The organism is Bifidobacterium kimbladii, from assembly GCF_032193675.1.
Classification (GTDB): domain Bacteria; phylum Actinomycetota; class Actinomycetes; order Actinomycetales; family Bifidobacteriaceae; genus Bombiscardovia; species Bombiscardovia kimbladii.
Genome location: NZ_JASTZZ010000001.1, coordinates 1 through 461,373, shown reverse-complemented (window position 1 = coordinate 461,373; position 461,373 = coordinate 1). Strand labels below are relative to the sequence as shown.

General features: G+C 60.3%; 389 protein-coding genes, 14 tRNA genes, 5 pseudogenes and 3 riboswitches. Of the genes and pseudogenes, 278 read left to right on the top strand and 130 right to left on the bottom strand.

From position 1 onward, the window contains the following. Nucleotides 1-130: 130 nt before the first annotated feature. The 3 genes from QRX41_RS02035 to QRX41_RS02025 all read left to right on the top strand — a co-directional run bounded on the left by QRX41_RS02035 (nucleotide 131) and on the right by QRX41_RS02025 (nucleotide 2,159). Complete coding sequence (locus QRX41_RS02035) at nucleotides 131-415, top strand: hypothetical protein (protein WP_024626840.1); 285 nt, start codon at nucleotides 131-133, stop codon at nucleotides 413-415. A 256-nt stretch (nucleotides 416-671) separates the two neighbouring features. Beyond that, entirely contained in the window at nucleotides 672-938 is a 267-nt protein-coding gene (locus tag QRX41_RS02030) for a hypothetical protein (RefSeq protein WP_229131898.1), read from the top strand. A gap of 504 nt (nucleotides 939-1,442) precedes the next feature. After that, nucleotides 1,443-2,159 (top strand): hypothetical protein, encoded by a 717-nt coding sequence (locus QRX41_RS02025; protein ID WP_082067729.1) that lies wholly within the window; start codon nucleotides 1,443-1,445, stop codon nucleotides 2,157-2,159. Between the two features lie 160 nt (nucleotides 2,160-2,319). Here the strand turns inward: QRX41_RS02025 and QRX41_RS02020 are convergent, their stop codons facing one another. Together QRX41_RS02020 and QRX41_RS02015 are read right to left on the bottom strand one after the other, a co-directional pair. Beyond that, nucleotides 2,320-3,546 (bottom strand): hypothetical protein, encoded by a 1,227-nt coding sequence (locus QRX41_RS02020; protein ID WP_313838351.1) that lies wholly within the window; start codon nucleotides 3,544-3,546, stop codon nucleotides 2,320-2,322. Nucleotides 3,547-4,154: 608 nt separating this feature from the next. After that, complete coding sequence (locus QRX41_RS02015; protein ID WP_313838350.1) at nucleotides 4,155-4,484, bottom strand: DUF4176 domain-containing protein; 330 nt, start codon at nucleotides 4,482-4,484, stop codon at nucleotides 4,155-4,157. Nucleotides 4,485-4,803: 319 nt separating this feature from the next. On the opposite strand from QRX41_RS02015, the gene rpsO reads away from it, so the two are divergent. The 19 genes from rpsO (at nucleotide 4,804) to QRX41_RS01920 (ending at nucleotide 29,718) form a co-directional block, all read left to right on the top strand. Then, on the top strand, nucleotides 4,804-5,073 hold the full coding sequence (gene rpsO, locus QRX41_RS02010) for a 30S ribosomal protein S15 (protein ID WP_024626835.1): 270 nt from the start codon (nucleotides 4,804-4,806) through the stop codon (nucleotides 5,071-5,073). 250 nt (nucleotides 5,074-5,323) lie between these two features. After that, nucleotides 5,324-8,077 (top strand): polyribonucleotide nucleotidyltransferase, encoded by a 2,754-nt coding sequence (locus tag QRX41_RS02005; RefSeq protein WP_313838348.1) that lies wholly within the window; start codon nucleotides 5,324-5,326, stop codon nucleotides 8,075-8,077. An 81-nt stretch (nucleotides 8,078-8,158) separates the two neighbouring features. Further along, complete coding sequence (locus QRX41_RS02000) at nucleotides 8,159-8,749, top strand: LemA family protein (RefSeq protein ID WP_313838346.1); 591 nt, start codon at nucleotides 8,159-8,161, stop codon at nucleotides 8,747-8,749. Beyond that, nucleotides 8,746-11,007 carry a DUF2207 domain-containing protein gene (locus tag QRX41_RS01995; protein ID WP_313838344.1) on the top strand — a complete coding sequence of 754 codons (2,262 nt, stop codon included), beginning with the start codon at nucleotides 8,746-8,748 and terminating at the stop codon, nucleotides 11,005-11,007. Before QRX41_RS02000 ends, QRX41_RS01995 begins: the two co-directional genes overlap by 4 nt. 78 nt (nucleotides 11,008-11,085) lie before the next feature. Next, a complete protein-coding gene (locus QRX41_RS01990; RefSeq protein WP_313838342.1) occupies nucleotides 11,086-11,967 on the top strand; it encodes an aldo/keto reductase in 882 nt (293 codons plus the stop codon). Next, nucleotides 11,964-12,944, top strand: coding sequence for a polyphenol oxidase family protein (locus QRX41_RS01985; RefSeq protein WP_313838340.1), 981 nt, complete (start codon nucleotides 11,964-11,966; stop codon nucleotides 12,942-12,944). Before QRX41_RS01990 ends, QRX41_RS01985 begins: the two co-directional genes overlap by 4 nt. A 119-nt stretch (nucleotides 12,945-13,063) precedes the next feature. Continuing rightward, nucleotides 13,064-13,855 (top strand): IspD/TarI family cytidylyltransferase, encoded by a 792-nt coding sequence (locus QRX41_RS01980; RefSeq protein WP_313838338.1) that lies wholly within the window; start codon nucleotides 13,064-13,066, stop codon nucleotides 13,853-13,855. Nucleotides 13,856-13,877: 22 nt separating this feature from the next. Beyond that, nucleotides 13,878-14,597, top strand: coding sequence for a pyroglutamyl-peptidase I (locus tag QRX41_RS01975; protein WP_198189361.1), 720 nt, complete (start codon nucleotides 13,878-13,880; stop codon nucleotides 14,595-14,597). Nucleotides 14,598-14,741: 144 nt separating this feature from the next. Then, nucleotides 14,742-16,472 carry a cell division protein gene (locus QRX41_RS01970; RefSeq protein WP_313838336.1) on the top strand — a complete coding sequence of 577 codons (1,731 nt, stop codon included), beginning with the start codon at nucleotides 14,742-14,744 and terminating at the stop codon, nucleotides 16,470-16,472. A 198-nt stretch (nucleotides 16,473-16,670) separates the two neighbouring features. Beyond that, nucleotides 16,671-17,654, top strand: a complete 984-nt coding sequence (locus tag QRX41_RS01965) for a CPBP family intramembrane glutamic endopeptidase (protein ID WP_313838334.1) — start codon at nucleotides 16,671-16,673, stop codon at nucleotides 17,652-17,654. Between the two features lie 113 nt (nucleotides 17,655-17,767). Then, the gene (locus QRX41_RS01960; RefSeq protein ID WP_313838332.1) at nucleotides 17,768-19,132 is read left to right on the top strand and encodes a C1 family peptidase; all 1,365 of its coding nucleotides are present in this window, start codon (nucleotides 17,768-17,770) and stop codon (nucleotides 19,130-19,132) included. Nucleotides 19,133-19,277: 145 nt separating this feature from the next. Then, nucleotides 19,278-20,438 carry a 3-deoxy-7-phosphoheptulonate synthase gene (locus QRX41_RS01955; protein WP_313838330.1) on the top strand — a complete coding sequence of 387 codons (1,161 nt, stop codon included), beginning with the start codon at nucleotides 19,278-19,280 and terminating at the stop codon, nucleotides 20,436-20,438. Beyond that, nucleotides 20,419-21,639 carry a 3-deoxy-7-phosphoheptulonate synthase gene (locus QRX41_RS01950; protein ID WP_313838328.1) on the top strand — a complete coding sequence of 407 codons (1,221 nt, stop codon included), beginning with the start codon at nucleotides 20,419-20,421 and terminating at the stop codon, nucleotides 21,637-21,639. The genes QRX41_RS01955 and QRX41_RS01950 overlap by 20 nt, the downstream gene beginning before the upstream one ends. A 64-nt stretch (nucleotides 21,640-21,703) precedes the next feature. Continuing rightward, entirely contained in the window at nucleotides 21,704-22,438 is a 735-nt protein-coding gene (mtnN, locus tag QRX41_RS01945; RefSeq protein WP_313838326.1) for a 5'-methylthioadenosine/S-adenosylhomocysteine nucleosidase, read from the top strand. 380 nt (nucleotides 22,439-22,818) lie between these two features. Then, entirely contained in the window at nucleotides 22,819-23,340 is a 522-nt protein-coding gene (rplJ, locus tag QRX41_RS01940) for a 50S ribosomal protein L10 (RefSeq protein WP_045924838.1), read from the top strand. Between the two features lie 103 nt (nucleotides 23,341-23,443). Beyond that, entirely contained in the window at nucleotides 23,444-23,824 is a 381-nt protein-coding gene (gene rplL / locus QRX41_RS01935) for a 50S ribosomal protein L7/L12 (protein ID WP_045924837.1), read from the top strand. 367 nt (nucleotides 23,825-24,191) lie between these two features. Then, nucleotides 24,192-25,766, top strand: coding sequence for a variant leucine-rich repeat-containing protein (locus tag QRX41_RS01930; RefSeq protein ID WP_313838325.1), 1,575 nt, complete (start codon nucleotides 24,192-24,194; stop codon nucleotides 25,764-25,766). Nucleotides 25,767-25,774: 8 nt separating this feature from the next. Beyond that, nucleotides 25,775-29,485, top strand: a complete 3,711-nt coding sequence (locus QRX41_RS01925) for a helicase (protein ID WP_313838323.1) — start codon at nucleotides 25,775-25,777, stop codon at nucleotides 29,483-29,485. Further along, nucleotides 29,485-29,718, top strand: a complete 234-nt coding sequence (locus tag QRX41_RS01920; protein ID WP_313838321.1) for a hypothetical protein — start codon at nucleotides 29,485-29,487, stop codon at nucleotides 29,716-29,718. The genes QRX41_RS01925 and QRX41_RS01920 overlap by 1 nt, the downstream gene beginning before the upstream one ends. Before the next feature lie 9 nt (nucleotides 29,719-29,727). On the opposite strand, the gene mscL is transcribed toward QRX41_RS01920, so the two are convergent. From mscL to QRX41_RS01905, 4 genes and pseudogenes are all read right to left on the bottom strand, one after another. Then, entirely contained in the window at nucleotides 29,728-30,255 is a 528-nt protein-coding gene (gene mscL, locus QRX41_RS01915) for a large conductance mechanosensitive channel protein MscL (RefSeq protein WP_313838319.1), read from the bottom strand. Between the two features lie 505 nt (nucleotides 30,256-30,760). Continuing rightward, nucleotides 30,761-31,099, bottom strand: a pseudogene (locus QRX41_RS08450) (SAF domain-containing protein); the annotation flags it as partial. 72 nt (nucleotides 31,100-31,171) lie between these two features. Next, on the bottom strand, nucleotides 31,172-31,384 hold the full coding sequence (locus tag QRX41_RS01910; protein WP_024626815.1) for an FmdB family zinc ribbon protein: 213 nt from the start codon (nucleotides 31,382-31,384) through the stop codon (nucleotides 31,172-31,174). A 101-nt stretch (nucleotides 31,385-31,485) separates the two neighbouring features. Beyond that, entirely contained in the window at nucleotides 31,486-32,163 is a 678-nt protein-coding gene (locus QRX41_RS01905; protein ID WP_313838317.1) for a 5-formyltetrahydrofolate cyclo-ligase, read from the bottom strand. 80 nt (nucleotides 32,164-32,243) lie between these two features. Here QRX41_RS01905 and QRX41_RS01900 point away from each other — a divergent pair, with 80 nt between their 5' ends. From QRX41_RS01900 to rpmG, 13 genes are all read left to right on the top strand, one after another. Continuing rightward, nucleotides 32,244-32,897, top strand: a complete 654-nt coding sequence (locus QRX41_RS01900) for a GNAT family N-acetyltransferase (protein WP_313838315.1) — start codon at nucleotides 32,244-32,246, stop codon at nucleotides 32,895-32,897. Between the two features lie 103 nt (nucleotides 32,898-33,000). Beyond that, complete coding sequence (locus tag QRX41_RS01895) at nucleotides 33,001-34,362, top strand: hypothetical protein (protein WP_313838313.1); 1,362 nt, start codon at nucleotides 33,001-33,003, stop codon at nucleotides 34,360-34,362. Nucleotides 34,363-34,540: 178 nt separating this feature from the next. Beyond that, complete coding sequence (groES, locus tag QRX41_RS01890) at nucleotides 34,541-34,834, top strand: co-chaperone GroES (protein WP_015022393.1); 294 nt, start codon at nucleotides 34,541-34,543, stop codon at nucleotides 34,832-34,834. Between the two features lie 119 nt (nucleotides 34,835-34,953). Further along, on the top strand, nucleotides 34,954-36,054 hold the full coding sequence (locus QRX41_RS01885; protein ID WP_313838696.1) for a histidinol-phosphate transaminase: 1,101 nt from the start codon (nucleotides 34,954-34,956) through the stop codon (nucleotides 36,052-36,054). Nucleotides 36,055-36,232: 178 nt separating this feature from the next. Then, a complete protein-coding gene (gene nrdI, locus QRX41_RS01880) occupies nucleotides 36,233-36,721 on the top strand; it encodes a class Ib ribonucleoside-diphosphate reductase assembly flavoprotein NrdI (protein ID WP_313838311.1) in 489 nt (162 codons plus the stop codon). Nucleotides 36,722-36,786: 65 nt separating this feature from the next. Beyond that, complete coding sequence (nrdF, locus tag QRX41_RS01875; protein WP_045925134.1) at nucleotides 36,787-37,782, top strand: class 1b ribonucleoside-diphosphate reductase subunit beta; 996 nt, start codon at nucleotides 36,787-36,789, stop codon at nucleotides 37,780-37,782. 175 nt (nucleotides 37,783-37,957) lie between these two features. Next, nucleotides 37,958-38,455 (top strand): class Ib ribonucleoside-diphosphate reductase assembly flavoprotein NrdI, encoded by a 498-nt coding sequence (gene nrdI / locus QRX41_RS01870; RefSeq protein ID WP_144085036.1) that lies wholly within the window; start codon nucleotides 37,958-37,960, stop codon nucleotides 38,453-38,455. Nucleotides 38,456-38,506: 51 nt separating this feature from the next. Then, a complete protein-coding gene (gene nrdE, locus QRX41_RS01865) occupies nucleotides 38,507-40,702 on the top strand; it encodes a class 1b ribonucleoside-diphosphate reductase subunit alpha (RefSeq protein ID WP_313838308.1) in 2,196 nt (731 codons plus the stop codon). A gap of 170 nt (nucleotides 40,703-40,872) precedes the next feature. Then, on the top strand, nucleotides 40,873-41,868 hold the full coding sequence (gene nrdF, locus QRX41_RS01860; protein WP_024626806.1) for a class 1b ribonucleoside-diphosphate reductase subunit beta: 996 nt from the start codon (nucleotides 40,873-40,875) through the stop codon (nucleotides 41,866-41,868). Nucleotides 41,869-41,984: 116 nt separating this feature from the next. Beyond that, nucleotides 41,985-42,066, top strand: a tRNA-Tyr gene (locus QRX41_RS01855). Nucleotide 42,067: 1 nt separating this feature from the next. After that, a tRNA-Thr gene (locus QRX41_RS01850) sits at nucleotides 42,068-42,139 on the top strand. Between the two features lie 4 nt (nucleotides 42,140-42,143). Continuing rightward, a tRNA-Met gene (locus QRX41_RS01845) sits at nucleotides 42,144-42,217 on the top strand. Between the two features lie 46 nt (nucleotides 42,218-42,263). Next, nucleotides 42,264-42,431 carry a 50S ribosomal protein L33 gene (rpmG, locus tag QRX41_RS01840; protein ID WP_015022386.1) on the top strand — a complete coding sequence of 56 codons (168 nt, stop codon included), beginning with the start codon at nucleotides 42,264-42,266 and terminating at the stop codon, nucleotides 42,429-42,431. A 161-nt stretch (nucleotides 42,432-42,592) separates the two neighbouring features. Here the strand turns inward: rpmG and QRX41_RS01835 are convergent, their stop codons facing one another. The 5 genes from QRX41_RS01835 to QRX41_RS01815 all read right to left on the bottom strand — a co-directional run bounded on the left by QRX41_RS01835 (nucleotide 42,593) and on the right by QRX41_RS01815 (nucleotide 49,947). Continuing rightward, nucleotides 42,593-43,924: an O-acetylhomoserine aminocarboxypropyltransferase/cysteine synthase family protein gene (locus QRX41_RS01835; protein ID WP_313838305.1), complete on the bottom strand. Its 1,332-nt coding sequence runs from the start codon at nucleotides 43,922-43,924 to the stop codon at nucleotides 42,593-42,595. A gap of 112 nt (nucleotides 43,925-44,036) precedes the next feature. Beyond that, on the bottom strand, nucleotides 44,037-45,815 hold the full coding sequence (locus QRX41_RS01830) for an ATP-binding cassette domain-containing protein (protein ID WP_313838304.1): 1,779 nt from the start codon (nucleotides 45,813-45,815) through the stop codon (nucleotides 44,037-44,039). Beyond that, nucleotides 45,812-47,632, bottom strand: a complete 1,821-nt coding sequence (locus tag QRX41_RS01825) for an ABC transporter permease (protein ID WP_313838303.1) — start codon at nucleotides 47,630-47,632, stop codon at nucleotides 45,812-45,814. The genes QRX41_RS01830 and QRX41_RS01825 overlap by 4 nt, the downstream gene beginning before the upstream one ends. 9 nt (nucleotides 47,633-47,641) lie before the next feature. Continuing rightward, on the bottom strand, nucleotides 47,642-48,832 hold the full coding sequence (locus tag QRX41_RS01820) for an ABC transporter substrate-binding protein (RefSeq protein ID WP_313838301.1): 1,191 nt from the start codon (nucleotides 48,830-48,832) through the stop codon (nucleotides 47,642-47,644). A 50-nt stretch (nucleotides 48,833-48,882) separates the two neighbouring features. After that, on the bottom strand, nucleotides 48,883-49,947 hold the full coding sequence (locus QRX41_RS01815; RefSeq protein ID WP_313838300.1) for a uroporphyrinogen decarboxylase family protein: 1,065 nt from the start codon (nucleotides 49,945-49,947) through the stop codon (nucleotides 48,883-48,885). A gap of 393 nt (nucleotides 49,948-50,340) precedes the next feature. Between QRX41_RS01815 and QRX41_RS01810 the strand changes: the two genes are divergently transcribed. The 4 genes from QRX41_RS01810 (at nucleotide 50,341) to dapC (ending at nucleotide 54,763) form a co-directional block, all read left to right on the top strand. Continuing rightward, nucleotides 50,341-51,570: an FAD-binding protein gene (locus tag QRX41_RS01810; RefSeq protein ID WP_396176776.1), complete on the top strand. Its 1,230-nt coding sequence runs from the start codon at nucleotides 50,341-50,343 to the stop codon at nucleotides 51,568-51,570. A gap of 93 nt (nucleotides 51,571-51,663) precedes the next feature. Continuing rightward, nucleotides 51,664-53,187: an amino acid permease gene (locus QRX41_RS01805; RefSeq protein ID WP_144085043.1), complete on the top strand. Its 1,524-nt coding sequence runs from the start codon at nucleotides 51,664-51,666 to the stop codon at nucleotides 53,185-53,187. A gap of 57 nt (nucleotides 53,188-53,244) precedes the next feature. Continuing rightward, nucleotides 53,245-53,562: a ferredoxin gene (gene fdxA, locus QRX41_RS01800; protein WP_015022367.1), complete on the top strand. Its 318-nt coding sequence runs from the start codon at nucleotides 53,245-53,247 to the stop codon at nucleotides 53,560-53,562. 70 nt (nucleotides 53,563-53,632) lie between these two features. Further along, the gene (gene dapC, locus QRX41_RS01795; protein WP_313838298.1) at nucleotides 53,633-54,763 is read left to right on the top strand and encodes a succinyldiaminopimelate transaminase; all 1,131 of its coding nucleotides are present in this window, start codon (nucleotides 53,633-53,635) and stop codon (nucleotides 54,761-54,763) included. On the opposite strand, the gene dinB is transcribed toward dapC, so the two are convergent. After that, the gene (dinB, locus tag QRX41_RS01790; protein ID WP_045924820.1) at nucleotides 54,760-56,031 is read right to left on the bottom strand and encodes a DNA polymerase IV; all 1,272 of its coding nucleotides are present in this window, start codon (nucleotides 56,029-56,031) and stop codon (nucleotides 54,760-54,762) included. The two genes, dapC and dinB, sit on opposite strands and share 4 nt — an antisense overlap. 226 nt (nucleotides 56,032-56,257) lie before the next feature. Between dinB and QRX41_RS01785 the strand changes: the two genes are divergently transcribed. Next, nucleotides 56,258-56,347 (top strand) — tRNA-Ser (locus tag QRX41_RS01785). Nucleotides 56,348-56,556: 209 nt separating this feature from the next. Here QRX41_RS01785 and QRX41_RS01780 read toward each other — a convergent pair. Further along, the gene (locus tag QRX41_RS01780) at nucleotides 56,557-57,219 is read right to left on the bottom strand and encodes an IMPACT family protein (protein WP_313838296.1); all 663 of its coding nucleotides are present in this window, start codon (nucleotides 57,217-57,219) and stop codon (nucleotides 56,557-56,559) included. 108 nt (nucleotides 57,220-57,327) lie between these two features. On the opposite strand from QRX41_RS01780, the gene QRX41_RS01775 reads away from it, so the two are divergent. From QRX41_RS01775 to QRX41_RS01635, 29 genes are all read left to right on the top strand, one after another. Then, nucleotides 57,328-57,960: an AbrB family transcriptional regulator gene (locus tag QRX41_RS01775; RefSeq protein WP_045924818.1), complete on the top strand. Its 633-nt coding sequence runs from the start codon at nucleotides 57,328-57,330 to the stop codon at nucleotides 57,958-57,960. Between the two features lie 203 nt (nucleotides 57,961-58,163). After that, nucleotides 58,164-58,613, top strand: a complete 450-nt coding sequence (gene rplM, locus QRX41_RS01770) for a 50S ribosomal protein L13 (protein WP_024626794.1) — start codon at nucleotides 58,164-58,166, stop codon at nucleotides 58,611-58,613. A 20-nt stretch (nucleotides 58,614-58,633) separates the two neighbouring features. Beyond that, a complete protein-coding gene (gene rpsI, locus QRX41_RS01765; RefSeq protein ID WP_015022361.1) occupies nucleotides 58,634-59,125 on the top strand; it encodes a 30S ribosomal protein S9 in 492 nt (163 codons plus the stop codon). Between the two features lie 373 nt (nucleotides 59,126-59,498). Beyond that, entirely contained in the window at nucleotides 59,499-62,228 is a 2,730-nt protein-coding gene (gene adhE, locus QRX41_RS01760) for a bifunctional acetaldehyde-CoA/alcohol dehydrogenase (RefSeq protein ID WP_313838693.1), read from the top strand. 286 nt (nucleotides 62,229-62,514) lie between these two features. Beyond that, nucleotides 62,515-62,823: a 30S ribosomal protein S10 gene (gene rpsJ / locus QRX41_RS01755; protein ID WP_006295278.1), complete on the top strand. Its 309-nt coding sequence runs from the start codon at nucleotides 62,515-62,517 to the stop codon at nucleotides 62,821-62,823. A gap of 16 nt (nucleotides 62,824-62,839) precedes the next feature. Next, complete coding sequence (gene rplC, locus QRX41_RS01750) at nucleotides 62,840-63,493, top strand: 50S ribosomal protein L3 (RefSeq protein ID WP_015022359.1); 654 nt, start codon at nucleotides 62,840-62,842, stop codon at nucleotides 63,491-63,493. 4 nt (nucleotides 63,494-63,497) lie between these two features. After that, the gene (gene rplD / locus QRX41_RS01745) at nucleotides 63,498-64,172 is read left to right on the top strand and encodes a 50S ribosomal protein L4 (protein ID WP_313838294.1); all 675 of its coding nucleotides are present in this window, start codon (nucleotides 63,498-63,500) and stop codon (nucleotides 64,170-64,172) included. A 6-nt stretch (nucleotides 64,173-64,178) separates the two neighbouring features. Then, on the top strand, nucleotides 64,179-64,481 hold the full coding sequence (rplW, locus tag QRX41_RS01740; protein WP_015022357.1) for a 50S ribosomal protein L23: 303 nt from the start codon (nucleotides 64,179-64,181) through the stop codon (nucleotides 64,479-64,481). A gap of 35 nt (nucleotides 64,482-64,516) precedes the next feature. Then, on the top strand, nucleotides 64,517-65,347 hold the full coding sequence (rplB, locus tag QRX41_RS01735) for a 50S ribosomal protein L2 (RefSeq protein ID WP_015022356.1): 831 nt from the start codon (nucleotides 64,517-64,519) through the stop codon (nucleotides 65,345-65,347). A 15-nt stretch (nucleotides 65,348-65,362) separates the two neighbouring features. Beyond that, a complete protein-coding gene (gene rpsS / locus QRX41_RS01730; protein WP_015022355.1) occupies nucleotides 65,363-65,641 on the top strand; it encodes a 30S ribosomal protein S19 in 279 nt (92 codons plus the stop codon). Between the two features lie 21 nt (nucleotides 65,642-65,662). Further along, nucleotides 65,663-66,022, top strand: coding sequence for a 50S ribosomal protein L22 (gene rplV / locus QRX41_RS01725; RefSeq protein ID WP_045924817.1), 360 nt, complete (start codon nucleotides 65,663-65,665; stop codon nucleotides 66,020-66,022). Then, complete coding sequence (rpsC, locus tag QRX41_RS01720) at nucleotides 66,022-66,867, top strand: 30S ribosomal protein S3 (protein WP_029678066.1); 846 nt, start codon at nucleotides 66,022-66,024, stop codon at nucleotides 66,865-66,867. Before rplV ends, rpsC begins: the two co-directional genes overlap by 1 nt. 3 nt (nucleotides 66,868-66,870) lie before the next feature. Continuing rightward, nucleotides 66,871-67,290 carry a 50S ribosomal protein L16 gene (gene rplP, locus QRX41_RS01715; protein ID WP_015022352.1) on the top strand — a complete coding sequence of 140 codons (420 nt, stop codon included), beginning with the start codon at nucleotides 66,871-66,873 and terminating at the stop codon, nucleotides 67,288-67,290. Then, complete coding sequence (rpmC, locus tag QRX41_RS01710) at nucleotides 67,290-67,553, top strand: 50S ribosomal protein L29 (RefSeq protein ID WP_015022351.1); 264 nt, start codon at nucleotides 67,290-67,292, stop codon at nucleotides 67,551-67,553. The genes rplP and rpmC overlap by 1 nt, the downstream gene beginning before the upstream one ends. Nucleotides 67,554-67,555: 2 nt before the next feature. After that, nucleotides 67,556-67,822, top strand: coding sequence for a 30S ribosomal protein S17 (gene rpsQ, locus QRX41_RS01705; RefSeq protein WP_015022350.1), 267 nt, complete (start codon nucleotides 67,556-67,558; stop codon nucleotides 67,820-67,822). 79 nt (nucleotides 67,823-67,901) lie between these two features. Continuing rightward, the gene (rplN, locus tag QRX41_RS01700; RefSeq protein ID WP_015022349.1) at nucleotides 67,902-68,270 is read left to right on the top strand and encodes a 50S ribosomal protein L14; all 369 of its coding nucleotides are present in this window, start codon (nucleotides 67,902-67,904) and stop codon (nucleotides 68,268-68,270) included. Between the two features lies 1 nt (nucleotide 68,271). Then, nucleotides 68,272-68,607, top strand: coding sequence for a 50S ribosomal protein L24 (gene rplX, locus QRX41_RS01695; RefSeq protein ID WP_015022348.1), 336 nt, complete (start codon nucleotides 68,272-68,274; stop codon nucleotides 68,605-68,607). Next, nucleotides 68,604-69,176: a 50S ribosomal protein L5 gene (gene rplE / locus QRX41_RS01690; RefSeq protein ID WP_024626788.1), complete on the top strand. Its 573-nt coding sequence runs from the start codon at nucleotides 68,604-68,606 to the stop codon at nucleotides 69,174-69,176. The genes rplX and rplE overlap by 4 nt, the downstream gene beginning before the upstream one ends. Before the next feature lies 1 nt (nucleotide 69,177). Beyond that, a complete protein-coding gene (locus QRX41_RS01685; protein WP_015022346.1) occupies nucleotides 69,178-69,363 on the top strand; it encodes a type Z 30S ribosomal protein S14 in 186 nt (61 codons plus the stop codon). A gap of 80 nt (nucleotides 69,364-69,443) precedes the next feature. Continuing rightward, a complete protein-coding gene (gene rpsH, locus QRX41_RS01680) occupies nucleotides 69,444-69,842 on the top strand; it encodes a 30S ribosomal protein S8 (protein ID WP_024626787.1) in 399 nt (132 codons plus the stop codon). A 16-nt stretch (nucleotides 69,843-69,858) separates the two neighbouring features. Further along, nucleotides 69,859-70,398: a 50S ribosomal protein L6 gene (gene rplF, locus QRX41_RS01675; RefSeq protein ID WP_045924816.1), complete on the top strand. Its 540-nt coding sequence runs from the start codon at nucleotides 69,859-69,861 to the stop codon at nucleotides 70,396-70,398. A gap of 1 nt (nucleotide 70,399) precedes the next feature. Next, a complete protein-coding gene (gene rplR, locus QRX41_RS01670) occupies nucleotides 70,400-70,771 on the top strand; it encodes a 50S ribosomal protein L18 (protein ID WP_015022343.1) in 372 nt (123 codons plus the stop codon). Continuing rightward, nucleotides 70,768-71,529, top strand: coding sequence for a 30S ribosomal protein S5 (rpsE, locus tag QRX41_RS01665; protein ID WP_045924815.1), 762 nt, complete (start codon nucleotides 70,768-70,770; stop codon nucleotides 71,527-71,529). Before rplR ends, rpsE begins: the two co-directional genes overlap by 4 nt. Continuing rightward, nucleotides 71,529-71,714 (top strand): 50S ribosomal protein L30, encoded by a 186-nt coding sequence (rpmD, locus tag QRX41_RS01660; RefSeq protein WP_045924814.1) that lies wholly within the window; start codon nucleotides 71,529-71,531, stop codon nucleotides 71,712-71,714. The genes rpsE and rpmD overlap by 1 nt, the downstream gene beginning before the upstream one ends. Nucleotides 71,715-71,716: 2 nt before the next feature. Continuing rightward, on the top strand, nucleotides 71,717-72,181 hold the full coding sequence (rplO, locus tag QRX41_RS01655; protein WP_313838292.1) for a 50S ribosomal protein L15: 465 nt from the start codon (nucleotides 71,717-71,719) through the stop codon (nucleotides 72,179-72,181). A gap of 185 nt (nucleotides 72,182-72,366) precedes the next feature. Beyond that, a complete protein-coding gene (secY, locus tag QRX41_RS01650) occupies nucleotides 72,367-73,695 on the top strand; it encodes a preprotein translocase subunit SecY (RefSeq protein ID WP_313838291.1) in 1,329 nt (442 codons plus the stop codon). 241 nt (nucleotides 73,696-73,936) lie between these two features. After that, on the top strand, nucleotides 73,937-74,509 hold the full coding sequence (locus tag QRX41_RS01645; protein WP_313838289.1) for an adenylate kinase: 573 nt from the start codon (nucleotides 73,937-73,939) through the stop codon (nucleotides 74,507-74,509). A 289-nt stretch (nucleotides 74,510-74,798) separates the two neighbouring features. Beyond that, nucleotides 74,799-76,604, top strand: coding sequence for an ABC transporter ATP-binding protein (locus QRX41_RS01640; RefSeq protein ID WP_396176775.1), 1,806 nt, complete (start codon nucleotides 74,799-74,801; stop codon nucleotides 76,602-76,604). Beyond that, entirely contained in the window at nucleotides 76,597-78,609 is a 2,013-nt protein-coding gene (locus QRX41_RS01635; protein ID WP_306221290.1) for an ABC transporter ATP-binding protein, read from the top strand. Before QRX41_RS01640 ends, QRX41_RS01635 begins: the two co-directional genes overlap by 8 nt. A 447-nt stretch (nucleotides 78,610-79,056) precedes the next feature. Here QRX41_RS01635 and gdhA read toward each other — a convergent pair whose 3' ends face one another. Further along, the gene (gene gdhA, locus QRX41_RS01630) at nucleotides 79,057-80,403 is read right to left on the bottom strand and encodes an NADP-specific glutamate dehydrogenase (RefSeq protein WP_313838286.1); all 1,347 of its coding nucleotides are present in this window, start codon (nucleotides 80,401-80,403) and stop codon (nucleotides 79,057-79,059) included. 384 nt (nucleotides 80,404-80,787) lie between these two features. Here gdhA and QRX41_RS01625 point away from each other — a divergent pair, with 384 nt between their 5' ends. From QRX41_RS01625 to yicI, 14 genes are all read left to right on the top strand, one after another. Next, complete coding sequence (locus QRX41_RS01625; RefSeq protein ID WP_029678055.1) at nucleotides 80,788-81,249, top strand: Hsp20/alpha crystallin family protein; 462 nt, start codon at nucleotides 80,788-80,790, stop codon at nucleotides 81,247-81,249. A gap of 184 nt (nucleotides 81,250-81,433) precedes the next feature. Continuing rightward, nucleotides 81,434-81,652, top strand: a complete 219-nt coding sequence (gene infA, locus QRX41_RS01620) for a translation initiation factor IF-1 (protein ID WP_015022331.1) — start codon at nucleotides 81,434-81,436, stop codon at nucleotides 81,650-81,652. Nucleotides 81,653-81,677: 25 nt separating this feature from the next. Continuing rightward, nucleotides 81,678-81,791, top strand: a complete 114-nt coding sequence (rpmJ, locus tag QRX41_RS01615) for a 50S ribosomal protein L36 (RefSeq protein WP_015022330.1) — start codon at nucleotides 81,678-81,680, stop codon at nucleotides 81,789-81,791. A gap of 132 nt (nucleotides 81,792-81,923) precedes the next feature. Continuing rightward, on the top strand, nucleotides 81,924-82,301 hold the full coding sequence (rpsM, locus tag QRX41_RS01610; protein ID WP_015022329.1) for a 30S ribosomal protein S13: 378 nt from the start codon (nucleotides 81,924-81,926) through the stop codon (nucleotides 82,299-82,301). Between the two features lie 80 nt (nucleotides 82,302-82,381). Further along, nucleotides 82,382-82,780 (top strand): 30S ribosomal protein S11, encoded by a 399-nt coding sequence (gene rpsK / locus QRX41_RS01605; RefSeq protein WP_015022328.1) that lies wholly within the window; start codon nucleotides 82,382-82,384, stop codon nucleotides 82,778-82,780. Nucleotides 82,781-82,855: 75 nt separating this feature from the next. Continuing rightward, the gene (locus QRX41_RS01600) at nucleotides 82,856-83,851 is read left to right on the top strand and encodes a DNA-directed RNA polymerase subunit alpha (protein WP_313838284.1); all 996 of its coding nucleotides are present in this window, start codon (nucleotides 82,856-82,858) and stop codon (nucleotides 83,849-83,851) included. A 126-nt stretch (nucleotides 83,852-83,977) separates the two neighbouring features. Further along, nucleotides 83,978-84,622 (top strand): 50S ribosomal protein L17, encoded by a 645-nt coding sequence (rplQ, locus tag QRX41_RS01595; RefSeq protein ID WP_313838282.1) that lies wholly within the window; start codon nucleotides 83,978-83,980, stop codon nucleotides 84,620-84,622. Between the two features lie 78 nt (nucleotides 84,623-84,700). Beyond that, nucleotides 84,701-85,663, top strand: coding sequence for a tRNA pseudouridine synthase A (locus tag QRX41_RS01590; RefSeq protein ID WP_313838281.1), 963 nt, complete (start codon nucleotides 84,701-84,703; stop codon nucleotides 85,661-85,663). 108 nt (nucleotides 85,664-85,771) lie between these two features. Next, nucleotides 85,772-85,857, top strand: a tRNA-Ser gene (locus QRX41_RS01585). A 111-nt stretch (nucleotides 85,858-85,968) separates the two neighbouring features. Then, nucleotides 85,969-86,997, top strand: coding sequence for a LacI family DNA-binding transcriptional regulator (locus tag QRX41_RS01580; protein WP_306221283.1), 1,029 nt, complete (start codon nucleotides 85,969-85,971; stop codon nucleotides 86,995-86,997). Between the two features lie 204 nt (nucleotides 86,998-87,201). Beyond that, entirely contained in the window at nucleotides 87,202-88,494 is a 1,293-nt protein-coding gene (locus tag QRX41_RS01575; protein WP_231575801.1) for an ABC transporter substrate-binding protein, read from the top strand. Between the two features lie 113 nt (nucleotides 88,495-88,607). Then, nucleotides 88,608-89,576, top strand: coding sequence for a carbohydrate ABC transporter permease (locus QRX41_RS01570; protein WP_313838280.1), 969 nt, complete (start codon nucleotides 88,608-88,610; stop codon nucleotides 89,574-89,576). A 4-nt stretch (nucleotides 89,577-89,580) separates the two neighbouring features. Further along, a complete protein-coding gene (locus QRX41_RS01565; RefSeq protein ID WP_045924802.1) occupies nucleotides 89,581-90,438 on the top strand; it encodes a carbohydrate ABC transporter permease in 858 nt (285 codons plus the stop codon). Between the two features lies 1 nt (nucleotide 90,439). Continuing rightward, entirely contained in the window at nucleotides 90,440-92,860 is a 2,421-nt protein-coding gene (gene yicI, locus QRX41_RS01560) for an alpha-xylosidase (RefSeq protein WP_313838278.1), read from the top strand. Between the two features lie 432 nt (nucleotides 92,861-93,292). On the opposite strand, the gene QRX41_RS01555 is transcribed toward yicI, so the two are convergent. Beyond that, the gene (locus tag QRX41_RS01555) at nucleotides 93,293-94,174 is read right to left on the bottom strand and encodes a hypothetical protein (RefSeq protein ID WP_313838276.1); all 882 of its coding nucleotides are present in this window, start codon (nucleotides 94,172-94,174) and stop codon (nucleotides 93,293-93,295) included. A gap of 71 nt (nucleotides 94,175-94,245) precedes the next feature. On the opposite strand from QRX41_RS01555, the gene nusA reads away from it, so the two are divergent. From nusA to ribF, 5 genes are all read left to right on the top strand, one after another. Continuing rightward, nucleotides 94,246-95,304 (top strand): transcription termination factor NusA, encoded by a 1,059-nt coding sequence (nusA, locus tag QRX41_RS01550; RefSeq protein ID WP_121914088.1) that lies wholly within the window; start codon nucleotides 94,246-94,248, stop codon nucleotides 95,302-95,304. Between the two features lie 183 nt (nucleotides 95,305-95,487). Further along, nucleotides 95,488-98,259, top strand: a complete 2,772-nt coding sequence (gene infB / locus QRX41_RS01545) for a translation initiation factor IF-2 (protein ID WP_313838274.1) — start codon at nucleotides 95,488-95,490, stop codon at nucleotides 98,257-98,259. Nucleotides 98,260-98,388: 129 nt separating this feature from the next. Then, nucleotides 98,389-98,892, top strand: coding sequence for a 30S ribosome-binding factor RbfA (rbfA, locus tag QRX41_RS01540; protein WP_313838272.1), 504 nt, complete (start codon nucleotides 98,389-98,391; stop codon nucleotides 98,890-98,892). Further along, on the top strand, nucleotides 98,876-99,934 hold the full coding sequence (gene truB / locus QRX41_RS01535) for a tRNA pseudouridine(55) synthase TruB (protein ID WP_313838270.1): 1,059 nt from the start codon (nucleotides 98,876-98,878) through the stop codon (nucleotides 99,932-99,934). The genes rbfA and truB overlap by 17 nt, the downstream gene beginning before the upstream one ends. A 119-nt stretch (nucleotides 99,935-100,053) precedes the next feature. Beyond that, nucleotides 100,054-101,187 (top strand): bifunctional riboflavin kinase/FMN adenylyltransferase, encoded by a 1,134-nt coding sequence (gene ribF / locus QRX41_RS01530; protein WP_313838268.1) that lies wholly within the window; start codon nucleotides 100,054-100,056, stop codon nucleotides 101,185-101,187. Nucleotides 101,188-101,208: 21 nt separating this feature from the next. Here ribF and QRX41_RS01525 read toward each other — a convergent pair whose 3' ends face one another. From QRX41_RS01525 to radA, 4 genes are all read right to left on the bottom strand, one after another. Next, the gene (locus QRX41_RS01525; RefSeq protein ID WP_313838266.1) at nucleotides 101,209-101,976 is read right to left on the bottom strand and encodes an amino acid ABC transporter ATP-binding protein; all 768 of its coding nucleotides are present in this window, start codon (nucleotides 101,974-101,976) and stop codon (nucleotides 101,209-101,211) included. Then, nucleotides 101,973-102,830 carry an amino acid ABC transporter permease gene (locus tag QRX41_RS01520; RefSeq protein ID WP_313838265.1) on the bottom strand — a complete coding sequence of 286 codons (858 nt, stop codon included), beginning with the start codon at nucleotides 102,828-102,830 and terminating at the stop codon, nucleotides 101,973-101,975. Before QRX41_RS01520 ends, QRX41_RS01525 begins: the two co-directional genes overlap by 4 nt. A gap of 25 nt (nucleotides 102,831-102,855) precedes the next feature. Then, on the bottom strand, nucleotides 102,856-103,719 hold the full coding sequence (locus QRX41_RS01515; RefSeq protein WP_045924794.1) for an ABC transporter substrate-binding protein: 864 nt from the start codon (nucleotides 103,717-103,719) through the stop codon (nucleotides 102,856-102,858). Nucleotides 103,720-103,842: 123 nt separating this feature from the next. Then, nucleotides 103,843-105,249, bottom strand: a complete 1,407-nt coding sequence (gene radA, locus QRX41_RS01510; protein WP_313838263.1) for a DNA repair protein RadA — start codon at nucleotides 105,247-105,249, stop codon at nucleotides 103,843-103,845. 90 nt (nucleotides 105,250-105,339) lie between these two features. Between radA and QRX41_RS01505 the strand changes: the two genes are divergently transcribed. Together QRX41_RS01505 and QRX41_RS01500 are read left to right on the top strand one after the other, a co-directional pair. Continuing rightward, complete coding sequence (locus QRX41_RS01505) at nucleotides 105,340-105,990, top strand: hypothetical protein (protein WP_313838261.1); 651 nt, start codon at nucleotides 105,340-105,342, stop codon at nucleotides 105,988-105,990. Between the two features lie 67 nt (nucleotides 105,991-106,057). Beyond that, nucleotides 106,058-106,147 (top strand): 30S ribosomal protein bS22, encoded by a 90-nt coding sequence (locus tag QRX41_RS01500; protein ID WP_004268639.1) that lies wholly within the window; start codon nucleotides 106,058-106,060, stop codon nucleotides 106,145-106,147. Nucleotides 106,148-106,233: 86 nt separating this feature from the next. On the opposite strand, the gene rpiA is transcribed toward QRX41_RS01500, so the two are convergent. The 4 genes from rpiA to QRX41_RS01480 all read right to left on the bottom strand — a co-directional run bounded on the left by rpiA (nucleotide 106,234) and on the right by QRX41_RS01480 (nucleotide 110,975). Then, a complete protein-coding gene (gene rpiA, locus QRX41_RS01495; protein ID WP_144085067.1) occupies nucleotides 106,234-106,932 on the bottom strand; it encodes a ribose-5-phosphate isomerase RpiA in 699 nt (232 codons plus the stop codon). 107 nt (nucleotides 106,933-107,039) lie between these two features. Next, complete coding sequence (locus QRX41_RS01490; protein WP_313838259.1) at nucleotides 107,040-108,083, bottom strand: ribonuclease H family protein; 1,044 nt, start codon at nucleotides 108,081-108,083, stop codon at nucleotides 107,040-107,042. Between the two features lie 60 nt (nucleotides 108,084-108,143). Beyond that, complete coding sequence (gene pgm / locus QRX41_RS01485; RefSeq protein ID WP_313838257.1) at nucleotides 108,144-109,817, bottom strand: phosphoglucomutase (alpha-D-glucose-1,6-bisphosphate-dependent); 1,674 nt, start codon at nucleotides 109,815-109,817, stop codon at nucleotides 108,144-108,146. 63 nt (nucleotides 109,818-109,880) lie between these two features. Continuing rightward, nucleotides 109,881-110,975, bottom strand: coding sequence for a diacylglycerol/lipid kinase family protein (locus QRX41_RS01480; protein ID WP_313838255.1), 1,095 nt, complete (start codon nucleotides 110,973-110,975; stop codon nucleotides 109,881-109,883). Nucleotides 110,976-111,196: 221 nt separating this feature from the next. Between QRX41_RS01480 and QRX41_RS01475 the strand changes: the two genes are divergently transcribed. From QRX41_RS01475 to QRX41_RS01445, 7 genes are all read left to right on the top strand, one after another. Then, the gene (locus tag QRX41_RS01475) at nucleotides 111,197-111,874 is read left to right on the top strand and encodes a serine dehydratase beta chain (protein WP_313838253.1); all 678 of its coding nucleotides are present in this window, start codon (nucleotides 111,197-111,199) and stop codon (nucleotides 111,872-111,874) included. A 12-nt stretch (nucleotides 111,875-111,886) separates the two neighbouring features. Next, entirely contained in the window at nucleotides 111,887-112,762 is an 876-nt protein-coding gene (gene sdaAA, locus QRX41_RS01470) for an L-serine ammonia-lyase, iron-sulfur-dependent, subunit alpha (protein ID WP_313838251.1), read from the top strand. Between the two features lie 143 nt (nucleotides 112,763-112,905). Next, the gene (gene serS / locus QRX41_RS01465) at nucleotides 112,906-114,192 is read left to right on the top strand and encodes a serine--tRNA ligase (protein ID WP_313838249.1); all 1,287 of its coding nucleotides are present in this window, start codon (nucleotides 112,906-112,908) and stop codon (nucleotides 114,190-114,192) included. 93 nt (nucleotides 114,193-114,285) lie between these two features. Continuing rightward, a tRNA-Ser gene (locus tag QRX41_RS01460) sits at nucleotides 114,286-114,370 on the top strand. Nucleotides 114,371-114,559: 189 nt separating this feature from the next. After that, nucleotides 114,560-115,057, top strand: a complete 498-nt coding sequence (locus QRX41_RS01455; RefSeq protein ID WP_313838247.1) for a hypothetical protein — start codon at nucleotides 114,560-114,562, stop codon at nucleotides 115,055-115,057. Between the two features lie 10 nt (nucleotides 115,058-115,067). Then, nucleotides 115,068-115,667 carry a YbaK/EbsC family protein gene (locus QRX41_RS01450; RefSeq protein ID WP_313838246.1) on the top strand — a complete coding sequence of 200 codons (600 nt, stop codon included), beginning with the start codon at nucleotides 115,068-115,070 and terminating at the stop codon, nucleotides 115,665-115,667. A gap of 127 nt (nucleotides 115,668-115,794) precedes the next feature. Further along, complete coding sequence (locus tag QRX41_RS01445) at nucleotides 115,795-117,354, top strand: ClC family H(+)/Cl(-) exchange transporter (RefSeq protein WP_396176783.1); 1,560 nt, start codon at nucleotides 115,795-115,797, stop codon at nucleotides 117,352-117,354. A gap of 11 nt (nucleotides 117,355-117,365) precedes the next feature. Here the strand turns inward: QRX41_RS01445 and QRX41_RS01440 are convergent, their stop codons facing one another. After that, nucleotides 117,366-117,977, bottom strand: a complete 612-nt coding sequence (locus QRX41_RS01440) for a Type 1 glutamine amidotransferase-like domain-containing protein (protein ID WP_313838242.1) — start codon at nucleotides 117,975-117,977, stop codon at nucleotides 117,366-117,368. Between the two features lie 290 nt (nucleotides 117,978-118,267). Here QRX41_RS01440 and QRX41_RS01435 point away from each other — a divergent pair, with 290 nt between their 5' ends. Continuing rightward, a complete protein-coding gene (locus QRX41_RS01435; RefSeq protein WP_313838240.1) occupies nucleotides 118,268-118,843 on the top strand; it encodes an HAD family hydrolase in 576 nt (191 codons plus the stop codon). A gap of 8 nt (nucleotides 118,844-118,851) precedes the next feature. Here the strand turns inward: QRX41_RS01435 and QRX41_RS01430 are convergent, their stop codons facing one another. Together QRX41_RS01430 and QRX41_RS01425 are read right to left on the bottom strand one after the other, a co-directional pair. Beyond that, nucleotides 118,852-119,553: a response regulator transcription factor gene (locus QRX41_RS01430; RefSeq protein WP_313838238.1), complete on the bottom strand. Its 702-nt coding sequence runs from the start codon at nucleotides 119,551-119,553 to the stop codon at nucleotides 118,852-118,854. A gap of 98 nt (nucleotides 119,554-119,651) precedes the next feature. Continuing rightward, nucleotides 119,652-120,965, bottom strand: coding sequence for a PspC domain-containing protein (locus tag QRX41_RS01425; RefSeq protein ID WP_313838237.1), 1,314 nt, complete (start codon nucleotides 120,963-120,965; stop codon nucleotides 119,652-119,654). Nucleotides 120,966-121,078: 113 nt separating this feature from the next. On the opposite strand from QRX41_RS01425, the gene QRX41_RS01420 reads away from it, so the two are divergent. Together QRX41_RS01420 and QRX41_RS01415 are read left to right on the top strand one after the other, a co-directional pair. Then, on the top strand, nucleotides 121,079-122,983 hold the full coding sequence (locus QRX41_RS01420; protein ID WP_313838236.1) for a PspC domain-containing protein: 1,905 nt from the start codon (nucleotides 121,079-121,081) through the stop codon (nucleotides 122,981-122,983). Further along, complete coding sequence (locus tag QRX41_RS01415; RefSeq protein WP_143243369.1) at nucleotides 122,976-123,383, top strand: ABC transporter permease; 408 nt, start codon at nucleotides 122,976-122,978, stop codon at nucleotides 123,381-123,383. Before QRX41_RS01420 ends, QRX41_RS01415 begins: the two co-directional genes overlap by 8 nt. Here the strand turns inward: QRX41_RS01415 and QRX41_RS01410 are convergent. From QRX41_RS01410 to QRX41_RS01385, 6 genes are all read right to left on the bottom strand, one after another. Further along, on the bottom strand, nucleotides 123,333-124,889 hold the full coding sequence (locus QRX41_RS01410) for an alpha/beta hydrolase family protein (RefSeq protein WP_313838234.1): 1,557 nt from the start codon (nucleotides 124,887-124,889) through the stop codon (nucleotides 123,333-123,335). The genes QRX41_RS01415 and QRX41_RS01410 overlap by 51 nt on opposite strands. Before the next feature lie 66 nt (nucleotides 124,890-124,955). Beyond that, nucleotides 124,956-125,591 carry a DUF4125 family protein gene (locus tag QRX41_RS01405; protein ID WP_313838233.1) on the bottom strand — a complete coding sequence of 212 codons (636 nt, stop codon included), beginning with the start codon at nucleotides 125,589-125,591 and terminating at the stop codon, nucleotides 124,956-124,958. A gap of 12 nt (nucleotides 125,592-125,603) precedes the next feature. Next, complete coding sequence (locus QRX41_RS01400; protein WP_313838232.1) at nucleotides 125,604-127,622, bottom strand: DUF4037 domain-containing protein; 2,019 nt, start codon at nucleotides 127,620-127,622, stop codon at nucleotides 125,604-125,606. A 128-nt stretch (nucleotides 127,623-127,750) separates the two neighbouring features. After that, nucleotides 127,751-128,332 carry a hypothetical protein gene (locus QRX41_RS01395; protein WP_313838231.1) on the bottom strand — a complete coding sequence of 194 codons (582 nt, stop codon included), beginning with the start codon at nucleotides 128,330-128,332 and terminating at the stop codon, nucleotides 127,751-127,753. Then, a complete protein-coding gene (locus tag QRX41_RS01390) occupies nucleotides 128,325-129,527 on the bottom strand; it encodes an ATP-binding protein (RefSeq protein ID WP_144085086.1) in 1,203 nt (400 codons plus the stop codon). The genes QRX41_RS01395 and QRX41_RS01390 overlap by 8 nt, the downstream gene beginning before the upstream one ends. A 301-nt stretch (nucleotides 129,528-129,828) precedes the next feature. Continuing rightward, nucleotides 129,829-129,902, bottom strand: a tRNA-Pro gene (locus QRX41_RS01385). A gap of 128 nt (nucleotides 129,903-130,030) precedes the next feature. Here QRX41_RS01385 and lysS point away from each other — a divergent pair. From lysS to QRX41_RS01365, 4 genes are all read left to right on the top strand, one after another. Next, a complete protein-coding gene (lysS, locus tag QRX41_RS01380) occupies nucleotides 130,031-131,659 on the top strand; it encodes a lysine--tRNA ligase (protein ID WP_313838229.1) in 1,629 nt (542 codons plus the stop codon). A 34-nt stretch (nucleotides 131,660-131,693) separates the two neighbouring features. Continuing rightward, entirely contained in the window at nucleotides 131,694-132,674 is a 981-nt protein-coding gene (gene menA / locus QRX41_RS01375) for a 1,4-dihydroxy-2-naphthoate octaprenyltransferase (RefSeq protein ID WP_313838228.1), read from the top strand. A gap of 66 nt (nucleotides 132,675-132,740) precedes the next feature. Then, nucleotides 132,741-133,688 (top strand): 1,4-dihydroxy-2-naphthoate octaprenyltransferase, encoded by a 948-nt coding sequence (gene menA / locus QRX41_RS01370; protein ID WP_313838227.1) that lies wholly within the window; start codon nucleotides 132,741-132,743, stop codon nucleotides 133,686-133,688. A 70-nt stretch (nucleotides 133,689-133,758) separates the two neighbouring features. After that, a complete protein-coding gene (locus tag QRX41_RS01365) occupies nucleotides 133,759-134,499 on the top strand; it encodes a phosphoglyceromutase (RefSeq protein ID WP_024626731.1) in 741 nt (246 codons plus the stop codon). Nucleotides 134,500-134,696: 197 nt separating this feature from the next. Here QRX41_RS01365 and phoU read toward each other — a convergent pair whose 3' ends face one another. Beyond that, complete coding sequence (gene phoU, locus QRX41_RS01360; RefSeq protein WP_313838226.1) at nucleotides 134,697-135,374, bottom strand: phosphate signaling complex protein PhoU; 678 nt, start codon at nucleotides 135,372-135,374, stop codon at nucleotides 134,697-134,699. Nucleotides 135,375-135,575: 201 nt separating this feature from the next. Here phoU and QRX41_RS01355 point away from each other — a divergent pair, with 201 nt between their 5' ends. Beyond that, nucleotides 135,576-136,826: a sensor histidine kinase gene (locus QRX41_RS01355; protein ID WP_313838225.1), complete on the top strand. Its 1,251-nt coding sequence runs from the start codon at nucleotides 135,576-135,578 to the stop codon at nucleotides 136,824-136,826. Here QRX41_RS01355 and QRX41_RS01350 read toward each other — a convergent pair. Beyond that, a complete protein-coding gene (locus tag QRX41_RS01350; protein WP_313838224.1) occupies nucleotides 136,759-137,046 on the bottom strand; it encodes a DUF2530 domain-containing protein in 288 nt (95 codons plus the stop codon). The two genes, QRX41_RS01355 and QRX41_RS01350, sit on opposite strands and share 68 nt — an antisense overlap. Nucleotides 137,047-137,186: 140 nt before the next feature. Between QRX41_RS01350 and manA the strand changes: the two genes are divergently transcribed. The 4 genes from manA (at nucleotide 137,187) to QRX41_RS01330 (ending at nucleotide 141,768) form a co-directional block, all read left to right on the top strand. Next, nucleotides 137,187-138,572, top strand: a complete 1,386-nt coding sequence (gene manA / locus QRX41_RS01345; protein ID WP_313838223.1) for a mannose-6-phosphate isomerase, class I — start codon at nucleotides 137,187-137,189, stop codon at nucleotides 138,570-138,572. Nucleotides 138,573-138,855: 283 nt separating this feature from the next. Further along, complete coding sequence (locus QRX41_RS01340; protein WP_313838221.1) at nucleotides 138,856-139,767, top strand: CHAP domain-containing protein; 912 nt, start codon at nucleotides 138,856-138,858, stop codon at nucleotides 139,765-139,767. 69 nt (nucleotides 139,768-139,836) lie between these two features. Further along, entirely contained in the window at nucleotides 139,837-140,550 is a 714-nt protein-coding gene (locus QRX41_RS01335; RefSeq protein WP_313838220.1) for a C40 family peptidase, read from the top strand. A gap of 171 nt (nucleotides 140,551-140,721) precedes the next feature. After that, entirely contained in the window at nucleotides 140,722-141,768 is a 1,047-nt protein-coding gene (locus QRX41_RS01330) for a universal stress protein (protein ID WP_313838219.1), read from the top strand. Between the two features lie 72 nt (nucleotides 141,769-141,840). On the opposite strand, the gene QRX41_RS01325 is transcribed toward QRX41_RS01330, so the two are convergent. Next, on the bottom strand, nucleotides 141,841-142,254 hold the full coding sequence (locus QRX41_RS01325) for an OsmC family protein (RefSeq protein ID WP_024626723.1): 414 nt from the start codon (nucleotides 142,252-142,254) through the stop codon (nucleotides 141,841-141,843). Between the two features lie 143 nt (nucleotides 142,255-142,397). Between QRX41_RS01325 and QRX41_RS01320 the strand changes: the two genes are divergently transcribed. From QRX41_RS01320 to QRX41_RS01310, 3 genes are all read left to right on the top strand, one after another. After that, nucleotides 142,398-143,273, top strand: a complete 876-nt coding sequence (locus QRX41_RS01320) for a thymidylate synthase (RefSeq protein WP_313838217.1) — start codon at nucleotides 142,398-142,400, stop codon at nucleotides 143,271-143,273. An 89-nt stretch (nucleotides 143,274-143,362) separates the two neighbouring features. Then, a complete protein-coding gene (locus QRX41_RS01315) occupies nucleotides 143,363-144,031 on the top strand; it encodes a dihydrofolate reductase (protein WP_198199870.1) in 669 nt (222 codons plus the stop codon). Next, on the top strand, nucleotides 144,031-144,570 hold the full coding sequence (locus QRX41_RS01310; RefSeq protein ID WP_198199871.1) for a low molecular weight protein-tyrosine-phosphatase: 540 nt from the start codon (nucleotides 144,031-144,033) through the stop codon (nucleotides 144,568-144,570). Before QRX41_RS01315 ends, QRX41_RS01310 begins: the two co-directional genes overlap by 1 nt. Before the next feature lie 66 nt (nucleotides 144,571-144,636). Here the strand turns inward: QRX41_RS01310 and QRX41_RS01305 are convergent. From QRX41_RS01305 to galE, 3 genes are all read right to left on the bottom strand, one after another. Further along, a tRNA-Phe gene (locus QRX41_RS01305) sits at nucleotides 144,637-144,712 on the bottom strand. Nucleotides 144,713-144,759: 47 nt separating this feature from the next. Next, nucleotides 144,760-144,833, bottom strand: a tRNA-Asp gene (locus QRX41_RS01300). A gap of 72 nt (nucleotides 144,834-144,905) precedes the next feature. Then, nucleotides 144,906-145,916, bottom strand: a complete 1,011-nt coding sequence (gene galE, locus QRX41_RS01295; RefSeq protein WP_313838211.1) for a UDP-glucose 4-epimerase GalE — start codon at nucleotides 145,914-145,916, stop codon at nucleotides 144,906-144,908. A gap of 143 nt (nucleotides 145,917-146,059) precedes the next feature. Here galE and trmB point away from each other — a divergent pair, with 143 nt between their 5' ends. The 4 genes from trmB to QRX41_RS01275 all read left to right on the top strand — a co-directional run bounded on the left by trmB (nucleotide 146,060) and on the right by QRX41_RS01275 (nucleotide 151,029). Then, nucleotides 146,060-146,878 (top strand): tRNA (guanosine(46)-N7)-methyltransferase TrmB, encoded by an 819-nt coding sequence (gene trmB / locus QRX41_RS01290; RefSeq protein WP_313838210.1) that lies wholly within the window; start codon nucleotides 146,060-146,062, stop codon nucleotides 146,876-146,878. 77 nt (nucleotides 146,879-146,955) lie between these two features. After that, nucleotides 146,956-148,938: a TetM/TetW/TetO/TetS family tetracycline resistance ribosomal protection protein gene (locus tag QRX41_RS01285; protein ID WP_313838208.1), complete on the top strand. Its 1,983-nt coding sequence runs from the start codon at nucleotides 146,956-146,958 to the stop codon at nucleotides 148,936-148,938. A 114-nt stretch (nucleotides 148,939-149,052) separates the two neighbouring features. Beyond that, nucleotides 149,053-149,439 carry a VOC family protein gene (locus QRX41_RS01280; RefSeq protein ID WP_313838207.1) on the top strand — a complete coding sequence of 129 codons (387 nt, stop codon included), beginning with the start codon at nucleotides 149,053-149,055 and terminating at the stop codon, nucleotides 149,437-149,439. Nucleotides 149,440-149,496: 57 nt separating this feature from the next. Next, nucleotides 149,497-151,029, top strand: a complete 1,533-nt coding sequence (locus tag QRX41_RS01275; protein ID WP_313838206.1) for a xylulokinase — start codon at nucleotides 149,497-149,499, stop codon at nucleotides 151,027-151,029. A gap of 304 nt (nucleotides 151,030-151,333) precedes the next feature. On the opposite strand, the gene QRX41_RS01270 is transcribed toward QRX41_RS01275, so the two are convergent. Then, nucleotides 151,334-151,405 (bottom strand) — tRNA-Glu (locus QRX41_RS01270). A gap of 60 nt (nucleotides 151,406-151,465) precedes the next feature. Next, complete coding sequence (locus QRX41_RS01265; protein ID WP_313838205.1) at nucleotides 151,466-152,359, bottom strand: glycosyltransferase; 894 nt, start codon at nucleotides 152,357-152,359, stop codon at nucleotides 151,466-151,468. Between the two features lie 90 nt (nucleotides 152,360-152,449). On the opposite strand from QRX41_RS01265, the gene QRX41_RS01260 reads away from it, so the two are divergent. The 10 genes from QRX41_RS01260 (at nucleotide 152,450) to QRX41_RS01215 (ending at nucleotide 164,747) form a co-directional block, all read left to right on the top strand. Then, complete coding sequence (locus tag QRX41_RS01260; protein WP_313838204.1) at nucleotides 152,450-153,889, top strand: AI-2E family transporter; 1,440 nt, start codon at nucleotides 152,450-152,452, stop codon at nucleotides 153,887-153,889. Then, the gene (locus QRX41_RS01255; RefSeq protein WP_045924751.1) at nucleotides 153,889-155,115 is read left to right on the top strand and encodes a glycosyltransferase family 2 protein; all 1,227 of its coding nucleotides are present in this window, start codon (nucleotides 153,889-153,891) and stop codon (nucleotides 155,113-155,115) included. The genes QRX41_RS01260 and QRX41_RS01255 overlap by 1 nt, the downstream gene beginning before the upstream one ends. Nucleotides 155,116-155,193: 78 nt before the next feature. Beyond that, the gene (locus QRX41_RS01250) at nucleotides 155,194-156,039 is read left to right on the top strand and encodes an ABC transporter ATP-binding protein (protein ID WP_313835774.1); all 846 of its coding nucleotides are present in this window, start codon (nucleotides 155,194-155,196) and stop codon (nucleotides 156,037-156,039) included. Further along, nucleotides 156,036-157,667 carry a hypothetical protein gene (locus QRX41_RS01245; RefSeq protein ID WP_313838203.1) on the top strand — a complete coding sequence of 544 codons (1,632 nt, stop codon included), beginning with the start codon at nucleotides 156,036-156,038 and terminating at the stop codon, nucleotides 157,665-157,667. Before QRX41_RS01250 ends, QRX41_RS01245 begins: the two co-directional genes overlap by 4 nt. An 86-nt stretch (nucleotides 157,668-157,753) precedes the next feature. Beyond that, on the top strand, nucleotides 157,754-159,202 hold the full coding sequence (locus QRX41_RS01240) for a D-alanyl-D-alanine carboxypeptidase/D-alanyl-D-alanine-endopeptidase (protein WP_313838201.1): 1,449 nt from the start codon (nucleotides 157,754-157,756) through the stop codon (nucleotides 159,200-159,202). A 19-nt stretch (nucleotides 159,203-159,221) separates the two neighbouring features. Beyond that, on the top strand, nucleotides 159,222-160,331 hold the full coding sequence (gene tilS, locus QRX41_RS01235; protein WP_313838200.1) for a tRNA lysidine(34) synthetase TilS: 1,110 nt from the start codon (nucleotides 159,222-159,224) through the stop codon (nucleotides 160,329-160,331). Continuing rightward, nucleotides 160,318-160,920, top strand: a complete 603-nt coding sequence (gene hpt, locus QRX41_RS01230) for a hypoxanthine phosphoribosyltransferase (RefSeq protein WP_101432715.1) — start codon at nucleotides 160,318-160,320, stop codon at nucleotides 160,918-160,920. Before tilS ends, hpt begins: the two co-directional genes overlap by 14 nt. Then, nucleotides 160,917-163,031, top strand: coding sequence for an ATP-dependent zinc metalloprotease FtsH (gene ftsH / locus QRX41_RS01225; protein WP_313838198.1), 2,115 nt, complete (start codon nucleotides 160,917-160,919; stop codon nucleotides 163,029-163,031). The genes hpt and ftsH overlap by 4 nt, the downstream gene beginning before the upstream one ends. Nucleotides 163,032-163,113: 82 nt before the next feature. Further along, nucleotides 163,114-164,196: a dihydroneopterin aldolase gene (locus QRX41_RS01220; RefSeq protein WP_313838196.1), complete on the top strand. Its 1,083-nt coding sequence runs from the start codon at nucleotides 163,114-163,116 to the stop codon at nucleotides 164,194-164,196. Then, nucleotides 164,193-164,747 (top strand): DUF3180 domain-containing protein, encoded by a 555-nt coding sequence (locus tag QRX41_RS01215; RefSeq protein ID WP_045924744.1) that lies wholly within the window; start codon nucleotides 164,193-164,195, stop codon nucleotides 164,745-164,747. Before QRX41_RS01220 ends, QRX41_RS01215 begins: the two co-directional genes overlap by 4 nt. A 108-nt stretch (nucleotides 164,748-164,855) precedes the next feature. On the opposite strand, the gene QRX41_RS01210 is transcribed toward QRX41_RS01215, so the two are convergent. Next, the gene (locus QRX41_RS01210) at nucleotides 164,856-165,770 is read right to left on the bottom strand and encodes an acyl-CoA thioesterase (RefSeq protein WP_313838194.1); all 915 of its coding nucleotides are present in this window, start codon (nucleotides 165,768-165,770) and stop codon (nucleotides 164,856-164,858) included. 39 nt (nucleotides 165,771-165,809) lie between these two features. After that, entirely contained in the window at nucleotides 165,810-167,486 is a 1,677-nt protein-coding gene (ettA, locus tag QRX41_RS01205) for an energy-dependent translational throttle protein EttA (RefSeq protein ID WP_313838193.1), read from the bottom strand. A 305-nt stretch (nucleotides 167,487-167,791) separates the two neighbouring features. Here ettA and QRX41_RS01200 point away from each other — a divergent pair, with 305 nt between their 5' ends. The 3 genes from QRX41_RS01200 (at nucleotide 167,792) to QRX41_RS01190 (ending at nucleotide 170,294) form a co-directional block, all read left to right on the top strand. Then, nucleotides 167,792-168,418 (top strand): ECF transporter S component, encoded by a 627-nt coding sequence (locus tag QRX41_RS01200; protein ID WP_313838192.1) that lies wholly within the window; start codon nucleotides 167,792-167,794, stop codon nucleotides 168,416-168,418. A 103-nt stretch (nucleotides 168,419-168,521) separates the two neighbouring features. Beyond that, on the top strand, nucleotides 168,522-170,150 hold the full coding sequence (locus QRX41_RS01195) for a peptide ABC transporter substrate-binding protein (protein WP_313838191.1): 1,629 nt from the start codon (nucleotides 168,522-168,524) through the stop codon (nucleotides 170,148-170,150). A 70-nt stretch (nucleotides 170,151-170,220) separates the two neighbouring features. Then, nucleotides 170,221-170,294, top strand: a tRNA-Ile gene (locus tag QRX41_RS01190). A gap of 596 nt (nucleotides 170,295-170,890) precedes the next feature. Here QRX41_RS01190 and QRX41_RS01185 read toward each other — a convergent pair. Continuing rightward, a complete protein-coding gene (locus QRX41_RS01185) occupies nucleotides 170,891-171,667 on the bottom strand; it encodes a helix-turn-helix transcriptional regulator (RefSeq protein ID WP_313838189.1) in 777 nt (258 codons plus the stop codon). A 141-nt stretch (nucleotides 171,668-171,808) separates the two neighbouring features. Between QRX41_RS01185 and QRX41_RS01180 the strand changes: the two genes are divergently transcribed. After that, on the top strand, nucleotides 171,809-173,020 hold the full coding sequence (locus QRX41_RS01180; protein ID WP_313838188.1) for a MalY/PatB family protein: 1,212 nt from the start codon (nucleotides 171,809-171,811) through the stop codon (nucleotides 173,018-173,020). 88 nt (nucleotides 173,021-173,108) lie between these two features. Here the strand turns inward: QRX41_RS01180 and QRX41_RS01175 are convergent, their stop codons facing one another. After that, the gene (locus QRX41_RS01175) at nucleotides 173,109-173,882 is read right to left on the bottom strand and encodes a (S)-acetoin forming diacetyl reductase (protein ID WP_154312704.1); all 774 of its coding nucleotides are present in this window, start codon (nucleotides 173,880-173,882) and stop codon (nucleotides 173,109-173,111) included. A gap of 207 nt (nucleotides 173,883-174,089) precedes the next feature. On the opposite strand from QRX41_RS01175, the gene rpmE reads away from it, so the two are divergent. The 8 genes from rpmE to QRX41_RS01135 all read left to right on the top strand — a co-directional run bounded on the left by rpmE (nucleotide 174,090) and on the right by QRX41_RS01135 (nucleotide 182,354). After that, entirely contained in the window at nucleotides 174,090-174,302 is a 213-nt protein-coding gene (gene rpmE / locus QRX41_RS01170; RefSeq protein WP_015022244.1) for a 50S ribosomal protein L31, read from the top strand. Nucleotides 174,303-174,405: 103 nt separating this feature from the next. Beyond that, nucleotides 174,406-175,494 carry a peptide chain release factor 1 gene (gene prfA, locus QRX41_RS01165; RefSeq protein ID WP_045924736.1) on the top strand — a complete coding sequence of 363 codons (1,089 nt, stop codon included), beginning with the start codon at nucleotides 174,406-174,408 and terminating at the stop codon, nucleotides 175,492-175,494. A gap of 23 nt (nucleotides 175,495-175,517) precedes the next feature. Continuing rightward, on the top strand, nucleotides 175,518-176,441 hold the full coding sequence (prmC, locus tag QRX41_RS01160; RefSeq protein ID WP_313838187.1) for a peptide chain release factor N(5)-glutamine methyltransferase: 924 nt from the start codon (nucleotides 175,518-175,520) through the stop codon (nucleotides 176,439-176,441). Between the two features lie 121 nt (nucleotides 176,442-176,562). After that, on the top strand, nucleotides 176,563-177,210 hold the full coding sequence (locus tag QRX41_RS01155; protein ID WP_313838186.1) for an L-threonylcarbamoyladenylate synthase: 648 nt from the start codon (nucleotides 176,563-176,565) through the stop codon (nucleotides 177,208-177,210). Then, a complete protein-coding gene (locus tag QRX41_RS01150) occupies nucleotides 177,207-178,397 on the top strand; it encodes an MraY family glycosyltransferase (protein WP_313838185.1) in 1,191 nt (396 codons plus the stop codon). The genes QRX41_RS01155 and QRX41_RS01150 overlap by 4 nt, the downstream gene beginning before the upstream one ends. 66 nt (nucleotides 178,398-178,463) lie before the next feature. Further along, entirely contained in the window at nucleotides 178,464-180,011 is a 1,548-nt protein-coding gene (guaB, locus tag QRX41_RS01145) for an IMP dehydrogenase (RefSeq protein ID WP_288804900.1), read from the top strand. Nucleotides 180,012-180,205: 194 nt separating this feature from the next. Further along, the gene (gene orn, locus QRX41_RS01140) at nucleotides 180,206-180,907 is read left to right on the top strand and encodes an oligoribonuclease (RefSeq protein ID WP_045924731.1); all 702 of its coding nucleotides are present in this window, start codon (nucleotides 180,206-180,208) and stop codon (nucleotides 180,905-180,907) included. A 40-nt stretch (nucleotides 180,908-180,947) separates the two neighbouring features. Beyond that, nucleotides 180,948-182,354 (top strand): PIF1 family DEAD/DEAH box helicase, encoded by a 1,407-nt coding sequence (locus tag QRX41_RS01135; RefSeq protein ID WP_313838183.1) that lies wholly within the window; start codon nucleotides 180,948-180,950, stop codon nucleotides 182,352-182,354. A 45-nt stretch (nucleotides 182,355-182,399) separates the two neighbouring features. Here the strand turns inward: QRX41_RS01135 and QRX41_RS01130 are convergent, their stop codons facing one another. Further along, nucleotides 182,400-182,870: a GNAT family N-acetyltransferase gene (locus QRX41_RS01130; protein ID WP_052692845.1), complete on the bottom strand. Its 471-nt coding sequence runs from the start codon at nucleotides 182,868-182,870 to the stop codon at nucleotides 182,400-182,402. Nucleotides 182,871-183,090: 220 nt separating this feature from the next. Here QRX41_RS01130 and QRX41_RS01125 point away from each other — a divergent pair, with 220 nt between their 5' ends. Continuing rightward, complete coding sequence (locus tag QRX41_RS01125) at nucleotides 183,091-184,905, top strand: proline--tRNA ligase (protein ID WP_313838181.1); 1,815 nt, start codon at nucleotides 183,091-183,093, stop codon at nucleotides 184,903-184,905. 130 nt (nucleotides 184,906-185,035) lie between these two features. Here QRX41_RS01125 and QRX41_RS01120 read toward each other — a convergent pair whose 3' ends face one another. Continuing rightward, nucleotides 185,036-185,890, bottom strand: coding sequence for an exodeoxyribonuclease III (locus QRX41_RS01120; protein ID WP_313838180.1), 855 nt, complete (start codon nucleotides 185,888-185,890; stop codon nucleotides 185,036-185,038). Nucleotides 185,891-186,260: 370 nt separating this feature from the next. Here QRX41_RS01120 and QRX41_RS01115 point away from each other — a divergent pair, with 370 nt between their 5' ends. Further along, nucleotides 186,261-186,770: a single-stranded DNA-binding protein gene (locus tag QRX41_RS01115; protein WP_313838179.1), complete on the top strand. Its 510-nt coding sequence runs from the start codon at nucleotides 186,261-186,263 to the stop codon at nucleotides 186,768-186,770. A 122-nt stretch (nucleotides 186,771-186,892) separates the two neighbouring features. Here the strand turns inward: QRX41_RS01115 and QRX41_RS01110 are convergent, their stop codons facing one another. Next, complete coding sequence (locus QRX41_RS01110) at nucleotides 186,893-188,986, bottom strand: M13 family metallopeptidase (RefSeq protein WP_313838177.1); 2,094 nt, start codon at nucleotides 188,984-188,986, stop codon at nucleotides 186,893-186,895. Nucleotides 188,987-189,162: 176 nt separating this feature from the next. Between QRX41_RS01110 and QRX41_RS01105 the strand changes: the two genes are divergently transcribed. From QRX41_RS01105 to QRX41_RS01095, 3 genes are all read left to right on the top strand, one after another. Further along, a complete protein-coding gene (locus tag QRX41_RS01105) occupies nucleotides 189,163-189,861 on the top strand; it encodes an HdeD family acid-resistance protein (RefSeq protein ID WP_313838176.1) in 699 nt (232 codons plus the stop codon). Between the two features lie 103 nt (nucleotides 189,862-189,964). Then, nucleotides 189,965-190,741, top strand: coding sequence for a type I methionyl aminopeptidase (gene map / locus QRX41_RS01100; RefSeq protein WP_029678693.1), 777 nt, complete (start codon nucleotides 189,965-189,967; stop codon nucleotides 190,739-190,741). A 350-nt stretch (nucleotides 190,742-191,091) separates the two neighbouring features. Continuing rightward, nucleotides 191,092-192,381 (top strand): citrate synthase, encoded by a 1,290-nt coding sequence (locus tag QRX41_RS01095; protein WP_313838691.1) that lies wholly within the window; start codon nucleotides 191,092-191,094, stop codon nucleotides 192,379-192,381. A 19-nt stretch (nucleotides 192,382-192,400) separates the two neighbouring features. Here QRX41_RS01095 and dapD read toward each other — a convergent pair whose 3' ends face one another. Next, nucleotides 192,401-193,360: a 2,3,4,5-tetrahydropyridine-2,6-dicarboxylate N-succinyltransferase gene (gene dapD / locus QRX41_RS01090; protein WP_313835736.1), complete on the bottom strand. Its 960-nt coding sequence runs from the start codon at nucleotides 193,358-193,360 to the stop codon at nucleotides 192,401-192,403. 146 nt (nucleotides 193,361-193,506) lie between these two features. Between dapD and QRX41_RS01085 the strand changes: the two genes are divergently transcribed. The 12 genes and pseudogenes from QRX41_RS01085 (at nucleotide 193,507) to QRX41_RS01030 (ending at nucleotide 207,836) form a co-directional block, all read left to right on the top strand. After that, complete coding sequence (locus QRX41_RS01085; RefSeq protein WP_255297770.1) at nucleotides 193,507-193,638, top strand: hypothetical protein; 132 nt, start codon at nucleotides 193,507-193,509, stop codon at nucleotides 193,636-193,638. A 105-nt stretch (nucleotides 193,639-193,743) separates the two neighbouring features. Further along, a complete protein-coding gene (prfB, locus tag QRX41_RS01080; RefSeq protein ID WP_313838175.1) occupies nucleotides 193,744-194,877 on the top strand; it encodes a peptide chain release factor 2 in 1,134 nt (377 codons plus the stop codon). A 97-nt stretch (nucleotides 194,878-194,974) separates the two neighbouring features. Beyond that, nucleotides 194,975-196,010, top strand: a pseudogene (ftsE, locus tag QRX41_RS01075) (cell division ATP-binding protein FtsE); the annotation flags it as partial. 766 nt (nucleotides 196,011-196,776) lie between these two features. Continuing rightward, a complete protein-coding gene (ftsX, locus tag QRX41_RS01070) occupies nucleotides 196,777-197,700 on the top strand; it encodes a permease-like cell division protein FtsX (RefSeq protein ID WP_045924722.1) in 924 nt (307 codons plus the stop codon). 87 nt (nucleotides 197,701-197,787) lie between these two features. Further along, nucleotides 197,788-199,176, top strand: a complete 1,389-nt coding sequence (locus QRX41_RS01065) for a CHAP domain-containing protein (protein WP_313838173.1) — start codon at nucleotides 197,788-197,790, stop codon at nucleotides 199,174-199,176. 92 nt (nucleotides 199,177-199,268) lie between these two features. Next, nucleotides 199,269-199,745 carry an SsrA-binding protein SmpB gene (gene smpB, locus QRX41_RS01060; RefSeq protein ID WP_313838171.1) on the top strand — a complete coding sequence of 159 codons (477 nt, stop codon included), beginning with the start codon at nucleotides 199,269-199,271 and terminating at the stop codon, nucleotides 199,743-199,745. Between the two features lie 278 nt (nucleotides 199,746-200,023). Further along, entirely contained in the window at nucleotides 200,024-200,962 is a 939-nt protein-coding gene (locus tag QRX41_RS01055; protein WP_313838169.1) for an ABC transporter substrate-binding protein, read from the top strand. 109 nt (nucleotides 200,963-201,071) lie between these two features. Further along, on the top strand, nucleotides 201,072-202,046 hold the full coding sequence (locus QRX41_RS01050) for an amino acid ABC transporter permease (RefSeq protein WP_045924718.1): 975 nt from the start codon (nucleotides 201,072-201,074) through the stop codon (nucleotides 202,044-202,046). A 16-nt stretch (nucleotides 202,047-202,062) separates the two neighbouring features. After that, nucleotides 202,063-202,875, top strand: coding sequence for an amino acid ABC transporter ATP-binding protein (locus tag QRX41_RS01045; RefSeq protein ID WP_313838167.1), 813 nt, complete (start codon nucleotides 202,063-202,065; stop codon nucleotides 202,873-202,875). 96 nt (nucleotides 202,876-202,971) lie between these two features. Continuing rightward, nucleotides 202,972-204,864, top strand: coding sequence for a glutamine--fructose-6-phosphate transaminase (isomerizing) (glmS, locus tag QRX41_RS01040; RefSeq protein ID WP_313836341.1), 1,893 nt, complete (start codon nucleotides 202,972-202,974; stop codon nucleotides 204,862-204,864). A 6-nt stretch (nucleotides 204,865-204,870) separates the two neighbouring features. Further along, a complete protein-coding gene (locus QRX41_RS01035; RefSeq protein ID WP_313838165.1) occupies nucleotides 204,871-205,623 on the top strand; it encodes a pseudouridine synthase in 753 nt (250 codons plus the stop codon). Nucleotides 205,624-205,733: 110 nt separating this feature from the next. Next, nucleotides 205,734-207,836 (top strand): beta-galactosidase, encoded by a 2,103-nt coding sequence (locus QRX41_RS01030; protein WP_313838164.1) that lies wholly within the window; start codon nucleotides 205,734-205,736, stop codon nucleotides 207,834-207,836. Here QRX41_RS01030 and QRX41_RS01025 read toward each other — a convergent pair. Beyond that, complete coding sequence (locus QRX41_RS01025; RefSeq protein WP_045924713.1) at nucleotides 207,793-208,590, bottom strand: type III pantothenate kinase; 798 nt, start codon at nucleotides 208,588-208,590, stop codon at nucleotides 207,793-207,795. The genes QRX41_RS01030 and QRX41_RS01025 overlap by 44 nt on opposite strands. Nucleotides 208,591-208,736: 146 nt before the next feature. Between QRX41_RS01025 and QRX41_RS01020 the strand changes: the two genes are divergently transcribed. From QRX41_RS01020 to QRX41_RS00975, 10 genes are all read left to right on the top strand, one after another. Continuing rightward, nucleotides 208,737-210,383, top strand: coding sequence for an ABC transporter substrate-binding protein (locus tag QRX41_RS01020; protein ID WP_313838163.1), 1,647 nt, complete (start codon nucleotides 208,737-208,739; stop codon nucleotides 210,381-210,383). A gap of 2 nt (nucleotides 210,384-210,385) precedes the next feature. Continuing rightward, the gene (locus tag QRX41_RS01015; RefSeq protein ID WP_313838161.1) at nucleotides 210,386-211,363 is read left to right on the top strand and encodes an ABC transporter permease; all 978 of its coding nucleotides are present in this window, start codon (nucleotides 210,386-210,388) and stop codon (nucleotides 211,361-211,363) included. A 77-nt stretch (nucleotides 211,364-211,440) separates the two neighbouring features. After that, nucleotides 211,441-212,391, top strand: a complete 951-nt coding sequence (locus QRX41_RS01010; protein ID WP_313838688.1) for an ABC transporter permease — start codon at nucleotides 211,441-211,443, stop codon at nucleotides 212,389-212,391. Further along, complete coding sequence (locus QRX41_RS01005) at nucleotides 212,382-213,176, top strand: ABC transporter ATP-binding protein (RefSeq protein WP_313838159.1); 795 nt, start codon at nucleotides 212,382-212,384, stop codon at nucleotides 213,174-213,176. The genes QRX41_RS01010 and QRX41_RS01005 overlap by 10 nt, the downstream gene beginning before the upstream one ends. Continuing rightward, the gene (locus QRX41_RS01000) at nucleotides 213,163-214,011 is read left to right on the top strand and encodes an ABC transporter ATP-binding protein (RefSeq protein ID WP_313838158.1); all 849 of its coding nucleotides are present in this window, start codon (nucleotides 213,163-213,165) and stop codon (nucleotides 214,009-214,011) included. Before QRX41_RS01005 ends, QRX41_RS01000 begins: the two co-directional genes overlap by 14 nt. 246 nt (nucleotides 214,012-214,257) lie before the next feature. Beyond that, nucleotides 214,258-214,623, top strand: coding sequence for a GntR family transcriptional regulator (locus QRX41_RS00995; protein ID WP_045924708.1), 366 nt, complete (start codon nucleotides 214,258-214,260; stop codon nucleotides 214,621-214,623). Continuing rightward, complete coding sequence (locus QRX41_RS00990) at nucleotides 214,620-215,480, top strand: ABC transporter ATP-binding protein (RefSeq protein WP_313838156.1); 861 nt, start codon at nucleotides 214,620-214,622, stop codon at nucleotides 215,478-215,480. The genes QRX41_RS00995 and QRX41_RS00990 overlap by 4 nt, the downstream gene beginning before the upstream one ends. Before the next feature lie 131 nt (nucleotides 215,481-215,611). Then, the gene (locus tag QRX41_RS00985) at nucleotides 215,612-216,439 is read left to right on the top strand and encodes a hypothetical protein (protein ID WP_313838154.1); all 828 of its coding nucleotides are present in this window, start codon (nucleotides 215,612-215,614) and stop codon (nucleotides 216,437-216,439) included. A gap of 90 nt (nucleotides 216,440-216,529) precedes the next feature. Continuing rightward, on the top strand, nucleotides 216,530-218,533 hold the full coding sequence (locus QRX41_RS00980) for a RecQ family ATP-dependent DNA helicase (RefSeq protein ID WP_313838152.1): 2,004 nt from the start codon (nucleotides 216,530-216,532) through the stop codon (nucleotides 218,531-218,533). Between the two features lie 78 nt (nucleotides 218,534-218,611). Then, the gene (locus QRX41_RS00975; RefSeq protein ID WP_024626660.1) at nucleotides 218,612-219,094 is read left to right on the top strand and encodes an S-ribosylhomocysteine lyase; all 483 of its coding nucleotides are present in this window, start codon (nucleotides 218,612-218,614) and stop codon (nucleotides 219,092-219,094) included. Between the two features lie 79 nt (nucleotides 219,095-219,173). Here the strand turns inward: QRX41_RS00975 and QRX41_RS00970 are convergent, their stop codons facing one another. From QRX41_RS00970 to QRX41_RS00950, 5 genes are all read right to left on the bottom strand, one after another. Beyond that, a complete protein-coding gene (locus QRX41_RS00970; protein WP_313838149.1) occupies nucleotides 219,174-220,073 on the bottom strand; it encodes a dihydrodipicolinate synthase family protein in 900 nt (299 codons plus the stop codon). Nucleotides 220,074-220,075: 2 nt separating this feature from the next. Then, nucleotides 220,076-220,873 carry an amidohydrolase family protein gene (locus tag QRX41_RS00965; protein ID WP_313838147.1) on the bottom strand — a complete coding sequence of 266 codons (798 nt, stop codon included), beginning with the start codon at nucleotides 220,871-220,873 and terminating at the stop codon, nucleotides 220,076-220,078. Between the two features lies 1 nt (nucleotide 220,874). Next, nucleotides 220,875-222,143 (bottom strand): MFS transporter, encoded by a 1,269-nt coding sequence (locus QRX41_RS00960; RefSeq protein WP_198199950.1) that lies wholly within the window; start codon nucleotides 222,141-222,143, stop codon nucleotides 220,875-220,877. Between the two features lie 8 nt (nucleotides 222,144-222,151). Beyond that, a complete protein-coding gene (locus tag QRX41_RS00955) occupies nucleotides 222,152-222,943 on the bottom strand; it encodes an SDR family oxidoreductase (RefSeq protein ID WP_045924701.1) in 792 nt (263 codons plus the stop codon). Nucleotides 222,944-223,024: 81 nt separating this feature from the next. Continuing rightward, the gene (locus QRX41_RS00950) at nucleotides 223,025-224,308 is read right to left on the bottom strand and encodes an enolase C-terminal domain-like protein (RefSeq protein WP_045924700.1); all 1,284 of its coding nucleotides are present in this window, start codon (nucleotides 224,306-224,308) and stop codon (nucleotides 223,025-223,027) included. Between the two features lie 150 nt (nucleotides 224,309-224,458). Between QRX41_RS00950 and QRX41_RS00945 the strand changes: the two genes are divergently transcribed. The 7 genes from QRX41_RS00945 (at nucleotide 224,459) to QRX41_RS00915 (ending at nucleotide 232,530) form a co-directional block, all read left to right on the top strand. Beyond that, nucleotides 224,459-225,514, top strand: a complete 1,056-nt coding sequence (locus QRX41_RS00945) for a LacI family DNA-binding transcriptional regulator (RefSeq protein ID WP_313838145.1) — start codon at nucleotides 224,459-224,461, stop codon at nucleotides 225,512-225,514. 131 nt (nucleotides 225,515-225,645) lie between these two features. Then, a complete protein-coding gene (locus QRX41_RS00940; protein ID WP_396176774.1) occupies nucleotides 225,646-226,296 on the top strand; it encodes an N-acetyltransferase in 651 nt (216 codons plus the stop codon). Between the two features lie 42 nt (nucleotides 226,297-226,338). Further along, nucleotides 226,339-227,697, top strand: coding sequence for an alanine racemase (gene alr / locus QRX41_RS00935; RefSeq protein ID WP_313838143.1), 1,359 nt, complete (start codon nucleotides 226,339-226,341; stop codon nucleotides 227,695-227,697). 70 nt (nucleotides 227,698-227,767) lie between these two features. Further along, nucleotides 227,768-228,226, top strand: coding sequence for an Ohr family peroxiredoxin (locus tag QRX41_RS00930; protein ID WP_024626651.1), 459 nt, complete (start codon nucleotides 227,768-227,770; stop codon nucleotides 228,224-228,226). 18 nt (nucleotides 228,227-228,244) lie between these two features. Further along, nucleotides 228,245-229,528, top strand: coding sequence for a deoxyguanosinetriphosphate triphosphohydrolase (locus QRX41_RS00925; protein ID WP_313838141.1), 1,284 nt, complete (start codon nucleotides 228,245-228,247; stop codon nucleotides 229,526-229,528). Between the two features lie 57 nt (nucleotides 229,529-229,585). Then, nucleotides 229,586-231,676: a DNA primase gene (gene dnaG / locus QRX41_RS00920; RefSeq protein ID WP_313838139.1), complete on the top strand. Its 2,091-nt coding sequence runs from the start codon at nucleotides 229,586-229,588 to the stop codon at nucleotides 231,674-231,676. 80 nt (nucleotides 231,677-231,756) lie between these two features. Next, on the top strand, nucleotides 231,757-232,530 hold the full coding sequence (locus QRX41_RS00915; RefSeq protein ID WP_313838138.1) for an HAD family hydrolase: 774 nt from the start codon (nucleotides 231,757-231,759) through the stop codon (nucleotides 232,528-232,530). Between the two features lie 10 nt (nucleotides 232,531-232,540). Here the strand turns inward: QRX41_RS00915 and QRX41_RS00910 are convergent, their stop codons facing one another. Then, a complete protein-coding gene (locus QRX41_RS00910; RefSeq protein ID WP_313835686.1) occupies nucleotides 232,541-232,873 on the bottom strand; it encodes a nucleotide pyrophosphohydrolase in 333 nt (110 codons plus the stop codon). Between the two features lie 67 nt (nucleotides 232,874-232,940). Between QRX41_RS00910 and QRX41_RS00905 the strand changes: the two genes are divergently transcribed. The 5 genes from QRX41_RS00905 (at nucleotide 232,941) to QRX41_RS00885 (ending at nucleotide 240,326) form a co-directional block, all read left to right on the top strand. Continuing rightward, entirely contained in the window at nucleotides 232,941-235,091 is a 2,151-nt protein-coding gene (locus QRX41_RS00905) for a DUF2075 domain-containing protein (RefSeq protein ID WP_313838137.1), read from the top strand. Between the two features lie 105 nt (nucleotides 235,092-235,196). Further along, the gene (gene uriH, locus QRX41_RS00900; RefSeq protein WP_313838136.1) at nucleotides 235,197-236,141 is read left to right on the top strand and encodes a uridine-preferring nucleoside hydrolase UriH; all 945 of its coding nucleotides are present in this window, start codon (nucleotides 235,197-235,199) and stop codon (nucleotides 236,139-236,141) included. Between the two features lie 5 nt (nucleotides 236,142-236,146). Beyond that, a complete protein-coding gene (gene uriT / locus QRX41_RS00895) occupies nucleotides 236,147-237,595 on the top strand; it encodes a uridine transporter UriT (protein WP_449495099.1) in 1,449 nt (482 codons plus the stop codon). Between the two features lie 243 nt (nucleotides 237,596-237,838). Beyond that, nucleotides 237,839-239,020, top strand: a complete 1,182-nt coding sequence (locus tag QRX41_RS00890; protein ID WP_313838684.1) for an SLC13 family permease — start codon at nucleotides 237,839-237,841, stop codon at nucleotides 239,018-239,020. Between the two features lie 136 nt (nucleotides 239,021-239,156). Continuing rightward, nucleotides 239,157-240,326: an MFS transporter gene (locus QRX41_RS00885; protein ID WP_313838135.1), complete on the top strand. Its 1,170-nt coding sequence runs from the start codon at nucleotides 239,157-239,159 to the stop codon at nucleotides 240,324-240,326. A 46-nt stretch (nucleotides 240,327-240,372) separates the two neighbouring features. Here QRX41_RS00885 and QRX41_RS00880 read toward each other — a convergent pair whose 3' ends face one another. Genes QRX41_RS00880 through QRX41_RS00870 form a run of 3 tightly spaced genes read right to left on the bottom strand, consistent with a single transcriptional unit; the run spans nucleotide 240,373 to nucleotide 242,110 of the window. Then, nucleotides 240,373-240,978 carry a DNA-3-methyladenine glycosylase gene (locus QRX41_RS00880; RefSeq protein WP_313838134.1) on the bottom strand — a complete coding sequence of 202 codons (606 nt, stop codon included), beginning with the start codon at nucleotides 240,976-240,978 and terminating at the stop codon, nucleotides 240,373-240,375. After that, the gene (gene fdxA, locus QRX41_RS00875; protein ID WP_313838132.1) at nucleotides 240,975-241,361 is read right to left on the bottom strand and encodes a ferredoxin; all 387 of its coding nucleotides are present in this window, start codon (nucleotides 241,359-241,361) and stop codon (nucleotides 240,975-240,977) included. Before fdxA (QRX41_RS00875) ends, QRX41_RS00880 begins: the two co-directional genes overlap by 4 nt. Continuing rightward, entirely contained in the window at nucleotides 241,358-242,110 is a 753-nt protein-coding gene (locus QRX41_RS00870; protein ID WP_313838131.1) for a helix-turn-helix transcriptional regulator, read from the bottom strand. Before QRX41_RS00870 ends, fdxA (QRX41_RS00875) begins: the two co-directional genes overlap by 4 nt. A 58-nt stretch (nucleotides 242,111-242,168) precedes the next feature. Between QRX41_RS00870 and QRX41_RS00865 the strand changes: the two genes are divergently transcribed. Then, entirely contained in the window at nucleotides 242,169-244,832 is a 2,664-nt protein-coding gene (locus tag QRX41_RS00865) for a multicopper oxidase domain-containing protein (protein ID WP_313838129.1), read from the top strand. 256 nt (nucleotides 244,833-245,088) lie between these two features. Here the strand turns inward: QRX41_RS00865 and QRX41_RS00860 are convergent. Both QRX41_RS00860 and QRX41_RS00855 read right to left on the bottom strand, forming a co-directional pair. Continuing rightward, a tRNA-Arg gene (locus tag QRX41_RS00860) sits at nucleotides 245,089-245,165 on the bottom strand. 38 nt (nucleotides 245,166-245,203) lie between these two features. Continuing rightward, a complete protein-coding gene (locus QRX41_RS00855) occupies nucleotides 245,204-247,087 on the bottom strand; it encodes a 1-deoxy-D-xylulose-5-phosphate synthase (protein ID WP_313838127.1) in 1,884 nt (627 codons plus the stop codon). A 179-nt stretch (nucleotides 247,088-247,266) separates the two neighbouring features. On the opposite strand from QRX41_RS00855, the gene purE reads away from it, so the two are divergent. The 3 genes from purE to QRX41_RS00840 all read left to right on the top strand — a co-directional run bounded on the left by purE (nucleotide 247,267) and on the right by QRX41_RS00840 (nucleotide 249,436). After that, nucleotides 247,267-247,773, top strand: coding sequence for a 5-(carboxyamino)imidazole ribonucleotide mutase (gene purE, locus QRX41_RS00850; RefSeq protein WP_313835669.1), 507 nt, complete (start codon nucleotides 247,267-247,269; stop codon nucleotides 247,771-247,773). Further along, nucleotides 247,757-248,923: a 5-(carboxyamino)imidazole ribonucleotide synthase gene (purK, locus tag QRX41_RS00845; RefSeq protein ID WP_313838125.1), complete on the top strand. Its 1,167-nt coding sequence runs from the start codon at nucleotides 247,757-247,759 to the stop codon at nucleotides 248,921-248,923. The genes purE and purK overlap by 17 nt, the downstream gene beginning before the upstream one ends. Before the next feature lie 69 nt (nucleotides 248,924-248,992). Beyond that, complete coding sequence (locus QRX41_RS00840) at nucleotides 248,993-249,436, top strand: Fur family transcriptional regulator (RefSeq protein WP_198199983.1); 444 nt, start codon at nucleotides 248,993-248,995, stop codon at nucleotides 249,434-249,436. On the opposite strand, the gene QRX41_RS00835 is transcribed toward QRX41_RS00840, so the two are convergent. Both QRX41_RS00835 and QRX41_RS00830 read right to left on the bottom strand, forming a co-directional pair. Beyond that, the gene (locus QRX41_RS00835; RefSeq protein ID WP_313838124.1) at nucleotides 249,408-252,017 is read right to left on the bottom strand and encodes a bifunctional lysylphosphatidylglycerol flippase/synthetase MprF; all 2,610 of its coding nucleotides are present in this window, start codon (nucleotides 252,015-252,017) and stop codon (nucleotides 249,408-249,410) included. The two genes, QRX41_RS00840 and QRX41_RS00835, sit on opposite strands and share 29 nt — an antisense overlap. Before the next feature lie 54 nt (nucleotides 252,018-252,071). Then, nucleotides 252,072-253,436 carry an alpha/beta hydrolase gene (locus QRX41_RS00830; protein ID WP_313838122.1) on the bottom strand — a complete coding sequence of 455 codons (1,365 nt, stop codon included), beginning with the start codon at nucleotides 253,434-253,436 and terminating at the stop codon, nucleotides 252,072-252,074. Between the two features lie 220 nt (nucleotides 253,437-253,656). On the opposite strand from QRX41_RS00830, the gene QRX41_RS00825 reads away from it, so the two are divergent. Together QRX41_RS00825 and QRX41_RS00820 are read left to right on the top strand one after the other, a co-directional pair. Continuing rightward, nucleotides 253,657-254,577: a metal ABC transporter solute-binding protein, Zn/Mn family gene (locus tag QRX41_RS00825; RefSeq protein ID WP_313838120.1), complete on the top strand. Its 921-nt coding sequence runs from the start codon at nucleotides 253,657-253,659 to the stop codon at nucleotides 254,575-254,577. Nucleotides 254,578-254,754: 177 nt separating this feature from the next. After that, complete coding sequence (locus QRX41_RS00820) at nucleotides 254,755-256,881, top strand: sulfatase-like hydrolase/transferase (protein ID WP_313838118.1); 2,127 nt, start codon at nucleotides 254,755-254,757, stop codon at nucleotides 256,879-256,881. On the opposite strand, the gene purD is transcribed toward QRX41_RS00820, so the two are convergent. The 6 genes from purD to purT form a co-directional block, all read right to left on the bottom strand. Continuing rightward, nucleotides 256,878-258,149, bottom strand: a complete 1,272-nt coding sequence (gene purD / locus QRX41_RS00815) for a phosphoribosylamine--glycine ligase (RefSeq protein WP_313838116.1) — start codon at nucleotides 258,147-258,149, stop codon at nucleotides 256,878-256,880. The two genes, QRX41_RS00820 and purD, sit on opposite strands and share 4 nt — an antisense overlap. A 15-nt stretch (nucleotides 258,150-258,164) precedes the next feature. After that, a complete protein-coding gene (purM, locus tag QRX41_RS00810) occupies nucleotides 258,165-259,217 on the bottom strand; it encodes a phosphoribosylformylglycinamidine cyclo-ligase (RefSeq protein ID WP_045924675.1) in 1,053 nt (350 codons plus the stop codon). Between the two features lie 45 nt (nucleotides 259,218-259,262). Then, on the bottom strand, nucleotides 259,263-260,768 hold the full coding sequence (gene purF / locus QRX41_RS00805; RefSeq protein WP_045924674.1) for an amidophosphoribosyltransferase: 1,506 nt from the start codon (nucleotides 260,766-260,768) through the stop codon (nucleotides 259,263-259,265). Between the two features lie 17 nt (nucleotides 260,769-260,785). Further along, nucleotides 260,786-264,565 carry a phosphoribosylformylglycinamidine synthase gene (locus QRX41_RS00800; RefSeq protein WP_045924673.1) on the bottom strand — a complete coding sequence of 1,260 codons (3,780 nt, stop codon included), beginning with the start codon at nucleotides 264,563-264,565 and terminating at the stop codon, nucleotides 260,786-260,788. 79 nt (nucleotides 264,566-264,644) lie between these two features. Then, nucleotides 264,645-265,397 (bottom strand): phosphoribosylaminoimidazolesuccinocarboxamide synthase, encoded by a 753-nt coding sequence (gene purC / locus QRX41_RS00795; RefSeq protein ID WP_045924672.1) that lies wholly within the window; start codon nucleotides 265,395-265,397, stop codon nucleotides 264,645-264,647. A gap of 77 nt (nucleotides 265,398-265,474) precedes the next feature. Then, nucleotides 265,475-266,776 (bottom strand): formate-dependent phosphoribosylglycinamide formyltransferase, encoded by a 1,302-nt coding sequence (gene purT, locus QRX41_RS00790; RefSeq protein WP_045924671.1) that lies wholly within the window; start codon nucleotides 266,774-266,776, stop codon nucleotides 265,475-265,477. 141 nt (nucleotides 266,777-266,917) lie between these two features. Here purT and QRX41_RS00785 point away from each other — a divergent pair, with 141 nt between their 5' ends. The 5 genes from QRX41_RS00785 to QRX41_RS00765 all read left to right on the top strand — a co-directional run bounded on the left by QRX41_RS00785 (nucleotide 266,918) and on the right by QRX41_RS00765 (nucleotide 271,714). After that, the gene (locus QRX41_RS00785) at nucleotides 266,918-267,970 is read left to right on the top strand and encodes a methionine ABC transporter ATP-binding protein (protein WP_313838112.1); all 1,053 of its coding nucleotides are present in this window, start codon (nucleotides 266,918-266,920) and stop codon (nucleotides 267,968-267,970) included. Next, a complete protein-coding gene (locus QRX41_RS00780; protein ID WP_313838110.1) occupies nucleotides 267,967-268,647 on the top strand; it encodes a methionine ABC transporter permease in 681 nt (226 codons plus the stop codon). The genes QRX41_RS00785 and QRX41_RS00780 overlap by 4 nt, the downstream gene beginning before the upstream one ends. A 25-nt stretch (nucleotides 268,648-268,672) precedes the next feature. Further along, complete coding sequence (locus tag QRX41_RS00775) at nucleotides 268,673-269,554, top strand: MetQ/NlpA family ABC transporter substrate-binding protein (protein WP_313838108.1); 882 nt, start codon at nucleotides 268,673-268,675, stop codon at nucleotides 269,552-269,554. Nucleotides 269,555-269,587: 33 nt separating this feature from the next. After that, a complete protein-coding gene (locus QRX41_RS00770; RefSeq protein ID WP_313838106.1) occupies nucleotides 269,588-270,451 on the top strand; it encodes a MetQ/NlpA family ABC transporter substrate-binding protein in 864 nt (287 codons plus the stop codon). Nucleotides 270,452-270,541: 90 nt separating this feature from the next. Beyond that, complete coding sequence (locus tag QRX41_RS00765) at nucleotides 270,542-271,714, top strand: glycosyltransferase (protein WP_313838104.1); 1,173 nt, start codon at nucleotides 270,542-270,544, stop codon at nucleotides 271,712-271,714. On the opposite strand, the gene QRX41_RS00760 is transcribed toward QRX41_RS00765, so the two are convergent. Together QRX41_RS00760 and QRX41_RS00755 are read right to left on the bottom strand one after the other, a co-directional pair. Next, the gene (locus QRX41_RS00760; RefSeq protein ID WP_313838102.1) at nucleotides 271,711-272,487 is read right to left on the bottom strand and encodes an ABC transporter permease; all 777 of its coding nucleotides are present in this window, start codon (nucleotides 272,485-272,487) and stop codon (nucleotides 271,711-271,713) included. The two genes, QRX41_RS00765 and QRX41_RS00760, sit on opposite strands and share 4 nt — an antisense overlap. After that, on the bottom strand, nucleotides 272,484-273,416 hold the full coding sequence (locus QRX41_RS00755; protein WP_313838100.1) for an ABC transporter ATP-binding protein: 933 nt from the start codon (nucleotides 273,414-273,416) through the stop codon (nucleotides 272,484-272,486). The genes QRX41_RS00760 and QRX41_RS00755 overlap by 4 nt, the downstream gene beginning before the upstream one ends. Before the next feature lie 158 nt (nucleotides 273,417-273,574). Between QRX41_RS00755 and QRX41_RS00750 the strand changes: the two genes are divergently transcribed. Then, nucleotides 273,575-274,267: a response regulator transcription factor gene (locus QRX41_RS00750; protein WP_198189268.1), complete on the top strand. Its 693-nt coding sequence runs from the start codon at nucleotides 273,575-273,577 to the stop codon at nucleotides 274,265-274,267. A gap of 49 nt (nucleotides 274,268-274,316) precedes the next feature. Then, a complete protein-coding gene (locus QRX41_RS00745) occupies nucleotides 274,317-275,222 on the top strand; it encodes a sensor histidine kinase (RefSeq protein ID WP_313838098.1) in 906 nt (301 codons plus the stop codon). A gap of 189 nt (nucleotides 275,223-275,411) precedes the next feature. Here QRX41_RS00745 and QRX41_RS00740 read toward each other — a convergent pair whose 3' ends face one another. The 7 genes from QRX41_RS00740 to QRX41_RS00710 all read right to left on the bottom strand — a co-directional run bounded on the left by QRX41_RS00740 (nucleotide 275,412) and on the right by QRX41_RS00710 (nucleotide 282,774). After that, nucleotides 275,412-276,461, bottom strand: a complete 1,050-nt coding sequence (locus tag QRX41_RS00740; protein ID WP_313838097.1) for an NAD(P)-dependent alcohol dehydrogenase — start codon at nucleotides 276,459-276,461, stop codon at nucleotides 275,412-275,414. A gap of 266 nt (nucleotides 276,462-276,727) precedes the next feature. After that, on the bottom strand, nucleotides 276,728-277,753 hold the full coding sequence (locus QRX41_RS00735) for a threonine aldolase family protein (RefSeq protein WP_313838096.1): 1,026 nt from the start codon (nucleotides 277,751-277,753) through the stop codon (nucleotides 276,728-276,730). 81 nt (nucleotides 277,754-277,834) lie between these two features. Further along, nucleotides 277,835-279,244, bottom strand: a complete 1,410-nt coding sequence (locus QRX41_RS00730) for an NAD(P)(+) transhydrogenase (Re/Si-specific) subunit beta (RefSeq protein ID WP_313838094.1) — start codon at nucleotides 279,242-279,244, stop codon at nucleotides 277,835-277,837. Continuing rightward, on the bottom strand, nucleotides 279,241-279,609 hold the full coding sequence (locus tag QRX41_RS00725; protein WP_313838092.1) for an NAD(P) transhydrogenase subunit alpha: 369 nt from the start codon (nucleotides 279,607-279,609) through the stop codon (nucleotides 279,241-279,243). Before QRX41_RS00725 ends, QRX41_RS00730 begins: the two co-directional genes overlap by 4 nt. Further along, a complete protein-coding gene (locus tag QRX41_RS00720) occupies nucleotides 279,606-280,796 on the bottom strand; it encodes an NAD(P) transhydrogenase subunit alpha (RefSeq protein ID WP_313838090.1) in 1,191 nt (396 codons plus the stop codon). The genes QRX41_RS00725 and QRX41_RS00720 overlap by 4 nt, the downstream gene beginning before the upstream one ends. A gap of 557 nt (nucleotides 280,797-281,353) precedes the next feature. Beyond that, nucleotides 281,354-282,226: a hypothetical protein gene (locus QRX41_RS00715; RefSeq protein ID WP_313838088.1), complete on the bottom strand. Its 873-nt coding sequence runs from the start codon at nucleotides 282,224-282,226 to the stop codon at nucleotides 281,354-281,356. Nucleotides 282,227-282,522: 296 nt separating this feature from the next. Next, nucleotides 282,523-282,774 carry an ACT domain-containing protein gene (locus QRX41_RS00710; RefSeq protein ID WP_313838087.1) on the bottom strand — a complete coding sequence of 84 codons (252 nt, stop codon included), beginning with the start codon at nucleotides 282,772-282,774 and terminating at the stop codon, nucleotides 282,523-282,525. 427 nt (nucleotides 282,775-283,201) lie between these two features. After that, nucleotides 283,202-283,262: riboswitch (guanidine-III (ykkC-III) riboswitch) on the bottom strand. A 146-nt stretch (nucleotides 283,263-283,408) separates the two neighbouring features. Here QRX41_RS00710 and QRX41_RS00705 point away from each other — a divergent pair. Then, entirely contained in the window at nucleotides 283,409-284,260 is an 852-nt protein-coding gene (locus QRX41_RS00705) for an aldo/keto reductase (RefSeq protein WP_313838085.1), read from the top strand. Between the two features lie 111 nt (nucleotides 284,261-284,371). Here QRX41_RS00705 and QRX41_RS00700 read toward each other — a convergent pair whose 3' ends face one another. Together QRX41_RS00700 and QRX41_RS00695 are read right to left on the bottom strand one after the other, a co-directional pair. Next, nucleotides 284,372-284,926: an NAD(P)H-dependent oxidoreductase gene (locus QRX41_RS00700; RefSeq protein WP_313838083.1), complete on the bottom strand. Its 555-nt coding sequence runs from the start codon at nucleotides 284,924-284,926 to the stop codon at nucleotides 284,372-284,374. A gap of 13 nt (nucleotides 284,927-284,939) precedes the next feature. Continuing rightward, nucleotides 284,940-285,266, bottom strand: a complete 327-nt coding sequence (locus tag QRX41_RS00695) for a carboxymuconolactone decarboxylase family protein (RefSeq protein ID WP_313838081.1) — start codon at nucleotides 285,264-285,266, stop codon at nucleotides 284,940-284,942. Between the two features lie 319 nt (nucleotides 285,267-285,585). Here QRX41_RS00695 and QRX41_RS00690 point away from each other — a divergent pair, with 319 nt between their 5' ends. Next, nucleotides 285,586-285,954: a VOC family protein gene (locus QRX41_RS00690; RefSeq protein WP_313838079.1), complete on the top strand. Its 369-nt coding sequence runs from the start codon at nucleotides 285,586-285,588 to the stop codon at nucleotides 285,952-285,954. A gap of 115 nt (nucleotides 285,955-286,069) precedes the next feature. Here the strand turns inward: QRX41_RS00690 and QRX41_RS00685 are convergent, their stop codons facing one another. Next, on the bottom strand, nucleotides 286,070-286,990 hold the full coding sequence (locus QRX41_RS00685) for a LysR family transcriptional regulator (protein ID WP_313838077.1): 921 nt from the start codon (nucleotides 286,988-286,990) through the stop codon (nucleotides 286,070-286,072). A gap of 274 nt (nucleotides 286,991-287,264) precedes the next feature. Between QRX41_RS00685 and QRX41_RS00675 the strand changes: the two are divergent. Then, a pseudogene (locus QRX41_RS00675) lies at nucleotides 287,265-288,241 on the top strand (DUF3737 family protein). A gap of 35 nt (nucleotides 288,242-288,276) precedes the next feature. After that, nucleotides 288,277-288,993, top strand: coding sequence for a LysE family transporter (locus tag QRX41_RS00670; protein ID WP_313838074.1), 717 nt, complete (start codon nucleotides 288,277-288,279; stop codon nucleotides 288,991-288,993). 664 nt (nucleotides 288,994-289,657) lie between these two features. Here QRX41_RS00670 and QRX41_RS00665 read toward each other — a convergent pair. Further along, nucleotides 289,658-290,323, bottom strand: a complete 666-nt coding sequence (locus QRX41_RS00665; protein ID WP_313838072.1) for a DUF1643 domain-containing protein — start codon at nucleotides 290,321-290,323, stop codon at nucleotides 289,658-289,660. Between the two features lie 796 nt (nucleotides 290,324-291,119). After that, a complete protein-coding gene (locus QRX41_RS00660; protein WP_313838070.1) occupies nucleotides 291,120-291,833 on the bottom strand; it encodes a zinc ribbon domain-containing protein in 714 nt (237 codons plus the stop codon). Nucleotides 291,834-292,134: 301 nt separating this feature from the next. Here QRX41_RS00660 and QRX41_RS08445 point away from each other — a divergent pair, with 301 nt between their 5' ends. Next, on the top strand, nucleotides 292,135-292,296 hold the full coding sequence (locus QRX41_RS08445) for a Na+ dependent nucleoside transporter N-terminal domain-containing protein (protein ID WP_396176782.1): 162 nt from the start codon (nucleotides 292,135-292,137) through the stop codon (nucleotides 292,294-292,296). A gap of 948 nt (nucleotides 292,297-293,244) precedes the next feature. Here the strand turns inward: QRX41_RS08445 and QRX41_RS00655 are convergent. The 3 genes from QRX41_RS00655 to QRX41_RS00645 all read right to left on the bottom strand — a co-directional run bounded on the left by QRX41_RS00655 (nucleotide 293,245) and on the right by QRX41_RS00645 (nucleotide 295,459). Then, nucleotides 293,245-293,320: transfer RNA gene (locus QRX41_RS00655), tRNA-His, on the bottom strand. A 592-nt stretch (nucleotides 293,321-293,912) separates the two neighbouring features. Continuing rightward, nucleotides 293,913-294,464, bottom strand: a complete 552-nt coding sequence (locus QRX41_RS00650) for a DNA-deoxyinosine glycosylase (RefSeq protein ID WP_313838069.1) — start codon at nucleotides 294,462-294,464, stop codon at nucleotides 293,913-293,915. Further along, entirely contained in the window at nucleotides 294,461-295,459 is a 999-nt protein-coding gene (locus QRX41_RS00645) for a YwiC-like family protein (protein WP_313838067.1), read from the bottom strand. The genes QRX41_RS00650 and QRX41_RS00645 overlap by 4 nt, the downstream gene beginning before the upstream one ends. 112 nt (nucleotides 295,460-295,571) lie before the next feature. Between QRX41_RS00645 and QRX41_RS00640 the strand changes: the two genes are divergently transcribed. From QRX41_RS00640 to gmk, 10 genes are all read left to right on the top strand, one after another. After that, nucleotides 295,572-295,940, top strand: coding sequence for a DUF488 domain-containing protein (locus tag QRX41_RS00640; protein WP_313838065.1), 369 nt, complete (start codon nucleotides 295,572-295,574; stop codon nucleotides 295,938-295,940). Between the two features lie 540 nt (nucleotides 295,941-296,480). Next, on the top strand, nucleotides 296,481-296,852 hold the full coding sequence (gene rpsL / locus QRX41_RS00635; protein ID WP_015022141.1) for a 30S ribosomal protein S12: 372 nt from the start codon (nucleotides 296,481-296,483) through the stop codon (nucleotides 296,850-296,852). 3 nt (nucleotides 296,853-296,855) lie between these two features. Beyond that, a complete protein-coding gene (gene rpsG / locus QRX41_RS00630; protein ID WP_015022140.1) occupies nucleotides 296,856-297,326 on the top strand; it encodes a 30S ribosomal protein S7 in 471 nt (156 codons plus the stop codon). A gap of 26 nt (nucleotides 297,327-297,352) precedes the next feature. Further along, nucleotides 297,353-299,479, top strand: a complete 2,127-nt coding sequence (gene fusA / locus QRX41_RS00625; protein ID WP_045924656.1) for an elongation factor G — start codon at nucleotides 297,353-297,355, stop codon at nucleotides 299,477-299,479. Between the two features lie 195 nt (nucleotides 299,480-299,674). Beyond that, a complete protein-coding gene (gene tuf, locus QRX41_RS00620; protein ID WP_015022138.1) occupies nucleotides 299,675-300,874 on the top strand; it encodes an elongation factor Tu in 1,200 nt (399 codons plus the stop codon). A gap of 236 nt (nucleotides 300,875-301,110) precedes the next feature. Then, entirely contained in the window at nucleotides 301,111-301,674 is a 564-nt protein-coding gene (efp, locus tag QRX41_RS00615) for an elongation factor P (RefSeq protein WP_045924655.1), read from the top strand. A 22-nt stretch (nucleotides 301,675-301,696) separates the two neighbouring features. After that, the gene (gene nusB / locus QRX41_RS08440; RefSeq protein WP_045924654.1) at nucleotides 301,697-302,401 is read left to right on the top strand and encodes a transcription antitermination factor NusB; all 705 of its coding nucleotides are present in this window, start codon (nucleotides 301,697-301,699) and stop codon (nucleotides 302,399-302,401) included. A 160-nt stretch (nucleotides 302,402-302,561) separates the two neighbouring features. After that, entirely contained in the window at nucleotides 302,562-303,827 is a 1,266-nt protein-coding gene (carA, locus tag QRX41_RS00605) for a glutamine-hydrolyzing carbamoyl-phosphate synthase small subunit (protein WP_232349499.1), read from the top strand. Continuing rightward, entirely contained in the window at nucleotides 303,820-307,194 is a 3,375-nt protein-coding gene (carB, locus tag QRX41_RS00600; RefSeq protein ID WP_313838060.1) for a carbamoyl-phosphate synthase large subunit, read from the top strand. Before carA ends, carB begins: the two co-directional genes overlap by 8 nt. A 98-nt stretch (nucleotides 307,195-307,292) precedes the next feature. Then, on the top strand, nucleotides 307,293-307,916 hold the full coding sequence (gene gmk / locus QRX41_RS00595) for a guanylate kinase (RefSeq protein ID WP_313838682.1): 624 nt from the start codon (nucleotides 307,293-307,295) through the stop codon (nucleotides 307,914-307,916). 76 nt (nucleotides 307,917-307,992) lie between these two features. On the opposite strand, the gene ilvD is transcribed toward gmk, so the two are convergent. Beyond that, nucleotides 307,993-309,852, bottom strand: coding sequence for a dihydroxy-acid dehydratase (gene ilvD, locus QRX41_RS00590; RefSeq protein WP_313838058.1), 1,860 nt, complete (start codon nucleotides 309,850-309,852; stop codon nucleotides 307,993-307,995). A 178-nt stretch (nucleotides 309,853-310,030) separates the two neighbouring features. Here ilvD and rpoZ point away from each other — a divergent pair, with 178 nt between their 5' ends. The 10 genes from rpoZ (at nucleotide 310,031) to QRX41_RS00540 (ending at nucleotide 321,551) form a co-directional block, all read left to right on the top strand. Further along, entirely contained in the window at nucleotides 310,031-310,315 is a 285-nt protein-coding gene (gene rpoZ / locus QRX41_RS00585; protein WP_015022131.1) for a DNA-directed RNA polymerase subunit omega, read from the top strand. Nucleotides 310,316-310,376: 61 nt separating this feature from the next. After that, nucleotides 310,377-311,597: a methionine adenosyltransferase gene (metK, locus tag QRX41_RS00580; RefSeq protein WP_198189263.1), complete on the top strand. Its 1,221-nt coding sequence runs from the start codon at nucleotides 310,377-310,379 to the stop codon at nucleotides 311,595-311,597. Nucleotides 311,598-311,689: 92 nt separating this feature from the next. Beyond that, nucleotides 311,690-313,993 carry a primosomal protein N' family DNA-binding protein gene (locus QRX41_RS00575; RefSeq protein ID WP_313838054.1) on the top strand — a complete coding sequence of 768 codons (2,304 nt, stop codon included), beginning with the start codon at nucleotides 311,690-311,692 and terminating at the stop codon, nucleotides 313,991-313,993. A 99-nt stretch (nucleotides 313,994-314,092) separates the two neighbouring features. Next, nucleotides 314,093-314,797 carry an HAD family hydrolase gene (locus QRX41_RS00570; protein WP_313838052.1) on the top strand — a complete coding sequence of 235 codons (705 nt, stop codon included), beginning with the start codon at nucleotides 314,093-314,095 and terminating at the stop codon, nucleotides 314,795-314,797. Nucleotides 314,798-314,842: 45 nt separating this feature from the next. Beyond that, entirely contained in the window at nucleotides 314,843-315,817 is a 975-nt protein-coding gene (gene fmt, locus QRX41_RS00565; protein WP_313838050.1) for a methionyl-tRNA formyltransferase, read from the top strand. Between the two features lie 65 nt (nucleotides 315,818-315,882). After that, nucleotides 315,883-317,460, top strand: a complete 1,578-nt coding sequence (gene arc, locus QRX41_RS00560) for a proteasome ATPase (RefSeq protein ID WP_313838048.1) — start codon at nucleotides 315,883-315,885, stop codon at nucleotides 317,458-317,460. Between the two features lie 14 nt (nucleotides 317,461-317,474). Continuing rightward, a complete protein-coding gene (dop, locus tag QRX41_RS00555) occupies nucleotides 317,475-318,962 on the top strand; it encodes a depupylase/deamidase Dop (RefSeq protein WP_313838046.1) in 1,488 nt (495 codons plus the stop codon). A 93-nt stretch (nucleotides 318,963-319,055) separates the two neighbouring features. Next, nucleotides 319,056-319,892, top strand: a complete 837-nt coding sequence (locus tag QRX41_RS00550) for an inositol monophosphatase family protein (RefSeq protein ID WP_313838044.1) — start codon at nucleotides 319,056-319,058, stop codon at nucleotides 319,890-319,892. A 24-nt stretch (nucleotides 319,893-319,916) separates the two neighbouring features. Next, nucleotides 319,917-320,120, top strand: coding sequence for a ubiquitin-like protein Pup (locus tag QRX41_RS00545; protein WP_198200078.1), 204 nt, complete (start codon nucleotides 319,917-319,919; stop codon nucleotides 320,118-320,120). 3 nt (nucleotides 320,121-320,123) lie between these two features. Further along, nucleotides 320,124-321,551 (top strand): proteasome accessory factor PafA2 family protein, encoded by a 1,428-nt coding sequence (locus QRX41_RS00540; protein ID WP_313838041.1) that lies wholly within the window; start codon nucleotides 320,124-320,126, stop codon nucleotides 321,549-321,551. A gap of 100 nt (nucleotides 321,552-321,651) precedes the next feature. Here the strand turns inward: QRX41_RS00540 and QRX41_RS00535 are convergent, their stop codons facing one another. The 12 genes from QRX41_RS00535 to QRX41_RS00480 form a co-directional block, all read right to left on the bottom strand. Further along, complete coding sequence (locus tag QRX41_RS00535) at nucleotides 321,652-321,939, bottom strand: HU family DNA-binding protein (protein WP_015022121.1); 288 nt, start codon at nucleotides 321,937-321,939, stop codon at nucleotides 321,652-321,654. A gap of 167 nt (nucleotides 321,940-322,106) precedes the next feature. Further along, nucleotides 322,107-324,578 carry a lysylphosphatidylglycerol synthase transmembrane domain-containing protein gene (locus QRX41_RS00530; protein ID WP_313838039.1) on the bottom strand — a complete coding sequence of 824 codons (2,472 nt, stop codon included), beginning with the start codon at nucleotides 324,576-324,578 and terminating at the stop codon, nucleotides 322,107-322,109. Nucleotides 324,579-324,580: 2 nt separating this feature from the next. Further along, on the bottom strand, nucleotides 324,581-326,026 hold the full coding sequence (gene purB / locus QRX41_RS00525) for an adenylosuccinate lyase (protein ID WP_313838037.1): 1,446 nt from the start codon (nucleotides 326,024-326,026) through the stop codon (nucleotides 324,581-324,583). Nucleotides 326,027-326,098: 72 nt separating this feature from the next. Continuing rightward, nucleotides 326,099-327,526 carry a PGAP1-like alpha/beta domain-containing protein gene (locus tag QRX41_RS00520; RefSeq protein WP_313838035.1) on the bottom strand — a complete coding sequence of 476 codons (1,428 nt, stop codon included), beginning with the start codon at nucleotides 327,524-327,526 and terminating at the stop codon, nucleotides 326,099-326,101. Continuing rightward, nucleotides 327,523-327,852 (bottom strand): hypothetical protein, encoded by a 330-nt coding sequence (locus QRX41_RS00515; protein ID WP_313838033.1) that lies wholly within the window; start codon nucleotides 327,850-327,852, stop codon nucleotides 327,523-327,525. The genes QRX41_RS00520 and QRX41_RS00515 overlap by 4 nt, the downstream gene beginning before the upstream one ends. Before the next feature lie 127 nt (nucleotides 327,853-327,979). Further along, nucleotides 327,980-328,513, bottom strand: a complete 534-nt coding sequence (locus QRX41_RS00510; protein ID WP_313838031.1) for a DUF6466 family protein — start codon at nucleotides 328,511-328,513, stop codon at nucleotides 327,980-327,982. After that, complete coding sequence (locus QRX41_RS00505; protein WP_313838029.1) at nucleotides 328,510-329,538, bottom strand: vWA domain-containing protein; 1,029 nt, start codon at nucleotides 329,536-329,538, stop codon at nucleotides 328,510-328,512. The genes QRX41_RS00510 and QRX41_RS00505 overlap by 4 nt, the downstream gene beginning before the upstream one ends. Beyond that, a complete protein-coding gene (locus QRX41_RS00500) occupies nucleotides 329,535-330,611 on the bottom strand; it encodes a vWA domain-containing protein (protein WP_313838027.1) in 1,077 nt (358 codons plus the stop codon). The genes QRX41_RS00505 and QRX41_RS00500 overlap by 4 nt, the downstream gene beginning before the upstream one ends. Next, nucleotides 330,608-331,141, bottom strand: a complete 534-nt coding sequence (locus QRX41_RS00495; protein ID WP_313838025.1) for a hypothetical protein — start codon at nucleotides 331,139-331,141, stop codon at nucleotides 330,608-330,610. The genes QRX41_RS00500 and QRX41_RS00495 overlap by 4 nt, the downstream gene beginning before the upstream one ends. Beyond that, complete coding sequence (locus QRX41_RS00490; RefSeq protein WP_313838023.1) at nucleotides 331,138-332,070, bottom strand: DUF58 domain-containing protein; 933 nt, start codon at nucleotides 332,068-332,070, stop codon at nucleotides 331,138-331,140. Before QRX41_RS00490 ends, QRX41_RS00495 begins: the two co-directional genes overlap by 4 nt. After that, nucleotides 332,067-333,122 carry an AAA family ATPase gene (locus tag QRX41_RS00485; RefSeq protein WP_313838021.1) on the bottom strand — a complete coding sequence of 352 codons (1,056 nt, stop codon included), beginning with the start codon at nucleotides 333,120-333,122 and terminating at the stop codon, nucleotides 332,067-332,069. Before QRX41_RS00485 ends, QRX41_RS00490 begins: the two co-directional genes overlap by 4 nt. Nucleotides 333,123-333,167: 45 nt before the next feature. Then, nucleotides 333,168-333,956, bottom strand: a complete 789-nt coding sequence (locus tag QRX41_RS00480) for a uracil-DNA glycosylase (RefSeq protein ID WP_313838019.1) — start codon at nucleotides 333,954-333,956, stop codon at nucleotides 333,168-333,170. A gap of 149 nt (nucleotides 333,957-334,105) precedes the next feature. Between QRX41_RS00480 and QRX41_RS00475 the strand changes: the two genes are divergently transcribed. The 3 genes from QRX41_RS00475 to groL all read left to right on the top strand — a co-directional run bounded on the left by QRX41_RS00475 (nucleotide 334,106) and on the right by groL (nucleotide 337,056). Next, nucleotides 334,106-334,744 (top strand): LytR C-terminal domain-containing protein, encoded by a 639-nt coding sequence (locus QRX41_RS00475; RefSeq protein WP_101432599.1) that lies wholly within the window; start codon nucleotides 334,106-334,108, stop codon nucleotides 334,742-334,744. A gap of 169 nt (nucleotides 334,745-334,913) precedes the next feature. After that, nucleotides 334,914-335,117: a cold-shock protein gene (locus tag QRX41_RS00470; RefSeq protein WP_045924634.1), complete on the top strand. Its 204-nt coding sequence runs from the start codon at nucleotides 334,914-334,916 to the stop codon at nucleotides 335,115-335,117. Between the two features lie 319 nt (nucleotides 335,118-335,436). Then, the gene (gene groL / locus QRX41_RS00465; protein ID WP_101432598.1) at nucleotides 335,437-337,056 is read left to right on the top strand and encodes a chaperonin GroEL; all 1,620 of its coding nucleotides are present in this window, start codon (nucleotides 335,437-335,439) and stop codon (nucleotides 337,054-337,056) included. Between the two features lie 202 nt (nucleotides 337,057-337,258). Here the strand turns inward: groL and QRX41_RS00460 are convergent, their stop codons facing one another. Further along, nucleotides 337,259-337,552 (bottom strand): WXG100 family type VII secretion target, encoded by a 294-nt coding sequence (locus tag QRX41_RS00460; protein ID WP_045924632.1) that lies wholly within the window; start codon nucleotides 337,550-337,552, stop codon nucleotides 337,259-337,261. Between the two features lie 69 nt (nucleotides 337,553-337,621). On the opposite strand from QRX41_RS00460, the gene QRX41_RS00455 reads away from it, so the two are divergent. The 6 genes from QRX41_RS00455 (at nucleotide 337,622) to QRX41_RS00430 (ending at nucleotide 345,400) form a co-directional block, all read left to right on the top strand. Then, on the top strand, nucleotides 337,622-338,413 hold the full coding sequence (locus tag QRX41_RS00455) for a TPM domain-containing protein (protein WP_313838015.1): 792 nt from the start codon (nucleotides 337,622-337,624) through the stop codon (nucleotides 338,411-338,413). A gap of 4 nt (nucleotides 338,414-338,417) precedes the next feature. Further along, nucleotides 338,418-339,176 (top strand): response regulator transcription factor, encoded by a 759-nt coding sequence (locus tag QRX41_RS00450; RefSeq protein WP_313838013.1) that lies wholly within the window; start codon nucleotides 338,418-338,420, stop codon nucleotides 339,174-339,176. A gap of 19 nt (nucleotides 339,177-339,195) precedes the next feature. After that, complete coding sequence (locus tag QRX41_RS00445) at nucleotides 339,196-341,100, top strand: sensor histidine kinase (protein ID WP_313838011.1); 1,905 nt, start codon at nucleotides 339,196-339,198, stop codon at nucleotides 341,098-341,100. A gap of 86 nt (nucleotides 341,101-341,186) precedes the next feature. Further along, nucleotides 341,187-341,576: a cold-shock protein gene (locus QRX41_RS00440; protein ID WP_101432595.1), complete on the top strand. Its 390-nt coding sequence runs from the start codon at nucleotides 341,187-341,189 to the stop codon at nucleotides 341,574-341,576. 68 nt (nucleotides 341,577-341,644) lie between these two features. Further along, nucleotides 341,645-342,649, top strand: coding sequence for a DUF3027 domain-containing protein (locus tag QRX41_RS00435; protein WP_313838008.1), 1,005 nt, complete (start codon nucleotides 341,645-341,647; stop codon nucleotides 342,647-342,649). Nucleotides 342,650-342,751: 102 nt separating this feature from the next. Then, a complete protein-coding gene (locus QRX41_RS00430) occupies nucleotides 342,752-345,400 on the top strand; it encodes an ATP-dependent Clp protease ATP-binding subunit (RefSeq protein ID WP_144085764.1) in 2,649 nt (882 codons plus the stop codon). Nucleotides 345,401-345,817: 417 nt separating this feature from the next. On the opposite strand, the gene QRX41_RS00425 is transcribed toward QRX41_RS00430, so the two are convergent. Together QRX41_RS00425 and QRX41_RS00420 are read right to left on the bottom strand one after the other, a co-directional pair. Further along, complete coding sequence (locus QRX41_RS00425; protein ID WP_313838004.1) at nucleotides 345,818-348,250, bottom strand: energy-coupling factor transporter ATPase; 2,433 nt, start codon at nucleotides 348,248-348,250, stop codon at nucleotides 345,818-345,820. A 9-nt stretch (nucleotides 348,251-348,259) separates the two neighbouring features. Further along, entirely contained in the window at nucleotides 348,260-348,886 is a 627-nt protein-coding gene (locus tag QRX41_RS00420; protein WP_045924627.1) for an ECF transporter S component, read from the bottom strand. Further along, a riboswitch (FMN riboswitch) is annotated at nucleotides 348,871-349,005 on the bottom strand. Its footprint overlaps the gene before it by 16 nt. Nucleotides 349,006-349,170: 165 nt before the next feature. Between QRX41_RS00420 and QRX41_RS00415 the strand changes: the two genes are divergently transcribed. The 7 genes from QRX41_RS00415 (at nucleotide 349,171) to QRX41_RS00385 (ending at nucleotide 356,725) form a co-directional block, all read left to right on the top strand. Further along, nucleotides 349,171-349,821, top strand: a complete 651-nt coding sequence (locus QRX41_RS00415; protein WP_198230079.1) for an RNA polymerase sigma factor — start codon at nucleotides 349,171-349,173, stop codon at nucleotides 349,819-349,821. Continuing rightward, nucleotides 349,808-350,671, top strand: a complete 864-nt coding sequence (locus tag QRX41_RS00410; RefSeq protein WP_313838001.1) for a hypothetical protein — start codon at nucleotides 349,808-349,810, stop codon at nucleotides 350,669-350,671. The genes QRX41_RS00415 and QRX41_RS00410 overlap by 14 nt, the downstream gene beginning before the upstream one ends. A gap of 34 nt (nucleotides 350,672-350,705) precedes the next feature. Next, a complete protein-coding gene (locus QRX41_RS00405; protein ID WP_260804466.1) occupies nucleotides 350,706-351,563 on the top strand; it encodes an ABC transporter ATP-binding protein in 858 nt (285 codons plus the stop codon). 73 nt (nucleotides 351,564-351,636) lie between these two features. Beyond that, nucleotides 351,637-352,851, top strand: a complete 1,215-nt coding sequence (locus QRX41_RS00400; protein ID WP_313837996.1) for a hypothetical protein — start codon at nucleotides 351,637-351,639, stop codon at nucleotides 352,849-352,851. After that, on the top strand, nucleotides 352,829-353,581 hold the full coding sequence (locus QRX41_RS00395; protein WP_313837994.1) for an ABC transporter ATP-binding protein: 753 nt from the start codon (nucleotides 352,829-352,831) through the stop codon (nucleotides 353,579-353,581). Before QRX41_RS00400 ends, QRX41_RS00395 begins: the two co-directional genes overlap by 23 nt. 140 nt (nucleotides 353,582-353,721) lie before the next feature. Next, the gene (locus tag QRX41_RS00390) at nucleotides 353,722-355,638 is read left to right on the top strand and encodes an ABC transporter permease (protein WP_313837992.1); all 1,917 of its coding nucleotides are present in this window, start codon (nucleotides 353,722-353,724) and stop codon (nucleotides 355,636-355,638) included. Between the two features lie 61 nt (nucleotides 355,639-355,699). After that, entirely contained in the window at nucleotides 355,700-356,725 is a 1,026-nt protein-coding gene (locus tag QRX41_RS00385; RefSeq protein ID WP_449495098.1) for a glycosyltransferase, read from the top strand. A gap of 12 nt (nucleotides 356,726-356,737) precedes the next feature. On the opposite strand, the gene QRX41_RS00380 is transcribed toward QRX41_RS00385, so the two are convergent. Then, complete coding sequence (locus QRX41_RS00380; protein ID WP_313837988.1) at nucleotides 356,738-357,511, bottom strand: histidine phosphatase family protein; 774 nt, start codon at nucleotides 357,509-357,511, stop codon at nucleotides 356,738-356,740. Nucleotides 357,512-357,563: 52 nt separating this feature from the next. After that, a complete protein-coding gene (locus QRX41_RS00375) occupies nucleotides 357,564-358,343 on the bottom strand; it encodes a nitroreductase family protein (RefSeq protein ID WP_313837987.1) in 780 nt (259 codons plus the stop codon). Nucleotides 358,344-358,512: 169 nt separating this feature from the next. Between QRX41_RS00375 and ppgK the strand changes: the two genes are divergently transcribed. The 4 genes from ppgK (at nucleotide 358,513) to QRX41_RS00355 (ending at nucleotide 364,356) form a co-directional block, all read left to right on the top strand. Continuing rightward, nucleotides 358,513-359,283 carry a polyphosphate--glucose phosphotransferase gene (ppgK, locus tag QRX41_RS00370; RefSeq protein ID WP_101432572.1) on the top strand — a complete coding sequence of 257 codons (771 nt, stop codon included), beginning with the start codon at nucleotides 358,513-358,515 and terminating at the stop codon, nucleotides 359,281-359,283. A 75-nt stretch (nucleotides 359,284-359,358) separates the two neighbouring features. Beyond that, complete coding sequence (locus tag QRX41_RS00365; RefSeq protein WP_313837985.1) at nucleotides 359,359-360,540, top strand: pyridoxal phosphate-dependent aminotransferase; 1,182 nt, start codon at nucleotides 359,359-359,361, stop codon at nucleotides 360,538-360,540. A 131-nt stretch (nucleotides 360,541-360,671) separates the two neighbouring features. Continuing rightward, nucleotides 360,672-362,048 carry an MFS transporter gene (locus tag QRX41_RS00360; RefSeq protein WP_101432570.1) on the top strand — a complete coding sequence of 459 codons (1,377 nt, stop codon included), beginning with the start codon at nucleotides 360,672-360,674 and terminating at the stop codon, nucleotides 362,046-362,048. Between the two features lie 70 nt (nucleotides 362,049-362,118). After that, complete coding sequence (locus QRX41_RS00355) at nucleotides 362,119-364,356, top strand: exo-alpha-(1->6)-L-arabinopyranosidase (RefSeq protein WP_313837983.1); 2,238 nt, start codon at nucleotides 362,119-362,121, stop codon at nucleotides 364,354-364,356. Between the two features lie 18 nt (nucleotides 364,357-364,374). On the opposite strand, the gene QRX41_RS00350 is transcribed toward QRX41_RS00355, so the two are convergent. After that, complete coding sequence (locus tag QRX41_RS00350) at nucleotides 364,375-366,633, bottom strand: hypothetical protein (RefSeq protein WP_313837981.1); 2,259 nt, start codon at nucleotides 366,631-366,633, stop codon at nucleotides 364,375-364,377. Nucleotides 366,634-366,683: 50 nt separating this feature from the next. On the opposite strand from QRX41_RS00350, the gene QRX41_RS00345 reads away from it, so the two are divergent. The 3 genes from QRX41_RS00345 to QRX41_RS00335 all read left to right on the top strand — a co-directional run bounded on the left by QRX41_RS00345 (nucleotide 366,684) and on the right by QRX41_RS00335 (nucleotide 373,962). Further along, nucleotides 366,684-370,115, top strand: coding sequence for a tetratricopeptide repeat protein (locus QRX41_RS00345; RefSeq protein WP_313837980.1), 3,432 nt, complete (start codon nucleotides 366,684-366,686; stop codon nucleotides 370,113-370,115). Further along, nucleotides 370,108-372,696 carry an NAD-dependent DNA ligase LigA gene (gene ligA, locus QRX41_RS00340; protein ID WP_313837978.1) on the top strand — a complete coding sequence of 863 codons (2,589 nt, stop codon included), beginning with the start codon at nucleotides 370,108-370,110 and terminating at the stop codon, nucleotides 372,694-372,696. The genes QRX41_RS00345 and ligA overlap by 8 nt, the downstream gene beginning before the upstream one ends. Nucleotides 372,697-372,765: 69 nt before the next feature. Then, nucleotides 372,766-373,962, top strand: coding sequence for an Mrp/NBP35 family ATP-binding protein (locus QRX41_RS00335; protein ID WP_101432566.1), 1,197 nt, complete (start codon nucleotides 372,766-372,768; stop codon nucleotides 373,960-373,962). Nucleotides 373,963-374,006: 44 nt separating this feature from the next. Here the strand turns inward: QRX41_RS00335 and QRX41_RS00330 are convergent, their stop codons facing one another. The 5 genes from QRX41_RS00330 to QRX41_RS00310 all read right to left on the bottom strand — a co-directional run bounded on the left by QRX41_RS00330 (nucleotide 374,007) and on the right by QRX41_RS00310 (nucleotide 380,154). Further along, nucleotides 374,007-375,353, bottom strand: coding sequence for an MFS transporter (locus QRX41_RS00330; RefSeq protein ID WP_313835516.1), 1,347 nt, complete (start codon nucleotides 375,351-375,353; stop codon nucleotides 374,007-374,009). A gap of 184 nt (nucleotides 375,354-375,537) precedes the next feature. Further along, nucleotides 375,538-376,974, bottom strand: coding sequence for a type I glutamate--ammonia ligase (gene glnA / locus QRX41_RS00325; RefSeq protein WP_101432564.1), 1,437 nt, complete (start codon nucleotides 376,972-376,974; stop codon nucleotides 375,538-375,540). A 143-nt stretch (nucleotides 376,975-377,117) separates the two neighbouring features. Further along, on the bottom strand, nucleotides 377,118-377,852 hold the full coding sequence (locus tag QRX41_RS00320) for a DUF4191 domain-containing protein (protein ID WP_313837977.1): 735 nt from the start codon (nucleotides 377,850-377,852) through the stop codon (nucleotides 377,118-377,120). Between the two features lie 48 nt (nucleotides 377,853-377,900). Then, nucleotides 377,901-379,388: a dihydrolipoyl dehydrogenase family protein gene (locus tag QRX41_RS00315; protein ID WP_313837976.1), complete on the bottom strand. Its 1,488-nt coding sequence runs from the start codon at nucleotides 379,386-379,388 to the stop codon at nucleotides 377,901-377,903. 139 nt (nucleotides 379,389-379,527) lie between these two features. Next, nucleotides 379,528-380,154 (bottom strand): DUF3043 domain-containing protein, encoded by a 627-nt coding sequence (locus QRX41_RS00310; protein WP_313837975.1) that lies wholly within the window; start codon nucleotides 380,152-380,154, stop codon nucleotides 379,528-379,530. A gap of 66 nt (nucleotides 380,155-380,220) precedes the next feature. Here QRX41_RS00310 and QRX41_RS00305 point away from each other — a divergent pair, with 66 nt between their 5' ends. From QRX41_RS00305 to QRX41_RS08520, 3 genes are all read left to right on the top strand, one after another. Continuing rightward, nucleotides 380,221-381,597, top strand: coding sequence for a dipeptidase (locus tag QRX41_RS00305; RefSeq protein WP_313837973.1), 1,377 nt, complete (start codon nucleotides 380,221-380,223; stop codon nucleotides 381,595-381,597). Nucleotides 381,598-381,600: 3 nt separating this feature from the next. Then, nucleotides 381,601-381,716: riboswitch (TPP riboswitch) on the top strand. A 49-nt stretch (nucleotides 381,717-381,765) separates the two neighbouring features. Next, nucleotides 381,766-382,440, top strand: a complete 675-nt coding sequence (locus tag QRX41_RS00300; RefSeq protein WP_313835502.1) for an ECF transporter S component — start codon at nucleotides 381,766-381,768, stop codon at nucleotides 382,438-382,440. A 10-nt stretch (nucleotides 382,441-382,450) separates the two neighbouring features. Beyond that, nucleotides 382,451-384,946, top strand: coding sequence for an ATP-binding cassette domain-containing protein (locus QRX41_RS08520; RefSeq protein WP_313837971.1), 2,496 nt, complete (start codon nucleotides 382,451-382,453; stop codon nucleotides 384,944-384,946). Nucleotides 384,947-385,055: 109 nt separating this feature from the next. Here the strand turns inward: QRX41_RS08520 and QRX41_RS00290 are convergent, their stop codons facing one another. Next, nucleotides 385,056-385,676, bottom strand: coding sequence for a superoxide dismutase (locus tag QRX41_RS00290; protein WP_015022073.1), 621 nt, complete (start codon nucleotides 385,674-385,676; stop codon nucleotides 385,056-385,058). Between the two features lie 220 nt (nucleotides 385,677-385,896). On the opposite strand from QRX41_RS00290, the gene QRX41_RS00285 reads away from it, so the two are divergent. From QRX41_RS00285 to QRX41_RS00185, 21 genes and pseudogenes are all read left to right on the top strand, one after another. Next, nucleotides 385,897-386,817 (top strand): TrmH family RNA methyltransferase, encoded by a 921-nt coding sequence (locus QRX41_RS00285; protein WP_313837969.1) that lies wholly within the window; start codon nucleotides 385,897-385,899, stop codon nucleotides 386,815-386,817. A 69-nt stretch (nucleotides 386,818-386,886) separates the two neighbouring features. After that, nucleotides 386,887-387,954, top strand: a complete 1,068-nt coding sequence (pheS, locus tag QRX41_RS00280) for a phenylalanine--tRNA ligase subunit alpha (protein ID WP_313837968.1) — start codon at nucleotides 386,887-386,889, stop codon at nucleotides 387,952-387,954. A gap of 7 nt (nucleotides 387,955-387,961) precedes the next feature. Then, nucleotides 387,962-390,568: a phenylalanine--tRNA ligase subunit beta gene (gene pheT / locus QRX41_RS00275; protein ID WP_313837967.1), complete on the top strand. Its 2,607-nt coding sequence runs from the start codon at nucleotides 387,962-387,964 to the stop codon at nucleotides 390,566-390,568. A gap of 25 nt (nucleotides 390,569-390,593) precedes the next feature. Then, nucleotides 390,594-391,211 carry a DUF4190 domain-containing protein gene (locus QRX41_RS00270; RefSeq protein WP_313837965.1) on the top strand — a complete coding sequence of 206 codons (618 nt, stop codon included), beginning with the start codon at nucleotides 390,594-390,596 and terminating at the stop codon, nucleotides 391,209-391,211. A 23-nt stretch (nucleotides 391,212-391,234) separates the two neighbouring features. After that, nucleotides 391,235-391,825: a DJ-1/PfpI family protein gene (locus QRX41_RS00265; protein WP_313837963.1), complete on the top strand. Its 591-nt coding sequence runs from the start codon at nucleotides 391,235-391,237 to the stop codon at nucleotides 391,823-391,825. Nucleotides 391,826-391,933: 108 nt separating this feature from the next. Then, entirely contained in the window at nucleotides 391,934-393,028 is a 1,095-nt protein-coding gene (gene argC / locus QRX41_RS00260; protein WP_313838680.1) for an N-acetyl-gamma-glutamyl-phosphate reductase, read from the top strand. Continuing rightward, the gene (argJ, locus tag QRX41_RS00255; protein ID WP_313837961.1) at nucleotides 393,025-394,194 is read left to right on the top strand and encodes a bifunctional glutamate N-acetyltransferase/amino-acid acetyltransferase ArgJ; all 1,170 of its coding nucleotides are present in this window, start codon (nucleotides 393,025-393,027) and stop codon (nucleotides 394,192-394,194) included. The genes argC and argJ overlap by 4 nt, the downstream gene beginning before the upstream one ends. A 71-nt stretch (nucleotides 394,195-394,265) precedes the next feature. Beyond that, the gene (argB, locus tag QRX41_RS00250; protein ID WP_313837959.1) at nucleotides 394,266-395,213 is read left to right on the top strand and encodes an acetylglutamate kinase; all 948 of its coding nucleotides are present in this window, start codon (nucleotides 394,266-394,268) and stop codon (nucleotides 395,211-395,213) included. Between the two features lie 28 nt (nucleotides 395,214-395,241). After that, nucleotides 395,242-396,507: an acetylornithine transaminase gene (locus QRX41_RS00245; RefSeq protein WP_313838678.1), complete on the top strand. Its 1,266-nt coding sequence runs from the start codon at nucleotides 395,242-395,244 to the stop codon at nucleotides 396,505-396,507. 54 nt (nucleotides 396,508-396,561) lie between these two features. Beyond that, on the top strand, nucleotides 396,562-397,536 hold the full coding sequence (gene argF / locus QRX41_RS00240) for an ornithine carbamoyltransferase (protein ID WP_313837957.1): 975 nt from the start codon (nucleotides 396,562-396,564) through the stop codon (nucleotides 397,534-397,536). Continuing rightward, a complete protein-coding gene (locus QRX41_RS00235) occupies nucleotides 397,536-398,069 on the top strand; it encodes an arginine repressor (RefSeq protein WP_313837955.1) in 534 nt (177 codons plus the stop codon). Before argF ends, QRX41_RS00235 begins: the two co-directional genes overlap by 1 nt. 62 nt (nucleotides 398,070-398,131) lie before the next feature. Next, nucleotides 398,132-399,367: an argininosuccinate synthase gene (locus QRX41_RS00230; RefSeq protein WP_121912662.1), complete on the top strand. Its 1,236-nt coding sequence runs from the start codon at nucleotides 398,132-398,134 to the stop codon at nucleotides 399,365-399,367. Between the two features lie 17 nt (nucleotides 399,368-399,384). Beyond that, nucleotides 399,385-400,830, top strand: coding sequence for an argininosuccinate lyase (gene argH, locus QRX41_RS00225; RefSeq protein WP_313838676.1), 1,446 nt, complete (start codon nucleotides 399,385-399,387; stop codon nucleotides 400,828-400,830). A gap of 93 nt (nucleotides 400,831-400,923) precedes the next feature. Further along, nucleotides 400,924-401,655: an SGNH/GDSL hydrolase family protein gene (locus tag QRX41_RS00220; RefSeq protein WP_313837952.1), complete on the top strand. Its 732-nt coding sequence runs from the start codon at nucleotides 400,924-400,926 to the stop codon at nucleotides 401,653-401,655. 244 nt (nucleotides 401,656-401,899) lie between these two features. After that, entirely contained in the window at nucleotides 401,900-403,231 is a 1,332-nt protein-coding gene (gene tyrS, locus QRX41_RS00215; RefSeq protein ID WP_313837951.1) for a tyrosine--tRNA ligase, read from the top strand. Between the two features lie 23 nt (nucleotides 403,232-403,254). After that, nucleotides 403,255-405,027: pseudogene (locus QRX41_RS00210) on the top strand (hypothetical protein); the annotation flags it as partial. Between the two features lie 389 nt (nucleotides 405,028-405,416). After that, entirely contained in the window at nucleotides 405,417-406,478 is a 1,062-nt protein-coding gene (locus QRX41_RS00205) for an HAD-IIA family hydrolase (RefSeq protein WP_313837949.1), read from the top strand. A gap of 5 nt (nucleotides 406,479-406,483) precedes the next feature. Next, entirely contained in the window at nucleotides 406,484-406,804 is a 321-nt protein-coding gene (locus QRX41_RS00200; protein ID WP_313837947.1) for a hypothetical protein, read from the top strand. Nucleotides 406,805-406,851: 47 nt separating this feature from the next. After that, entirely contained in the window at nucleotides 406,852-407,610 is a 759-nt protein-coding gene (locus tag QRX41_RS00195; RefSeq protein WP_313838674.1) for a TlyA family RNA methyltransferase, read from the top strand. Nucleotides 407,611-407,716: 106 nt separating this feature from the next. Continuing rightward, nucleotides 407,717-407,790, top strand: a tRNA-Arg gene (locus tag QRX41_RS00190). A gap of 1,188 nt (nucleotides 407,791-408,978) precedes the next feature. Next, nucleotides 408,979-412,743: a hypothetical protein gene (locus QRX41_RS00185; protein ID WP_313837945.1), complete on the top strand. Its 3,765-nt coding sequence runs from the start codon at nucleotides 408,979-408,981 to the stop codon at nucleotides 412,741-412,743. A 956-nt stretch (nucleotides 412,744-413,699) separates the two neighbouring features. Here the strand turns inward: QRX41_RS00185 and QRX41_RS00180 are convergent. From QRX41_RS00180 to QRX41_RS00160, 5 genes are all read right to left on the bottom strand, one after another. Then, the gene (locus tag QRX41_RS00180) at nucleotides 413,700-414,509 is read right to left on the bottom strand and encodes a hypothetical protein (RefSeq protein WP_313837943.1); all 810 of its coding nucleotides are present in this window, start codon (nucleotides 414,507-414,509) and stop codon (nucleotides 413,700-413,702) included. 550 nt (nucleotides 414,510-415,059) lie between these two features. After that, the gene (locus QRX41_RS00175) at nucleotides 415,060-415,191 is read right to left on the bottom strand and encodes a hypothetical protein (protein ID WP_313837941.1); all 132 of its coding nucleotides are present in this window, start codon (nucleotides 415,189-415,191) and stop codon (nucleotides 415,060-415,062) included. Then, nucleotides 415,192-415,431 carry an isochorismatase family protein gene (locus QRX41_RS00170; RefSeq protein WP_313837939.1) on the bottom strand — a complete coding sequence of 80 codons (240 nt, stop codon included), beginning with the start codon at nucleotides 415,429-415,431 and terminating at the stop codon, nucleotides 415,192-415,194. It lies immediately after the preceding gene. Between the two features lie 47 nt (nucleotides 415,432-415,478). Then, nucleotides 415,479-415,634, bottom strand: coding sequence for a hypothetical protein (locus QRX41_RS00165; RefSeq protein ID WP_313837937.1), 156 nt, complete (start codon nucleotides 415,632-415,634; stop codon nucleotides 415,479-415,481). Between the two features lie 1,591 nt (nucleotides 415,635-417,225). After that, entirely contained in the window at nucleotides 417,226-418,200 is a 975-nt protein-coding gene (locus QRX41_RS00160) for an AraC family transcriptional regulator (protein ID WP_313837935.1), read from the bottom strand. Between the two features lie 175 nt (nucleotides 418,201-418,375). Here QRX41_RS00160 and QRX41_RS00155 point away from each other — a divergent pair, with 175 nt between their 5' ends. The 7 genes from QRX41_RS00155 to QRX41_RS00125 all read left to right on the top strand — a co-directional run bounded on the left by QRX41_RS00155 (nucleotide 418,376) and on the right by QRX41_RS00125 (nucleotide 428,727). Next, complete coding sequence (locus tag QRX41_RS00155) at nucleotides 418,376-420,394, top strand: ABC transporter ATP-binding protein (RefSeq protein ID WP_313837933.1); 2,019 nt, start codon at nucleotides 418,376-418,378, stop codon at nucleotides 420,392-420,394. After that, nucleotides 420,395-422,152, top strand: coding sequence for an ABC transporter ATP-binding protein (locus tag QRX41_RS00150; protein WP_313837931.1), 1,758 nt, complete (start codon nucleotides 420,395-420,397; stop codon nucleotides 422,150-422,152). Between the two features lie 84 nt (nucleotides 422,153-422,236). After that, nucleotides 422,237-422,590 (top strand): P-loop NTPase family protein, encoded by a 354-nt coding sequence (locus tag QRX41_RS00145; protein WP_313837929.1) that lies wholly within the window; start codon nucleotides 422,237-422,239, stop codon nucleotides 422,588-422,590. 468 nt (nucleotides 422,591-423,058) lie between these two features. After that, on the top strand, nucleotides 423,059-424,135 hold the full coding sequence (locus QRX41_RS00140; RefSeq protein WP_313837928.1) for a nucleotide disphospho-sugar-binding domain-containing protein: 1,077 nt from the start codon (nucleotides 423,059-423,061) through the stop codon (nucleotides 424,133-424,135). A 1,489-nt stretch (nucleotides 424,136-425,624) separates the two neighbouring features. Further along, entirely contained in the window at nucleotides 425,625-426,290 is a 666-nt protein-coding gene (locus tag QRX41_RS00135; protein ID WP_313837926.1) for a helix-turn-helix transcriptional regulator, read from the top strand. A 1,201-nt stretch (nucleotides 426,291-427,491) separates the two neighbouring features. Next, on the top strand, nucleotides 427,492-428,130 hold the full coding sequence (locus QRX41_RS00130) for a Panacea domain-containing protein (RefSeq protein ID WP_313837924.1): 639 nt from the start codon (nucleotides 427,492-427,494) through the stop codon (nucleotides 428,128-428,130). Nucleotides 428,131-428,217: 87 nt separating this feature from the next. Further along, nucleotides 428,218-428,727, top strand: coding sequence for a hypothetical protein (locus QRX41_RS00125; RefSeq protein WP_313837922.1), 510 nt, complete (start codon nucleotides 428,218-428,220; stop codon nucleotides 428,725-428,727). 757 nt (nucleotides 428,728-429,484) lie between these two features. On the opposite strand, the gene QRX41_RS00120 is transcribed toward QRX41_RS00125, so the two are convergent. Further along, nucleotides 429,485-429,952 (bottom strand): EXLDI protein, encoded by a 468-nt coding sequence (locus QRX41_RS00120; protein ID WP_313837921.1) that lies wholly within the window; start codon nucleotides 429,950-429,952, stop codon nucleotides 429,485-429,487. Nucleotides 429,953-430,272: 320 nt separating this feature from the next. On the opposite strand from QRX41_RS00120, the gene QRX41_RS00115 reads away from it, so the two are divergent. From QRX41_RS00115 to QRX41_RS00105, 3 genes are all read left to right on the top strand, one after another. Further along, on the top strand, nucleotides 430,273-431,187 hold the full coding sequence (locus tag QRX41_RS00115) for an ABC transporter ATP-binding protein (protein ID WP_313837919.1): 915 nt from the start codon (nucleotides 430,273-430,275) through the stop codon (nucleotides 431,185-431,187). 58 nt (nucleotides 431,188-431,245) lie between these two features. Further along, nucleotides 431,246-431,974 carry an ABC transporter permease gene (locus tag QRX41_RS00110; RefSeq protein WP_313837917.1) on the top strand — a complete coding sequence of 243 codons (729 nt, stop codon included), beginning with the start codon at nucleotides 431,246-431,248 and terminating at the stop codon, nucleotides 431,972-431,974. Between the two features lie 324 nt (nucleotides 431,975-432,298). Further along, complete coding sequence (locus QRX41_RS00105; RefSeq protein ID WP_313837915.1) at nucleotides 432,299-433,066, top strand: LOG family protein; 768 nt, start codon at nucleotides 432,299-432,301, stop codon at nucleotides 433,064-433,066. A gap of 19 nt (nucleotides 433,067-433,085) precedes the next feature. On the opposite strand, the gene QRX41_RS00100 is transcribed toward QRX41_RS00105, so the two are convergent. From QRX41_RS00100 to QRX41_RS00090, 3 genes are all read right to left on the bottom strand, one after another. Continuing rightward, nucleotides 433,086-433,763 carry an O-methyltransferase gene (locus tag QRX41_RS00100; RefSeq protein ID WP_313837914.1) on the bottom strand — a complete coding sequence of 226 codons (678 nt, stop codon included), beginning with the start codon at nucleotides 433,761-433,763 and terminating at the stop codon, nucleotides 433,086-433,088. Nucleotides 433,764-433,836: 73 nt separating this feature from the next. Then, nucleotides 433,837-434,919, bottom strand: coding sequence for a succinate dehydrogenase/fumarate reductase iron-sulfur subunit (locus tag QRX41_RS00095; protein WP_313838672.1), 1,083 nt, complete (start codon nucleotides 434,917-434,919; stop codon nucleotides 433,837-433,839). Nucleotides 434,920-435,127: 208 nt separating this feature from the next. Next, nucleotides 435,128-437,029, bottom strand: a complete 1,902-nt coding sequence (locus QRX41_RS00090) for an FAD-dependent oxidoreductase (protein ID WP_313837912.1) — start codon at nucleotides 437,027-437,029, stop codon at nucleotides 435,128-435,130. Between the two features lie 78 nt (nucleotides 437,030-437,107). Between QRX41_RS00090 and QRX41_RS00085 the strand changes: the two genes are divergently transcribed. Beyond that, nucleotides 437,108-437,452, top strand: coding sequence for an MGMT family protein (locus QRX41_RS00085; protein ID WP_082067705.1), 345 nt, complete (start codon nucleotides 437,108-437,110; stop codon nucleotides 437,450-437,452). On the opposite strand, the gene QRX41_RS00080 is transcribed toward QRX41_RS00085, so the two are convergent. The 6 genes from QRX41_RS00080 to QRX41_RS00055 form a co-directional block, all read right to left on the bottom strand. Then, nucleotides 437,368-439,029, bottom strand: coding sequence for a DNA-processing protein DprA (locus QRX41_RS00080; RefSeq protein ID WP_313837910.1), 1,662 nt, complete (start codon nucleotides 439,027-439,029; stop codon nucleotides 437,368-437,370). The genes QRX41_RS00085 and QRX41_RS00080 overlap by 85 nt on opposite strands. 1 nt (nucleotide 439,030) lies before the next feature. Next, nucleotides 439,031-440,617, bottom strand: a complete 1,587-nt coding sequence (locus tag QRX41_RS00075; protein WP_313837908.1) for a YifB family Mg chelatase-like AAA ATPase — start codon at nucleotides 440,615-440,617, stop codon at nucleotides 439,031-439,033. Beyond that, a complete protein-coding gene (locus tag QRX41_RS00070; RefSeq protein ID WP_313837906.1) occupies nucleotides 440,617-441,135 on the bottom strand; it encodes a YraN family protein in 519 nt (172 codons plus the stop codon). The genes QRX41_RS00075 and QRX41_RS00070 overlap by 1 nt, the downstream gene beginning before the upstream one ends. An 805-nt stretch (nucleotides 441,136-441,940) precedes the next feature. Then, nucleotides 441,941-442,936 (bottom strand): DUF5692 family protein, encoded by a 996-nt coding sequence (locus QRX41_RS00065; RefSeq protein ID WP_313837905.1) that lies wholly within the window; start codon nucleotides 442,934-442,936, stop codon nucleotides 441,941-441,943. An 82-nt stretch (nucleotides 442,937-443,018) separates the two neighbouring features. Then, nucleotides 443,019-443,642 (bottom strand): TetR/AcrR family transcriptional regulator, encoded by a 624-nt coding sequence (locus QRX41_RS00060; RefSeq protein ID WP_313837903.1) that lies wholly within the window; start codon nucleotides 443,640-443,642, stop codon nucleotides 443,019-443,021. Between the two features lie 264 nt (nucleotides 443,643-443,906). Continuing rightward, complete coding sequence (locus QRX41_RS00055; protein WP_313837901.1) at nucleotides 443,907-444,797, bottom strand: pyridoxamine kinase; 891 nt, start codon at nucleotides 444,795-444,797, stop codon at nucleotides 443,907-443,909. Between the two features lie 266 nt (nucleotides 444,798-445,063). On the opposite strand from QRX41_RS00055, the gene QRX41_RS00050 reads away from it, so the two are divergent. The 5 genes from QRX41_RS00050 to QRX41_RS00030 all read left to right on the top strand — a co-directional run bounded on the left by QRX41_RS00050 (nucleotide 445,064) and on the right by QRX41_RS00030 (nucleotide 454,131). Continuing rightward, a complete protein-coding gene (locus tag QRX41_RS00050; RefSeq protein WP_045925083.1) occupies nucleotides 445,064-446,383 on the top strand; it encodes an O-acetylhomoserine aminocarboxypropyltransferase/cysteine synthase family protein in 1,320 nt (439 codons plus the stop codon). A gap of 192 nt (nucleotides 446,384-446,575) precedes the next feature. After that, nucleotides 446,576-447,463, top strand: coding sequence for an ABC transporter ATP-binding protein (locus QRX41_RS00045; RefSeq protein WP_313837899.1), 888 nt, complete (start codon nucleotides 446,576-446,578; stop codon nucleotides 447,461-447,463). Between the two features lie 10 nt (nucleotides 447,464-447,473). Beyond that, a complete protein-coding gene (locus QRX41_RS00040; protein ID WP_313837897.1) occupies nucleotides 447,474-450,167 on the top strand; it encodes an ABC transporter permease in 2,694 nt (897 codons plus the stop codon). Between the two features lie 392 nt (nucleotides 450,168-450,559). Next, the gene (locus tag QRX41_RS00035) at nucleotides 450,560-451,444 is read left to right on the top strand and encodes an ABC transporter ATP-binding protein (protein ID WP_313837895.1); all 885 of its coding nucleotides are present in this window, start codon (nucleotides 450,560-450,562) and stop codon (nucleotides 451,442-451,444) included. 32 nt (nucleotides 451,445-451,476) lie between these two features. After that, entirely contained in the window at nucleotides 451,477-454,131 is a 2,655-nt protein-coding gene (locus QRX41_RS00030; protein ID WP_313837894.1) for an ABC transporter permease, read from the top strand. Between the two features lie 19 nt (nucleotides 454,132-454,150). On the opposite strand, the gene QRX41_RS00025 is transcribed toward QRX41_RS00030, so the two are convergent. The 5 genes and pseudogenes from QRX41_RS00025 to QRX41_RS00005 all read right to left on the bottom strand — a co-directional run. Next, on the bottom strand, nucleotides 454,151-454,840 hold the full coding sequence (locus tag QRX41_RS00025; RefSeq protein WP_313837893.1) for a response regulator transcription factor: 690 nt from the start codon (nucleotides 454,838-454,840) through the stop codon (nucleotides 454,151-454,153). A gap of 315 nt (nucleotides 454,841-455,155) precedes the next feature. Beyond that, complete coding sequence (locus QRX41_RS00020; RefSeq protein ID WP_449495097.1) at nucleotides 455,156-457,936, bottom strand: DUF7134 domain-containing protein; 2,781 nt, start codon at nucleotides 457,934-457,936, stop codon at nucleotides 455,156-455,158. Nucleotides 457,937-458,278: 342 nt separating this feature from the next. Then, nucleotides 458,279-459,262 (bottom strand): ribokinase, encoded by a 984-nt coding sequence (locus QRX41_RS00015; RefSeq protein WP_396176773.1) that lies wholly within the window; start codon nucleotides 459,260-459,262, stop codon nucleotides 458,279-458,281. Nucleotides 459,263-459,316: 54 nt separating this feature from the next. Further along, nucleotides 459,317-460,351: a LacI family DNA-binding transcriptional regulator gene (locus QRX41_RS00010; RefSeq protein WP_313837890.1), complete on the bottom strand. Its 1,035-nt coding sequence runs from the start codon at nucleotides 460,349-460,351 to the stop codon at nucleotides 459,317-459,319. Nucleotides 460,352-460,826: 475 nt separating this feature from the next. Beyond that, a pseudogene (locus tag QRX41_RS00005) lies at nucleotides 460,827-461,373 on the bottom strand (InlB B-repeat-containing protein); the annotation flags it as partial.

Genomic DNA, 461,373 nt, shown 5'->3' with positions numbered 1-461,373 from the left:
TATGCGGGGATAATCCCATTGGCGGTGTGGCTGGTGCGGCAGTAGGAAAGTGCCCCTTGGCATCCGTGGGGACAATCCTGCAGGGAAATCGGATGGATGCACTCATGTTCGCAAAGATGAGAGGAGATGAATGGCTGTGGACGAGGATTTCATGAGAAAAATGGCAACCAAGGATAAGGCCTGTAGCACTTATGACCATATTCCCCAGAAGAGGATTGATGACTATACTTCGAAGTATCCCATTACTGATGACATGGATGATGCAGAGCGCAGAGTCTGGGATTCGCTGGATGATGAGGACAGGCGAATGATCCAGTCGGATCGTACATACTATGGGACAAACTATGGTGCTGGCTTCGGCGGCGACACCAAGGTGAGTTTCTACGATGTCCTCGGCATCAGGCAGTTCGACTGATTCATCCCCGGATTCCTGTATGCTGTTGTAATCAGCAAGAGAATCGCCACTGGAGCGCTGGGGGAGAGTCCATAACCGCTTCATAGTTCGTACATGAGTGTTTGATTCTCTGGGGATGGTCCAGCCGTCTGTTCGGCCAAAAATGAGAATGCTCTGTGTCCCCAGCAGGCGCGGGGATGATCCTGTGGGACATCGGATGGATGCCCTGCAGATTCGCAAAGATGAGAGGAGATGAATAACCATGGATGAGGATTTCATGAGAGAAATGGCAACCAAGGATAAGGCCTGTACCACTCATGACAACATCCCTCAGGATCTGATCGACAGTTATGCGTCTAGGCATCCCATCACCGAGAAAATGGATGAAGCCGAGCGCCGGGTCTGGGATTCGTTGGATGATGAGGATAGGAGAATGATCCAGTCGGATCGCGTATACTACGGTACAAATTACGGTACAGGCTGCGGTCCCGGTGACGAGTATGTGAGTTTCCGTGATGTCATCGGCATCAGGCAGTTCGACTGATTCATCCACCAAGCTCCCATATGCCGCTGCAATCGGCAAAAGAGTCGCTATTAGAGTGCCGGGGAGAATCCATAACCGCTTCATAGTCCGTACATGAGTGTTTGATTCTCTCCAGCCGGAGTAATCGCATTGGTGTGCCCTGATTGAGGGTTTTGTCTGCTTTGTATATGACTAGCGGTAGATGACTAGCAGGGTGTTTGAACACGGATCGTCATGGTTTTCAGATGAGCATGATCGGCTGGTCAGAAGACGCGGCCCGGGTGCTCATCGGATGCGTGGGGGATGAGTCTAGGTCTGCAGCATTTTTGATCGCCGAAATCAGGTGTTCCCCGCTTCTGGGTGGGTGGGCTGTGTCGCTTTCAGGATGACTCCATTTATCTGCCATTGCCTGGATGCCGAGTGCCTGCGAATTGACCTTTTGCATTCCTGGGCGCGGGTGCGCCGCCCGGTATAAGCTTGTAGGCGATGTGTCCACGAGCAGCGGACTTGGAGGTGTGGTCGCCGATGGAGCAATTCGACGATGCGGATGGCGCGGAATCCGGCAGAAGCGATGCAACGGATTCCGCAGTCGTGCAACCGCATCCGGATGAGGCGACCGCAGTGAACAAGGTTTCGGCTCATCCTGAGGCGACCATTCCGGACTCTGAATACTCTCTGGCTGAGATCGAGCAGCGCCGTGCCCGCCCGGTCCGCTGGGTGGTCTTTGCGCTGGCGATCCTCCTGGCCATCGTCATTCCTTATGGATATGGGCGCTCGCTGGCCATCAACCATACGCAGGGCGTGCTCCACTATGCCTCGGTTCTGGATCCGCGCGGCATTGCCCTGATTGCCTGGACCGTGACTGTGCTGACCTTTATGGGCATCGGCATGTCCATCATCGAGTCGTCCTCCTGGTTCTGGCGGGTGGTCTTCGTGCTGGGCCTGGCTGCCGAACAGCTGATCGCCGGCCTCTGTCTGCTCAAGATGAACTTCTGGTACAGCACCTTTGTGGTCTACCAGCATCAGGCCATCCTGGCCAACGCGGCCAACTTGGGCATCATCGCGGCCGGGCTGGGCGTGGCCGTCTTTGCCGTTATTTTTGTGGCCATCCTGGTCTGCGTGCGCAAGGATTCCCCCTGGAACACGCTGACTCACAGCTGGTCGGCACTGTCCATGTTCTTCATCATTGAACTGATTGCCATCGCCATCGTCCTCTTCGGAGGCCTCATCACCGCGGCATGAATCATAGGATCGCTGAATTTACCAGAATATGCTGCACGATGGGTGTCGGTAACTGTCAGTTGTGGTTTTGGGTTGATTCCTGTCCGCACGCTGTCAAGAGGTGCGAACGTAAGACCAAAGCGCAATTGACCGCGGGGGAGGGGGCTGATGCATATGGGCTTTACTCGGCTAATTCCCGATCCAGGCGTTTGGCTATCCGCTCGGCGTAGGAGGTATCTATGATGATTAGGCTCCCGCAGGTCACAAACAGAGCGACCAAGGGCCAGCCCATGAGGGTATGGACCCATTCGGGAAGGGTGAAGAAATCAGTGAGGAACATGAGCGGCACCAGGATGTAAACGCTGTAGCCGAGGACATGCATGGTGTAGGGGATGGTAGTTCCTGTGATGTATCGCATGCCGATCCAGTAGTTGTCGAGGGCGATTTGGAGTTCGCGGCTGCTGGCCGGGGTCATTTGGTGTTGGGGGAATTGCCGGTGGGTGGCCCAAACCCATGCGCCGACGCCGATGGCGAGGCCTAGGACGCAGCTGACGATCGCTGTGGTCCGTCGGGGCATGCCCAGGAGGACATCGCCGCCCTGGAGTGGATGGTACGGTTCGTAGCGGTGCCATGCGCGGGCTATTTTTAAGGCGGATATGAAGATGATGACGATCAGCGCGACGATGGATAAGGGGACAGAGTAGTGTCTTCTGTTGTATTCCCTGGCTTCCGGGGTCCGGTAGCGCATGGGGGCCTTAACGGGCTGGTTGCGGACGCGGTCCCAGTAGACGCGGGTGAACCGGTCGGGCAGGAAGCCGATGGCTTCGTAGCGCCACCATGCGGGGCGGCTGGCGTGCCAGCTCGGTGTCGGCCGTGCCCGGCGGCGAACCTGGTCCTCCCGCCGGTGGTCGCGGGCGAGGGCACGGACCTGGCGGGCGCGCAGGAGCCTGGTGACGGGGTTGTCGGGTCCCTTCCAGGCCAGAAGGCTGACCTGGTCCTGGGTGAAGATGACCAGGTCGGGGTCGGGGGTGTGGCCGACGCCGACCTCGGGCAGGGGGGCGTCGCCCCCGGGAACTACGCCGGGTCCGCAGGCAAGGCCGCCCACGGAGCAGATCCTGCCCGCGTACCATGGACCGGATGACCCGGTGGTCTGTTCGGGTGGCTGCACATACTGGCCGACCAGGCGGACCACTAGCCCGTCCTCTCCCAGACCGTCGAACCATCCGGTGCCTCTGTAGGCCCCGGATACGGTGGCAGGCCCGTCGGCCAGGACGACCAGCGAGCCCAGGGGCAGGACCTGCCCGGGCCGGGGCCGGCCGATCCTGCCGCGCCGCCGCCACACATGCCCCTGGAAGGTCTGCAGGCACAGGCCCCGCGCCAGGAGGTAGGGCGCCAGGACGTGGTCCATCAGCCGCCTCGACCTCCACGCATTGAACGACATCAACACAAACAACCAGACCAGTATCGCCGGAGAGCCTAATAGGACATCTATCAATAGGTACAGCATCAGTATGCATCCCCTGATATCATTCCTGATTTCAATCCGAGCCGCGCACATGGCAATGCAGGAGACAGCGGGAAAGCTACCATAGATTGTCCTTAATGTGGCCCCACATGTCATCTCCGTTCCTGCGATTGACGGAATTGTCGTAAAAGTGTTGCCGGCTACTGCACCGAGGTATCCTACGACTAAACCAATTCCAGCTCCTACAATCGTACCTGTTCCACGGGCGGCTCCTACTGCAGCACCGATAACACCACCAGAGGCAGTGATCAGGCCATGAGCCATAGCATCTTGGGTAGCTGCCTGTTGTCAGTATGTGCCGAAGGGATCAGCAATGCCGCTCAATGATTCAAAACCGCCAGAAAGAAAATCGCCGACCATGAAAGAGCGGTTCAACGTGCTCAGTTGCATAGCCTAGGCGGTTGCTTCATTAACGCATCCGTCAAGGTCGTTTTTGGTCTTCTCCCCTCTATCCTTTTTATCGAGTATGTCCTATGTGACCGGTGACTGAATCAGAGATGAAGGTGGGGGTAGGAGGTTGATTTGGTGACTTCATCAAACCTTCGTTCATAGGATCGTTCCTCGGCGTTGATATATCCCATGAACACTATTTCCGTCACGTCTTGGCTGTTGAAGAAAACGATCTTGGCCGGATCAGTCATGCCATACGGGAATTGTACGGCACCATAGTCAAAGTAACCCGTTGTTCCATGCATGACTGTCAACGGAGCGCGGGCGATGATAACCAGCAGGGTACCCGGGTCTCTTCTGGTTTTTACCACGGATCCCAAAGGAAGAATGGTATTTCCTGATTCGATGGAGTTCTGCTCGGATTGTTTCATTAGGTGCCCTCTTTGGTGGATGAATGAAGTTACATTCCTTCAACTTCTTTAACAACCTATGGTAGGACTACACGGAAAAACACAGTCGGTTCGTGCAACACAGTGCGACATTTTCGCTACATCGGAGTGAAGTGACTCATTTCTCATTGGCGCCAATCCAATTTTCGCTGCGCTTTCCTCCACTTTGTTGATTCCGTCACTGTTCGCTTGGTCCGCAAAATGTGTATAATGGACTTTTGGCGTGTTTCGCCCGCGGATCGAGAGCGCTTCAGCATAGGGCTGGTGCACCGCGTAACGGAAGAATGCAAGAGGAGGAGCCGTGGCTCTTACGAGTGAGCAGAAGCAGGCAATCGTCAAGGAATACGCGACCCACGAGGGTGACACCGGTTCCCCCGAGGTCCAGGTGGCTCTGCTGAGCAAGCGCATCTCCGACCTGACCGAGCACCTCAAGCAGCATCAGCACGACCATCATTCGCGTCGCGGCCTGCTGCTCATGGTTGGCCATCGTCGCCGGTTGCTGGATTACCTCAAGAAGGTGGATATCAACCGCTATCGTTCCCTGGTGGAGCGTCTTGGACTGCGCCACTGACATGCATGCTTTCGCCCGGGCCTAGCGCTCGGGCGCTTTTGCATGACTGAACCAGGCACCGTCAACCCCGGGATGGGGTTGCAGAAGATGGTGCCGAATCCAAATGCAAGGTTGGTCCGTAAGGCATGAAGATGGCCGGACATGGGGTTCGGCAGGGCCAGACCGAAGTACAAGGATCTCCGGCAGCTAATTGATGCCGAGCATCCTGACATCAGGTAGTAAACAAGCAGTAAACAAAAGGAGGAACCCTATGGAGGGTCCCGAAATCACGGCTGTAGAAGCCACGATCGATAACGGATCATATGGCAAGCGCACGGTGCGCTTCGAGACGGGTCGTCTCGCCCAGCAGGCGGATGGGGCAGTAGCCGCCTATCTTGATGACGATTCCATGGTGCTGTCCACCACCACCGCCGGGTCCAGCCCCAAGGAGAACTACGATTTCTTCCCGCTGACCGTTGATGTGGAGGAAAAGATGTACGCCGCGGGCAAGATCCCCGGCTCCTTCTTCCGCCGTGAGGGTCGGCCCTCCAACGAGGCCATCCTGGCCTGCCGGTTGATCGACCGCCCCCTGCGCCCCCTCTTCCCGCACACCCTGCGCAACGAGGTCCAGGTTGTGGAGACCATCCTGGCCGTCAACCCCGAGGATGCCTACGACGTGCTGGCCCTGAACGCGGCCTCCGCCTCCACTCTGATTTCCGGGCTGCCCTTCGAGGGGCCGGTCTCGGGTCTGCGCCTGGCCCTGATCGATGGCCAGTGGGTGGCCTTCCCCCGCTGGAGCGAGCGCGAGCGCGCCGTCTTCGAGCTGGTCGTGGCCGGTCGTGTGGTCGAGGGCGGGGATGTTGCCATCGCCATGATCGAGGCGGGCGCCGGCAAGAATGCCTGGAGCCTGATCTATGACGAGGGCCAGATCAAGCCCGACGAAGAGGTGGTTGCTCAGGGTCTTGAGGCCGCCAAGCCCTTCATCAAGGTTCTGTGCGAGGCCCAGAGCGAGCTCAAGGCCAAGGCCGCCAAGCCCACCAAGGACTTCCAGCTCTTCCCCGAGTACACTGACGAGCTTTACGCTCGCATCGACCAGGTGGCTCATGCCGACCTGGACCAGGCCCTCTCCATCGCGGAAAAGCTGCCCCGCCAGGAGCGCATCCACGAGATCAAGGAGAAGGTCCGCGAGGCTCTGGCTGACGAGTTCACCGACATGGACGAGGCTGAGAAGGACAAGGAGCTGGGCAACGCCTTCAAGGAGCTCCAGCGCCAGATTGTCCGCCGTCGCATCCTGACCCAGGACTATCGCATCGACGGCCGCGGCCTGCGCGACATCCGCACCCTGTCCGCCGAGGTGGACGTGGTGCCTCGCGTGCATGGCTCAGCCCTCTTCCAGCGCGGCGAGACCCAGGTGCTGGGCGTCACCACCCTGAACATGCTGAAGATGGAGCAGACCATCGACGCCCTGTCCGGTCCCACCACCAAGCGCTACATGCACAACTACGAGATGCCGCCCTATTCGACCGGCGAGACCGGCCGCGTGGGTTCGCCCAAGCGCCGCGAGGTGGGCCATGGCAACCTGGCCGAGCGCGCTCTGATCCCAGTTCTGCCCAGCCGCGAGGAGTTCCCTTACGCCATCCGTCAGGTCTCCGAGGCGATCGGCTCCAACGGGTCCACCTCCATGGGCTCCGTCTGCGCCTCCACCCTGTCCCTGTTGGCTGCCGGCGTGCCCCTGAAGGCCCCTGTGGCGGGCATCGCCATGGGCCTGGTCACAGGCGAGGTCGACGGTCGGCCCACCTACAAGACACTGACCGACATTCTGGGCGCCGAGGATGCCTTCGGCGACATGGACTTCAAGGTGGCCGGCACCTCCGAGTTCATCACCTCCCTGCAGCTGGACACCAAGCTGGACGGCATCCCCGCCGACATCCTGGCCGCCGCCCTGCAGCAGGCCAAGGAAGCCCGGGCCACCATCCTGGACGTGATCAACGAGTGCATCGACGGGCCTGCCGAGATGAGCCCCTATGCGCCGCGCATCATCACCACCCAGGTCCCTGTCGACAAGATCGGCGAGGTCATCGGACCCAAGGGCAAGATGATCAACCAGATCCAGGAGGACACCGGCGCCGATGTCTCCATCGAGGACGACGGCACGGTCTACATCGCCTCCGAGGGCGGCGAGGCAGCGGCCAAGGCCAAGGAGGTCATCGACCAGATCGCCAACCCGCACGTGCCCGAGGCGGGGGAGACCTTCAACGGCAAGGTGGTCAAGATCACCAGCTTCGGCGCCTTCGTCAACCTGACCCCCGGCACTGACGGGCTTCTGCACATCTCGCAGATCCGCAACCTGGCCAACGGCGAGCGCATCGACTCCGTGGAGGACGTCCTCAAGGAGGGCGACACCGTCGAGGTCATCGTCCAGGGTGTGGACGACCGCGGCAAGATCTCCCTGGCCATCCCCGGCTTCGAGGATCAGGAGTCTGCAGGCGGCCGTGAGCGCGGTGGTCGTGGAGATCGTCGTGACCGTGGTGGCGACCGTCGTGAGCGCGGCGGACGTGGTGACCGTGATCGTCGTGATCGCCGCAGCCGTTCCTCCGACCGCGAGGATCGGTATGAGGCCCCGCGCCGTTCCCGTTCCGAGCGTGATGATCGCTACTACGACGACGAGGACCAGGAGGACCGTCCCCGGCACCGTCGTCAGAGCCGCGGCCGCGACTATGAGGATAACGGAGACTGGTTCGAGGACGAGGACCGCAGCTCCCGCCGTGATCGTCGCCGGGTCTCCCGCGATGATGACGAGGATCGTGGCGGCCGTGGCCGTGACGAGCGTCGTGGCCGTGGCGACCGCGGCGGTCGTCATGAGCGTCGCTCTTCCGGACGTGGCGGCTATCGTGGCCGCAGGGAGAATCCGCGCTACGCTGCCGACGAGCACTACGACGAGTACCGGGCCGACCGGGAGGAGCGCTCAGAGCGTCCCCGTCGCCGCGTACGCAGGGACTTCGATCCCTTCGACAGTGAGGACTGATTCCCACTGATGCGGGGACCCCGTTCCATTGGACGGGGTCCCCGTTTTTGTCTCTTCTGAATTTAGTGAGAGAATGATGGCATGTCCGTTTCAATGATCGTGCTCATCATCATCGTTTTGCTGGTCGTGTTGCTGGTCATCTGGGGAATCGGTATCTACAACGGTCTGGTCAACCTGCGCAACCGGGTCGCCAATGGCTGGGCCCAGATCGACGTCCAGCTCAAGCAGCGTGCCGACCTGGTGCCCAACCTGGTCCAGACGGTCAAGGGCTACGCCTCACACGAGTCCACTGTCTTGGAGGAGGTGACCAAAGCCCGCGCCGACGTGGCCCAGGCCCAGGCCCAGACGGCTGGCGGAGACCAGATGCAGGCCCGTGCTGATGCTGAGCAGCGGCTGGGTCAATCCTTGGTCACTCTGATGGCTCGGGCGGAGGCCTACCCTGAGCTCAAGGCCAACCAGAACTTCCTGGACTTGCAGCGTCAGCTCAAGGACCTGGAGGACAAGATCGCCTACGCCAGGCAGTTCTACAATGATGTGGTTCAGAAGTTCAACACCCGCATCGAGACGGTCCCCTCAAACATCATCGCATCCCTCTTCCACTTTCGTCAGGCCCAGTACTTCCAAGCCGACGAGGGCAGCCGTCAGGCGCCAGTTGTGGACTTCGGACAGTGAACGCCCCAGCAGCCTCCTCCGGGAAGGCGGCCTCGAATCATCCCTCCTCGGGCCATCCCTCTTGGAGCACCTCACGCTTTCTCGGGGCCTTGGCGCTGGCTCTGGTGGCAGCCTTGGTGACGTGCCTCGCTGTCCTGTATATCTCCAACAGGAATCGTCCCGACCTGGTATACGATTCGGTGGATTATGATGTCCAGGTCCTGGATAATGGGGATTTGCGTATCAGTCAGACCCTGACTGTCACCATGAATTCCCGCGAGGACGACCACGGCAAAAAACGCCCTTGGCGGGAGCTCTACCAGCGCTATCAGATCAAGCCTGACCGGCTGACCGGCATAAGCGACGTAAGCGTGACTGACCTGACTAATGGCTCCACATACAGGCAGACCAACCCGCTAAAGTATCCTGATGATGTCAAGTACATTCACGACTGGGACAAGAACTGGGCTGGCACCTGGTATATGGGCATGGTCTCGGATTGGAAGCTGAAATCCTACAAGCCGGGCGATGCGGGCCAAGGGTCCGCCTGCGGCGATCTGGGCAATCAATGCCAGGTGGAGCTGGGCTGGAACATTCCACAGACTGCCAAGGATTCAGGTCGGCGCTTCCGCATCGACATGACCTTCCACGGGGTCACCACTGCCCATCCCGATGTGGCCGAATTCCAATGGGAGCCCGTGGGCGACACCAACCAGATTCCCGTTGAGCATGTGAACGCCAATGTCAAGCTGCCCAAGCAGACAGGAACGGAGAAGGGCAAGGACGCGAAGGCCTGGCTGCACTTCGCTGGCAGGGGTTCCTACGATGTGGTGGATGACAGCCGTATCCGATTCTCCGCAGACAGCATCGAGCCGGGCCAGCATCTGGATTTGGTGGTGCTCTTCGATGCGGGGAGGACTTCCTCGGTGGTCAGGACCGATTCTCAGCCGGCACGTGACCGTATTGTCGGGCAGGAGCGTCCGCAGTACGAGCGCTGGCACGCTGACCAGACCAGGCGGGCGCGGATCGCACTCTTGACGGGCGTCTTGGTACTCTTGGCTGCTATCGGGCTGATTGCAGTGATGCTTTGTCATGCCTTCCGCAATTATGGAGACTCCCAGTACCAAGGCGATATCATCTACTACCGTCAGCCTCCTGATCTGTCACCCGCCGTGGCTGCCGTTATCAACGATGTGATGCTGACCCGAGAATCCCCTATTGGCAGGCAATTGTCAGCAACCATTCTCTCCCTGGCCTCCAAGCGGGCCATCGCTCTTGTTCCCGTCAAGTATGAGGACCGGGCGAGTTTCGGTGAAGGACCCGTGACCCAGGTGATGCGTTTGCTGCTCAAAGGCAAACAGCAGTCCATGGAGGTGGTCATCAATCCGGTCTGCAGCAAGGATCGAGCATCCCTGGCCCTGTCCTCAAGCGAAGAAGCCTGCCTGAGCATGCTGGAAGGTGCCTCCACTCTGATTGGCTCCGAGAATAAACGCTTCGACCTGTATGAGATGATTGCGCTCTTCGCCAAGACTGAATCCGATAATGGCAGGGCCTACCTGGATGCTTTCTACCAGGCTGTCGAGTACGAGACCAACAATGCCGACCTGCGCGCCTATCGTCATAATGTAGGGATCTTTGCCTTCCTGGCTGTGCTCTTGGCTGCTTTCATTCTGTTGGCCGGATTCCTGCCGGGCACCGTACTGGTACGTGCGCCCTTGGCCATGCTTCTGGTGGCTGTGGTGACATTCTCCTTGCGCTATAACTGTTGGCGGGTGCTGAGCAGGAATGGACAGCCCATGGCCGGCCAGGTGTCGGGACTTCGGCGCTATCTGCTTGACTTCAGCGATTTTAGCCACCGGGGTGTGGAGGATCTGGTGCTCTGGGACCGTTACCTGGTTTACGCTACGGCCTTCGGCATAAGCGACCGGGTCGTCGCTCAGCTGGCACAGGCCAGCCCTGAACTGACCGACTCCGACTGGCTGAATGACCATGCGCGCGGCAGCCTGCTCTACTGGACCTTCCTGCCTTACAGCCAGGATGTTGCGGCGGCTTCCTCCCTGAGTGACCCTGAAGCATTGGCTGTCAATTCAGCGCTCGGCCAAGGTGGCGTGATTGATTTGGGTACTCAATTGACCCAGGGACTCGACCAGATTGGCGGCCTGATTGGCATGGCCAGCGGCAACGGCTCTGGCAGTGTTATTGGTGGGTTTGGCGACGGTGGCGGCTCCTTCGACGGTGGCGGCGGTGGTTCCGGTGGCGGATCCTTCGGCGGCCGCTGAGACCGGGCCGCCAGTTAAGCTCGATGGGAGGCCGGCGGTGTCGAAGCCGGCCTCAATCTACAAGACGGGAGTACATGCATGACATCGTCGATGCGGGCCTTGGGGCCCTTTACTACGACAGCGGTCGGACTGGGTTGCATGGGGTTGTCCATCGAGGGCAAACCGGACCAGGCAACGGCCATCGACGTCATCCACCAGGCCCTGGATGCCGGTTGTCGACATCTGGATACCGCCTGGTCATACTACGAATCGGGCGGCCCCGAACAGACCAACGAGCGGCTGGTTCACCAGGCTTTGGACTCCTGGAAGGGTCCCCGTCAGGACGTGCTGGTGGCCACCAAGGTTGGACACTACCGCAACTTCACTGACGGACGGCCCACCTGGGCTGTGGATGGTCGGCCGGAGAGCTTGATCCGGCACGCCAAGGAGTCCGCTCAGGCCTTGGGCGTGGACACCATTGACTTGCTCTATATGCACCGTCCTGACCCGCAGGTGCCCTACCAGGAGTCGCTGGAGGCCATGGCTGAACTGGCCAAGCAGGGCGTGGCCCGGACCCTGGGCGTCTCCAACGTAGACATCGAGCGGATGGACCTGGCTCGCAAGATTCTGGGCGATGACCTCGTAGCCGTGCAGAATCAGTTCTCGCCTACCTTCACTAGCTCCCGCCAGGAGTTGGACCATGCGGCCGAACTGGGTCTGGCCTTCGTCTGCTGGAGCCCTCTGGGAGGCTTCCGAGCGCCCAAGGACGAAACTCGTTATGATGCCTTCCGGCAGGTGGCTCAGGAGCGCGGGGTCTCCCACCAGCGCGTGGTCCTGGCCTGGGAACTGTCCCAGAACCGCAACGTCTTTGTGGTTCCCGGGGCTCACAGGGCGGCCACCATTCTGGATTCCCTACAGGCGGCTGACATGGAACTGAGCGAGGACGAGATGGACCGCCTGAACCGGGCGGCGACTGCATGAGTCCCAAGCCTGAACCAAGAGAGCAGGGCACCCAGAGCGCTCAGGGCCAAGCCTGGGATCGGGAACGGACCCTACTGGACAGCAGTCCCCTGCCGTCGCTGGACGATCAGGGCCGGCCGATCCCAGTCACCATTCCCATAGCCTTAGCGCCTGGGATCAAAGTGGTCTACACCACCAGGTTGGGCGGGGTCTCCTCGGGCGATTATGCCCAGCTGAATCTCGGCGGCAAGGGGGGCGACGACCCGCAGGCGGTGGCTGCCAACCGTCAGGCCCTGGGCCGCCAGCTGGACCGTCCCATGGTCCTGGTGGACCAGGTTCACTCAGCCCGGGTCTGGGATGCCGACCAGGGTCAGCCCCAGGGACGCTGCGAGGCTGATGCCCAGGTGACCACCCGTAGTGACCTGGCCCTGGGCATCTTCGCCGCCGATTGCCTTCCTGTGCTGCTGACCGACCCCCAGGCCGGCGTGATGGGGGCGGCGCATTGCGGTCGTCGTGGTCTGGTGGCTGGCGTCATTCCGGCCATAGTCAAGGCCATGACTGACAGGGGTGCTGACCCGTCCAGGATCGTGGCAACTCTGGGGCCTCGGATCTGCGCAGACTGCTATCAGGTGTGTTCGCACTTGGCCGATGATTTCGAGAAGCGTTTCCCCGGCGCATCAGGACCATGTCGATTCGGCGGAATCGCCATCGACATCGCCGCTGCAGCCAGGATGGAACTGAAGGCGGCAGGAGTGACCCGTATCGTAGATTCCGCCCCCCGGGTCGGTGCCGCCACCAGCTACCTGCGTCAGGATCCGGACCTGGAAGAGCTCTGCAGCCATGACAGTGAGGGTCCCTCCCTGTCGAAGCGTCTTGAGGATCTGCGCCGACCCTTGTGCACCCTGGAGAATCCGCTCTGGTACTCCCACCGCCGGGCCTCGCTGGCCAGCAAGGCGGGGGAGGGGCGCATGCTGGCCCTTATCCTGGCCGACGACTGATGCAGCATGTTGATTGATCCGGCTTCCGGCAGCTGGAGCAGGCCTCGGGTGCAGATGTTCGGTGCAGATAGCGCCGGGCCTGCGCCCCTTCCTGTCCTGGCGTGAGTACCGTTGAGTCTATGAGTGAGAGCAGAGCATCAGCGGCCCCGTCCGAGGTCAGTCAGGATAATGCAGAGCCAGAGGAGCAGATTCAGCCAGTTGTGGCGGTGATTCTGGCAGCCGGGCTGGGCGTTCGGTTTGACGAGAGCAACCCCAAGCAGCTGGTGCAGGTGGGCGGCAAACCCATCATCGCCTGGTCAATTGACGCCTTCCAGTTCAATGCCCGGGTCACCGACATCCTGGTCGTGGTCAACGATCGGGTGCGGGAGGCTGTCGAGGCCATCGTGGGCGACGACACCTACGACAAGGTCCGCACGGTCATCCAGGGCGGCATCGAGCGCATGGACAGCACGGAGGCGGCCCTGCAGACCCTGGCCGAAGCGGAGATCCCCCAGGATGCCAAGCTGCTCATCCACGACGCGGTACGTCCCTTCGTCAGCCAGGAGTCCATCAATGGCTGCATCGATGCCTTGGATACCTTCAACGCCGCTACCGTGGCCTTGGCTTCGACCGACACCATGCTGATGGCCGGCGACCTGGGCGAGCGCAAGGTGGTGCGCCAGGTGCCCGACCGAGACAGCATGTTCCGGGCCCAGACCCCGCAGGCCTTCCGTTTCAGCACCCTCCGCAAGGCCTACGACCTGGCCGCCGCAGACCCCGACTTCCATCCCACCGACGACACCCGGGTGGTGGTGGACCGCCTGCCCGAGGAGCCGGTGGCCATCGTGGCCGGCAGCGTGACCAACATGAAGATCACCCTGCCCTCGGACGTGCCCATGGCTGAATGGATAGCGCGCTCCCTGGCCGGGTGAAGCCCTGTGTACCATGGGGCACATGGAGCAGATCAAGGTCATCGTCGCCGGATACGATCATTACGAGGGTGTTGATGTCAACCCCTCCTATCAGGTCTCACAGGCTTTGGCCGAGCATGGCATGGAAGGCATGCGGCCAGTCGGCCCCACCGAGGAGGATCCCTTGGAGGGCGTGGACCTGGCTATTTCCTCCGTTACCATGCCTGTCAGCTTCGCCAAGGCCTGGCCCATCCTGCATGAGGCCATAGAGCGCGTGCGCCCTGATATCATCATCGCTACAGGGCTCAAGCGTCGGGCTCGCGGCATCGCCATGGAGCGCTGCGCCGTCAACCTCAAGGAGGACGACGCTGACGACCGTGAAAACCTGGGGGAGCAGGAGTCTCGAGATGCGGTCCGTCATGCCAGCCGCCAGCCCATCGACCCCCAGGGCCCGGCCGCCTACTGGACCCGACTGCCGCTGAGGGCCATCCTGCACGACTTCGGCACCTGCGGCATTCCTGCCACACTGAGCTCGGACGCGGGCACCTATGTCTGCAACGCGCTCTTCTACAACCTGCTGGCATGGGCTGCAGGACACAAGGATGTCCTGGCCGGGTTCGTCAGCCTTCCCCTGGTCAACGAAAGCGGCGGTCAGGAGTGCGGCCTGCCCCTGGATCAGCAGATACAGGCTGTGCGCGAGGTGGTCAATGAGACCATTCGCTACTATCGCAGGCCCTCCTCCAGTCCCATTCTCATTGCCTGAGACCCGTATGTAAGGCCAATGTGTCGGCGGCAGGTCAGACGGCGACTTTAGGCCGGTCATGGGGTAGAGTCGAGGTAAATCCACCGGACCGAAGACATTTCTGTCACGGGCCGGCATGTCCTGGTGGCGAAGAGGAGTGTTTCCATGGCCGAAGATCAGTTTCCCGTTGTCCTGCGAGGCTATGACAAGGAGCGGGTCGACCAGGCCTTGGCGGCCTCGCGGAGCAATCTGGCCCGGTTGCGTCAGCAGATTAAGGCCGATGACGATCGCATTCTGAAGCTGGAGGCGGAACTCCAGGAGGTCAAGTCCCGCAAGGCCGAACAGCCGCGCAACTCCTTTGCTTCACTTGGAGCCAACGCCCAGCAACTGCTGGCCTCGGCCGAGCAGACCAGCACCGAGCTGCTCAACCGCGCCAAGCAGGATGCGGCATCCACTAAGACCTCCGCCCAGGAGAAGGCGACGACCCTGGTCAACGAGGCTCGGCTTGAAGCCAAGCACATTGTGGACGAGGCCAACGCCAAGGCCAAGTCCATCGTTGAGGCCGCCAACGACGAAGCCAGGACAGTCACCACCACCGCCAAGCAGCAGAGCGAACAGAGCAAGTCGGCTGCCGATAAGGTGGTGGCCGAACGTCGTCAGGCTCTGGATCTGGAGCTGCAGAACTCCCGCGAGGAGCATGAGAAGCGGCTGGCCATAAGCAAGGCCACCCAGGACAAGGAACTGTCCGAACAGAAGGCCAAGGCCGCCAAGGAGATTGCCGACAAGCGGCGCAAGAGCGACGAGGAGATCGCCAAGCTCAAGAAAGAGGCCAACGATCAGATCCAGAAGGCCCTGGCCGAGGCCAACAAGAAGCTGGCCGACGTGCGCGAGCAGGTCTCCAAGAGCCTGAATGACGCCCGGCGTCAGGCTTCGGAGATCACCGACAAAGCCAAGTCCGAGGCCCAGCAGATCGTGGACGAGTCCAAGGTCACCAGCGCCGAGACCATGGCCAAGGTCAACGCCGAGGCCGAGCAGGTCCGCTCCGACATCGCCGCCCAGCAGGAGGATGCCACCAAGAAGGTGGGCGAGCTGCTCAAGAACCTGGAGGATCGGCGGGTCAAGACCGAGAAGGAGACCCAGGAGCTGATTGAGCAGGCCAAGGCCACCCGCAAGGATGCCGATTCGTTCGCCTCCTTCAAGCGGGAGGAGTCCGAGCGCAAGGCCAACCAGTTGCTGGAGGAGGCCAAGCAGCGCGCCCAAACCGAGATCGAGGACCAGCGCAAGGCCGCCCAAGCCGAGCTTGACGGGCTCAAGGACCACATCACCAAGCTGCAGCACCGGGAGGCCACCATTACCGCTCGGGTCGACGAGCTGCGGAACATCTTCTCCAAGTCCTTCGGCAACTTCGACGGCTTCCACGATGAGGCTGTGGTCAATGACCAGGACGAGGGGCAGGCGCCCAGCGTGCCCGTGGTCAATGCTGTGCCTGCCGCGGATCCGTTGCCGGCCCCTGCTGCGTCGGCTACGGCGGCATCCTCGAAGGCTGAAGGCGAGGATCAGGCCGTCGATCAGCCCCTTGCCGACACCCAGGAAGAGGCCCCTCAGACATCAGTCGATCCGGTCCCAGCCAGCCAGCCAGCCGATGGTGTGGCAGCTGACTCTGCCGATAATTCCGGGGATGATGTCAGCGCGGCTGCGGCTGTCAGGCCCTCAGCCAATATGCCTACTCAGGTTCTGCCTTCCCCAGCGCCGAGTACCCTTCCCGATGCCGCCGTCCAGGCCGATGACGCGCCGGCTCAGCGTGAGGACGGACAGGTGGAGAAGGCGGTCACCGATCAGGAAACGACGGTTATTCCGCCCATCAACGACGACGCTGCCCCGACTGATCGGGACTGATCAGCAAAGGACATTTGTTCGTCAGGGCCGGATCGCAGGCATGGTCTGCGATCCGGCCCTGACGTTCTGCCTTGCCTGGAAGCCGGGTGGCTGCCTGCCGAACCGGCGTGGCCGTCAATCTCGGCCCGAACCCCTGCCGAGGCCTAGAGTCGATGGTAAAGAGGTGTAGGCCAAGGGTCGCAGGGTTGGGAGAGCGTCATGCATCAATCACAGCACGCATCATCACAGGCGTCTGCCGCGGGGTCATCCGGGTCGGCTGCTGCTTCACGCCTATGGAGTGCCCAGGTGCGCCGTGGGGTGGACCTGCAATCCCTCTATGCCCTGGTGTATCTGGTGGTGGCCAACCTGATCGCCGGGGTTCTGAATCTGCCCTTGGTGGCCGCGGCCCTGGGCATTGCCCGTCAGCCGGGGCTGGCCGATCTGCTGGGCGATCTGGTCATGCTGGTCTTTCTCTTCGGCACCCGCAGCCAGGATCTGCGCGGGCGCGGGACCAACCCTGTGCAGTACAAGGCGCAGACCAATCCTGGCCCAGCCGTGCTGATCGGGGCCATCCTGCTGATTATGCTGGCCAGCAGCATCGAGACCGGCTTCACCTGGGTGGTCAACCAGGGATCCCAGGCCCTGGGGCTGGTCTACCATTCCACCACCTCCCAGATCGCGGCGGGCCAGCACGGGTTCCTGTCGCCCCTGGACACGGCTATCCTGGTCCCCGTCGTCGAGGAGTTCCTGCTGCGCGGCGTGGTCATGGGCCGACTCAGGCCCTACGGACGAACCTTCGCCATCGTCACCTCCTCCTTTATCTTCGCCTGCCTGCACGGAGACATCACCCAGAGTCTGTTCACCTTCCTGCTGGGCCTGGTTCTGGGTGTCATCGCCATGGAATACTCCATCCTCTGGTCCATGGCACTGCATATCTTCAACAACCTGGTCCTGGCTGACGCCATGATGTGGCTGACCCAGACAGTGCCGGCCCGCACCGGCTCGATGATCAACCAGGGCATGACCCTGCTGGGCCTGATCGGGGGACTGGTCGTCCTCTGGCTGATTCGCGGACAGTTGGCAGACCGCCTGCGCGCCAATCGCTCACGCCCCGGAACCTATAAGGGCTGGATCTCTCTTGGTCTGGCGGTCCTGGTGGCCCTGGCCGTGGTCAATGCGGCCCAGCGCTTCTCCCTGGCTTGACAAAGGCACAGTTGTCCACATCATCCGCCAGGCGAACCCATGAGGACCGATTCCCGCTATGCTGAATACAGGGATGCAGATACATCCGCATGAAAGGAAACAGGACAGACCGTATGACATCAGTACTGACACCACTGGATCAGACCCGTTTGGAGGGCCTGCGCACCGCCTTCGATGAGCGCGAGGCCAACCATGTCGCCATGAATGCCGTCACTCAGGTAGGCATTGACGAAGTGGCCCACAACTATAACCGCTCCCGTCTGCTCCAGCACCGTTTTTCGGTCAGCATCGACAATGGCACGGTCACCTCGCAGGCGCACTCTGGCCGCTGCTGGCTCTTCAGCTCGCTGAACGTGGCCCGATTCGTGGCCCGCAGGACTCTGAACATCGATGGTGAAAGCACCGCCAACCCCATGGGCGACTTCGAGCTGTCCCAGAACTATGCCATGTACTTTGACAAGCTGGAGCGCGTCAACTACTTCCTGCGCGACGTGGCGGCTCTGGTGCGTGCTGGCGAGCCTGTGGACTCCCAGCTCATGCGCTTCCTGATGGGCGATGTCATGGGCGATGGCGGCCAGTGGATCATGGCCATGAACATCTATAAGAAGTACGGCGCAGTGCCCAAGCAGTTCTATCCCGAGACCGCTTCCTCCCAGAACACCAGCCAGATGAACGATCAGCTGCGTCGCCTGCTCCACCAGGCCACGGCTCACATGGTGGCCAACCCGGACGGGATCGACGAGATCATTGATCGGACCCTGGAGGCCGGGCACCGTATGCTGACCATTCATCTGGGCACCCCGCCCACCAGCTTCGACTGGGAGTGGACCGACAAGGACGGCGTCTTCCACAGGGATGGGCGGATCACCCCACAGGAGTTCTGGAAGCGCTACGTGAATGCCGGACTTGAAGACTATGTCTGCCTGGTCGACGATCCGCGCCCCGAGCACCCCAAGGGCCGCAAGATCGGCATCGAACATCTGGGCAACGTCGCTGGCGGCGATCCCACCGAGTACCTGAACGTTCCGGTGGAGGTCATGAAGGACTGCGCCCGTCGCCTGATGAGCGAGCAGGGCCTGCCGGTCTGGTTCGGCGCCGACTGCCACCCCATGATGGACCGCAAGGCCGGTCAGTGGGCCACCGACCTGTTCGAGTACGGCCGGGTCTACGGTGTGGACTTCGACATGGACAAGGAGCAGCGGGTGCGTTTCGGCGATTCTGCCCAGAACCATGCCATGGCATTCGTGGGCGTGGATGTGGCCGACGACGGCCGGACCACCAACCGCTGGCGGGTGGAGAACTCCTGGGGCAGGGACATTGCCAACAAGGGCTACTTCACCATGAGCGACGACTGGTTCAGCCAGTATGTCTATGAGGTGGCCGTGCCCAAGTCCATGCTGCCCGAGGAGTATCGCCAGGCCTTCGACCAGGAGGCTATCATGCTGCCCGCCTGGGATCCCATGGGCGCCCTAGCCTGAGCAACGTCACCAATTTATCCATTGAGCTGTTCGTTCCCGTGGTCTGCATGGATCGCGGGAACGGACCGTCCGCATCGGCCCGGACGCGGATGGTCATAAGGAATTCGGGCAAGATCGTCGAAGTACGACAGAGAGGAGAGCGACCGTGGCATTCGTCAAGGAACCGGATATCATCCCGGAAGAGGAGCGGCAGTATTTTGCCGATACGGCCGTCTTTCCCGAAACAGTGGACGTCAACATTCGTCAGCTGGATCCCATCCCGGCCCCCAGGGTCTTTCTGCGCTCGCGGCCCCTGGATCCGGAGCGTATGGGGTTGGTGCGGGACTCCCGTCAGGCCATTCGGGATGTTCTGCATGGCCGGGACGACCGGCTGCTGGTCATCACCGGCCCCTGCTCAGTTCACGACCCGAAGGCTGCTCTGGAGTACGCCCGTCGTCTGTCGGCCGTCAATGAGCGGTTGAAGGATCGGCTGCTGATCGTCATGCGGGTCTACTTTGAGAAACCCCGGACCACGGTGGGCTGGAAGGGGCTGATCAATGACCCCGATCTGGATGGAACATTCAACATTCGCAAGGGGATTCGCCTGGCCCGTCAAGTGCTCTGGCAGGTTCTGGGACAAGGGATTCCGGCGGCCACAGAATGGTTGGATCCCATCACCCCGCAGTATCTCTCCGACGCGGTCAGCTGGGGGGCCATCGGTGCTCGGAACACGGAGAGCCAGGTCCACAGGGAACTGGCCAGCGGCATGTCCATGCCCATGGGTTTCAAGAATTCGACCGAGGGCAGCGTACAGGCAGCGGTTGATTCCTGTCTGGCCGCAGCATCCGAGCATCACTTCCTGTCCATCAACCTGGACGGCCATGTCATCGCTGCCGAGACCAGGGGCAATCCAGATTGTCACTTGATTCTGCGCGGTTCCAGTCATGGCCCCAACTATGATTCGGAGTCCGTCCGGACCGCCCTGGAGGTCATGCATCAGGCTCCGCTGGGCCCTGGTGCCTGTCGGGGGCTGATCGTCGACGCAGCCCATGGCAACTGTGGCAAGGATCCAGTGCGTGAAGCCCAGGTGGTTGAAGAGCTGGCAGACCGTCTCGCCAAGGGTGAGCAGGGTCTGTCAGGCATCATGATGGAAAGCTTTCTTGAGGGCGGTCACCAGAAACCGGCCCCGCTGGATCAGCTGGTCTTCGGCCGATCCGTCACCGATGCCTGCATTTCCTGGGACAGGACCGAGGAACTGCTGCAGATCCTGGCCGATGCCGTGCAGGCTCGTCGGGGAAGGAGAAGGCATGAGCCGGATCAAGGATGAGCCACAGGAGCCTTTGCCCCGACCCAGCAAGGCCTACGAGGTTGAACTGGTGCACAAGGCGCTGGCGGCAGGCGTCAACCCCCTGCAGACCGGGAACGTGCCCAGGTGGGAGGACGAGGTAGGCATAGGCCGGATCGTCAACAGGAGGGTCTTTGAACTTGACCGCCTGCCTTCGCCCGCGCAGATGCTGACCAGATATCCCTTGGACGGGTCGGCCAAGGATCTGGTCATCCGCTCCCGGCAGGAAATCGTGGACTGCCTGCATGGGCGGGATGATCGGTTGCTGGTCATTGTGGGTCCCTGCTCCATTCACGACCCCGATGCCGCCCTGGACTATGCTCGTCGTCTGTCGGCCGTCAACGAGCGGTTGAAGGATCGGCTGCTGATCGTCATGCGGGTCTACTTCGAGAAGCCACGGACTACGGTCGGTTGGAAGGGCCTGATCAACGACCCCGACCTGGATGGCAGCTATAACATCCAGAAGGGTCTGGTCCTGGCGCGGCGCATTTTGCTGGGTGTGCTGGAAACCGGACTTCCGGCTGCTACGGAATTTCTTGAGCCCACATCGCCGCAGTACATTTCCGATGCGGTCAGTTGGGGGGCTATTGGCGCACGGAACACGGAGAGCCAGGTTCATCGGCAGCTGGCCAGCGGCATGTCCATGCCCATCGGCTTCAAGAACGCCACGGATGGCAGCGTGGATGTGTCCATTGATTCCTGCTATGCGGCCTCTCAACGCCATACCTTCTTCGGAATAGACCATGAGGGTCAGGCTGCGGCAGTGGCGACCATGGGCAACCCAGACTGTCATCTGGTCCTTCGCGGCTCCAAGTCCGGCCCCAACTATGATCAGGATTCGGTGCGGGCAGCCCTTGCCGTGCTGCGCCAGCGCATGCCTGAGGACAGCGCGGCTGCCTACGGACTGCTCATCGATGCTTCCCATGGCAATTCCGGCAAGGACGAGCGGCGCCAGATCCAGGTTGTCCATGAGCTGGCCAAGCGGATAGGCGACGGTGAGGAAGGCGTCACTGGCCTGATGATGGAGAGTTTCATACGTGGAGGCAATCAGAAGCCGGCCCCATTGGACCAGCTGGTCTACGGGTGTTCGATCACCGACCGTTGCATCTCCTGGCCTGATACCCAGGACCTGCTGGAGGAGCTGGCAGGAGCCGTGGACCATCGTCGAAGCGCAACTCGTTGACTTGCGCCTGCAGTAGTCTGGTCGGGCTGCAGTTGCCAGTGGAATCTTGGATAAGGAGTCAGGTATGAACGAAGCGGATGCTTCCCCGAAGGGTGAGGATCGGCGGCCGGTTGCCGTCATCGGGGCCATGGATGAGGAGGTGGCCCTGATCGGTCGAGGTCTGCAGCAGGCGGATCAGGATCCCCAGGCTGGTGATGCTGGCCTGAAGGTCATATGCGGCACCCTGAATGGGTCACACGGCCCGGTTCGTCTGGCTGCCACCGTGGGCGGCATGGGCACGGTTAACATCGCCGCCACCACACAGTATTTGATCGATGCCTTCCATCCCAGGGCCGTTATCTTCTCCGGCATTGCGGGCAACCTGAACAAGGACCTGCACATCAACGACGTGGTTCTTGGCGGTACCCTGCGTTATTTGGATACCGACATGCGCTTGGTGGCCCAGTCGGCCCCCGGCACCGAGGAGTTCCACTCGGACCCTCACCTGCTGGATCTGGCAAGCCAGACCCTGGACTCCATGGGGATCAAGCACATCGTCGGCACCATTGCGACAGGTGACTACTTTGTGGACAGCCCGGAGAAGATCGCCGAAGTCAAGGAGCAGACCGGGGCCGACGCGGTCGAGATGGAGGGAGCGGCTGTCTGCCATGTGGCGGCCCGCAACAAGGTGCCAGCCCTGGTCATCCGCGCTCTGAGCGACAACGCCGACACCGACTACGAGGTCTTCCGGGAGTTCGACATCTCCGAATATGCCGACACGGCCGCCAGGCTGGTGCTGGGCATCGTGCGCGAGCTCTGAGCACAGGTCAGTACAAGGAGCCCTCAGCCGTGCAGCTTGGCGCCTATGGGCCTGCGATCCGATGGGTTGCGCCCGTCATGGCCTAGATGCCGTGAATCTGCTGTGGTTATGCAGTCCCCGAAGCTGGCTGGCTCCGAACTTGCCGTGCCTGTGAACTTGACGGCTGCACCCGACCTGTGTAATATTGCCCCTTGCATACCAAAGACCGTTGGTCGGGACCCTTGGGTCTCCTAAGTTCGGTTGATCGAGCCAGCACAGGTTGAGTTTCAAATCGGTCCTCGTGACCTGTTTTCTGCTCTGCCTGTCGGCAGGGCTTTCTTTTTTGCCTGTCATGCTCAGTCGCCCGGCTCCCTCCAGAGGTCTGTCTAGGAAGGAACGCCATGAAAAGGCCCGAAAAGGAAGAGGCTGTCGCCAGGCTGACGGACAAGTTCCGTGACGCCGACGCCATCATCCTCACCGAGTACCGCGGGCTCAGTGTTCCGCAGGTCGCCGATCTGCGAAACAAGCTAGGCCGCGATACTTCCTACAACGTGGCGAAGAACACGCTAGCCCGGATTGCGGCCAAAGAGGCTGGAATCGAGGGTCTCGATGAGATGCTTGCCGGCCCCTGCGCCATCACCTTCGTCAAGGGTGATTACGTCAATGCCGCCAAGGCGCTGCGTGATTTCGCCAAGGACAACCAGGCACTGATCGTCAAGGGCGGCTTCATTGATGGAGCTGTTGTTGACGCGGATGCCATGAAGAAGATCGCGGATCTGGAATCCCGCGATGTTCTGCTCTCCCGGATGGCCGGCGCGCTCAAGGGCACCATGTCCAAGGCCGCCAACCTGTTCGTCGCTGTGCCTACCAAGGCCGTGCGCACGTTCGACGCCCTGCGCGAGAAGCAGGAAAAGGCCGCCTGAGTCCACGGCCACTGGCCCGGATTCATACGGCAAACACAAAAAAAGATGTTCGGTGATCGGCCTACCAGTCAATGCCGGTCGCCACAAATGAAAGGAAGCCATTATGGCCAAGCTCTCCGCTGACGAGCTCATCGACGCGTTCAAGGAAATGACTCTGGTCGAGCTGTCCGACTTCGTCAAGAAGTTCGAGGACGAGTTCGACGTCGAGGCCTCCGCCCCCGTGGCCGTGGCCGCTGCCGCCCCCGGTGCTGCTGCCCCGGCTGAGGAGGAGAAGACCGAGTTCGACGTCGTCCTCTCCGCCATCGGCGACAAGAAGATCCAGGTCATCAAGGCCGTCAAGGCCATCACCAACCTGGGCCTGGCCGACGCCAAGGCTCTGGTTGACGGTGCCCCCAAGGCCGTCCTGGAAGGTGCCAAGAAGGAGGACGCCGACAAGGCCAAGGCTCAGCTGGAAGAGGCCGGCGCCACCGTCGAGCTCAAGTAGTCATCGGCTCTTTCTGAGCCCTTGCATGCTGGAAAGCCCTGTGCCGTCACCGACGGCCCGGGGCTTTCCCATATCCGGCCATGCCATGGGGGATGGGTGTGCCTATTTGTTCGGAGACTATCTGTGCGAGGGTGGACCACAGTGTCTGAATTGATTCATGGCAGGCAATGAACCACGTGCCGTTTTCGCAATCAGGTCTGCAGATGCTCCCGATCCTGACGGCTCCAAGTGCTGGGCTATGCCTGCGAACCTATCATGTGTCCTTTATCAGTTAATTCGGCACGCAATCAATCCTATCTCTGGGTTTCATGACAGAATAGGCGATAGTACCGAGTGAAGGCGGCTGCAGATTTGGGAGGTCGAAAACGTGAGTGACGATCGGCGACCGGGGCAGGTGTGGATAGTCAAGTTCAATGGGGCGGAAGAGACCCGGCTCAAGCCTGGCGAGACCGTCGAGATCGGCCGCAAGCCTCTGCGTCCGCTGGCCGATGACGGTCGGCGTCGTCTGGAGGTGCCCGATCAGACTAAATCCATGTCCAAGCGGCATGCCATTTTCGCCGTCGACCAGGACGGTCTGGCCACCCTGCGGGACATGGGTTCCACCAACGGCTCCTATCTGATCCAGTCCGACGGATCGCTGGTCAGGCTGCCTGTGGACGCCGCCTTCCCCCTGTCCAGCAGCTCGGCTCGCTTTCAGTTCGGTGATGTCCCTGTCGACTTCGTGCGCATCAACAATCCCGAAGAGGATAAGACCGATCCCTCGCCCCGGGTGCCCGACCTCTTCTCATACTCCACACAGCCCCGGGGCATGGTGGAGCCTGATGCGGCAGAAATGTCCGTCGATGACATTCTGGACATGCGCGCCGGTGAGCCCACTGGCATCTTCAAGGCCGACGGGGTCCGCAACCGGGTCACTGCCCTTCACGATATGGCCCTGGGCGCTGCCAAGACAGCCGATTCCTCCCAAGAGGCCGGCGGTGCTTCACCAGATAGTCCTGGAACTGCCCCAGCCGCTCGCAGTTCGGAGGGCAATCCGTCGTCGCCTTTCTCAGGAAGACCGGAGCCAGCAGATTCCCGAGGCCCGCAAGTTCGGTATTCTGACAATGCTGATTCAGCCGAGCATGGCCAGACCGGCAGGAGACCGGCCGATGTCGGCTCGGCTGATGGTCAGGGATCGTACCCTCGCAGGGCCTATGCCGACCAGCCGGATGATAGAGCATTCGAAGACCGCGAAGGTGATCGGCGTGGTGGCGAAGCCCGCCAGCCTCTGCCATGGCAGGAGCACGAATCCGAGCAGAGTCTGCCGCTGGTCGGCACTCGGCAGGAGGACAGCCAGCCGGTCGACCGTGATCTTTTCGCTGATGCTCGTCGTTCCCGTTCCGCTGAATCCGCCCCTGATCAGGATCGCTACGACCAGGATGCTCGCGATGCCCGTGATGATCGTCGTCATCGCGATGATCGTGCAGCTTCCGGCCGCAGGGGCTATGCAGATGGTCAATCTCGGCAAGGCCGGGGGAGGGAAGCGGACACCGCCCAGGGATTCACCCCGCTGGGAGCCGTAGAGCTGGCCCGCCTTTCCAAGAAGGAATCGGATCAGGCCCGACGTCCTCAGCCAGCGGATCAGCCGGATGATGACCAGCAGTATCAGCCGGCCTTCGAGCCCGGATCGGTCTTCGAGCGGGTCTCCAAGGGTGACTATGACCGTGGCCAGGAGGCCATCGTGGTGGACGGAATGAGCTCCGATGATGCCAAGCGTACTGGTGACTTCGCCCTGCAGTTCGCCATGGCCAAGCATCGCCAGCTGCTGCCCTTTCTGGCGATGAATCCGGCCCTCTATGATGATCTGTACGCCTGGTTGGAGGCTCAGGGCGACCAGGACATCGACGCGGCCCTGCGCAACAATGACGGGTATCACGAATATCTGAACGCCGTGCGGAAGTGAGTGGACGGATGAGCGAGACGGTAATGAGCACCGGGGGATCGGAAGAAGACAAACGGGCCGAAGATGCACAGGCATCAACGGCCGGGTCCTCCTCCGACCGTACGGCAGAAGAAGTCAAGGCCCCGTTGACTCCACTGGAGCGAATCCGGGGATGGCGCCAGGACTACCAGAACCAGGTGGGACTGACCCCACTGGAGAATGTGTCGCAACTGGCGGCGCAGATGGACCTCACGCACGCGCATCCTTCAGGCATTGCCCAGCTCTTCGCCAGCGGCCAGGTTCATCTGGATGCGCTTTTCCGGGACCGCGGCATGCTGCGTGCGGCCCACCGTCGCATGGAGCGGGTCCTGGACGATCAGGCCGCCAAGGAGCGCGCCAGCGGTTTCGCCCAGCTCTCCATGGTGGTAGGGGTGGCTGCCTGGCAGGGGCGCGACATGCCCGTACTGCTCTATCCCGTGCGCATCGATGAGAGCACACAGGGGGCCTCCAGGGCTTCCATCAGATTCACAGGCAAGGTGGATCTTAATCCCGCCTTGATCTCGGCCATGCGCGAGCGGGGCATCACCCTGGATCCGGAGCGTCTGTTTTCCGCCTCCCACTATCAGGGCGGCACCCCTGAAACCTCATCGCTTTTCAAGGACATGACGGCCCTGATCACGCCGCATATCAGCGACTTCGCCATTGAGCGGAAAATCGTTCTGGGGTGCTTTATCGAGCCATCGGCCCAGCTGCTGGGCGAAAGCCTTCGGATTCTGGATCGGATGACCGCTGGGTCCACCGGCAACGATCTGCTGGATGCCTTGGCTGGCGACCAGGCAGCCTCCGAGCGGCTCAAGGGCGGACCAGTGCCCGACTACAGCCCCTTCGATGCTGACCCTCACAGCGAGTTTGAGGCTGGAGATGTGGACAACCGGGTCCGTTATGCCGCCCAGCTGGTGGCGACCGGGCACAGCGTGCTTCTGGATGAGCAGACCGGCCTTCACAGCGCCGACGATGCCCTGGCCATCGCCTCGCGCTGCGTCACCGCCGGCAGGACCGTGCTCTATGTGCCCTGCGTGGTGGAGGAGAAGCGGCGTTTCCAGCATCGTTTGGGTGCTGCCGGGATGGCTGACATGGCCCTTGATCTGACCGATGACCAGCTGGGCAGGGTCCTGGACCAACGGCTGATCGATGCAGTAGGGTTCAAACCCGGCAAGGCCAGCGAGCATTTTGATCAGGTGGCTGACGAGCTTGTGGGTGTCCGCTCCCGACTGACCCGCTACCTGGGCGATCTGCATGGGGTGGATTCCAGCTGGGGGGTTTCGGCCTACCAAACCATTCAGAATCTGGCCAACATCGCCAATATGCCTACGCACCCTGCCACCCGTGTCCGTCTGGGCGCGGCCACCGCCCACGATCTGCAGCCCGATTTGGATACGTGGGCGGACAAGCTGGAGAGGGCTGCCGAGCTGGGCGAATTCGTCATCGGCCCCCAGGACACTCCCTGGTTCGGTGCCACCCTGGTCAACGAGAACGAGGCTGTGGACGCATACTCCCGTGTGGTTCGTCTTCTGCAACGGCTTCTGCCGGACACCCGTGAGCAGGTCAAGTCCACTGTAGAGACCTGCGGATTCCCTGTGCCCGCCACCGTCAAGGATTGGGGACGGCAGGTGGTGGTCCTCAAGAACCTGCGCCGGGTCCTGGATGTATTCCAGCCTTCCATCTTCGAGCGCGATATTCCCGCCATGATCGAGGCCACCAAGTCCAAGGCCGATCGCAAGGCCAATGGCACCAATCTGGGATTCTGGGAGCGTCGGCGTCTGGTCAAGGAGGCCAAGAGCCTGCTCAGGCCCGGCGCCCAGGTCGAGGATCTGCATGAGTCGCTGGTGGTGGTCTCCAAGCAGGCCGAGCAGTGGCGGACCTTCGTCCCCCACGGCGGCTGGCCGGTCCTGCCGCCCAAACTGGACGTCATCATCGACACGCAGGAATCCCTGATCCGCGACATGACAGCTCTGGACACCGTCCTGGACTCGACTCCGGCTGGCGGCGATCTGGAGACCATGGACTTCAACAAGGTGGAGGAGCGACTCAAGGCGCTCTTTGACGACCATACAGCCTTGGACACCTTGCCTGAGCGCTGCGCTTTGGAGGGTGAATTCAGCAAGGCCGGGCTGGAGGAGCTGGTCCAGGATCTGCGCAACCGCCAGGTTGAAGGCAAGGCGGTAAGGGCCGAGCTGCAACTGGCCTGGTGGACTACGGTCTTCGACGACATCATGCGCTCCTCGCAGATCATCTCCAACCAGGATGGCTCCGCCCTGTCCAACGCAGCCGACCGCTTCAGTCAGGTGGATGCCCAGCATGTGGCCAGCGTAGGGCCCATGGTTGCCCAGGAGAGCGAAAAGCGTCTGTCCGAGCTGCTCTTCTCGCGCACCCAGGAGGCCAATCAGCTGCACACCATGCTGGCCGGCAACCCCGGTGCCTCCCTTGCGGTCTTTCAACAGGCCCACCCCGGCATCCTGTCGGCGGCCAAGCCCATCATCATCGCGACTCCGGCCACGCTGGCAACCAGGACCAATCCGACACAGCTGGCCGACACGGTCATCATAGATGCCGGTGCCCATATGCCTTCCATCCAGGTGCTGACTGTGCTGGCTCGGGCCCGGCAGGTGGCGGTCATCGCCCACCGGTCCACCATCACTTCGGATGGCCTTTTGCAACTGGTCGACCGGCTGGTCCCGGTCACTGTCAAAGCCCGACCCTCGCGCCGTTCGATTCGGTTGGACGCCTTCCTGAAGGATCACGGCTATGGGGATCTGTCGGCACCCGTCCCCGATTGTCGGGAACCTGGCAGGGTGACCCTGACCAGGGTGGAGGGCGCTGGCGTCCCGGTCATGGCCACCGGTCTGGTCGAATCCAGCCAACAGGAGGTCGCTGCCGTTGTCGACATGCTCAAGCGCAGGGCCGGATCCTTCTCCCTGGTGCCGAACAGTTATCTGCTGACTGTGGTCACCCTGTCGGCTACCCACCGCTCAAGGCTGGGCGCCGAACTCAAGTCGGCGGCAGCCAAGGACAGGGTCTTCGCCAAGTTCCTGCGGCATGTACGCATCGTCGGCATTGACGAGGTCTGCGGCGCCCGTGCCACGGACGTGATCCTCACTCTGGGCTTTGCCAAGACCACCCACGGCCGTCTCCTGCAGCAGTTCGGCGATCTGGAGGGCGAAGGGGGCAAGGGCATGCTGCTGGATGCCCTGGTTCTGCCGGATCGGAATCTGGATATTGTCGCGGCGTTCTCTGCTGATGATCTGGAGGATGATCGTCTTCACCAGCCTGGACCGCGTCTGCTCAAGGAGCTGTTGACCTGGGTTGAGCATCCCGACGCGGAACCGGCCCGGCCCGAGCAGGCCGAGCAGTCCACTAATGTGCTCTTCCGGGATCTGGCCCAGCGGCTGCGGACCCGGGGGCTGGACGTGGCCTTGGATTACGGGTACGACCAGGCGCCCCGGATTCCGCTGGTGGTCGGGCTCAAGAACAAGCCCTTTGCTTTGGCCGTGCTGACCGATGACGCCGAGTTCATGCATACCCAGTCCACACGGGAACGTCACCGGTTCACCACTGAGGACCTGCAGTATCTTGGCTGGTCGGTCATGACCGTTTGGAGCGTTTCGGCCTTCGTCAACCCCGACAAGGAAGCCGACAGGATCGTCGCCCGCCTTGCCGATATCTATCAGCAGGCGCGTTGATGGCGGATGATCAGCTGGACCACGGCGATCAGGCCGGTGAGCCTGCGGCTTCGCGCCCGCGTCGGCATCGCCGCGTGGTGCGCCCAGGCAGGGAACGGTTCGATGTTGACGGCATCGAGGAGGATCCCCAGGACAGGATCTGTGCGCAGGATCGTCTTGACCGGGATGACCGGCGGATCCTGGGCGAGCTGCCGCCCCACTGGGGACTCTTCCCCAATGAGCGCGGCGACTGACTGCCGGTCCTAGTCCTGGCCTTTGTGCAGTCCGGTTCCGGCCTGTTGACTGTCTGAACCTGTTGACTGGTGGATGTCTTCGGCGATCTGGCGCAGCAGCTGAAGGGTCTGGTCCTGAGGGCTGGGTGCGTTGGGCTGGTCCTTGATGCCCGAGGCTGCCCGGCTCAACTGCCGCAGTTTGTTGATGGGCATGATGATGCAGAAGTAGACGGCGATGGCGATCAAGAGGAAGTTGAGCAGGGCCGTCAGAATGGCCCCAAAGGAGATGGTGGCGTTCCGGTAGCTGATGGTCAGGAGTCCCGACAGATCCGGTTTGCCGAAAATCATGGCGATCAGGGGGCTGATCAGATTGTTGACGATGGCGTTGACCACGCTGGTCACCGCTGAACCCATGACCACGCCCACGGCCATATCCACCATGGATCCGCGTGAGATGAACTGTTTGAACTCGCCCAGCACCCCCTTGTTGCTGATCTGCGAGATTTTGTGGACTGCTTCGGCGGTATCCTTGGCCGCCACCTGATTGATCGAGGCCATCCTGCATCCTTCCGTAGCCGATGTGAGGCATGGAGCGCCCATGCCTGCTTCTTCCTCCATTATCGCGGGCCCAGAATGGTTTCGGTTTTCCGACATGATCAGAGGGTGTCGGTGCAGAAGTGCTGTCGGGGCGGATGGCGATGACGGGTGTGGATGGATCCAGCGATAGCAAAAGCAGAGCCTGATTGGCATTCAGGGCGAAGACGGCCTGGGACGCTTGCCGGACTTGGTTGCCCTCCCGCTCTTCCGGCTCGGATCGGTCCCTGGGGATTGTCTGCGCTGGTTGTAGAGCCAGAGCTTTCTCGGCTATCATGCAGTGTCCGCCGCCTGAGGCCTGCCCGGAATTCGGCTGGACAGGGTGCGGGCCGGCATCAGCAGGGCAGTCCCCTGAAGCCAGCAAACTCACCTGGTCCCCAGCCTGCAGGTCTCCCGGATCGTCAGTCAAGCGGACGGTCACTGGAGTGGTCCCGGGCGGCTGTGTCGGTCTGGCGCTGATCATGGCCGTCGTTAGCGGTTGTCCCGTATGGACGCTGATCATCAGCCGCCGTCCACGGACTTGCCCATATGAAGAGATCAGGCCGGGCAGCCGCTCCCTGCCATGCAGGGTCCGCCTTTCAACCATGGCAGGTTCGATGGCTGATCCGCGTGCAATGGGCCGTGCGGCGACCAGTATAGACAGGCGGCCCTGGGCTTGGACCAGGATCTGCAGGGTACAGAACACTGCCAGCCCCAATGCCAGGGCGGTCCCCACACGCCTGAGCCGAAAAAGTCGCCGCCGGCGGGTCAGGGATCCGGCTGCCGATGAAGGCTTATCCTTCTTGCTGAAGATGGAAAAATCGACCATGCCCCCAGCCTGCCAGGTTCTTGGCCGGCCTATGGGTCTGCATGGTCGATGTGGTCGAATGTGCCTCTCGGTCTACTTGCTGCTTGTGGAGCTCGAAGAGGAGGATGAGGCTCCGTCGGTCCGGTAGAAGCCATGACCCTTGAACTCGATGGGCACTGCGGAGAAGATCTTACGGACCTGCTGTTGCCCGCACTTGGGGCAGATGGTGATGGGTTCGTCGTTGAAGGACTGCTCCTTGGTGAAGTCGTATCCGCAGTTCTTGCAGCGATAATGATAGGTGGGCACCGTTCTTTCCCTCCGCTGATGGTCGGTTCGCTCGACGATTGGTTCAATATCCAATATCCTAGTGGTGGCTTCGACCAGAAGAATCGGCACCGGGCCTCTCGTCAGCCTTGTTCATCACCATTATGGTCTGTGCCGGGCCTTCGTGACAGACCTGTGGCTGTGGGCGTGAAACCTGCAGGCGTCAGGACTGCATCCACGGGGAGATCATGGTCCAGATGGGGCAGAGGGGCTTCCACGAATTCGCTGGGCCAGCAGATGCCTACTACTGGGGTCCGGTCTGCACGCAGGGCCAGAGCACGGTCATACCAGCCGCCGCCCCGACCCAGGCGAATGCCGGCATGGTCGATGGCCAGCGCTGGCACCAGAATCAGATCGGCCGTACCCAAGGCCTGTGCCGGCAGGGCAGGCATATCGGGTTCGTCAGGCCGCCAACCTGGAATCCGCTTCATGTCACCCAGATCCTGCCCTGATTGCAGTCGTCCCCAACCTACTTCGGTGCCTGTACCCAGCATGGGGATGAGCACCTGGTCGCCCCGGCCTAGGAGGAGTTCCAGGCTGGGGTCCATGGCTATCTCCCCTCGAATGGAGGCAAAAGCAGCCACGGTCAGGCCTTGGCCGCCTCGGGAGCGTTCGACCCTGGCAAGCACCTGGCCTGCCAGCAGGTCGGCAAGCTTGCGGCCTGCGTCCAGGCATTGGGCCGGGTCGATACGCCGTCGGGCTTCAAGCAACCGGCCGCGTCGATCCTGCTTGTCCACATCGATGCGTTCCTGCTCGTTCATGCCCTCAGTTCTACCAGCAGGGGGCTCTCACTGGTGGACGCATGCCCGCCTCGGCTGCCGTTCGGTGAGAACATGGAATCATGTCGGTTCTGCATACCTTCCGCCAGGTCTGGCAGGGTTCCCGAGCCCGTTCGGACCATGCCCTGGATCTGCCTGATCGTCTGACTTCGCCCCCGGGCCATGGGGACTTCCTGCTGAGGCCCATCCGCGAGGGCGACCAAGCAGCCTGGAACGCGGTCCGATGGAGGAATCGCGATTGGCTGGCCCCATGGGAGTCAGGGGATCCCCGCCACGGACCTGGCATGACCTATGCCCAGTGGATGCAGGAGCTGGGACGTGCCCGGCAGGAGGGCACTTCAGCGGTCTTTCTGATGGAGTTTCATCAGAGCATCGTGGGGCAGATTTCCTTGGGTGCCATCCGCTACGGGTCCATGCGTACAGCGACAGCGGGCTACTGGGTGGACCAGGATTGGATTGGTCATGGGTTCGCGCCCCTGGCTCTGGCCATGCTGGCTGACTGGGCATTCAGAGACAGGAGGGGCCCCCATCTGCACCGGCTTGAGGTGGCGATTCTGCCAGAAAACGAACGGTCCCTGCGCGTAGTCCGGAAGCTGGGCATGGAGCCGGAGGGGCTGCGCCGCAGCTACATGTACGTCAACGGACAGTGGCGGGACCACCTGACCTTCGCCTGGATCAGTGACCAATTCGATCCGGATTTGCTGGCTCGTCTATGAGCTCCTGGGACGGACATGGTCGACACGCTGGGTTTGACTTGCCGCTTGGGGCATACCGTCAACTAACGTAGTACCTATGGTTTATGAATCACTCAGCAGCATCGTGGTTTTGGTGATTGCGGTGATTCTGGTGCTGGGTTGGCTGCCGTTTCGCACCGTCAAGGGCATGAAGCGGGCCTCGGAGCATCGCCAGGACAGGCTTTCCACCTCCCTGCACATGGTGGGTCGGGAAGACGGCATGAGGTTCTGCGACAGGCAGTCGAGGACGGTGAAAGGGTTGGTCATGCAGCAAGGGCAGCAGGATGGCAACCGGCGCAGTCAAGCCCAGCGCATCAAGCAGATCAGACAGTTGCGCCGCGCGGCCATACGTCGTCGTCGCATCCTGGTTCTTGCCCTCTTGGTCATCACCCTGCTGGTGGCCGGCTGCTCCTTCCTTGTGGACTACAGCCCATGGTTTACGCTGATTCCTCTGGCACTGGTAGTAGTGGTGTTGGCCGCCGGCGCGCATGCCTCGGCCCAGGCCCGGGCCTGGGAGCGCAATTTAGCCCAGCGGCGTGCCCGGCAGCGTCGTCAGCAGGCAGCCAGTCTGACTAAGAGCAAGACCTCCGGCAAACCCGGTCAGGCCAAGAGTGAGGGCCGCACGGAAACTGCCACGGATGTGTTGGACCAGGGCGAGATCCGTCGAACGCTGGCCCAGGCCAAGGCTGATCAGCAGGCAGCTCTTCAGGCCAGACAGCACAATTCCTCCAAGCCTGCAAATCCGGCAGTCGGCAGCAGTAAGACTCAAGGTTCGGCTGGGTCCGTCAAGTCGACCGAGAAGGCCGCTGCGCAGACCGGGCATGCGACGAGCAGGCCATCCGCTGCCAAGAAGGCCTCTGATCGGACCCCAGCCAAACAAGCGGCTTCTCGGCCGAAGGCTTCCAAACCGGCAACCACCAAATCTTCAACGGCCGCAAAGGCTGCCTCCAAGCCCGCAGCGCCCAAGTCGTCGGTGGACAAGTCCGCTGCCTCCAAGCCTGCAGCCCGGTCCGCCGCTGCCCAGTCAGGCAAGTCGGGACCAGTCTCTGGCAATGCGCGCCCAGCTTCGTCGGCCCAGGACGATGCCACTAATGAGCTCAAGCGCATCAGTCCCTCTCCGGCCTTGGATGCCTTCGGTATGGCGGCGGGCCAGGATCTGATCTCCTTCTCCCTGGGATCAGCCAGTGGCGAGGGATCGGACATGGATGGCAAGAAGAGCGAGGATGAGGGTCCTCACAGCCTGGAGATCAAGTCCACCCGGCAGGTCTCCGTGGCCCGTCCCCCTGAAAAGAAACAGGCGGATCAGAAGAAAGCCGACAAGCGGCCCGACGACTTTCACAAGCAGGAGATGCAGGCCCAGGTCGAGGCGCCCGACCGCAGCGAGGACTCCCTGTCCATCGGCGTGGAGGCCATCCTGGCCCGGCGTCGTCCGGCATCTAAGTCCTGAGGGGCCGATCGGGTATTGATCTTTCACCACCAGCGTTAGCACTCAAGTTGGCAGAGTGCTAATTTCGCGCTACTATGACTTGTAGCGCAAAGGAATGCGTGGTGAGTGTTCGTCAGCCTCTCATCGACGTTCCGGCGTGGGTTCATTGGCTGTTCTCACAAGATGTAGGAGGTCCACAGTGTCGATTTCACTCACACCGTTGGAAGACAAGATCGTCATCAAGCAGGCTGAGGCGGAGACCAAGACCGCTTCCGGGCTGGTCATTCCCGATACCGCCAAGGAGAAGCCCCAGCAGGGCGAGGTGCTGGCAGCGGGTCCCGGCCGTCGTGACGACAAGGGCGAGCGCATCCCCATGGATGTCAAGGTTGGCGACAAGGTTCTGTACTCCAAGTACGGCGGCACCGAGGTCAACTACGGCGGCGAGGACTACCTGATCGTGTCCGCGCGCGACGTTCTGGCCATCCTCAAGTAAAGAGAGGGTGATTGTGGCCCCCGGTCCTGCGGAAGGACCGGGGGCCATTCGCGTCTCGGGAGGACCGTGCAGCGGAACAGACCCCGCAGGGACATATGGCGGCCGCTAGCATGGTGCCCATGTACTATCGTCATCGTCCCAGCATTGATGCCCTGCCCGGTTACCGGCAGGGCAGCCCGGCACCAGCTGTTCCCGGGTTCACCAGCTACAAGATCTCCAGCAACGAGAACCCCTACCCGCCCCTGCCCGGTGTGATCCAGACCGTCTCCGAGCAGGCCCTGAGCCATCTGAACCGCTATCCGGACATGCATGGCACCCGTCTGGTGGAGCGGCTGGCCCAGCTGCATGGGGTGGATCCTGCATGCATTCAGCTGGGATGCGGGTCCACCGAGGTCATCACCCAGCTGGTTGACCTGGTGGCCGGTCATGGCGATCAGGTGGTCTATCCCTGGCGCAGTTTCGAGGCCTATCCCATCATCGTCACCTCGGCTGGAGCCACCGGGGTGCCCGTGCCCTTGGATACCGAGGGGCGGCATGACATCGAGGCCATGATCGCCGCGGTCAACGACCGCACCAGACTGGTCATCGTCAACAATCCCAACAATCCGACTGCGACCAACGTCGACCGCGACCAGGCCGAACGGCTGCTGCAGGCCCTGCCTGCGGATCTGCCGGTGCTCTTTGACGAGGCGTATATACAGTTCAACGACGATCCTGATCGCGCTGACGGGTTGTCGCTCATGCGCGAGCATCCCAATGTGATCGTGGCCCGGACCTTCTCCAAGGCTTACGGATTGGCCGGTCTGCGGATCGGGTACGCCGTGGCTGCCGAGCCAATCATTGCCGGCATGAACAAGGTGGCCCTGCCCTTCGGCGTCACCGATGCGGCCCAGACGGCGGCAATGGCCAGCCTGGATGCACAGGACCGCCTGGCCGAACGGGTCCAGGCACTCAAGCAGGAACGGGCCAGGATCCTGGCTGGTTTGCAGGAGCAGGGGTGGAAGATTCCTGAACCTCGGGCCAACTACTACTGGCTGCCTCTTGGCCAGGCTGCGGCGCAGGCTGATCAGCATTTCCGCGACGCAGGCCTATCGGTCAGAACCTTCCCCGGCGAGGGCATCCGCATCACTGTGGGGGAGCGGGAGGCCAACGACCGGGTCCTGGAGGTTTGCGCCGACCTGCGTCGACAGGGTTTGCCGCAGGACCCGATCGCCGACTGAAGGTTGCGCTGGCGCAATCGTAAAAGCATTTGACTGCCGTCCCTGCTGTTGTATGGAATGTCACAGCGGGGACGGTTTTGCTCCTGTGAACTTGTGTCGTCTTGGATAAACCTATATATTGTGGTTGGCTGGCCAAGTCAATCCAATATATAGTGTTTACCAAGGAGCAGCAGTCCCTATGTCCTTAGCAGATGTGGATCGGCACGATCCTCCCGATGGTGCCTCCAGGCTGGTGTATTTCTCCAGCGTCTCCAACAACACCCACCGCTTTGTGCAGCGGCTGGGCGTGGAGGAGCCTCTCCGCATCCCCCTGTACGAGCGGCGCCAGCCCATGCTCGTCATGGATGCGCCCTACCTTCTGCTGGTGCCCACCTATGGCGGCGGGTCAGCCAAGGGGGCCGTGCCCAAACAGGTCATCCACTTCCTGAACAATCCGGTCAACCGCGGGCTGATCCGCGGGGTCATCACCTCGGGCAACCGGAACTTCGGCAGCGCCTATTGCGCGGCCGGACCGCTGATAGCCCACCGGTGCGGTGTCCCTGAGCTCTATCGCTTCGAGCTGCTGGGCACCGCAGAGGACGCTCGGGCGGTCAGGGCCATTCTGGCCGGAATGGGAGTGCAGCTCCAGCAGCAGTCGACTGATTCACGAAAGGCGGTTTTGTCATGAGCCAGCAGGAAAGCACCAAAGAAAACACCAAGGCAGCGTCCAGCGTCTATGCCGACGACGAGATGATGCGCCAATCCATCACCCCGCCCCAGTACCGGGTCACCCCTGAGGCCAGGATCCGCCCGGTCAACTGGAACAAGATCACCGACGAAAAGGATCTGGAGGTCTGGAACCGCTTGGTCTCCAACTTCTGGCTGCCCGAAAAGGTGCCCCTGTCCAATGACATCCCATCCTGGAACACCCTGACCGATCATGAGCGCCAGACCACGGTCCGCGTCTTCACCGGACTGACCATGCTGGACACCACCCAGGCCACCATCGGCGAGCTGGTGCAGATCGATCACGCCCGCACCGAGCAGGAGCAGGCCATCTACACCAACATCGCCTTCATGCAGTCGGTCCATGCCCGGTCCTACTCCTCGGTCTTCTCCACCCTCTGCTCCAGCGAGGAGATCGACAAGGCCTACCGCTGGGCCGTGGCCAACGACGTCCTCCAGGAGCGCGTCCACACGGTCCTGCACGAGTACGTCAGCGAGGATCCCCTGAAGCGCAAGGTGGCCTCCACCATGCTCTCCTCCCTCATGCTCTATGCAGGCTTCTACCTGCCCCTCTACTTCTCCAGCCATGCCAAGCTGATGAACACGGCTGACATGATCCGGCTGATCCTGCGCGACAAGGCCATCCATGGCTATTACTCGGGCTACAAGTATCAGCGGGGTCTGGAGGAGAGGACCCAGGCCGACCAGGCCATGCTGGAGAAGTTCACCAACGATTTGCTGGACAAGCTCTACGATCTGGAGATGGTCTACTCCGGGCAGATCTATGAGGGCTTCCCCTTCGTCGAGGATGTCTTCGCCTTCGTCCGCTACAATGCCAACAAGGCGCTGATGAACCTGGGTTACCCGGCCCGGTTCGCAGCCGACCAGACCGATGTCAGCTCGGAGATCCTGGCGGCCCTGTCGCCCTCGGCCAACGAGAACCACGATTTCTTCTCGGGTTCGGGCTCCTCCTACGTCATGGGACACTCCGAGTCCACGGACGACGACGATTGGGACTTCTGAACGAATCGGAACCGGTGTGATATTGGGCACAGAAAACCCTAGATATGCTCACCGTTTTCAATATCAACAGCACATATAGTAGTTCAGGCTCGCGCTGGGCGGGTTCTGATCGGTCCGTCCTCAGGGCGGGCATCACCGTCAAGACAGGCTCTGGATGGCCTGATCAGGAGGAAGCATGGAGCAACAGCAGACCGCCGGAACTGATTCGGAGCTCAGCGCTCCCGAGTTCGCCGCCCAGGGTCAGCGCCTGGGGGCTGTGGTCTACTTCTCATCGGCCTCGCGCAACACCGCCCGGTTCATCGCCAACTGCCATTTGGATGAGGAGGGGATCGATGTCTTCCGCATCCCTCTGAGGCCCAAGGACCCGCCGCTCAACATTCGACAGCCCTACATCCTGATCGTCCCCACCTATGGGGGCGGATCGGCCAAGAAGGCGGTCATGCCGCAGATCAAGCGCTTCCTGAACGACCCGGACAACCGGGCCGGCATCCGCGGGGTCATCGCCTCGGGCAACACCAACTTCGGGGAGGCCTTCTGCATGGCGGGGGACATCATCTCCCGCAAGTGCAATGTGCCCTTCCTCTACTATTTCGAGCTCATGGGCACCAAGGAGGACCAGGAGAAGGTCCGCCGCGGGGTTGTGGATTTCTTCCGCAACCATCCCGAGTCCTGAGCCAATTGCATTACACGTACTATCACCGTAATTTTCATGAAAGGACACCCGATGGGAGCAAACGAGGACACATCCCTGGGCCTGGACAGGACCGCATCCGAGGATGAGGAGACCTTCGACCCGGCTCACGACTACCATGCCCTGAATGCCATGCTGAACCTGTACGACAAGGACGGCAGGATCCAGTTCGACAAGGACCACGAGGCCGAGCGCCAGTACATGGACCGGCACGTGGGGCCCAACACCATGACCTTCCCCTCCACGGCCGAGCGGATCGCCTACCTCCTGGACCACGAGTACTACGATCGGAAGGTCTTCGAGCGCTACACCCCTGAGTTCCTGGACAGGATCTACCAGCATGCGGCCGAGAGCGGCTTCGAATTCGAGACCTTCCTGGGCGCCTTCAAGTTCTACACCTCCTACGCGCTGAAGACCTTCGACGGCAAGCGCTACCTGGAGGACTTCCCCCAGCGCTGTGTGGCCGTGGCCCTGGAGCTGGCCGACGGTGACGAGCAGGCCGCCATGAAGTACACGGATGAGATCATCTCCGGACGCTTCCAGCCGGCCACCCCAACCTTCCTGAACCTGGGCAAGGCCCAGCGCGGCGAGCCGGTCTCCTGCTTCCTGGTGCGCATCGAAGACAACATGGAGTCCATCTCCCGCGGTGTCAATGCCGCCCTGCAGCTGTCCAAGAGGGGCGGCGGCGTGGCCCTGCTGCTCAGCAACCTGCGCGAGATGGGCGCGCCCATCAAGCACATCGAGAACCAGTCCAGCGGCGTGGTCCCGGTCATGAAGCTCCTGGAGGATTCCTTCTCCTACGCCAACCAGCTGGGCGCCCGCCAGGGTGCCGGCGCCGTCTACCTGTCGGCCCACCACCCTGACATCATGCGCTTCCTGGACACCAAGCGGGAGAACGCGGATGAGAAGATCCGCATCAAGTCCCTGGCTCTGGGCGTGGTCATCCCCGACATCACCTTCGAGCTGGCCAAGCGCAAGGAGCCCATGGCCCTCTTCTCGCCCTACGACGTGGAGCGGGTCTACGGCAAGCCCTTCGCTGACATCCCCATCACCGAGCACTATGAGGAGATGGTCAAGGACAAGCGGATCCACAAGAAGTACATCGACGCCCGCGACTTCTTCATGACCCTGGCCGAGATCCAGTTCGAGTCCGGCTACCCCTACATCCTCTTCGAGGACACGGTCAACAAGGCCAACCCCATCGACGGCCGGATCACCATGTCCAACCTCTGCTCGGAGATCCTGCAGGTCCAGGAGCCCAGCACCTACTCCGAGAACCTGAACTACGAGCATATCGGCCGCGACATCTCATGCAACCTGGGGTCCCTCAACATCGCCAAGGCCATGGACGGCGGACTGGCTGACACGGTCGAAACCTCGGTGCGGGCCCTGACCTCCGTCTCCGACCACACCAACATCGAGGCCGTACCCTCCATCAAGCGGGGCAACGACGAGGGCCATGCCATCGGCCTGGGTCAGATGAACCTCCACGGCTTCCTGGCCCGCGAGGGCATCCACTACGGGTCCGAGGAGGGGCTGGACTTCACCGACATGTACTTCATGACCGTGGCCTACCACGCCTACAGGGCCTCCCACGCCCTGGCCGTGGAGCGGGGGAAGGCCTTCGCCTCCTTCGCCAAGTCCGACTATGCCAAGCCGGCAGGGCAGGGGAACTACTTCGACAAGTACACCGAGGGCAGCCGTTCTTTGGAGCCTAGGACCCAGCGAATCAAGGACCTCTTCGACCAGTATCAGGTCCACATCCCCACGGTGGAGGACTGGAAGGAACTCCAGGCGGCCATCCTCAAGGACGGCATCTACAACCAGAACCTCCAGGCTGTCCCCCCGACCGGGTCCATCTCCTACATCAACCACTCCACCAGCTCCATCCACCCGATCGCCTCCAAGATCGAGATCCGCAAGGAGGGCAAGATCGGGCGCGTCTACTACCCGGCTCCCTACATGACCAACGAGAACCTGGACTACTTCGAGGACGCCTACGAGATCGGCTGGAAGAAGATCGTGGACACCTACGCCGAGGCCACCCAGCATGTGGATCAGGGGCTCTCGCTGACCCTCTTCTTCCCCGACACGGCCACCACCCGCGACCTGAACAAGGCTCAGATCTACGCCTGGCGCAAGGGGATCAAGACCCTCTACTACATCAGGATCCGCCAGCAGGCGCTGGAAGGCACCGAGGTCGAAGGCTGCGTCAGCTGCATGCTTTAAGGCGTCTGTCCTCAGGCCTATGCAATCACTGGTCGGTGCCGTCTTTGAGGGCGGCGCCGGCCCTTTGGTATCCACATCCACAGGTCGGGTCCGTCCATGCGGTAGACTGACGGTCCTGTCATGATCCGCTTCGCACTGTCGAACACCTATCCAACAAGGAGCAATCAACCATGGTCCCACCCATTTCCATTCCCCGGCAGCCGCTGAAGCTGATCGACCGGGTCTCTGCCATCAACTGGAACCGTCTGGAGGACGAGAAGGACCTGGAGGTCTGGGACCGTCTGACTGGCAACTTCTGGCTGCCTGAGAAGGTTCCCGTCAGCAATGATCTGCCCTCCTGGCAGGCCATGAGCGAGGAGGAGCACACCCTGACCATGCGGGTCTTCACCGGCCTGACCCTTCTGGACACCATCCAGGGGACCGTGGGTGCCGTCAGCCTGATCCCGGATGCACTGACCCCCCATGAGGAGGCGGTCTACACCAACATCGCCTTCATGGAGTCGGTCCATGCCAAGTCCTACTCCTCCATTTTCTCCACCCTGGCCTCCACCCCTCAGATCGACGCTGCCTTTGAGTGGAGCGAGCACAACGAGTTCCTCCAGCGCAAGGCCCAGATCGTCCTGGATTACTACGAGGGCGACAACCCCCTGAAGCGCAAGGTGGCCTCCACCCTGCTGGAGTCCTTCCTCTTCTACTCGGGCTTCTACCTGCCCATGTACTTCTCCAGCCATGCCAAGCTGACCAACACGGCCGATTTGATCCGTCTGATCATCCGGGACGAGGCCGTGCATGGCTACTACATCGGCTACAAGTACCAGAAGGGGCTGGCCAAGGTCTCCGACTCCGAGCGCCAGGCCATGAGCGACTACACCTACGAGCTCCTGGGCGACCTGTACGACAACGAGGTGGAATACACCGAGAGCCTGTACTCCGGGGTGGGCCTGGTGGAGGACGTCACCAAGTTCCTGCGCTACAACGGCAACAAGGCCCTGATGAACCTGGGCTATCCCGCCCTCTTCCCCTCGGACACCACCGATGTGAATCCCGCCATCATCGCCTCGCTGAGTCCCAACGCCGACGAGAACCACGACTTCTTCTCCGGCTCGGGCTCCTCCTATGTCATGGGCAAGGCCGTGGAGACGGACGACGAGGACTGGGATTTCTGACCCACCCGTCCCGCTCTGACGGGGAAGACACGACGTTGGAGTGGGACTTGCGGAAAACAGAAAAACATGTCATTATAGGCAAGTTGCCGTACGGAGCTCCGGTTCTAGTGCGGCATGGCGGATTTCCCAAGCGGTCAAAGGGAGCTGACTGTAAATCAGCCGCGTAATGCTTCAGAGGTTCGAATCCTCTATCCGCCACGCCTCGGTAGCTCAGTGGTAGAGCACTTCCTTGGTAAGGAAGAGGTCGTGAGTCCGATTCTCACCCGAGGCTCTCTGGCGGGGTAGCTCAGCTGGCTAGAGCGTACGACTCATAATCGTAAGGTCAAGAGTTCGAGTCTCTTCCTCGCTACTGTGGCCGACATACGTCGGTCGTGCAACGACTATAGAGGTGAACCATGGCAAAAGCCGCAGATATCCGTCCTGGCATTACGCTGGCGTGCACCGTGTGCAAGGAGCGTAATTACATTACGACCAAGAACCGTCGTAACACTCCTGACCGTCTGGAGCTCAAGAAGTTCTGCCCCCGTTGCGGCAAGCATACCCTGCACCGGGAGACCCGCTGAGTTCTTCCCGTTTTTTGGCTTCATCGGAACCCGACCATCTGGTCGGGTTCTTTTTTATACAAGCGTTCTTCCTTATACAAATCCGCCTATGTTCCTGCCCCGCATTATCTGCGGATAGTGTTGGAAGCAGAACGGGTTTGGCGATGTAGGGGGCTCAGCCTTCAGAGAGCGCCCTGGTAGGCGGCCGCAAAGGCCTGATCCAGATCGGCGATCAGGTCGTCCGGGTTCTCCAGGCCTACGGAGATTCGAATCAGGTCGTCGCCCACACCGGCGCTGAGGCGGTAGGGTTCTGGAACCTCCCTGTGGGTGATCCTGGCCGGGTCCACAATCAGGGTGCGGCAGTCGCCGATGTTGGGCATGTAGCTCATGAGACGCACCGAGTCCACGATGCGCTTGACCTGCTCGTAGCCCCCTTGGACCTTGAAGGAGAGAATCGTGCCGACGCCCTTGGGCAGCAGGGTCGATGCCAGGCGGTTCTGCTGATCTGCATCGCCCTGGTGCCGCCCTTCGGGTATGCCCGAATAGTTGACCTGCTCCACTTGGGGAATGGTCAGCAGGTGGCGGGCCAGGGTTGTTGCCGTCTTCACCTCGGTGGCGACCCGCTGGGCCAGGGTCTCGAGGCCGGTCAGCTGCAGGTAGGCGGTGAAGGGGCTCATGACCGCCCCAAAGGTGTGCAGGTACTTGGTATGGACCCTGTGCAGGAAGGCCATCTTGCCGAAGGCATCCAGAAAGCTGACCATGGACCCGTGCCGCTCGTCGCTGATGATCAGCTCGGGCTGGCTCATCTGCGGGAAGCGGCCGTTGCCCCAGTCGAACCGTCCCGCATCCACGATGACCCCGCCCAGGGCATTGCCGTGGCCGCTGATCCCCTTGGTGGTCGAGTGGACGATGATGTCGGCGCCGAAGTCGATCGGGTTGAGCAAATATGGTGTGGGCACCGTATTGTCGATGATCAGGGCCAACCCATGCCGATGGGCCAGGTCGGCCAGGCCGGGGATGTCGGCGATGGCTGTGGACGGATTGGCCACGGATTCGGCGAAGATGGCCCGGGTGTTGTCCTGGATCAGGGACTCCACCGCGTCAAGGTCGTTGATGTCGTCCACGAAATCCGTTTCGATGCCGAAGTTGGGGAAGAAGGTCTTCATGGCGTCCACCGAGGTTCCGTAAAGGTCGACCGGGGAGATCAGTCTCCCGCCGCCCTCGGCTGCGCACATGAGGGCGGACGACACGGCGGCCATCCCCGAGGCCATGGCCACAGCTCCCTTGCCCCCCTCCAGGCTGGCCAGACGGTCCTCCAGGACCTTGACCGTGGGGTTGGCCAGACGCGAGTAAGAAAACCCTTGGATTTCGCCGGCAGCCAGGGCGTCCCCACGGTCGGCGGTGACCATGTCAAAGGCGGCCGATTGGTAAATGGGGACGCTGGCCGCGCCTCCTCCCTGGCTGTGACAGTCATAGCCGTCATGGACGGCTTTTGTTGCGAATCCTTTGCTCATACGGTTGTGCCCCTCTGCTTGTGTCCGGTTGGGAATCCCTTGCTAGCCCACCATCGAATCTTCTTCCAGGGTCTCAGGCAAGGTTGCTCCCATAGGTGTTCCTTATCGCCTGCTATCGGGAGGTTGCCTTCCCCAGGTATGCCTGGCGGACACGTTCATCATTCAAGAGCTGCCGGGCGGGCCCCTCCAGGCGGATCACGCCGTTCTGCAGCACGTACCCGTAGTCGGCGATGGACAGGGCCAGCTCGGCCTGTTGCTCGACCAGCAGGATGGAGATGCCCAGCTGGTCGCGAAGGGAGGCGATCTGCTCAAGCACCTGGTCGACCAGCTTGGGCGAGAGGCCCATGGTCGGCTCGTCCATGCATATCAGCCGGGGATGGCTCATCAGGGCCCTGCCGAAGGCCAGCATCTGCTGCTCGCCTCCTGAAAGGGTGCCGGCCTGCTGCCCGCGGCGTTCGGCCAGGCGAGGGAAGCGCTCATATATGGCATCCAGATCCTGTTCGATCTGATTGCGCTCCCTTTGGGTGTAGGCGCCCATACGCAGGTTCTCCTCCACGCTCATGGCCGCGAAGACCCTTCTTGCCTCCGGAACTGAGGCGATTCCGGAACGGACCCGATCCTTGGTGGGGGTGTGGGTGATTTCCTGTCCATCCAAACGGATGGTCCCCTCCTTTGGAGCCAGCAGGCCCAGGATGGTCTTCATGGTTGTGGACTTGCCCGACGCATTCCCACCCAGAAGGGAAACGATGCCGCCTTGGGGAATGCGAAGACTGACATGGTCCAGGGCCTTGACCGGGCCATAGCTCACATCGACGCCATCCAGGGAGAGCAATGTTCGTTCCCCCTCGGCTGTCGGCTTCCCCTCATCATCAGAGGCCTCAGCCTTGGCTCTCAGCCTGGTTGGCGTGCTGTCGGGATCCTGGCCATCAATCGGTTCCGCAGCGGTGACCGGAGCCAGGGCGTTCTGCCGGGCCAGGACATCCGCCTGCCCGTTCATGGGGGCATCGTTGCGGGGTCTGCGGTCGCCCAGGTATGCGGTGATGACGCGGGGATCGGCGCTGACCTGCCTGGGAGCGCCGGAGGCGATGATCCGGCCGCCGTCCATGGCGATGACCTGGTCGCACAGCGCTTCGATCAGATCGATCTTGTGCTCGACCAGAAGCATGGTCTGACCCTGGGCCTTGAGCTCCAGGAGCTGTTGCAGCACCTCGGCCGTCTCCGACTGGTTCATTCCTGCGGTGGGTTCGTCCAAAACCAGGATGTCGGGGGAACTGACGTGGGCTCTGGCGATTTCGGTGCGTCGCCGGTTGGCGTAGGACAGGGTGTAGGCGGCCTGGGTGCGATGTTCCTCCAGGCGCTCGCTGAATCTGTCGATCTCGGACTGGACGGCCTTGCGTTCGGCGCCCGCCTCCCTCCGGCAGGCGGGACCGGGCACCAGCGTCAGCCAGGTCTGCGCCAGCAGGGGAATCCATCGCAGGATGGGCCACCTCTCCAGACGGCGAAAGGGCCTGCGGGCTTCCAGGCGCCTATGGAATCCTACGGCCACGTTCTCTTCAACGCTCATGGTCGGGAAGACCCTGCCGTTCTGGAAGGTGCGGGACACCCCCTGCTCGGCCATGTCCGTGGCGGGCAGGCCGGTCACGGTGCGTCCCCTCAGGCTGATCTGGCCCGAGTCGGGCTTGAGAAAGCCGCAGATCAGGTTGATGGTCGTGGACTTTCCTGATCCGTTGGGACCGATGATGCCTATCACCTGGCCGGATGCCAGATCCATGTTGACGTCGGCCACCGCCTGCAGCCCCTGGAAGCTCTTGCTCAGATCGCGCACGCGGAGCAGGGGTTGGTCGGGATTGCCACGTACCGGTTCGGGACTATGCTGACTGCCTGTCATCATGCCCTCCTTTTGGTTGAGAACAGGCCTTGTGGTCTGCAGATGATGAAGATGATCAGGACGAGTCCGTAGGCCATGATTCTCACCTCGGGCAGGATGCGCAGCAGTTCCGGGGCGCCTACCAGGATCAAAGAGCCGATCACGGCTCCGGTCGGGGACTTCATCCCACCCAGGACGATAATGGTCAGGATCAGGGTCGACATGGTCGGGTTGAAGAGGGTCGGGTCGATATAGGTGTACTGGTGTGCCAGCAGGGCTCCTGCGATACCTGCCGACCCGCATGCCAGGGCGTAGGCCAGCGCCTTGTAGGCCCCGGTCCTGATCCCCAGGGACCAGGCCGCTTGGCCGTCCTCGCCAATGGCTTCGAAGACGTGACCTAGGTGTGAGGTCCTGATACGAGAGGTCACCGCGAGGACGAGCAGAAGAACGACCAGGTCCAGCAGGTACTGCATCTGCTGGGTGTAGAGCGGCTTGCCCAGGAAGGTCGGCAGGGGAATGCCCTGCAGACCTAGCGAGCCCCTGGTCAGCGGTTCCCAGATGCGGATGATGGCGACCATGACTGCTCCCACGCCTATGGTGGCGATAGCCACATAGTGGCCACTGAGCTTCCATACCGGGAATGTCAGCAGGGATGCGGCCAGGGCGGCGATGACGGCCGCGCCCAGCAGGGAGAGCGTGAAAGGCCAATGCAGACGCATGGTCAAGAGAGCCGAAGCGTAGGCTCCCACGGCCACAGGTCCCGCCAACCCCAGGATGGTCTGACCGGCCGAGCCCGAGATCAAGGTCAGGCCCACTGCGGCAATGGCGTAGATGGCAACCTGGGTCCCGATCCCAGCCAGGTGGTCGGAGAAAATGAAGGGTGTGGCCAGAGCGGCTGCCGCAAGGCCGAGATTGGCCCAAAGCGGCAGTCGGATGGGTCTGGCGGCTTCTGGGAGGGTTCCGGTCATGGGTTCCTTGTCCATGTCCGCCTTGCGGCCCAGGAAGCCTGAAGGCTTGAGGATCAGCACCAGCAGGAGGGTGCCGAAGGTGATCAGGTCGTGCACGCCATCGCCGAAGAGTCCTACGCCGACAGCCTCGGCCAAACCCAGCACCAGGCCGCCGATGATGGCTCCGGGGATGGAGCCCAGCCCGCCGATGGCTGCGGCTACAAAGGCCGTCATGCCGATGGCGTTGCCGTCCATGGGGTTGATGTTCGTCTTGAACAGGCCGATGAAAATTCCCGCGATGCCCGCCAGGATCGAACCGATGACGAAAGCAATGGTGCGGATGGAGGTGACCGGCACCCCCATCTGCAATGCGGCCTGGGAATCCTGGGAGGTGGCCCTGATGGCTTGGCCGGTCCTGCCGTAGGTCAAGAAGGCCCAGAGCGCAACCATGCTGGCCAGGGCGACCAGACCCATGACCAGGTCGGAGGTGCCGAAGCTGATGCCTAGCGCATGCAGGTTGTGGGTGGGCAGCAGCTGGGGGAAGGGCCTGGTCTGAGAGCCGAAGATCAGCTGCATCCCGTTATCCAGGACCTGTCCTAGACCCACGGTGCCCAGGAGGGCGGCGATCGGTTGCCGGCCTTCCAGGGGAGCGATGACCAGGAGGTTGGTGATCAGGCCGACCAGGCCCGTGACCAGGACGACGGCCAATATGGTGGGAACGAGTCCCCAGCCTAGGGAGGAGCCTACCCACCAGGCCGTCATCATGCCGACCGCTACCAGGGATCCTTGTGCGAAGTTGGCCACATTGGTCACTCCGAAGACCAGGGACATTCCCACGGCGGCCAGAGCGTACACACCGCCGTGGATGAGTCCGGAAAAGAGCGTCTCGACCATGATCGCTGCTCACTCCTCGATCTGTTTGAATTTGCCCTGATCCACCTGGAGGAGGATGGGCTTGATCGTATCCGCCCGTCGGGTCTTGGTATTGAACCGGAAGGTTCCTCCCCGGCCTTGGTAGAGCGGGAAGTCCTTGACCTTGCCCAGGGCCTCCTGGATGCCCTCCCTGGTGGGGCTGGTCTTCTCGCCCGCGTAGGCCAGGTCCTTGATGGCCTGGTAGGCAGTGATTTCGAAGTTGCCGGGGACGGTGTGATACCGGTCCTCAAAGCTCTTGACGAAGGCTTTGGCTTTCGCATCCTTGGTGCCTGTTGCCGAAAAGACGCCGGTGATAATGGCGCCTTGGGCGTTCGCTCCGGTCAGGGAGAGGAACTCCTTGGTCTCCTGACCGCCGAAGAAGGGTCCCTTATAGTCCAGTTTGTCCCGCAGGGTGTTGGCGATCAGCGCCCCATCTGGTCCGTAACCGATGTCTACCACGGCCTCGGGGGCAGCATTCTTGGCCGGGATCAGTATCGGAGTCAGGTCCGTGGAATCGGGCAGATAGGAGGATTGGTAGACGATCTGCACCCCGAGCCGTTCCGCAGCCTCCTTGAAGTACTGGTAGGATTCCTTCCCCCAGTCGTTTTCTATATAGACGACGGAGATCTTCTTGGCTCGCTTGGCCACCGCCTCAGCGTTGACTTCCTGGTTAATCTTCTGCGAGATCTGCGGCGTCCAGACATGATCACCCGAATTCGTGAATGTCGGCGAGGAGTTGTTGAAGCCGTAATGGACCAGCCCGGCCTGTTGGAAAATAGGCGATGCGGCTGAGGAGGCTGGCGAGGAATAGTCACCCACAACGGCGATGACCGATTTGTCGGAGGCGATCTTGGGGGCGACGGCGGCATCCTGCTTGGCGTCTGACTGGGTGTCGTAGTAGGCGATGTCCAGGCGCTTGCCCTGTATGCCGCCCTTCTTGTTGACCTGGTCCTTGGCCAGATCAAAACCCTGTTGGAACATCTTGCCGTACTCGGCGTAGAGACCGGTCTTAGGGTAGATGGCAGCGATGGTCACATGGTCTGACGATCCTGCGGACGAACCCTGGTCGCCTCCCAATCCGCAGGCCGACAGCGCCCCGGCCATGGCCATGGTGATCATGAGGGCAACCATTGCCCTGATGGTGCCACGATGCTGCTGGTGCTGCTTTGATGTGATGACCATGATGTCTCCCTTGGAGTTTGACGGTTGATGTCGGTGGGTTGTGTGTGGATTCAGCGTTGCTTGGGGGCCCGGGTTCCGCTCAGGAGGCGCAGGGCTTCCTCGTCGGCGGGCGTCGGGATGGTGCATGAGGGCGCCAGGAGGAAGGGACGGCCTTGACGGGCCTGGATGGTCTGATCCAATTCCTGGCGGATCTGGTCCACATCGCTGCCCGGGTTGAACAGTTCGAAGTCGGCTCCTCCCACGGGCACCGCTGGAAAGTCGGTGCTGATTTCAGGATTGCCTGGGCGGAACTGATCCCAGTGGAGAAAATCAGGATTCAGGTCGGTGAATTCTTCGGGGTGTGCATCCTCCCGGCAGGTATGCAGCAGGACCAGGGCTTCGGGATCGGCCTGTCTGACCGCCTGGATCACGATCCGGTCATAGGGCTTGGCCCATTCCTCCAGTTGCGCCTGGTTGAAGTAGCCATGGCTGGCCAGCCCCGTTTCGGCGAAGAAGATGCCGTCCAAGCCGGCCCCGCCCTGCTCCTTGGGGCTGACCAGCAGGGTTGCGTAGTCGGCCAGGGTCCGGGCAATCTTGTCCAGCGCTGACTTGGCCGCCTCGGGCTGGTCGAAGATCAGCGTCTGTCTGTTCAGGCCCCTGTCGTCCTCCTGCGCGGAGCCCTGCCCCTCGGGGTAGAGGGGAAGATCGGCCAATTGCAGAAGGACCGAGAGCGGGGAGAAGACCGTGTCGATGACTGCTCGGTCCTCCAGGCCGTCGCGGATGGCCCTGGCAGCCTGGATCTGTTCTTGGAGGACCTTGTTGGTTTCAGGGTCGCGATAGTCGATGCGGGCGATGTCCCCTGCCTCCTGGATGGCCGTGCGGATGGTGCGTGGGATCAGCCAATCATAGTGATCCCTGTCGTAGACTGCGTCCCAGACCTCGGCGTAGTAGATGGCCCTCGGGTTGATCTTGACCCAGTCCCAATCCCACTTGCGAACGAAGTCCAAGGTGGCTGCGGCAAAATTCTCAGCACCGTACTCGTGACCGATGTGGTGCTGCCAGGCAGAGGTCAGCCAGGGGCGGCTTGTCTGGCCATGGGCTATCTGGTGGAACTGGGTTCTTCTGTCTTCTGTCATTGCATGCTCATTTCCTGGTATGTGTCCTATGAACGCCCGGTCAGGTGTCCAGGTGGTTCCGGTGCCCTTCGTCCGGAAACAGGGCTTTGGAGATTCCCCTTCCCAAAGCTCTTGTCACATAAAACCCCCAGGAAGCAAGCCCGTCAACGACCTGGCATATAGGTAATATCTATCGCCGCTCATCGTCCCCTGGCCCTGCGCGGGTCTTGCGAAAGCTATAGGAAAAGCTGATAGGGGGGTCAGACAGGACTTCGCAGTCACCTTGATGCCCTTGCTTTGCTATCCGAGTATGACCGATTGATGATCGCCAAGGGCGACAGGGGGCATTCCAGGTCTGGCATGGCTCCTGCTCGGGAGAGGCCCTCATAAAGGGACGATGATACAGTGAATTGCATGTCTGATGTATCCTCCAGAGACGCCATTCCGACCTTTGCCGATATCACCACTGTGGGTGTGGGCGGGAGCATGGCCGCCTTTGTTCAGCCTCAAAGCCGTGTGGGCATGATCGAGGCTGTGGAGGACGCGGATTCCAAAGGGTTGCCCCTTTGCCTGATCGGCGGGGGATCCAATCTGCTGGCCTCCGACCAGGATTTTCCCGGCGTGGTTGTGCGCGACACCCGTCAGGACATCAGCGTGCCCGACGAGGTGGCTCCGCCTGAGGGCGGCCTTCCCGTCGTTCACATCAACGCTACGGCTGGGACCAACTGGGATGATCTGGTCTCCTACTGCGTGCGCATGCACCTGATCGGGGTAGAGGGACTGTCCGGCATCCCCGGGACTGTCGGAGCCTCGGTGGTCCAGAACATCGGCGCCTACGGCCAGGAGGTCGGACGCCTTGTCGACTCGGTCGAGGTCTGGGATCGTCAGGACAAGGTCACTGCCTATCTGCGGGCCTCGGATCTGGATTTCGGATACAGGACCTCCCTGCTCAAGCAGACCATGTACCAGGAGCCGGCTGTGCCCGACGCACGGTTCTTCCCCACGCCGCGCTACGTGGTCCTTGCGGTCACCCTGGTCCTGCGACACGGATCCGCGGCTCAGGTGGGTTCCGCCCAGCTGGCCAGGGCCCTGGGTGTCGAGGTTGGGGCGACCCTTCCCCTGGAGCGGATTCGTCAGGCGGTTCTGGCGGTCAGAGCAGCCAAGGGGATGCTGGAGGATCCCTATCGGTACCTGACCGATTGGATGGGATCCTGCCGTCGAACCTCCGACCTGGAAGAGGCTCTGGAGGCTGTCCAGGATGACCTTCACGGCCCCAGGGGCGAAAGGGTGCTGCTCGACCGCCATAGCTGCGGGAGTTTCTTCACCAATCCGATCATCAGTCGTGAGGCTGCGGATGCCCTGCCGGCGGATGCTCCGCGCTATCCTGTCGAAGACTCGGCATCGGTCAAGACCTCAGCAGCCTGGCTGATCGATCATGCGGGCTTCCACAAGGGCTTCGCCTTGGAGGAGAGGTCGGCAGCCGCCCTGTCCGACGTGCACACGCTGGCACTGACCAATCGTGGAGGGGCTGGCTCAGATGACATGGCGGCCCTGGCCCGTGCCATCCAGATAGGTGTGGATTCCACCTTCGGCATCCATCTGATTCCCGAGCCCGTTACCCCAGGCATCGACCTGGCCTGGTAGCTCCTGCTTTCACGTAATGAGCGTATTTCGGTTTTGTATGGCACCATATCCTATGATTACTCGCCGGAGCGGGACTCGTGAGTCGGGAGCAAGATGGAATTATTCAGGAAGAAATCGGTTGAACAGACCCTGGCAGAGACCGGGGAGGAGGGCAGGTCGCTCAAGCGGACGCTGACCACCTGGGATCTGGCCATCATGGCCGTCGCAGTGGCTGTGGGCGCGGGCATCTTCTCGGTGGGGGCCCAGGCAGCGGCCTTCCATGCGGGTCCGGCCGTCATTATCTCCTTCGTCATCGCAGGCATCGTCTGTGCGGCGGCCGTCATGTGCTACGCGGAGTTCGCCTCCATGATCCCGGTTTCAGGCTCGGCCTACACTTTTACCTACAACACCATGGGCGAACTGGTGGCTTGGATCATCGGCTGGGACCTGATTCTGGAGATGCTCATGGCCGCCTCGGTCATCTCCAAGTACTGGGGCGTCTACCTGAACGACTTCATCCATCTGATGGGGGGCACGTCCTTCAGCTCCAGCTTCCATCTGGGCGGCCTGGATGTGGATCTGGCCCCGCTGGCGGTCGTCACCCTCTTCACGGTCCTGCTGGTCCTGGGCACCAAGCTTTCAGCCCGGTTCGACGGCGCCCTGACCGTCCTCAAGATCGGCATCGTGGTCTTCGTCATCGTAGTGGGCTTCTTCTACGTCAAGTTGGACAACTACCGGCCCTTCATCCCGCCTTCTGAGCCGGCTTCTGCCGTTCCGGGGGCCAGCGTGCCGGGCATCATGGGTCAGCCCCTTTGGCAGTGGGTTTCAGGCATGCAGCCCACCATCTACGGTATCCCCGGCATCCTCTCAGGCGCAGCCCTGGTCTTCTTCGCCTTCGTAGGTTTCGATATTGTCGCCACCACCTCCGAGGAGGCCAAGGAACCCCATAAGACCATTCCTCGTGGAATCGGCCTGGGCATGCTGATCGTCATCACCCTGTACATCCTGGTCGCCATCGTCACCACCGGCATGGTCTCCTACAAGGATCTGGCCAAGGCCAAGAACCCCTCACTGGCCACCGGCTTCGAGATGGTGGGGGCTCCCTGGGCTGCCAAGATCATCTCCTTCGGCATCGTGGTGGGGCTGACCACTGTGGTCATGGTGCTCCTGCTGGGGCTGACCCGCATCATCTTCGCCATGAGCCGCGACGGGCTCCTTCCACGTGCCCTGTCCCGCACCGGCCGTCATGGCACGCCGGCCCGCATTCAGATCCTGGGCGGCATCGTGGTGGCTGTGGTGGCCTCCTGCTTCCCCATAGACGTCCTATCCGACATGGTCAACATCGGCACGCTCTCGGCCTTCCTGCTGGTGGCCATCTCCCTGCCCATCATGCGCAAGCGCCGGCCTGACCTGCCCCGGTCCTTCAAGATGCCCGGCAACCCTTGGGTTCCCATACTGATCGCCCTGGCCTGCCTCTGGCTCATGCTCAACCTGACCGTGCTGACCTGGATTCGATTCGTGGTCTGGCTGGCTGCAGGACTGGCCATCTACTTCGCCTATTCCTACCGGCACTCTCTGCTCGGCCGTCATCAGCTCAGCGGGAAGATATCCGAGGCCACCCAGGCCGGTCTGGACTGACCCGGAGCGTCGGCGCTGCAGTGTAAAGTGAGTATTCGCATACTCAGGAGGTAACCCATGACCTACGTCATCGCTCAGCCCTGCGTGGACGTCAAGGACAAGGCCTGCGTGGACGAATGCCCGGTGGACTGCATCTACGAGGGCGTCCGTTCGCTCTACATCAACCCCAACGAGTGCGTGGACTGCGGCGCCTGCGAGCCGGTCTGCCCGGTGGAGGCCATCTTCTACGAGGACGACCTGCCCGAGGAGTGGACCTGGTACAAGGACGCGGCGACTGATTTCTTCGCCCAGGTGGGGGATGCCGGCGGCGCTGCCGCGGTCGGCCCCTACGATCACGATCCGGAGGGTGTGGCAGCCCTGCCGCCCAACAAGTAGTCGATTCAGGCTGACGAGCCGCGGACGGGAGCCATCCCACCGCGGCTTATTTATAGGAGAAAGGCGGACCATGGGTTTCCACTCTTTCGAATCCCCCTACGACTGGTCAAGGATCGACCCCTATCGGCGGCGTGCCGAGCAATGCCCCGGCGGCCTGGTCGACCTGTCGGTAGGTTCGCCGGTAGATCCTGTGCCCAGGTCGGTCAGGGAGGCCTTGGCTGCGGCTGCGGATGTCGGCCAGGCACGAGGCTATCCAAAAACTGCCGGTGATGGCCCTCTGAGGCAGGCCGTGGCCGACTGGTTCTGCCGTTGCCGCGGGGTCGATCTGGATGCCCTGGGAGCGGACCTGGTTCCCACCGTCGGATCCAAGGAGGCGGTGGCGCTCATGGCCTCCCTCCTGCATCTGGGGCCGGGGGACCGGGTGGTGCAGCCGAGGGTATCCTATCCCACCTATGCCATCGGAACCCAGCTGGCCGGGGCCCAGGTGACGACCGTGGATGATCCGGCTGATACGGATTCATGGGTGGACCTGCCCGGCGTGCGAGCCATATGGATCAATTCGCCGGGCAACCCCAGTGGACGGGTCATCGACCGAGCCGGGTTGGCGAAGATTGTACAGGCAGCCCGTTCGATAGGGGCTACGGTCCTGAGTGACGAGTGCTATGCCCTGCTGGACTGGTCAGGATCCGCCCAGGCCTCACCCTGCATTTTGGAGTCTCAAGTCTGTGGCGGCGATGCCAGCGGGATACTGTGCCTGTACTCAATGAGCAAGCAGTCCAACATGGCCGGATATAGGGCTGCCCTGGTGGCCGGCGATGCTCAACTGGTGAAGGCCATGACCGCCTACCGCAAGCAGGTCGGACTGATTGTGCCAGGTCCAGTGCAAGGGGCCATGCGGGCCGCTCTGGAGGATGGCGAGGCCGTGACGGCCCAGCGCAATGTCTACGCTCGTCGCCTGCATGCACTGACTGAAGCTCTCGGAGCTTACGGATACGATGCCGTCATGCCTCAAGGTGGCCTTTATATCTGGGCACAAGCCCGTTCGGGCGATTGCTGGGCAGACATGGCTGAACTGTCCCGTCTGGGGATCCTGGCCAGCCCCGGGGAGTTCTACGGGGCTGGCCGCTATCTGCGGTTCTCGTCAACCATCACTGACGAGCAGCTGGATCTGGCCTTGGGGCGTCTGCGGAGCGCCGCTTAGAGGCCCATGCTGACTGAGCCCTTGCCGTAGCGGTTCCTGATGGAGTCCATGGTGGCCTCTGCCTGATCCAGGCGCTGGGCCTCGCTGCCGGTGCGGCGTTTGCTCTCGTGGATGATGTCGTCCAAGGACGGCTGGATGGGAGTGTCCTCCACCCGGCTCAGACCGGATGCGCTGACACCGGCCAGACGGATCAGCCTGGGCAGGGGTGTGTCCATGGGCACGCCATCGGGCAGCCCCAGCATGGCCTTGAGCAGGCCGACTGCTTGCGGATAGATGCGGTTGGCTGAGTTGACCGGGGTTTCCAGGGTGTGGGCCTTGGTCATATAGCGCAGATCATCGAAGCGCAGTTTGACGGTGATGGTTCGGGCGATCAGGTCGTGCGATCGCAGTCCGGTGGCCACTTCGTTGCTGCAGACGCGCAGGAGGTCGCAGACCTGCTTCATGCTGGTCGTGTCGTGCAGGAAGGTGCGTTCCGCGCCTAGGGATTTCTCCGGCGCTCGCGGCTGGACCGGATCGTCGTCCAGTCCGTGTGAGGCCTGTGCCAGCTTCCTGGCTGTAAGGTTCGAGCCCGTGGCCCGAGTCAGATCCCGCTCGCTCATGGTGGCCAGGTCGGCCACGTCCTTGATGGCCCAGGCGTTGAGCCGCTTCTCCAGGGCCGGTCCGATGCCGGGGATGCCGCGCAGGGGCATCAGCTGGACGAACTCGGCCTGCCGGGCCTTGGGGATCAGCAGCATGCCGTCGGGCTTGGCGTTGGTGGAGGCCATCTTGGCTACCAGCTTGTTGGTGGCGATGCCCACCGAGCAGGTCACGTGGAATTGTCGGGCCACGCTGGCTCGAATCCACCGGGCGATGGCCGTGGGCATGCCCCAGCGCATGAGCGCCCCGGACACGTCCATATAGCATTCATCTACTGAGACCTGCTCGATCTGATCAGTAATTCGTGAGAAAACCGTATCAAATATCCTTCGTGAGATATTCCGGTAATAGGTCATGTCGACCGGGAGAAACACCCCTTGAGGGCACAGACGCTCGGCACGTGCCAGGGGCATGGCCGAGTTGATGCCGAAAGCCCTGGCTTCATAGCTGGCCGCGGAGACCACCGACCGCCGTCCGGTGCCGATGATGACCGGCCGGCCCTGCAATTGAGGGTGTCGGGCGACTTCGCAGGAGGCGTAGAAGGCATCCATGTCAATGTGCAGCACCGTGCAGCCGGTCTCGTCATGTCCCCAGTCTTTCTTGGCGGCTGCAAGCCTTGGTGCGGTACTCATGGCTCCATGATATAAAGGGGCCCCAGAGGAACATGCAATAAATTATTCTCAAACGTAAATTCTTGGAAAAGATTCACAATTCTGGTTTTTATCCATGAAAATGAACGAATCTGTCCTGTGCTTCATTGCATCCTGTCGCACCGGCGAGTCAGGTCGGTCAATCATGGTAATCTATTGTTTTGTTCCCAAAACTCTGGGGCTAAGGCCTTGGATCGGGAGCCTGCATGGAGACGTGCCTGAGTGGCCGAAAGGGGCACCCTGCTAAGGTGTTGACTGCGCAAGCGGTCCAGGAGTTCGAATCTCCTCGTCTCCGCCAGATGACCGGTGATCGCTGATTCTGCACGATCACCGGTCTTATTCATTACTGGGGATTCATTGCCAAAGACGTTTGTTCCCATAGACTTTGTGGAGCTGCGGCCTGGGAAGGTCCGAGTCTGTGAGTCGGCGGACCGAAGATGCTTGGCATGAGCCTGTCCGGCAGGGCAGATCACAGCTGGGCAATGGGTGCATGGCCCGTCCCGCCGATCATGTGGCAGATGAAGCCTGGTCCCCAGACAGGGGAATAAGTCTTTGGCCTTCGCCCAGTGCACTGGGTTCTGCCCGGCCTTGCAGAAGGTCGTCCAGCCGACCATGGAAGGCTGGCACCGCTGCGGGCTCCAGGTCGTAGGTCAGCCGGACCTGATCAGTGAAGTCCTCGGACTCCACGTGCCCCCCGGAGGTGCGGATCAGACGGCGCAGAGGATCGTACTCTGGATAGTCCACGGTGATCGCGAATCGCTGGGTCGGGAGCACACGTGCCTGCTTTGCCGCCTTGAGCGCCAGGGAGGCTGCTGAGGAGTAGGCCCGGATCAGCCCTCCTGACCCCAGAAGGATCCCCCCGAAGTAACGGGTCACCGTCAGGACGCAGTCGGTCACTCCCCGCCGACGCATGACCTCAAGTATGGGCTTGCCGGCCGTCCCGGAGGGCTCCCCGTCATCGCTCATGCGTTCGCTGGTGCGGCCCTCCGGTCCCCAGATCGCGCAGTGGCAGACGTGCCGGGCCTTGGGGTGCTGTAAACGGACTTCTTTGACGAAGGCCATGGCCGCCTGCTGGTCCTCCACATGGCAGGCCTGGCCGATGAACTCGGACTTCCGCTCGGTAAGGGAACCCGTAGCCGGTTTCTGCGGCGTATCCAGTATGGTGAGCAAATCGGCTTGCCTCCTATGCCTGTCGTCTCCTCGGTTCTTGCACTATCTCCATGCTAAGAGGGATCCCGGGCCGGGTCTGATATCAAGGAGAGGACCTAAGCTGGCCGCATGACCAATCCCCAGGACCAACCGGACACCGAATCCCCATCAGCCGGCAAGCCCCATGAGGCCCTGACCGTTTTCTATGAAAGGCTCAGGCATTCCACGGATACGGCCGAGCTGCACGAATTCGCCCGCAGCCCCCTGCCCGACAGGTCCGACCAGGCCGCCTTCTCGCGCTTCACGGCACTGCTGGAGGCAGTGGCTGGCAATGAGCATACGCCGGTGGAGGACAGGGTCTACCTGGCGCAGACCATGCCATTCCCCAACATTCTGGTCAAGCTCTCCCAGGATTCCAGCCCTGAGGTCCGACGGGCGGTGGCCGCCAACAAGGATGACAAGAACTGGCTGGTCGGTCTGCTCACCAAGGACGAGGACGCTGGTGTCAGGGCTGCTGCGCTGACCAACCCCATGACCTCCTGGAAGATGCGCCTGGAGGGCGCCCAGGACGATCGGACCGATGCCGATACCCTGGACTTTCTCGGGGCTCTGGGCACTCGTGACGAGCAGGACGCCCCCCATGTGCTGGCCGCCATGGTGCGCCGGGCCGTGGCCCTGAATCCCAACACCGGGCAGGCGACCCTTGAGGCCCTGCGCAAGGACCCGGACGGGCAGGTGGCACGGGCAGCCGCCTCGCGCTGAGACCGGTGCCGACGCGAATTTTGACGAACGGCCCACAGGCGTTACAATAATGGATTGTTGTGTTTCCCTAAGGGGTCCTCAAAGCGCTTTTCCCACTCGCCGTCTAGGACTTTCAGGGAGCCCACGGAATACATGGCTTTCGGCCAGCATGGCAGCATGCGGCGCGGAGAGCCCGAAACACAATGCAAGGAAAAGGTTGAATCGTGAAGACTTTCACCCCGAAACCAGCCGATCTGACACATGACTGGTATATCGTCGATGCCTCCGGTGTGGTGCTGGGGCGTCTGGCAGCCCAGGTGGCCGATCTGCTGCGCGGCAAGAACAAGCCCACCTATGCGCCATACGCCGACTCCGGCAACAACGTCATCGTCATCAACGCGTCCAAGATGGTGCTGACGGGCAACAAGAACGACAAGGTGCTCTACACCCACTCCGGCCGCCCCGGCGGTCTGCGTCGCGACTCCTACGGGCAGTTGATGGAGCACAACCCCGAGCGCATCATCACGACGGCGGTCAAGGGCATGCTGCCCAAGAACAAGCTGGCCAAGGTCCAGCTGACCAGGCTGCGGGTCTTCGCAGGCGAGGAGCATCCTCACACCTCGCAGCAGCCCATTGAGTACAAGATCCATCAGGTCGCCCAGCAGGCCAAGTAGGACCAGAGGAGATAATCACCATGGCTGACAACAACAACAGCTCCGCGGTTCTTGAGGCCGAGGAGACCAGCGCTTCCTACACTTCCGAGACCAACGCCGGCGCAGGCACCGGCACCTCCGCCATCGAGCCGGGCTACGGCACCGGCCGCCGCAAGGAGGCAGTCGCCCGCGTCCGTCTGATCCCGGGCTCTGGCAAGTGGAGCATCAACGGACACACCCTGGAGGAGTACTTCCCCAGCAAGCTGCACCAGCGCGAGGTCAACTCGCCTATCGTGCTGCTCAAGCTTGAGAACAAGTTCGACGTGGTTGTGCGCGTCGAGGGCGGCGGCGTGACTGGCCAGGCCGGCGCAGTCCGTCTGGGCGTAGCACGCGCCCTGAACGCCATCGACCGGGACGCCAACCGTCCTGCCCTGAAGAAGGCCGGATTCCTGACCCGTGACGCCCGCGTGGTGGAGCGCAAGAAGGCCGGTCTGCACAAGGCCCGTCGCGCCCCGCAGTTCTCCAAGCGCTGACGTCTGCAGTTTCTTCCATCCCCGAGGTTCCCCCGGACCTTGGGGATTTTTCATGCCTGGATTCATGCCTGTTCATACCTGGACGGCCCAGTCTGAAGCGAACGTCAAAGCGCACGTTCGGGTGCGGAAAATGACCAGAAAAACCACGAATTCCCACATGACACGCTTCAAGCGAACGTTCGCTCATCCGGGGGCTCAATAGTGCCCCCTCTGGTCTATATTGTGACTTTCGTCACGTTATGACGGATGTCTTTCGTGGTCCGGCACGCTCTGAGACAGTCTGGGACTTTCTGCCGGCCCTCATCGGCATCCGCGGAACATGAGGAGGGCCAATATCTTGGCTGGAACGCAGAAGCAGAAGCATGACCATCAAGTGAAGGAGCCGGCAGCCGGCAGGGAAGGCGGCCAGCCCGACAGCAGTGAGCTGGCCCGCAGGGAGGTTGATGCCCTGGTCGTCCGCGCGCAGTCGGCTTTACGCGCCTTTGAAGAGCTCGACCAGGAGCATGTCGATCGGATCGTGGCCAAGGCCTCGATCGCGGCCCTGAACAAACACCTTCCCCTGGCGCAGATGGCCGTGGAGGAGACCGGGCGCGGCCTGGTGGAGGACAAGGCCACCAAGAACATCTTCGCCTGCGAGCATGTGACCAATTACCTGGCCAAGCAGCGCACCGTGGGCATCATCAGCGAAAACGACGTGGACGGCATCATCGAGGTGGCCGAGCCGGTGGGAGTCGTGGCCGGCGTGACCCCGGTGACCAATCCCACCTCGACTGCCATCTTCAAGTCGCTGCTGGCTTTGAAGACCCGCTGTCCCATCGTCTTCGGATTCCACCCATACGCCCAGCGCTGCTCGGTGGAGGCGGCCCGGATCGTCCGCGACGCAGCCATCGAGGCGGGCGCTCCGCGCGATTGCATCCAGTGGATCGAGCACCCCTCAGTCGAGGCCACCGGCGCGCTCATGCAGCACCCCGGCGTGGCCACCATACTGGCTACCGGCGGTCCTGGCATGGTCAAGGCCGCCTACTCTTCGGGCAAGCCTGCCCTGGGTGTAGGAGCCGGCAATGCTCCGGCATATGTGGACCGCAGGGTCAACGTTCCTCGGGCCGTCAACGACCTGATCCTGTCCAAGCATTTCGACTACGGCATGATCTGCGCCACGGAGCAGGCCGTCATCGCCCATCAGGATGTGCATGACCGGGTGATCGAGGAGATGAAGCGGCGCAAGGCTTACTTCGTCAATCCCGAGGAGAAGGCCAAGCTGGAGGAGTACATGTTCGGCGTGCGGGCCCATGCTGGTGACGACGCTCCCGCTCCCAGGCTCAACTCCGAGGTTCCGGGCAAGTCTCCACAATTCATCGCCCGTCAAGCCGGGTTCGAGATCCCCGAGGACGCGACCATCCTGGCAGCCCAATGCGACCAGGTGGGCCCCATGGAACCCCTGACCTTGGAGAAGCTGGCTCCAGTGCAGGCCGTGCTCAAGGCCCGCAACAAGGAAGAGGGCTTCACCCTCTGCGAGCTGATGCTGCGCTACGGCGCCGGGCACACGGCAGCCATCCACACCGATGACGAGAGGCTGGTGCGCGAGTACGGGCAGCGCATGCACGCCTGCCGGATTGTCTGGAACCAGCCCAGCTCCTTGGGTGGCATCGGTGACATCTACAATGCCATCGCCCCCTCCCTGACCCTGGGCTGCGGTTCCTATGGCGGCAATTCCGTCTCGGGCAACGTCCAGGCGGTCAACCTGATCAACATCAAGCGGATCGCGCGGAGGAACAACAACATGCAGTGGTTCAAGGTGCCGGCCAAGACCTACTTCGAGCCCAACTCCGTCCGCTACCTGCGCGACATGTTCGGCATCCGCCGGGCCGTCATCGTATGCGACAAGGTCATGGAGCAGCTGGGGATCGTCGACAAGATCATCGATCAGCTGCGGGCCCGGCCCGAGCCGGTCACCTTCCGCATCATCGACTATGTAGAGCCCGAGCCCAGCGTCGAGACAGTGGAGCGCGGTGCGGCCATGATGCGCGATGAGTTCGGCCCCGACACCATCATCGCCGTGGGCGGCGGCAGCCCCATGGACGCGGCCAAGATCATGTGGCTGCTCTATGAGCATCCGGAGATCTCCTTTGCCGATGTTCGCGAGAAGTTCTTCGACATCCGCAAGCGGGCCTTCAAGATTCCGCCCCTGGGCACCAAGGCCAGGCTGGTCTGCATTCCCACCTCCTCGGGCACGGGTTCGGAGGTCACCCCATTCGCGGTCATCACCGACCATAAGACCGGATACAAGTACCCCATCACCGACTACGCCCTGACCCCCAGCGTGGCCATCGTGGATCCGGTTCTGGCCCGCACCCAGCCCAAGCAGCTGGCCTGCGACTCGGGCTTCGATGCCCTGACCCACTGCATGGAGGCCTTCGTCTCGGTCTACGCCAATGACTACACCGACGCCATGGCCCTGCATGCGGCCAAGCTGATCTGGGACAACCTGGAGCCTGCCGTGGGCACCGCAGGCGGCGAGGCCAAGGTGCGGGCCCAGGAGAAGATGCACAATGCGGCAACCATGGCCGGCATGGCCTTCGGCTCGGCCTTCCTGGGCATGTGCCACGGCATGGCGCACACCATCGGAGCCCTCTGTCATGTGGCCCATGGGCGGGCCAACTCCATCCTCCTGCCCTATGTGATCCGCTACAACGGACGGGTTCCGGACGAGTCTACCAGCTGGCCCAAGTACAGCGAGTATGTGGCCCCGGAGCGCTACAGGCAGATGGCCCATGTGCTGGGCATCGAATCCGCTGCACCAGAGGAGGGCGTGGAGCTCCTGGCCCGTGCTGTGGAATCCTACAGGGATGAGCGCCTGGGCATGGATGCCTCCTTCCAGGCAGCCGGAGTGGACGAGGACCTCTACTGGCAGTCCCTGGATCAGATCGGCATGCGCGCCTATGAGGACCAGTGCACGCCGGCCAACCCCCGCATTCCGCTGATTGAGGACATGAAGGACATCGCCGTGGCAGCCTACTACGGGGTCAGCCAGGAGGAGGGCCGCCGGATGAGGGTTGCCCGCCAGGGTGAGGATGTGGTCCAGGAGGCCTCCCAGCGGGCCTGACAGGGCCATAATCGAGTCGAGGGTTCCCCAGGAATCGGTGCGACACGCCCGGATTCTTCTAGGGGAACCCTCGTGCTTTAATAAGAAAGTTGCCTGTTTTGGGCTCGCATTTTGTCAATCACAATAGCGGGTGCAGCGAGGAGTCCCATCCCCACGGGATTCTCCACGGCTGCGCATGGATCCGGCTGAGGCCTGTCGGGAGGAATGTCTCCTTGCGGCCGTCGTTCCGTGCCCTCGAAACAGACTGGGTAATCAGTTCATAGATCGCTAGAAAGGGCGGACGGCAATGGCGGGACAGAAAATCCGCATCAGGCTAAAGTCCTATGACCATGAGGTCATCGACCAATCGGCGAAGAAGATCGTCGAGACGGTGACGAACGCGGGCGCAACTGTGGTTGGCCCCGTTCCGCTGCCGACTGAGAAGAACGTGTATGTCGTCATCCGTTCTCCTCATAAGTACAAGGACTCCCGCGAGCACTTCGAGATGCGCACCCACAAGCGCCTGATCGACATCGTGGATCCCACGCCCAAGGCTGTGGATTCGCTGATGCACATCGATCTGCCGGCGGACGTCAACATTGAGATCAAGCTGTAGGGGAGGAGGAAACCGCATGGCTGAAGAGCAGAGGAACCGCAAGGCTCTCCTGGGCCGCAAGCTGGGCATGTCCCAGGTCTGGGACGAGAACGGCTTCTTCGTCCCGGTGACCCTGGTGGACGTGTCCACCAACGTGGTGACCGCGGTCAAGAACCAGGAAAAGGACGGCTACCAGGCCATCCAGATCGGCTACGGGCAGATCGACCCCACCAAGGTGACCAAGCCGCTGGCTGGACACTTCGCCAAGGCCGGAGTGACCCCGCGTCGTCACCTGGTCGAGGTCCGCACCGCCGATGCCGACAGCTACCAGCCTGGCCAGGAGCTGGGCCTGGACCTGCTGCCCGAGGGCAGCGAGGTCGATGTGACCGGCACCACCAAGGGCAAGGGCTTTGCCGGCACCATCAAGCGCTGGGGCTTCAAGTCCTACCGCCGCACCCACGGCTCGCACAAGAACGAGCGCCGTCCTGGTTCAGTGGGCGCCTGCGCCACGCCCAGCCGCATCCTCAAGGGCAAGCGGATGGCCGGCCGCATGGGTCATGACACCTCGACCGTCCAGAACCTGACCATCGTCTCCGCAGATGCCGAGAAGGGCGTCATCGCCATCAAGGGTGCCCTGCCCGGGCCCCGCGGCGCCATCGTCCTGGTTCGTTCGGCAGTGAAGGGAGCCTGAAACCATGGCTAAGTTGACTCTGAACATCACCGACGCCCAGGGCAAGAACACCGGGACCGTGGATGCGCCCGAGCAGATCTTCGGCATTGCCGAGGAGGATGTCCGCTCGCATGTGCCGCTGATCCATCAGGTGGTCGTCGCCCAGCTGGCTGCTGCCCGCCAGGGCACGCACTCGGTCAAGACCCGGTCCACCGTCTCCGGCGGCGGCCGCAAGCCTTGGAAGCAGAAGGGCACCGGTCGTGCTCGTCAGGGCTCCATCCGCGCTCCCCAGTGGACCGGTGGCGCCATTGTCCACGGCCCCCAGCCGCGCGACTACTCCCAGCGCACCCCCAAGAAGATGAAGGCCGCAGCCCTGCGCTACGTCCTGTCCGACCGGGTCAACGCCGGACGCGTGCACGTGGTCGATTTCGGCATTGGCGAGACCCCGTCCACCAAGGCCGCCAAGGCAGCCCTGCTGCCCCTGGTCGACAACAGATTCACCACCGTCGTGCTGTCCCGTGAGAACATCAACGAGTGGCTCTCCGTCAGGAACCTGCCCACCGTCCATGTCCTCTTCGCCGATCAGCTCAACACCTACGATGTGGTCACGGCCGAGGATGTCGTCTTCAGCAAGGATGGCTTCGACGCCTTCCTGGCTGTCAAGGGCGGCACCAAGTCCGAGACCGTCAAGGAGGCCTGATTTTCCATGGCAGCTATTCACAAGCCAGCGCACGACATCATTCTGCGTCCGGTCGTCTCCGAGAAGAGCTACGCCAACTCGGACCGCGGCCAGTACACATTCGTGGTGGACCCTGATGCCAACAAGGTCGCCATCAAGCAGGCCATCGAGCAGATCTTCAATGTGAAGGTCACATCGGTCAACACCCTCAATCGTCAGGGCAAGCGGACCCGGACCCGTACGGGCTGGGGTCGCCGCGCCGCCGAGAAGCGCGCCATCGTCAAGGTGGCCGAGGGCCAGTCGATCGATGTCTTCGGTACCAATAACTGAAGGCTAGCCGAGAAAAGTTAAGGAAGAACTAGATTATGGCTATCCGTACATACAAGCCGACGACCGCGGGCCGTCGCAACGCCTCGGTTTCGGACTTCGCCGAAATCACGCGCTCCAAGCCCGAGAAGTCGCTGGTTCGCAAGCTGAGCAAGACTGGCGGACGCAACTCCTATGGCCGCGTCACCAGCCGCCACCGCGGCGGCGGGCACAAGCGCCAGTACCGTCTCATCGACTTCCGCCGCTGGGACAAGGACGGCGTGCCAGCCAAGGTGGCTGAGATCGAATACGATCCCAACCGTTCGGCCCGCATTGCCCTTCTGCACTTCGCAGACGGCGAGAAGCGCTACATCATCGCCCCGCAGGGCATCAAGCAGGGTGACGTCATCGAGACCGGCCCCCAGGCCGATATCAAACCTGGCAACAACCTGCCTCTGCGCAACATCCCGACCGGCACCATCGTCCATGCCATTGAGCTGCGGCCCCTGGGCGGCGCCAAGATCGCCCGCTCGGCCGGTGCTGCCGTCCAGCTGGTGGCCAAGGACGGGGCCTACGCCCAGCTGCGTATGCCCTCCGGCGAGATCCGCAACGTCGACTCCCGCTGCCGTGCAACCGTGGGCGAGGTCGGCAACAACGACCACGCCAACGTCCAGCTCGGCAAGGCAGGACGTGCCCGCTGGATGGGACGCAGGCCCATCACCCGCGGTGAATCCATGAACCCGGTCGACCACCCGCATGGCGGACGCACTCGTGGCGGCAAGCCGCCAGTGTCTCCCTGGGGCAAGGGCGAGGTCCGCACCCGCAGGCCCAAGAAGGCCTCCAACAAGATGATCGTGCGTCGTCGTCCAAATGGTAAGAACCGCAAGTAAGGGAGTGTCGGAAAGATGACTCGTAGCATCAAGAAGGGCCCATTCGTCGACGCCCACTTGCAGAAGAAAGTCGACGAGCAGAACGAGAAGGGCACCAAGAACGTCATCAAGACCTGGTCCCGTCGTTCCATGATCACCCCGGACTTCATCGGGCACACCTTCGCTGTGCACGATGGCCGCAAGCATGTCCCGGTCTTCGTCACCGAGGCCATGGTCGGCCACAAGCTCGGCGAATTCGCCCCCACCAGGACCTTCAGGGGTCACGTGAAGGACGACAAGAAAGCACGCCGCTGAGGCGAGGGAGAGTAGAGACACATGGAAGCTAAGGCAATTGCACGTCACGTTCGCGTGACGCCTCGCAAGGCTCGCCGCGTCGTCGACCTCATCCGAGGCAAGCAGGCGACCGAGGCCGTGACCATTCTGAAGTTCGCCCCCCAGGATGCGGCCGTTCCGGTCCGCAAGTGCCTGGAGAGCGCCATCGCCAACGCGCGTGTCAAGGCGGACAAGGCCAACCAGCCCTTCCGCGAGAACGAGCTGATGGTTCGTGAGACCTACGTGGACGAGGGCACCACCCTGAGGCGGTTCCGCGCCCGCGCCCAAGGTCGTGCGGCCCGCATCAACAAGCGGACCAGCCACATCACCGTCGTGGTGGCCGACAAGGAAGGAGCCCGATAATGGGGCAGAAGATCAACCCGTTTGGGTACCGACTCGGCATCACCGAGGAGCACCGCAGCAAGTGGTACTCCGACTCCAACAAGGCGGGGGAGCGTTACAGCGACTTCGTTCTTGAGGACGACAAGATCCGCAAGGAGATGAACAAGGATCTGGAACGTGCAGGCGTCTCCAAGATCGTCATCGAGCGGACCCGCGACCGTGTGCGCGTCGACATCCACACCGCCCGGCCGGGTATCGTCATCGGCCGTCGCGGCGCCGAGGCCGAGCGCGTGCGCGCCAAGCTGGAGAAGATCACCGGCAAGCAGGTCCAGCTGAACATCTTCGAGGTCAAGAACGCCTCCATCGATGCCCAGCTTGTTGCTCAGGGCATCGCCGAGCAGCTGACCAACCGCGTCACCTTCCGCCGGGCCATGCGCAAGGCTCAGCAGGATGCCATGCGGGCCGGCGCCAAGGGCATCAGGATCAAGCTGTCCGGCCGCCTGGGCGGAGCCGAGATGAGCCGTTCGGAGTTCTACCGCGAGGGTCGTGTGCCCCTGCAGACGCTCCGCGCCCTGATCGATTACGGCTTCTTCGAGGCCAGGACCACCTACGGCCGCATCGGCGTCAAGGTCTGGATCTACAAGGGCGACATGACCGAGCGTCAGTTCGAGGAGCAGCAGGCTCAGCAGAACAACCGCCCCGGTCGGCGTGGCGATCGTCGTCCCCGTCGTGGCGTCCGTCCCTCCGAGGGACGCACCCGCCGCGAGCAGGATGCAGCCAAGCAGAACAGCGGTGTGGCCGCGCCGCCGGCGGCGGCTCAGGAGCAGACCGCCTCGGCCCCCGTCGCAACCGAAGCAAAGGAGTGAGCCGTGCTTATCCCAAAGAGGACTAAATACCGCAAGCAGCATCGTCCGGGTCGTTCGGGCATGTCCAAGGGCGGCAACGAGATCGCTTTCGGCGATTACGGCATCCAGGCCCTGGCTCCGGCCTACCTGACCAACCGGCAGATCGAGGCGGCCCGTATCGCCATGACACGGTACATCAAGCGTGGTGGCCGCGTCTGGATTACGGTCTTCCCGGATCGCCCCCTGACCAAGCACGCTCTGGGGTCCCGAATGGGCTCCGGCAAGGGTGCGCCCGAGTTCTGGGTGGCCAACGTCCGTCCCGGCCGGGTGCTCTTCGAGATTGGCGGCGTGAGCGAAGATGTGGCCCGCGAGGCCCTTCGCCGCGCTACTGACAAGCTTCCCATGAAGTGCCGGATTATTGCACGTGAAGGCGGTGACATCTGATGTCAGTCGGAACAGCCGAGTATTCCATCAAGAATCTGAATGAAAAGACCAATGCGGAGATCGAGGATTTCCTGAAGAAGTCCAAGGAAGAGCTGTTCAACCTGCGCTTCCAGTCGGCCACCGGTCAGCTGGAGAATACCTCCCGCCTCAAGGCCGTCAAGCACGACATCGCCAGGATGTACACCGTCCTGCGTGAGCGCGAGCTGGGCATCAGCCAGGAGCCCGCCGAAGCAAAGGCCGAGAGCAAAGCTGAGGAGAAGTAAGCATGGCTGACAAGCAGGAGCGCAACTTCCGCAAGGTTCGCAGCGGCTACGTCGTGTCCGACAAGATGGACAAGACCATCACCGTAGAGCTGGAGCAGCGTTCGACCCACCCCCTGTACGGCAAGGTCGTCCGCAGCAACCGCAAGGTCAAGGCCCATGATGAGAAGAACGAGGCCCATGTGGGCGACTTCGTGAGTATCATGGAGACCCGTCCTCTGAGCAAGACCAAGCGCTGGCGTCTCGACTCCATCGTCGAGCGCGCCAAGTAACAAGTTCGGCCAGGCTCCGCATTTCATCCCGCCCTGGTGCGGGGTGTCTGCGGAGAACCAGCGCGGCTAAGGAGAATCAATGATTCAGCAGGAATCGCGGCTTCAGGTCGCCGACAACACGGGTGCCAAGGAGATCCTGGCCATCCGCGTGCTCGGCGGGTCGAAGCGACGCTATGCCGGCATTGGCGATGTGATCGTCGCCACCGTCAAGGATGCCATTCCCGGCGGGTCGGTCAAGAAGGGCGAGGTCGTCAAGGCGGTCGTCGTCCGCACGGTCAAGGAGCATCGTCGTCATGACGGCTCCTACATCAAGTTCGACGAGAACGCGGCGGTCATCCTCGGCACCGGCCGTGAGCCCCGCGGCACTCGTATCTTCGGACCGGTCGGTCGTGAGCTGCGCGACAAGCGCTTCATGAAGATCGTGTCCCTGGCACCGGAGGTGATCTGAAGTGGTAGCCAAGATCAAGACAGGCGACCAGGTCAAGGTCATCCGCGGCAAGGATCGCGGCAAGGAGGGCAAGGTTCTGCGGATTCTGCCCAATGACCGTCTGATCGTCGAGGGTATTCAGATCGTCAAGAAGCATGTGCGCGCCACCCAGCAGGGTCAGGAGTCGGGCATCGTCCCGACCGAGGCGCCCATCCATCGCTCAAACGTGATGGTCATCGACCCGGAGACCAAGAAGCCGACTCGCATCGGCGTAAACATCAAGGAGGAGGCGCGTGACGGCAAGGTCAAGGTCGTGCGCACCCGCTTCGCCAAGAAGTCAGGCAAGGAGCTGTCATGAGCGATACCACCGTTGAAGCACCGGCAGTCCCTCGTTTGCTGCAGCAGTACCGCGAGAGCATTGTGCCCGAGCTGGAGAAGGAGTTCAAGTTCTCCAACCCCATGCAGGTGCCCAGGATCGAAAAGGTCGTGGTCTCCATGGGCGTGGGGGCCGCGGCACGCGACTCCAAGCTGATCGAGGGTGCGGTCAAGGACCTGACGGCCATCACCGGCCAGAAGCCCAAGATCACCAAGGCCAAGAAGTCCGTGGCGCAGTTCCACCTGCGCGAGGGACAGGCCATCGGTGCCTTCGCCACCCTGCGCGGCGTGCGCATGTGGGAGTTCCTGGATCGTCTGCTGACCCTGGCTCTGCCCCGCATCCGCGACTTCCGCGGCATCAGCGACCGTCAGTTCGACGGCCAGGGCAACTACAACTTCGGTCTCACGGAGCAGTCCATGTTCCACGAGATCGATCCTGATCAGATCGATCACCAGCGTGGTATGGATATCACCGTGGTGACCTCCACCAAGAACGATCAGGAGGCCCGGGCGCTGCTCAAGCAGCTGGGCTTCCCCTTCAAGGAGAACTGATATGGCAAAAACCGCTCTGAGAAACAAGGCGGCACGCAAGCCGAAGTTCAAAGTGCGTGGCTACACGCGCTGCCAGGTCTGCGGTCGTCCCCATTCCGTCTATCGCAAGTTCGGCCTGTGCCGCATCTGCCTTCGCGAGAAGGCTCATCGCGGCGAGCTGCCGGGTGTGACGAAGTCCAGTTGGTAAAGATCGACGCTGAAGGTCCGCGGTCGAGGCAGTTTGCTGCCCGGCGGCGGAAACCACGGCGAGGAAGGGCATAAGCCCACATGACAATGACAGATCCCATCGCAGACATGCTGACACGTCTGCGTAATGCGAGTGCGGCCAAGCATGAAACAGTCGACATGCCGTACTCCAAGTTCAAGGCGAACATCGCGCAGATCCTCAAGCGCGAAGGCTTCATCGCCGATTACCGAGCCAAGGAAGCGCGCGTCGGGCAGGATCTGGAGATCACGCTCAAGTACGGTCCCGATGGACGTCAGTCCATTCAGGGCATCAAGCGTGTCTCCAAGCCCGGTCTGCGCCGCTACGCCAAGTCGGATTCCCTGCCCATGCCCCTGGGCGGTCTGGGAATCGCCATCATCTCGACCAGCTCGGGACTGATGACCCAGAAGGAATGCCTCGACAGGGGCATCGGCGGCGAAATCGTCGCCTACGTATGGTGAGAAAGGAGAGCTGAACATGGCATCGCATATTGGCAAGCTCCCCATCGCCGTTCCGGCAGGTGTGGAGGTGGCCTTCAATGGCCAGGAATTCACCGCCAAGGGTCCCAAGGGCTCCGACGGGTATACGCTGCCCGAGGGCATCACCGGCAAGGTCGAGGGCAATCAGATCATCATGACCCCCGCCGACGAGGACCGCACCACCAAGGCCAAGCACGGACTGAGCCGCTCCATTGTGGCATCCATGGTCGAGGGCGTCTCCAAGGGCTACAGCAAGCACCTGCAGATCGTCGGCACCGGCTACCGCGTGGTCGCCAAGGGCAAGTCCCTGGAGTTCTCGCTGGGCTACTCGCACACCATCACTGTCGACCCCCCGGAGGGCATCACCTTCGAGACGCCGAACGCCAACGAAGTGGTCGTCTCCGGCATCGACAAGCAGGCTGTCGGCCAGGCTGCGGCAAACATCCGCGCCCTGCGTGCACCCGAGCCTTACAAGGGCAAGGGCATCAAGTACGCCGACGAGCACATCCTGCGCAAGGCTGGAAAGGCTGGTAAGTGATATGACGGTCTCGATACTAGGCAAAGGCAAGAAGATCGCCCGTCTGCGCCGCCATGCCCGTCTGCGCAAGCACGTCTCCGGCACGGCAGAGCGTCCCCGTCTGGTGGTCACACGGACCAACCGCAACATGATCGCCCAGATCGTCGACGACACCAGGGGCGTCACCCTGGTCAGCGAGTCGACCATGGCTTCGGACTACGGCTCCTTCAAGGGCACCAAGACCGAGGCTGCCCGCAAGGTGGGCGAGCAGATCGCGGCCAAGGCCAAGAAGGCCGGCATCACCACCGTGGTCTTCGACCGTGGTGGCAACAAGTACCACGGAAGGGTCGCAGCGGTTGCAGAAGGCGCCCGTGAGGGAGGTTTGGCACTGTGAGCGACAACGAAACGACAAAGGAAACAACCCAGGTGACTGAAGATTCCACAAACGCTCAGTCCAGCCAGGGTGGCAGAAGAGACCGGAACGACCGGAACGATGATCGCCGCGGTGGTCGTCGTGGCGGTTCCCGTGACGGCCGCAGGGATGGTCGTCGTGGCCGTCGCGATCGCGATGACCGTGACGACATGCTCGACAGGGTCGTGACCATCAACCGTGTGTCCAAGGTCCACAAGGGCGGCCGAACCTTCAGCTTCGCGGCTCTGGTAGTCGTGGGCGACGGCAAGGGCACTGTGGGCGTTGGCTACGGCAAGTCCCGCGAGGTTCCCGCAGCCATCTCCAAGGGTCAGCTGGACGCTAAGAAGCACATGTTCACTGTTCCCCGCATCCGCGGCACCGTCACCCACCCGGTGATCGGCCACGATGCGGCCGGCACTGTCCTCCTGCGGCCTGCGGCCCCCGGAACCGGCGTTATCGCCGGTGGTCCGGTCCGCGCCGTCCTGGAGTGCGCCGGCATCACCGATATCCTGAGCAAGTCCATGGGATCGGCCACGGCCGTCAACATGGTGCGGGCCACTGTGGCTGCCCTGAAGCAGCTGGAGGAGCCCGAGGAGATCGCGGCACGCCGTGGTCTGCCTCTGGAGGAGGTCGCCCCCGACTCCCTCCTGCGCGCACGTGCCGCCGGCATCGCCGACGAGCGCAAGGAGCGCGAAGAGGCCAAGGCCAAGGCTGACGAGCAGTCGAAGGCAGGTGAGTGATGACCAAGCAGATCAAGATCACCCTGGTCAAGGGCGTGGCTCATGCCACCGACCGCCAGAAGGAGAACGTCAGGTCTCTGGGCCTTCACAAGATCGGCCAGACGGTCCTGCGTGAGGACACCCCCGTCTACCGGGGGATGGCCGACAAGGTCCGCCACCTGGTGAACGTAGAGGAGGCAGACTGATTATGGCCAGCGACAAGCAAGAGCCCACCATCCTGCAGATGCATGACCTGCGTCCGGCTCCGGGCGCCAAGCGCGACCGCATCCGTGTGGGTCGCGGCGAGGGGTCCAAGGGCAAGACCTCCGGTCGTGGCACCAAGGGCACCAAGGCCCGCTACCAGGTCCGCCCGGGCTTTGAAGGCGGCCAGCTGCCGCTGTACATGAGGCTGCCCAAGCTGCGCGGGTTCAGGAGCCCCTTCAAGAAGGAGTACCAGGTAGTCAACCTGGGTGCCCTGGAAGGGCTCTTCCCCCAGGGCGGCGAAGTCACCGTCGAGGATCTGGTCAACAAGGGAGCGGTCCGCAAGGGCCACCCGGTCAAGGTCCTGGGTGATGGCGACGTCAAGGCTGCTTTCACCCTCAAGGGCGTCAAGGCCTCGGCCTCGGCCAGAAGCAAGATAGAAGCCGCAGGCGGGTCCGTCTCCGAACACTGACATTCATAGGGGACAGACCGCAAGGCAGAAAATTCCGGCCCTCCCCGCTCCAAGCGGGCGGGGGCCGGAACTCGTTTCCGACCCGGTTGCCATCACGATTTGACGGAGCCATCGGTTAAGCTGGTCGGAGCAAGAAGGTGCGATGCACCGAGACCAACGCGCGGTCGCGTAGGGAGGGAACTTAGGTGAGGACGTTAATCCAGGCCTTCAAGACCAAGGAGCTGAGGAAGAAAATCTTCTTCGTTCTTGGCATCATCATCATCTATCGCATCGGGTCGTTCATACCTACCCCAGGCGTGGATTATCCTTCCGTGCAGAAGTGCATCACCACGGCCGGCAATGAGGACTTCATCGGTCTGGTAAACCTGTTCTCGGGCGGAGCTCTGCTGCAGCTGTCCGTCTTCGCACTGGGCATCATGCCCTACATCACCGCATCCATCGTGGTGCAGCTGCTGCGCGTGGTCATTCCCCGCTTCGAGGCTCTGCACAAGGAGGGTCAGTCCGGCGAGGCCAAGCTGACCGAATACACCAGGTATCTGACCATCGGCCTGGCCGTGCTGCAGTCCACGACCATTCTGGTCACAGCCCGCAACGGTGCGCTTTTCAACGGGGCCTGCCAGCAACAGGTCATTCCCGACAGTTCCGTTTGGAATCTGGTCGTCATGGTTTTGATTATGACCGGCGGCACGGGTCTCATCATGTGGATGGCCGAGTTGATCACCGACAAGGGCATCGGCAACGGCATGTCCGTCCTGATCTTCATCTCCATCTGCTCCGGCTTCCTGCCCCAGCTCTGGAACATCGGCTGGGGAACCAACGGCAAGAACGGCGACTGGGTCAAATTCGGCATTGTGGTGACCGTCCTGGTGGTCATCCTGATTCTGGTCGACTACGTGGAGCTGGCGCAACGCCGCATTCCCGTCCAGTACACCCGTAGGATGATCGGCCGCAAGATGTACGGCGGATCCTCCACCTATCTGCCGCTCAAGATCAATATGTCAGGCGTGATTCCCCCCATCTTCGCCTCCTCCATTCTGGCTATTCCCACCCTTATCGCCCAGTTCGGCAAGTCCGATCAGAACTGGGTCAAGTGGATCAACGCCAACATGGCCAATACGACCTCGGTCTGGTACATCGTGCTCTACTCGGTCATGATCGTCTTCTTCTGCTTCTTCTACACTTCAATCACATTCAACCCTGACGAGACTGCCGACAACATGAAGGAGTACGGCGGCTTCATCCCAGGCATCAGGGCCGGACGGGCCACCAGCCGGTACCTGTCATATGTAATGAACCGGCTGAACACGGTCGGAGCCATCTACCTGCTCTTTGTGGCCCTGATTCCCACGGTGCTGATCATGCTGCTGAAGATCAACTCCAAGCTGCCCTTCGGCGGGACCACCATACTGATCATCGCCGGCGTCGGCCTGGACACCCTGCGCCAGGCCAGGGCGCAGACCGAGCAGTTCCAGTACACCGGCTTCCTGCTGGAGGGCGACCACAAGGAGGGCTGACCCTTCGGTCAAACATCTGCTGGTGGTATCAATCCAAACAGGTTAAGGTCCGGACCTGTCACTTGTTGGCATGGAGCCGGACCATTTTTGTGTCAGGCCTGTGCCAGGAAGACCGTTCGTGTGAGTTTGGGGGCGGAACCTGCTCTTGGACCGGGCAGCCGCTAGCATACGGTAAAGAGGGTCCTGCGCGGTTTGGTCCGCCTGGGACTGCAGACCAAGAACATCAAGCAAAGGACAGGGAATGGCACAGCGACTGTTGATCATGGGACCTCAAGGCGTAGGCAAGGGCACGCAGGCGGCCTTGCTCAGCAAGCATTACGGGATTCCGGCCATATCCACTGGTGACATTTTCCGCTACAACCTGAAGAACGGAACCGAGCTGGGTAAACAGGCCAAGGCCTACACCGACAAGGGCGAGCTGGTTCCAGACGAGCTGACCAACAAGATTGTCAAGGACCGCTTGGGCATGGATGATGCGGCCCAGGGCTGGATTCTGGACGGCTACCCCCGTTCGGCATCCCAGGTCGAGGCGCTGGACAAGATGCTCAAGGAGCTGGGCACTCCGCTGACGGCTGTGGTGGCCCTGGACGCCGACCATGACGTGCTCATGCAGCGCATCGCCAAGCGGGCCAAGGAGGAGGGTCGGGCAGACGATACCCCCGAGGCCATAGCCAAGCGGCTGGATATCTATGCCAAGGAGACTGCCCCCCTGCTGAATACCTATAAGTCCCGTGGTCTTCTGGTCGCAGTGGACGGCCAGGGCGAGATCGACCAGATATCCAAGGAGATTGTCGCTCAGCTGGACAGGCGCTGATTCATCGCTTGTCAATTCATAGCTTGTCAGTCGAGAGGCCGGTCGCCGGCAAGACTCGCTGATAAGACGACCTGGAGCATAGAAGCTGCATGACCCCAAGGGGCGTGACAGCTTCTTTTTGTGCAGGGCGGAAAACCCGCGAGTCCGCCCAACTCTGGCGAACAGGATGATAGCCTTGGTGCATTCAGGCCTGCTTGCGAGGGATATTGCATGTCGGTGATCGGCCGTAAAAGATAGAGCAATCAGTACAGAAACAGAAGAGGTCCACTTGAAGGGGTCTACGGTATCCGTGGTCAGATCGGATAAGCAGGAACCAGCGCGTCCAAAGCACACCATCCGAACCATTCTGCGCTCCCTGCGCGAATACCGGAAGGCCAGTCTTCTGGCTCCGGCTTTCGTCTTTTTGGAGAGCGTCCTTGAGATTGTGATCCCGACCATCATGGCCTCCCTGATTGACCAAGGGGTCTCGGGGAGGTCCATGCCGGCCATCTTCAAATTCGGGCTGATCCTGTTGGCCTGCTCGGCCGTCTCCCTGTTCTCCGGATTCATGTCCGGACGGTATGCGGCCATCGCCTCTTCCGGCCTGGCCAAGAATGTCCGCAGCGATCTGTTCGCCAAGGTGCAGTCCTTCAGCTTCACCAACATCGACCGCTTCTCGACCGGGTCCATCATCACCCGGCTGACCACCGATGTGACCAACCTGCAGAACGCCTATCAGATGGTCATCAGGGTCGGGGTCAGGGCGCCGATCATGGTCATCGTGGCCTGGCTCTTCTCTTATAGGATCTCCAGGCCCATATCCCTGGTCTTCCTGGTCGCCATCCCCATCCTGGGCTTCGGTCTGATTGGTCTGTCCCTGCTGGTTCATCCCATCTTCGAGCGGGTCTTCCACACCTACGACCACCTCAACAACGTGGTGGACGAGAACCTTCAGGGCATCAGAGTGGTCAAGTCCTACAACCGTGAAGACTACGAGGAGCGCAAATTCAACGGTATTTCCTCGGCCATCTACCGGGCCTTCTGCAAGGCCGAGCGGATCATGAGCCTGAACCCGGCATTGCTGAACTTCTGTATTTACGCCTCTCTGCTGGTCATATCCTGGATGGGCGCCTCCCAAATTGTGGCATCCGGGAACAATGCCGCCCTGGGGCTTACCACAGGAGATCTGACCGCCCTGGTCACCTATGCCATCCAGATCATGATGGCCATGAACATGGTTTCCATGATCGTGGTCATGGTCGTCATCTCCCAGGCCTCGGCCGAGCGCATCTGCCAGGTGCTCAACGAGGTCAGCACCGTGCATGATCCCGCCAAGCCTGTCATGAAGGTGGCCGACGGCTCCATCAGCTTCCAGGATGTGACCTTCCGCTACTCGGAGCGGTCCGAACGTCCCGTTCTGAGCCACATCAATCTGCAGGTTCCCTCGGGCTCCACCCTGGGCATCGTGGGCGGGACCGGCTCCTCCAAGTCCAGCCTGGTCCAGCTCATCCCCCGTCTCTACGACGTGACCGAGGGGTCCCTCCAGGTGGGCGGCGTGGACGTGCGCCAGTACGACCTGACCGTCCTGCGCGACCAGGTGGCCATGGTGCTCCAGAAGAATGTCCTGTTCACCGGGACCATCGCCGAGAACCTGCGTTGGGGCAACCCTCAAGCCACGGACGAAGATCTGGTGCGCGCCTGCACCCTGGCCCAGGCCGACGATTTCGTGCGGGAGTTTCCTGATGGCTATCAGACCTATCTGGACGAGGGCGGCACCAACCTTTCTGGCGGCCAGCGACAGCGTCTGTGCATAGCTCGGGCCCTGCTGAAGAAGCCCGACATTCTGATTCTGGACGACTCGACCAGCGCTGTGGACACCAAAACCGACCAGCTGATCCGCCGCGCCTTCAGCCAGGAAATCCCTGACACCACCAAGATCATCATCTCCCAGCGTCTGGCCTCTGTGGAGGACGCCGACATGATCGTGGTCCTGGAGGAGGGCAGGATTCTCGACAAGGGCACCCACCAGGAACTCCTGCGAACATGTCAGGAGTACCGATCCATCTATGAATCACAGACCAGGAACCAGAGCGAGGAGGACAAGGACCATGAGTGACGGATCATTCAAGGACCGCAAGCCCCGCCTGGACAAGGCCGCGCCGGGAACGACCCGTCGCATCCTGAGCTACCTGCTTGCCTACCGCTGGCAGCTGGCGGTGATCGTGGTCTGCATCATCATCAGCGCCGGGGCCCAGGCGGCATCGGCCTTCTTCCTCCAGCCGCTGATCGACCACTACATCCTGCCGCTGGTCGGGGCCGCCGACCCTGACTGGGGACCGCTGATGAGGACCCTGATCCTGATGGGCTGCCTCTATGCAGTGGGGACCTTCTGCTCCTGGTTCTGGAACTGGCTGATCGTCAAGGTGGAGCAGGGCACCCTGAAGACCATCCGCGACCAGATGTTCGCCCACCAGCAGGAGCTGCCCATCGGCTTCTTCGACACCCATGAACATGGCGACACCATGAGCCGCTACACCAACGACACGGATACCCTCCGTCAGGCTATCTCCCAGTCCTTCCCGCAGATGGTCTCCTCGGTCCTGTCCGCCCTGGCAGCCCTGATCTCCATGCTCTGGCTCTCCATCCCCTTCACCGTCCTGACCCTGGTTTTCGCGGCGGTCCTTATTGTGGTGGTCCGGGTTCTGGTCACCCGAAGCGGCCGGTACTTCGTTCACCAGCAGCGCTATCTGGGCCAGGTGAACGCCTTTGTGGAAGAGGCCGTCAACGGGCAGAAGGTCATCAAGGTCTTCAACCATGAGGATGCCACCGCCAAGGTCTTCGAGGAGAGGAACGAGGAGCTCTTCCAGGCCTCGGCCCAGGCCAATACCTACGGCAACGTCACCATGCCGGTCGTGGGCAACATGGGCTACCTGCTCTATGTCATCCTGGCCATCGTGGGCGGTCTGGCCGGCATTGCGGGCATGGGCAATGTAGGACTGACCGGGGCTGGGCCGCTGACCCTGGGAACAATCGTCTCCCTTCTGACCCTCTCCCGCTCCTTCATCAACCCCATCGGCCAGGTCTCCATGCAGTTCAACATGGTCATGATGGCCCTGGCAGGCGCCTCCCGGATCTTCGACCTGATGGACCAGCCCGTCGAGTCCGACCAGGGCACGGTCAGATTGGTCAGCGTCGAACTGGCCTCGGACGGCCGGACCATGACCCCAGTCGACCATGAGACAGGGCACTGGGCCTGGAAGCGCGAGGCGGATGACGACGGCAGGCGCTCGCTGGAGGCCGCCATGAAGCTTCCCGGCGATGCCCGTGATGTGGCCCTGAAGGCCAAGGATCAGGCCATCACCTCCCCGGATGGGCGATACACCCTCCTCCAGGGGGATGTGCGATTCACCGACGTCAGCTTCGGATACGATCCGGGCAAGCCTGTCCTGCACGACATCACCTGGTTCGCCAAGCCCGGGCAGAAGGTGGCGCTGGTAGGTGCCACTGGTGCCGGCAAGACCACGATCACCAACCTGATCAACCGCTTCTATGACATCCAGCAGGGCCAGATCCTCTATGACGGGATCGATGTGAGGAATATCCGCAAGCCTGACCTCCGCCGCTCCCTGGGCATCGTCCTTCAGGATGTCAACCTCTTCACGGGCACCGTCCTGGACAACATCCGCTATGGGCGCCTGGATGCTACAGACGAGGAGTGTATCGAGGCTGCCAGGATGACCAACGCCGACAGCTTCATCCGCATGCTTCCCCAGGGCTACCAGACCGTTCTTGAGGGGGATGGAAGCGGACTGTCCCAGGGTCAGCGACAGCTGATCTCGATTGCCAGGGCGGCGGTGGCCGATCCTCCGGCCATGATCCTGGACGAAGCCACTTCCTCAATCGACACCCGCACCGAGGAGGTGGTCCAGCAGGGCATGGACGCATTGATGCGCGGCCGGACGGTCTTCGTGATCGCCCATAGGCTCTCCACGGTCCGCAACTCCGATGTGATCATGGTCCTGGACCACGGGCGGATCATCGAGCGCGGCAATCACGATGAGCTGATGACCAAGCACGGCGAATACTACCAGCTCTACACAGGCGCCCTGGAACTGGAGTAGGGCTCTCCGGGATTGCCGAATGTTGGGAGAAGGTATCGGTAGTTTTTGATTCGGCAATGAACAAAACCAGTGGGGCGGCACGTGACTGATGCCCCGCCCCTACGTGTAGCTGATGACTGGAACTTCGCCTGCAACCAAACTGGTTTCATCTGGCTCAAACCTCATATGGCAAGACTTTTCCCAAGTGCTGGTGCACTAGGCACATGGGGAGTGGGCGCATCCGATGCCTGCTACTACCGGCTGCCGGACTTCGGCGAGCAGCACTTGGCTGTCTGACGAATTGGGCCACAAGGGGATTCTTACTGGGAGGAAGATATGGTCAGGATTGCTTTCACTGGAGCCTGGCGGGTTCATTCCCCATCTGAGCTATTGGTATGCCATTAAAAGAAGGGCCTGACCCGCAAATTCAGCAGGCCAGGCCTATATGAATAGGAGTCAGATTCGATTTCAGAGGATGCCCTGGGCGACCATGGCATCGGCCACCTTGGTGAAGCCGGCCACGTTGGCGCCCAGCATCAGGTCGCCCTCATGCCCGTATTCCTTGGAGGCCTGGTAGGACTTCTGGAAGATCCCCGTCATAATGTCCTTGAGCCGCTGATCCACCTCGTCGAAGGTCCACTGCAGGCGCAGGGAGTTCTGGCTCATCTCCAGGCCGGAGACGGCCACGCCGCCGGCATTGGCGGCCTTGGCGGGTCCGTAGAGCACCTTGTTATCCTGGTAGACCTGGATGGCCTCGGGGGTGGAGGGCATGTTGGCGCCTTCGCATACCACGGTGCATCCGTTGGCGACCAGGGTCTTTGCTGATTCCTCGTCGATTTCGTTCTGCGTGGCGCAGGGAAGGGCGATGTCGCAGGGCACAGTCCAGACGCCCTTGCAGCCCTCGTGGTACTCAGCGGAGTCCACACGGTCCGCATACTCGCGAATTCGGCCGCGGTGACCCAGCTTGATGTCCTTGACGACATCCAGGTCAATCCCCTTGGGATCGTAGACGTATCCGTTGGAGTCGGATGCGGTTACCACCTTGGCGCCCAGTTGCTGGGCCTTTTCGGTGGCGAAGATGGCCACGTTGCCCGAACCGGAGAAGACGACGGTCTTGCCCTGGAAGGAATCCTTGCGCAGCGTCTGCAGGGCCTCCTGGGTGTAGTAGCACAGGCCGTAACCCGTGGCCTCGGTCCTGGCCAGGGAGCCGCCGAAGGTCAGATCCTTGCCGGTCAGCACGCCCGAGTATTCGTCGCGCATTCTCTTGTACTGGCCGAACAGGTAGCCGATCTCGCGGGATCCCACGTTGATGTCGCCGGCGGGCACGTCGGTGAACTGGCCGATGTGGCGCTGCAGCTCAGTCATGAAGGCCTGGCAGAAGCGCATGACCTCGGCATCCGAGCGGCCCTTGGGGTCGAAGTCGGATCCTCCCTTGGCGCCGCCCATAGGCAGCCCGGTCAGCGAATTCTTCAGAATCTGCTCGAAGCCCAGGAACTTGATGACCGACTCGGTCACGGTCGGGTGGAAGCGAAGGCCGCCCTTGTAGGGGCCGATGGCCGAATTGAATTGGATCCGGTAGCCGCGGTTGACCTGCACATGGCCTTGGTCATCGGTCCAGGCCACACGGAACTTGACTGCACGCTCGGGCTCGACCAGACGTTCCAGCACGCCGTTGGCCTCATACTCTGGATGCCGTTCCACCACGGGTTCCAGGCTGGAGAAAACTTCACGAACAGCCTGCAGGAATTCCGGCTGGTCGCCGTCGCGCTTCTCAACCTGCTGGTATACGCGCTTAATGTATTCGTTGGTGAGCATCTGAGCTCCTTTGACTAGGAATGGCCGGTCCGTCCGGTCCACATGCGATTGGGTCCGCCCTCAAGAGCCTGCGGGGGCTGGCGGAATCTTATCCTATGGTAAATGCCCCAAAGTTACGTCACAAGAATTCTGGCCCGTAATGTCTGACATGTGGTCATTCAAGGCCCGAAGAATGAGAGAACAAGGGAGGGCAGACAAGGCTGATGACGAAAGTTGAGTCTCCTAGACTCAACTTTTATTCCTTGGGTGAACATTGGGCATGGAACCTGGCTCCCGCGGTTTGGACAAAGTGAAGGGCAGGGAGCCCGGGAGGACAGGTCAGGATGTCCACCCGGGGTTCCGGTCCGCAGAAACTATTGACTTTGAGAATCAGGAGATGCGATTATGGCTATGTTTCCCGCATTGATGAACAATTCGATCTTCGGCGACTTCTTCGACGATCCCTTCTTCAACAACTGGCGTGACGGGCGTCGGCAGGGCCAGGGCGCCAAGAACGCGCTGAACAGCCCCTTGATGAACACGGATGTGCGCGAGAAGGACGGGCAGTACCAGCTCTCCATCGACATGCCCGGCTTCGACAAGAAAGACATCGGCCTGCGTCTGGAGGACGGCTACCTGATCGTCTCCGCCCAAAAGAACGGTGACCAGGGCGACAAGGATGACCAGGGCCGGTGGATTCGGCGTGAGCGCTACACCGGGTCCTGCTCCCGCAGCTTCTATGTAGGCGACAAGGTCCGTCAGGAGGACATTCATGCCCACTATGCCAACGGCACCCTGGAGGTGACCCTGCCCAAGACCAGCATCGAACCGGCTGACAACACGCAGAACATCGCCATCGAGGACTGAGGGATTCGGGTCCTTATCGGACCGTCTGAATGACTGCTATACTGATTGAGCGACAGCCGTTCAGACGGCCCTTTTGTCGTGTCAACACGCTATTGCCCAATTTTGGGCCCATCAATGCTATACTTACCATTTGGCGTGTCTTTCGGCGCGCTGTGTAACCGGCCGAGGATCGGATAGAAGGCTTATGGCAAAAGATGGTGTGATCGAGGTGGAAGGGCGTGTGGTCGAGGCCCTCCCCAATGCGATGTTCCGCGTCGAGCTCGAGAACAAGCACCTGGTGCTGGCCACCATTTCCGGCAAAATGCGCAAGAACTACATCCGCATTCTGCCCCAGGATCGGGTGGTGCTCGAAATGAGTCCCTACGATCTGAACCGCGGACGGATTACGTACCGTTATAAGTAACAAGGTACACAAGCAAAGGAAAACCATGAAGGTCAGCCCTAGTGTGAAGAGAATCTGCGAGAACTGCCGCGTGATTCGTCGTCACGGCCGCGTCATGGTGATCTGCAAAAACCCACGCCACAAGCAGCGCCAGGGCTGAGCGGATTCCCAGCGGCAACGAACACCAAAGGCGCTGAGTCACAGCCGACAGGCTGAACCCCGGGTGCGCAGGCCCGGGCCGGGAGACCGGAAGACTCGGTGCACGACCTGCGTAGAACAAAAAGGAATCGCAATGGCACGTCTTGCCGGAGTCGACATCCCCAACGAGAAGCGCATAGAGATAGCCCTCACCTACATCTTCGGTGTGGGGCGTACTCGCGCCAAGGAAACACTTGCCGCGACCGGAGTGAATCCGGACACCCGCGTCAAGGATCTCACGGACGAGCAGCTCATTACGCTGCGTGATTACCTCGAGGGAAACTACAAGATCGAGGGTGATCTGCGTCGTGAGATCGACGCCGATATTCGCCGTAAGATCCAGATCAATTGCTATCAGGGCCAGCGCCACCGCAGGGGCCTGCCCGTGCGTGGCCAGCGGACCAAGACCAACGCCCGCACCCGCAAGGGGCCCAAGCGCACCGTCGCCGGAAAGAAGAAGGCGACCAAGTAAGGCCGAATGCGAAGCGGGGATGAGGGTTCCCGGTGATTCGCACTAGCAATCAGTTATTCGTGACAAGGAAACGAGGATCAATGGCAGCAGCAAAGCAGGCCGCGCGCAAGCCTCGTCGTCGGGATCGCAAGTCGGTTCCGGTCGGGCAGGCGCATATCAAGTCAACATTCAACAACACCATCATCTCCATCACCGATCCTTCCGGTGCTGTAGTGGCCTGGGCTTCAGGCGGCGACGTAGGCTTCAAGGGCTCCCGCAAGTCCACCCCTTACGCAGCGGGCATGGCCGCCGAATCCGCAGCCCGCAAGGCCATGGAGCATGGGGTCAAGAAGGTGGATGTCTTTGTCAAGGGCCCGGGTTCGGGTCGCGAGACCGCCATCCGCTCCCTGCAGTCCGCAGGCCTGGAGGTCGGTTCCATCTCTGATGTGACCCCACAGGCACACAATGGCGTTCGTCCTCCCAAGCGCCGTCGCGTCTGAGCACTAAAAAACCCATGAATCCACCCGCGAAGACCGGTGAGTGCACCACCGGTTGGAGCTGAAAGGATAGCAACAGTGCTTATTGCACAGCGTCCGACTCTTACTGAAGAAGTCGTCAATGCCCAGCGCTCCCGTTTCACCATCGAGCCGCTGGAGCCCGGATTCGGGTACACCCTGGGCAACTCCCTGCGTCGTACCCTGCTGAGCTCCATACCGGGAGCGGCCGTGACCTCGGTCCGCATCTCGGGTGCCCTGCACGAGTTCACCACGCTGCCTGGTGTGGAGGAGGACGTCACTGAGATCCTGCTCAACATCAAGGGCATCGTGCTGACCAGCGAGTACGACGAGCCTGTGGTCATGTATTTGCGCAAGAGCGGCAAGGGCGAGGCCACCGCCGGGGACATCACCCCGCCGGCCGGCGTCACCGTGGCCAATCCTGATCTGCATATCGCGACCCTGGCCGAGGATGGCGAGCTGGAGATCGAGTTCACGGTGGAGCGTGGGCGTGGATACGTCCAGGCCCAGCTCAACAAGCAGGACAACGATGAGATCGGGCGCATCCCGGTCGATTCCATCTACTCTCCCGTGCTCAAGGTCAGCTATAAGGTCGAGGCCACCCGTGTCGAGCAGCGCACGGATTTCGACAAGCTGATCCTGGACGTGGAGACCAAGCCTGCCATCTCGCCGCGTGATGCGGTGGCCTCCGCTGGGTCGACCCTGGTCGAGCTCTTCGGCCTCTGCCGCGAGCTCAACACTCAGGCTGAGGGTGTGGAAGTCGGACCCGAGCCGCTGGTGGAAGAGGCGGATCCGCAGATGTCCGTGCCGATTGAGGACCTGAACCTGACGCAGCGTTCCTACAACTGCCTCAAGCGCGAAGGAATCCACACCATCGGCGAGCTGGTCTCGCATACCGAGCAGGATCTGCTGGACATCCGCAACTTCGGCATGAAGTCCATCGACGAGGTCAAGGAGAAGCTTGAGGGCATGGGGCTGTCGCTGAAGGCCTCCCCGCTGGGCTTCGACACCAATAATCTCGAGGGAGGCACCTTCTTCTCGCCTGACGACGAGTGAAGTGCAGCAGCCTTCGTATGAGCAGGCGAGGGGGAAGGGTTCCGTCGCCTGCTGACAGCAATTCCGGGAAGTCGGATGTTCGGGCGTATGCCCACCTGTCCTCCCGGGCCGTAAGGAGATAATCCAATGCCAAAACCTAGCAAGGGCCCACGTCTGGCCTCCAGCCCGGCGCACGAGCGGCTGATGCTGGCCAACATGGCCACCAGCCTCTTTGCCAACGGCCGTATCACGACCACTCTGCCCAAGGCCAAGCGCCTGCGTCCGCTGGCCGAGCGGCTGATCACCTTCGCCAAGCGTGGGGATCTGCCTGCCCGCCGTCGTGTCATGCGCGTCATCCGCGACAAGTCTGTGGTCCACATCCTGTTCACGCAGATCGCCGAGCAGATGCAGCAGCGTGAGGGCGGCTACACCCGCATCACCAAGATCGCGCCCCGCCGCGGAGACAACTCCCCCCAGGCCGTGATCGAGCTGGTCACCGAGCCCCTGTCGGCCAAGAAGGCCGTCGTCAAGGAGGCTGAGTCCGCAGCCAAGGTGGCCGCCAAGGATGACAATGCCGAGGTGGCTGCGGCCACTGACGCCGCCGTCGCCGAAGGCGCTGTCAAGGATGCCGTCGACCAGGCCGTCGAGGCCAACGAGTCCGATCAGGACGTGTCCCAGGCCGACCAGGCCGCCGAGGATCTGGAACAGACCGCTGAGAAGGCGGATCAGGCCGAAGCCCAGGCTGAGGAAGATGCCGACGTGGCTGAGGATGCCGAGAAGACTGCCGAGTAATCGGTTATTGCATTCGATGACGGGGTCGGGGAGCATGGCTCTCCGACCCCGTTTGTCATTGCTGCCAGGGAGGTCTTGATGGAAGGTCAGGAAGGGAAGATGTCCCTTGTCAGGCTGCGCATGGATCTGGCCTATGACGGTGGCGGCTTCCATGGCTGGGCCCGGCAGCCAGGGCTTCGTACGGTCCAAGGTTGCATTGAGCAGGCTCTGTCTCTGATCACTGGAGCCCGCAGCTCACAAGGCGGCGTTCCCCATAACCACGACGTCTGGGAACCAAGACTGGTCGTGGCTGGCAGGACCGACACCGGGGTCCACGCGTCTCATCAGGTGGCTCACCTGGACATTCCCGATGTTGTGCTCGAGTCCTGCAGGGGCCATATGGAGGTCAATGGTGTTGTGGCCTTGGAACGCCGTCTCCGGCACCTGCTGCCTGCCGACATCGTTCTGCTCAGTCTCGGATTGGCTCCTGCGGGATTCGACGCCCGCTTCTCTGCTATGGAACGAACCTACCTGTACCGGGTCAGCCAGGGGAGCCAGCCAGGGGATCCCCGCATGCGGGGCTATGTGCTGGATCTGGAGGGGAGCCTGGATCTGCAAGCTATGAACGAGGCTGCAAGAGCGTGTATCGGCTTGCATGACTTCGGATCCTTCGCCAGGCCAAACCCTGGCGGCACGACCATCCGCAAGGTCCTGGCCGCACACTGGGATCTGGTTCCGGCCGTGAATCTGTTCGGTGCGGCTCCGGACCAGAGTGTTGTCGGGTACCTTCCGACTTTCATGGAATCCGGGCTGACCGTCTTTCGGATCGTCGCTGACGCATTTGCCCATAATATGGTTCGCTCACTGGTAGCAGCATGCATTCAGGTGGGCCTGGGACGCCGGTCCGTGCCATGGTTTGCCGACAAGGTGGCCCACCCCCTGCGCGAAGGTTCCACCGGTCCCATAGATGCTCGGGGTCTGACCCTGGAGCATGTGGCCTACCCGCCTGATGACCAGCTGGCTGAACGGGCTCAGGCCATCCGAGCCCGCCGTACACTGTGACCCTCTGCCTGTTCATGGTAACCGTTGTCTGCGCCACGCCGCTTGCCAGGTAGGGACTCTGTGGCATAATGGAAAAGTTGTTGTTCGGCAGTGTCGGGCAACGACCATGGTTGAGTGTCCGAGCGGTCTAAGGAGCACGCCTCGAAAGCGTGTGAGGGCAACTCCCTCCGCGAGTTCGAATCTCGCCTCAACCGCCCCCACTGGTCCCGGCCCCACGGTCGGGGCCTTTTTTCGTATACTGTCTGTTGATGGCATGTGTACGATTGAGATAAAGGGGCTCATGCCTTCCTGCTGAAGGAGGTCCTTTGGTCGGCATCAAAGACGTGGCCGCTCTGGCGGGAGTTTCCATAAGTACTGTTTCCTATGTATTCTCGGGCAAGCGACCGGTAAGCGACGCGACGAAGATCAGGGTTCTCAAGGCAGTCCAGCAATTGGATTACCACCCCGGATCAGGAGCCGCCATGCTCCGAAGGGACCGCAGAACCCATCTGATCGTGCTGAGCTCGCCAATGCATCCCTATACCGACTATTCGAACTACGCCACCTTTTTCTTCGCCGTAGTTGCCAGGGCCAGACACTACCACTACAACGTGGTCCTTTTGATGGATGAGGACGATACGGACGAACTCCTGAGAATGTCATACAGTGGCATGATCGATGGCGTCCTCCTCTTGGATGTGACCATGGAAGATCCGCGGGTAGCCCAGGCACATACCTCCTTGGTGCCCTATGTCTCCATTGGATATGCCAGAGATTCGTCCAAACTGCTTTCCGTTGACGTGGATTTTCATGCCATGGGCCGACGTGCTGTCGATGAGTTCTATCGGATGGGCCATCGGCATATGCTCATGATCGGATCCAACAGTCAGTCCTACGAGGAAGGTTCCAATTTCCTGGTTCGGACCAAAAAGGCCGCCATAGACAGGGCCCGGGTGCTGGGTATAAAGACGACTTTCCTGTGTTCCACCGGCGACGATGCCAGGCATGTCAGTCAATTGATCGATCAGGCTTTCCGGTTGGACCCTGAGATAACGGCGATCATGGCCCAGACCAGCATCAGCCACATGAACAACACCATTGTTGCGTTGTCAAAACGAGGGCTTTCGATCCCGAAGAATATTTCCATGCTGGCTTTAAGCACTTTTGGCAATGCTTCCGTTCTCGAGCGTCCTCTTGATGAGATTCCCATGATGCCGCATGAAACATGTTCCCGCGGGGTGGACATGCTGATGGAGTGTTTGGAAGGCATCGGGAAAAAGCCGGGAACAGTGGAGCTGATCCGTTCCGACTATAAGCGCAGGGGATCTGTGGGCCCGGTTCGGCCACATAGCTGAGAACCGTAAGCGATCGCTGTGGCGCCCAGGCTGCCACATTGGCGGAAAACCGGAGTCTCGGTAGTGTCATAGGTTATCGAAAAACGTCGAAATACTATGTCAATTATAGTCAAATCATTAAATTATTAAATGGTTGTCCAATAAGGAGAATCATCAAGCGATGAAGCTAGGAAAAGAGGAGCGATGAAGTTTCCCCGGAGAATCATGGCAGCTGTTACGGCTGTGGCAAGTCTGGCGGGCATCATGGCCTTATCCGGATGCGGCGGCAGTGACAGCGCCCAAGAGGAGCATCCTGATTCCATCAAGATCTGGTATTACGAGGAGGATAACGGCGCCCAGGGCAAGGCCTGGAAGCAGGCCATTGCTGACTTCCAGAAGAAGACCGGCATCAAGGTCAACTTCGAGAAGAAGACCTTCGAGCAAATCAGGCAAAACGCCAGCCAGATCCTCAATTCTGATGACGCCCCAGATGTGATGGAGTACAACAAAGGCAACGCTACTGCGGGCCTGCTTTCAAGCCAGGGCCTGCTGTCCAACCTCAACGACTATGTCAAGAAATACCAATGGAACAAGAAGATCTCTGGATCCTTGGCGGTCCCGGGCCGTTATGACGAGAAGGGCGTTATGGGATCCGGCGACTGGTACGGCATCACCACCTATGGCGAGGAGGTGATCATGTACTACAACAAGGACATGTTCGACAAGTACGGCATCGCCATACCCAAGACCATGTCCGAATTGGAGCAGGCCATGCAAAAGTTCAAGGACAACGGCGTCACAGCCTTGTCCGAGGGCGTGGCTGAATACCCGCTCCAGCATCTCTGGTGGCAGTTGGTCCTGCAAAAAGCCGATCAGCGCTTGATCAACGCCTATCAGCGCTACGACGGCAAGGTGGACTGGCAAGGCCCGGCCATGACCTATGCCACTGATACCATCAAGGACTGGGTAAACAAGGGTTACATCAGCAAAGATTCGACGGGCTTGAAAGCCGAGGATGCCGGACAGAACTTCATGAAGGGGACCTACCCCATGCTCTTCTCGGGCTCTTGGTGGTTCGGACGCTTCCAAAGCGACATCCCCAATGTCAATTGGGAGGTCAGCCTTTTCCCTGAAACCAAGAAGATTCCCGGCGGATCGGGCAACATCTGGGTGATTCCCGAGCGTTCCAAGAAAAAGGACGCTGCAGCGAAGTTCATCGACATGACGCTGAGCAAAGAGAATCAGAACCTGATGGGCAACTCCGGCGGATTGCCCATTGCAGCAGATCCTGCCCAGATAAACGATCCCAAGAGCAAGGAGCTGATCGCCGGTTTCAACCAGGTCATCAAGGATGATCGTCTGGGCTACTATCCGGACTGGCCGACCTCAACCTTCTATGACGAGCTCAACGCGGGTCTGCAGGAATTGGTCAACGGAACCAAGGACACCAAGGCCGTGCTTACGGAGCTTCAGGGCAAGTATGACAAAGGCGTCGAGACATCGGGGCTGAAAAAGTAGTCAAACCATGGGCCGGCGGGTGCGCTCTTGATCAGGCGGCCGCCGGCTTCCACTCCGCTGCCATCTGCAGCGGACCCTGATAGGCACATTTTCAGGCTGAGGAGAAACGAACAATGGGATCTCGAAGTACAAATCCTGCACCGGTCGCTGCCAAGACCGATGAGGAACGTGGGATGTCCAGGATACCGGGCAATCCCTCAAATCGATTCTGGTGGTATCTGATACCGGGGTTGCTGGTTCTTGTGTGGATCATCATCGTGCCGGCAATCTGGAACATCTACTTGAGCTTTACCAACTACCGGGGGATACGGCCCCCGCGGTGGACCGGGATTGACAACTGGTCGCGGCTGATCAGGGATGCTACATTCTGGGCCTCTTTCCGCAACTCCATCTGGATGATCGTGGCCATGGTCGTCATCCCCATTCTGATCGGCTTGGTTCTGGCCTCGCTGGTCTTCGATGTGGTCCAAAAACGGTTCGGCGCCAAGACCGCTTCAACCATGCGCGCTGTTTACTACTTCCCCCAGCTTCTGCCTATCTCGGTGGCGGCTCTGGTCATGGGCTGGATATTCCGACCCGAGAACGGCGCTCTGAATGCCATACTCAAGGGGATGGGGCTGGGACGTTTTCAGCACAACTGGCTGGGATCGCCCGACACCGCCTTGATATTCCTGATGATCATCATGATTTGGATCCAGCTGGGTTATCCCCTGGTCATATTCATGTCCGGTCTGCAGCGTGTCGATCCTGAGCTTTACGAGGCAGCGAGTCTGGACGGGGCCAACTGGTGGCAGCGGTTCAAAGTCATTACCCTGCCGGCAATCAAGCCGGAAATCTTCGTGGTGGCCCTGACCTGCACCATCGCAGCCTTGAAGGTTTTCGCTCCGGTGTACATGCTGACCAAGGGAGGGCCGGGCGACAGCACCATTGTGCCCTCATACTATTCGTACACACAGTTCTTCCAATCGCAACAGGTCGGCTATGGCGCCGCCATATCCACGGCTCTGACCATCGTCATCATCGTGATCTCTGTCGTTTTCACCAACGTCCAGCAGCGGGTCGAGCAAGAGGACGAGGAGTAGCATCATGACAGCTGTAAGCAAGATTCCCAAAGCACGGAAAAATAGGACGACAGGAGATTGGCTGATCCTGGCCTTGCTGATCGTCGGCGGACTGATCATGCTCTTTCCGTTTTTTGTTCTTCTGCTGAACGCCTTCAAAACCACGGCGGACTACAACGCCTCGGGTCCTCTTTCCTGGCCGCACGAATTCAGTGCCGCTGGACTGGTGAAATTCTGGACCAGAGTTCGATTCCCTCAGAAAGTCTGGAACAGCGTATGGATTTGTGCGTTGGTGTCATTCCTGGCTGTCGGGCTGTCAGTGCTGAACTCCTTCGCTCTGGGCATCGGTCGCGTCAAGGGCAGGCGCTGGATCGTCCTGCTGATTATGCTGGCTAATATGATGCCGCAGGAAGCTCTGCTCTATCCGCTCTATATCATGTTCAAGGCCATGGGCCTATACAACTCACAATGGTCGATCGTCATCATATTCACGGTCATCCAGAGCGCGTTCGGCACCTATCTTCTGTCCAGCGTCTACGGAACCTTCCCCAAGGCCATTCTGGAAGCTGCCACCATAGATGGGGCCAGCCGGTGGAGAATTCTCAAGGACATCGTCTTCCCCATTTCCAAGCCCACGCTGAGCGTCATGCTGGTCTTCTTCTTCATCTGGACCTGGAATGAGTACATGATCCCTATGGCCTTCCTGATTGACAATTCCAAGCAGACGGTCCCCATTGCCATAGCGTCGCTGACCGGGGACAGACTGATGGATGTGACCACCACGGCTGCGGCCTCACTGATCAGCATTGTGCCCACGCTGATCTTCTATCTGATCTTCCAAAGAACCCTTTCCAAGGGCATTACTACAGGAGCTGTGAAATAACATGAAGTTCACCAATGGATATTGGCTGACCCGGCCCGGCGTCGAGGCTCTCTACGCACGTTCTCCCTATGAATTGTCGGTAGGGCCAGATGGGAGGAGCATCGATGTCCTGGCTACGACCAGGGTCGTGACCGGCAGGGCCGACACCCTGAATCTGCCGACCTTCCGGATCCATGCCACCTCGCCGGCTGAAGGGATCATCCGGGTGCAGGCAACCCATTGGAAGGGTAGCGGAACCTGTCCGGGTTTCCCTGTTTACGAGCAGGATCCGGATTCCGGATTCGTCCAGGCTCGCGCCCAGGGTGCTGGCGACGGCGAGGTCGGAGAAGACGGGGCTTCGGTGACTCTGACATCGGGCAACCTGAGCCTGACCATGACCAAGGGGCCCGTCTTCGACATGGCTTTTGCCTGCGAGGGCAAGGAGCTCACCCATGCCAGGGGCAAGTCTCTGGCAAGGTTCGCTTTGGCTCCCGACGCTGCCGTAAGTACGCAACCGGTGGGGGAGTTCGGCGTAGCGCCCACGGCCAGGGCTTATGATGAGTCTCCGGTTTTCACCGCCATTCAACTTGGCTTGTCAGTCGGGGAAAGGGTCTACGGCTTTGGCGAAAGGTTCGGCCCATATCTGAAGAACGGGCAGAGCATAGACATCTGGAACGAAGATGGCGGCACAGCCAGCGAGCAAGGCTATAAGGACATTCCCTTCTATATGACCAGCAAGGGCTACGGTGTTCTGGTCAACAACCGCGGGCATGTCTCTTTCGAAGTGGCCACAGAGAACACCGAGACCGTCCAGTTCAGCGTGCCCGGCGAAGTTCTGGACTTCTATCTGATCGCCGGGCCGAATCCTGAACGGATCCTGGAGCGATACACGGCCTTGGTGGGTCGTCCGGCCAAGATCCCTGCCTGGTCATATGGGCTCTGGCTGACCACATCCTTCACCACGAAATATGACGAGGAGACCGTGACATCCATGATCGATGGCATGGCTCAACGGCATATTCCGCTGAGCGTTTTTCACTACGACTGCTATTGGATGAGGGAATTCCACTGGACCGACTTCCAATGGGATCGACGCTTCTTCCCCGACATCGAGGGGACCCTGGGACGCCTCCACCGTGAGAAGGGGCTGCACGTTTGTGCCTGGATCAACCCATATATCGGGCAGGAAAGCGTTCTCTTTGACCAGGCTGCAGACCAGGGCTACCTGGTTCGTAAGCCCAATGGAGACATATGGCAGACCGATCTTTGGCAGGCCGGCATGGGGCTGGTGGATTTCACCAATCCAGACGCTTGCAAGTGGTTCAAAGAGCAGGTCAAGCATCTCCTCAGGCAAGGAGTAGATGCCATCAAGACCGATTTCGGTGAGCGCATCCCTGCCGATGTGGTCTGGTTCGATGGCTCGGATCCGGCGAGCATGCATAACTGGTATACGCAACTGTACAATCAGACCGTCTTCAAAGCCATCGAAGAGGTGTACGGAAAGGGGCAGGCTTGCCTGTATGCCCGATCTGCCACGGTGGGAGGCCAGCAGCAGCCTGTTCACTGGGGCGGTGACTGCGAGTCCACCTTCAACGGCATGGCGCAGACCTTGCGGGCTGGCTTGTCGCTGGTGAGTTCTGGCTTTGGTTTCTGGAGCCATGATATCGGCGGTTTCGAGGGAGCAAGACCTGACCCTGCTGTTTACAAACGCTGGATAGCGTTCGGTCTGCTCTCCTCTCACTCCAGGCTGCACGGCTCCACGGTCTACCGAGTACCCTGGCTCTTCGATGAGGAGGACGAGCGCAGGGGAGTGGTCAATCCTCCTGAGCAGACCGCAGTGAGTGTGCTGCGAAAGTTCACCAGGTTGAAGATATCCATGATGCCCTACCTGTACCAGGTCGGACTTGGTGCACACGAGCGCGGCGTCCCGGTCATGCGTTCCATGTTCATGGAGTTCCCTGATGACAGGACGGCACTGGATTGCGACCGCCAGTATATGCTGGGGCCGTCGCTTCTGGTGGCGCCGGTCTTTTCCTACACGGGTGATGTGGAATACTACCTGCCCAAGGGGGTATGGACGGATTGGTTCACCGGCCGCCAGGTGGACTGCCGACAGTCCGGCCAGTGGATGCATGAAAAGCATGGCTTCGACACGGTTCCGCTCTGGGTGCGCAACGGGACTGTTTTGGTCACCCGCCAGGGACAGGAATCAACCGAATATGCTTATGGAACCGATTCCCGGGTCTCAGTCTTCCTGGCTCACGATGGAAGAGCCAGTGCGACGGTAACCGAGGAAGATGGCAGCAGCCTGGTCTTCCAGGCGGAACGCTCAGGAAACGCAGTCACCATCACTTCCTCAGACGGTCGGGAATTCACCGGTTGCCTGGGGATGGGCGAGGGCAAGGCTTCCCGAAACGGGCGTCTGATTCTGTCGGCAGCTTGAACAAGGACGGCAGCATCCTTTCAGCTCGATGTGGGTTTGCCGACTGGGTCAAAAGCTTGCGCAATACCGCAGGCAGTCTGGCGTGGCTGCGGGCGTTGATGCTGAGCCGATAAAAAGACCGTCCAATGCAGAAGGCGATGTGGTGGTCAGCACCGGGTCGCCTTCTGCATTGCACGGGTTCATACCCCCCGCGTTCCTAGGGAATGCTCCTGTGGAACACGTTCTATAATATCACCACCTGAACCGGTAATGCCACCCGCAACGTTTCGTGAAATCTGCAGTAAGTGAGCGTTCATTTGCTGTGTTCGGCGATTGATCTTCATGATCGATCAGGTGTTGAGCACGCATGGGCAGGGTTTGCTCGTCTTTGCGGATGAGGAAACCTGAGAGTGTGATCAGAGCAGCCTGTGGCTGAAGGGTCCGTCCTGGACGTCAGTGCTTTGGCGCCTGCAGCAGGGCTGACGATGTGGCCGGGTAGCCGAGGTTCATGGCCATGGATATGTGGGCTACGATCATGTCGACCAGGGCCGATGTGGCCTCTTGGCGGCTTTTCGCGTTCTGGCTGGCGTCAGTTCGTATGGTGCCTGAGGAGCCGTTCAGCTTCCTCCCCACAGCCAGAAGGGCCCGGGCCGTATCCATCTCGATCAGGGCAGGGGTAGGGGCCTGTACGCCGTTGGCGGGATCGGTGCACTCGTCGGGGTGCGCCAGCAGATCAGTGGTGGGATAGACCCCCTGCCTGGGATCGTGCTTGGCCTGGCCGACCAGGATCTGCGCAGCTGCAGTGTGCGCATCGGCTAGGGTCAGCATCCATGCAGCATCCGTCTTGCGGGCCGCAAGGACCGAGAGTTCGAATCCGGAACGGTCTTCGCCGGTGATGGCCTGATCGGCCAATTCGACTGGCAGTGCCTTGGCCAGTGGATCCAACTGCTGTGCAGCCTGGACCAGCCTCAATACAGCTGTTTGGCGATTGGCCTGTCCGCCCTGGGAGGCCGTCAAAGCCTGGGCTGCGTGCACTGTGGCTTCGTCCAGACGTGCAGGGCACTCGCGGGCCGCTTGGACCCAGGCCTGGGCGCGGCTGTCTGCCTGATCCTGCTGAACCCGTTCCGACTGCCGTGCTCGCGTCCATGCCTGCTCGCAGGCGGTGGGGCGGAGATTGTCGGGATCGTGCTGACTGACATGCACCGCTGAGGGTGCGCATCCTGAGATGATGGCGGCCAGCAGCAGTGCACCGATGCCGGCTCGCATCCGTCGTGCCAGGATCGCCGGCCGACGACTCGCCCACCCGTGGTATTCAGGAACCGGCTGTGTCTGCATGAAAGGCTAGAATAGTAGGCATTGCAGACTAAAAGAAGCACAGTCTGAATAACTTCATAGGAGGTCTTGACATGGAACTGGACCTGGCTGAAATTCATCAGCTGGCACACGAACAAGGGATTGATGCCGAGACCTTGGATCAAGCACTGAGCGAGGCTCTTCTTCTGGCCTATCAGAAGTCGCCTCACGCAGCCAAGCACGCACGGGTGGAGCTGGACGAACGTGCGGGGACTTTTACCATTTGGGCACAGGACGAGATCGCTCGCGAGCCCACGCCAGAAGAGCCTGAACCGGGATATGACCTGGGCGAGGAATACGACGACACACCGAAGGATTTCGATCGGCTGGCAGCCTCCACAGCCCGCCAGGTCATCCGCCAGCTCTTCCGTCAGGCAGATGACGAGCGTGTCTTCGGAGCTTTCTCGGGCCAGAAGGGCCATCTGATCACTGGGGTTGTACAGCAGGATGCCAGCGATCCCGGCAATGTGCATGTGGCCGTGGACAATGTCGAGGCCATTCTGCCCCGCCGCGAGCAGGTGCCTGGAGAGCATTATCGGCACGGCCAGCGGATCCGCGTCTACGTGGTCAATGTCTCCCGTGGGCTCAAGGGGCCGGAAATCATCGTGTCGCGTTCCCACCCGGAGCTGGTTCGCCGCCTCTTTGAGCGGGAGGTGCCCGAGCTGGTCTCCGGTGCAGTCTCCATCATGGCCATTGCCCGTGAGGCAGGGGCCAGAACCAAGATCGCGGTCCGCGCCAACACCAAGGGAGTCAATCCCAAGGGTGCGCTGATCGGTCCGGCTGGCGCTCGCGTGCGTGCCGTCATGGAGAATCTGGGACCTGAGAAGATCGACATTGTGGACTGGTCCAAGGATCCCGCCGAATTCGTGGCGGCGGCCCTGTCCCCGGCCGTGGTTCGCCAGGTGCAGATCGTCAGCGAGTCCAACCGCACAGCCATTGCCTTTATCAAGGACGCCCAGCTCTCCCTGGCCATCGGCAAAGAGGGCCAGAACGCCCGTCTGGCCGCCAAGCTGACCGGGTGGAAGATCGGCATCGAGTCCGAGGAGGCTCACCAGCAAAAATTGCGTGAGTTGCAGGCACAATCGGCTTCGGCTGCCGGTGAAGACGCCTGAGAGCAAACATCCGACGACGCGAGTATGCTGGATCCGGTATCCCGAGTCCGGTGGTTCATGCCGTCGGCCCCGGCACAGAGACGAGGTAACACGATCATGGTCGCACGATGAGACAGGATATGTTCGCCGTCATCAAAGAGTGATCGCGCCGGTCATATGCGCGGTCCGGTAAGGAGAAAGTAAGTGCCCAAAGCGCGCGTGTATGAGCTGGCCAAGGAATTTGGCGTAGACAGCAAGACTGTTCTGGCGAAATTGAAGGACATGGGCGAGTTCGTCAAGTCCGCATCCTCCACTGTCGAGGCCCCCGTGGTTCGTCGACTCAAGAACGCTTTCCCTCAGAAGGGACAGGGCGACGCTGGCCAGGCCGCTGCACGAAATGCACGCCCCGGCAGCCCTAATCATGGAAGCGGCCAGGGGCAACGCAGCCGCTCGCAGTCCGGCGGCACCCAGCAGCATTCGACGCCTGGGCCCAAGCCCGGACAGGGCCATCGGCCCTCGGCCGGCGGCGACGCGCCACGGGGTCAGCAGCGTCCCGGTGGCCACTTCCCCAAGCCCGGTGCCCCCCAAGGCAACCACAATGAGCACGAGCAGCGCAACCAGTCCCGTGGGCCCAAGCCTTCAGCCATGGGCAGGCCCGGCCCCCAGGGGTCGCACAACAACGGTCGCCCTGGCGGATCCAACGCTGCGGCAGCGCGTCATGGCGCACGGCCGGGATCATCCACGCCTCGTCCAGGCAACAATCCCTTCAGCCGCAAGCAGGGGATGAAGGCCCCCATGCCTTCAGACATCCCCAGGCCACACCCCATGGCCAGGCCCACCGTCAACGACTCCCGCAGGGGCCGGGGCGGATTCCGCAACGGCCGTGGCGGTCGTTCCGGGCAGGGCGCCCGTCCAGGACAGTGGGGCCATAGCCGCCCCGGCCAGCAGACGCATCAGGGCGGCAGCCGTTTCGGCGGCGCTTCGTCGGCACCCTCAGGCGGCTTCCGCGGCGGTTCAGGTCGCGGCGGTCGTGGTCGCGGCGGCGCTGCCGGAGCCTTCGGTCGCCAAGGAGGCAAGTCCTCCAAGGCCCGCAAGAACCGGATGGCCAAGAGGCATGAATTCCAGGAGATGAAGGCACCCGTCATCGGCGGCGTGCGCATCCCCGCTGGCAATGGACGTACCGTCAAGCTGCGCCAGGGCGCCACCCTGGCCGACCTGGCTGACAAGATCAACGTCAACCCCGCTGCCCTGGTCACGGTGCTCTTCCACCTGGGCGAGATGGCCACAGCCACCCAGTCCCTGGATGAGGCCACCTTCCAAATCCTGGGCGACGAGATCGGATGGAAGATTCGCATCGTCTCCGCCGAGGAGGAGGACAAGGAGCTCCTTCAGCAGTTCGACATCAACCTGGACGAAGAACGCGAGGACCAGGATGACAAGAACCTGCAGCCCAGGCCTCCGGTGGTTACGGTCATGGGCCATGTCGACCACGGCAAGACCCGGTTGCTGGACACCATCCGCAAGACCAACACGACCACCCAGGAGGCTGGCGGCATCACCCAGCGCATCGGAGCCTACCAGGCCACGGTCACCCTGGACGGGGAGGATCGCAAGATCACCTTCCTGGACACCCCTGGTCACGAGGCCTTTACGGCCATGCGTGCCCGTGGTGCCGAGCTGACGGATGTGGCTGTCCTGGTGGTGGCCGCGGACGACGGCGTCATGCCGCAGACCGTGGAGGCCATCAACCACGCCCAGGCCGCCCATGTGCCCATCGTGGTGGCTGTCAACAAGATCGACGTCGAGGGAGCCAATCCTCAGAAGGTGCGCGGTCAGCTGACCGAGTTCGGCCTGGTATCCGAAGAGTATGGCGGCGACACCATGTTCGTCGACATCTCCGCCAAGCTGGGCACCAACGTGGACAAGCTCCTGGAGGCCGTCCTGCTGACTGCCGACGCCGATCTTGACCTTCGGGCCAACCCCGACATGGACGCTCGCGGCGCCACGATCGAGGCCCGCTTGGACAAGGGTCGCGGAGCTGTGGCCACTGTGCTGGTCCAGCAGGGGACCCTGCATGTGGGCGATGCCATTGTGGCCGGATCGGCCTATGGCCGTGTGCGCGCCATGCTGGACGAGAACGGTCGGCAGATGGATGCCGCTGGCCCGTCTAACCCCGTACAGGTGCTGGGTCTTACCTCGGTGCCCACCGCTGGCGACCTCTTCCTGGTTGCGCCTGACGATCGCACCGCTCGACAGATCGCCGAGAAGCGCGAGGCTTCGGCCCGTGCCGCTCAGCTGGCCAAGCGCCGCAAGGTAGTCTCCTTGGAGAGCCTGAAGGAGCAGTTCGCCAAGTCCGAGGTGGACATGCTCAACATCGTCATCAAGGGCGACTCCTCCGGCTCGGTCGAGGCCCTGGAGGACTCCCTGATGAAGATCGAGGTATCCGACGAGGTCGGTATCCAGGTCATCCACCGGGGCGTTGGAGCCATCACCCAGAACGACGTCAACCTGGCCACGGTCGACAAGGCCGTCATCATCGGCTTCAACGTCCGGCCCAACCGGCAGGTCCAGGATCTGGCCGACCGCGAGGGTGTGGAGATCAAGTACTACTCGGTCATCTACAACGCCATCGAGGACATCGAGGCTGCGCTCAAGGGCATGCTCAAGCCGGAGTACGAGGAGGTCACCACCTCCCACTCCGAGATCCGCGAGATCTTCCGTTCCTCCAAGTTCGGCAACATCGCGGGTGTCATGGTCCAGGACGGCACCGTCAAGCGGGGCACCAAGGCGCGCATCGCCCGCAACGGGGTGGTCACCATCAACGACCTGGAGATATCCTCCCTGCGCCGGTTCAAGGACGACGTCAACGAGGTGTCTGAAGGTTACGAGGCTGGCATCAACCTGGGCTCCTTCAACGACATCGAGGTGGGCGACATCATCGAGACCTACGAGATGCAGGAAGTGGAACGCAAGTAGAGCCTGTTGACCATCCGACCACATGTCGGAGGATCTGTGGCGATCCGCCCCGGTCTGGGTACTCCCTGGCCGGGGCGGATGTCCATGAATGCGACGATGAGTCATAGACGCTTCGAGAAAGGAATCATGATGGCTGGAAATCCCCGCGCTGTACGCATAGCGGCCCTGATACAACGGGTCGTGGCTTCTGCGCTGGAGTCCCAGATGCACGATAAGCGCCTGGCAGGGGTCACTGTCACTGAGGTTCGGGTCACCAACGACCTGCAGATAGCCAAGATCTACTGGACCCAGCTGGGTCGGTCCGGTCATGAGGCCGGGGAACGCAAGCGTGCCCAGCAAGCCCTGCGGCAAGCCTCCGGCAGGCTGCGCACCCTGGTCGGCGCCCGGGCCGGTCTGCGGCTGACGCCTATGCTGCGCTTCATCTACGATGAGGTGCCTGCCGAGGCGACCGAGATTGAGGATGTGCTGACTGCAGCCCGTCACCGGGACGAGGCCATGGCCAAGGCCCGGGTCAATGCCAGCTATGCTGGCGACCCCGACCCGTACCGGCATGACGACGAGGAAGAGGACGATGGTTCGGGCTCTGCCCCTAATGAGCCTGCTGCAGAGGGTGCGAATGAAGCCGACCGCTGAGTCGTCGGATGGTATAGAGTCCGGTACCGCTGAACCGACCTCGGGCATCATCCTCGTTGACAAGCCGAGCGGTGTGACCAGCCATGACGTGGTGGCTGCCGTCCGCTCTGGCCTCGGCATGCGCCGCGTGGGCCATGCCGGGACCCTGGATCCCATGGCCACTGGCCTGCTGGTCGTAGGGTTCGGCCAGGCTACGCGTTTGCTGACGGTCATCGTCGGCCATGACAAAACCTACCGGGCCACCATGCGCCTGGGGCTGGCCACCACCACGGACGATGCGGACGGGGATTTGTTGCCCGTGCGTCCTGGAGCCGCGCAGAGGGTGGACGAGCTGACAGCCCAGGGTCTGCAGGATCTGATTGATCGCTGCTTCACCGGCTGGATCGACCAGGTGCCCGATGCCTTCTCCGCCATCAAGGTCAAGGGCAGGCGGGCCTATGACCTGGCTCGCGCAGGCCAGGAGGTCAAGCTGGAGCCCAGACGCATACGGATTGCATCCTTCCGTCTGCTCGACTTTCGCCGTGTGGATCTGCCCGACCAGGGCACCATAGTGGTTGATGTGGATGTGGAGGTGACCTGCTCCAGCGGCACCTACATCCGGGCCCTGGCTCGCGATCTGGGCGAGCAGCTGGATCTGGGCGGCCACCTGACTGCTTTGAGACGGATTCGCGTGGGTCCATTCGATCTGGAGAATCCCGAACTGGCGTCTACGGTTGCGGGCGGTCATGTGGTTCCTCACACATACCGGAACCGACAAGGTGAGACGGTTGTCCGCAGTCGTATGGTCCTGGACCGCGACCGGCAGGCGATCTTGGATGGCTCGCTGAGTCTGGCGCAGGCGGCATGCATGAGCATGCCTGTTCTGAACCTGGATGCCGATCAGGCCGCCAGAGTGGCTAACGGAGGATTCTTGGATCTGCCTGTCGCCGGGCTCACGGCCGCCCTGGCCGGACCTGAGAGCAGACAGCGTCTGGCTGCTATCCTAGTGCCCAGTACACGAGGCGGGGCCAAACCGGATGTGGTTTTCCATCCGGAGGCCTGAGTGTGCAGGCTCGGGTTGAGCCCCAGGGTCTTGCCAGGGTGCGACGGTGGGCATACAGTGCTTAAGGAATTTTCGGCGCCCGGGTTCGGGGGCCGCCATGACTAAGTGATGGGAAGCGGATGAAGGTCAGCCAGGTCAGCCCGGATGAGTCGGGCATCGTCAGTTGGCCGGGAACCTTGGGGGCCCGGTCCAGTGTGGTCACCATCGGTGTCTTCGATGGCATGCATCGGGGTCATCAGGCCCTCCTGCGCCAGGTGGTCGAGCTCGCGGCCAAGGGCCAGGATCGGCCCATGGCCCTGGTCTTCGACCCCAGTCCCAAACTGGTCCACAGCTACGCCGACAGCCATGACATGGTTGAACCGCCCTCGGATCTGATTCGCCATGACCCTGATCAGATCATGCCGATGGAGGAGCGCTTGCGGCTCATGGCCCAGCTGGGGCTGGAACAGGTTGTGGTGGTGCGATACACACTGGCCTTTGCGGCCAAATCCTATCGGTTCTTCCTCAAGCAGCTTACCGAACGGCTGGCCATGCGAACCCTGGTCTTGGGCCGTGATGCGCGAATGGGCGCAGGGCGAAGCGGCGACATCGGAGCCATCGGCGCCCTAGCAGACACCGGACTGTTCAACCTGGAAGTCGTGGACGACCAGGGCCCCGGCGACTGCACGCTGCCTGACGCTGACGGCCTGGAGCGACATCAGGTCAGGGCTTGGAGCAGTACCCACCTTCGGCAACTGATCCAGGACGGTGACGTGGATACGGCCTTGGATATTCTGGGTCGGCCTCACATGGTTCAAGGTATGGTGATCCATGGGGAGCAGCGGGGACGCCGCTTGGGATTTCCGACTGCCAATCTTGCACCTGACAGCCAGGGGATGATGCCCGCAGATGGGGTCTATGCGGGCTGGCTGGTTGACCTGGGTCTGCCTACGGATCCCATGGCCACGCCGGAGGGCCGTGAGGGTCGGCTGGCTCAGGGATCGCCCTGGCGGATGCCTGCCGCTATCTCCATCGGCACCAAGGAGACCTTCCTGGCCCCGGGTGAGCATATGCCACAAGTCCTGGAGGCCAACGCCGTGCGGCCGGATTGGGTGGATCTGTACGGCCACCGGGTCCGCGTGGAGTTTCTCAGCCGTCTGCGCGGTCAGAAGCGGTATGCGGGCGAGGAGCCCCTCAAACAACAGCTGGCCTTGGACGCCGATCGCACCCTGGAGCTGACCAAGGCGGCAGAAAGAGCGTTTTCCGTCAACTGAATACTGTAGGAACCTGGGAACTCACAGCCCTCTGAAATGGCTGAAGAACTCCCTGGTGCGCGGATTCTCGGACTCGTCCATGACCTCTTGGGGCGTCCCGTTCTCGGCGATGACACCGTCCAGCAGCAGGACCACCCGGTTGGCGGCATGATGGGCAAAACTCATTTCGTGGGTGGCCATGAGGATGGTGGTGCCACCAGCGGTCAGCTCCGAGACCATGGCCAGGACCTCGCCCACCAGCATGGGATCCAGGGCTGAGGTGATCTCATCCAGCAGGAGCAGTTCCGGGTCGGTCATCAGCGCTCGGGCGATGGCCACCCGTTGCTGTTGACCGCCGGAGAGCTGGTCGGGGTATGCTCCGGCCTTCTTCCTCATGCCGATGCGGTCCAGCAGTTCCAGGGCCCGCTCCCTGGCTTCTTCCTTGGGCATGCCATGAACCTTGATGGCCCCCAGAGTCACGTTTTTCAGGACGTTCATGTGGGGGAAGAGGTTGAACTGCTGGAAGACCACGCCGATTCTGGCTCGGCAGGCATCCTGGTTGATCCGCGGATCGGTGATGTCGGTGCCGCCCAGCCAGATCCTGCCGTCGTTGACGGTCTCCAGCAGGTTGATGCATTTCATCAGGGTGGACTTGCCCGAGCCGGATGGGCCCAGCAGAGCCACGGTCTCATGGGGCATGATGGTCATGGAGATGCCGCGCAGGACCTGGTTGCCCCCAGGGTAGGTCTTGCGCACATCCTCCAGACGGAGCACCGGTTGGTCCTGATTGGCGCCTGCCTGTTCGCTCATACCATGCCTCCGCTCTGTTCGCGCTTGCGCAACCGGTTGGCATACCAGTCGTTGAGAAGAATGAAGGGGACCGAGGTGGCGATGAAGAGCACTGAGGCCACCACGTAGGGGGTGAAGTTGTAGGAGGTGGCCACGATGATCTGGGCCGCTCGGACCGCGTCGACAGCTCCCAGAACCGAAATCAGCCCCACGTCCTTCTGCATGGAGATGAAGTCGTTCATCAGTGCCGGCGCCACCTTGCGCAGGGCCTGGGGGATGACGACCAGACGCATGGTTTGCCCCGAGGTCAGGCCCAGTGAGCGTGCCGACGCCCTCTGGGAGGGGCCGACATCCTGGAATCCTGCCCTCAGCACCTCGGCGATGTAGGCCGAATAGGAGAGGATGATCGCCACGGTGCCCAGCAGGGCTGCCGGAATCCGGCTGAAGATGGCCAGCCCGGGAATGCCGAAGCCGATCAGGTAGAGAACCACGATCATGGGGATGCCCCTCATGATCGTGGTATAGACCTGGGCCAGCACCCGCAGGGGAAAGAGCAGCGGATTCCGGCTGGTGCGGATCATGGCCAGCAGGGTGCCCAGCAGGGCCACGCCGATGACTGCGAAGAAGAGCACCTCCAGATTGAGCCAGAGCCCCTGGAGGACCTTGGGGAAGGCTTGGGCGAAGTAGGCACCGGAGAAAAACGACTGCTTGACCCGGGGCCAGCCAGGTGAGGCATGCAGACTCAGGGCGATCAGCAGGGCCAACACCAGCGTGCTGGCGATGCTGATCGCCACAGAGCGCAGATTCTGTCGACGCCCGTAGCGTTCCCGTTCCCGTTGGATATCGCTGACCGCGTCCTGTGCCGAGGTGGCCATGAACGACAAGGTTTCCTTTCTTCTCTCAGCCCAGCATGGGCAGGGAGGTGTAGACGTGCAGCCACTGCTTCTGCAGCTTGTCCAAGGTTCCATCCTTCTTCAGGGCCGTGACAGCTTTGGAAGCGGCAGGGGTCAGCTTGGAGCCCTTGGGCAGGACTATGCCCATGCCCTCCGGGTCCTGAGAGCCCTTGATCTGCCCGAGGATTTTGGCGTTCTTGACCTGCCCGGAATCGACCATGGTCACGGCTGACGGGGTGTCCACGACCAGCGCGTCGATCTGATTGGCATCCAAGGCTTGGGATGAAGCCACATCGTCATTGAAGGTGTCGATATCAGGCTTGACCAGTTTGTGAGCCATCTCGTAGGAGGTGGAGCCGACCATGGCTCCTATCTTGGCGTTCTTGATCTGGGCAAGGGAGGTGGCGGAAGCATATGGGGAGTTTTTTCTGACGACCAGCGACTGGGTGGAGTTGTAGTAGCTGGGCGTGAAGTCCACAGCCTGACGGCGCTCCGAGGTGATGGAGAACTGCTGGATGTTCAGATCGTAGTCCTTGCTGCCCGGGGCGATGGCGGCATCAAAGGTGGTCCGGGTCCAAGTGACGTGTGCCTTGTCAAATCCCATTTTCTCTGCCACTGCATAGGCCACGGCCGCCTCGTAGCCCTTGCCGGATTCGGGCTTGTTGTCCTGCACGTATGGGGCGTAGGCCGGATCTCCGGTGGCAATGGTCAGGGTGCCGGGTTTGATGGTCTGCTGGGTGATGTCCTGCTTGTCTGCTGACTGCCCGCTGTTGCCCGATGAGGAGCCACAGGCCGCGCCGGCCATGAGCGTGACTGTCGTGAGTGCGGCCGCCGTCAGCCTGCGTATGGTTTTCCTGGTGAAGATGGTCATGCTGATCTGCTCCTCGCGATGATGATGGGTGTCGGTCTTCCGGCGACTCCATCCTAGTCCGGCAGGTTAACGAGTCGGCGGGTGAGCGCCATAGGGTGCGATAGGGGACCAGCGGCCGCTGGCTCAGACCAGTCCCAGGGCCCCCAGGGCCTCGGCCAGATAGGTGACCTCGACCACTTCCAGTCCCTGAATGGGCTTGCGACCTCTTGAATGCCGGTCGGGCGGGACCAGCGCTCGCGTGAATCCCAGCCGAGCGGCCTCCTGCAGCCGGTGGTTGAGCTGAGGCACAGGCCTGACCTGCCCGGTCAATGAAATCTCGCCCATGGCACAGGTCGTGCGCAGGATGGGCCGGGACTTGGCTGCACTGGCCAGGGCGGCCACGATGGCCAGGTCGCATCCGGGTTCCTTGGCCAGCCCGCCGGCGATGGTGGACACATACAGGTCCCTTGTCAGCAGGTTGACCCGGCCGTGACGGTAGAGCACCGCGGCCAGCATGGCCAGGCGGTTGGCATCGATCCCGTTGGTGTTGCGTCTGGGCGTGGGCAGAACCGAGGAGGTGACCAGTGCCTGGATCTCGATGGGCAGGCTGCGGTGGCCGTCCAAGGTAAAGGTCACACAGGTGCCCTCCACCTCCTGCCCGGTCGTGGACAGGAAGAGCCCGGTGGGATCGCTGACCTCCTCGATACCCTGTTCGCTCATGTCGAAGCAGCCCACCTCGTCGGTGGGGCCGAACCGGTTCTTGACGGCCCTCAGCAGGCGCAGGGCGGTCTGGGAGTCACCCTCGAACTGGCAGACCACATCGACCAGATGCTCCAGGGTCCGCGGTCCGGCTATGGAGCCGTCCTTGGTCACGTGGCCGACCAGGAGGATGGGGATGTCGTGCGACTTGGCCATGTCGATCAGGCTGATGGCCACCTCACGCACCTGTGTGGAGCCTCCGGAAATGCCGTCGACCTGGTTGGAGACGATGGTTTGGGCCGAGTCCACAATGGCCAGCGCCGGCTTCTCACGCTCGATCAGCCCCAGCACTGTGGCCAGGTCGGTTGTGGAAGCCAGGAGCAGCGAGTCCTTGAGGGCCCCCACCCGACTAGCCCGCATCCGTACCTGGGCCTGGGACTCCTCACCCGACAGGTAGAGCACCTTGCCTCCCTGGCCGCCCCGGTCGGCTACGCGGCCGGCTGTCTCCAGCAGGAGAGTGGACTTGCCTATGCCCGGCTCGCCGGCAAGGAGGATGACCGATCCGGGTACGATGCCTCCGCCCAGGACCCGGTCGAACTCCCCGAATCCTGTAGGGATGCGCTTGACCTGGTCCGTGCCCACCCTGGTGATGGGCCGGGCCAGGCCGGTCTTTGGAGGTGTGGGCGCCGTATGGCTGCCTCCTGAGGAGGACAAGCCCCCTCCTGCGCCCACGCGGGCTTCGTGAAACTCCTCGATGGTTCCCCACTGGCCGCATTCCGGGCAGCGTCCGAACCACTTGCCGCCGGTCCATCCGCACTCCGTGCATACGTATTGCGTCGTCGTCTTGGCCATACCTGCACGCTATCGGGATTCAGGGACGAGGACCCGGGCTTTCACGCCATCTTCGCAGTGCCGACACCCTGCCCATGAGAGAATGGAGACATGGCTGACAATCCTTCTGCACCCCTGTCCTCTTCGCCCGATTCCTCTGCGCATGCCCGGCAACGCCGTCGACGTATAGGCTTGGTCATCGCCTTGGCTGCGGTAGTGGTTCTGGTGCTCCTGTCGGCTTTCGTATGGCCGCACTGGGCGGTGCGCAGCCAACAACCAGACGCACAGGCTCAGTCCTCCGCTTCTTCCCGTCCCTCCCAGGCCAGTCCAAAGACTACGGCGGCGCCCCTGCCGGATTCGGCCTCGGAGCTGCTCAAGGCCATGCCTGACACTGTGGGCGGCTTCGCTCGAGTCAAGGCTGATTCCGACAGCGAGTGGAGCACCCGTACGCCTATAGAGGAGTACAGCCTGGTTTACTCCACTGGCAGATCGGGCGGGGATGTGACCCTCCACCTGGCCCAGTGGTCCAGGAGCGAGGATGCCAAGGCCCTCTATGACAGCCAGTCCACAGGCATGTCCGGCAAGGAGCTGGCCTCTGGCAAGGTTCGCAGCGGCGGCACGGTCACAGGATCCTACCTGGAGAAGGCGGATGGTGACGACGAGCACAAGGCGCTGGTCATCTGGCAGAACGACACGGTGGTCTTCCGAGCCCAGGGTCAGCGGACAGCGCTGGAGGCTTTCTACAAGGCCTTTCCGCTCTGATCGTCCCCCAAGCGGTGTACGATAAGCAAGTTGGACACTTCCAGGTAACTAAGGATCGGAGGCTCGGATGGGTTCTGTCATCAAGAAGCGCCGCAAGCGGATGAGCAAGAAGAAGCACCGCAAACTGCTGCGCAAGACTCGTCACCAGCGCAAGTAGCTCTTTATGGCTTATGGCCCGCTAGGGCCGACGAAGCCCCCCGCATCGATTGGACGCGGGGGGCTTCATGTATATCCGTCTATTTTTCACTTGTTGGCGTTGGTCATGACCCGGGGACCATTGGGGTCGCCCACGATGACTGTGTCAACCATGTTGAGGAAGAGACCGTGTTCCACGACGCCCACAGTGGTGATCAGGTCCTGGGCCAGATCCTGCGGGTGCTCAATCCGCTCCAGATGCAGGTCGATGATGTGGTTGTGCTCGTCGGTCAGAACCGGCTGCCCCTGGCCGTCCATCCGCAGGACCGGGTTATAGCCGCGCTCCTTGAAGCGGTCCAGGACATGGCGCTCGCCAAAGGGGATGACCTCCACTGGCAGGGGGAAGCGGCCGATGGTGTCGACCACCTTTGACTCGTCCACGATCCAGACGATCTTTCGAGAGTTGGTGGCTACGATCTTCTCCCAGAGCAGGGCTGCGCCGCCGCCCTTGATGCCGTTGAAGTTCTTGTCGACCTCGTCGGCACCGTCGATGGTGACGTCGATGTGGTCTACCTGGTCGATGTCGACGATGCGGATTCCGTAGCCTTCAGCCTGTTCCTTGGTACGCCGAGAGGTGGTCACGCCGGTGAACTCCAGGCCCTCTTCCTTGACGCGCCGTCCAAGCTCATCCACGAAGAACCGAACCGTGGATCCGGTGCCCAGCCCGGCGGTCATGCCGTTCTCGACCAGCTTGGCTGCCTCGATGCCGGCGGCTTTCTTCAGTCTGTCCTGCTCGGTCTTGTCCATAGACGCTCCTTCATGCCCGCCATGCTTTTAACAGCTGATATCCGCGGGTCTTGTTCGTTCAGGTTCACTCCAGTGTAGACGATGGCCCTTGACGGTCCATGAACAGCTCAATCCTTGACTTCGATGGCATGCAGACGGAATGGGGCCTCCTGGATGTTCACGTAGCCGTCAGGGTCGATGGCGGCGTCCAGATCAATGCTGCCGACTATATGCAGGTCCTGTCCGGTGAACATGCTGCTGCCAGACGGAGGAGGCGTGATGCGGATCCGGCCGCTGGCTCTCAGCCCTCGAGCGCCGGAATTCTTGGTCTCTTGATCAACCGTGTCGGTGTCCGAAGTATCGTTGAAAGCCGGCGAGGGGTTGTCTTTTTGATCATCGGCTATGTCAGAAGCGGGCGTGTCATTGATGGCTTTAGACGGCACGTCGTCCCGCTCATCTGCTGCTGCGGCCGGCGACCCTGAGAATGTTGCGGCTACGGACTCGGCTTGCTCGGCATCCACGAACTCGGATTCGACGGCGGTTTCGGCCAGGTCCTTCTGCTCTTTCTGGCCCAGGCGAACCTTCTTGCGGCCAAGATCGTCCAGAACCTGGGGTCCTCCGTCCAGCTCCTCCTTGACTGTGGACGGCACCTGCGTGCCCTTGGCGTAGGGGGAGGCCAGCAGTGATCGCCAGCCCTCAACGGGCAGACAGCCTTCCCGATCGCCTTTGCCTGCAGCTGTGGCATAGCCGCGGGCCAGCGTGTCCACTTTCTCGTTGAAGGTGTCGCCGGCGTGGCCCTTGACCCAGACAAACCTGACTGATCCCGGCCGTGCCTGGATCTCCCGATCGATAGCCTCGATCAGAGGACGGTTCTTGACCGGCTTACCCTGGGAGTTCTTCCAGCCCTTCTTCTTCCACCCGGGCACCCAGGTGGTGGAGCAGTTGATGGCGTATTGGGAGTCGGTTTCGATGACCAGCGGGCGCTCGCCTGGGTGGGCTCGGAGCGCCTGCAGCACGGCGCATAGCTCGCCGATCTGATTGGTGCCGTTGCTTGCGCCGCCTGCATCTGCGTCGCCGCCCTCATGATCGGCCCAGGCCCAGCCCATGGGGCCGTTGGGATTGCTCAGTGCGCTGCCGTCGGTGGAGACGACCAGATTCTTGTCATTGGTCATGGTTCCAGCCTAGACAAACAGATAGAGAACCCCTGCGCCAGCGATGGTCCTGTCTGCAGCTCAGCCCAGGGCCTTGGCGACCACCTGGTCGGCATCGTCCAGAACCTGATCCAGGGCCTCGGGGGAAACGAAGGATTCGGCGTAGACCTTGTAGATGTTCTCCGTGCCGGAGGGGCGGGCGGCGAACCAGTTGTTCCGGGTGGTCACCTTGATGCCGCCGATTTTGGCCCCGTTGCCCGGCGCTTCGGTCAGCTTGGCAGTGATGGGCTCGCCAGCCAGGGTGGAGGCCGTCACATCATCGCCGTTCAGCTGGGCGAACTTCTGCTTCTGCTCCAAGGTGGTCGGGGTGTCGACCCGCTTGTACCAGCTTTGGCCGAAGCGCTCCACCTGCTCCTGGTGGAGCTGGGCCGGGTTCTTTCCGGTCTTGGCTGTGATCTCGGCAGCCAGGAGGTCGGGGATCAGCCCGTCCTTGTCGGTCGTCCAGACGCGGCCGTCCCGACGCAGGAAGCTCATCCCTGAGCTCTCCTCGCCGCCGAAGGCCACCTCTCCCTTGAAGAGGGGGTCGACGAACCACTTGAAGCCTACAGGCACCTCGATCAACCTGGCACCGATGGAGGCAGCCACACGGTCGATTAGGGAGGAGGAGACCAGGGTCTTGCCGATGCCGGCGCCCTTAGGCCATCCGGGACGGTTGCCGGAGAAGAGGTATTCCACGCAGACGGCGATGTAGTGGTTGGGGTTCATGACCCCTGTTCCTGGGCAGACGATGCCATGCCTGTCGGCGTCCGGATCGGTGCCGCCCACCAGGTCGTAGGAGTCCCAGGCCCCTGCATTCAGGCGATCCACCAGGCCCTTCATGGCATAGGGGGAGCTGGGATCCATGCGGATCTTCCCGTCGTGGTCGATGGTCATGAACCGCCAGGTCGGATCCACCTCGGGGTTGACGACGCCGATGTTCAGCCCGTACTTTTCGTTGATCAGCGGCCAGTAGTTGACCGAGGCCCCGCCCAGCGGATCGATGCCCAGGCGGACTCCAGAGGATCTGATCAGGTCGAAGTCGATGACATTGCCCAGGTCGGCCACGTAATGTTCCCGGTAGTCGAAGCGCTCCACCAGGTCGGATTTGATGGCATCTTCAAAGGGGATCCGCTTGACCCGCCTGTAGTCGCCCAGGAGCTCGTTGGCCCGTTGCGCTATGGCATTGGTGGTTTCAGCCGGAGCCGGGCCGCCTGTGGGCGGGTCATACTTGAATCCGCCGTCGGTGGGCGGGTTGTGGGAGGGGGTGACCACGATGCCATCGGCCAGGTCCTTGCCGGAGAAGCGCTGGGTCCCGTCGGCCGCCCGGTTGTGTGTCAGGATGGCCTGAGAGACGGTGGGGGTGGGAGTGTAGTCATCATTGGCGTCAATGCGCACCCGTACGCCGTTGGCTGTCAGGACCTCGATAGCGGTCTTCCAGGCGGGCAGGGAGAGGGCGTGGGTATCGCGGCCCAGATAGAGCGGTCCGGTGACGCCATCCTTGGCTCGCTGTTCGGCTATGGCCTGGCTGATGGCCACGATGTGGGCCTCGTTGAAGGAGGTGGTCAGGGCGGAGCCGCGATGCCCGGAGGTGCCGAAGGACACCCGCTGGGAGAGCGTGGAGGGGTCGGGGATGAGATCGTAGTACCTGCCGATCAGATCGTCGACGTTGATCAGATCTTTGGGGCTGGCAGGCTTGCCCGCGTTCTGTGCTGTCATGGCTCCCATCATGCCACCCCGGCATGAGAAAGCGTGCAGATGGGGGAACAGGCTCCTTCGGTCTCAGTCGGACTGGGGAACCCGCACGTTCAGAGCCCGGTGCTCCACGCTGAGTGCGATGTGGCAGGTTTCGCCCAGAATGTCGCCGTCCACCTGAGCCAGGGCGGGCTTCTCCAGACGGATTTCTGCCTTGGTCCCCTGCAGCTGGACGATGGTGGAGTTGGTCGACAGGGGGCTCTGGCTGGCCTTTCGGGTGATGGTCTGATGCATGACGTCTCCGAAGAGATTGGCCCAGCCGATCAGGCCAGCGGAGGTGTCGATGATCTCGAAGTCCAGGATGCCGTCCTCGTAGGAGGCGTCGGGCATCAGGGAGAATCCTGGGATCTCCCCACAGTTGCCGGCCATGAAGGTGCGGAAGGTCACCGAGGTGTTGGTCTGTGTGACCTGGTCGGGCCGGGTAATGGTGATGTCGGCTGTGTATTTGGGTGCGAACAGATGTTTGGCGCCGCTGATGAAGTAGGCCAGCCAGCTGACCGTCTTCTTCAGATTGGGGTCGGTGTCATCAATCATCAGGGCGTCGAAGCCGATGCCGGCGATGATCAGGAAGGCATGACCACGGCCTTGTTCCTGATCATCCTGGTCCAGCAGAGCCATGCGGCCCACGTCGACCTGGGTGGATCCGTACGAGGTGGCCACGGCCAGGGCGGCGTCCAGATCGCCAACGGGAATGCCCATGTTCCTTGCGAAGAGATTCCCGGTTCCTATAGGGATGATGCCCATGACATGGTCGCTGGATGCCATGGCGCTGGCTACGGTGCGTACGGTCCCGTCCCCGCCCACGGCAACGACTACGTTGGCTCCACGCTCCAGTGCCATGCGGGCGCAAGCCTTTCCGTCCTGATCCAGCTGGGTTTCGATGAAGCTGAATTCGCGGATGCCCTTATCGCGGCAGTATTGCTGGATGCGCTCGCGGGCAGCGGCGGCCTGGGGCTTGGAGGGGTTGATGACGAAAGCGTAGCTGAGTTGGTCGTCGTCACGAGCCAAGAGCTGCATGGCGAGCCTATGCCGCCTTTGGGCGCGGACAATTAGCACCACTGCCGTGACGACAATGGCCGCCACCGCCAGGATGCCGAGGATGACGACCGCTGGAATTGGCATGATTCTATTGTGCGCGCGGTGTCGACCCGAATCCCCCTGGGTGTGTCCGACGTGAACGAACCCTCTACAGCAATCACGCTGACAGTATCAGTTGATTGAGTTATGGAAACCGGAAAGTTATGATGTCATTCGGTCCATGTGGTCCCTTCGGTCTGGAGCTGCAACGGCTTCGTGCGCTGGAAGTCCGGGAAAGCCCGGGGGTATGGGAAGAGGAGGCAGGCATGGATAAGTACAAGAGCGTGTTCGACATCATAGGACCCATCATGATTGGACCCTCCAGCTCGCACACAGCCGGGGCCGTGGCCATCGGTCGGGTTGGGCACATCCTTGCCGGCGGTGTCCCCAGCCGTGCCGACATTCATTATTATGATTCCTTCGCTCGCACGCACAGCGGCCACGGTACCGACTATGCCATCATCAGCGGCCTGCTGGGTTTTGCGCCGGATGACTCCCGGGTGCCGGATGCCATCGGCATCGCCCGCAGACAGGGCATGGATTTGACCTTCCACGAGGAGGACGAACCCAGTCCCATCGACCACCCGAACACCGCCGTCCTGGACTTGCAGGGCCCAGCCGGTCGGGTGATCTACGCGGCTTGTTCCATCGGGGGCGGAACCATTGAAGTGCGGCGTATCAACTTGGACGGCTGCCTGATCACTCCTCCAGGGCTTTTGCCCATCCTGCTGGTGGAACTGGATGAATCCGACAAGGGCTCCAGTCGGCGGTTGGAGCGTATACGCGATCTGCTCCGGGAAGAGGGCGTGACTAAGCAGACCAGGTATGAGCCTGCGGGTCCGGCCGGCACGGCAGTGTACGAGTTCGATTTGGACAATCCGCTGTCCACGCAGCGGCAGCAGCAGATTGCCGGTCACTCGTCCCGCATGATTTATATCGACTAGGAGGCATGGCGCATGTTCACTTCGATCGCTGAACTCGTGAGTATGGCTCAAGAGCGCGGCTCGTCGATATCGGAAGTGGCCATCGAGGAGGAAGTGCGGCGTTCGCACCAGACGCGCGAGCAGATCTGGGCAAGAATGGCCAAGAACCTGCAGGTCATGCAGGCTGCTGTGGCCAGAGGGTCCCAGGGCGATGGCGTGTTTTCCAAGACCGGGCTGAGCGGAGGACAGGCCGCTCTGCTGGATCATTACCGGAAGAAGCGAACCAGCCTGAGCGGCGATGCCATGCTGCAGGCTGTCGAGGCCGCCATGGCCACCAATGAGGTCAATGCGGCCATGGGCATCATCTGCGCGACGCCTACGGCCGGTTCCTCGGGAACACTGCCCGGAGTGCTCACTGTGCTCAAGAACCGACTGGGGCTGGATGACGATGGGCTGATCCGCTGCCTGTTCACGGCAGGGGCTTTCGGACTGGTCACGGCCAACAAGGCGATGATTTCCGGAGCTACAGGCGGTTGCCAGGCCGAGGTGGGCAGCGCATCCGGCATGGCTGCCGCTGCTGCGGTTGAGGGTGCAGGAGGCGATCCCGATGCCTGCGCCCAAGCCTTCGCCATAGCCATGAGCAATCTGCTGGGACTGGTCTGCGATCCCGTGGCCGGACTGGTGGAGGTGCCCTGCGTCAATCGCAACGCCATCGGTACCGCCAACGCTTTGATCGCTGCTGACATCGCCTTGTCGGGTGGTGTCAGCAGGATCCCGCCCGACGAGGTCATCGCAGCCATGAAGTCCATCGGCGAAAGCATGCCCTCATCACTGAGAGAGACCGGCATCGGCGGACTGGCGGGCACCCCCACCGGCAAACGGTTCCGCAAGACTGTATTCGGCCAGTGATTCGTGGCAGACGCGTATAAGGGACGGCTGGTTCGCGTCTGCCTTCCCGCCGCGGCCGGCCCGGTTGCAGCAGAGGCCATGGGACTTGGAAGGAGGTGTGCGGGGCCGGTTTCCGTGTCCTTTGAAAGTCATACAATTCAGATATGTTAGATATCAGGTTCATTCAGGAACATCCGGATGTTGTCCGTGAATCACAGCGCAAGCGCGGCGAATCGGTCGAACTCGTCGACGAAGTGCTGAAGGCGGACAGCGAGCGCAGGGCTGCACTCCAGGATTACGAGAGCTGCAGGGCCGAGCAGAAGTCGCTCGGCAAGCGCATGGGTTCGGCGTCTCCTGATGAGAAAGCCGACCTTCTGGCCCGGACCAAGAGCCTGTCCGAGAAGGTGAATGCCTGCAAGTCAGCCTCCGACGAGGCCAATGCCAAGTACACCGATCTCATGTGGAAGTTCAGCAACGTAGTGGAGCCCGAGGCGCCCGAGGGCGGCGAGGACGACTACGTGGTGGTCAAGAAGGTCGGTACCCCGCGCGACTTCACCAAGGAGGGCTTCGAGCCCAAGAACCACCTGGACCTGGGCGTGGGCGTGGCTGGCATCGACATGCGCAGGGGCGTCAAGATTTCCGGTTCCCGCTTCTACTTCCTGCGCGGTGACGTGGCCCGGTTGGAGATCGCCATGCTGACCATGGCCGTGGACCAGGCCATGGAGCACGGATTCATTCCCACCATTACACCCACCTTGGTCCGGCCCGAGGTCATGGCCGGCACCGGCTTTCTGAACGCGCATGCAGACGAGATCTACCGTCTGCGTGAGCCTGACGACCAGTATCTGGTGGGCACCTCCGAGGTTTCTCTGGCCGGCATGCACGAGGATGAGATTCTGGATCTGAGCCAAGGCCCGTTGCGCTACTGTGGCTGGTCCAGCTGCTACCGGCGGGAGGCTGGCTCTGCTGGCAAGGACACCATGGGCATCATCCGCGTCCACCAGTTCGACAAGGTGGAGATGTTCGTCTACTGCAAGCAGGAGGACTCCCGTGATCAGCACCAGCAGCTGCTGGCCATGGAGCAGGAGATGCTGGCCAAGGTGGACGTGCCTTACCGGATCATCGACACCGCGGCGGGAGACCTGGGGTCTTCGGCTGCGCGCAAGTTCGACTGCGAGGCCTGGGTGCCCACCCAGGGTCGCTACCGCGAGCTGACGTCAACCTCCAACTGCACCGAATACCAGGCCCGCCGCCTCAACGAGCGCGAGCGGCTGGAGGACGGCTCCACGCGTCCCGTCAGCACCCTGAACGGGACCCTGGCCACCACCCGTTGGTTGGTCGCCATTCTGGAGAACCACCAGAACGCCGACGGCTCCATCGTCATCCCTGAGGCCATGCGCTCCTATGTGGGCGGCAAGGAGGTCATCGAGCCCAAGACCTGGGAGGCCTGAGCCGCCTCTGCTGGGATCGACCGACATTCCGTTGGTGGTTGGACCAACCTTGATGTCGTATGATGAGTGACGTGTCTGATTGGCACGTCTTTTGGACAGGTGTCTGAGCGGCCGAAAGAGACGGTCTTGAAAACCGTTGTGGCGCAAGCCACCGCGGGTTCGAATCCCGCCCTGTCCGCCTGATTGATGCCCCGGAGCCATATCCGGGGCATTCTTGTATTCGCTGAAGCGTATGTTTCCAGTCCAGAGGTCAGCGGTTGCGCAGCGGTGTGAGTTGGAGCCCGGTGCTTACAATAAAGGACGGTAGCCATGCGTAATCACGCGAGCCGGCCCTTGGGCGCCGACTCTGCAAGGGAAAGGTCGGGTCGTGGATCAATTCATCGCCATTGTCTCTCTCATCGGGGATTGGTTGCTTTTCACATTCCCTCTCTTCCAGGGGCTGATGGAGCTGCAGGAATATCAGGAGCTCCTGGACGACTTTGATCAGCTCAGCAAGAATTGGGATGAGGTCTCGCCCTGGTGGTGGCTGGTGCCCATCGTCAAGATTCAGCTGGAACGTAAACGCGGGCACGAAATTCTCCGTCAGGCTACCAGGACCAGATCAGAACGTCGACGGGCGCTGAGCTTCCTTGACCAGGCAACTGCCTGGTACTTCGTGTCGGTCGCAGGCTGGCTGAAGATGATCTCCTCCTCTTATGAATTGCTGGAGACATACGATGCCGAAGAGAACATATGGCTGCTGGTCCTTCTGATCGTCCTGCTGACCTCCGGCGGTCTCTTCAACGCATACTATCGCATAGACAGGAAGCGGATAGGCCAGAAGGAGAAGGAGCTGAAGCCCGACTCGGAGGTGGCCAACGACTGATGAGGCACCCATGAGACTTGGCAACGGCAGCACTGATCCTGCAGCCAGAGTAGACCTTGGCGCCCCGGCCGGTATGGATAAGAAGCCATTAGATTCGGGGGACAGGATGGTTCCCAAGCCGGTGCGAGAGCTTCTGGATGATTTGAGAACAAATTGGCGCGTCGTACAGCATCCGCCCTTGGACACCATCGACCAGGGCATGGAGCTGGGCATTGCTGACCTGCTGGGGCTCTCTGTGGAAAACCTCTCCAAGTCCCTGCTGCTGGAGGATGCTGGAGGTCTGCCGATACTCCTGGTGGCCCAGGGCATAAGGCGGCCTGATTTGCGCCAGGTGCGAGAGTTGGTCGGATGCCGAAGGCTGCACATGGCCCCGGCTGCCACCCTGCGCCAATGTCTGGATACGGTGCCGGGGCGGGTCTCGCTGCTGGATCTTGTGGACTATCGCGGCCAGGTGGATACCGTTGTCCTGGACGGTAATCTTGTGGCAACTGATCAACAGACAGCACTACCGCTGGGCTCCGATGAGGTGTCCGTCTGTCTGCCCGGCTCCTGCCTGCCGGATCTTGCAAGGAAGCTGGTATCCCAGGTGCTCATACTGCCGGAGAATTGAAGCCGTCGACTCAGCCATTGCTCCTGGTCTCTGCCCTGAGAGAAGCTGGAAACCGTTGTGCGCGAAGGAGGGAAGGAGCAGACCGGTGAGGCTGAATCCGTCTAGAGGAAAGCCGTCGGCAGATGAGATGGATCAGACCCATCGTTCCGACCAGCTGCAGGCGACCAGATCGGGTCGAGCAAGCCGGTGGCTGGTGGCGTTCAGGGCCGCCTGTTGCGGACTGTTGGTGGGAGTGCTGGTGGTGCTCTACCGGCAGGGCATCGGCTACGGCACACAGTTCGCTCGATGGGCCTACGCACAGATGCGTGACCGGCCCCTGATGATTCTTCCTTGGCTGCTGGCCGCCCTACTGGTGGGCCTGGCCCTGGCCTGGATGGTCGGCCGGGTTCCCATGGCCTCCGGCTCCGGCATCCCGCAGGTGGAGGGTGTGGTCATCCACGGCATGCGCATGCCTGCCCTGCCTGTGCTGGGCGTACGATTCCTGGGCGGTCTGGCCTGCGGCATGTTCGGCCTGTCTTTGGGGCGCGAGGGGCCCTCGGTGCAGATCGGCGCGGCCGGTTCCCAGCTGGTTTCCCGAGGATTGCGCCGAGACCGTGTGGAGGAGACCTGCCTGGTGACCTCCGGCGCGGCTGCCGGCCTGTCTGCAGCATTCAACGCGCCCTTGTCGGGGATGGTCTTCGCCCTGGAGGAGATCCACCGGTCCTTTTCTCCAATGATTCTTCTGTCAGCAGCCATGGCCTGCCTGAGTGCTGATTTCATTGCCAAAAACCGTTTCGGCCTGCGTCCGGTCCTGGACTTCACAGCTATGCCACAGCTGACCATCGCCCAGTATCTGCTGATGATCCCCCTTGGGCTGGTGGCCGGCCTTGTGGGAGCTGCCATGAACCGTCTGCTGCTGGGAGCGCAGAGCCTTTACAGCCATCTGCCCTCGAAGCTGGGACCGGTGATCTCCCTCTTCCTGGCCCTGCCGGTCGGATTGGTGCTGCCTGCTGTTCTGGGTGGCGGCGAGGATCTGATCGGCAAGGCGGAAGGCGTTCGTGAGCTGGCCTGGTCGGTGGCCATCAACCTGCTGGTTCTGCTTCTGGTCAAGATGCTCTTTACGGCTACCTCCTTCGGCAGCGGTGCCCCCGGGGGCATCTTCATGCCCATCCTGGCAGTTGGCACGCTGACCGGATCACTGTGCGGGATGGGTGCGGCCGCCCTGGGAATGCCTGTTCGGATCATTCCGATCTGCGCGGTCTGTGCCATGGCAGGCACCCTGACGGCCTCGGTCAAGGCCCCCATAACCTCCATCCTGCTGACGGTGGAGATGTCCGGCTCTCTGGTCCATATGCTCCCCGTGGCCCTGTGCGCCTTCACAGCCCTGATGGTGTCTGATCTGCTAGGCGTCGAGCCCATTTACGAGGCTCTGTTGGAGCGTTACCGCCAAGGGCATGCTCCCGATGCCCAGGCCCCTGACAGGGTGACTGTCGAGTTCCCCATAGAGCATGGCAGCCCGGCGGCTGGTCGTCTGTTGGGGCAGGTCCCCTGGCCGAACGGATGCGCCGTAGTCGGTCTTCGCCGGGGCGAGCATCGGCTGATTCCCGCAGGAGATTTGCGGCTGCTTGCTGGAGACGGTGTCATCCTGCTCTGTCCGGGCGATCGTCTGGACCAGGCCCGTCAGGTCATGGAAGGCCTCTGCCGCTGACTGGTGGTGTTCTAAAGGATGGTCAGGCACTGCCCGCGTACTGCCACGGCCTGGGTGTTGCTGATGGCCACCATTGGCCCCTCGTCACCGTAGCGGTCCAGAATTTTCCTGGTCACCTCGGCGAAAGGCTCGGAATCAAGGTGGGGGAGGAGACGGAAGTCCACCAGACCCAGCCCGGCGGTGGAGTCCAGATCCGGGGCGGCCGAGCGCGGATCCATGGCATCCAGAAAACCGATATCGGGACCGGTCACCACAGCGCCGGCCGATTCGCCGATATAGGGTTTGCCTTGATCCACCTGCTGCCTGATCAGATCAGCAGCCCCTGAGCGGCACAGCTCCTGCAACAGGAAGAAGGTGTTGCCGCCGGACAGGTAGATCAGGTCGTCCTCCTCCAGGCTGCGACGTATGTTCTCCGGATCGGCTGTTGAGACTTCCAGGTCGTCGATCCGGCAGCCCATGTCGGTGAAAGCCCGGCGAGCCTCCTGGACATAACCATCCGAACGCTGTGGAAGGTTGGCCGTGGGGATGAAAGCCACCGTATGATTCTTGGGCGAGTCCTCAAGGAAGGCGGGCAACCTGTCAGCGGTAGCGGAGAATGAGGATGTAAGCAGCAGCCGACGCATAACGGCTCCTTTCATGCCAGGCGGGACTTCCGCACCGGGCAGGTCGCAAAACGAAAGATCCGACCATTGCTGGTCTCAATATATCCAAGCAATGGTCTTCGCCTAGTGATTGACCACGTTGTAGGCTCAGATGCCTAGTCTGGGGGCATGGCAAGGCAGCATCAGGAGTTATGGCAGGGATCTGGTCAAGGCGTATCGCGCGGCATGTCAGGCGAGGATTTATACAGCGACGACCGCCCCGAACCGTAGCCCCAGGCGGCAGTATTCTCTTCGCTTTGCCCGGAACTCTGGTGGATTGGGATCCGCGCCGGGCCCTGGTTGGGCAGTATCCTGACGGTGTAGTCGATATGGTGCTGGATCCGAATGACCCTTGGGGCTTTGCCTGTGTCAGCAGACAGATCAATCTGGGCGTGGATCCGCAACGAGCTTTGGCCGACTATGAAACCACTCATGGGCCCGCCGTCGCCTGGGTGGTTCGCGTCTGCTTGGAAAACTACACCTTGGCAGTGAAGGGCTTGCTTCCCGGAGCATCTGATCTGCTGGAGGATCTGCAGCGAGCTGGCCTGACCCTTTGGGGCCTGGCGGCAACGACCCGTCAGCTGACTGAGTCGGCATCCAAGGTCCTTTCGCCGCTCTCTGCCTTGAAGGACATCCTGATCTCGTCAGAGGAGCATCTGGATCTTTCCGATCCGCTCTTCTATCGTCTGGCCCTGCGTCGTTTCGCCATCAGCCCCGGACATACGATCTTCGTTGATGCTGATCCTGAGCATGTTGCTGTGGCTGACCGACTGGGCATGGATGGGATTGTTGCCCATGACATCCGCGGTCTGCGTCAGCTGCTTCGTCAGCGCGGCATCGCCTGTTGAGCGGACTCTCAGACGATGCGGCGGTCTGCGGCCCAGCGGGTCAGCTCGGTTCGGTTTGAGAGTTGGAGTTTGCGCAGGACGTTGGAGACGTGGGTCTCAACAGTTTTGATGGAGATGAACAGCTCGGAGGCCACCTCGCGGTAGGTGTAGCCCCGGGCGATCAGGCGCATGACCTCCTGCTCGCGCGCGGAGAGCCGGTCCAGTTCGTCGTCTTCTGCCCGGCCGGTATCTCCGGCTTCGTCCTCCTGGAAGGCGGAGAGCACGAATCCGGCCAGCTTGGGGGAGAAGACCGCGTACCCCTCGTGAACCTGGCGGATTGAGGAGACCAGGTCCTTGGCGGAGATGGTCTTGGTCACGTAACCACGGGCTCCGGCGCGGATGACCGAGCCCACGTCCCTGGGCGAGTCGGATACGGAAAGAGCCAGAAAGACCGACCGGGGGGAGAGGGGATGCGAGCGGCTCAGGATTTCAGCACCTCCACCGCCTTGGCCACCGGGCACGTGCACATCCAGCAAAACTACATCGGGACGTGTCTGCCTGACCATGAGGATGGAGGACTCCACGTCTGCTGCCTGACCCACGATGTGAAAATACGGCTGCAGGGTGGTGATGACGCCAGTGCGGAACATCTCATGGTCGTCAACGACGGCTACGCGGATGCTTGCGGACCCATCCTCGGCTTGATGGGGTTCTGCTGCAGTCGTGGTCATGGGCGTGGTTCAGCCCGCCTTTCCCGACGCGGGTCCTCAAGTGTTGGTGGGATCGGACCGGCATGCGTCTGTGAATGAATGGTTCACCATGCATCCTATCATTGCTGGGCCTCAGTCCCTTTTTCAGTCTGATCAACCTTGCCTTCCTGCTGCTGGCTGGCCTCGGACAGCGGCATGTGCATCCTGACCTCGGTGCCCCAACCAGGGCGGGAGACGATCTCGACCCTGCCGCCACGCCGACGAATCCGGCCGATGATGGACTCGCGGATTCCCAGACGGTCAGCTGGAATTTCATTCATATCAAAGCCCGAACCGTGGTCGCGCACGTAGACCTCAACCTGATTCCTGCGTGCCTCGCAATAGACGGAGATGGGTTCACCGCCGTGGGTGACGGCATTGACCAGGGCCTGGCGGGCCGCGTTGAGCAGGGCATCAGTCTGGGCGCAGGGCATGGCGTCGCCCACGGTGACCACCTCGATCGGCTTGCCTGAATCGTCCTCTACTTGTGCGGCTATCTGGCTCAGCCCCGTGCTGACTGACCGGTCTGAGGGAGTGCGTTCCTGGTAGAGCCAGTTGCGCAGATCGCGCTCCTGGGAGCGAGCCAGGGTGAAGACGGTATGCGGGTCGTCGGCATGCAGCTGGATCAGGGCCAGGGTCTGAAGAACGCCATCATGCAGATGGGCTGCCATATCGGCCCTCTCCTCCTCGCGTTCCTTCATGGCTCGTTCATCGCCCAGCTGGCTGAGGATCGAGCCTACCCAGGGTACGACCACTGCGGTTACGCCTATAAGAAGCAGGCCGGCCAGGACTATCAGGGTCAGAGCCCAATACAATTCCTGGGTGGACAGCAGGAAGATCACCGCAGCAGACAGGATCAGGGCAAGGCTGCCGATGAGGGCAGGCAGGTGGTAGCCGGTTCCTTGGTTTTCCGGCCTCAACCAGGCCAGAACCAGTCCTGCGCAGAAAAGCAGGCAGGGGACGACAAAGGCGGGGCGCATGCCGCTGTTGAGCAGAAAGACCGCAGTCAGCAGGAGGATGATGCCCAGGCCTGCCAGCAGTCTGGTTATCCGCCCGGGACTGATGCTGTGCTCCTCCTTCTGATCTGGCTGTTCAGTGAGGATGCTGGGTGCCAGCGGGGCTGACTTCGGGTCATTCGGTTGGACTGCCTGGGTGGGGTCGCCCTGGGGGAGCGTCAACCACAGAAAGCAGTAGATTACACAGGTGATCAATTTGGGAGCCATAAGCACCATGCCCAGGCGGATCCAGAAGACGGGAATGCCCAGGTGTAGGCTGACGCCCTTGCAGACTCCGCACAGGATCCTGCCCTTGTGTGGCCTCATCAGGGGCATGCGCGCAGGGTGCAGAGGAGGTGGTTTCCTCAACGTTTGTTCTTCCTGCATGGCTGCGTTCATGTCTCCATTATCGGTTTCGGATCGTACCGATAGGGCAATAAGGGGAAGAAATCAGGGTCGAATCAGGGTGTTCCCCCATGAGATTTGCGCTCGCAGGGTGTTGTAATGAAGATATGAGTAGCGACATGAACGGCAATGGCCCCGACAACGGCTGGCAGTGGAAGTTCGACAGGTTCTTCCGCGGCTGCAGGGAGTCCTATCTGATCCGTGACCAGGGATGGGTAGGCGGTGTTTGCGTAGCCTTGGCCCGTCGTCTGGGTTGGAGCGTGACCCTGGTCAGAGCCTTGATGATTCTGGCGGTCTTTTTCTTCGGCGCCGGTGCCGCCTTCTACGGCTTTGCCTGGTTCGTCCTGCCGGACCGGCGTGGGGTCATTATCGCCCAGGAGTTGATCCACGGGATTTGGCATGCTTCCATGGTGGGCATCATCATTTACTGGCTGCTGGCCATCCTGATTCCTGGAGTCGGAATCTTTTCACTGGCCTTCGGTGCCCTGGTCCTGTACCTATTCATCCGGTGGAGCCGCAACAAGGCCCTGGAGTACCAAAGAGGGTACTGGACTGGGCCGGATGCCGGCAGACCGGTTTCGGGCGATCCCTGGGTGATGGGACCGCAGTATTCGGAACGGCCGAGTGGTGCAGGCTCGCAATGGTATCCGAATCAGCCTGACTACCCAAGCTTTTCGGGGTATGAGGGGTACCAGGATTACACAGGGACGCGAAGCAATACGCAGACAGACGGCAATGCAAGCACAGAAGGAGACAGGAACCAGCCAGGGGATTCCGATTCGTATGGAACTCGGGAACAACAAGGGGATGCGACTGCTTCCGGACATATTTTTGAGACAGCGGATTCGGCAAACGCTGCCAGCGATTCGAATAGTACGCAAGGCTGTGAGAATCCTGTCACCGGTGCAGCTCCCGGAGGTTGGACGGGGGCAGAAGGCCCTGCAGAACCTGTTGGGAACATGAATCAGTCATATGGATTCAGTGACTGGACGGACTATGGCACAGCCGGGTCATTCTCGACAGGGCCGGGAATAGCCCGTAAGACTCCGTCGGTTCCGCCCCGGATACGGCGTCGTCCCGCCGGACCTGCGCTGGTCAGTCTTCTGTCAGGACTGATCCTGGTCTCCGGCGCAGGGGTCTGGTGGATGGCCACGAACCCCTATCGCGGATTGAATGTGGCCTTGACTTTCGCTCTGATCTGGGCTGGAGGCGTTACGCTGATACTTGGCGTGGTCATACTGATCCTGGGCTTGATGGGCCGCAGGTCTGGAGGACTGACCCCCATTGCCCTGATGGCCTGCTTGGTTGTCCTGATGCTGGCTTCTGGTTCGGCCATACCAGGCATTGAACAAACCCAGAACCGCAGGATCCTGGCCGAATACGCCACAGTTCAAGTTAACGGCAATAACCATGGACGCTTGTTGGGGGCGGACAGTGCAGACATGAGGCGTTACCGCCGTGGCATCGCGCTGGTCGGAGACCCGCAGGATCAGGGAAGTGCCGTCATTGACCTGACTGGTTATGAGCAGAAACACGGCACTCATCGCGTTCAGATTATGGATGATGCGGAGAGTACAGTCTCAGGCTGCCCGACGGGCACTGTCCGCCTGGCTGTGGCCTATGCTGACGTTCGCCTGCTCATTCCTAAGGGATGCAGTCTGTCCTATAGGGAACACACCGACCTCTACAGGGTCTTGGGATCAGGCGCGGCTGACTGGATAACCGAGACGGAACAGGGAAACCGGATGTGGTGGGGCAATACGTCGCCATCAGCTGAACGACGCAATTGGGAGGAGGCCCTGCGAGCGTCCAAGGAGGATCAGTGGCATATGCCCGACGATCCCGAATTGATCGTCGATGCCAATCTCATGGCCGGTGCGCGGGTCACCGTGCAAGCCCAGGGGAGCGCTACCCAGCCGAAGCGGGCGCAGCTCTACAGCGGCTTGATCAATGAATATTGGGATTATAGCTACAATCCATGGCAGTTTGGGGAGGATCAGGAAGATGACTGATATGCAGCAACCAGAAGGAGGCCAGCCGCTGGATCGTCAGGAGCGCACCACCAAGGTCATGCCGGTTGAATCACAGGCACCCCCGATATACCAGGTTCGGATGCAGCCGCCGGAGCCGGTCCGTCCTAGCGGCCCCAGCATGCCTACCATCATTTTTGGCATCCTGGTTGGACTTTTGGCTCTGACCATGTTGGCTTTAGGATTGGTCTTTCTGCGTTACGGTACGGATCTGACCCTAGTCATACCCTGGCAGCGGATTATTCCATTGATTTTTGCTGGCCTGGGCGTGGTGCTGATTGTCGCTGCTATATCAACTTGGCTGGCATCAACAAAGCGCGCTCGTCATGACTCAAAAGACCAGGATATTCCAGAAGATCAGGCTGCCAAGGATGGCCAGTGACCCCAACAGGGTTAGGGTCAGGGTCAGCCAGTGGCCAGCGCCAACTACAGCTGGTTTGCCGTCAGGCCGGCTGAAGATGGAGGTCAGGGTGCTCGCCAAGAGCAGGATGAACATCAGGCAGAGACCTGATAGTAGGAACCAGGAGAATGTCATCATCGAGGACAGATGGACCAGGCCGAAGGCTTGGCGGACCACAGTGAAGGCATAGGCCAGCAGGGCCGTTATCAGTCCTGCGGCCAACAGTCCCAGTGCCCAAAGCCGTCCGGCCAGACCTTTGCTGAAGCCGGGCCGTTGTCTGACATTGCCTCGAGCCCGCAGATGTGAGTTCAAGGCTCCTATCAGGGCAGTTATGAGGGCAGCAACCAGCAGAACGGGGCCACTGGCCATCAAGGTCAGCAGGGCGGTCAGCGAGGAAATCAATCCGGAATCAGTACGATCAGGTACTTGATTGAGCTGGTGGGGCTGGCTGCCGGCGATCATGGGAGTGGACCATTGATCGGCCTGTGTGCCCAAGGCTACAGCGTTGATCCAGTCTTCCAGATTATGGGTATACCGGGGTTCCAGAGGTAACCCGTCCTTGGCCAGCCGACTGCCTGTGCGTATCTGATGATTAGTGGGGTAGTAGCGCAGGGTCACGTTGTCGTTGCCGCTAGCGTGGGTTCTGCGGATGATCTCCTGCGCACCCTGCTCGACTGGCATGGATACATCCATGGTGCCGAAGTTGATCATGACTGGCATCCGCAGCTGGTCCAGATAAGGCAGGGAGGGGAAGTCGGCGTACTCCAGGCCCAGCAGGGACAGGTCCATGCCAATGAACCGGGGTATAACGTTGCGGATTCCATTGGGCGCGCCAATCAGATCCAAGTAGTTGGTAGCCGCCATGGCCATCTGCCACCGTCCCGGGTAGACGGGGGGCGAAGTCAGGATGGAAAAGGCGATACTGGAGTCCTTGGCGGTCATGATGGACGATATCCAGGTGCCCTCGGACTCGGCGTACAGGCCTACTTTGGTTGGATCCACACCCGGCCAGGAGCGTAGTTGGTCAAGCGATCGCTGGTAGTCGGCGGCCATGGCCTGATAATCACGGTGAAAGGTGGTGTAGGTGTCCAAACGCTTGTCAGGCACCAGGGTGGTAATGCCGGCCGAGGCCATGGCTGAGGCCAGATCGCCATACACTTCTGAGGATTTGCCGGTTCCGGCGCCGTGGATGAACAAGCAGGCTGGCCCCGTGCCCTCTCGACCGCGCGGCTCTCTGACGATGGCCTGGATGCGGACTCCGCCATCCAGAGCAATGCTGATTTTCCGTTCTTTGACCCTATAAGTACCTTCAGGGGTGGTAGCTCCAAGGCGCGAAGCGATAGCTGTGGACCGTGTCGGGACCTTGATGTGCTCTCGATAGGGTTCCACCTGCCAGTCGGGTGTCATGGCTTGGCCCAAAAGGAGCATGACCAGCAGGATGACCACGAAGGAGGCGGCAGTGAAGCCCGCCCGTTTCAGCTTTTGCACCCGTCAACCTTACCTGACCGTTCGACAAGTTGAAGAGATTGAAGCTCCTGATTGTGGTTCAGGAGGTCAGTCCTGGGCTTGTTCGGCTTCCTCCAGGGTTTCAAAGCCGTTCAATTCCACCGTGGCCAGGATGGTTTCCTCGGTCAGGTTGCCGCCACGGGCCTCGATCTGATCCACCATGGACTGGTAAAGATCCAGGGTCCGGGCCGAATAGGTACCTAGTTCGCCACGCAGATAGGTCTCGAAAGAGGTGGCCTCCGGTGTGTCTTCACTGGTGCGCAGGACTCGCATCTCCTGACCTAGACGGGGGTAGCGCTCGCGAAAGTCCTTGGCCCAGGCCACCTGCTTGTCGATGATGCGCTCCTGCTGTTCCTGGCGTGCCAGACCCAGCCTGGGCAGGTAGGGGGCGATGCTGCTGTGGTACTGGTCTGGGGCTGTGGACTCCATCATCCGCCCATACTTCTCGGTCAACAGGTTGCGCCCCTGTTTGTCGGCCTGATCCAGGTCGTCCGCATAGCTGGTCAGCAGGGGATGCGGCCAGGTCAGGAACTGGCTCAGGCGCATCTGGTGGAACATGGGCCAGTTGCCCTGGCAGTTGGCCGGACCGCCCTCATTGTTGACCTGTTGGAACTGTTCCCATTCGTGGCGGACGATCCGCTCGCGCAGGGATTCCTCATCCTGACATTGCTCGTCGTTTGCCATCTTTGGCTCCTTTCAGATGCTGTGCAGAACCGGATCGTCGCTGGAAATGTGGGCCTCGACGTAGGGGCGCTGCCATTCCAGGAAGGTTTCCGGGCTGTTGGTTAGGCCTTCTGCTTGCAACTCTTCTACGATTCTTGCGCAGATGGACTCCACAAGCTTGGTGACGCGTTCGGTAGCCGGCCGGCCCCCCTTGCCGCCTTCGCCGAAGCCTTGCCCCCCGTAACAGGCAGCCGAAGCCAGTCGCAGGATGTCCTCCAGCTGCTCGGTCAGGTCGGCCAGCCTGGTGGCCATTCGTCCGCTCAGTCGCCGCAGGGCTGCGAAGGTCCACTTGTAATAGGGCAGATACCCGACGGTCAGCGGATTGTTGACCAGGAAGATCAGGGAGGCGCAGGCTTTGATGAATTCGTTGATTGACATCATGGCTGCAGCCCCGTCGCCCCGCTGCAGACTCCGCGGCAGATTGTATTGGCCCGCCTGGGCGATCATGCCCAGCCGGCGTGAGATCAGGCAGAAGCGCACATCGTCAGGCATGGCCTTGAACCCCTGCCGTGTGGCCAGCATCTGCCCCAGAGGATCCGCGAAAATCCTGCCATTGGTGGCCGCCGCCAGTGTGGCCTCGTCCAGGAGCAGCCACTCGTGGGGGTGATCTTCCGGGGGCGCCTGACGGTAGCCGGTCAGGGATTCGAAGAAGGCGCCGATCTCGAAGACGCCCACGCGGCGGTTAGCCCCCTTGGCTCTGACGCTGTCGGTCCGCGAGCCGAACCCCATAAACTCGGTAGGCAGGGCCTCGTAGTCCTTCTGCAATTGGTCGCCGATGGCCTGGTAATCCTTGCTGGTCAGCCACAGGCAGAAGCCGGGGCCGAAATCATGATCCCGGGAGATGGCATCGTCAAAGCCGTAGCAGTCCGATCCATGGCCCATCAGGCCTACGGCGATCCGGCCGCGATATTGGGGGTAGCGTTCCTCCAGCATGGGACGGCCCACCTGCTCCCAGTAAGCCTTGGCCAGGTCCAGTCCTTGAATATCCGGGCGGGAATCACGCTGATTGTTGTCTTCGTTCTGGTTCCTGGTCTTCGGCTGGCTGGATGCTGCTTCGTCTGTCTGGTTGGACTGGTCCTTGTCCCCGGCTTCTTGGGCGGCGGCCTGGGCCTGGTCCAGATTGGCCTTGGTGATCTGGTAGTAGTCACTGCCCTGGCCGTACCGATCCTCAATGATGGCCAGGGCCTTGCGGTAGGTGTCTGCCGACTGGCTGAAGCGCCCGGTCATGTAGCAGACCTGGGCGAAGCCAGCCAGGGCCGAGGCATAGTGTGCGCTATTTTCCAGGTGGCCGGTTCGATAGATGTCCAAGGCTGTGCGGGCCTGGTCCCAGGCCTCTTGCAGAGCCTGAGGATTGTCCTTGCGCTGCATGAGCAGGAGGGCAAGATTGGTGTGGGTGGTGGCCAGATCCTGATCCTGGGAAGGGTCAGTGCTGGAATTCTCCAGGATGCCCATGGCTTGGCGCAGCTCCTGCTCGGCCTGGTCGGGTCGGTCGGTTTCGCTGTAGAGCATGGACAGGTTGTTGTGCAGGGCCGCCAGGCGCCGATCCTTGGACCCAAGGGTCTTGGCTGCGGAGGCAAGCGCCTGCCGGTAGAGGTCTTCGGCCTGGTCGTACTTCTTGGCTGCCCGCAGACCTGTGGCTGCATTGATCAGGGTGGTCGTCCAGGCCTCGGACCCCTCAATACGCATGCGTGTGGCCAGTTCGATGGCGCGCTGGATCATCCACATGTTTTCCTGGTGGCGACCCTGGGACCGGTAGAAGCCCATGATTTCGTTCAGCACGGTCAGCAGTCCGGCATCATTACCCGCATTCTCCGCATCCACCAGCGCCTGCTGCAGATAGGGTTCAGCTTTGTCGCGAGCCTTGCCCGCATTGAAGATGGCATCCAGTCCGTCCAAGAAGGCCTGGGTGTCGAAGCTGCCGTCCGGTTGCAGGTAGGACTGTTGAGGCTCTTCCTGCTTGTTGTCTGGGATCGGTGTCTGGTCCTGGCTCATTTGGCTCCCTTGCTGTCAGGGTATCTGTAGGTGCGGGTCCCTCATGGAGCCCTAGCGCCCTGGTCGCTTCTATCTATCAGTCTAGACTGATGGTCTTTGATGGACTTCAGTCGGCTATGTCGCCTAGGTCACACCTGCCCGGTGCAGTTGCCTGAATGGGTAACGAGGAGCTCGGCCAAACATCGCTCATGATTTTGGAAGTGATGGTTTCTTCGATACAACTCGATGACACGACAGAGCTCATCCGCGTCATTCCAATATTGGTGCAAGAAAGCATACTGCTTGATCTTGTGCAGCCCCAGTTTCTCCTTGCAGAATTCGCTGGGTTTCATGTTATTGACGTGCGTCCAGTCCCTATAGGCCCCCTCTTTGATGATGGCCAGGATCTCGATCTCAGGACGAGTAGTCAGTGTAAGTACACGGGCTTTAGACTGGTACAGAGGCGACAAGTGAAAGCGTTCATTTGGTGAGTCAATAATACGGACGATATTCACGCACGAAGAACCATAGGTCACGGAAAGGAACCGTTCCTCGATTTCCCTATCTTTACGGCAGCGGGTATAAAACCGACCAGTCTGCGGATCTTCAATAAGGGAATCTTTAGGGATGATCAGTTTTCCTTCTGTCAGTAGGAGTTCAAAGATGACGCTTTCGGCAGACCCTTCGCAGATAACCAAGGTAGGTTCATTATAAATCGCTTGACTATCCATGAACCGTTTCCTTGACGTAGCTCCGCAAGGCGCTGATGGAAGCGGCTGAGGGCGCGGTTCCTTGCAGGGCACCCGACATGAACTGGACGCTCTTCTTCAGTTCACCGCGGGTGACCAGCTTGTTATACCGGATCAGTTGGAATCCGGCGTTCTCATGCCTGACAGCGAACCAAATGTTGTCCTTTCTGGTGAAATGGTCCAGCAGTTCTGGATAGTGCGTAGAAAAAACGAGTACCGCCCCATGCGGGTTAGTAGCAGGAGAGGAGAACAAGTCGATGATAGCGAAGACCAACTGCTTGTTTATGCTGTTTTCGATTTCGTCGAATAGTAAGTAGCCTCCTTGCGCAAGTGTTTCGATAGCATGTTGTGCCAAGGAGGTTCCGCGGAATGTTCCCGCCGATATCATGGCCATAGCTTGCGAGGGATCACAGTCGCGCTCAACCTTTTCATTGCGGAACTTGATATGGAACTGGTGATCGCTTACTTCCAAGTGTTCGATGGTCGGATCGAATAGACGTACCACTTGCGATGGGGGAGTGACAGGAATGGACATTTGCAGCGGATTTTGCAGACAGAGGGTGACCACGGTCTCCTTGGTGCGCAGAATCCCCGTCGTTAGAGAGCGATCGGGGGGCAAAAATCTCTTGACATCCTCGGCCAGCTCCTTTTCGTCGCCCGACTTATTCATTCCTCGAGTCGCTACAGTCCACCAGGATTCTTCGTCGCCATCTATGGTTCTTTTCAAACGAATCTTGCTCAGACTTCTGCCTGCATACTGGCACAGCCGTTCCTTTTCGAAAACTAAGGGGGAGTCGGCGGTGGCCTCGTCCTTGTCGGCGCGACGGAGTGTGGCATTGAGCAGCCAAGCCTCGCCGTTTTCTTCGAAGATAATGCGTGCTGTAATCGTGGGCTCAAGAATGTCCATCAGCGGATCGATGGTGGAGCGTTGAGTTCCCAATGAAGCGCCTCTGGCAATGTTGATGATTAGAGAAAGCAGGCGTAGATCAGTGGTTTTGCCGGAGGCATTGATACCGGAGATGCCAATGGCTGTGACGATGCCAAGCGGTGAGGTGGTGCTCTGAAGGCGATGGGTGAAGCTGCCATCGGTAATCCTATCTTCGGCGAACAGGATCATGCGTAGTGCGCCCTTGTCGTATAAGCGAAGTCCTTTAAGGTCAAAGGCTAAGATCCGCATTATGCTCCTTTGAACAGAATATTTGTTTATATACTACATCTGAATGCTGATAATCTGTCGCTCCGTTCCGAGGAACCTCAATTGTTGATGCAGCGGATATTGGTACAGCGGAAGATTTCAGGATCGTTGGGGCTGTGATCCCAAACTGATAAAAATGCGAGAAAAAAACGAGAATCGCTTTTGCCTTTTAACTTTTGCTTTTAAGAAGAGAAAGAGCATGGCAAGGTTATTGTTCTTGCACATACTTATCTCTAAAAGTTACGAATACAGAAATTCCGGCCCATAAGGACCGGAATGCTTGTCGGGGTAGGGGGATTTGAACCCCCGGCCTCTTCGTCCCGAACGAAGCGCGCTACCAAGCTGCGCTATACCCCGTGACAACGTACTATATAGTACACGTACCGTCGGCCAAACGCCATTGTCTGCGCGGCGCGACCATTCAACCGCTTGCCTTCAGGCGGCAACCGGGACCAAGTACCGGCTCATGCGTAAAATAGCGATTTATGAATGACTCATCGGAAGAAACCCCTCGTCTGACGACGGTCGAGCGTGCTCAGGCACTGCTTGACCAGGATATGGCCATTACGGAGAAGATCGATCAGGGCGCCCAGTTGGATGACGCCATCGATCCTGGCAGCCTAACGGACGGTGCTGAAGGCCATCCTGAACAGGTGCGCATGCGTGTGGCCAAAAGGGCGCTCATGCTCAAGGAGGGTATTGAGCCCTACCCGGTCCATCTGGATGTAACGGATCGCATCGAGGATGTGCGCCGCAAGTATCAGGACCGCCTTGAGCCAGGCCAGGAGACCGAAGATGTGGTTGGCATCGCCGGCAGGGTCCTCTTCCTGCGCAACGGCGGCGGACTCTGCTTCGTCCAGCTGGCGGCTGGCGACGGCACCCGCATTCAGGGCATGATCTCCAAGCGTGAGATCGGCGCTGATTCTTTGAAGCGCTTCAAGCAGCTGGTCGACTTGGGCGACCACCTTTACCTGCGCGGCCGCGTGGTCGCTTCCAAGACCGGTGAACTCTCTGTCTTCGCAACCGAGTGGAACATCGCAGCCAAAGCTTTACAGCCCCTGCCTGCCCTTCACAAGGAACTGACCGAGGAACAGCGCACCCGCAAGCCTTACTTGGCCATGATCGCCGATGAGGATGTGCGGGCCATGGTCCGCCGCCGTTCCAAGGCCGTCTCCTCCCTGAGGCGTACCTTCGAGGATCACGACTTCATGGAGGTCGAGACCCCCATGCTCCAGACCGTGCATGGCGGTGCCGCGGCCCGACCATTCACCACGCATATGAACGCCTTCGACATCGATCTCTATCTGCGCATCGCTCCCGAGCTCTTCCTCAAGCGCTGTCTGGTCGGCGGCATTGAGCGCGTCTTCGAGATCAACCGCGACTTCCGCAATGAGGGCGTGGATGCCACGCATGCCCCGGAGTTCACCATGCTGGAGGCCTATCAGGCTTACGGCACCTACGATACCATCGGGGAACTGACCAAGGAGCTGATCCAGAAGGCGGCCATGGCCACGTCTGGATCGCTGAAGGTGACCCTGCAGGATGGCAGCCAGTACGACTTCGGCGGGGACTGGCGTCAGATCAGTATGTACGATTCCCTTTCCGAGTCCCTGGGCGAAAAGATCACCCCGCAGACCAGCGTGGACCATCTGCGGACCATTGCTGACAAACTGGGCCTGGAGGAGGAGCCTGCCGAGAACCATGGCAAGCTGGTCGAACACCTCTGGGAGCATTTCTGGCAGGACAAGCTCTACGAGCCGACCTTCGTGCGTGATTTCCCGGTCGAGACCTCGCCCCTGGTCAAGGCCCACCGCACCAAGCCGGGAGTGGTTGAGAAGTGGGATCTCTACGTTCGCGGGTTCGAGCTGGCCACGGGCTACTCCGAGCTCAATGATCCGGTGGTCCAGCGGCAGCGGTTCGTCGAGCAGGCCAAGATGGCCAGCCGCGGCGATGTCGAGGCCATGGATATTGACGAGGACTTCCTGGAGGCCCTGGGCGTAGGCATGCCTCCGGCTGGTGGCATGGGCATGGGCATCGATCGGCTGTTGATCGCCCTTACCGGCGCATCCATCCGCGAGACCATCACCTTCCCCTTGGTCAAGCCGCTGGTCTGAGACGATATGAGATGATAACGGGGGAGGGACGGTCATGAATATCAGGCTGTGGATGGATGGCATGCGTCCCAGGACGCTGCCTGCCTCGGTGGCGCCTGTCTGCGTGGGCGCTTCGGCAGCACTCCTGGAGCGGTCACGGCTCTTGGAACAGTGCACCAGCTCCTGTTCGCCCAGGCCTGTCGACCCTGCCCTGAAGGCGACCACGCCGGGAAGGCTGGCTCTAATCGTGGTTCTGCTGGTCCTGCTCGCCCTGTCTATGCAGATTGCAGCCAACTTCGCCAACGACTACGCCGATGGTGTTCGCGGCACCGACTCCGGCCGTGGAGGCGAGGAGGCCGCCTCTGGCAGACCGAGGCGTCTGGTGGCCGCCGGCGTACCGCCCAAGAAGGTGCTGTACGCCACCATGATCTCGGCGGCCTTCACCTGTCTGATGGGCCTGATTGCCATAGCGCTGACCGGTCACTGGTGGATGATCCTGGTCGGGGTCTGCTGCCTGATAGCCGGCTGGTGTTACGTAGGCGGCCCGCATCCATACGGCTACCACGGGCTGGGCGAGGTCAGCGTATTCATCTTCTTTGGTCTGGTGGCCACCCTGGGCACCGAGTACTTCCTTATTAATAGGGTCGATGCCGCCGGCATCCTGGGTGCCTGCGTCTGCGGGCTCAATGCCGTGGGCCTGCTCATGCTCAACAATTACCGGGATCTGGATGATGACCGTCAAGCCGGCAAGCACACATATGCTGTTCTGGTGGGGGCGCGTGCTGCGGCTATCTCCATCTACCTGGTCTACATCCTGAGTCTGGTTCTGGGCCTGATCCAGTTTGTGCCTGCTGTCATGCGACGTGGCCTGCCTGGTTTCCCACTTGTGCTGATCCTCCTGCCTGTGGCCGCTGTCTTTCTGTTGATCTGTCGAGCCTTTGCCCGCGGCCAGGTGCCCAAGGCTTTCGGTATGGCAGGCAAGGGTACTCTGGTCTCTGCCCTGTGCTGGTCGGCGGGCCTGCTCCTGCAGCTGTGAAAATCTTGATACGCTCATAAGAGAGCAGTCCGACTTTCAAGCGATTTGGTGGATAATCAGGCAATCATGTTCATCACACTTCAGGAATACAAGGACGCACTGCGACCCTCGGCCTTGCTTTGCTCGCCCACGCCGGTTCTGATCGGCACGGCGGTGGCCCTCCGGCAGCTGTTCAGCCAAGGACTTGGGCCGGATGCGCGCTTCTGGCTGATAGCTCTCTTATGCTGTCTGACGGCTGTGTTCATCCACAGCATTTGCAATCTGGCCAATGACTACTTTGACGGCATCAGGGGTACGGACGAGGGCCGGAGCAGCCTTTCGGGCGCCGGTGCTGACGGCTCGGTGCCCGATCTGCCCAGAAGAGGGGTGGCAGGCGGCGTGGAGCCTCGCAAGGTCCTGTTGTCTGCCTATCTCAATATCTTTATGGCCTGCCTGTCCGGCCTGACCCTCTGCTGGGTGACTGGCCACTGGTGGATGATCCTGGTCGGCATTTTCTGTCTGCTGGGAGCCTGGTTCTACACGGGAGGCAAGCACCCTTACGGCTATAGGGCCATGGGCGAGCTGAGCATCATGATCTTCTTTGGCCTGGTGGGCGTGCTGGCCACCCAGTACCTGGAGACTGGCGGCATCGACCGTCACGGGTTCATCGGCGCCCTGGTTGGCGGTCTTGTCTGCATTCCTGTTCTGGAGATCAACAACTATCGAGACATTGATGCGGATCCTCTGGCCGGCAAGTACACGCTGTCTTCGTTCATCGGAGCCAGAGGCACGCTGATTCTGATGGGGTCCTGCTATGCCCTGGCTGTGATCCTGGGCGTGGTTGAGTCATGGTCCCTGTCTGACGGCTCTCTTGCGAACGCCTGGCCCCGCCTGGTCTGTCTGCTGCCTGTCCTGGCTCTGGCCATTGCCACCACAGCGGCCAGCTGTCGGAACCGCTTCAGTAGGGCCTTTGCGCTGTCGGGCTATACCGATCTGCTGACAGGGTTCTGCTGGCTGGGTGTCTGCCTGCTTTAAGTGACCGCTCTACGGGGGGGGGGGCTGTAGATCCGCCAAACAGTCCCTCTTAGGTCTTAGAATTTTCACTATGACCTACAAACTAGTATTGCTCAGGCACGGCCAGAGCGCATGGAATAACACCAATCAGTTCACCGGCTGGGTGGACGTCCCGCTGACCGAGCAGGGCGAGCAGGAGGCCCGCAAAGGCGGCAAGCTGCTCAAGGATAAGGGTGTGCTGCCGGATATCGTCTTCACTTCACTGCTGCGCCGCGCCATCAACACCGCCAACATCGCCTTGGATGAGGCTGACCGCCTTTGGATCCCCGTCAAGCGCGACTGGAGGCTGAACGAGCGTCACTACGGAGCACTGCAGGGCAAGAACAAGACCGAGATCCGCGAGAAGTACGGTGATGAGAAGTTCATGCTTTGGCGTCGTTCCTATGCCACCCCGCCGCCCGAAATCGACCCTGACGACGAATACTCGCAGTCCCATGATCCCCGGTATGCCGGAGCCCCAGTGCCCCGCGCCGAGGCACTGGCCAACGTGGTCAAGCGCGTCACCCCCTACTGGGAGAGCGACATTGTTCCTGAGCTCAAGACCGGCAAGACCGTCCTGATTGCCGCCCACGGCAACTCGCTGAGGGCCATCGTCAAGATGCTCGACAACCTGACTGAGGACGAGATCGCCAAGGTCAACATCCCCACGGCCATCCCCCTGGTCTACGAGTTGGATGAGAACTTCAAGCCCATCAAGCCTCGTGGCGAGTACCTGGATCCGGAGGCAGCCGCTGCTGGTGCTGCTGCTGTGGCAGCCCAAGGCCAAAAGTGAGATCCCTCAGATAGATCTATCCGATGATGTGAATCGGGCTTTGGACGCAGAGTGTCCAAGCTGATTGGGCGGTGTCTTCTCCCTTTGTGGAAGACACCGCCTTTCGTATCTCGTATTCATTCCTGGCCGTTGGAAAAGTAAAAACGGCTCGTCACCTGATTAACTGTTAGGCAACGAGCCGCACAGTTACTGCCTGTTCAGTCCAGATCGAGGTCGAGATCCTTAGGATCCTTAGAAGGGTCGAAGCCCGAAACGATGTAGACCACACGCCGGGCCGCCGAGACGCCGTGGTCTCCCAGACGTTCCATGAACCGTGCCACCAGGACCAGGTCGATCAGCTGCTGCCTGCTCCCCTTCCAGTCGTCTGAGAGGGCATAGCTGAAAGTTTTCTGATGGAGCTTGTCCATCTGGTCATCGCTGACGATGATCTGCTCGGCTATAGTCGTGTCCCTGTCGGAGAGCATGTCAACCAGACGGTCAGCCATGACGTCAAGAAAGTCCTGCATCTGCTTGAACAGGGGAATGACCTCGTCGGGCAGGGTCGGTTCGGGGTAGGAGCGCCTTGCTGTCTCGGCGATGTGCCTGGCCAGGTCTCCCATGCGCTCAAAGGTGGCTGACAGGCTCAGCGTGGAGACCACTACCCGCAGATCAGTGGCCACCGGGCTCTGCTTAGCCAGGAGCCTGATGCATTGGTCGATGATGCTGGCCTGAAGGTTGTCTATATCGGCATCCCCGTCGATGACCTCCTGGGCCGTCTCCACGTCGCACTCCATCAAGGATCGCCCGGCTTTTTTGATGGCATCGCGAACCTTGGCAACCATCCGATCCAGATCGTCGGCCACCAGCCCCAGTTCCTCGTTGAAAATCACGCGCATTGTTCTTCCCTTTCGGCCTCGGTCAACGATATGACTCCAGTCTATGTGACTGGCATGGCAAGAAAAAGCCAGTCCTGAAGAATGTCGGGCCATGGGAGCGGCAATCAATGTCGGATATGCGAGAATAAAGCCGGAACTGCCGATGAGACTTGGTTGATGTTGCAGCGTCCGGGGTCGGCGCCGGACTGGAGGGAAGTCCTTATGAGACGGTTTGTGGACCGCCTGCGCAGCTTTATGGGCAACCGCGGCAAGGATGGTGAACAGGCCGATGACGGGGCATTGGAGGGCTCGACGCAGGCTCTGCTGGCGCTCATTCCTGCCGCCACGGTTGTGGTCGATGGCGATGACGAGGTTGTTCGCTCAAGTCCGGATGCCTACAGGCTGGGAATCGTCAGCAACGACGAGATTGCTGATCCGAAGATCATCGAGGCCATTGCGCAGGTACGCCGATCGGGTGGTCGACGCACCTTCAATCTGACCACGCGAACGCCTACGGAATTCGCTCTGGATGCCGCAGCCGAGAGCCAGGAATCCGATGATTGGGATGTTGACGAGGTTGAGGATCCTGGGGATGCGACCCATGTTCAGGCCCAGGCGGTATCCAGAAGGAACTGGCTCAAGGTCACCCTGGGACGTATCGACAAGTCCCTGGTCGTGGTGCTTATCGATGATGTGAGCGATTCGGTCAGGTTCGTTCGGACCAGGGATGCCTTCATGACCAATGTATCCGAGCAGATGCTCAAGCCGGTTCAGGCCCTTGAGGAGCTTGCGGCGCAACTGAAAACCACCTCGCACTTGGAGGAGGATGACCCGGATCTGCTACGCAGCCACCTGCGCAGCGTCTCCAAGGATGCCTCCTCGGTCCAGCGGTACAGTGCCTATCTGGGGCATGTGCTCAAGGATCTTCTTCTGCTGATCCGGGCTCAGGAGCGGATCAAACCCAGCAGGGAGAACGTGCTTGACGTGGCTGAGCAGATAAGGACAGTGGTGCAGGATGAGCAGGATGGAGCTGATCAGGCCCATGTGACACTACGGTGGCGATGCGACCAACCATTGACGATTCATGGCGACGGGCAGCAGATCAGAGTGGCTTTGGCCAAGCTGGTGGAGAATGCTATATCCTATTCACCTTCGGGCTCGACTGTCTCCTTGGTGGCGCAGGCCTCCAAGGACGGGCACTACGGGATCATCAGGGTGGTCGACCACGGCCAAGGCATATCCAAGGCGGACCAGGGCAGGATTTTCGAACGCTTCTACCGTGCGGACAATCAGAATGAGCAGACTGCAGTGGGCATCGGCCTGGGGCTGGCCATCGTCAAGCATGTGGCCCTGACCCACCATGGGTCGGTAACAGTCTGGAGCGCGCCGGGAGAGGGGAGCACATTTACGCTGATGCTTCCTCTGGCTCAGGGTCCGGTTGCTGGGCCAGACGGCGATAATCCCAGCGATTGAAGTGCTCCCAGATCAACAGCAGGATGCCCACGCCAACCCCGGAAAGGCAGACGATAAGGGGCTTAGTGACCGTCATTCCAGTCAGAGCTAGGATGCCGACTACGGCCAGCGCTAGAATCCAGGCTCCTGTGCCGAACAAGAAGATGCGTCGCAGGTCCACCTGCACGGGCCGCGGCGATGGCCTGCGGGCGTCCGGATCGAAAATGGGAGCCAGCTTCATACCCCCACTGTACCGTTCGCAATGACATGCGGCGACCCCTATCGCCTTGCCCAGGCCTCGGCCCATGTCCTATCATGACGGGGATTGGTGGGTTCGTGTGCACCGGCCCATGGAGGGATTTCCCGTGGAAAGGGGAGTGCGTGTATCCGATCCAAGCTGTGGAGAAGCACTACGCCTGGGGCTCGCATGACCGACTGCAACGCATGTTCCATTTGCATGAGTCAGTCGAAGGCCAGGAGGATACCCTGGCGGAGATGTGGTTCAGCGGGCATACCGAATCCCCCTCGTCCCTGACCCTGCCCGACGGGTCGCTCATGCCGTTGACCGAAGCCATTCGCCGCAATCCCATGGCCATGCTGGGAGAGCGCGACTCTCGCCTCTTCGGTCCTACCCTGCCCTACCTGTTCAAGATCATCTCGGCCCGCATTCCTCTCTCCCTGCAGGTGCATCCCCTGGATTTCGAGGCTCGTGCCGGTTTCAACCGTGAGAATGCCCAGGGGGTGCCTGACGAGGATCCGAGGCGCTCCTTTCACGACAGTCTGGCCAAGAACGAAATGGTGGTAGCCTTGGAGCCTTTCCAGGCCTGTGTAGGCTTCGCAACCATTTCCACTCAGCTGACCCTTTTGCGCGCTGTGGACCACCCTCTGGCCGAGCTGATGACCCAGGCGCTGACCGCCCGTACCTTCCACTTGGGCGTTCCGCCGGCCCGCTTCGCTTCGGCTGATGCCATGATGCCGGTCTCCTCCTTGATCTGGCCGGATTCCCGCCGGCGTATTTTCCGGGCCTTCCACGCCGCCGTGACTGCCCAGCCAGAGGCGGCCCGAGGCATGGAAGAAGCCTTGGAGGCTGCCGCTGGGCGGCTGCGTTCGAAACGAGCGGGAGCCGTACTGAATCATGCCCTGTGCGCCGCCCGGGCTTTCCCGGAGGACCCGGCTGTGCTCTGTCTGCTCATGCTCAACCCTGTGGACCTGGAGGAGGGCGATTCGGTCTATATCCCTGCCGGGACTCCTCACGCATACATCCACGGCACTGCTGCAGAGATCATGACCAACTCCGACAATGTGCTCAGGGCAGGCATGACCCCCAAGCATCGGGACATTCCCAACCTCCTGCATAGCTTGGACTGCCAGCCTTCGGCCCCTATTGACCCATCCAGCTCCATGATCGCCACCCTGATCATGCACAATATGGTGACCTACCGGCCCAAGATCAACGAATACATGCTGGTCTACGGGCATGTGGAGGAGGGCGGAGCCACGTGGCCCTTGCTCAACAGACTCCAGCAGCGTTACGGGGATCTGATAGAGCGCCTAGGGCCTCGTCACCTGATGATTCCGCGCCGCGGGCCGCGCATCATCGTCTGTACTGATGGTCGGATCCGTTGTGCAACCGCTGACCAGTTCTGTGTGCTGGACCAGGGCCGGGCCCTTTTCATTCCCTCCCAGGACGGCCGTGTCGACATCACCATGCCTCAGGATTCCGAGAATGCCGGCGGATCCTTCCTCCTGGCTTCGACCCCGGTTTGATCAGGGTTCGCTCAGGGTGGACCACCCAGGGCTCAAAACGGAGAGACACGCCGTGGCAGGCGGCACGCATGCGGGTTTGCCCATGTCCGCCTTATGTCCGTATAATCCTAGCGTATTCCGTGGTTGTCGAAGATGAGCGACCACCGAAGCCATGCTTGAGTACACCAGTATGGACAATTCAGGTCATTTGGCCTGGGTTCTCGCTTGCGTTATGGTGTTCCCTTGTGATGGTTCGTGATACGGCACGAAAGTCGCGTCGGAACATAAACGGGAGTGATTCTACATGAAGCATGCTGCGCACAGGGCTTCGGCCACGCGGGGCGCAGGTGACGGCAGTTCGCCGACCAGCCGATCGACGGATGCAACCCGGGAGGTCGGCATTCAAGGCGCCGATGATGCCTTGGCGGCCAAACTCAACGAAGTAGCCCCTCGAACCCGACGCTCTATTCGTTTGGCGGCCAAGGCCTCAGCCCGTCGCTCCCATATCATGACTGGTTCGGCCCTGACTGTCCTTGTCGGTGCGGCAGCTTCCTCGATGGCTGTTAACCAGGCTCGGGGCGACTGGTCCCTGCCTATGGCCGGCAGCGTCGCGATCAACCTTGTCACCCCCTCATCCTCCACCGGCTACTCTGGCGCTAGTGGCAGTTCAAGGGTCTCCCGCTCCGACTACCGTCAGCCTTTGCCGACGGCTTCACAGCGCAACGAGGGCAGTTGGGACCTGGGCGGGTCTGAGCTCGATGCCGGGCAGATGTCCAAATCCTCGGCAAACAATCCGGCCGTGGCGGCGCTGATGGATGCCAACCGATCGGTTCTGCCGGCAGGGTTCAATCCCAACCATGCCACGGGAGATGTGGGCAACGCCTATGAATTCAGCCAGTGCACCTGGTGGGCCTATGTCCGTCGTCACCAGCTGGGTCTGCCGGTGGGCTCCCATATGGGCAATGCCAAGGACTGGTCAGGCTCGGCCCGCACTTTAGGCTACTGGGTGGATGACACGCCGCGCAACGTCGGCGACATCGTGGTATTCCAGGCCGGCCAGGAGGGTTCGGATTCCGCTTATGGCCATGTGGCCATTGTGGAGAAGATCAATCCTGATGGCTCCATCGTCACTTCCGAGTGCGGCGCCGTGATGAACGGGAAGACCTATTCCCGCACTCTGACGAATGTGCACGCTCTGCGCTATATCCATTACTGATCCTTGGTTGCGCGGATCGTGTTCCCCAAAGTTAGTTTCTGTTCCCTACACGTGATAGAATTGTGCACGATGAAAAAAACACGCAAGTATGTGAGCATGATGGCAGCGGCCACAATCTGTGGCACGCTTTTCATCGGTATACCCGCCGTGGCCCAGGCCAGTGATGGTAGTGAGGCCGTAGCCACTTCGTCGCGTTCATTCACCCCAGGCAGCAAGGTGCGTGCCGACCTGCTGACCGAATCGACGGCGACCACCGTCGAAAAGGACAGCCGCTGGGGTGGCATCGAGTCATTGAACGTCCCTGCCACCAAGTCCCAGGCCGAGAAGGATGCCGAGGCCAGGGCTCAGCAGGCCCAGGCGGCGGCCAGCCAGCGCCAGGCCGCGCAGGTCAGTCGCTCGGCTGCTCGCAGCGGTGCCGCTGATCGGATCTCTGACGTGCCGGCCACCGGCACGGGTGCAGATGTGGTCAACTACGCCCTTCAGTTCCAAGGGATTCCCTATGTGTACGGGGGAACCGATCCTGCCAGGGGCTTCGATTGCTCGGGATTCACCCAGTATGTGTTCGCCCACTTCGGCATCGGCCTGCCCCGAGTAGCTGCCGATCAGGGTTCCATGGGCGTGCCGGTCACGGATCCGGCTCCAGGCGACCTGATGGTAGCCCCCGATGGCAGCCATGTTGGCATCTATGTCGGCGGCGGACGCATGATCCACGCTCCGGCTCCCGGCCAGAGTGTCAAGGTTCAGGCGGTCTATCAGACTTTCAACTACCGTCGTCTGGTCTGAGGCATAGGTTTTATGCAGCGTTAACGCCCCCTATGGGGGCGTTTTGCATATTCAGAGTCGAGGTTTCTCGCGTGTTGGTTCCGGCAGACTTATTGATCAGACCTGCATGCGATATTCTGACAGAAGGAGCGGTGTCGGTTTGTCACCGCCAAGTATAAAGGAGGTCGTCGGATGAGCAACGACAAGGCTGTTCTGGTAGGCGTCGATGGCTCGGACGCCAGCTACAAGGCGGCGTGGTGGGCCGCCAACTACGCTAAGCATGCAGGGTTGACCCTGCAAATCGTCTGCGCCTATTCCCTTCCCTCGTACGCGGCCGTCTCTTTCGATGCGACGTATACCACCATGGGTGACGACGTGGCCGCTCACAACGACGCCCAGGAGATCCTCTCCAAGGCCAAGGCCATTGCCGATGAGCAAGGCGTCAGTGCGGCCACGCTGATCGTGACGGGGGATCCCTCCTCGGTCTTCGTGGAGCTGAGCCGCAATTACCGGCTGATCGTCATCGGGAACCGGGGCAAGGGCGGCTTGGCCGAGCGACTGCTGGGAACTACCAGCTCCAGCCTGCCCGCTTATGCTTACTGCCCTATCGTGGTTGTTCCCTACACCGACGACGACGGCAAACTGATGCATCTGAGCAACGATATCAAGCGGGTCGCCGTGGGCTCCGACGAATCCAAGTGGGGCCTCAAGGCCCTGCAGATAGCCGCCTCCTTCGCCGACAGCTGGGATGCCGAGCTGGATGTCATGTCTGCAGTGCCCAACATTTCCGGACTGACCGGTACGGGTTCGGCCGAGGAGCGCAGCGTCATGGATTCCTACCTGGATGACCTCAATACCCGAATCGCACCGCTTATGAAGACCTATCCGAATCTGCGCATCAACAAGACGGTGGTGCCGGGGTCGGCTGTGGAAGCGCTGACCCAGGCCAGCAAGACCCATGATGTGGTTGTGGTTGGCTCGCGTGGTCGCGGCGGCTTCACAGGGCTTCTGCTGGGGTCGACCAGCCAGGGGCTCCTGCAGCATGCAGTCAGCCCGGTCTACGTGGTGCCGCGCAAGTACGTGGAGGCCGAGGAGTCCGGGCTCAAGGCCGCAGCAGAGGCGGCTGAAAACACGGATGTGGCTGAGATTACCGGCGTCGAGCGTATCTCCGTGGATTCGGCCAAGCCCGAGCAGCTGGCTGACCTGGAGTCGACCATCGATCCCGAGCACAAGGAGTAAGGGCAATAACAAGAGCGGGGATCCCCGAAGTTCCATGAACTCAGGGGGTCCCCGCTCATCCATGTTGCCGGCTCAGTGGCGAACCTTGACGGAGATCCTGACCGGTGTCTCCCGCTGATAGGTGTGTGCCACGGTGCAGGACTTGGCTATATGGCGGCGGACCCGCTCCTCCAGCTTGTCTGCATCATCCTGGGCCAACCTGGCAGAAGTGGCATCGACGTCCACCTGTTCGTCGAAGCTCAGGTAGGCGTCGTCGTCGGCGTCATAGGTGCCGTCCACCACGATTTTCGCTCCCTTGCCCTTGCCTAGGGCGCTCTCCACGGCGAACTGGCTGGATAGGGCTCCGCAGGCGGCCAGGGCGATCTTCATCAGGTCACCGGGGTTGAACTGGTCCTCGCCCTTGCCGAAAGTGATATGGGCCCCATTGTCGCCATAGGCGTTCCAGGTACCGTCCTTGTCGCGTTCGACCCAAAGTCTCTTGCCCATCTGTTCCTCCTTGTCCGGCACACGCCCGGGTGCGCCATCCGGATCCGACCCTGTGGCCGGACCTGCTCCTCCAATCTAACCCGGACTGTGCAATTCGTCACCGGGGCGCGCTCAGCTGACCGAGGACTTGATAGTATGGCCGCATGGCCTTGACTCCTGAAGAACTGCAACGTATTCGCACACGCATCCCCGAGCGTCCAGACTCGGACATTCCCACCCCCTATGAGGACCTGGTGCGCACCATCCTGCGCGAGGGCACCCTGAAGTCCGACAGGACGGGCACCGGGACCATATCGCTGTTCGGGAAGCAGATGCGCTTCGATCTGTCGCATTCCTTCCCGCTGATTACCACCAAGAAGGTCTACTTCCGGGGCATCGCCTACGAGCTGCTTTGGTTCCTCAAGGGGTCGCAGAATGTGCGTTGGCTGCAGGAAAACCGCGTGCACATCTGGGACGAGTGGGCCGACCCGGAAACCGGGGATCTGGGTCCGGTCTATGGAGTTCAGTGGCGCAGCTGGCCCGCTCCGACCCCCGAGGACCCCGATCGTACCATTGATCAGATCGCCAAGGTGCTGGATCTGATACGCACCCATCCGGACTCCCGTCGAATGATCGTCACTGCTTGGAACCCAGCCCAGGTTGACAGCATGGCCCTGCCGCCCTGCCATGCGCTCTTCCAGTTCTATGTGGCCGACGGCAGGCTGAGCTGCCAGCTCTATCAGCGCTCCTGCGACATGTTCCTGGGGGTGCCTTTCAACATCGCCTCCTACGCCCTGCTGACCCTGATGATGGCCCAGCAGGCAGGTCTTGAGCCTGGGGAGTTCATCTGGACCGGTGGCGACTGCCATATCTACGACAACCACGTGGAGCAGGTTCTGGAGCAGCTGTCGCGCAAGCCCTATCCTTACCCGACCATGCGCATCCGCAAGGCCGACTCCATCTTTTCCTATCAGTACGAAGACTTCGAGGTGGTGGACTATCAATGCCATCCCGCCATCAAGGCTCCAGTGGCGGTCTGATGGTGTGCTGAGCCGAATACGGGCACCGTCGGATCCGCAGATTAGAATGTACTCGTATATCTACTCACTATGAGGAGTGAACGCAACAGATGGAGCATGACAATAGTCGAAGCGGCTATCACGAACCCGAGCCCGGTCAGGCCGGGCTTCTAGGTGATGAGGAATGGCGGCATCAGGAAGAAGAGATAGGTCGCCGCTCATCGGTCAATATGATCTGGGCGCAGGCGCAGGCCACTGACGGTAGGCGCGGCGCCATTGGTTACCACAATGCACTGCCCTGGCATCTGAGCGAGGACATGCGGCACTTCAAGGAGTTGACCGTCTCCCATCCTGTCATCATGGGGAGGCGGACCTGGGTCTCCATAGGGGAGCGGCCCCTGCCCAAGAGGGACAACATCGTTCTGTCCAGTGATCCAGGGTTTCGGGCTCCAGGCGCCACGGTGGTATCTGCAGCTGACGATGCTCTGGAGCTGGCCAGGCAGGAGGCCATTCCCGACGATGGGATGGATCGCAGCGAAATCTGGGTCATCGGCGGCGCAGGGGTCTTCAGCACCTTCTTCCCGCTGGCTGATGCCGCCTACGTGACGGATCTGGATCTGCGGACTCCAGCTGATGTCTTTGTGCCTGATATGGAGGAGCTGGTCAGCAAGCGGTTCTGGCAGGTGCGCGACGAGAGCCAGTGGATGAACCCTGCCAAACCAGACCAGGCGGCTGCCATCCCGCGGTTCCGGTACATCACCTATGGGAAGGTGCGTTGATGGGCCAGGATTCTGAAGGAAAGGCCTCACGGGGTCCCTACAACGTCATGACAGTCTGCACCGGCAACATCTGCCGGTCGCCCATGGCTGAGGTCATTCTGCGCAAGTTCTTCCAAGACCGCGGACTGGATGAGGATCAGGTCAGGGTGGAATCCAGCGGAGTCAGTGACGAGGAGTTCGGCAACCCCATAGATCGACGTGCTCAGAAAGTTCTGCGCGAGCGGGGCTATGAGGTGCCGGCTGACCACTTCGCCCACCGGATCACCCGGGAGGAGGCCGAAGATGCCGACCTGCTGCTGCCCATGACGGCCGACCATATGCGAGCCCTTCTCCGTCTGCTGCCCTCCGGCAAGCGATCCGCTGTTCACCTGTACCGCAGCTTCGACCCGGACCTGCCCAAGCCGGCACCGGGACGGGAGAGCCAAATCGACCTGGTTGACCCTTGGTATGGCGGCCCCCATGAGTTCGAGGTGGCCATCGATCAGATCGAGCACACGGCGCCCTACATCGTCGACTGGGTGGCGCATCAGCTGTCCTGAACTATAGATCAATGGGAATATCAATTAAGCCCCTGGATTCCTCATGAATCTCAGGGGCTTAATGGCTGGTGGCTCCGAGCGGGATCGAACCGTTGACCTAGCGATTTTCAGTCGCTCGCTCTACCAACTGAGCTACAGAGCCATGAACAGTCGAAAAGACCCGGAAAAACCGGGCCAGACCATTCCCAGCGACTCCGGCCGGACTTGAACCGGTGACCTCCGCCGTGACAGGGCGGCGCTCTAACCAACTGAGCTACGGAGCCGAGACTGCTTGAACAGCCAAGAGGAAAGTTTACATGAGCGCCGGAGGAATGCAAGCCCCGGCGCGTCGCTGCCTAGTTCTGCTGCTGCCAGCCATCGGTGTCGATGTGGTGGGCAGGGTTGGCCTGCCAGGCCTTCCAGGCTGATTCGACGATCTCTTCGACCCCGTACTTGGCATGCCAGCCCATCTCGGTGTTGATTCGGGTGGGGTCGCCGATCAGGTGCGGCGGGTCGCCGGCGCGGCGGGGCTTGACGGCCTCGGTGAAGGGCAGACCCGTCACCTTCTTGACTTCGTCCACGATCTGGCGGACGGATGTGCCCTGGCCGGTGCCCACATTGAAGGCATCATAGCGACGCTGGTCGCGATCCAGGTAGTCCAGGGCGGCGATGTGGGCGTCAGCCAGGTCGGAGACGTGGATGTAGTCACGCACGCAGGTGCCGTCGGGGGTCGGGTAGTCGTCCCCGAAGATGGCGGGTGCCTTGCCCTGACGCAGCCTGTCGAAGAGCATGGGGATCAGGTTGAGGACCGCCGGATCCTCCAGGCTGACCGGTCCGCAGCCGGCCACGTTGAAGTAGCGCAGGGCGCAGAAGCGGATGCCGTAAGGCTGCTCGCAGGCCCGCGCCATCCACTCGCCGACCAGCTTGGTCTGGCCATAAGGGTTGATGGGGACCATGGGCTGCACGTCCTCAGGGACCACGTCGACCGGAGGCTCGCCGTATGTTGCGGCCGAGCTGGAGAAGACCAGCTTCTTGGCGTTGGTCTTTGCCATGGCGGACAGGACGTTGATCATGCCGTTCAGGTTCTGCCGGTAGTACCAGATGGGCTTCTCCACCGACTCGCCCACCTGCTTGCGGGCGGCGAAGTGGATGACCGAGTCGACCTTGTTCTTCTCAATGATCTCAGCCAGGCGCTGATCGGCGCCAGGTGCAGCCACGTCGGCGCCATAAAGCCTCGCATTGCCGATCCGGTCGGGCTTTCCGTAGCTGAGGTCATCGACCACGACGACCTCCTTGCCGGCCTCCTGCAGGGCGTGAACCACATGGGCGCCGATGTATCCGCAGCCGCCTGTAACCAAAACTGACATCTGCATGCCTTTCCTATCCAAAACCGAACTCTTGTTCGATTTTGCAATATTTTGTTGTGTTTTGTTCTGAATTGAGTATATCACGGGCACATCTGCCCGCTATGCCCGCTTGTTTGTATTTTCTAGGATATATATGAGCTGTGATGAGTGAAGAAAGACAGAGCAAGGCCCCTAGGCGGTCCATCGTCTCCTATGTGAGGCGCTCCGAGAAGCTCAGTGAACGGCTGGCGAAGGCTTGGACCCGGTATTCCTCCAGATACCTTCTCGATTTGGGCCAGGCTGAGGGTTCGTTGACAGTTGCCGAGGATCTGCGTTGTGATGCAGCAATGGTCAGGTCGGCCTGGGGGCGACAGGCCCCGCTGATCGTCGAGATCGGATCCGGCCAGGGAGAGAATGTAGTGGCCTCGGCCCGGGAACACCCTGATCGGAACTACCTGGCTCTGGAGGTCTATCAGCCGGGGTTGGCCCATACCATGCTGATGGCCGGTAAATCGGACTTGGATAATCTGCGGCTTGCCCAGGTCAACGCCCCGGAACTTCTGGCCCGAATGGATCCTGGACTGATCAAGGAGGTATGGACCTTCTTTCCTGATCCCTGGCCCAAGATGAAGCACCACAAGCGTCGTCTGGTCCAGCCGGCTCTGGCTGATGACTTGGCGGATTGTCTGGAGCCTGGTGGCCTTTGGCGAATTGCAACTGACATCGAGGATTACGCTCTGCATGTGCATAAGGTGATGGATGAGAATCCGAGATTCAGAAACCTGGGCGATCTGCGGGTCAGTCTGCCCACCCAACATGTCGGCAAGGGGACGGCTGATCAGGCCGAATTCCTGCCTCATGCCATGTTCATGGAGTCGGAGCGGTTCGACGGCAGAATCGTGACCAATTTCGAGCGTAAGGGGATTGAGGCCGGCCGGGTCATCCACGACCTGACTTATCAGGTTTCGGCAGACAGACCATAGAGTGCGCATAGATAGGATATGCGTCTGGTTCTTGTAGATGTGAACCTTGTAGATGCGAAGAGTGAGGGAGGCCCCCGGTGGTCAAGAGGATAGTGGCGGGAATGCTGGCCCATGTGGATGCCGGCAAGACCACGCTCTCGGAAGCCATGCTCTACCGGGGCGGGGAAATTCGCCGTCCGGGCAGGGTGGATCATGGCGACGCCTATCTGGACACCAACGATCTGGAGCGTCAACGCGGTATTACCATCTTCTCCAAACCGGCCCGGCTGGCCTATCGTGATGTCGAGCTTACCCTTATCGATACACCCGGCCATGTCGATTTCTCGGCCGAGATGGAGCGGGTCCTGTCAGTCTTGGATTATGCCCTCCTGGTCGTCGATGCAACCGCTGGATTAGAGGGGTATGTCGATACGCTCTGGCGGCTTCTGGCAGGCTACGAGGTGCCCACCTTCATTTTCGTCAACAAGTTGGATGCCCCTGGAGCTGATGCTGTCCGCATTCTTCAAAGCTGCAAGCAGCGCTGGTCTCCGGGCTGCTTCGATCTGAGCCGTGGACTTGAGCATGGCGATATGGAGGATGTGGCCTTGCTCGATGAGGACGTCATGGATGAGTACCTCAAGACCGAGGGCATATCTGATGAGAGCCTGGCACGGCTGGTTGCCGAGCGTCGTCTCTTTCCCTGTTTCCTTGGGTCTGCCCTGCGTCTGGACGGGGTCGACGCCCTCATGGAAGGGCTGGAGCGGTACACCTTTTCGCCTGGGTACGGCAGAGAGTTCGGCGCAAGGGTGTTCAAGGTATCGCATGATGACAAAGGCGCCAGGCTGACCTGGCTCAAGGTGACTGGTGGCGACCTGCCGGTCAAGTCGTCCGTAATTACCGATTTGTGCAATGGATCCGAAGGCCAATCAGGTTCCGGGAAGACAGGATACAGACAGATCAGCGAGACGATTGACCAGCTTCGGCTCTATTCGGGAGCGGCTTATAGGCTGACGGATTGCGCGCAGGCCGGGAGCGTCGTGGCTGCAACCGGGCTTGATCTGACACATCCAGGACAGGGGCTTGGCTGCGAGCGGAAGGATCTGGAGCCTGTGCTGGAGCCGGTGCTGACCTACGCAGTGACGGCTGAGGGGCTGGATCCGCATCAGGTGTTGAAGGCCTTGCGCATCCTTGAGGATGAGGATCCTCTGCTGCATGTGGTCTGGCAGGAGCAGCTTCAAGAGATTCACTTACGACTGATGGGCCAGGTCCAGTTGGAGGTGATCCAGGAGGAGCTGGAGCGGCGGTTCGGCATGCAGGTCTCCTTCAGCCAGGGCGGAATCCTCTATAGGGAGACCATCGCGACCCCCGTTGAAGGGGTTGGACATTTCGAGCCCCTCCGGCATTATGCCGAAGTCCATCTGCTCCTGGAACCTACGGGGCCGGGCAGCGGTCTCAGCTTCGCGTCGACCTGCAGCCTGGACCGCTTGGACGGCAATTGGCAGCGGCTCATCATGACCCATCTGGCCGAGAAGGAGCATCTGGGCGTCCTGACAGGCTCGCCCATCACAGACATGCGCATCACCTTGCTGGACGGCCGCGGGCATATCAAGCACACCGAGGGAGGAGACTTCCGCCAGGCCACCTACCGGGCCGTCCGGCAGGGGCTGATGAAGGCAAGCAGTATTCTGCTGGAGCCCTGGTACCACTTCAGGCTCACCATTCCTCAGGCGAACCTCGGCAGAGCAATGTCGGACATCTACCGGATGAAGGGCAACTTTGCGGAGCCGCAGGCAGACGGGGACACGGTTGAACTGGAAGGGGATGCGCCGGTATCACAGATGCGTGATTATGCCATCGAGGTCAGTACCTACAGTCATGGCCGCGGGCATCTGGTCTGTTTCTTCAGTGGATACCGTCCCTGCCAGGACCAGGATGCTCTTGTGGATTCCATCGGTTATGATCCCGAGTCCGACCTGGAGAACACCCCTGACTCGGTCTTCTGCGCCCACGGAGCGGGATACCCGGTCAAATGGAACAAGGTGGAGGACTTTATGCACCTGCCCGGCGGGCGGTACATCTGAAATGAAGCCTTGAGGATTCGAGCTCGATCGTTCACCGGCATCGAGCGGCATGGGGCAAGGTTCATTCTGGGTTGCCGGCCGCTGTTGGCTGACGATTTACCTAGAATTATGGACATGATTGATCATCTGACGCTGAAGGTTCGGGACATCCAGGCTTCCATCGATTTCTATAGCAAAGCCTTGGCACCATTGGGGTACGTGGCCAAGGCCCACCATGAGCCCACTATTGGGTTAGGCCCAGAGGACGACGGGGCCCACTCGGACTTCTATCTGACACCGAGTGAGGATGGGACTGCTTCGCCGGTGACCCATATAGCTTTCAGGGCTGCCGATGCCGCAACGGTGGATGCCTTTTACAGGGCGGCGCTCGCCGCCGGGGGCCATGACAATGGTGCTCCAGGACTGCGCGATTACCACCCCCATTACTATTCGGCTTTCGTTTTGGACCCGGACGGGAACAATGTCGAAGCAGTGGTGGACTGGTCAGGGGCCCAGGGGTAAGTGCGTCGGTCCACATACGGAATCATGTCGGCATCCGGGCGGTTGGGAAGTCCTAGGATGACCGGTATGACCTATACAGCCGCATTCGACGTGGGGACCACGCAGGTCAAGGCCGTTCTTGTGGATGACCAGGGTTCCGCCAGGATCTGCGCGTCCAGCGGCTTTCTGCCGATTGACACAGGTGATGGGCGTATCGAGCAGAATCCCGAGGATTGGTTGCAGGCCTTCATCGAGGTGTCCCGTGACCTTTTGTCCAAAGCCGGGCGGAGCATCGATCACTTCAAGAGCGACCAGGTCACCGGCATCATCATGAGCGGACAGATGCAGGACCTGATTGCCTTGGATGCACAGGGGCAGCCTGTCGGGCCGGCGATCCTGTACGCGGACGGCAGGGCCGAAGAAGAGTCTGCTGAGCTCACTGAAATCTATGGGGCTGAGTCCTTTCGAACCGTAGTGGGGAACCCGTGCGACGGGTCCCTGCCGGTGACCAAACTCATGTGGATGTCCAGGCATCAGCCCGACCGGTATGCGCAGGTTCGCCATGTGCTCATCGATGCCAAGGATTATCTGATTTGGTGGCTGACCGGTGCCTACTGCGGCGATGTGACAGCCTGCTCGACGGCAGGTGCCATGGATCTTCGCTTGCGGACTTGGAGAAGAGACATTCTGAAGGCAGCAGGCCTGGATGCCGCGATCTTCCCGGAACTCTATTGGCCATGGGAAAGCGTCGGCACCAGCACGCCGGGTGCATCCGCTGCCACGGGGTTTGCTCCGGGAACCACGGTATATGGGGGAATGGGGGATGCTGGCGCGTCTACCTTGGGCGGCGGGGTATTTCATCCCGGTCAATTCAATATCAACCTGGGCACATCCGGATGGATCGCCACAGTGACAGACCGGGCTGTAACTGACCGCCCTGGAATGGTCAACCTGGCCTATCTGGGCACAGACAGCATCATCAACACGGTGCCATTCCTCAATGCCGGCAACGTGCATGCTTGGGCCACCGGAGTCTTCGCGAAGGACAGTCCGACAGAGGGTGATGGCGATCCATATCAGCGCATGGGGCATTTGTTGGAATCCAGCCCGGCAGGAGCACGCGGCGTGATTTGCCTGCCCTATCTGGTGGGGGAGCGCTTCCCTATGATGAACTCCTCGATTCGGGGAGCCTATGTCGGCATTTCTTCCGAGACCGAGGCCTGCGACCTTGCCCGAGCCGCGCTGGAAGGCGTGTCCTATTCGATTCGTCAGGGACTTGACCTGTTGGGCACGCCTATCGAACGCGTCACCCTGATTGGTGGTGGCACCCGCGAACCCCAATGGTGCCAGATGCTGGCGGATATCCTTGACGCGCCCGTTCAGGTGCTTGATGACGCCCATCTCATGCCTGCGGTGGCCCTTGCGCAGCTGGTCTCTGTTGGCAAGCAGACCAGCTCTTCTTCACAGCCTGATTTGCAAGCCTTGGAGGAGTTGGTGGAGGCGAACCTAGTTGGACGGGTCTATTCCCCCAACGACGCAAATCGCCATGTGTACGATGTCGGTTACAACCGGTTCCGGCGTCTATATCCGGCTTTGGATTCTCTCCGGTAAGCGCCCATCGGACGCAGTCGTCCAACGTGGAAGATGAGAACGATTCAAAATAGCGCAACGGTGACAGCAATTTTGACTGCTTTTCGATGTTCGCAGACTGCGCCACGCAAAGCCGTAGAAATTCAAATAAGTGTGTCTTCACCATGCTGGTGGATTCTCGTCGGCGGTGATCTATAAGTGTGTACTGTTGTGTGTACTATTTTGGCTCGAAGTAGCCCGAAACAGCCCAATTCGGGTTTTGCGCTGAATTCTGTTTGTTTTAGATGAATAGCGGAATACCGCCATTTTTCAACCCTTTGCCTTGTACCCCCGGAGAGAGTCGAACTCTCGCTGTCAGATTGAAAGTCTGGTGTCCTAACCGTTAGACGACGGGGGCGAACGTGGCCATGATACCCGTCACCTATGGACCAGGCAAGCCTGGTGTGCCGTCCGCCGGTCAGTGATCCTCCTGGTCCAGTTCCTGGTCGCGGCGATGGAAGAGCTCCATCTGTTCGCGGATCCAGACACGTTCCGCAGGGTTGATATCGGCGGATTCCAGGTACTTCTGGTAGACGGGATAGAAGGCTCGCAGAATGGGGTAGATGGCGTAGAGGGTGTGCTCGGGCTTCTGTTCCCTGGTGTGTTGCGGGTGAGCGTCGAAGGTGTTCTTGAAGCGTTGCATGTAGTGGCGGAAGGATGTGAAGGAAGTGTCCATCCGGCGGGCGCTGATGCCCACGTTCATGTCCTTGCAGTAGACCGTCTTGAACCCCTGATCGATCAGGTGCAGGGAGATATCGACATCCTCGTGCATGATGTCCTCTTTGTCCCTGCAGACGTGGCTGCGTATGGCCCGCCAGGCCGTGGCGCGCAGGGCCATGTTGGAACCGTAGAGCAGGTATTGCCCGTCGTCGGCCCGGTAGATGGCCTTGCGGATGGTGTTGTCGCCCTTGAGCCCGATCCGCTTGCCTGGCATGTCATAGTAGGCCACCGGTCCAGTGGCGCCCATGGCCTTGGGGTCCCGGGTGAAGATGCCGGAGACCACCTCCACCCAATTGGGACGGAGCATGCAGTCGGCGTCAATCCGGCCCAGCACATCGCCGGTTGCCCGGTCAAGTCCGTAGTTGCGGGTGGGGATCAGCCCCTGTTCTCTGTCCTGATGGAGAAGCTTGACATGCTGGTCAGGGTGCTGATCGATGAAGTGCTGGACGATGGAGGCCGTTGCGTCTGTGGAGTGGTTGTCGACTACCAGCACCTCCTTGGGTGCCTGGCTCTGCCTGGTGGCGTTCAGGAGGCAGTCCTCAATGCGTTCTTCCTCATTCCAGGCGGGTATGACTATGGAAACGGTCAACATACCCCTCAGGATACGTGTGCCCGGATACACTGTCGGCTCAACCTGTGCCCTATGGCCCGTCATGTCAGCCATCTTGGGATAATGGAACATATGGCCAACGAGCAAAAGCAGCGCTTCGATTTCGCGACGGTCTTCCCGCCCAAGGGGGATCCGCGCCGACCTCCGGAATGGTTCGGCCGTGCCCTCCTCTATGTAGTGATAGCTGTCTTTCTGGCCTGGTTCGCTTACGCCTCCTGGTGGAAGATCGAATTCCTGGTGCTGGATGTGGTGATCGCCATCTTTGTCTCCCTTGCCATGGAGCCTCTGGTGCTCAGACTGGTCAGGCATGGCTGGCGGCGGGGAGCAGCCTCTGCGGTTACGTTGATAGGTCTGATCATCATTGTGATCGTCCTTATGGGCATGTTCGGCAATTTGCTGGTTCAGCAGGTCATCGGCATGGCCAACGGGGCGCCGGCACTCTATGAGCAGGTGGCGGAATTCATCGCCAGCCGCACACCCTGGCACCTGCCGGCCATGCAGGATCTTGGCGGTGAGATCGTCAAGAACATCCAGACCTCCTGGGTGACGGACTTCGCAGGACAGGCCCTGAACACCACCGTGGGCCTGGCCGGGTCCTTCATTAATATCATGACCGTCCTGCTGGTCATCTACTACATCTCCGCCGCAGGCCCCAAACTGCGCCGCAGCCTCTGCCAGTGGCTGGCCCCCAGGAGCCAGCGCCGTTTCCTTTTTGTCTGGACCATCGCCCAGGACCAGATCTCCAGCTTCCTGTTCAGCAGAACCATTCTGGCGCTCATCTCTGCGGCCTGCATGTCGGTCTTTCTGGTCATTCTGAAGGTGCCTTACTGGCTGCCGCTGGCCCTCTTCTGCGGGCTGGTTTCCCAGTTCGTGCCAACCATCGGCACCTACATAGGCGGAGCTATTCCCGTAGTGGTGGCCTGGGGAAGCCGCGGACTGCTGGTGGCCGTGATCGTGCTGGTCTACATCATCATTTACCAGCAGATCGAAAACATGATCCTGGCCCCCAAGATCTCCCAGCGGACCATGGACCTCAACCCGGCTATCGCCTTCCTCTCCGTACTGGCCCTGGGTGCGGTCTTCGGCGCCCTGGGTGCCTTCCTGGCCCTGCCTCTGGCGGCCAGCTTCCAGGCTATATTCTCGGCTTCGGTCAAGCACTACGAGCTGATCGACTCCCCGCTCATGCAGGATCCCAAGCCGGTCGGCAAGTCCAAGGTGGTCGAGGGTGTCGAGGCCTTCAACGAGCACGTGGTTCAGCCGGTGGCCAGCCATGTGGGCAGCCGGTCGGCCAAGGGGACCAGCGCCAGGGTCCGAGTGGACGATCCGGTCATGACCATTGCCCGCGAGCTCTACCCGACCTCTTCCCCGACGGCCAAGGATCTGGATGAGTCAGCCACGGTTCCCATACCCAAGTCCGCCTCGGCTCCGGTAAGGCACAGGCCGCTCAAAGGCACCGAGACCACCAACGAGGCCTCCGAGGAAGAGGATAACCCTCGCAAGGAGTGGCGCTGATGGCTCTGCTCAAAGTGCTGGACGTTCTGATGATGCTGCTGGGCGGGGTGGGCATCGTCTACCAGGCCATCTGCATCGTCATCTCCTTCGTCTCCAAGCCCACGGTTTTCCCCGAGGCCCCTTTCGACAAGCGGTTCGCCGTCCTTATTTCAGCCCGCAACGAGGAGCAGGTGGTCGGTCATCTGATCAATTCCATCAAGGAACAGACCTATCCATCCTCCATGATCGACATATGGCTGGTGGCCGATAACTGCACTGACGACACCGCCGGACTGGCCAGGTCCCTGGGCTGTCATGTGGTAGAGCGACAGGATCCGAACCAGGTGGGCAAGGGCTACGCTCTGACCTTTCTGCTGGACCAGATACTTGAGCGGGGCCTTGCCTCCCGCTACGATGCCTACTTCGTCTTCGATGCGGACAACCTCCTGGACCGCCATTACATCGAAGAGATGAACAAGGCCTTCCAGTCCGGCTTCCGCATACTGACCAGCTACCGCAACTCGGTCAACTTTTCGGACAACTGGGTCTCCTCCGGCTCAGCCCTATGGTTCATCCGCGAATCCCGGTTCCTCAACACCTCAAGGATGGTCATCGGCTCCAGCTGCCATGTGGGAGGCACCGGGTTCATGTTCTCCAGGGAGGTTATGGAGCGCAACAACGGCTGGAAGTTCCACCTGCTGACCGAGGACCTGGAGTTCACCATGGACTCGGTTCTGCACGGCGAGCGCATCGGTTATTGCGGCACCGCCATCCTCTATGACGAGCAGCCGGTCACCTTCAAGCAGAGCTGGCGGCAGCGGCTGCGCTGGAGCAAGGGCTTCCTTCAGGTCTTCCGCTACTACGGGCCCGCCCTGATCTCCAGAGCCTTCCGTGAACGCGACTTCTCGGCCGTGGACCTGACCATTCTCATCTGCCCGCTGACCGTCCTGGCTCTGGTCCGCTGCTTCTTCGGTCTGCTCTTCCCGGCTCTGGGCTTCGTGACCTGGACCAGCCAGGTGACCGAACTGATCAATGGCATCGCAGCCGGGGTTCTGGGTGTCCTGGCCATGATGGGCCTGGCCGCTTTGACTGTGTTGGCCGAGCGGGACAAGATAGGCGCTTCCAACAAGGAGCTTTTCGCCTACTGCCTGAGCTTCCCCATCTTCATGCTGAGCTACCTGCCCATCTCCTTCCAGGCCATCTTCGCCAATCCGGGATGGAAGCCCATCGAGCACTCCGGGCACTGAGACCGGGCATCCGCCGACATGCGAACTAGATTATGGAGGTGGCCAGGAGCGAGATAATGGTGGGATAGACTTAAGGCCATGTCCGATGAAGCCCGATCAGCCAGCATGACCGCCCACACGGCAGTGGCTCCTCCGCCCGATCCACAGGCAGCGGTCTCTATTCGCGCCCTGGTCAAGTGCTACCAGGGCCGGCCTGCTGTCAATGCCCTCTCTCTGGATATTCCCAGGGGGTCCTTCTATGGGATTGTCGGCCCCAACGGCGCGGGAAAGACCACCACGCTGAACATGGTGACCGGCCTCCTGGCGCCTGACTCCGGAAAGGTCATGATTCTGGGCAGGGACGTATGGTCTGACGTGGATACAGCCAAGCGGATCATAGGCGTCATGCCCCAAGGCGACCAGATCTTCGACAGGCTGACCGGTCTGCAATTGCTGGTCTACTCGGGCATGCTGCGTCGAATGCCGCGCGAGGAGGCGCTGAGCAGGGCCAGGGACCTGCTGGAGGCTTTTGACCTGACCGATGCCGGAGGAAAGCGCGTCTGCGATTATTCATCCGGAATGACCAAGAAGATTTGCCTGGCTACTGCCATGATTCATTCCCCCAGACTCCTTGTACTGGATGAGCCTTTCGAATCGGTCGACCCGGTCTCCAGCGCCAATCTCAAGGACATCCTTGTCGAGTATGTCGATACTGGAGGAACCGTGGTCATTTCCTCGCATGTCATGGCCCTGGTGGAGCGGATGTGCACGCATGTAGCCATCATCAATCATGGTCTGGTTCGGGCTGATGGCACGGTGGCCCAGGTCGCAGCAGGGGAGGATCTGGAGGATCGCTTCCTGGATCTCGTCGGCGGCCGCCATCAGGCCCGCCGGATCGCTTGGCTGAACGGTTCCGGGTCCGAGGAAGACCAGGAGGCGGAATGAGAACGGCAGCCACCATCATCGCCATGCGTTGGTCCATTGCCTGGGGAACGGTCAAGCACTCCTCCTGGCAGATGGTCGGCGCCATCATCAGCCTGCTCATGGCCATTGGCATCTGCCTGGCCTCATGGCAGGCTGCGCTGGCACTGGGGGGATGGCTGCCCAAGGCCGATCCGGGCGACCGCCAGCGTATGGGAACCATCTTGGTCCTGTTCCTGGTCGGGCTGACCCTGGGAGTGATTCTGATCCAACTGACCTTTCTGGGCCAGGGGTCGATACTGGGCCCTTCGCGATTCGTCCTTTACGGGATTCCTGACGGTCAGTTGCAATTGGGGCTCTACCTGGCCGGGCTGACCGGACCTGCGGGATTGACCGGCCTTGTCTGCTTCCTGGCTCTGACGGCCATCTATGCCCGCATGGGTGTCGGAGCTTCGATCATGGCTTTAATCGCAGCCCTGCTGGCTGTCATGGTGATGCTGGCCCTGTCCAGGGCTGTTTTGGATCTGCTCAGTACCATGATGGTTTCTCAGCGCACCCGATCAGGGCTCTATCTGCTGGTCACCGTGGTGATCATGGTTTTGTGCATGCTGCCCTCTTTGCTGAGCAGTGAGATTATGAACGGCATGGCAGTGGACGCCGACTCCATGAAATCCGTGGCCGATTTGCTTGCTTGGACGCCGCTGGGTGCCGCTGTCCGTCTGCCTGAGGATCTTATTTTGGGATCATGGTGGGCTCTGGCCGGACGTCTGTTTATGGAGCTGGCCACACTGGCTCTCTGCTTCATGATCGGCATGGTGTGTCTGCGTCATGACCGTTTGCATACTGGGGCGAGGGCTGAGCGGCCGACAGCTTCCAAGGGACTGGGGATGCTGGGCCGGTCCCGGAACACTGTGGATGCAATGATCGCACGGCTCCTGATCTATCTGCGTCAGGATTCCCGCAAGCTGTCTATCTATCCGCTTTTGCTGGTCCTGATGGTTCTGTACGCAATACTCTTCCGTCAGATGCCCATGCTGATATGGCTGGGACCGGTTTTGGGCGCCCTGATACTGGAGATTCCCGAGGGCAACGCCTTGGCCTACGATGGGCTCGCCCTGCGCATGGAGATAGCTGCGGGAGTGAAGGGTCGTGAGGACCGGCTGTCCCGTGTCCGCAGCCATCTGATCGTGGCTATGCCCTGCATGCTCCTGCTTGGGCTGGTGACTTTGATCCTCTCCGGGGCAATGAAGGGCGGAAGGGACCTGGCCATCTCCTTGGATATGCTTGCTGTGACGGTCGGATTGCTTCTGTCTGGTCTGGGAGTTGCTCAGATTTTCTCGGCCCTGCTGATCTATCCGGTCCCCTCTATGGACCAGCCCTTCACTTCGCCCCAGGGGCGTGCTGTTGCCCAAGGCTTCCTGCCAATGCTGCAGTTGCTGGCTAGCCTGGTGATCATGCTGCCCACTTTATTAGTGGCGCTGCTGTCCATGACCAAAGGCGGGATGCTTCCGCTCTGGCTGCCTATGCCGGTAGCACTGGCCAACGGTTTGATTACCCTCGCCATAGGTGTAGCTTTAGGGTCCCGGATCTTCGATCGTCGACAGTCGGCCATTCTGCTGACTCTGGATCGCTACGCCTCTCTGCAGTCCTGAGGCAGTGACAGGACCAGTACTAGGCTAGTTGGATGATGCCTACCGATCCGAACTCGGTTGGCGAGCACAAGTCCGGGAGTGAGCAATTGGGTGACAGACATCAGCTGCGCATGACACGCCGTCGTCGGATCAAGCGACGCTGGCGGGTGGCCCTGGCCACGCTTGTGGCTGTCATACTGGTTGCCGGCTATGCATGCATGGACCTGGCTGACCTGGTGCCTGGACCGTTGACCTTGGCCAAGACCAGTCATTCTTCGGTCCCCCCTGCGGTCATGATGGGCGTGCCGCCGACCCTTGCCGCCGACAAGCCTGGGTCCGCAGCGGATGCCGGCCAAGTCCAGCAGCTGGTCAACGCTTTCGCCGATACGCCGGGCCTGGGCAATGGCTACTCGTTGGTCGTGCGACAGGCTGACGGACGGGTGTTGGCCCAGAAGAACGCCGACCAGGCGCGCCAACCGGCCTCCACCATGAAGACCTTGACCGCAGCCGCAGCCGCCTCTGTTTTGGACATGTCCTCACAGCTGGATACTGAGGCGGTTCTGGATTCCTCTACCCCCTCGCAGGCAACGCTGACCCTGCGCGGTCACGGCGATATGCTCCTAGGGGTAGGCAAAGACGACCCCCTGCATGTCAATGGCCGGGCCGGACTAGGGACTCTGGCCGAGAAGACGGCTCAGGCTCTGCACCGACAGGGGATCGACCGAGTGGCCCTGGCCTACCAAGACACGCTTTTCGGCGACGATCAGGAGCCGGAGGGAATTGCAGAAAATAATCCTGATGGAATCTACTTCCAGGTGCCGGTCTCCATGGCTGTGGATGAGGCCCGGCAGGGACGGACTGAGCCTGTTGTCTACCCGGATGCAGGGGTCTACTTGCCCAGGGTCGAAAACCCGGCTCAGGCCGCTGCAGTATCCTTCGCCAGCCGCCTGATGGAGTCCGGGATCCAGGTGGACAATGCCCAGGGGCCCGACCGGACCGACCATGCCCAGGGCAGGGTTCTGGCCCGTATCAGCTCGGCGCGGCTCAGCGAGATCATGTCGCTGATGCTGCGCAACTCCGACAACAGCCTGGCCGAGCTTTTCGGCCGTCTGACCGCCTTGGCCCTGAACATGCCCAACAGTCCAGCTGGGGCTGTGAAAGCCGTTGTCAGCACGCTGAACAAGCTGGGCGTGGACACCGCGGGACTCAACATGGCCGACTGCTCGGGGCTTACTCCTGGCTCCGTCCTGCGGGTGGGCACCTTGGCTGACGTCCAGCAACTGGCTCTTGCTGACAAGGGCTTGACCCCCCTGGTCAAGGGCCTGTCTGTAGTGGGCCTGACCGGCACAGCGGCCAGCCGAAAGGTGGATGACCAGGCTGATGGACTGATTCGGGTCAAGACCGGCACTCTGGATCAGGTGACCTCGCTCACGGGCAATGTGATTCGTCGCTCTGGCGGCGTTTTGGTCTTTGCTGTGATCATCAACGATTCCGAGGACGCGGCTGCTGCCCGACAGGCTGTGGACACCTTGGTCGGATCCTTGGATCGGATTTGAGCAGGAAGAAGCCTGGACCATGGTCTATTCAGCGGCAATGAAAAAGGCGGTGGGGCTCCTGCGTTCGACCCTTGACGGGGAGGGCTTGGGCCTGCAGGATCAGCGGTTCGCCCATCACGGGGTGCATCGGCCTGATCCGGATGCCCCATTGATTCTGGTGGCCTGCTCTGGAGGCCGGGATTCCCTGGCTCTGGCCTGTGCGGCCCACCTGGTGGCCGACATGACCGGGCTGCGGTGCGGTGCCCTGCTGATCGATCATGGTCTGATGCCTGATTCGGATCAGGTCGCAGAGCGCGCGGCTGGAACCTGCCGGAAGCTGGGATTGGATCCGGTCCGCGTCACCAGAGTGGATGTACCGGTCACCTCGGCCGGCCCTGAGGCCGATGCACGTGCAGCCCGCTACCAGGCGCTCTCCGAACAGGCCCTCGAGCTGGGGGCCAAGGCCGTCCTTCTGGCGCACACTCGTGACGATCAGGCTGAGACGGTGCTGATCGGACTGATTCGCTCACAGGGGCTGGAGGCCATCACCGGCATGGCTCGGCGTGTGGAGCGTGGGGGAATGCGTTACCTGCGTCCCTTTCTGGACCTGGACCGGAAGGATACCACGGCTATTTGCCGCCAGCAGGGGATCGACTGGTGGGATGACCCTACTAACGGCGATGATCGACCGGCTGATTCCACGCTTCCCGAGACCCTGCCGCTGCGCTCGCGGATCCGCCACGACCTGCTGCCGGCCTTGAATCGCTTCGCTGGGCGGGACATGGCCCGCCGCCTGGCCCTTGGCGCGGATATGGCCCGTCTGGATCAGGATTATTTGGACACCCAGGTGGATGGCTTGTTCCAGCGGCTGGTCTCCCGCCCCGATTCGGACCAGATAGCCAAGGGGGTGCTGGCCTGCTTGGATGCCCACGGATTGGCCGACTGCCATCCGGCTCTGCGCACCCGCTTGCTGGCCCAGGTACTGACCAAACTGGGCATACGGTTCACGGCCGTGCAGGTCCAGGCTCTGGATAATTTGGTCTGCCGGTGGCACGGCCAGCAGGGCCCTCGTTTTCCCAGCTCCCATACAGCAATCCGTAAGGGTCAAGTCATTCTCATATGCAATGATGGAGACCATGCGCATCGCTGATATTCAATCCCATATCGACCATGAACTGGTGTCCAAGGAACGGATAGAAGAGCTGATCAACCGGACGGCCAAGCAGGTCAGCCGGGATTACCGGGGCAAGAACCCGATCATGCTGGCCGTGCTCAAGGGGGCTTTCAACACGCTTGCCGCCCTCTCGCAGGCCGTCACCATTCCGGTTCAGATTGAGTTCATGAGCATCTCCAGCTATCCGGCAGGCAAGACCAGCGTTTCTGAGGGAGACCTGGACATCAGGATGGATTTGGACTGCGATGTGCGCGGTCGGCATATTCTGATCGTTGAGGATATTATCGATTCCGGCTACACCTTGCACTGGTTGGTCGAGCATCTCAAGGAGCGAGGGGCTGCATCGGTGGAGATCTTCACTCTGCTGGACAAGACCTCGCGGCACGAGGTGGAGGTGGATGTCAAATATCCAGGGTTCGCCATACCCGACGAATTCGTTGTGGGCTTTGGGCTGGATTACGACGAGCAGTACCGTAATCTCGACTCGATAGCCGTACTCAGGTCCGAGGAATACATGGACCCGACCCAGAAACAGGATCATCAGGATCAGGGGGAGCAGTCATGAGCTACTCGCAGGGACCGCAGCAGGGTCCGCCCAATGGGGGCAAGGACAACGGAGACAAGGGCAACAACCCCTTCAACTTCAACCTGGGCAACAACGGTTCTGGCCCCAATGGGGGCAACCGCTCATTCTGGCGTTCCCCTTGGCTCTGGGGGATTCTGGCCGTGGTCATCATCCTGGCCATCTTCGGCTTCTTCAGCAGCCAGAACGGCGCTCAGACCATCGATACCCAGGACGGCCTGGAGCTGCTGAACGACCGCAGCAGCATGGTCAAGAAGGCCGAGATCACCGAGAAAATGCAGGTCGTCGAGCTCAAGCTCAATAGTGACTTCGTCAAGGATGTGCCCGGCTTCCGCGGCAACCGCACCTCCAAGAACTTCGGCAAGGACGTGCAGTTCTACTACGTGGAGGCCCAGGGGCAGCAGGTGGTCAAGGCCGTAGAGAAGGCCAAGCCCTCCGAGGGGTACAACTCGGTGGTGCCGCAGACCAGCATGATGAGCTACCTGATCTCCTCCATCCTGCCCATGCTGATCATTTTGGGAGTCTTTTGGTTCCTGCTCTCGCGCATGTCCTCGGCGGCCGGCGGCGGCATGTTCGGCATGGGGGGCAAGAAGAACTCCGCCAAGCTCAGCGACGGGCAGACCCCCAAGACCAAGTTCTCGGACGTGGCCGGCGAGGAGGCCGCAGTCCAGGAGGTGGAGGAGATCAAGGAGTTCCTCAAGGATCCCTCCAAGTACAAGGCCCTGGGCGCTCGCATACCCCGTGGCGTCCTGCTCTATGGCCCCCCTGGAACCGGCAAGACCCTGCTGGCCAGGGCCATCGCCGGCGAGGCCAGCGTGCCCTTCTACTCCATGGCAGGCTCTGACTTCGTCGAGATGTTCGTCGGTCTGGGCGCCTCCCGAGTGCGCGACCTGTTCGATGAGGCCAAGAAGAACGCGCCGGCCATCATCTTCATCGATGAGATCGATGCTGTGGGCGGCAAGCGCGGCTCCGGCATGAGCGGTGGCCATGACGAGCGCGAGCAGACCCTGAACCAGCTGCTGGTCGAGATGGACGGCTTCGACAACGACACCAACCTGATCATCATCGCAGCCACCAACCGCCCGGACATCCTGGACCCGGCCCTGCTCAGGCCCGGCCGGTTCGACCGTCAGGTGGCCGTGGAGGCCCCGGATCTGGAGGGCCGCGAGGCCATCCTCAAGGTCCACGCCAAGGGCAAGCCCTTCGTGCCTGACGTGGATCTGCACACTGTGGCCGTGCGGACGCCTGGCTTCACCGGCGCCGACTTGGCCAACGTGCTCAACGAGGCTGCTCTGCTGACCGCACGTTCCGATGCCCAGCTGATCGACAACCGGGCCATCGACGAGGCCATCGACCGCGTGCTGAGCGGACCTCGGCGGCGGACCAAGGGCATGGCTCTGGCCGAAATGCGCAACACCGCCTACCATGAGGGCGGCCATGCCATGGTTGCTGCGGCCCTGCACCACACCGACCCGGTCACCAAGGTGACCATTCTGCCTCGCGGGCGGGCCCTGGGCTACACCGCGGTCATGCCCACCACGGACCGCTACTCGCAGTCCCGCAACGAGCTACTGGACCAGATGGCCTATGCCATGGGCGGCCGCGTGGCGGAGGAGGTGGTCTTCCATGACCCGACCACTGGCGCCTCCAACGACATCGAGAAGGCCACCAGCATCGCCCGCCAGATGGTCCTGCAGTATGGGTTCTCATCCAAGTTGGGCGCCATCAAGTGGGCTGACGAAAATGACCAGGACGCCGGACTCGATGCCCTGAAGCCCCACAACTACTCAGAGAAAACGGCCGAGGCCATCGATGAGGAGGTCCACAATCTCATCGAGACGGCTCACGAAGAGGCTTGGCGGATCATCACTGAAAACCGTGACGTGCTGGATGAGCTCGTTCGACAGCTCCTGGTCAAAGAGACACTGAACAAGGACGAGCTGGCTGCGGTCTTCGCTGGTCTGCGCAAGGCTCCCGAACGTCAGCTCTGGCTGTCTGCGCCGGATCGGCCGGACTCCGAGCAGCCTCCGGTGGAGATTCCTGAGGAGCTCAGGCGCAGCCTAAACGGACCGTCCGCAGAGGACCAGCACTGAATTCTGAATCGGCTCGGTGCCCTGCATATGGTCCCGGGGCCGGTGCCAGTGAATCTTCCAAGGCGAGGGAGGAGCGTACATCATGGATTCCATCCGTCTGAGTTCCATCAAGGTCGCACCCCTGCATGGCCAGCAGAAGCCTGGGTTCGGCTACCAGGTCGATGCCGTCCTCTACCTGGATTTGAGTGAGGCAGGCAGGCTCAACGACGGCACTCAGACCGTGGACTATGTGCAGATTGTCCGGCGGATCGTCAACCTGGTCCAAAACGAGCCGGCTGATGAGATTCTGGAGTCCCTGACCGCCAAGGTGGCTGATGCCATCCTGCTCTCCCATCAGATCCGCCGCACCCGGGTCACGGTCACCCGTCTGGGTGCTGACCAGGGAACAGGGGTCGGTTTCCAGGTGGGCGTCACCCTGGAGCGTGCGGCCGACGATCAGGTGGAAGGCAACCCGGCCAGCATGGAATCTGGACGAGTCAGGGGCGGCGGGAATGCTGCTCTAGGGCATCCCTCCTTCCTGCTGTCTGGTCAGGCCGATTCTGGCCATGCGGCACAGGCCCGGCTGCGTCACCCCGTAACCTCCTCCACGCAGAACGGCCTGTCCTCAGATTTGGAGAATGACAACGAAGCGTCTAGTCAGCCGACTGTCGAGGGGGCCAAGCCAAAGGGCCTTCTGATGCGTGATGTGATTGCGCTGGAGGGAGCATCGGGAACCGACCGGTTGACCATGCTTCGTGCTCTCGCAGCCTTGGACGGGATCCCCGGCAGCCAGTTGGTCGGCATCTCGCCCCTATATGCCTATCGGGACGACCAGGGTGATCAGCGTCTATCGGCCGTGGTTATTCTGCAGACACCGCTGAATCTGGAGGAACTGCGGTCGGCCCTGGACATGGTGGCCGCCCCTATCAGACAGATGGGCGGATTGGATGCAGACGTGGTCGAGGTGGAGAGCTTGGATGGTTCGGTTCTGTCCTCTCAGGACCGTCCGCCTCTGCTGGCTGCCCATGCTCCATCGCGCATTTTGATTCCCTGGGCTTACTTGGAGCCTGAGCACAGTCTGCCTGGAGCTGACGGATCCTGTCTGGCAAGCCTGGCCAACCGTGCTCCTGACCGGGATCGCATCAGCCTGGTCTCGGAGGACTGGATTCTGGACGGGTTGTCATGAGGGCCCGCCGCACACCGCTCGTGCACTACCTGGTCGCCCTGGTCTTGGGGCTGATGGGAGGCGCCGGCATCTCGGAACTGGGCATGTCCACCAGGACGGACCTCATGGGGGTTCCCTGGCTGGTCAGCGTATTGCTCCTCCTGCTGGGGGCGGCCATCCTGATCATGGCTTTCCAGGTGCATCGCTATGCCAAGGGAGACCGCAAGGAGATGGATTTGCGCTTCGCGGTCAACGTGCTGATCATGAGCAAGGCCTTGGGCGTTGCCTGTGCCGCCCTGTTGGGCTGGTATGGCAGTCAGGCACTGATCAGCATGGGGCATGCAGGCGCGCCCTATTACACACGGGTCATGCAGGAGTGCCTGGTCGCCTCCCTGGTCTGTCTGATCGATGTGGTGGCCGGAGCTGTGGGGGAGTGGCTCTGCCAGTTGCCCCCTGATGACGGGCCTGAGAACCCCGATCGGCGCAAGTCTTCACGAAGACCCATGGCCGATGCGACCGATACCGCTGACAGAGCGAAGATAAAGGCCAATTCAAGTAAAAGGCCGGGCTGAACAGCGTTCGAGGCCGTAGCCTAAGGCATTTCCGAAGATGGCCGACCTGCTACAGACCAGGCTGTTGACTCGTCGCCTTGGAAAAATACGCGATGACCTTGTGGCCGCTCAGTTTTTAGGCACCCTGATCATGGCCTCCTGAACCATGTAGGCTGCCAAATCACCCTGACGGTTGTAAACCTTGGCCATGCACAGGCTGCGGCCGTGGTCGGCCACTGGGGACTCCTGAATAAAGCAGTGCCAGTCGCAAGGATCCAGATCCTGATACCACCACATGGCATGGTCGATGGAGGCGAAGGAGATCCCCGGGGTGGTCATGCTCAGCCCGGCACGGCGCAGGGCGGGCTCCATCATGATCTGATCGCATTCCATGGCCAGCAGGGCCCGGCGCATCAGCGGATTCAGGTCGGCACCTCCCTGGGTGCGGCTCCAAACGGCCTGGCGGCTCCTGCTGTCATCCTCGGAATCCCTTTTGTCTGCCTCATCTGCATCATCCAGCAGGACCGTGCCGCCGACGTGGCGCATGTCGAAGGGGCTCTGATGGGCATAGTAGTCAGCGAAGGGGGACTGGTCGGCATAGGGTTCCATCAGCTCCCGGGAGCCGGGCAGGTCCTCCGGATCGGGCAGCCCCGTCGGCATGGGGTCGGCATAGCGGATGCCCTCCTGGCCGACCTGCTGGTAGGAGAGCAGGGCGTTCAGGATGGTCCGTTCCCCCTGGTGCAGATCAACACGTCTGGAGGAGAAGGAGTGCCCATCTCGAATGGTCTCGACTTCAGCTTGAACGTCCTGATCAAGGAGTCCAGTGCGCAGGTAATAGGCGTGCATCGAGTGGGGCAATCGACCTTCCGGCACGGTCCGCCCGCCGGCCATGATGGCCTGACCCAGCAGCTGGCCCCCGTAAAGGCGGCCTGTGGGGAAGTCCAGCGATTTGCCTAGAAAACGGGAACGGCCATCGGCAGGCTGCTGTTTTTGCAAATTCAACCCGGCGATGGCCTGGGCCAGTGCTTCATCCTCGGTGCTCATGCTTCTCCTGGGCCCTCGATCCCTCGTGATGTGCTTCGTTCAGCGGGTCAGCTTGCGGTGGATGCGGTGGGGCCTGGAGGCCTCCTCGCCCAGACGCTTGACCTTGTTCTCCTGGTAGGCCTGGAAGTTGCCCTCGAACCAGTACCAGGAGGCCGGATTCTCGTCCGTGCCCTCCCAGGCCAGAATATGAGTTGCGATCCGGTCCAGGAACCAGCGGTCGTGGGAGATGACCACAGCGCAGCCGGGGAAGGCCAACAGGGCGTTCTCCAGGCTCTCCAGGGTTTCCACATCCAAGTCGTTGGTCGGCTCGTCCAGCAGGAGGAGGTTGCCGCCCTGCTTGAGGGTGAGTGCCAGGTTCAGTCTGTTGCGCTCGCCACCGGATAGGACGCCGGCCGGCTTCTGCTGATCCGAACCCTTGAAGCCGAATGAGGCCACATAGGCGCGGGTGGGCACCTCGACGCCGCCGACCTCGATGAAGTCCAGCCCGCCGGAGACCACCTCCCAGAGGTTCTTGTTGGGGTCGATGCCCTCGCGGTTCTGATCCACATAGGAGATCTTGACCGTGTCGCCGACCTCCAAGGAGCCCGATGTCAGAGGCTCCAAGCCCACAATGGTCTTGAAGAGCGTCGACTTGCCCACGCCATTGGGCCCGATGACGCCCACAATCCCGTTTCGAGGCAGGGTGAAGCTCAGATCGTCGATCAGGACGCGGTCGCCGAAGACCTTGTGGATGTGCTCGGCCTCCAGCACCTTGGAGCCCAGACGGGGACCTGGCGGAATCTGAATCTCTGAGAAGTCCAGCTTCTTGTTGTTCCGGGCCTCGTTCTCCATCTGCTCATAGCGCTCCAGACGGGCCTTGTTCTTGGCCTGCCGGGCCTTGGGGGAGGAGCGGACCCATTCCAGTTCGTTGTTGAGACGCTTGGCCAGTTTGGCGTCCTTCTGCCCCTGGACCTCCAGACGCTTGGCCTTGGTCTCCAAGTAGGTGGAATAGTTGCCCTGGTAGGGGTAGAGGTGGCCGCGGTCCACCTCGCAGATCCATTCGGCTACGTTGTCCAGGAAGTACCGGTCGTGGGTCACTGCCAGGACAGCGCCCTTATAGGTGTGCAGGTACTGCTCCAGCCAGAGGATGGACTCGGCATCCAAGTGGTTGGTGGGCTCGTCCAGCAGGAGCAGGTCGGGGGCTTCCAGCAGCAGCCGGCATAGAGCCACCCGGCGGCGCTCCCCTCCAGAGATGACCGAGACCGGGGTGTCCGGGTCGGGGCACTGCAGGGCATCCATGGCCTGATCCAGCTGGGAATCCAGATCCCAGCCGTTGGCGGCATCAATTTGCTCCTGGAGCTGGCCCATCTCGGTCATGAGGGCGTCGTAATCGGCATTGGGATCGGCCATCTGCTCGCCGATCTGGTTGAAGCGGTCCACCTTGCTCATGATGTCGCCGAAGGCCATGCGAATGTTCTCGCCAACGGTCTTGTCTTCGTCCAGCGGCGGCTCCTGCTGGAGGATGCCTACCGTGTAGCCGGGGGTGAGCTGAGCCTCGCCGTTGCTGACCGTGTCCAGGCCAGCCATGATCCGCAGCAGGGTGGACTTGCCCATGCCGTTGGGGCCCACCACGCCGATCTTGGCGCCGGGCAGGAAACTCAGGGTCACATCGTCCAGGATGACGCGGTCGCCGAAGGACTTGCGCGCCTTGATCATCTGATAAATGAATTCGGCCAAGAAGCTACCTCACAGAACCATAGAAAAGACAGTGGAAACTGCATTCATGGTAGTGGGAACTTCTGACTTATGCGCCGGGCTGATAAGCAAGGTCAGGCAGGCGGATGGCCGCCTATAAACAAGACCTATGACCAGACCCTGGTTCTGCCGCCGTGGTCGGGGTAGCCTTGAGTCGACGTTCCCGCCCGGCATGCGCAGGTCAAGGAACGCCGGACGGACCTTTGCCGGCTTGGGCGGGTTCCCTCCTATCGCTGTGCGCATGAGGAACGGGCCGTCCGCTCTATGACGGTCGCAAGGGAGTATCAATGACGGAGAAACAGCAGCAGGGTCGGATTTCCGCAGCTCATCGGTTGCGTTGGAGGCCGCTTGACATAGCGGTCGGCGCAGGCCTGGGCGCGGTGTCGGGGTTGATTTACTGGTTGGCCAGCCTGCTTGCCTCGTGGATATTCCCGCTGATGACGGCCCTGCTTCCGGGGATGGCGGCCCTTTTGCATGGGGTCTTCTACTTTCCCTGCACCCTTTCCCTGCTGATACTGCGCAAGCCAGGCGCAGCCGTCTACGTTGGCATCATCAGTGTCCTGGTCGAGATTCTGCCTGGCAACGCCTATAACGTGCCGATGATTTTGGTGGAGGCCATCGTCGAGGCCCTGTGCGCGGAACTGGCCTTCGGAATATTCCGCTACCGTCGTTGGACCCTGGGAACGACCGTTCTGGGGGGTGTCCTGATAGCCTTGGTCTATAACGCTTTTCTCCTGGCCTTCTATTATCAGGGGGTCTCCCTCCTCAGCCCGAGGGGGATCATCGGCACCATCTGCGAGCTGATCAGTGGAGTGGTCCTGGCTGGACTGGTCAGCTGGTTCCTCTTCCGGGCCATCGGCAGCACCGGTGCTCTGGATCGGCTGGCATCCGGGCAGGATGTCAGGCAGGTCTGAATATCGACATCCTTGCCCAACCGACCGTATTGACCATATGTTTATTGACTCAGTGTTTCCCGTGCAGCTGTGACAGCCCATACCGGGCAGGAAGGGCCCTACTATGACCAAACTTCGTTCCTACCTTGCAGCAGCAGTGCTTCCGCTCATCCTGGCAGCGGGCGCCTGCGGCCCCTCCCAGGCCTCCCAAGAAGACAGGATTGACCCTCAGGCCGCCATCAGCGTCAACAATGCCGAACCTACGGCTCCCCTGATTCCCTCCAGCACCAACGACACCGCGGGCTGGAAGGTGGTGACCCAGCTCTTCGACGGGTTGGTCACCTTCGATGCCAAAGGCGGGATGACCCTGGTCGAGGCCAAATCGATTACTCCCAATGAGGATGCAAGCCGGTACACGATTGTCCTCAAACCAGGACTCACCTTCAGCGACGGGGAGCAGATCACAGCCAAGACCTATGCGGATTCCTGGTCCTTCGCGGCGAATGCAGCCAATGGGCAGCTGGGCGCCTCGGCTTTTTCGACCATCGCCGGGTACGAGCAGGTGCAGGATGAGCATGGCGACCCCAAGGCTCCTCTGTCCGGTCTCCGGGTGGTCGACGACCTGACCCTGGAGGTGACCATGGACAAGCCGGATTCCTCCTTCCCCTACAAGGTAGGAGATGTGGCCTTCCTGCCACTGCCGGCAGCCGCCTACAAGGACATCAAGGCCTTCGGCAAGAAACCGATCGGGAACGGGCCCTACCGCTTCAAATCATGGGTGCCTAATCAGGGCATCAAGCTGGAGAAGGATCCCTCATACAAGGGACCGCGCAAGGCTCGGAACGGAAGCCTGGAGTTCAGGGACTACCAGAGCCTCGATGCCGCCTATGCCGATATCCAAGCCGGTCACCTGGATGTGCTCGATACGGTTCCGGTCTCCCGTCTGAAAACCTTTCATACCGATTCGGGCCTGCAGCCCCTGATCAAGCCAGGGCCGGCCTTCCGGTCCCTGACCATCCCGCAAGGCCTGCAGCATTTCCAGGGGCAGGAGGGCGCCCTTCGCCGGGCGGCCCTGTCGTATGCTCTGGATCGCGCGAAAATAGCCGACAAGGTCTTCGCTGGTTCGGTTACGCCGGCCACTGATTTCCTGGCACCCACCATCAAGGGCAATGCCTCCGACATCACTGGCAAAGAGGTGCTGAGCCACGATCCGGACCAGGCCCGTAAACTGTGGAAGCAGGCTGATGCCATATCTCCCTGGGAGGGCACGCTTCGCATTGCGTACAGTGCCGACGGGGCAGACAAGGACTGGGTTGATGCGGTTCTGCATGAGTATGCCCAGGTTCTGGGAATCAAGACGGCACCGAATATCTTCCCGACTGGCAAGGAATTCAATACTGCAGTTCATAACCGTCAGGTCAACAGTATTTTCAATTCGGGCATCACCTCGGACTATCCCCACCCCGAAGGCTACTTGGTTCAGGGATATGCCTCCAGCCAGGCCGATGGCAAGGGTCTGAACAATGGGGACTACAAGAGCGCCGAATACGATGCCATTCTGTCCCGTGCCGCGTCAAAGACCGATCAGGACGAAGCCATGCAGGATTACCGCGAGGCCGAAGCCGTTCTCTTCAAGGATCTTCCGGTGCTGCCGCTCTGGTACAGGAAGGTCTCAGCGGTGGCCGGCAAGCAGGTTCGCCAGGCTCCTTTCGGATACATGGGTCTGCCTGTCTACAACCAGGTCACCAAGTAAGTCCGACAACCCGGATCTGGCTGATGACGAGTCGTTTTGATACCATGACTCTGGCCGGTACGGTCGGCGCGGGGCCTTAGCTCAGTCGGTTAGAGCAAACGACTCATAATCGTTCGGTCCAGGGTTCAAGCCCCTGAGGCCCCACACAGACAATCCCCCCGGAACCTTCTAAAGGTTCCGGGGGGCTTTATTGATGGATCGAATTAAGAGGTTCAGGTTTCTCAGCCCAGCACTGGTTCGCGTCTTCGATGACTGCCAGTGGAATGACTAAGGTTTTGTCCCCCGAACTTTCTTGATAGTCTTAGTAGAAGGACCAGCCCCGGCTAATGTCGGGGCTGTCCTCTCGCCGCCTAGCTCTAGCATCCATGATTCACCGATGCAAATATGTATGGCTTCACATGTAAGCCGGGGGAAAAGAGCTAGGCGCGTTTTTTATGTCGGATCATAGAGCACCCTCGGTGTATATCCACTTCTCGGTGCTCCAAACGTGCTTACGTAGACAGCCATCAGATCTGCGCACGACACAATAATCCGGAAGCGCTTCCGTAGAACCGCTAAGTATGAGAATTTATCAGGGAAAAGAATACGGGACGGGCTCGAGTAGGAGCCGTCGGCTTATGCCGGGAAACTATACGCATGTACATCTCCTCTGGAACTGAAAATAGTTCAGCCCCTGTAGGTTCATCGTGTATACGTCCCCCGTATATCTTGTACTAATCATACACCTTGGAGGGGGTGTGTCAAAGCTGAGCAGGGCGAGCCGGGGTGCTCTGATCTGGGTCCGCAGCCGCATTGCGAATCGTGTGTAAATAGCGGTAGACGCTGGGTGAGGAGATCCCTAGAGCCCGGGCAACCGTGTCCACCGAGCCCTTGACCAGGAAGACCCCTGACCCATCCAGGCGCGTGATCAGCTGCAGTCGCTCCTGCCGGTTCATTCTTGCCGGAGGAATACCAAGCTCTGCGGCGAATTCGGCAATATTATGCGTAACGACTTCGTCTGTGTTGACTGAGAGCACTTCACGGGTCGATTGGCCGGTCCCGGTCTCAGCATCCGATTCTTCTGATGCGGCTCTATCGTCGTTCAGTACCGCAGCAGGATCGGCCAGTCCCAGAGCGTCCAGGTAAGCGCTTGCTCTTCTGAGCTCTTTGCTGGCCTGTCGGAAGGCGGAGCTGTCGAAATTGATGCAGAGAAAGCCGATCACCCGTCCTCTGGAATTCCGCACGAACAGGGTGGACGAGACCACGGGATGCCCCTGGATGGTGTAGCCAGCGTGATGGGTCAAATAGTTGTGCTGGTCGTATTCGTGGTTCCGCCAGATGTGCAGGACCAGGTCGGTGGCGGGACTGCCTATGGTGCGTCCGCTCAAGTTGCCGTTGGCGATGGCAACCACCGAATGCGAGAAATCCCTGACGTTCTGAAGCACAACTTCCGTCTTGGGGCCGAGGATCTTACCCAGGAAGTCCACCAGCGGGACGAAAAGCTGCAGAGAAGATGAAACGGGCTTTGATGCACTCATTTGGTCACCCCATCCACTGACTAAAGCCAGATAGTACCATCGCTGCTCTGGTATTAGACGCAGACACTCGGACGGAGCCCGCGGCTGTAGACTGGCGGAAGGTCGCTGCGAGCACATCTGCACGGGATGAGAGGTTGACTAATGACATACGATTTCACCAGCATCATGGACAGGCACGGCAAGGACGCCATTGCGGTTGACGGCCTGGGTGCCGAGCCTGGATTCGCCCCCGATCCTCCCAAGGAGGGCTTCGATGTCATCCCCATGTGGATTGCCGATATGAACTTCCCTACGGTGCCGACCATACCCGAGGCCATCATCGAGCGTGCCAAGCACCCGGCTTTCGGCTATTTCAATCCCACTGACGAGTACTACGACGCCATCATCAACTGGCAGCGCACCCGCAATGGTGTGGAAGGCCTGACGGCTGAGGACATCGGCTATGAGAACGGGGTCCTGGGCGGGGTTGTCTCGACTTTGACCGCCTTCGCGGCTCCCGGCGATGCGGTTTTGCTCCACAGCCCGACCTACGTCGGCTTCACGTCCTGCATCGAGAACAATGGCTACCACATCGTGCACAGCCCCTTGAAGAAGGACGAGCAGGGCGTCTGGCGCATGGACTTCGAGGACATGGACCGCAAGCTCAAGGAGAACAACATCCATGTGGCGGTCTTCTGCAGCCCGCACAACCCCTGCGGCCGTGTCTGGGAGAAGTGGGAGATCGAGAAGGCCATGGAAGTATATAAGGAGAACGACTGCGTGGTCATCTCCGACGAGATCTGGTCAGACTTGATCCTGTCGGGCCACAGGCATATCCCCACCCAATCGGTCAGCGAGGATGCCCGCAACAGGACGGCTGCCTTCTATGCACCCAGCAAGACCTTCAACCTGGCCGGGCTGGTCGGCTCCTACCACATCATCTACAACAAGTATCTGCGCGACAGGATTGTGGCCAAGGGGTCCAAGGCCCACTACAACGACATGAACGTGCTGTCCATGCATGCCCTGATCGGGGCCTACAAGCCCCAGGGCCAGGAGTGGGTGGATGAACTCCGGCAGGTTTTGACCGGGAATGTGGACTACGCCTACGATTACATCCGGCAGCATTTCGAGGGAGTCGAGCTTTCCAAGCCCCAGGGCACCTACATGCTCTTCCTTGATTGCACACAGTGGTGCAAGGACCATGATCTGGGCCTGGACCAGCTGCTCAAGCGTGCCTGGGATGTGGGTGTGGCCGTCCAGGACGGGCGGCAGTTCAAGGCTCCCTGCGCCATCCGCATGAACCTGGCTCTGCCTTTGAGCCGTGTCCAAGAGGCCATGGACCGTCTGGACAAGTACGTCTTCAACGCCTGAATGATCCCTGAACGATCGTGGACCCTCGCTGTCGGACAGAGCCGATCGGCGAGGGTCCATCATATGCGGGCGAATCCTTGCTAAAGACTCACTGGAACTGCATGCCGCCGTCCACAATCAGGGTCTGGCCGGTGATGTAGTCAGAGTCGTGCCCAGCCAGGAAGGCTACGGCATTGGCCACATCCTCGGGCTCGGAAAGCCGCCCCAGGGCGATGCCGTCCGAGAAGGTGGACATGCCCCACTCGTCATCCTTGCCGGCGTTGGCCCCGACCTGATGTGCGATGTCCATCATCATGGGCGTCTTGACGATGCCGGGGGCGTAGGCGTTGGCGGTGATGCCCTCCTTGGCCAGATCGCGTGCAGCCACCTGGGTCAGGCCGCGGATGGCGAACTTGGTGGAGGAATAGAGCATCAAATTGGGATTGCCCACCACACCTGCCTGGCTGGCGGCGTTGATGATCTTGCCCCCGTGGCCTCGATCACGGAAGGCCTGGACGGCGGCCTGCATGCCCCAGATGGTTCCTGCCACGTTGACGTGGTAGACCTTGTCGAACAGCTCCGGGGTGATGGAATCGATGGGGGTGGTCGGTCCCAAGCCAGCGTTGTTGACGATTACATTGAAGTCGCCCAGTTTGGTGGCCGTCTTCTCTACCGCCGAGCGCACCTGGACACGATCGGTCACGTCCAGGGTGACAGCCATGGCCCGTCCCTCAGATTGATTGATGGAGTCGGCCACTGCCTGGGCCTTGTCGGTGTTCATGTCCGCCACGGCCACGGCGAACCCGTCCTTGGCCAGACGGCGGGCAATGGCCTCGCCGATTCCCTGAGCCGCCCCTGTAACGAACGCCACTTCCTGCTGCATTGCTGCCCTCCTTTGTCGCCTCGCCGGGCCGGTCGGTCCGACTGTTTGATTCTAAAGGGCGAGCGGTCCGCCACACCGGTTGGCTGATTCGGCGTGTGGCGCAAGGGGGTCGTATTCTCCCCGGGTTGCGCTAGACTATTACGCGGTTGCCGGTTCACGTCCGCCACAGGGGCGGTCGACCCGGGGCCCTTGAATCTAGGAGTAACCATGAAGCAGGGAATTCATCCCGATTATCATCCCGTTGAGGTCACGTGCTCGTGCGGCAATACCTTCATCACCCGTTCGACCGCTCCCGGCGATCATATGACGGTTGATGTCTGCTCGCACTGCCACCCCTTCTACACCGGCAAGCAGAAGATTCTGGACACCGGTGGCCGCGTGGCTCGGTTCGAAGCCCGTTACGGCAAAAGGACCAAGTAGCACTTCCAACGCCAGTCCCTTCCGGGTCGCTCTGCTATGCCCGGTGGGGACTGGCGTTTTTTATGACTTGAACCATGCGGATGAGCGGACGGGAAGGGTGTAGATGAGCGAGGAGCAGTTTCCGGCGGCGGTGGCTGCCGTCGAGGAGTACGGTCGCCTGGAAAAGCAGATGAGTCAGCCCGAAACGGCTTCAGATCCGGCGCAGATCCGCAAGTTGGGCCGCAGGCATGCTGAGCTCGCACCCATCGTTGAAGCCTACAAGGCCTATCAAAGCGCCTTGGAAGACAGCCAGGCCGCCGAACAGATGGCACGGGAGGATCCTGACTTCGCGCAAGAGGCCAAGGCCATGGCTGACCGAATACCGGACCTGGAACAGGCCCTGCGCACCGCGCTTATTCCGCGTGATCCCGATGACGGCCGCGATACGATCATGGAGATCAAGGCCGGCAGCGGCGGCGAGGAGGCGGCCCTCTTCGCTGGCGATCTGATGCGCATGTATGTGCGTTATGCCGAAAAACGCGGCTGGACCACCGAGATCATGAGCGAGAACCGTACCCAGCTGGGCGGGGTCAAAGATGCCCAGCTGGCCATTCGCGCTCGCGGCCAGGTGGCTCCGGCCGACGGCGTCTGGGCTTCGCTCAAGTACGAGGGCGGCGTGCATCGGGTCCAGCGCATCCCCGTCACCGAGTCCCAGGGCCGTATTCAGACCTCAGCTGCGGGGGTCATCGTCTTTCCAGAGGCTGACGAGGACGACGACGAGATCGAGATCGACCCCAAGGACCTCAAGGTAGACATCTTCATGAGCTCCGGCCCGGGAGGACAGTCCGTCAACACCACCTACTCTGCTGTGCGGATGACCCACATTCCCACCGGCATCGTGGTCTCCATGCAGGATGAGAAATCCCAGATACAGAATCGCCAGGCCGCCCTGCGGGTGCTCAAGTCCCGTCTGCTGGCCATGAAGCACGAGGAGGAGGCCGCCCAGGCCGCAGACATGCGCCATTCCCAGGTCCGTTCCCTGGATCGGTCCGAGCGTATCAGGACCTACAACTTCCCAGAGAGCCGGATCGTGGATCACCGTACCGGCTACAAGGCCTACAACCTGGAACAGGTGCTGGACGGCGATCTGCAGGCCGTCATCGACTCCGACATTCAAGCTGATGAGGCCCGCAGAATGGCATCGCAGGGGTGAATCAGCAGGAGCGCGGGACCAGTATGGCTGAGCTGGTCGATAGGGGCCATCACCTGCTGGCCCAGGCTGGCCTGCCCACTCCGCTCAATGATGCCAGGTTGCTGCTGGCCGATGCCCTGGGGTGCGATCTGCACCAGCTGGATCAGGCGCTGCTCTTGGATCGGACTGCTGAGGAACTGCTGACGAACGGTGTTGGTCGCAGACAGGCCGATGACTCCCAGTCGGCGGCCCTGGACCGTTATCAGTCCTATCTGCAAAGGCGGGTCGGACGCGAACCCTTGCAGTACATTCTTGGCCACGCCTGCTTTCGTTATTTGGATCTCCGCCTGGGTCCGGGGGTCTTTATCCCCCGTCCTGAGACCGAAACGGTGGTTCAGGCAGGTATCGATGCCTTGACTGGAGTGGATCATCCACTGGCAGTGGATCTGTGTTCCGGCAGTGGAGCCATCGGCCTGTCCTTGGCCACAGAGGTTCCAGGTGCGCGGGTTCGGGCCGTGGAGGTGGACAAGGAGGCATATCGGTGGGGTGCGTTGAATGCCGCCGCTCAGGAGGCTGCCATTCGGGAGGCTGGATCCGACTATCAGCTGCTCTTGGCTGATGCCACGGATTCCGCCGCCCTGTCTGATCTGGATGCCCATGTGGATTTGGTCATCAGCAACCCTCCCTACGTCCCCATGGATGCGATTCCTAGCCAGCCCGAGGTGCGTGACTGGGATCCGGACCTGGCCCTCTATGGCGGTTCACCCGACGGGTGCCTTGTGCCCTGCCGCATTCTGGACAGGGCCATGGTTTTGCTCGCACCCGGCGGTCTGCTGGTCATGGAGCATGACGCCTCCCAGGGGGCGGCCATGGTTGCAGCTGCACAGGAGCGAGGGTACCTGGATGCGCACACACACCGGGATCTGGCTGGCCGCGACCGCTACCTGACAGCCCGACGGCCAGGGTGACGGGACGCAGATCCGCGGTTCTTCAGGTCCTGGCGGGCTGCCGGGGTCCTGGGATAGATTGGTAGCTGGTCACATGAACATGTCGAGCCGAAAGGTCGTGATGCAGGGTATGAGCCGGGTGATGACCTATGACAGTCGGTCGCCGCAGTTACTGGCCCAGGTGGTGGCCGCCGGGGGGCTGGCGGTCATTCCTACCGACACGGTCTATGGCATCGTCTGCGATCCATGCAATGACGCGGCCATCGATAGGCTCTTCCAGGCCAAGCACCGTCCCAGGACCAAGTCCATCCAGGTGCTGTTGGATGGGGTCCAGGCCATGGTCCGGCTGGATCTTAGCCTGCCTGCGCCTCTGGATCGCCTGTCCGATGCCCTGTTGCCGGGCCCCTTTTCGCCTATTGCCCTTGTAGGAAGGTCCTGCCCTCTGCGCACCCCTCGAAGGGAGCCCAAGGGTCCCACCCAGGCCGTCAGGGTGCCTGACTCGTCCATTTGCCGGGCCCTTCTGCAGGTGACCGGCCCCCTGGCTGCTTCCAGCGCCAACCGATCCGGCAATCCCAGCGTGGAGACCGTCCAGCAGGCCGAATCCGAGCTGGGTGACAGCGTCGATCTCTACCTGGACGGGGGGCCGACCCCTGGCTCAGTGGCCAGCACGGTGGTGGAAGCCGACAAGAATGATCCTGACGGAATACACGTGCTGCGGCAGGGCGTCATAGGCGAGACTCGGGTCCGTGCAATACTGTCCGGCCAGACCAGCAGAGGGGAGGGTCAGTGAGGGTATACCTGTTCATTGCTGCCATCGCTGGCGGAGCCACCTGGCTGGTCATGCCCATGGTTCGTCATCTCGCCATCCGGGTTGGTGCCGTAGGTGTGGTCCGCGCTCGGGACGTGCACAAGGTGCCCACCCCCCGTATGGGCGGCTTGGGCATGCTGATAGGCTTTGCCGTGGCCATGTGCTTCGCCTCCCGCATTCCCTTCATCACGGGCCTCTTCCAGTCCGGACATCAGGCCTGGGTCATTCTGGCCGGGGCCGTGGCCATCTGCCTGCTGGGCATAGCCGACGACCTTTGGGACCTGGACTGGATGCTCAAGCTGGCCGGCCAGCTGCTGATTTCGGTCTTCGTCTCCTGGGGTGGCATCCAGATCATCTCCCTGCCTCTGGGATCCCTGGTGGCGGCCTCGCCCAGCCTGTCCATGGCCATCACAGCCTTCCTGATCGTGGCCTCCATCAATGCGGTCAACTTTGTGGACGGCCTGGACGGCCTGGCTGCAGGCATCGTAGCCATCGGGGGCATCGCCTTCGCCATCTACTCCTATATCATCGCCCGCATCTCGCCCGACTATGCCTCCTTGGCGACCCTGATCGACGTGGCCATGGTGGGCATTTGCGTGGGATTCCTCCTGCACAACTGGCATCCGGCCAAGCTCTTCATGGGCGATTCAGGATCCATGCTGCTGGGATACTTGATCACCTGCGCTTCGATTGTGGTGACTGGTCGGCTGGATCCGGCCACCATTCACGCCAGCATCTATCTGCCGGCCTTTATGCCCATTCTTTTGCCCATCCTGGTGCTTTTCCTGCCCGTTCTGGACATGTGCTTGGCCATCGTCCGGCGGCTCAGCCACGGGCAATCACCCATGCACCCCGACCGCATGCACCTGCACCATCGTATGCTGCGCATCGGTCACACGGTTCGGTCCGCGGTCCTGATCCTCTGGGGCTGGGCCGCCCTGATTGCCTTCGGCTCGCTCTTTATTCTTTTCTTCCCACTGAGATATGTCTTGATCGGTCTGGCCCTGGCCGCCATACTGCTGACCTTCGCTACCCTCTACCCCTACTACCGTCGTCGCCTTCCCGAAATCAGGCGTGAGAACGCTCTTCTCGCCGCCCAAGGTTCGCAGCATGCGGCCAGACCGCACAGGCATCGCAAGAGCCGCCACGACAAAGATGAGGACAATTGATTCGCCCAATGAAATAGTGCGGACACGGTGCCGTGAACGGTCAAGAAGCACTTGTAGCATGGTGCTATGGCTATGGAAAACCCACAAAGCGAACCCTCCTCCTACACTCAACTTCCCGACGCCTTCCAGAAAATCGGTCTGGCCTATGACGACGTCCTCCTGCTGCCCAACGAATCCGATGTCATCCCCTCCGAGGTAGACACCACCACCCGGCTGACCCGGAACATCACCATGAAGTCCCCGGTCCTTTCGGCTGCCATGGACACCGTCACGGAGGCCACCATGGCTGTGGCCATGGCCCGCAACGGCGGCATCGGCGTCCTCCACCGCAATCTCAGCATTGAGGATCAGGCCAATCAGGTCGACATCGTCAAGCGGTCCGAGTCCGGCATGATCTCCGACCCCCTGACCGTCACCCCGGATGCCACGCTGACCGACCTGGACAAGCTCTGCTCCACCTACAAGGTCTCCGGTCTGCCCGTGGTGGATCGTCGGCAGCGGCTGGTGGGCATCATCACCAACCGTGACATGCGCTTCGTCAATCCTGCCGACTTCGACAGACTCAAGGTCAGCGACATCATGACCAAGGACCACCTGATCACCGGCCCGTCCAACATCACCAAGGAAGATGCCCATGAGCTGTTGGCCAAATACAAGGTGGAGAAGCTTCCCCTGGTCGATGACGAAGGCAAGCTGACCGGGCTGATCACCGTCAAGGACTTCGTCAAGACCGAGCAGTACCCCGAGGCCACCAAGGATGAGCGCGGACGGCTGCGTGTGGCTGCCGCCGTTGGTTTCTTCGGCGATGCCTGGCAGCGCATCACCGCCCTGGCCGATGCCGGGGTCGACATCCTGGTCGTGGACACCGCCCATGGCCATGCCAAGCTCATGCTGGATATGATTCGCAGGATCAAGGCTGATCACGCCTTCGACCATGTGGATGTGATCGGCGGCAACGTGGCCACCCGCGAGGGTGCCCAGGCGCTGATCGATGCCGGCGTTGACGCGGTCAAGGTCGGCGTGGGCCCCGGCTCCATCTGCACAACCCGCGTGGTTGCCGGTGTGGGCGTGCCACAGCTGACCGCCGTCTACGATGCTGCACTGGCCTGCCGCCCAGCCGGGATCCCGCTGGTCGCCGATGGCGGAATCCATTACTCGGGCGACATCGCCAAGGCCATCGTGGCCGGGGCCGATTCGGTCATGCTGGGCGGTCTGCTGGCAGGCACTGAGGAGGCTCCTGGCGAGAAGGTCCTCCTGCATGGCAAGCAGTACAAGGTCTACCGGGGCATGGGCTCGCTGGGTGCCATGGCTCCGCGCGGCAAGAAGAGCTACTCCAAGGACCGCTACTTCCAGGCCGATGTCACCAGCTCCGACAAGGTGGTGCCCGAGGGTGTCGAGGGCGAGGTGCCCTACCGCGGTCCGCTCAACTATGTGCTCTACGAGCTGGTCGGCGGCCTGCATCAGACCATGTTCTACACCGGTGCCCGAACCATCCCCGAGCTGCAGCGCAAGGGCCGGTTCATTCGGATCACCGATGCCGGTCTGCGTGAATCGCATCCCCATGACATCGTCATGACCAAGGAAGCCCCCAACTACTCAGGCTTCCACAACTGAGCCAAGATAGGCAGGTGATCGGCGCAGGATCTCATCAGGACCTGCGCCGATTGCATATCACAAGTCAGTCATGGTCCGGTCGGCTGTGCTGGCGGACCCCCCGCCGGTCACGTGCTGGCGGTATCTTGTAATGTTCCGTTCAAGACGGCGGAAGAAGCGATCCGGTGCGCGACCCGGATCTGAAAGGCGTACAGATGAGCGATAACAATGATCTGACTTTCTCTGCGGAGGAATCCCGCATGATCTGGATTGACTGCGAGATGACCGGTCTGGATATCTTCCATGACGAGCTGTGCGAGGTCTCCGTGGTGCCTACCGACTTCAACATGAAGGTCCTGGACAAGGGCATCGACCTGGTCATCAAGCCCTCCCAGGCGGCCCTGGACCATATGGGAGACTTCGTCAGGAAGATGCACACCTCCTCCGGCCTGATCGAGGAGATGAAGACCGGCCTGGATCTTGAGGAGGCCCAGCGTCAGGTGATCGAGTACGTCAAGCCCTTCCTGCCCAAGAACGGCAAGGCTCATCTGGCAGGCAACTCCGTGGGCTCCGACAAGAAGTTCCTCGACAGGTACATGCCTGAACTGATGGATCTTCTGCACTACCGGGTCATCGACGTGAGCACCCTCAAGGAGCTGTCCCGCCGCTGGTACCCGGACGTCTACAAGAACAAGCCGGCCAAGCATGGCGGCCACAGGGCCCTGGCCGACATCATCGAGTCCATGGACGAACTGCGCTACTACCGCTCCATGTTCTTCCTTCCGGCTCCCGGACCTGACCAGGCGCAGTCCAAGGCCGGGGCGGAACAGATCGAGCAGACCAGCCTGCTGCGTCATTACGAAGAGTCCGGCAATCCGGTCGAGGACGCCAACAAGCCTGAGAAGACCGACTACTGACAGGCATGGCCATGTACCTCTGACGTGGCACCATGGAGACATGCAGCAATCCGAAGCCTTGACCATATTGAGTGCGGGGGCCAATGCCTTCATCACGGGCGCCCCCGGGTCAGGCAAGACCTTTGTGCTCAACGAGTTCGTCGCCCAGGCCCGTCAGGCCGGGGCGGTGGTGGCGGTGACCGCCTCGACCGGCATCGCCGCCACGCACATCAACGGCCAGACCATCCACTCCTGGAGCGGAGTAGGCATCGCCACCTGCATGACCGAATCGCTCCTGAAACGGATCAAGACCCGCCGTCGCAGACAGATCGAGGGCACCGACATCCTGGTCATCGACGAGGTTTCCATGATGCACGCCTGGCTCTTCGACATGGTGGACCAGGCCTGCCGGGCCGTTCGCCACAGCCCTGAACCCTTCGGAGGGATCCAGGTGGTCCTTTCCGGGGACTTCTTCCAGCTGCCGCCGGTGACGCGATCCAACCGAGCTGCAGGAATACTGCCCAGCCCTGAATTGCAGGCTGCCCGGGAACGCTATGCCCAGGCCGGCAAGGACCCGGATGGGTTCGTCACCGAATCACTGGTCTGGCAGGACCTGGACCCGGTCATCTGTTACCTGACCGAGCAGCACCGCCAGGACGATGGCCAGCTCTTGACCGTCCTGACTGACATCAGAGAGGGTGGCGTCACCCAGGAGGACCATGAGGTCCTGGCCGCCCGTGTCGGCGCAGTGCCCGCCCCCGGCCAGGTGGCGGTTCACCTCTTTCCGGTCAACAAGCAGGCCGACACGCTCAACGACCAGCGCCTGGCCTCCATCGACGAAGAGGCTCACCATTACCAGGCCACATCCCGAGGTGAGGCCAGGCTAGTGGAACGGCTGAAGAAGAACATGCTGGCCCCCGAGGATCTGGCCCTGAAGACCGGAGCCGCGGTCATGGCCTTGCGCAATGACCAGGACCATCAATATGTCAACGGATCCATCGGCACCGTCAGCGGATTCACCAGCTCGGCCAAGGGGGGATGGCCGATCGTCTCCTTCCTGAACGGCAACGTGGTCACCATGAAACCGGCCGCCTGGGAGACCATGGATGGAGACACGGTCTTGGCCTCCGTCAATCAGGTTCCCCTTCGTTGCGCCTGGGGGATCACCATCCACAAGTCCCAGGGGATGACCCTGGATAGGGCAGTCATGGACCTGAGACGGACCTTCGCGCCAGGGATGGGCTACGTGGCCCTCTCGCGTGTGGAAAGTCTGGATGGGCTCTACCTGACGGGCATCAATGAGCATGCCTTCCTGGTCTCTCCCGATGCCGTCGTTCTGGATGCAGGTTTGAGGGCCGAGTCCAAGGCGGCCTGCGCCCGTCTGAAGGATGAAGGTCCCGAGTCCTTCACCAAGCGCGCAGTCGGTCAGGAGCCAGAAGACGAATTCAGCCAGGACCAGCTTTTCTGAAGGGTGGCCCTTATTGGTCTTGGCCTGGTGTGGTTATTAGGGTCGCTAGAGATGCCATGACAGGCGGACCATGTCTCTCAGGGTGATTCCGTTCTCGACAATGGGATGCGCGTAGCGATTGACAAAATAATCCCGTTCAATGCGGTCCATGCGAAACCCGCATGTCTGGTAGAAGCAAAGGGCTCCAAAACTGGTGGATCCGGTCCCGACTTCCAGCCTTCTCAGGCCCAGTCTGACGGTCTCCATCTTGGCTCGGTCTATTAATCGGCTTCCGACTCCCAGTCTGCGTAAAGCGCGGTCCACACTGATGTTGGTAATTTCCAAGGTATCCGTGTTCGGTCTGGCAAGCAGCATGACACCGGCCAGAGTTTGTCCCACTCGGATTTCGTAGGCGCAGGAATGGGCGAAAACGTCATGGATTATCCGTTCTGAGGGATCGGCCTCTAGGAGGAGCGTCATGTGCTCTGCGTCGAGGTTGGTAAAGGTCTGGATGGTCACACCCGGCTCTGATGACATAGGTGCCCGCCTTGTCCTTGTAAATCAGAAAACCTGTTCGATATACAACCACTATATCTTGGCTGTCCCAATGGAGGGACTTAGAGCTGGATAGATGCCCGGTTATGAATTTACCGACTTTCACCTGCATATGCTGTTTGGTTTCGGGCCTGGTTGCGCGAATCGTCATATAGATTCCCCTGCAGCTGCTTGTCCCTTTGCGCGCATATCTTTGGGAGGTATGAGAACCAAAGCCATGCGCATGTCAACCCTCTTTCTGCGAACCCTCAGAGAGGATCCGGCCGACGCCGATGTGGACTCGGCCAAACTCCTGCAGCGGGCCGGCTATGTCCGCAAGGTGGCCCCCGGCATCTTCACCTGGCTGCCGCTGGGTCTGAAAGTCCTTGACAAGGTCCAGGCCGTCGTCCGGGAGGAGATCAACGGCATTGGCGCCCAGGAGGTTCACTTCCCGGCCCTGTTGCCTCGCGAGCCCTACGAGGCCACCCACCGCTGGGAGGAGTACGGGGAGAATCTCTTCCGCCTCCAGGACAGGCATGGCGCCGATTATCTGCTGGCCCCCACCCATGAGGAAATGTTCACCCTTTTGGTCAAGGACATGTACTCCTCATACAAGGACCTGCCCGTGGTTCTCTACCAGATCCAGACCAAGTACCGCGACGAGTTCCGTCCCCGTGCCGGGCTGATCAGGGGTCGCGAGTTCATCATGAAGGACGCTTACTCCTTCACCGTGGACAAGGAGGGGCTGCAGAAGGCCTACCAGGATGAGCGCAGCGCCTACGAGCGAATCTTCAAGCGTCTGGGCGTCAATTACGTGATCGTCCACGCGGTCTCCGGACCCATGGGAGGATCCGAATCGGAGGAATTCCTGGCTCCGCTGCCCATAGGCGAGGACACCTTTGCCCTGGCTCCCTCGGGGAAGGCATGGAACGTGGAGGCGCTGACCACCCCGCGTCCCGATCCCATCGATTACACTGCGACCCCGGCCATGCAGGAGCTGGACACTCCCGACTCGACCACCATCGACACTCTGGTGGAGCGGTTCAACCAGCTGCATCCTCGTGAGGACGGCCGGGACTGGACTGCTGCCGATACTCTGAAGAACCTGGTTGTGGCCGTCAAGCGCCCTGCGGACGATGACCACCCCGAGGGCTGGCGTGAGCTGGTGGCCGTTGGCCTGCCGGGAGACCGTCAGGTGGACATGAAGCGCTTGGAAGCCCAGTTCGCCCCGGCCGAGATCGAGGAGGCCAGCGAGGCTGACCTTGCTGCCCACCCCGAGCTGGTCAAGGGATACATTGGACCCCGTGTTCTGGGCCCTCAGCGTTCGGACACTGAGTCCGCCGCTCATATTCGCTACTTCCTCGACGCCCATGTGGCCCCTGGCTCAGCCTGGGTGACTGGTGCTGATGCCGAAGGCGTGCACCTGGCCAATGCAGTCTATGGGCGTGACTTCCAAGCCGACGGTGTGGTGGAAGCCGCCGAAGTCCGTCACGGGGATATGAGCCCTGACGGATCGGGGCCGCTCAGCTTCGAACGTGGCGTGGAGATTGGCCAGGTCTTCCAGCTTGGGCTGAAATACTCTGACGCATTGGGTTTGAAGGTCCTGGACCATAACGGCAAGGCTGTGCCGGTCTGGATGGGCTGCTACGGCATCGGCATCTCCCGTGTGCTGGCCTGCATCGCCGAGATGCATCACGATGACAAGGGTCTGGCCTGGCCCAAGGCTGTCGCCCCTGCTATGGTCCATGTGGTGGCCACCGGCAAGAAGCAGGAGGCCTTCGATGCCGCCGAGAAACTGGTCGCCGACTTGGAGGACCGTGGCGTTGAAGTCATCTATGACGACCGGCCCAAGGTGTCTCCCGGGGTCAAGTTCAAAGATGCAGAGCTGATCGGGGTGCCCCTGGTCGCCATTGCCGGTCGGGACACCATCGCCAACGGCACCATCGAGATCCGCAACCGCGACGGCTCGGATGTGCAGGCAGTTCCTGCCGATCAGGCCGATCAGGTAATCGTGGATAGGATAGGCGCCCTGCAGTAGGTTATGCCGCACTCATATAGTTGCTTATCGCAACTGATACAGAAGGGTGGGGTCTTGGTCACGTCATGATGTATGCGACCAAGACCCCACCCTTCTGGTTGTATCGGTTTGGGTTCAGGAATCTATCAGGTCAGATGCGCAGCAGAATGGGCAGATGATCCTGGCGCTCGCCGGTGTCCACCGGTTCGCTGGTGCTGACTTGGCCAGCGATCCGGTTGGAGGTCAGCCAGTAGTCGATGCGCCAGCCGGAGTTGTTGATCTTGCTCTTTGGGGCCCGCTGGGCGAACCAAGTGTAGACGCTGCGGTGATCGTCGTAGAAGCCGGCGGCATCGCCATGGATCTTTCGGAAGGTGTCGGTGAAGCCCGCATCCAGCAGAAGGCCGAACTTCTCGCGCTCCTGGTCGGTGAAGCCGGCTGAGTGATGGTTGGAACCGGGGTTGGCGATGTCAATCTCCTCGTGGGCCACGTTGAAGTCGCCACAGGCCAGGACCGGCTTGCGGGCATCCAGCCCCTGCAGGTAGCGGCGGTAGCAATTGTCCCAGACGCCACGTGGTTTGAGCCTGACCAGTCCCGATCCGGAATTGGGGGTGTAGACCGTGGTGACGAAGCAGTCCGGGAACTCCAGAGTGAGCATGCGGCCCTCGTCGTCCATGGTGTCCGGAGCGCCGATGCGGGGGCGGGTTACGGTAGGCTCCGGCAGGCTCTTGCGGTAGAGCATGAGCGTGCCTGCGTAGCCTGTGCGGGCCGGGGGCTCGGAGCGGCGGTCCACCTCCTGGTAATCGGGGAAGTAGCGCATGAGCGCCTTAAGGATGCCTGCGGATTTCTTCTGGTCACCGTTGAGTTTGGTTTCCTGGATGGCTACGACATCAGGGTCCAGATCCCGGATGGTCTCTACCACCTTCAGGGAGAGGGCGCTGCGGCTGCTCTTGCCCAACAGGGCGGCGTTGAGCGAATCGATGTTCCAACTGACCAGCGTGTGAACCATGACTGCGGGTCCTTCCAAACCGTGCCGATGTATCTGCTCTCACAGTTTAGCCCAGGACCGATGCTCAATGGTTCGGGGCGGTGACGGGGGCATTCGGAACCCAGCCATGGGGTGGCTTGTCCACCACGGGAACAAGGCCGAGCCCGTTCGACCACAATGGCCAGCAGGTCGGGTGCGGGGACGCAGGCGGAGGCAGGATGGATTCACCGTTCGACGGAGGGTTCCTGGCTGGGGCCAGTCCCTTCCCCCGCTCCGATTATCCGCGCTCTGGCTAGGGATTCTCCGTCGGATGGCTTCACCGCCGCGCAATTAGTGATAGACCGACAGGTTTACAGCGTCGGATTCATACCATCGACAGAGAGGTTCCGATATGTCCATCAACGAAATAAAAACGACCGTCTTCGGCTTTATGGGGACCCAGCCAGCCCGTCTGGGACAGCCGGGCGCCACACCGGTCTGCTCCTTCAGGCTGGGCTCTACCCCGGCCTATTACGATGCCTCAGCTGGGGTGTGGAAACGAAAATCCACCACCTGGCTGACGGTCAAGGCTTTCAGGACTCTGGCGGTTAATGCCCTGGCCTGTCTGCACAAGGGCGATCCGGTCATCGTATCCGGATCCTTGGTGACGGAGGAATGGACTAGTGAGGGTCAATCGCACAACAGCCTGGTCTTGGTGGCCGATGGCATCGGTCACGACCTGGCCAGGGGACAGGACACCTTCACCAAGATCCAATCAGGTGCTGGGCCCGTTGATGAGGGGGCTGCCGGTCCGGATCCTTGGACCACTCCGCTGACATCATCGCCGCCCGAAACTGCCTCAGCATCATCTGCATCATCTGCAGCCGAGCGGACATCGGTGGAGGCTTCCAATGTCGGATGAGCAAAGGTTGTTTTGGCCGAGCAAGACGAAGGTGGGAGGCCGACTGACTCCCGTCGGCCTCCCACCTTGATCAGCAGGCTGATTGAAACCGTCAAACAGCCAACGATCTCAATCGAGCTGGTTTACCAGATCCTGACCCGTGCGGCGGGTTCCAGCCACATGCCGTCCTCGGCGGTGACCCCGAAGGCCTGATAGAAGCGATCCACATTCCTGACGATGCCGTTGGTGCGGAATTCAGCAGGGGAGTGGGGATCGATCTGCAGATACTGTTCGGCCAACTGATCCCTGTTCTTGGTCCTCCAGATGGAGGCATAAGAGAGGAAGAACCGCTGCAGGCCGGTGTAGCCGTCCATGACCGGAGCCGAGGCCAGCGCCTGGTCCATGGCCGCATCGTCTGTCCCGGCTGTGCCGCCCCGCCGCTTCTGCAAGGAGAGGGCATAGGCCTTGATGGCGATGTTGACGCCTCCCAGGTCTCCGATGTTCTCGCCGATGGTCAGCGACCCATTGACATGAGGTGCCTGCCCGGGCTTGTCGGCGTACTTCTCGGCAAGCTGTTGGGGGACGAACCCGTTGTACTGCTCGATGAGCGCCTTGGTCCGCTGCTCGAAGTTTTCACGGTCCTGCGGGGTCCACCAGTCCTGCAGACGTCCGTCGCCGTCGTACTTGGAGCCCTGGTCGTCGAATCCGTGACCGATCTCGTGGCCGATGACCGACCCGATGCCTCCGTAGTTGACCGCATCATCGGCTTCCGGGTTGAAGAAGGGCGGCTGCAGGATTGCTGCGGGGAAGACGATGACGTTCAGGGTGGGCTCGTAGTAGGCGTTGACCGTCTGAGGATTCATCAGCCACTCTTCCTTGTCCACAGGCTGGCCGGCCTTGCCGAACTGGTAACCGGACTCGTAGAGGTTGGCCCTCCGTACGTTGTCGACCAGGCCCAGCTTTTCGTCCACAGCCAGGGCCGTATAGTCGCGCCAGTGCTCGGTGTAGCCGATCTTGGGCGAGAATTTGTCCAGCTTGGCCAGTGCCTTGACCTTGGTCTGTTCGCCTAGCCAGTCGCTGGAGGTGATGGAGACCCGGTAGGCGTCGATCAGGTCTTTGACCAAGGCTTCCATACGAACCTTGCTGGAAGCAGGGAAGTGCCGGCGCACATATTCTCGTCCGACCTCCTCGCCGCAAATGCCGTTGACCAGGGAGACGGCTCGCTTCCAGCGGTCACGCATCTTGGTCGTGCCTGAAAGGACCTTGCCGTAAAAGTCGAACCTGGCCTGATCGAAGTCGCTGCTGAGCAGACCTGCCCACTCGATCAGAGTGTGTACGCGGGCCCAGAGCTTAAGGTCATCCAGGTCGCTGGTCTTCCATAGCTCGTTCAACCCCTGCAGGAAGGAGGGTTCATGCACGATGGTCCTGGACAGGGCTGCGTTCAGATCGACTGGTTGCAGATTGGCGACCGGGCTGGAGGCATAGGCCCTCTGCCAGGACTCGATCCAAGTGTGCAGATCGAAATCGGCAAGCGTTGACTCCAAGTCTTTTAGGGTGGTGGGATTGTAGGTGCGATCCTCATCTCGTGTGGATACATTGTCCCAGTGGCGTGCCGCTATGCGGGTCTCGATCTCAAGGAAAGACTCCGCCTGCCTGTGGGCTTCCTCCTGGTCGTCGGCGTAGCCGGAGAGCCTGAGCAGTGAGGCGACCATGTCGGTGTAGGCCTGGCGGACTGGAGCGTAGCTCTTCTCCCGGTAGTAGGCCTCGTCGGGGAGCCCAAGCCCGGCCTGCTCCATGTGAGCCACGTTGACGCCAGCGTTGCCCGGATCGCCATAGATGGCGATGCCGAACAGGTCGGGGCCGCCAGTCGGATTGAGCTGGCCGAGCAGGCTGGTCAATGCCTTCTTGTCGGGTGCAGCATCAATGGCCTGCAGGTCGGAGCGGATGGGTTCCATTCCCGCAGCCTCGATGGCATCGGTGTCCAGGAAGCTGCGATAGAGCAGGGCCGACTTGACGGCCGGGGATTCCGGATCCTCAAGGATTTCATGGATCTGTGCTTCGGCATCCTCGGCAAGCTTGTCGAAGGAGCCGAACCGGGAGCGGTCCTCGGGCAGACTGTAGGTGTCGATCCAGGGGCCGTTGACGAAGCGGAAAAGATCGTCCTGAGGGCGAATGACCGAAGAGAAGGAGGCCGGGTCAAGTCCGGAGGAGGTCGTGGATTCTGTAGATTGTGCCATGGTACAAGCCTAGCCATCTTTGGTGACATGCCATGCCCTGTGGCCACCGGAAATCGGCGGATCGACGAATCATCCGCCGAAGGGAAAAGCCACGATTGCCTCTGTTGGTGATTTACACTTGGAAGACGGTAACAGGGCGGCCCATCAGCCGCCCTGAGCGAGCGAAAGAGGACGGTATGACGGATCCCATGCAGGGCGGTCAGCCCAACCAGTACGGCGGTCAGGATTCTGGGCAGAATAGCGGCCAATACCAGAATAATCATGGTCAGTATGGGCAATACCCCGGCTATCAGGGGCGCCCGCCACGCATGGATCCTTTCTCCATGATCGCCGAGGATCTGGGATTCAGAACTTTGCGGGCCATCCGCGTCATCATGGGTGTCATGGGCGTGATTGGAGTCATCCTGGGTCTGGCCTTACTGCTCAGGCCGGACAAGACCCTGATAGCCGTGACTGTGGTGCTGGGCATCTACTTCATCATCTCCGGCGTGGTCCGTCTGGCCACATCCATTGTGTCCAGGGGACTTCCCGGCGGTTGGCGGGTGCTGGGTGTCCTCTTTGGCGCTCTGATCGCCGTCGGCGGCATCGTTATCGTCAGGAACACGGCCCTGTCCGCTTCAGCGCTGACGCTGCTGGTCACCATCATTGTGGGCATCAGCTGGATCATGGAGGGCGTGATGAGCCTGGCCGCCTCCTGGGGGCTCCCGCATTCAGGCTGGGCCATCTTTTCCGGCATCGTCTCCATCATCGCCGGGGTCATCGTCATGATCTACCCGTTGAGCTCCGTCATCTTCCTGGTTATCTTCAGCGGGTGCGCTCTTCTGGTGCTGGGAGTCGTCTCCATTATCAGGGCCTTCACCTTCGGCCGGAACTGAGAGCCGGACTCGTCCGAGTGACCCGATAATACTGAGAGGTAGTACTTGGGCAGGATCCTGAGGGGCGGCACCCGCGGGCACCAATCATGAAAGGACGCAGAGGATGATCGAGCTCAAAACCAAGCAGGAGATCGAACAGATGAAGCCGGCGGGCAGGTTTGTCGGCAGCATCCTCAAGGAGCTCAAGGCCATGAGCAAGCCTGGGGTCAACCTCCTGGAGCTGGACGACTACGTCAAGGACAGGATCAACTCCCGCAAGGGAGCCACTTCCTGTTATGTGGATTATGCGCCTGATTTCGGCACCGGACCCTTCGCCCATTACATCTGCCTATCCGTCAACGATGCCGTCCTGCACGGGGTGCCTTATGACTACAACCTCAAGGACGGCGACCTGCTCTCCCTCGATCTGGCCATCAACGTGGACGGCTGGGTAGGCGACTCGGCCATCAGCTTTGTTGTGGGCGAGCATGCCGATCCGGAGGATCTGCGGCTGATTCGGACCACCGAAGAGGCCCTGAAGGCCGGCATCGCCCAGGCTCAGCCAGGTAACCGCCTAGGCGACATCTCTGCTGCAGTCGGTGAGGTTGCCCATGAAAACGGATACAGCGTCAACCTGGAGTTCGGCGGACACGGGGTAGGGCGGATCATGCATGGTGATCCCCATGTGCCAAACGACGGCACTCCCCATCACGGCTACAAGCTGCGCCCGGGTCTGGTCATCGCCATTGAGCCTTGGTTCCTAGCGACCACCGATCAGATTTACCAGGATCCCAAGGATGGGTGGACCCTGCGTTCTGCAGATGGATCGCGCGGCGCCCACAGCGAGCACACCATCGCCATCACCGAGCAGGGACCTGTCATCCTGACGACCAGGGACTGAGCCAGAAGGCTGTCCGAGGCCGAATCAGCACTATAAGGGATCTAGGAATGTCCACAATGTGGATGCTCTTGGATCCCTTTTTGATGCCGACCCTGTTGGACACCTGCACTTGCTTCATTGGCCTTGTGCCGGCAAGCTGCTGCGGGAGCGAAGACGGCACTGGCTTGGACCTGCGCATCGTTGGTGGAGGCGGCGGATTCCTGCTTGCGGTTACAAGCCGGTAATCGAAGTCGTGATTGTTTCTGTTAGCATGTCGGCAATTCCACGCCGGTACAGGTGCCGGTAGCCTGATCCGGCATGGCCGTCGACTCTCACTGGCACCTCACTGGTTGATTGACAGGAGGTGCGTGGTGTCTACAGCACGGTTGTCCATCGGTTCCGACCAGGTTGATCTGCCATTGGTCCGCGCCACCGAGGGGCCCGACGGCATTCTGGTCTCCTCCCTGCGCAACGATGGCTGGGTCACGCTCGATCCCGGCTTCCAGACCACAGCTCAGTGCGTTTCGGGAATAACCTTCATTGACGGCAAGCGATCCATACTGCGCTATAGGGGCTATGCCATAGAGGACTTGTGCGCGCAGTCCAATTTCCTCGAAGTGGCCTGGCTGCTGTCCCATGGCGAGCTGCCTGATGCCGAGCAGTACCAGCAGTTCCGCAGCCATGTCCTGGGTTACACGGTCGTAGGGGAGGACTTCCGCCATCTGCTCTCATCCTTCCCCCGCCAGGCTCATCCCATGAGTGTGCTGGCCGCGGCGGTCAACGCCCTTGCAGGCTTTCACCCCGACACCTGCAATGTTGATGATCCTGATCAGCTGGAGGAGGCCAGCGCCATCATCATGGCCAAGGTGCGCACCATCGTCTCTCTAATCCACCGTCGTCGCCGCGACCAGCCCCTGCTTTACCCGGACAGGACCTGGGGCTATGTGGAGGACTTCCTGCGGATGAGCTTCGCCATGCCCTACCAGCCTTATCAGGCCGATCCTCTCAAGGTGCAAGCCTTGGACAAGCTCCTGATCATCCATGCCGACCATGAGCAGAACTGCTCCACCTCAGTGGTTAGGATTGCCGGATCGGCCCGGGCCAATCTGTATTCTGCGGTGGCCGCCGGCATCAATACCCTGTCAGGCCCCCTGCACGGCGGAGCCAACGAGGCCGTGCTGCGCCAGCTGAAGAACATACGGGATTCCGGTCTGGGCGTGCGAGGCTATGTGGACCAGGCCAAGAACGAGGGGCGGAAAATCGCGGGTCTAGGCCACCGGGTCTATAAGTCCTATGACCCGCGCGCGGCAATAGCCAAGCAGTGGCTCTACAAGCTCATGGACGAGCCCTACCAGGATAGGAACGCCGAGGACGCAGAGCTCTTCGACGTGGCCCTGGAGCTGGAGGACCTGGCCCTGCATGACGACTACTTCGTCGAGCGGCACCTCTATCCCAACGTGGATTTTTACACCGGGCTCATCTACCGCGCCATCGGCTTCGACCCGGAGATGTTCACCACGCTCTTCGCCTTGGGTCGCATCCCCGGATGGATCGCCCAGTACCGGGAAATGCTGGACGATCCTGACACGAAAATCGGTAGACCCCGGCAGGTCTATACCGGTCAGGGGCCGCGTGACTACCTGCCCATAGAGCAGCGCTGAATCCTATGGCTGCCTGGGTTCAGTTGGCGTGCAGCCGCTCGTTCAGCTCGATCCCCTTCTTGCGGGGCAGGGCTCTGACCTGGCCCGTGCGGGAGTCGCGGATGAAGAGCAGATGATCCCGTCCGCTGAGTTCCGCCCCCTTGACCTCCTGGTCGCCCAGGCCGATCTTGGTGCCAGCGGTGACGTAGAGCCCGGCTTCAACCACGCAGTCGTCGCCCAGGGAGATGCCGATGCCGGCGTTGGCTCCCAGCAAGGAGTGCTGACCGATGGAGACCCGATGGCGGCCTCCGCCGGACAGGGTGCCCATGATGGAGGCTCCGCCGCCGATGTCCGAACCGTCGCCGACCACGACTCCCTGGGAGATCCGTCCTTCGACCATGGAGTGGCCCAGAGTTCCAGCGTTGAAATTGACGAAGCCCTCATGCATGACCGTCGTTCCCGGCGCCAGATGAGCGCCGAGCCGAATCCGGTCGGCGTTGCCGATGCGCACTCCCTCGGGAACCACATAATCCACCATGCGGGGGAATTTGTCCACGCTCAGCACCGTTACTTGTGTCACCGGGATGCCCGGCATGGACCGGCTGGCTGCAGCCATGACCGCTGACCTGCGCAGGGCGAAGTCCTCAACGGCAAAGGGTCCGTAGTTGGTCCAGACCACCGTGTTGAGCTGTTCGAAGATCCCGTCCAGGTTCATGCTGTTGGGAGGAGCCAGCCGCATGCTGAGCAGATGAAGCCGCAGATAGGCATCGGCTGCATTGGCTATCGGGCCATCCAGATCGGCCACAGTGAAGACCGGAACCTTTCGGATGCCGCGGGCGTCCGGCTGGCTGTTGACTTGGTCGCCAAAGCCGTGGTTGGGACGGCTTGCCGGGGTCGGCGGCGTCGAGATCTCGGCCTTGGGGTACCAGACGTCCAGGGTCCGGCCCTGCTCGTCCTGGCTGGCCAGGCCCCAACCCCATGCGGTGCGTGCTGTGCTCATCGTTCCTCCTTCAGGCGGTGCTCTCGTATTGGCATAAGCTGTCTTACAGGATAAACCGGTCGACGCTCAAACAGAGACGGTCCGTCCGACAGTCGGGTCTGGATGGTCGCCAGCCAGGTCCCAGCCGATAGGTAAAATTATCAACTATGAGTGCCTACAGTCATGAGCGTGAGCGCCGGGAACGTCGGCGCCGCAACACAGCCAGGGCGGTCTGCCTGGTCATTGCCGTGGCTTTGCTGGCCAGTCTTGTCATTCCCGCCATCTTCAGCGGCCTTTGACCCGGCCCGTCCGGTCGGCGGGAATCCGGCCGTCACAGGCAGGCAAATGGGAATGAAGACAGAGGCCGACTCGTGCGGAGCCGGTCTGGAAAGCGGTGAGACGGTATGGCAGAGATGGATTTTGCTCAGGCATTGGAACAGGCCAAGGCCAAGTACGAGACGATTTCCAAGGCGCTGGATCCGGAGGGTCTGCGCTCCCGGATTGCTGATCTGGAGCGTCAGGCCAGCGCGCCTGGACTTTGGGACGACCAGGAGAATGCTCAGAAGGTGACCAGCAGGCTCTCTGCTCTGCAATCCCAGCTCAGGCATCTGGAGTCCGCCTCCTCTCGGCTGGACGATGTACAAGCTCTGCAGGAGCTGGGCCAGGAGGAGCACGATCAGGACACATTGGTGGAGGCGCGCAAGGAGATCGACTCTTTGAGGTCCGATCTCGACGATATGGAAATTCAGACCCTGCTGGACGGAGAGTACGATGAGCGCGCCGCTGTGGTCACCATCCGCTCAGGAGCAGGCGGGGTGGATGCGGCCGATTGGGCCCAGATGCTCCTGCGCATGTACATGAGGTGGGCTGAGCGGCACGGCTTCTCCACCAAGGTCATGGACACCTCTTACGCGGAGGAGGCCGGCATCAAGTCGGCCACCTTCCAGGTGGACGCCCCCTATGCATACGGTCGGCTTTCAGTGGAGGGCGGCACCCATCGTCTGGTGCGGATCTCGCCCTTTGACAACCAGGGCCGACGGCAGACCTCTTTCGCCGCCGTCGAGGTCATCCCCCTGGTGGAGCCAACCGACCACATCGACATCCCCGATTCGGATATCCGAGTGGATACCTACTGCTCCTCCGGCCCAGGCGGCCAGGGTGTCAACACGACCTATTCGGCCGTGCGTATTACCCATTTGCCGACCAACATCGTGGTCACCATGCAGGATGAGCGCAGCCAGATTCAGAACCGTGCGGCTGCTATGGCCGTTCTGCAGTCCCGGCTGCTGGTTCTGCGGCACGAAGAGGAGGCCAAGAAGAAGAAGGAGCTAGCCGGCGACATCAAAGCCAGCTGGGGTGATCAGATGCGCTCATACGTCCTGCATCCCTACCAGATGGTCAAGGATCTGCGCACCGGATACGAGACCTCTGATACCCAGGGCGTTTTCGACGGCAACATCGATGCCTTCATAGAGGCCGGCATCCGCTGGCGGCATCAGCAGCGGGTTCAGGCCCGTGAGGAGGAAGCCAGCAAATAAACCTGCGCTCGGCCTCATCCGGGTCGGTGTTTCATGAGTGTGTAGTGTCGGTCTTCTTGATAGCCTCTGTAGGGGAATACCGAGGAACGGAGAGTCAATGGCGTTGATTTCGCTCAAGGACGTGACCAAGATCTACCCCAAGGGGTCCCGTCCCGCCTTGGATGACATCAACCTGGATGTCGATCGTGGGGATTTTGTCTTCCTTGTGGGCGCCAGCGGGTCGGGCAAGACCACCCTGCTTCGTCTGCTTCTGCGCGAGGAGGAGGCCACCGAGGGGGAGATCCGCGTGGCCGGCAACGATCTGCGACGCCTGCGCAACCGTGAGATTCCAGGATATCGGCGCTCCATCGGCTTTGTGTTCCAGGATTACAAGCTGCTCAACAACAAGACTGTATGGCAGAACGTGGCCTTCACGCTGGAAGTCATCGGCGCACGTCGATCCACCATCAAGACTCTGGTTCCTCAGGTGCTCAAGACCGTGGGGCTGACGGGCAAGGAGCAAAACTACCCCCATGAGCTTTCCGGCGGCGAGGCGCAAAGGGTGGCTTTGGCCCGTGCCTACGTCAATAATCCGGAAATCCTGCTGGCTGACGAGCCCACAGGCAATCTAGATCCCACAACCTCCCTGGGCATTATGGAGGTTCTGGATGCCATCAACCGGACCGGCACCACTGTGGTCATGGCCACCCACAACGAGGAGATCGTCAACTCCATGCGCAAGCGGGTGGTGGAGCTGCATACGGGTCGGATCATGCGCGACGAGGCCCACGGCTCCTACGATTCTTCGCGCTTCTTCCCCGATGCCGAGGTTGCGGCGCGCTCCCATCATGCCATCGGGGATCCCGCCGACGGCGATGCCCTGGACCGTGCTCGTGAGGTTGGTGTTGGAGGGCGCCGTCCGGTGCAGGTTGTCGTGCAGGATGGGAATAGCTCGGCTACCGAACCCATCGCGGATGGAACCAAGGGGGCCAAGCAGGTGGTCCAGGCGGCGGCACAGGCCGTCGACCAGGGTCAGTATGGCGATGAGGGAATCGCACGGCTGGCCAAGTCCATGCATTCGGGGAGGACAGGACGTTATGGGCAGGTCTTCACCTCGGTCGAGGACACCCTGACCTGGGGGAAGGGCCTGGGCAGTCTTGAGTCTGCGCAGGAAGATTCCAGTCAGCATGAAGAAGCCTCTGCGAGGCAGCCCGATCGGAAGGCCGATTCCGATTCTGACGAACGATTCCGCAGACCTGCACCGGTGTCTCAGGGCAGCCAGGATCGACCGGGTCAGTCGAGCGAAGGTTCCGGTGACAAAGACCAGCGCAAGGCAGGAACCGATCACGCCGAATCCGGGAATCGTCCCCAAGCAGAACCCGCAGAACCTGCAGCCTCCAGGAAGTCTCGGAAGTCCGCTCGTGGTTCGGAAGCTGCTCCGCGGCCCGAAGATGCGGGCAGTCGAGAGCAGGATAGGAACCCAGGTCGTGACCGCAAGGGTCTAGCGCATGACGATCACAATCATGACCATGGTCAAGGCGGGCCCAAGAAAGATGACAAAGTCAAAAACCGCCAACCGTTGAAGGAATCCTCGGCTGAGGCTGCTGATCGTGAACAACAGTTCAAGAGGCCCAATGTCTCCAGCCCAGCCCAACCGACCGGCGAATCCGGTCAGGCTACGGTCCGAATGAAGCAGGATGGCGCGCAATCCTCAAAAGAATCCTCCGGCAAGAGCAGGACCGGTAAAAAGGACTCGACGAATGAAATAGATCATGATGTTGAGTCTTACGATGCCGAGTCCATGGGGGCCCCGCCGGCCCCGCCTGCTCCCCCTGAAGCCCCCAAGGCGGCCAGGAAGCCCCAGCAAAAGAGCGGCGCACAGGCTCGGGATGAGCATCATGACAAGAAGAAGGCGGCACGATGAGACTGCGGTTCATCCTTTCCAGCACCTGGGACAACCTGCGGCGCAACGGTTCCATGATCCTCTCGGTCATGCTGGTCACGTTCATCTCCTTCCTCTTCATCGGCGCATCGGGACTCATGCAGGCCCAGATCAGCAAGGCCAAGGGGGACTGGTACGACCAAGTAGAGGTGGTGGTCTGGCTATGCCCGGACGGCGCCAGCCAGGCGGCATCCTGCGCGACCGGCAAGGCGCCCACCAACGCCGAGATCGTCAAGCTGGAGAACACCATCAATACCGAGCTGCGCGACTCTGTGGCAAAAATCACCTACCAGAGCAGGGAGGACTTCTTCAAAAACACCTTCCTCAAGCAGTACCCCAACGGCACATACGAGGGAAGGACCATGACCGCAGCGGACATGCAGGCCTCCCTGCGTCTCAAACTCAAGGATCCAACCAAGTACCAGGTGGTCTCCGAGGTGCTGTCCGGACGCGACGGCGTAGAGGAGGTGTCCGACCAGCGTCAGATATTCGACCCTGTCTTCAAGATCCTCAACAGGGCTACGGCAGTCACCCTGGTCCTGGCTGTAGTCATGGTGATCGTAGCCATCCTGCTGACTGGCACCACCATCAGGATGAGCGCAGCCTCGCGTCGCAACGAGACCGAGATCATGAGACTGGTGGGAGCCTCCAACTGGACCATACGACTGCCTTTCATCCTGGAGGGCGTGGTGGCGTCCTTGCTGGGATCTCTTCTGGCTGTCGGCGCTCTGAGCGCCATCGTCAAGCTTTTCATCACGGATTGGCTGGCCCGGACGGTCCAGTGGATGCCCTACGTGGACCAGTCCACGGTCCTGCTCATGGCCCCGGCGCTTATCCTGGGGGCCATGCTTCTGTCCGCATTGGCTTCTTCCATCTCCCTGCGGCGGTATTTGAGGACCTGATCCGCAGCGACGGGCCGATTGTCCTTATGGGCCCGAACTCTGCCATAATGATGACTAGCATGGATAAGTGATAGTGAGGACTTGACCATGAATCGTACGAAGCACTTGGAAGCCATCTGCGGCCTGGTGGGGTCGTTGGCCATGATGCTGGGCGGTGGGATCCTGGGGCTGACAGTGGCCCCTGCACCGGCCCGGGCCGATTGGAGTAGCTATCAGCAGAAGGTGCAGAGCCATGAGGCTCTCAAGAGCAAGCTGGCGGGTGTCAACAGCGAGCTGGCCGACCAGATTCTCAGCCTCAACGATCTGACTGCCAACCAGATCCCGGCGGCCCAGCAGAGCGCTGTCGAAGCTCAGCAGCAGGCCGAGCAGGCCGACAGTCTTGTTCAGGCCACCAACGACAGACTGCAAGCGGCCCGCAAGGATCGTGCCGACCTGGAGGCCAAGATCCGTCAGACCGGCATCGACTATGACGATGCCAAGGCCGGTGTGGCGCAGATGGCGAGAAAGAGCTTCCACGGCTCTGAGGCCTCACAGGTCATGGACGTGGTGACCAAGTCCTCCAGCACCAAGGACTTTGTGGACAAGATGCAGTCCGATGCAGCCGTGACCCGATCCGAGGCCAACACGGCCAATGATGCCGCCAACACCCTCAATTCGTCCATGAATCGCAAGCAGCGCCTCGAGGCCATCGAGGAGCAGATCAGCACCTTGAAGGCCAAGGCCGACCAGCAGCAGGCAGCGGCCCAGCAGGCAGCAGCCGCGGCGCAAGCCAAGCAGGACAGTCTGCAGGCCTTGCGCGACCAGGGAACTGCAGCACGCAAGCAGCTGGAGGGGCAGAAGGCCGCCCTGACCACGCAATCGGCCCGTGAGGCCGCTGATATTGTGGCCACCGAGTCTATGATCGATTCCCTCAACACTGGCAATGCCGGCGGCGGGGCCGATCCTCATGCCGGCGGCGCCCAGCAGATCGGCGGTGGTGGCTCCGCACCATCGCCGGCTCCGCAGCCGGCTCCGCCGAGCAACGGGGGCGGTGGAGGTGCCTCCGGCATGAATTACGGGGTGCCTGGCAGCTGTCCTGAGGGTTCTGGGTTCTGCTACGGCCATCCCACCGGCAACTCGGTGGGCGGCAGCGCTTATCCTGCCCGTCAGTGCACGCTCTGGGCCTACATCCGCCGCTCGCAGCTCTCCCTGCCTGTGGGATCCTATATGGGCAACGGGGCTGAGTGGGCCGGCAAGGCACGTGGCCTTGGCTATTTGGTCAACAACACCCCCCATGTCGGTGCTGCCATGGTCTTCGCCCGCGGCCAGCGAGTTACAAATTGGAACGCTGACTGGACCTATGGCCATGTGGCTGTGGTCGAGCGGGTCAATGCAGATGGATCGGTGCTCATCTCCGAAGGAGGCACCGGCTTCGCCTCCTTCCCGACTTATGAGACGGTCTATGGGGCCGGCAACTACCAATACGTTCATTACTGATGCCGTTGCGGGCCAGGTCCGCCGCTTGGAACGTTACTATCGCTGTCCGGAGTGCCAGGTAGCCTCCTTGGCGCGATCCAGAGGAGGATATTATGGCTAAGGAAACCGGCACAACCATGATCGCCCAGAATCGCAGGGCTCGTCATGACTACCAGATTGAGGATCGGTACGAGGCCGGCATAGCTCTGACCGGGACTGAGGTCAAGTCACTGCGTGAGGGGCGGGCTTCCCTGGCCGAGTCGTTTGTCAGCATCGACCGGAGGCACGAGGTCTGGCTGGAGAACGCCAATATCCCTGAATACCTCAATGGCACCTGGAATAACCATGCCCCCAAGCGCAAGCGCAAGCTGCTTCTGCATGCCAGGCAGATCATTCGCCTGGAGCGGCAGATTCAGGCCAAGGGCTACACCATTGTCCCCCTGAGCCTGTATTTCAAGGATGGCAGAGTCAAGGTGGAGATCGCCGTGGCAAGAGGCAAGCGCGAGTATGACAAGCGTCAGTCCCTGCGGGAGGAGCAGGACCGCCGCGAGGCCCAAAGGGCCATGCGCTACCGGAACCGTCGGGGCTGAGACACCTGCTGATGCACTTTCTGATTCTCGGATAGGCCGGCTGCCTCCTGATATTTCCTTGCACTATGCAGATCGACACGCCCGGAGCTAAGACGATTGGCAGTGTTCTATAAGCTTCTGAAGCTTGAGCTGGAGCCAAAATCTGCCCTGCAGAACAAACTGCAATCGATGATCAACAATCAGCTGGATGCATAAAAATACAAATGTGTGCATAATAGTGCATGTCGATCAAGGGATACGGAGGGTCGCCTCGGGCGGTCCGGAAGAGGAGAAGAGACATGGGCAAGATCAAGGCGGTGCTGGCGGCGGCTCTGAGTGTCACCCTGCTGGCCTCCCTCGGGGCCTGCGGAACCACCGACGAGGCGGACAGCAACAGTGCATCGGGCAAGTCCACAACAAGTTCCCATCCGGCGGCTTTTGACGTCAGTGGCATCAAAAAGGATCCGGACATCGCGGCCAAGGTGCCCGAGTCGGTTTCCAAGGACGGCAAGCTGACTGTGGGCATGGAGACCTCGTATGCTCCGGGTGAATTCATGGATGAGGACGGAAAGACGCCGATCGGCTATGACGTCGACCTGTCCAACGCCATTGCCAAGGTGATGGGGCTCAAGGGGGAGATGGTCAGCGCTTCCTTCGATACCATCATCCCGGCTATCGGCAGCAAGTACGACGCGGGCATCTCCAGCTTCACCATCACCAAGGAGCGGATGCAGTCGGTTGACTTCGTCACCACCTTCAAGGCAGGCACGGCCTTTGCAGTCAAAAAAGGCAACCCCAACAAGATCAATCCTGACGACATCTGCGGCGTCAAGGTCGGTGTGCAGACAGGCACCATCGAAGAGCAGCAGGCGACCGACAAGATTTCGGCCGAGTGCAAGGCCAAGGGCAAGAAGCCGGTGGATGTGCAGTCCTACAAGCAGCAGACCGATGCCGCCACAGCGGTGGTCAACGGAAAGATCGACGTCTTCTACGCCGACTCCCAGGTGACCGGATATGCCATCAAGCAGACCGACGGTCAGCTGGAGAAGCTGGGCAAGGATACCGACATCGTCCTGCAAGGCGCCGCTCTGAAGAAGGGCAGCGGCATGGCTGAGGCCACCCAGGCGGCGCTCCAGAAGCTGATCGACGACGGCACCTATGCCAAGATCCTCAAGAACTGGGGCGTCCAGAGCGGGGCAGTCGAAAAGGCGGAGATCAACCCTGCGGTCTCTGACTGAGACAGGCCTCTAGGCGCGGGCCGGCTCAACAACCGGACTGCGCCTAGCGGTTGGCCCGGCTGGTTAGGCTGGGCCTGAATAAGTTCAGCGGTGCGGAAGGAAGCAGGAGATGCATACCAAGAAGGGGACGGACCAGATTCAGATCCCCGGCAGAATAGAGGCCAGGCCGGTGCGCAAGCCGGGGCCGATCGTGGCCGCCGTCATCGTGGCCGTTTTCGTGGCCATGCTGATCCATGGCATGGTGACCAATCCCAACTTTGATTGGCCCACGGTCTGGAAGTATCTCTTCAACGAGCATGTCCTGGACGGCATCAAGTGGACCCTTCTGCTGACCGTCTACGCCATGGTTCTGGCCACAATCCTGGCCATCATCCTGGCGGTCATGCGCAAGTCGTCCAATCCGGTCCTGCGTTGGGTCAGCTGGTTCTTCATCTGGTTCTTCCGCGGCACTCCTGTATATACCCAGCTGGTCTTCTGGGGCCTGCTCTCCGTGCTGATTCCCAAGCTGGCCATAGGCATCCCCTTCGGGCCGGAGTTCTGGAGCATCGACACCAAGACCGTGCTCAACGCCACCGTGGCGACGGTTCTGGGGCTTGGACTGAACGAGGCTGCCTACCTTTCCGAAATCGTCCGCGCCGGCATCGAGGCTGTGGACCCCGGCCAGGAGGAGGCCGCCAAGGCTCTGGGCATGCCGCCCTCCATGATCATGCGACGGATCGTCCTGCCTCAGGCCATGCGCATCATCGTGCCGCCTACCGGCAATGAAACCATCGGCATGTTGAAGACCACATCCCTGGCCCTTGCCGTGCCCTTCACCCTGGAGCTCCAGTTCGCCACCAACGCCATCGCCAACCGCATCTACAAGACCATCCCGCTGTTGATCGTGGCCTGCATCTGGTACCTGGTCATCACCTCCGTTCTGATGGTCATTCAGGCCCAGCTGGAGAAGCACTACGGCAAGGGCTTCGACTCGCGACCCCTGGCCGGATCAGGGGCCAAGGACGGCAAGGATGGCGAGGACCCGCAGACCCGTCAGGAAACTGACAAGGTCAACAAGGTCATGATGGCCGGGCTGAACGCCTGAGCGCAGGAGGAAAATCATGGACGAGGACAGGCAGACCAGGAAAAATGGGCAAGTCAATAAGAATCCGGCTATCGTCATCAGGAATGTGCACAAGGTATTCGGCGACCAGCATGTACTGCGGGGGATCAACCTGGAAGTCATGCCCGGCACGGTTACGGCCGTCCTGGGGCCTTCCGGCTCAGGCAAGTCAACGCTGCTGCGGCTGATCAACCAGCTGGAGACCCGCACAGCAGGCGAAATCTATGTGGATGGCGAGCTGACGGGATACAGGAAAATCAATACCGGCAAAGGTTCTGTGCTGCAGACCCTGGATGACAAGGCTATTGCCAGGCAGCGATCCAAGATCGGCATGGTCTTCCAGCGTTTCAACCTCTTCCCCCACATGACTGCCTTGGAGAACGTCATGGAAGCGCCGGTCCATGTGGGCCGGGTTCCCAAGGCCGAAGCCCGCCAGGAGGCTCAGGCCCAGCTGGAACGTGTAGGGCTGGAGGACAGGATGGACTATTATCCTGCCCAGCTCTCCGGCGGTCAGCAGCAGCGTGTGGCTATCGCGCGAGCCCTGGCCATGCACCCCGACATCATGCTCTTCGACGAGCCCACCTCAGCCCTGGATCCTGAGCTGGTGGGAGAGGTTTTGGGGGTCATGAGGCAGGTTGCCCAACAGGGCATGACCATGGTGGTGGTCACCCATGAGATGGGCTTCGCCCGCGAGGTGGCCGAGCAGATCGTCTTCATGGATCAGGGAGTCGTGGTGGAGCAGGGAGGCCCTGACATCATCGACCATCCGCACTCCGAGAGGTTCGCTGAATTCTTGCATACCGTACTCTAGGCTCAGCAGGCTCAGGCCCTGTCCAGGTTGTAGAAATTCCGGCAAGAAGCCTTCCGGACAGGCGACGGCGGAACTCCCATGGCTAGACTGGGGTCCATGTGCGGAATCGTCGGTTATGCGGGATCGGTGCGGACGGCCTGCGGCAGGCCCCTGGAGGTCTGCCTCAAGGGTCTGGAACGTTTGGAGTACCGGGGCTATGACTCGGCTGGAGTGGCTCTTGCTGCCCCGGGAATGACGCAGGTGGCCATACGCAAGAAGGCGGGGCGTCTGGGCAATCTGGTTGCTGATCTGAAGACCAAGCCCATGCCCGAAGCCACCGTGGGCATCGGGCACACCCGCTGGGCCACCAATGGCGAACCCACTGATGTCAACGCTCATCCCCACACCAGCCGCGACGGCAAGGTCGCGCTGATCCACAACGGGATCATCGAGAACGCCTCAAGGCTGCGGCTGGACCTGGAGACCGAGGGATACACCTTCGTGTCCTCCACGGACACCGAAGTGGCGGCCAAGCTTCTGGGCAAGATTGCCCAGGAGATCGTCGATGCCACCGGCCAGCCCGACATCTTCGAGGCCATCAGGCGGTTGGCCCGCATGCTCAAGGGAGCTTTCACCATCCTGGCTGTGGACTCACGTCAGCCTGATCTGGTGGTGGGCGTCCGACACGATTCGCCGCTGGTGGTCGGCCTGGGAGACGGGGAGAACTACCTGGGCTCCGATGTGGCGGCCTTCGTAGCCTATACACGCCAGGCCATGGAGCTGGGGCAGGACCAGGCCGTCTGCATCAGCGCGGACCAGGTCAAGGTCACGGACTTCCAAGGGCACCCGGTGGAGCATCCCCGCCGTTATACCGTCGACTGGGATGCCTCAGCCGCCGAAAAGGGCGGATGGGACTCCTTCATGGACAAGGAGATCCACGAGGACCCGGCTGCCGTCTCCAACACCCTGTTGGGCCGATACGACGAGTCGGGCGACCTGGATCTGGACGAGGTCCACATCGATGAGGAGGTCTTCCGCCAGATCGACAAGATCATTGTTGTGGCCTGCGGAACGGCCTCCTACGCAGGGCTGGTGGCCAAGTACGCCATCGAGCACTGGGTCCGCATCCCGGTGGAGGTCGAGCTGGCCCATGAGTTCCGCTACCGTGATCCCATTCTGACCCCGCGCACCCTGGTCGTGGCCATATCCCAGTCAGGAGAGACCATGGATACGCTGATGGCGCTTCGCCACGCACGCGAGCAGGGTTCACGAGTTCTGGCCATCTGCAACACCCAGGGGTCCACCATCCCCAGGGAGTCCGACGCTGTGCTCTACACCCACGCCGGCCCCGAAGTGGCTGTGGCCTCCACCAAGGCCTTCCTGGCCCAGATCGTGGCGGCCTACCTGCTGGGTCTCTACCTGGCCCAGGTCAAGGGCACCATGTATCGAGACGAGATCCACCAGACCATCGACAGCCTCAAGGCCATGCCGGCCAAGATCCAGAAGGTGCTGGACGGACAGGCCGAGGTCATCAGGCAGACGGCTCAGCGCATGTCCAAGGCCCGCTCCTTCCTCTTCCTGGGTCGGCATGTGGGCTATCCGGTGGCCCTGGAGGGGGCGCTCAAGCTCAAGGAGATCGCTTACATCTTCACCGAGGGGTTCGCCGCTGGCGAGCTCAAGCACGGGCCTATCGCCCTGGTGGAGCCGGGAGAGCCTGTGGTGGTCATCGTACCCAGCGCACGGGGCCGCAATGTGCTGCACGACAAGGTCATCTCGGCCATCGAGGAGGTCAAGGCCCGTGGCGCCTTCACCATTGTCGTGGCCGAGGAGGGCGACCCGGACGCCGACCGCTATGCTGACGTGGTCTTTTGGAGGCCGCCCTGCCCAACCCTGCTAAGCCCCCTGGTGGACGTGGTCCCCCTGCAGCTGTTCGCCTTGGACATGGCCCGGCTCAAGGGTCTGGATGTGGACAAGCCCCGCAATCTGGCCAAGTCTGTCACGGTGGAATAGGGTCCCATGGCTGTCGAGTCCGGGCAGCGGGGGCACCGGATGGTCCTGGAGGAGCCGCGGATCCCTTTCGAACCCAGAATCATCTACGAGGACCAGCGCATCATTGTGGTCGATAAGCCCCATTTTCTGGCTACTATGCCTCGAGGGATGTGGTACGCCAGTACTGTGCTGATCCGAATGCGCCGACTCTACGGGGAGCCCGACATCATCCCTGCCCACCGACTGGACAGGGCCACGGCAGGCGTGCTGGTTCTGGTGCGAGATGCGTCTGCCAGGCGGGCCTATCAGATGCTCTTCCAGGAGCATCGCGTGCGCAAGATCTACCAGTGTCTGGCGCCGGTGCGACCCATAGCTCGCTCGCGGACCGGCACCGTGCGACACCTGGATCCGCCCCGGGTCTTCCCGCTAGAGCGCCGCTCCAGGGTGATCAAACGCCGTGGGGTTCTCCAGGCCTGGGAGGAGCGAGGGCCTGTCAATGCGGTTACTCGGGTCGATTTGACGGCGGGCCTGGGATGCCTGGCCACCTACACCCTTTACCCGAAGACCGGCAAGACCCACCAGCTTCGTGTGCACATGAACGCTCTGGGGCTGCCCATAGTGGGTGACGATCTCTACCCCCGAATCCAGTCCCGGGCCTATGACGACTTCTCCAGACCACTGCAATTGGTGGCCCGTCGCTTGGAATTCACGGACCCCTTCACCGGGGTTGATCGAACTTTCACCTCTTCCGTTCCCTTGGAGCCTCAAGGAAAAGCCTGAACAGTCAGACTGGTAAGACATAATGGTCAGGGGATCCCCGAGCCGCGGGACGACGTGGACGCGGCAGGCATCCCCGTCCGAGGTTTGAGACGGACCAGGAGGTTCTACCCATGAGCAAACCGACACGGCGGCCCTATCGATGGCCCAAGCATCTCAAGGGTCAGCAGTCCCTCTGGTACGGCTGCGACTACAACCCCGACCAGTGGCCTGAGGATACATGGGATGAGGATATCAGGCTGATGACCAAGGCAGGGGTCAACGTGGTGGCCTTGGCGGTCTTCTCCTGGTCGCGCATAGAGCCCAGCCAGGGGGTTTTCGATTTCGACTGGTTGGATCGGATCATCGACAAGCTGGGCCGGGCGGGCATCGGGGTGAACCTGGCCTCGGCCACGGCCTCGCCTCCATTGTGGCTAACCCAGGCCCATCCTGAGGTTCTGCTCAGGGACGAGCGTGGCGACACGGTTTGGCCCGGGGCCCGGCAGCACTGGCGGCCCACCTCGCCGGTCTTCCGCTCCTACGCCTTGAAACTCTGCCGGGCCATGGCCGAGCACTACCGGGACAACCCCTATCTGGTGGCCTGGCATGTGGGCAATGAGTATGGCTGTCACAATCGCTTCGACTATTCCGACGATGCCATGCGGGCCTTCCAGCGCTGGTGCCGCCGCCGCTACAAGGACATCGAGGCCGTCAACCGCGCCTGGGGCACGGATTTCTGGTCACAGAGGCTGAGCGACTTCTCGCAGATTCTGCCACCGCGTTTCATCGGCCAAGGGAATTTTCAGAATCCGGGCCGCATGCTGGACTTCGAGCGATTCAGCTCCGATGCCCTCAAGGATTTCTACATGGCCGAGCGGGACACCCTGGCTGAGATCACCCCGGACATCCCCCTGACCACCAACTTCATGGTCAGCGCCGGCGGATTCGCCCTGGACTATGACGACTGGGGCGACCAGGTGGACTTTGTGGCCAACGACCACTATGTGACGCCTGGCAGGGATCATCTGGAAGAGCTGGCCTATTCCTCCAGCCTGGTGGATGCCATCGCCCGCCGGCGTCCCTGGTGGCTTATGGAGCAGTCCACCTCGGCGGTCAACTGGCGGCCGGTCAACCCCCGCAAGGAGCCCGGACAGCTGGAGCGCGACTCCCTGGCTCATCTGGCGCTTGGTGCTGATGCCATCTGCTACTTCCAGTGGAGGCAGTCCCGGGCTGGCGCGGAAAAATTCCACTCGGCCATGTTGCCTCATGCCGGCGAGGACACGGCAGTCTTCCGTGACGTCTGCCAGCTTGGAGGGGACCTGGAGGGACTCTCGCAGGCTGGTTTGGCCGGCAGTACGCTGGCCAAGGCCCCGGTGGCCCTGGTCTTCGACTACGCAAGCCAGTGGGCCAGCTCCCAGGCAGCATCGCCCAGCGACCGGGTCGAGCATGGCCAGGAGCCGCCGGTCTGGTACCGGGCCTTCCTTGACAACGCCATCCGGCCCGATGTCCTGCCGGTCAGGGCCGGATGGGAGGAGTATCCGCTGGTGGTCCTGCCAGCCCTCTACCTGATTGACGCTGACCTCTCCAAGCGGCTGCACAAGTATGTGCATGGTGGAGGGCGGCTGATCGTCACCTGGGGCAGCGGCATCGCCGACGAGCAGGACCGCGTCTGGACCGGTGGGTATCCGGGGCCGCTTCGGGACCTGCTGGGTCTGTCGGTCGAGGAGTTCGCACCCATGGCTCACGGCACACCTGGCCTGCTGGATCACCTGGACCTGACCAACGGGGTCACGGCGCACGACTGGGCCGATGTCATCAGTCACCTGGACAAGGGCACCGAGGTCCTGGCTAACTACCGGGCGGATCCCTGGACAGGGATGGATGGCATGCCGGCCATGACCGTCCATGATTGGGGTCATGGCAAGGCCGCCTACCTGGGTTGCCGTCTGGATGCCCAGGATCTGGCCAAGGTTCTTCCTGCCCTGCTGGAGGCCCTGGATATCGCTGATATGAGGTCAGTCCAGGGCGACCCCGATCTGTTGAGAGTTGAGCGAGTCAGCAAGGATGATCGGACGCGTTTCGTCTTTCTGTTCAACCGGTCCAGGCATCCAGTGCAGGTTCAGCTGGAAGGCCAAGCCCTGGTGGGCTCGCTGGCCGGCATTGACGGGGATGGCAAGCAGGCCAGTCTGCAGGTCAATGGCGCGCTGGTGCAGCGTGTGGTCGGCCATCGGCATTGAGCTGGTGAATCCTGTACATGCCGGCGAAGATCAACTCGGGATCGTAGACCTCGATCAGGTCGGTGTCTTCTGAGAAGGTACGACCCATGCCGCCCGTGGCCACCACGTGGAAGTCCCGGCCTATCTCGCTGCGGTATTGGCGAATGATCCGCTCCAGACCGCCGAGGAAGTTGTAATAGAGCCCGGCCTGCATGGCCGTCCTGGTACCCGTTGCCATGATGGTCTGAGGGCGGGTGATCTCCACCTGGGGGAGCTGGGCGGTCTGACCGGCAAGGGCCTGGGCCCCGGAACGGATGCCTGGCACGATCAGACCGGAGCGGATGGCGCCCCTGTCATCCACATAGTTGAAGGTGGTGGCCGTGCCGAAGTCGATGACCAAGACTGGCCCTCCGTAGCGGTGGAAGGCGCCCACGCAGTCAGCCAGGCAGTCGGCGCCCAGGGAACGCGGATCATCCAGACGGATGTTCATGCCTGTCTTCACGCCGGGGCCCACCACCATGGGGTCGATGGAAAAGAAGCGGATCAGGCAGGACCTGACGGCGTGCATGACCGCGGGAGCCACCGACGAGATGATGGCATCCTGCACATCCGCAGTCTTGTAGCCGGCCAGGGCCATGAGCTGCCCCAGCAGAAGCCCGAACTCATCGGCCGTGTGGTCGATCCTTGTGGTCAGCCTGTAGGAGGCGGCGACCTGGTCGCCCTCCATGAATCCGACCTCGATGTTGGTGTTGCCGATGTCGATGGCCAGCAGCATGTCTCTTCCTCCCCTGCCGTTGTCCGGGCGCGTGGCGCTTTCCGGATCCATCCTAAGCGCATAAGCCTGGGTGATGGCTTCGGGGAGTATGCTGGTGGGCGGTGATCGACCAAAATGGCGGTCAACCACAGCATAAGGATTCGTCAATGAACGCAGATCGACACGGCACGCATGCCCATGGCAGCGTGACCGCAGCAGATACAGAGGCGGCCCAGGAGTCAGGCCCCAGCACTGACCCCGAACTCAACGCCAGGATCAGGCCTATGAGGTCGGGTGGCAACACCCTGCCCTGGAAGCTGCTCAGTCTCCTGCTGGCCCTGGCCTTGGCGCTCTCCCTGTGGACCGGGCATCGTGGGCCTATTGGCCAGGCCGAGGGAGGAACCGTTGCGGACACAGTCACGGTGGGGCTCAAGCTGGCTCCCACCAATCTGGACATCCGCAACCAGTCGGGTACGGCGCTGGATCAGCTTCTGATCGGCAATGTCTATCAGGGCCTGGTGTCGCGGGATTCCCGGAACCAAGTGCGCCCAGGGCTGGCCAGGAGCTGGAATGTCTCCGAGGACGGCCTGGTCTATACCTTCCAGCTGCATGAGGGCATCCGCTTCTCCAACGGTCATGCTCTTCAGGCCCAGGACGTGGTCGACTCCATTCGCGGGCTCATGGCAGGCCACTACCAGGGCAGCGAGATGCTGGAGGGCTTCCAGGGCGTTGAGGCCACAGATCCGCTGACGGTGCGCCTGACGCTGTCCAGACCCTACCAGGACCTGCTCTGGCAGTTGAGCGGCCGGGCTGGCCTGGTCTTTGACCGTCGTGCTCATTACGACATGAAGACCCAGGCCGTGGGATCCGGCCCGTACCTGCTGGAAAGCTTCCGGCCAAACGACTCGGTCACCCTCAAGGCCGATCCGCACTACTGGGGCAGCGACAAGCCTAAGACGCCAACCATCGTCATCCGTTACCTCAACGACGACAACGCTGCCGTCAACGCCCTGCGCAGCGGGGATGTGCAGGTGCTGGCTCCGGTCACCGAGAACCTGGCCAGTCCTTTCCGCAAGAGCCGCGACTTCCAGGTCAAGGCGGGCGACGACACCGACAAGTACGTTCTGGCCATGAACGGCAAGGGTGGCGCCACATCCGACCCGCTGGTGCGGCAGGCCATCCGCCATGCCATCGACCATCGGCAGCTGATCGCCTCCCGGGGCGGATCGGACAGGGCCCTAGGCGGCCCCATACCCTCCCTGGATCCCGGCTATCAGGATCTGACCGGGCTCTACCCCCACGATCCTGGGCAGGCGCGGCGGCTTCTGGCCCAAGCCGGGTACGGTCCCGGTCACCGGCTCAGGCTGCGACTGACCTATGCCAACACCTACGGCAGCGAGTTGGGCGATCAGCTGCGCTCGCAGCTGCGTCAGGTGGGCATCGACCTGGATGTGCGGGTGGTGGAGTTCTCGGTTTGGCTCCAGGACGTCCATGCCAACAAGGACTATGACCTGTCTCTGGTGGATCATGGCGAGAGCCACGACTTCCATCAGTGGGCCAACCCCGGCTACTACTACAACTATGACAATCGTCAGGTCCAGGAGCTCTATAGGCAGGCCATGGCCACGACCTCCGCCGATGACTCCGACAGGCTCCTGGCCCAGGCCGCCCGGATTGTCAGCAACGATGCGGCGGCGGATTGGCTCTTCAACTACCGGGTGACCACGGCCTGGCGGACGGGGTTGGAGGGCTTCCCGGTCGATCTGAACCAGTCCCTCATGCCCTTGTCCGGCGTGACCTACAGGCGGGGATAGCCATGGCCAAATTCCTAGTGCGGCGCCTGGTGCTCTTCATCTTGGCGCTGATGGGCATCTCCCTGCTGATCTTCCTGGCACTGCGCATCCTGGCCGGTGACGTGGCCGCCGTCATGGCCGGGCTGGATGCTCCGCCTGCGCGTGTTGACCGGCTGCGTCGGCAGATGGGCCTGGACCGCTCCTACCCAAGGCAGTATCTGGACTGGATCAGCGGCTTTCTGCAAGGGGACCTGGGCAGGTCCATTCTGACCAACCGTCCCATCGCCTCCCAGGTTGGTGTCCGGGCCCAGATCACCTTCCCGCTGATTCTTCTGGGGCTGGGTGTGGCCCTGCTGCTGGGCATTCCCCTGGGCTGCGCGGCCGCTTTGGCGCGCTCGCCACGGATGCAGTCCTTCAGCCACATGGCCGCCATCGTGGGCGGATCCGTACCCGCCCTCTGGTCAGGACTGCTGCTGATCATGCTCTTCGCCAAGGGCAGCGGCCTGATTGGCCTGCTGCCCTCCCAGGGCTTTCCTGCTCTCGGCTGGGCTCAGCCGGGTCAGGCCTTGGCGGCTTTGATTCTACCTGCTCTGTCCACCGGCATCATCGTGGGTGCCGGCATCATGCGGTACACCCGCTCCTTGTTGGGCGACATGCTCTCTTCGGGGTATGTGGACATGGGCATGGCCTGCGGGATGACCCGGACCCAGGCTGCTCTGCGCATCGGTCTGCGGCTGGCTTCCCCCCAGCTGGTTTCGGTGATCGGGTTGACCATGGCCGAGATGATCACCGGGGTCATGGTCAGCGAGAACCTGTTCGCCCTACCGGGGCTGGGCTCCATGCTGATCACCGATGTGGGCAACCGGGATCTTCCGGCTGTTCAGTCCGAGCTGCTTCTGCTGGCGGCCTTCTTCCTCTTCCTGGGACTGCTGGTGGACGTTATTCATAGGCTGATCGACCCGCGTTTTCGAGGTGCGGCCAGACAGGAGGTGGCTGCCTGATGAGTTGGGGACACGCAGACAGGCCCCATCTGGGATTGAGGGCCATATTCCCAGGCCAACTGGGATTCTTCGGACGGATGCGGGTGGTGTTGTCCAGCATGTGGCGCAAGGCCTCGGGGCGATACTCGATGACTGTTCTGGCCATATGGATCCTGGTCTCCCTGATTTCCAGGTTCTGGACCCCGGTTCCTATTTGGACTACCGACGGGTACCGGATCTGGCAGGCCCCCAGCCGCGACCACCTGCTGGGAACGGATGGCACCGGGGCAGACATTCTCTCCTGGCTCATGGCGGGATCGGCCACCAACCTGGCCATCAGCCTTCTGGCGGTCCTCCTATCAGGCGTACTTGGACTTCTTCTGGTCATGGCCATGGTCTCGCGCCGTTCAGGAGTATCACAGACGGTCGTGGTCCTGGTCGACGCCCTGATTTCCCTGCCCACAGTTCTGCTGGCCCTGATTCTGGCTGTCCCCCTAGGCCCCAGCATCGCCGTGGTCGTCGTGGCCTGCGGGTTCGGCTACGGACTCAACCTGGCCCGGATCGTACGGCCCCAGGCGCTCCTGGCGGCAGAGTCGGACTATGTGCAATCCGCCCGGCACAGCGGGGTCGGATCCTTCAGAATCTTCTTGACTCATTTGGTGCCCAATGTCATTCCCGTCCTGTGCGTGCAGCTTTCCATGTCGGCGGGGACCTCGGTTCTGGCTGAAGCAGGGTTGACCTACCTGGGGGTGGGCGTTCCCTCCGGCCTGCCCTCCTGGGGGCACTCACTGACCACTTCGGTCAAGTTCATCAATGTCTTTCCACTTACTGTGCTCTGGCCTGGCCTGGTGGTCACGATGGTGGTGGTTGCTCTGAACCTATTCGGCGACGCTCTGCGTGATGCCATCGATCCGGTTACCAACCCCAGGCTCAGGGCTGCCGTAGCTGCCGCCGGACGGTTCACTCTTCAATCCGGGCAATCAGATGACGCTGATCATCATGTCGGGGATGCGGTCCATACAGGCGAGGGAGGCCAATCATGTCGCTGAATATTGACGGCCTGAGCCTGTCCATCAATGGCCGCACCATTCTCGACCAGGTGGACCTCAAAGTCGGGGACGGCCAGCGGGTAGGCCTGATCGGCTCCTCAGGCTCCGGAAAGTCGATGATCGCCCGCAGCGTTTTGGGCACCACACCACTGACGGCCTCCCTGTCGGGATCCATTCTGGTGGACGGGCTCCAGATTCTCGGTTCGGACGACCGGTCCCTGGCGGACCTGCGCGGTTCTCGGATGGGCATGATCTTTCAGAATCCTTCCACGGCCCTGAACCCGGTCAAGAAGATCTACAGCCAAGTTGAGCTTCCTCTTCGCCGCCACTATCGTCTGAGCGTCCAGGAACGGCGCAGGCGGGTCATGGAGATATTGGCCCAGGTCGGGTTGGATGCGGATCTGGCTGGATCCTATCCGCATGAGCTATCCGGGGGACAGCAGCAGCGGGCGGCCATAGCCACGGCCCTGGTCACCAAGCCCAGACTGATTCTGGCAGACGAGCCGACCACGGCCCTGGATGCCATAACCCAGCGGCAGATTGTGGACCTGTTGGTCTCCTTGGTCGACCAGAGCGGGGCCTCCCTGCTGTTCATCACCCATGATTTCTCTGTCCTGGCTCGGGTTGCCGATTACTGCTACATCCTCGAAGCAGGGCGAGTGGTGGAAAGCGGGCAGACGCAGAGCATTCTGCGTAGTCCATCCAGTCCGCAGGGCAGGACCCTGGTGCGAGCGGCCAGAGAGTTGACGCTGAGCACAGATGGAGGCAAGCATGAGGACGACTGACGGTGCACATGCCGATCCGATCCTGACCGGGAAAGGCCTGACCAAGGTCTATGCCTCTACCGGCAGCGGCATGGCTCGGAAGGCTGCGGTTGACGGAATTGACATCTCCCTTCTGCCGGGGGAGTGCCTGGCGATCATAGGGGAGTCCGGTTCAGGGAAGACCACGCTTTCCCGTCTGCTCCTAGGTCAGTTGAGGCCTGATGCCGGGCAGGTGACATATCAGGGCAGACCAGTTCTGCATGGTTCCCCGGCCGCCAAGGCGCTTGCCCAAGACTCTGCTCTGGTCTTTCAAAACCCCTTCACCTCCCTCGACCCGCGGTGGACCATCGGCCGGTCAGTCGCCGAACCTCTTCTGGCTGCCAGGCGCAGGGGGAGTGGGCACCTATGGCATCGTCGTCAAGATGGGACAGACCTTGCTGATCGGGTGGCCAAGGTCTTGTCAGAGGTTCAGCTTGACCCAGGCGCGATCATGACGGCTTATCCCTCCGATCTGTCCGGAGGCCAGGCTCAGCGGGCGGCCATAGCCCGGGCCCTTGTTGTCAAGCCTCGGATACTCTTGGCCGATGAGCCCATGAGCGCCATTGACGTTTCAGCACGCGTTGGGATTCTTCATACCCTTCAGTCCATCATGGCCCAGTCCAGAAAGCAGAGCAATCCGTCAAATGGCATGTCCATGATCATCATCTCCCATGATTTGGGCGTGGTTCAGCACATCGCGGACAGGGTCATGGTGCTCAGTCAAGGAAAGGTGGTGGAGGAGGGGCCTGTGAAAGCCATCCTCGATCACCCCAGTCAGTCCTATACCCGTCAGCTACTGGCAGCTGCGACCCTATAGGTACCGGTGCTCATCGGCATTCTGGCCAAGCAAAATTACATGAGTGCATGCCCGTCCTTGACGGAATGAAGGAGGGCAGCGAGAGCATCTGTGCAGAGAAAACGGACGGTTAAAGACTGCACCTGATTTGACGGTTGGTAGAGCAAATCGTAGACTGTTGGTTAGTTACTCAAGTAACTAAGTAATAAACAGTAATGCAGATCCTAATTCGACGCCCCGAATCAAGGCAGACAAGGCGGTCAAACGATGGCGATCGAAATACCGGATGGTCGGCCCGTTTTCGTGAAGGTGGCAGACCGGTTGACCGAAGCCATAGCCGAGGGACTGGTCGCCGATGGTGAAAGGATTCCCAGCACCACGGAAATCTCGACTGCCTACCAGATCAACCCGGCCACAGTCCTCAAGGGAATGAACCTGCTGGTCGACCGGGGCCTTCTGGAGAAACGGCGGGGGCTGGGCATGTTTGTCACTGTCGGTGCGGGCCGGAGCGTTCGAGAGCGTCGCAGGAGGGAACTCCTGAACGGAAGGTTCCAGGATCTGGTCGAAGAAGCCAAGGCTCTGGACGTATCCCGTGAGGACCTGGACGCCATCATAGAAAGGGTCTACCAATGAGTCTGACAGTTTCCAAGGTGGACAAATCGTACGGAAAGCTGAAGGCCTTGGATGAGATCTCACTCTGCTTTGAGCCCGGTAATATATACGGACTCTTCGGGCGGAACGGGGCCGGCAAATCCACCCTGTGCAATCTGATGGCGGGCAGGACACTTCCTGACCAGGGGCTGATCCACCTGGATGGAAGCGATCTGGTCAGCGACTCAAGAATCGTTCGCCGCGTGGCCCTGGTCAACGAAACCTGGCCTTATCCATCCCGACGACACATTAGACAAGCATTCGCCATGGCCGAGGGGTTTTACGGTGGTTTTGACTGGCACTTGGCTGAGCGTATTCTTAAGAGCTTCGCATTGAGGCTGACTGACACTTTTGCTTCCCTCTCCATGGGGCAGCGTCAGGTGGTCAAGGACGTCATCGGACTCTGCCTGCCTGTGGAATACCTCATTCTGGATGAACCGACGACAGGAATGGATGCGGCGGCCAGGGAGAGGATCTACTCCTTCGTTCTGGAAGCCTATCAGCACCGCGGACCGACCATGATCATCGCCACCCATATCATCAACGAGGTCAGCCAGCTCATCTCCCGCGCCACGATCATCGACCAGGGGCGGGTCCTGCGATCTTTCAGCGTGGATGATCTGTCTGCCCTGGGGACCACTGTCACGGGCCGTCCGCCTGACGTGGAGGACTATCTTGCCCAGAGCGACCCGCCGCTGCTGAGCAGGCAGCGTATCGGCGATCTGCTGCGCGTCAGCTTCGAGGGGCCGGTGCCTAACGAGCAGCCCAAGGGGCTTATTGTCGCCCCCATGGATCTGCAGACCTACTTCGTCCAGATAACGGAAGGAGCGGCACAATGAATAACACGCAAGTTGCAGGGGCAGTGCGGACGAAGACCAAGCCGGGGTCAGACAGCCCCGACCTAGGTGCCGGACCTGCTGAAGGCTGGGCTCAAATCAAGTGCTTCCTGTCGCCTGCGGTGCAGACCCGGATGACCCTGCGCGTACAAGCGATGCCAAGGCTGACCGTCTTTGTGATTTGGGCTCTCGTCCTCACTCTGGGAGTTATGGGGTTCATCCCCTTGAGCTCCGGATTCACCGGTCTGTTCACCGAGATGGTGCTCATGGCCACCGCCTTCGTCTGCTCACTGACGACTTTCCGGCCCCTGATCTCCAATGCTGTGACCCGGTCCACAATCGCATGGACCCAGATCATCTCCAATGTGGTCATGGCCCTGGCGACAACCACTTTCATGATCGCGGTCGCGATTATCAGCAGCCTAGGCCAAATCGGATGGATGCCCTTTACGGAAAGCTACCAAAGGTTTCTCGTACAGGGCTGTTCGCCTTGGAAACTGACTCTTGATCCCTGGAGTGTGTCATGCTTTAACCAGTCGTATGCCCAGCAGCCGTCCCGTTGGCTGGCTCTGGCGCTGCATGTCTTTATGGTGCAGGTAGCCTTCGTTCTGCTTGGCCAGGTGCTGGGTGACCTGGCCGCCCGTCTTGATCGAAAAGGCAGATGTCTGCTGCTGATAGGGCTGTTGATCTGTGTTGGTTTCTGGCATTCGATTTCCGGCTGGAATTTCTGGGGGTGGCAGCAAACGGCGGTTCAGATGATCAACCTTATGCGCGGCCATTGGATGTACAAGACCTTAAGCCCCTTCATGAATGTTGATTTATGGGGATACGTCACCGTGTATTTACTCTGGCCCCAAGTGGTCTTCACATTAGTCTTCTCCGCCATATGCATCCTGTTCAGCTACTGGCTCACCAGCCGTCGGCAGCTACCAGCTATCCAGGGGCTCAGCATTCTGGGTTAGTGGCAGGATAGCTAAGAATTCCAGCGACGATTGACCACATGGTCGTTCGCCCACTGCTTGACTCCTGTCGGGGCAATAGACTGGGGAATCATGGTGGACATCCAGGATGCAGGGCAGGCGCTGAAGAGGTATTTCGGATATGAGTCCTTTCGCCCGGGTCAGGAGGATTTGGTCAAGGCTATCCTGAACGGGCAGGACTGCCTGGGCGTTATGCCGACCGGTGCAGGCAAGTCTATTTGCTATCAGATTCCTGCCACTCTTCTGGATGGTCTGACCATCGTCATCTCTCCCTTGGTTTCTCTGATGAAGGACCAGGTGGACGGGTTGGAGGATGCCGGCATACAGGCCTCATTCGTTAATTCCACCCAGGATATGGATGAGCAGTTCCTGGCCCTGGCTCAGGCTGCCCAGGGACGCAGCAAGATCCTCTACGTGGCTCCCGAGCGGCTGGATGCCCCCAGATTCAGGGAATTCGCCCAGCATACAAAAATTTCCCTGCTGGCGGTGGATGAGGCCCACTGTGTATCCCAGTGGGGTCAGGACTTCCGCCCTGCCTACTTGGGCATTGGCGACTTCATCAGATCCCTGCCCGACCGGCCCACGGTGGCAGCCTTCACTGCTACGGCGACCGAGAAGGTTCGGCGTGACATCGTATACATGCTAGGCCTTGACGATCCTTACGTGGCGGTGACGGGTTTCGACAGGCCCAACCTCTTCTTCGACGTGATCAAGCTGGAGAGCAAATACAAGAATCGCTGGGTGGTCCAGTACGCACTGAAGCATGGCGATGATTCTGGCATCGTCTACTGCGCCACCCGCAAGGAGACCGAGGCTCTGGCTGATGACCTGACCAAGGCCGGTGTCAGTGCTGTCAGCTACCACGCTGGCATGGATGCACAGGACAGGGAGCAGGCGCAACGGGACTTCGTCAACGACAAGGTGCAGGTGGTCGTGGCTACCAATGCCTTCGGCATGGGCATCGACAAGTCCAACGTACGTTATGTCATTCATCACAATATGCCTGAGAGCATCGAGGCCTATTACCAGGAGGCCGGCAGAGCGGGACGTGACGGCGAGCCAGCCCGTTGCTCCCTGCTGTGGAACGAGAGCGACATCGTCACCCGCAGGCGCCTCTTGGACATGGACAACGGCAACGACAGGCTGACCGGTGAGCAGACTGAAGCAGTCAGGGCCGAACACCGGCGTCTGCTCAACGTCATGATCGGTTACTGTCGAACCACCGGCTGCCTTCACCAGTACATGCTGCGGTATTTCGGCGAGGAGGTGGACCAGGCGGCCGCAGGTCTTTCGCCTGCCGAGGCCGATAAGGGCAAATCCGTCCCAGTCGGGCATCCTGACACGGGCAGCGGCGGCTGCCAGAACTGTTCCAACTGTCTGAGCACCTTCACGACCATCGACGTCAGCGATGTGGCCCGTGCCATCAGCAGGTGCGTGCATGATGTGAACCAGGGATTCGGATCCGGCAAGATCGCGCAAATTCTCCGAGGTTCGCGCTCGCAGGATCTTCTTCGGCGAGGGTTGGATCGGTGCCCTAGCTATGGCGCTCTGGATCAGGTTCCAGAGGCGCGAATCCGTGACGTGCTCAACCAGATGGCCTCGGACGGGTATCTGTATATCACCGAAGGGCGGTTGCCCATGGTCCATTTCGGGCCCAAGGCCGCGCAGACGGTCAGTCCGGACTTCCATTACGAGATCAAGCGGACGGAACGCCCACGCGCCTCGGGCAAGGTCTACGGCGGCAGGTCTTCTTCGACTGTCGACGATGATGGTCTCGATCAGGCCGCTGCTAGCGATGCCAGCCCAGAGGATGAGGAACTTTTCCAGAAGCTGCGCGACCTGCGGACCAGCATAGCCCGCAAGATCGGCAAGCCTCCCTACATTGTCTTTTCTGACAAGGCACTGCGCGATATGTGCCGTCTTCGTCCGGCTGATGAAGCAACCTTCTTGGCCGTCAATGGTGTGGGGCAGCACAAGCTGGAGCAGTATGGACCCCAGTTCATGGGTGTCATCTCCGAGTTCTCGGCCAGAGGAGGGGTGGATGTGGTCAGGGGCACTGCCGAATCTGATAGGTAGGTCGACCTACCATGAGACATACACGACTTCATCAAGGTTGCCTTTCATACCGGGCGCCCGACAGGAAAGGAAATAACAATGGCTGACAAACCTATTGTAGAGAGCTTCCAGCTGGATCACACCAAGGTCAAGGCGCCCTACGTTCGTCTGATCGACGAGGAGAAGGGGCCCCAAGGAGACATCATCTCCAACTATGATCTCCGTCTGGTTCAGCCCAACCAGAACGCCATTCCAACTGCCGGGCTGCACACCATCGAGCACACCATCGCCGTGCTCCTGCGCGAGCGCATCCCCGGTTACATCGACTGCTCGCCTTTCGGCTGCCGGACGGGCTTCCACCTGCTTGCCTGGGGCCGTCATTCGACCGAGGATGTGGCCAAGGCCCTGAAGGAGTCGCTGGAATTCATCGCCGAAAAGGCCACCTGGGACGACGTGCCCGGCACCGAGATCACTTCATGCGGCAACTATCGCGACCATTCGCTCTTCTCGGCCAAGCAGTGGAGCCGCGACATCGTGGCCGCCGGCATCAGCTCCGATCCTTTTGAGCGCAAGCTGGTCTGATCGCTGACAGGCAAACAACTGGGCCTGAGGAAGGGTATGTTCCTTTCCCCAGGCCCAGTTCGATGCAACAGACGAAAGCTCAACTACGAAGTATGGTTTCGATCTGTTTCATCTGATCGTCATCAATCTGCATGGCTGGTTCGCGGATGCGCGTGCTGATGGGAAGACCCTGCAGTCGCACAGCTCCCTTGATGGCCGACACGAACAAATCCGCAGTGTCGTAAATCGCCATCAGGTGGTTGATGCGTCGGGCCTTGTCTAGTGCAGTCCGGTAATCGCCCTCTTGATAGGCCTGATGCATGGCCACGAAGGTTTCCGGCTCCACGTTGGTCAGACCTGATAAAACACCGTTGCCTCCGCAGATGCGATTGACCATATAGTATTCGTCGAATCCGGAGAAGACCGAGAACTCAGGGCTGACACGTCTGACTGCTGATACGACTCGGCGTGTGTGGCTGATTGTGTCCACGGTGTCTTTGATGCCAACGATGTTTGGACATTCCCGGGCCAGTCTAGCGACCAACTTCGGGGAGCAGTCGTTACCTGTACGAGCAGGGAAGTTGTAGAGGATCACCGGTACAGCCGAGGCCTGGGCGATGCTGGTGAAATATCGGTAAGCGGTTGGTTCCGAAGGACCGAAATAATAGGGGCTGACAGCCACCACGGCATCGGCGCCGATTTCTCCAGCAAACTTGGTCAGATCCATAACCCGGTCCATGTCAGTGTCGCCTACTCCGACGAATACCTTCATGCGCCCTCGTATATGGTCGACGGCGAATTGCAGGGCTGAGCGCTTCTCTTGGAGATCATAGGCATAGAACTCGCCGATGCTTCCGAACAGGAGCACCCCATTAATGCCAGCCTGGATCAGATGGTCCAGATGTCGTCCCCACAGGTCGGTGTCGATGACTCCTTGATCGTCGCTGATGGTAATCGACGGGCAGAATATTCCCTCGAATTTAGCTGATGATGTGCTCATGTTCACCCTTCCACAGTAAGCATATCGGCATGGATCCCATAGGCCCTCATGGCATTGTGCTTGAAGAAGTCCTCATCAGGGCCAAAGGTATCCAGCATCAGTTGCCAGTGTTCCTGGAGTGAGGAGTGCACGGTGACGACCGGCCAGTTGGAGGCATAGAGGATCCTGTCCGGGGGAAATGTGTCCCTGATGAAGGCGACGATGTCGCGATCGACCGGCAAGTCGCCTGATACCTTGATATAACAGTGCGGCAGGGCCGCCATGGCCTCTATGGCCTTTCTGGAGGTCGACGACAAGTCGGGCATATTGCCCAGATGGTCCATGATGACAGTCAGGGAAGGAACCTGAGAGAAAGCCTGAGCCATGTCCGGCAGTTCCGCCCCCCTGTTGCATAGCTCAAAGGGCAGGCCCTTATCAGCCATGGCGCGGAGCCCAGCGATGAAGGAGGGTTCCATGCAACGGCCGCGAGGGGCAGAGTCAGTATGCAGCGGCTCTCTGATGCCCGTAGCGTTGATGGGCACTCTCATATAGGGCCCTACCTGGGCTCGGAGCATTCGGGCAAGGATTTTGGGGTCATTGTTCTCATAGACCAAGCGGTCTTCTAATAGGGGGTCGTCCGAGTCTACTTCCACATAGACTCCGCCCAGAAATTCCGCTCCCAGCTGCTCGTACTCGTTTTCCAGCTCATGAAGGGGAAAGCTCCGGTTCAGTGAGGGCATTCCGTCCAGCCACGGCAGATGCTGCCGTTCGAGATCCCACATATGGAAGTGAGCATCGATGACCTGTAGTTGTCGTGTCATGTCAGGCCCCCTGCTTAAGACCTATGCGGCACCCGCGGAAGGCATACCAGGCGATGTAGAGGAATCCGGGCACGGTCACCAGCATGGCGATTTCGATGCCCATGGCATCCTGGATGGCACCCAGCAGCAGCGGGATCAGGGCCGCTCCGACGATGCTCATGACCAGCGCCGAAGAGCCGGTCTTGGCATCGTTGCCCCTGATGCCCTTGAGCGTCAGCGAGAAGATCGTGGGGTAGCCGATCGATATGAACAGATAAGCGATCAGGAAGCAGATGACCGAGAATCGTCCCAGACCTAGGAATACCAGAACCATCAGCACGGCTGTGATGCACATGTAGACGCCCAGTATCTTGCCGGCATCGAATTTGGTCATTAACGGAGTGGTCAGGAACCGGCCAAGGGTGAACAGCAGCGACAGCAATGCCAACAGTGTGGCAGCCAGACCGGCGGTGATGCCGGCGCCCCAATGTTTGAGAGCATAAGCGGAGAACATGGCCATGCCCGCCACCTGCAAGCCGATAAAGATGAACTCGGCTATCACGCCCAGTACGAAGTAAGGGCGTTTCAGCAGGCTTGAGGTGCCGGAACCGGTGCCAGTTTTCCCTTCCTGCTCGTCATCGCCGGGTGGTGTTGGAAGTTTGAAGACGATGAAGACAGCCAACACCAGCAGCAGGACGATGCCGATGACGATATAGATCATCCTGGTATCAGACAGGAACTTGACCTTGGCTTGCTCAAAGCCTGGCTCTTTTGGGGTCAGGGTTTTGGACAGGACTCTGCCCAAAATCAGAGGCCCCACCACGTTGCCGACGCCGTTGAAGCTCTGTGCCAGATTGAGTCTGAAGGATTCGCCTTTTTCGTCGCCCAGTTTGGTGACATAAGGGTTGCAGTTGGTCTCCAGCGAGGAGGCTCCCAGCGCTACCACGAACATGGCGAACAGAAAGAGTCCGTAGCTGGCCATATTTGTGGCCGGCACCACGATGAATGCTCCGACTGCGAACAGTATCAGTCCGGAGATGACCCCGCCCTTGTAACCGAAGCGCTTGGAGATGATTCCGGCTGGGATGGCCATGACGAAGTAGGCTCCGTAGTAGGCCACCTGCAGCAGTGATGCCTGGGTGCTGTTCAGCTCCATGTAGTTGCTGAACGGACTGTTGAGGGCGTTGACCAGGTTCATGGTCAATCCCCAAATGAAGAAGAGTCCGATGACCAGGGTTATGGCGACAGTGGCCTTGGACCCGCCCTTGTTTCGCGTATTTGTATTTTCCATGTCAGAGCTCAATTCAGTGCCCGGTCCAGGTGGACGTATCCGCCATCAACGAACACCCATTGGCCGGTGGTGTGTGATGCGCGATCAGAGAGCAGGAAGGTGGCGGTGTTCCCGATCTCCTCGGGTGTGGTCATGCGATGCTCCAGAGGAATCTTGTCTGTGATGACCGACAGGCGTGCCTGCTGGGCCTTTTCATCGCCAAAGGTCTTGATCCAGTCGGCATAGAGCGGGGTCCAGCATTCCGAAACCACGATGGCATTCACTCGTACGTCATCATGGACCAAGGCCGCAGCCCATTCCCTGGTCAGGCCCAGAACCCCGCCCTTGGCTGCTGCATAGGCGCTGGTCTTGCCCTGACCGGTCACAGCGGTTTTGGAGGTGATGTTGATGACTGATCCGTGGCTTTCCTTGAGGTAGGCACAAGAGGCGTGCATGAGTTCGTAGTAGTGGGTGAGGTTGCCGTGTACGGAACGCTCGAACTCGCGCCAGTCAGTGGTTTCCAAAGCCTTGTTGTCGTTGACTCCAGCGTTGTTGACTATGCCATCGATATGGCCGAATTCCTTGTGTACCTGCTCCACAATGGGGGCTATGCCGTCGGTGTCATTCAGATCCAAAATGAAGGTCCGGTAGGTATCGGTATAGGCCTCGATGTCTTTGCAGAACTGGTCCCTGGCTGACTCGTCACGGTCTATGACTGCGGTTATGGCACCCTCCTGGGCCAGTTGTAGAGTGATGCCCCTGCCGATGCCCTTGAAGCCGCCGGTGATGATGAATACCTTGTTCTTGAGATGCAGATCCATGAGAACTCCTTTGTCTATATGGATGGATGATTTGTTGGAGGTCCAGTGATTGGACCGGATTTTGATTGAGGTGGGCCGCTCTCACTCCTGGTGCAGGTAGCGCTGTGCGGTTTCCACGGTCATTTCGGCTCCATTGCCAGGAGCGGTCGGTGCCTGATACATGCCTTGGCTGATACGCACGGGGTTCACGAAATATTCGTGCTGGTTGTCTACGTATTCGATCATTCGGCCTTGTGTGGTGCAGGAGACGGCTGCGTAGTCGAACATGGCGAAGTGGCAGACCATCTCGCACAATCCGACCCCGCCGGCGTGGGGGCAGACTATCTTGTGGAACTTGCGAGCCAGCAGGTATTCCAGAACTATCTCCTGGGGGCCTGCCACTCTGGTGGCGTCGATCTGCATGATGCCGAAGGCGTTGGCCTGCAGGAACTGCTTGAACATGATGCGGTTCTGCATCTGTTCGCCGGTTGCCACGGGGATGGGATTGATGGCCCTGGCAATGGTTGCGTGGCCGATGATGTCGTCGGGGCTGGTGGGCTCTTCGACCCATGCCAGGTCGAAGTCATGGAAATGGTTGATCCAATCAATGGCTTGCGGGACATCCCAGACCTGATTAGCGTCGACGGCCAGGCGGACGTCGGGACCGATGGCATCCCTGGCCAGTCCCAGGCGGCGTATGTCATCATCGAGGTTCTGGCCTACCTTGAGCTTGATCTGCTTAAAGCCCTTCTCCTGCGTCTCCCGTTTGGCGATCTCCACCATTTTTTCGTCGCTATAGCCAAGCCAGCCTGGTGCTGTCGAATAACCGGGGTACCCGTGCTGGCGAATGTCCTCGATGCGCTCCTGCTTGCCGGATTGCCCATCCTTGAGGATGTCTATGGCCTCCTCGGGGCGCAGGGCATCGGAGAGGTATCTAAAGTCCAATGTGCTGACAAGATCCTCAGGATCCATTTCAGCCAGCAGCAACCACAAGGGTTTTCTTGCCCTTTTGGCTTTCATGTCCCAAAGAGCACTCAGCAGTGCGCCGATGGCCATGTGCTCGACTCCCTTTTCGGGTCCCAGCCAGCGCAGCTGTGAGTCATGGACCAATAGGTCCCAGGCCAGGCCCATGCTGTCCAGCAGACGTTCAACTTCCAGGCCACGCAGAGTCTCTCCTATGGAATCTATGGCTCTGCAAACAACATCGTTGCCTCGTCCGATGGTGAAGACCAGACCACAACCTTTGATGCCGTCGTCAGCCGAGGTGTGTATTTCCACATAGGCGGCTGAATAGTCGGGGTCCTTGTTCATGGCATCCGACCCTGAGAGGGTCAGAGAAGTGGGAAAACGAAAGTCATACGTTTTCACCGCAGTGATAGTACTCATCGTGGCTCCTTTGCCAATCTTGTGAACGTATACCCTACTATAGGCGTAGAAATAGAAATTTGAAAATCAGAAATGTAAAAATTCTAATTTCGACATGGATGCTTTCGCTGCTTCCTTGGTTACGATTGGTGGGTAATGGAAAGGACGCACATGGCCAGACAGGAACCAGGCAATCCGCGTGTTGGCGCCATAGCCGAGCAGCTCGGCATCTCTGCTTCGACCGTCTCCAAGGTGATCAACGGTCGACCGGGCGTGGCGGCAAAAACCCGTCGAAGGGTCGAAAAAGCTTTAGCAGACGAGGGCTATGCGCATCCGCTTGTCAGCACGAAGATTGCTCAGACTATTGAGCTGGTTGTGGATTATATTGCCAACAATGGCACTATCGAGATGATACGTTATGCCTCAAAGTGGGCTTTGGATGCCGGTCTGGCTCTGACGGTGACACAGACCGATCACCAGCGGCGTGCCGAGGAATGCCTGAGGGGGATCATTGATCGCAACCCGCTGGGGGTGATCACCCAGATGTCCTCCATAGACCAGGAGGGCAAGAATGTGCTCAAGGCAAGGGGCATTCCCCTGGTGGCGGTCGATCCGGTGGACTTGGTAAGCGATGAGGACATGAGCATAACGCTAGACAATTGGACTGGAGGATACCAAGCGGCCAAATGCCTTCTTGACGCCGGGCACCGGTGCATTGGCGTCATCGCTGGACCGGCGAATGTGCAATCCGCGCAAGCCAGACTGGCTGGATACCGAGCAGCATTGGCAGCCATTGGTGCCACCCTGCCGTCAAACATGGTTCAGCAGGGAGATTATTTGCCTGACAGAGGGTACCAAGCCGCCTGTGATCTGCTGGACCGCGATCATCGTCCGAGTGCGATTCTGGCCTGCAACGACTTGACAGCCGTCAATATCTACAGAGCGGCTCGCGAACGTGGGCTGGAGCCCGGGCAGGACCTGTCTGTGGTCGGATTCGACAACGTATATCCATCCTCTTATCTGATGCCCGCCCTTACCACGGTGGACCAGCCATTTGATTTGATGGCCAGGATGGCGGTGGGAATGATCCTCGATGCGCGTCAGGGCAAGGAGTTCCAGCGGCATGTGGTCATGCCAACCCGTCTGGTCAGCCGGCACAGCGTGGTCAACCTGACCCGTGCTCGTCGTTTGCGCTCTGAAGATCGGGTTCAGGAGAGTGCACAATAGCCCAGACTATTCCCCGATTCGCTCAATGCGTACTCACTTTGCGACGGCTTCCTGATGGATACACTCGTACTTCGGCAATCGCGGGGGCGGGTCTCGTCCCTGCCGCACCGGTCGAGAAAGAGGTAGCCACAGTGAGCAGGTACGCGATGGAGACTGCACGTTGGATCCGTCATGCCACCATGGACGACTTTGAGGCGATCATGCCTGTCTACGCCTACGCCAGAAAGCGGATGGCCGAGACTGGCAACCCCCGTCAGTGGGGGGACAAGTACCCCCTGCCCGAACGCATCCGCGAGGACATCGCCGGGGGCCACACCATGCTCTTGGTTGACGATGCGGCTGGCATGGATCAGATTCCTGACGATCCTGCCTACCCTGAACCTGAGTTGGACGAGCACAAGGGCAGCCACGAGCGCATCATCGGCGTTTTCGCCCTCTTCCATGACCCGGAACCTGATTATCGAGTCATCGATGGCAGCTGGCTGGATGACCGCCCTTATACCACTATCCATCGGGTGGCCGCTTCCGGCCTGGGACGTCACGCGGCCGGGGATCTGCTTGACTGGAGCATGCGCCGGTACGAGAACATCCGCGCCGATACGGGACTGAAGAATTATGCCATGCAGCACATCCTGGAGACCCACGGTTTCACCCGATGCGGCAACATCATCATGCCTGAGAACAAGGAGATCGAGAACGTGCGGGTGGCCTACCAGCGGCACGATCGGCCCCTTGACCTGGCTGAGCGCGAAAGGGCCGCCAGGCGCTTGGTTGCCGTCTGAGGGCGGAGGCCGACCGTCGCAGCGCCGTCGCACAATGGAGCCATGACATTGAGCGCAGCACCGGCATGGCGGTTCTCCGGGCCCGAGGGCCAGCGGCATTACAAGCAGGCTCTTCGGGCCTATCCTGGACAGATCATCGTGGACTTGCGGACCCTGAAGGCCAATATGGCCACTCTGGTGAAGCTGGTTCATTCCACAAACCCTGGTGCTGCAGTCATGGGTGTGGTCAAGGCCGATGCCTACGGCCACGGGCTCATCCCCGCCGCCCTAGCGGCACTGGCGGGCGGGGCAACTTGGCTGGGAACGGCCCAGTCCAGCGAGGCCCTGCGTCTGCGTCGTGCAGGCATCGGCCCCGACCGTTGCCGGATTCTGTCCTGGATGTTCAATGGGGGCCGCGCCCCCTTTGATCAGTTGATCCAGGCTGACATCGATCTGGGCATCGGTTCCCTAAAGACCATGGACATGGCAGCCCAGGCGGCAGATCGGGCCGGCAGACCTGCAAGCGTCCATATCAAGGTGGACACCGGCTTTGGACGCAACGGCTTCACCCCTGAAGCCTTCGGGGATGCCCTGCACGAGCTCTCCAGTCTGGCCGCCAAGGGGCTGTTGGAGCCTGTGGGGCTTTTCAGCCATCTGGCAGTGGCCGACATGCCTGGCGTGGACGAGTTTGTGTCGTCCACTGACGAGCAAATCGCCCTCTTCGAAGAGTTCTCTGACAGGATGACGGCCGCTGGCATGAAACCTGAAATCCGGCATCTGGCCAACACTGCCGCCACGCTAACCCGTCCTGGGATACGTTACGATCTGACCCGTCCGGGCATCGGCCTGTACGGATACGAGCCTGATCCCTCCATGGGGGTTTCGGCCGATTACGGTCTGCGTCCGGCCATGACCCTCCAGGCCCAGCTAGGCACTGTCAAGGATATGCCGGCCGGTCATGGCATCTCCTACGGGCGCACTTATTTGACGGAGAAGCCCACCAGCACGGCCATCATGCCCCTGGGCTACGCCGACGGGATCCATCGGTCTGCCTCGGGCTTTGACCGCCAGGGCGCCATGGGCCGGGAGCACCGGGGCGGACCCGTCCGTCTGATGACTCGTCAAGGGCCCAAGTTGGTTCGCGTCGCTGGCAGGGTCTGTATGGACCAGTGCGTGCTTGACCTCAAGGGCATGGCTTCCGATTTGGGAGTGAGCGAGGGCGATACCGTTGTTCTCTTCGGTCCAGGCAGCGGAGAGGATCAGGCCGAGCCAACCGCTGACGACTGGGCCCGGGCCGCCGACACCATCAGCTATGAGATCTTCACCTGCCTGCGCAGCCGGATTCCACGGCTCTACTTGGGCGTGCACGAGGTGATCGACCCTGCCGACCTGCATCTGATGGCCGCTGAATCCATTCTTTGAGACCACTATCACAGGTAGAACCTGGGCTTGGGGCCTTGTCAAGGGGCAATATAAGTGGTGAGATGAGGTTATGACTACATATACAGGAAATGAACCCAGCAATATCTCATACACAGCCGTAGCTGACATCACCGGAGGCCGCGAGGGCCATGCGGATAGCCACGAGCCCGATCTCTCCCTGGACCTGGATACACCCAAGGCCATGGGGGGCAAGGGCCAGGGCACCAACCCCGAGCAGCTCTTCGCCATCGGTTGGGGAGCCTGCTTCCAGGGAGCTATGGGACTGGCCGGCAAGGAGTTGCGTGTGCCAGCCACCAAGTTGGCCCAGAGCAAGGTGCGCACTCATATCTCCCTTGGCGACCAGGGCGAGTCCTTCGGCATCAAGGCTCTAATTGAGGTCTGCCTGCCCGGCGTCGATCGTGATCTGGCCACCCGCCTGGTGGAACGCACCCAGGAGCTCTGCCCCTATTCCAAGGCAACGGCGGGCAATGTGCCCACTGAAGTGGTGGTCGTGGACAATCTGGACTGAACGGAGTGGGCGCGCCTGATGGGCACTGACGAGGAGGGCGGATCCCGCCTGCTGGCCGAGGGCTACTCCGCTCAGGATCAGGAACGGTGGGCGCCAGAGCCTCCAAAGACCAGCAGCAGGACCGCCTTTGAACGTGATAGGGCGCGTCTTGTTCATTCTTCAGCCTTGCGTCGGTTGGGGGCCAAGACGCAGATCCTGGTCGCCGGCACCGACGACTTTGCTCGTACGCGGCTGACTCACACCCTGGAGGTGGCCCAGATTGGACGGCAGATCGGGACCATGCTGGGCTGCGACCCCGACGTGGTGGATTGTGCCTGCTTGGCCCATGACCTGGGCCATCCGCCCTTCGGCCACAACGGCGAACGCGCCCTGTCTTCGCTGGCCTCCGACATAGGGGGATTCGAGGGTAATGCACAGACCCTTCGATTGCTGACCAGGCTGGAGCCCAAGGTCTTCCATCCGGACGGACGCTCGGCAGGGGTCAACCTGACCAGGGCTGCCTTGGATGCTGCGGTCAAATATCCCTGGACCCTGGCCGAGGCCTCGGCTCATCCCAAGGGGGAGAGGACGGCCAAGTTCTGCGTCTACCCTGACGACCAAGAGGTCTTCCATTGGCTTAAGCAAGGGGCGCCGCCGGCCAGCACGCCTATGGAGTGCCAGGTCATGGATCTGGCTGACGACATCGCCTACAGCGTCCATGACGTAGAGGATGCCATCGTGGTCGGCTCCTTCGTGCCTGAGCGGCTGGCTGAGCCCAGGATCATTGATGGTGTGGTCCGGGCCGCCCGATCCTGGTACGGCGACCGATGGGATGCCGACCAGCTGGTCCGAGCCTTGGAGGCCGTCCGCAGCATGCTGCCCACGGGCTTTGACGGTTCACGCCGGGCCCTGGCTACGTTGAAGAACACCACCAGCTATCTGATCGGTCGCTTTGCTGACTCTGTGGAGGCGGCCACGCGAAGCCGCCATGGCCAAGGCCCCTTGACCAGGTACTCGGCGGGGCTGGTCATTCCTCCCCGGACCTCCTATGAGATTGTGGCCTTGAAGGGGATTGCTGTCTACTTCGTCATGGCTCCCCGTGAGAAGGAGCCCTTCCATGCAGAGCAGCTGAAAATCGTGACCGACCTGGTTGAGGTGATGATGGCCGACTCGCCAGCACCTTCGGATGCTCTGGAGGATGTCTTCCTGGAGGATTGGCGCCATGCGGGTTCAGACGGGGAACGCCTGAGGGTGGCCATCGACCAGGTGGCCTCTCTGACCGACGGCTCCGCGCTGGCCCTGCATTCCCTGGTCTGCCCCTAGGCCTGCGGCATTTATGCCGGGCGCAACACATCGGCCTGGCCCGGTAGGCTGGGTGTCATGTCCGGAATGATCAAGAAGGAAGACATCGAGAAGGTCAGAGCCAAGGCCGATCTGTATGAGATCGTTTCTGAAAGCGTGACTCTGAAGCCTTCAGGTTCCGGCACCTACATGGGTCTGTGCCCCTTTCACGATGAGAAGTCCCCGTCCTTTTCGGTGCGTCCCTCCATGGGGGTCTGGCACTGCTTCGGCTGCGGCCTGGGCGGCGATGTCTTCACCTATGTCGAGCAGGAGGAGAACGTCGAGTTCGGTGATGCCGTCGAGATTCTGGCAGACAAGTACCAGATTGAGCTGCATTACGAAAACTCCCGCCAGGACAAGCGCCGGGGGTCCAAACGTTCCCGGTTGCTGGAGGCCAACGAGGAGGCCCAGCGTTTCTTCGTCTCGCAGATCATGAGCAAGGAGGCGCTGGCGGCGCGCAAGCTCTTGGCGGGCAGAACCTTCTCCCAGGCAGACAGCGCGCATTTCGGCTGCGGATATGCTCCACGCGGGTGGGACAATCTGGTTCGTCACCTATCCACCAAGGGTTTCACTCAGCAGGAGATGCTGGATGCCGGGCTTGCCAGGAAGGGGCAGCGGGGGGTCTACGACTACTTCCGGGGCAGGGTCACCTGGCCTATCAGGGATTCCACGGGCCGCACCCTCGGCTTCGGCGCTCGCAAGCTTTACGAGGACGATGGCATCAACGCCAAGTACATCAATACTCCGGACACCCAGCTCTACCGCAAGAACCAGGTGCTCTACGGCATCGATCTGGCCAAAGACGCCATCGTCAAAAAGCGACAGGTGGTCATCGTGGAGGGCTATACCGACGTCATGGCCTGCCACCTTGCCGGTGTCGATACGGCTGTAGCCACCTGCGGCACTGCCTTCGGCGAGGATCATGCCAAGATCGTCCGCCGGCTCATCTCCGACGATGCCCTCGGCGCCATCCAGCTGGTGGGGCCGGTCCAGGGCTCCCGGGTGGTTTTCACCTTCGACGGTGATGCTGCCGGGCAGAAGGCTGCTCTGCATGCCTTCGGCCTTGACGGGAGCTTTCTGACGCAGACCTTCGTGGCAGTGGCTCGGGAGAATCTGGATCCATGTGATCTGCGCATCCGCTATGGCGATGAGGCCGTGCGTTCCCTGGTCGAGCATGCCCGGCCGCTATACGACTTCGTCATCGACACCGCCGTGGCCATGTTCGATACCCAGTACACCACCGGGCAGATGGGGGCGGTCAAGGCCGTAGCACCAATCCTGGCCCAGATCAGAGATCGCTCCCTGGTGGGAGCCTACACTCGCAAGACTGCCAGAAAAATTGGCGTGGAACTGGATCTGCTGCGCCAGGAGGTCAACAGTGCCCGTCGCAAGCTGCATGTGAAGGACCAGGATGCCTATGCGGTCCGCGCTCCTCACCGCGGTGCGGGTGAATCAGAGGGTCGTGCGGGCCAGGGCAGTGACGATGCCATGCGACGCCGCAGAATACAGCGTGAGGATGCCCTTCGACAGGGCTACCACCACATCGATGATGCTGTCTTCATCTGTGAGCAGCAGTTCATGGGTGTGCTCATCCAGATTCCCAGAGCTGTCGGATCGAATGCCTTCGCCCAGCTGAGTCCGGACAGTTTCGAGGTTCCGATTTTCCGCTCCCTCTACCGGGCGGTGCAGGCCGCCGGAGGGCTGCCTGACAGGAAGACGCCCCAGGGGCTGTGGATGCATAATCTGACCAAGGCTGGCGGGCCCATGCTGGAGTCGGCCATCAATGAGCTGGCCGTCATGCCCCTGCCGCTGAATTTGGATAAGCAGGAGGATAAGCAGAGGGGCTCAGGACCCGGCTCCAAGAAAGGCGACAAGGGGGACGATCAGAGCACAGGCTCCGAGGGCGCGGATGTTCAGCTGAAGCAGCCTAGCCCGGAGGAGCGTCAGTATGCCTCAGAGCTGCTGGCAAGGCTGCTGGATGCCACCTACATGCGGCTGATTGCCTCGGTCAAGCACCAGATGAATCAGTTGCCTGACGGCCAGGAGAAGTTCGACCTTCTCGGCCAGCTCACTCAATACGAGACCCAGCGCAACGAATTGCGCAACCAGGTCTTCGGCAACGCCGAGTGAACTGCTGGTTAGATCAGTTGGCCCTCCCTGTTCTTGTTGGCGTTTTGACTGCCGACAAGCCCTGCCGATAGGGTGAATGCATGAACATGGAGCATCTAAAGGAAGCAAGTCCTGCCGAGTCAGCTGACAAAGCCCGGTCTGTTGAGGGCCGTCGACCGCTTGCCGTCTTCTGGGACATGGACGGAACCCTGATCGATTCAGAGCCCTACTGGCATCAGGCTGAGGTAGATCTAGCGCACAAGCATGGAGGAGACTGGAATACTGACATGGGTTGGCAGGTTTCCGGCAGGCCTCTGCCCAAAGTGGCAAGGGTGATGCGCGAGCGGGGTCTTGACCTTCCAGAGGATCAGATTCCGGATCTGCTGATTGACGGGGTGATTGCCATGGAGGAGCGTCACATGCCATGGATTGAAGGAGTCCGTGACGTCTTGGCAGACCTAGTTGAGGCTGGCATCCCCTCCATTCTGGTCACTACTTCGCCACGCCGCATGGCTCAGGCTGTGGTCGCCAAGGCTCCTGACGGGGCTTTTGCCGACTATGTGTGTGGGGATGACGGACTGGCGCAAAAGCCCGACCCCGCTCCTTATCTGCATGCGGCGGGTCTGCTGGGCATCACAAGTCCTGATCAAATGGTCTCTTGCTTGGCTTTCGAAGACACCCTGACTGGCATCACTTCTGCTGTGGCATCGGGAGCCACCACTGTGGCCTATACCGGCACCAACCCGGTCGACACCTCTTCGGGTCCTCAGTTCGCTTCCATGAATAGCTATGCTGGAGTCACCTTGGATGATCTGTCAGCACTGATCGCCAAGCGGCTCGAACGATCGGGGTCACCGGCTGCGCAGACCTGCTGAATCAAGCTGTCTACTGCAGGGGGCGATATTTTCGGCTGGAGCCGCGCGAAGTAGCCACCGGATACCTGTCGGCCGTCCTGTGCAGTTTGTCCATGATGATTCGATCCATGTCCAGATCCAGCCGATCCGCCAGCTGGATGCAATAGGTGAGCACGTCAGCCAGTTCGTCGGCCACATGGCCTTCATCTGCGTCCCTGGGATCATCCCCCCACTGATAGCATTCCAAGAGCTCGGCAGCTTCGATGCAGATTGATTTGGCCAGGTTGGCTGGCGTGTGGAATTGATCCCAGTCGCGCTCGTGTACAAAATTCATTACTGCTCTGTCGGTTTCCTTGCTGATCATGATTTCGAGCCTATCAGTCGGCCCTCCTGCATTCAGATTGGTGTGGGTTCGTGGCATAGTGAAAACCATGGATTCATCTAGCGCGCCGCAGCCTGTGGTGATGACGCTGCCCTATGGCGATTTCAGCGATGAGGATTTTTCCAAGGCTATTGCAGAGTACAAGCAGACGAAAGTTGTTGGCAGTCAGGGCAGTAAGGTGGAGGGGAGGCTGCTTGAGGAGCTGTTCCTACGCTATCCCACCGTGTATATCGTCTCTGCCGACGAAAGGGACAGCAGCAAAAAGCATGGCGGTGAGCCTCCTTATGTGGTTTACGTCGGTGAAACCAACGATATCCGTTCTCGAACCAGGCAGCATATTGAGCTGGACCCACGAACCCGGACGGATTGGGAACGCCTGGTGCGATTCATGCGCAATCATCAGGACAGGGTTTGTCAATACATTATCGGCGATCGCCACTTCAATAAGTCCTTGACCTTGGATATGGAAAATCGGCTGATGGGGTATATGCAGAGCGTTGACGCGGTAAAACTGGTTATGAACCGTAGAACCAACGCTCAGGACATGTACTACACCAGCGATGAATTCGACAGCATCTTTTCCAAGGCTTGGCAGACTCTGCATGAAATGGAGCCCGATCTGTTCCCGGAAGAGAAGGCGATCTTGGACTCTGCCCTGTTCAAGGCCTCGCCCTTCCGCAAACTCACCGACGAACAACGGCGGGCTGAAGAGGCTGTTCTGCATGTGTTGGAGTCAGTGATCATTCAAAACCCCAGCGAGGGTTTCCACTCTATGACAGAATCGATAGGCCCGGTTCAGATCAACAATAAAGCCCATACCCAGGTCATTGTCGTTCAGGGTATGTCAGGCACTGGCAAGACCGTTTTGCTCAGTCATCTCTTCTATCAAATATGTGCTAGATATGGCATCTATGGAAACTTGAACGACAAGGACGATAACCATTCGTCAAAGGCCAGGCAGCGTTCCTACATTATTGTCAACCAGACCGAGCAGGCTAATGTCTACAACCAGATGGCACTGAAGCTGGGATTGCAGAAGAAACGCGGTCAGTGTGTGGTTGGGGCTGTCCAGTTCATCAACCGGTTCAGCAAGCACACCAATCGAAATGGCCGGTCCACAGGCAGGGCAGCTGACCCCATGAATAGCGTCGATGCCAAGGCAGATGTCGTGCTGATTGACGAGGCGCACCTGCTGCTGACGCAAGGGTCGCAGAGCTACTCCGGAAGCAACCAGCTCTACGACATACTACGGCGGGCAAAAGTAGCCATCGTGGTCTTCGATCCCGAACAAGTCTTGCGTGGGTCTCAGTTCGTGGATGCCCAGGAAAGTCGGCTTCTGGGATTGACTGGTTCTGAGCATGATAAGACCTTCTCGCAACCTATGCTCATCCACGAAAAGTCACGGGACGGTCAGGCGCACGAGGATACCTTCCAGGTCAGTCATGTTCGTTTGGATCAACAGATGCGTATTCAGGCTGACCCTGCAACCTGCGCCTGGCTGGATCGGATGACAGCCAAAGATGGTGTCATTGAACCACTGCATCCGGATCCTTGGGAGCATCCTTATGAGATTAAGGTTTTTGATTCGCCCAAGGATTTAAGGGAGTTTATTCGTTATAAAGACAGGGAGCAAAGGGGAGAGGGCTCCTTGGGCCTTTGCCGACTCCTGGCCACCTATGACTGGCCTTACAGCAGCAAGAAACACCCGGATCCACTGGATTCATCCCGTCATTGGCAGGTTGTACTGCGCCAAGGGGATTCAGGCCAGTGGGTGTGGGCCAAACAGGGTCAGGAAGGGGATGGTGAATTCGCCATGCCTTGGAATTACGAGCTATATGAGGCCCAGGGAAACTCTGCTGCAAATCACCGGATTGCCTGGGCCGAGCTGCCCTTCACCATCGATGAGGTGGGCTCCATATTCACCATCCAAGGTTTTGACCTCAACTACGCGGGGGTCATCATTGGACCATCAGTCACTTATAGGAATGGAAAGATCAAATTCGAACCGAAGTTCAGTTGCAACACACTGGCGACTAATCATCGGTCGGAGCCAGAGATGAATCCTGTGGATAACCTTCGTCATGAGTTCAATGTGTTGCTCAAACGAGGGGTGCACGGATTGGGGCTATTCGCAGTCGATCCCGAGCTTCGGAATCGACTGGCCTGGGCAGTGGGTGGGTTCGCTCGCGTCCAGGACTGACCAGCTTAACGCGCCTACAAGGATTGAATGCCAATCAGGGGTATCATGTCCTGGGCCATGATCCATGGCCCAGGACATATTCATGAGAAAGGCGCAGGCGAGTATATGACGACGCGCAAGATCATCCTGGACTGCGATCCAGGTCATGACGATGCGGTGGCTATCCTTCTGGCAGTAGGCGATCCGCGGATCGACCTGATCGGAGTGACTACGGTTGGCGGCAACCAGAGTCTGGACAAGGTTACCTACAACGCGAGGGCTGTGCTGGAAAAGGCTCATGCGCGCCAGGTGCCGGTCCATGCCGGATGTGATAGGCCCTTGGTGCGTCCTCAGGAAGTAGCCGCCTCCATCCATGGCCAGACGGGTCTGGACGGGGTCGAGCTCCCCGAGCCTACCCGGCCCCTGGATCCTGGCCATGCTGTCGATTGGATCATCGAGACCATCATGCGCGAGGAGCCGGGCACGGTGACTCTGGTTCCCACTGGACCCTTGACCAACATCGCTATGGCCGTTCGCAAGGAACCCCGCATTGTCGATCGCGTTCAAGAGGTTGTGCTCATGGGTGGCGGCTACCATGTGGGCAACTGGAGCGCCGTCGCTGAATTCAACATCAAGGTGGATCCCGAGGCCGCACATATCGTCTTCAACGAGCCCTGGCCGGTCACCATGGTGGGGCTGGATCTGACTCATCAGGCCCTGTGCACCCCGGAGGTCCAGCAGCGCATTGAGGGCATCGGCACCGATCTGGCTCATTTCGTCAGCGGGTTGATGGACTTCTTCCGCAAGTCCTACCAGGACAACCAGGACTTCGTGGATCCGCCTGTGCATGATCCCTGCACTGTGGCCTATCTGATCGATCCGTCCATTGTGAGCACCCGTCGTTGCCCGGTTGATGTGGAGCTGCGCGGGGACCTGACCTGCGGGATGACCGTGGCCGATCTGCGTGGCCCTGAGCCCTCTGCTGAGGACTGCCACACCCAAGTGGCTGTCAAGCTGGACTTCCAGGGATTCTGGGACCTGGTGGTCAAGGCCATCGCCACGATTGGATGAAATCAATGAAGACTTCGAACACAGACGCATCAAAGACAGGCAAGCCAGTTACTACGACCGCTGACGGCTCTGGTGCTTCTATCGTTGCCTTGATGACGGCCCTCATGGCTGCTGTCTTCGCCTTCCAGCTTAACGCCTCCATGCTCTCGCCGGCTTTGACGACCATGGGGATCGAGCTCAATACCAGCAGCTCCAGCATCGGCCTGACTCAGACGGTGTTCTTCACATCCTGTGCCGTCTTCTCCCTCTTCCTGCCTCGGCTGGGCGATTTGGCCGGCCGCAAGAAGGTGCTGCTGGGCATGCTGAGCCTGACGGCGCTGGGATGCGTGGTCTCCGCTCTGGCTCCCAATGTGACGATGCTGATGATTGGGCGCGTCATTCAAGGAGTGGCCGGTCCGGTCGTGCCCATGACCCTGATCATGCTGCATGCCGAAGTGACCGATGAGGCCCGCTATGCCAGGCTCATGGCTGTCCTCACGGCAGTCAACGGCGGCATCGGCGGTGTGGATGCCATCCTAGGCGGTTGGTTGGCCGGTACCTTCGGCTTCCGCTCGGTCTTCTGGTTCATGGTGGCCATTGCGGTGATTGCCGTACTCTTGGTGGCCCTTTTCGCTCGTGAGAGCTATGCAGATGATCGCCCCCGTATGGACTGGGCCGGCGTGGTCTTCCTCTGCATAGCCTTCCTGGCGGCCTACCTGGCTATCAATGAGGTCGAGAAGTTGGCTCAGGCGCGCTGGATCCTGGTGGTCGTCGAGATACTGGTAGCTGCGGTTTTCTTCATGATCTTCTGGAAAGTCGAAAGCACTACGTCGGCACCCATGGTCACCACCACTTACCTCAAGCAGCGGCGCACTTGGGGCCTACTGCTGACGACTCTTACCACCATGGTCGGTGTCTTCGCCATTATGAACGGGATCGTTCCGGCCCTGGCTCAGGATGGCGAGGTCGGCATCGGCTTGAAGGCCAGCATCGTCTCCTTCGCGACGCTGACCCCATATGCCCTGGTCGGTCTGGTCTTTGGCCCAGTGGCCGGGATGCTGGCCTCGCGCTTCGGCTATCTCAAGGTTCTGAGAGTCGGTCAGCTTGTCAGCGTTCTGGGACTGGTCTTTGGCATCTACGTCTGCCTTGCTCCCAGCATCTGGAGCCTGGTGGCGCTCTCCCTGATCCTGGGCGTCTCCTATGCGGGGACAGCCAACATTATGCTCAATGGGCTGGGCGTGGTTCTGTCTCCTGCGGACAACACCGGCTATCTGCCGGGACTCAACGCCGGAGCCTTCAACCTGGGCTCAGGCCTGAGCTATGCGGTCCTCTATGCATGCATGAGCGGCTTGGCGGCATCCGGCGGAGCCCGTACTGGATACATTGCGGCTATGATCGGCGGCGGCGTGCTGGTGCTGATCGCCCTGGCTCTGTCCTATCTGATTCCCGATCCGGAACGAATGAATGACAAGTAATATTCCGGTCTGATAGGGGTCCTGCGGATGTACTGATTCGCAGGACCCCTTTCCATGTCTCATAGGCATCCGACTCTATGCGTATCCGACAAGGGTCAAAAGTCGGGACAAGACAGGCCAGCAGCCAGTAGCGCCGAGTGTCCCGACCTTGGGCTTAGTGGCGGAAAATAGCGCCAGGAGAGTTCCTGTAAGCCGTGGGCGGGCGCGTAAACTAAGTGAGGAATTCGTTCGCCGGAGGTGACCATGCAACATCGGGTGATCGGACTGCTGAAGAACGAAACCGTCCTGGTCGTCGCGGCAGTCATCGCTCTCGTATCCTGCATCCTCATTCCTCCCGACCGGCAGTATATTGGCTACATCCACGTCAATACCCTTACCCAGTTGGGATCCCTCATGATGGTGGTCTGCGGATTTCAGCGCATCGGGGTCTTCCATGCCATTGGTGCCGGCCTGCTGAGTCGTGTCCGCTCGATGCGGGGCCTGGCCTTGGTGCTGGTTTCCCTGCCTTTCTTCTCCAGCATGTTCATCACGAACGATGTAGCCCTGGTCACCTTCGTGCCCTTCGCCATTGCTGTTCTCATCATGGCCGGCCTGGAAAACCATGCCCTGCTGATTGTCACTCTGATGACCCTGGGTGCCAATGTGGGCAGCATGCTGACACCCATCGGCAATGCTCACAACTTATACCTCAAGGCCCGATCCGAGATGCCTGCCGGGGAGTTCCTCCTCCTCATGGCACCTTATGCCCTGGCTGCAGCCCTGATGCTCTTCCTGTGCTGCTGGTTCGTCTTCAGGAATCAGCATTTGAATAAGTTCGAGGGCATGGATGCGCAAGAGATCCGCCGCAGCATACTGGCGCCCAGGGAGGAGGGGATACAGCCTCAGGTCAAGGAGATGCAGCAGTCCAGCGGATGGCGCATCGCCATCTATCTCCTGCTCTTTCTTGTCTGCCTGCTGGGTGTAGCCAAGCTGATCCCCCAATGGGCCATGGTCCTGGTGGTGGCGGTGACCTTCCTGATCTGCGACAGACGGGTCTTTCTGCATGTGGATTGGGGACTGCTCCTGACCTTCGTGGCATTCTTCATCTTTATAGGCAATGCCAGGCGGATCCCCCAGTTCTACAATTTGGTCAGCGGACTGGTCAATATCCATCCTTTGATTACCTCGGTCCTGTGCAGCCAGGTCATCAGCAATGTGCCCACAGCCCTGCTGGTCTCAGGTTTTTCGACAGCCTGGCGCCCGATCATTCTGGGTACCAACCTGGGCGGGCTCGGCACCCTGGTTGCTTCGATGGCCTCACTGATTTCCTACAAGGCTGTGGTCAAGCAGTATCCGGGCAAGAAAGGCGGTTACCTGAAAATCTATACCGCTTTTAATCTGCTCTTCCTCGTCGTGTTGGTTGGCATGGCCCTGCTGCTGGAGTAGACTACCCCCATCAACCAGGAATGGTGCCGCTGATATTGAGAGGGAGGCAGCAACGGTGGAACCGGACCCGTGCGCGTCTAAGCCTAAGAACACAGGGATATTGGCCAGACGGAACCTTGGGGTTCTGGTCGGAATCATGTCCTTGGCTATCATGTCGCGGTTTGACTCCATCATCTCTCCTTCCGTTGCAGCCATCCAAGCATCCTTTCCTCATGCTGATCCCTCCACCGTTGAATCGGTGGTCTCTATCGGCTCTTCGGCAGCCATAGTTTCAGCTCTTTTATTTGGTCAACTCTTGACCAGAATGAGTTTCAGAACAGCTGCCTGCATCAGCTGTCTGTGTGTCGCCCTGGGCGGCTTGATGCCCTTGGTTGTGCATGGCAGCGTGAGTCAGCTTCTTCTCTTTGCTTTGGTTGTCGGGTTTGGCGTGGGTATCGCCACTACAGTTCTCCCCAGCCTGTCGGCCAGGTTCTTCCGCGGGAAGCAGTTGGCTGCGCTGATGGGGTTGGTCCTGGCTGTTCAGGATGGCTCTTCCATGCTGGTCCTTGCCCTGGGCGGTGTTTTGGCCAAGGGAGGTTGGCTGCACAACTATTGGCTCTATTTTCTGGCCTTGCCTGCCTTGGTCTTGGTCATCTTCATGGTCCCCGGAGTCGGTGCCGTCGAGGAGGAGTCGGAAAAGGCCCTAAGATCTGAGGCATCGTCTTCTTCTCAAAAAAGCGGACAATGCTGGTGGGCTACCATTTCCTGTATCCTCATCGGGTTCCTGAGCATTTTCCTGGTCGCGGTCCTGTACAACAAGCTCGCGGTCTACATAGCCAAATACGGTTTGGGTGGCACCAGCGCAGCCGGGGTGGCCCTGATGTTCAACACGGGTTCCTCGGTCGTGATCGGGCTTGGCATCAACGGCATCAAGCGGATTTGCCGGCAATGGACCATTCCGGCCGCCTTCCTTCTGATAGCCCTGGGCGCCCTGCTTTTCCTGACCACCCGCTCCTTCCCGCTGGTTTGTTTATCGGCATTTCTGATTGGGTCGGGCAGTGCCATCAATATGGCCACCTGCCCCTTCCTCCTGTCCAACCTGACTCCGCCCAGACGCTATCCGCTGGTCATGGGGGTCTTTTCGGCCACCACCAGCCTCGGTTTTACGGCATCTACCTGGGTCTTCAAGGCTTTCTCAAAAATGTTTGGACTGGATCCGGTAACAGGCAGTTTCATAGGCATGCTGATCATCGCTCTGCTGGCTGCTCTCATGCTTGCGCTTGTTCGTTTCCAGAGCTGTGTCGAATCCCGCTACATTGAGCAATAAGCCACCCTTGAGGCTGTAGAAGTCAGAAGTGAAGGATTCTGCCCTTTCATCGCGACAGGTAGGGGTTGCCGGTGATGACAAACCTTCGTAGGGCCTCTTTGGCGTGGGATATGCCTATTCGAGGTGTTGCCGTGATGGTCTCGTCCTGGGCCAGCCCCGCGGTTGCCAGGCGTATGGGTGGTTTTCTAAGATCGTGGCCATAGTTGTGCTTGTCAATGTCCAATGCCTGGCAGAGCTTGGCGGGACCGTTGGTCAGCTCCCGGTCCGGGTGACGGCCGTGTCTGTGATTGCGCAGAAGGTTCAGACCCTGCACTGGCTGGCAGGCTCGAATCAGCACCCCGGCGCCGAATCCGTCCTCCAGGCAGGAGATGTTCAGGCAGTAGTGCATTCCATAGGTGAAGTAGACGTACATGTGTCCGCTGGGGCCGAAGAGGGCAGCGTTGCGCGCTGACCGCCCGTGATAGGCATGGCTGGCCGGATCATTCTGATCGTAGGCTTCGGTTTCCACGATCCGAACCCTGGCCTGTTCGCCTTCCGGATCGTAGTCCCGAATGATCAGGCAGCCCAGAAGCAGGCGGGCGGCCTGATCCACAGGGCGGTCCAGAAAGTCCGGGAAGACCAGATGATCGTCCTGGCTTGAACCGGCTTTCATTCCGCCTGGTCCTTGCGGACCCAGACCGCGCGCTGGCCGCGTGATTCGGGCTGAACGCAGACGAAGCTATCCTGGTGGGGCAGGGCGGCGACCTGTGGATGGTCGTGATCGTAGGGTCCCTGGGCCTGGGCGCCGCCGGCATCACCGACCTGGGCAAAGAAGTTCTCGGAGGCATCCTTGAACCAGGTCCATTCCTCTGGCAGGTCTTCTTCATAGAAGATCGCCTCCACAGGGCAGACCGGCTCGCAGGCGCCGCAGTCGATGCATTCGTTGGGGTTGATATACAGGTTCCTGGGGCCCTCGTAGATGCAATCCACCGGGCACTCATCTACGCAGGCCTTGTCCTTGACGTCCACGCAAGGTTGGGCAATCACGTAGGTCATTGCTTTGCTCTCCTTTTTGATTGGTTGTCCGCTTTTGCTGCTTTCAGGAAGCATCCCTTTGGCGACGACAGAGGTTCCAGCGATACACGGGCTCTTTTATTCCTGGCCGTTTTGCTGCTGCCTTCCACGATTCCTTGGACCATCCCCAGATGGATCGTGCAGATAATGGGATGGGCGTTGACACTGTCCAAGAAGGGGCATGCGGTCAGAAACAGGCTCGATGAATCCGGTTCTGCCATAACCGGAGCAAAACCCAGGGTGGCCAGAGTGTTCAACAGCGTCTGCAACATGCTCGAGGACACGTCCTTCTCGGCATTCGCCCCGCTTTGTCTGGCCAGGGTACGACCCCAGACCTGACCTGCTTTCAGCGCAGCCCTACCTCTGCTGTCAGCATCGGGACAGGCAGTTTCCAGTGCGGAGCAGAGCGAGGAGATCATATCCTCCCTGGCATGGTTTGTGGATATAGGGGAGTAGATGACAGCCGGTCTGCCTCGCACGGCTGATTGACCGTCGCTGTCTGTTCTCTGACGGACAGCCTCGCCCTGTTCGACCAGGCGTTCAAGATGGAAACGAGCTGTCGTCGGATGGATGCCGAAGGCTGCTCCGATCTGCTGCGCAGTTAGGCCTGCACCGGTCTGTTCGGCTGCCGTATGCAGATGATCCAAAATTGCAGAGCGGATCTCCTCCCCGCTTCTGCGCCCAGAGGGGGCATGGATCCCTTGCTTAGAGGGTTGAATTTTCTGACTCATCAATTAAATTGTATAACTATCCAATCAATTATCAACCCAGGACAAGGCGGACAGACCCATGCAGGATGACCCAAAGATGCGCAAGTCCGGCGGCAGGACGGCCTTGCCCAGGTCCAGGATGGCCCTTCTCATCGGCGCAGGTCTGGCTGCATTGCTTGGCCTTGTTGCGGCGCTGATTCGCGCGGATCTGATTCACCCTTCAGGCAGGGTGCCGCTGGCTGACCTGCACGGCGGGCTCATGGTCTATGGGTTTTTGGGCGCAGCCATTGGCCTGGAGAGGGCAGTGGCCTACCGCAGCGGCGGATCCAGCAAACCCTCCTGGGGATTTTTTGCTCCTGCCTTGGGTTTGCTGGGGTCTCTGCTCTGCCTGCTGTCGTTGATGGTTTCAAGCCGCAGTGCTGTCCCGGCATGGGTCAGGGTGGAGCTTTTCGGCGGCATTCCATGGACTTTGTCCATGTTTGTTCTGACGGCCATGTACTTGGCCATCTGGCGTCGGCAGCCTTCTGCAGAGGTGCTCATACAGGTCCTCGGATCCCTGGTTGGTCTGGTCGGAGCTGCTGCGTGGGTTGCAGGGTTAGACGTCTCGGTTCTGGCCCCAACCTGGCTCTTCTTTCTTATTCTGACCATCGTGGGGGAGCGGGTGGAGCTGGCCAGGGCGGTCTTTTCGGATATTCGTCTTGAATCGGGAATCCTGGGTCTGAGCCTCCTGACAGTCCTGATGCTGCCGATCCAAGCCATGGCGCCTTCGGTCGGCTATCCGCTTCTGGGGCTGTCGCTGGGACTGCTCCTCCTGGTCATGGCCAGTCATGATGTGGCCAAGGGCACCTTCCGTCATGGCGGTCTGCCAGGATTCATGGGCACCTGCATGCTGTCGGCCTACGCCTGGGGACTTCTGGCTGCCCTCATCTGGATGGCGGCGCCCTTGGATTCCAGCACCTACTGGGGGGATATGGCGCTGCATGCCTTGGCTATCGGATTCATCATGACCATGGTCATCGCCCATGTCTGCATGATCGTCCCCTCGGTCATTCGCAGGCCCCTGCCCTTTCACCCGCTCCTCTGGGTTGCCTGGGCGCTTATGCAGGTTGGCTTGCTGATCAGGCTCCTTGGAACCATCAGGCTCTACACGACCTTATGGAAGGCGGGGAATCTGCTGAATGTCCTGGGAATCCTCTCCATGATGCTGACCGTGGTGTACCTGGCCGCTCGAGGCAAGCAGGTCCTGGCATCCAAACGCTACCGTCGTCGCCAGCCTGAGGGTTCGCAAACCGAACAAGTGGGAACCCTGGCCCTAAGAACGGATCTGGTTGCCACTTCCGCTACCGTGCTGCTCCTGGTGGCCGCCGTGGTCTTGATGGCCCTGCGGCCGACGCTGGCTGTCTCGGTCGGGGCGGCACCTAGTGCCGGAGGCGTCCAGGAGGCATCGTCAAAGAGCGTCCAGCCGACGGGTCACACCAGCAGAGCAACGATCAAGGTAAAAGGGATGGCCTTTGTGCCGGATACCGTCACCATCGATGCAGGAGACCGGCTGATTGTAGATTTTAGGAACACCGGAGATCAGCGGCACGACTTGGTTTTCGCCAATGGCAAGAGCACAGGGTCAGTTCCGGTAGGCCAGAGCGTCTCGGTCGACGTGGGGGTCCTAGGCGGGGACACATTGGGATGGTGCTCGCTGGCAGGACACCGCCAAATGGGCATGGAGCTCAAGATCAAAACCAGGGGTGGAATCGTTGCCGGGCAAGGACGGTCCTCAGCTGGCAAGGTGGCCCTAAGCCACGTCCCATCAGCCGCCAAGCTCAAGTCTCAGGCTGAGAAGAGCGAACCTGCCAAGGCCGCTCTTCCATCCTTGGATGGTCAGGGGAGGGCTGGAACCAGAAAATACGCACTGGATATCAAGGAACGCAAGGAAAAGGTGGCTGCGGGGCTTGAGCGCACGGTCTGGAGCTTCGACGACGCGAACGATTCGCGGGATAGTGGATCGCGCCCTTTGGCTCAGGGTCCGGTGTTAAGGGGCCGTGTGGGAGACGCTTTTGAAGTCACCATCAGGAACAAGGGAAGCATGAGCCATTCCATCGACTTTCATGCCGGTCCGGCCGTCCCTCAGACCATGATGCGCAACATTGAGCCGGGCAAGGAGCTCCTGTACACTTTCACCGCTGATCGGGCTGGCATTTGGATGTACCACTGCAGCAGCGACCCCATGTCAAACCACATAGCCAACGGCATGTATGGGGCTGTGGTTGTCGATGACGGCACGCTGCCGCCCGTGGCTGCTGAATATGTTCTGGTCCAGTCCGAAATTTATCTGGGGTCCAATGGAGGGGCTGCCGATGCGGAAAAGGTAGCGGCCATGAACCCGGATATTATGACCTTCAACGGACGGGCCTTTCAATATGACGCTCATCCCCTCAAGCTGGAAAAGGGGCAAAGGGTCCGCATCTGGGTTCTGGACGCCGGACCCAACCAGCCGCTGTCCTTCCACATTGTGGGAACCCAGTTCGATACGGTCTGGACTGAGGGACGCTATCTGATAGGCGGAGGCACAGGAGGGAATTCCGCTGCTGCCTCATCCTCATCAGCGGGAGCCCAGGTCCTGCCCCTGCTGCCGGCCCAAGGCGGGTTTGTGGAGCTCAAGGTCGATCAGCCGGGCGACTATTCCATAGTCAATCACGTCATGAGCCTGGCCGAAAAAGGCGCGCATGGCATCCTTCGGGTGTCGTGACGCGAACAATCAACGTCCTGTATAAGGCAAGCGAACGTGCGTTGTTCGCAACCGGGTTTCCTGCCGGGCTGCGGGACTGGTTCGACCCTCAATTGTGCAAAGGCAAGTCCCTAAGTTCTTGCTTGTGCCCTTTCTTGGCCTGACCGCCCTTCTGTCTTAAGGCGGGTGGGTCGTGCATGAGGTAAGGAATGCTGCAATGGCGAGATGCACAGAACATGAAGCATCCCTGTGCCCGGGCAACAGCAGGGAGTGCTATTGGTGACCCCGGAGAGATTCGAACTCTCGACCTACAGATTAGAAGTCAGTTGCTCTATCCAGCTGAGCTACGGGGCCAAACCCTTTTATTGTACCCGCCTGGGTCCACCGGCGGGTCAGATCCATGAAGCCTGGTCGGCAAGGGCATCCGATATGGCACGGGTCATTGCAGGAACGGTCATGCCATACCTTTCCAGCATGGCGGCCTGGGGAACTCGGTCCTTGAACTCCTTGGCCGCTCCGAAGGCCAGGGTGCGAACCCGACTCGGTCCGTAGTAGGCAGCCACCGCCTGTCCCCAGCCGCCATCCAGCTGACCATCCTCGAGGGTGGCCACCAGGGAGTGGGTGCTGGCCAGGGCATCCAGGGTCTGCTCGTCCAAGCGGTCATAGCGATGCGGATCCACCAGTGTGGGTTTCAGCCCCAGGGACGCCTTCAAGGAATCAGCCAGGTCACGACCCAGGGGCAGGGCATCGCCGAGAGCTAGCAGGGCCACTGTCCTGCCTTGCTGCAGGATACGGTAACGGTCCCATGGCTGGCCTGCGGTTGTGGAATCGGATTTTACCGGCGCTATCGGCTTACCTGCGCGTTCTGTCGCCAGCGTGCGCTCGCCAGGCACCCTGATGACCACCGGCTGCCGGGCCGGGCCAGTGGCCCAGGCCAGCATGTCCAAGAACTCAGCCCCGCTGGTCGGAGCCAGGCAGGTCAGTCCGGGGATGCCTCGCATCATGACCATGTCGGCCGTGCCTGAGTGTGTGGCATCGGTTTTGGCAACGCCGGTGGAAAAGACCAGCAGGGTCACCGCACTGCCGTTCAAGGCCATCTCTTGCTCGATCTGGTCGTAGGCCCTCTGGAAGAAGGTGGCTGAGGTGGCGACTACAGGCGTGCCTCCGGCCTTGGCGATGCCCGCGGCATAGGCTATCGCGTGAGATTCGGCGATACCCACGTCCCGGTAGTGATTTCCGGCCCGCTGACGGAAGTCGGGATCGATGCCGTTGGACAGCGGTGTAGCGGGGGAGATGACCGTCAGACCCGGCTCTTGAGAGAACCTGGCCTCCAGGGCCTGCATGGCCATTCTTCCGTAGGTCTTTCGTGAGTTGGGCAGACGGTTAAGGGAGTCCAAGCCGTCCTGCCAGTGGTTCGCCTCCACCGGACCCTCGGCGGGCAAATCCGGCAGGGAAGTCATATGAGCTGTTTGCCCATCGCTCTGGGCCATCGAAGTCGATCCTATCTGTCCTTGGCTGCCCTGGCCCAGTCCCAGGCCCTTGCGGGTATGGATATGAACCACCACCGGATGATCAGTGTCTTTGACCTGGCGGAAGGCCTTGATCAGATCCTCGATTCGGTTGCCCTCCTCCACGTAGCGGTAGTCCAGCCCAAGGGCGCGGAAGGGATTGTCTGAGCTGCGTCCCCCGCTGGCACGCAGGGCCGCCAGGCTCTTGTATAGCCCCCCGTGGTTCTCGGCGATGGACATTTCGTTGTCATTGACCACAATGATCAGGTTGCCGCCCTGCTCAGCAGCCCAGTCCAGCCCCTCGAAGGCTGGCCCGCTGCTCAGGGAGCCGTCCCCGATCAAGGCGATGATGTTGGCCTTGCCTCCGGTCGCATCCCGCTGGGCAGCCATTCCGCAGGCCAAGCCGATGGAGGTGCCGGTATGCCCCAGCATAAAGTCGTCGTAGGGGCTCTCCTTGGGCGAGGTGAATCCGGAAAGATCCTTCTGAGACTCAGGGTCCGTGTAGAACCGGCGCCGGCCGGTCAGGATCTTGTGTGTGTAGGCCTGATGGGAGACGTCAAAGATCAGATGATCATGAGGCATATCGAAGACGTAGTGCAGGGCGATGATGGGCTCGATGGTGGCCAGGTTGGAACCCAGGTGGCCGCCGTGACGTCGACAGAAGCTGATCAGCAGCTGACGGATCTCGTCGGCCAGTCGATTCAGCTCTTCCAAGGAGAGAACCTTCAGATCCTTTGGGGAGTCGATGCTGTCCAGAAGCTTGCCCATAACCCTCCTGTCTGTTTTCGTAATGCAATCCATTGATTCTAAATCTGAGGCAGTGGTTTGGAGCCGTTGAAGGCCTGATGTTCACCAGGCCCGGCCCTTACATCCATAGGACCGTCACGATTGGCCGGATTCTCCCCGGCCTTGCGTAGTATCGGATGTGCATGAACATTGGAGGGCCGATGGCTGACAATACACATGAAGGGGCACGCGTCGCAGTGATCATGGGATCATCGAGCGACTGGGAGACGATGAAGGAAGCCTGTCGGATGCTGGACCGGTTCGCTATCGTCTACACCAAGGAGGTCATCTCCGCCCATCGCACACCAGGGCGCATGGCGGAGTTCGCGCATCAGGCCCGGAGCCAGGGCATAGGGGTCATCATCGCCGGGGCCGGAGGAGCAGCCCATCTGCCTGGGATGGTGGCGGCCCAGACCACGCTGCCGGTCATCGGAGTGCCAGTGAAGTCCCATGCATTGAGCGGGGTTGATTCACTCCTGTCCATCGTGCAGATGCCTGCCGGCATTCCTGTGGCGACTACGGCTATTGGGGCGTCCGGGGCTACCAACGCCGGCCTGCTGGCGGCTTCGATTCTCTCCATCAATGATCCGAGGCTGGCTCAGGCCCTGGATGACTACCGTGCCGGGCTGGCCCGATCCGTGGAGGCTTCCAATGCCAAGCTTGTCTGAGGAGACCAAGGGAAGAATCGATCACCTGGAGCCGGGATCCGTCATCGGGATCGTGGGCGGCGGCCAGCTGGGACGGATGATGGCTCTGAGTGCCCGTTACCACGGATTCCGCATCGGTGTGCTGGATCCCACGCCCGATGCTCCCGCGGCCCAGGTGGCCGATTTTCAGGAGACGGCCGACTATGGCGACCTCGAGGCCCTCAAGCGGCTTGCCGACCGCAGCGATGTGCTCACCTACGAATTCGAGAACGTGGATGCCGACGCACTGGACCAGGTGAGGGACCGTGTGGCCATCCCCCAGGGGACCGACCTGCTCAGGGTCACCCAGGACCGGGTCCACGAGAAGACCTTTATCAACCGCCATGGCATCGATACCGCCCCTTGGAGGCAGGTTGACAGTCTTGATCAGCTGGACGCGGCCCTGAAAGAGCTGGGCATGCCCGCTGTGCTCAAGACTCGCACTGGTGGGTATGACGGCCATGGCCAAGCGGTCCTGCGCACCAAGGAGGATCTGCAGGCCCTGCAGGCGCGGATGAAGGGCCGTGACTTCCCGCCCTCCGTGCTGGAGGGGTTTGTGGACTTCGCCTTTGAGGCCTCCATTTTGGTCTCAGGCAACGGGAAGGATTACGTGACCTTCCCCATGGTCCGCAACGAGCATCGTCACAACATCCTGCACATGACTCTGGCACCGGCAAAGGTCGATCCCGGGATGGCTGACCGGGCGCGTGACATGGCCCTGACTCTGGCTGACGGCTTCAAGCTGGCCGGGACTTTGGCCCTTGAGCTCTTTGTCATGCCCGACGGCGGTCTGGTGGTCAACGAGTTGGCCCCGCGCCCCCATAACTCTGGTCATTACACCATCGAGGCCTGCTCCATGGACCAGTTCGATGCCCACGTCCGAGGCATCGCCGGTTGGCCACTGCCTAAGCCGCGCCTGCTCAGCCCGGCGGTCATGGTCAACGTTCTGGGACAGCATGTGGCCCCGGTCAGGAGGCTGCTTGATGAGCACCCCGAATGGTTCCTGCATGATTACGGCAAGGCCGAAGTGCGCACCGACCGCAAGATGGGGCATCTGACGGTGCTGACCGATGATCCTGAGCGTACTGCCCGGGATCTGGAGACCACAGGCTGCTGGTCCGACCTGGACTGAACCGAATCCTCACATCTGTCCCGGCAATCCGGATGTAGGCTTGGTGGAGCCCAAGGAGTGTGTCTCATCATGAACGCTGGCTCATCCGTCGGCCGCCGGACGCGGCAGAAGAACGCCATCTGGAAGGTTCTTCAGGCCCAGAATGACTTTGTTTCAGCCAAGGAGCTGCACAGGCTCCTTGGCGATTCGGGCCAGCGAATCGGCCTGGCCACGGTCTATCGGCAGCTGGCTTCCCTGCACATGTCCGGCAGCCTGGACTGCATTGAGCACGGAGGCATCCGCCTCTACCGGGTCTGCTTGGCCCAGCGTAGGCACCACCATCATCTGGTCTGTGAACGCTGCGGCAGGACCGTGGAGATCAGCCCGCCGGACGATGGCTGGCTGAAGGCCGTGGCGTCTGAACATGGCTTTACGGTCTCCTCGCACACCTTGGAGGTCTACGGCCTGTGCAGCAGCTGTCGAGACCGCTCCGGTCAGGCAGACGTCAGTGATCCTCCCGGCCCTTGGGCATGATGGTCTTGATGGCATCCCAGGCCTGAGAAGCCTTGAGATTGGGCAGGTAGGCCTGGACTACAGCCAGTCCGATCTGAGCCAGCTGAGCCGGGTCGGGATAGCAGATATAGACCGGGTGCTCGCTGGGCTGGAACTTCTTCTTAAAGAAGAAGAGCGAGCGGAAGCCATAGGCCGGCTCCATCAGGTCGGCCACCAGGTGAAGAGCATGCTGCAGGAAGGCGGTCCGATCTTCGCCCTGACCATCGTCATCGTCTTCGCTGCTGTCCATGCCGGCCAGGGGAGCGGCCGATAGGCTCATGAATTCCGCCGTCCCCTGGTCGCGCAGCCGTTCGGCCATCCGTGCTATCAGGAACTCCATGATCCCGTTGGGACTGTCGGTCCTGTGCCGCATGAAGTCCAGGGTCCATCCAATTACCTGGCCCTGGCGGTAGGTGGGCATCCAGCTGGTCACGGCCAGCACCTTGCCCTGGTCGTCCACGGCGTAGAGGATGGCCATGCGCGGGTCCCTCAGCTCATCCAGGCCGCCCAGGGTGAACTTCATCTCGGGCAGGGCCTTGAGTTCGGCCCACTGCTCGGAAATATCCACGATCTGCGATTGGACATCCCAGGAGGCATCGTTGAATGTGGTCAGCACGTCCGTGATCTTGTCGCGCTTGGCCTTGTTGATGGCTGTGCGAATGTCCTGCCACTTCTTGCCCTTGGTCTGCCAAAGACTGGGGGTGACCACCATCTCCGAGCCAACTGTCAGGGTGGACCAGCCGCGGGAGGCGAGCAGATCGCGTTGGGGCTTGTGGACGCTGTAGAAGACCGGTGACCAGGAGTGGGCACTGCAGAAGCGTGCGAATCCGTCCAGATCATCCGCATATTCGTCAGGGTCGCCGAATGGTCCAGTGGTGGTCAGGGCTATGCCGTGCAAAAGCCGGTAGGCGATGGCCGAGCGGCCGTTGGGAGAGAACCAGTAGCTGTTGCCCTCCCAGGTGGTCATGAAGGACATGCTCTCGCCCCCATACTCGACCAGACGATCGGCCTCCTGGCGCTCGCTGCCGTTCTGGATGACCGAGCTGCGCATCCAGGAGAGCAGAACCACCAGGACCGCCAGCCAGAAGATCAGCCCCACCCCATGGCTGACGATCATCCCGGTGGGCGTGCGTGGGACCAGGGCTGGGCGGAAGCGCGAGGCCACACCATTGGGCAGGTAGAGTTCGGGCAGCTGGGAGAGGGCCCTGCCGGTGGTGGGCCAGGGGTGGAAGGACCCGGGGCTTGCGGCAGTGAAGGCCAGATAGCCCATGGCTGTGGCCAGGAAGGCCAGGACGATGGCTGCCCAGCCCACCTGCAAGCGCGAGGCCTTGGTCCGTACCAGGAAGATGCGCAGGTTGCGTGCCAGGAACCAGTTGAGAATCAGCGGCGGCAGGGTGATGATCAGCAGGGAGGGCAGGGCGCCGTGGTGGATGACCCGTGGCAGGCCGTCTCCGATGGTCAGGGGGAAGACCAGGAAATAGAGTATGGCCAGGATGATGGTCAGGGTGTTGAGGACCAGACCGGTGACAGCGGCAACCCGGCGGCCATGATAGATGCCCCAGGCCACCACCAGCAGTACCAGGGTGGGCATGATCAGGGACGAGACGCCGGTGGGTGCTCGGCCGGCGACCAGACCGTACTGGGCGTAGCAGCTGGCCTGGTTGTTCTCGGCCAGGCAGCGGGACAGGGCAGCGCTGCCGCCAGGGTCCGAACCCAGGAACATGCCCAACGGGGTGAAGAATCCTGCGCGGATCCTGGAGGAGACGGTGACCAGGGGGCCGAGAGCCAGAACCGTGGAAATGGCCCCCAGCAGGTGGCGGGTCTCATAGGAGCCGCTGTGGCCATGCGGATTGGCGTCCTGGACCGGTCCGTGCCAGAGGTGGCCGGTCAAGTGGCCGATCAGCGCTGCAGCCAGGGCGCAATAGTAGCCGGGGTTGCCGGTATACAGCACCATCAGTATCAAGGCCGTGTAGCCTATTGTGGCGATCCTGCGTCGCCAAAGGAAGTCGCTGAAGGGGATGGAGGCCATCAGGGATCCGACCACCAGGATGATGGGGCTGAGCGTCATGGGCACTCGAATGAACCAGGCCCAGTGATCCTGGAGGGCATTGATCAGTGTGCAGATGATCAGCCCGACAGCCGCGCCGCCTATGGCGCTGATGACCGCCGCAAGGACGGTGCGTCTGCGGCCCAGTCGGGTCTCGGCGATGCACAGCATGACCAGCACCAGGGCCACATCTATGATCAGTTGCAGGGGGCCAGGGGTGATGACCAAGGATACCAGCAGCCGTGCGAACTGGACCAGAAGCGAGGGGCGACCCTGGCCGTGGACCGGATGAGGAACCTGGTGAATGATCAGGTCGGACAGCGGCATGCCCAGCCGTGTCCTGCCGGGGATGCGCAGCAGCCAGATCAGCAGCCAGGTGATCAGGTTGAGCAGGACCAGCGCAAGGCTGAAAGCCAGTGCAAGAGCGTGACGTCTGACCCATCTGGTCAGGTCCCGCAGAAGCACGGTCTTGGCCGAAGGCTCCATCAGCCCGGATCCTTTATTTGTTGTCTCCATGATTGCGGCGGCTCTTTCTGCTTATCGGTTTGGACGCTCTGATCTGTCAGCGGTTCAGCCGAGGTGTGTTTCGATAATGTTCGGGAAATCTTCAACTGGTCGAGACATGGGTCCTAGTCCCATGGATTCGCCCACCCACTCCAGCCCGGGTTTCCAAGCCGTCTTGACTGTATGCCAGTCATGGCCCGATCCCTGGGTGATGACGGCCCGCACCTTCATGCCCGCCTGGTTGGCGGCCTTGGCGATGACCATCATATTGTGCTGGGACTCTTTATCGTTGGATCCGGCTGCGGTGAACAGAAGCTGGCGGGATGGCGCCCGCTCCAGCATGGCCCTGGCAGGAACCTGGGCCAGGAAGCGCTTTCGGTCGCCGCCGAAGTAGTCGCGGATCATCTGTTCCTGCCGACCCTGGGTCGGTTCCAGCTCCCCATCAGCCGGTAGCATGCTTCCATAGACGTCTGGATGCCGTGCCCCAAGCTGGGTGGAGCAGGTCCCGCCCTGGGAGAATCCGCCGATGGCCCATTGCCGGGGCTGGCTGGCGACGGGCAGTTCAGCGCGGATCCAGGCGGGGACGTCACTGCTCAGGTAGGTTTCGGCCTTCCCGTAGACGGGGGAGTCCACGCACAGGCTGTTGTGAGAGGATGCACCGTTCTGGTCGGGGGAGACCACCACTGGTGCCAGGCCGTCGTGCTGGGCGGCGTAGGCATCCATCATGGCCGGAATGGCTCCGGCGGTGAAGAGCCGGTCGGGGCTTCCGGGCTGGCCGGCCAGAAGCACGAACACAGGCAGCGCGGGCGGTTTGTCGCTCAAGGCGGCAGGCGGCAGGTAGATATCAGCTGGCCGTGCTGCGAATCGGGAGCGGCTGTTGGGGATGCGCATGCTGTAGGAGCGGCCGACGCTGGGATGCGAGGGCAGTTCGCCCCGTGAGGCCAAGGATCGCCATTGTGCCACGCTCATGGCCGGTCTGGCTGTCTTATGGTCTTTGTAGTCGGGGTAGAGGGAGACGCTGAACAGGGACCCCAGAGTGGTGAACTCCCCGTAGATGATATCCACTCGAAGCCCGGTGGAAAGCAGGCAGAGCAGGACAGTCAGGGCGGCAAGGACGCGGCGCCAGCCCCGGGCAGTGATCAGGATGCAGACGGCAAACCCCGCTGCCAGGAATCCCAAGGCCACGCTGATGATGACCATCCAGCCCAGGGAGACGCCGAAGAGCATGAAGACGTCGGAGACCAGCCAGGTGGCCAACAGCCCTAGGCCTCCTATGCCTAGGGCAATGGCCGCTTGGCGCAGCAGGGTCCGCCAGCGTCCATGCGTCAGTCCGGTCAGCGCCAGCACGATCAGGGCCAGGGCCGTCAGCGAAAATATTGACGCAGGCAGCCACCCCTGGGTCAGATGGACCTTTGCCAGCCATGCACCCATGCCATTCCTTCCAACCAAAATACATCCGCAGTTCAGTATAGGGAGTGTCCGGTCGCACGGCTGCCATTTGAGCAGTCATTCATTCTCGCCAGGACCGCATCTTCAGATTCCGGTCATGGGTTCGTCTATGGTAGATTTATTGATAATCAATCTCAGTAACGGTCGGCGAGCCTGGCGACAGGTCCGTCCCGTGCCGTCGCCAGGAAGGAACCACCCATTCATGCATGCCAGCAGCCCACGCCTCCGCCGGACCCGTACCTTGGTCGCCGCCCTCCTGGCCGGACTGACCCTGCTGACCTGTCTGACAGGTTGCGGAAAGAGCGAATCATCCTCGTCGCCCACAGGATCCGCCCCTCTGCAGGTGGTGGCCAGCATCAACCAATGGCAGTCCCTGGCCGTGGACCTGGGCGGCGACCAGGCCCGGGTGGACACCATTCTGAGCAACACCTCGACTGATGCCCACGACTATGAGCCGACGACGGCGGACATCGCCCGGATCAGTCGTGCAGATCTGGTCATCGTCAACGGGGCCGGCATCGACGACTGGGCTGCCAAGGCCGCGGAAACCGGGCAGGCCAGGCTGGTGGACGTATCCAAGGCATCAGGGCGCAAGACCGGCGACAACCCCCATCTCTGGTTTTCCTCCCAGGGCAGGAGAGCAGCTGCCAAGGCCGTGCATGAGGCCTACAGGCAGTTGCGTCCAGACCGAGCGGCTGGCTTCGACAAGGCCTACCAGGACTGGCAGGGTCGGCAGGCCCGGCTGGACGATCTTATTGCCGATGCGCGCAAGCACACCCAGGGACGGCACTACGCGGCCACGGAATCGGCTGCCTACTACCTTTGCCATGATCTGGGCATGGAGGATCTGACCCCAGAGGGGTACCTGCGGGCGGCCGCCAACGAGAGCGAGCCCTCGCCTGAGGACCTTGTGGCCTTCCGTCATTTGCTGGCATCCGGACGCTTGGACATGCTGGTCCTCAACACCCAAGAAGTCAATCGAACCTCCAAGGAGCTGGCTGCTGAGGCTCGCAAGGCCCATGTGCCGGTGTTCGAGGTCAGCGAGCAGCGCCCCGATAAGTACCGGAACCTGGAGGATTGGATCAGCGCCTTGGTTCAGCAGGTGCCGGGCGCCAAGGCCTGATGAGTCCATTTGCGCTTGATGTTCGCCAAGGGATGTTTTCGTGGGGCTTGTCGTCCTTGATGGGAACAATGGCACAGGTATCGGTAAAGGCCCAGCGGGCCCAATCGCCAAAGTCAGGAGTATGCGGTGAACGATCGTAAGCATCAGCCCGGCCGGTGGAGATCCTGGATGCAGAACATGACCGGACGTCTTCAGGTACGCGGGTGGGTCTACCTGCTTGCCTTCATCCTGATTGACTTCCTGTCAGTGGGCATCCTGCAGTGGGGGGTCTCCCTGAACAGCTCCCGTGTCGAGCTGTCCAACCCGCTGATCGGATTCTGGGGCTTCATCTCGGCCATGTGGACCCAGCGTCGGTTCGTCCTGGTGCTCAACATGCTGGCTGTGGGCCTGGTCTACCTGGCCCTGACCTACCTGACCAACCGCTTCTGGGCGGCATCAGGGCTGATCCTGGCCATCTGCGCGGTCATAGCGGTTATCGAACGCTTCAAGGTGCGTGCACGGTATGAGGCCGTCCTGCCCTCGGACCTGGATTTCCTCCATGCTGATGCGGCCAACCTGGTCTCCTTCCTGCCGGCCCGGTCCCTGATCATGATCGGGCTAGGCGTCGTGGCCCTGATCGTCCTCGGCGTGCTTTGCTGGGTGGTGACGCGGATGGATGCCCGTCGCGGCCGTCCGGTGGCCACTGGCAACAAGCCTTTGGGTGCGGGACTCCGTACAGCAGGTGTTCTTGTTCCGGTTCTGGTGGTGGCGGTGTTCATGTCTACTGTGGGCACCTACGGCAGTCCCGCCTATCGTTTCTCGCAGTTCATGGGCGACAAACCCTCCATGTGGGACTCGGTCTATGACGCCCAGCGCAACGGGGTCTTCGTGTCATTCTCCCGGCAGCTGCGGCCCAAGGTCATGGACCAGCCCGCAGGATACTGTCGTGCCACCATGCAGTCTCTGGCCCATCGCTACCAGCTTTCGGCGGACCGCATCAACCATGACCGCAAGTCCTATATGAATGAGTCGAGCCTGGTCTATATCCTCTCTGAGTCGTTCTCGGATCCCACACGGGTGCCGGGCGTCGCGCTCAACCAGGATCCCATGCCTCATATCAGATCCATCAAGGGGGGGACCACCAGCGGGCTCATGCTCTCCTCCGGCTATGGCGGGGGAACGGCCAATCTGGAGTTCCAGGCCATGACCGGCCTGTCCATGGCCAACTTCGATCCCTCGCTGACCTCCCCCTATCAGCAGGTCATCCCTCACCTGAACTGGATACTCACGGTCAATCAGGCCTGGGGGACGCCATCCAGGTCCCTGGCCTTCCACCCCTACGAGTCCTCCATGTATTCCAGGGCCGAGAACTACAAGAAGTTCGGCTTCTCGCACTTTTATTCGCTGACTGGTCCTGACCAGATAGCCCACCAGGACCGCATCGACCGCAGCCAGTATGTGGGGGATCGCTCCGCCTACGACTCCGCCTTGGAGCAGATGGGCGACGACAGGGGCAACCAGTTCGTCGAGGTCATCACCATGCAGAATCACATGCCCTACAACGACTGGTATGACAACAACGGCTTCTCGGTCAGTTCATCCGACCCCAACAGACCCCTGGGCGACGATGAGATGCAATCCATACGCACCTACGCCAAGGGGGTCAGCCTGAGCGATCAGGCTACCGCCGATTTCCTGAACAGCCTTGACTCCCAGAGCAAGCCGGTCACCGTGGTCTTCTACGGGGATCACCTGCCTGGCATCTACGGCACGGCAAGCTGGGACGAGCGCAACTCCCTGGCCCTGCATCTGACCGACTACTTCATCTGGTCGAACAAGGCTTCGGATTCTTCTGGAGCACAGGTCAGCAATAGCGCTTATTCCTCGCCTAACTTTTTCCAGGCCCAGGCGGCCGAGCACATGGACGCCAAGGTCTCGCCCTTCACGGCCTTCCTGACCCAGCTCCACGAAAAAATCAGTGCCATTGAGCCTCCGGTGGCCAACCAAATCCAGGACTGGAACAGGATTCCAGCAGGGCAGACCAACTATCTGAATGCCCAGGGTCAGCCCATGGATGCCCGAGATTTCGACAGGGCCACCCGGCAGCTCCTGAATGACTACAAGCTGATCCAGTACGACATCATGGCAGGCAAGCACTACCTGCAGGGGACGGGCTTCACTGCCACGCCCACCCGCCGCTCCGATGCTGCCCGACAGAAGGCTGAAAAGAAGCGCCAGGCCAAAGAGCAGGCCAAGGAGCAAGTCCGCCAGGAAGAGCAGAACCGGGACAAGGACCGGGAGAGCTCGACCAGTTCGGCCAACTAGGCTTCCAGTCCGCGGTGGCCGATGTCGTGTCGATAGAAGAGTCCGGGCATCGACAATCCGTCCAGCCGGTCATAGACTCGCCGGGCGGCCTGGGCCAGGTCGTCGCCTTGGGCCACGACCAGGGCGGTCCTTCCCGAGGAGGACGTCAAGCCAGTGGAAACCGAGCCGGACACTCCGGCGTAGTAGGCTCTGAGGTCCTGCTCCGGGGCGATCAGCGGCACGGGCACCCCGGTCTTGGGATTGCCGGGATAGCCCTGGGCTGCCAGGATGACACCCAGGCGGCTGTGGGATTCGTCCCAGGTGAACTGCGGCTCTCCGCCCTCCATCAGCGTGCGGATGGCCGTGCCCAAGTCGCTGGTCAGCGCAGGCAGCACCACCTCGGTCTCCGGGTCGCCCAGTCGCGCATTGAATTCGATGACTTCAGGACCCTTGTCAGTGACCATGAGCCCTGTGTACAGAACTCCGGTGAAGGGACTGCCTTCTTGCGCCAGGGCACGGACGGCGGGCGCGACGATGGTATTCAAGGCCTTTTGGGTCAGTTCCGGGCCGAACTGCGGCAGAGGGGAGTAGGCCCCCATGCCGCCAGTGTTGGGACCCCGATCCCCGTCATAGGCGGGCTTGTGGTCCTGGGACAGGGGCATGGGCCAGAACTGCTCGCCCCGGACGAAGCACATGAGCGAGCACTCCTGACCCGCCAGCCGATCCTCGATGACCACCCGAGCTCCGGCCTGCCCGAACTTATGATCGATGAAGATGGCATCAAGGGCCTGCATGGCCTGGTCAAGGTCGGCGGCGACCGTCACGCCCTTGCCTGCAGCCAGCCCGTCAGCCTTGATGACTACGGGTGCGCCGTGCGAGCGCACATAGGACTTGGCTGTCTCGAGGTCATGGAAGACCGCATAGTCGGCGGTCGGAATTCCATGCCTGCGCATCAGGTCCTTGGCAAAGCCCTTGGATCCCTCGATGCGGGCCGCAGCCTTGGTAGGACCAAAGGCGGGGATTCCGGCAGCCTGCAGGTCGTCGACCAATCCAGCCGTCAAAGGGGCCTCGGGTCCGACGAAGACCCAGTCGATCCTCAGCTCGCGTATTGCAGCGATCAGCTTTGCAGGTTCCGAGGAATCCAATTGCAGCAGGCTGATGTCGTCAGGCTCCATGCCGGGGTTGCCCGGGGCGCACCAGACATGATCCACTCCTGGCCCAGACAGCAGGGTGGTGGCGATGACGTGCTCCCTGGCTCCCGATCCTATGACCAGTACCTTGTCCGCCATGATGGGCTCCTCTCGCTATTGCTGACGACCGTTTTCATTGAGGATGACCTGCTGGCCGTTTTGAGCACTCGTCACCCGTCCGATCAGGGCGTAGGGCTCCTGCTCCTCATCCAGGACTGCGCGGGCCTGGTCCAGTTGATCAGGGGAAACGACCAGAACCATCCCAATACCCATGTTGAAGATGTTGTACATCTCCAGATGGTCGACCTTGCCCATCTCTTCGATCATGGTGAAGATAGGCGGCACCTTCCAGGCATTCAGGTCGAAGCTGGCGGCCAGTCCCTCGGGAAGAATCCGCGGCACCTTCTCCACGAAGCCGCCGCCGGTGATGTGTGCTGCGCCCCTGAGCAGGCCGGAGGCGAAGAGCGGGCGCAGGGCCTTGACATAGATGCGGGTGGGGGTCAAGAGTTCCTCTCCCAGGGTCCGTCCGCCAAGCTGGTAGGGCCGATCCTCCAGCTTCATGCCCCCCTGGTCCAGCAGGACCTGTCGGATCAGCGAGAAGCCATTGGAATGGACGCCCGAGGAGGGCAGGCCGATCAGCTGGTCGCCTTCTCTGATGGCCGAACCGTCCACCAGGGACTCACGCTCGACCACACCCACGGTGAATCCGGCCAGATCGTACTCGTCGGGCTGGTACATGTCGGGCATCTCAGCGGTCTCGCCGCCTACCAGGGCGGCCCCGGCCTGGACGCAGCCGTCGGCCACGCCCTTGACCACTTGCTCCAGCAGAGCCGGGTCATTGTGTCCGCAGGCGATGTAGTCCAGGAAGATCAGCGGCTCGGCCCCCTGGGCGATGATGTCATTGACGCACATGGCCACGCAGTCCTGGCCGATGGTGTCATGGCGGCCGGCTTCCCGGGCCACCATCAGCTTGGTGCCCACGCCGTCAGTGCCCGAGACCAGGACTGGGTGGCGGTAATTGAGCGCAGACAGATCGAAGTCGCCGCCGAAGCCGCCGATGTCGCCGGCCCCAGGCCTGCGCGTTCTGGCCGTGTGGGAGCGGATCCTGTCGATCAGTTCGTATCCGGCCTCCACCGATACCCCAGCCTGCTCATATGCCTTCGGCATGGATGCCCCTTTCTCTGCCCTGTCTGTTCTGCTCTTCGCTAGTGCTCATTGGTCTGTCTTCTGCCCCGACCCCGCAGGCATGTCAAGCCCGTAGGATCCCTTGGAGGCTTCCAGCCGGGCCCGGTCCTCTGGGGTCAGCGAGGCCAGGAAGCCCTGCTCGTAGTCGTCAAGCCGCGTTGGGTAGTCTCCGTTGAAGTAGGCCACGCAGAGTCCCTGGTAGGGTGCATCACGACCCAGGCCGATGGAATCCACCAGACCGTCAAGACTCAGGTAGGCCAGGGAATCGGCCTCGATGGCTTCTCTGATCTGCTCCACGGACTTCTTGGCGGCAATCAGTTCGGAGGTCCGTTGGATGTCGATGCCGTAGTAGCAGGGGTAGCGCAGGGGAGGGGAGGCGATGCGCATGTGCACCTCGCTGGCCCCAGCCTCCCGGAGCAGGCGGACGATTCTGCGCGAGGTGGTGCCTCTGACGATGGAATCGTCGATGACCACCACTCGTTTGCCGGCTACAACGCCGCGCACAGCGGCCAGTTTCATTCTGACGCCCTGCTCGCGCATGGCCTGGCTGGGCTGGATGAAAGTGCGGGCCACATACTGGTTCTTGATCAGCCCCATCTCGTTGGGCAGCCCGGCCGCCTCGGCATAGCCTGAAGCGGCGGACAGGGAGGAGTTGGGCACCCCGATGACCATGTCGGCGTCCACCGGGGCCTCACGGGCCAGCCTCGCGCCCATTCTCTTGCGGGCCGAATGGACGTTGACCCCATAAATATTGGAGTCGGGCCTGGCGAAGTAGATGAACTCCATGGAGCAGATGGACAGGCAGGTCTGATCGGTATAGCTCTCGATGCTGTAGCCCGAGTCGTCCACCCGGACGATTTCGCCGGGACCGATGTCCCGCACCAGCCTGGCGCCGACCAGGTCCAATGCGCAGGTCTCCGAGGCCAGGACATAGGCCCCTCCTGGCAGCTGGCCCAGGGAAAGGGGACGGAAGCCGTTGGGGTCCATGGCTCCGATCATGGCATCTTCGGTCATGAGCAGGTAGGCGAAGCCGCCATGGACCTGGCGCAAGGCCTGTTTGAGCGCCGCCATGAAGTCCTTTTCAGGGCTGCGCCGAATCAGGTGCATGAGCACCTCGGTGTCGGAGTTGGAGTGGAAGATGGCCCCCTGATCCTCCAGCTGCGCCTTGAGGCTGTTGCAGTTGGTCAGGTTGCCGTTGTGAGCCAGGGCTATGTCCCCGTCATGGAAGCGGAAGACGAAGGGCTGGATGTTCTCGATGGACCCCGAGCCGGTTGTGGCGTAACGAACGTGGCCGATGGCCCGGTCACCGGTCAGCGGTGCCAGGCTGGACTCGTCCGGGAAGACCTGAGTCAGCAGGCCCAGGCCCCGCCGTCCTATCAGGTGCCCTTGGTCGTTGGAAACGATGCCGGCGCCCTCCTGGCCGCGGTGCTGCAGGGCATGCAGGCCGAAGTAGGTCAGCCGGGCAGCGTCGGGGTGCCCCCAGACGCCGAAGATCCCGCACTCCTCGTGGATGCCTTCAAGCTCCAACGACATGGTCTATGTCCTTTCCCCTAGGCGGCAAAGTAGTCCACTCCCGACTGGAAGAGCGGCTGCGTGCGGTTTCCGGGCACGTTGAGATACAGGTCGGGGCCGCTGCGCTCCGTGTGGCCCATCTTGCCCAGCACCCGGCCGTCCGGGCTGGTGATGGCCTCGACGGCCATGTCGGATCCATTGGGGTTGACCAGCGGATCCATGGAGGGACGGCCCTGCTCATCTACATACTGGGCTGCCACCTGTCCTCGGTCGATCAGGGTGCGCAGGAGGCCGGGCTCGGCCACGAACCGTCCTTCCCCGTGGCTGATGGGCATGGTGTGGATGTCGCCCACCCGGCAGGCGCTCAGCCAGGGGGAGCGTGTGGAGCTGATCCGGGTGTGGACCAGACGGCTCTGATGGCGACCGATGGTGTTGACGGCCAGGGTGGGATCCTCGGGCGAGCCGGTGACGATTTTGCCATAGGGAACCAGGCCCAGCTTGATCAGCGCCTGGAAGCCGTTGCAAACGCCCAGAACCAGCCCGTCCCGGTCCTGCAAAAGCTCCTGGAGGGCATCGGCTACCTGGTTGGAACGCAGGAAGGATGCCACCAGTTTGGCCGAACCGTCTGGCTCATCGCCGCCGGAGAAGCCTCCAGGCAGCATCAGTATCTGGCTGCTGCGGATGGCCCGGGCCAGGCGGCTGGAGCTTTCGGTCACGTCCTCGGCATTCAGGTTGCGGATGACCACGGTATCCACCTGGGCTCCAGCGTCCTGGAAGGCCCGTGCAGAGTCGAACTCGCAGTTGGTGCCGGGGAAGACGGGCATGACCACCCTGGGGCGTGCGGTCTTTGCAGTCCCCCTGGTTCTGCGCGCCGCTGGCCTGCCGGGCTCACGGTCGGTGCGGCCGATGGTCGGCACCTGGTCGCCTTGGCCCCGGTACGGGAAGATGCCTTCCAATCCCCTGGCACGGATTTCCTCAAGCTCAGCCAGGTCCAGATCCTCGCCGCCGCAGCGCAGACGATAATCCTCGCGAGTGTGTCCAAGGAGGCGCAAATGCAGGCCGGAATTCTGAATGAACAGGGGCTCCGGACCCGAGGTCTCCAGGATGAAGCTTCCATAGGCGGGGCGGAAGAGCGCAGATATAGCAGTGTCTGATGCCAGATCCAGCCCGATCCTGTTGCCTATGCACATTTCCATCAGGGACTGTGCCATGCATCCGTAGCCCGGAGTGGCTGCAGCATCCACCAGGCCCTGGCTGATCATCGATTCCACCTGGTCCATGACGGTCCGCAGGCTCTCCGGATCGGGCAGCAAACCGTCCTCTTGGTATTCGGGCGCCAAGAGATAGACCTGACGGTCAGCCTCCTTGAATTCGGGGGAGACTGCATCCTTGGCCTGCCCCAGGGCCACAGCAAAGCTGATCAGTGTGGGCGGCACATCCAGGTCCTCGAAGCTGCCGGACATGGAGTCCTTGCCGCCTATGGCCCCCACCGTCAGGTCCAGTTGGGCCTGGAGGGCGCCAAGGACGCCGGCCACTGGCAGGCCCCATCGCCGGGGGTCGCCGCCGGGCTTGGGGTAGTACTCCTGCAGGCTCAGGTGGGCATGGGAACGGCTGAAGCCAGAGGCCACCAGCTTGGCCAGGCTCTCGACCACGGCCAGGTAGGCGCCGGTGTACGGGTCCTGGCTGCTGATCCAGGGGTTGAATCCCCAGGCCATGGCCGAGGCGGTGGCAGTGTGCCCATCCACGGGCAGCTTGGCCACCATGGCTTGGGCCGGTGTCAGTTGTCGGGCTCCGCCGAAGGGCATGAGGACAGTGCCTGCGCCGATGGTAGAGTCGAACTGTTCGGCCAGACCCTGCTGGGAGCAGACGTTGATATCTGTAAGCAGGGCCTTCATGCGCGCGTCCAGGTTGCCTTGGACCTCGAAGGGGGCATGGTAGGGAGCAGGGACCGCCACCTGGGCGTCGGCCTTATGAGGGGCGCCGTTGGAAGCCAGGAAGGATCGGGGGATGTCCACGATGGTCTCTGATCGCCAGGTCATCCGCAGCCGGGGTTCTTCGGTGACCTCGGCGATGACGGTGGCCTCGAGGTCCTCCTGCTGGGCGTACTCGATGAAGGCGGGCGCGTCTTCGGCAGCCAGGGCCACGGCCATGCGCTCCTGGCTCTCGGAAATGGCGATTTCGGTACCGTCCAGCCCCTGGTACTTGAGCGGCACCCGGTCCAGGTCCACGTTCAGCCCGTCCGCCAGTTCGCCCACAGCCACGGCAACGCCGCCGGCTCCGAAGTCATTGCAGCGCTCAATCAGCCTGGCCGCCTCCTGACGGCGGAAGAGGCGCTGGAGCTTGCGCTCCTCAGGGGCATCGCCCTTCTGCACCTCGGCTCCGCAACGTTCCAGACTTTCTTCATTCTGGGACTTGGAAGCTCCGGTGGCGCCGCCGATTCCGTCGCGGCCGGTCCTGCCGCCCACCAGGATGATCAGATCGCCGGGTGCAGGCCGCCGGCGGATCACATGGTCGGCCGGTGTGGCAGCTACCACAGCGCCCACCTCCATCCGCTTGGCCGCATAGCCTGGGTGGTAGATTTCCCGAACCTGCCCGGTGGCCAGCCCGATTTGGTTGCCATAGGAGGAGTAGCCATCGGCTGCCTGACGGACGATCCGGCTCTGGGGCAGCTTGCCGGGCAGGGTCTGATCCAGCGGTTGACGGGGATCTGCTGCCCCGCTGACCCTCATGGCCTGGTAGACGTAGCCCCTTCCGGACAGGGGATCACGGATGGCTCCGCCGATGCAGGTGGCTGCACCACCGAAGGGCTCGATCTCGGTGGGATGGTTATGGGTCTCGTTTTTGAACAGGAAGAGCCAGTCTTGATCCTGGCCGTCCACGTCGACCTTGGTCCGGATAGTGCAGGCGTTGACCTCCTCGGACTGGTCCACGTCGTTCAGGATGCCGCGCTTCTGCAGGTACTTGGCTCCGATGGTGGCCATGTCCATCAGGCATTCAGGTCGGTCCTGACGGCCCAGCTCTCCTCGGATTGCCCGATACTGTTCCAGCGTGGTCCGTACTCGGGGGTTGTCCGCCTCGATCCGTTCCAGCCTGGTGTTGAAGGTGGTGTGCCGGCAGTGGTCCGACCAATAGGTGTCGATCACCTTGAGCTCGGTCAGGGTCGGGTCGCGCCTTTCCTGGCGGTAGTGATCCCGGCAGAAGCGGGCATCCGGCAGATCCATGGCCAGGTCCAGCTTGTCGATCAATGCTTCCAGTCCAGGATCATCCAGATCGCGGAACCCGTCCAATACGGGCACTGGATCCGGATCGTCGTCAGGCATGGCCAGGGTCTTGGGCTGCTCCAGCCCTACCACCCGTGAGTCGACCGGATTGACCAGGTAATTGCGGATGGCCTCTATTTGCTCGGCATCCAGGTCGCCCTGGAGCAGGTAGACGGTGGCTGTGGCCACCAAGGGGCGGGCGCCCTGGCCGATCAGCTGGACACACTGGGCTGCGGAGTCGGCTCGCTGATCGAACTGGCCGGGCAGGGGGGCCACGGCGAAGAGCATGGGGGAGTCCAGCGGCGGCAGGTCCTCGTCGCCCTTCATGCGCAGGGCCTGCTCCAATTGGGTGGCCACCAGGTCGGTCTGGGGCTGGGCGAAGACCGTGGGCAGGCAGCGTTTGAAGAGGTCTTCGTCGATGCCTTCCAGATCGTAGCGGTTGAACATGCGCAGGCCGGTCAGCCCTTGCACGCCCGGCAGGGTGCGCAGCTGTTCGGCAAGCCTGTCGGCGGCCTGGTCGAAGCCCCGCTTTTTCTCGGTATAGACACGGAAGAGCACAATGGATCCTTTCGCGATGGACTGGTTGGGGACCAATGAAAAACCCGGAGGCGATATGCTCGCTTCCGGGTCGACCGATTCAGCTGTTCGATTGGCTTTCGCGCTCCTCCAATTCGGTCAGCCCATCCAGAATGGTTTGATAAGCCGGAATGATGCTGCCCAGGTCCCTGCGGAAGATGTCCTTGTCCAAGTGGGTGACCTGGCCGTCATTATTGTTGCCGATCGCCCAGAGCCGGCAGGTGTCGGGGGTGATCTCGTCGCCGAGAAGGATGATGCCCGATCCGGTCTTGCCCATTTCGATCTTGAAGTCCACCAGCTCCACGTTGATGGCGCGGAAGATGCTGGTCAGGGCCCCGTTGATTTCCCGGGTCTTCGCGGCGATGATGTCCAGATCCTGCTCAGTGGCCAGTCCCAGGGCCAGAATGTCGTCCCGGTTGATAAATGGATCATCCAGGGGATCGGACTTATAGAAGAACTCCAGCACCGGCTGCTTCAAGGCGGTGCCTTCCTCAACCCCGTACCGCTGGGCGAAGGAGCCTGCAGCCCGGTTGCGCATGACGATCTCCAGCGGGAACATGTCCAGCCGGCGGTTGAGTTGTTCGGTATCCGAGATGCTGCGTACGAAGTGGCTGGGGATCCCCCGGCGGGCCAGCAGGGAGAATATCACCGTGGTGATCCTGTTGTTCAGTCTGGCCTTGCCTTCGATATTGGCCTTCTTGGCCCCGTTCCCCGCGGTGGCCTGGTCAGTGTACTCAACCCAGAGTATGTCCGGGTCATCCGTCTCGTACAGTTTCTTGGCCTTGCCTTGATAGCGCATTCCCAACTTTTCCACTGTTCGCCTTCCTCGAGTTTGTTGCGAATTGGAAACTTCTGCACTGCTTGGGACACGACCACCATAGCAAGCCGGGGTTACATCCCCGTGCCCACCCGGGGTTTCAGATCGTGGACCACGGCTTCGGCACGCTTGGTGGCAGTCTGCAGGTCAGGGCCCAGGGCCAGGGCCACGCCCATGCGGCGCAGGCCATGCACTTCCGGCTTGGAGAAGATGCGCAGATCGGTGCCTGGGTGGTCCAGGGCCTGCGGCAAGCCTTGGAAGCTGACCGGCCCCTGGCCCCTGACCAGGATGGGCCGGCTGACCGCGCATGCGCCTTCCGGCAGACTCAGGGCCAGATCCTCCTGGTGGACGGGAATGCCCAGGATGGCTCGGGCGTGAAGGTCGAACTCGCTCAGCCGTTGGGAGATCATGGTCACCATGCCGGTGTCATGGGGGCGCGGCGCCACCTCGTTGAAGAGCAGGGAGCCGTCGCGCAGGACGAAGATCTCCACACCGTAGATCCCCCAACCGGTCTCGCCGCTCTGGCGGGCCAGGGAGGTCATGGCCTCAATCAACCGGGTGGCCATGCTCCGGGCCTGCTGCAGGATGTCAGGATTCAGATCCGCCGGTTGCCAGGAGAGGCGGTAGTCCCCGTCCTCCTGACGCTGGCCGATGGGCGTGCAGGTGGCCACACCGGCGCAGGAGGCCACGGTCAGAACAGTCAGCTCATGGGCCAGGGGGGCCAGGGCTTCTACGATGACCTCGGCCTTGCCCTGGTGCCTGGTGGCTGCCCGGCCTTGGGTCAGTGCCGAATTCCAGGCTTGAGACAAACCCTCCCTGCTTCGCACCAGAGTCTGTCCGTGGCCGGAGGAGCTCATCAGGGGTTTGACCATGCAGGGGTAGCCCACCTGGTCCGCCGCGCTGGCCAGCTCTTCGTAGGAGTCGGCGAATCGGTAGGGGGTAGTGGGCAGGCCTACCTGTTCGTGGGCGAAGACGCGCAGGGCCCTGCGATCCATGCACATGGCCGCCAGGGGGGCGGCAGGCACTACCTGGATGCCCCGGGCCGCGGCACCGACCAGGCGGTCTGTGGCGATGGCCTCCACTTCAGGCACGATCAAATCGGGGTGGACCTTGTCGATCAGGTCCTCCAAAGCCTGGGGATCGCTCATTTTCACTTGGTAGCCCGCATGGGCCACCTGGGTGGCCGGTGCGCCAGGGTAGGAGTCCGCCGCGCCAACCCAGGCACCCAGCCGCATCAGGCTGATGGCTATCTCGCGGCCGAGTTCGCCGGCTCCTAGGAGAAGGACTCGTGTAGGTCTTGGCCCCAGAGGAGAGCCGAACGGCCGCTCCCCGGGATTGATGGTGTTGATAATCCGCTGCTGACCGGATGCGCTCATACCCGTATTCTGCCACCGACCCATCGACCAAGCAGGCGGTTTATCGATACATGCCCATAAGCGACATCTATAGAGGCCTTCTTGTCCACTGGCCGCCGGGACGATTACCATGTCAGGCAGTCGACCAGGGAAGGCGGGAACGTGAGCGAGCGGACACCGGCGGTGCGGATGGAGCACCTGACCAAGACCTATCACAGCGACGACGACGAAGACAAGACGGCACTGGCCGACATTGATCTGACCGTCGAGACCGGGGATATTTTTGGCATCATTGGTCTGAGCGGGGCGGGCAAGTCCACGCTGGTCCGCTGCATCAACGGGCTGGAGGATTACGACTCGGGCAGCGTCAAGGTCCGCGGCCGCGAGGTCAAGGATCTGGCTCCGGCCGAGCTGAGGGACCTGAGGCGTCGCACCGGCATGATCTTCCAGCATTTCAACCTGATGCCCTCCAGAACGGTGGCCGACAATGTGGGCCTGCCTCTGCGGGGGAGCGGCCGCGACCGTGGATCTCGACGGGCCCGGGTGTCCGAGCTTCTGGAACTGGTAGGGCTGACCGAGCTGGCCGACCACTATCCCGCCGAGCTCTCCGGCGGCCAGCAGCAGCGGGTGGCCATCGCCCGAGCCCTGGCCAACGAACCGGATATCCTGCTCAGCGACGAGGCCACCAGCGCACTGGATCCAACCACCACGCGCTCCATTCTTCAGCTGCTCCGCGACCTGCACGACCAGCTGGGCATCACCGTGGTCATGATCACCCATGAGATGTCGGTCATCCGGCAGATCTGCAACCGGGTGGCGGTCATCGACCAGGGCGTCATCGTGGAGCAGGGCAGGGTCTTCGATGTCTTTGCAGACCCCAAGGCCCAGCTGACCAAATCCTTCGTGGCCACCACCTCCAACCTGGACAAGGTCAAGGATCTGATGGCCGCCGATTCGCCCCTGGTGGCCCTGGAGCCCGGGCAGATCCTCATGCGCATGTCCTATGTCTCCAAGGAGGTCTCCGAGGCCCTGGTCTCCACCATCAGCCGTCGCTACAACCTGGACGTCAACATCATCTTCGGCGACATCGATGTGGTGGAGGGTGCGCCCCTGGGCGGTCTGGTGGTCAGAGTGGGCGGCGACGCTGAAAACATCCGCCAGTCCATGGAATACCTGCGCTCGCGCAACATCGGAATCGAGGTTCTCAAGTCATGACGTCCCTGCTTACCGCCTGGTTCCCCAACGTCATGAGCCGGCTGCCGGAGTTTTTCAGCAGCATGGTTCAGACCCTGGTCATGGTCGGCGTCTCCGGGGTGATCTCCTTCCTGCTGGCCCTGGTCATCGGGGTGGGGCTGATCATCAGCCGACGTGACGGCATCCGCCACAACGGCCTGGTCTTCACCGTCCTGGACAAGCTGATCGACCTTTTCCGCTCCATCCCCTTCATCATCCTGGCGGCGGCCCTGGTGCCGGTGACCAGGATGCTCATGGGCACGGCCATCGGGCCCAAGGGGGCGATCTTCCCCCTGGTCGTGGGCATCACGCCTTTCTTCTCCCGACAGATCGAGTCGGCCCTTGCAGGTCTGGATCCCGGGTATGTCGAGGCGGCGGAGTCCATGGGCATGACCACCTGGCAGATCATCTGGCATGTCTACCTGCGTGAGGGCATCCCCTCCATCATCCGGGTGACCACCATCACCATCGTCAGTCTGGTGGGTGAGACCGCCACCGTGGGCATCGTGGGCGGCGGAGGTCTGGGCGACTTCGCCATCCGTCTGGGCTACCAGCGGTCCATGAATGACGTGACCATCGCCACCATCATCGTGCTGGTCATCTTCATCGCCCTGATCGAACTGTTCGGCCGGCTTCTGGCCGAGGTCGTCGAACACTGAGCAACCCGGGAAAGGTCAGATTATCGTGGTCGGTCGTAGTCGCGTCGGCAAAAAGAACAAAGCCAAGATCCAGCTGGCGGCGCTCAGCCTGGTCATCGTCCTCCTGCTGGCGTTGGTGGTCGGTACCGATGTCCGTCTGAACCAGGTGGGTGCCGATGTCAAGGTCGTCAAGGTCGGCGTCATCGGCAGCTCGGACGATCAGATCTGGAAGGCCGTCCAGGCAGAGCTGGATCGGCGTGGCGAACGCATCAGGATCGAGCTCAAGCCCTTCCAGGATGCCATCTACGTCAACCAGGCCACGTCCAACCGCGAGGTGGACTTCAACGCAGCCCAGCACTATGCCTACCTGGAGGACGATGTCAAGACCAACCACTACCAGCTGGCCGTGCTTGGCAATACCTACATCTCGCCCATGAACCTCTACTCGCAGCGCTATGCCAAGCCATCGCAGTTCCAGGACGGCGACCGGGTGGCCATCCCCAACAACGCCACCAACATGGGCCGGGCCTTGAAGGTCCTGGCCGATGCCAAGCTGATCGGGCTGCGCGACCCCAAGGCCACCAACCCGCTGCCTGAGGATGTGGTGGACAATCCCAAGCATCTGAGTATCGAGCAGGTGGATCCGGCCGGCATCCTCAACTTGCTGCCCGACTATGCGGGCGGGGTCACCAATGCCAACTTCGTGGTCGATGCAGGGCGCAGCGTGCATGATGCCATCCACGAGGTTCCTTACGATCTGCAAAACCCGGCCAATAAGCCTTACATCAACATCATCGTCACCACCAAGGATCAGCGGGACAACCCCACCTACGCCGCAGTAGTGCGCGCCTATCATTCCAAGCCTGTGGCCGACACCATCGTCCGTGTCTACAAGGGCGCCTGCCTGCCGGCTTTCAAGGTTTCCTGATGCGATAGGTTCCATCGATGAAGGAGGACGGATATGAGCACCAGAAGAACCAGAGCCAAGCGAGAGCTGGCGGCGGTTTCGGTCGTCATCCTGGTGGTCGCCGTCCTGATGGGCGTGGCCTATGTCAAGATCAACCAGCCCGAGCGTGGCCAGCGGGAGGTCAGCATCGGTCTGGTGGGCGACGCCGATGAGGAGATCTGGAAGGCTGTGCAGCACGAACTGGACCAGCGCCGGGCCGGCATAACAATCAAGCTTCGGTCCTTCCAATATGGGCGTTACGCCAATCAGGCACTGTCCAACGGTGAGATCGACCTGAACGCCTTCCAGCATTATGCCTTTCTGGAGCAGGAGTCCAAGCAGCACGGATACCGGTTCGCCGCCATTGGTGACACCTACATTTCACCGCTCAACCTGTACTCCAAGAAGTACCGGAGCGTCGACCAGATAGGGCGAGGCGAGCGGCTGGCCATTCCCAGTGATCCCATTGACTTGGGCCGGTCCCTGAAGGTGCTTGCCAGTGCCGGGCTGATCGGTCTGCGAGACCCCAAGGCCACCACGCCGGTTCCTGAAGACATCGTCGACAACCCGCGCGGGCTGGTCCTGGACCAGGTCGATCCGCCGGGAATCGTCAAGGTCCTGCCCGACTATGCGGCCGGCATTACCAACACCAATTTCATCCTGGATGCCGGCATGAAGATCCAGGATGCCATTTACCAGGTGCCTGGCGATCTCAAATCGCCAGCCAATCACCCCTATGTCAACATCATCGTGGCCAGGCAGGCCGACAAGAACGACCCTGCCTACAAGGCTCTGGTCTCCGCCTACCACAGTCGGTATGTGGCTGACGCCATCAACCGCTACTACCGTGGGGCAGCCGTCCCGGCCTTCTCCTACTAATAGTGACTGCAATTAGTGGGTGCAATCGGGTCGTCGCCCTGTCTTGGTCCGGCCCAAGGCTGCTACTGATGAACAGCGAAGGGAAGGCTGATGAGGGATCATGATCGCCTGACGCTGGCCCTGGTCCTGGACTCCTTTGGCAACAGGGGCAACGGGACATCCAATTCCGCCATCCAATACGCCCAGGGCCTGGAGGCGCTGGGGCACCGGGTCCACCTGGTGGGGGTGGGCTCGACAGACTATCCGGCGCTGGTGCATCGAATTCCTCTGGTTTCCCGTATGGCGGCCAAGCAGCAGATGAGCTTCGCCCATGCCGATCCGGAACTCTTCCGAAGGGCCTTTGCCGGTGTGGATCTGGTCCATATCTACGAACCATTCGCCTTCGGCCGTGCCGCCCTGGCACAGGCCAGGTCTATGGGCATACCGGTGACTGCTGGGTTTCACATTCAGCCTGAGAACATCACCTATTCCGCAGGCCCATTGCGCTGGCTGCCCGGGGTGGACTCGGTCATCTACCGGCTCTTTCGGTTCTGGCTCTACGATTATGTCGTGCACATCCACGTTCCCACCCAGCTGACGGCCGACCTGCTGCGCTCGCATGGGTACAAGGCCCGCCTGCATGTCATATCCAACGGGTACCAGCCTAGGTTCAACCCTGGTGACCGATATGAGCGGCAGCGATCCGGTCGGTTGATCCAGGTCGTGGCCTCTGGCAGGCTGGCTCAGGAAAAGGATCATCTGACCCTGATCCGTGCCCTGGCCTTGTGCAGGAACAAATACAGGATCCGCTTGACCATAGCAGGTACAGGTCCCATGGAGCGGCGCCTGAGAACGGAAGCCGCCCGGCAGCTGGCCGGCATGCAGGTTTCGGTTGGATTCCATCAGAACTCGACCATGCCCGATCTGCTCAGGCGGGCCGATCTTCTTATCCACCCCTCAATCGCGGATCTGGAATCGGTCAGCGTCCTGGAGGGGATGGCCTGTGGCGCAGTCCCGATCATTGCACGATCCGACCTGAGCGCCGCAGGACACTTCGCCCTGACGCAGCATTCGCTCTTCCCGGTCGGCAAGGCCTGGGCGCTGGCTGAGCAAATCGACTGGTGGATAGACCATCCTGATGCCCTTGCAGTCTGGTCCGGACGCTACGCCGAACATGCCAAGGAACATTATTCCCTGGATGCCTCCGTCAAGGCCTTTGCCCATATGGCCGTGCAGGCCGTCAGCGATGAAGAGCCGGACCAGGTGCAGTTTAATCTGGCTTAGATTTCCTGCTTGGATATGATCAGAGCCGACCCGAAGATAGCCACCAGGACCACGCCCACAGATGCTCCGGCATAGATCCAGGCCTGATTGGCCTTCAGAGTGTTCAGAACGATCTGTTCACCGAACCCGACGAAGTCGAAGTATTTCAGCCACTGCCATTTTGCTGTCAACTCTACGAGGCCAATCAGCACGGGCCATATCACGATCGCCACCGCTGGGGCTACCAGGGATTTGGCAATGATCAAGAGGACAATGCCCAGACTGATGATGACGGAAATGCAGAAGCTCACCAGTAGGGTCATGACGGCCACATCCTTGCCCAAGACGCCCCAGTCGGCCCCCGGCTTCCTTCCTAGAGCCAGACCGGTGATCAGGATGGTGATGAAGTAGCACAGGGTCAGGAGGATGATGTCAATCAGGATGGTCACGTACTTGCCTAGGATGAACTGTATTCGTGAGATGCCTGATGTCAGCGTGTTCTTCAAAGTGTGCTGGCTGTATTCCGAACCAATGACGATAACGAAGACCGCGATGTAAAAGTAGACCAGGGACGAGGCGGAGGCGGCACCTGCTTGCAGGCCTGTTCTGACTGTCCAGCCCTGGCGTTCGATTGCCGACAGTTGATGAGCGTATTCTTCGCCCCCGGTGGTGATTCCTATGGTCGTCTTGCTCCATGTGGTCACTATGCCGAGGGCCACAGTGGCAATCAGCAGAATCAGCATGCCGATGGAGCGTAGCTGCCTATAAAAGTCCGCTCTGATCTGGTTGATCATTGTTGCCTCCTCGGCTCTTGAGGGTCCTTGTTGAGCAGATCCGCGAAATATTCCTCCAGCGATCCCTTCTGCTGGCTGATCTGATTGACCAGGATTCCTTCCTGAACCAGAAGTCTGTTGATGGGGCCTGGCTCCAGATTCCCCTGTCTGATCAGAATCTGATGGTCATCAAGGACTTGGAAGGGGCCGATTCCCTGGCGATCCAGGATCATGGCGGCCTTGGAGCTCTGGTCCACGTCGATCAACAGTCCGTTCTGATTGATCCGATCCAGTTCATCCTTGCCCACCTCCTTGATCAGGCGGCCGTGGCTGATGAACCCGAACCGGGAGGAGACCAGGTACAGTTCGCTCAGAATGTGGCTGGAGATGAGGATGGTCGTCTGGCGCTCCTGGTTGAGCGTGTCCAGAAGTGTTCTGAATTCCATGATTCCTGCCGGGTCCAGGCCGTTGATGGGCTCGTCCAGAATCAGGAAATCGGGTCGGGTGAGGATGGCCATGGCCAGCCCCAGGCGCTGACGCTGGCCCAGAGAGAGGTGACCGGCCCGAGTCTTGGCCTTCTCGCCCAGACCGACGAAGTCGATGGCCTGGACGATGGCCTTGTCGTCGGCCAGCCCGTGCTGGATGGCTGTCAGTTTCATGTTCTGGATGACGGTCAGCTTTTTAAAGGCGGCCGGAGACTCGATGATCGAGCCTATCCTGCTCAGGATGCGGCTATTCTTGCCAATTGTGTGCCCCATCAGCCTTATGCTCCCCCTCTGCATGGGGGACAGTCCGGTGATCAGACGCATCAGGGTGGTTTTGCCAGCGCCGTTCTCGCCGATCAGCCCGTAGATCTCGCCCTTGTTTATGGAAAGGCTGACATCGTCCAGTGCCTGGAAGCGGCCGAACCGTTTGCTGACATGGCTGATATCCAGAATGGTATCGTCCATGGGGTTCCTTCCTCTGTGTCGCTACCTTCAAAATCTAAAAGGCCTTTCTTAAGTGCTTGGCCAAGAAATCATTAAGAATTGCATAAATCCGATTGGGCAAGACCGGCCTCCTTGGGTGGCTTCAGTAACATGAGAGTGACCTGCGAAAGGAAGAAAGCATGCCGACGATTCTGGTTGTGGAGGATCAGGAGGACATCCAGTCCCTGCTCAAGGATGTGCTGGGAGGGACCTACCGGATCATCCAGGCGACGACGGGCGCCCAGGCCTTGTCCTGCTTCCAGCAGGAGGAACCCGACCTGATCCTTCTGGATCTGATGCTCCCTGTAGTTACCGGGGACAGCGTCCTCAAGGCCATTCGGCATATGTCGTCGGTGCCGGTCATCATCCTCACAGCCATTCAGGATAAGACCAGAACCGTCAGCCTCCTGGAGCAGGGCGCCAATGATTATGTGACCAAGCCTTTCGACATTGACGAGCTCCGCGCTCGTGTCCAGGTCCAGCTGCGCCAATCCGGGGCACTGAAAGCCGATGCGGATGCAGAAGGTGAATCCGACTCCAAGATGTGTTTCGAAGGTATCGAGCTGGACCGGATGGAGCACACGGTCAGCGTTGATGGGCACCGGGTCGATCTGGCCCGCAAGGAATTCGCCATCCTTGAGCTCCTGATGGACCATCCGCATCGGGTTTTCGAAAAAGAGGACCTCTATAGGCAGGTTTGGAACCAGCCCTACATCAATGCCGAGAATACTCTCAATGTGCACCTGAGCACCCTGCGGACCAGCCTGAACAGGTGCGCCGGCAGCCAGCGCTACATCGTGTCGGTCTGGGGCATCGGCGTTCGCCTGGTCTGAATCGGGATGGAGGGAAGAACGATGGATAAGGGTCGTCGGAGGTGAATCCGTGAAAGTGGCCGCACTTGTTCTGGGTCTTGTCGCTCTAGCCCTGGCGATTGGTCTGGTACTGTTGATCGTCGATCTCAAACGGATCAGCGACGATCTGGATTTCATCAACCATGCGGACACCAATGCCCTGGTAACCACTGGATCCAATATCGGGCTTATCCGCACCCTGGCGGCCCGGATCAACGCCGTTCTGAACAAGACCAGACGGCTGCAGATCACTCAGGCCGAGCAGAACAAACAGGTCCGGCAGATGCTGACCAATCTGACCCATGACATCAAGACCCCGCTGACCGTGGCCAGAGGATATGCCCAGCTGCTCAAGGAGGGATCGGCTGATCAGGAGCAATTGAGCAAGATTCTCAACAACCTGCAGTCGGTGGATCGCTATTTGCATTACCTGATGGATTTCAATCTGATACAGGAAAAGAGCGTGAATCTGGATCTGGGCAAGGTGAACCTATCGGCACTGGTTCAGCAGGAGCTCTTCAATGCCTTCGATTCCTTGACTGCACGGTCAGTCACGGTGGAGCCCAGGATCCAAGCTGGTGTGGAAATCACGACGGACCAGACCATGGTGAGTCGGGTAATCCAGAACCTGATCGGCAACTGGCTCAAGTATGCGCAGGATTCAGCCTGGGTTGACCTGCACCAGGATGAAGATGGGCGGATTCATCTTGACTTCGGCAACGAAACCAAGGGCGGAGCCGTCGATGTGGACAGGCTCATGGAACGGTTCCAGACCGATGACCAATCACGGACCAAGATCAGAAGCACAGGTCTGGGTCTGAGCATTGTCGACTCCCTGGTGGATTCGCTCGGCGGCTCCATGAGGCTAGAATCCACTAACGGTATTTTCCTCGTCCACTTGCTGCTAAGCGATGCCACGCAAACGAGCGAACTGTAAATAATGCGGGTCTGAGCTGCTTAGTGAGATGACAGTGGCCTGTCATGGCCTTATAGCAAGACCATGACAGGCCATCAGCGCATGTAGGCGGAGAATGGGGTCAGGACATGAATCTGACAGTACCTAAATCTGATCGTGCTTAAACCCGGCCGACAGATGAGTCGCTTCTCCGCCAACAATCAAGGAAAATCAGGCCTTGGTGTGGGGGACTACAACAGCCCTGGCCGAGAGCTTGTTGTCTACCAGCTTGTGATAGGCATCCAGGGCATTGTCCAGCGAGTAGGTTTCAATCTCGGTCTGGATCTGGCCGTGGCGATACATGTTGGCCACATCGTAGAGCTCAGGAATGGAGCCCCAATACACGCCCAGCAGCTCCTGCTCCCAGGGCTTGGAATACCAGTCGTATTCCGCCTTGCCGCCGGCGATGCCGACCACGGTCACCCGGGATCCCGGGCCGCCCGAGGCCTGTGCGGCAGCAATGGTCGGGGCCACACCCACGAAATCGAAGGCAGCATCCACGCCCTCGCCATGGGTGATCTTCCTGATGTTCTCCACCTGGTGCTCGTCGCTCATAACGGGGATGGCACCCTTGGCCTCAGCCTTGGCCAGAGCCTCTGGTTTGGTGTCGGTGGCGATCACGGTAGCGCCGGTCAGCGCGTGCAGAATCTGAATGGCGATCTGGCCCAGCCCGCCCAGGCCAATGACCAGAGCATACTTTCCACCACCGTTCAGGTGGGGCATGGCAGCCCGGATGGCATGGTAGGGAGTCAGAGCCGCATCAGCCAGGGGCGCTGCGCCGATTGGATCCGCATCGCCCAGGGGCACCAGGTTGCGGGCAGGGACAGTCATGTACTCAGCCATGCCGCCATCGCGTCCCAGTCCCAGGGCCAGTGACTTATTGGTCGCGGCGCTGGAGCAGTAGTTCTCCTGGCCGGCCACGCAGTGAGGGCAGTGGCCGCATCCGGTGGGCCCGTAGACGATGTAGGCATCGCCCTTCTTGAAGCCCGTGACATCGGGTCCTACCTCTTCCACCCAGCCGGTGGTCTCGTGCCCCAGAATGAATGGCGGCTTGGTGTGGCTCCCGGTTTCTGGTGTGTAGTCCTGGAAGACGGAGACGTCGGAATGGCAGCAACCTGCTCCGGCCACCTTGAGCAGAACTTCGCCGCTCCCAGGGGTCGGCTCCGGCACTTCTTTGAGGGTGGGGAAGGTATTGAATTGTTCGAAAACAACGGCTTTCATAAGCTTCCTTTCATCGTTGAAACATTTCGACCCCCTACGCTCAGGGCGGGGGTGTGTGCATCAGCATTGTTGCAATAAAAATCTTACTGAACGAGAGCTTTGCACTCACCCGAACGAGTGTGATATGTCCAACAATGTGGGATTGGTCGTGTTTGCAGGGCGGATGAAAAGTTCACGTACACATGCGAATACCCCTCCCTAAGGAAACCAGCAGGGGAGGGGTAGCAGGATGACCGTGGCTTGTCTTGGTTGAGCTCGGAGGGCCTTTACAGCAAATTGATCAGAGCTTGGGTGTCCTCAACAGTCGTCGCCCATGAGGTGGCCAGTCGGATCACGGTGTGGGTGGCATCGCTGCGTTCCCAGAAGTCGAAGGCGACCTGCTTGGATAGCTCTTCCATGCGCTCATTGTCCAAGCGGACGAAGGTCTGATTGGTGGGAGAGTCCATGACAATCTGATACCCCTTCTCATGCAGGGCCTTCTTGATCATCGCTGCTGTCTGGATGGCGTTGCGGCTGATTCGTGAATAGAGGTCATCGGTGAAAAGTGCGTCGAACTGCACACCCAAGAGTCTTCCCTTGGCCAGAAGGGCACCTCTTCTTTTGACCATGGTGCTGAAATGCTCGGGAGCGTTCCCCCTGGGGAAGACCACCGCTTCCCCACAGAGTGCTCCGACCTTGGTCCCGCCGATGTAGAAGACGTCGCAAAGACGGGCTATGTCCGTCAGGTCAACGTCGGTTCCGGGGGCCACCAGTCCGTACCCAAGCCTGGCCCCGTCCAGGTAGAGCGGAATCTTGTGTTCCCGACAGGTCTGCGAAAGGTCTTCCAGCTCCTCGCGGGTATAGAGGGTTCCATACTCAGTGGGATGGGAGATGTAGACCATGCCGGGGAAGACCATCTGCTCATGGTTTTCGTCGGCGTAGAAGCCTTCCAGGAAGGCCTTAAGGTCCTCGGCGCGAATCTTGCCCTGTTCGCCGGGAATGGTCAGAACCTTATGGCCTACGGCTTCGATGGCACCGGCCTCGTGGACGTTGACATGGCCCGTATCTGCAGCGACTACTCCCTGGTAGGATTCCAACAGACAGGAAGCGACGACCTGGTTGGTCTGGGTCCCTCCGGCCATGAAAAAGACCTGGGCCTGGGGGCAGTTACAGGCTTGGGCGATCTTCTGAACGGCGGAGAGGCAGTACCGATCCTTGCCATAGCCGGGAAGGTGCTCCATGTTGGTGTCGATCAGCCGCTGCAGGACTGCGGGGTGAGCGCCCTCGGAATAGTCGTTGACGAATGACAGCATGCGGGTCCTTCCGGTTCGACGATTATTGGCTCCGGACCAGCCAAGCCGATCCGGAGCCACGGTACTCACTACAGCATATGCTCAGGCGATGAGTTCCTTGACGGAGGCAATGATCGCTTGCAGGCTGGCCTTGGCATCATTGAAGAGCATCTGCGTGTTCGGGTTGAAGTAGAGCTCGTTCTCGATGCCGGCGTACCCCTTGCCCCTGCCTCTCTTGAGGACGACAACATGCTGGGCCTTGTCAACATCCAGAATGGGCATGCCGGATACCGCGGTCCCCGGTCGGCGGGCTGCCGGGTTGGTCACGTCATTGGCGCCGACAACCAGGGCGACGTTGGCTGAGGGGAACTGGGGATTGATGTCGTCGAGGTCGATCAATTCCTCATAGGGGACGTTGGCCTCGGCCAAGAGGACGTTCATATGTCCGGGCATGCGGCCGGCCACCGGATGGATGGCATAGGAGACCTCCACGCCGCGGCCCTTCAGCAGTTCGCCCAGGTCGGCCAGTTCGCGCTGGGCCTGGGCCTGTGCCAGACCGAAGCCGGGGACGAAGATGACCTTGTCGGCATAGACCAGCTGGACGGCCACATCGTCGGGTGTAGTCTCTTTCATGGTCCCCTGGGCACTTTGATCCTGGCTGGCGCTGACAGAGGAGCCGCCGAACCCTCCGGCCAACACGCTCAGGAGCGGCCTGTTCATGGCCTGGGCCATCAGGACGGATAGAGTGGCCCCTGCTGCGCCTACCAGAGCGCCTGCCACGATCAGAGCGACGTTGTCGATGGCCAGGCCATTCATGGCCACAGCTGTGCCGGTGCAGGCGTTCAAGACGGAGATGACCACGGGCATGTCGGCGCCCCCGATGGGGATGACGAAGACCAGTCCGTAGCCCAGGGCGAAAATAGCCGTCAGGAGGGCCCATAGGGTCCGATTGCCCGGATTCAGGCAGAGCATGACCAGACTGAGAACCGTCAACAGGGCGAAGAGCACATTCCAGACAGCCTTGGCCGGCAGCTTCAGGTTTTTGATCATGCTGATGCCCTGGAGTTTGCCGGCAGCTATCAGGGAGCCGGTGAAGGTGATGGAACCGATGACCACGCCCAGGCCGGCGGTGATCAGCACCACCAGAGTCGGGGCGCCCTCGGAAGTCAGTATGTCGTTCAGGGCGACCAGGGCTGCAGCGCCGCCGCCGACCGTGTTGAAGACGGAAACCAGCTGAGGCATGTCCGTCATTTTGACCTTCCTGGCCGAGTAGACCCCCGCTGCCGATCCGATCAGGATGCCGAGCACGAGCAGAATGATGGCCAGGGAGGAGTTGAAGCCGGTGGCGAACAGATGGATGAAGGCCATGGCTACGGCGATGACCATGCCCGCTGCAGAGATCCTGTTGCCCGTACGGGCCGTCTTGGGGGAGTTCATGTAGTGCAGGCCCATGACGAACATGACCGAGGAAAGGAGATAGACGAACCAGGTAATGATATCGAGGGTATTCACTTGTCGGCTCCCTGGTCCTTAGCGCTCTCGGTCGTGAGGGACGAAGCCTGTTCGTCCTTTCTGGCCTTATCCTTTCCCTTGTCGGGTTTGGAGGACTTGAACATCTCCAGCATCCTGTCGGTCACCACGTAGCCGCCTACCACATTCATGGCGCCGAGGACGGCAGCCAGGAATATGAGTACATAGGAAAGCGGGGAATGGGCCTCCGCCGCGATGATGACCACTCCGACGATCACAATGCCATGAATGGAGTTGGCGCCTGACATGAGCGGTGTGTGAAGCGTGGCCGGAACCTTGCCGATCACCTCCACGCCGATCAGCAGGGCCAGAATGAAAAGCGTAATTGCTATGACCACAGAATTCATTGCTCTTGACCTTTCTCTTCGGCCTTTTCGTCACCTGGAGCATCCGCGCTTTCGCCTGTGTCGGATTCGGCTGCTCCTGTTGCCACCAGTGCCTGATCAATCTCGTCGTCCGCTTTGATGCTGAGCGCGCCATCACGAAGGAAATGCACCAGCACGTCCGCCACATTTCTGGACAGCAGGTTGGATGCCGTCGTGGGTACGCCGCTGGCCAGATATGGTGCTCCGATCATGATGACCCCCTTGTCGGTGGTCCTGGTTCCCACCTGTGATCCCTCGACGTTGCCGCCCAGGTCACTGGCAGCGCAGTCCACGACCACAGCCCCGGGATGCAGGTTTGCCACACCCTTGGCGCTCAGGAGGCGAGGAGGCTTTCCACCAGGAACCTTGGCCGTGGTGATGACCACATCGAAGCCTGCCGCTTTGGCATCCACCGCAGCCTGCTGCTGGGCCTGTTCCTGGTCGGTCAGCTGCCGTGCATAGCCGCCCTGGCCCTGTCCCTTGGAGAAGTCCAGCCTCAAGTCGAGGAACTTGGCTCCCAAGGATTCCACCTCCTGCCTGGAAGCGGGCCTGACATCATAGGCAGTAACCACGGCTCCCAGACGTTTTGCGGTCCCGATGGCCTGCAGGCCTGCAATCCCCGCGCCCAGGACCAGGACCTTGGCTGGTCGGATGGTCCCCGCCGCAGTGGTCATCATGGGGAAGAAGGATCCATAGGCATCGGCAGCCACCAGAGCCGCCTTGTATCCCATGACCGAGTTCTGCGAGGTCATCTCATCCATGGACTGGGCCGAGCTGAGCTGTCGGGGGAGCCGCTCCATGGCGATTCCCGTAAGCCCGGCCGCTTCCAGGGATTTGATGTAGTCCCTGTCGCTTAAGGACCCCAGCATGCCGATGATCCATGTTCCGGCTGGAATTCTCTTCAGCAAGGAGCTATCCGGTCTGTTGACGAAACCCAGGACTTCTGATTTGGATAGGACTGTATCCCTGTCGGTGACTGTGGCTCCCGTCCGCTGGTAGTCCTCATCCCGGAAGCCGGCTCGAGCCCCGGCCCCGGACTCCAATAGGCAGGTGATGCCTTGCTTGGTCAGCCGGGTCGCGATGTCTGGCGTTAGGGCCACACGAGACTCTTCCTCGTTTGTCTCTTTGAGGACCCCGAAGGTTACGGGAGATTGTTCTGGTCCACTCATGTCTTTCCTTTTTCAAACACAACTGTGTGTGAGCAATTGCACCATTGATTCTAGTTGCTGCACCCTGCTGTTGGGAGGTTAGTGCAGCCTGTATGTGCTTGCGCTTTATAAGTATCAGTCGAGAAGGGACCGAGCTCAAGGTATTTTCCGAATGCGGACGAGAAATAGAAGGAGTATGAAGCTGTGCCTACATAGTTGCACCCGCGCGACCTATGCAATGTCTGTAAAGTTGTAACGTCCGAAAAATGGGCTCACGGTTTTGTCACCGAATTTTTTGGGCGCCGGTCGGCGTAGCACATGGCATCGTAGCCTCTGTCCATCCGACAGTTTCCAGCTATGACCAGCTACGGTATGTGGGTTGATCATGCAAGGGTGCCGCGCATCTTCAAGAATGATACGTGGCACCCTGAGACGCAAAATCTCAGTGAGCACGAGACCTTGGCGAACAGAACAGCTAGGCGAGCTATTTGTTCGTCTGCTGTGGCGGTCTCACATTGACAGTCAGTCTGCCCTTCTGGACTTGTGTGTCGTCTCTGATCTATGTGCGCTGTGGCGCCTTATTCATTTCCCTCGTGCTTGTCGTTTGCCGCGGAATCCTTGGGCTTGGACTGCAGGGGATTGTGATGGTAGATAAGGGCGAAGGCAGCCAGGGTCTCGATCATGCTGGCGATGATCCAGGTGATCACGATGGCGTTCTGGTGTTTGCCGACTGTTCCCATTCGGGTGAAGATGAAGACATCCATGATGAAGGTCTGCAGCACCAGAAGGACCGTCGCCACGACTACCGTCCTGGTATGCCTGTCCGCCTCAGTTCCCTCTCCTTCTGGTTTGCCAGGAGACTTGAAGCTGGCATAGGAGAGGAGCCAGATGCCAATTCCGAAGAGGACGGCGGCAAGAGGCAGTGAGAAGAAGATCGGCATGGTGCTCAGGCTGAGCCCCAAAGCTGCGACCAGGACTGCCGATGCCAGGCCCAGATAGAAGGAATCATGGTTTTTGGCCTTGGGTGGTTTGGCAGGTTGGCTTTCCTTAGTCGGCTGGGATGGTTTCTCGACAGATACAGGCGCATCCTTTGCGGCAGTCTTATTGGGTTGGCTCGGCTTGTCGTCATGAGAGGGACCATCATGCTCTCTGTCTACGTGGCCGGCTTGTTCCTGTTTATTTCGTGCTTCAGGTCTGCCATGATCAGTGTCCTTGCTGGATGAGTCCCTGCCTTCCTTCTCGCCTGTTTGTTCTGGTGCGGGCTTCGGCTTGGATGCATTTGCTGCTTGATTTTCTTTTCTGGCGTTCACAGTCTCCACCGGTTTTGGCATGCGGTTCTTGTCGTTCATGGTTGTTTGTTGGGAACTTTCACGTGTGTTGTCGCTCCGCGAGGAGTTGCCCTCATGCCTGCCTTGGTTCTTATTTGCACGTTCATTTCGATTGTTGCTCATCTGATCCTCCAGGCTTGTACTTCCCGTCACTTGTGGCAGGTCATCTGGCAGCCTGCCTATTTTCAGGAAGCAACCTCCGTTGAGGCCAGTTTATGTGTCATTCTCTCGTGAAAGTGTCATTGACTGGCACTAGGTCGGCATCATTTCGATATTGACCAAGTGCAGGTGAAGCACAGAGAGTTAGACGGGAGGTAGGGCCGGCAAAAGCGCAGGATTCGTTGCACTATATTCAACGAGGGAGGGTGCTGGTTTATGCATGAGCAGCATCGGCGGTCATGATTAATGTTGCTGATCAGTCAGATGATTGTATATCCTGACTTGTCGAGGGCATCCAGGACGGCAGGGAAGTCCTCGGCCTTGGTAAGGACATAGTCCGTGTTGTAGGTCGAGACGGCGAAAATGCCTATGCCCTTGTTTGCCAGAATGGTGGCGATGGGCGCCAGGATGCCGATGAGTGAAAAGTCGAGAATGCCTTGGATGCGGAAGGCCCGCCACCCGTCACTGCGCTCCAGGGTCTGGCTGGGAACCATGTCGGCTGTACAGGCCAATGAAGCCTCTTGGTCGGTTCGTCCTGTAAAAACAAAAGGTGAGTTCAGATCAATCTCTGTATAATCAGCAACTTTGCAGACAGTCAGTTCCGCTTCTATGGGTTGGATGCAGATACCCTGCCCTTGCCTTGTCGCTGAGCTGCAATTCTTGGTCGTGAATGAATCGCTTTTTAAATATGATCTGATGATGGCGTATAGCGCAACTAGGGCCCATACGCATTCAAGGGCAAAAAAGGCCCACCTCTGGTTAGCCAGAGCATCGACGGCCAGCAAACATGCGCCGATAAGGTTCAAAAACAAGATTGACCCGGCTGCCGCTGGGCAGGCCTAGCAGCATCATCGAAGCAAAGGCCATGAGGAGCAGCAGAAATCCAACAAGCTGAGTCATTAGGAACAAACCAACCACATCCTTCCACGAGTGACCTGTTGAGCATCGTCGTCGATCCGGGTACGGCGCGTCTCGTCCGGGGAAGGAATGCTTCCGAAAGATACTGTAGCATTACTGGCAGGGGTCGAAAGTCCGGTGTGCATCCCCATAAGCAGAGGATGAATATATAGCCAAAAGTGGTAGGCAATACTGTCTTCCTATGCTTTGTTAGATTGCAGGAGGGCATCACCAAGGAGACGATAGCGCATGGAAAAACTGCAGCTGAGCAATGGCTTTGAGCTTCCCATATTGGGATTCGGAGTCTACCAGATAGGTGATCTGGATGAATGCAGACGTGGTGTGGCATCGGCCCTCGATTGGGACTACCGCCTTATCGATACAGCTGCCTTCTATGGCAACGAGAGAGCAGTGGGGGATGCGCTGAGGGAATCTGCTATTCCTCGAGAGGAAGTGAGCCTTTCCTCAAAGGTCTGGATTCAGCAAAATGGTTACGAGGGGACGATGCAGTCCTTTGAAAAGACCCTGATCAACCTGCAGACGGACTACCTGGATCTGTACCTTATCCATATGCCTTATGGCGATTATCAGGGGTCGTGGAGAGCTATGGAAGACCTGTATGACCAAGGCCGCGTTCGTGCCATCGGAGTCTGCAATTTCCTGCCTGACCGGCTAATTGATTTGATCCTTTCCAGCAGAATCGCGCCTATGGTCAATCAGATTGAGCTGCATCCCTTCACTCAGCAGATCGCACTTCGAAAGGTCATGGACGAGCAGGGGGTTGCACCCATGGCCTGGGCGCCTCTGGCTAAAGGTCGTCGGGGAATTTTCGACAATCCTGTCCTCATGCGTATCGGCCAGCGCTACGGCAAGACATCGGCCCAGATAGTATTGCGCTGGCTGACCCAGCAGGGGATATGCGCCATCCCGAAATCCGCGCATGAGGAACGGATTCGCGAGAACCACAATATTGCAGATTTCAGTCTTGATGATGACGATATGCATGACATCAGAGCCATGGATACAGGAGGTCGCCTATTTCTTAATGTGGATACGCCTGAGGAGACCACACGTCTGCATGGGTTATCTTATACACAGTGACTGAGGTCCGCTGAGCTGATAAGACGAGGGCGCCCGCACTTTAAGATTCCTGTGTGGATGCCCTCGTCTTGATATTAGGGATTCTTGCTGAGGCTCTTCATGCGCCTGCGCCTATTGTGCCGGCCAGTCGCCTTGCAGACAGCTCGAGTAATCTTTGGCTGCCTTTTCCAGGCTCTGATCGCTCATACCTGAGCTAACGCCGGTCAGAATAAAGGGCTTCCGATAGACGGTTCCAATGAGATTGCTGGTAGCTTTGAACGGAGCCAGGAGCTCGTCCACCGTATAGCCGAATTCGCCCTCATGGTGATAGTTCTCTCCGGCAGAGCCGACCGAGACGGCGAGCATGAGTTCCTTGCCTTTCAGGGCATCGCCGTGGGTACCGTAGGCCCATCCGTAGGTAAGTACCAGGTCTTCCCACTCCTTGAGCAGCGGAGGACAGCTGTACCAATACATGGGAAACTGCCATACCAGACGGTCGCAGCCTTTGACGAATGCTTGCTCACTAGGGATGTCGATCTGATTTGAGCGCAAGGCAGCATATTCGTCCCGGACCAGGATACCCTCATCCTCATGCCCCTTGGCTTCCCGCATCAGGCGGGCGTTGATCCGTGAGGCTTCCATATGGGGATGGAAGACCAGGACTGCCGTCTTGGCGTTTTGCTTCATGCCTTATTCTCCTTCAGTCATCATTTTGCCAGATTTGCTTGGCGCGGTTGAAAGCCGACCAGGCCTTCGGCCAGCCTGCGTAGAAGGCCAGATGGGTAATTTCGGCTGCTATCTCGTCCTTGGTGATGTCGTTCTTTTTCCCGATGTTCAGGTGAGCGTCGAGCTGTTCTGTGCTGCCCATGGCAATCAATGCGGCTATGGTGATCATGCTTCTGTCGTGCGCGGACAGTGCTTGTTCATCAGCCCAGACTTCACCGAATAGAACATCATCATTCAGAGCTGCGAACTGAGGCGCGAATTCGCCCAACTGCTCTCTTCCTGCTGTTTGTTTTGTGGCCATGATGTTCCCTTCCTCGCTGACTGTATGATCTCCCAAGACACAGGTTCGCTGCCGTCTTGGATGCGAACGGCAACAGTTTATGGCCCTCGAAACGGTATGTATAATGCCGTTTGCTTATATGTTGGTATTCGTTTTTTGCATGGGTGCGTTGCCGAGCTTTCATCCGATTGGTTTCTTCTTGACTGTGGCAGGAGTCTTGTCTGTTGTGACTATGGGTCGCCTTCTCTGCTGGCCCCAGTGCCAGTTTTTCGAATGCGCCCGCTTAGGCTGTCTTTTGGGTTACTAGGCGATGGGAGTTGAGCTCATGAGAATTATTGGTTTGGATCATCTGGTCATCACAGTGCGGGATGTCGATGCGATCTGCGCGTTTTACCATGATGTGCTGGGCATGCAGGTACAGACGTTCGGCGATGGGCGTTTGGCGCTGAAATTCGGGCAGCAGAAGATCAACATTCACGAGGCCGGCCACGAGATTGACCCCAAGGCGGACAAGCCTACGCCCGGCTCCGCTGATTTATGTTTGCTCGTGGAGGATTCGCTGGATGATGTGGTTGCCGCGCTTCATGAGCATCGTATCGACTATATGGGTCCGGTCAATCGGACTGGTGCGCAAGGGGCCATCACCTCGGTGTACGTCAGGGATCCCGATAGGAACCTGATCGAGCTTTCCAGATACGACCAGGACTGATATGGAATATGAACCGGATACGTCAGTACATGCACCCTCCCGGCTTAACGCTATGAGCCGGTAGTTCAATCAGTGCAGGCTGGATTTCGTGGTTCTGCTTACATCTCGAGTCGCATCATAGCGTTTTCCTGGCTTCTGTAGATTTGCAGGCGTTTTCTGTTCCAATCTGTCTTCGCAATATTTCCAGATACTGACTCGCCGCTGACGAAAAATGCCTATTGCTCTTCCAAACCAGGTTCACTCTTGTTCTAAGTTCAGGCACCAGAGGTTTGAAGACCAGATTTGAGCCCTCGGTCAGATTGATGATGCGGTCCAGGCAGAGCGCGTAGCCACATCCTTCGCTGACGAATAGTGACGCGTTGAAGAGCAGATTGTAGGTTCCTACAACATGCAGTTCGTGCTCTGAGAAGGAACTCCATCCGCTGAATTCTCTGTCGAACCTGACCTGCCGTGAGAGCAGAAGGGGTATCTGGCCAAGATCTTGCTGGCGTATGCCATCATGGCTGGCCAACGTGGAGTCCTTGCGCATGAGCAACCCCCATCTGTCGGCTGTAGGCAAGCTGATATAGGAGTATTTGGTGTTGTCCGAGGGCTCAAAAAGCAGGCCAAAATCCAGAAGCCCTGATTCCAATTGATCTGTTACGGCCTGACCATTGCCGCTGAAAATGTGGAACTTTACCTGAGGATATTGCTGCAGCATGCACTCTGCGGCCCTTGCCAGGAAGCGCACGGCTTCTGTTTCACCCGCGCCGATATAGACGTTGCCGTTGATTGGCTTGTCCATTCTTGTGAGCTCGGCCTCGGCACGGTCAGCCATGAGCACGATCTCGCGTGCCCGATCACGCAGCAGTTCCCCTGCTGGAGTCAGCGTAATTGTGCGGCTTCCGCGGTCAAAGAGCTTGTGTCCTAGGTGCTCTTCCAGATCTTTTATCTGCCTGGACAGGGATGGCTGGGATATGTTCAGGTACTCGGCTGCTCCAGTGATACTCCCCTCTTCAACGATGGACAGAAAATACCTCAGCACTCGTAAATTCAATCTGAGCCTCCAAGCGTTTCTTTTTTGACGAGATCATGATCAATAGCCTTGATTCTTTGCATGACGATTCCGCCTATGTCAAGCCGGCATCCATGGGCAAATTAAACGGCAGGTCCAATATCTCATCATATCTATTAGGCATGATTATACATTAGATATAGGTATTTGATATGAGTTATCCGATGGTGTTTACTATTTTTAGTTTCGGCACATGGGCGTCCTCGTCCTTGTGAATTTTTGTAATGGCTTGCTGCTTTGGCGAAAGGAACAGTGAATGACTTCCAGCTCATTTCAAATTAATTCAAATAAATCTGAATCTGGAGTTCAAATTGGGGGGAAGTCACCGATCTTAGGGATAAAAAGACCAAATGGCGTGGAAGCAGAGCCAGGCCCGCGTCCTAAAACCGTGCAAAAGCGATTGATAGGTGAACGCGCAGCTTTCTTCTGCAAACATCATGATTTCGACTCGGTCACTTTTGCGGATGGGGAATCCCCGCTCAAGCACGCCAGTGATATACATCTTAGCCAGAGCGGCTTTCAGTGGAAGTATCCGCTATGGTATTGCAAAGATATTTCCTTGAAGGATTGCACACTGTTCACCATGGCAGAGCTGGAATCTGGTATACGCAAAACATAAGCCTTGAGGACACCACTATTCAGGCCCCCAAAACTTTCAGGCGCTCCAGCGGCATAGCAATGAGGAACGTAACGATGCCTAATGCGGATGAGACGCTTTGGAATTGCCGCGACATCGATATGGAGCGCGTCAGCGCACAAGGCGATTATTTTGCCATGAACAGCCATGGTATCAGTGCACGCGATCTCAGTTTGGATGGCAACTATTCCTTTGATGGTGCCAGTGACATAAATATTAACCATGCTCGAATACTGTCCAAGGATGCTTTTTGGAACGCGGAGAATGTAACAGTGCGGAATTCAACCATCTCGGGGGAATACCTGGGTTGGAACTCTACAAACCTGACTTTTGAGAATTGTCAGATTGAAAGTTTGCAGGGCATGTGCTACATAGATAACCTTGTTCTGCGCAACTGCCGTCTGATCAACACAACCCTGGCTTTCGAGTATTCAAGTGTGGATGTGGATGCTAAAGGTTACATCGACAGCATACTCAATCCGCTGTCTGGAACCATTCGGGCGGATGGATTCGGCAAGATTACTTTAGAGCCTGAGCGAGTCGATCCCGAAAAAACCGCCATTGAAGACAATTCTGCTACTTCGCGTACGCGGTAATTGCGTCAGAACCTACTTTCTTATCAGGAGTAATAATGATCAGCTTGCTGACAGGTCTCGCGATTGGACTGGTTTTTGGTGTGCCTGTTGGAGCTGCGGGAATTATGAGCATGCAGAGAACCTTGTCTGCAGGGCCGGTAGCTGGTTTTATCACCGGCATGGGGTCATCCGTGGCAGCGTGCTTGTATAGTGCTCTTGGATTTTTGGGCCCCAGCTTGCTTTCTCAGACTTTCCTCAGTTATCAAAAGCCAATTGTATTTGCGGGAGCCATACTGGCTGCGGCAATCGGGGTCCTCAGACTTTACGACTTCCTTAGGCCGGAAAGGTCTGCTCAACGAGCTGATTGCAGGAAAAGCGATGCTCGCCCTTTAGCGAACGAAATAGCATCTCGTAGTTGTGAACGGCTTGTGTACCCGCAATCGCAGCTGTTCATGACACCTAATATTGATAACCGATATAATCTAACTTCTTTCGCTCTGGGGTTGGCTGTAGGTGTTACCAATCCAGTTTCAATGCTTGGACTGTTGCTCTCTCGCTCTATTCTCAACGCTGACTGGAATCAGAATTTTTCTTCGGGTATATGGATCATAGTTGGCATATTTACAGGGATGATGATTTGGTGGTTCCTCTTAACTGTCATGGTGGAGGTATTGCAAAAGAAGACACAGCCACGTATCGTAATTTGGTTCGATTTGGCTGGCAACTTGCTCCTGATCATATTTGGAATCTCGGTCTTCATCTTTAACTTGTGAACTGTGTTGCTCTTTAGGGGAGAAGGCGTCGCCCGATGTATCAATACCAATGTATCCCTTGTTGTTATCGATGTACTTCATATGAATATCCGCCTCACCCTTGGTCAGGAGAGAGTGAAGTAGGTTGACTAGAGATAGATTTTTATCGTATTTGACCGGTGTTTAGGAGCAACAAAAAAGAGTCCGGTTAATGAATTGCACAAAATAAGTCGTTCTGCATGTTTTTCATAATACCGCTTCAAAGAACTGGAAAGAGGGATTGACTGCCCTTATTTCTGTAGACACGATACCGTGCCTATAGAAATAAGGGCAGGAACTCTGTTTCTACTTCATCGAACCTAACCAACACGTATAAGTCATGGTCGTAAGCTTACAAGGTCCTATTTAATAGCTGTCCTCAGCCTGTAGGGCGAAAGGAGCGATTGCCTTAGTTGTATGTCAGGGACTTCGATTGCAAGCTAGTTCTGGTTTCCAGACGTGACCAGAACCAATCCTTGAGATGGGTTAGCCATATCAGCCGGCGGGGCTTTCTTGACTTACCGATGAACGGATACATGCGAATGATTGCCAAAATTCAACAAATTAAACTGGTGGTCTTGACTATCATTATTTACATTGCTCCGTATATAGACCAAGATATCTTTCTATTTTGAACACTCTGCAATTAAACAAGTTTAAATTTTTTCTTAAACTCTTTCATGAATTGTTGTGTTAAAACTTCGGCATCTTTTTCTGTAATCTGGCGCGATTCACTTGAATTATATTTATTTGCCAATGGATGAACAGGCTGTCCTTCAGCGGTCTCTCCAAGTACAAGAAGTCTATCTTTGCCGATTCTCTCTATGGTATTAATAGATCGATTGATGAAATCCGCAGAATGAGGATGATTCCCCCATGCACAGACTATCTTGTTATATCGGTTGGACTTAATCACTTGATCAAGTATTTCCTCATTCCTTGGGCCGACCATTTCGGCGATATTACGGTCTTCTCTGGTTTTCAGCTTTTTCTCGACGCTTCCTGGTTTGCGGGAACGGAAAGCATAAAGATTATAAAGAGCGATTCCGTGATAGCCCCAGAGCTTGGCTATTGAACTGCATTCGTTCGTTGTTCGATCAATAACGATATTGTCGGTAGTTGATGGATTGAACATAATGAAGCAGAGTAGTTTATCGTCTTGTCCCCAGATTCTTGTGAATTCATACCTGTATTTGTTTTTTGATCTTAAGCATTGTGAGTCATCTTCGATTTTATCATTTAGCTCTTTACTGAATACCACACGATCGGTGGTCGTCAATGCTATGAGATCGGTGGAATCTTTAAAGTCCATGCTCAGATCTTTCAGTTGTGTTGCGGTCTTACATTGTTATGGTTGTATATGTACGCCTGTATAGAGTAGATCTCTATGATTCCCTGTGCCCCCCCCCCCCCCTATTATAGCTAAGCTTGTTGTAGAAGAAAATTGAATGTCTAAAATCGAAGATCACCTAGCGATATCAATAATATATAAATCGGCTTAGCTGAACTCGTTGTTCAGCATGTGCTGTGTGCATGTTTATTATGCGATCGTAGTTAGGAATTCAACTGAAGCGTTGCTATAATAATTCACTCTGTTCTGTGCTGTTTTGTCTTTGCTTAACTGCGTATCTATGCTTCTGAGAGAAGGGATGTCCAAGCAAGATGTGATGGGTTAGGTTAGACCAGATACAACCTCTAACCACAAGAACTTCTATAGAGCTACCGTTTTCCTTAAGTATCAAGGTATCAGCATGTAACTTATTTAAAACATGAAGTTCATTTGCATCAATGACTCTACGTTACTGTGACATTAATCTGTGCCAGGGCAAACAAATCAGGCTCAAAGTCAGCGAAGATTAGGATGGAAAATCAGGCTGCTTAGCTTTAAGTATGCTTAAAAGCTATTATATATTATAGCGATTTGCCGCTTATGCGCCAACGTACTGTACGCGTTTACAGTAATAGATTCGACTTGTTGTGTCGGCTTCAAAATCTTCGCATACGATGAAACCGACATATAATCATGCCGTAGCTGAACTTGGTGGATTTGTCTGAGATGCCTTTAGCACGACAGGCATTCTTTTATATTCTTGTTCGGTTGGCGTATGCTATCCGAGTTCGGACAACAGCGTCGCATCCACAAGCCACCGATGGTCTGCATTGCGTGTGCAAACAACAAAAGGCTTCTTTTCCAGAACGGTTTTCTTTCTTGATCCGTCAGAATATGTGACGATTCTTGTTTTGGTCGGGCAGTTACGATAATGCAGAGATCCGCCACAACGTGGGCACGGTGTAGACTCGATCTTCACCAAGGAGATACGCTTTCCGATACCACTAATACCGAATCCGAACATGACAGGATAGGTTAATTCGCGCTTTGTTATCCTGCGAAGTGCAATAATTCCACTTAATAGAAGCACAACGATAGCTACTATCAAAAAATCGATTATATACCGGTTGTCCATAGTCCTGTCTGCAGGGTTACGCCAGTTTTGAAAGAAGCGATATCCCTTCGCCAGAAGATTACCGAAAGGTAAGAGGCCGATAACTCCCGTGATTGTGCCAATCCAGCCAAGGATTGATTGTGTGATGGGACTACGCCACACGGGAATGGCTTTTACAGTAGGGGCTGCTGCATCTTTTTTTAGATCGTTGATTACAATGGTCCCAGTATTACCTTGGATGAGATGTCCTATGATTCGATTGTCTCCGGATGCATTGATGATGTTCGATCCCGAAGATCCTTTTACAAGGTTTCCGCCGCATTCGGGGCAAAATTTGGAAGTGTCTGATATGTCTTTAAAACAAAACGGACAACGCAACCGTACCTACCTCTTCTCATCCGAGAATGGACTAATGACTTGCATCTTTGCTAACTTTATACTGGAGATCGTGCCACGATAAAGCAATATTGAGCTTAATGCATTTATCTTTATTTTAAGTGGATAGTCCCGGTTGCTTTCTTGAGAACCTTCTTTGTGGTTCATTTCACTTCTGTGTGTTTGAAAATTTTAGTCTTACTTATTGAGTTTGGAAAATCGTCTCACGGGTCGTCTTTGTTATTTAATTGGGTCAAGAAAAGCCAACCTGTTGATTGTGCTTTTTAATGTTTAGGCCAGCCGAATTGAACTCAAGGGCATATTCAGTAATAACAAATTTAGACTGCCGTGGTTTTATGTTCGTGTGCTATTAGGATTACAAGTTTTTCTATATCTTCTCATTAGTAGTTGGCCTGCTTCTGATGAACTTTTTCAGCTTGTCAATAATGGGGCAGAAGTCATCTAGGCCGGTTCTGTCAGGTCAAGTTCAAAGGCATATCGTTAGGCCCATATTTAAGTACTTGCTGACGAAATTGTAATCGTCGCTGAGAAGGTTTGCATCGGTGTTGAGTGGCACGGACATCCAGAATTACTAATATACGTGCGAAGCTACATCAACCATCAACCGCTCTAACTGATTTGACCGGTTAATCCCGCTTGGTTGTCGGCAAGGAACTGCAGAAGTTATCCAACCGTTTAACGCAGTTGCATGATGACAAAGGACGCCACAGAGATAAGTGTTAAAAGCCTGATAAGGTCGTAGAGTGAACGCGCCATACTCTGGAACGACTCACAATCATAAGGTTGCAGATAAGTTCAGCTGTCTTGCTTGTCAGGAAGTCGCTTGCTGTCATCAAAGTTGATACGATTTTTAAGAAACGGACAGCCTTTGAACTGCACAGAAGCAAAACTTGCCATCGGCAGCTCACTTGGGAATTTCGCCAGCCGGTTGGAGTAGATATACGTTGACGAAGTGTATACATCTGCAACATGGTGAGTTATCCAAGAAATGTATGAAATATGTCTGCGAGTGGCTATACCTAATAAGTGTCATCAAATATAGCCTTGGTATCCCGGTCAACGATAAATACCATCTGCAGCAATTGAGAGGGAGCACAGAACCGGGTAAAAGAGGGACAAACGACAGTTTCCACACTAATATCGGTAGTCATAAGACTGCAAGAGCTCGAGCGCTTGGCGGTCGTGTACTAGCAGATCAAAATCGATCTTGTCTTCATCTGATATGGGCCTACAGAGAAGACCATGAGGGAGATTGAGCGCAGGTACAGGGCTGGACGTTAATCTCGTTTTGCCAACTTTAGGTCACGCATGGGTCGCAAATCTTAGTGCCGGAGACCTTTTCTTGGGCATGGTTAAACCCCTGCCTCCTAAGCGGAAGTAGGGGGCTTTTGGATGGGGTGGCTAACGCGGCTCGAACGCGCGACCTCCTGAACCACAATCAGGTGCTCTACCAACTGAGCTATAGCCACCATGGTGAATCGACCCGCAAGGCGGATCAATGCAACAGATGAAACTATACACGATGGCATGACATGGCACGCCGGTGAAGCGTGACCCATATGGCAAAGGTTGTGCTCTGTCTTTGGGCTTTCAGTTCATGACCATCGCTTCTACATAAAACTCTCCAGCATAACCAGGGTCTGGTTATCGACTTGGAGTCCGGATCATTCAGCACTTGTGGCACGCTCTTTGATGACCAGAAGGACTTATGAGCCTCGCGCCAATCCATCCGCCTTTTATAACCTTCCCCTTCATTCAGGGCATGATGCCACGTGACCAAACCTGGCCGGGTTACCTCCACCGGGACATATCTAAGGAGGGCAACTGGCTGGTCATCTGAGTTCGCCAGAACTGTTCGTCGGTCGAAGCAGGGGAGTGGTTCATGATCATGGATGAACTTTGCCGCAGCCAGGTCGTAGCATTTTTTGTCCATCTAGAATTGCGGTTACCAGCTTATCGCGTTCTGTGCTAGGGAAGGCAAATTCTTTCTTGGGAAGGTTCTCAGCATCTTGGGCTTTGACTGCTGGTATTTGTCTATTAGCCACAGTCGAGGTGAGTGTCTTACATATGATGCTCTTCATCGTCGAGTGCTTTTCTTATAGGCTGGTAGGCCTTGATCAGATCGGTCAGACTCATAGCAGCGTTGGCGGGGCTGGTGGATGGCAGATTGATCATCGTTGGTCGATACCCCTTCTCCTGCAGGCTCGGCAGGCAGTACCGACGGTAAAGCTGGCCTGCCTTGCGTCCTGCAGTGAATATGGTGTCGATAGGCGCACGGTCCAGCAAACCGGCGATGTCGGTAGGCACGACATTGGTGATTGAAGCATCGGAGGCACCGTGGATGTCGCATTCTTGGATGACATCCCAGAGTGCTACGCGGTGTTTGAGCGCGAACCGGGCACGGACGGCCGGATCAGGCTCTGGAACACACTGGTCGAAGAGTGCGGCCAGCACGGGCCAGAAGCGGTTGCGCGGAAACATGTAGTAGAAGCCAGCCTCGCGCGAACTCGGGCTGGGTATGGATCCAAGGATCAGTACACGGGACCGTTCATCCCAAACAGGCCCGAACCCATGGGTGACGTGGGTGACATGCGTGGCCGAACCTGCAGTCATGCGCCGAGCAGGCCAGTCAGAGCTGTGGTCATCACGCTGGCTTGGGCGATCACGAGAATGAAGACCAGTAGGCTGGTTGCGCATTCAACCAGGCCCACATACAGAATGGGGATGCGGCGCCGACGGGAGATTGCGGGCAGCAGGGCCGCACGAACCAGCAGAACCAGGGCGGTCAACAGAGGCCACCATCCTGCGTTGCGCACCATGGCGATCCCGATCAGGCAGAGGGCCAGGTTCCAGGCCAGGGAAAGCAGGTAGCACCAGGTCTTGCCACGCTCGCGGATCATGGTCTTGACGAAGATGACCGAACCGAACTGGGTCACAGCGAAGACAGCTGCACTGACCACTCCGATCGATGGCAGGGCGGCGCTAGGGAAAAATCCGCTGGCGAAGCAGTCCACAGCAGGATTCGGTTGGCATCCGAAGTAGCCGGCGTTGGCGCCTTCCAGTCCTGGTCCTGGCTTCTGGAATCGTGACCCTAGGGAGACAGCGATCAGACAGAGCGTGCAGGCCGCGATCACGGCCACGGTGTCGTTCCACCAGGAGCGCTCTGCGCGCATCCAGGCGGCGGCAAAGTTCAGCACGCCCAGCACCAGGTAGAGCGGGGCCCATCGCAGGAGCCCGGGGGTGCTGACCAATAGGATCAGCCCGGTCACGGCCGTGAGCAGAGCGTATCCCAGAGCTGGCGGCGCAAATCTGGCAGCTCGGTGCGATACCATCCACCGTGAGCCGGTGAACTCAAAGCAGTAGCAGAAAGCCCAAGCGACCATGAGCAGCAGGCTCCTCCAGGTCGGGCCTCCGACCAGCAGCCCAGCCAAGCCCGGCATCAAGGCCATGGCCCAGCCGCCTATCTGATCGGGTATCCATAGGCGCCGCCACTGTCGTCCCTTGGATCCTGGTCCGGTCGGTTTTGCCGAATTGCGGGCTTGAGGGCTTGGTCTGCTGCCGTTTGATCCGGCCGCCTTGCCCTTGTCTGCGTCTGTAAGCATACTCATCAGCCTACGCCCCGGTATGGCAGTCGCTGCCTCTTCCGTAATGCCGATTCCGTCAATATCATGGTTCAAGGAGACATGAATCACTCGGGTCCCTGGTTTCAGGAGGCAGATGATGGGTCAGGTGGATATCAAGCGCGTATACGAGCAGGCCGCTGACGAGGACGGGATCCGCGTCCTGGTCGACAGGCTCTGGCCGCGCGGTGTCAGCAAGGAGCGGGCAGCCCTGTCCGGCTGGCTCAAAGACGTCGCTCCCAGTCCGGACCTGCGGCGCTGGTGGCACCATGATCCGGACCGTTTCGAGGATTTCGCCCGCCGCTACCGTACCGAGCTGGATGACAATCCCGCCTTGGGGGATCTGCTGAGCATTGTGCGCGAACACGATCGGACGACACTGGTCTATGCGGCCAAGGATCCGGCCGTCAACCATGCCCTAATTCTGCGCGACTACATTCGCCATGCTCTTGAGAAGGACAACAAGTAGACGGCCGGCCACCCACGAATCCCAGGGCATCCCCGCACGCTGATGCTTACGTGACCGAACGCAGGCATTGATGTTTCTGGCATCTCTATTTGCTGATACAGATATGCTATGTCTTTTCCGACACCTGTATATTAGGAAGCTGTTATAGGCGGGCGCCCGTTCCTTTATTGGAATCTGTGAGCGGTGCATGCAAAAGCCAGCCAAAGGTCTCTTGCAAGGGGCTTCCTATCGACGGTTCCGGCGCGGCATCACAGTGAGCAAAGCTCAGAGCATACTTCCGAGTGCTAGACGTGGCCGTGTCTGCCCCGGTGATATACTTTTCATCGTGTGTGCCGACAGCATGCCTTATGTTACAGGTGAGCTTGTCGGGATATCCCCGAATCCGAAGAATGCAGGCAGCAATGCCCGGCAGGAGGATCAGGGGCCATCGGGCCGGTGGACAGTGGCTGATCTCTCCTCCTGGGAGCGACTGCGGCTGCGGTGCGGCGGTCTCGCAGTGCAAACGAAGACAAGTTCATCGAAGGAATCGGAGAGAGTCAGTTGCCAACAATTGAACAGCTCGTCCGCAAAGGGCGCAAGGCCAAGCCTCGCAAGTCGAAGACTTTGGCACTCAAGGGCAGCCCGCTGCGTCGCGGCGTGTGCACCCGTGTCTACACCACCACCCCCAAGAAGCCGAATTCGGCTCTGCGGAAGGTTGCCCGTGTCCGGCTGAGCTCCGGCATCGAGGTTTCCGCCTACATCCCCGGCGAGGGCCACAACCTGCAGGAGCACTCCATCGTGCTGGTGCGCGGCGGGCGTGTCAAGGATCTGCCCGGCGTGCGCTACCACATCGTGCGCGGTGCGCTGGATACCCAGGGAGTCAAGGATCGCAAGCAGGGCCGTTCCCTGTACGGAGCAAAGAAGGCCAAGTAACACATGTCACGCAAAGGACCAGCTAAAAAGCACCAGCTCCTGCCCGATCCCATCTACGGTTCCACCGTGGTGGCCCAGCTGATCAACAAGATCCTGCTGGACGGCAAGAAGTCCATCGCTGAGAACATCGTCTACACTGCTCTGGAGCAGGTCAAGGAGAAGACCGACCAGGAGCCTGTGGCCGTGCTCAAGCGCGCCCTGGACAACATTCGTCCCAGCCTGGAGGTCCGCAGCCGTCGTGTCGGCGGCGCCACCTACCAGGTCCCCGTCGAGGTCAAGCCGAACCGCGCCAATACGCTCTCGTTGCGGTGGCTGACCGATTACAGCCGCGCCCGTCGTGAGAAGACCATGTCGGAGCGGCTGGCCAACGAGATCCTTGATGCCTCCAACGGCCTGGGTGCCGCGGTCAAGCGCCGTGAGGACACCCACAAGATGGCCGAGGCCAACAAGGCGTTCGCCCACTATCGCTGGTAATCCCAAGAGAGCGAGAACAAGGAATTATGGCACAAGACGTGCTCACGGACCTGACCAAGGTCCGCAACATCGGCATCATGGCCCACATCGATGCCGGCAAGACAACGACGACCGAGCGTATTCTCTACTACACCGGCGTCAACTACAAGATCGGCGAGACCCACGACGGCGCCTCCACCATGGACTGGATGGACCAGGAGAAGGAACGTGGCATCACGATCACCTCCGCCGCCATCACGGCCTTCTGGAACCGCCAGTCCCACGATCCTGAGGACCGCTACCAGATCAACATCATCGACACCCCCGGCCACGTGGACTTCACCGCCGAGGTGGAGCGCTCCCTGCGTGTGCTCGATGGCGCTGTGGCGGTGTTCGACGGCAAGGAGGGCGTGGAGCCCCAGTCCGAGACCGTCTGGCGTCAGGCCGACAAGTATGGCGTGCCCCGCATCTGCTTCATCAACAAGATGGACAAGCTGGGCGCCGACTTCTACTACTCGGTGGACACCATCAAGGACAAGCTGGGCGTCAAGCCGCTTGTCATGCAGCTGCCTATCGGCGCTGAGAGCGACTTCCACGGCGTGGTCGACCTGGTGCGCATGGTGGCCTACTACTGGAAGGACGAGGCCGACCTGGGCGCCAAGTACGAGACCATCGATATTCCCGATGATCTCAAGGACAAGGCCGAGCAGTACCACACCGAGCTGCTCGAGGCCGTGGCCGAGTCGGACGAGGACCTGCTTGAGAAGTACCTGGGCGGCGAGGAGATCTCCCAGCAGGAGATCCGCACCGCTGTGCGCAAGATGACCATCGAGCAGTCGGCCTTCCCGGTCTTCTGCGGATCCGCCTTCAAGGACAAGGGCGTGCAGCCCATGCTGGACGCGGTCGTGGACTACCTGCCCAGCCCCGAGGACGTGCCGGCCATCAAGGGCTACAAGATCGGCGACGAGTCCGTCGAGATCGACCGCAAGCCCACCGTGGACGAGCCCTTCTCGGCTCTGGCCTTCAAGGTGGCCACCCACCCCTTCTACGGCAAGCTGATCTACGTGCGTGTCTACTCCGGCAAGGTGGCCCAGGGCGAAACCGTTCTGGACTCCACCAAGGACAAGAAGGAGCGCGTCGGCAAGCTCTTCCAGATGCACTCCAACAAGGAGAATCCGGTCGACGAGGCCATCGCCGGCAATATCTACGCCTTCGTCGGGCTCAAGAACGTCACCACTGGTGACACCCTGTGCGACGAGAAGGCGCCGCTGGTGCTGGAATCCATGACCTTCCCCGATCCTGTGATCGAGGTGGCCGTGGAGCCCAAGACCAAGGCCGACCAGGAGAAGATGGGCATCGCCCTGCAGAAGCTCTCCGAGGAGGATCCCACCTTCCAGGTCAAGACCGACGAGGAGTCCGGCCAGACCCTGATCTCCGGCATGGGCGAGCTCCAGCTGGACATCCTGGTGGACCGCATGCGCCGCGAGTTCCATGTGGAGTGCAACGTGGGCAAGCCCCAGGTCGCCTACCGTGAGACCATCCGCAAGCCCGTCATGAACCAGGAGTACACCCACAAGAAGCAGACCGGTGGTTCCGGCCAGTTCGCCAAGGTGCTCATGAACTTCGAGCCCCTGGACACTTCCGAGGGCGAGTCCTACATCTTCGAGAACAAGGTCACCGGCGGCCACATCACCAAGGAGTTCATCCCCTCGGTCGATGCTGGCGTGCAGGAGGCCATGGAGTCCGGCGTGCTGGCAGGCTTCCCGGTCGTGGGCGTCAAGGCGACCCTGACCGATGGCCAGATCCACGAGGTCGACTCCTCGGAGATGGCCTTCAAGATCGCCGGCTCCATGTGCTTCAAGGAGGCCGCTCCCAAGGCCAAGCCCGTCATCCTCGAACCCATCATGGCTGTCGAGGTCCGTACTCCCGAGGAGTACATGGGCGACGTCATGGGCGACATCAACTCCCGCCGTGGCTCCATCCAGTCCATGACCGACGCCACCGGCGTCAAGGTCATCGACGCCAAGGTGCCCCTGTCGGAGATGTTCGGCTACATCGGCGACCTCCGGTCCAAGACCCAGGGGCGCGCCATGTTCACCATGCAGATGGACTCCTACGCTGAGGTTCCCAAGGCTGTCAGCGACGAGATCATCAAGGCCCAGCGAGGCGAGTAATGCCGGTCCGGTCCGCCGCCATGGCGGGCCGCCGCCAAAAGGCTCTTCTGTCACAAGTCGGCGTTACACTCTTGTAGCGCTGACTGGGCGGAGGGCAAAAGTGGCAAAGAACCCGATAACCCAGTAATATGTAGCGAGTGCTCTGTGCGTGGTTCGCGCAGGCAACCTACGAGACGTCCAGGAGGACAAAACACAATGGCAAAGGAAAAGTACGAGCGGACCAAGCCGCACGTTAACATTGGCACCATCGGCCACGTCGATCACGGCAAGACCACCCTGACCGCGGCCATCTCCAAGGTGCTGCATGAGGAGTACCCGGACGTCAACCCCGAGTACGATTTCGCCCAGATCGACGCTGCTCCTGAGGAGAAGGAGCGCGGCATCACCATCAACATCGCGCACATCGAGTACCAGACCGCCAAGCGCCATTACGCCCACGTGGACTGCCCCGGGCACGCCGACTTCGTCAAGAACATGATCACCGGCGCTGCTCAGATGGATGGCGCCATCCTGGTGGTCGCCGCCACCGACGGCCCCATGGCCCAGACTCGCGAGCACGTTCTGCTGGCCCGCCAGGTCGGCGTGCCGAAGATCCTGGTCGCCCTGAACAAGTGCGACATGGTCGACGACGAAGAGCTGATCGAGCTGGTCGAGGAGGAAGTCCGCGATCTGCTGGACGAGAACGGTTTCGACCGCGATTGCCCCGTCATCCGCACCTCCGCCTACGGCGCCCTGCATGACGATGCCCCTGACCACGACAAGTGGGTCCAGACCATCAAGGACCTCATGGATGCCGTCGACGACTACATCCCCACCCCGGTCCACGACCTGGACAAGCCCTTCCTGATGCCCATCGAGGATGTCTTCACCATCTCCGGCCGCGGCACCGTGGTGACCGGCCGTGTCGAGCGCGGCAAGCTGCCCGTGAACACCAACGTGGAGATCGTCGGCCTGCGCGACACCCAGTCCACCACCGTCACCTCCATCGAGACCTTCCACAAGCAGATGGACGAGGCCGAGGCTGGCGACAACACCGGTCTGCTGCTGCGCGGCATCGGCCGTGAGGACGTCGAGCGCGGCCAGGTCGTGGCTGCTCCCGGCACCGTGACCCCTCACCACAAGTTCGAGGGCGAGGTCTACGTGCTGACCAAGGACGAGGGCGGACGCCACTCGCCGTTCTTCTCCAACTACCGTCCGCAGTTCTACTTCCGGACCACCGACGTCACCGGCGTCATCACCCTGCCCGAGGGCGTGGAGATGGTTCAGCCCGGCGATCACGCCACCTTCTCCGTCGAGCTGATCCAGCCCGTCGCCATGGAGGAGGGCCTGACCTTCGCTGTTCGTGAAGGCGGCCACACGGTCGGCTCAGGTCGAGTCACCAAGATCATCGAGTAGGATTGCCTGTCGCTTGTCGACGCGATCCAATGACGGGGCCCGGAATCCATCATGCGATTCCGGGCCCTGCCCATATCCGGCCAGATTCGCCACTGGGCCGAGTGCGGTGTTCATGCGCCGTGGCATAATAGGCGAGGATTTATTGCGAGCGGGCCGGATCCTGTGTGGCCCGGTGCTTTCGGCAGATGGCCAGGAGCCCTCCGAAGGAACGTTCATCAGAATGAGGTGGTATCAAGGTGGCACAGACTTCCAACGACATCAAGAACGGATCGGTCATCAACCTGGACGGCAAGCTTTGGACCGTCATCAAGTTCCAGCACGTCAAGCCGGGCAAGGGGCCGGCCTTCGTGCGCACGACCATCAAGGACGTCCTCTCAGGCAAGATCGTGGACCGCACCTTCAACGCCGGCATGAAGATGGACTTCGAGACCGTCGACAACCGGACCATGCAGTACTCCTATCGGGACGGCGACTCCTTTGTCTTCATGGACATGAACACCTACGAACAGGTCAACATTCCCGAGACCCTGGTTGGCGATCAGGAACGCTTCCTGCTTGAGGGCACCGACTGCATCATCAGCTTCCATGATGGCAACCCCCTATCAGTGGAGCTGCCTGCATCAGTTGTGCTGACCGTAACTGCAACCGAACCGGGCGTCCAGGGCAACCGCTCCAACGCCGGCACGAAGCCTGCCACTGTGGAGACCGGGGCGGAGATCCAGGTGCCCCTCTTCGTGGGCGAGGGCGAGAAGGTCAAGGTGGACACCCGCGACGGCTCCTACCTGGGCCGCGAGAACTGAGCAAGGCGGAAACCACACATCCATGGCACGTTCCACAGCCCGCAAGCGGGCCTTGAACACCCTGTATGAGGCCGATGAGAAGAGCCAGGATTTTCTCTCCCTGCTGGAGGAGCGCAAGGCTCGGCCGGGGGCGCAGACACCACTGCCTGCTTATGCGGTGACCATCGTTGAGGGTGTGGCAGAGCACCGTCGAGATATCGATGAGGCTCTGCAGGCCCATTCCACCCGATGGCCGCTGAGCCGCATGCATGCCATTGACCGCAATATTCTGCGTATTGCCGCCTGGGAGATGCTCTACAACTCCGAGGTTCCAGACAAGGTGGCCATTGATGAGGCCCTGTCCCTGGCCAAGACCCTGTCGGATGCTGATGCCCCCGCCTTCATTCACGGCGTTCTGAGTGCTCTGGAGCAGGAGAAGAATGACCATCAAGCTCGTCGTGAGCAAGCCGGTAGGATCGCTGCCCTGGCTGATGCAGAAGCCGATGTGGACGTTTCGGATGATGAATCCGATAAGGCAAAAGCAAGGGTCGCAGCCTCCGAGCATGTCTGCTCTGAAGATGCTCATGCTGACAGCGATTCGGAATCGGCCGCGATTGGACCCGAAGAGGGAGATTCCGATCAGGTCCCTGACCATACGCTCGACCAGTCCGCCCCCAGTCTGGACCAGCTGAAACTGACCTTGCCCGAGGAACTGACCCCCGATGCGGATCGTCCTTCGAGCAACTGAACGATGATCCCAATAAAGGCCGACCGATGCCCGCTAGCTGTTATGGCACCAGGTCGGCCTTTTGCCATATTCAGACTGGTTGACCAGCAGTCCAACCTGCAGGATTTACCCAGCCATCTTTTGAATGCTTCGATCGACATGATCCATAGGAGTCATTAATATGGGTGCGAATATCCGCGGTAATCAAGGGGGTTCGGTGAACCTGAAAGACACCAACATCATCACCTCCGATAGCCGTTTCTCCAATAGGGCCTTGCTCATCCTTGAGGATGGGGAAGTGTATCTGGGGAGAGCCTTCGGAGCGGTGGGCACTACCATAGGTGAAATTGTTTTCTCGACCGGGATGACGGGGTATCAGGAAACCCTGACGGATCCCAGCTATGCTCGGCAGATCGTTGTGCAGACCTTCCCCCACATAGGTAATACCGGTGTCAATGACCAGGACGGGGAGTCGGACAGGATCTGGGTGGCAGGGTATGTAGTCCGGGAACCCAGCCCCGACTTCAGCAACTGGCGGGCCCGAGGCAGTCTCCATGACCAGCTGGTCGATCAGGGCATCGTCGGTATCAGCGACATAGACACTCGCCGGCTCGTGCGACACTTGCGTTCTGCAGGTGTCATGCGGGCCGGTATTTTTTCAGGCCCGGACCCAATGCTCAACGGCGGCGGCAGGCCCAGAACCATGCAGGAACTCCTTGACCAGGTCCGTTCGGCTCCCCAGATGAGTGGATCCCACCTGACCGGCGAGGTCAGCACGGACAGGTCCTATATCGTCGAACCAGCCGGAGACCATGAGGGGAAAGAGCCTGTTTGTACAGTGGCAGCGGTGGATCTGGGGATCAAGTCCATGACCCCTCACAGATTGGCTGAGCGCGGCTGTAGGGTCCACGTACTTCCCGTGGATACCACTATTGAGCAGATACAGGCCCTGGGGCCTGATGGAGTTTTCTTTTCTAACGGTCCAGGCGATCCATCGACCGCAGACGAGGAGGTGTCGCTCCTCAGACAGGTCCTGGATGCCGGACTGCCATTCTTCGGCATTTGCCTGGGCAACCAGCTTCTGGGCCGTGCCTTGGGCTTCGAGACCTATAAGCTAAAATTTGGCCATCGCGGCATCAATCAGCCTGTCAAGGATCTCAGCACCGGCAAGGTTGAGATTACTGCCCATAATCACGGATTCGCAGTCAAGGCGCCCAAGGGAGACCCGGTGCCCTCGCCCTATGGCGAAGGCCGGTATGGTCGTGTCCGGGTCTCTCATGTCGATCTGAACGACGGAGTGGTCGAGGGTCTGGAGTGCCTGGATATTCCAGCATTCTCCGTTCAATATCATCCGGAGGCGGCGGCTGGTCCGCACGATGCTTCCTATCTGTTCGACAGGTTCGTCACGTTGATGCAGGACGCCAAGGGAGGGAAGGCACATGCCTAAGCGGCAGGACATCCATTCGGTCATGGTCATCGGCTCGGGGCCCATCGTCATTGGGCAAGCGGCCGAGTTCGACTATTCAGGGACCCAGGCCTGCCGGGTGCTGCGCGAAGAAGGGATTCGCGTCATCCTGGTCAATTCCAATCCCGCCACCATTATGACGGACCCTGAGATGGCCGATGCTACCTACATTGAGCCTATCGCCCTGCCCTTCCTGGAACGGATCATTGCCAAGGAGCGGCCGGATGCGCTGCTGCCCACCCTGGGCGGCCAGACTGCTCTGAACGCTGCCGTGGAGCTGGGCAAGGCTGGCGTGCTGGAACGCTACGGGGTTGAGCTGATCGGCGCTTCCCTGGAGGCCATCGACAGGGGAGAGGACCGCGAGCTCTTCAAGCAGGTGGTGGACCAGGCCGGTGCCGAGTCGGCCAAGTCCCGCATCGCCCACAGCCTGGATGAGGCCGAAGCAGTAGCCGCCGAACTCGGCTACCCCCTGGTCGTTCGCCCTTCCTTCACCATGGGCGGCCTGGGCTCTGGAATCGCCCATGATCGCGAGGAGCTGAGGCGGATCGCCGGTGCAGGCATCCACTATTCGCCCACTGATGAGATCCTTCTGGAGGAAGGCATTGAGGGGTGGAAGGAATATGAGCTGGAGCTTATGCGCGATCGCCTGGACAATGTGGTCGTGGTCTGCCCCATTGAGAATGTGGATCCGGTAGGCGTGCACACCGGGGACTCCATCACTGTGGCTCCGGTCTTCACTCTGACCGACCGGGAGTATCAGCGGATGCGTGACATCGGCATCGCCATCATTCGCGGCGTGGGGGTGGACACGGGCGGCTGCAATATCCAGTTCGCCGTCAACCCGGAGAACGGCCGGATCATCGTCATCGAAATGAATCCGCGTGTTTCACGCTCCTCGGCTCTGGCTTCCAAAGCCACCGGCTTTCCCATCGCCAAGATCGCAGTCAAGTTGGCCCTGGGATACACCCTGGATGAGATCGAGAACGACATCACCCGCTCAACGCCTGCCTCCTTCGAACCGACCATCGACTATGTGGTCACCAAAATTCCGCGTTTCACCTTCGAGAAATTCCCCGGGGCGGATACGACCCTGACCACCTCGATGAAGTCCGTGGGCGAGGCCATGGCCCTGGCTGGCAATTTCCGCGAGTCCCTGGGCAAGGCCATGCGCTCCATCGACAAGCGGCACATGACCTTCTCCTGGGATGGCCCCCGGCCCGACCAGGCCGAGACCGACCAGCTGCTGGAGGCCATGCACACTCCCACCGAGCACCGCTACCTGCAGATTCAGCGGGCCTTCTGGGGCGGAGCTACCGTGGAGCAGGTTCACCAGGCCACCAGAATCGATCCTTGGTTCCTGGAGCAGATCAGCATGATCAACGAGCTGGCCCTTCAGGTGCGCCAGTCCGAAGTCCTGGATGAGGACCTGCTGCGCCGGGCCAAGCAATCGGGACTGAGCGACCTGCAGATCGCTCACCTGCGCGGTATGGGCGACCAAGGCGAGGCGGTCGTCAGGGAGCTTCGCTGGGCCTTCGGCCTTCATCCTGTCTACAAGACCGTGGACACCTGCGCAGCTGAGTTCGATGCGGTCACGCCCTACTACTACTCCTGCTACGCCGACGAGTCCGAGCTGCGACCCCGTCAGCGCGAAGCGGTCATCATCCTGGGTTCGGGACCCAACCGGATCGGCCAGGGAGTCGAGTTCGACTACACCTGCGTGCACGCCGTCCAGGAGCTGGGCAAGGACTATGACACCATCATGGTCAATTGCAATCCCGAGACGGTCTCAACCGACTATGACATGTCGGACAGGCTCTATTTCGAGCCGCTGACCTTCGAGGATGTTCTGGAGATCTACCGGGCTGAGAAGGCCATGGGACCTGTCAAAGGGGTCATCGTCCAGCTGGGCGGTCAGACGCCCCTGTCCCTGGCGGCAAGGCTCAAGGCAGCCGGGGTGCCCATTCTGGGGACCAGTCCCGAATCCATCGACCTTGCCGAGAACCGTGAGCTCTTCGGTCAGGTGCTCAGCAAGGAACATCTGAACGCTCCCCGTTACGGCACCGCCCTTTCCCTGGATGAGGCCAGAGATGCAGCACATGCCATCGGCTACCCGGTTCTGGTCAGGCCCTCCTACGTGCTGGGCGGGCGAGGCATGGAGATCGTCTATGATGACCAACAGCTGAACACTTACGTGGATCGCGCCCTGGAGGAGGCCAAGGCCGATACGGTGGTCTCCGGCCGTCTGCCCTCGCCCCTGTTGATTGACAAGTTCCTTCAGGACGCCATTGAGATCGATGTGGACGCCCTCTATGACGGGCAGGAGCTCTATATCGGCGGAATCATGGAGCATGTTGAAGAGGCCGGAGTCCACTCCGGCGATGCCGCCTGCACCCTGCCGCCCTCCACGCTTTCCGACGACCAGATCAACCGGTTGCGGCAGGCTACCCTGGCAATAGCCCAAGGTTGTGGGGTCCAGGGGCTAATCAATGTTCAGTATGCCTTCATGGCCAACACTCTCTATGTGATCGAGGCCAATCCCCGCGCATCCCGGACCGTCCCATTTGCCTCCAAAGCAACGGGTGCGGCGCTGGCCAAGGCTGCGGCCCGTATCATGGTGGGGGAGTCCATCGCCCAGCAACGAGTCAACGGGCTGCTCTTGCCTGTCGGCGACGGCGGCATGGTCCGTGTCGGCCAGCCTGTGGCGGTCAAGGAGTCCGTCCTGCCATTCAAGCGCTTCCGAACTCCGGTGGGTCGGACTGTGGATATTTTGCTGGGTCCGGAGATGCGTTCCACTGGAGAGGTCATGGGCTTCGATCGGGACTTTCCCCACGCTTTCGCCAAGAGCCAGCTGGCCGCCTATCAAGGAGGTCTGCCCACCAGCGGGGTCGTCTTCCTATCGGTCAATGACGCAGACAAGCGCCAGCTGCCCATGCTGGCAGCCCGTCTGCTGGAGCAGGGCTTCAGCATCTGCGCCACCCGTGGCACGGCCTCTGTCCTGCGTCGGTACGGTTTTGATGTGGCCGTTGTCGACAAGATCAGCGATGCTGAAGAGCCGGGTCAGGCCTTCACAGATGCCGATGGAGTAAGGCATATGGGCCGAAATCCTGTCCAGTTGATTGAGGATGGGGCCATTGACATGATCCTCAACACGCCTAGCTCAAGAGGTTCGCGCTCCGACGGCTATCTGATCCGAGTTGCCGCCATTGCCGCCGATCTGCCGCAGTTCACTACCATCACCGAATTCTCAGCCGCTCTGATGGCCATTGATGTGGTCAAAAAGGACGACTACGAGGTCATGAGCATACAGGAGCACGCGGCCCGGCTGCTGGAGCTGGAGAAGGCCAGGTAGGTGCTCGCTATATGATTGACCCATGTTCCGGCCCAGCTAGGCCGGAGGGTGACCTTTAAGGAAAGGAAGTGGCCGTGTCAGCGATCAACGGTGCCGACATGTCGAGTCAGGACTCTTCGGGAGCACAGACCGGGGGGCCGGGGGAGACGGGCGGCCGGCTGATCGTGTTGACGGGGCCTACGGCTGTGGGCAAGGGCACTGTGGAGGCAGCTCTGCGTCATGCCCACCCGGAGGTTTGGGTCTCTGTCTCGGCCACCACTCGGGCACCGCGTCCGGGCGAAAAGGACGGCATCACCTACTGGTTCATGGATGAGCAGGAATTCGCCCGCAGGGAGGCTGCCGGAGATTTTCTGGAGACCGCCCTGGTTCATGGCATGTCCCACTATGGCACCCCGTTGCAGCCGGTCCTGGACCATCTGGCAGCAGGGGTGCCCACGATTCTGGAGATCGACCTGCAGGGGGCGCATCGTGTCCGCCAGCGGGCGGGGGAGCTGGGCCTGGAGGTGTTCTACGTCTTCCTGGCGCCGCCGTCATTCCAGGACCTGGTCACCAGGCTGAACATGCGGGGAACCGAGAATGAGGAGCAGCGGTCCCGAAGGCTGGAGACCGCCAAGGTGGAGCTGGCCTCAGAGGATCAGTTCGATCAGGTCATAGTCAATGATAGTGTGGATAAAGCCGCTCAGGCGCTCTGGTCGGTAATCGCCAAGGAATACGGTCTCTGAGCACCTGCCCTTTACTCCAGAAGAGTCAAAAAAATCCCCCAATCGAGTGAAAGCCCGATTGGGGGATTTTGGTCTGTCAGTCCAGCCCCGACAGTCGGTTGATCAGATCAGGGTCGCGGGTGGCGCCCTTGTCTGCTGAGCGGGCGAAGGCGGCGTAGGCCTTCAGTGCCAGGGAGACCTTGCGATCCCTGTGGGCCACATAGCCTTCGCCGGCCTCCAGCTCAGCGCGGCGCTGGGCGAGTTCCTCATCGCTCAGCTCGACGTCTACACGCCGGTTGGGGATGTCGATGCGGATCATGTCGCCGTTGCGGATCAGGGCGATGGGGCCCTTGTTGGCTGCTTCAGGAGCGATATGGCCGATGGCCAGGCCTGATGACCCGCCGGAGTAGCGACCGTCGGTCAGCAGGGCCACGTCCTTGCCGATGCCCTTGCCCTTGACGAATGAGGTGGGGTAGAGCATCTCTTGCATGCCCGGGCCGCCCTTGGGTCCCTCGTAACGGATGACCAGGGCCTGCCCCTTGTGCAGGGTGCCATTGAGTATGACCTCCACAGCCTGCTCCTGCGATTCGACCACCAGGGCCGGTCCACGGAAGTTCCAGATTTCCTTGGGCACGCCGGCGGTCTTGACCACGCAGCCATCGGGGGCCAGATTGCCGCGCAATATGGCCAGACCGCCTTCGGAGACGGCCGGGTGATCCAGGTCGTGAATGGCACCATTGGCGCGGTCGGTGTCCAGATCCTCCCATTCCTTGGACTGGTTGAAGGGCTCGGGGGAGGCGATGTGCCCGGGCGCTGCGTGGTAGAGTTCCTTGGCCTGGTCCAGGCAGGTGGGGCGCATGATGTCCCAGTCGTTGAGCTTGGACTCCAGATCCGGGTAGTCGATGGAATGCGTGTCCTTGTGCAGTACTCCGCCACGGTCCAGCTCGCCCAGGATGCCGCAGATGCCGCCGGCCCGGTGGACGTCGGATATCTCCCAGTCTCCGGAGGGAGAGGCCTTGCAGATGCAGGGGACCGTGTGGGAGATGCGCTCGATGTCGTCCAGGGTGAAGTCCACATCCGCTGACTGTGCGGCAGCCAGGATGTGCAGGACGGTGTTGGTGGATCCGCCCATGGCCACATCCATGGTCATGGCGTTTTCGAAGGCCTTCTTGGTGGCGATGGAACGCGGCAGCACCGAGTCGTCATCATCCTGGTAGTACCGGTTGGCGATCTCCACGACCAGCTTGCCGGCTCGCTCAAAGAGCATCTTCCTCGCTGTGTGCGAGGCCAGGGTGGTGCCGTTGCCGGGCAGGGCCAGACCCATGGCCTCGGTCAGGCAGTTCATGGAGTTGGCGGTGAACATGCCGGCGCAGGATCCACAGGTGGGGCAGACCGTCTTCTCCAGGGCCAGCAGGCCAGCATCGTCGATGCTGTCGTCGGCCGAGGCGTACATGACGTCGATCAGATCCGTGCTCTCCTGGACTGTCCCGTCGGGCATGACAGTCCGTCCGGCCTCCATGGGGCCGCCGGAGACGAAGACTGTGGGAATGTTCAGACGCAGAGCGGCCATGAGCATGCCAGGGGTGATCTTGTCACAGTTGGAAATGCAGATCAGGGCATCGGCGCAGTGGGCGTTGACCGAGTACTCCACAGCGTCCGCAATCAGGTCGCGGCTGGGCAGAGAGTAGAGCATGCCCGTATGGCCCATGGCGATGCCGTCGTCCACGGCGATGGTGTTGAACTCGCGGGGGATGCCGCCCGCTTCCTTGACGGCCTTGGAGACCAAGCGCCCCACCTTGTTCAGGTGGACGTGGCCGGGCACGAACTCGGAGAAGGAGTTGGCGATGGCCACGATGGGCTTGCCGAAGTCCTCACCCTTGACGCCAGCGGCACGATAGAGAGCACGGGCGCCCGCGAACTCTCGTTCCTTCATTAATTTGGCTGATCGCATCTGCATAGTTTTATTCAAGTGATCGCAGGCATCAACGGTTTGAACATGACCACATGTTGGAATTTCCGAGGTTTCCGCCCTGCTTTCCCCGGCAGAGAAGTATCCCAGGCTAAAATCGAGCCCGGGCGGTAAAATCATTCAGATTGAATGAATGGTTCATCCAGTTGAATTGGAGAAACATCTTATGGCATTCGGTACCGAGCCCCATCCGCAGGGATTTGCGAATCCTCCCATCGACGATCTCATGAAGCACGCCGATTCGAAGTATGCGCTCTCTATCTTCGCGGCCAAGCGGGCCCGTCAGATCAATTCCTATTTCACACAGCTCAATGAGGGCCTGCTGCAGAACGTCGGTCCGCTGGTTGAGTACCAGAACCAGGAGAAGCCCCTGTCCATCGCCTTCCGTGAGATCAACGAGGGCCTGCTTGAAGAGACCCTGGGTGAGGATGATCTGAGCGAAGGCAACTGAGTCTTCGACTCTCAGTGCAGGGTCCTCGGACAGTGACGGTTTCTAGACAAAGGTGAATGAAATGACAGAGCGACGGCTGATTTCGGCTGAATCAGTGACCGAGGGCCATCCAGACAAGGTCTGCGACCAGATTTCCGATGCCATTCTGGACGATCTGATCGCCCAGGATCCGCACTCCCATGTGGCTGTGGAGACCTCGGCGGCCACTGGCCTCTTCTTCGTCTTCGGAGAGGTCTCGTCCCAGGGCTACACGGATATTCAGTCCCAGGTCCGGTCGGTGCTGCGCAGGATCGGCTACACCTCATCCGAAATCGGGCTGGACGCGGATTCCTGCGGCGTGACCGTGGCTCTGAGCGAGCAGAGCAAGGAAATCAACCAGGGTGTGGAACGGCTGTCGGCCAGCCAGGAGAGCGCTGCCACCCGTGAGGAGCGTTACCAGTCCCAGGGGGCCGGTGACCAGGGGGTCATGTTCGGGTACGCCTGCGACGAGACCGACACGCTCATGCCCCTGCCCATCTATCTGGCCCATCAGCTGGCCTTCCGGCTGGCACAGGTGCGCAAGGAAGGGATCATCCCCCACCTGCGCCCCGACGGCAAGACCCAGGTCACCATCGAATACGATCAGGATGACCGGCCCCGCCGGGTGGACACGGTTCTCATCTCCACCCAGCATGATCCCGAGGTAGGGCATGACTGGCTGCAGGAGCAATTGATGGAGCACGTCATCACGCCCGTGCTGGATCGCGTCTGCGGCCAGGCCGTCGAGCACCAGGGCTACCGGGTGCTGGTCAATCCTACCGGTTCCTTTATTCTGGGCGGCCCTGCGGCTGACGCAGGACTGACCGGGCGCAAGATCATTGTGGACACCTACGGAGGTGCGGCCCATCATGGAGGCGGCGCCTTTTCCGGCAAGGATCCCAGCAAGGTCGACCGGTCCGCCGCCTACGCCGCGCGTTGGGTAGCCAAGAACATCGTGGCCGCTGGACTGGCGCACAAGGTCGAGGTCCAGGTGGCCTATGCCATTGGCGTGGCCGAACCGGTCAGCGTCAACGTGGAGACCTACGGCACCGAGCAGGGGGTCAGCCGGGAGCAGATCCAGGAGGCTGTGCGCGAGGTCTTCGACCTGCGGCCTGCTGCCATCATCGATGAGCTGGACCTGTTGAGGCCCATTTACGCCAAGACTGCAGCCTATGGGCACTTCGGCCGGGAGGATCCCGACTTCACCTGGGAGCAGGTGGACAAGGTGGGCGAGCTCAAGGCCGCCATCGGCATGACCAGGTAGCAGCTGTTCATCAAGAGCCACGGCGGATTCCCGGGTCATCGACTGGGGAATCCGCCGTGGCTCTCTTCATTGTGAAAGCGAGGGGAGGAGCCATGGATTCGCAGGACGTCAGTCAGCCCGCCCTGGACGGTCTCGCTCCGCGCCGTCGTTCGAGTAGCAGTCGAAAGAAACCTCCGCGCCGACCGGCCGATGAACTCCCTGTGGCACGGGTGGTGCTGGATGTGCAGGCCACTCATCTGGGCGGGACCTTCGATTATCTGGTGGATGCGGACCAGGACGATCATGCACAGCCGGGATGCCTGGTTCGCGTCAGGTTCGGAGCGCGCAGGGTCAACGGCATCATCTGGGAACGTGTGGCAGACAGCCAGGTTCCCCGCGCCTCTCTGCGTTTCCTGGAGCGAGTGGTGCTGGATCGCAGCCTGATCTCACCTTCCCTGCGCGCGGACATCACTGCTATCGCCAAGGCCTACGGGGGAACCGAGGCCAACATTCTGCGGCTGGCTTTGCCCCCTCGTGTGGCCCGCATCGACAAGGAGCAGCAGCTGGTTCCCGGTCAGCCTCGGTTGGCTTCTGACCCCGCCTGGGTGGCCGGGCTGGACCAGCGGCAGCGGGGTCTGAAACAGAGGCTTGATTCAGGCTATCAGGGGCTGGAGAAACTGGATCGGTCACTGGAAGAGGATACGTTCACCGCCTATCTGATCGACATTCTGCCCGGTATGGACCAGGCCGCCCTCCTGGCTGCCAGGGTGCTGATAGGTGCCCTGCTGGCCGGACGGTCGGCAGTTATGGTGCTGCCAGGCACCCGTCAGGTGGCTCATCTGTCCGCAGTCCTTGAGCAGCTGGGGTTGCGCCCCTTTGGCCCACCTGTTGCCGCCGGTCCTGGTCAACAGGAGGCTCACGGCTGGTCTGGTGATTTCGCCATTCTGGACAGCGGCATGGCTCCTGCCGAGCGCTACAGGGCCTACCTTGCGCTGGCCTCCGGCCAAGTCCGCTGCGCTATTGGGCTGCGGGCAGCCATGTACGCCCCGGTGGAGGGTCCCGCCCTCTTCGCTCTGATGGACGATGCCAGCTACCAGTACGCCGATGGGATGATGCCCTACGCCAACGCCCGCGGAGTGCTGAGGTTGCGGGCACGCGCCCACGGCGGCGTCTTCCTGGCCATGGCGCGTGCCAGAAGCGTGCGTTCCCACTGGGAGAGTCAGCCAGAGGCCACCGAAGCGGACTCTGGCGTGACCGGTCCAGGCACTGCTCTGACACTTGATCGGTCTGCAGTGACGACCCTGCTGCCCTGGATCCGTTGGCTGAACCGGGAGGAGCTGAGCCATCTGGCCGACCCGACCATGGGCGCCCGAGTTCCTCATACCGCCGTCGCCGTCATCAACAAAGCCTTGGAGCGTGGTCCGGTTCTGCTGTCCATCCCGCAGGATGGCATCTTCGAAAGCCTGAGCTGCGCTCGCTGCCATCATCAGGCTCGTTGCCCCCGTTGCACCGGACCTTTGCGGGCCAGGCGGCCTGGCGCGCCCCGATGCGCTTGGTGCGGGGCTGCGGCTACGGACTGGTCCTGTCCTGACTGCGGGGGTTCACGGCTTCGGGTGGTCAGGGTAGGCGCCGCTGGGACGGCCCAGGAGCTGCGCATGCTCTTCAGAAATGTGCCCATCGTCATCTCTTCGCCCAGTCAGCCCCGCGGGGTGGTCGAGCGCATACAGGAGCGTCCCAGTCTGGTCATCGCCACACCAGGCGCCGAGCCCAGAGTGGTCGCCTCGAGCATGGATGGCAGCAATAAGGACACTGGCGATTCGGATCTGCCCCGGCTATCGCGAGGATACCGGGCCGTGGCCATTCTGGACGCCTGGACCAGCCTGTATGCCCCTGGCGTCGATGCGCGTATGGATACCCTGGGAGCCTGGATGCGCGTGGCCTCCTTCTGCCGCTCCCGGGCCCAGGGCGGTCAGGTGCTCCTGCTGGGGGAATGCGATCCCCAGCTGGCCCAGGCGCTGATGACCTGGCAGGGGCCGGTACTGGCCGCCGCCGATCTGGGGGACCGTCGGCTCACTGCCATGCCCCCTGCGGTCGGTATGGCTGCAATATGGGGTGAAAGGGAGGCCGTCGTCTCGATGCTGGACGCCGTCGGGATTGCACCGGGTCAGGAGGCAGTAACCGATGCCGGTCCTGAGTCTGTTCCTGCCCTGCTTGGGCCTGTGCCCATCCCCGCGCCCTCCACGCTGAAGGCTGGCTATCTGGAGGGAACCCAGGACAGGGTCCGAGCCCTGGTTCGGGTGTCCACCAGCCGCCGGGATAAGCTGGCTGACGATCTCAAGCAGGCTCAGGCCAAGTATGTGGCCGGTCGCGGGCGAGGAGAGCTGCATTTCCGAATGGATCCCAAGGATCTGACCTGACTGCCGTTCCGGTGGCTATGTACGGGTCTATGCGGCGTGGTTTCATGAGGGGGCGCAGGCAGAGGCGCATATGAACGGATTCAGGAAAGGCGGAGAGTCATGAAAGGATGGCCGGGCGAGATCCGGGTTGAGGCCGATGTGATCCAGGCCGAGCAGGCGGCGGCACAGGCTCAGGGTCAGCCTATAGAGCAGGTCATCTTCGATTTCGGCAACGTCCTGATTCGTTGGCAGCCCGAGATGGCCATGGTGGCCCGCTATGGGCGCAGGAGTATCGAGGCCATGCTGGATGACAGCCGTTCCGGCTTTTACCGGGCCAACAACATGATGGACGGCGGAGCCACCTGCGCCCAGGCCCGTGACTGGGTGGCCGACAACTGCGGGGCTCCTTGGGATGCCATGTTCGCCTACTACTGTGACCACTTCGTCGATTCACTGGCCGGCCCGGTGCCCGGTGCACGCATGTTGGTGGAGGATCTGAAGGCGGCAGGCCTGGGTGTCTGGGGGCTGACCAACTGGGGCGCCGAGCTCTTCCATCACGCCTGGGACGGCGACTCCTTCCTGCATAGGCTGGACGGGGTGGTGGTCTCCGGGCCCATCCACATGCGCAAGCCTGACCCGGCCATCTACCGGTACGCCCTGGATCAGTTCGGAATCCAGGCTGGCAGAACCCTCTTCGTGGATGACAAGGGTATGAATGTGGTCGGCGCCAACAAGGCCGGCATCCGCAGCCTGCGATTCAGCAACCCCTACGGGCTGCGCACCGCCCTGATCGAGGCCGGGGTGAACATTCCTCAGGTCCAGTGAACGTGCAGAGGTCCGAAGCCGTCAGATGAAAAGGAGATTGCCGATATGGTCATGACATTGCTGTTTGCAGGCACACCCCAGGTCGCCTTGCCATCGCTGAGACTGCTGGCGGCCGATCAGCAGCATTTCCGGGTTGCTGCCGTGCTCACCAGACCCGACGCCCCCCAGGGGCGTGGAAGGCATCTGCATCCCAGTCCGGTCAAAGCCGAGGCCCTCAGGCTGGGGATCCCCGTTCTTGAGAACAATCCATCCGATCCGGATTTTCCGGCCCGTCTGCAGGATACAGGCGCCAGCTGTGCGGCCGTTGTGGCCTACGGACGGATCCTGCGTCAGCCGGTCCTGGACGCCTTTGATGGTGGATGGTACAACCTGCACTTTTCCCTGCTGCCGCAGTGGCGGGGGGCAGCTCCGGTCCAACGGGCCATCTGGGCCGGGGATACCATCACTGGCGCCACGGTCTTCAGGCTGACGGCCGGCATGGATGAGGGGCCCGTCCTGGCCCAGTCAACGGTGGAAATCGGGCCGCACGAGACATCGGGCGAGCTGCTGGATCGCCTGGCCGAGGATGGGTCCCACCTGCTGGCTGCCAGCCTGGAGGCCCTTGCGGAAGGTCGGATTCAACCCAAGGCGCAGACGCAGGGCGCCTACCAGGTGGCCGCCAAAATCACCCACCAGGATGCCCACATGCGTTTCGATGTGCCCGTCTTTGCCCTGGATCGGCAGGTTCGGGCCTGCAGCCCGGAACCGGGAGCCTGGTGTCTGTATCGGCAAGGCGATGACCCGCAGGACAGGCAGACAGGGCTGACCGTGCTCAGGGCGGCTCCGGCCCGAGGGGATGAGCCTGGTCTTCCCTCGCATCTGGAGCCGGGTCGGCTGGCAATGGATCGTCGCCACCTCTGGGTGGGCACCAAGACCCTGCCTCTGGAGCTGCAGGTGGTCAAGGCTGCCGGCAAACGCGCCATGCAGGCCATGGACTGGGCACGTGGCGCTCGCTTGGAAGACGGGGCCCGCTGCAGCTGAATTCTTCCACCGGCTGGCTGTCCAGGCCATGCGGGGATTCCAGGGGCGAATGAAGGAGGAAAGCCATGCAGTCTGATGATGCTGACCAGGCCGACAAGGAGCAGGCCGAGGATGCAAATGCCCAGGATCTGGCCGGGGATCGGCGCAACCGTGCCCTGGCTGCGGCGCTGACCAGGGCTGCGAAAGAGCTGTCCAAGGCCAAGAGCCAGCTGGCCCAGTTGGCTCAGCCGCCCCTGACAATCGCCCTGGCCTTGGGGGTGGATTCTGTGGCCTACGACAGCCAGGGGGTGCAACAGGCCCGGCTGCTGATCCTGAACGGCTCGCGTCGGATGGTGGTGCCCCTGGCGCCCAATATCCACGCCGAGCGGATCAGGGCCGGCCAGGAGGTTTTGCTCAACGCCGACATGGTGGTGGTGCGTGTGGGCGATCAGCCGGTGACCGGGCAGGTCCGCACGCTGCGGGAGACCTTGGAATCCGGTGCTCTGCTGGTGGAAGACCCCTCCGGGCAGACCCGCGTCGCTGCGCGTGCGGGCTCTCTGCAGGACCAGCCCATCGAGGCGGGCAGTGCCTTGCTCATGGACGAAAGCTGTTCGATGGCCCTGGCTGTGCTGCCTGAGTCGGACCAGTCCGACATGCTGCTGGAGGAGACTCCTGACGTGGACTTCTCTGATATTGGCGGCCTGGACAGGCAGATCGAGCGCATCCGTGATGCGGTCCAGCTGCCCTTCCAGCATGCCGATCTGATGCGCCGTTATGGGCTTCAGGCCCCCAAGGGTGTCCTGCTTTACGGGCCGCCCGGCAATGGCAAGACCATGATCGCCAAGGCCCTGGCCCGCGCCCTGGCCCAGGAGAGCGACGGTCACGGGGTCTTCCTGTCGGTCAAGGGCCCCGAGGTGCTCAACAAGTTCGTGGGCGAATCGGAACGGCTGATCCGCCGCCTGTTCGCGCGAGCCCGCAGCCTGGCAGGCCAAGGCGGACCCGTGGTGGTCTTCATCGACGAGATGGATGCCCTGCTGCGAACTCGAGGATCGGGCATCTCATCGGATGTGGAGACCACCATCGTCCCCCAGTTCCTGACCGAGCTGGACGGTGTCGAGTCTCTGGACCAGGTCATGGTCATCGGCGCCTCCAACCGCATCGACATGATCGACCCGGCGGTTCTGCGCCCAGGACGGCTGGATGTCAAGATCCGCATCGATCGGCCCGACAGGACCAGGTCGGCCGCTATCTTGGGCAAGTATCTGGGCTCCGACATGCCCATGCAGGATGATGCCGGGCCGGAGGAGCTGATCCAGGTGCTGGTTGACGGACTCTTCGCCCGGGATGATGACCACCTGCTGGGCAAGGTCATGGATGCCACGGGCCGCTGGCAGCCGCTCTACCTGGAGTCTGTGGTCTCCGGCGCCATGCTCCACAACCTGGTTGATCGGGTCAAGACCACGGCGGTCAAGGCCTCCATCGAACAGGGTCGACAGGTGGGTCTCGACCGTGGATTCTGCATGAGGGCGGTCCGTGGGCAGTACGAGGAAACTCTGGAGGAGCTCAGCGGACAGGATCCGGACCGGTGGGCCGATCTGGCAGGACTGCGCCCCGGGCAGGTTCAAGAGGTTCGCCCGGTCGACGGGCCAGGGGAGCGATCATGAATGCCGGGCGGGTTATGGGTACCGAGACGGAGTACGCCATTGCCGACCCCCAGGATCCCGGCGCTGATCCACGTGCTCTGGCCCTGCGTCTGGTAAGGGCTGCCGCCCAGCCGGCCTTGGCGCACATCCGCTGGGACTATGGGGAAGAGGACCCGGTCAATGATGCCAGGGGAGGTCGGCTGCCGCGTTCCGCTGCCGCTCCGAGCATGCTCACTGATGCGCCCGGCGCCCGGCTGATCGATGTGGCAGCTCCCAATGGCGCGCGGATTTACGTGGATCATGCCCACCCAGAGTATGCCTCGGCGGAAACGGTGAATGCCTTCGACGCGCTGGTTCAGGACCGCGCGGGTGACCGAATGATGGCCCAGGCCGCAGAAAGGGCCGGAGGTCTGGCTCTCTACAAGAACAACGTGGACGGCAAGGGCGCCGCCTGGGGATCCCATGAGAACTATCTGATGGACAGGGCGGTGCCCTTCGCCAGGGTGGCGGCCCTGATGACCATTCATTTCGTCACCCGGCAGATCTACACCGGCTCGGGCAGAGTGGGTCTGGGGCCCAGGAGCGAGGAGGTCGGCTTTCAGCTCAGCCAGCGTGCCGACTATCTGACCAGCCGCATTGGGCTGCAGACCACCTTCGGACGACCGATCATCAATACCCGGGACGAGTCACATGCCGGGCCGGGTAGCCGGCGCCTCCACGTGATCGTGGGTGATGCCAACCGGTTGGATGCGCCCCTGGTCCTCAAGCTGGGAACGACCGATCTGCTGCTGGGGCTCTTGGAGTCTGAGGGCGATTCGACCAGCCAGATCGATGAACTGCTGGATCGTTGGACGCTGGATGATCCGGTGTCGGCCTTGCACATGGTTTCTCGTGATGTCACCCTGGCCAAACCCATGGCCCTGGCAAACGGAGGGTTCGTCGATGCGCTGACCATCCAAAGGGCATTGCTGGATGCGGCCCGCCAAGCCAGGCGCGATGCCGACAGGCCAGGCTGTGCCGAGGACCGGGTTCTGAACCTCTGGGACCAGGTGCTCGAAGATCTGGCTGCAGTGCGTTCGGGCGACAACGAGGCCCGTCTGGCTATGCACGACCAGGCAGGCAGATTAGAATGGTTGCTCAAATGGCAGCTCCTGGAGCGTCTGCGTCGCCGCCGGTCCATATCGGACTGGTCGGATCCCCGTCTGGCGGCCCTGGATCTGGCTTGGGCACGGGTGGACCCCGGCCGTGACCTGCCCTGGCGACTCAGAGGATCTGTTCTGCGACTGGTCGATTCCGACCAGATCACCAGGGCCATGGACCAAGGGCCGGAGCAGACCCGGGCCTGGTGCCGTTCCCAGCTGCTTCACCGTTGCCCTGAAGCGATTAGGGCCGTCTCCTGGAGTCGTGTCATTCTTGAGGAGCCGGGGCCGGATAAGGAGTCTAATACTAGGGTTGTGGACCTGTCCGATCCGCTGGGTCACACACGGTCTTCCTGCCGGGATGGCCGCGACATATACTGCTGATAGCGCAGAAAATAGTCCGATATTCGACCTAACGACCATCGATGGGCCACGGTCCTTAATGCCTTGACCGCCCGTTTGAAAGAGAAGAGAAGTATGGAATTGCGCGATTTGGCCATGCAGGCCGCCACTATCGCTGTGGAGGCCGGCCGTCATGCCCTCCAGGACCAGATCAATCCTCACGATCCGCGTTCCACCTCGACCATCGGCCAGGGCACCCAGTTCACGCCGGGCATCGACACACGCCTGATTCGCTACTGCCGGACCAAGATCGCCGCCCTGGACCCTATGGACGGCTTCTGGGAGGAGGAGGCCGGCAACCGCCGTCCAGGCGGCCGCTACTGGTGCCTGGGTCACATTGACGGCCCGGTCAACTATGTGCGCAACATGGCCGAATGGACGCTGACCATCTCCCTCTTTGCCGTGGACGAGAAGGGCCATGCTTCGCCGGTCCTGGGCATCGTGCATGCGCCGGTCCTGGGCCTGACCTATCTGGCCGCCAAGGGGCAGGGCGCCATCAGGATTCGACGGACCATCGTGGGTGACAAGCGTGAGAAGATCATCCCCTCCACTATGACCTCCCTGCATGGATCAGTGGTCAGCTTTGGCATGTCCTACTTCCCCAACGAGTCTGAAAAGGTCCTGCAGATCGTCTCGCGCATGGCTGGCAAGCCTGCAGACATCAAGCGCGTCGGTCCGGTCTCGCTGGACCTGTGCCGGGTGGCGGATGGCAGCTACGACGCCTACTTCGAACCGGCCTTGCACTCCTGGGACATCCCTGCTGTCTCTGCAGCGGCTGTCGTGGTCCGGGAGGCCAAGGGTACCCTCTGGCGCTGGGACGGCGGTCACGTGCGCTGGGAGGGCAGCAACGACGTGGTGGCCACCAATGGCCTCATCGCGGAGGATTTGAACACCTATCTGAGCGGGCGCTGATCCGCGCCGGGAAGGAGAGCGACCATGGCTGAGGCATCCCAGCAGGGACGGCGCATGGCAGCCGGGCAACAGCAGGAGCAGGAAGAGGATCTGCCGCAGACCGGTGCCCAGGAACAGAGCCAGGCAGCTGGGTCCGACCTGGATGCCGTCCTGGATGACATCGAGACCACCCTGGAGACCAACGCCAAGGAGTATGTGCAGGGGTTCGTCCAGAAGGGCGGCCAGTGATTCATGGCGGATGGGCAGGGCACTGACTCGGACTTTCACAGGATATTCGGCATCGAGACCGAGTATGGACTGAGCCTGACCGGCACCAGTGCTCCCTACGCCGCCGGCAGGGTGGCTATGGCCATGTTTCGCCCGCTCATTGAACAGCACGGGTCAACCAACATCTATCTGTCCAACGGCGCCCGACTCTACCTGGACGTGGGCTCGCACCCGGAGTATGCCACTGCGGAGGCCCGCGGTCCGCTGACGGCCCTGACACAGGTGCTGGCTGGGGAGCGGATCATGACCAACCTTGCCGAGGGCGCCCGGAAGCGCCTGGCGGAGGACCTGGGCAGGCCGGTGAAGGTTCATGTCTTTGCCAACAATGTGGATGCCCAGGGCCATGCCTTCGGCTGCCATGAGAACTACCTGCTGGACCGGCGAGTCCCCTTGGACATGATCGGGGCCTGCCTGGTCCCCTTTCTGGTCACCCGACAGCTGATCACCGGGGCGGGTCGCCTGAGTCCCGATGGGTTCCAGCTCAGCCAGCGGGCCGATTTTCTGGACGAAGGGGTCTCCTCGGCCACCACCCGTGCCCGTCCTATGGTCAACACCCGTGACGAGCCTCTGGCTGATCCTGAACGATGGCGGCGTCTGCATGTGATCGTGGGTGATACCAACCGGTCGCCGCTGGCCACCTGGTTCAAGATGGCCAGCACCCACCTGGTCCTGAACTTGATCGAGCAGGCCTGCCGCCAGGGCCGACGGCCAGACCTGGCCGACTGGGCCTTGGCTGATCCCGGTGCAGCGGTCCGAGCCGTCAGCCGGGATCGGACCGGCCGGGTCACCCTGGATCTGCAGGCTTCCACGAAGACGGGCGGCATCAGCGCTCTGGGTCTGCAAGAGGCCTATTGGTCAGCCTGCAAGGCCTTGGTGGACCAGCAGGAAGATATAGGCATCGACCGGTTCCAAGCACTGCGGGCCCTGGAGCTGTGGAGAGCGGCCTTGGATGCGTTGGATGCTGGGCGTTGGCAGGATCTGGCTGACTGGGTGGACTGGGCCGCCAAGCTGCGGTTGCTCCAGGGCCTGAGTCGGCGAGGCGCCGGACGGGATCTGGACGAGGCGCTGGACCTGGACTATCACGATCTGAGCGCGGGAAGGTCCTTCCCTGGCCTGGTCAGGCATGGGCTCATGCGCTCGCCGGTCGACGACTCTGAGATACGTCACGCCATGGATCAACCTCCAGAGGATACCCGGGCCCGTCTGCGTGGCAATTTCGTCCGTGCCGCGGACCGGGGAACACGCACCTGGTCTTGCGACTGGAGCCACCTGGTCCTAGGGGGTTCCCGCCGAGTCGAGGTGGCCCTGCCTGACCCCTTCGACCATCTGGGCCAACCCCGATACCACTCCCTGATGGATTTCCTGAAGAGTGCCGCAGAGCCTGGTGCCTAGAAGCCCGGTTTGCGCTGCGGGACTTCAATGAGGTCTGTTCTAACAAGAAGGGCCCTGGCATCCGTGGATGGATGTCAGGGCCCTTGCAGAAAGGCTGGTTTCACTTCTTGTTGGTGACGGCCTTCTTCAGCAGCGAGCCGGCTGAGATCCGCACGCCATAGCTGGCCGGAATCTTGATGGTCTCACCGGTGCGGGGGTTGCGTCCGGTGCGGGCGGCACGCTTGACGCGCTCGGCCGAGAACAGACCGGTCAGCTTCAGACCCTCACCGGACTTCATGGCCTCGACGAAGACATCCTGGAAGGCGTTGACAGCAGCTTCCGCCTGAGCCTTGGTCAGGTTGGACTTCTGCGCAATCTTCGAAACGAGATCAGACTTGTTGTATGCCATAGAACATCCTTCTTTCGGGGGCCTCCCATTGCTTGATTGGGGAAAGCCCAACGGTCAATGACTGATATTAGCGCAGATTAGGCCTAAACACCGCATTTTCCGGGGGTTTTCGACATTTCACCACGCGATTTTGAGGCCCTTGGGAATGAAAGTGTCCGAGGGGCCCTTTAGATGCGATTATGGTTGCTCAGCCAGCGCATGGCCAAGGCTCCCAAGGGGATGCGCAGCCAATAGGTGGCCACCCGGAAGACCAGAGTGGCCGAGATGGCTACGCCCGAGGGAACGCCTGCCAGGCGGAAGGCGGAGAAGAGCACCGCCTCTATGGCTCCCAGGCCGCCGGGTGTGGGGACAGCCGAACCCAGCGTATTGGCCAGGAGGAAGACGAAGGTGGTCTCGAAAACGTTGGTCCGGCAGCCGAAGGCCATCAGGGCAGCCCAGAAACTCATGCCCAGGGCGGCTGACTGCATCACAGCCCCAAGCACGGCCACCACCAGCTGCCTGGGCTGAGTCAGAATCTCTATAAGGTGGCGGGCGTAAGAGGCCACGATGGGCATCAGGCGTTCCATGACCAGTCGCCGTGTGTAAGGCACGGCCATGATCAGGGCTGCGATGATGGCCACTGTCCCGATGACGATGACCAGGGTGTTGGTGGGGATCATCCCGGATAGGGTGTTGCGCCCGGTGAACAGCCCGATGCCGATCAGCAGACAGAAGGTGGTCGCGAACTGGACGGCCACCACGGCGCTCATGATGGCCGTGGCCATGGTGTTGTCATAACCGTCCCGCCGCAGGAACTGCAGGTTGACGAAGGCCGGACCCACCCCGGCGGGCATGGAGACCGAGGTGAACGAGGAGGCCACCTGGGATAGGAAAATGCCCTTGAAATCGCGCTTGGCCGGGTCGATGAAGACTCCTAGGGTAATGGCGCAGCCCACCCAGGACAGTGATCCCAGCAGGAAGGAGAGGCCAGCCATCCAAGGGTTGGCATTGCGGACGGCGCTGATGACCTGGGGCAGATTGAACTGGGTGACGATGACGGCGACAGCTACTACCAGCAAGGCCAGGGCCACGAAGCTGCGCAGACTGAAACGTGAGAGGGTTACCTGGCCGGTCTCAGCCACCGACTCAGGAGGAGCCAAGGTCTGCAGCTGTTTGCGCAGATCAGTCAGAATCTGTCGATCCCAGCCAGGCAGGGCTTGGGTCTGTGCGGGAATGGCCACCATCTGGCAGAATGGCGACAGTCCCGCCACTGTCTTGACCCCCCAGGAGGCGCGGGCGGCCGTGATGGCTTGGTCCACGCCGATGATCGCGGCGATCAGGGCGAGAAGCTGGACCCGGTCCAGGGCGATGTTGGCCTGGGAGCTGGCGCTGTCGCCGTTCTCCCAGCCGGCGATGACCGCGGAGCCTGACTGGTCCACGGCCAGAGTCTCTGGGCGTATGCGGCGGTGTGTGAAGCCGCGCTCGTTGGCCCGGCGAAGGTAGTCCATCAGCTGCTTGGCCCTGTCGGCGTCCAGGTTCTCGGGTTCCAGGGGTCCAAGATGGACATCATCCTCAAGGACCAGAATTGAGGATTCGGCGCTCTCCGCCAGACCATAGGGGTGCAGGGTGGTCAGTCCCAGGTCCCGCAATTCAGTCAGCATGGCCATATGGTGTTGCATGGAGTTTCTGACCGACCGGTCCCGGCGCATGGAGACTCCGGACAGTTTGATCCACTGCCAGAGCTGCATCAGATAGCCCATGGTGTGCAGCTGGCCGTCCATGACCGAAACCGTGTAGGTGCGGCCATCCCTGTCACGGGCCCTGTAGATGCGGGAGGCCTCGATAAGGTCGTCGTCGAGGGCGGGCAGTGGCTGGCCATCGTTGTCTAGACTGGGATCCTGACGCTCCAGGCTGGCGGCATGGATGCCGATGGAGGCTATGGCCTGCACCACGCCCTGCCCCCAAGCGCCCTTGTTCTGTGTGCCCGCCAGGTATCGGACGACCATGCCCATGATTCGGCCAAGGATCAGCGAGACCAGAACCCCGCTGGCCGAATTGGAGGATATGGCGACCATGATGATGGCCACGACGTATAGAGCGTTCCATCCCCACTTGACCGAGCTGCGTAGTCGACGGGGTCCTGCTGCACTCAGGAAGGCAGCCAGACCGGCATAGAAGTCAGGCAGCAGGACGGGAGACCCTATGGCGTTCTGGGAGCTGAATGAGGCGATTAGGGTCGGGTTGCCCGCCTTCAGGATCAGGTTGGAGGTCAGCATGACCAGCCCGAAGCCCAGGAACATGGCCAAGGGGGCAGTGATGGCCTGGATCCATTCCCTGTTGACCAGCAGATGGACAAGCACGGCCAGGACGACGGTCACGGTCACTGCTTGCTGAAGGAAGGCCGTGGGCACGTCCATGAGCCAGTCCATGGCATTGCCGGCCTGGCGCATGTCCGACTCGACCCCGGCGGCTATGCCCTTCAGATAGACCGCTGCCAGGGTGACTAGGATCCCCAGGATCAGTGCTGCCAGGGCTCTCAGCAGATCCTCGGCATCGTGAACCCGCTGGGGCGGGGTATCTCGGATGACGACCTGGTCTTCCTGCACAGGGTCGGCGGAATCGGTGTCCTCGGGGGTGATGGTCGACTGGGACGGGGTCATGGTCAGTCGCGATCGAAGTCCACCAAGGTTCCGGCTGCACCGGTGTAGGTTGCCGGAGTCAGGGCTTTGAGCCGACTGGCCGTGTCCTGGTCCAGGTCCAAGCCGTCGATGAAGTGCTCGACATCCTCCCGGCCGATCCTCTTGCCCCTCATCAGCTCCTTGACCTGCTCGTAGGGGTGATCCATGCCTGAGCGTCCAGCCAGTCCGGCGGCCCGCATGGCCGTCTGTATGGGCTCGCCCAGGACCTCCCAGTTGCTGTCAAGCTCGTGGGCCATTAGGGCCTTGTCGGGGTGGATGGTCTGCAGGCCGCCGTCCAGGTTGTCCAGAGCCAGCAGGCTGTAGCCCAGGGCCGAACCGATGTTGCGCTGGGTGGTGGAGTCAGTCAGGTCCCGCTGCCAGCGGGTTTCGGTCAGGGTGGTGGCCAGGGTGTCCAGCAGGGCTCCTGAGATCTCCAGATTGGCTTCGGCGTTCTCGAAGCGTATGGGGTTGACCTTGTGGGGCATGGTGCTGGAGCCGGTGGCGCCTTTGACGGGTTCCTGGGCGAAGACGCCGCGGGAGATGTACATCCAGACATCCACGGCCAGGTTGTGCAGGATCCGGCCCAGGTGGGCGATGTTGCCGAAGAGCTCGGCCTGCCAGTCGTGGGACTCGATCTGAGTGGTCAGCGGGTTCCAAACCAGGCCCATCCGTTCTGTGACGAAGGTCCGGGTCAGATCGATCCAATCCACCTGCGGCAGGGCGGCCAGATGGGCGCCAAAGGTTCCAGTGGCGCCATTCATCTTGCCCATGTAGTCCTGATGGCGGATCCGATCCAGCTGCCGGTGCAGCCGGTGGACGTAGACTGCCATCTCCTTGCCCAGGGTGGTGGGTGTGGCCGGCTGGCCGTGGGTCAGGGCGAGCATGGGCAGATCCCGGTATTGCTCCGCCATGGTCGCCAGATGGTGCTCGATTCGGGTGGCCTTGGGGAGCCAGACCTGTTCGACCCCGCCTCGGATGCAGCGGGCATAGGCCAGGTTGTTGATGTCCTCGCTGGTGCAGGCGAAGTGGACCAGGGCAGTCAGCCTCGGAAGTTGAGACTCGGGGCCAAGGGCTGTGGCTGAAGCCTCCAGACGGCGATCGATGTAATATTCCACGGCTTTGACGTCGTGGTGGGTCTGGGCTTCAATGCCTGCCAGTTCGGTGATGCCATCGGCATCGAAATCCTCGGGGATGGCTCGCAGGTAGGCCTGTTCTGTCTCTGTCAGAGGCTCTACGCCCGGCAGGACCGGGTGCTGGCCGTTGCCCTGGTAGCCGTTGGCCAGCATGATCATCCATTCGACCTCGACCCGCATACGCTCGCGGTTCAAGGCGGGTTCGCTCAGATAGTCCACCAGATCGGCGGTCTGCCTGCGGTAACGTCCGTCCAAGGGATTGAGGGGGATGACTGGGGTGATTCGGCTCAGGTTCATGCCTCCAGCCTAGACGACCGGGTCAACCTGCAGGAATCGACATGGGTGCTCTTGGGGGTCCGCGTGTCCCGCTCATCGGCGCAGCCTGCCGCAGTAGTAGTGGGTCTCCTGCAGATCGCCCTCGATGGCATGGGCGAAGTGGTCGTCCTGGCGTCGTACTGCCGGTGAGTTCTGATCTCGGGCATCAGCCCAGGCCGCCCGCTGGTAGGCCATGCCATGGGTGGATTCCTTGCCAGGTCCGGCAGTGGTCACTGTCCGGCCAGTTTGGCTGCCACCTGGAGGGGGAGGTCCGTCTGCCCTTCCCCTGACGGTCAGTTGATTGGGCCGCGAGGGGTTGTCGGCTCCATCAAGACTGGAGACCAGCTCCTCGCGCATTTCCACGCTGGTGACCCAGGTGCTTGACCCTATCTGGCGATGGGCGATGGGCGATCCGACGGTCACGATGTGATCGAAGTGGTAGCGGTTGGAAAGATCCGAGGCCATGGTGGCGGCCACGATGCCGCCTTGGGAATGACCCACCAGGCTGACCGGATCGTCCGGACGCACCCCGGCATTCTGCATGGCCTGGTCCACTAGACGCAGCGAGGCCGCCCTTTCGCGTACTGAAGCCTTGTCGCTCATGAGCTGGATGTTTTGGCACCAGCCGATGGGGGAATCGAGATGGGAGCTGGTGCCGGGTATGTAGACCAGCCAACGGTCCTTGCCGTCCGCCTCCCGATATCGTTGTACAGCGATGGTTGCGTAAGGAATGCCGTCCTGGCAGGATCCCAGGCTCTCCAGATTTCGCAGAGCGGTGGCGATGTTATGAGCCTCGCCCAACCCCTTGCCCTGTGGCTGTATAGGATCCATCGTGAGCTGGTCACCCTGAAGATGAGCGAGGATGAGGGGCACCAGCAGGCCTGGATCGGTGACCAATCTGCCAATAGGATCATGGTGGTCTGAAGTCAGGTCGGACGCGGCGGCGGCCAGCAGAGGCTGATGGATGCCGGCTGTAGTTTCCAGAAATTCCTGGAATTGCGAGGCATCCAGGTTGCCGGTCAGTTGAGCTGCTCCCAAGCTCAGACCGATGGTTCCCAGCATGTACGGGGCGATGGGCTGAAAGAGGGTCACGGCCGTGGATATCAGGGAGTCCATCAGCTTTTCCATGAATGATTCCGCCTGCGAGTACAACCCGTAGGCCTTGGTCAGCCGATCGGCCACAGACTGGAGCTTGGTGCGTAGGTCTTCGCAGGCCTGAGCTTGGTCACTGCAGAAGGTCACCATCAGGTCCAGGGGCAGTCTGGCATGGCCTGGCGGCGGCATGGCAGCCTGGGTGCAGGGCAGGACGGGCAACCCTGGCATGGTTCTGCGGATGGCCTGATTGGTGAGAATCCATTGCGTCTGCAGGGTGGCCAGGGCTCCGCCTGCCTGGTTGAGCCGGTCCGCCATGCCGGTCAGGTGGTCCAATTCTGTGCTGGTGTAACCGTTGGCGTCGGGTGCCGCGGTGACCGTCCGCTTCATGGTCGGCTCTCTTGATCGATCAGGTTCAGGGTGCGTCCTGCCTGGACACGCTGATCCTGGCAGAGGGCATCCATGGCCCGTACCTGGGCCCGGTAGGCCTGAGCGGCCTTTCCCTGCCAGTCGACCCTCAGAGCCTGGTCGGCTAGTTCGCTCAGGTGGACCAGGGTTGTTCGCGACTGCCGAGCCATATCGGCCAGCATGGTCCGGCAACGGGCCACCCGTGCGTGGCAGGGGCAGGCTCCGGCCGCCTCAGGATCGGACAGGTAGGAGGGCTGCTCGAGGAAGGGGCTCAGGGTGGGTAGTGACGATGGTGATGACTTGTCCATGCGTCTACTTCATCACCGCAGTCATGCTTGCATGGCGTCGATTGGGCCATGTGGTCGGATGTTGCCTGATCCGTTTTGATGGGGACAGGTCTTCGAAAAATGATCGAGCAATGCCTGGTGAGGCCGGTCACCAGGGTTTGACGTTCTTTTCCCGATCCTGGTGGCCGCCCGTATTGCCTGTTGGGCTGGGGGATGAGGAGGGATCGCTCTGTTCCTGGTTGCGCTTGAGCAGATCCTCTACCTCAGCTTCCTGCTGCTTGGTCAGCCCGGAGGATGCGCCCTTGCCTGATCCGCTCTTTCCGCCCTGCTCGTTCTTGGTTGTGTCTGCTTGTTGTTTTTTGAGAATCCGTTCCGTACGCTGGGTCAGTGCAGTGCTGGTCGCTTGGTTGGCTTGCGCGGCCTGCCTGGTCTTCGGCAGAAGCAAGGGGCCCGGCCGCTCCACTTGGGCGAAAAGGCGGTCCGCCTGATCTTGCAGCGCCTTGATTGCTGCCGGGTCTGCCTGTGGGTTTCGGGCCTGCCGGATGCTGGTGTTCAGTGTGCGCGTGGCCTCGTTGTACGTGGCGATGGCTCTGACGTTGATCAGGCCCCATGCCCCGGCCAGCGCTGCTATCAGGGCTAAAACGATAAGGACCAGACGCGTTCGAAGGGTGTTCCTGCTCATAGCAATCTCCTCGAAGTACGGACCCATTGCCCTGCCTCAACCAGGATCAGGACCAGTTCCACCAGTGCCAAGGGCCAGACCAGCGGGGTGACATGTCGGCGCACCTGGTCGACCGTGGTCACCCGGTAGCGCTTGGAGACCGAAGCTGTAGCGCCCTCGCGGACAGTGACCCCCTTGGCCAGGGCTTGATAGTGGCCGCTCATCTCGTCGGCCATGGCCTTCAGAGTGTCCGGGTCCATGGCCGAGATGCCCGGCTGGCCGGTCTGCGGATCCTTCACCCAGCCTTCGGCATCGCTGCCGCCCACATCGGAGGTCAACGGCACCGTGCCTCCCTTGGCTGAGCCGGTTCCCAGGACGAAGGCCTCGTCCAGCCCCTCTCTAAGAACGCTGAAGGATCGCCGTTCGTCCCTGCTGGTCTGCTCTCCATCGCTGATCAGATAGAGCAGGATCCGGTCGTTGGGATGTCGGTCCCTGGTCTGCTTCAATGCCAGAGTCAGCCGATCCAGAGGAGCATCCAGACTGGAGCCGGAGGAACGGGAGGTGGGCTCTGTGGCCAGCCCACGGGCCCAGTTGTCCACAGCTCGTACGTCGGGGGTCAGGGGCAGATCAACGCTGGCCGAGGCGCCGAAACTTAGGGCCGAGAAGGATGCATCCGGATAGATGTCGACCAGGTCGCGGACGGCTGCTTTGGCCGCCTCCAACCGGCTCATCCCCTCCTGGGTCCCATATCCGGCATCCTTGACTGCCATGGATCCGGTCACGTCAACCGCAATGAAGACATCAGTGGCGTTGACGGCCTTGTTGGTGGTTTTGCTGACGGTGCTGGGGGTCAGGACCATGAGGGCCAGGATCAGGACCATGGCGGTGCGCCGGGCCAAGGCCCAGCGATCGGCATCCGTATCCCGGCCCTTGCGCAGTCCATGGATGACCAGCGCAATGGCCAGGAGCAGCAGCAGGCCCGACAATAGGCCGCCGGCCACCCAGCCCAGGGCAGGCTCAAAGGTCAGTGACTTGAGTATGTTCATCGCTTCAGCCTCCAGGCCAGGAGCAGATATCCGGACAGCGCCAGGGCCAGGGCCAGGGTCCACCAGCCGGGTGCATCCACCAGGCTGGACTGCTCCTGCTGGCGTGGGTCGGCTCCATGGCGATGTTCGATCCGGCGGACCAGCGCGTTGATGGAGTTCCCGTCCTGCCGTCGCAGGAAGATGCCGCCGCGGGCTTCGATCAGCCGCTGCATCTGCCGGGTGCTCTCCGCCTCGGTGCCTTGGTCCGGTCCCGAATAGAGTCCGTCCACCGCGATTCCTGCGGCCGAGGTCAGCTTGAGCGCCTCCTCCAGGGTGTATGTGGGTTTGCCGGAGACTACGTTATCGGTGGCCAGGACCAGGGAGCTCGAACGTTGGTCGGCCTTTGCCGGTCCGGGTTGGCCCTTGGGAGCGAATTGCGGCAGGAGCGCAGCGCAGCCCACCAGCCCGTCGCCGATCAGTGAGGTGGTGTCCCGGCGGTTCTGCGTGCCCTCCAGCCAGTCGCTGATGTCCTGGTACTGTCGCCCGCTCATGGCATCGATGCGGTCCTGGGACTGCACTCCGTCCAGGATTCGTCGTGCCTTGCTCAATTCGGCGGTGATCATGCCGTAGTCGTCGGTCAGGGGGAAGACGGTGCGCGAGGTGGAGTTGAAGATGCTCAGAGCCATGCGTTCGCCCCGGAAGTTGCGGACCAGATCGAGGTAGGAGGCGATCACCTGCCGGTCGTAGGGCAGGGTGGAGCCGGACACATCCAGACACAGCACGATATCGCGGTTGTGCCCCTGCTCCAGTGTCCGATCGACCCGGGCGGGCCTTGCCGCCAGGCTCAAAACCATCAGCAGGGCCAGAGCGAGCAGGATTGCGGCGCAACGGTTCAATCGTCGCCAGCGCTTCAGCGCCTCATGGCCCTCCTCGGTGTCCAGGTCGCTGTCCAAGGTCCAGATCCGGGCGCCCCGTTCCTGATCCAGCTTGCGACGACGCGCCGCACGGGAGGCCAGCAGGCCGAACGCCAGGGCCAGGAACAGGGCCAGCACCGGCAGCCAGGGCCACCTCCAGGACAGATTGCCTATGCTCATCGCGGCCACCGTTCAATCAACTCCCGTACCCAGTCGGCTGCCTGATCCACCGTGGCGTCGGTTCCTGTGCTGTCCCGGGGAAGGGCAAATTCAGGCGGGTAAAGGGCATCTATGGTCTGCCGAAGCAGGTCCAGACCCTGCCGGGTGCTCGGCGTACGGGGCTGAGCCTGGATTTCGGCCAAAGTCTTGGACTTCATATCACTGTTCCAGGAGCGGGAGGCAAATCCACGAGCGATGGTGGCCAGTGCCGTCATGGCCTGGTCGCGGTTCAGATGGCCCTTGTCGTACTGGGCCACCACCTGATCGATCCTCTGACGCCATGCATTGAGAGAGTCAGGGCTCGCTTGGATCGGATGCTCTTCCTGCTGACGGCGGAACCTAGGCAGGAGAATGGCCGCTCCGGCCAGGGCCAGGGCCAGTATGATGGCGGTCGCCGTCAGAGCCAGCAGCCAGGTGGGCTGGGTCATGGCGGGCATGATCTGGATTTGACCATGACCGGACGCAAGACGAATCAGGACGACAGCACTCATGCCGCCATCACCGTCTGCCGCATGGGAATGCCTGGTCGGCCGGCTGAGAGCAGGTGGATGAACCTGTTGAACATGGCTGTGCTGGAGTCGGCCCTGATCAGCGAGGCTCCGATTCTGGTCAATTCCCGGCTAAAGGCCTCAATCTGATAGCGCCTGTGCAGGTCCACAGCTTGCGTCCCGTTCGCGGTACGCAGGAAGGCCGGGATCTTGCGTCCGCTGGGCGCATCCGTCACCGAGCCCATAGGGGGCTGTTGCCGCAGGGGATTCATGGTCTCCACTCCGATGAAATTCAAGGGGTGGGTGGTTGCCAACTGTCGGATGGTCGGCATCAGGTCAACATGCAAGGCCGACTGGTCGGTGGCAATGACCAGCATGGCCTGCCGGTCCTGGATGCCGGCGGCGTAGCCCAGCAGGGCCTCAAGGTTGCGTGGCTGATCCAGCGGCGACTCCAGAGCCCGGTCCAGGGTCTGTTCGAATCGGGCGAACCCCCCCTGGCATGGTATGCGGCGGATGGCGGATGAATCGACCAGGACCAGGTCCACCTCATCGCTGCGGCGCAGGCAGAGGGAAGCGAACATGCACAGGGCGTTGGCAGCCACCTGGATGGCCTGCTCCCCATCAGGGCATGTTCCGGACATCTCGCGGCCGACATCCAGCAGCAGCCAGACCTTGCTGGTAACCAGGCGCTCGCGCTCAACCACCATGGGTCGACCCATCCGTGCACTGGCGTGCCAGTCGATCATGCGGGTTTCGTCTCCGAACTCATAGGCGCGCAGGTCGGCACGTTCGTCTCCACCGCCGCGTCGGCCAGAGGAGTGCTCGCCCTCCAGCAGTCCAAGGGCCCTGCGCACCGTGGGAAGCCGGAGGCTGGTGTCCAAGGACTCGATCCGTCTGCGGACTGGGTCGCGATTCGAGCGTCGGCGGCTCATGGCACCGGCACCGTGTCGACGATCTGGTCGATGATGTCGTCGCTGCTGATGCCGTCGGCCTGAGCCTCAAAGGTCAGCAGGATCCGGTGGCGGAGTACCGAATGGGCCCAGTCCTTCAGATCCTCGGGAATGACGTAATCCCTGCCAGTCAGCAGGGCCCTGGCCTGGCCAATGCGCACCAGGGCGATGGAGGCACGCGGGCTGGCTCCCAGCCTCACCTGCTCGGCCAGCCCTTGGATGGGCCGCGATCCAGCCCCCCTGCTGGTGGCCGCCAGATCGACCGCATATCGCATGATGGGCTGTGCCACGTGGACCTGCCGGGCCTTTTGCCTCAGGAAGTCCACATCGGCGATGGTCAGTGCGTCCCGATCGTCCTTGCCGGGCATATCGGTGCCTCGGCTGGTCAGCATCTGCAGCATTCGGGTCTCCTGGTCGGCATCAGGATAGGTCATGACGGCCTTGAGCATGAACCGGTCCATCTGGGCCTCGGGCAGGTTGTAGGTGCCCTCCTCCTCGATGGGGTTCTGGGTGGCGATCACCATGAAGGGCCGGGGCAGGGCTATGCGCTCGCCGCCGATGGTGGTGGCATCCTCGGCCATGGCCTCCAGCATGGCTGACTGGGTCTTGGCGTTGGAGCGGTTGATCTCGTCCATGAGGACAAAGTTGGCGTGAATGGGGCCCAGCTGTGTCGAGAAGCGCTGGGTGGAGAAGTCGTAGACCTGGGTGCCTACCAGATCCGAAGGCATCAGGTCGGGCGTGCACTGGATCCGCTTGAAGCTGCCGGAGACCGAGGTGGCCAGAGTCTGGGCGGCGGTGGTCTTGGCCAGGCCGGGCACGGATTCGATCAGGATGTGTCCTGAGGCCACCAGCGTCAGGATCAGGGCCTCGCGCAGGTTCTCCTGGCCTACCAGAGTCCTGGAAAAGCGGGTTCGAATCCGGTCGGCCAACTGACGGCAACGTTGCAGGTCGTCCTGGCTGATTGGCGGAACCTGCCGGTCCTGACCGGGCTGAACAGATGGGGACTGACTGGGTCGAGGTGGGAATAATGCCATAGCAGATATGGTAACGGCATTTCCTGACGACTCAGCCAGCAGGACTCAGGTCAGGGACCAGTCCACCGGTTGGGCGCCCATGGCCTCCAGCGCTTGGTTGGCCTTGGAGAATGGGCGGGAGCCGAAGAAGCCGTACCGGGCCGACATGGGGCTGGGATGCGGGGATTTGATGATGGCCGCATTGGTCAGCAGGGGCTCCAGGCTCTGGGCCTGCCTTCCCCAAAGAATGGCCACCAGGGGCCGGATCCTGCCCTCCTGGTCGCGTCGGTCGTTCAGAGCTCGGATGGCGGCGTCGGTGATCTCCTCCCAACCCTTGTTCCGGTGGCTGGCCGGCTTGCCCACCCGTACCGTCAGGCAGCGGTTGAGCAGCATGACCCCTCGCCTGGTCCAAGGTGTCAGATCGCCGTTGGAGGGCGTGGGCAGGCCCAGGTCGGAGCTGAGCTCGGTGTAAATATTGCGCAGGGAGCCGGGAATGGGGCTGACTGCAGGGTCCACGCAGAAGCTCAGGCCCACCGGATGGCCGGGCGTTGGGTAGGGATCCTGGCCCACGATCAGAACCTTGATGGAGTCAAAGGGGATGGTAAAGGCGCGCAGGATGTTCTTGCTGGCAGGCAGATAGCGGTGGCCCTGAGCCAGCTCGGATCTGAGGAAGTCGCCCATACGGTGAATGTTGGGCTCGACAGGAGCGAGAGCCTTGGCCCAGCCGGGGTCCACCAAGGCGCTCAGAGGTTTGCGATGGGTTCGGCCCTGGCCTCCTGCTATGGTCGGAGGGTTGGTACCGGTTCCGTTCGTCGGCGCGGGGGAGGTTGCGGCAATAGGCTGGCTGCTGTTCATAAGGTCACTATATCGCTTGGTGATATGAGCCGGTCAGGGTTGTCATGGCTCTCTTAGGCTTGCGGGGAACGTCGGATGGTCAGCGGGATGCTGCTCCGGCGTCCCATTACATATAATGGTTCAGGATCCGGTGGAGCGGAGGAGAGTTCATGGCTAGCACGCGCGACAATGGGACGCAGGCGCGCCCCCAGGTTCATGATGCGTTCGACAACCCTCCCAAGGGGCCGGTCGGTGTGCATCGGGGGCCGCGTTCCCTGCCGGTCAGGGCTCTGCCCTATCTGCTGGTGGTGGTCTTGGCCGTGCTGTGCGGACTGGGCTTATGGGCTGCAGTCAGCGGCTCCCTGCCCTGGCAGCAGACCCACACCGATGCCTCCCGGGTCATCAGCAGCCATCTGCCCAAGCGGTCCGCCTCCTCCTCAGACAGCAAGCCCTCTGCTGAAACATCCTCCCAGGAGCAGGCTTCACAGGAGCCCTCGCAGTCGCCTTCGGCGAGCGCATCCAGCAGCAGCCCTGCACCTGTGGTCAACAGGGGCACACAGGTGGCCGTCATCAACGGAACCAGGATCACCGGGCATGCGGGCAGCAAGCGCCAGGTCCTGGTCAACGCCGGTTACACTGCGGTCACGGCAACCAACCCGCAGGGGGCTCTGCCTGGCGTAAGTACGGTCCGTTACCGTGACGAGGCCGACAAGGCTACTGCCCAGGAGGTGGCCAGCCTGTTGGGCATCACCCAGGTGGAGCAGTCCTCCGTGGCCTCCACTCCGGTGGAAGCCATTCTCATGCAATGAGGTTCAGCCAACCGGACGACCAAGGAAATTCGAGGGCAAAAGTTCCCGAATTTCGGCTCGGCGTTTTGCAATTGCCCTATCGATAGGCCTAAACTGACCTTGCCGACCAGGCAGATGCGGTCAGTCTCGTATCTGTTGTGACGCGGCACCTATGTTAAGGAAGTTAGTTATGGCACAAGGCACTGTGAAATTCTTCAGCGCTGGCAAGGGTTACGGATTCATCAATCCCGACGATGGCGGCGAGGACGTGTTCGTGCACTACTCGGCCATTCAGTCCGACGGGTTCAAGACCCTTGATGAGGGAGATAAGGTCGAATATCAGGTGGAAGAGGGCCCCAAGGGTCTGCAGGCAACCAAGGTCACCAAGCTCTGATTGTCGTCTTCTGTATTCGTCATGGTGGATCCCGGTCTTTCCGGGGTCCATTTTTTGTAGCATGTGTTTTGAATTACAGTGCTGAGCCGGGACTGTGCAGGGTGCGGATTGCCTGTGGGCGCGGCCGATGGGTCAGGGGCGATATGGCATACAGCCTGCAGCGTATTTTCCCCTGGGGTTGGCACTCGGCTCCATCGAGTGCTAATCTGCTGAATTAGCACTCGAGGTGCGGGAGTGATAACACGACAGCTGACGGTCGGGTTCCGTTCCACGCCGACGGTGGGTCATGAAACCTCAAGCCATGACGGAGGAAGCAACAATGGCAAAAATCATCGAGTATGACGAGGAAGCTCGTCAGGGCATGCTTGCCGGCCTGGACAAGCTGGCCGACACAGTCAAGGTCACCTTGGGCCCCAAGGGTCGCAATGTGGTGCTGGACAAGTCCTACGGCGCGCCGACCATCACCAACGACGGCGTCTCCATCGCCAAGGAGATCGACCTGGAGGATCCTTACGAGCGCATCGGCGCCGAGCTGGTCAAGGAAGTCGCCAAGAAGACTGACGACGTAGCCGGAGACGGCACCACCACCGCCACCGTACTGGCCCAGTCCCTGGTGCATGAGGGTCTGAAGAACGTGGCTGCAGGGTCCAACCCCATCGCCCTGCGTCGCGGCATTGAGAAGGCCGCCGACGCCATCGTCAAGGAGCTCGTGGCACAGTCCAAGGAAGTCGAGACCAAGGACCAGATCGCTGCCACCGCCACCATTTCTGCAGGCGACCCCGAGATCGGCAATGAGATCGCCGAGGCCCTGGACAAGGTCGGCCAGGACGGCGTGGTCACCGTCGAGGACAACAACCGCTTCGGCCTGGACCTGGAGTTCACCGAGGGCATGCGCTTCGACAAGGGCTACATCGCCCCCTACTTCGTCACCAACAACGACGACCAGACCGCCGTTCTGGATGATCCTTACATTCTGCTGACCTCGGGCAAGGTCTCCAGCCAGCAGGACGTGGTCCACATCGCCGAGCTGGTCATGAAGACCGGCAAGCCGCTGCTGATCGTCGCTGAGGATGTGGATGGCGAGGCGCTGCCCACTCTGATCCTCAACAAGATCCGCGGCACCTTCAACTCCTGCGCCGTCAAGGCTCCTGGCTTTGGCGACCGCCGCAAGGCCATGCTGCAGGATATGGCCATTCTGACCGGCGCACAGGTGGTCTCCGACGAGCTCGGCCTCAAGCTGGACTCCATCGACATGAGCGTGCTGGGCACCGCCAAGAAGGTCATCGTCTCCAAGGACGAGACCACTATCGTCTCCGGCGGCGGCTCCAAGGATGAGGTCTCCGCACGCGTGGGCCAGATCCGCACCGAGATTGAGAACACCGACTCCGACTACGACCGCGAGAAGCTGCAGGAGCGGCTGGCCAAGCTGGCCGGCGGCGTGGCCGTCATCAAGGTCGGCGCAGCCACCGAGGTCGAAGCCAAAGAGCGCAAGCACCGCATCGAGGATGCTGTCCGCAACGCCAAGGCCGCCATTGAAGAGGGTCTGCTGCCCGGAGGCGGCGTGGCTCTGGTTCAGGCCGCTGCCAAGGCCGAGAAGGATGTCAAGCTGGATGGCGACGAGTCCACCGGTGCCTCCATCGTCTTCCGCGCCATTGAGGCCCCCATCAAGCAGATCGCCGAGAACAGCGGCATCTCCGGTGACGTGGTCATCAACAAGGTCCGTTCGCTGCCTGCCGGCCAGGGCTTCAACGCCGCCAACAACGAGTACCAGGACCTGCTGGAGGCCGGTGTGGCCGACCCCGTCAAGGTGACCCGCTCTGCCCTGCAGAACGCAGCCTCCATCGCCGGGCTCTTCCTGACCACCGAGGCCGTCGTGGCCAACAAGCCTGAGCCTCCGGCACCTGCTGCCGCTCAGCCTCAGGGCGACATGGGCTACTGATCCCTCGAGGTTCGGCCGGGCTTTTCGGCTGGACTGATTGATCGCCAAGGACAGGGGCCTGCGCACCGGATAATGGTGCGCAGGCCCCTGTCTCTTTTCTTGCGCTCGTTCACCGTCTGTTCCGTTTTCCGCATATGCTTGCCGGGTCTGGGGCCGATCCGCCATGATCGAATGGCTCCGGGTTGCCTGCATCAACCAGGCGTCAGGCTCCGGCGAAGAGACGGGTGGCCTGGGCCTCGGTGTCCGCATAGAGCGACGATGCCTGTGTCAGAGCTGCCTGAATGCCTTCAAGCGCCTGTTCCATCTGAGCCTGCGAGGCGCGCCACTGCTGGGCCACTGTGGCGAATTGGCTGGCCGCCGAGCCCTGCCAGACGCTTTGCAGATTGTCCAGATTAGTGTACATTCCCGCCACGGCATCTCTGATGGCCCCTATCGAGCCGCTGACCGCGCCGGAGGCCGTCTGTATCTGATCCGAATCAACTTGGTACCGTGTCATGATTGTCCTTTCCGTGAATGGCGGTGATGGTGGGGGAGTCCAATGCCGTCAACCGCTACTGTGGACACTATGACAGTGTTCACGCAGTTGCCCCGTCCGCGGACCCATGTGGTCGAACGAGTCCCCTTCCACAAGACGAATCCGGTCGGCGTTTCACCCATAAAGCGGGTGCTGGCTTTTCTGCTCTTGATGATTTTGGCGGTCGGGGTTATGGGGCCGACCAAGGCTTGTGCCGATGAGTCTCAGGCTGGGGCCGGAACCATGACCGACGCGATCACTGATCCGCAGAATTTGCTGGGTTCGGACGTAGGATCCGTCAAGGATGCTATCCAGGAAACCGCAGAGCAAACAGGAGTATCGGTTCGGCTGCTCTACCTTCCGCATTTCTATCAGGGCGTTAAGCCTGAGACCTGGGCATCCAGGGTGCTCGAATCAATGAAGCCCACCCACGACACGGTTCTACTGGCTGTGGCCTCTCAGGACGGCAAATTGGTCGTGGCGGTCTCCAGCAACTCGCAGGCTTGGCTCAAGGACCAATCCAGCGTAGATCAGCTCTCGCAGGCTGCTTTGGAGCCGGTCACCAAGGGCCGCAATCCCGACTGGGTGGGGTCGGCCAAGGCCATGATGGACCAGGTTGAGACTCTTGACCAAAACCATCGGCATCGCCGGGTGATGATCATTGCCCTTTCGGTGACGGTTGTCGTCCTGGTCATGCTGGGCGTAGCCGTTGCGATTTGGTGGCGTCGCAGTAGCCGAACCGGGGCTCATCATCGCAAGTCCGGTGCTCCGAAGAAGCAATTACGCCCGACAGAGACGGTCAGCGAACTCTCAGATAATACCCAGAAAGACGCGGCAAGCTGAGACCATGAGCAAACCGACGCAAGCACAACTGGTCGTGGTCGACGACGAACCGTCCATCAGGGATCTGCTGGTGGCCTCCCTGCACTTCGCAGGCTTTGCGGTCGAGACCGCGGCGTCCGGCTCCGAGGCCATTCAGGTCATTGAGCGCATCCAGCCCGATCTGATCGTCCTGGATGTCATGCTGCCTGATATCGATGGATTCACGGTCACCTCCCGTATCCGTCAGGAGGGAATCGAGGCGCCGGTGCTCTTCCTGACGGCCAGAGATGATACCCAGGACAAGGTCATGGGGCTGACTGTGGGCGGCGACGACTACGTGACCAAACCCTTCAGCCTGGAGGAGGTTGTGGCCAGGATTAAGGCTATATTGCGCAGGACGCGCGAGCATCAGGAGGACGATCCGATCATCCGCGTAGGGGATCTGGAGATCAACGAGGATTCGCACGACGTCACCAGGGCCGGGCGACCCATCGACCTGAGTCCGACCGAATACAAGCTGCTGCGCTACCTGATGGACAATGAGGGCCGCGTGCTCAGCAAGGCGCAGATTCTGGATCATGTCTGGCAGTACGACTGGGGCGGGGATGCGGCCATTGTGGAGTCCTACATCTCTTACCTGCGCAAGAAGGTGGATGGCATCACCATCAGTGACGGACACGGCGGGGACCGCAAGGTCACCCCGCTGATCGAGACCAAGCGGGGCATCGGCTACATGATTCGGGCACCTAGGCAGAACGCATCGGATGGCGGCGATGGCGACTAGTCCCTTGGGCTCGACTCCCATGGCAGAACCGTCGGCTGACGGGGCCAACTCCGTCATGGGTTCGGATTCCGGCAAGGGAAAGGGCTCCGGCAGACCGAGGGGTCGGTTCATGCACAGGTCGCCGCTGGCTGCCATTCCCTTAAGCACCAAACTTGTGGCCAGCATGCTCATCCTGCTCATCGTGGGTACGGTGGGTGTCTCTGTGGCCATCTGCCAGATGGCCGACGACTATCTGATGAAGCGCACGGACTCCCAGTTGATACGCCAGGCCAACCTGGGCATCCGCAACGCCACCCTTCTGCGCCAGGAGGATCTGAGCAAGAATGGCCTTGGCCCCACTGACTATTTCCTGCAGATCCGCGACGACAAGCTGCACATTATTTCGGACGATCTGAATCCTATGCAGGTCAACGGGGTTATTTCCCGCCCTCGTCTGCCCGCCGACGGCAGCCTGGACTCGATACCCCTGGGCAAGCCGACCACGGTACCGGCCTATGTGCGCGTCTCGCGACAGGCCTCGCCAGACCGGGACACCATGAAGCGAGCCCGGGCCTCGTGGCGGGTGGTGGCCATGCAGTGGAAGCTGCGCAACGAACTGGACGGCTCCGAAATCAGCGGCATCCTCTTCATCGGTCTGTCCATGAGCGACCAGGACGAGGCCGTGCACGATCTGACGGCTTTCTGCATGATCATTTCTGTTGTTGTGGTCCTTCTGGGCGGAGTCATCTCGGTTCTGCTGATCCAGTCCACCCTGGTTCCCCTCAAACGCATCGAGAAGACTGCTGCCAAGATAGCGGCCGGTGACCTATCCCAACGCATTCCCAGCTTCCCGGAGAATACCGAGGTGGGTTCCCTGGCAGCATCTCTGAATGCCATGCTGGCGCGAATCGAGCATTCCTTCGACGAGCAGCGCCAGACCACCGAGAAAATGAAGCAGTTCGTTTCGGATGCCAGCCATGAGCTTCGTACCCCTCTGGCCGCCATCCACGGCTACGCAGAGCTCTACAGGATGCAGCGCGACTATCCCGGGGCTCTGGAGCGGGCCGACAAGTCCATCCAGCACATCGAGGACTCTTCGACCAGGATGACGGTCCTGGTCACGGATCTGCTCTCGCTTGCACGTCTGGATGAGGGCAGGGGGATCGACACGACCCTGCCGGTCGATCTGACTGGACTGGTGCGAGACGGGGTGGACGACCTGCATGCCTTGGATCCGGGCAGAGAAGTGGTTACCGGAAGGGTTTGCCTGCATACCGAAGATCAGCCCGCCCCCCAGGAGATGCCGGTCACGCCCAACAAGGGTCTGCCAGGCCTCAAGGGACGCAACAAGGAAAGGATCACCGTGGGCGGGCACCTGGGCCCAGCCGTCAGTCTGGACATCCAGGAGGGTCCCCTGCCCTCGGTGCCGGTGACTGGAGACCCCAGTCGCCTGCGTCAGGTGATTACCAATATCATAGGCAATATCCACCGCTACACCCCAGCTGATTCGCCGGTCCAGGTGGGAGTGGGCCTGGTCAAGGCGACCATCGCACCGGCGGATCTGACCAGGTTGGAGGCCACTGAGTCTTCGCTGGGACACCTGACCGAGGCGATCCAGGTAGCAGAGAACAGCCATGTAGGCACCGACTATGCCATCATCCGGGTGGTTGACCACGGGCCAGGCGTCCCGGAGGAATCCAGGTCCAGACTCTTCGAGCGCTTCTACACGGCCGACCCGTCCAGGGCTCGGGAGAAGGGCGGCACGGGGCTTGGACTGGCCATTGTCCAGTCCATTGTCAAGGCTCATCAGGGGTTCATCTGCGCCTCGCAGACCCCGGGGGGCGGTTTGACTTTCACCATCGTCATACCTCAGGGCGGCAGCCGGGATCAGGGGCACGCTGAGGACCAGGCCAATTCTGCCGCCAATCGTCCCGTACGCCTTTGACAAGATGGGTCGTCCTGCCCCTTCCGTTCAGGTAGACTGAACTCGGATATATCAGTTCAAGAAGCAACGTAAGGAAGTGGCAGAGCATGCCCAGCGGGAGAGTACGGTGGTACGACGCCAAGCGGGGGTTCGGGTTCATCACGGATGAACAAGGTGAGGATGTCTTCCTGCCCTCATCGGCCCTGCCCGCCGGGGTGTCCACCATACGCAAGGGATCCCGGGTGGAGTTCTCAGTGGCTGAGGGCCGCAAGGGCCCCCAGGCCCTGGATCTGAAGCTGGTGGGGCCGACCCCCTCCATTCTGCGTGCCAAGCGACCTGATCCGGACGACATGGCCGCCATCGTGGAGGACTTGATCAAGCTGCTGGACTCCGCGGGCAATGGCCTGCGTCGACACCACTATCCAGGTCGGGCTGAATCCGCCAAGCTGGCCACCCTCTTGAGGGCCGTGGCCGATGACTTTGACGTGCCGGACTGAGCAGACGGCGAGAACAATCCGACGTGGATCGGTTTGATCCGGTCCCACTGATGATGAAGGTGTGATAGATGGTTCAAGAGGACCTGGATCCTGAGGAACTGGCTAGGCGAGTGGCTCTGAGCGTGGCCGCCGACAGCGATGAGGTCGGTGGGCTGGTCGGCCGCACCCTGATTGGGGACGGAGTCTGGGACTACCGATTCGCCTCGGCCATCAAGGGCTATGAGGGCTGGCAGTGGTCAGTCACCCTCTACCGCGATGAGGATGCCGATACCTGGACTGTGGATGAATCCTCTCTGGTGCCTACAGATGCGGCCCTGCAGCCACCCGCTTGGGTTCCTTGGAAGGATCGCCTGCTGCCCTCGGATCTGAGCGTGACCGATGCCATGGGAACCGAGCCGGACGACCCCAGGCTGACAGCCGGATACAAGCCAGCGCAAGCTAGCCATCAGAATTCTCAAGTACATCTGAACCCCGAAGATGATGAAGAAGGTCAGCAAGAATCGAGTTCCCCTGCTGTTGATGGGGCCGATCAGGAGACTGACGGCGTGGTCTTCCGCCTGGCAGACCGCACAAGTGAAAAAAAAGACGTTCACGAGCAGGAGTCGAATGATCAGATTCCCCTCGGCGCACAGACCTCTTCCGTTGACCTGGATGAGGCCGTCGACCGTTTCGCTCTGACCCGCCGACACGTGATGACGGCCGAGGCCAGGACGGCTACCGCCAAACGTTGGTACGAGGGGCAGCACGGCCCCAAGTCCCTGTCGACCAGGACGGCCAAGGGCAAGGCCTGCGAGACCTGTGGCTTCATGATTCCCCTGGCAGGTGATCTGGGGACCATGTTTGGCGTCTGCGCCAACCGATGGAGCCCGGACGACGGGCGCGTGGTCTCCCTGGATCATGGCTGCGGCGAGCATTCCGAGATCGAGCCCCAGGAGGAGTCCCATCTCTGGGTCCAGTCCCAGCCGGCCTATGACGATCTCCATATCGACGTGGTCAGGCAGAAGCCCCGCGAGGAGCGCCCTGAGGTGGAACTCATGGAGCAGATGCAGTCAGAAGACGGCTCAGAGGACTGATTCCAAGGCCTCGTTGCGTTCAGAGCGCAATCACCGGCGGGCCGAGAATAAACGTCACCGTAAATCTGTAGAGTGAATTACGGATCAAAGGGAAGGACAAGTATGTTCGAACGGTTTACCGACCGTGCGCGGCGGGTGATTGTGCTGGCGCAGGAAGAGGCCCGCACCCTGCAGCACAATTACATCGGCACCGAGCACCTCCTCCTGGGCCTGATCAGGGAAGGTGACGGTGTTGCCGCCAAGGCCCTGGCCTCCAAGGGCGTGGAACTGGATGCCACCCGCAAACAGGTTGAGGAGATGATCGGTAAGGGCAATGCGGTCCCCAATGGGCATATCCCATTCACGCCGCACGCCCGTCAGGTCCTGGAGCTGTCGTTGCGCGAGGCGCTTCAGCTGGGCCACTCTTACATTGGCACTGAGCACATTCTGCTAGGACTCATCCGCGAGGGTGAGGGCGTCGGCACCCAGGTGCTGATCAAGATGGGTGTGGATCTGGGCGATCTGCGGACCGCCACTATTGACATGATTCGCGGCAATCACGAGGGCGGCGATGCCGGCAAGGGGGATCTGGCCAATGCCGGCGGCGTTTCCAACAAGGGCGGACAGACCGGTTCGGCCATCCTGGACCAGTTCGGCAGGAACCTGACTCAGGAGGCCGCTGAAGGCAAGCTGGATCCGGTCATCGGCCGGGCCAATGAGATCGAGCGGGTCATGGTCGTCCTTTCCAGGAGGACCAAGAACAACCCCGTGCTGATCGGAGAGCCCGGTGTAGGCAAGACCGCTGTGGTCGAGGGCCTGGCGCAGAAGATTCATGAGGGCGATGTGCCCGAGACCCTCAAGGGCAAGCAGGTCTACTCGCTGGATCTGGGTTCCATGGTGGCCGGTTCACGCTACCGGGGCGACTTCGAGGAGCGCCTGAAGAAGGTGCTCAAGGAGATCAAGACCCGCGGCGACATCATCCTCTTCATCGATGAGATTCACACCATCGTCGGTGCAGGTTCGGCTGACGGGGCCCTGGGCGCCTCTGACATGCTCAAGCCCCTGCTGGCCCGCGGCGAGCTGCAGACCATCGGAGCGACCACCACCGACGAGTACCGCAAGTACATAGAGAAGGATGCGGCCCTGGAGCGGCGCTTCCAGCCCATTCAGGTCTCCGAGCCCACCATCGCCCAGACCATCGAGATCCTCAAGGGTCTGCGTGGCCGTTATGAGCATCACCACCACGTCACTATCACCGACAAGGCCCTGCAGTCGGCGGCTGAGCTTTCTGCACGCTACATCCAGGACAGGAACCTGCCTGACAAGGCTATCGACCTGATCGATGAGGCCGGCGCACGCCTGCGCATCAAGCGGTTGACCGCCCCGCCGGAGCTCAAGGAGCTGGATGCCAAGGTGGATCGCATCTCGGCCCAGAAGGATCAGGCCATCAAGGACCAGGACTTCGAGAAGGCCGCTCAGCTGCGCGACAGCCAGGAGAAGCTAGAGGCCGAGCGCAAGGAAAAGGAGCAGGCCTGGCACGAGGGTGAGTCCGACGTCAAGATGGTTGTCGACGAGGATGTAATCGCTGAGGTGGTCTCTTCGACCACCGGCATCCCGGTCTTCAAGCTGACTCAGGCCGAGTCCAAGAAGCTCTTGGGCATGGAGAAGGAGCTGCACAAGCGGATCATTGGCCAGGATGAGGCCGTCTCCGCCCTGTCCCGCTCCATCCGCCGTACCCGTGTAGGCCTCAAGGATCCCAAGCGTCCCGCAGGTTCCTTCATCTTCGCCGGCCCCACCGGCGTGGGCAAGACCGAGCTGGCCAAGGCTCTGGCCCAGTTCCTCTTTGATGATGAGGATGCCCTGATCCGGGTGGATATGTCCGAGTTCTCGGAGAAGTACTCCACCTCCCGTCTCTTCGGCGCCCCTCCGGGGTACGTCGGATATGAAGAGGGCGGCGAGCTGACTGAGAAGGTCAGGCGCAAGCCGTTCTCGGTGGTCCTCTTCGACGAGATTGAGAAGGCTCATCCGGACATCTTCAACACCCTTCTGCAGGTGCTGGACGACGGCCACCTGACTGATGGGCAGGGTCGCATGGTGGACTTCAAGAACACCATCATCATCCTGACCACCAACTTGGGAACCCGTGACATCGCCAAGGCGGCCAACACCGGCTTCAACGTGAGCGGCAACACCGAGACCTCCTATCAGAGGATGAAGGACCAGGTGACCAGCGAGCTCAAGCAGCAGTTCAGGCCCGAGTTCCTGAACCGCCTGGATGACATCATTGTCTTCCAGCAGCTGACCGAGCCCCAGGTCCGTCAGATTGTCGATCTGGACATCGCCCAGCTCAACGATCGTCTCTTTGAGCGCCACATGTCCCTGGACCTGACCGACAAGGCCAAGGATCTGCTGGCCGAGAAGGGCTTCGATCCGCTCCTGGGTGCCCGGCCTCTGCGCCGCGTCATCCAGCGGGACATCGAGGATGCCGTCTCCGAGAAGATCCTCATGGGCGACCTTACGGACAATGAGTCCGTCCAGGTCGATGCCGAAGGCGAGGGCATCCTGGGTGAATTCACCTTCACCGGCAAGCCCTTCGAAGGACCCCGTCATGCGGCCAGCTCCGCTGATAAACAGGACCAGAAGTCTGAACTGGTCGGAGCTTCGGTGAGCTCTTCCGACGCTGATGTTCCGCCAGCAGGCGAGGCCGACAGCCAGAGCCAGGATGGTCAAGGTTCTGAGCAGTCCGCTCAGAGTTCGCCTGCCAGTGACTGAGATAAGGGTTGAGGCCCGACGCAGCTGACTGAAGAGGGGTTGGAGCACATTACAGTGCTCCAACCCCTCTTATTCTGTACTGCCGGGGATTTGCGTCGATCTCTGTAATGCAGTTTCTGAAACGTCACTTGGAATCCATGGCTTCTATTGGCAGTGTGAGCTCGGCATTTGCTTTTGCTTACGAGTCCATCGAATGGTTCGATCATTCTCTGATATCAGGCTTAAGGCAGCGATGGAATTGGCAGGTAATTGACATCAGTGTTTGCCAGGTCAGCATTCCATGCATAACGGTTCGTTTACCCCAAACGGCCGGCGACTCAGGCAGTTGCGTGATGAAGAACTCAGGCCAGGCGTGGAAGAAGGCCTTGTTGACCTTGAAGGAACAAGGAACCTAAATGCTTGACGTAGCCGGACCCCTCAGAACAGGGGATGCAGCAGCAGGGCCAGCAGATAGAGAGCCATAAGAGCGATGAACAGGATGTCCATCCTGCCCAGTCGCAGCAGGCGGTAGTGGGTACGCTCTTGACGGCTGCCCTCATAACATCGGGCATCCAAGGCCCGGCTCAGATTGTCAGCGTGGCGCAGGGCTCCGGCGAAGACGGGAACTGTGATAGCTATGGCCGCATGCAGGCGTTGCGAGAGCGAGCCGGACTCGATGGATCCGCCGCGGGCAGCCTGGGCTTCCACGATGGCCTGAACCTCACGTCCTAGGGTAGGGATGAAGCGCAGAGCCAGCGAAAGGACCAGGGCGATTTCATTGGTGTGGATGCCCAGCCTGGACAGTGGGCTCAGCAGGGATTCACAAGCATCGGTCATCTGTGTCGGGGTGGTGGTCTCCACCAGGAGCGCCCCCAGAAAGATGATCAGCATGAAGCGGCAGGCATAGAGTACAGCCACCCAAATGCCGCCCGTAGTCAGCACGAATGGACCCCAGGCAGCCAGTCTGCGGCCGGTCTGAGTGACCAAGAGATTGAACAGGGCCAGCAGAAGCATGAGGGCCAGAAAGCCCTTGACTGATTTCATAATGGAATGCAGTGGTGCCCGGGCGGCGGCAAAGAGGCCTACAGTGACCACCAGCGCCAGAACAAGCTGCGCGGGCGTGGAAATGGCGAAAGCGGTGAACATGGCTAGGAGGAAGGTCACCAGCTTGGCTCGCGGGTCCAGCCTCGCCAGCAAGGATAAGGGTTTCTGGTCGGCTTGGGTGCGATCCGCTTTCCTGCCTGAAGTTTCTTTGCCAGCAGCTTCCTTCTCCGCTGCATCTGTGGCGAGCAGCTGATGGTAGCGCTCCACGGCTTCGGCAGTAGGCCCATAGGCTAACGTTTCTCCATGCTCCAGGAGCAGGGTCTGGTCGGCCAGATCCAGGGCCTCGCGATCGGCGTGGGTGCTCATGACGATGGTGACGCCGCGCTGATGGAGCACTCGAAGCAATGCCATAATTCGTGCGCAGGCCTGGGGGTCGAGACTGGCGGTGACCTCGTCCAAAACCAGCAGTTGCGGGCTGCAGGCTACGACGCCGGCGATGGCCACCAGGCGCCGCTGACCCCCCGAGAGGTCGAAGGGGGAGCGGTCGGCCAGATCACCGATGCCCAGAAGCTTCATGGCATCATCCACCCGCTGCTGCACCTGTTCGGGCCCATAGCCCAGGTTGTGTGGACCATAGGCGATGTCCTGACTCACAGTATCCGCAAAAAGCTGATGTTCGGGGTATTGCATGACATAGCCGACCCTTTGGCGCAGAAGCTTCAGATTCTGGCGTCGCAGATGCTTGGCCTTGGGCCGGCCGGGTCCGGCCAGGGGCAGGCCGGCCACCTGGATGGATCCGCTGTCGGGATCTGCCAGGGCACAGATGAGCCTGGCCAGAGTTGACTTGCCGGATCCGTTGCGCCCGATAATGGCTAGGGTCTGTCCTCCAGCGAGCTCCAGATTCACCTGGCTGAGGGCTTTGCTGCCTGCGTCAGGAAAGCTGTAAGAGACATCCGAGAACTTGACCATGGGGATAGCGTGGTCATCGACTGCGGTCTTTGCGCCCGTATCCGATGCCCTGCTTTGGGTCAGCGAATTCTGGTCAGGTTCGCCAACAAGGGCAGGCAGATCCTGCCTGGTCAGAATCTGATCAGGTCTTCCGGAGGCCACGATGCGCCCATGGTCAAGTACCAGGACCCGATCAGCCTGTCTGGCTTGCTCGAGCAGGTGGGTGATGTGGACGACAGCTGTGCCCTGGGCTGTCAGCCGGCAGAGGATTGATTGAATATCCTGTCGGCCGGCCACATCGAGCATGGCTCCTGGCTCGTCCAGCACCATCATGCCTGGATTCATGGCCAGGCTGCCGGCCAGGGCCAGTCGTTGCTGCTGTCCGCCCGACATGCGGGTGGGATCATCATTCATCCGCGTCTGCAAGTCGACCTGTTCCAGGGCCGCTGGCACGCAGGAGAGCATCTTCTGGCGGGGCAGGCCCAGATTCTCGGGTCCGAAAGCCGCATCGTCCTGGACGACGGTGGTCACGATCTGGTCCTCAGGGTTCTGAAAGACCATACCGATGCTCCGCCGTGCCTGCCGGTAAGCCTCAGCGTCGATCTGGCGGCCCTGATCCTGGGTGTCGGAGCAGACCGCTCGGCCCATAAGCTCGACCTGGCCGTGATCAGGTGCCGTCGCGCCCGAGAGAATGCTTCCCAGCGTGGATTTGCCGGAGCCATTCGCTCCCAGGATGCACAGATGTTCGCCTGCATGCACTTCCATGGACAGGTGGTCTAAGGCCCAGGTCTCGCCTCCGTCATAGGAGAAGGAGACCTGGTCCAGGCGGGCGACCGTTGTCTTCGAATCCGCTGAATCCAAGACGGCGGATTGGGTCATGGATGTGGCCTACTTGTTGATCAGTGTGGAGATGGGCTTGTAGATCAGGAAGGTGACCACGCCGTGGATGGCGAACTTCATCAGGTTGAAGGGCAGGAGGATGGGCACGATCATGGCCACCACCTTGGCCATGGACATGTGCGCGTAGAAGGGGGTGATCACCACGTTGCACAGGATGGCTGCGATCACGCCAAGAATGGCGCCGGAGACGATTCCGATGACCGCTCCCTTACGGCTGTGCATCCTGCGGTAGACCAAGGCTGCCGGCACGCTCAGGGCCAGGGCCACGATCATCGAGATCAGAGCGCCGAAGGGGTTGGTAAACAGGTGCGGGACGAATCCCAGTATGGAGATGATGGCGGCAGCCGCCGGGCCGAAGGCGAAGCCGCATACCAGGACGACGATGCCAGAGGGGTCGTATTTGAGCCAGGGAGCGGCAGGAAAGATCGGGAAGGAGAAGAAGCTCAGAACCATGGCCAGGGCTACGAAGAGCGCGTAAACCGCGATCCGCTTGGTCGACCAGCGTCCTGAACCGCCTGCACCTGTGGAGTGGACATCGTTGAAGCGCGTGTCCTTGTTTGCAGTGGTGTGTGAATGAGAATTGGGCATGCTCATAGAGGGCCTCGTTTCTTCCATCCGGACTGTAACCGTTGGCTTCGGACTTGAACCGATATCCACCGCTTGCGCGGGTCGCGGGCTCCCGGCCTTCAGCCGGATACCGCCAGTAAGGACTTTCACCTTCCCTGAAACTGACGATTTCAATATAGCTGTGGTCCTTGGAATGGTCAATTCTTTCTCACTGCTAGTGCATTTCCAGACACGCCAGGAAGGAAATACAACCGCCTTCCATGCAACTATTGCAGCCTGCACAACGAATATGAGGTTGTCGAAAGTTCACAATGCTGCAAGGAGGCTGGAGCATGGCGAGGATGGGTGACCATCTGCTGCCTGCGGATGAAGCTATACATCCGGCCTTGGTCAGACAAACCAGTGACGGAGACGCTGATGGTGGCCAATCCCAGGCAGAGGACCTGGAATGGATCAGAAACATACTGTCAACTAGATCCTTTCGCGCAGCCGATGACCTAGTTCGCAAGTACTACGACGACATCCTGGCCTACATCCGAGCTCAGGTAGGCGATAAGGAGGAGTCGCTGAACCTTGCCCAGGATGCCTTTGTTGCCATTCTGCGGTCTTTGGGCAGCTACGATTCGCACAAGTCCAGCTTCCGTACCTGGATCCACCGCATCGCAACCTACAAGGTTATTGACTACTGGAGGATCCGCCGGAGGCGGCAGCGGCAGGAGGCGCAAGTATTTGTGGCATCCGGCCACGATCAACATGACGACCCCGCCGACCAGACCTTCAAGGACGACCTAGTTGGTCGGATTGAAGACAAGATCTCACAGGCTCCGGTCCCGGCGCAGGAAGTTTTGCGTCTCCATCTGTATGCCGGCTATGGGTTCGCGCAGATTGCCGAGGCCTGCGGAGAGCCTGAAAACACGGTCAAGGCTCGGTATTACCGACTTTTGGACAATTTGAGGAAGGAGTTTGGTCATGAATCGGTCTGAACCTGATATCCGTCCCATTCTGGCGGCTCTTCAGGGTAGCGACCTTGAGCGCGATGATTTTGCTGAATCACCGATCGGCAGTTCCCGGATGCGCGAGCGATCCATAAAAACAATTGTACGCAAAGGGATGGGAAGACGTCCTGGGCTGATCTGGACCCTTGTAGCCATGGTCCGTTCCCTAGGCCTGAGAAACCTGCTCTTTGGCCTCTGGGACTGCGTCTTTATCGGCCTGATTCTGACGGCGGCGGTTTGGGCGACCGTCTTTGGCTCCTTCATGAAGACTGCTTGGCCCAGCAGAGTCGATAGAACCTTCGGTCTGGTTGTCCCCATATTCGTCTGCTCGCCTGCTCTTTTCCTGGTGGTGCACCTTTTGGTCGTGCTCAAGGAACGGAACCTGAATACCCTGAATCTGATCAGAACTTGCAGGTGGTCATTCCGTCAGATAGCCGCAGTCAGGATGCTTCTGTTCGGCATGGTCAGCATGATGATTTCATCCTTGGCCACGGTCTTGCTGGCGTGGACGACCAATCCGGGGCTGTCCACCATGACCCTTCTGGGGATCAGCTTCTCCTCCCTCTTTCTCTTTTCCCTGGCACAAATCTGGGTGGAGGAGCATATGCATGGAGAACTGTCCATCTATCTGGTTCTCGGACTCTGGATTGTGCTCGGCATGATGCTTTATCTGACTCGATTCGCCACCGCCCCCATCCTTGTCTCCATTCCGCCGGCCTTGAGCCTGGCGACGGGCCTTGTTCTTCTGGCGATCTTCCTGCTTGTTCTGCATGGACGCTGCGTAGGGTCACCTCTGCCAAGGTGGGTATGGCATATGAAAAGACTGGCGACGGCATGAGGGCGGAATCTTACATGTTTAGCGTGAAAGGACGGTGAGTTTCGTGCTGCACTTGGACCATGTGTCAAAGAGCTTCAGGAACAAGCGGGTTATCAACGATCTGAGCCTTTCTATTGGAACCGGTGTCCATGGGCTCCTGGCACCCAACGGAGCAGGCAAGACCACGCTGATCCAAATGATCGCCACCCTGATCCGCCTGGATTCGGGAAACATCACTTGGAACGGGCAGGACATCATGGTTATGGACGAGGACTATCGCGGCCTCTTGGGGTATCTGCCCCAAAAATTCGGCTATTACCCAGACTACAGCGCTGAAGATTTTTTGATGTACATAGCAGCCCTTCAGGGAATCGGCCGGAAACGGGCCAAGCCCCTGGCGAAAGATCTCCTGAAGACCGTGGGGCTTAAAGACCAGGGTAAGCAGAAGATGAAGACGCTCTCTGGGGGCATGATTCAGCGCGTGGGGCTGGCACAGGCCATGATCAACGACCCGGAACTGATGATTTTGGACGAGCCGACCGCTGGTTTGGATCCACGGGAACGTGTCCGCTTCCGCAACCTGGTCCATGCTCTTTCGCGCGACCGGATCGTTATCCTGTCCACTCATATCGTCTCTGACCTGGAGACCATCGCCGACCGGGTCATCATGCTCAAGGATGGGCAGATCTGCTGCAACCAGTCCCCAAGGCAGATAAGCCGCTGGCTGGAAGGCAAAATATTCCTGGTTCCTGCGGATTATCGCTTAGGGCAGGGGCAGCTGCTCCTTGAGGACGAGCTGGATGGGGATGCGACCCGGCTCAGAATTTACTCACCTGAGCCGCCGTCCCAGGGCCAGGCTGTTCCTGCCAACTTGGAGGATGCCTTCCTGGTGATCTACGGGGACGAGGAGTAGCGATGCAGCATACCCCGCCGAATCGGGCTCGCAATCTTATTTTTTGCTAGGGATGTCTTCAATGAGATGGACGGTGGTCAGGAACGAAATGCGGCACCTTCTGGGTACCTCTTTTTGGGTGGTGCTCAGTCTGTCTCTTGGATTCGTTTTCTGTATGAATCTAGCTATGTATGACCAAATTCCCACTGACGAAGCCCATCATGACCTAGCTAGCTACGGACCGTATGTCAGTCAGTCCACCATTGCTGGATTCAAGCGTGAGGCTGACAGACTTGAACCGGTGGTATCCAAAGATCTGATGGCACTTGGTCCTCAGGCTGTTCAACTGGGCGTCAAGAATTATCAGTCGGCCAGGGACCTGGTCGATTCGGTCGAGAGCTCGCGCTGGACAAATCCTTCAGTACTGAATACAGACCGGGGCAAACTGACCGGCCGCATCAATACCTTGCCCAGCTATCGTCGGCTTGCTCATTGCCATGATGTCATGGATGCCTATCGTGGATGCAACCGGGAAGCCCTGATCGCAAGAGCCGAGAAACAGTTGCGTAAGGGCGGTAGTAATGGCATCGAACTGCCCGAATCGGTGACGAAGCGGCTTGACATCTTAAGTGGACAGTGCAGGGCGGGTATGGGCCTGGCCGCTCCTGAATTACTGGACTACACTCAGAGCAACTTCAGACTTTCAGTCTATCTGGTCCCGCTTCTGGCAGCCTTGGTTGTCGTGGCCCCACGCCTTGTTAAAGACCAGGTCCATGGGGTCCGGCAGACGCAGTTGACGACACGGACCGGACGCATCTTGCCTGGGCTGCAGGTGTTCGCCATGGTCTGTGCGGGCCTGCTGATGATGCTCATGGTGGCAGCGGGATCATTCCTGATGTGGGTGCCCAAGATCGCGGGTTTGCAGGATCTTTCGGTTTTTGATGGACATGCATTGCCTTGGTTCACCTGGTCCTTGGGGGAGTATCTGGCTGTGTTCGTATTGCTCTGCCTGGGGTCCGCCTTTCTTGTTTTTCTCTTGGTTCTCTGGATTTCCATGCCCTGCAGGACCTACACACGCTTGGTCTTGCTTGCAGTCCCGGTGGTGTTGCTGGCCGTTCATGTCTTTGTCGCCTGGCTTCTCGTGGATCCATGCTGTATTGGCAGTGTGGTGACTCGGATTGTGCCATTGCCCGGCATTGAGCTCTACCTGATCCTGGGACTGCTGGTTTTGACCCTTTGTCTTTGCTGGTGGTCGGCCAGAAAGCTTTGTTGCCTAGGCGATCTGAATGAAAGGAAGATCAATGAATGAACTGCCACTGAAAATGGAGGGGGTATCCTTCCATTACAAGGCTGGTGAAGCTGGAATAGACCAAGTCGGCCTGGAATGCTCGACAGGATCTTGGACCGCAGTTATGGGTCCTTCCGGAGCGGGGAAAACCACCTTGCTTTATTGCGCCTCAGGGCTCTTGCCAGTACAGCAGGGATCGGTCGAGATAGCCGGCCAGAACATAGCCAGGATGAAGGAGTCCGCCCTAACCAGGATGCGCCGCGACCATATGGGTTTCGTTTTTCAAGATTACAACCTGGTCGAGGCCTTCACCTGCTTGCAGAACGTCATGCTGCCCCAGCTCTTCGGCGGTCCCAAAGTTGGTGTCGCCCAATCGCTGCAGGCCTTAAAGATTTTGGGTCTAGATGGGTATGCGCAGCAATATCCGTCTGACATATCTGGCGGTCAAAGGCAACGCGTGGCCATTGCCAGAGCGCTGGTCGCCCAGCCAGATATGATTTTCGCGGACGAGCCCACCGGGGCACTGGATACGCGCAGCTCGGAAATGGTTCTGGATGCCCTTTCGACCTTGGTGGAGAGCGGACGGACCGTGCTCATGGTGACCCATGACCCCAATGTGGCGGCCTGGGCGCAGCGCACGGTCTTCTTGGTGGACGGCACAGTGCATTCGATATGCCAAGGATATACGGCCGAGCAGCTGTCCACTCACCTGACCAGCATGACTCAGGTCGGCCAGGGGGTAGGACGATGATGCATGCGGGTAAAGGCCAAGCAGGAAGAGGAGAAGTTCCCGGACGGGATTCCCTGCATGCATTCTCCTCGATCAGTCGACCGACCCTGTTCTCCTTGGTCTTGTCCCTGATCAGGAAGCATCGAGCATCGTACGCGGTCATGGGTCTATCCACCTTCCTGGCATCCCTGCTGACCTCTTCGACCATGCAGGTCTACCAAGCGGGAAAGTCCTTTGACAATATCGGCGATCTGAATAGGTTGAACACCTACCAGCGTCTCCAAGCCAAGGTACCTTATTCAAATCTCTCCATGGTCACTATTCCGGCGCTGGCTTGCTGCCTGCTGGTGTCGGTCTTTTTGGTCCTCTCGTCGGTCACTTTTCTGATTCAGGAACGCCGACGCGAGTATGCAATGATGCGGTTGAACGGAGCCTCGCGCAGGAGGATCCTGATCATAGGTATCTTGGAATTCTCGATCCCCCTGGCCCTCTCGAATCTCATTGGCTGCCTGGTCGGATCTCTCCTGACCATACCAGTTGGACGGTTTTACGCGCGCTCTGCCGAGTTCAGCGACAGTGGCATGGTTTTCACACCGCGGATTCGACCTTCCATTGCAGTTGTCACCTTCATCATGATGATGGTCGCCTGCCTGTTGGGAGTATGGATGGCTATGCGCAAGGTGGGCGGGGCAGCTCCGCTCCAGCTCATGACGGACGCCAGTGACAAAACCAAGCGGATCGGATGGATTCGTTCTTCGGCCGCCCTGGTCTTCCTGATCCTGACCTTGGTGGTCGGGTTCGCCCCATTGCCTTTTATGACCCAGGACCTGCGTATTATGCTCGAGGTCATTCTTGTCATCACTACGGTCTACTTGGCGGCTCCGATCCTGGTTGTCCTGACTGTGTCGGTCATTGGTCTGATCCCGGCGAAGGTGGCCGGGGGGCCAGGTCTTCTGGCCCTGCAGCGTGCTCGAAAGGTGAGCGCAGGCTCAACCGCTATAGCCCTCCCCGCCATGATGATCCTGACCATCGTCATTTCCCTTGTGGTAGCCATGCAGGCTGGCTCCATCGGAGGGGCGGTTCTGAGCCTATATCCGCTGAAGGCCGATGTTATGGCTACTTCCCTTGATTCGGATGCCCAAAACCGCAACCCATCCGATCTGATCGGTGGGATGCCTGAGGTTCGAGACTTTGTTACCTACCAGACTCAGCAATGGGCTATGGAAGGATCAGCGGGCCAGACGGCAACGGTGGTATGGGAACCTGCCGAGCAACTGCAGGGTCAGAAAGTTCAGAGTTCGCCGAGCATTCATTTCTCCTTTGTCCAAGGGAATTCGTCTGATCTCGGTTCAGACCGCGTCGCTGTGAATCAGGATTCCTCCTATTCCATAGGCGACACCGTTCGTCTTCTTGATCGCCATGATCAACCGCATGAGGTGCGGGTCGTTGCCCTTGTTCAGTCGCCTGAGGGCATTCCAGAACTATCTGCAGGCAATAACTATCCTCTGCTTCTGACGGCGGAGGGTGACCTGCCTCAATTGGGTGAAGACGCACATACGATCATTCCCATATCGGCTGTCAATCCGACTGATGCGCACGGGATTACCTCCCGTCTGAAGAGTGGCCTCCAGGGCGATTTCGCGGTGCAGACCAGGCAGGAGTATATAGATGACTTCATTCAACGAGGCTTGTCCGGGCAGACGGCCATGACGGTCATGATCGTCGGCGGGACCATTCTTGCCCTAATTTTCATGATGCAGTCCATCGCCATTTCTGCTTGGGAGCGCAAGCGGCAGAACCAGCGGCTCAATCAGATCGGGGTGGCCTGGAGGTCAATAGCCTGGTCGGGAATGATAGAGACACTGACCGATGTGGCGGGCGGTGCAGTGATGGCGCTGCTGGGGATCGCCATTGTCGAGGGCTGTATTGCCTTGAGTTTTGTCCAGGCTGGCATGTCTATGGCTCTGACCCCTGTGCCCGTCGGCCGGTTCCTTCTGGTGACTGTGGTTCTGCTGCTGGTGGCGGTGTTCACATCCTGGGTGTGTAGCCTGCGATCCAGGAAGGTGGAAGAAGGCTGAACCTACTAGGAGGATTTTGCTTCAGTAAGCAAAGTTGCGGGGCGGTGTCACAATGGAGAGCATGGGAAAGACCTTGAATAAGGCGGCTATGGTCGTCGTAACCTATAAGCGTCAGGAATTGCTGACAGGCCTGTTCGACTCCATCCTCCGGCTCACCCAGGCCCCCTGGCGGATCGTGGTGGTGGATAACGAGAATTCGGCAGACACGCGAACCATGGTCGAGCAGTTCTCAGAACGTGTGACAGGACGTTGGGGCAGGACCATCATCGACGGATCCGGCAATCAGGATCGTGTTGTTTATCTGCCACAGGACCACAATGGCGGCGGCGCGGGAGGCTTCTCCGCCGGTGTGCGCAAGGCATACGAGCTTGGTGCCAAATGGTTTTGGGTCATGGATGATGACGTTGCAGTAGAGCCCGAAGGACTTGACCTGCTGGCTAAGTGGAGTGAACGCTATCAGGTGGTGCAGGGTTCCCGGCTGGATTATGATGGCGGCCCCTTCTATTGGCAGTATCATTTTCTTACCGCCTTGGGCATTCCAGACCCGATAGCACCAGGGGAGTTCGGCCCATCGGGCTGTCGTCCCATGAACACCATGTGCTTTGAAGGAGGCTTCTTCTCGCGGCAGATTGTGGATCAAATCGGTCTGCCTGACCCGCGCTTCTTTATCTATTGGGATGACACCATCTATGGGTATTTGGCATCCAAGGTCACACAGCCTGTGGTCGTATCCGATGTAGTCATGCGCCGGACTCGCAACATCGCCAACTGGAACATTGCCGGGGTGCGCCAGCTCAATTCCACCTCGGATATGAATCGCTACCACATCATGCGCAACCGAGGTTTTATGGCCAGGTATTTCATGGTCCATGGGGACTATCGGCCTCTGGCTTTCGCCCTGGGGACCCTGGCAACAGCTCTCAAGGAAATCATCCGCCTTCTGGCTGTTGATCGCAGTCACATCATGACTGGTATCCCTGCCATCCTGAAGGGATGGGTGGATTCGCGCCAGATACTGCACGATCCCGACTGGAGGCCCATGGAGCCCCTCAAGGGCCAACCAGCCAGGGAAATACAGGGCGCCTGAAAGTTTTGCCTGCTACTTTTCCTGACTTCCTGCCTGGAAGTACTCCATGGAACCGATAGGCCCTGCCAGATGGAAACCGCCATCCTGGTAGACGACCTTGGTGACTGCGGTGTTGTCCATATCAGGGATGGGGCAGTGGTCATCGATGGCCACCAGGAACTGTTGCAGGCACATGCCGGAGGAGACCACCAGGACAGGCCCGCCACCTTCTTCGATGGCAGACTGGGCGATGCGCGTCAGCACCGCGATCATTCTGCTGCGGACCTGGGCGGTGGTCTCAGCCCGATCCTGTTCCTCAAGTCCGGCGGAAAGGACGTCCTGGGCATCCAGCTGATGGAAGGTGTCCTGCATATGGACGGAGATGTTCCTGCCGTAGGTTGCCTTGGCCGTAACGAAGTCCTTAAAACCCATGGCGGCGCAGACCTGGTCCAGGGTGGCGCGCTCGTCCCGGCCCTCGAAACTGCCGAAATTGTCCTCGCGCAGGTCAGGGTCCACGCCCACACGCAGATCTCCGTTGCCGGACATATCAAGGGCCAGGCGGGCCGTTTCATACTGGCGGCTCAGATTGCCGCTCCATGCCGCCCGGAAACGAATGGGCCGCAGACCCCGGCCGAACTGGCGCACGTCCTCGCGGCCTTGCTTGGTCAGGGGGAAATCGGACCAGCCCTGCATCAGATGCATGACATTTGCCGTCGTTCTTCCGTGACGGGTCAGGTAAAGGGTTGTCGAACCTGCTTCGGTGCTCGGTTCAGCGGCGGATTGTGATGATGATGCTCCATTGTTCATAGTTCATCACCCTACACGGCCCCCTTGCCGAGGCACTAGGGCACATCCTTGGTCAGGACCTGATGAAACGGCCCCCGTCGCCCCAGGTCCAAGTGCCGCCGCCGGCGCCAATCTGGAAGTTCATTTTGCCTATGCCCAGATCGACCGCGGATCCGTAGGCGACCGAGGGGTCCAGAGTGGCGATCGCATCGCCTGAGTCCTTGTCCCAGGCGAAAACCACGGGCTGTCCGTTCATGGCCGAAGGTGCCTTGGCGGCGGCTGCAACGCCGGCCTTGAACCATTCCGGCGCATCCTGGCGGTCCTGCACGCTCATGGCTGAGGTCAATTCCTCATAGCTCTTGGATGTTCGATGTTCGGCTTGACGTTGGCAAAGCATGGCAAAGTCCTGGTTGCCGTAGCCGACCTGATCGGCTGGATAGCCGATGGTGACCACCAGATAGAGCGACTGACTGGGGGTGATCCGGCAGTGGCGCTCGGCTGCCTGACGGTCCCAGCTGCCCGACACCCATCCTGTCCCCAGTCCGTACAGGGTGGCGGCAAGGACCATGCGCTCGCCATAGAAGCCGGCTTTCTCCAGGCTCTCCTGATCATCCTTGGGTCCGACCAGGGCCAGGTAGTTGGCCGCATTGGTCAGGTGGCCGGAAGCGTTGTCGGCCGCAAAGGCGTCAGGTTTGCCCAGGACCAGCTGCATGTCCAGACCGCTCAACGTGTTCAGAGCGTTCAGGGTGCTACCCAGCTGCCTGGCCAGGTCGGGATCGATGGGCTTGGGGTCATATTCTCTAGTGGTGATGCGCACGTTGACTGCGTCGATGAGCTGTGTATGTTCGGTCATAACTTCAATTATCCCACCCAATCCTTCTTCCCGCAGTCTGCAGCACAAGGCCAGCGAGACTGCCCTTGGGTTGGCTATGCCGCTCCCAGGGCTTGCAGAGGCATGCCTTGGGGTACAATCGCTACCGTGCCGGTTCGGACCCTCATCTTTGATCAGCTAAGGAGCAGCAATGATTGAAACAGCGCAGGCTTTCGGAGTGGATATAGGTGGATCCGGCATCAAGGCTGCCCCTGTTGACCTGACGATCGGAGATTTTGCCGAGCCTCGCAAGAAGATTCTCACTCCCGAGCACTCCACGCCGGAGGCTGTGGGTGCTGTCGTCAAGGAGCTCTTGGACCGCTTCGAGGTTTCCTCCGATGTGCCTGTGGGCATCGCCTTTCCAGCCCCTGTCAAGCCTGACAAACCGCTGGATTTCATGGCCAACCTGGACCAGGCCTGGGTGGGCACCAATGTTCAGGAGGTTCTTTCCAAGGCTTGCGGCAGGCCCGTCTCCGTGGTCAACGACGCGGATGCGGCTGGCCTTGCCGAGGTGCAGTACGGGGCGGCCAAGGGTCAGAAGGGTCTGGTCATCGCCACCACACTGGGCACCGGCATCGGCACGGCTCTGATTTATAACGGCGTGCTGATCCCCAACAGCGAGCTGGGCCACCTGACGCTGGATGGCAAGGACGCAGAGAAGTACGCAGCCTCTTCGGTGCGTGACCGCAAGAAGCTGAGCTACAAGAAGTGGGCCAACCGTCTGACCAAGTACTATCGACTGCTCGAGCACTACTTCAATCCCGATTTCTTCGTCGTTGGCGGCGGCGTCAGTCGGATGAGCGAGAAGTTCCTGCCTCATATCGACATCAAGACCCCCATCGTAGCTGCCAAGCTACGCAATCAGGCTGGCATTGTGGGTGCCGCCTATCTGGCTGATCTTCGGCAGAAGCACCTGGGGTGAAGCGGGGCTTTTCCTGCGACCAACCTGTTTGGGGCGTTCTGGCCATCGCTGGATCGGATGAGGAGCTGAGAAATCGTGCATTTTTCTCACCGTACAGGGTCTGACCGCCCCAATCGCATTGCTCTGGCCGAGTCAGTAGACCGAGCTCATGGCCTCAAGCTGGGCAGGCTGAACGACTCCAATCCCACCCGCTTCGGGCTGGCCCCGGCATTCATGCCACAAATCTATGAGGCGGAACCGAGGGGGCCTCGTAAGGCCCGTCAGGCCCTGGCTGAGTTTCTGACCAGACGCCAGGGATTGAGCCAGAACGAGGAAGGTGCAGCGGTCAATCCTGACGACCTCTACCTGCTCTCCTCCACATCCCAAGCATATTCCTGGCTGATGAAGCTCCTTTGCGACCCAGGTGACGCCATTCTGGAGCCCAGACCCGGATATCCCCTGATTGAATCCATCGCCGGTCTGGAATGCGTCCGAACTATCCCCTACCGTCTGTCCTACGACGGATCCTGGGTTCTTGACTTGGCTACAGTCAGGCAGGCCTTGGAAGGACCTGAGGGCGACCGTATCCGTGCTCTGGTCCTTATCAACCCCAACAACCCCACCGGTTCCTACATTCATCCTGAAGAACGCCAGTCACTGCTGGAACTCTGTCAGCGGCATGGGGTGGCCATCATTGCGGACGAGGTCTTCTTCGACTACCCTTTGGACCCTCTGCCGGGCTGTGCCCGTCTGGCCGGTGAGGAGCAGGTGCTGACCTTTGCCTTGGATGGGTTTTCGAAGAGCCTGGCAGCTCCCCACGCCAAGGTGGGCTGGATCCAGGTTTCCGGACCAGTTGACCAGGTTGCCCAGGCCAAGCGCCATCTTGACCTGATAGCCGACGATTACCTGCCCATGAGTCTTCTGATCACCAGGGACATGGAATCCATGCTGGCAAGTATTCCCAGTCAGACCAGCCGAGTGGGGGAGCGTGTCAGGGGCAATCTTGAAAGCCTTAGACGGATATTGGGCCAAAAACAGTCCAGCGTCTCCCTGCTCAAGCCTGAGGGAGGCTGGAACGTTCTGCTGCGCTTTCCCCAGGTCATCGACGAGGAGGAACTGATTCTCCGCCTGATTGGGTCCTACGGGTTGACTGGCCAGCCCGGATACTTTTTCGACATGCCAGGCAACGGATACCTGGCCCTGTCACTCTTACCGGAAACCTTGGAATTCCGCCGAAATGTAGATTCAGTCGTCTCAGCTATCGAAAAAATGCTGTGATGAAAACCCTCCTCTTGCCTGGTTTGCTCCGATAATGAATTCGGAATGATCACCCGTCATGGAAGGGGGAGATTGGTGGGGCTCAATGATGAGCCACTGATTGCAAGGTTGCACACAAAGGAGCAGTAACGATGGGGAACGGAAATAAGGATCGAAGGGGAGACTCGGCCGATGGGGTTGGCCCTCGAATCGGGGAGGACATCAAAGCCATGGCCTCTGCAGATGAGACCGGAGGTGCCGTCGCAGGCCAAGGCATGGATGCGAGCCTGGCTCCGGATACTGGCAGAAGGCTCAACAGCATGGAGAAGGTTCGTTTCGCCATCGGGTTCGCCCTGGTATCCCTGCTCTGGGCCGCGCCCTTTTCCATGGGTTCGGGGGTTCTTCTGCCTCAGATCTTCAATACCCTGCACGGGGTCAGCGCCGAAGCGGCCCTAGGGACGATGAATTCGATTGGCTGCGTATTCGCCTTGGTAGCCAACGTTGTTTTCGGCGCTCTCTCGGATATGTCCAGGTTCCGCGTCGGCAAGCGCACCCCCTGGATCGTGCTGGGCGGTATCATAGGTGCCCTCGGTTTTCTGATGATCATCCAGTCGCATACCCTTTTCATGATCATCTTTGGCTGGTGCATCGTCCAGGTAGGCATCAACTGCCTGATAGCCCCGGCTGTGGCGGTCCTCTCAGACAGGATTCCCGAATCGACTAGGGGAACCTATTCGGCACTGTATGGGGCCAGCCAGGTGGTCGGCCAGCAACTGGGAAATATCATCGGCAGCTCGTTTCTGACCAACATTCGCACCGGCCTGGTAGTCGGCATGATCATCTTCCTCTTTTCGGGCATCCTCACCGTGCTGATCTGGCCCCGGGAGAAGTCGGCAGCCAACACAGTCGTGGAGCGCACCTGGGCTGATGTCGGCCGGTCCTTTATACCGCCCACCAAGAACAGCCGGGACTTCTACATGGCGCTTCTGGGCAGGTTCACTTTCATCGTCGGCTGTTACATGATCCAGGGCTACCAGCTCTACATTCTGCAGAAGTACTGCCATTTGAGCAATGACCAGGCTGCATCCACACTCAAGGTCATGGCGCTGCTCTCGGTAATCACCACCATCCTGGCCGCTGTGGTCTCAGGCCCTCTCTCGGACTTCCTGCAGAAGCGGAAAGTGATTGTGGCCATCAGCTGTCTGATCATTGCTCTCGGGATGGTTTTCCCCTTCCTGATGCCGACCGCAACGGGCATGTACATTTATGCCGCCCTGGCTGGAATCGGCAATGGCTGCTACATGTCAGTGGATCAGGCGTTGAATGTCGATGTGCTGCCGAATGCCAAGGAGGCCGGCAAGGACCTGGGCATCCTCAACCTGGCCAATACAATAGGCCAGGTGATCGCCCCCGGGTGCACCACTCTGGTTATCGGCATCTTTGGCGGCTATAGGATGATCTTCCCCGTCGCCATCGTCTGCCTGCTGGCGGGGACTTTCTTTATCATGATGATCCGTAAGGTCAAGTGAGTCTGAAAACCTGTAATCCGGACCTGTGATGAGCAGCGGCCCGGGCAATCGAATCCGAAAGGACACAGACATGACGGAAAAATCGCATACCAAAGCCGAGGATCTGGATCTGCAAGAGGAGGCCTCGCTGACCTCGGGATCCGACTCCTGGCACCTGCAGGGACTTCCCGACAAGGGCTATGAAGGCTATATGATCACCGACGGCCCTTATGGCCTGCGCAAGGCCACAGGCTCCGACGTCTACGGCTCGGTCCCGGCCACCTGCTTCCCTCCGACCGCCGGACTGGCCTCCTCCTGGGATCCTGATCTGACCTACCAGGTGGGCCAGGCCATGGGCGAAGAGTGCATCCAGGAGAAGGTGGCCGTGATTCTGGGCCCCGGCATCAACATCAAGCGCAGCCCGCTGGGCGGCCGCAACTTCGAGTTTTACTCGGAGGACCCGGTCCTGGCAGGCCACCAGGCCACAGGCATGGTCGAAGGGGTCCAGTCCAAGGGAGTCGGAACCTCCCTGAAGCATTTTGCAGCCAACAACCAGGAGACCGACCGGCTCAGGGTCAGCTCTGACGTGGACGCGCGCACCCTGCGCGAGATCTACCTGCCGGCCTTCGAATACGTGGTCAGGAAGGCCAAGCCCTGGACCATCATGTGCGCCTACAACAAGATCAACGGGGTCTTCAGCTCGGAGAACCGTTGGCTGCTGACGGACGTGCTGCGCGGCGAGTGGGGCTACCAGGGCATGGTCATGTCGGACTGGGGCGCTGTCCACAACAGGGTCAATGCCCTGCAGGCCGGGCTCAACCTGGAGATGCCGCCCTCCCGCACCGACGACCAGGTGGTCCAGGCCGTGCAGGCTGGCAATTTGGACAAGGAACAGCTGGACCGGATGGCCCAGGGGATCCTTGACCTGATCGACAAGGCCCGTCCGGCCATGTCCCAGCAGGGGTATCGCTACGACGTCCAGGAGCACAACAACGTGGCCCGTCGCGCGGCCCAGGAATCCATCGTGCTGCTGCGCAACGAGGATCGGATCCTGCCGCTTGATCCGAAGAAGAAGGTCGCTGTCATCGGCGAATTCGCCCGGACTCCGCGCTACCAGGGCGGTGGTTCCTCGCACATCACACCCACCGAGGTCTCTTCGGCGCTGGATGGCTTCAAAGAGGCAGGCATGAATGTGGACTTTGCTCCCGGGTTCACGCTGGATGAGAAGGAGCAGGATCCCGCCCTGACCCAGCAGGCGCTTGAGGTTGCGCGCGGAGCCGATGCCGTGGTGCTCTTCCTGGGATTGCCTGAATACGCTGAGTCCGAGGGCTTCGACCGCACCAGCATGGATCTTCCTGACAAGCAGGTGGCTCTGCTCAAGGCTGTCTCCGAGGTCAACGACCGGGTGGTCGCCGTCCTCTCTAATGGAGCCGTGGTGACAGTTGCCGACTGGATGGACAAGACCAAGGGTCTGCTGGAGACCTGGCTGCTGGGCCAGGAGGGAGGACGCGCCGTGGTGGATGTGCTGACCGGCGCCGCCAATCCCTCGGGACATCTGCCTGAAACCATTCCGGTCCGGCTGGAGGACAACCCCACCATCACCTCCTTCCCCGGCGAGGAGGGTCACTCCCGCTATGGCGAGGGCGTCTACGTGGGCTACCGCTACTACGACACCTTCCAGTGTCCGGTGGCCTTCCCCTTCGGGTTCGGGCTGTCCTATGCCGACTTTGACCTGGATCAGGTTGCGGTGACCAAGACCGGAGCCAACTCGGCTCGGGTGGAGGTGACGGTGACCAACACCTCGCAGGTGGACGGCGCTCAGACCGTGCAGGTCTATGTTGCCCCCTGCGCCAGCCGGGTGAACCGGCCCAGCCATGAGCTCAAGGCCTTCGCCAAGGTCTTCCTGAAGGCCGGGCAGTCCCGCCGAGTGAGCATGGACCTGACTGAACGCGACTTCGCCTACTGGTCCACAGCCATGGATGCCTGGCATGTGGAGGCGGGCACCTACCGTATCCAGGTGGGTACCTCCAGCCGCGATCTGGTTGCGGAGCAGGACCTGCAGGTGGACGGCGACGGCAGGTTCATTCCGTTGAATGCCGAATCGACCATGGCCGAGTGGCGTGAGAATTCGATCGGCGGGCCCATCCTGCGTGACCGTGTCGAGCAGGATGGCATACCGCTGCCCGACGATCCCAATACGGCCCAGCTTTTCGACACCATGCCTCTGGCCTCGGTCATCACCCTGTCGGGCGGCGATGGCAATGGCATCGTGGCTGACATGGTCGACCGGTATAACCAGGCCCTCAAGCAACAGGGTCTGGACTCCTGACACCGAGATCGGCTGGGCTCAGGGTCCTAGGAACCAGACGGCCACGTTCATGGCCTGGCTGGAGTCGAAGTGCTCCAGCAGGACCATGGCGTTGACAAATGTCAGGATCAGACCAGCCAGGCAGGCCAGTGTCAGCAGGCTCATGACGGCCGCTCCCGCAGTGGAGCGGCCGTCTTCGTATATTGAGGATGCAGCGGCCATGACCACCACGGCGGCCAGGCAGATCAGCCAAGCGAAATCGATGGTATAGCGCACTGAGAATCCGCCAATGTAGGAGTCCGCGGCCATGACCAGGACCGCCAGAGCCAGGGCCAGGATCAAGGCGGGCATCCAGCCCCGGCGGTGCAGATAGTTTCGCACTCGGGGCAGGGCGACAAGGGCCATGGCCAGCAATAGTACCGGGGAGGTGACCAGGAGCCCGCCCAGGCCAGGTTCGGTGAAGTGCCAGATCCGCATGGGAGCCGGGGAGAATTGCAGGTAGGGGAAGACGGGCAGACTGGTCAACGGCTGCAACAGGTAGTAGCCAAAGATCTGAAGCAGGCCCTGGGTGCCGGGATGATAGTTGGTCAGATCCAGGACGGTCATTTGATACCGGTTGCCGAAGTCCAGCAGGGATCCGAAGCGCCAGCGGTTGTACCAGAGCAGGGGGGCGGCCACCAGGAGGACCGGCAAGAGGCCGCAGGTCAGCAGGGACAGCGCCCGCCCCCGGGACAGGCCGTCAGGATGGCTGCCACGCGTGAACAGGGTAGTGAATACTGCCTGTATCTCCCGGGCAAACAGGGGTAGCGCCAACAGACCGGCGGCCAGGAAGGTGGGTCGGCAACCCAGGGTGGCAGCCACTGACAGCGATCCCAAAAAAAGCCGGGTTGGGGATAGATGCCAGGGGTGATCCCCGTCTTCTATGGTCCACATACGTGTTGACCGATGATACGGATGTTCACCAGCGTCCGCAGTCTGTTGCCTGACCCGTCTGGCCCCCATCCAGAGCCAAAGTCCGGTCATGACCGCCAGCAGGGAGGCATCGAAGGGAATCGTGTAGAAGTTTCGACGGCACCAGAGGTAGACCATGCCGGATCCTCCCAGCATGGTTGTAAGGGCCATGCCGACCACGGCCAAGTTGACCCGGGGGAACCAGCGGGCCAGCAGGCGGATGGTGGCCAGAGCCGTCATGATGGTGGCCGCCGCAACCAGCAGGGCTGCAGCCGAACTGGTGGGCAGGGCATAGCCGCCTGGATGCACCAGGCCGGTTATCGCTCGGTAGGGCAGGAAGAGCAGCAGCACCGGCAGGACACCGAAGTAGGAGTACCAGTGGCCGCCCCGGTAGACGTAGTCCCAATATATGGGTTGCTGGTCCTGGGCCAGCAGTGCGTTGCGGGTGGCTATGTCAAAGGGGTTGGCTGCCTTGGCCAGACCTGGCGCCTGGCCCAGATCCAGCCAGGGGCGTCCATGAAGAAGGGCCTGGGCTACGTGATCGTACTGGTTGAAGTCGTAGACGTAGGCATGTGGTTGGTGGTAGGCCATGGGGGTGAAGGTGGACAGATCATGCTGGATGTTCCAGCAGGACCAGGCTGCCAGCGGGGCCAGGATTAGGGCCAGGACCAGGCGCTGGCTCGCTGAGCCCGTATCCAGCCGGGTCCGCCAGAGGATCGAGCCGGGAAGGTAGCCCAGGATCAGCGCCGCCAGACAGGCCAGCATCAGTATCCGCGCCAAGCTGAGGTCCAGGGGGACCACCTTGGCCGGGGTCATCCCGGTCAGTGCCAGCCGGGATCCGGTGGGTTCCTGTATCCACAGGCGCATGGACTGGATCCGGGCGCCGCTGGGATTTCCGCGGATGCGCAGGTAGTGGCTGCGGGCCTGACCGGGGCAGACCAGTCCTCGGGTGCCCTGGGTCCATCCCCCATCGCCGGCCAGGCGCAGGTCCAGACGTACATGGATCTGCGACAGGAATGAACCCTCGACATCCTCTGCAAAGTGAGCCTGGGCGAAGGATGCCTGTCCATCGGCGACAGGGACATCCACCCAGGCGCCAGCCGGATCGGCAATTTTCAGTCCCCCGCCCGGCAGAGGGGACAGCCCTGGTCCCAGCCGGCCTGGTGGGGAGTGGGCATCGCCCGTAGTCTGTGCCGGAGAGTTTGACCTGGAGCCTATCAGGGACTGCCAATGGGCCAGATTGAACACTCCCAGTTCGAGGATGAGCACAACAACAAGCGCTGCCAGCAGCCGAATGGTCGTACCCCTGGCCGGGGTGGGTCGTCGCAGGGCTGGCAGAGTCATCACGGTTTTATTCTAACGGCGACATGTCGCGCTGGATTGGGACAATCGAAGGTATGTCCAAGAACGCGAAGAAGTCCCGGGGGTTCGGGGATCTGTCCGGCCTGGGCCGCTCCATTCTTTCCGCACTGGAGGGATTGGCGGGCTCCTCTCGGCCGACCACGGGGGGTCGTGGGGATCGTCCCCTGGATTCTTCGGTGGCCGACATGGTCGATCTGATCAACCGGACGGGAGGCCATCCGGATTATCGGCAGATGCGCGAATTCCTGGCCTCTCACAGCCGTATTTTAGGCATTGCTGTCAAGCGCCGGCTTTTTCCCCGCCTGCAGGGCGTGCCCGGAGGGCTGACGCTGGGCTGGGTCCAGTGGCCCGATGCCCCAGGCCGGGGCTTCGCATTGGGAATCTTCACCGATCGCCGTCACTTTGCCCAGATCGCTCTGGCTGACGACCATGGCCGGGTTTTCATTGGCGAGCAGAGCCGGATGGACCTGCAGAACATGGAGCCTGCCTTCCTGCTGGGCCGGGAGGAGGAGGTGACCTTGGCCGACGGTCGTCGGCTGGGTCTTGATCCAGAACAGGGTTCGGGGCCGGTCCGCGCCCTGCAAGGTGCTGTAGTAGGTCGTGACGATGCCGGCCACCTGCGCTGGTTGGCCTCCTGGCTGCGGTCCAATGGCCGCTATTGCCTGGAGCAGCTGCGCCCCCTGCTGCCTCCGGAGATGCGTCTGGACCTGGAGTATCGGGATGCTGTGGCCATCGCCTTCTTCGCCGCCTACCTGCTGCCGCGCATCCAGGGGACTTTCACCGGGTTCGGCTCGGGCAACATCTTCTACCGGCTCAACCGGGAGGCACCGATGGGAGCCATCCGACGCAGCGTGGGCGACATGATCCAGGCACGCTCCCATGGGCAGCGGGTCTCCGGGCTGGAGGATCTGTTCGCCGACCTGATGCGTGAGGCCGGGGCCCTGTCGCCCGTCTCGGGTTTGGAGGCCGTTCACGGGGCGGAGCCCCTGCATCTGTATGCTTCCTCCTACTCCGGCGCCTACTTCCTGAGCTGGGATAACGGACTGGAGTTCACTGCCGCCTTGGCGGCCCTGCGCATCGAAGGCAATCTGAACAGGTTTGCCGCTGTCAGCGCCTGGCTGGAGCGCAATGCTCGCCTGGGGACGCTGCCCACCGAGGACTCGATCAACCGCGTCCAGGCTACCCGGCTGGATCAGGCCCTCTTGGACGATCCTGCCATTGTCGCCCTGCTGCGCCCGGGTGACTATCCGATTCGCTTCGACCCGCTGGAGGACGACGGGCGGACCGCCATCAACGCCATGGTCGACAAGGCCGCAGCCACCGCTGTCATGGTGCGTCAACAGGCTCCCCAGGCGCTGCCGGTGCGGGCGGACGGCCAGGGTCAGGAGCCCGTGCAATCCGAGTGGGTCTACCGGCAGACGCTGGCCATGCTCATGCGATCCCTGCGGCTGCCCTTCCGTTTTGATGTGGAGTTCAGGTCCAATCTGGCCCAGGGGCAGGTGGCTCTGGCCTTCACTGCGGCAGGACGCACCATGATGCCCTCCAGCCGCTACGAGGACAAGTCACGGGCCTGGCGGGACCTGGACGAGGGCGAACGTTCCGCCATGAGCGCTGACTACAATTTGCGCGTCGGGCTGATGATGGCCGCCCTGGCCTTCGGAGCGGATCCAGCTGTGCGCGAGGTCAGCCTGCAGATCGACTCCATCGGTCTGGAAGAGGCTGTCGACCAGCAGAACTCGGCCATCAGGACCATGATGGGACAGGCTTTGGAGGCCTTTGAACGCATGCGTTCGGGTGAGGTGGCCCCCACTGGGTCCAAGGCTGATCCCAAGGATGGCGACGTACACGGCGATCCCACCAAGCCCATCGCCTCCCGGATGGCTCCTGAGCAACAACAGGACGAAGAGGAAGACAAGGCTGAGGATCAGGGGGAAAAGGAATCCGTAGATCGTGAGTTCAAGGATCTCATGCAGGGCGTGGACCTTGACTCTGCAGCCTTTGCAGCGCCGTCGTCAGCCAATGGGTCCGACAAGGACGAGTCTGCCACGGATGGAGCCTCGGACGAGGATGTCTCCAATGATGATGCCTCCGCAGATCAGAGCGACGACGACGCATCGCAGAACCCGCTCAGCGCTCTGCAGAGCAATCCGACCATACGCACCTTGGTTTCGGTGGTCTTCAGCAGGGAACTCTTCCTCTCCCGCATCCGTTCACAGGGTCTGAAGGATCCACGTGCCGTCTACCGCTTCTTCGACGCGGCCATGCAGCTGGATTCCCAGGGCGGGCTCAAGCCCACTGAGGCTGTCTTCGACATGCGCGATGATCGCTTCAGCCCCCATGGCAGCCAGGAGGAGCCCGAGTTCTCCGAGGTGGCCTTTGCCGACAAGTCTGCCAAGGCACTGGGCGCACATAAGGCCGTCGATCTGTCCATCCAGCGGGCCGACCTGCTGCAGAGGGCTGTAGGCGGTTTCCACCAGCTGGCTTCTGACCGGGCCATGACTTCGGCAGCCAAGGCCCAGGCGGCCACGGGCATCATCGAAAGCATTGGCGACCCGGAGCTGGAACAGCTGGCCCCTCAGGTTGCCAGCGCCATGATCGACGGCACCCCTGTTCCCGATTTCGACTTCTCACTGTCCTCACAGCTGGACAAGGAGCGCGTCAAAGCCCGCGATCTGCTCTTCTCCGGCGGCGCAGCCCAGGGCATACAGGTTGAGCAGGATGCCATCGCCCATATGGATGCCGTCTTTGCGGCCGAGGGCCAGGTGCCCCGCTACTTCAACTCCTACGCCGAGCGGGTGGTCTATAACCGCCTCTTCGCCACACCGGGGGAGCGGACCCTGCTCATTCCTGACAACCTCTTCTATGCCCACCTGGAGATAGCCGATCTGCTGGCCCAGCTCAAGGAGGACCAAGCGGCCCTCAAACACCTGAACGCCATGGTGGCCTATGCGCCCGCCTACCCGCTCTCCCATCTGAAGCTGGCAGTCATGCTGGCCAACCGGGAGGACTGGGATTCGGCCCGGGCTGCCACACTCAATGCTCTGAGGGTGGCTCTGGACCGGGACGATGCCTCCTTCGCCTACTACCGTCTGGCCTATGCCTCATGGATGCGCGACGAGTTCGACGTGGCTGCAGCGGCCTATCTGATGAGCGAGCATATCAGTCCTGACCGGATACCAGCCCTCAAGAGCGAGCTGGCCGAGCTGCAGGCCAGGGCCCGCTCCCAGTGCGTGGTCCTGCCCGAAAACCACAGACAGGCCCGCCAGGTGCTGGCTGAACACGGCCTGCCGGTCTGGCCTCACACCGAGGTGGCTTCGATAGTGCGCCAGGCCGCGCGCATCTGTGTGGACGGCGGGCTCTTCGTCCCGGCCCGAACCCTGTCAATGGCGGCCGCCAGGATGAACGACGACGATAATGAAGGTGTTGATGTGGTACAGGCACAGTTCATGAGGTCGCTCAATGCATGACAAAACAGCTCAGGAAGATATTCAGCAAACCAGTGATCAGGATGGCAATGCCCAGTCCAGGCCCAGGCCGGGCACTGACCGATGGATAGCATCCCTGCAGCCCGACGATGCCGATGCCATGCGGCTGGGGGAGCTGGATCTTGACTCCCTGGGAGCCCAACAGGCCCAGCGTCTCTGGTCCAGGCTGGCCGCCTGGGTGGAGTCCGACCAGGTCGCCTACTACATAGACGATGCGCCGGTCTCCTCCGACGCGGCCTACGATGCCCGGATGCGCTGCCTGCAGGAGCTGGAGTCCCGCTTCCCCAGCCTGGACACCCCCCAATCGCCGACGCACCGGGTCGGAGGGACCTTCTCCAACGACTTCGCCTCGGTCCGCCACCCCTCCCAGATGCTCAGCCTGGATGACGTCTTCAGCGTCGCCGAGCTGCGCCAGTGGTATGAGGGGCTTCGCAGCGAGCTTGACTGGCCAGAGGACAAGGCCCTGCCCATGACCAGCGAGGTCAAGATCGACGGCCTGGCCCTCAACCTTCTCTACCGCAACGGGGTGCTGGAGCAGGGGCTGACCAGGGGGGACGGGGTGACCGGAGAGGATATCACCCTGAACGTCCGGACCATCCCAAGCATTCCGCAGAACCTGTCCGGCCCGGCCCGCGACATCCCTGAGTTCGTGGAGGTCCGCGGCGAGGTCTTCATGCGGTTCGACGACTTCAAGGCTCTCAATGAGCAGCAGGAGAAGGAGGGCAAGGCGCCCTTTGCCAACCCTCGCAACGCCGCCGCCGGGTCTCTTCGGCAGAAGGACCCGCGCATTACAGCCAGCCGTCGTCTGAGCTTCTACGCCCATGGCCTGGGCTCCCTGAGGTGGGGCCCGGCCCATCCCAAGGGGACCCATGACGAAGTCATCGACCAGTCCCAGGCCTACGACCTCTACAAGCAGTGGGGGATTCCGGTCTCTCCCCACAACCGGGTCGTCACCTCCTTCGACCAGATCCTGGACATGATCGACTATTATGGCCAGCACCGCAACGACATCGAGCACGCCCTGGACGGCATCGTCGTCAAGCTTCAGGACCGGGATCTCCAGCGCAGGCTGGGCGCCACCTCCCGTGCCCCCCGCTGGGCCGTGGCCTACAAGTACCCGCCGGAGGAGGTCAATACCCGGCTTCTGGACATCACCGTCCAGGTGGGCAGGACCGGGCGAATCACCCCGGTGGCTGTGCTCACCCCGGTCACCGTGGCCGGGTCCACGGTCTCCAGGACCACCCTCCACAATGCCTCTGAGGTCAAGCGCAAGGGCATTCTGATCGGGGACACGGTCGTGGTCCGCAAGGCGGGCGATGTGATCCCCGAGCTGGTCGGACCGGTCGTCGAGGCCAGGAAGGGGCGCGAGAAGGAGCTGAGACCCTTCGTCATGCCCGAGACCTGCCCCAGCTGTGGCGCCCGTCTGGCTCCGGCCAAGGAGGGCGATGTGGACATCCGCTGCCCCAACGTGGAGTCCTGCCCGGCCCAGCTGACCGAGCGGATCATCCACATGGCCTCGCGGAAGGCCCTGGACATCGAGCATCTGGGGGAGCAGAGCGCCATAGCCCTGACCAACCCCGACGAGAACCGGCCCGATTCCGTGGAGGTCTACGCCCCCGGCCTGCGTGAGGTCCTGGTCGACCAGGGCGGCCAGGCAGCCCCCTACCAGCCGGACCCGGACTTGAAGCTTCCGCCACGTCAGGATCCGGTCCTGACCAGCGAGGCAGGCCTCTTCGAGCTGAAGGTGGAGGATCTGGGTCAGGTCTATGTCTGGCGTGAGGTTCCTCTGATGGAGCAGGTGGAGGTCGAAGGCCGGCAGGGGCGCGCCGCAACCAAGCGCAGGACTGGCGGCAGCGGCCTCTGGTACCGGGTGCCGGCCTTCTATAATCTGCCCAAGGGCGCCCAGGCTGGACAAGGCGAGCGGGCCATGAACAGTCATGAAACCCAGGTCCAGGAGGCCGCACTGGACAGTGCCGACGCCCAACCCTCCAGGAACACCCTGCAGATGCTTGAAGAGATCGACAAGGCCAAGCATGCCGACCTGTGGAGGGTCCTGGTGGCCCTGTCCATCCGGCACCTGGGACCGACCTCGGCCCGGGCCATCGCCACCCGATTCCCCTCGCTCAAGGCCGTGGAGGAGGCCAGCGTGGAGGACTTGTCCGAGCTGGACGGGGTGGGCCCCGAGATTGCGCACTCCATCCACGACTGGTTCCAGGGCGCCCGACAGCCCGGCGACTGGCGCGGTCGCATCCTGGATGCCTGGCAGGCCGCAGGGGTGGGCGCTCACGTCGAACGCAGCACCAAGCCGCAGACCCTGAAAGGCATGACCGTGGTGGTCACCGGCAGTCTGGAGGACTTCTCCAGGGACTCTGCCAAGGAGGCCATCGTGGAGCGCGGCGGCAAGGCTTCTGGGTCCGTCAGCAAGAAGACCACCTATGTGGTGGTCGGTGCCAACCCGGGCTCCAAGGCCGACAAGGCCGAGAGTCTGGGCCTGCCCATCCTGGACGAGGCGGCTTTCCACCGTCTGCTTGACACCGGCGACCCAAGCCCGGCCCAAGGCTGATTGTGACATTCGCAATATCCGACCAGCCGCGCCCTAGCAGCCGATGGCTGGGCGCGATATGGTGACGGCATGGAACAAGTAGAGCATCGCAAGGAAGGGACCCGGAATCTGGAGGAGCTGCCTCGAAGAATCAAGGGGGAGGTCTATGAGCGGCTCAGCCGGGTCATCGATCCAGAACTGGGTCGATCCATCACCGATCTGGGCATGATCACTGACATCATTGTCGAGCCGGCCAGGGATGCCCAGGCCGACTATGAGGTGACCGTGCGGGTGGAGCTGACCATCAAGGGATGCCCGCTGTCGACCACCATCACCAACCAGATCAACGGGACCGTGACCTCCTACCCGCGAGCCCGGCTGCGTCCGCATATCGATGTCTCCTCCATGAGCCGGGAGAAGCTGGACAACCTGGTGGCCGACCTCAAGGCCGCCCGGCGCAGCAACCCTTTCTCCAAGCCTGGCGTAGGCACCCGCATCTTCGCCATCGCCTCGGGCAAGGGGGGCGTGGGCAAATCCTCGGTGACCGTCAACCTGGCGGCCACGCTGGCTGCCCTGGGCTATGACACGGCCGCCATTGACGCGGACATCTACGGATTCTCCCTGCCTGGGCTCTTCGGCGTGCACAGCCGGCCCACCAACTTGCACGGCATGCTGATGCCGGTGACCGCCTGGGGGGTCAAGCTGATCTCCATCGGCATGTTCGCCGGGTCGGACCGGGCCATCCTCTGGAGGGGTCCTCGCCTGCAGCGCTCGCTGGAGCAGTTCCTCTCTGATGTCTGGTGGGGCGATCCCGATGTGCTGCTGCTGGATCTGGCTCCTGGCACCGGGGATATGGCCCTGTCAGTGGCCCAGGCCCTGCCCAACAGCCGGCTGATTGTGGTCACCACCCCCCAGCCCTCGGCCTCGCAGGTGGCCGTGCGTTCAGGGCTGGTGGCCCTCCAACTGCCTACCAAGGTCCAGGGTGTGATCGAAAACATGTCCTGGTACGAGCACAATGGCGAGCGGCTGCGCATCTTCGGTCAGGGCGGCGGCCAGCGGGTGGCCGACCAGCTGACCCGTGACCTGGGGTATCAGGTGCCCCTGCTGGAGCAGCTGCCCCTGCAGACCGACCTGCGCGAGTCGGGGGAGTCCGGTCGTCCGGCAGTGCTCAGGCCTGATGGCTCCCTGGATGATTCGCCGTTGACCAAACGGTTTGTGGACCTGGCCAAGACCCTGATGGCGGGTTCGGAGCCTGGCGATGCCCATCGGGCAGCCGACGAAGGCTGACTCTAAGACAAAGTTGTCAGTCAGGCGCCATGCCTTGTCCGGGATTAGACGGCGGCCGGGCTCTTCCGGCTGGTGATCTGCCGCGAGGGGATGGCCAGGAACCAGGGGACAGCCAGCACCACCAGGCCGATGGCGCACATGGCCAGGAAGGGAATGACCTCATGTCCGGCCAGGATGTAGGAGGCGAACATGGGTCCCACGATGTAGCCCAGGGAGGCGGCCGTATTGAGCAGGCCGAACATGCGTCCGCTGAAGGATGGCCCGGCCAGTTCGGCGGCCACAACCGGCTGGGAGATGCCCATCATGACCTCGCCCAGCCCGAAGATGGTGATGCCCAGGGAGGCCACGCTCAGGGCGCCGGGGGTGGAATCCAGGCGCAGGCCCAGGACGATGATCACCCAGGCCGCAGCCCAGAAGACCGGCACGGTGCGCAGCAGGCGCACATGGTTGGCGTCCTTGAGCCGGGGCAGCAGCACGATGTTCATGATCACCACCGAGAAGGTGTTGACCACGTCCACCACTGACAGGGACCAGCGGGGAATGTGCGGATCGGAGATCAGTGTGGTGACCAGGCCGGCGTCGAACTGGGAGTAGCCGAACAGGTCCATGAAGAAGGTTCCCATGGTCAGCAGGGCCATTGAGGCCAGCACCCTGGTCAGCGAGCTGGTGCGTCCGCCGAAGGTGCCGTTGACGGTCATGGTTTCTGCGCCCTCTGTTTGGCTGTCCTGCAGGGCATGGGTTGCCCCTGCGGATTCATGGACGACCTCTCGCTCTGCCTGGGCCTTGAGCTCAGCCGTCAGCCGGCGCAGCTGCCAGTGTCGTTCGATGACCAGCAAGGACAGGCTGAGCAGGGCGAATCCCAGGGCCCTGCCGCCAAAACCAATGCGGTAGAGGAAGTCCTGACCACCTGCGGCCAGTAGTCCGCCCACGGCAGCTCCTAGGCCGATACCCAGGTTGAGTTCGGCCTGGTTGATGCCGTAGACGATCCGGTGCTGCTCCCTGGTGGAGATCTGCGTCAGAATGCTGGCCCAGGAGGTCTGCATGCCCATCCCCAGGCCCGAGACGAAGGCTCCCGCCACTGCTGCCCGGTAGTCGTGGGCCATGGTGAAAATCAGGGGGCCGATGACCGAGAAGATCATGGCCGTGTGCATGGCCAGCCAGGAGGAGCGACGATCCGAGACCCAGCCGATGATGGGGTTGGAGATCAGCGACCCTACCGAGCTGATGGTCACCAGGAGGGCGGCCTCGCTCATGGTGGCGCCCAGGGAATGGGTGGCGAAGAGCAGCTCGATGGGCATGACCAGGCCGATGCCGAAGTTGCACATGAGGTCCACGATGAGCATGGCTCGCAGATATACGGGCAACTCCATGAACTCACGCAGCCAGCGCATCGGTTTCCACCTCCATCGGATCCGTTTTCATGCCTCTACTCATTCTGGCCTGACCGCATGCCGGGATGCCGGGGCTGGCGTGTTGCCGTCTATAGGCGGGATACAAAAAGGCCCGACCCTTCAGCAGGAAGGATCGGGCCACATGTGACCTGGCCGGTCAGCCAGCGTCAGCCGTCAGGTGAACTCAGATGTGGAAGTAGAGCTCGTACTCCAGGGGGGTGGGGGCCAGACGGGTCTGGTCCAGCTCGCCGCGCTTCAAATCCAGCCAGGTCTGGATCAGGTCATCGGTGAAGACGTCGCCCTCGCTCAGGAAGTCGTGATCCTCTTCCAAGGCGTTCAAAGCCTCCTCCAGGGAGCCGGGCACCTGCTTGATCTGGGCGTGCTCCTCCGGGGGCAGCTCATAGAGGTCCTTGTCGATGGGGGCCGGAGGCTCGGTGTGGTTGAGGATGCCGTCCAGTCCTGCCATCAGCTGGGCCGAGAAGGCCAGGAAGGGGTTGCAGGAGGGGTCGGGGGCGCGGAACTCGATCCGCTTGGCGGCAGGCGAGGTGCCGGCCAGGGGGATGCGGATGGCCGCCGAACGGTTCCTGGCCGAGTAGACCAGGTTGACCGGGGCCTCGTAGCCGGGCACCAGCCGCTTGTAGGAGTTGGTGGAGGGGTTGGTGAAGGCCAGGACGGACGAGGCATGCTCGATCAGGCCGCCCACATACCAGCGGGCGATGTCGGAGAGTCCGCCGTAGCCGTTCTCGTCGTAGAAGAGGGGCTTGCCATCCTTCCAGAGGGACTGATGGCAGTGCATGCCGGTCCCGTTGTCCCCGGCGATGGGCTTGGGCATGAAGGTGGCAGCCTTGCCGGCCAGGGCGGCGGTCTCGTGGACCACGTACTTGTACTTCATCAGGTCGTCGCCTGCGTGCAGCAGGGTGTTGAAGCGATAGTTGATCTCCTGCTGGCCGGCGCCGCCCACCTCGTGATGGGAGCGCTCCAGAATCAGGCCCACCTTCTGCAGGTTGGCCACCATGTCGTCGCGCAGATCCTGGTAGTGGTCGATGGGGGGCACAGGGAAGTAGCCCTTCTTGACCCGGTTCTTGAAGCCGATGTTGTCGGAGCCGTCCTCCTCGACGTCGACGCCCGAGTTCCAAGGAGCCTCGATGGAGTCGACCTCGTAGAAGGAGCGCTGCATGCTGTTCTCGAAGCGGACCTTGTCGAAGATGAAGAACTCGGCCTCGGGGGCGAAGGAGGCCGTGTCGGCGATGCCGGTGGAGCGCAGGTAGGCCTCCGCCTTGGCGGCGATCTGCCGGGGGTCGCGCGAGTAGGGCTCGTCGGTCACCGGGTCGACAATGGAGAAGGCCACATTCAGCGTGCGATGACGGCGGAAGGGATCCAGGTAGGCAGTCTCTGGATCGGGAATCAGCTTCATATCCGATTCGTTGATGGCTTGGAAGCCTTGGACGGAGGAGCCGTCGAAGGCCATGCCGTCTGTGAAGGCGTCCTTGAGGAATTCGCTGGCGGGCACGGTGAAGTGCTGCTGGACCCCGATCAGGTCCGTGAACCTGACTGAGACATATTCCACGCCCTCCTGATTGATCAGAGCTTCGCAATCGGCCTTTGACTTCAGTTCTCTCACTGAACTGCTCCTTTCGTGGAAACCGTAACGGTCACCCAGTCTAGGGGACCGGTTTTTTCAGCAATGCGCCGCTGAGGTTACGGGGGTGTTTCATGCGAAGGTCCCGGCGCCTCCCTGAGGGAGATGCCGGGACCTTGAAAACATCAGCGCCCGCGCATGGCCTTGCGGCTGACATGTATCTTGGTCGGATCGATGCCCTTGGGCATTCCCAGGGCGCTCTGCCGTTTTTGCAGGGTGACCAGCCGGTCGTTCAGGGTCTCCAGCTCGGTGGCGGTCAGCTTGACCTTCTTCTTGATCACGGTGCGCTGGAGCTTGTTGAGCGGAACCTGGTCGGGTCCGTGGCCCACGCTGATCCGGTAGATGGGGATGGCCGACCCACGGGTGATGCGGCGGATCTTCTCCTCTTCGCGGTTCATGGCCTTGTTGACGCGGTTGTAGTCGCCCTCGGCTATCAGGTAGACCCCGGTGCGGCCGGTGCCCCTCCAGACGGCGTCCTTGGTTTTGGCATCGATCCAGACGGGTTCCTGGGGGAAGGAGAAGCCCGCCTTGGAGATGCTGCTCAGCACGGCGGCGGCAGCGCCTGGACGACCCTCCATCTTGGCGTAGCCGACCTTGTCGGAGCGCCTGGTCAGGGTCATGGTGGCCAGAAGCAGGCCGACCATGATGCCCAGAAGCACGGTCAGGATCCAGGACAGCCAGCCAAAGTGAGCCAGCAGGCAGATCACCACGGCTATCAGTGTGGGCACCAGAATGGCCGCGGCCAGCAGCCAGGGAAGAGCCTTGTCCTCTGCGTAAGTGAATTGGTAGATCTTGACGATCTGGCTGATCGTGCTGTTCTTCTTTTTTGTTTTTTTGCCCTTGGTGTCCTCTGTAGCCATGCCATCCTCACTCGGAAACGTTCACTGGTTGACCAGTCTACCGCATGCCTAACGCATGTTCAGGGGTCTGCCGTCAGCCTTGAGCAGGGCCTCTCCAATGGCTTCCGAGAAGGTGGGATGGGGATGGATGAGCCCGGCCGCCCGGTGCAGGGGGATCTGGTTGCCCACCAGCTGCTGGGCCTCGGCGATATTCTCGGAGGCCTGGGGGGAGACCATCTCCAGACCGACGACTATCTGCTTCTCCAGATCGGTGGCTTGGCAGGCGGTGATCAGGCTGAGGGTGCCCTGCAGGCCGCTCATGCGCATGCGCGAGTTGGCCATCATGGGGTAGATGGTCTCCTTGACCTGGTTCAGCGATGGATCGTCCTCGGCCTCCTGCCGGCTGAATCCCACAGCTGCGGCCTGTGGGGAGGAGAAGACCACGCGGGGGATGGTGGCCTCATTGACAGGTTCAGGATCCAGACCAGAGGCGGCATCGGCCAGGGTGATGCCCTGCTGGAAGGCCCTGTGAGCCAGATGGTGACCCGGGGTGATGTCGCCCAGGGCCCAAACTCGGTCGCGGCTGGTGCGCCCTTGGGAGTCGGTCAGGACCTGGCCATGTTCATCCATGTCGATGCCCAGCTCCTTCATATGCTGGGGGTTGGTATTGGGATCCCTGCCGATGGCCACCAGGACCAGATCGGTCTCGATCGCTCCCGCCTGGCCCTTGTCGTCGGCCGGCTGGTAGTCGATCTGAATGCCTTCATCTGCGGACAGACGGTGCCCGCCCGAGCAGCGGGCATGGGTGATGATCTGAATTCCCTGACGCTCCAGCTCCCGGGTCATGATCTGGCCGGTCCGCCGACCCCAGTGGGAGAGCACCCGGTCATGTCTGACCAGCAGGGTCACCTGGCAGCCGGCTTGGTTCCAAATGGTGGCGAATTCCAGGGCCACCGCACCTGAGCCGATAATCAGCGCCCGGCGGGGAAAGGGCTTGAGGGTCAGCGCCCGGTCGGTGTCGATGACCAGATCATCGAAGGGGAGCTCCTCCAAGGGCCTGGCGTGTGACCCGGTGGCCAGGATGGTGTCACAGGTGGTCAGCCGGGTTCGATTGCCGTCATCGTCGGTCACCTCCACCAGGCCGTCGCCGACGATGGTGCCGTGGCCGTGCACCACGGTGATGCCACGCTGCTTCAGCAGGCTGGACAGGCCGCCGGTCATGGCGTCCACCATCCGGTCCTGATAATCCTGGAGCTTCTGGTAGTCGATGCTGGCCGACCCGATATTGATGCCCATGGCGGCCCCGAGATCAGCCTGTTCGAGAACCTGGGTGGCTGTCAGCAGGGCCTTGGTGGGGATGCATCCGCGGTTCAGGCAAACGCCGCCGACCACAGTGTCCTGCTCGACCAGGGCCACCCGTCCGCCCAGCTCTGCCGTGCGCAGGGCTGTGGCATACCCGCCTGGGCCTGATCCGATAATGATGGTGTCGTACTGGCGGCTGTCGGCGTCCCATGGGTCAAGAGACTCTGTGCCGGGTTGGTTGATCGATTGCTGCATAACAATCCATGCTAGCCGTACCGGCTGGGAGAATGAAGAGCATTCGCACAATGCGGAGTGAGTGCAAAGACCGCCCGGAACCCAAGGGCACCGGGCGGCATGACTACTTCACCGTTTGGTATGTCAGGATAATCGGCTGTCAGTCGGGCCAGTGCCCGCGCTTGCTCTGATTGGGCTTGGGAACCCGCCACCGCCGGACCATCATGGCCCGTTGCCAGGCGTAGGAGGCCGAACGCGAACCTTTGGCCACCGAGCGCTCGCCGAACTTGTCGATCAGCAGGCGCTTGAGCTTGCGCCACATCAGCCAGGTATCGATCAGGGCAATGATCAGGTAGCCATAGAGCAGGACGGTCACCGCCATGGTGAAGGTTGCATAGTGCTGAGGGCCCACGAACATGCCCATCAGGGTGGCGACGAACATAAGGATGATGGCCGGGAATATCCATTCCAGCAGATTGAAGCGGGCATCCACATAGTCGCGGATGTAGATCCGCCAGGGCAGGCGCTCCGACTTGGGCATGTGGTCGAGGTCGCCGGTTCTCATGGCCTCGTACTGGGCATCCTCACGGGCTCGGATCCGGGCCTTGGCGGCCTTGCGAGAGGCCTTGCGGTCCTTGGGGACCAGCGGGCGCAGGTTCCGGGCCTCGGCCTGCTTGCGCTTGGGTGTGGGGCGTCCCTTGCCTCGTGCTTCTTCAGTGGAGGCCGTCTGGTCCGCCTCCGCCTCTTTGTCCCGTCGATCCTTGCGTGAGAAGGGGTTCCATGTCATGCGAACAGGTTACGGTGACGCCTAGACTCGCAAGCATTGATTCGCAAGCAATCACAGGAGGTAACGATGGCGGAGCTGGGCCTGGAGACGATCCGCACACGTGTGCAGGACGATAGGAGCCGGATCGTCGATCTGCTCAAGGACAAGATCGCCCTGGCTTCGGTTTCGGCCAAGGGGATCACCGGGGATCACATGCGACGGTCGGCCGACTATGTGGCCGGGCAACTGCGGCAGGTGGGTGTAGATGCCCGGGTGGTCCAGGCGACCAATCCTGACGGGACCCCGGGCGCCTTCGAGGTGATCGGATCCCGGCAGGTGGATGACAAGGCCCCGACCGTCCTGCTCTACGCTCATCACGATGTGCAGCCGGTGCCCGATCCCTCACAGTGGTCCACTGACCCCTTTACCGGCGTGGAAAAGGAGGGACGGCTCTATGGACGCGGATCGGCCGACGACGGCGGCGGCATCGCCATCCACTCGGGTGCCCTGCACGCCCTGGGCAAGGACCTGCGCGTCAACGTCAAGGTCTTCATCGAGGGTGAGGAGGAGATGGGCTCGCGCAGCTTCATCCCCTTCCTCCAGGCTCATCGGGACGATTTCGCCTCGGATCTGATCATCGTGGCCGACTCGGGCAACTGGTCGGCGGACACCCCCAGCCTGACCACCTCCCTAAGAGGGAATGCAGACCTGGATGTCACGGTCACAGTCCTTGAGCATCCGGTTCACTCCGGGCAGTTCGGCGGGCCCATCCTGGATGCCAACACCCTGGCCGCCATGCTGATCGCCTCCATGTATGACGACCAGGGTCAGCTGGCGGTGCCCGGCCTGGAGGGCGGACAGCCCATAGGCGGCCTGCAGCGTGACCTGGACCAGGCCCAGCTGCGTGCGGATGCCGGCGTGGTGGACTCCTACCGGCTGGCCGGAACCGACTCCCTGGCCTCCCGGCTCTGGACCAAGCCTGCAGCGGCGGTGATCGGCTTCGATGCCCACCCGGTGGAGGGCTCCTTCAACGTGCTGGCTGATACGACCCGCTTCCGCATTTCCCTGCGCACTGCGCCCACCCAGCGCCCTGAGCAGGCCGCGCAGGCCTTGGCTGATTTTTTGATCGCCCATGCTCCTCAGGGGGCCAGGGTGGAGGTCACGCCCGGCGACATGGGCATGGGATGGGCCATGGATGCCGGCAGCCCGGTGGTCCGGCAGGCCGAGGAGGCCATGCGGCAGGCCTTCGGACGGGATCCGGTCAACAAGGGCGAGGGCGGATCCATCCCCTTCATCCCCGAACTCAAGCGGCTCTTCCCTGAGGCCCAGGTCCTGGTGACCGGCCCGGAGGATCCCCAGTCCAACGCCCACAGCCCGAACGAGTCCATCTCCCTGCAGGGGCTGGTCGACAACATCATCACCGAGGCCCTGCTGCTGGATTCCCTTGACCACCGTATGTTCTAAGATGGCAAGTGACACGGGGGCCGTATGCCTATGGGCGTGCGGCTGAGAGGAGGCTCAGCCTCAACCGGACGAACGTTTACCGGGTAATGCCGGCGCACGGATGTCACTGGACCCGTGCCTGAACGGGATGGCGCTCATAGGGAGCGCCCCGAGGAAAGGCACAAGATCATGACCGATGGTCATTTCATCAACAACACTGCTTCCGGATCGGAGCCGGAGTCCGAGCGGACTCCCTCCCAGGTCAGGACCCCCTCCCGACGGTGGAGGGTGGTGGATATCGCCGTAGCCTCGGTCATCGGGGTGGCCTCCGCAGTCATCTACTGGGTGGTCGCCATGGTGACCACCATTCCCTGGTCATTCCTGGACGGGGTCGTGCCCGGTCTGGGGGGCATTCTCAACGGTCTTTACCTGTTTGCCGGGCCTCTGGCGTCGGTCATCGTGCGCAAGCCGGGGGCGGCCGTCTATGCCGAGCTTGTCGCAGCCATCCTGGAGTCGCTGCTGGGCAGCCAATGGGTGCCTGTGGAGACCATACTGATTGGCCTGCTTCAGGGCTTCATGGCCGAACTGGTCTTCATGCTGCTGCGTTACCGGCGTTGGAACATGTCCACGGTGGCACTGTCAGGCGCTGCCGCTGGTTTCGGCTGCTGGCTGTACTCCTTCTGCACGCACCTGCAGGCCATCAACCTGACCGGCCCCTATGGGGTGATCTATCTGATAGCGACCCTGATCTCGGGCGCTCTGATCGCTGGAGTGCTGGTCTGGTACCTCTATAAGGCCATTGCCGCCACCGGGGCTCTGGACCGCTTCGCCTCCGGCCGCGATATTCATACGGCCGGGAAGTAGAGGTCTGGGCGTGGACCGGAGCATCCAGGACAACCCCTACCGACCCGCAGCCTTGGAGCTGCGCGGTTGGGGTTATCGGCATGCCTATCGGAACCACTTCGCCGTCAAGGACCTCTCCCTGAGCATTCCTGCAGGTCAGCGGGTGCTGCTGCTGGGAGCCTCCGGCATTGGCAAATCGACCATCCTCGAGGGTGTGGCCGGGCTTCTGGGCGATCATGCCCCGCAGAGCGGTCAGGATCAGGTCGAGGATGACGAAGGCGGGGTGACCCAGGGCCAGGTCCTGATTGACGGCAATCCCGCCGTCTCCAGCCGGGGGCGTGTGGGGCTGGTCCTGCAGGATCCGGATGCCCAGGCCATCTTTCAGCGGCTTGGTGACAATGTGGCCTTCGGGCCCGAGAACATGGGGCTGCCCCGAGAGGAAATCTGGCCACGGGTGCAGAGGGCCATGGCCGAGGTGGGTTTGGCTGACCTGCAGCTGACCCGGTCCACCATGCATCTGAGCGGAGGGCAGATGCAGCGTCTGGCCCTGGCCGGCGCCCTGGCCATGCAGCCTGGGCTGCTCCTGCTGGATGAGCCCACGGCTAATCTGGATCCGGTCGGCGTCGACCAGATTGTCGGCGCCGTCAGGAAGGTCCTGGACCGGCAAGGCTCGACCATGATTCTGGTCGAGCACCGGGCAGGTCCATGGATGGATATGATCGACCGGGTCATCGTGCTTGGGCTGGGCGAGGTTGAAGACAGCACCGGCGGATCGGGCGCTGCGACCTATCGCAAGACGGTGATCATGGCCGACGGCAGCCCCCAGGAGGTATTCACTGATCCGGGATTGGACCTGGCCTCACTGGGCATCTGGGTTCCCGAAGCTTATAGGAGCGCCAGGGATTCGCTCCCTGAGCTTGGAGGGTCCAGGGTCAGGTCCGGGCAATCCGATCCCGGCCGGGATGATCATCCCGTCCTGCTGGCCGCTCAGGATCTGGCGGTGGGCCGTCAGGGCAAGGCAGTGGCCGAGCATATCGATTTGGAATTCAGGGCCGGTCAGATCACCGCCTTGGTCGGAGCCAACGGAGCCGGCAAGTCCACGCTGGCCATGACCCTGGCCGGTCTGCTGGAGCCAGTGGCCGGTTCGGTCCTTGCCCAGGACCGCCTGCTCCGGGGACTCCAGGGGCAGATGCCTGCCGAGCCCGAGCCCATCCGATGGACCTCATCCCAGCTGGCGGCGCGCATCGCCTATGTCTTTCAGAATCCCGAGCATCAGTTCGCCCGGGGCACGGTCTTGGATGAGGTCAAGTTGGCTCCAATCCGCACTGGTATGAGCGAGGACCGGGCCCAGGCTCGCGCCCTGGAGCTGCTGGACCGTTTCAGGCTGAGGCAGTACGCGCATGCCAACCCTTACACGCTCTCGGGCGGTGAGAAGCGGCGGCTCACCGTGGCCTCGGCCCTGGCCGCCGCACCTCAGATGCTGATTCTTGACGAGCCTACCTTCGGTCAGGACAGGAACACCTGGGTCAGCATGGCCCAGCTGATTGCAGACCTGCGCGACCAGGGAGCCTGCATCATCCTGGTCACCCACGACCGGGAGCTGGTCCAGGCCCTGGATGCCCGTCTGGTGGAGATGACGCCTCCGGGAGCCCAAAAGGCCGTCTGGCCTGTATCAGAGTCAGATTTGCAGGCCCGTCAGAAGACTGTTGCGGCCAGACTGACCGTCACGCCCATGGATCAGCGGGACGAGCCGGTCAAGCCGGCCAGCCGGTCGCAATACATAGCCTCCATCAATCCGGCCTTCCGTCTGATCGGGGCTTTCCTGGCAGCTCTGCCCCTGCTGATCAGCCTGGACCCGGTCTCGGCCACGACGGCACTGATCCTGGAGTTCCTGATGCTGGGCGCGGCAGGCTTCACACCCCTGCGGGTGGTCAGATCCACCTGGCCCATCTTCCTGGGGGCGCCCGGCTCGGCCCTGGCGATCATCCTCTATGGCAAGAGCGGCGGCGCCACCTTCTGGCAGTGGGGCATGATCCACATCACTCAGCGGTCGTTGGATCTGGCCCTGGCCACCGCGCTGCGAATCCTGGCCATCGGGATTCCCGCCATCATCACCGTGCTGGGAATAGATGCCACCGATCTGGCCGATGCCTTCAGCCAGGTGCTCCACCTGCCTGATCGCTTCGTCTACGGCGGGCTGGCCGGCATGCGGCTCTTCACCGTTCTCAAGGATGACTGGTCGGCCCTGACCGCCTCGCGCCGCAGTCGCGGGCTGGGCGATGAGAACCGTTTCAAGGCCTTTATGCCCCAGGCCTTCGCCCTGCTGGTCCTGTCCATCAGGCGTTCGACGACCTTGGCTACGGCCATGGAGGCCAGGGGTTTCGGCGGCAGCACACCGCGCACCCATGCCAGGGTTTCCCAGATCAGACCACGTGACGCCGGTTTCCTGCTCATATGCCTGGCTGTGCCTGCAATCTCCCTGACCCTGGCTGCCCTGACCGGCTCCATCGCCTTCTTCGGCAACTGATCGCCCGGGTTTTCCGCAGGCTCCGGATATAGAGGAACCCCGGTCCTTTCCGCCTCCCGCAGAGAGGGGAAAGGACCGGGGTCCGCCTGTGGTTGGAAGCGCTGGTGTTTTACCTGGCCAGAGTGGTGTTGATGTTGCGCACCTCGTCGAAGCGCTTGGAGGCATCCTCCCAGTTGACGATGTGCCACCAGGCCTTGACATAGCTGGCCCGGTCGTTCAGGTACTCCAGGTAGTAGGCGTGCTCCCAGAGGTCCAGCAGGACCAGCGGGAAGATGGTGACGGGCAGGTTGCCCTGGTGGTCGTACATCTGCAGGGTGACCAGGCGCTCGCCCAGGGTATCCCAGGCAAGGACGGCCCAGCCGGAGCCCTGGATGCCTGCGCACATGGACTCGAAGTAGGTCTGGAAGCCCTGGAAGGACCCGAACTGGTCCTCGATGGCGGCCTTGAGCTCGCCAGTGGGCTCCTGGCCGATGGCCGGGGCCATGTTCTTCCAGAAGATGGAATGGTTCTTGTGCCCGGCCAGGTTGAAGGCCAGGTTCTTCTCCAGCAGGTTGGACTGAGCCACGTTGCCGGACTCGGCCGCGTCGTGGATCTGCTCCAGGGCCTTGTTGGCACCGTTCACATAAGCCTGATGGTGCTTGTCATGGTGCAGCTCCATGATCTTGCCGGACACGTACGGCTCCAGCGCCGAGTAGTCGTAGGGCAGATCGGGAAGTGTGTATACGGGCATATCGTCTCCTCACAATGATTCTGGCCAAGCCAGACGAGTGATGGTCGGTCTGCGCCAGACCAACAACGGACGTGGTCGACCCGACCGGTTCTTTAACCCTAGCCCCTTGTCCGAGGAGCACAAGGGGCGCAGGCCTTTCTTTCAGTGAACTTTCCCACAGATGCGGGCTCATCAAGGTCCGTCAGCCGTGCTTTCGACTGCCGGGGCTAGAGTTGTGCCCATGCCCTTTGATGACTCCCTTCTTGACAACCCGCATGCCCAACGAATTCGTCGCCTGGCTGAACTGCAGGATCGGCGGGCCCGGCAGCGTCATAGCCGCTTCCTGATAGAGGGTCCGCAGAGCGTGCGCGAGGCGGTCCGCTGGCGTCCCGACCTGCTGACTGACCTCTATGTTCAGGCGGATGAGTCCTCTTCTGTAGATAAGGGCGGTCATCCGCGGCCGCTCAACGAGACCGTAGGCGCCATCATGGAGCAGGCCCGGGAGCTGCCTGACTGCTATGGGCACTTCGTCTCCGCCAGGGTCATGCATGCCATCAGCGGCAATGCGCAGGGGATCCTGGCCCAGGCGCGGACTGATGGATTTTTGGCCCAAGCGGCGGACTTTGACGATCCCCGGAGCCTGACGGGGGAGGGGCCCGACCTGGTGGCAGCCTTCTGGCAGATCCGTGATCCAGGCAATGCCGGAACCGTCATTCGCACGGCCGATGCCGCCGGTTGCCGGGCGGTCATCCTGGTGGATCAGTGCGTGGAATTGACCAATCCCAAGGTCATTCGCTCTACGGCTGGCTCGGCCTTTCACATACCCCTGGCGACCATGGGCACTGAGGACTTCCTGGCCCTGTGCAGACGGCAGGGCCGGGCCCTGGTGGCTGCGGATGTCTATGGCACGCCGGACAAACCCGTCCGCTCCCTGACTGATTTGATGGCGAGCGGTGCCTTGTCCAAGACAGACTCGTCGGGTCAACCCAAGGCCCTGCTCTTCGGCAATGAGGCACGTGGGCTGCCCAATGAGCTGCTGGAGTCCATGGATCAGATCGTTCGCATACCCATATACGGGCGGGCTGAATCGCTCAATCTGGCTACCTCGGCGGCGGTGCTGCTTTACGCCATGGCCATGTCGAGTCGTATTGAAAGAATGTGAAGGCGTCAACGACCGGGATTTCCGCTGATTTGCGGCCCGGACATGGCATTGGCAACAGTGGAAAGGTCCATGGTGGCACAGGAAGAATTCGACCCCGCGGCGATGACTGACGAGGTCAACGAGGGCATCGGCAGGATTCGCGAAGCCTCCGATCTGGAAGAGCTCAAGGCGATCAAGGCCAAGTATGCGGGGACAGGTTCAGCCCTGGCCGGATCAGGGCGGGTCATCGGAAAGCTGCCAGCGGATCAGAAGAAGACCGCCGGGCGTCTGGCAGGCAAGCTCAAGGCTGACTTTGGCCGTGCCTACGGGCTCAAGGAGCGGCAGCTGCGCCAGGAGGAGGAGTCCCGCCGCCTGGCCGCCGAGCAGGTGGATATGACCCTGCCGGTCAACCGCCGTCCCCAGGGCGCCCGCCACCCGCTGTCCAAACTCATGGAGGACGTGGAGGACTTCTTCGTCTCCATGGGTTGGAGCATCGCCCAGGGTCCCGAGCTGGAAGCCGAGTGGTACAACTTCGATGCGCTCAACTTCGGCCCTGACCATCCTGCCCGCCAGATGCAGGACACCTTCTACGTCAAGGGCAGCCAGGCCAGGGATGCCGCCGGTTTCGTCGGCTCCAACATGGTCATGCGCACCCATACCTCGCCCGACCAGGCCCGTTCCCTGATAACCCGTGGCGTACCGCTCTACGTGGCCTGCACGGGCAGGGTCTTCCGCACCGACGAACTGGATGCCACCCACACCCCGGTCTTTCACCAGTGCGAGGCCATCGCCGTCGATGAGCACCTGACCATGGCCGACCTCAAAGGCACCCTGGACAAGCTCGCCGTGGCCATGTTCGGCCCCGAGGCCCGGACCAGACTGAGGCCCTCATACTTCCCCTTCACCGAGCCCAGCGCCGAGATGGACCTCTGGTTCCCCGACAAGAAGGGCGGCCCCGGATGGATCGAATGGGGAGGCTGCGGCATGGTCAACCCCAATGTTCTGAGGTCGGCCGGCGTGGACCCACAGCGCTACTCAGGCTTCGCCTTCGGTGTGGGCATGGAGCGCACCCTGCTCCTGCGACACGACATCAACGACATGCACGACCTGGTCGAAGGCGACGTGCGGTTCAGCCAGCAGTTCGAGATGGGGGAGTGACTGTCAGATGCCAATGGTAGATATCGACTGGCTCAAGGAGCATGTGCAGGTCCCCGAGGATCTGACCTATGAACAGCTGGCCAAGGACCTGGTCCGGGTCGGTCTGGAGGAAGAGGACATCCACCAGTCCACAGTGACCGGCCCCATCGTGGTCGGCTATGTGGTGGATGCCGAGCCCGAGCCCCAGAAGAACGGCAAAACCATCAACTGGTGCCATGTGGATGTGGGCGAGCAGTACAACGCTGTGGACGACCAGGGCCGCAAGGTGCCCCGGGGCATCGTCTGCGGGGCCCCCAACATGGCTGCGGGCGAGAAAGTGGTGGTGACCCTGCCGGGGGCCGTCCTGCCTGGGGACTTCCGCATCGAGCCGCGCAAGACCTATGGTCACATCTCGGACGGCATGTGCGCCTCCGAGCGTGAGCTGGGACTGGGCTCGGACCATCAGGGCATCATCCTGCTGCGCAACTACGGGTTCACCCCCGAGCAGTACGAACAGCTCAAGCCCGGTGACGATGCCATGAGCCTCCTGCATATGAATAGGCCCGTGCTTGAAATCAACATCACCCCCGACCGTGGCTACGCCTTCTCCTACAGGGGGGTTGCCCGCGAATATCACCACTCCACGGGCGCTGAGTACACGGATCCGGTGATTGAGCTGAACAAGACCGTGCCAGCCTCCGCAACGCAGGAGGATCAGGCTCCGCTGGCCGTGCATGTTGAGGACGACAATCCCATTCATGGTCAGCCCGGATGCGACCGCTACTACCTGCGGGCCCTGACCGGGTGCGACCCCAAAGCCGCCACTCCCAGCTGGATGCGTCGTCGGCTGGTTCGGGCCGGCATGCGCTCCATCAGCCTGCCGGTGGACATCACCAACTACGTCATGCTGGACCTGGGCCAGCCCCTGCACGCCTACGACCTGGACAAGCTCAGCGGCCCCATCGTCGTCCGCAGGGCCAGGCAGGGCGAGCACCTGACCACCCTTGATGGCAAAGATCGCGAGCTCAGCACCGAAGATCTGCTCATCACCGACTCGCCCGAGGGGCATGAGGGTTCCCGCATCCTGGGTCTGGCCGGGGTTATGGGCGGCCTGTATGGAGAGGTGACCGATCAGACGAAGAACATCCTGATCGAGTCCGCCCATTTCGACCAGGTGACCATCGCACGGACCGCCCGTCGCCACAAGCTGCCCTCGGAGGCCTCCAAGCGCTTTGAGCGTGGGGTGGATCCGCAGATGCAACCGGCCGCCGCAGCCATGGCCGCCGATCTGTTGCATCGCCTTGCCGGTGGCCAGGACCTGGATGCTCCGTTGGATTTGAACCAGACCAAGCCCATGCCGGTCATCGACTTTGCCGTCAGCGAGGTGGCACGTCTGACCGGACTGGAGGTGGAGCCCCAGCGCATCGTGGCCATTCTGCGAGACATCGGCTGCACGGTCCAAGGTGATCCTCAGGACCGGCTGTCGGTGACCCCGCCGACCTGGAGGCCCGACCTGGGCGAGGGCTGTGATCTTGTCGAGGAGGTGGCCCGCCTGGTGGGCTATGACCGCATCCCCGTCACCGTGCCATCACCCAAGGTGTCAGGAGCGGTTGGTCTGACCGATCGCCAGCAGCGCCGCCGTTGGGTGGCTGACACCCTGGCCGAGTATGGGCTGACCGAGGTTCTGGACTACCCGTTCGTCGGTGACAATGATTTCAAGGCCTTCGGCATGGATCCTGATGAGGTTCATGTCAACAGCGTGGAACTGGCCAACCCCATGGCCGCTGACAGGCCCTACCTGCGCCAGAGCCTGCTGCTGCCGCTGGCCAACACCGTGGAGCGCAACCTTCGCCGTGGCAACACGGATGTGCGTCTCTTCGAGATCGGCTATGTCTTCCGTCGTGATCCCATGGCTCCTGCGGTGCCCACCCTTCCGGGCGGCGTGCGGCCCAGCGACGAGGATCTGGCCCGCCTGGACCAGGGTCTGCCGGAGCAACGGCTGCATGTGGCGGCCCTGCTGACCGGCCGTGCCCAGGAGGATGGCTGGCTCAAGGACAGCAGGGATGTGGACTGGACCGATGCAGTCGAATCGGCTCGTCGTGTCCTGGATAGGCTGGGAGCACATTATCGGCTGGAGCAGCCCTCGGCTGAGCAGGTGCCCGACCAGTGGCATCCGGGCCGTACCGCCAGGCTGGTCCTGGATGACGGCACGCTTGTCGGCATGGTGGGCGAGCTGCATCCTCGGGTTGATCAAGCTCTGGGCTTCCCCGCCCACTCGGCTGCCTTCGAGCTGAGTCTGGACATGCTGCTGGACCACCTGGACTACACGCCCCTGCAGGCTAAGCCGGTCTCGACCTTCCCGCCGGTCCGTCAGGATCTGGCCTTCACCGTGCCGGAAACGGTTTCGGCCGCCGACCTGACTTCCGCCATCAGAGAAGCGGCTGGGTCTAGTCTTGAATCCATCGAGCTGTTCGACGTTTTCACTGGCGATCAGATCGGTGAGCATGCAAAATCGCTGGCCTTCGCAGTCACCTTCCGCGCCCCGGACCGTACCTTGACGTCCGAGGACAGCGAATCCCTGCGCCAGGCCATCGTTGACAAGACTGCAGGTCTGGGCGCCGTGCTGCGTGCCTGACCGGGCATCGAGGGGACCGAGGGACATGACGGATTCTCAAGAACAGGGCACAGCCGGTGGACCTGACCGCCAGGATCATGATGGGGGCGACCAGCCCTTGTACGGCGCACGCGCCGATCGTTATCCAGGATGGAATCCGTACATATACGGTCGCCCAGATCCTGAATCCAAGACCAAGGAATCGGATTCGTCCCAAGGCAACCCCGCCAACCGGCCCATGCCCATGGCGGGGCAGCCGAGTCCCGGTCGCGGCGGAAATCCTGGGAATCCTGGGAATCCTCAGGCCCGTCCCGGCGCTCCGGTCTGGCCTCCCCAGGGCATGCCCGATCTGAACGACCCCTCCCAAAATCCGGTCTACGGCCACTGGGATCCCTGCGCCATCATCGCCTTCCTCATGGCTCTCTTTTTGCCCATGCCTGTGATTCCCGCCTTGCTGGGTGGCGTTTCCATGTACCGGACCCGCCGACTGCATATGAAGGGCTACGGGTTGGCCATGGCTGCCCTGATCATCAACCTCCTCTTTACCTTGGCTTGGATCTGGCTTCTGGTCAACGGTGTCTCCCTGAACGACTTCTACCAGCAGATGATGCCGTCGCCCTCGACGGGTGGCGGCGGCTCAGGCGGGGATGGTGTCAGCGCCTGACATTTAAGCAGGCGGTCATTCAGATGGGCTTGGATATCAATATTGTCGTATTCGACGGGTTTGAACCCTTGGATGTCTTTGGCCCCTTTGAGGTTTTCGTCAACACTGATGACGCCCGGGTGCGGCTTTTCTCCTTGGACGGTCCTGGAGTGAAAGTCGGGGAAGGCGGCGTCCGGGTCGAAGCTGTAGGACCCGAAGAGATTGATCCCAAGGGAGTTTTGTTGATACCCGGCGGTTCTGGCACGCGAACTCTGATTGGAAACGACCGATGGATTAGGCAGTTGGCAAGCCTGGCCGCCCAGTCGCCGCAGGTAATGACGGTCTGCACAGGCTCGGCTCTCTTAGCTGCCGCCGGTGTGCTCGACGGTCGGCGTGCGACTTCCAATGACTTGGCCTTTGACTGGGTCGTCGGCACGGGGAAGCGCGTGGATTGGATCAAGGATGCCCGCTGGGTGGTCGATGGAAAGTTTCGCACCTCTTCGGGTATCTCGGCCGGCATCGATATGGCCCTGGCCTTTGTGGAGGACACATGCGGGCCCGATGCTGCGGACAAGGCCAGTACGCAGATGGAATACATCCGCAACCGAGATTACGGTTATGACCCCTTCGCGTAGATGAAAGTGATGCGCAGCTAGAGAATATACATAGCGACACGCCGAATTGCATAAATATGCGTTTTACTGCATGAGTATGTATTATGGTGCCCGATGAAGGGAGCACTCATGCGGCAATACACGGTGGCTGTGGCGGGAGCTTCGGGGTATGCCGGCTCGGAAATGATCCGTCTATTGGCAGCGCATCCAGCCTTTCAGGTATGCACGGTCACCGGTCACGGCTCCGCTGGCCGGTTGCTGGGGGAGTTCTCGCCCAACCTTCCGGAGTCGCTGGCCTCGTTGCAGATTCAGGATACGAAGCCGGATATCTTGGCCGGCCATGATCTGGTGGTTCTGGCCCTGCCTCACGGGGCTTCTGGCCCCCTGGCCGAACAGCTGGATCCGCAATCGCTGATGGTCGACTTGGGGGCTGATCACCGGCTGGAGGATCAGGGCGATTGGCAAGACTACTACGGCGGACCTTTCTCAAGCCCGTGGACCTACGGGATGCCTGAGCTGCTCAACCCGGGTGGCGGCCGCCAGCGTCAGCTGCTTGGACAGACCCGGCGGATCGCTGGTCCTGGGTGCAATGTCACAGCAGTCACTCTGGCCTTCCAGCCTGCCCTGTCCGCCGGACTGGTCCAGACTGATGATCTGGTGGCCGACCTTGCTGTCGGCTACTCGGGCGCTGGGCGCTCGGGCGGCAGAATGGATCTGCTGGCAGCCCAGGCCATCAATTCGGCCCATCCCTACTCGGTCGGAGGCACCCATCGGCATATCCCTGAGATTGTGCAGAACCTGCGCAAGGCCGCAGCTGCGGACCCCAACCTCGGGGGTCTTGGGAAACAATCCATCCGCTTGGGGCTGACCCCCATACTGGTCCCCATGTCAAGGGGGATTCTGGCTGTGGTCTCAGCCAAGCTGAGCGCGCGTGGACAGAGCATGGAGATGGCTGATATTCGTGCCGTCTGGGAAGGGATCTATGCCCAGGAGCAGTTTGTCGATCTGCTCCCCGAGGGCAGGCTTCCCTCCACGGCCGATGTGTATGGCTCCAACCGGGCCCAGGTCCAGGTAGCTGTGGACCAGCGCGCCGACCGCCTCTATGCTTTCGCCGCCATCGACAACCTGACCCGGGGCACCGCAGGCCAGGCCCTCCAGGCCGTGAATCTGGCTCTGGGCCTGCCCGAGGAGACCGGATTGACAACCATAGGAGTGGCACCATGAGCATCACCTACCCTGCAGGCTTCCGGACCGGCACGGCCATCGCCCATCGTCCGGGAGGTTCGCAGCGCCGAAATCTGGCCTTGGTCGTCAACAGCGGACCCATGGACACGGCTGTGGGGGTCTTCACACCCAATCGTTTCCGGGCCGCTCCGGTCGTCTGGACCAGCAGGATCCTTGAAGATGGCCGTGCTGGAGCCGTGGTCATCAACTCCGGCAATGCCAACGCCTGCACGGGCCCCGAGGGCCTGGACCAGGCCAGGGCCATGGCCGAGCGGACAGGCGAGAAACTGGGCCTGCCCACCGAGCGGGTTGCCGTCTGCTCCACAGGGATCATCGGCCATCTGCTGCACTTGGACTCCATCTTGACCGGTATCGATCAGGCTGCCCAGGGGTTGTCGGCCAGTCAGGAGGCCGGCGAAGAGGCCGCCAAGGCCATATTGACCACCGACACCTGCACCAAGACCGTGGCTGTGGACGGTTCCGGCTGGCGGCTGGGCGGCATGGTCAAGGGTTCCGGGATGATCGCCCCGCAGTTGGCCACCATGATCTGCGTAATCACCACCGATGCCATTCTGGAGCCGGAACAGGCTCGCCAGGCCCTGTCCGAGGCTTGCCGGCTCAGCTTCAACCGGATCGATGTGGACGGGTGCATGTCCACCAACGACACCGTCCTGCTGATGGCCTCCGGGGCCTCAGGAGTACGGCCTGACCCCGATCAGTTCCAGGAGAAGCTCGGTCAGGCCTGCGCGGATCTGGCCCATCGGATTGTGGCCGACGGCGAGGGCAGCAGGCATCGGATCCGTATTCGGGTGGACGGTGCCGAGAGTGAGGATGCAGCCCTTGCCTGTGCCCGGGCGGTCTCCGGCTCCACGCTGCTCAAGTGCGCGGTGGCCGGCGAGGACCCCAACTGGGGCCGGGTGGTGTCCTCCCTGGGCACCGTGCCGGTTTCGAAGGCGGCCTATGATCCGGCCCAAGTGGATGTCAGCTTCAACGGCATCAAGGTCTGCCAAGGAGGCCGTCCCGGCCAGGATCCGGAGCTGGTCGACCTGCACGTTCCCGAGGTCCATATCGACATCGACCTTGGTCATGGCGACAGCCAGGCCACGGTATGGACGGATGATCTGACCCACGAATACGTGACCATCAATGCCGACTACCACACCTGACAGGAAACCTGATCGGGCGCGCTGCCAAGAGCTGCAGCAATCGGAAGATGGTCATAAGGAAGGGGAAGAGGATGGCGGATGACGAGCAGGAAGCCGAAGCTGAAAAAGCCTTGGATGACGCCCGCAAGGCCCAGGTGCTCATCGAGGCCCTGCCCTGGCTGGAGGAGTTCGCCGGTCAGAGGATCGTAGTCAAATACGGCGGCCATGCCATGGTGGATGACCATCTGCGGCAGTGCTTCGCTCAGGACATGGTCTTCCTGAGGCAGGTGGGCATGCATCCGGTGGTGGTGCACGGGGGCGGCCCGCAGATCTCCCGCATGCTCCAGGCCCTGGGCATCCCCTCGGTCTTCCGCGGCGGTCTGCGGGTGACCACCCCCGAAACCATGAAGGTGGTTCGCATGGTGCTGACCGGACAGGTAGGCAGGGATCTGGTCGGTGCCATCAATGCTCACGGTCCCATGGCGGTCGGCCTGTCAGGGGAGGATGCCGGCCTGTTCAGTGCGGCCCGCCGCACCGGCATGGCGGATGGCCGACCAGTCGACCTGGGCCTGGTGGGCGAGGTCGTGGGCGTGGATGCCTCGGCCGTCGAGGATCTGATCGACGCCGGTCGGATTCCCGTCGTCTCCTCTGTGGCTCCTGACGAGCAGGATCCCACCCAGGTGCTCAATGTGAATGCCGACGCGGCCGCATCCGCCCTGGCAGTAGCTCTGGGGGCCCGGAAGCTGGTCATTCTCACCGACGTGGAGGGACTGTATGCCAACTGGCCCCAGGCCGACTCCCTGGTCTCCAGCATCGGCGTGGACCGGCTTGAGGACATGTTGGAGGACATGCATGAGGGGATGCGCCCCAAGATGGAGGCCTGCCTGCAGGCCGTGCGATCCGGAGTGGGCGAGGCCCACGTCATCGACGGGCGGCGGCCGCATTCCATGCTCAACGAGATATTCACCCGCAACGGCATCGGCACAGTGGTCGTGCCGGGCCGGGACATGATCATGAGGAGGAGCCATGACGAAGGCTGATGCGTTTCCTGCGGAAGCTTCGGAGCCCATGAGGACTCCTCAGGGGCCGCAGAGCAGTCAATGGGCAGACCGCTATGACCGCGTCCACATGCGGGTCTTCGGACGGCCGGGCAGGGTCATGGACCATGGCCGAGGCGCCTGGATCTGGGACCTGGACGGCAACCGCTATCTGGACATGATGGCCGGAATCGCGGTCAATGCCCTGGGCTATGCCCATCCGGCCTGGAACAAGGCCCTGGCTGAGCAGGCCGGGAAGATGGCCCACATCAGCAACTTCTTCGCCTCCCAGCCTCAGATCGAGCTGGCCGAACGACTGCTGGACCTGGCTCAGGCCCCGGAGGGATCCCGTGTCTTCTTCGCCAACTCGGGAACCGAGGCCAATGAGGCGGCCATCAAGCTTGCCCGGCTGCATGGCGCGCGCATGGGCGGTCACCCTGGCCGGATCCTGGCTCTGACCCATAGTTTCCACGGCCGCAGCATGGGCTCCTTGAGCCTGACATGGAAACCTGCCATTCGTGAGCCCTTCCAGCCCCTGGTCCCGGGCATGGGCTTTCTGCCGGCAGAAGATGGCGAGGCTATGGAGGAGGCCTTCGCACAGGGGGAGACCTCAGGAGAGCCGGTGGCCGCCGTCATTCTGGAGCTCATCCAGGGGGAGGCCGGGGTGCTGCCGCTGGATCCTGACTACGTTCGGCAGGTGCGTGAGCTTTGCAGCCGGCACGGAGCCCTGATGATTTTGGACGAGGTGCAGACCGGCATGGGCAGGACCGGCCACTGGTTCGCCTTCCAGGACCGGAGCCTGTCCGGAGGAGCCTGCCCTGACGTGCTCACCTTCGCCAAGGGGGTGGCAGGCGGCTTCCCCATGGGCGGGATGATCACCTTCGGCTCTGGGCCATCAGGTCTGCTGACCCCTGGCATGCACGGGTCCACCTTCGGCGGCAATCCCCTGGGATCGGCCCTGGCACTGACCACCTTGGAGACCATCCAACGGGAGGGCCTGCTGGAACGGGCGCGGCAGATGGGCGAGAGGCTGCGCGCTGGCCTTACCGACTGCGGCAATCCCCTCTATAACCAGGTCAGAGGCAGAGGGCTGCTGGATGCGGTCCAGCTGGGCGCCCCCTGTGCCGGGGATCTGGCCTCCTGGGCCCTGGATCACGGGCTGATCGTCAACGCTGTGGCCCCTGATGCCCTGCGTCTGGCCCCGCCCCTGATCATCCAGGCCGACCAGATCGACCTGGCCGTGGATATCCTGTCCAAGGCTCCGGTCAGTCTCGGGGAAGGGCTTGCAACAGGATGATCAGTGAGATCAGCCATCAATGACGTACATGATCATAGCGATAGGGAGGCAGAGATGAACAGCGGTTTGCGGCACATGCTGCGTGACGATGACCTCAACCATGAGGAGCAGTTGGAGGTTCTTCGACTAGGCATGGCCTTCAGGGCAAATCCCTATGTATCTCAGCCCTATCAGGGCCCCCAGGCCGTGGCCATCATCTTCGACAAGCCCAGCACGCGCACCAGGACAAGCTTCTGCGTGGGTGTGGCCCAGCTGGGCGGCTATCCCATGGTCATCGACAGCTCTGGCTCGCAGCTGGGCCGTGGCGAGCCCGTGGCGGACACCGCCAAGGTGCTGACGCGGATGACGTCCACCATAGTCTGGCGCACCTTTGGCCAGGATCGGGTGGAGACCATGGCTGCCAATGCCACCGTGCCTGTCATCAACGCGCTGACCGACTCCTTCCACCCCTGCCAGGTTCTGGCCGACTTCCTGACCCTGGCCCAGCACCGGGGCGGGGTCGATGCCCTGGCTGGCATGACCATCGCCTACCTGGGCGACGCAGCCAACAACATGGCCAACTCCTACCTGCTGGGCGGAGCAGTGGCCGGCATGAACGTGCGGATTGCCGGCCCCCACGGCTTCCTGCCCGATCCAAGCCTGGTGGATCAGGCGCGGACCCTGGCTGCTGAAAACGGCGGATCCATTCTGGTCACCACGGATCCGGTCCAGGCTGTGGAGGACGCCGACTGCGTCTTCACCGACACCTGGGTCTCCATGGGCGAGGAGGACCAGTACGCCATTCGCTCCCATCCCTTCCAGCCCTATCAGGTCAACGCCGCACTTATGGCCCATGCCCGCCCGGATGCCCTCTTCCAGCATTGCCTGCCCGCCTACAGGGGCCGGGAGGTGACGGCCGAGGTCATTGACGGCCCGCAGTCCGTGGTCTGGGACGAGGCGGAAAACCGATTGCACGCCCAGAAGGCCCTGATGACCTGGCTGGTGGCCCGCTCCCGGGGCGACGAATCCCTCCTGCAGGGGGTGTGCTGATGCGCCCGACGACCAAGGTGGCCCGGCTGGATGCCATCCGCCAGGCCCTGAGCCGACATCGGGTCAACTCCCAGCAGCAGCTGTCGGCCCTGCTGGCTGAGCAGGGCATCGAGGTGACCCAGGCCACCCTGAGCCGTGACCTGGACGACCTGCATGCCACCAAGCTGCGGTATGCAGACGGGAGCATGGCCTACTGGATTCCCGCCACCACCGACCAGCAGGCCATGGAGGCCGCTGCCGCCGAGGGGCCTGAGGTCGAGGGAGAGAACAAGACCGATGCCTATCTGGCCAAGATTCTGACCGGGCTGATCACCTCGGTGGCCAGGGCCCGCAACCTGCTCGTGGTCAGAACCCCTGCCGGCGCCGCCCAGTATGCGGCCTCCGCCTTGGACCGCCAGCCCATCAAGGGGATTCTGGGCACCATAGCCGGGGACGACACGATTTTGATCATCGCTGCCGACGATGAGGCGGCATCATCCCGGGCCGACTGGCTCATGACCATCGTCTCCGGCCAGGAGGATGCCAGGGCCTGATGAACGCAGAAGACAGCAATTCAGCATCTGCAAGTGTGAAATCACAAGGAAAGAGGATCGCCATGACCGAAAACAATCGCATCGTGCTGGCCTACTCGGGCGGCTTGGACACCTCGGTGTCCATTCCCTACCTCAAGGAGCGCACCGGCAAGGATGTGGTGGCCGTCTCCCTGGATGTGGGCCAGGGCGGGGAGCGTCTGCAGACCATCCGCCAGCGGGCCCTGGACTGTGGGGCCGTCGAGTCAGTCGTGGTGGATGCCCGGGACGAGTTCGCCAGGGATTACTGCATGCTGGCGCTCAAGGCCAATGCCATGTACGAGGGCGTCTACCCGCTGGTCTCGGCCATCTCCAGGCCGCTGATCACCAAGCATCTGGTCCAGGCGGCCCACCAGTACGGTGCCGACACCATAGCCCACGGCTGCACCGGCAAGGGCAATGATCAGGTTCGTTTCGAGGTCTCCATCATGTCCATCGACCCCTCGCTGAAGGCCATCAGCCCCATTCGCGACCTGGGATTGATGAGGGATGTGGAGATCGCCTACGCCAAGGAGCACCACCTGCCCATCGAGCAGACCGAGGAGAGCCCTTATTCCATCGATCAGAACGTCTGGGGGCGGGCCATCGAGACCGGCTACCTGGAGGATCCCTGGAACGGGCCCACCAAGGACGTCTATTCCTACACCGACGACCCGGCTTTCCCGCCGGTCGAGGATGAGGTGACCATCGACTTCGAGCAGGGCATTCCCGTGCGCATCGACGGCAGGGCCGTCACCCCCCTGGAGGCCATCGAGGAGATGAACCGCCGGGCCGGAGCCCAGGGGATCGGACGTGTGGATCTGATCGAGGACAGGCTGGTGGGCATCAAGTCGCGCGAGCTCTACGAGGCTCCGGGGGCCGTGGCCCTGATCACCGCCCACCAGGAGCTGGAGAACTGCTGCCTGGAGCGCGAACAGCACCGGATCAAGCGCGACATCGACAAGCGCTGGGGCGAGCTGGTCTACGACGCCCAGTGGTACTCGCCGGCCGTCCGCTCTCTGAACGCCTTCATCGAGGAAACCCAGCGCTATGTCTCCGGCCGCATCCGCATGGTCATGCATGGGGGACGGGCCGTGGTCACCGGTCGGCACTCCGACAGCTCCCTCTACGACTACAGCCTGGCCACCTACGAGTCCGGCGACAGCTTCGACCAGAACGCCTCCAACGGGTTCATCGCCATTTACGGCTTGGCCGACAAGGTGGCCGCCGCCCGCGACATGCGCTTCGGCAACGGCATCGCACAGGACGGACAAGAGCAGTGAGCAGCGGCGACAAGCCCATGGCCCTCTGGGGCGGGCGCTTCAGCGGTGGTCCCTCGCCGGCGTTGGTTGAGCTCAGCCGGTCCACCCAGTTCGACTGGCGACTGGCCGATGACGACCTGGCCGGTTCCCGGGCACACGCTCGGGCCCTCAACCGTGCTGGGTTGCTGGATGATGGCGAGCTGGCACGTATGGAACAGGCCTTGGATGAGCTTCAGGACCAGGTGGATTCCGGCGCCTTCGCCCCTGAGCCTGGCGATGAGGACGAGGCCACGGCCCTGGAGCGTGGTCTGATCGACATTGCGGGGGACCAGCTGGGCGGCAAGCTGCGGGCCGGGCGCTCGCGCAACGATCAGATCGCCACCCTGATTCGGATCTGGCTGCGCCGCCACGCCCGGGTGCTTGCCAAGGATCTGCTGCGCACGGCCCAGGCTCTGATGGATCAGGCCCGGGCGGCGGGGACCACGGTCATGCCGGGCCGCACCCACATGCAGCACGCCCAGCCCGTCCTGCTGGCCCACCAGCTCATGGCCCATGTCTGGCCCCTGATCCGTGACCTGGAACGCCTGAGGGACTGGGACCAGCGCGCCGATGCCAGCCCATATGGATCTGGCGCGCTCGCCGGCACCACCCTGGGTCTGGATCCCCTGCCAGTGGCCCAGGATCTGGGCTTTAGCCGGGTCTGTGCCAACTCCATCGACGGGACCGCAGCCAGGGATGTGGTGGCCGAGTTCGCCTTTGTCGCCGCCATGATCGGCGTGGATCTGTCCAGGCTGGCCGAGGAGATCATTATCTGGAACACCCAGGAGTTTGCCTTCGTCCGCTTGGACGATGGCTATTCGACCGGGTCCTCCATCATGCCTCAGAAGAAGAATCCGGACGTGGCTGAGCTGGCTCGCGGCAAGGCCGGTCGGCTGGTCGGGGACCTGGCTGGTCTGCTGACCACCCTCAAGGGGCTTCCGACAGCCTATGCACGTGACCTGCAGGAGGACAAGGAAGCGGTCTTCGACCAGGTGGATACCCTGGAGGTCCTGCTGCCCGCCTTTGCCGGCATGGTCGCCACCTTGACCTTCAACAAGGACCGCCTGGAGGAGCAGGCCCCCACAGGATTCGCCCTGGCCACCGACCTGGCCGAGTGGCTGGTCAGGCAAGGGGTACCCTTCCGGCATGCCCACGAACTCTCCGGGGCCTGTGTCAAGCTGGCCGAGGGTCGTGGCTGCGAGCTGGCCGGCCTGGATGATGACGACTTCGCCAGGGTCTTCGCTGACTGGGTGCCCGCCGATCGGGCTCCTCAGGTCCGCTCGGTCCTGACCGCCGGGGGAGCCGTGCGCGCTCGCCGGGGCCAGGGGGGCACCGCACCGGAGAGGGTCAAGGAGCAGATGGACCAGGCTGCACACGCGCTGGAGGAGCTGAAGGCCTTCGCCGACTCACAGTCTGACGGGCCTGCCTACCGTCCTCCCAGGTGAAGTTTCTGGTCTCCGCCGGACCGGTGGCCGCGTTAGAATGCCCAACGGCAATTCTTCAAGAGGAAGAGTAAACGGCGAAAGGCGGCGGCGATCATGAATCCGGTGGCACTGGTCCAGGCTTGGTGGGCCAAGCAGCACATCACTCTGGCCAAGGAGCCGCCCGGTTCCCGCCAGGGGTTGTGCTCGCCTCCGGACCAAGGCCGCGACCTGGAGCCATTGACCATGCTGGTGGTGGGCGACTCCATGGCAGTCGGCTGCGGGGTGAAGGACCAGAGCCAGGGCTTCGTCCCCGATATAGCCGCCTGCCTGGCCGCCCGGCTGGGGCGCCCGGTATCCTGGTCGACCCAGGGGCGGCTGGGGGCCACCATCCGCAGGGTGCGCTACCGGTTCCTGCCCGCCCTGCAGGACCATCCTGATCTGCTGGTTCTGTGTGCAGGATCCAACGACATCATGGCCAACCGCACCGATGAGCAGTGGCGGGATGACTTGGCGGCGAGCATTGAGCTGGCCAAAAACAAGGGCCGCCAGGTGCTGGTCCTCAGCTCCGGTCAGCTCTATCGGGATCCTGCCCTGGGCCGGGCACTCAGGGCCGAGGTGGAGCGTCGGATAGCCCGCCAGACTCAGACCAGTCGTCAGGTCTGTCAAGATGCCTCGGTGCCCTTCGTGGATGCCACCCGCGACGACGTTGGCACCGATCGACCCGACTTCTGGGGCATTGACCACTTCCATCCCGGAGTCGAGGGTTACCGACGCATGGCCGCCTGCGTGGTCGACCACATCCCTCAAGACCTGATCAATCAGTTGTCTGTGTCTGCGCGTTCCTGACTTAGACGCGGTGGTTTTGCTGAGAGGATTCAGCCGGCCGCCCCGTCTTGGCAAAAGCAGCCAGCGGTTAATCGCCAATACGCAGTGGTCGATTCACAGTGATTATCTGGTTTCGCCCCCTGGGGATTCCTGCTTGGTGAGGCCTTGTCTGCGGCGGTCCGGGGCTCTGCCGTGTCGGTATCTGTTGCAAGAATAGTAGGGTTTAGCATACATTCATCAAATATTCGATAGGGAGTAGCCTCTCATGTCGCAGGTCACCGATTTCAGGCAGGCGGGTTTCGACTCGCTTTTCGACGAACTCAAGTGGCGCGGTCTCATTGCCCAGTGCACGGACGAGTCCGAGCTCAGGAAGGTGCTGGCCGACCCCTCGGTGACCTATTATTGCGGATTCGACCCCACAGCTCCCTCGCTGCACGTGGGCAATCTGGTCCAGCTGCTCAACATGCGCCATCTGCAGGCGGCCGGTCTGCATCCCATCGCCGTTGTGGGCGGGGCCACCGGGCTGATCGGCGACCCTCGGCAGTCGGGGGAGCGCACCCTGAATCCCAAGCAGACCGTGGCCGAGTGGACCGAGCGCCTGCGTGGCCAGATCGGGCGCTTCCTGGATACCGAGGGGGACAACCCCGTCCGGTTCGTCAATAATTATGAGTGGACCGGCTCTATGAGCACCATCGACTTCCTGCGCGATGTGGGCAAGAACTTCCGCATGGGCACCATGCTGGCCAAGGACACGGTGGCCCGCCGTCTGGACTCCGACGAGGGCATCTCCTTTACCGAGTTCAGCTACCAGGTGCTCCAGGGCAACGACTTTCTGGAGCTCTTCGACCGCTACGGATGCAGTCTGCAGCTGGGCGGCAGCGACCAGTGGGGGAACCTGACCAGCGGGCTGGACCTGATCCGCAAGGTGCGCAATGCCTCCGTCAACGTCATGACCAGCCCGTTGATCACCGACTCCCAGGGCAAGAAGTTCGGCAAGTCCGAGGGCAACGCGGTCTGGCTGGATCCCACCATGTTCAGCCCCTACCGCTTCTACCAGTTCTGGTTCAACCAGCCCGACGACCAGGTGGTCAAGCTGCTGAAGACCTTCACCTTCCTGCCCAAGGCCGAGATCGAGCGTCTGGAGGAGAGGACCGCCCAGGATCCGGGCGCTCGCGAAGCCCAGAAGGTTCTGGCCTGGCAGGTGACCTCCTATGTGCACGGCGAGCATGCCGCCCAAGGGGCCATCGATGCCTCGGGCGCCCTCTTCGGCCGCGGCAAGACCCTGGAGGAGCTGGACGAGGATGTGCTGGATTCCGCACTGGACGGCCTCAAGGTCGATGATGGCCAAGGCGGGCGAGCTCTGCCCGCAGCCAGCGAGGGCCAGCGTCTGGTAGAAGCCGGTGTTGCGGCCGGGCTCTTCCGTTCGGTCTCCGAGGCGCGCAAGACTGTGGCCTCGGGCGGTTTCTACCTGAATAACCAGCGGGTCGAGGATCCGGATCAGGTTTTGGATAACAAGGACTTTCTGCATGGGCGCTTCGCCCTGGTTCGCAGAGGAAAGAAGGCCCTGGGCGCGCTTGAGCGTCGGGCCGGCAAGTAGGAACGCAGGAATTAAGGACACTGATGGCAGAAGAACACAATCATTCCCGGGGCGATCGCGGACGGGGCCGGGGCGGTTCGCGCCCAGGCGGCTTCCGGTCGGGCGGCCATCGCTCTTCGGGCTTCCACAAGGGTGGTTCGCGCTCGGGCGGATACCGCTCCGGAGGCTATCGTTCGGGAGGTCACCGCTCCGGCAACTTCCACAACCATGACGGCGAGGGCGGCGAAGAGCGTCGTTCCGAGGGCAGGAATGGACAGCGGCCCTTCCGCGGGCGCGGGCACGACCGGTTCGACCGCGACCATCGCGGATACAGGCATGACCGTCAGGATGGCCACGGCGGCTTCCGCAGGGATTCCGACCAAGATCGCCACGGCCATCGACAGGATGGTGACCGTCCTCGTCGCGACTTCCACGCCAACGGTCATGGCGGATATGGGCATCATGATCGTGACAAAGACCGCGGTCGGTCGGGATATGGCTACCAGCGGCATGACCGTGATCGTGGCCAGAGCTTCCACGGGAACCGTCGTCGGGATGACGACCGGAGGTTTGATCGTCGGAAGGATGAGCGGTCCGGTGGGGATCGCCCATGGAACAACCACTCCCGTGGTGACCGTCCACGCCAGGAGCGTTCACATGGAGACCGTCGCTATGGCAACCGTTCCTATGGTGATCGCTCCCGTGATGACCATCGTCAAGGCGGCTATCGGGGCGACCGTTCCCATGGCGACAGGTACCAGGGCCAGCATGGTCGTGATGACCGTCGCCGTGAAGATTATCGCCATGACGACCGACGCGGGACCTATCAGCGTGACCGCCAGAATGGCTATGACCGCGGTCGTCGCAACTCTGACGGAACCATCTCCTATCCCTCGCAGAACCCCTATACGGATCGTCGGCCTGGCGAGCCCAAGATGCCCAAGGGCCTGGAATGGTCCATGCTCTCCAAGGATGACCGTCTGCGCCTGCGCGGGCTGAGCAAGGAGCATGCCGAGAACATCGGTTTGCACATCCTGGCCGCCTACGCGCTGGAGGAGACCGATCCCCAGGGAGCTCTGGCTCATGCCAAGTGGGCTGCCCGGCAGGCCTCGCGGATCGATCTTGCCCGTGAAACCCTGGCCTTGGTTGCTTATCGTCAGGGCGACTACAAGCTGGCCTTGAAGGAGTTCCGCACCGCACACCGCATGAACGGCTATTCTGATTACCTGCCCTTCATCGCCGACTGCGAGCGTGGTCTGGGCAATCCCCGCAAGGCCATTGAGGAGGCCACTTCCCAAGAGGGCAGCCAGTTGCAGGGCGAGTCCAAGGCGGAGATGTTCCTGGTCTATGCCGGAGCTTTAGGCGATCTGGGCCTCTGGGACAAGGCCATCGAGACCGTTCAGGCCCTGGTCAAAGCCCGGGGGCTCAGCGGCGACTATCGGATGCGTGCCGTGCAGGCCGAGCAGAACTTCCTTGAACAGGCTGGTCGCAGCCAGGAGGCCCTGGAGTTGGAACCCCTGCTGGATCGGTTGGAAGCGGAGTTTGCCGACGAAGATGAGGACGAGGATGGCCAGAAGGACGGACAGTCCGAGGAGATCCTGATCGACTACGACCTGGAGCACCTGGATTCGGCCATGATGGAGGATCTCTCCATCGACCCGGATGGCGGCGAGGATGATTCGGATGAGGCTGAAGCTGAGACTGAGGCCGCCGAGTCTGATGTCACCGATGCATCCGATCAGGGTGCCGATGACAGCAAAGTTGAGGAATCTCCTGAATCAGCAGCTTCGAACGATTCAGCGGACTCAACTGACACAAGTGGCTCATCTAAGTCGACTGACCCATCTGATTCGGCTGATGCATCCGACGCAGTTGATTCAACTGGTTCGTCCGACTCAGCGGGTTCATCCGAAATGCCGGAATCCGGAATGCTGGAATCCGGAATGCAGAAATCGTCAGACGCTGTGGAGCAACACGGGGAGGAGCTCTCTCGCCTTGATGGGCAAACTTCGGACGATGGCTCTCAAAGCGACCAGAGCAGTGACGAAACCGACACGGCTGTCGCCGATAAATCCGCTGCTGACAACGGCGACACGGCTGTCCTGAATGCAGGATCCGAGGCAAACGCTTTCGATCATGAAAACGAACAGACCAATGATGAGCAGGTCAAGGAGTCCGATACGTCTGATGAAGACAGGGCTGAATCGTGACCGTCTTCCTCAAAGGAACTGATGACGCTCCGGCAAAGACCTACCGTCTGGCCCTGCTGGACCTGGACGGGGTGGTCTACCGGGGCGCTGACCCTGTCGAGCATGCAGCCGAGGGCATCGACCGCGCTCAGACGCTCGGCATGCGCATGGCCTACACCACTAACAATGCATCTCGGTTTCCCCATGTAGTGGCCGATCAGCTGCGCGGGTTCGGTCTGACCCTGGATGATGGCCAGGTCATCACCTCCGCCGTTGTCGCCGCACGAATGCTGCGCCGACACCTGCAGGAGGGCGCTAGGGTGCTGGTCATCGGATCCGATCATCTACGTGATCAGATCCGCCTCAACAAAATGGTGCCGGTAGGCAAGGCTGCAGATAAGCCAGAGGCCGTCATTCAGGCCTGGTATCCCGAGCTGAGCTGGCAGGACCTGGCCCAGGCCTCCTTTGCCATCGAAGGCGGTGCACGCTACTTCACTACCAACAAGGATCAGACCCTGCCCCGCGAAGGTGGCATGGCGCCCGGAAATGGGGCCATGCTCCAAGCGGTGATTCTGGCTACTGGCAAGCAACCGGAGGACTCAGCCGGGAAGCCGGAATCGGCCATGTACGATGAGGCTCGGCAGCTCTTGGCCGGCGACCAGAAGATCTTGGACATTGACCGATGCCTGCCCGTGGGCGATCGTCTGGACACCGACATCGAGGCAGCCAACCGGGGCGGGTACGACTCCATGCTCGTCCTGACGGGTGTGGCCCGAACACCCGCCATTCTGACTGCGCCGGCCAAATGGCGGCCAACCTATCTGGCTGAAGACCTGCGTGGCCTCACTGCGCCGCAACCCCAGCCCAGTAAGGAGGCCGACCAGACCTGGCACTGCGGAGGCCAAACCGCAAAGGTGGATGACGACGGACATGTCATTTTGCGTGCTCTTGAGGGTGGCGGCGATCCCCTGTCCGATCTGGATGCTGTGCGAGCCTGCGCCTGTGCGCTCTGGGAGTACCAGGATCGTGGTGGAGACATGGACGCGCTGAATCTGCCCGCCTTCGTCGTAGGGGCATAGCGGCCATGTCGGAAGAGGTCGACTCCGGACAGCCGGGAGCGAGTGGACCATCCCAGGAGTCCAATCACTACGGGCCACCTGAGCAGTCCGGCCAGACCGGGCAGCCTGTAGAGTCTGAGCCTTCTGGACGATCCTCACAGGCAGATGATGAGGATACGACTGCGTCAGCTCCTGAGGAGCCCATGGACAAGCAAGCCATGGCCCCTCTTTTGGCGCGTTTCCCTGAATTAGCGGAATTGGATGATCTGGATGATGCCCAACAGGTTGAGCTGCTCGGCAAGGTGCTGACCGGGCTCCAGCAGGACCTGAACCGGGAGGGCAAGTGAACGATGAGGACACAGTCGTCAGCGCTGGGGACGGTCGTCGAAGGACTGTGGCCCACACCCGCGGCCGGCTTGACCGTATCCTGCCTGCACAGGGGCTGACGGATTCGCGTGCCAGAGCCCAGGCGCTGATTCGTCAGGGCCGGGTTACGGTCAACGATCATCTGGCATCAAAGCCTGCTCAGAGCGTCCAGCCAGGCGATGTGATTCTTCTGGATCCGGGCGATGACTATGCTTCCCGGGGAGCGCTGAAGCTGGAGGGTGCTCTGACGACTTTCGCGGCGCAGGGGATGCCCGATCCGCATGACAAGCTCTGTCTCGATATCGGGGCGTCTACGGGTGGTTTCACTGACGTTCTGCTCAGACATGGTGCAAGGCGGGTTATCGCCCTTGATGTGGGCCACGGTCAGTTGGTGGAACGGATTGCCGTTGATCCTAGGGTGATTGACATGAGTGGTGTCAACATACGCAAAGTTCAGCCGGGTGACCTGCCGTATCGCCCGGAATACGTGGTCTCTGATGTGTCCTTCATCTCGCTGACCTATGTCATTCCTGTCCTCCCCGCCTTGCTGGTGCCTGATGCCAACTGTCTGCTGCTGGTCAAGCCCCAATTTGAGGTCGGACGCAGCCTGCTGGGCCATCATGGCATTGTGACGGACGAGGACCGCAGGCAAGAGGCTCTGGAACGTGTCTTAGCCTGTGCTAGAGAGCATGGATTTGCTGTCCGTGCTACCATGCCATCGCCCATAACCGGAGCCCATGGCAACGTAGAATATCTGCTTTGGCTGTCTTGGTCACAGTCAGCCTGAAGCCTGTGGTTTCCCGCTTCCTTCGCGACACACCAGGCTGGACAGAATCCACAATTGCGGTAATATAAATGAGTTGTCAAAAACGAGTTCCTCGTCAAGATGACATGCGCCAGTAGCCCAACGGATTAGAGCAGCTGACTACGGATCAGCAGGTTGCAGGTTCGAATCCTGTCTGGCGCACGAGCTAGTGATGGTTCTAAGGCTGATGGCCTTGGAGCCTTTTTGCTTTTAAAGACAGGCACATCGTATATGCAATGTCCGAGTTATACGCCATAAGATCTGTCTGAGAGTGTTTGTTAGGTATCAGGAAAGTAGGGCTTTAGTCGTTAGTAAGTGCCTGCTTTGCCCGAGAATCAAGAAGACGTCGATATGCCCTGTTTGAAGGCAGTCGTGAAGAAGAACAGTACTGTCAGCGCAGGTCGTATCCACTGGCTGCGCACGTAGTGCGGAGCCTAGAAAAGCCTCGGCTAAAATTGGTGGGCTGCCAATTTGAGAAGTGACTTGGACTGGTTATTCTCTAAGCAGGAGCCTGAGGACGGCCCGAGCGGGGACAAGCCCATCTTGTGACCTGCTCATGGACCGTATCGCCGCCCCCAAGGTTCCAGTGTGTAACGGCGTCGTCAGGGTATCGCTAAGGTTATGTATGCGCCAGGCGCGGCCAGGTACGCTCATACGCTGCTGCCTGCCCCATATCAGCATGAACCTCATCGCCTTGACCGGTAAGCGACTACGGATGAAGGTCGGCAGGCAGCTGTGGCGCATCGTTGTCACCCTGAACCGGGTGAAGACTGATCAGGACTTGAGGTAATAATTGGTCGCTTACAACGACTAGGAATGCAAAGGCACGAATGGCTTGAGAGGCAAAGCACATTTAAGGACGAGATTGAGGCTGATATGCCCATCAACGATTCGTAAAAGCCAGAAAACTGTTGAATAAGAGCATCATGGAAGGCGCCATGGACACCTTTTTCTCCATGGTTGACCAGTGCGAGGACCTGATACTTACGATCAACAAACTACTTGAAGCTTGAAATAAACAACTACACCATGCCCCTCAATCACAACGGCTTAAGACTGGAACGGACGATATGGCCGATCTGCTGGTGTGCCATCAGCAGACCTAAGACCCCCGAGAATCTTCCACTCATCCATTTTCACAATCAGACAGGTTTTGCAACAATCTTTAGAAACCACCCACCATGCCAAAATGTACGGGTGATCGGGATCATCAGTGACGGTGCAATGTACTTCTCGCAAACATTTGCTACTGATCTTCTCTCACAGCCATAAGTCATATACCGCTATCAAATCTTATGGGGTATGGAAGTATCGTAGGTGTAGTCGTTTCATAAGGTCAGGAAGGAAATTATGGGGAGACTGCCGTATTTAGCTCAGCTCAAAGATGTTTATTCATTTGGAAGAACAACTACAGCTCGTTCGACATTGCCTATCCTGATAAGAAGAATTATCTTGCAGTCGAATCAAACAATCACTTTTATTAAAATGCCCGGAGAGGAAGATACGGACCTAGGTGGATACGATGGTCAAGTGCGTGCTGGGCAAGGAAACGCATTTGTTCCATCGGGGTACAGTGTATGGGAATTTGGCACATCTCGTGGTATCAAAGCTAAAGCCAATTCTGACTATAACAAGCGTACAAAAAACCCATTAGGCATAAACCAATCCGAAACCACCTTCGTCTTTGTTACCTTGGGGAGATGGGCGGGTGGACAGGCTTGGGCTCGCGAGAAAAACAAAGAGGGAAAATGGAAAGAAGTCCGTGTATATACCGCCGATGACATATTAACAGCGCTTGAGGAAACTCCAGCGGTATATTTGTGGTTTTCAGAAATGTGCGGGAAATCGGTTCATGGATTATCCAGTCTGGAAACTTGGTGGAATGACTACCGAAAACCGTGTGATAATCTACTTACTTCTGAGCTTGTCTTGTGTAATCGATCTAATGAAAGAAGTCTTCTTAAGAAGAAACTAAATGACAGCAAGCCGAATCAAATAATAATACGGTCTGTGACGATTGAAGATTGTCTTGCATTCGTGGCGGCGACTTTGCTTTCTGAGAAGCAAGGAATGCTGTCTAAAGCGGTGGTCGTTAGTGAGGCAAGCGCACTAGAGTATTTAAGACAAGTGTCAGAACGTCTAATTGTGCTTTTGTCAGATGCTGCTCTAGTAAGAGAAGCTCAACTACTTACCGGACACCATATAGTTATTGGTATAAATAAAGTGCAGCAAGTCGCACCAACAATCAATTTGCCTGACATCTCGTATGAAAAAGCCGTTAACTATTTCAAAACAAAAAGTATACCGGATGAAAAACAAGCGGAGTATGCGCGTGCGGCACATAAAAGCATACCATTGCTGCGTAATAAAATTGCTTTAACACCTCTTCCAGATGAGCTCTTACCGAATTCAAATTCTCCTCATGTAAATCAACTAGTTAGAAGAGCATGGATGCTTGGGCGGTGGGATGGTGCAATAAAAGGGGACGCAGACGTTGTTGCCCGTTTTGTGATAGACCCCAGCGATGAAGAGTTAACTGCTGCGCTACTTAAAGACGCTAATAGTGCTAATCCCGTTTTTTCAATGTTTGGAAGTGTGCGTGCAGTTATTTCCCCCGTTGAGAGTGCTGAACGCTTTTTGCAAGCGATAACAAGATCCGATTTGGATGCCTTTCGAGAGGTGGTTTGTTCTGTACTGGAAGAAGCAAATCCCGCCCTTGTTCTTCCAGAAGATCAGCGATGGGGGGCGAAAATTTATGGAAAGGGGAGGAAAGAATCTGACGATCTTAGAAAGGGGATTAGTACTACACTTGCCTTGCTAGGTTCCTCGAGTGCGACTGTAAGCGATTTCCCTTCCCTGTCTTTTTCGGATTGGGCGGCCAATGTTGTTTCAGATATTCTGCGTTTCGCAAATGATGATTGCACCGGGGACATATGGATTTCAATAAATGATGTTTTGTCGGAAATTGCTGAGGCAGCACCCGAAGAGTTTCTGGATGAATTGCAAAGAGCAATAAGTCCAAGCGGTGTATTCATGGATAAATTATTCCACGAATCATCTAATTGGTTGGCACCTACCAGCCCGCATGTACAAGTGCTTTGGGCTTTGGAACGTCTGGCAATGATTCCCGATTATTTTGGGAGAGCTATGTGGTTACTTGCATCACTTGCTGATCGCGATCCAGGCGGGAAACTCGCTAATCGGCCGTTAAACTCTCTCGCTACTATTCTGCGTGTATGGTATCCTCAAACAGCTGCATTATCAGATGAAAGGCATTCGTTCGTTCAAAAAGTCTGCAGAAAACTACCTGAGGTTGGTAAATCACTAGTTATTGCTCTCATTCCTAGGGCAGGAGAAAGCACTTCAACAATTACGCCGTTTGAATTTAGACAATCTGCTTCACCAAGTAAGCCGACCGATAATCAAATCGTTGATGATATTAACGTATATCTTGACTGTGCTATTGACCTTGCTGAAAGTGATCCAGCAATCTGGATCAAGATTATCTCTAAGTTGCCTTATTTGTCTCAAAAGAGCAGAAATACTGTTTTGAATAAGCTTAGTCTAGCTAAGTTGAAACCAACCGATACACGTGATGCGATATGGTTGGAGTTTTATAAACTTATCGGGAAATATCAGTCTTCAGCAAATGTGTCATCGTCTTTATCTCTCGAAGATATCAAATATTTCAAATCGGTCATGAAAGAGCTAGAACCAGTCGATCCTGTTGTTCAAGTAGCCCCGCTATTTACTTACGACTGGTTGGTTTACGTCTTGGACAATAATAATCAGTCGATTGATAGAAAGCAGCTTCTAGCAAAAGCCAGAAGTGATGCAATTAGTAAGGTCTTTGAGGAAGGCGGATTGGAGAGCGTATTGCGACTTGCCAAAAGAGTTGAATGCCCTTGGATCGTTGGAGACGCGTTTGCTTGCCTCGGCCTACAGATACAAGACCACGCGCTTGCAAGACTATTAGGAAGCGAGTTTTCCAAAGTATGTTCTTTTGCGAGTTCAGCTTTGTATAGGCTAACTAATGGTAAATTAAGCAATCTACTGGAGATAATGCATAGTGATAGTTTGTCCAACACGGTGAAAGCTCGCTTGCTCTTGCTCTCTAATGAATTCGATGAAGTATGGACATCTCTTGATAGTTATGATAAAGAAGTGGAGATGATATATTGGCTAGAGTTTCCAATTAATCACTTAGGAATCGATTCCATGTTAGCCAATGAAGCAGCAAAACAGCTTGCAAGTCATGGACGAATCGTGGACGCTCTCAAATTGCTTGCGTTATATTGTGATGCTAGTTCTGTTGAAGTTGATTCGGGTTTAGCGGCTGATCTTATGGAAAAGTTGCTGATATGCCATGATCGTGAAAGTGAGACATTATCTAGTTATGAAATAGAAGTGCTGATAAAACTCCTCCAAGATAGTGAGAGTGTAGAACGTACTCGTCTTGAGAAACTTGAATGGGCCTATTTGCGAGCAATTAATGATGGACGTGTGTGCTTATTTTTACACAGAAAACTCGCTGATAACCCGCGCTATTTTGCTGACATAATCTCTCTCGTCTACCTAGAAACTGCTAATGTTGGAAAACAGCCGAATGTTCCGAAAGAACAGTCGGAAAATGCTTTGCTTCTGCTAAATACTTGGAGAACGATTCCAGGAGCGGTCAATGAGTCAAATGAAATCGTCGAAGAACAACTCAGAGCCTGGATTCAAGAAGCGCAAAAGATATTGGGCTCGCGTAACCTAATTAAACAAGGAAACTACTATATCGGGAAAGTACTGGCTTATGCTCCAGCCGATAGTAACGGCACATGGCCATGTAAATCGGTATGTAATGTGATAGAAGACTCTCAGTCCACGTCTTTAGAGGAAGGTTTCAGCACTGAACTGTTCAACAAAAGAGGGGTGGTTGGTCGTAGTCTTGAAGAAGGCGGGAAACAAGAGTATGAGCTTGAAAATGAACTCCAAAAATGTGCTGACAGAATTAACGTTCAATGGCCGAAGGTGGCTGCGCTGCTAACAAAACAAGCAAGAGAATATCACTCAATGGGATTAAATGAAGATGAGCAAGCTAGAAGGTATAAAGAGGGAATAGATTATTGAGTCTGGTGCTCTGGTCTACGGATAATGTGGTTTTGCCTTTGGTAGTTAAGCAGTAAAACTGGTAATAGTCCTACTCCTCGGCATTTTGAGTGGTACATATACGGCCTGAAGGCTTTTATTTTGTTCTTGTTCGGTGTATTCCATACAAGTAATGTGCCTGTGCTGTGCCTTTTGCCATTCAAAAGAGTAAAGAATAAATTAACTAGTGTGTAGAAGCGTATCAAGCAGCTGCCATACAGCCGTTTCTTCACTATGCCAGGCTTGCATGCGGCATGTAGTAAACGTTTAGGTGATTGAGGTGAGTGAAGGAGAGGTTGGGATCATTGCGGGAGACCAACAGGATCCAGAAATATTTGATACCAACCCTAGGTATGGGCTAGAAAAGCTGTGATCTGATCTCACCAACTTTACTGGTCGGAGACCTTTTCTATCGCGTATTCCACATCTTTAGATGACTTAGAGTTGCGGAATAAGACAGTATGCAAACAAGGTGGGCAAAGACCAAATGAACAGCATTTGAAGTAATCACCAAGACATGCGGCAACGGCATGAGCCTGATTAATGACTCTAAACAAGTCGCCTTTACGATGCAGGGAGGGAAAGTTATTTGATATTTCGGATGCGCGGGCCGATCCATTGAAGACGAATCTTGTTCCACAGTGGTTTTCATGTGGTTTGTCGTCATTGTTTAACCGGTTTTATGCCCTAGTCGAGTTGGGGCGTGCTGATTACCGTGATGAGAATCTTGAGGCAAATTTGTGAGTTTTACAGTATTAGATGACGTATTTCAGAAAAATACATCTATTCCGACTGCTTAGAAGAATGTAAGAGAAAACGACAGACAGTTAAAATCACTGTAAAAGATAAATCGAACCATCCCCGTCCATTTCAAAAAGATTCTAAAATAATGTGCATAAGGTAATTGCTGTTTTTGACTAATTGAACATCATGTCGCTTTATCTGAAACCTGCTGTTTGACTGCGAACGCATTCTTGGGTAGATTTTTGATGGTGAAGGAACAAGTACTGGCTTTTCCTATTTATCTTCAATGAAGAATATGTCCCATCGCTGCCTAGCGTCCATGTACCGGCAAGTACTATCTTGCTATCTTGATTGTGAAAAATCGTGTCTTTAAATTGGCTATAGATTCTGTAGTCAGGTACTCTAATATTCAACTTATATGGATGTGTTGTTGCAGTTTTCAAGAATATCTTGTGCCCTTCATTCTCAAAAAACCATGGTTTTTTGACAGCTTCCACAAGCATCTGTCCGCTTGGGCCATTTGAATGCATGTCTTCGCTGCGCTCGTCAAATAGTATTTCACCAAACTTGGAATTGTTGAATTCCTCATTAGGAAGGTGTTGCTTGCAAAGTGTATAAAGCTCTCGCACAGTTGTTGGCTGTCTGCACGATATGTTGCTGGTTGCTTGTATACCAATGCGTCTATCTTCCGTTTGCCTTGATGGACGATAAGGAACTCTTGTTTCTATTTTTAATATAGCTTTTTTATAGTCGAACTCAGGTTCAACATACAGGTCAGCAATCGTAGCATCGCCTGAACTGTAAGGGCAGTATTCAATATGCCGGTGCAGTTTTCGATTTGCTGCAAAGTATCCATTTCTATTGCCATCTGTTTGGCATATGTAGAGATAGGCATCACAGCGCGGATTTGGGCAAAAGTATCGTATATTGTGATCCTCAACCAAGGCTTGCAGAACACTTATATACTGAGTCCTGTCTGAATCCAGATAGGCATGATCAACCATTTGATCTCCTTTAGCTGGTTGTAGCACTCTCTACACTGACGGCGTGTGGGGTCACTTCTAGCCAAACTTGCTCTTACAATTTTATCACCGTGCTGTCTACTGGTACTTGTGTTTAAAATGCAAGACGGTAATCAATGAAGAGCAACTGCGAATCTGTATATGCGTGGGATAGGTCCGAGCTGAGCTGGGTTTATATTTGAACTGTTATATGGTATTTGCTGTCAAAGCCGATTGAGTAGCGACCCGTCTGTTTAGACCTTGGAAAAGTGGTAGATTCGGATTCCATTGTCGAGGACGTCAACAGAAGCGATTGCGATCCACAACCTTTGTTTTTTGCACCAGTTTCTAACCCTAGAGTAGAAGATATTTTGAGTTAGGCTACAGCTAAATTCGGTTTCTGCTACTCGTGAGTTTAAGTGCGGTAACTTATAGGGTCTTAACTTGTGTATATGGAACAGACGGCTGCGACGTGGTGAGATTCGTGCCGTTGGGTTCTTTCCTTCTTGTGAGGAAAGAACCCAACCTACATACATATCAAGAATGTCAAAGGTTAGTCTGTTTGAAGATCTCTCAACAGCGAATCGGTGTCGGTGATGGTGATGAGCGGTCTGAACAGGGCCAGCGTATCGATTGCCAGCTTGTGGTTTTCCGGCGTGGATCCGGCGCAGGCATCTGCTGCCAATCAAACGGCGATACCTTGGTCTGCAGCAGCCAAGGCGGTCTGCAACACACAGGCATCGGTGGCGACACCGCACAGGGCTATCTTCTGGGATCCCTTTATTGCCGCCTGCAACTCCGGCCCCCACTTGTCGAAAGTGCTGAGCGAGGCAATTGGATGCCCCTTGGCGAACTCGGCGGTCTCTGGTGTGAGGTCATACATGGGATCGTCGGAGGGGACTTGGAATTCCGGCCATTCGTTCATGTACTCCACCCATGCACCCTTTGGCGGCTGCGGCGCAATGTATCTAGTTAAGCAACGCGGTCGCCGTATGCCTTGGCGAGACGGGTGTAGTTCTTGTCTGTCTGATAGTAGGCCCCGTCGGAGCAGGCCCAACGGGACCACTCATTGTGGGCGAATGCCTCCTGGCGGTCAATCACCACCAGCCATTCATCATCGTTGATCATGATAATTTCCTTTCCTGTTGTGGAGTATGGAGCGCATCCTTCTGCGCCCCTTACGGTTTCAGTCGATGCTCTCCTGACGACGGATATCGCCCTTCTGAAAGAGCAGCGTTCCGAGAAATCCGACAGCCTGGGCTGTGATGACTCCCATGTTGGCTGCTGCCCAGGTTGGAAACAGGTAGATGATCCCCGTTCGTGTGATGAGTACATGGGTGGCAGAAGCAGGGAACATGACCTGCGATTCTGTATTTTGTAAGTGCTGTATTTATCCTCGTGCAAGTGATGGCTATCTGGAACCGTGGGTGGTAGGTACGCCCACCGTCCAAAGTGTGCTTTGGATGCATTATAACGGCGAAGTCTGTTTCTGTGTGCTTCCCACATGCTTACGTCATAAGTCGTGCCTCCATGGCGCTTGTGCTTTGAAGAGAAGCAATAGGCAATCCTCTAAATTAGAAGCTTCAGGTCTTCATGTTTTACGGATTTGCCGGGAGGGGGGGGGTGATGGTGTTCGGGGAAATCCGCCAACGGCATCTATTTCTTTTCTGAAAGGTCTAACCAAAGAACCAGATTCCGGCCACTCATCTGAGGTCTTGTCTGTTGTGGACTCGAGGTGTTGGCAGGTAACCTCTTCCGTTTTTGTAAAGGACACTGAGCGGGGCATGGTCTTGGTTATAGCAAAGAAGACAGATGGATACCGGTGATTACTGCTGTAGAGAATGTGTCGCGGAAAGGAACCATGAGCATGCTCATGAGCAGTCGTATGTTGGCCCAGGCCAGCAGTGCCTAGCGCCACTAGCTGGTCTTCCGTCGGCGTTGTCTCTCGGCATATGCTCCTTTTTTCATTGCAGTTCCTTCGTTCTTGTCTTGGCTTTGGTGTGGATAGTTCGAGCGGTGATGGACATGTTTCGGCGTCCGAGTCAGGCCCTTTATACCTGACGCTGTTCCCAGACCGGCCTGCTGGGCCCTGTCTAACGATGAGGTCGCCTGCAACGGCCACTGCCGTAAGCAGCAAAGCCGTGGTCCAATAGTCCACGCGCTTGATGTTCTGCATGAACGCGCATGGAGCTAGGAAGGAGAAAGACACGGTGAACATGATCGGGAATGAGACTGCTCTCCCGAGCATGCTAAGGATCGACTTCTTGTTTGCGGAGGTTCGTGAATCGCCGCGATTTCCGGTATCGTTCTGGTTTATCATTGCTTCCGTCTGACTGTCGGATCGTTGCACATCCACATCATGCGTGGCGCTGCAGCATGCTGTCGGCCCCTTCGGAATGTGTTTCAACATACCATGGAACATCAACGGTGAAAAGGGTTTGGCTTTGTAGTACTTGCGAATGGCTGATAGGGGAGTGAGACAGTAGTTCTGATGCATGTGCTTCCTAGCTTCTCGTATCTTCTTTGGCGGTGTTGCTTGGATACAGGACGGTTGGTTCGGAGCATGTCAAGTATCAGCCGATTTGCTGATACTGGTTGATGGTGACAGTGTGTGTCTTTTATATCCTCTGTCCTGCCGCTACACGCAGCATGGGTCAGCCGGGGCCGCTGTTCCAGCTGCCTGGCCTTCGCGATTACGGAAGTATCGATTGATGCGAGCCTAATCAACGCGGTTGCACTGCACGCGCCAAGCGATCGGTGTAACCCCGGTTTCTCTGGTGAAAGCCGCGCTAAATGAACTGGGGCGCATATATCCGACCTGCTTGCCGATCCAGGCAATGTCCTCCCCAGTGGACGAGAGAAGGTGGCGGGCCCGGTCCATTCTTTGCTCTCTGATGTACCTGGCCAGACTTGTGCCGGTCTCACGCTTGAATGCCAGGCATAGACGTGTGCGTCCCACATACAGGCATTGGGTTATCCGATCAATGGAGAGGTCGCCGCCCAAGTGGGATCGGATGTGAGCTTTGACTTGCTGGACCAGGTCGCGGTCATGTGACGGTTCGTGGCTCTGTACAAGGGCGGAGAAAGCCTGGGCCAGCATGGCCATGAGGAGGTCGATGTGTGCTTTTATGAGGAACTCCGTCTGGCCCGGCCTTCCGGGGGCAAACGTTGACAGGGCGGTTGAAGCGGCCAGTGCAATATCGGATGGCCAGGGTTGGCAGAAGGCGTCAAAGAGTCCCCCGACCTGGCTAGGCCATTGGTTTTCCAGCTCCATGAAATAGTCGGGCAGGATACAGATGCTTCGGGTTCGCGAGCGGGAGCCTGCCGGCATACGGTTGGTGACTGATCCTGCCCGCTGTACCAAGGAGACCATATTGCCCTCCTGCTTCGTACATGGCTGCAACCCGTAAGGAGCGGGGTTGGATGCCGGGCTTTCATCCAGGGTCAGGCAGAAGTAGTCGGTCATGGCGTACTCGCTGAAATCCATCTCGCGCAGGAAGGTGATGTCGTGCCATATGACCAGGCAATAAGGGCCCGCTGGATTGGCTTGGAATCTTCCTTGGCAGATGTCGCCATCGACCTGCCCTTCCAATCCTCCCGACCGGTGATGGAGTTCCATACCGAGTTGCTCTACCTGGGGGCGATACAGGGTCTGTATCTCGCGGGATTCGAAGCGTATCGCATGGTCTGTCATGGCTCACCTGCTTTCATCCTGCCGGCTTTGTGGCGATCTCGGTAGACTTTCGTTTTCGTTCGCACCTTTTATGGATTCATCCGTCGTTCTGTGACGGTCTTCCAGCCGTTGGCTTCTCAGATTACGTTCGATGGCAACGAAGGACAAGAGTTTTGGATGAACCTGGAGGAAAGAGATGACCACAGATCAGGCGGATTCGAGAAGCAAACCGGATCCTGCAGAAGGTAAAGCACAGGGCGGGGGAGGTGCGCCTAATCGTGAGAGGTCGCATGGGCGTAGTTCCCTAATGCAGCTGCTTGATTTCGCCGGCCCTCGTAAGGTGTTCTCCTATCTCGGCTGTGGTCTGTCCGCCCTCTCCACGATTGCTGGCCTTGGACCCTACATCTGCATATGGCTGGCGGTAAAAGACCTCCTCGCCGTTGCTCCGGGGTGGTCTCAGGCTACGGAAATCGCCATTTATGGATGGCTGGGATTCGGGTTTGCGGCGGCTTCCGTCGTTCTGTACTGTGCAGGGCTGCTGATGACGCATCTGGCGGCTTTCCGGAGCGCATCCAACATGCGCAAAGCGGCCATAGGCCACCTGCTGAGCCTTCCCTTGGGGTATTTCGACCTCCATGCCTCCGGCGAGCTGCGTCGCACCATTGATGGCTCGGCGGGCGATACCGAGAATCTGCTCGCCCATATCCTCCCCGACGCGGCTGGATCCTTCGCCATGATTCTAGGCATGCCGATACTGATGCTGGTCTTCGACTGGCGTATGGGCCTGGCCTGCCTTTTTCCCATTCTGATAGCCCTGGTCTGCATCCGTGCCATGATGAACGATCAGGGACAGTCCTTTATGACGGAATACCAGGATGCGCTGGTGCGGATGTCGAAGACCGGGACAGAATATGTCCGTGGTATTCCGGTCGTCAAGGTCTTCCAACAGACGGTGTACTCCTTCAAGGCGTTCCATGAGGCCATCGAGCATTACAGCCGAATAGCCAGGAACTATGCTATGCAAATCTGCCACCTCCCCCAGACCATTCAGATGACGGCCCTGAACGGGACCGTGATCTTCCTGATTCCTGTGGCCATCCTGCTGGCTTCGGGGCAGAGTGACTTCACTTCTTTTGTGGCCGATTTCGCCTTCTACGCCGTCTTCTCGGGCATGGTCCCCACGGCCATGACCCGTCTGCAGTTCTCCAGTGAGTCCTTCAGCAAGGCCGACGATGCCTTGGACAGGATTGCCGGCGTGCTCAGCAGTGATCCTCTGACGGTAGCTGCCGAACCGGAACGCCCGAAGTCAGCAGATGCTTCCCTGGAACAGGCGTCATATACCTATCCAGGTGCTGATCTCCCGGCACTGGATCGGATTGACTTCAAGGTGCCGGAGGGTGGAATGGTCGCTCTGGTCGGTCCCTCGGGAGGCGGCAAATCGACCTGTGCCAGTCTGTTGCCACGTTTTTGGGATGTGGATTCGGGCAGGGTCGCTGTGGGTGGCATTGATGTCAGATCCATCGATCCACATGATCTGATGGGGCAGGTCGCCTTTGTCTTCCAGACCAGCAGGCTCTTTTCGACCACCCTCCTGGAGAACGTTCGCGCAGCCAGACCGGACGCCGCTCCTGAGCAGGTTATGGAGGCATTGAGAGCGGCCCAATGCATGGACATCGTTGACAAGCTTCCCGAGGGGCTGGATACTATGCTCGGCTCAGGTGGAACCTACCTTTCCGGGGGAGAGGTCCAGCGTGTGGCCCTGGCCAGGGCAATCCTCAAGGAGTCTCCCATTGTGGTCCTGGATGAGGCGACTGCTTTTGCCGATCCCGAGAATGAATTCTTGATACAGAAGGCGCTGACCAAATTGACACGCGGCGGAGGGGGCCGACGGCGAACCGTTCTCATGATCGCCCACCGTTTATCGACTGTGGCTCATGTCGATCGAATCCTGGTATTGGATGGGGGCCACCTGGTAGAGCAGGGCACTCATCGCCAGCTTCTTGATGCGCAGGGTACCTATGCCCGTATCTGGTCTGATTATGAACGGGCGGTCTCCTGGAAGGTCGACAACTCTCCGAAGGCTGCCGCCGGAACGGGTCAAAATCCCGCAGGCCCCATTGCGGGTGAGAAGCACGTCGTTCCCGGTGTCGGGCCATTCGCTACGGACTCGTCTACCGGTGATTCCGACATCCAGAGGAAAGGAGGTGAGGCATAAGTGTTCGCCTCATTCAAGAAGAAGTACGCCCTGTCCGACCGAGGCATGAAGATCGTGGTTTTGGGAACGCTGTGGACCACACTGACCAATCTGATTATCATGGCGGGAACGGCCTCCCTTCTGCTGGTCATGAACGCTTTTGTTGAGCACCTGACGGCAGGGGCGCCTCTGCCGAAAGTCCTGCCCTATCTGGCCGGTCTCCTGGTCTTTGCGCTTATTCTCTTCGGCACCTCCTGGTTCCAGTACAGTTATTCCTACGGTGCGGTCTTCAGCCAGACCGGAACCCAGCGGATCGACCTGGCCGAGAGACTGCGCAAACTGCCTCTCTCATTTTTCGGGCGGCGTGACCTGGCTGATCTGACCGATACCATTCTGGGTGACGTGGCCATCATGGAACATGCCTACGCCCATGCGCTGAGCCAGCTCTATGGCGCAGTCGTTTCATCCGTCCTGATATTCCTGTCGCTTCTGCCCATCAATTGGGCACTTGATTTGGCTGCATTCTGGAGCGTGCCGGTGGCCTTCGCCATCATCTTTGCCACTCGACGATTCGTTGAAGCTTCGTCACGGCGTACGAGGCAGGCCCAGATTCGGGTCAGTGATGGCATTCAGGAGGCGCTTGACTGCGTTCGGGAGATTCACGCCACCAACCAGGAAGAGAGGTATCTGGAGAGGCTCTCCTCGACCATCGATGACACCGAAGCCACTACGGTCCGAACCGAGATGACCAATGGCCTTATATTGAACTCCGCCATGGTGGTTTTGAGGTTGGGTGTGGCAACGACCTTCCTGGTGGCTGCCGGATTGATCATCCAGGGCAGGATCGACTTCATGGTCATGTTCCTATTCCTCCTGATGGTCTCACGGATTTACTCGCCCTTTGATCAGGCGCTGATGCTGGTTTCGGAACTCTTCCAATCCCAGGGCTCGGCCCGGCGGATTCGCTCCATCAACGAGGAACCTGTAGCCGAGGGGAGTACGGAATTTCATCCCGATGGGCACGATATCGTCTTCGACCACGTTGCCTTCTCCTATCCCGGCCTTGCTGGTAAGGCGGCAGGTGAGCCGGTTCTTGAAGATGTCGGTTTCACTGCCAAAGAGGGGGAGATGACGGCCCTGGTTGGCCCCTCGGGATCGGGGAAATCGACCTGCGCTCGATTGGCGGCTCGCTTCTGGGATGCCGCTTCAGGTTCCATCACCGTGGGAGGGGTGGATGTGAGCCAAGTGGATCCGGAGGTTCTCCTGCGGGACTATGCCGTTGTTTTCCAGGACGTGATGCTCTTTGACGACACGGTCATGGGCAATATTCGGATGGGGCGGTGCGGTGCCAGTGACGAGGAGGTGTTGGCTGCGGCCAGGGCCGCCAACTGTGACCAGTTTGTATCGCGCCTGCCACAGGGGTACCAGACGATGATTGGTGAAAACGGTTCCAGGCTTTCCGGAGGTGAGCGGCAACGAATCTCCATTGCCAGAGCCATTCTCAAGGACGCCCCGATTGTCCTGCTTGACGAGGCCACTGCCTCCCTGGATGTGGAGAACGAGACGCAGGTGCAGGAAGCCCTGTCGCAATTACTGGTGGGGAAGACCGTCATGGTCATTGCCCACCGGATGCGCACTGTTGAGCAGGCCGACAAGATTGTCGTTCTTGACCATGGGCGTGTGGTCGAGCAGGGTTCTCCGCAGGAGCTTATGGCCGCAGATGGTGAGTTCGCGCGGATGGTTCGCTTGCAGGGCGAGAGTGCAGAGTGGTCCTTGTAGAAAGAGCCTGGATCGGCTGCATGGAGGAGCCAGGAAATCAGGTTCGTTCTGCAGGAATCAAGGCTCATCAGTTCCTTGAGCATCGTGGGCAACATCAAGCTGCCCCTGCTCTATGCAGGGGCACTAGGCAAGGAGCATTCCGAAAGATTCGGCCAGGTGGCGGACTCTCTGGGCATTGGGTCTATATTTGGCAAAAACCGCTTGAATATTCCGGTGGGGAAAAGCAAGAGAAGTCTTCGCATGGGTCGCCATTCGGAATTTCAGGCTGCTCTTGCTGATGAGCCTGCTGCCGCTCTCGATTCAGCGAACAGGTCGAGGATCATCGCTCTGCTCTTTGCCCTGAACCACGATTCAGGATCCACAATCGTCACCGTTGCGCATGACGCCTCATTGGCTGACCAGCATGATCGAATCATCAAACTTCAACGAAAGGTCTAGAACATGGGTTTCTGGATTATGGTATTCGCGGCTTTGCTCGGCTTGGTACTGATGGTTCGGGGATTCATATTGGGCAAAAAGGACAAGCGCTGGTTTGCGCTGTGTGTATTGGGCGCAACAAGCCTGACATTCGCCGTTTGGCTTGCTATATGAGCACCCGGTGAAATAATGTCGGCCGCCAGCATCAGGTGAGTATGAGTACAGATCGCTGTCGGGTGGGATTGAGTGTGCCCAGTATGTGGCTGGACATACTGCGCATGGGGGAAACCTGATAGGTTCAAGCAAAACTCTGATAAAGGGAAGGGGCGATAATGGGAACAAAAGAGGATATTATTCCAGGAAAGCATGATATGGCTTCATTTCCTACGAGAGGTAGCCTTCTCATGCTGAATATGCCGTATCAGGGTCATATCAATCCGACCTTGGGAACCGTGCGTGCTTTGGTGAAGGCCGGTTATTCGGTCACCTATGTCTGCGATCCACGATGGCGAGATCAGTTTAGAAGATTCAGGTGCCTTGTTTGTTCCATATGATGATTATCCTGAGCAGCCGAACAAGGTGCAGAGTCTTCGTGGCGGGGTTTACGCGATAGAGACGGCCCGGCGTTTGGCAGCAGAGAAGCAGTACGATGCTCTCATGTATGAAGGCCTGCTGCTGTCGGGTAAGTGCCTTGCTGATCAGATCGGCGTGCCCTCTATCCGCTTGTCATCCATATTTACTTACAATCGATCGATTCTTGCCAAGCTGTCTGATACGGGCGGGCTGCACGTGACCAGTCTGCTGAAGTTTCCCGCCGTTGTGAAACTGATGTCACTTTCGATGCGGCGGCATGGGCGTATCGAATCCGACGATTTCATCACGGAGATGGTCGACAACAATCCAACACTTACGTACGTCTACACATCCCGGTCTTTCCAGCTCGGCAATGAAGCTTTTTCGGACAAGCAATTCAAGTTCATCGGCCCCTCTCTGGATGGCAGAGCACCGCAAGCCAAGGATGCCCGTCTGGACGATGAGCTCAACAAAGGCGGGGAACGGCCTGTCATCTACGCATCCTTGGGCACGATATTCAATACCTTTATCCCCTTTTACCGGGCGGTGGTGGCAGCGTTCGGAGGTAGAGATGTCACAGTGGTGCTCTCGGTGGGCCATAATTTCGACCAGACAAAATTGGGCCGGGTTCCTCAAAATATTTTCATCCACCAGTCTGTAGGCCAACTGGCCGTCCTTGAGAAGGCTGATCTGTTCATCACGCATGGCGGCATGAACAGCGTCAACGAAGCCCTTTACTACAAGGTGCCTATGGTGGTGGTTCCTATGGCCGACGATCAGCCGACGGTAGGGGCGAGAATCGCAGAGCTCGGGCTGGGAACGGTGGTGAGCCGCAAAAAGATCAACGGTCAGACGCTGGGGCGTGCAGCCTCGATGATCCTGGCAGACAAACAAATCGCCGACAATGTCAACAGGATCAGCGAGGACATGCGAAAGTCCGGCGGCAACCAGCAAATAGTCAAGGATCTGGACCACATCTTCAATCACTCCTGACCAACCCAGCATTCCAACGGATTGTTGCGCATCCACATCATGTGAGGCATTGCGACATGCTAATGACCTCTCGTGATTGGCCCTACGAACTATAGAACGCCAATGATGAGAAAGGTTTGGCTTTGTAACACTTGCGAATGACTGACGGGAGAGCCGAACAACAAGCTTTGATACCTGTGCTTCGTAGTTTTGGACATCTTCCCCTGCAGCGTTTCATGGGCGCATATCGGGTAGTTGAAGCATCTTGGATACAGTCTATTGGCTGATGCTGGCTACTGGCGACAGGCGGGGGGCTCTGATATTGTTCGTCCTGCCGTTCCCCGCGGCGTGGATCGGTCGTTGGCGCTACTGCATCATCCGATGCGGATGTCCTGTCCCGGCTGGCATGGAAGGACGGTTGTCGCGGCTTGGCCTGTATTCACCCGTCTCTGAGAAGGCAGAGGATCTCCCCGCCCTACGGCTCGATGTCCTGCTGATTGATGGCATTGAGAGCAAAGGGCAGTAAGTGAAGATAAGGGATGGATATGCATGAGCATTTCTTGGTATTTGGGGCGGGATCACGAGCTGGGCAGTGTTGCTGTCCTGGATGCCACCAACTAGTTTTCTTGAGCGGTTGCCTGTGCCAAGTCAACCTGGAGCGTATCCGTGTCCTGCAATTTCTTCTAGAATCCGACTTTCAAGGGAGGATACTTCGTCGTATTCTGAGGCATTCGAGCATCTGGCACAAACTGTGAAACGTGCTGCTGCAATGATCTTTCTACCCTAGGAGCCTGTGTCAGTGAAATTAAACAGTGCAGGCCCCGGTCGAGGTTTCTGGACCCCATGGTGTCGAGCAATTGGCTGTCCATACAGAAGTAGCCGTTGATTTCCGTCCACCCCATAGTCAACTCCTGGCAGTTCTGAGCTCACTTATCGGATTGTCTGATGTCGATGTGATGGCGTGGTGTATAAGCCCCTCACCCGAGCTGCCCTCCTTAAGGTCGCTTTTGAAGATGACCACCATTCCCATGAGCCAGCCTTTGAAATTTATGCCTATGACTATCCATGAACTGGATCCTTCACGTCTTTGTGCGGTAGCCAGAGTTGATTTCCAAGCGTACAGCGCATCCGCTGGCTTAATCCTCCCGATGCGCCTCATGCATTCTACGGTGTATGACGGGGTCTTCGCCCGCTGGCTATACCTTCTTATTCTTGTATCGCATCATTGCATGACAATACTCTGGGCTTGGCAATGGGAGGCGAATGTGATTGGTGCTGCGCTGATGACCTGTCCGGGGTGTTTCTTCAACCTACATTCTGGCTGAGTTATGCTGATAACCCTTGAAAATGAGGGTGTCAAAGACTTTTGGCAGGGAAATTTTTGCTGGGCAAGGGGTTGGGTTGATAGCTTGAGAGGGTCGGACTTGCGCAGGTCACGATGATGCAACCACATAGTCATCAACCAACATCGGTTAGCGAACGATGATCAGGGGAAGCGGGTGGCAGGGGTATGGAACTGGGCAATCAGATTCGCCGGTATCGCTCGGAGCGGGGCATGTCCCAGGATGATCTTGCGGGGAAGATATTTGTGTCCCGTCAGACCATATCCAACTGGGAGAACGACCGTACCTACCCGGACGTGCAGAACCTGCTCCTCCTGTCCAACCTCTTCGATGTGACCATCGACCAGCTGATCAAAGGAGATCTCGACATCATGGAGAAGAGCATTGATTCGGAAACCAAAAACCTTCGCCGACTCGGCCTGGTCTGTGGAATTCTCACAGTCTTCATGTTTTTGACCCTTATCGTCGGATTTGCTCTCTATATGAAGTTGAATAAGTCAGATGTGATTCTGTATGCCATGCTCACCATGGTTCTGATAACGGGCATTTTGGGTATCATAGCTGCCGCGTACATCGAGCAGATTAAAGCCCGCAATGACGTGCAGACCTATCGGGAGATCAAGGCCTTTCTGTCTGGCGAGGAAGTGGACCGCAGTAAACGAACCCGCTTTGAACGAAAGTGGCTCATGCCCGGAAATCGATACTACAGCCAGGCGTTCAAGTCCCATTCGATTGTGGGGCCGGTCATCAATTTCTGTGTGACTTCAGCCGTTGGATTCTCTTTGGGTGCAGGTATCGTCTGGACTCTGATTCATATCTTTGGCATGACCTGACTTGCATAGGAAAAGCAGATCGCACCTTTACTGCAGGACAGGTCATCTCACATTTTGGTTTTATTCACTGCCTATGGCTTCATGAGGGGATGTCCGCTTCAGCAGTAAAATCCTCTGCACAGAGATAAGAGGTTGAAACCCACTCGGTCATATTTTCGGCGCATTACTTATGTAAGTCCCCCCCCCCCCCGTGACTTGGGGCGGACTAAAACCAGGCCACCTGGGCTAACGTCTCAGGCATCAGGCTGATTACCGTCAGAAAATGGAATTAACCCTCAGTTTTCGCGCCACCCGGGAAATCCAGCCGACTCTTCTTGGAGGATGCCGTCTACCGCATCGCACAAAAGTCTGTCAGAAACTGGCCTGACGGGATTATAAAGATACCGATCAGGCCAATAAAGTCGGAAAGGTGCCTGAACCGGTCCCACTGATCTATGACGCATTCGCGAGGAATGGGGCAACTCACCAGTCGGTTAGTCCAAAGAAACCCCCAGTTATCAACGACTACGGTAAATTGAAAACCATTACAGAAACTATCGCCCTGCGTTTGGTCCAAGACTATCCTATACAGCTTCGTCTATGCGCAGCGATAGGCATGATGGGAAGCTATCGTGCATTCCTATGCTGGTCCTGGACGGAATACCTATCGCGCTGGGAGGCATTGTAAATACGTCCTTTTATGATCAGCGCCGTGACGGATTAGATTGGTACTGAGGATGTGAGTATGAGAATCTAAGGTTACAACTACGAAGATTTTGGCGCCGCGTTGAATCGTCACATGCATATAAGAGCACGGCTGGCACGCCAGAAAGACTGGCTGTTCAACCTTCTTCAAGTTCCACTTGTTCGCTGCAGATCATCGGATCCCGGAAAACCAGGAAGGCTGAAATAGAGGCGGATGTTGCCTTGAAATGCGTCGGGGCAACGATACGCTCTTCCAACGGCTGGCCACCAAGCACCTTTGATTCAAACCGCAGCTGTGGTGGCACAGCAGCAAAACGAAGCGCAATAGCCTTGTGCGTTTGGGTTGCTTAAGTCAATTCACTTGTTCAAGTCTGCAGGGGTATGCCAAGTAAGGAACATACTTGCCTCTATTGGTTGCATGCTTCCCTGTGCGTTCTATGTGACAAGCTGCTAAGAGCATAAGGGGGATTGGGAGATAATCAGACGTTCCGTGTAGAATTATAGCTAAGGAAAGGAGATGAGATTCATGGTGGCTGAAATGAGTTCACGGGATGAGACGGTTGATTTGTATGACACCGTGTTTCACTATAACGCTCCTACCGATGTTGTAGCTGATGCTTTCCTATCGCTTGCTGAGCGCGATGCAATAACTGACGTGACCCAGATGAAGCTTAATAAGCTCATGTATTTGGCCCAGGCCCAGTATCTCGCGGCGACCAACCACCGACTGTTCAGAGAACGGTTGGAGGCCTACAGGCATGGGCCCATAGTGCCGAGCTTACGGTACCGTTTTTCCGCTTGGAAGGATCGTTCTTTGACAGAGGCTCCTTTCGATGAGCATGCCTTGGACCAAGTTCCGCAGGACATGAGGTCGTTCATCGAGCAGGTCTGGGACAAGTACAAGGGTTATACCGCTTCACAGTTGCGTGACATGTCGCATAAAGATCCTGCCTGGAAGTCGGTTTATCGGCCAAATGCTCAGCATCTTGTCATGGATGACAAGCAGATTGCGCAGACGGTCATCAACGCCCCGTGGCAGGAGCGGATCAGTAATCCCAATGTGGTGCTCGTCAACAATGACATGATGAACAGCATCAACTGGGATAAACGTGTCGCTGATGCGGTGGCCCGCACGAAAGCAAAGCTGAGCGTCTGACAAAACATGTGCATCCTAAAGAGAGCTCTATGGGATGAAGTGCGGCATCCGCGTCCGGGTGACCCATTGAAAAGCTTCTCTTGTGGTTTGCCGGATGTTGATCATGTGATCCACCGCAAAGGATTTGGTGCCTGGAAAAAAGAGAAGAGCACCCCGTATATTTGTCTGGATTCGCAGACAGGGGATATACAGGGTGTCTTTGTCTTGAAAACAATCGGGGTAAGCGAACACGATATCCATATCAACCCGGCCGACGACCAAGCCCAAGAACCAGCTACTCAGGCGATTACTGATACGTTGACGAATAAAAGTGGTTTGTATTCGGGGATCCTGCTATGTCAATTGGGGCTCTCACAGAAGGTCGTCCGCCATCAAAAGCAGGGCACGCTGCTGCTACTCCAGGCCATGAAAGCCGCGGTAGCCGCCCATCTGCAGTCAGCTGTGGATTTCTTCATTGTTGATGCTGCGACGCCGGAACTTGTTGACTTTTACCTTGATGCCTCAAGTGGTCTCCTCTTGCCGACGGACAATCTTCGTCTCATGGCTCCTATGGTGGGAATCCGCAATTATTTAAAAGGTTTGAATATTGTGAAATAGCTAGAGCTCAGGAGGTAACTCCAGACAGGTTCCCAAAAGGTATAAACCTCTTGGAAGCTACACTTCTTTCAAAAGACGTCGTAAGAAGGCCGGCATGACCTTGATGTCGTAAACGATTGTCCGTAATGGGGAACTCGGCTGTGCGTCACGTTGCGCAAACACGAGGACGGGTATCAAGGCTATAGCTGCGCAAATCTTCGAGCTGACGAAGATCTAGTTCCATGCGGCGATACTCGTAATGAATGATTCTGCTGGAAACCCGATGGCTATGGCTGAGGATAAGGCCGGCATTACTATGCCCTGATCTTGCCTATGTTCTCTTTGGAGAAAGTGTTCCTTGATGCAGGTGCACACATGGGAAATGAACATAGCCGCTCTCAAATCGGCTAGTGACCGAAATGTGCAGAACATGGTCACAGTACCGGCAGCTCGGCAGAGAAAGGTTGCCAAGATAAAGATGCCCAGCCCGATCATGATTATCAGCTTGCGTAATGCACATTCTGAAAACGGAGCAATAATAGGGGCGCCCACCGTTTCGAATACAACAATGAATAATTTAACTACCGGGGGCTTCTGCGGTCATTTTAGACAAGCAATGATGTCTTCTCTCTAGTAATCAGAAAACGCCGCAACAATATTTTCAAATAGATGAAAATATAGAGAATCCTGCCATTGATTCGCATGGGAAACGCAGGGATCTCCCCGTCTGCCATGGCGTCGTTAAGAACTCCGAAGGAAATTGTTTTAAGATCTTTGGCTATATATCTAAAACCTCAACACTCTTATAGGTAGACACATCTGACCCTATCTTTTGAGCAATGTTGTTTGGTAACTGCGATTTCAGCTGATCGAGTGATTCATACACAGACATCTTTCGAATAGCATCTTCTGGAAAATCAATGTACCAATTGCTCGGATCCTCACGTAGTTGAGTGGCGTGCTCGGCAATCATCGACCAGTCGGTGAAAATTCGTTCGTACAAAACATAGCTCTTCTTCTTTGTTGGGAATATCTCCGTAATGTGCCTTTTCCTAGAAGCCCTATCACTGGATTTAAAAATTCTTTTACCTTCGAATCTTTTTATGATCTCTTGGCCATTGGATGAAACTTTCAGTTCTATATCTTTGTCTCCTGACTCTTTCTCTTTCTCAGAATCAATGAAAAGTCGTAGACCTAGCACAACATCCGCTGAGAGACTGTCTGCATACTTCGCGGCTTCCGTCAAAAGAGATAAATCTTGCTCTGAGACATAAATTTTTTTGCAATCATGCGTATAAGCATACTCATCTTAAGAGGTAGGTTGCTGCTTCTCAGGATCAACCAGTGTTCGATACGGTTGGCTCGCTTGACTCATCAATAAGTTGCTTTAGCAGCTCTGCTGTAGACAGGTACTCGAATATTTGGACGCAGCAGTCAGCGATTCTTATGCTGATATATTTCAATCACCGTTGGTGGTAGTCTTTTCGAAGAGTGTCTGGCAGGTTTGGCCGCTCAATGCAATGAAACTTTAACGAACCGCTGTACCTACCATAAAGGGTGGCACCAATGAATGCTGCTATAGAACTTGGCAGTCTAGTTAAAGAGTATGAAACGCCGGCAGGGGTTATCAAGGCGCTGGATCGCCTTGATCTAATTGTCCCTGAAGGGGGCATCTTTGGTCTGTTGGGCCCTAACGGTGCTGGAAAATCAACAACGCTCGAAATAGCTGTCGGCTTGAGAAAACCGACTTCCGGATCTGTCAGCATATTTGGCAGGAATCCGCAGACTGATTCGCAGTGGATTCATCAGCGGGTGAGTATTCAACCCCAGGAGTCCACTATCTTTCCCCAGGAAAGAGTGGGCGAGATACTGTCATTTTGGGCCAGTCTTTATGATCACCCGCGCGACGTGGATCAAGTCGCAAAATGGATGGGTTTGGACGAATTGCTGCTCCGCAAAGTAGCGAAATTATCAGGTGGACAAAAACAGCGCCTGAACGTTGGTTTATCCATCATCGGGCGGACGAAATTAGCCATACTTGACGAACCTTCCACTGGTCTTGATGTAATGGCTCGAGACGACCTTTGGAAGGTGCTTCGGTTTCTGGCTGAAGAAGGTACGACGATTGTCCTATCGACACATGATCTAGATGAAGCGCGAGTTCTGTGCCACGAAGTAGCGGTGATAGATCATGGTCGGTCTGTAGCCCAAGGCAGCCCGGAGGAACTCATAAGGAAACATGCCAAGGGGACGTTAATATCCTGCCAAGTAACGCCAGATGGAATATCGGACCTTGTGAGCGTGCTTCGAACTTTTGGCGAACCGGAAGTCGTTGATAAGACAACCATTTCAATACGTGCCGACGATACGGATCCTGTTATTGCTGTGCTGTCGAGCAATCCTGCGGTTTCCCAATTACGTATGAACGAACCAAGCCTTTATGACGCCTTCGTGAAGTTGACCGGGCATGATTTTGAATAATTGATGATACTCATTTTTGTTAGGACTCCAGATGATAGAAAAAAGGTACCTTCGCCCCTTGTTGGCGCTGCAGACTCGTGAACTAGTCAGAAATACCTCATACTTTATTTTTGTCATAATTTTCCCTTTTGCCATGGCGGGAATGTTCCTTCTCATGTCCGAGATGATGAAAGGACAGGCTGATGCTCCGGACTTCAGCCCATTCGTTATGCCCATGGCGCTCTTTCTGGCAGTGACCGGTACAGCTTTGACCATGACCGCAGGTCCTTTGGCCGAAGTCAGGCAATCAGGAGCCCTCCGGGTACTTTCAACAACACCGATTCGAAAAACAGACTATTTGATGACGTATCTGGCTGTAAGGCTCATTATGGCGACCCTGCAGATCCTTGTCATAGTAGGCGCTTCGGTATTGCTGAATCTGCTTCCGTTTAGGGATGTAGGTCGAGTTTTTGTCGTGTCCTTATTGGGCCTGGTCATGTTCCTTGCCTTGGGGTATTTAATGGGTGGCTGGCTTTCGTCACCGCAGTTGGCAACTAACTTGGGAGCTCTCGTGCAACTGTTGGCTTTGTTCCTCAGCGGCTTGGCCATACCCTTCGCCATCCTTCCGGATTGGTTGACGAATGTTATCAGATGGATTCCGTCGACTCTCTTTGGAGATCTCATTTTCTGGGCATCAAAAAATCCTCTGCAGCAAACGGGCGCTATGCTTTCAACTTCCATCGTGCTTGCTGTTACAGCAGTGCTTGTGTTTTTGGCAGTTCGTGGTTTCAAATGGGATGTGGAGTGAGTTTGGAACCCGAAGTGTCATTGATTAAACATGCTTGAAAGTTGAAATATTCAAGCAAGTCATAAGTTATCCATGCCACCAGCCATAGGAGGGTTAGAGGGCCAAACTCGGTTTTTCTCTTGGTTATTTGTCCATGTCTGGGACTGCAGCACCATACTCTGTTGGTCTGATTCAGCTCGTCCACGCTACCCTCAGCGCCTGCGGTTATTTCTCCTGATATGAATCTGATCTTGCCGTCAGCCGGGCGGCGGGGGCCGCTATCATGAGAGCCGGAACAGGATCGAGCGGGTCCTTCGGATTGGGGCCCGATGAAGGAATGCGTACATGGCGGATATGGTTGACAATCACAATGACGACGAAGGCCCGGACCTGGGCAGGACCTACCACAGCGGTCCGGTCATTATGCGCGGGCCCATGATTCCCGAGGCGGACGCCAATGCTGGTTTGCTCTCATCGGGCGGTGATACGGACTGGCTGCATATGGACCCCTGGCGGGTGCTGCGCATCCAGGCTGAGTTCGTCGACGGGTTCGGCGCGCTGGCGGAGCTGGGGCCGGCGGCTGCCATCTTTGGATCAGCCCGGACCAGCAGGGAGGATCCTAACTATGCTGCTGCGCGCAAGATGGGCGGCGACTTGGCCAAGGCCGGTATGGCAGTCATCACCGGGGGAGGGCCTGGCATCATGGAGGCGGCCAACAAGGGCGCTGCTGAGGTCGGCGGCAAGTCCGTGGGTCTGGGCATCGAATTGCCCATGGAGCAGGGGCTCAACCGCTGGGTGAATCTGGGCATCACCTTCCGCTACTTCTTCGTACGCAAGATGATGTTCATGAAATACTCCTCGGGCATCATCGTCTGCCCTGGCGGGTTCGGCACCCTGGACGAGATGTTCGAGGTGCTGACCCTGGTCCAAACCCATAAGGCACCCAGCATGCCCATCGTCCTCTTCGACAGGGCCTACTGGCAGGGACTCTTTGACTGGATTTCGGACACGGTGAAGCAACGGGGCATGATTTCTGAACTGGACCCCGATCTGGTCATCCGCACTGATGATCCGGATGAGGCTGTGCAGGCCATCCTGCGTCACCGTGCCTGAATAAGTGGGCGCGCAGCAGTCAGCGGGCGCGGGTGGCCATGATCATGCCCGTGCCGATAGGCAGCAGGCAGGATTCCCAGGCGTTGTCTTTGCCTATGACCTCCATGATGGTGCGCAAGGTGGTCGTTTTGGCGGATCTATTGGCCGGGTTGAGCACGCCGCCCTTGTCCGGTTCCTCCAGCAGATCGAAGGCATCCGTGAAGATCAGCTGTCCCCGGTCCTTGAGCAGGCGCGGGGCCTGGTCCATAACCTGCTGGTAGTTGTCCCCATTGCCTGAGACGACGATAAGGTCGTAGTCGCTGGGGTTGAGCCTGGGGAAGTAGGTTCGGGCAGCTGCGTTGACCGCCCGCAGCCTCATGCCTGGATGGACTTTCTCCATTCCCGCGAAAATTTTCTTGACCAAAGAGGTGCCTTGGGCTGTGGAGTCAACGGCGGTGAACTGGCCATGACCATGCAGGCCCGTCATCAGGCGCAGGGCTTCGACCACGGAGCCGTTGCCCACCAGGATGATGGAAGCCGGAGCGTTCCGGCCGGCCAGGAACTGCAGGAAGGCGCCTTGAGACCGGGAACATTGGGCGAATCCGGCCTCCGAAGCCTTGTCTCGCAAGGTCTGCAACTTGTCGGATTCGACGTTCAGAGCGCTTGCCTCGGCGAATTCCCATCCTCTGGCGATGTTGTTGTACGAGGTTTTGTCCATGCTAACCATGGTAACGACTAGAGGGCACAAGCCTGTCGCCGGCTCTTGCTGACCTGTGTGCGCAGGAGTCTGACTACTCCTTGACGGCTTCGACCAGCTTCCACATCTCTTCGCCCACGTCGATCCCTCTGGGGCAGGGTCGGGTGCAGGCTCGTATGGACTGGCATGCCTGGATTCCGTCCACCTGGTCGATGGCCTCAAGACGTTCCTGCCGATGGCTGTCGCGGGAATCGTTGATGAATCGAGCCGCTGCGATCATGGCTGCCGGTCCGGCGAAGGCCTCACCGCCCGCATAAATGGGGCAGGCCCCCTGGCAGAGTCCGCAGGCGATGCAGGTGCTGAGCAGCTCATACCGGGCCAGCTCTTCCGGGGTTTGCCGGTATTCCGACGATGGCTTTGTGTCGGCCGCCTTTGCCTGGGCCGCTTGGTTGCTATCAGCCGAGGAGTCAACATGGAGCAGATACGGCTTGAAGCGTCGAATCTGCTCAAACATGGCATCGGTGTCCACTATCAGATCTCTGAGTGGGGTGAAGCCGGGAATCGGGCGGATCTCCACTGCTGAAGATTCTGCAATATTTGAAGTTTTTGTAAGGTGCGCGGCATCTATAAGGCCTGTAGCTTCTGAAAGTTCTGCAGGGCCTGCTGTGCCCACAGGATCCGTAGCCGAGAAGTCTGAGGCCGTTGAGTCTGAGACCGAATCCGGATGCGATGCCGACGGGGGTATGGCCGTTTTGGGTGTCGCTGTGCCGGTGCGACGGAAGGCTGGAGACTGTTGGACCTGCGGAGTTCCATTAACTACACCGGGTGAGGTGTATGCGTTCGGCATGGTCTTGGATGCAGCCAGGCAGTCGGCGATGGTGGCTGTGCAGAGCAGATCCGGACGGCCGTTGATGAGCACGGCATCCGATCCGCACATGCCATGGCCACAGGAGTACCGGAAGTTCAGTGTGGGATCCACCTCTCGCTTGATCTGCAGAAGGGCATCCAGAACGGTGCGCTGTGGGGCGATACGAATCGTGTACTCCTGCGTCCAACGGCGGCCGCGGGTCCGTCGACTGCCTGTTGTGGCGAAAGGATTGCTTTTGGCGAATGGGTTGGTTCGTGCCGGACGCTCTGATTGAGGTCGTGGGGTAAACCGGGCTATTCGGAAGGTCACCGGGCGGGGATCGAGGTCCGATCCGGATGCCTTGGATCCGTCTGATTCCGTGGACTGTGATGTCACGGTTGCTCCTGTCCTTGTTCGGGAAACGGCTCGATGCCCACTGATATGCGCGGACTCCATCCTAATCCCTGCCTGACCTGGATAGGTGTCGAACAGGTACCTGACTGAACAGATTGGGCCCAGAGTCCATCATCAGAGCCCATCAGTAGTTGCGGCCCTTGGGAGGCATGTCGACGATATGAACGGGCTGCCAGGAGACGTTTTCCTTGGCATCGATCATGGTGTGAGCCAGGTAGTGTTCGTCATCGCGCTGCGGATAATCGCTCCGGTACAGGGCGCCGCGGGACTCCCGACGCTGCAGGCTGGCGTTCAGGACGGCCCGGGCCAGGGTCAGCAGGTTGTCCACCTCCATGATGGCGGTCACCTCCTGGTTGAGCACTGCTGTCCCACTGTGCGCACGCAGCTGTTTGGCATCAGCATCTAGGTGATCCAGGCCGCGCAAACCCCTTTCGATGCTGCTCTGATCGCATCGGACGGCAACGGCCTCCTCCATCAGTCGTCCCAGTCGGCCCATCAGTGCGTAAGGGTTGTTCAGGCTGGCCTCGTCACCGGTGTCGGGTTCTTCGCCTTGGTTGTCGGCCAATGCTGGTTCCGAGGGCTCGGCGTTGCTTGCGCCAGTCAGCAACTCGTCAAGGAAGGCCTGACGCTTCTGCAGAGCTTGTGCCAGCGGAGACGTGTCGGTCATGTCGTTTGGCTTGTCGGCATTGGACATGGCGGCGGCGATGGTCTGTCCGGTTCTGGTGCCGAAGAGGCAGGCATCCAGCAGGGAGTTGCCGCCCAGTCTGTTGGCTCCGTGAACGCTGACACAGGAGCATTCCCCGGCTGCGAACAGTCCGTCGACGACTCGACGGCGTCCATCCTGCCAGCGATAGACACGGCCGCGATCCGTGATGGGGATGCCTCCCATGGTGTAGTGGGCGGTGGGTTTGACCGGAACCATGTCCACAGTGGGATCCAGGTGGGCGTAGCGATGGATGGTCTCGGTGACCTGGGGGAGCAGGGCGGTCATGCGCTGGCCGTCAATGCCGGTCATATCCAGCCAGACGCAATCATGAGGCCCGTCCGGGTCCGATGGATCGGCCACCCCGCGACCTGCATCAATCTCGGCCATGATGGAACGGCTGACCACATCCCTGGCGGCCAGATCGCCGTGTCCCGGCGCGTAGTCCTGCATGAAGGCCCGTCCCTGACTGTTTCTGAGCACGCCGCCTTCTGCTCGGGAGGCTTCTGAAAGCAGGATGCCGGTGTGGCCCAGGCCGGTGGGGTGGAATTGGATGAACTCCACATCCTCCAGCTGCAGGCCGGCCTGCAGGGCGAGCGCCATGCCGTCACCGGTCAGGTCCCAGGAGTTGGAGGTCGTATGGAAGAGTCGGCCGGCTCCGCCCGTGCACAGGACGATATTGTCGGCTTGGATGGCCTGCAGCTTGCCGGCGTGGGTGTCCAGGACGATCAGTCCTCGGGCATGGCCGCCGGATTTCTCATCAGTGGGCGGGTCAACAACCAGATCGGTCACATACCATTCCTCGGCGAACTCGACTCCCTGTCGCAGACACTGCTGCCAAAGAGCGTGCAGGATCTGGTGGCCGATACGGTCGGCTGCATAGGCGGCTCTCCTGACTGGATGGCCGCCATAATCAGCGGTATGGCCGCCGAACTTCCGCTGGGCGATGTGCCCGTCTTCAGTCCTTGAGAAGGCCACCCCGTCATGCTCCAGTTCGATGATGATGCCCGGGGCCTGCTCGGCCAGAATTCGCACGGCATCCTGGTCAGCCAGCCAGTCGCTGCCCTTGATGGTGTCGTAGTAGTGCCAATGCCAGTCGTCCTTTTCCTGGTTGCCCAGACTGGCCGCGATGCCACCCTCTGCTGAGCCGGTGTGGGATCGCAGGGGCTGCAGCTTGGAGACGACCAGGACCTTTGGCGACGAGCCGTTCCGGTTTCCGTCGCTCTCCAGAGCCCTGTAGAGTCCCAGAGCCGTCGACAACCCGGCCGCTCCGGCTCCGACGATGACGGCATCATAGCGGTTTCTGACCTTCTGCGGATTCATACCATTGATACTGTCACGACCCGTTGATTGCGGTGGCCCTTCCAGTCCATGTCTGCTTACGAGGGCAGAATGGGTCTTATGACCGAACTTTCCTTCTCCCAGCAGGTGTATCAGGTCGTCAGGCGGATCCCTCGCGGCAAGGTGGCCACCTACGGTCAGGTCGCCTCCCTGACTGGCCATCCGCGCAACGCCAGGTTCGTGGGTTATGCGCTTCATGACAATCCTGAACCCGGGGTGATTCCCTGTCATCGCGTGGTCTTCCGCGATGGTTCTCTGGCCCCGGGATTCGCTTTTGGCGGGCCTGAACGCCAGCGTCAGCTGCTGGAGGATGAAGGCGTTCATTTTGTTCCTCCCCGCAGCGATGAATCGGCTGGTGCGGACGGCTGGGTGGTGGATTTGGATCGCTGTCGCTGGAAGGCCTGATTCTTCCGGTCTTCAGCTACCACGCATCCATTCTGCAGGTTGATCGAACCACGAATCTCCAGGGAGCCCAGCAGCTGCATCAGATGCCTGACTGAGAGTTCATGTCCCTGATTGGCCAGCTCATTGCGAAGCTGTCCCATCATGGGCGGACCGCCCCGGCGCTGGCAGGTACGGATAGCCGCCAGCACGGTTGCCTCCTCCTTGGTTAGACGATCGTCGTCGGCTTTTTCGCGTTCGTGGGCCATGCCTGGATTTGATGGCGGGGTTGAAGGATGCTCTTTGTGCTGAGAGTGGATCGAAAGCCTGCCTTTATTAGTGCCGGATTGTTTGAGCGTGATCGGGAGCGGCTGATTGCCGTGAGTGGTTTGGATAGGATGATCACAGTCAAGCGGCGGTACGCGCTGCGTGGGCTGCCTACTTCCTTGATGCTCATGATCTTCGGCGGTTTTGACTGAACCGCCGGTCCCTTGTCGAACAGGCTCGTCAGAGTGGATAGGTCCATGGGCAGGGTGGCAGATGTCTTGGATGTCGGATGCCGACAGGAGCAACTCCGCCTTGCCCTCATGGATGAGCCGGTTGCAGCCGGTGTTTTCCGGCTGGTCGATTCTGCCGGGGGCAGCCAGCACGCGACGGCCCAATTCCACACCCCAGTTGGCGGTGTTCAGGGCGCCGGATCGGTGACGGGCCTGTGCCACCACGATGTCGGAGGCCAGGGCGGCGATGATCCGGTTGCGCAGCAGGAACCGACGCGCCTCAGGGATGGTGCCAGGCGGCAGCTCGCTGATCAGCGCGCCGCCATCTGCCTCGATGTTTTCGAACAGACGGCTGTTGCGTTTGGGACCTATATGCAGCAGGCCTCCAGCAAAAACGGCGACCGTGCGTCCGCCGCCAGCGGCCAAGGCTCCCCAGTGGGCGGCGGCATCCGTACCCATGGCCCCGCCGGAGACGACCAGGTGGCCTTGGCCGGCAGCCTGTCTGGCTATTTGATGGGCGATGGACCGGCCATACTCGTCACAGGCTCTGGATCCGACAACGGCCAAGGGGTGGTCACAGCAGATCAGTGCTTCAGGATTGCCTCGTCCCCACAGGCAGAGGGGAGGGGCCCAGTCGGAGCGGCGTGCCAGGTCGTCAACCTGACCTGGCCAGCAGGGGTCGCCTGGGGTCATCACCCAGAATTGGCCTCCACCAGTCATCATGGTCCGCACCTGGTCGGTGTCCATGGCCAGCAGGGGCGTCAGACGTCTTCGCCAGGAGCTGCTGATCTTGTGGAACCGGGAGAGGTCCTCAGGGCTCGTTTGCCGTCCCCACCGAGCCGTCCCCTTAAGAAAGCGTTCGTCCAGTTTGGAGCGTGCTGCTTCGTGAGGATCCTTGCCATCCGACTGGTCCGGCGCTCCCAGCTCGATCAGGTTTCGGCACAGGTCGGCTGCCTGGTCCGAGCCCAGCAGACAGGCGATCATGAAGGCATCGGGGCCATCTGCCGCCAAGGTCAGGACAGCTCTGGCAAGCCAGTCGCTCTCGACCATGGTCATCGGTCGCGGTCGGCCGGCAGGCATGGTCTTTATCAAGGGTTTGGACATCTCAGACGGCCCTTGTCCTGAGCAGGATGCCGGTGGTCACGTCGTCCGCACCCGGGCTGGTCCGCCCGTCCAGGTCTGCCAGAGTCCATGCCAGGCGCATGGTCCTGTCGGCACCTCGCAGACTGATCCGTTGCCTGCCCAGGGCCTGATCCACGACCGAACGGGCCTTGGCTGATGTATTCCGGCGCAGCCATTCGCCGCTGATCTGGGCGTTGCAGGTCCAGCCTTCCTTGTGGAAACGCTCTTTTGCTGTCTGACGGGCGCGGGTCACAAGCTGGCGGATCCGGGCGCTGTGCTGGCGTGGACGGTGGTCGTCGAATCCCGGGTCGGTTACAGGAGGGACTGTGGTCTGGATGTCGATGCGGTCCATGATGGGTCCTGACAGCCTGTTCCAGTAGCGGAGGCGCTCGCGGGGCGTGCAGGTGCAGCGCTCGCCTGTGCCGTATCCGTATCCGCAGGGGCAGGGATTGGCAGCCATGACCAGCTGGAAACGAGCCGGGAAGGTGGTGCTGCCCTTGGCCCGGGACAGGAAGATTCGCCCGATCTCCAGGGGCTCGCGCAGGGATTGGATCACCCTTGGGGAGAATTCCGGAGCCTCATCCATGAAGAGGACGCCGCGGTGGGCACGAGTGATGGCACCGGGGGTGGCCAGTCCGGCGCCGCCACCAACCATGGCCGCCATGGAGATCGTATGATGAGGAGCCTCGAAGGGCGGCACATCGGAGATCCCATACTGGCTCAGCGTGCCGCACAGGGATCGGATGGAGGCCACTTCCAGTTGTTGAACAGCATCCAGGGCGGGCATGATGCTGGGAAGCCGTTCTGCAAGCATGCTTTTGCCGGCTCCTGGAGGACCGACCATGAGCATGTGATGGCCGCCGGCTGCAGCTACCATCATGGCCCACTTGGTCTCCTCCTGGCCGATCACATCAGCCATGTCCGGCTTGGGCGGAGACGGGTCGGCATTGGCGGGTGAGTTGTCTTCATGACCTGAGTTCCTGGGGTGCACACTCGCTATGGTGGTCGACTTGTCAGAGTCCCGGCGAGTGTCTGCTTCCGGGACGACAATCCTGCTTTGCCCACCCAAGGCCTGGATGAGCTGGCCCAGGTGGCGCAGTCCCACGACCTCGATATCGGGAACCAGACGGGCCTCATCAAGGTTGTCTGCAGGGACGAAAGCATGCGTGATTCCCTGAGCTTTGGCCTGAGTGAGAATGGGGAGCAGACCGTTGATGGGCAGAATAGTGCCGTCCAGGTTGAGTTCGCCTAGGATGACGGTATGGTCCAGGCCCTCCGTCGGCAGCGCTCCGCCGGCTTCCAGAACGCTGGTCGCGATGGCCAGATCATGTGAGGAGCCATGCTTGGGTTTCGAAGCAGGGGACATGTTGACGGTGACCCTGGTCTGCGGCCACCGGAATCCGCAGGCCGAGCAGGCGGATTTGACCCGTTCCCGCGACTCCGACAAGGAGGCATCCGGCAGACCGATGATGGAGAAGTAGGGCAGCCCTGGGGAGATGAAGGACTGCACGTGGATGAGAAAGGCCTTGAGGCCTATCAGTCCCACGGATTCAGCGGATCCGAGACGCATCAGAAGGCCTCCCTGGTGTGTCTGAGGAAGACCGATCCCGGATTCCAGCCGCCCCTGCCCGAACGGTTGGATCCCCTGACGGCCTCGGCGGATGCCGGACAGGAAGCCGGGGGATGGGAGCCCTCGGAATGCATGCTTCTGCCAGGGTCGGACTTGACTGACAGGCTGATGACATCAAAACGGGTGCCGCGATGCCGTGCGTTGGGATCTCGGTCGTGGCTGATCAGCCATTGGACAGCTGCTCGACGCAGATGGGTCTGTTTGCGCGGGCCGACTGCTTGTTCCGGGAACCCGAACCGACCAGTGCGTCTGGTCTTGACCTCTACGAAGACCAGAGTCGCCTCAGGATCCAGCGCGATGATGTCCAGCTCGCCGAATCTGCTTCTCCAATTCCGGGCCAGGATTCTCCAGTTTCGTTGTCTCAGCCATTGGCAGGCGTAGTCTTCGCCCAAACGTCCGAGCTCTCGGCTGCTTACGCCTTTGGCTCTGATCTGTCGCTCAACATCTGCCAGCTCCATGTCGCAAGATTCATGGCTGCTCGTAGCTGATGCGGTATTTCCAGGTTGCATTTTTTTCGCGTTGCTGGCGGAGCCTATGGAATCAGGCAGAGCGCTTAAGGGCTGTGTGACCGATGGGTCTGCGAACATAGCGTCGGCATCGGTTCTGTCGTCCTTGTCGTTGAAGACTGTGCGGAGATTGGTTGGTCTAGTCAGTGCTTGTGTATCCATGTTTCTAGGAGACCACTGGAAGGAAGGCGGCGACTAGTAGAACCGGGCATGTGGTCGAATGAACCTGCGCACGCACGAAAGTGGATGAACGAGTGGATTGACGATGCAGACGCTGTACCTATTACGCTTATCTCTGCATCAGGCAGAGGCGGCAGAGGCAAAAGAAGAAAAGTATTGAAAGAGAGTTGAAAACAGAGAAGGGGGAAAGCGAAAACCAAGGAAACAGAAACCATGGAAGCGGAGACTGGCAGCCCAAGAGAAGGAGATTAAGAGAGATGCGGGGCAACAGGCTGATAAAGGAGTCGGCTAACACGACAAGAAGAGCCTGTGATGGTCTTCGTTGCCGCTATGCACCCGGATGAGGGAAGCAGGGATTCAAGGAGACCAGGAGGTGCAACCGATGGTTTCTCGAGAAGCACCATCCGGTCTCCTATTCCTCAATTGCCTTATGGTCTATATGGCTGATTGGTCAGGTAGTGATTGGATTTCTGATCGACAAAGATGCTTGGTTTGAAGCGAACTAGGTGGATGTGACGCAACCCCCGGGAAACCACGTCACCATCCATCTAGCGCCTAGTGGGCTGGTTAAGGGGGATCAGGCCGCGGTGACCACATTCATGTCGGCACGGGTGATGGCCTGGTCGAAGTCCCTGGTGCCCTTGAAGACCTCCTGGGCCCAGGGGTTGATGTGCTGACGGCGCGCACGGACCAGGATGTAGCCCAGTGCGAGCACGTTGGCGGCCAGGGAGAGGATAGAAACCGTAAGGTTCACCCCGGCCTTGTTGACCGACTGGGTTGAGAAGACCGAGTAGTCCTGGAACATGGGCAGTACCTGAGCGAACATGCACCAGATGGCCAGGGTGTTGGCCCGGTTCTGGATCCAGCCTCCCTTGTTCCAGAGGAAGTTGGCGAAGGTGGGCGCCAGGAGGAGGGCCAGGCCGCAGTACCAGGCATGGTTGGGCAGGCAGTTGTAGGTGTAGCAGAAGTTCCACAAGTCATAGGAGATGATGAAGACCCAGGTCATGTCGGGCCAGAGCATGTCGCGACGGTCCTTGGAGGCATAGATGCCGAAGATTCCGGTCATGCAGAAGATGTTGATCAGGCCCGCCACCCCATTGAAGATGTTGTGCCAACCGCCCATCAAGGTGATGCCCTCAGTGGACACCCAGGTTCCGCCCCATCCGCGCAAGGCGGATTCGAAGTCGGAGACCACGGCGATCAGGATGTTAATGGCGACGATGATGAAAGGGAAGCACTTGAACCAGTGGGACTTGCCGATCTTGCCCCATCCGTACTTGAGGGCCATGAAGCCGATGCATCCGGCGGTGGCGGCATAGAGCTTGGCATAGTGGAACCAGCTGGTCATATGGACGTAGGTCGGGTTATGCAGCGCCCAATCGGCCCCGAAGGCCGCCGATACGTAGATGGTCAGGAAGTATGCGGTCAGAGCAGCGGGAATGGCCAGGAAGCAGATGATGCCTCCTGTCTTGCTCCGCCTGGCGACCTCGTTGAGACCGATAAGGCATGCGAAGACAAGAATCCAGCCCAACCATTGGTAAGGGGCGTTGGCTCCGTAGACTTGGAACAACATGACGATGTCCTTTCTTCTTTTCTCTGTCAGGTGTTCATTGGTTTGGTTCTTGGCAGCGGATGTCGGGAAGGACGCCGTCGCCTTACAGGTAGGGCTCCAAGTGGAGCGTTTGGGCGGCCATGTGTATAAAAGTTTCGTCGCTGGTGTCCGGCTGCACCCTAAGGAGGGTGATGAACCCGGAGATCAGGACGATCAGCATTTCGCGCACATGGTCGATGGGCAATTGATCCTGGTGGTGCCTGGCGAAGTCCTGAACTGCTGTTTGGCAGAAGTAGTCGGCTATGGCTTTGGAGACCTGGTCCACGAATCGCGTGTAGAGCCCTCCGTTGCCGGAGTGAATCATCTGCTGTCGGAGCGGGCTGTTGTCGGCGATGATCGACCGGGCCACATGTACGACGGTCTCCAGTGCTCCCTTGACGTCGCCGGGTGTCCGCACCCTGTTCCATTCCTCCATCCGGGCCAGGACCTGGTTGACGGACTTGTCCACCATGGCTTGGGCCAGCGTCTCCTTGTCGGGGAAGTAGTGGTAGAAGAGGGATCTGGTCATCCCCACCTGCTTGGCGATGTCCTTGATGGTGATGTGGGAGAATCCCTTATTCCTGCAGATATCGATCACAGCCTGGACGATTTCGTCGCTTTTTCTGGACCTCTTGTGCGAGCGTCGCGGTGCGAAAGCTGACGCGTCTTCTGTAACTGATGCCTGCATGGTTACTTCCCGTCCTTCCGGAGTTTGCCGACTCAGGAACTGAACTTTGACACTATGTCAACATTGACGACTCAAGTATAAAACCAACTTTGACAAAGTGTCAATTTCGTTTAGGCGCCTATCTGTAGGCAGCTACCATGTTTAACCTCATGTGGAGAGGAAGGGGATATGAGAAGACCCCGAAGCGGAGAATGCTCCGGGGTCCCATAGAGGCCTGTGGTCAGTTAATCTGTGATGCTATGACCTGAGGTACGGGTGACCGCCTTACCGAACCAATCCGGTCATCTGTCCCAGATCCAGCTCGAAGCTGACACCGCGCTGCTGATAGTCGGGCTGATTGCGTGTGTGCTGCATGGCTGAGCGGACGAATTCGCCGGCGATCCGGGCGGCATCGGCCAGGCCTCGTCCTGCAAAGAGCGCCCCGCAGAGGCTGGAGGCAAAGGCATCGCCGGTTCCGTGGATCATGAAAGGCAGCTTGTCGTGGACCAGCTCGGTGCGCTGGCTGACTCCGCCATGATCTGCCGAGGCCACGAAGTTGCGCAGCTTGCCGTCCTTCCGGTCGATGCCCTTGATGATGACGTTTTTCGCGCCCATGTCCAGCAGGCGGCCCAGACGCTGACCGACCTGGGCATCGTCAAGGTCCTGGCCTTCGTAGTCGATGCCGGTCAGCAGACTGACCTCGGTCAGGTTGGGCATGAGCAGGTCGGCCCCATCGACCAGGTTGGTCACGGCCCGGCACATTTCCTCGGTGTAGGTGGGATACATGGATCCGCCGTCGCCCATGACCGGGTCGACCAGCCGCAGGGCCTTGGGGTATTCCCGATACATGCGCTGAATGATGTCGACCTGCTCGGCGCTGCCCAGGAACCCGCTGTAGATCCCGTCCAGGTCGACGCCCTCCTTCTGCCAGGCATCCAGGTATCCCGGCAGCATTTCAGTGGTGTCGTGGAAGGTGTAGTCCTTGAACATGGTGTGCGCGCTGAACAGGGCTGTGGGCACCGGGCAAACGTCGCATCCGGCTGCCGAAAGGATGGGGATGGCGGCCGTCAGCGAGCACTTGCCATACCCGCACATGTCATGCACAGCGGCGACTCGGGGAATGTACTTGCTGTCGCGCTGGTAGAGCCTGTTCTGATCGTCCGTCTGTCCGGCCATCTTTGAACTCCTTCATGCCTGCTGAGGCTGTTCGCAGCGGAGTCTTCTCCGTCGCTTACTTGACTCTACAGCGGAGGGGTTAAACGGGCACCGCCGCGTGTGCAATAGCGAGATAAAAAAGGCCAGTTTTCAACCTTTTGGAAGCTGTTATAAAAAAGGACGATACCGAAAAGTCCCTTCTGGCTTGAACAGGTGGGCTTGTGCCGCTTATGGTCACATTCAAGAACATGGACGAGGACGCACGTCACCAACAGATAGGAATCGACATGACCGACCAGAACCCGCACAAGTACCATTTCGAGACGCTTCAGCTCCACGTGGGCCAGGAGCAGGCCGACCCAGCCACTGATTCCCGGGCCGTGCCCATCTACGCCACCACCAGCTACGTCTTCCACGACTTCGATCACGCCGAGGCCCGGTTCGCGCTGAAGGACCCGGGCAACATCTACGGCCGTCTGACCAACTCCACCCAGGGGGTCTTCGAGGACAGGATCGCCGCCCTGGAGAACGGCACTGCCGGCTTGGCCGTGGCCTCGGGAGCGGCAGCCGTGGAGTATGCCTTCCGGAACATCACCCAGACCGGGGACCATATTGTGTCCTCCAAGAACATCTACGGCGGCACCTTCAACCTCCTCAAGCACACCCTGCCCCGCGATGGTGTAGAGACCACCTTCGTGGACCCCTCGGACCCGTCCAACTTCGAATCGGCCATCCAGGAGAACACCAAGCTGGTCTTCTTCGAGACCTTCGGCAACCCCAACGCCGACCTGCCCGACTTCGAGGCCATCTCCAAGATCGCCCATGACCACAACCTGCCGGTGATCGTCGACAACACCTTCGCCACTCCTTACCTCTTCCGTCCGCTGGAGCACGGCGCTGACATCGTCGTAGAATCGGCCACCAAGTTCATCGGCGGCCATGGCACCACCCTGGGCGGGGTCGTCGTGGAAGGTGGGCAGTTCGACTGGGCGGCAGTGCCCGGCAAGTTCCCCACCTTGACTGAACCCGACCCCAGCTACCACGGTCTGCGCTTCTACCAGGATCTGGGGGCTGCGGCCTTCGTCACCCGCATTCGCGCCATCCTCCTGCGCGACACCGGCGCCGTCATCTCGCCCTTTGCAGCCTTCCTCCTCCTGCAGGGGACCGAGACGCTCTCGCTGAGGGTTGAGCGCCACGTTGAGAACGCCCTGAAGGTGGTGGATTACCTGCAGACCGTGCCGGAGGTGGAGTCGGTCAGCCATCCGGCCATCGAGGGCCGTCCCGACCACGAGCTCTACAAGCGCTACTTCCCCAACGGCGCTGGCTCCATCTTCACCTTCGATCTGAAGGGCGGCAAGGATGCGGCCAGGGTCTTCATCAACAACCTGCATCTCTTCTCCCTCCTGGCCAACGTGGCTGATGTGAAGTCGCTGGCCATCCATCCGGCATCCACCACCCACTCCCAGGAGACGCCGGAGGAGCTGGAGGATCAGGCCATCCATCCCGGTACCATCAGGCTCTCCATCGGCACAGAGAACATCGAGGACATTCTGGACGACCTCAAGGGTGCCTTCCAGGCATTGAAGGAGTCCGGACTGGCCAAGTAGCCGGCAATCACACTTCCTTCCTGGTCCCGTATACGCGTGATACATGACCGAGAAGGCGAAGAAGCAGAAGGTGCCTGTCGAAACCTCATTACGTTTCGATGGGCGCCTTTGCATATGCCTCCCCTTCCTACTCCAGTGGCAGACAGCACCTGACCAGTGAGGCGGCAATATTGCGGTAGGTAAGATGGAGGCATGAAACATGGAGCAAAGACGAGGGCGTCTTCCGATCCGTCGTCCGGTGCGGGGAAACCGAGGCAGATAGCTCAGGTGGCCATCAAGGCCAAGGGACTGACCAAGGACTATGGCAGTGGGGAGAACCTGGTCCATGCCCTGCGGGGCGTTGATGTCGAATTCGAACAGGGCAGGTTCACGGTCATCATGGGTCCCTCCGGGTCGGGCAAGTCCACCCTTATGCATACCTTGGCCGGCTTGGACACCGTTACCTCCGGACACGTCTACCTGAACGCCGATGCTGCCGGGGTGAAGGGCAGGCGGACCAGCCGTCATGGAGGGCGGAGGGGAGTGGTCGACCTGACCAAGCTCAACGACAATCAGCTGACCCTCTTGAGGCGCCAGAGCCTGGGCTTCATTTTCCAGAGTTTCAACCTCCTGCCCATGTTTACGGCCAAGCAGAACATCCTCATGCCTCTGATCCTGGATGGGGCCAAGCCAGACACAGCCTGGTTGGATGTTCTGGCCAAGACCCTGGGCTTGGAGGAGAGGCTGAGCCACCGGCCCAGCGAGCTTTCGGGCGGTCAACAGCAACGTGTGGCCATCGCCAGGGCCCTCATCACCAAACCTTCCATTGTCTTTGCAGACGAACCCACCGGAAACCTGGACACGGCCTCTTCGACCGAAGTGCTCAGCTTCCTGCGGGATTCGGTCCGCGAGTTGGGGCAGACCATCATCATGGTCACGCATGATGTCTTTGCGGCCTCCTTTGCCGACCGGGCTTTGGTATTTGCGGATGGGCGAATCGTGGCAGACCAGGACAGACCCACTATGGATTCCATGAATGCCTTGCTCTCCGAGGAAGTCATGGCCTCTACAGCTACAGCTGACTCGGCTGCTCATCGCTGAGGGAACGCTTATGTGGTTCGTTGCTAGAAAAATGATGCGGCATGACCTGGGCATGATGGTTCCCGCCGGCATCGCCATTGTCGTCGGAACACTGTTTATCGCCATGACCTTCCTCTTCGGCAACACTATGGATGTTTCCATGCGGCGTATGGTCTCATCCGATGCCGCCCAGGCCAACTACGCCATCATCCCAGCGGAAGGCAACCATTCAGAGCAGAAAAGGGTGAAGGACTTCAAAACAGAGGAGCTGGCAAAGGTTCCAGGCGTTCACGCAGTCAGATCAGACGCCCAGCTCATGGTGGATGTCCGCGCCGGCAAGGTCAAGAGCGAGAGCGTGATTGCCATTCCTATGGCGGATTCATCGCTGATGCCGGTTGGTCTGTCCAAGGGATCCTGGCCCAGTGCTGATGACCAGGTGGTCCTACCCGGGCCGACTGTGTCCAGGCTCAAGCTTTCCCTGGGTGACAAGGTGAATCTGAACCTGTCGCCTAACATGCTGTATATTTCTGAGGACCTTGGGCCGAAAGGGCAAGCCAGCGCTGACCAGGTTGCGGGTAGGTTCGTATCGAGGCCCCTGACCTTGTCGGGGGTCAGTTCGAACCAGGGCAACGAGGGCGGCGAGTTTGGCGAGTCGGGCGGCGCAATCGTGCTGACCCCCAAGACCGTAGATGCTTTGATGGCTACAGCAGGTCTTGGCAACATGGGTAACCTGTATGCCCAGAACATCTACCTGAATGTTGGCGGGCAGGGCAGCGACCTCGATGGGAGTCTGGCCTCTTTGCGCAAGCTCATGCCTTCCGGCTATTCCCTTGAAGACCGTCACACTATGGAGGACCGACTGGTCAAGACCGCGCTCGGCGGTTCCCAAAACCCCGTGACCACCTTCCTTCTGGTCTTTAGCACGTTGGCCATGTTCGTGGCTGCCACCGTCATAGCCAACACTTTCCAGGTCATGGTCGCTCGGCAACGTCGCTACCTGGCCCTCCTGAGGACGATTGGCGCCAATAAGAGCCAGGTCAGGACCAGCGTCCTGATGCGTTCCATCATCCTGGGCGCTGTGGCTTCCCTGATCGGGGTCGGCGCCGCCATCGGCATCATGGCCATTCTGGGTGCAGCCAAGGCTCATACGAGTTCCCTCTATTTCCAATTGAAGCTGACTCCGGCAGTTATCCTGGTGCCTCTCGTTTTCGGCATCGTCGTTACGGTTTTGGCCTCCCTGGGGTCTTCATTGGCCGCCACCAGGGTCAGTCCTTTGGAGGCGCTGAGGCCTGCCGATCTTTTGCAGAACAAGCGGACGAGCAGAATACGACTGTTTGTCAGCGTGGTCATGATTCTGCTGGGCATCACCATGACGGTCTGGTCTCTCTGGCATGTCAGGCTCAATGTCACGGCAGACAAGGCCAGCAAGGCATCCGGAGACGGGCCGAATATCGTCGCTGCCATGGCTGTCATCGGCATTGTCCTTGCCTTCCTAGGTATCCTTTTCAGCGCCAATCGTTGGATTCCTTTCATGCTCAAGGGAGTCGGGTCCCTGGTTTCGCGGATTGGGCCCTCTTCCACAATCGCCGTGGCTAACATTGCACGGAATCATTCCCGTGTGGCGGCAACAGGCACCGCCCTCCTGATCGGCGTAACGCTGGTCGCCACCTTGACCACAGGCGCCGCCAGCGCCAAGCAGACCATGGCCGACATGATGGATGAGCACTACTCGGTCGATCTGCAGATCAGCGCCGATGGCTTGGATACCAAGGCTCTGAACGCCATTCGACGGATCGACGGGGTCGCGCAGGCCGAACTGGTGCCCCAGTATGCTGCCATGGTCAAATCAGGCGGCGAGAACGGTGCAGGAATGACTATTTTCGCTCTGGATTCAAACAAGATCGATCGCCTCCTGAATGCCAAGGTCGGCAAGGATCTTTCCGGACAGGATGCCCTTTTGCTCCCGGAAAGCCTCATGGACAAACAGAAGGATTTTCACGACGGCGGGAATCTGGGGCTCAATATTCTCAACCCGATTCAAGGCGATGCTCATGGCGGATCCGCATCGGTGGCTCAAAGACTCTTCGTGACCAGTGTCTATGCGCCCTTCCAGGGGATTGATGCCAGTAATTTCTATGGTCTGACTGACTCATCCTCGCTCAATGGCGTTCAGCCTCAGGCCGTGCAGATCTGGGCCAAGGTCGATGGTTCACCAACAGTCCCGGCATTCATCGACAAGGTAAAAGACGCGCTTTCTGGTTATTCGGCTGTTGCCGTCAAGGGTGGGTTGGCTGAAAAGCAGCAGTGGGATCGGACCATCGACAGCCTGCTCATGATTATCCTGGCTCTCTTGGCGGTGGCGGTCGCCATCGCCCTGATTGGCGTGGCCAACACGCTTTCCCTTTCGGTGCTGGAACGTCGACGGGAGTCCGCCACCCTGCGGGCCATCGGGATGACCCGGAAACAGATCAGGCGGTCCCTGGCTGTGGAGTCAGGGCTGATAGCTCTGGTGTCGTCCTTGTCTGGCATGATCCTGGGCCTGCTCTTCGGCTGGGCTGCAGCCTATGAGATTTTCTCCTCTCTGGGTACGGTGGCTTTCCCCATTCCTTGGACCATAGGCATAGTGATTCTGCTGGTGGCGCTCGTAGCCGCAATTTTGGCAAGCGTCCTGCCTGCAAGACGCGTCAACCGGACTGCGCCGGTCGTGGCTCTAGCAGAGGAATGACGACAAGTCAACCTTCACCCAGGCGCATCTTGGTTGAAGCCGGGAATGAATGACTCATTCTGCCGGGTGATGGTTTCCTTGATGCTGCTTGGGTGTTCCTGTAGTCAATCACGGGAATCCAGACAACTGTTTCAATCCCTTGGTCCGATGGTTGCATGTCTTGTGGCTCGTGTCTTTTGTGCTGAACATGATGTTCTTCAACTCCGCAAATGTTTATCCCCGTCGCCCCGCGTTGGTTTGGATGGTGTCAGCCTAACAGGAGGAGTTCTTCATCGCACTCATCCGTAAGGATGACTGTTTTTATCGCTCCTAGGGAGCATATCGCGGCAGCCGGTTGCAGCATAGGGTCGGAAGCTGACGGGAGAAAGGTTTCCTCGCGGATAAGGAGCACCATGCAGAACAAAGCGGATACTTCGTCTTCACAAGGGTTGATCGACAGAGCAGGTCCAGGCGTCGTGGGACAGCCGGCCGTCAGCGCCAGGCAGCTGACCAAGGATTATGGGCAAGGATCGAACGCCGTCCATGCCCTGCGTGGAATCGACGTGAATTTCGAACAAGGTCGGTTCACGGCCATCATGGGTCCTTCAGGTTCGGGCAAGTCAACGCTCATGCACGTTCTGGCTGGTCTGGATACTGTCACCTCAGGCCATGTCTATATGGCCGCTGATCTTCTGCATTCGAAGAGCGGAGATCGTCACCATCCATCGATTGATCAGGCCGGCCGAGTCGACCTGACACGAATGGACGACCGTCAGCTGACCCTTATCAGGAGACGGCATCTGGGATTCATCTTCCAGAGCTTCAACCTATTGCCTATGTTCACCGCCAAACAGAACATCCTCATGCCGCTGGTACTGGACGGCGTTCGGCCTGACAGCTCGTGGATGGAGCAACTGGTAGAGACTCTTGGTTTGTCGGAGAGGCTGGACCATCTTCCCGGTGAATTATCCGGGGGGCAGCAGCAACGGGTCGCCATCGCCAGAGCGCTGATAACCAAACCCGGTCTGGTCTTTGCGGACGAACCGACGGGCAACTTGGACCTGGCCTCCAGCACTGGTGTTCTGAAGTTCCTGCGTGATTCCGTGCGCGAGCTGAATCAGACCGTTATCATGGTCACTCATGATGCCTATGCCGCATCCTACGCAGATCGCGCGCTTGTCCTTGCCGACGGACGGATAGTCGCGGACCGACAGAATCCGACAGTGAAGGCCATGAATGACCTTCTGGCTGAACAAGTGTCGGCTGGCACTGCTGACGATTCCCAGGTACAGGACTAGGGGGGTGCACTGTGTGGCGGATAACTCGTACGATGATGAAGCGCGATGCACGTATGATGATGCCGGCTGGTCTGGCCATCGTGATCGGCACCATCTTTATGTGCTTGACGCTCCTTTTTGGCAACGTGGCGAATGCCTCCATGCGTCGCGAAATCAGTATGGATGCAGGTCAAGCCAACTATGCTGTGACCTCCAGAAGGGATCAGGACAAGCCGATTCTGCTCGACGAATTCAATGGCAAAGGGCTGTCGAAACTGCGCGGTGTTAATGGTTTGCGCCCTGATGTCGACCTTATGGTGGATACGGAAGCAAACGGTCAGTCCAGCAAGGGGATTCTGGCCATTGTGGGTGCCAGGCAGGAGCTTATGCCTATCGATCTGGATCGGGGGCAATGGCCTGATTCAGACGATCAGGTTGTGCTGCCGCATTCCGTCGCCAACAGGCTCCAGGTTGGTCTGGGTGATAAGGTGCGCCTGCATCTGTCCTCGGCGATGCTGCCAGGTAGTGATAGCGATAGTGCTCAGGATTCTTCAAGTAAAGAACGCCTTGTTGACCAAGGCACTGTAGACTTGACCATCTCAGGCATCAGCAAGAGCCATGGAGGAAAGTACGACGACTTCGGCGGAGCTGTGGTGCTGACGGGTACTCGGATTGATCGTCTGCTGAGTATGGCGGGAATGGTTGGACTGGAGTCCCCTCCTGTGGGAAACATCTATCTGCAGGTTGATGGCCAGGGCAAGGAACTCCAGAACACTCTGCAAAATATCAGTCGATACGTTCCCGACGGATACCAGCTGGAGGACCGTCGTGCCATGGAGGACAGGCTGCTTAGTGAGCAGACCTACAATGTTGTGAACTTCATGACCGTCTTCATCATGACTTTCGGTGTGCTGGCCATGGTGGTGGCTGCCTTGGTGATTGCCAACACCTTCCAGATCATGGTGGCCAGACAGCGCAGGTATCTGGCCCTGCTGAGGATTATTGGTGCTGATCGACGGCAAATCAGGGTAGGCGTGCTGCAGCAGGCCCTGCTTCTTGGCGTCATATCGTCCCTGATCGGCATCCTGCTGGCCATGGGCTTAATGGGCCTTGCCGGTTCCCTTGGTTTGCATTCGGGCACCATGAAGCTTGAACTCCTGCTTGCACCCGCCTCCCTCCTGGTTCCGTTTGCGCTTGGCGTTCTGGCAACCTTGGTGGCTGCCTTTGGGTCTACGCGTACGGCTATCAGGGTCAGACCGCTTGAAGCCCTGCAGCCAGTGGATCATCAGGAACAAGGCAGCAGGAAGCGGACCGGTTTGTGGATCAGCATCCTGCTGGCAGTCAGCGGCTTGGTATTCGTGATCTGGTCCTCTTGGCGCGTCACCGAGCTAGTCAGGACAAACTCTGGCAATACAGTCCAGGCCAGTAATCAGCAGGAACTCTTGCTAGGTCTCGCGGTATTGGGTGTTTTGCTGATTTTTCTGGGTGCGTTGATAGGGGCTCGTCGATGGATTCCGGCTCTGCTGCGTTGCCTGGGTAGACTTGTGTCCAAGATTGGACCATCTTGCAGGGTCGGAGTGGCGAATATCGCTCGAAATCCCTCACGAGTCGCTGCCACAGGTGTTGCTCTGCTGATTGGCGTAACTCTGGTCTCCACTTTGGCTACGGGTGCGGTAACCGCTAAACGTACTTTGTTCAAGGATATTGATCAGCGTTATTCCGTGGATATTGAAATATCTGGTCAGGGGCTGAACAAGAGAAATGTGCGGGCCATTGAGCGTGTCGAAGGTGTTGCAGATGCAGAGCTGGTGCAGCGATTTAATGCCAAGGTCGAGTCAGGAGGCCCCTCACAAGCTTCCATGACTGTCTATGCCTTGGATGCTTCACGGATCAGGCGAGTGCTTCATGCCGATCTGGGTCCAGGTATGCAAAGGTCGGATGCGCTACTGGTGTCGACCAGAACGATTTCCAAGCATTCCGGTTACCGGGATGGAAGTCAGCTGAAGTTGTCGATAGCTGATCCTCAGGCGGACGACGAACGTGAAAAGGAGGCAGATGCAAGAAGAACATTGACCGGGGTCTTCGCCGGATTCGGAGGGCTGGATAACAGTGGCGTCTATGCAATCACGGACTCCCGGAATGTCGCTGGGATTGACACCAAGACGCATGAAATCTGGATTAGGACGCAGGGAGATCGCGATGCTGCACTGCTCTTGGATGACATACGTCAGGCTGTAGGAGAGCATGACGACATGGCCATCAGCGGAGGGCTGACGCAAATGAGGACATGGAGCGAAACAATCGATTCCTTGTTGGCAATCATGGTGGCATTGCTGGGCGTTGCTGTGATTATCGCCCTGATAGGGGTTTCCAACACTTTGATGATGTCGGTGCTGGAACGCCGTCGTGAGACTGCCACACTCAGGGCAATCGGCATGAGCAGCGTGCAGGTTCGTCGATCCTTGGGAGTCGAGGCCTGCATGATAGCCCTAGGAGCCAGCCTGGCTGGAATCGTTCTAGGAATGCTCTTCGGATGGATAGGAGCCTACCAGGTCTTTGTGCCCTTAGGATCCGTGACCTTCACCGTGCCATGGTCGACTTTTGCGCTGATACTGCCAGTGGCCTTGCTGGCTGCGGTGGCAGCCAGTGTGCTGCCAGCCAGGGAGGCAGTCAAGGTTTCACCTATCGAGGCGCTCAGTGATGATTGATGCTGCCTGATGGCTGGGTTCATACCAGGTGGTTTTCGTAAGCGAAGACCACCGCCTGGACGCGGTCGCGGGCATTGATCTTCTGAAGAATGTGAGTGACATGAGTTTTCACCGTGGGCAGTGAGATTCCCAGATTGTCGGCGATCTCCTGGTTGCTCAGGCCCTGGGCTATGTGAACCAGGACCTGCAGCTCACGATCAGTGAGCAGGTCCGCCTCGGGATCGCGATAGGTCGATCCCGATGGCATGGACCCGGTCGGAGGCATGTCATGGGCCATATGTTCGATCAGGCGTTTTGTAGCCGAAGGAGCGATGATCGCATTGCCCTGGTGAACTGTACGGATGGAGGTCAGGAGGGTTTCAGGCTCGGTATCCTTGAGCAGAAATCCTGATGCGCCGGCTTTTATAGCCGCCATGACGTATTCGTCAAGATCGAAGGTTGTCAGCACAATGACCCTGGACTCCGGAGGGTCGGGTGACAAGGCAGTGATCAGGCGGGTGGCTGTCAAACCATCCATGCCGGGCATGCGGACATCCATGAGGATCACGTCAGGACGCAGGCGTGAGGCCAGATCCACTGCTTGCTCGCCGTCCGCACCTTGGCCAACCACGGTCATGTCATCCTGGGAGCCGATGACCATGGCAAAGCCGGCTCGGACCAGATCCTGGTCGTCCACGACGGCAACGCTGATGGGTTCGGTCCGTTCCATGAGAGCCTGCTTCTTTCCGCTAGATGATGGCCAGCGCCACCATCCAATTTTATCTGAGTCGAGTGTTGCTTGGAATTACAACTGGATTTAACTTGGATCCAGGGTAATCGCTGTCTGGTTGATTGTTGATTGAGTAATTGTTGGCTAAGCCACTGTCGTCGGAGAGACTTTCAACTGGTGAAGTTATGCTCGTCAGCAATCGATTCCCCGAGTGCCTAATCTTCGGGTGCGTGGTTCATGGAGTGCTCAATTTTTCGATTGTGCTGATTACCTGACACGGTCATTTTCCTGTTTGCTATCCATAGAAGGTGCTCATCATGAAGAACGCTCATGCCTGGAGATTGGGTGGTCCTGTTGGTCCGATGGGGCATGCTCTGGTTCCTTATCCTGTTGCGATTGTTGCGAATAGTTGTCGAGCTGATCATCAAGATCTACTGGCAGGGGTTTGGCTGGGTGAAGAGCCGGTATATGTGGGTTTTTACGGGTGGGCTCGCCAATATGGTTCCTGTCTGAGTTGAGGCTCTTGTTTGGGGAATCGGCGGTGTCAGTGTTTGAGCGCAAACCGGTGCTGGAACTGTGACGCAGAACGGTGAGCAGTTGTCGCATGCGAGCCAGGGCTTGGCGTCCTTGAGAAGCAATGTCGCCGAAGGCTTGCGCTACCTGCTCTGGGGGAGGGTTCACCCCCTTGACTTGATAATGGTTCAACTCGGAGATGGCTTTGGTAGTGGATGCAATGACTGTATTCAGGGTTGCGGCCACTTCTACCTGCATGGTAGAGCCAATGAGTTCGCGCTCTTGATTGGCTGCCAGAGCCTGGCTTTCCTGCAGGGTCTGGTTTAGCGCGCGCTCGCGTTCCTGCTGGAGGAGCAGGACTGAACCACGAGTACGTCGGCGTGAGGCAATCAGAATGGTCAGCAGACAGATCAAGGCCGGTGCGGCCATCATTATGAAAAGTGTTAAATGGGATTCAGAGAAAGATGATTCTGCCGGGCCTTCTATCATGTAGGCCAGAATGGTTGGACACCCTTGGTTATTGGCTACACATCTGACAGCCCACAAAACCATATCCGTGATGACCGCGAACGGAACCCAGCGCCTGGTGGAGTTTTTACCGTAAACCATTGCTGAATAGACGGCAATTGGGGACAAGACTGCAGCTTCCGGCAGCCAGGGCGAGAAGAGCAGCAGCAGGGCGGCGACAGCAGCCACTATGGCGGCGCAAATGCCTGGACGGACCCTGCGCACAATCAGAGGCAAAGCGATAGCTAGTGTGGCAATGATTCTTGCTGGCCGGCCTGGATCATATTGGGGAGTGACAGGTGCTATGGCAAGAGCTGGGCCTGGATTTTCTACCAATACGACTCCGATTACCAGACCCAGGTCGGCTGTCAACGGATGGCGTTGGAACCAAACGAAGAGCGTGGAGACAATCGAACGCAAGGACCATTGCGGTTGTCGGTTGGCATGTATTCCTGCTTCAGGGTCGGATTTTGGCGGAGCAGCAAAAGGAATGCAAGCCTGGAGATGGTAACCGCCTTCTGGCTTGGGATCAGCTTGAAGGCTGCCTCCCAGGGAGGTCAGTCGTTCGCGCATACCCAAAAGGCCGAAACCTGAATGCTCAGGTCGGTCCATCTGCGGCGGAGAATCTGAATTGGTAGTGGCATGATCGAGCGGTTGGTCGTCAATGGATAGGCACAGACCGTCTGTGAGCCACTGTTCTTCAATCAGCACATCCGAAGCCGGAGCGGCATGCTTGCGAACATTGGTCAAGGCTTCTTGAAGGATCCGATAAGCAGTCATGGCGCGGCTGCGATCCAACTTTTCTGGGTGGGGTCGGCCTTCGAGGCGTCGGTTGAATTGAGATTCTGGCTGAGCGCGTCGGGCGGCATCTATCAAGTTTGTCCATGATCCGTAGCTGGTCGGCGGATTGCTTGAAGAGGTGGCACCTGAGGGCCAAATACACGCATTGTCGGCCGTATCAACGTTGGCCTTGGCAGTGTTAGCAGCTGGAGTTTCTTTGCTTGTGTGAAGATAGTCGCTGGCTTGGCTTGGCTGAGTGCAATCTGTTCCGGCTGGATCCGGATCATGAGCGTTCGCGGATTGACGAGGGGAATTCGTTTGGGCAGTTGCTTGAGATTGGTCAAGGATATGGATGTCGGCAGGGTCGGTTGGTGGTGGGGAAGACGGGTGCTGATTGGGAGGGGAATCCGATGTTTTTTGGCTGGTTGCGGGTGCCGGGTTGGTTGGAGCCTTGAGTTTGCCAAAAAGCGAGCTCAGCTCACGTAGGGCGCGGCGGCTCTCTTGATCAATGGTGCGCATGGTCTTGAGAGCAAGGTTCGCATCGGCAGTGGCTGCGTACCTGCCGGCATCTGCCTGCACAATGACAATGGATAGAGTGTGAGCGACTACATCGTGCATTTCACGCGCTATGCGGGCCCGCTCAGCGCTGGCAGACAGGGCCGCGCTTTGCTCTGCCTGCAGGGCCAAGGCGTGGTTGCGTCGCCGGGCCTCATCAATGGCATCCCTTCTGGTCCGTGTCCAGTAGGCTGCAACGATGGCTATGAGCAGCAGAAGCCCCTCGATCAGTAAATTCGATAGGAAGGTGATTGCCAGATCTTTGAATGAGGTCGGCAACATTGAGATGTGGTCCGGCCACGTCTTGCCCGGAGGCAGAAACCCCAGATCGACCAATGTGAAGATAAGGCAGGATAGGGGCGTCATGACCCAGGCCACGGTCAGATAGAGTCGACGCAAGGATGGACGCCCGTAGAGCAGACAGGAATAGACCATCACCAGGCAGACTGCATCGGAGAGCATGATGGCAGGCCCCAACAGGAGCTGAGCCAGAGCCACAGCGACGAAGAGCCCGGCTGCTAAATCCGGGAATCGGCGACGGATAACCACAGGGGCTATGAGCAGGACCGTCCACATCAGGATTAGGTTTTCCTTCAAGGGGATCAGGGCCCCATCTCGTAGATTGGCGCTGGAGCCGCTCACCAGTAGAAGTAGAAGGATGGCCAAGAGAGTGTCAGTCAGCAGCGTTCGACCGTTGGACCTGGTGATCGGCCGCTGCGCTGTTTGACTGACTGTGTTCATGGAACCAACAATATTCGTGGGTGATGGGAGGCGCCATCAGTCCGAGGGATGATGTGGTCAAATGTGGTCCCTGGCTGCCGAAGAATTGTGGCTTTGCAGATGTGGTTACTGATCATCGGTTTAGCCACCTCGAGGGGTTTAATGCCGTTCCTTCGCTCAAATACCAGTCAGGCCGACTCCCCGTCGTGCATTCCACAACGGTTCGTCGGCCTGACAAAGCCGGGGGAGGGGCCGGTCCACCTGACTAATCGTCGGACCCTGACCAACGGACCTTGGTCATAAGATCCCAGTGGACTAATCCCGATGGCTCGACCTTGATGTTCCGCCTCCGAGCGCCCGGTCTCAGGAGAAACGCAGCCTAATCTGCTCGGCCGTGCCGTAGGAGGCCTGCGCCCCCTGCCCGGTGGCGGCGTAGGCGGAGACGTAGGAGGCCAGCTGGGCGGCCTCAACCAGGGTCATGTCGGAGGCCAGGCCGGCCAGCACGGTGCCCATGAAGGCATCCCCGCAGCCGGTGGTGTCCACGGCGTCCACATGCACGGCATGAATCCGGTAGGTCCGGCCCTGGTCCAGCACCATGGATCCTTCGCCGCCCAGGGTGACGATGGCCCGATGGAAGCCGAAGTCCTGCATGGTCTGGTTGATCCGGTCCCAGTCGGCCCCCAGCCAGTCGCCGTCCTCGGGCTCGTCGATGCCCAGCAGCTGGGCCATCTCATGCTCGTTGACCAGAATCAGGTCCGAGTTGGCGATCAGGTCGGCGGGCAGGTCGGCGCGGAAGGGGGAGTCGTTGAGCAGCACGGTCATGCCGGCCTCGTGGCCCATGCGCGCGACCTCGGTGACCGTCTCGATGGGGCTCTCCAGGCACAGGCCCAGCACCTTGGCCGAGGTCAGGGCCTGGCGGGAGCGGTGGGCGTAGTCCACATCCACCTTGCCGTTGGAGCCGGGGGAGTAGACGATGGTGTTCTCGCCGCGCGCATCCACGGTGATGACTGTGGTTCCGCTGGCTCCCGGCACGGTCATCACATGGGAGACGTCCACCCCGGCGTTGCCCAGCTGCCCCAGCAGGAAGTCGGCGTTGGAGTCGGATCCCACGGCCCCGAAGAGCCTGACCTGGGCGCCGATGCGGGCCGCGGTCGCCGCCTGGTTGGCCGACTTGCCCCCGGGCAGCACCTGCAGGGGACCCCCGTTGATGGTCTCGCCGGGCTTGGGCAGCCGGTCGGTGTTGACGGTGTAGTCCGCATTCATGGACCCGACCACCGAGATGGATCCCGTGATGGTATCCAGTCCCTTGAGCACCTGGTCGGGTGCCGCCGCCATATCTTGAATCATGTTTCTCCGTTCCTTGATGAGCTTGTCCGCCTTGATGATCACGCTGTGACAGGTTCAGGGATCCTGGCCGGTGTGCGCGGGCGGGCGACCCACCGAGGCGCAGTGGCGGTAGCTGGTCTGCAGCCGGACCGACCGCACGGGCGAGCCTGCCATCAGAGCCAGGAGCATGTCCACGCAGCGGGTCCCCATGACATCGATCTGCTGGGAGATGGTCGACACGGCCGGGGTCAGGATGCGGAAGACGGGCAGGTCGTCGAAGGTGATCATGGACAGGTCCTCGCCGATGCTGATTGCTCGCGACTGTGCCGTTTTGATGGCGCGTATGGCATCCAGGGAGGATCCGAAGAGCACGCCGGTGATGCCCTGCCGGGCCCAGAGGTCGATCATGTCGGGGTCGAAGGTGCCGGGCTCTACCTGGTCGGCCAGGGGGTCGTCCATGCCCTCGATGCCTGCCAGCAGGTTCCGGTAGACGTCCAGGCGCTCCCGGAAGGTGGCCGATTCCTTGAGGGGCCCGGGCACCAGGGTGATGTGTCGGTGGCCCTGGGCGTGCAGATCCTCAAGGGCCTGCCTCAGGCCGGGTTCGGGGTCGGCGTCCACGCAGGGGATGGCCCGCCCGTCGCGTCCGGCGGCGCCCTCGGCGGCACGGTCCACGCAGACCAGGGGCAGTCCGCGTCGGGTCAGCTCCTCCAGGGTGTGCGAGGAACGCGGCCCGGGCACGATGATGGCTCCGTCGATGTGCTGGCCCAGCAGGTTGCGCACCTGGGCCCGGTCCTCGCCGGGGTCGCCCTGGGTGGAGGTGCAGATCAGGGTCTGGAAGCCGTGGTTGAGCAGTTGGCCCTGAATCAGATAGGCCAGATCAGCGAAGTAGGAGTTGCGGATGTCGGGGATGAGCAGGCCGATGGTGCGCGAGTGGGCGGAGTGCATGGATCGGGCCCGGGAGTCCGGCACATAGTGCAGGTCGTGGATGACCTGGTTGATGCGCTGTCGTGTGGCGGGGGAGATGCGCCCGGAGTCGTTGAGGGCTCGGGAGACCGTCGATACGGAGACACCGGCCCGTTGGGCCACATCCCTGATCGTCGCGTACGCCATCATGGCCTTTCGTCGAAGTGGTCGGCCGCCGGGCCGGACTGCCGACCTCGGCGGTTGCCGGACCGCCGCCATGGGCAGGCGAACGGTTCTGACAGCCTTCAGTTATATCAGTGCGGTAACGATACCGCAACTTTCACAGCATGGCCCGTCGAGGGTTGGCTATGAGTGAAGGTGAGCGAGGCTGAATGCTCGGGGATGAAGCTGCTGTTTGCGCGATTATGCTGGGATAGGGAGATGGACAGCGGCCAGGCTGACTGGGGTTGTATGCCCGTGGCCAGCTTGGCCGTGTTTCCCTCTCTCCCAGGCGGGGGCGGGGGCGTGCATGCCTGCCCTCGGCTTCCGCCTGCAGAAGTGTGGTGGGGGCGCGGGAGGGAAGTGTCGGCTCTCTTGGGGTTTGAGCCTTGATTGACGCGTTCCTCCCTGCTCCCCCTTGATGGGCCGGGGGCGGGGGGATTGATACGCCGCCCGGCCGCTCTTACTCGTGCGAAGCATGTAACAGCTGGTGTTGTTCCCTTCGGTGGCGGCGGGATGCCAGGACGCCGCCCATGCCGGTCATGCCAGTGGCCAGGGCGAGCAGGATGCCTTCCCCTCCGGCTTTGGGGAGCACGCCTGCTGGCAGGTACGTGTACTTCAAGGAGGTGTCGGGCGTTTGGGGTGCGCCGCCCAGCGTGTAGTCCACGCTGACCGTGACCGTGCCCGGCTGGTGCGCAGGCGTGAACACGGTCACGCTGCTGCCTTCGCCGCGCGTCAGGTTCGTGCCGGCATTGCTGTCGAATCTGACGCCGGTGATCACCAGCTGCAGGTTGAACGACACCGGCACAGGAACAAGACTCCGAGCTTTACCGTTATATTCTCCTATGGGGATGCTGTCGTTGCCGAGCTGGCCATAGCCGTTGTTTCCCCAGGCGTAGGCGTTGCCGTCGCTGCCCAGTGCCAGCGAATGAGTGCTTCCGGCGCTGACTTGCACGTAGGTGAAGTCCTTGGGCAGGTCCGGGTACGTGTTGCGGTCGGGTGTCTTCACC

Coding starts and splice junctions, on each gene's coding strand:
- QRX41_RS02035 (WP_024626840.1), top strand. CDS start 131: ATGGCTGTGGACGAGGATTTCATGAGAAAAATGGCAACCAAGGATAAG.
- QRX41_RS02030 (WP_229131898.1), top strand. CDS start 672: ATGAGAGAAATGGCAACCAAGGATAAGGCCTGTACCACTCATGACAAC.
- QRX41_RS02025 (WP_082067729.1), top strand. CDS start 1,443: ATGGAGCAATTCGACGATGCGGATGGCGCGGAATCCGGCAGAAGCGAT.
- QRX41_RS02020 (WP_313838351.1), bottom strand. CDS start 3,546: ATGGACCACGTCCTGGCGCCCTACCTCCTGGCGCGGGGCCTGTGCCTG.
- QRX41_RS02015 (WP_313838350.1), bottom strand. CDS start 4,484: ATGAAACAATCCGAGCAGAACTCCATCGAATCAGGAAATACCATTCTT.
- QRX41_RS02005 (WP_313838348.1), top strand. CDS start 5,324: ATGGAGGGTCCCGAAATCACGGCTGTAGAAGCCACGATCGATAACGGA.
- QRX41_RS02000 (WP_313838346.1), top strand. CDS start 8,159: ATGTCCGTTTCAATGATCGTGCTCATCATCATCGTTTTGCTGGTCGTG.
- QRX41_RS01990 (WP_313838342.1), top strand. CDS start 11,086: ATGACATCGTCGATGCGGGCCTTGGGGCCCTTTACTACGACAGCGGTC.
- QRX41_RS01985 (WP_313838340.1), top strand. CDS start 11,964: ATGAGTCCCAAGCCTGAACCAAGAGAGCAGGGCACCCAGAGCGCTCAG.
- QRX41_RS01980 (WP_313838338.1), top strand. CDS start 13,064: ATGAGTGAGAGCAGAGCATCAGCGGCCCCGTCCGAGGTCAGTCAGGAT.
- QRX41_RS01975 (WP_198189361.1), top strand. CDS start 13,878: ATGGAGCAGATCAAGGTCATCGTCGCCGGATACGATCATTACGAGGGT.
- QRX41_RS01970 (WP_313838336.1), top strand. CDS start 14,742: ATGGCCGAAGATCAGTTTCCCGTTGTCCTGCGAGGCTATGACAAGGAG.
- QRX41_RS01965 (WP_313838334.1), top strand. CDS start 16,671: ATGCATCAATCACAGCACGCATCATCACAGGCGTCTGCCGCGGGGTCA.
- QRX41_RS01960 (WP_313838332.1), top strand. CDS start 17,768: ATGACATCAGTACTGACACCACTGGATCAGACCCGTTTGGAGGGCCTG.
- QRX41_RS01950 (WP_313838328.1), top strand. CDS start 20,419: ATGAGCCGGATCAAGGATGAGCCACAGGAGCCTTTGCCCCGACCCAGC.
- mtnN (WP_313838326.1), top strand. CDS start 21,704: ATGAACGAAGCGGATGCTTCCCCGAAGGGTGAGGATCGGCGGCCGGTT.
- rplJ (WP_045924838.1), top strand. CDS start 22,819: ATGAAAAGGCCCGAAAAGGAAGAGGCTGTCGCCAGGCTGACGGACAAG.
- rplL (WP_045924837.1), top strand. CDS start 23,444: ATGGCCAAGCTCTCCGCTGACGAGCTCATCGACGCGTTCAAGGAAATG.
- QRX41_RS01925 (WP_313838323.1), top strand. CDS start 25,775: ATGAGCGAGACGGTAATGAGCACCGGGGGATCGGAAGAAGACAAACGG.
- QRX41_RS01920 (WP_313838321.1), top strand. CDS start 29,485: ATGGCGGATGATCAGCTGGACCACGGCGATCAGGCCGGTGAGCCTGCG.
- mscL (WP_313838319.1), bottom strand. CDS start 30,255: ATGGCCTCGATCAATCAGGTGGCGGCCAAGGATACCGCCGAAGCAGTC.
- QRX41_RS01905 (WP_313838317.1), bottom strand. CDS start 32,163: ATGAACGAGCAGGAACGCATCGATGTGGACAAGCAGGATCGACGCGGC.
- QRX41_RS01900 (WP_313838315.1), top strand. CDS start 32,244: ATGTCGGTTCTGCATACCTTCCGCCAGGTCTGGCAGGGTTCCCGAGCC.
- QRX41_RS01885 (WP_313838696.1), top strand. CDS start 34,954: ATGTACTATCGTCATCGTCCCAGCATTGATGCCCTGCCCGGTTACCGG.
- nrdI (WP_313838311.1), top strand. CDS start 36,233: ATGTCCTTAGCAGATGTGGATCGGCACGATCCTCCCGATGGTGCCTCC.
- nrdF (WP_045925134.1), top strand. CDS start 36,787: ATGCGCCAATCCATCACCCCGCCCCAGTACCGGGTCACCCCTGAGGCC.
- nrdI (WP_144085036.1), top strand. CDS start 37,958: ATGGAGCAACAGCAGACCGCCGGAACTGATTCGGAGCTCAGCGCTCCC.
- nrdE (WP_313838308.1), top strand. CDS start 38,507: ATGGGAGCAAACGAGGACACATCCCTGGGCCTGGACAGGACCGCATCC.
- nrdF (WP_024626806.1), top strand. CDS start 40,873: ATGGTCCCACCCATTTCCATTCCCCGGCAGCCGCTGAAGCTGATCGAC.
- rpmG (WP_015022386.1), top strand. CDS start 42,264: ATGGCAAAAGCCGCAGATATCCGTCCTGGCATTACGCTGGCGTGCACC.
- QRX41_RS01835 (WP_313838305.1), bottom strand. CDS start 43,924: ATGAGCAAAGGATTCGCAACAAAAGCCGTCCATGACGGCTATGACTGT.
- QRX41_RS01830 (WP_313838304.1), bottom strand. CDS start 45,815: ATGATGACAGGCAGTCAGCATAGTCCCGAACCGGTACGTGGCAATCCC.
- QRX41_RS01825 (WP_313838303.1), bottom strand. CDS start 47,632: ATGGTCGAGACGCTCTTTTCCGGACTCATCCACGGCGGTGTGTACGCT.
- QRX41_RS01820 (WP_313838301.1), bottom strand. CDS start 48,832: ATGGTCATCACATCAAAGCAGCACCAGCAGCATCGTGGCACCATCAGG.
- QRX41_RS01815 (WP_313838300.1), bottom strand. CDS start 49,947: ATGACAGAAGACAGAAGAACCCAGTTCCACCAGATAGCCCATGGCCAG.
- QRX41_RS01810 (WP_396176776.1), top strand. CDS start 50,341: ATGTCTGATGTATCCTCCAGAGACGCCATTCCGACCTTTGCCGATATC.
- QRX41_RS01805 (WP_144085043.1), top strand. CDS start 51,664: ATGGAATTATTCAGGAAGAAATCGGTTGAACAGACCCTGGCAGAGACC.
- fdxA (WP_015022367.1), top strand. CDS start 53,245: ATGACCTACGTCATCGCTCAGCCCTGCGTGGACGTCAAGGACAAGGCC.
- dapC (WP_313838298.1), top strand. CDS start 53,633: ATGGGTTTCCACTCTTTCGAATCCCCCTACGACTGGTCAAGGATCGAC.
- dinB (WP_045924820.1), bottom strand. CDS start 56,031: ATGAGTACCGCACCAAGGCTTGCAGCCGCCAAGAAAGACTGGGGACAT.
- QRX41_RS01775 (WP_045924818.1), top strand. CDS start 57,328: ATGACCAATCCCCAGGACCAACCGGACACCGAATCCCCATCAGCCGGC.
- rpsI (WP_015022361.1), top strand. CDS start 58,634: ATGGCTGACAACAACAACAGCTCCGCGGTTCTTGAGGCCGAGGAGACC.
- rpsJ (WP_006295278.1), top strand. CDS start 62,515: ATGGCGGGACAGAAAATCCGCATCAGGCTAAAGTCCTATGACCATGAG.
- rplC (WP_015022359.1), top strand. CDS start 62,840: ATGGCTGAAGAGCAGAGGAACCGCAAGGCTCTCCTGGGCCGCAAGCTG.
- rplD (WP_313838294.1), top strand. CDS start 63,498: ATGGCTAAGTTGACTCTGAACATCACCGACGCCCAGGGCAAGAACACC.
- rplW (WP_015022357.1), top strand. CDS start 64,179: ATGGCAGCTATTCACAAGCCAGCGCACGACATCATTCTGCGTCCGGTC.
- rplB (WP_015022356.1), top strand. CDS start 64,517: ATGGCTATCCGTACATACAAGCCGACGACCGCGGGCCGTCGCAACGCC.
- rpsS (WP_015022355.1), top strand. CDS start 65,363: ATGACTCGTAGCATCAAGAAGGGCCCATTCGTCGACGCCCACTTGCAG.
- rplV (WP_045924817.1), top strand. CDS start 65,663: ATGGAAGCTAAGGCAATTGCACGTCACGTTCGCGTGACGCCTCGCAAG.
- rpsC (WP_029678066.1), top strand. CDS start 66,022: ATGGGGCAGAAGATCAACCCGTTTGGGTACCGACTCGGCATCACCGAG.
- rpmC (WP_015022351.1), top strand. CDS start 67,290: ATGTCAGTCGGAACAGCCGAGTATTCCATCAAGAATCTGAATGAAAAG.
- rpsQ (WP_015022350.1), top strand. CDS start 67,556: ATGGCTGACAAGCAGGAGCGCAACTTCCGCAAGGTTCGCAGCGGCTAC.
- rplN (WP_015022349.1), top strand. CDS start 67,902: ATGATTCAGCAGGAATCGCGGCTTCAGGTCGCCGACAACACGGGTGCC.
- rplE (WP_024626788.1), top strand. CDS start 68,604: ATGAGCGATACCACCGTTGAAGCACCGGCAGTCCCTCGTTTGCTGCAG.
- QRX41_RS01685 (WP_015022346.1), top strand. CDS start 69,178: ATGGCAAAAACCGCTCTGAGAAACAAGGCGGCACGCAAGCCGAAGTTC.
- rpsH (WP_024626787.1), top strand. CDS start 69,444: ATGACAATGACAGATCCCATCGCAGACATGCTGACACGTCTGCGTAAT.
- rplF (WP_045924816.1), top strand. CDS start 69,859: ATGGCATCGCATATTGGCAAGCTCCCCATCGCCGTTCCGGCAGGTGTG.
- rplR (WP_015022343.1), top strand. CDS start 70,400: ATGACGGTCTCGATACTAGGCAAAGGCAAGAAGATCGCCCGTCTGCGC.
- rpmD (WP_045924814.1), top strand. CDS start 71,529: ATGACCAAGCAGATCAAGATCACCCTGGTCAAGGGCGTGGCTCATGCC.
- rplO (WP_313838292.1), top strand. CDS start 71,717: ATGGCCAGCGACAAGCAAGAGCCCACCATCCTGCAGATGCATGACCTG.
- QRX41_RS01645 (WP_313838289.1), top strand. CDS start 73,937: ATGGCACAGCGACTGTTGATCATGGGACCTCAAGGCGTAGGCAAGGGC.
- QRX41_RS01635 (WP_306221290.1), top strand. CDS start 76,597: ATGAGTGACGGATCATTCAAGGACCGCAAGCCCCGCCTGGACAAGGCC.
- gdhA (WP_313838286.1), bottom strand. CDS start 80,403: ATGCTCACCAACGAATACATTAAGCGCGTATACCAGCAGGTTGAGAAG.
- QRX41_RS01625 (WP_029678055.1), top strand. CDS start 80,788: ATGGCTATGTTTCCCGCATTGATGAACAATTCGATCTTCGGCGACTTC.
- infA (WP_015022331.1), top strand. CDS start 81,434: ATGGCAAAAGATGGTGTGATCGAGGTGGAAGGGCGTGTGGTCGAGGCC.
- rpmJ (WP_015022330.1), top strand. CDS start 81,678: ATGAAGGTCAGCCCTAGTGTGAAGAGAATCTGCGAGAACTGCCGCGTG.
- rpsM (WP_015022329.1), top strand. CDS start 81,924: ATGGCACGTCTTGCCGGAGTCGACATCCCCAACGAGAAGCGCATAGAG.
- rpsK (WP_015022328.1), top strand. CDS start 82,382: ATGGCAGCAGCAAAGCAGGCCGCGCGCAAGCCTCGTCGTCGGGATCGC.
- rplQ (WP_313838282.1), top strand. CDS start 83,978: ATGCCAAAACCTAGCAAGGGCCCACGTCTGGCCTCCAGCCCGGCGCAC.
- QRX41_RS01590 (WP_313838281.1), top strand. CDS start 84,701: ATGGAAGGTCAGGAAGGGAAGATGTCCCTTGTCAGGCTGCGCATGGAT.
- QRX41_RS01575 (WP_231575801.1), top strand. CDS start 87,202: ATGGCAGCTGTTACGGCTGTGGCAAGTCTGGCGGGCATCATGGCCTTA.
- QRX41_RS01570 (WP_313838280.1), top strand. CDS start 88,608: ATGGGATCTCGAAGTACAAATCCTGCACCGGTCGCTGCCAAGACCGAT.
- QRX41_RS01565 (WP_045924802.1), top strand. CDS start 89,581: ATGACAGCTGTAAGCAAGATTCCCAAAGCACGGAAAAATAGGACGACA.
- yicI (WP_313838278.1), top strand. CDS start 90,440: ATGAAGTTCACCAATGGATATTGGCTGACCCGGCCCGGCGTCGAGGCT.
- QRX41_RS01555 (WP_313838276.1), bottom strand. CDS start 94,174: ATGCAGACACAGCCGGTTCCTGAATACCACGGGTGGGCGAGTCGTCGG.
- nusA (WP_121914088.1), top strand. CDS start 94,246: ATGGAACTGGACCTGGCTGAAATTCATCAGCTGGCACACGAACAAGGG.
- rbfA (WP_313838272.1), top strand. CDS start 98,389: ATGGCTGGAAATCCCCGCGCTGTACGCATAGCGGCCCTGATACAACGG.
- truB (WP_313838270.1), top strand. CDS start 98,876: ATGAAGCCGACCGCTGAGTCGTCGGATGGTATAGAGTCCGGTACCGCT.
- ribF (WP_313838268.1), top strand. CDS start 100,054: ATGAAGGTCAGCCAGGTCAGCCCGGATGAGTCGGGCATCGTCAGTTGG.
- QRX41_RS01525 (WP_313838266.1), bottom strand. CDS start 101,976: ATGAGCGAACAGGCAGGCGCCAATCAGGACCAACCGGTGCTCCGTCTG.
- QRX41_RS01520 (WP_313838265.1), bottom strand. CDS start 102,830: ATGGCCACCTCGGCACAGGACGCGGTCAGCGATATCCAACGGGAACGG.
- QRX41_RS01515 (WP_045924794.1), bottom strand. CDS start 103,719: ATGACCATCTTCACCAGGAAAACCATACGCAGGCTGACGGCGGCCGCA.
- radA (WP_313838263.1), bottom strand. CDS start 105,249: ATGGCCAAGACGACGACGCAATACGTATGCACGGAGTGCGGATGGACC.
- QRX41_RS01505 (WP_313838261.1), top strand. CDS start 105,340: ATGGCTGACAATCCTTCTGCACCCCTGTCCTCTTCGCCCGATTCCTCT.
- QRX41_RS01500 (WP_004268639.1), top strand. CDS start 106,058: ATGGGTTCTGTCATCAAGAAGCGCCGCAAGCGGATGAGCAAGAAGAAG.
- rpiA (WP_144085067.1), bottom strand. CDS start 106,932: ATGGACAAGACCGAGCAGGACAGACTGAAGAAAGCCGCCGGCATCGAG.
- QRX41_RS01490 (WP_313838259.1), bottom strand. CDS start 108,083: ATGACCAATGACAAGAATCTGGTCGTCTCCACCGACGGCAGCGCACTG.
- pgm (WP_313838257.1), bottom strand. CDS start 109,817: ATGACAGCACAGAACGCGGGCAAGCCTGCCAGCCCCAAAGATCTGATC.
- QRX41_RS01480 (WP_313838255.1), bottom strand. CDS start 110,975: ATGCCAATTCCAGCGGTCGTCATCCTCGGCATCCTGGCGGTGGCGGCC.
- QRX41_RS01475 (WP_313838253.1), top strand. CDS start 111,197: ATGGATAAGTACAAGAGCGTGTTCGACATCATAGGACCCATCATGATT.
- sdaAA (WP_313838251.1), top strand. CDS start 111,887: ATGTTCACTTCGATCGCTGAACTCGTGAGTATGGCTCAAGAGCGCGGC.
- serS (WP_313838249.1), top strand. CDS start 112,906: ATGTTAGATATCAGGTTCATTCAGGAACATCCGGATGTTGTCCGTGAA.
- QRX41_RS01450 (WP_313838246.1), top strand. CDS start 115,068: ATGAGACTTGGCAACGGCAGCACTGATCCTGCAGCCAGAGTAGACCTT.
- QRX41_RS01445 (WP_396176783.1), top strand. CDS start 115,795: ATGGATCAGACCCATCGTTCCGACCAGCTGCAGGCGACCAGATCGGGT.
- QRX41_RS01440 (WP_313838242.1), bottom strand. CDS start 117,977: ATGCGTCGGCTGCTGCTTACATCCTCATTCTCCGCTACCGCTGACAGG.
- QRX41_RS01430 (WP_313838238.1), bottom strand. CDS start 119,553: ATGACCACGACTGCAGCAGAACCCCATCAAGCCGAGGATGGGTCCGCA.
- QRX41_RS01425 (WP_313838237.1), bottom strand. CDS start 120,965: ATGAACGCAGCCATGCAGGAAGAACAAACGTTGAGGAAACCACCTCCT.
- QRX41_RS01420 (WP_313838236.1), top strand. CDS start 121,079: ATGAGTAGCGACATGAACGGCAATGGCCCCGACAACGGCTGGCAGTGG.
- QRX41_RS01415 (WP_143243369.1), top strand. CDS start 122,976: ATGACTGATATGCAGCAACCAGAAGGAGGCCAGCCGCTGGATCGTCAG.
- QRX41_RS01405 (WP_313838233.1), bottom strand. CDS start 125,591: ATGGCAAACGACGAGCAATGTCAGGATGAGGAATCCCTGCGCGAGCGG.
- QRX41_RS01400 (WP_313838232.1), bottom strand. CDS start 127,622: ATGAGCCAGGACCAGACACCGATCCCAGACAACAAGCAGGAAGAGCCT.
- QRX41_RS01395 (WP_313838231.1), bottom strand. CDS start 128,332: ATGGATAGTCAAGCGATTTATAATGAACCTACCTTGGTTATCTGCGAA.
- QRX41_RS01390 (WP_144085086.1), bottom strand. CDS start 129,527: ATGCGGATCTTAGCCTTTGACCTTAAAGGACTTCGCTTATACGACAAG.
- lysS (WP_313838229.1), top strand. CDS start 130,031: ATGAATGACTCATCGGAAGAAACCCCTCGTCTGACGACGGTCGAGCGT.
- menA (WP_313838228.1), top strand. CDS start 131,694: ATGAATATCAGGCTGTGGATGGATGGCATGCGTCCCAGGACGCTGCCT.
- menA (WP_313838227.1), top strand. CDS start 132,741: ATGTTCATCACACTTCAGGAATACAAGGACGCACTGCGACCCTCGGCC.
- QRX41_RS01365 (WP_024626731.1), top strand. CDS start 133,759: ATGACCTACAAACTAGTATTGCTCAGGCACGGCCAGAGCGCATGGAAT.
- phoU (WP_313838226.1), bottom strand. CDS start 135,374: ATGCGCGTGATTTTCAACGAGGAACTGGGGCTGGTGGCCGACGATCTG.
- QRX41_RS01355 (WP_313838225.1), top strand. CDS start 135,576: ATGAGACGGTTTGTGGACCGCCTGCGCAGCTTTATGGGCAACCGCGGC.
- QRX41_RS01350 (WP_313838224.1), bottom strand. CDS start 137,046: ATGAAGCTGGCTCCCATTTTCGATCCGGACGCCCGCAGGCCATCGCCG.
- QRX41_RS01340 (WP_313838221.1), top strand. CDS start 138,856: ATGAAGCATGCTGCGCACAGGGCTTCGGCCACGCGGGGCGCAGGTGAC.
- QRX41_RS01335 (WP_313838220.1), top strand. CDS start 139,837: ATGAAAAAAACACGCAAGTATGTGAGCATGATGGCAGCGGCCACAATC.
- QRX41_RS01330 (WP_313838219.1), top strand. CDS start 140,722: ATGAGCAACGACAAGGCTGTTCTGGTAGGCGTCGATGGCTCGGACGCC.
- QRX41_RS01325 (WP_024626723.1), bottom strand. CDS start 142,254: ATGGGCAAGAGACTTTGGGTCGAACGCGACAAGGACGGTACCTGGAAC.
- QRX41_RS01320 (WP_313838217.1), top strand. CDS start 142,398: ATGGCCTTGACTCCTGAAGAACTGCAACGTATTCGCACACGCATCCCC.
- QRX41_RS01315 (WP_198199870.1), top strand. CDS start 143,363: ATGGAGCATGACAATAGTCGAAGCGGCTATCACGAACCCGAGCCCGGT.
- QRX41_RS01310 (WP_198199871.1), top strand. CDS start 144,031: ATGGGCCAGGATTCTGAAGGAAAGGCCTCACGGGGTCCCTACAACGTC.
- galE (WP_313838211.1), bottom strand. CDS start 145,916: ATGTCAGTTTTGGTTACAGGCGGCTGCGGATACATCGGCGCCCATGTG.
- trmB (WP_313838210.1), top strand. CDS start 146,060: ATGAGTGAAGAAAGACAGAGCAAGGCCCCTAGGCGGTCCATCGTCTCC.
- QRX41_RS01280 (WP_313838207.1), top strand. CDS start 149,053: ATGATTGATCATCTGACGCTGAAGGTTCGGGACATCCAGGCTTCCATC.
- QRX41_RS01275 (WP_313838206.1), top strand. CDS start 149,497: ATGACCGGTATGACCTATACAGCCGCATTCGACGTGGGGACCACGCAG.
- QRX41_RS01265 (WP_313838205.1), bottom strand. CDS start 152,359: ATGTTGACCGTTTCCATAGTCATACCCGCCTGGAATGAGGAAGAACGC.
- QRX41_RS01260 (WP_313838204.1), top strand. CDS start 152,450: ATGGCCAACGAGCAAAAGCAGCGCTTCGATTTCGCGACGGTCTTCCCG.
- QRX41_RS01255 (WP_045924751.1), top strand. CDS start 153,889: ATGGCTCTGCTCAAAGTGCTGGACGTTCTGATGATGCTGCTGGGCGGG.
- QRX41_RS01250 (WP_313835774.1), top strand. CDS start 155,194: ATGTCCGATGAAGCCCGATCAGCCAGCATGACCGCCCACACGGCAGTG.
- QRX41_RS01245 (WP_313838203.1), top strand. CDS start 156,036: ATGAGAACGGCAGCCACCATCATCGCCATGCGTTGGTCCATTGCCTGG.
- tilS (WP_313838200.1), top strand. CDS start 159,222: ATGGTCTATTCAGCGGCAATGAAAAAGGCGGTGGGGCTCCTGCGTTCG.
- hpt (WP_101432715.1), top strand. CDS start 160,318: ATGCGCATCGCTGATATTCAATCCCATATCGACCATGAACTGGTGTCC.
- ftsH (WP_313838198.1), top strand. CDS start 160,917: ATGAGCTACTCGCAGGGACCGCAGCAGGGTCCGCCCAATGGGGGCAAG.
- QRX41_RS01220 (WP_313838196.1), top strand. CDS start 163,114: ATGGATTCCATCCGTCTGAGTTCCATCAAGGTCGCACCCCTGCATGGC.
- QRX41_RS01215 (WP_045924744.1), top strand. CDS start 164,193: ATGAGGGCCCGCCGCACACCGCTCGTGCACTACCTGGTCGCCCTGGTC.
- QRX41_RS01210 (WP_313838194.1), bottom strand. CDS start 165,770: ATGAGCACCGAGGATGAAGCACTGGCCCAGGCCATCGCCGGGTTGAAT.
- QRX41_RS01200 (WP_313838192.1), top strand. CDS start 167,792: ATGACGGAGAAACAGCAGCAGGGTCGGATTTCCGCAGCTCATCGGTTG.
- QRX41_RS01195 (WP_313838191.1), top strand. CDS start 168,522: ATGACCAAACTTCGTTCCTACCTTGCAGCAGCAGTGCTTCCGCTCATC.
- QRX41_RS01185 (WP_313838189.1), bottom strand. CDS start 171,667: ATGAGTGCATCAAAGCCCGTTTCATCTTCTCTGCAGCTTTTCGTCCCG.
- QRX41_RS01180 (WP_313838188.1), top strand. CDS start 171,809: ATGACATACGATTTCACCAGCATCATGGACAGGCACGGCAAGGACGCC.
- QRX41_RS01175 (WP_154312704.1), bottom strand. CDS start 173,882: ATGCAGCAGGAAGTGGCGTTCGTTACAGGGGCGGCTCAGGGAATCGGC.
- rpmE (WP_015022244.1), top strand. CDS start 174,090: ATGAAGCAGGGAATTCATCCCGATTATCATCCCGTTGAGGTCACGTGC.
- prfA (WP_045924736.1), top strand. CDS start 174,406: ATGAGCGAGGAGCAGTTTCCGGCGGCGGTGGCTGCCGTCGAGGAGTAC.
- prmC (WP_313838187.1), top strand. CDS start 175,518: ATGGCTGAGCTGGTCGATAGGGGCCATCACCTGCTGGCCCAGGCTGGC.
- QRX41_RS01155 (WP_313838186.1), top strand. CDS start 176,563: ATGACCTATGACAGTCGGTCGCCGCAGTTACTGGCCCAGGTGGTGGCC.
- guaB (WP_288804900.1), top strand. CDS start 178,464: ATGGCTATGGAAAACCCACAAAGCGAACCCTCCTCCTACACTCAACTT.
- orn (WP_045924731.1), top strand. CDS start 180,206: ATGAGCGATAACAATGATCTGACTTTCTCTGCGGAGGAATCCCGCATG.
- QRX41_RS01135 (WP_313838183.1), top strand. CDS start 180,948: ATGCAGCAATCCGAAGCCTTGACCATATTGAGTGCGGGGGCCAATGCC.
- QRX41_RS01130 (WP_052692845.1), bottom strand. CDS start 182,870: ATGTCATCAGAGCCGGGTGTGACCATCCAGACCTTTACCAACCTCGAC.
- QRX41_RS01125 (WP_313838181.1), top strand. CDS start 183,091: ATGAGAACCAAAGCCATGCGCATGTCAACCCTCTTTCTGCGAACCCTC.
- QRX41_RS01120 (WP_313838180.1), bottom strand. CDS start 185,890: ATGGTTCACACGCTGGTCAGTTGGAACATCGATTCGCTCAACGCCGCC.
- QRX41_RS01115 (WP_313838179.1), top strand. CDS start 186,261: ATGTCCATCAACGAAATAAAAACGACCGTCTTCGGCTTTATGGGGACC.
- QRX41_RS01110 (WP_313838177.1), bottom strand. CDS start 188,986: ATGGCACAATCTACAGAATCCACGACCTCCTCCGGACTTGACCCGGCC.
- QRX41_RS01105 (WP_313838176.1), top strand. CDS start 189,163: ATGACGGATCCCATGCAGGGCGGTCAGCCCAACCAGTACGGCGGTCAG.
- map (WP_029678693.1), top strand. CDS start 189,965: ATGATCGAGCTCAAAACCAAGCAGGAGATCGAACAGATGAAGCCGGCG.
- dapD (WP_313835736.1), bottom strand. CDS start 193,360: ATGAGCACAGCACGCACCGCATGGGGTTGGGGCCTGGCCAGCCAGGAC.
- QRX41_RS01085 (WP_255297770.1), top strand. CDS start 193,507: ATGAGTGCCTACAGTCATGAGCGTGAGCGCCGGGAACGTCGGCGCCGC.
- prfB (WP_313838175.1), top strand. CDS start 193,744: ATGGCAGAGATGGATTTTGCTCAGGCATTGGAACAGGCCAAGGCCAAG.
- ftsX (WP_045924722.1), top strand. CDS start 196,777: ATGAGACTGCGGTTCATCCTTTCCAGCACCTGGGACAACCTGCGGCGC.
- QRX41_RS01065 (WP_313838173.1), top strand. CDS start 197,788: ATGAATCGTACGAAGCACTTGGAAGCCATCTGCGGCCTGGTGGGGTCG.
- smpB (WP_313838171.1), top strand. CDS start 199,269: ATGGCTAAGGAAACCGGCACAACCATGATCGCCCAGAATCGCAGGGCT.
- QRX41_RS01055 (WP_313838169.1), top strand. CDS start 200,024: ATGGGCAAGATCAAGGCGGTGCTGGCGGCGGCTCTGAGTGTCACCCTG.
- QRX41_RS01050 (WP_045924718.1), top strand. CDS start 201,072: ATGCATACCAAGAAGGGGACGGACCAGATTCAGATCCCCGGCAGAATA.
- QRX41_RS01045 (WP_313838167.1), top strand. CDS start 202,063: ATGGACGAGGACAGGCAGACCAGGAAAAATGGGCAAGTCAATAAGAAT.
- glmS (WP_313836341.1), top strand. CDS start 202,972: ATGTGCGGAATCGTCGGTTATGCGGGATCGGTGCGGACGGCCTGCGGC.
- QRX41_RS01035 (WP_313838165.1), top strand. CDS start 204,871: ATGGCTGTCGAGTCCGGGCAGCGGGGGCACCGGATGGTCCTGGAGGAG.
- QRX41_RS01030 (WP_313838164.1), top strand. CDS start 205,734: ATGAGCAAACCGACACGGCGGCCCTATCGATGGCCCAAGCATCTCAAG.
- QRX41_RS01025 (WP_045924713.1), bottom strand. CDS start 208,590: ATGCTGCTGGCCATCGACATCGGCAACACCAACATCGAGGTCGGATTC.
- QRX41_RS01020 (WP_313838163.1), top strand. CDS start 208,737: ATGAACGCAGATCGACACGGCACGCATGCCCATGGCAGCGTGACCGCA.
- QRX41_RS01015 (WP_313838161.1), top strand. CDS start 210,386: ATGGCCAAATTCCTAGTGCGGCGCCTGGTGCTCTTCATCTTGGCGCTG.
- QRX41_RS01010 (WP_313838688.1), top strand. CDS start 211,441: ATGCGGGTGGTGTTGTCCAGCATGTGGCGCAAGGCCTCGGGGCGATAC.
- QRX41_RS01005 (WP_313838159.1), top strand. CDS start 212,382: ATGTCGCTGAATATTGACGGCCTGAGCCTGTCCATCAATGGCCGCACC.
- QRX41_RS01000 (WP_313838158.1), top strand. CDS start 213,163: ATGAGGACGACTGACGGTGCACATGCCGATCCGATCCTGACCGGGAAA.
- QRX41_RS00995 (WP_045924708.1), top strand. CDS start 214,258: ATGGCGATCGAAATACCGGATGGTCGGCCCGTTTTCGTGAAGGTGGCA.
- QRX41_RS00990 (WP_313838156.1), top strand. CDS start 214,620: ATGAGTCTGACAGTTTCCAAGGTGGACAAATCGTACGGAAAGCTGAAG.
- QRX41_RS00985 (WP_313838154.1), top strand. CDS start 215,612: ATGACCCTGCGCGTACAAGCGATGCCAAGGCTGACCGTCTTTGTGATT.
- QRX41_RS00980 (WP_313838152.1), top strand. CDS start 216,530: ATGGTGGACATCCAGGATGCAGGGCAGGCGCTGAAGAGGTATTTCGGA.
- QRX41_RS00975 (WP_024626660.1), top strand. CDS start 218,612: ATGGCTGACAAACCTATTGTAGAGAGCTTCCAGCTGGATCACACCAAG.
- QRX41_RS00970 (WP_313838149.1), bottom strand. CDS start 220,073: ATGAGCACATCATCAGCTAAATTCGAGGGAATATTCTGCCCGTCGATT.
- QRX41_RS00965 (WP_313838147.1), bottom strand. CDS start 220,873: ATGACACGACAACTACAGGTCATCGATGCTCACTTCCATATGTGGGAT.
- QRX41_RS00960 (WP_198199950.1), bottom strand. CDS start 222,143: ATGGAAAATACAAATACGCGAAACAAGGGCGGGTCCAAGGCCACTGTC.
- QRX41_RS00955 (WP_045924701.1), bottom strand. CDS start 222,943: ATGGATCTGCATCTCAAGAACAAGGTATTCATCATCACCGGCGGCTTC.
- QRX41_RS00950 (WP_045924700.1), bottom strand. CDS start 224,308: ATGAGTACTATCACTGCGGTGAAAACGTATGACTTTCGTTTTCCCACT.
- QRX41_RS00945 (WP_313838145.1), top strand. CDS start 224,459: ATGGCCAGACAGGAACCAGGCAATCCGCGTGTTGGCGCCATAGCCGAG.
- alr (WP_313838143.1), top strand. CDS start 226,339: ATGACATTGAGCGCAGCACCGGCATGGCGGTTCTCCGGGCCCGAGGGC.
- QRX41_RS00930 (WP_024626651.1), top strand. CDS start 227,768: ATGACTACATATACAGGAAATGAACCCAGCAATATCTCATACACAGCC.
- QRX41_RS00925 (WP_313838141.1), top strand. CDS start 228,245: ATGGGCACTGACGAGGAGGGCGGATCCCGCCTGCTGGCCGAGGGCTAC.
- dnaG (WP_313838139.1), top strand. CDS start 229,586: ATGTCCGGAATGATCAAGAAGGAAGACATCGAGAAGGTCAGAGCCAAG.
- QRX41_RS00915 (WP_313838138.1), top strand. CDS start 231,757: ATGAACATGGAGCATCTAAAGGAAGCAAGTCCTGCCGAGTCAGCTGAC.
- QRX41_RS00910 (WP_313835686.1), bottom strand. CDS start 232,873: ATGATCAGCAAGGAAACCGACAGAGCAGTAATGAATTTTGTACACGAG.
- QRX41_RS00905 (WP_313838137.1), top strand. CDS start 232,941: ATGGATTCATCTAGCGCGCCGCAGCCTGTGGTGATGACGCTGCCCTAT.
- uriH (WP_313838136.1), top strand. CDS start 235,197: ATGACGACGCGCAAGATCATCCTGGACTGCGATCCAGGTCATGACGAT.
- uriT (WP_449495099.1), top strand. CDS start 236,147: ATGAAGACTTCGAACACAGACGCATCAAAGACAGGCAAGCCAGTTACT.
- QRX41_RS00890 (WP_313838684.1), top strand. CDS start 237,839: ATGCAACATCGGGTGATCGGACTGCTGAAGAACGAAACCGTCCTGGTC.
- QRX41_RS00885 (WP_313838135.1), top strand. CDS start 239,157: ATGTCCTTGGCTATCATGTCGCGGTTTGACTCCATCATCTCTCCTTCC.
- QRX41_RS00880 (WP_313838134.1), bottom strand. CDS start 240,978: ATGAAAGCCGGTTCAAGCCAGGACGATCATCTGGTCTTCCCGGACTTT.
- fdxA (WP_313838132.1), bottom strand. CDS start 241,361: ATGACCTACGTGATTGCCCAACCTTGCGTGGACGTCAAGGACAAGGCC.
- QRX41_RS00870 (WP_313838131.1), bottom strand. CDS start 242,110: ATGAGTCAGAAAATTCAACCCTCTAAGCAAGGGATCCATGCCCCCTCT.
- QRX41_RS00865 (WP_313838129.1), top strand. CDS start 242,169: ATGCAGGATGACCCAAAGATGCGCAAGTCCGGCGGCAGGACGGCCTTG.
- QRX41_RS00855 (WP_313838127.1), bottom strand. CDS start 247,087: ATGGGCAAGCTTCTGGACAGCATCGACTCCCCAAAGGATCTGAAGGTT.
- purE (WP_313835669.1), top strand. CDS start 247,267: ATGGCTGACAATACACATGAAGGGGCACGCGTCGCAGTGATCATGGGA.
- purK (WP_313838125.1), top strand. CDS start 247,757: ATGCCAAGCTTGTCTGAGGAGACCAAGGGAAGAATCGATCACCTGGAG.
- QRX41_RS00840 (WP_198199983.1), top strand. CDS start 248,993: ATGAACGCTGGCTCATCCGTCGGCCGCCGGACGCGGCAGAAGAACGCC.
- QRX41_RS00835 (WP_313838124.1), bottom strand. CDS start 252,017: ATGGAGACAACAAATAAAGGATCCGGGCTGATGGAGCCTTCGGCCAAG.
- QRX41_RS00830 (WP_313838122.1), bottom strand. CDS start 253,436: ATGGGTGCATGGCTGGCAAAGGTCCATCTGACCCAGGGGTGGCTGCCT.
- QRX41_RS00825 (WP_313838120.1), top strand. CDS start 253,657: ATGCATGCCAGCAGCCCACGCCTCCGCCGGACCCGTACCTTGGTCGCC.
- QRX41_RS00820 (WP_313838118.1), top strand. CDS start 254,755: ATGACCGGACGTCTTCAGGTACGCGGGTGGGTCTACCTGCTTGCCTTC.
- purD (WP_313838116.1), bottom strand. CDS start 258,149: ATGGCGGACAAGGTACTGGTCATAGGATCGGGAGCCAGGGAGCACGTC.
- purM (WP_045924675.1), bottom strand. CDS start 259,217: ATGCCGAAGGCATATGAGCAGGCTGGGGTATCGGTGGAGGCCGGATAC.
- purF (WP_045924674.1), bottom strand. CDS start 260,768: ATGTCGTTGGAGCTTGAAGGCATCCACGAGGAGTGCGGGATCTTCGGC.
- purT (WP_045924671.1), bottom strand. CDS start 266,776: ATGAGCGCATCCGGTCAGCAGCGGATTATCAACACCATCAATCCCGGG.
- QRX41_RS00780 (WP_313838110.1), top strand. CDS start 267,967: ATGACGTCCCTGCTTACCGCCTGGTTCCCCAACGTCATGAGCCGGCTG.
- QRX41_RS00770 (WP_313838106.1), top strand. CDS start 269,588: ATGAGCACCAGAAGAACCAGAGCCAAGCGAGAGCTGGCGGCGGTTTCG.
- QRX41_RS00765 (WP_313838104.1), top strand. CDS start 270,542: ATGAGGGATCATGATCGCCTGACGCTGGCCCTGGTCCTGGACTCCTTT.
- QRX41_RS00760 (WP_313838102.1), bottom strand. CDS start 272,487: ATGATCAACCAGATCAGAGCGGACTTTTATAGGCAGCTACGCTCCATC.
- QRX41_RS00755 (WP_313838100.1), bottom strand. CDS start 273,416: ATGGACGATACCATTCTGGATATCAGCCATGTCAGCAAACGGTTCGGC.
- QRX41_RS00750 (WP_198189268.1), top strand. CDS start 273,575: ATGCCGACGATTCTGGTTGTGGAGGATCAGGAGGACATCCAGTCCCTG.
- QRX41_RS00740 (WP_313838097.1), bottom strand. CDS start 276,461: ATGAAAGCCGTTGTTTTCGAACAATTCAATACCTTCCCCACCCTCAAA.
- QRX41_RS00735 (WP_313838096.1), bottom strand. CDS start 277,753: ATGCTGTCATTCGTCAACGACTATTCCGAGGGCGCTCACCCCGCAGTC.
- QRX41_RS00725 (WP_313838092.1), bottom strand. CDS start 279,609: ATGAATTCTGTGGTCATAGCAATTACGCTTTTCATTCTGGCCCTGCTG.
- QRX41_RS00720 (WP_313838090.1), bottom strand. CDS start 280,796: ATGAGTGGACCAGAACAATCTCCCGTAACCTTCGGGGTCCTCAAAGAG.
- QRX41_RS00715 (WP_313838088.1), bottom strand. CDS start 282,226: ATGAGCAACAATCGAAATGAACGTGCAAATAAGAACCAAGGCAGGCAT.
- QRX41_RS00705 (WP_313838085.1), top strand. CDS start 283,409: ATGGAAAAACTGCAGCTGAGCAATGGCTTTGAGCTTCCCATATTGGGA.
- QRX41_RS00700 (WP_313838083.1), bottom strand. CDS start 284,926: ATGAAGCAAAACGCCAAGACGGCAGTCCTGGTCTTCCATCCCCATATG.
- QRX41_RS00695 (WP_313838081.1), bottom strand. CDS start 285,266: ATGGCCACAAAACAAACAGCAGGAAGAGAGCAGTTGGGCGAATTCGCG.
- QRX41_RS00670 (WP_313838074.1), top strand. CDS start 288,277: ATGATCAGCTTGCTGACAGGTCTCGCGATTGGACTGGTTTTTGGTGTG.
- QRX41_RS00665 (WP_313838072.1), bottom strand. CDS start 290,323: ATGGACTTTAAAGATTCCACCGATCTCATAGCATTGACGACCACCGAT.
- QRX41_RS00650 (WP_313838069.1), bottom strand. CDS start 294,464: ATGACTGCAGGTTCGGCCACGCATGTCACCCACGTCACCCATGGGTTC.
- QRX41_RS00645 (WP_313838067.1), bottom strand. CDS start 295,459: ATGAGTATGCTTACAGACGCAGACAAGGGCAAGGCGGCCGGATCAAAC.
- QRX41_RS00640 (WP_313838065.1), top strand. CDS start 295,572: ATGGGTCAGGTGGATATCAAGCGCGTATACGAGCAGGCCGCTGACGAG.
- rpsG (WP_015022140.1), top strand. CDS start 296,856: ATGTCACGCAAAGGACCAGCTAAAAAGCACCAGCTCCTGCCCGATCCC.
- fusA (WP_045924656.1), top strand. CDS start 297,353: ATGGCACAAGACGTGCTCACGGACCTGACCAAGGTCCGCAACATCGGC.
- tuf (WP_015022138.1), top strand. CDS start 299,675: ATGGCAAAGGAAAAGTACGAGCGGACCAAGCCGCACGTTAACATTGGC.
- nusB (WP_045924654.1), top strand. CDS start 301,697: ATGGCACGTTCCACAGCCCGCAAGCGGGCCTTGAACACCCTGTATGAG.
- carA (WP_232349499.1), top strand. CDS start 302,562: ATGGGTGCGAATATCCGCGGTAATCAAGGGGGTTCGGTGAACCTGAAA.
- carB (WP_313838060.1), top strand. CDS start 303,820: ATGCCTAAGCGGCAGGACATCCATTCGGTCATGGTCATCGGCTCGGGG.
- gmk (WP_313838682.1), top strand. CDS start 307,293: ATGTCGAGTCAGGACTCTTCGGGAGCACAGACCGGGGGGCCGGGGGAG.
- ilvD (WP_313838058.1), bottom strand. CDS start 309,852: ATGCAGATGCGATCAGCCAAATTAATGAAGGAACGAGAGTTCGCGGGC.
- rpoZ (WP_015022131.1), top strand. CDS start 310,031: ATGGCATTCGGTACCGAGCCCCATCCGCAGGGATTTGCGAATCCTCCC.
- metK (WP_198189263.1), top strand. CDS start 310,377: ATGACAGAGCGACGGCTGATTTCGGCTGAATCAGTGACCGAGGGCCAT.
- QRX41_RS00575 (WP_313838054.1), top strand. CDS start 311,690: ATGGATTCGCAGGACGTCAGTCAGCCCGCCCTGGACGGTCTCGCTCCG.
- QRX41_RS00570 (WP_313838052.1), top strand. CDS start 314,093: ATGAAAGGATGGCCGGGCGAGATCCGGGTTGAGGCCGATGTGATCCAG.
- fmt (WP_313838050.1), top strand. CDS start 314,843: ATGGTCATGACATTGCTGTTTGCAGGCACACCCCAGGTCGCCTTGCCA.
- arc (WP_313838048.1), top strand. CDS start 315,883: ATGCAGTCTGATGATGCTGACCAGGCCGACAAGGAGCAGGCCGAGGAT.
- dop (WP_313838046.1), top strand. CDS start 317,475: ATGGGTACCGAGACGGAGTACGCCATTGCCGACCCCCAGGATCCCGGC.
- QRX41_RS00550 (WP_313838044.1), top strand. CDS start 319,056: ATGGAATTGCGCGATTTGGCCATGCAGGCCGCCACTATCGCTGTGGAG.
- QRX41_RS00545 (WP_198200078.1), top strand. CDS start 319,917: ATGGCTGAGGCATCCCAGCAGGGACGGCGCATGGCAGCCGGGCAACAG.
- QRX41_RS00540 (WP_313838041.1), top strand. CDS start 320,124: ATGGCGGATGGGCAGGGCACTGACTCGGACTTTCACAGGATATTCGGC.
- QRX41_RS00535 (WP_015022121.1), bottom strand. CDS start 321,939: ATGGCATACAACAAGTCTGATCTCGTTTCGAAGATTGCGCAGAAGTCC.
- QRX41_RS00530 (WP_313838039.1), bottom strand. CDS start 324,578: ATGACCCCGTCCCAGTCGACCATCACCCCCGAGGACACCGATTCCGCC.
- purB (WP_313838037.1), bottom strand. CDS start 326,026: ATGAACCTGAGCCGAATCACCCCAGTCATCCCCCTCAATCCCTTGGAC.
- QRX41_RS00520 (WP_313838035.1), bottom strand. CDS start 327,526: ATGAAGCGGACGGTCACCGCGGCACCCGACGCCAACGGTTACACCAGC.
- QRX41_RS00515 (WP_313838033.1), bottom strand. CDS start 327,852: ATGGACAAGTCATCACCATCGTCACTACCCACCCTGAGCCCCTTCCTC.
- QRX41_RS00510 (WP_313838031.1), bottom strand. CDS start 328,513: ATGAGCAGGAACACCCTTCGAACGCGTCTGGTCCTTATCGTTTTAGCC.
- QRX41_RS00505 (WP_313838029.1), bottom strand. CDS start 329,538: ATGAACATACTCAAGTCACTGACCTTTGAGCCTGCCCTGGGCTGGGTG.
- QRX41_RS00500 (WP_313838027.1), bottom strand. CDS start 330,611: ATGAGCATAGGCAATCTGTCCTGGAGGTGGCCCTGGCTGCCGGTGCTG.
- QRX41_RS00495 (WP_313838025.1), bottom strand. CDS start 331,141: ATGAGTGCTGTCGTCCTGATTCGTCTTGCGTCCGGTCATGGTCAAATC.
- QRX41_RS00490 (WP_313838023.1), bottom strand. CDS start 332,070: ATGAGCCGCCGACGCTCGAATCGCGACCCAGTCCGCAGACGGATCGAG.
- QRX41_RS00485 (WP_313838021.1), bottom strand. CDS start 333,122: ATGGCATTATTCCCACCTCGACCCAGTCAGTCCCCATCTGTTCAGCCC.
- QRX41_RS00480 (WP_313838019.1), bottom strand. CDS start 333,956: ATGAACAGCAGCCAGCCTATTGCCGCAACCTCCCCCGCGCCGACGAAC.
- QRX41_RS00475 (WP_101432599.1), top strand. CDS start 334,106: ATGGCTAGCACGCGCGACAATGGGACGCAGGCGCGCCCCCAGGTTCAT.
- QRX41_RS00470 (WP_045924634.1), top strand. CDS start 334,914: ATGGCACAAGGCACTGTGAAATTCTTCAGCGCTGGCAAGGGTTACGGA.
- groL (WP_101432598.1), top strand. CDS start 335,437: ATGGCAAAAATCATCGAGTATGACGAGGAAGCTCGTCAGGGCATGCTT.
- QRX41_RS00460 (WP_045924632.1), bottom strand. CDS start 337,552: ATGACACGGTACCAAGTTGATTCGGATCAGATACAGACGGCCTCCGGC.
- QRX41_RS00455 (WP_313838015.1), top strand. CDS start 337,622: ATGACAGTGTTCACGCAGTTGCCCCGTCCGCGGACCCATGTGGTCGAA.
- QRX41_RS00450 (WP_313838013.1), top strand. CDS start 338,418: ATGAGCAAACCGACGCAAGCACAACTGGTCGTGGTCGACGACGAACCG.
- QRX41_RS00445 (WP_313838011.1), top strand. CDS start 339,196: ATGGCAGAACCGTCGGCTGACGGGGCCAACTCCGTCATGGGTTCGGAT.
- QRX41_RS00440 (WP_101432595.1), top strand. CDS start 341,187: ATGCCCAGCGGGAGAGTACGGTGGTACGACGCCAAGCGGGGGTTCGGG.
- QRX41_RS00435 (WP_313838008.1), top strand. CDS start 341,645: ATGGTTCAAGAGGACCTGGATCCTGAGGAACTGGCTAGGCGAGTGGCT.
- QRX41_RS00430 (WP_144085764.1), top strand. CDS start 342,752: ATGTTCGAACGGTTTACCGACCGTGCGCGGCGGGTGATTGTGCTGGCG.
- QRX41_RS00425 (WP_313838004.1), bottom strand. CDS start 348,250: ATGACCCAATCCGCCGTCTTGGATTCAGCGGATTCGAAGACAACGGTC.
- QRX41_RS00420 (WP_045924627.1), bottom strand. CDS start 348,886: ATGGAAGAAACGAGGCCCTCTATGAGCATGCCCAATTCTCATTCACAC.
- QRX41_RS00415 (WP_198230079.1), top strand. CDS start 349,171: ATGGCGAGGATGGGTGACCATCTGCTGCCTGCGGATGAAGCTATACAT.
- QRX41_RS00410 (WP_313838001.1), top strand. CDS start 349,808: ATGAATCGGTCTGAACCTGATATCCGTCCCATTCTGGCGGCTCTTCAG.
- QRX41_RS00395 (WP_313837994.1), top strand. CDS start 352,829: ATGAAAGGAAGATCAATGAATGAACTGCCACTGAAAATGGAGGGGGTA.
- QRX41_RS00390 (WP_313837992.1), top strand. CDS start 353,722: ATGGGTCTATCCACCTTCCTGGCATCCCTGCTGACCTCTTCGACCATG.
- QRX41_RS00385 (WP_449495098.1), top strand. CDS start 355,700: ATGGGAAAGACCTTGAATAAGGCGGCTATGGTCGTCGTAACCTATAAG.
- QRX41_RS00380 (WP_313837988.1), bottom strand. CDS start 357,511: ATGAACAATGGAGCATCATCATCACAATCCGCCGCTGAACCGAGCACC.
- QRX41_RS00375 (WP_313837987.1), bottom strand. CDS start 358,343: ATGACCGAACATACACAGCTCATCGACGCAGTCAACGTGCGCATCACC.
- ppgK (WP_101432572.1), top strand. CDS start 358,513: ATGATTGAAACAGCGCAGGCTTTCGGAGTGGATATAGGTGGATCCGGC.
- QRX41_RS00360 (WP_101432570.1), top strand. CDS start 360,672: ATGGGGAACGGAAATAAGGATCGAAGGGGAGACTCGGCCGATGGGGTT.
- QRX41_RS00355 (WP_313837983.1), top strand. CDS start 362,119: ATGACGGAAAAATCGCATACCAAAGCCGAGGATCTGGATCTGCAAGAG.
- QRX41_RS00345 (WP_313837980.1), top strand. CDS start 366,684: ATGTCCAAGAACGCGAAGAAGTCCCGGGGGTTCGGGGATCTGTCCGGC.
- ligA (WP_313837978.1), top strand. CDS start 370,108: ATGCATGACAAAACAGCTCAGGAAGATATTCAGCAAACCAGTGATCAG.
- QRX41_RS00335 (WP_101432566.1), top strand. CDS start 372,766: ATGGAACAAGTAGAGCATCGCAAGGAAGGGACCCGGAATCTGGAGGAG.
- QRX41_RS00330 (WP_313835516.1), bottom strand. CDS start 375,353: ATGCGCTGGCTGCGTGAGTTCATGGAGTTGCCCGTATATCTGCGAGCC.
- QRX41_RS00320 (WP_313837977.1), bottom strand. CDS start 377,852: ATGGCTACAGAGGACACCAAGGGCAAAAAAACAAAAAAGAAGAACAGC.
- QRX41_RS00315 (WP_313837976.1), bottom strand. CDS start 379,388: ATGCAGCAATCGATCAACCAACCCGGCACAGAGTCTCTTGACCCATGG.
- QRX41_RS00310 (WP_313837975.1), bottom strand. CDS start 380,154: ATGACATGGAACCCCTTCTCACGCAAGGATCGACGGGACAAAGAGGCG.
- QRX41_RS00305 (WP_313837973.1), top strand. CDS start 380,221: ATGGCGGAGCTGGGCCTGGAGACGATCCGCACACGTGTGCAGGACGAT.
- QRX41_RS00300 (WP_313835502.1), top strand. CDS start 381,766: ATGACCGATGGTCATTTCATCAACAACACTGCTTCCGGATCGGAGCCG.
- QRX41_RS00290 (WP_015022073.1), bottom strand. CDS start 385,676: ATGCCCGTATACACACTTCCCGATCTGCCCTACGACTACTCGGCGCTG.
- QRX41_RS00285 (WP_313837969.1), top strand. CDS start 385,897: ATGCCCTTTGATGACTCCCTTCTTGACAACCCGCATGCCCAACGAATT.
- pheS (WP_313837968.1), top strand. CDS start 386,887: ATGGTGGCACAGGAAGAATTCGACCCCGCGGCGATGACTGACGAGGTC.
- pheT (WP_313837967.1), top strand. CDS start 387,962: ATGCCAATGGTAGATATCGACTGGCTCAAGGAGCATGTGCAGGTCCCC.
- QRX41_RS00270 (WP_313837965.1), top strand. CDS start 390,594: ATGACGGATTCTCAAGAACAGGGCACAGCCGGTGGACCTGACCGCCAG.
- QRX41_RS00265 (WP_313837963.1), top strand. CDS start 391,235: ATGGGCTTGGATATCAATATTGTCGTATTCGACGGGTTTGAACCCTTG.
- argC (WP_313838680.1), top strand. CDS start 391,934: ATGCGGCAATACACGGTGGCTGTGGCGGGAGCTTCGGGGTATGCCGGC.
- argJ (WP_313837961.1), top strand. CDS start 393,025: ATGAGCATCACCTACCCTGCAGGCTTCCGGACCGGCACGGCCATCGCC.
- argB (WP_313837959.1), top strand. CDS start 394,266: ATGGCGGATGACGAGCAGGAAGCCGAAGCTGAAAAAGCCTTGGATGAC.
- QRX41_RS00245 (WP_313838678.1), top strand. CDS start 395,242: ATGAGGACTCCTCAGGGGCCGCAGAGCAGTCAATGGGCAGACCGCTAT.
- argF (WP_313837957.1), top strand. CDS start 396,562: ATGAACAGCGGTTTGCGGCACATGCTGCGTGACGATGACCTCAACCAT.
- QRX41_RS00235 (WP_313837955.1), top strand. CDS start 397,536: ATGCGCCCGACGACCAAGGTGGCCCGGCTGGATGCCATCCGCCAGGCC.
- QRX41_RS00230 (WP_121912662.1), top strand. CDS start 398,132: ATGACCGAAAACAATCGCATCGTGCTGGCCTACTCGGGCGGCTTGGAC.
- argH (WP_313838676.1), top strand. CDS start 399,385: ATGGCCCTCTGGGGCGGGCGCTTCAGCGGTGGTCCCTCGCCGGCGTTG.
- QRX41_RS00220 (WP_313837952.1), top strand. CDS start 400,924: ATGAATCCGGTGGCACTGGTCCAGGCTTGGTGGGCCAAGCAGCACATC.
- tyrS (WP_313837951.1), top strand. CDS start 401,900: ATGTCGCAGGTCACCGATTTCAGGCAGGCGGGTTTCGACTCGCTTTTC.
- QRX41_RS00200 (WP_313837947.1), top strand. CDS start 406,484: ATGTCGGAAGAGGTCGACTCCGGACAGCCGGGAGCGAGTGGACCATCC.
- QRX41_RS00185 (WP_313837945.1), top strand. CDS start 408,979: ATGGGGAGACTGCCGTATTTAGCTCAGCTCAAAGATGTTTATTCATTT.
- QRX41_RS00180 (WP_313837943.1), bottom strand. CDS start 414,509: ATGGTTGATCATGCCTATCTGGATTCAGACAGGACTCAGTATATAAGT.
- QRX41_RS00170 (WP_313837939.1), bottom strand. CDS start 415,431: ATGAACGAATGGCCGGAATTCCAAGTCCCCTCCGACGATCCCATGTAT.
- QRX41_RS00165 (WP_313837937.1), bottom strand. CDS start 415,634: ATGATCAACGATGATGAATGGCTGGTGGTGATTGACCGCCAGGAGGCA.
- QRX41_RS00160 (WP_313837935.1), bottom strand. CDS start 418,200: ATGACAGACCATGCGATACGCTTCGAATCCCGCGAGATACAGACCCTG.
- QRX41_RS00155 (WP_313837933.1), top strand. CDS start 418,376: ATGACCACAGATCAGGCGGATTCGAGAAGCAAACCGGATCCTGCAGAA.
- QRX41_RS00140 (WP_313837928.1), top strand. CDS start 423,059: ATGTCTGCGATCCACGATGGCGAGATCAGTTTAGAAGATTCAGGTGCC.
- QRX41_RS00135 (WP_313837926.1), top strand. CDS start 425,625: ATGGAACTGGGCAATCAGATTCGCCGGTATCGCTCGGAGCGGGGCATG.
- QRX41_RS00130 (WP_313837924.1), top strand. CDS start 427,492: ATGAGATTCATGGTGGCTGAAATGAGTTCACGGGATGAGACGGTTGAT.
- QRX41_RS00115 (WP_313837919.1), top strand. CDS start 430,273: ATGAATGCTGCTATAGAACTTGGCAGTCTAGTTAAAGAGTATGAAACG.
- QRX41_RS00105 (WP_313837915.1), top strand. CDS start 432,299: ATGGCGGATATGGTTGACAATCACAATGACGACGAAGGCCCGGACCTG.
- QRX41_RS00100 (WP_313837914.1), bottom strand. CDS start 433,763: ATGGACAAAACCTCGTACAACAACATCGCCAGAGGATGGGAATTCGCC.
- QRX41_RS00090 (WP_313837912.1), bottom strand. CDS start 437,029: ATGAATCCGCAGAAGGTCAGAAACCGCTATGATGCCGTCATCGTCGGA.
- QRX41_RS00085 (WP_082067705.1), top strand. CDS start 437,108: ATGACCGAACTTTCCTTCTCCCAGCAGGTGTATCAGGTCGTCAGGCGG.
- QRX41_RS00080 (WP_313837910.1), bottom strand. CDS start 439,029: ATGTCCAAACCCTTGATAAAGACCATGCCTGCCGGCCGACCGCGACCG.
- QRX41_RS00075 (WP_313837908.1), bottom strand. CDS start 440,617: ATGCGTCTCGGATCCGCTGAATCCGTGGGACTGATAGGCCTCAAGGCC.
- QRX41_RS00070 (WP_313837906.1), bottom strand. CDS start 441,135: ATGGAGCTGGCAGATGTTGAGCGACAGATCAGAGCCAAAGGCGTAAGC.
- QRX41_RS00065 (WP_313837905.1), bottom strand. CDS start 442,936: ATGTTGTTCCAAGTCTACGGAGCCAACGCCCCTTACCAATGGTTGGGC.
- QRX41_RS00060 (WP_313837903.1), bottom strand. CDS start 443,642: ATGCAGGCATCAGTTACAGAAGACGCGTCAGCTTTCGCACCGCGACGC.
- QRX41_RS00055 (WP_313837901.1), bottom strand. CDS start 444,797: ATGGCCGGACAGACGGACGATCAGAACAGGCTCTACCAGCGCGACAGC.
- QRX41_RS00050 (WP_045925083.1), top strand. CDS start 445,064: ATGACCGACCAGAACCCGCACAAGTACCATTTCGAGACGCTTCAGCTC.
- QRX41_RS00045 (WP_313837899.1), top strand. CDS start 446,576: ATGAAACATGGAGCAAAGACGAGGGCGTCTTCCGATCCGTCGTCCGGT.
- QRX41_RS00040 (WP_313837897.1), top strand. CDS start 447,474: ATGTGGTTCGTTGCTAGAAAAATGATGCGGCATGACCTGGGCATGATG.
- QRX41_RS00035 (WP_313837895.1), top strand. CDS start 450,560: ATGCAGAACAAAGCGGATACTTCGTCTTCACAAGGGTTGATCGACAGA.
- QRX41_RS00030 (WP_313837894.1), top strand. CDS start 451,477: ATGATGAAGCGCGATGCACGTATGATGATGCCGGCTGGTCTGGCCATC.
- QRX41_RS00025 (WP_313837893.1), bottom strand. CDS start 454,840: ATGGAACGGACCGAACCCATCAGCGTTGCCGTCGTGGACGACCAGGAT.
- QRX41_RS00020 (WP_449495097.1), bottom strand. CDS start 457,936: ATGAACACAGTCAGTCAAACAGCGCAGCGGCCGATCACCAGGTCCAAC.
- QRX41_RS00015 (WP_396176773.1), bottom strand. CDS start 459,262: ATGATTCAAGATATGGCGGCGGCACCCGACCAGGTGCTCAAGGGACTG.
- QRX41_RS00010 (WP_313837890.1), bottom strand. CDS start 460,351: ATGGCGTACGCGACGATCAGGGATGTGGCCCAACGGGCCGGTGTCTCC.